We start from the raw sequence: 461,373 nt of genomic DNA, 5'->3' as shown, positions 1-461,373 counted from the left end.
TGGACCGCGGCTGGTCCAGGCCCGACCTGGCCAAGCTGACCTGGCAGAACGCGGTCCGTGTGCTGGGCGCGGCGGAGGACGTGGCCCGCGGCCTGCAGGAGACGCGGGGGCCGTCCCACGCGACCATCGCCGAGCTGGACGGCTGATCGGCCGGGGCGGCCCAGAAGAGCCGCGCGGGGAAAGCGGGCGTTCGGGGCGTACCCCCGAACGCCCCGTCCACCAGGAACCCTCCCGGGCAGGCGTGCGACGGTGGGCTACAGCCCCTTCACGACGTAGCTCACGACGACGTACGGAGCCCTTCATGGCCGACCTCCAGCACGACATCCACACCACGACCGAGGTCGGCAGGGAGGACTGCTTCCCCGACGACCCTTTCCCGGTGGAGTCCGGCGCCACGTTCCTGGAACGGGCCCACGCGCTGCTGGAGGCGCATCCGGTCGCGGACGGCTACAGCGGGCTGCCCCGGGCGCTCGGGCCGCTGCCCTGGTACGACCTGGAGCTGGGCGAGACGGCGGTGGACACGGACGTGCCCCGGCTGCGCGAGGGACATGTGGGCGCGCTGTTCTGGTCCCTCCAGGTGGCGGAGGCCGGCCGGGGAGACCGGGCCGTGGGGGCCACCCTGGAACAGCTGGACCTGGTGCGCCGGGTGGTCGAGATGCACCCGGAGGGGCTCCGGCTGGTGCGCACCGCCGGGCAGGTCATCGACGCCCGCAACTGCGGACGGGTCGCCGTGGTGCTCGGCCCGGCCTCCGCCGCGGCCCTCGACGACTCCCTCGGCATCCTGCGGGTCCTGCAGTCCCTGGGCCTGCGCGTGCTCTCGCTGGCCGGTGCCGCCTGGGCGGGCGAGGAGGGGCTGAACCGGTTCGGCGAGGAGGTGGTCCGGGAGATGAACCGGCTCGGGGTGCTCGCCGACCTGTCCGGCGCCCCGGAGGCCGCCCTCGCCCGGACGCTCGCGCTCTCCAAGACACCGGTCCTGTGCACCCGCTCCGCCGCAGCGGCCGTACGTCCACATCCCGCCAACCTCTCCGACGGGCTGCTCGCGCGGCTGGGGGAGCAGAAGGGCCTGTGCATGGTGCCGCTGGCCGCCGAGCAGACCGGGCCGACCGTCACGGACGTCGCCGACCACCTCGACCACGTCCGCATGGCCGCGGGCCCCGAGTGCGTCGCCCTCTCCGGCACCTACGACTCCGGCGCCGCCCACCCTCGCGACCTCGACGACACCTCCCGCTACCCCCACCTGATCGCCGAACTGCTCCGCCGCGGCTGGTCCGAGACCGAGCTGTCCCTGCTGACCTGGGGAAACGTCCAGCGAGCCCTGCGCAGCGCCGACTTCACCGCCCGAGCGACGCAGCGCCGCAGAGACCCGAACCCGCCCCGCCCGGCCGACACCGAGGCCTGATCAGTCCAGGTCTGACCAGCCGAGCCTTGACCAGTCGAGCCCAGTCAGCCGAGCCCTGATCAGTCGATCCGGCACAGGCAGAACGGATGGCCGGCCGGATCGGCGTACACCCGGAAGTCCTCAGCGACCGGGTCCTCCTCCCGCCGCAGCAGCCGCGCCCCCAGCGCCAGCACCTTCTTCTCCGCCACGTCGACGTCCTCCCACGTCGGCCCCGCGTCGAAGTCGAGATGGAACTGCTGGGAGTTGTGGTCGGCGCGCGGCCACTCGGGCGGGGTGTACCCCTCCGCCAGCTGGAAGCCCAGCCGCAGTCCGTCCGGCAGCTTCAGCACGACCCAGTCGGCCTCCTCGGCCACCAGGGTGCCGCCTGCGACGGCCGCGTAGAAGGCGGCCAGCGCGGACGGGTCGGGACAGTCGATCACCACGTTGCGCAGGCGAGCGACGGACGCCATGACTCCTCCTTCTCTCGGCAGGGGCTCCCGGCAAGGGCTCTCAGCAGGCGCAGAGACAGAACGGGTGCCCCGCCGGGTCGGCGTACACCCGGAAGCTGCGCTCCCGGTCCGCCGCGTCCAGCGGCTTCGCGCCCAGCTCCAGCACCCCCTTCTCGGCCGCGTCCAGGTCGTCCACCACCAGGTCCAGGTGGAACTGCTGCGAGTCGTCGGGCGCGGGCCACTTCGGCGCCACGAACCCGGGCGCCTTCTGGAACGCCAGCGCCTGCCCGCCGGGCACCGCCAGATCCACCCACTCCCCGTCCCCCTCGACACTGCCACCCAGCACCTCGGCGTAGAAACCGGCGAGCGCGGACGGGTCGGGGCAGTCCAGGACGACGACACCGAGCTTGGCGAGAGCCATGACTTCCTCCTTGAAGTCGGAGTTACCTGCAGAGCGGTTCAACCAGTAACATCGGTTACCGCATGCTCCCGCACCGGCGGTAACCCCGCAACCGCATTTCGGAGGTAACTTGCAGGGATGAGTGAGAGATCGCCCGCGCCGGGCGGCCTGGCCCTGGTCGAGGCCCTGGTGAACACGCTGGACCTGGCATCGGGCGCCGACGCGCTCGACACGGCGGACGGCAGGGCACGCCTGGGCATCACGGAGCCCGAACTCTCACCGGCCCGCGCCCTGCGGGAGTCCCTGCGCGCCGCCCTCCTCGCCCACGCCGGGTACCCACCGCACCGCGCGGTCACCCCCCTGAGCGAGCTGCTCGCGCAGGCCCCGCTGCACGTCGCCGTCGACCCCGCCGACGGCTCCGCGGCCCTCACCCCCGCCGACCCGGACCCCCTGCTCTCCCGCATAGCGGCCGCCGTCGCCACGGCCCTGGTCGAGGGCACCTGGACCCGCCTCAAGGCCTGCGAGGCCGACTCCTGCCACTGGGCGTACTACGACCGCAGCCCGGCCGGCCGCGGCCGCTGGTGCTCGATGCAGGTGTGCGGCGCGCGCGAGAAAATGCGCCGGTACCGAGCCAAGGACCGGTAAGGCACAGCCCGTTCACCGGAAAAGCCTGTGCCGGGTGGTGCAGAATGCAACAAGACACCGGTTCGGCCGACTGAGCCTCGGCCGAACCGGTGTCGTCCGCTGTGAACACCTTGTGCCGGAGCGCCCCGTCAGGGGCGCGGGGCTGTATCACCATGCGGCTCCGCCGCGCGGGTGCGCTCAGCCCCCACGCACCCGCAGGTTCAGGCGGTCGGACGCCCCATGGCGCGATACGTCCACCCGGCCTGCCGCCAGACCTCAGGATCCAGCGCGTTCCGCCCGTCGAGGATCACCTTCTCCGCGGCCACCTCACCCAGCACCGCCGGATCCAGCTCCCTGAACTCCCGCCACTCGGTGAGATGCAGCACCACGTCAGCCCCCCGCACACACTCCTCGGCGCTACCGGCGTAGCCGAGCGTCGGGAACAGCCGCCGAGCGTTGGCCATCCCCTTCGGGTCGTACACCGTCACCTGCCCGCCCTGCAGATGGATCTGCCCGGCCACGTTGAGCGCCGGCGAGTCCCGCACGTCGTCCGAGTCCGGCTTGAACGCCGCGCCGAGCACCGCCACCCGCTTCCCGAGGAACGACCCGCCGCCGAGCGCGTCCCGGGCCATCTCGACCATCTGCCCCCGGCGCCGCATGTTGATGGAGTCGATCTCGCGCAGGAAGGTCAGCGCCTGGTCGGCGCCCAGCTCACCCGCACGGGCCATGAAGGCACGGATGTCCTTCGGCAGACAGCCACCGCCGAACCCGATCCCGGCGCGCAGGAACTTTTTCCCGATCCGGTCGTCGTACCCGATCGCCTCCGCGAGCCTGACCACGTCGCCGCCCGCGGCCTCGCAGACCTCCGCCATGGCGTTGATGAAGGAGATCTTGGTCGCAAGGAAGGAGTTCGCCGAGGTCTTCACCAGCTCGGCGGTCGGGAAGTCGGTCACCACGAACGGCGTCCCCTCGCCCACCGGCGTCGCGTACACCTCGCGCAGCAGCTTCTCGGCGCGCTCGCTGCGCACCCCGACCACGAGCCGGTCGGGGTGCAGGGTGTCCTGGACGGCGAAGCCCTCGCGCAGGAACTCCGGGTTCCAGGCCAGCTCGGCCCCGGCCCCGGCCGGCGCGTGCTCGGCGAGGTAGGCGGCCAGCCGCTCCGCGGAACCGACCGGCACCGTCGACTTGCCGACCACCAGCGCGGGCCCGGTCAGATGCGGGGCCAGCGACGCGATCGCGGAGTCGACGTACGACATGTCGCAGGCGTACTCGCCGTGCTTCTGCGGGGTGTTCACACAGACGAAGTGCACGTCGCCGAAGGCGCCGACCTCGGCCCAGTCGGTCGTGAAGCGCAGCCGCCCGGTGGAGCCCTCGAAGCCGGCCACGTGCCGGCGCAGCAACTCGTCGAGCCCCGGCTCGTACATCGGGGTCTCGCCGCGCTCCAGCATCGCGATCTTCTCGGGCACGACGTCCAGCCCGAGCACCTCGAAGCCCAGCTCGGCCATGGCCGCGGCATGGGTGGCGCCGAGATAGCCGGTGCCGATCACAGTGATCTTGAGGCTCATGAATGCTCCAGCTCGGGGACGTCGGTACGGGCCGCGGCCCGAGCATAACCGGGCCGTGTTCCGGGCAACTTTCCCGCTGTCGCCAAGCTCACGTGACCTATCCGTGGGCCGCGTTCTAAACTTTGAGTTACTTAACAGTAATTAGCGTCAGCACCACTGCGTCTGGAGTGAGAGACCTTGGCCGGATCGGCTGACTTCGACCTGTACCGCCCGTCCGAGGAGCACGACATGCTCCGGGACGCCGTCCGCGCGATGGTCGAGGCGAAGATCGCCCCGTACGCCGCCGCGGTGGACGAGGAGGCCCGCTTCCCGCAGGAGGCGCTCGACGCCCTGGTCGCCAACGACCTGCACGCCGTGCACGTTCCCGAGGAGTACGGCGGCTCCGGCGCCGACGCGCTCGCCACGGTCATCGTGATCGAGGAGGTGGCCCGCGCCTGCGTGTCCTCGTCCCTGATCCCCGCCGTGAACAAGCTGGGCTCGCTCCCGGTGATCCTCTCCGGCGGCGAGGACCTGAAGAAGAAGTACCTCACCCCGCTCGCCAAGGGCGACGCGATGTTCTCGTACTGCCTCTCCGAGCCGGACGCGGGCTCCGACGCGGGCGGCATGAAGACGAAGGCGGTCCGCGACGGCGACCACTACGTCCTCAACGGCGTGAAGCGCTGGATCACCAACGCGGGCGTCTCCGACTACTACACGGTCATGGCGGTCACCGACCCGACCAAGCGCACCAAGGGAATCTCCGCCTTCGTCGTCGAGAAGTCCGACGAGGGCGTCTCCTTCGGCGCCCCGGAGAAGAAGCTCGGCATCAAGGGCTCGCCGACCCGCGAGGTCTACTTCGACAACGTCCGCATCCCCGCCGACCGCATGATCGGCGCGGAGGGCACCGGCTTCGCCACCGCGATGAAGACCCTGGACCACACCCGCATCACCATCGCCGCCCAGGCCCTCGGTGTCGCCCAGGGCGCCCTGGACTACGCCAAGGGCTATGTCCAGGAGCGCAAGCAGTTCGGCAAGCCGATCGCCGACTTCCAGGGCATCCAGTTCATGCTCGCCGACATGGCCATGAAGATCGCCGCCGCCCGCGCCCTCACCTACCAGGCCGCGGCCGCCTCCGAGCGCGGCGACGCCGACCTCACCTTCCAGGGCGCGGCGGCGAAGTGCTTCGCCTCCGACGTCGCCATGGAGGTCACCACGGACGCCGTCCAGCTCCTCGGCGGCTACGGCTACACCCGCGACTACCCGGTCGAGCGCATGATGCGCGACGCCAAGATCACCCAGATCTACGAGGGCACGAATCAGGTCCAGCGGATCGTCATGGCCCGCAACCTGCCGTAACCGCACCGGCGTCGGCGGGAAGGCGCCCCTCGGGGCGCCTTCTCCGGCTCTGGCGCCGAATGGCACTACCGGACGGTCGGGCTTAGGACGGGAACCAGACGGGGACCGCCCCGGACCCCGCCGCCACCCTGGAGGAGCCATGACCCAGACCGGACCCATGACGGCCATGTCCAAGCAGATGCAGGAGTGCGTCAACGCCTGCATGACCACCCACACCATGTGCGAGGAGACCCTGAGCTCCTGCATGTCGATGGAGGGCGGCCAGGCGCACATGCGCATCATGCGCGCGCTCATGGACTGCTCCGAGGCGACCCGCATGTGCGCCGACATGATGATGCGGCGGTCGCCGCTGTCGCCCGAGATGTGCGCTATGTGCGCGAAGGCCTGTGACATGTGTGCCGAGGCGTGTATGTCCATGCCGGACGACCCGCAGATGAAGCGCTGCGCGGAAGCCTGTCGCCGCTGCGCCGAGATGTGCCGCTCGATGGCGGCCATGCCCATGTGACGCTCCTCGCGAGCGAGGTTCAGGGGCCTCCGGTTCCTCACTCGTTCGAGCGGTGAAGGAGTGATCCTGCCCGATACGCTGACGCTCGGGATCAGAATCGCGCCCATGGCAGCCATGCGCTGTAGCCGCGTGCGCCGACGGGGAAGGGCGGCCGGCCCTTCCCCGTGTGGCGCTGCTCGCCGCCGGGACGGCTTGGTCGGACCGGCCGACGGCTCAGTTGCCGGAGACGGTGACCTTCTCGTCGTTCTTCAGTTCGTCCACCAGGGTCTTCACCTTCGCCTTGTCCCAGACGAGGTTGCCGCCGGTGGAGCCGGAGATCGGCATGTTCATCGAGACGCCGTCGCCGCTGTTGACGTCCTTCATCGCGAAGAACATCGACGCCAGGTCCCACAGGCTCATGTCCTTGTCGACGGTGAGGGAGTCGAGGCCCGCGCCGAGGGTGGGGTAGAGCTTGAAGGGGTTCAGGATCGTCGACGGGGTGGCCACCTGGTGGGCCAGGGCCGCCAGGAACTTCTGCTGGTTCTTGGTGCGCTGCAGGTCGGACGCGGCGAAGGCGTGCCGGGTACGGACGAACGCCAGGGCCTCCTCGCCGTTCAGGGTCTGCTTGCCCGCCTTGAAGTTCGCGCCCGAGTAGCTGTCCTTGAAGCCCTTGTCGATGGTGATCGTGACACCGCCGACCGCGTCCACGATGTCCGCGAAGCCGGCGAAGCCGATCTCCACGTAGTGGTCGATGTGCAGACCGGTGTTGTACTCGACCGTGCGGACGAGGAGGGTCGGGCCGTCCTCGGCGTAGGCCGCGTTCAGCTTCGTGTACCGGCCGGTGTTCGGGTAGACCTTGCCGGACGTCGACCCCTTGTAGGAGGGGATCTCCACGTTCGAGTCACGGGGGAGCGAGACCAGCGTGTCGCCGTTGTCGCCGACGTGCAGGATCATCATCGAGTCGGTGCGCTGGCCCTCGGCCGACCCCGTGTGCAGCTTCTTCTTCTCCTCGGCCGACATGCCCTTGCGGCTGTCGGAGCCGACGATCAGGTAGTTGGTGCCCTTGCCCGCCGCGGGCCGGTCGATGACCTTGGACAGGTCGACGTCCCGGTGCAGTTTGGAGTCGGCCCAGAAGTAGGTCGCGACGGATGTGACGATCAGCACGCTGACGACGACGATCGCCGTCCACTTGATCCGCTTGCGCCAGTTGGGAGCCGGCCGCGGCCCGCGCTCATGGGTACCGGCCGGCCCGCCGCCCCCGGGGCCGCCGCCGTAGACCTGGCCGGTGTTGTACCCGCTGTCGTAGCCGTCGTACCCGCCACCGCCGTCGTACCCGTTGTCGTACGACGGCTGCTGCGGGACACCGGCGTATCCGCCGCCGCCCTGCTGCGGGGAGCCGTACGGCGGTGCCGACGGGTCCGAGCGCCGTACCTGGCGCATCACGCGGGCGCCCTCAGGCTGCGCGCTTGCGCTACCGCGTCCGTACCGGTCGCCGCGGTTGTCGTTCGACCGTCCCTGGGGCCATTCGTTCATGGGCCCCAGTGTGCAGGCAGCGGCCGTACCTCTTACAAGAGTCGTCGGAAAATCAGGGCACCCCTGTTGCGAAGCCGACACAAATTCCGTGAATGTCGCTTCGGCATAAGGTGGGGGCCATGACAGACCAGGCCCCCGAGGCGGAATCCGACATACCCGGCAAGCCGACGTCCGCGTCCCGGACCACCCTGAGCCACATCATGACCCACAGCGACACCAACCTCCTCGGGACGGTGCACGGCGGTGTGATCATGAAGCTCGTGGACGACGCGGCGGGCGCGGTCGCCGGCCGCCACTCGGGCGGTCCCGCCGTCACCGCGTCCATGGACGAGATGGCGTTCCTGGAGCCGGTCCGCGTGGGTGACCTGGTCCACGTCAAGGCCCAGGTCAACTGGACCGGCCGGACGTCGATGGAGGTCGGTGTGCGGGTCCTCGCCGAGCGCTGGAACGAGTCGACCCCCGCCACCCAGGTCGGCTCGGCCTACCTGGTCTTCGCGGCGGTGGACGCGGACGGCAAGCCGCGCCGGGTGCCGCCGGTGGTGCCGGAGACCGACAGGGACCGCCGGCGCTGTCAGGAGGCCCAGATCAGGCGTACGCATCGGCTGGCGAGGCGCCGGGAGATCCGTGAGCTGCGCGAGCGGAGGGTGGCGGAGGGGTACGTGGACTAGGGCGGACTAGGGCGGTCCTTCGGTCGGCCCCTTCAGGGGCGCGGGGAACTGCGCGAGCAACCCCCATGCTCCCGCACCCGATCCACGACCCTCAGCACACCTTCTCGTCCCCCCTGATGACAGAAGCCTCTCCCTCCGGCGTCGGCGCCTCCACCCGCACCTTCCGCACGGCCCCCTTGAAGTCGGCCCCCACCGTCACCCGCAGCACCGGCCCCAGCCCCGGTACGGCCCGCAGGACGCTGCCCGGGAGGGCCGCCGCCAGTGAGCGGGCCGAGCGGTCCCAGCGTGGGTCGAAGGAGATCACCGTCCGCCTCAGGTCGCGCCGGGCGGCACCCACCGGCCGGTGGTTCGCAGCGAAGCCCGTCGCCGCCAGTGCCGCGTCCATCCGCCGCGCCAGCCCCGCCGTTGCCGTGCCGTTCTCCACCTGGACCCTGATCCCCGCAGGGGCCACCTCCACGGTCGCCGGCGGCGGCTCCTGCGGCTTCGGCGCGGGTGCGACCGTGGGCGCATGCGTCGGCGTGGGCGGCGCGAGCGGCTTGTCGTCGCGCAGGGACCGGAAGAGCTGGTCCGACCCGGCCCGGTCCCACTTCAGCGTCGAGCCGATGCCCTTCACGGCGTACCCCATCTGCCCGATGGGGACGGTCGTGAACTCCGACGAGGAGGGCGAGAAGTTGCGCATCGCCCGGCCGAGGTCCAGCAGCTCGTCCGTGCCGAAGCCCGTGTCGGCCCGTACCGACCCCAGCACCGCCCGGGTCACGTCCCGGAACCTGATCGGGTTGAGCAGCACCCCGCTCGACGTCGCCCGCTCGATCATCGACGCCAGGAACCGCTGCTGCCGCTTCATCCGGCCCAGGTCGCTGGCCGCGTCGACGTGCCGGGCGCGGACGTACTGCAGGGCCTGGCCCCCGTTGAGGATGTGCGTGCCGGGGGAGAGGTTCAGGCCGGTGTAGGAGTCCTCCAGGGGCTGTGCGGTGCAGACCCGGACCCCGCCGAGCACGTCGACGGTCCGCATGAACGTGATGAAGTCGACCTCCAGGTAGTGGTCGATCTTCAGGTGGGTCATGTCCTCGACGGTACGGACGGTCAGCTGCGGGCCGCCCTCCGCGTAGGCCGCGTTCAGCTTGATGGGGTGGGCGGGGAGCGGGCGGTGCGTCGTCTCGTCGACGCGGGCGGGGACCTCGGCGTACGAGTCGCGCGGCAGGCTGACCACGGTCGCCCGCTCCCGGTCCGCCGAGATGTGCACGATCATGATCGTGTCGGTGCAGTGGCAGGGCGCCCCGCCCAGCCGGTACTTGCGCCGCTCCCGCTCGGTGATCTTGTCGCGGCCGTCGGTGCCGACCAGCAGCACGTTCATGCCGTGGCCCGCGGCGGGACGGTTCTTCATGTCCTTGAAGGGGTCGACCCGGGCGATGTCCGCGTCCAGGCCGGCCATCACCGAGTGCCCGATCCCGGCCGACGCCAGCACCACCACGGAGAGTGTGCTGACCGCCCGCATGGCCCAGCGCGGCCGCCGGGGCCTGGTGGGTCGTACCGGCGGCCGCGGGGCCTGACGGGTGGTTTGCGTTTGGCGCGGCGGCCGGGCGGGCCGGACGGGGGACCGGGGCGGGCTGGCGGACAAAGGACACCTCCGGACGAGGCCGTACGTGGGATCCGTGAGCACGGTAGGCCGATACGACCTTCAGCCCGCGGCACCGTCCATGCGGCGCGCACCGGTGTCCCCCGTTCGCGGTAACGTGAGCCCCCTATGAACGCCAAGCCCGACGTGCGGCACCCCGCAGTTTCTGTGATCATGCCCGTCCTCGACGAGGAGCGGCATCTGCGCGGGGCCGTCCAAGCGATCCTCGCGCAGGAGTACGCCGGCGAGATGGAGGTCGTCATCGCCCTCGGTCCCTCCACGGACCGCACGGACGAGATCGCCGCTCAGCTGGTGTCGGAAGACGCGCGCGTGCACACCGTCCCGAATCCGACCGGCCGCACGCCGGCCGCGCTGAACGCCGCGATCAAGGCCTCGCGGCATCCGATCGTGGTCCGCGTCGACGGCCACGGCATGCTCTCGCCGAACTACATCGCCACCGCCGTACGGCTCCTGGAGGAGACCGGCGCGCAGAACGTCGGCGGCATCATGCACGCCGAGGGCGAGAACGCCTGGGAGCACGCGGTCGCGGCGGCCATGACCTCGAAGATCGGCGTCGGGAACGCGGCCTTCCACACGGGCGGCGCGGCCGGTCCCGCCGAGACCGTGTACCTGGGTGTCTTCCGGCGCGAGGCGCTGGAGCAACAGGGCGGCTACAACGAGGAGTTCATCCGCGCCCAGGACTGGGAGCTGAACTTCCGGATCCGGGAGGCCGGCGGGCTGATCTGGTTCTCGCCGGAGCTGAAGGTGTCGTACCGCCCGCGGCCGAACGTGAAGGCGCTCGCCAAGCAGTACAAGGACTACGGCCGTTGGCGGCACGTCGTCGCCCGCTACCACGAGGGCTCCATCAACCTGCGCTACCTCGCCCCGCCGGCCGCGGTGTGCGCGATAGCCGCGGGGCTCGTCGTGGGAGCGCTGGTCACCCCGTTCGGGTTCGTCGTCCCCGGCGGCTACCTCGCGGCGATCGCCGCCGGGTCCCTCCCGGCCGGCAAGGGGCTGCCGCTGAAGGCGCGGCTGCAGATCCCCCTCGCCCTCGCCGCCATGCACATGTCGTGGGGGTACGGCTTCCTGACCAGCCCCAAGTCGCTGGCGAAGCGGGTCATCGCGTCCCGTCGCCCCGCGGTGCTCAGCTCTTCGTCCAGCTGAGCACCGGCCGCCGTACGGCCCGGACTACCAGGTGTAGTCCGGGTCGACGTGCATGCACGCCGTGGTGTCCGAGGCGTTGAGGGCGTTCGCCGACGCCGGGGTGGTGTCATCGTCGTCGGCGGTGTACTCGGTGCCGGAGCGCCAGTCGGCGCCGACGACCAGCGTGACCCCGTCGACGGACGTCGACTTCTTCACCTGGTCGGTCGGGATGCCCAGCGCCTTCGCGACCCGCTGGGCGTCGCCCGCCAGGTCCGCGCTCGGATAGCGCACCACGGTCTGGTCCTCGCTCAGCAGCGCCGAGCTGTCGGCCGCCGCCTTGGTGAAGCCCTTGCCGGCCAGCAGCGCGGTGACGGCGGCGGCCCGGCCGGTGACCGCGGACTCGGTGCTGCTCCTGGTGCCGTTCTGCACCTGTACGGCGATCTTGTCGTCGGCCGCGGCCTTGTCGGTGACCTTCGTCGCGGTCGTCTTCTTCTTGTCCTTGCCGTCCAGCGCGATGTCCTCGCGGACCAGCCGCCACAGCTTGGCCGCGTCGGTGGGCTTGGGCAGGACACGGTTGCCGTCGGAGGAGTACACGTACGGCATCGTCGTCATGGTGATGCGGCTGGTGGGGACCTTCTTCAGTTCCTTGCTCAGGTCGTAGAGCCTGGTGACCGAGCCGAGGCCGGTGTCGACCGTGAGCGCCTTGGTGGCCGTCTCGGCGAGCCCCAGGAGCTTGTCGGGGTTGCTGAGGGTGGCGTTGGACCGCAACTGGCGGACCATCGAGTTCATGTACATGTGCTGGGCCTTGGTCCGGGCTATGTCGCTGCCGTCCTCGAAGCCGTAGCGGGTGCGCAGCCACTGCAGGGCTTGCTTCCCCTTGACCGAGGTGGTGCCCTTCTTCAGCTTCAGGCCGGAACCGTGGCCGGAGGAGGTGTGCGAGTAGATGTCGGCGTCCACGCACACCGGCACCCCGCCGATCGCGTCCGCCATCGACACCACGCCCGAGAAGTCGACCATCATGAAGTGGTCGATGTGGATGTCGGTCAGCTTCTCCCAGGTGGCCACCGTGCAGCCGGGCCCGCCGCGTTCCAGGGAGGCGTTGGTCATGGTGTCGGTGGTGGCCGCGTACACCTTGCCGGTGTCGGGGTCGGTGCACTTAGGGATGGAGACGAGGGTGTCGCGGGGCATGGACACCACCGACATGTTGGTGCGGTCGGCGGAGACATGCAGCAGCATCTGGACGTCGGCGCGGGCGGCGGTGCCGATGTCCTTGGCACCGCCCAGCTTCACGTTCTCCGCGGTGTTCCGGGCGTCGGAGCCGATCAGCAGGATGTTCAGCGGGGTCTGGCCGGCCGCGTTCGCCTTGGTGGCGGTGGCCCGGTCCTTGTCGTCGGCGGCGTTGTTGAGGTTCTCCTTCTTGATGTTGCCGTTGAGGTGCTCGTAGTACAGGTATCCGGCGGTGGCGGTGCCGGCCATGGCCAGCACCAGGATCGAGGCCGACCAGCGGACGATCCGGCGTCTGCGGCGTCTGCGGTCACCGTCCGTGCCGCGTCTGCCCTGCCGGCCGTCACCGTCCTGTGGCGTGAGGGGCATGGTGTCCTCGACCGCGGACACCACGTCGGACACCTCCCCCCGCACACTGCTGCGCACCACGTCGCCCGCCCTCCCGCTCGCACCTGCCACCACACCCGGAACTCCCGGGTACCTGAGCACGGCGGCAGTGTCATGCAGGCGCTTAGGAGTTACCTGTGCCTACCTGTGCGGACCTGTGCGTGGACCGTTGGCACGGCCCGCTACCAGCGATAGGGCGCGTACACGTCCATGCACTGCTTGGTGTCCGAGCCGTTGATCGCGTCGGCGTTGTCCGGCAGGTCACCGGCCTTCGGCGCGGACTGTTTCGGGTACGCCGTGCCGTCCCGCCAGTCGGCGCCGACGACGAGCGTGACCCCCGACACATCGGTGGTCTGCCGTACCTGGCCGGTGGGGATCCCCAGCGCCTTGGCGACCGCCTGGGCGTCGCCCTCCAGGTCCGCGCTCGGGTACTGGACGACCGTCTTCTCCACCGACTCCGCGGCCCCTGAGGTGTCCGCCGACGCCCTGGTGTAGCCCTTGGCGGCCAGGTGCTGGGCGAGCGCTCGTGCCCGGCCGCTGACCGGGGCCTCGGTGGTGGTGCCGGTGGCGTTGCGCACCAGCACGCCGAGGCTGCCCGGGGAGACGGACGGCTCCTTGGCGGGCTCGGCGCTCGCCGTGGTCTTCTTCTTGCTCTCCTTGGCGGAGCCGTTCTTGTCGAGCGCAACGTCGTCGCGGAGCATCTGCCACACCTTGTCGGCATTGGTGGTGTCCGGCACGACGTGGTCCTTGTTCTGCGGGTCCTCGACGTTCGGCATCGTCAGGCTGGTGATGCGGTTGGTCGGCACCGACTTGAGCTGCATGCCCAGGTCGTAGAGCTTCTTCGGGGTGCCGATCTCCTCGGAGACCGTCAGGGACTTGGTGGCCGCCTCGGCCAGGTCCATCAGCCTGCCGGTGTCGGTGAAGACGTTCTGTCCCTTCAACGTCCGGATCATCGAGTTCAGGTACATGTGCTGGGCCCGCGCCCGCATCAGGTCGCTGCCCCAGGCGTGCCGGGTGCGCAGCCACTGCAGGGCCTTCTCGCCCTTCACCTTGTGCGTGCCGGCCGTCATCTTCAGTCCGGAGCCGCCGGGCACCGCGGCCGTCGGCCGGTCCCACACGTTCTGGTTCACGCAGACGTCGACGCCGCCGATGGCGTCCGCCATGTTCACCACGCCGGAGAAGTCGATCGTGATCCAGTGGTCGATGTAGACCCCGGTGAGGTTCTCCCAGGTGGCCAGCGTGCAGCCGGCCCCGCCCCGGGCCAGCGACTCGTTGATGATGGTGTTGGTCGCCGGGTACACCTTGCCGGTCTTGGGGTCCGTGCACTTGGGTATGTCGACCCTGGTGTCCCGGGGGATGCTCACCATCGCCGCGCTCTTGCGGTCCGCCGACAGGTGGATCAGCATCTGCACGTCGCCGAGCGGCGGGCTGCCCCGGTCGTACTTGGCGCCGCCGAGCTTCACGTTCTCGTCGGAGTTGCGGCTGTCGGAGCCGATCAGCAGGATGTTCATCGGCGTCTGACCGGCCGCGTTGGCCGCGGTCTTCCGCGCCTTGGCGTCGCCGCTGCTGCGCTCGCCCTTGTGGATGTTGCCGTTCAGGTGCTGGTAGTAGAGGTAACCGGCCCCGGCCGTGCCGAGGACCACCACCGACAGCACGGTCGCCGACCAGCGCAGCGCCCGCCGGCCGCGCCCACCGGGCCTGCCCCGGCCGCCGTTCGGGCCGTCGGACGAGCCACCGCCCGAGCCGCCCGTCGAGCCGCCCTTGCGGCGCCCGCCGCCGGGCCCGGGTCTGCCCGTGGTCCCGGGTGCCTTCGGTGCGAGGGACATCGTGTCCTCGACCGCAGGCACCTCCCCCCGCACATCGCTCTGCGTCAACTCCCTGCCCTCCCCACCCTGCGCCCTGCGCGCACACGGGCCCGCCGCCACGCCCCCCGTCGGGCGCCACACGGACCACACGGGTCCGCCCCGCGCCCGGTTAGACGCGTGACGGACCCATAGGGTTACCTGCTTATTCGCGGTTACTTGGTGGTCGTGTCGCGTAACTCTTCGTCGCGGCGCCCTACTTGGCGCAGGTCACCTTGTCCGCCGTCGTCTTGCTGTCCACGTCCGGCGCCTTTGTCGGAGTGGTGAGGGAGACACCCGCCCCCTGGAAGTCCTTGCCCAGGGTCAGGGTGATCGCGGGCAGGCCCTGGGAGTTGATCACGCTCTTGCCCGGCTTCATCGCGGAGCCGGACAGCCCCATGAGACTGGCCAGTTCACGTGCCTGATCGGCCTGGTCGGGGGCGTACTCCAGGGTGGTCTTGCTGAGTGCGGCGTCCGCGTTGCCGGCGTTCTCCGACTTGAGGACGCCCTCCTGGTTCTGCAGCCAGCTGAGGGTCTCCTGGGCGCTGCCGGCCGGAGCTCCGCCGTTGAGGATCCGCACCCGCACCGCGGAGGCCGCCGACTTGGAGCCCTCCAGGCGGGCGGCCGCCGCGTCCTTGCTGGCCTGCGCCTGCTTCTTCTTGACGGCCGTGAAGGAGACGTCGTCCCTGATCGCCTGGAAGACGGCGGGGGCCTTCGTCTCGTTGAGCACGACGGTCGCCTTCACCTTCTCCGCCGGGTTGTCCAGCACCGGGATGGTGGTGAAGGTCAGGTTCTTCGGGTTGAGCTTGCCGAGTTCCAGACCCAGGTCCTTCAACTTGCCGATGCTGTCCAGCTGGGAGTCGACGGTGAGCGCCTTGGTGCCGACCTCGGCCAGCTTCAGCAGCTTGGTCGGGCTGGTGAGCGTCGAGTTGGAGCTGAGCTTGCGCATCAGGGCGCTGAGGAACTGCTGCTGGAGCTGGATCCGGCTCAGGTCGCCCCCGAAGCCGACCGAGTGCCGGGTGCGCACGAACGCCAGCGCGGTCTCGCCGGAGATGTTGTGGGTGCCCTTGGACAGCTTCAGATGCGAGTCCGAGTCGTCGATGTCCTTGGCGAGACACACCTCGACCCCGCCGACCGCGTCGGTCAGCGTCTTGACCGCGTTGAAGTCGGCCACCATGAAGTTGTCGGCCTGGATCCCGGTCAGCGCGGTCACCGTGCGCACGGTGCAGCTGGCGGTACGGCCGTCCTGGCCGAGGCTGGTGTTGAAGCGGACGTTCTCGGTGCCCGCGATGACCTTCTCGGTCCCGTCCGACTGTTCCGTCTGGCAGTCGGGCACGTCGACGATGAGGTCACGCGGAATGCTCAACGCGGTGGCGTTCGAGCGGTCCTTGGAGATGTGCAGCAGGATCGTGGTGTCGGCGTGCCCGACGCTGCCGGCGTCGCCGTAGCCCTCGTTGCCGGAGCCCGTCCGCTTGTCGGTACCGATGATCAGCAGGTTGATGGCCTTGTCCTTGCTGAAGCCACCGGTGCTCGCGCCGTCGTCGGAGACGGACGTGATGTTGTCGTTGAGGTGCTTGATGTAGAGGTAGCCGGCGGCCGAGACGGCGACCAGCACGAAGGCCATCGACCCGCCGGTCCACAGCAGGGCCTTCTTCGCCTTCGACTTCTTCTTCACCGGCCGCCGCGAACGGCGCCCCGCGGGCGGCTCGGGCTCGGTGCGCCGCCTGCGCTGTCCCGGCAGCTCCGGGCTCACGGTCTGCCGCGTACCGCCCGCGCTGCTGTCCGGCGAGGCCGGTCTGCGCGGTCCGGGTACCGACGACTGCGGTGCGGAAGGCGTCAGTCGCAGTTCGTATTCACCGGTGTTCGGATTGAGCACCCACTGGTCTGCGGGATCGATGTTGTCCGCCCGCCCACGGCCTTGCGCGTCCACGGTTGTCCGAATCCTCCGTCGGGGCCACGCGGCGCCTTCCCCCCAACCAAGGCGCTCGGTCACGTTTCGCGGTGCACGACCCCAGGACGGACCTCGCGGCCGGGTGCACCGGAGCGCTCACACTATCCGCCCAGTTCAGCGTCGAGTGACGCCAGTGACAAATTCATCCTCCCTACAAGCGGGCAATCCATCTCATTTAACTGACAACGAACGGCGCGGAAGTTCGCCGCCTTGGCACGTGCTTTACGCGCAACTGTCCTCGGCGGCGGTGTTACCGCGGAACGTGGTGCTCTGCGAGTCTCCGGAGGAGGACGCGTTCTTCTTGGCGACCTTCACCGGCCGGTCGGCCCGCAGCAGCGCGAACAGCGCGTCCGCCCTGCCCGCCACCAGCTGGTCCCGGTTGGAGTCGTACACATACGGCTCCCGCGGCACGGTCAGGAACTGCATCTGGTCGGTGGGGATGTCCCGCAGCCCGCGAACCAGCTGGTAAAGCCCCCGCAGACTGGCCAGCTCCGGATCGGTGGTGAGCGCGGAGGTCGCCGCGTCCAGCAGCGGGTAGAGCTTCGCCGGATTCAGCAGTACGTCACTGCTCTGCACCTTGTTGACGAGCGCCCCCAGAAACTGCTGCTGGCGGTCCATCCGCCCGGTGTCACTGCCGTCCCCGAGCGACTTGCGCACCCGTACGTACCCCAGCGCCTGCTCCCCGTCGAGGGTGACCCGTCCGGCGGGCAGCCGCAGCTTCGCCGCCTTGTCGTTGATCGGCTCCTTCAGGCACACCTGCACTCCGTCGATCGCGTCGACCACGTCCTTGAACCCGCTGAAGTCGACGACGACGTGGTGATCGATCCGGATGTCCGTGAGCTTCTCGACGGTACGGATGGTGCAGGCCGAACCCCCCACCTCGAACGCCGAGTTGAACAGCGTGAAGGAGGGCTCGCTGCGCCGCCCGTCGCCGCGCAGGCAGCCGGGCACGTGCACCATCAGGTCGCGGGGCAGCGAGACCGCGGTGGCGCTGCGCCGGTCGCGGGCGAGATGCAGCAGGATCGTGGTGTCGGAGCGCTCGGTGCCCGAGTCCTTGCCGTAGCGGCGGTTGCCCGCCCCGGCGCGGGTGTCCGACCCGATGAGGAGGATGTTCTGCGCGCCCCGCACCAGCGCGGTGGGCCGCTCCCGCTCGTACCGGGCGAGCTCGGCCTCGGCCGCGTCGTCGGCGGTGATGTTGTGACTGAGCTTGGCGTACAGCGCCCAGCCGCCGCCGACAGCCCCGACGAGCAGCACCCCGGCACCGAGGGCCGCCCCCCGTACCCAACGCCGCCGACGCCGCCGGGCAAGCCCGTCCCCGGTGGCGGATGCCCCTACGACGTCAGTCACCCCTCAACAGTGCCTGGCCCGGCGACAACAGGCGGCCCCAACTACTCCACCCGGGCGAGCCGCGGCCCCCACGAAGCCGCGGTGGGCTGTTTACGCGGGTGCCTTGTCCTACGGGGGGCCGGGCTGTTTACGCGGGTGCCTTGTCCCACCTTCTCGGGGGCGCGGGGCCGTGTCGACGTGCGGCTCCGCCGCGTGGGCGCGACCAGCCCCCACCGGCCCGCACCGGGCGAACGACCTCACCGCGCCGACGCAGTCACCCGCTCACTCTCGATCCGCTTCGCGATCCCTTCCTCCCCCAGTTCCCCCAGATGCCGGCACAGCACCACCGACCCCCCGACCACGAGCGGCGCGTACAGCCCCGCGCTCAGCCCTTCCCACGTGTCGTACCCCAACCCCGACAGCAACCGGGAACCGGGCCCGGTCAGATCCAGCCCCGCCGCATCCCCGAGCGCCCGCTCCACGACCTCGGCGCCACTCAGCTCCGCCCCCGCCACGATCAGCGCGGGCTCCTCCGGATCCACCGGCGAGAACGGCACGAACCGGTCCCCCTGACCCGGCACTTCCACCGCGTAGTCGACGAACCCCTCCGGCGGCCGCGGGAACCGCCCACCCAGCGGCCGCAGCGCGAGAGCGACCCGCTCGCCCCGGCACGCCCGCGCCGCCTCCAGCGACTCCGGCCCGCTCACCACCACGTCGGCCGCCGCCGGCTCCCCGGCCACGTCGGCGATCGCACCCACCGACGAACAGGCCAGCAACCACACCGCCGTCTGCCAGTGCGCGGGCAGCAGCAGGGCCACCCGGTCACCGGGCCCCGCACCGAGGTCGCCTTGCAACAGATTCGCCGTCTTCGCCACCCAATTGGCGAAGGTGGCCACGGACAATTCGACGCGTTCGCCCGTCGCGTCGTCGTAGAAGGTCACCAGGGGGCGTCCGGGATCCGCGGCGAGCGCGGAACGCAGCAGGTCGGCAGGGGTGCGATCGGTGGCGTTCACCCGCGCAAGCGTACGCCGCGCCCGGCGCCCGCACCGGCCGGCGGGGCCACCGGTTCGGCGTAACCGGAGCCGACGGGCCGTCAGTTCCCCGATGGGCGTGTTTGTCTGACTGTGTTCAATATCGGGGCATGCGTGGATTCCTGACTACCTCGATCGGCGTCACCTGCGCGGCGGCCCTCACCCTCCCGCCGGCCGTGCTGAACGTGCCCTCCGCGGCCGCCGCACCCGCGGAGCGGACCACGACGACCACCGGCCGCCCCGGCAGTACCCAGTCGCTGCCCCTCACCCCCCGCACCCGCGGACGCGTCCTCGGCCAAGCCCCCGAACAGGGCGCGTACAGCGCCCACGTGCGCCACTTCTCGCTCGTCGGCGTCGTCTGGGACAACCCCCGAAGAGAACTGCACGGCAAGGTCCAGGTGCGCACCCGGTCCGCCGCCACCGGCCACTGGTCGGGCTGGCAGGACGTCGACACGAACAACGCCGACCACGGCGCCGACCCGGACACCGCGGAGGCCGCCTCCGGCCGGGTGCGCGGTGCCACCGCGCCCCTGTGGGTGGGCGACTCGAACGGAGTCGACGTACGCGTGCGCGCCGAAGCCGGCGACAACCCCGGCGACGGCCTCGCCGACGACGTCGATGACGACCCCGGCGAGGAGTCCGCCCCGCGCGGCGGCGCCGGCGTCGGGCGGGACCTGCTCCCGGCGGGCCTGCGCCTCGAACTCGTCGACCCGGGCGACGATGCCCCGTCCCAGGGCCCGCCCGCCGACAGCCCCCGCACCGACACCGAGGCCGACCCGGCGGCCGCGGTCAACGCCGGCCTGGTGTCGTTCGCCGCCACCGAGATCCCCGCGCTGAGCCGGGAGGACACCGAACGCGAACTCCGGGAACTGAACGGCGCCGGCGCCCCGCTGGCGAAGCCGTACATCGGGCCGCGCCCGAGGATCGTCACCCGCCGCGGCTGGGGCGCCGACGAGTCGCTGCGCGAGAAGGGGTTCGTCTACACCGGGAAGATCAAGGCGGCCTTCGTCCACCACACCGCCTCCGGCAACGGCTACCGCTGTTCCCAGGCCCCGTCCGTCATCCGCAGTATCTACCGCTACCACGTCGTGAGCATGGGCTGGCGGGACATCGGCTACAACTTCCTCGTCGACAGGTGCGGAACCATCTACGAGGGCCGCGCCGGGGGAGCGGCGAAGGCCGTCAGAGGCGCCCACACCCTCGGGTTCAACAACCACAGCATGGGTATCGCGGTGATCGGCACATACGGCTCGCACAAGCCGTCCGCGGCCGCCGTGACCGCCGTCGCCAGGCTCACCGCGTGGAAACTCGGGCTCTTCGGGGCCAATCCGAAGGGAAAGACATATCTGAAGTCCGGGGGTGGCAATCTCTACCCAAAGGGGAAGAACGTACGACTGAACGTGATCTCCGGCCACAGGGACGGGTACGCCACCGAATGCCCAGGCGCCAAGCTCTACGCCAAGCTCGGCTCGGCCCGGACCAGCTCCGCGCGCCTGCAGGGACGCTGAGTACGGGGCCCGCGTTCACCGCCGTCGGGGGCAGTCGGGGGAAACCGCATACCCATGCCGCGTGGCACCGCGCGGCCGTCGAGGGCCCGTCGCACGGTCTGCATACACTGGCCGGCCGACAGAGAGTTCGGCCGGTCCCGGCAGGAAGCAGAGACGACAGGTGACAGAAGCGATCCTCCTCGTCGGCGGCAAAGGCACCCGGCTGCGCCCGCTCACGGTCCACACGCCCAAGCCGATGGTCCCGGCGGCCGGCGTGCCGTTCCTGACCCACCAGCTGGCCAGAGCCAGAGCGGCGGGCGTGGAGCACATCGTCCTCGCGACGAGTTACCTGGCGGACGTCTTCGAACCGTACTTCGGCGACGGCGCGGCACTCGGCCTGCACATCGAGTACGTCACCGAGGACGAACCGCTCGGCACCGGCGGCGCGATCCGCAACGTGGCCGCCCGGCTGCACTCCGGCCCGGACGACCCGGTCCTGATCTTCAACGGCGACATCCTGACCGGCCTGGACATCAGCGCCCTGGTGGCCACCCACGAGTCGACGTCCGCCGACATCTCCCTGCACCTCACCCAGGTGACGGACCCCCGCGCCTACGGCCTCGTCCCCACCGACGGGACGGGCAGGGTCCTGGCCTTCCTGGAGAAGCCGCAGACCCCCGAGGAGATCGTCACCGACCAGATCAACGCGGGGGCGTACGTCTTCCGCCGCTCGGTCATCGACACGATCCCGGCGGGCCGCCCGGTGTCCGTGGAGCGCGAGACCTTCCCCGAACTGCTCGCGGCCGGCGCCCACCTCCAGGGCATGGTCGACTCCACGTACTGGCTGGACCTCGGCACGCCCGCGGCCTTCGTCCGCGGCTCGGCGGACCTCGTCCTGGGCCGCGCCCCGTCCCCCGCGGTTCCCGGCCGCTGCGGCGACCGCCTCATCCTCCCGACGGCCCGGGTCGCGGCGGACGCGAAGCTGACGGGGGGCACGGTGGTGGGCGAGGGCGCGTTCGTGGCGGAGGGCGCGCGGGTCTTCGGCTCGACCATCCTCCCGGGCGCTGTGATCGAACCCGGCGCCGTCATCACCGACTCCCTCATCGGCAACGGCGCCCGCGTCGGCGAACGCTCGGTCCTCACGGGCACGGTGATCGGCGACGGCGCGGTCATCGGCGCCGACAACGAGCTGCGCGAGGGCGCCAGGGTGTGGTGCGACGCGATGATCCCGGCGGGGGCGGTGCGGTTCTCCTCGGACCAGTAGGGGTGGTGGCGGTGGTGGATTGACTGCGGGCGCGTGGGGGCTGCTCGCGCAGTTCCCCGCGCCCCCTTACGGGGCGCTTCACAGCTACCCAGCTGCGGGCAGTCGTGCCGCAGGGCGGCACGGGTGGGCGCTGGGGGTCCCTCCTCTGGGGGAGGCACCCCGCCAACGCGGGCGAGTGAAACCCCCGCGCCCCGGCTCCATCCACCCGCACTTCACAACCGGCCGATATCCCCTCGCGTCATCCGAGGCGCCCGTCTCGCCGGCGTATGCCCACTCAGCAGAATCAACCGAGCCGCCCGATGCCGCTGGCCCGCATACGGCTCAAGCAACCGCAGCATCACCTCGTCATCGGCATGCCGGTCCCCGGCCAACGCCCACCCCACGATCCCCGGCAGGTGCAGGTCCCCGACCGTCACCGCATCCGCCGCCCCATGACTGCGCTGCACGGTCTCCGCGGACGTCCACGGCCCCACCCCCGGCACCACCTCCAGCCGCGCCCGTGCCGCCTCCGGCGCCATCCCCACGGCCTGCTCCAGCCGCGCGGCGACCCGCACCGCCCGCAGAACCGTCGAGGCCCGCTTGTCGTCGACCCCGGCCTTGTGCCACTCCCAGGACGGGATCAGCGCCCAGGTACGCGGCGCCGGCATCACCCACATCGGCCGCTCGCCCACCCCCGCCGGGCCCGGCGCGCGCTCCCCGAACCTCCGCACCAGCAACCGCCACGCCCGGTACGCCTCGTCGGTGGTGACCTTCTGCTCCAGCACCGACGGAATCAACGACTCCAGGACCAGCCCGGTCCGCGTCAGCCGCAACCCCGGCCGCCGATGCCGAGCCGCCGCCACGACCCGGTGCCGCGGCACGAACACGGCCGGGTCGTCGGCGGAGCCGAGCAGCTCCGGCAACTGCTCCAGCAGCCACTCGCTCCCCGGCCCCCAGGCCTCCCCGCGCACCTCACCGCCGTACACGGCGACCCGCAACGTCCCGGGCCCGGCAGGCGTCAGACTGGCCCGCCACACAGACCCGTCACGGGTGGCCCGAAACGTGGGATCTCCGGCCCCCCGCCGCAGCGGCCCCAGCACAAGCCCCAGCTCAAGAGCCCCGTCCGGCTTCCACACCCGAACCCGCCCAGGCGCGACCGCCTGCCGAGGCACCCCGGCAGGCACGACGACCTGCCCACCCCGCACAGTCGCACGCGTGGGCTTCGGAGCAAACCGACCAGCCACTCAAGGAATCCTAGGCCTCAGGCGCCCCGTCTTTCAGGGGCGCGGGACTGTGTCCGACATGCGGCTACCGCCGCATGGGCGCGACCAACCCCACAAACGTGCACTCGCCGACGAACCGCTTCGCCCCGAACCGAAGGCGGCGAAAGCTCACCGCACTTCGACAAACGCCCCCGCCTCCCTCTCGGCCCTGGCCCGCGGAGCCTCCGCAGCCTTCCCCACGGCAACCGCTCCCATCGGCTCCCACTCGGCCGGAAGCGCGAGCGCCTCCCGCACCACATCCCGGCAGAACATCGTCGACGACACCCATGCCGACCCCAGCTGCTCCCCGGCCAGCGCGACCAGGAAGTTCTGCACCGCGGCCCCCACCGCGACCACGAACATCTCCCGCTCGGCGGCGTCGCGCCGCGGGTCCCCGTACGTGTGCGACCCGTCCATCACCAGACAGGGCACCGCCAGGTACGGCGCGTTCCGCAGCACATCCCCCCGCCGCACCCGTTTCGCGATGGACTCCTCCGACTTGCCGTCCTTCCTCAGGTCGGCGATCCACGCGTCCCGCATCGCGTCCAGCAACCGCAGGCGCGCCTCGGCCGACTCCAGCAGCACGAACCGCCACGGCGTCGTGTGATGCGGCGCCGGCGCGGTCACGGCCGCGGCGACCGCCCGCCGTACCGCCCCGGGGTCGACGGGCTCGTCGGTGAACGCCCGCACCGTCCGGCGCAGCGTCACCGCTTCCCGGACCGCCTCGGACGTCCCGAGCCGGAACATGTCGCTGCCCGCGTCCCGGACCAGCGTCCGCGCGCCGTCCCCGTCGTCGCCTGCGTCCGCCACGACATGGGCGAGGCCCCGCACCACGGCGACCGGCGTCCCCGTCGCCTTGCCCTTCACCAGGTCACCGGCGGCGGCCAGTTCGTCGGCCGTGGCGACGACCGTCGCGACCAGCGGATTGCCGTACGCGTCCACGCCCCCGCGCAGATCGTCCAGCACCGCCACGCCGGCGGCACCGATGGTGACGTCCGTGAGTCCCGACCGCCAGGGTCGCCCGGAGGTGTCGGTGACGATCACCCCGACGTTGACGCCCAGCGCGTCCCGCAGGCCCGCGCGTACGGCACGGGCCGACGCGTCGGGATCCTCGGGCAGCAACAGCACGGTCCCGGACGGGGTGTTGGACGCGTCCACTCCGGCCGCCGCCATGACCAGGCCCTGCCGGTTCTCCACGATCCGCAGGGGCCCGCGCCGGGCCACCACCCGCACGGTCTCGGCGTCGATCGCCGCCTCCCGGTCGGCCGCCTCGACGATCCGCCCCTCGGCCTTGGAGACGATCTTGGAAGTGACGATCACCACGTCACCGTCGGCCAGCCCCGGCTCCGCCGCGGCGATCAGCTTCGCCAGGTCGTCACCCTGCTGCACCTCGGGGATCCCGGGCAGCGCCCACACCCGGTACCCGGGCACCGCGTCGGCCGTGCCGGTCGTGTCGGCCACAGCGGTCGTGTCGGCCACAGCGATCGTGCCGGGCGTGTCGTCGGTCGCGTCCGTCATGCCCCGCGCACCTCCTCGGCCAGCGCCAGCGCCTCCCGGGCCATCTGCGCGGCGGCGCCCAGGTCGGTCATCATCAGCGGTACGGCCCGGCAGCGGATGCCGGCCGCCTCCACGCGCGCGACACTGCCCGCGTCCACGGAGTCGACGAGCCAGCCGTCGAGGAGCCCGGAGCCGTAGTGCTCGGCGACCGCCGCGGCCGTCGACTCCACGCCCACCGCCGCGAGCACCTTGTCGGCCATCCCGCGCACCGGCGCGTCCCCGACGATGGGGGAGAGGCCCACCACCGGCACGCCGGCGTTCGCGATGGCCTCCCGGATGCCGGGCACCGCGAGGATCGTGCCGACGGAGACCACCGGGTTGGACGGCGGGAAGAGGATGACGTCCGCCGCGGCGACGGCCTCCAGAACGCCGGGCGCCGGCTTGGACTGCTCGGCGCCGACGGGGACGACCGCCTCGGCGGGGACGCCCGCCCGCAGCCGTACCCAGTACTCCTGGAAGTGCACGGCCTTGCGCTCGCCGTCGACCTCGACGGCGACATGGGTCTCGACCCGGTCGTCGGTCATCGGGATCAGCGTCACGCCCGGCTTCCAGCGGTCGCACAGCGCCTCGGTCACCGCGCTCAGCGGAAACCCGGCGCCCAGCATCTGGGTGCGCACGATGTGCGTCGCGAAGTCCCGGTCGCCGAGCCCGAACCAGTCCGGCCCCACCCCGTAGGCGGCGAGCTCCTCCTTGAGGTGGAAGGTCTCGTCGGCCCGCCCCCAGCCCTGCTCCTCGTCGATGCCGCCACCGAGCGTGTACATCACCGTGTCGAGGTCCGGGCAGACCTTCAGCCCGAAGAGGTGGATGTCGTCCCCGGTGTTGCCGATGACGGTCACGTCGGCGTCCGGCACGGCCTGCTTGAGACCGCGCAGGAACCGGGCACCGCCGATGCCGCCTGCCAGAACCACAATGCGCATGCGCCAAGTCTTGCAGGCGGGTCGGACAACGCGTCACGCAGTCACGGGACGGGCCTCGCAAGCGGCCGCGGCCGCCGTGCGCATAGGCATCTCGGTCAGGCCCGGGTAGTACACGTGCAGGCTCACCGCGGGCTCCAGGGCGTCGTTCACCACCTCGTGCGCGTACCCCGGCGCGAACACCCGTTGCGCACCGGCGCTCAACGCGCGCGTGCCGCGCTCGGTGCGTTCGGTGAGCGCGCCCTCCAGGACCGTCAGCACGCCGGAGGAGCGGCCGTGGTCGTGGAGTCCGCTGCCCTGTCCGGGCACCCACGACAGCAGCCACACCTCGTAGCCGGGGCCGGTGCGCAGCCGGTGGTACCAGCGGCTGGTCGCGTCGTACCGGACGAGGTGCTCCCACTGCGAGCGGTCGGCGGCGATCGTGCGGGCGAGCCCGACGAACTCGGCCACGGTGACCGGGTGCTCGCGCGGGGGCTGCAGCAGGTGCGCGACTTCGAGGATGTCGCCGGCGATCTGGAGGTCGTTGTCGCTGTTCATGGGGGTGCGGTGGTTCCTCAGTGAAGAAGGTCAGCGGGGAACGAAAGCGAAAACCGAGTCCGGGGACTCGGTCTGCAGCTGGAGCGGTGGGATACGGCTACGGCTCAACAGCTGGAACAGCAACAGCTACAGCGAGCACGGGCAGCACCGTGGGACCCGGCGGTGCGGGTCGAGGTGGATGCCAAGTTCGCGAGCATGCCCACAAGGACATCGGTTCACACCTCCCGTGTCAACTCGACGCCCGGTATGTGGGACACGGTTCACCTCATCCGGTCCATCTCGCTGCGGAAAGGTTTGCTCAGTGGGCACCCGGGACACATGGCGCACAACCGGGCGCGCGAGCCACTTCGGAACGCGATCGAACATCTGGGCGTCCTTCTTCGTACAACCTCTGTATGGGGTCGGAGGCCCGTGACGGGCCTCGTCTGCATGTCAAGGTTTATGCCGATTTGAACACTTTCCGCACGGCCTTGGTTCCGCAGAGTGAATAACGGGCCCAATAGCAGATCTCGGCTTGACTCGCCCGGAGCAGCACACTTGTAATTTCACTCGTGTCGTTCAGCCGAAATCGGTAACGGCCGGGCACGGGGACGTGAAAGACAGACGAGGGGCGCACATGACCGAGCTGGTGCAGCAACTGCTGGTCGACGACGCGGACGAGGAACTCGGCTGGCAGGAGCGCGCGCTGTGCGCCCAGACCGACCCCGAGTCCTTCTTTCCCGAGAAGGGCGGCTCCACCAGAGAGGCCAAGAAGGTCTGCCTCGCCTGCGAGGTGCGCTCCGAGTGCCTTGAGTACGCCCTCGCCAACGACGAGCGCTTCGGTATCTGGGGCGGACTCTCCGAGCGGGAGCGCCGCCGCCTCAAGAAGGCCGCTGTCTGAAGCGGACGCCGAGACGGGTGCCCGAGCCGGACGTCCACACAACGCACACATCTGAGCTGCGCGAACGGCCCGTCGCGGGTGGGTTATCCACAGGCGGCGGGCCGTCGAGATGCCCAGCCGATAGTGTGGTCGCTCGTCCGAGACGCCTCGCCGCCACCAGCGGGCGCAGGAGTCCACCGCAGTCCATCGAACCGGGGCCCGTACCTCGATGTCCGTGCACAGCCACACGGCAGCCCAAGAGACGGCTGCCACAGCGGGGTTTGACCCAACCCGCCCGCCCGAGTTTCCGCGTCATGTGGTGACCGCGGTGCTCGTCTCCCACGACGGCGCCCGCTGGCTGCCCGACGCGCTCGCCGGGCTGCTCGGCCAGGAGCGCCCCGTCCAGTACGCGGTGGCGGCCGACACCGGCAGCGCGGACGACTCCGCCCAGCAGCTCACCGCGTCCCTCGGCGACGCCAACGTCCTGCACCTGGCCCGCCGCACCGGCTTCGGCCAGGCCGTCGAGGAGGCGAGCCGCACCGCGCCCGTCCTCACCCCGGACGACCTGCCGTACCTGAAGCGGCCCAGCGGCTGGGACCCGGTCACCCGCCAGTGGCGCGACGACGCCTACGACATGCCCGAGCTGCCCTACGGCGAGCCGGTCCAGTGGCTGTGGCTGCTGCACGACGACTGCGCCCCGGAACCCGAGGCCCTGGCCCAGCTGCTGCGGGTCGTGGACAACGAGATGGAACTGGGCCGCGACGACGTGGCGGTCGTCGGCCCCAAGCTGCGCGGCTGGTACGACCGCAGGCAGCTGCTGGAGGTCGGCGTCACCATCGCCAACTCCGGCCGCCGCTGGACCGGCCTGGACCGCCGTGAGCAGGACCAGGGCCAGCACGACCACATCCGGCCCGTGCTCTCCGTCTCCACCGCCGGCATGCTGATCCGCCGCGACGTCTTCGAGGAGCTCGGCGGCTTCGACCGCAGGCTGCCCCTGATGCGCGACGACGTCGACCTGTGCTGGCGCGCGCACAACGCGGGCCACCGTGTCCTGGTCGCCCCCGAGGCCGTCGTACGGCACGCCGAGGCAGCCTCCCGCGAGCGCCGCGCCGTCGACTGCGCCGGCCGCACCACCGCCTCCCCGCACAAGGTCGACAAGGCCGGCGCCATCTACACCCTGCTGGTCAACGCCCGTACGGCCGTGCTGCCGTGGATCCTGCTCCGCCTGGTCCTCGGCACCCTGCTGCGCACCGTCGCCTACCTCGTCGGCAAGGTCCCCGGACAGGCCCTGGACGAGATCCGCGGCCTGCTGGGCACCCTGCTGCGGCCCGAGCGGATCATCGCCGGGCGGCGCAGGCGCGGCCGCTCCCAGCTCGACAAGGGCGAGCTGCGCCCCCTGTTCCCGCCGCCCGGCGCCACCGTCCGGGCCACCGTCGAGCAGGTCGCGGGCAACCTCTTCGGCAGCGACGACGAGATCTCCGCGGCCGGCCGGCACGGCGGCGCCGTCGAGTCCGGACCCGGCGGCGACGACGCCGACTTCCTGGAGATCGAGCAGTTCGCCCGCCTCAAGCGCATCGCCCGCAAGCCGGGCCCGGTGCTCTTTCTGGTGCTGCTGCTGATCTCGCTGGCCGCCTGCCGCGCGCTGCTCGGCTCCGGCGCGCTCGCGGGCGGCGCCCTGCTGCCCGCCCCCGGCACCGCGGGCGAGCTGTGGTCGCGCTACCTGGACGCCTGGCACGCGGTCGGCGCCGGCGGCACCCCGGCCGCACCGCCGTACCTCGCGATCGTCGCCTCCCTGGCCGCCCTGCTGTTCGGCTCGACCGGGCTCGCGGTCACCGTGCTGCTGGTCGCCTCGGTACCGCTCGCCGGATTCACCGCCTACTTCGCCTCCCGCCCGCTGGTCACCTCGCGCCTGCTGCGCGCCTGGGCGGCCATCGCCTACGCCTTCCTGCCCGCCGCCACCGGCGCCCTCGCGGGCGGCCGCATCGGCACCGCCGTCCTCGCGATCCTGCTGCCGCTGATCGCCCGCGCCGGCATCGCGGCGAGCGGCCTCGCGAACTCCTCCGGGGCACGGGGAAGCTGGCGCGCGACCTGGGCGTACGCGCTGCTGCTGACCATCACCACCGCGTTCACGCCGGTCGTCTGGCCGATCGCCCTGGTCCTCGGCCTCGCCGTGCTCGCCGCCCGCCGCTCCGACCTGGTCCCCTCCGGCCTGCGGCTGCTGGCCCAGCTCGGCACCCCGCTGCTGGTCCTCGCCCCCTGGTCGCTGACCCTGCTGCCGTTCGGCTTCTTCAAGGAAGCCGGGCTGGAGTACGGCTCCTCGGCCGCCTCCGCCCTCGACCTGCTCGGCGCCAGCCCGGGCGGCCCCGGCACGCTCGACGGGCTGATGCTCATCGGCATCGTCCTGGCCGCGCTCGCCGCCCTGCTGCGCTCCGAGCGCCAGTCGGCGGTCCGCACCGCCTGGGCGGTCGCCCTGGTCGGCCTGGTCTTCGCGGTCCTGTCCAACAGGTCCACCTGGGCCGGCCCCGCGACCCTGGTCTACGGCATCGCGATCCTGTCCGCCGCCGCGCTCGGCGCCGACGGGGCGCGCTCGCGGGTCGCCGAGCAGAGCTTCGGCTGGCGCCAGCCGGTGGCCGCGCTGATCGCCTTCGCCGCCGCCGCGGGCCCGCTGCTGCTCGCCGCCGGCTGGATGATCGCGGGCGCCGACGGCCCGGTCGAGCGGCGCGACCCGAGCCAGGTGCCCGCGTTCGTCGCCGAGGACAGCAACACCACCGACCAGGTCCGCACCCTCGTCCTCGACAGCGACAGCACCGCGCGCGTGAGCTACATGCTGGTGCGCGGCTCCGGCGCCCGCATGGGCGACGCCGAGGTGGCCGCCGCCGACGGCGAGAACCCCAAGCTCGACAAGGTCGTGGCCAACCTGGTCGCCGGCTCCGGCGCCGACCAGGCCGACCAGCTCGGCGGGTTCGCGGTGCGCTACGTCCTCGTCCACAAGGGCGCACCGCGTGACATCACACGCGTGCTGGACGCCACCCCCGGCCTGTCCCGGCTCAGCCAGCAGGACGGCAGCGCCCTGTGGCGCGTCGACCAGCAGGTCTCCCGCGCGACCATCGTCTCCGCGAACGGCTCGGGCACCTCCGCCTCCGTCGCCGCGGGACCCGTCGACATCCACACCACCATCCCGACCGGCGCCGACGGCCGCATCCTGCGCCTGGCCGACTCGGCCTCCCCGGACTGGACGGCCACCCTGGACGGCAAGCCGCTCACCCGCACCACCGTCGACGGCTGGGCCCAGGGCTTCGAACTCCCCGCCTCCGGCGGGAAACTGGACGTCACCTACGACACGCCGTTCACCCACACCGCCTGGCTCTGGGCACAGGGCGCGCTCTCCGTCGTCCTGGTCGTCCTCGCCCTCCCCGGCCGCCGCCGCGACGTCGACGACGACCTCCCCGAGGAGCAGCCCATCCCCGCCCAGGCCGTCGAGGGCGAGGGCCGCCGCGCCCGCCGGCTGCGCGCCCAGGCGGAGGCCGAGGAGGAGACGATCCCGGAGGACGGCACCGGCGTCCCGGCGGCCGATGAGGAGCAGCCTCCGGCCGCGGTCCCGCAGCAGCAGTCGTACGACGAGTGGGATCCCGCCTCCTACCCGGCGGCCGACGGCTACAACGCCGGCTACGCGGCCGAGTACCAGGACACGGGCACCGGCCAGTACCAGACCGGCGGCTACGACCAGCAGACGTACGACCCTTACCAGACCGGCCAGTACGACCCGTACGCCTACGGCGAGCAGCAGGGGCAGGCGGCGTACGACCCGACGTACCAGCAGGGCTACGACCCCGCCTATGACCCGGCCGCCCAGCACCACCACGGCACCGGTGGCGAGCACCCCGACGGGAGCCAGCAGTGAACCGCACCACCCTGTCCCTGCTCGCCGGTACGGCCGCCCTCGCGGCGGTCACCGGGTTCGCCGCGATCGACCCGCCGGCCACCACCTCCGCCCACACCGCCGAGGCGGCCGCCCAGCTGCCCGTGGAGCGCACCACGCTGCTGTGCCCGGCGCCCAGCATCTCCGACATCGCCGACACCTCGTACACGTCGTTCACGCCCGTCACCCAGGGCACCGCGAGCGACGGCAAGGCCCAACTCCAGGCCGCCACCGAGCAGTCGGCGGACGGGACCGGCAGCGGCGGCAAGAAGAAGGCCGCCAAGCCGGTCCTGACCCCGAAGACGCCCGGGACGCCGGCCACCGCGGACACCTCCGGCGCCGACGGGCCCGCCTACGTCGGCACCGCCGAGGGCAAGTACGCCCCCGGCTGGACGGTCCAGGAGACCACCGAGGTCGCCGCGGGCACCGGGCGCGGCCTCCAGGGGGTCAACTGCACGGCGGCCGACACCGACTTCTGGTTCCCCGGCGCCAGCACCGCCACCGGCCGCACCGACTACGTGCACCTCACCAACCCCGACGACAGCGCCGCCGTCGTCGACATCGAGCTGTACGGCAAGGACGGCCAGCTCAAGTCCTCGGTGGGGGAGGGGATCACGGTCCAGCCGCACGCCAGTGAGCCGGTCCTGCTGTCCACGCTCAGCGACGAGAAGCAGACCGACCTGACCGTGCACGTGAGCGTGCGCAGCGGCCGGGTCGGCGCCAGCGTGCAGGCCCTGGACGACAAGTCCGGCGGCGACTGGCTGGCAGCATCCGCCGACCCGTCCGGCAGCCTCGTGCTGCCCGGCATCCCCAAGGACGCCACCGACGTCCGGCTGATCGCCTTCACCACCGGTGACAGCGACGCGGACCTGAAGGTGCGCCTCGCCTCCCCGGACGGCACGATCACCCCGGCCGGTAACGAGACGCTGCACGTGAAGTCGGGCATGACCACCGCGACCGACCTCGGCGACGTCACGCGCGGCGAGGCGGGCTCGCTGATCCTCACGCCGAGCGACCAGTCCGTGCCGGTGGTCGCCGCCCTGCGCGTCACCCGCGGCAAGGGCGGCAACCAGGAGACCGCGTACATCCCGGCGACCGCGCCGGTGGGCACGCGCGCGACGTCCGCCGACAACAGCGGCAAGGGCACCACCCTGTCCCTGACCGCGCCCACCGGGACCGCCCAGGTCAAGGTCACGGCGTCGGCGGGCAGCGGCGGCGGCACGGCTGTGTCCAAGACGTTCACGATCAAGTCCGGCACCACCCAGAACGTCGACGCCCCGGTCCCGTCCGGCCTGAAGGGCACGTACGCCCTGACCGTGGAGACGGTCTCCGGCGGCCCGGTCTACGGCGCCCGCACCCTGGCGGCCACCGAGGACGGCGTCCCGGGCTTCACGATCCAGACCCTCCCGGACGACCGCGGCACGGTGGCCGTACCGGAGGCGGACCAGGACGTGTCGGTCCTGCAGAAGTAGCAGAAGCAGCAGAAGTGGGGGTGGACGGGGCCGCCGGGGGCTCAGTCCTCGCCGTAGCGGGGATCGACCGTCTCCGGGGTGAGGCCGAGCAGCTCGGCGACCTGCTCCACGACCACCTCGTGGACCAGCGCGGCCCGCTCGTCGCGCCCCTTGGTGCGGATCTCGACCGGCCGCCGGTAGACGACCACCCGCGCCCGCCGCCCCTCGCGCGCGGGAATGACGCCGCCCAGCGGCACCGCCTCGTCGCTCCAGGTCTCCCCGTGCCGGTCCTGGAGCCGGGGCACCTCAAGGACCAGGAAATCGATGTCGGCGAGCTGCGGCCAGCGCCGCTCCAGGCGCTCCACCGAGTCCTGCACCAGGTCCGCGAAGACGTCGGCGCGGCTCGCGGCCAACGGCACCTGAGGTGGCGCGATCGGCCCGCGCATGCCCCGACCGTGGCGATCGCGTCGACGAGGCCCGGGGCCGGCGGCACGGGGCGGTACACGGTTGTCCATCACTGGTGAAGCGTAGTCCTCGCGGGCTCCGGCCGCGCCGCCGCACGCACCGGCGACCCCCGGGGCGGCATGTCGCGGGATGAACGTTCCAGCCAAGGTTGGGCTCGTTTCCGTATCTCCACGAGACCGGCGGCCACAAGGCAATTGACGGTGTTTGTACCGACTCGTGACCGGATGCGATACTGACCATGACCCCGGACGGTGTCCTCCATGCAGGTCAACAGGGCGTGTCGGGAGGGGTGTGTGGGGCGTTTCACAGTACGACACGGTGGAGTGACCTGGGGGAGAGTCGTCGCGGCCCGCTCAAGAGTGCGGTACCGTCCAACGTCGTGAGCCCTGTACGTCGCTGTTCGCGAACCGCCTGCGGCCGACCCGCCGTCGCGACGCTGACGTACGTCTACGCCGACTCGACCGCGGTCCTCGGCCCGCTCGCCACCTACGCCGAACCCCACTGCTACGACCTGTGCGCCGAGCACTCCGAGCGCCTCACCGCCCCGCGCGGCTGGGAGGTCGTCAGGCTCCTCGACGGCTCCGCTCCCGCGCGGCCGAGCGGCGACGACCTGGAAGCGCTCGCCAACGCGGTGCGCGAGGCGGCCCGCCCCCAGGAGCGGGCGGCCGAGGCGGGCGGCGGCGGCCGCGGCGCGGACCCGATGGAGGTCGCACGGCGCGGCCATCTGCGGGTGCTGCGGTCTCCGGACAACTGACGGCGCAGCGGGCAGCCGACGTCTCGTCGAGCTGCCGCGAATCCTTCCCACCGACGCCCCGTACGGCCAACGCCCGGCCGGTGAAGGCGAACCGGGCCCACGACCGGCCCTTCCTGGACGTCGTCAACCCGAAGGGCGAACCGGTCGGAGGAAATCTCCTCCGCTGACCGATCCTCGCCCCGGGCGGCGCCCGTAGGGGAGTTGCGGTCCTCTCGCCGGAACTCCTGGCGGCCGCCGACGACTCACGATCGCGGGGCCGGCCATGGGGCCGGAGAGCGAAGCCTGCCACGACTGCTCCGCCCTCGTCTTGTGCCGACCGTGATCGACTGGGCCGGATCGCCGCAGATCACAGCAAGGAGTCCGCCGGGTGTCCGCTGGGGGCTCCCGCCTCGGGCCCGCACCCGGACAGGTAGTTTGGGGCGACCGAGAGGATTCCAGGAGGGTTGGCCTGTGGCTGTTGCTGATCTGTCGCAGATCGTGAAGGCGTACGACGTGCGCGGGGTGGTTCCGGACCAGTGGGACGAGGCGCTCGCCGAGCTGTTCGGCGCCGCGTTCGTCCAGGTGACCGGCGCCGCCGCGATCGTCGTCGGCCACGACATGCGGCCCTCCTCACCCGGCCTGTCCCGCGCCTTCGCGCGCGGCGCGACGGCCCGGGGCGTCGACGTCACCGAGATCGGCCTCTGCTCGACCGACCAGCTGTACTACGCCTCGGGCGCCCTCGGCCTGCCGGGCGCGATGTTCACGGCCTCGCACAACCCGGCGCAGTACAACGGCATCAAGATGTGCCGCGCGGGAGCCGCGCCGGTCGGCCAGGACACGGGCCTGACGGAGATCCGGGAGCTGGCCGAGCGCTGGTCGCGGGAGGGCGCCCCCGAGCCGGCCGCCACACCGGGAACCATCACCACCCGGGAGACGTTGTCGGACTACGCGGCCCACCTGCGCTCGCTCGTGGACCTGACCTCCATCCGCCCGCTGAAGGTCGTGGTCGACGCGGGCAACGGGATGGGCGGCCACACGGTTCCGACGGTCTTCGAGGGCCTGCCGCTGACCCTGGTCCCGATGTACTTCGAGCTGGACGGCACCTTCCCGAACCACGAGGCCAACCCGCTCGACCCCGCCAACATCGTGGATCTCCAGCAGCGCGTGCGCGCCGAGTCCGCCGACCTGGGCCTGGCCTTCGACGGCGACGCGGACCGCTGCTTCGTCGTGGACGAGAACGGCGACCCGGTCTCCCCGTCGGCGATCACCGCCCTCGTCGCCGCGCGCGAGCTGGCCAGGAACGGCGGCAAGGGCACGGTCATCCACAACCTGATCACGTCCTGGACCGTCCCCGAGGTGGTACGGGAGAACGGCGGCACCCCCGTCCGCACGCGCGTCGGCCACTCCTTCATCAAGGCCGAGATGGCGAGGTCCGGCGCGATCTTCGGCGGTGAGCACTCGGCCCACTACTACTTCAAGGACTTCTGGAACGCCGACACGGGCATGCTGGCCGCCCTGCACGTCCTCGCGGCCCTCGGCGGCCAGCCCGCCCCCCTCTCCTCCCTCGTCGCCCAGTACGACCGCTACACCGGCTCCGGCGAGATCAACTCCACGGTCACCGACCAGCAGGCCAGCCTCGCCGCGATCCGCGCGGCCTACGGCGACCGCGACGACCTCACCCTCGACGACCTCGACGGTCTCACCGTCACCGCCGCCGACTGGTGGTTCAACGTCCGCCCCTCCAACACGGAACCGCTCCTGCGCCTGAACGCGGAGGCAAGGGACGAGGCGACGATGACGAAGATCAGGGACGAGGTCCTGGCAATCATCCGAGCCTGACCAGAATCAGCTCGCCTTCAGCCAACCGGGCCACCTACCCCGCCCATCACCTTCTCGACCAACCGAGTCGGGTGGTGGGTGGGCGAAGGTCTCGGGGGTCCAGGGCGCGGAGCCCCCTGGGGGTCACCCCGGCGGACGGTCAGCAGGCACCGGCGGCCAGCCCAACCCACCCAACCGGCGGTAACCTGACCGCACGCGAACATCCACCCCGAAGGGAACCCCCCCCATGCCGCTCGAAGCCGGCCTTCTGGAGATCCTCGCCTGCCCGGCCTGCCACGCCACCCTCAAGGAGCAGGACACCGAGCTGATCTGCACCGGCCAGGACTGCGGCCTTGCGTACCCCGTCCGCGACGGCATCCCCGTCCTCCTCGTCGACGAGGCCCGCCGCCCGGCGTAAGCGCGGCAACGCCCCGAACCAAGTTCAAGATCAGGACAGGACCCCGGCACCCGGAGGCCGCTCCATGCTCGACGAATCGCTGCTCGACACCCCGGAGGACCTCGCCGCGGCCGACCGCCGAGGTCTGCTGCGCGGTGCGGCCGAGGCCGGCGCCCGCGTCCGTACGGCCGCCCGGCACGCCACCGAGGCCGGTGTCCAGGAGCTGAAGCCCGACGGCCGCCCGCGCGCCGTCCTGATCGCGGGCCCCGGCGCCGCCGCCACCCACGCCGCCGACCTCCTGGGCACGCTGGCCGGCCCCGGCAGCCCCGTCACCCGCCTGGCCCCCACCGGCGTCGCCCCGGCCGCCGGCGCCCTGCGCTGGGAGCTCCCCGGCTGGGCCGGCTCCGTCGACCTGCTGCTGATCGCCACCCCGGACGGCACCGAACCCAGCCTCTCCCTCCTCGCCGACCAGGCCTACCGGCGCGGCTGCTCGGTCGCCGCCGTGGCCCCCGCCGGCACCCCGCTCGCCGAGGCGGTGGCCGGCGCCCACGGCATGTTCATGCCGCTGGCGACGGCCCCGTACGACCACGGCGAACCGCTCGCCGGCTCCTCCCCGGGCGTGCTGTGGGCGCTGCTCACCCCGCTGCTCGCGCTCCTCGACCGGATCGGTCTGGTCACCGCGCCGCCGGACGCGCTGGGGAAGATCGCCGACCGCCTCGACCACATCGCCGAGCGCTGCGGTCCGGCCATCGTGACGTACAGCAACCCGGCCAAGACCCTCGCCTCGGAACTCGCCGACGCGCTCCCGGTGGTCTGGACGGAGGGCGAGTCGGCAGGCCCGGCCGGCCGTCGCTTCGCCGCCGCCCTCGCCGAACTGGCCGGCCGGCCCGCGCTGGTCGCCGAACTTCCCGAGGCACTGGCGGCCCACACCGCCCTGCTCGCCGGCCCGCTCGCCGCCAGCGCCGACCCCGACGACTTCTTCCGCGACCGCGTGAACGAGCCGCCCGCGCTGCACGCGCGCGTGGTGCTGCTCCGCGACCGTCCCATCGGCGGCCTCACCGCCGCCCCCGCCGCCCGCGACCTCGCCCTCAGCCACGACACCCCGATCAGCGAGCTGGAGCCCGAGGCGGGCGACGACCTGGAGACCCTGGCGGAACTGATCGCCGTCACGGATTTCGCCGCCGTTTACCTGGCGCTCGCTTCGAGGGCCTGAGGTGGACACCGACACCGGACCCGCCGCACGAAGGACGACCTGAGGGCCGTACCGCAGGCGGACCGGCAGCGGAACACACGGTGAACACAGGCGCCGTACACCGCCGTACGACGCGCCGCGTGCTTCCGCCTGCCCGTGTTCGCCCCCGCCCGCAGAGAGAACCCGCAGAGAGAAGTCATGGATCTCCTCGACAACACCATCCGTCCCTACGCCTGGGGTTCCCCGACCGCCATCCCGAAGCTGCTCGGGGTCGAGCCGAGCGGCGAGCCGCAGGCGGAGATGTGGATGGGCGCGCACCCGGGCGCCCCCTCACGCACCGCGCGCGGCACGCTCGTCGAGGTCGTCGACGCGGACCCGAAGGCCGAACTGGGCGCGGCGGCCGTCGCCAGATTCGGCCCGCGCCTGCCCTTCCTGCTCAAGATCCTCGCCGCCGGCGCCCCGCTCTCCCTCCAGGTGCACCCCAACCTGGAGCAGGCCAGGGAGGGTTACGAGGACGAGGAGCGGCGCGGCATCCCGGTCGACGCCCCGCACCGCAACTACAAGGACGCCAACCACAAGCCCGAACTGATCTGCGCCCTCACCGAGTTCGACGGCCTGTGCGGCTTCCGCGCCCCGGAGCAGTCGGCCGCACTCCTCGACGGGCTCGGCGTGAACTCCCTCAAGCCGTACGTCGACGCGCTGCGCGCCCACCCCGAGGACGCGGCCCTGCGCGAGGTCCTCACCGCGATCCTCAGCGCCGACCGCGAGGAGATGGCCCACACGGTCGCCGAGGCCACCGCCGCCTGCACCCGCCTCGGCGGTGACTACGCGCCCTACGCCGACATCGCCCACCACTACCCGGGCGACCCCGGCGTGATCGCCGCCATGCTCCTCAACCACGTCCGCCTGCAGCCCGGTGAAGCCCTCTTCCTCGGCGCCGGCATCCCGCACGCCTACCTCAACGGCCTCGGCGTCGAGATCATGGCCAACTCCGACAACGTCCTGCGCTGCGGACTGACCCCCAAGCACGTCGACGTCCCCGAACTCCTGCGTGTCGTCCGCTTCGAGGCGGGCGACGCGGGCGTGCTGCGCCCCGAGGCGGCCCCGGACGGCGAGGAGGTCTACGAGACGCCGATCGACGAGTTCCGGCTCTCCCGGTACGTCCTGCCCGAGGGTACCGCCGCCCATGACCTGACCCTGCCGACCCCGCAGATCCTGCTCTGCACGGCCGGTACGGTCCGCGTCGGCGAGTACGACCTGACCCCGGGCCGGTCGGTGTTCGTCCCCGCGGGCGAGAAGGCGGAGGTGTCGGGCGCGGGCACGGTGTTCCGCGCCACGGTGGTCGTCTGAGAGGTCCGCCGAGTCGCCCCCGGACCGGGCTGCAAGAATGACCCACCGGCAAAGCACGGGCAAAAGACGAGTACCGGCGAGAACGAGAAGGGACAACGCGAACACATGAGCGCGTCAGGCGGCACCAGGGCGATCGTGGCGGCACTCGGCGCCAACCTCGCGATCGCGGTATCGAAGTTCGTGGCGTTCGCGTTCAGCGGCTCCTCGTCGATGCTCGCCGAGGGCGTCCACTCGCTCGCCGACTCCGGCAACCAGTTCCTGCTGCTCATCGGCGGCAAGAAGGCCCAGCGCGAGGCGACCCCCCAACACCCCTTCGGCTACGGCCGCGAGCGGTACATCTACGCCTTCCTCGTCTCCATCGTCCTCTTCTCGGTCGGCGGCATGTTCGCCATCTACGAGGGCTACGAGAAGATCAGCCACCCGCACGAAGTGGAGCACTGGTACTGGCCGGTGGGCGTCCTCGTCTTCGCTGTCATCGCCGAGGGCTTCTCCTTCAGAACGGCCATAAAGGAGTCCAACGAACTGCGTGGCAAGCTGTCCTGGTCGCAGTTCATCCGCCGCGCCAAGGCCCCCGAGCTGCCGGTCGTCCTCCTTGAGGACTTCGGCGCGCTCATCGGTCTCGTCCTCGCCCTCCTCGGCGTCGGCCTGGCCGTGCTCACCGGCGACGGCGTCTGGGACGGCATCGGCACGGTCTGCATCGGTGTCCTGCTCGTCCTGATCGCCCTGGTCCTCGCCGCCGAGACCAAGTCGCTGCTGCTCGGCGAGGCCGCGGGCGTCGAGGAGGTCGAGAAGATCGAGGCCGCGATCGTCGACGGCGACACGGTCACCGGCATCATCCACATGCGCACGCTCCACCTCGGCCCCGAGGAACTCCTCATCGCCGCCAAGATCGCCGTCCAGCACGACGACACGGCCGCCGAGGTCGCCAGGGCCATCAACGCCGCCGAGGCCCGCATCCGCACCGCGGTCCCCATCGCCCGCGTGATCTACCTGGAACCCGACATCTACAGCGAGGCGGAGGCCGCCAAGGGCCCCGACCCGGAAGCCACCCCCGGCGGCCCGACCCCCCACCCCGCCGGCCACTGATCCCGCCGGTCTCCCCGTACACCGCCCCTGCCGACCGCGCTCGCCCGCCCCGAACGGCGTGATCTGATCGGAGGCGGACTGGGGGCGCCCCGCTCCTCCGGTGTAGCTTGGGACGGAGCCAGACGTCGCTGCTGATGGCGGTCGGGCGGTCCACACGGACCGACCGAGGGAGAGAGGGCCTCCGACGGACTGCGCTGCGCGTACGCGGGCATGCCTGTGTCCTCTTCTCGGGCACCCCTGTGTCCGCCGCCGCGCAGACCAGCCGTACCCACCCTCGACCCAACCCCGAGGAGCAGCTCGCAATGACGACTGTCGACAACCGACAGGACTTCAAGGTCGCCGACCTCTCCCTGGCCGAGTTCGGCCGCAAGGAGATCACCCTCGCCGAGCACGAGATGCCCGGCCTGATGGCGATCCGCAAGGAGTACGCCGAGACCCAGCCGCTGGCCGGCGCCCGTGTCACCGGCTCCCTGCACATGACCGTGCAGACCGCCGTCCTGATCGAGACCCTGGTCGCCCTGGGCGCCGAGGTCCGCTGGGCGTCCTGCAACATCTTCTCCACCCAGGACCACGCGGCCGCCGCCATCGCCGTCGGCCCGAACGGCACGCCCGACAACCCGCAGGGCATCCCCGTCTTCGCCTGGAAGGGCGAGACCCTGGAGGAGTACTGGTGGTGCACCGAGCAGGCGCTGACCTGGCCGGACAGCCCCACCGGCGGCCCCAACATGATCCTCGACGACGGCGGTGACGCCACCCTCCTCGTCCACAAGGGCGTCGAGTACGAGAAGGACGGCAAGGTCCCCTCGGTCGACACCGCCGAGTCCGACGAGCACCGCGTCATCCTCGAACTCCTGCACCGCACCATCACGGACGGCTCGCAGAAGTGGACCCAGCTGGCGTCCGAGATCCGCGGCGTGACCGAGGAGACCACGACCGGCGTCCACCGCCTGTACGAGATGCAGCGCGACGGCGTCCTCCTGTTCCCGGCGATCAACGTCAACGACGCCGTCACCAAGTCGAAGTTCGACAACAAGTACGGCTGCCGCCACTCGCTGATCGACGGCATCAACCGCGCCACCGACGTCCTGATCGGCGGCAAGACCGCGGTCGTCTGCGGCTACGGCGACGTGGGCAAGGGCTGCGCGGAGTCCCTGCGCGGCCAGGGCGCCCGCGTGATCGTCACCGAGATCGACCCGATCTGCGCCCTCCAGGCCGCCATGGACGGCTACCAGGTCACGACCCTCGACGAGGTCGTCGACAAGGCCGACATCTTCGTCAGCACGACCGGCAACAAGGACATCATCATGGCCTCGGACATGGCCAAGATGAAGCACCAGGCCATCGTCGGCAACATCGGCCACTTCGACAACGAGATCGACATGGCCGGCCTCGCCAAGCTCCCCGGCATCGTCAAGGACGAGGTCAAGCCGCAGGTCCACACCTGGACCTTCCCCGATGGCAAGGTCATCATCGTCCTCTCCGAGGGCCGCCTGCTGAACCTGGGCAACGCCACCGGCCACCCCTCGTTCGTGATGTCCAACTCGTTCGCGGACCAGACCCTGGCCCAGATCGAGCTGTTCACCAAGCCCGACGAGTACCCGGTCGGCGTCTACACGCTGCCCAAGCACCTCGACGAGAAGGTCGCCCGCCTGCACCTGGACTCGCTCGGCGTGAAGCTGACGACGCTGCGCCCCGAGCAGGCCGCGTACATCGGCGTGGAGGTCGAGGGCCCGTACAAGTCGGACCACTACCGCTACTGAGTCCGGACCCTGCCCACCGGGAAGCGCGCCCGTGCACTGACGCGCTCTCCCGGCGGGAGGCCCACCGGCCACCGGTCCACCGAGGCAGGCCCCCGCACCCCCGTGCCGGGGGCCTGCCCCTTTGGCCCGCCGACCGCCCGCGCGGCCGTACCGCAGGTCCGAGCACCGGACCCACACCCGTCAAGCCCCAGGACCCCCATGCCCCGCGGCCGCTATTCGCTCCACGATCCGCACGATCACACCCCCCTCGGTGAGGAACACTTCCAGTGCGCCCCCGGCCCCTCCGGCTGGCGTTATGTCTCCCAGGTGACCACCCCCTCCGGTGACCACGGCGGCTCCGTCGATCTCACCCTCGACGGCCTCGGCCGCCCCATCCGCCTCGAACTCCACGCCGGGAGCTGGCAGGTGCGCGGCGCCGCCCTGGACGGCGTCACCTGGGTCCGCACGGACCCCACCGGCACTCATGCCACCGAAGGCAATGTGCGCGCCCACGCCTTCACCGGCACGTCCCCCGCGTTCCTGGTCGCCACCGCCCGTCTCCTGCGCCTCACCCCTTCCACTGCCGCGACCCGCGTACGCCTCGTGGCCTTCACCGACCCGGTCCTCGCCCCACGCACCGTGGACCAGTCCTGGGCCCTGCTGAAAAGCGAAACACACGCCACTGACAACGGCCCTCTGACGGTGGACGAATACCAGGTCACAGCCCTGGACACGGGCGAACAGCACTCCGTGCACCTCGCCGGCGACGTGGTCCTGGCAGCCCCCGGAATCGAGCTGGAGGACCTGCAGTCACCGCCGTCGGTTTTCACCGATCCCGACGACTGAACAGTCGCCCAGCGGGCCAGGCGCCGAGCCGGCCGACAGGCGGACGTGCCTAGGCCGGGGGCACGAACCCGGTCGCCGGCCGCTCGGCCGCCGCTGCGGGCGGAGCCACGGGCGCGACCGACGAAGAGAGAGGTGCGGGCGCGGCCGCAGGCGCGGGGGCAGAGGCAGGGGCCGGGGGCGCGCCGGGTACCGGAGGCGCGTACGCGTTGGGGGCGGCGGGGGACGGCGGAGCATGGTCGGCGAAGGCCCGCCGGGCTTCGCGAGCCTGCCGCTCCTGCACCACTGCCGCCAGATAGGCCGCCGGCGGAATGTCCGGGGGCGCCGGCGTCCCCGTCCGGTTCGCGAGATCGCCGGCCAGCTGTGCGGCCATCCCCCACGACACCTGCGGGTCGAGCTGCTGCATCCGCGTCAGGTACTGCCGCACCGCGAGCCAGAGCCCGTCCGGAACGGCCGACAAATCCAGCTCGGCGAAACGCCCCGCCAGCCAGGGTGGAGGCGGCGGAACGAAACGGGCCTGCCCGACGGGCACCCGCTCCCGCACCACCAGGGTCCCCGCGAACACGTCCCCCAGCCGCCGCCCACGTGCCGAGACCAGCGAGGCGATACAGGCGACGACCCCGAAGGTCATCAGAATCTCGACCACACCGAGAGCACCCCGCACCAGCGCGTGCCGGAACCGGATGGGCCCGCCGTCATCCCGTACGACCCGCAGTCCGCACGCCAGCTTCCCGAGCGAGCGCCCATGACTCAGCGTCTCCACCGCGATCGGCGCACCGACCAGCACCAGCAGGAAGGCCGCGATCGCGAGGGCGAGCTGCGCGGCGTCGTCGAGCGAGGCCGTGGCCGCCGCCAGGCCGATCGAAACACCGACGTACACGGTGAAGGCCACGATCAGGTCGAGCAGCACGGCAAGTGCCCTGCTGGGCAGCCTCGCAGGACGCAGTTCGAGCGCCACCGCCTCGCCCGTCACCAGCTCACTCACGCCCGCCGCCTTCCCTGGTCTGCCCTGTACAACGCAAGTCTGCCAAGCTGAGGGCGCATCGCGCCGCAGTACGACAAGCTGACAGCTACGACAGGCAGTCGACGACCAGCCGAGGAGCAGGCAGACCCGATGGATCTCGACGTCTTCGTCTCCGCACACCGAGCCGAGTGGGACCGTCTCGACGCACTCCTCCGCCGCCAGCGACGCCTCAACGGAGCCGAGGCCGACGAACTCGTCGCGCTCTACCAGCGCACCGCCACCCACCTCTCCCTGATCCAGTCCAGTGCTCCCGATCCACAGCTCACCGGACGCCTCAGCCAACTCGTGGCACGCGCGCGCAGTGCCGTGACCGGCACCCGCCGCGCCTCCTGGCGCGATGTCGCCCGCTTCCTGGGACAGGGATTCCCGGCCGCCGTCTACCGCTCCCGTCACTGGTGGGTTCCTACCGCGCTCATCTCCACCGCGATAGCGATCGTCCTCGGCTGGTGGATCGGCACCCACCCCGACGTGCAGTCGACCATCGCGGCCCCCAGCCAGCTCCGCGAGCTGACCCGCCCCGGCGGCGAGTACGAGACCTACTACTCCAGCCATCCCGCGGCGTCCTTCGCGGCCCAGGTGTGGACGAACAACGCCAGGGCCGCCGCGATGTGCCTGGTCCTGGGCGTATTTCTCGGCCTTCCGGTCCTGTGGATCCTCTTCGAGAACATGCTCAACCTGGGCGTCGGCTTCGGCCTGATGTCCTCGGCCGGCCGCCTCGACACCTTCCTGGGCCTGGTCCTCCCGCACGGGCTGCTGGAACTCACCGCGGTCTTCGTGGCGGCGGGCACCGGACTCCGCCTCGGCTGGACGCTCATAGACCCCGGCCCGCGCAGTCGCCGTACGGCCCTGGCCGAAGAGGGCCGCGCCGCCGTGAACATGGCGATCGGCCTGGCGCTCGTCCTGTTCGTCTCCGGCGCCATCGAAGGCTTCGTCACCCCGTCCGGGCTGCCGACCTGGGCGCGCATAGGCATCGGAGTAGCGGCTGAGCTGGCCTTCCTGGCCTACGTCTTCGTCGTGGGCGGCCGTGCCGCTCGCGCCGGCGAGACGGGTGACCTTGAGGAGAGCGACCGCAGCGCGCTGGTCCCCACGGCCGCCTGATGTGCGGAGACCACCTGTGAGCTGCTAGTCTCCTCTTCGCCGCGGAAGACCCGTTGACACGGGTTGGACGAGGAGGTAGATTCAAACAGTTGCCCAGAGCTGGACAGGTTCAGGGCCGATCGTTAGAATCGATCTGCTTCGCAACGGAGAGTCCTCTCCGAACATCGAAGCCACCTCCGATTTACTCAGAAATGAGTGGCCGGTCAGACCGGCCAAGAACTTCTGATAAAGTCGGAATCGCCGAAAGAGAGCCGGAAGGCAATCAAAAAGCGACGGCCCTCCAACGGCCACCGGAAATGAATTCCGACCGGAAACGGAACGGAAAACGGATCTGGTAAGGTTGGAAACACCGAAGGGAAGCCCGGAGGAAAGCCCGAGAGGGTGAGTACAAAGGAAGCGACCGTTCCTTGAGAACTCAACAGCGTGCCAAAAGTCAACGCCAGATATGTTGATACCCCGTCCGTCGGACACTGTCCGATGGTCGAGGTTCCTTTGAAGAAAAATACAGCGAGGACGCTGTGAACGGTCGGATTATTCCTCCGGCCTGTTCCGCTCCCGTGAGAAGCATTCACGGAGAGTTTGATCCTGGCTCAGGACGAACGCTGGCGGCGTGCTTAACACATGCAAGTCGAACGATGAACCACTTCGGTGGGGATTAGTGGCGAACGGGTGAGTAACACGTGGGCAATCTGCCCTGCACTCTGGGACAAGCCCTGGAAACGGGGTCTAATACCGGATATGAGCCTGGGAGGCATCTCCCGGGTTGTAAAGCTCCGGCGGTGCAGGATGAGCCCGCGGCCTATCAGCTTGTTGGTGAGGTAGTGGCTCACCAAGGCGACGACGGGTAGCCGGCCTGAGAGGGCGACCGGCCACACTGGGACTGAGACACGGCCCAGACTCCTACGGGAGGCAGCAGTGGGGAATATTGCACAATGGGCGAAAGCCTGATGCAGCGACGCCGCGTGAGGGATGACGGCCTTCGGGTTGTAAACCTCTTTCAGCAGGGAAGAAGCGAAAGTGACGGTACCTGCAGAAGAAGCGCCGGCTAACTACGTGCCAGCAGCCGCGGTAATACGTAGGGCGCAAGCGTTGTCCGGAATTATTGGGCGTAAAGAGCTCGTAGGCGGCTTGTCACGTCGATTGTGAAAGCCCGAGGCTTAACCTCGGGTCTGCAGTCGATACGGGCTAGCTAGAGTGTGGTAGGGGAGATCGGAATTCCTGGTGTAGCGGTGAAATGCGCAGATATCAGGAGGAACACCGGTGGCGAAGGCGGATCTCTGGGCCATTACTGACGCTGAGGAGCGAAAGCGTGGGGAGCGAACAGGATTAGATACCCTGGTAGTCCACGCCGTAAACGGTGGGAACTAGGTGTTGGCGACATTCCACGTCGTCGGTGCCGCAGCTAACGCATTAAGTTCCCCGCCTGGGGAGTACGGCCGCAAGGCTAAAACTCAAAGGAATTGACGGGGGCCCGCACAAGCGGCGGAGCATGTGGCTTAATTCGACGCAACGCGAAGAACCTTACCAAGGCTTGACATACACCGGAAACGTTCAGAGATGGGCGCCCCCTTGTGGTCGGTGTACAGGTGGTGCATGGCTGTCGTCAGCTCGTGTCGTGAGATGTTGGGTTAAGTCCCGCAACGAGCGCAACCCTTGTCCCGTGTTGCCAGCAGGCCCTTGTGGTGCTGGGGACTCACGGGAGACCGCCGGGGTCAACTCGGAGGAAGGTGGGGACGACGTCAAGTCATCATGCCCCTTATGTCTTGGGCTGCACACGTGCTACAATGGCCGGTACAATGAGCTGCGATACCGTAAGGTGGAGCGAATCTCAAAAAGCCGGTCTCAGTTCGGATTGGGGTCTGCAACTCGACCCCATGAAGTCGGAGTCGCTAGTAATCGCAGATCAGCATTGCTGCGGTGAATACGTTCCCGGGCCTTGTACACACCGCCCGTCACGTCACGAAAGTCGGTAACACCCGAAGCCGGTGGCCCAACCCCTTGTGGGAGGGAGCTGTCGAAGGTGGGACTGGCGATTGGGACGAAGTCGTAACAAGGTAGCCGTACCGGAAGGTGCGGCTGGATCACCTCCTTTCTAAGGAGCATCTAGCTGCCGCAAGGCAGTCAGAGCCACTACGTCGGCGAATGATCGACGGTGGTCAGCTCATGGGTGGAACGTTGACTACTCGGCACACTCTCAAGATCTCCTGTTAGTACTGCTTCGGCGTGGAACACGGGAGGACGGTGAGAGAGTGTCGGGCACGCTGTTGGGTGTCTGAGGGAATGAATTCCCTCGATGCCGGCCCCAGTGAACTCGCCGAGTGTGGCGGGGTGATGGGTGGCTGGTCGTTGTTTGAGAACTGCACAGTGGACGCGAGCATCTGTGGCCAAGTTTTTAAGGGCGCACGGTGGATGCCTTGGTACCAGGAACCGATGAAGGACGTGGGAGGCCACGATAGTCCCCGGGGAGTCGTCAACCAGGCTTTGATCCGGGGGTTTCCGAATGGGGAAACCCGGCAGTCGTCATGGGCTGTCACCCGCTGCTGAACACATAGGCAGTGTGGAGGGAACGAGGGGAAGTGAAACATCTCAGTACCCTCAGGAAGAGAAAACAACCGTGATTCCGGGAGTAGTGGCGAGCGAAACCGGATGAGGCCAAACCGTATGCGTGTGAGACCCGGCAGGGGTTGCGTATACGGGGTTGTGGGATCTCTCTTCTGTCGTCTGCCGGCGGCAGGGCGAGTCAGAAACCGTTGATGTAGGCGAAGGACATGCGAAAGGTCCGGCGTAGAGGGTAAGACCCCCGTAGCTGAAATATCAACGGCTCGTTTGAGAGACACCCAAGTAGCACGGGGCCCGAGAAATCCCGTGTGAATCTGGCGGGACCACCCGCTAAGCCTAAATATTCCCTGGTGACCGATAGCGGATAGTACCGTGAGGGAATGGTGAAAAGTACCCCGGGAGGGGAGTGAAATAGTACCTGAAACCGTGTGCCTACAAGCCGTGGGAGCATCCTTGTGGTGTGACTGCGTGCCTTTTGAAGAATGAGCCTGCGAGTTTGCGGTGTGTTGCGAGGTTAACCCGTGTGGGGTAGCCGTAGCGAAAGCGAGTCCGAACAGGGCGTTTCAGTAGCACGCTCAAGACCCGAAGCGGAGTGATCTAGCCATGGGCAGGTTGAAGCGGAGGTAAGACTTCGTGGAGGACCGAACCCACCAGGGTTGAAAACCTGGGGGATGACCTGTGGTTAGGGGTGAAAGGCCAATCAAACTCCGTGATAGCTGGTTCTCCCCGAAATGCATTTAGGTGCAGCGTCGTGTGTTTCTTGCCGGAGGTAGAGCACTGGATAGGCGATGGGCCCTACCGGGTTACTGACCTTAGCCAAACTCCGAATGCCGGTAAGTGAGAGCGCGGCAGTGAGACTGTGGGGGATAAGCTCCATGGTCGAGAGGGAAACAGCCCAGAGCATCGACTAAGGCCCCTAAGCGTACGCTAAGTGGGAAAGGATGTGGAGTCGCACAGACAACCAGGAGGTTGGCTTAGAAGCAGCCACCCTTGAAAGAGTGCGTAATAGCTCACTGGTCTAGTGATTCCGCGCCGACAATGTAGCGGGGCTCAAGCGTACCGCCGAAGTCGTGTCATTGCAGCAATACTCCCAACGGAGGCTGTGATGGGTAGGGGAGCGTCGTCTGCCGGGTGAAGCAGCCGCGTAAGCGAGTTGTGGACGGTTGACGAGTGAGAATGCAGGCATGAGTAGCGATTCACACGTGGGAAACGTGTGCGCCGATTGACTAAGGGTTCCTGGGTCAAGCTGATCTGCCCAGGGTAAGTCGGGACCTAAGGCGAGGCCGACAGGCGTAGTCGATGGATAACCGGTTGATATTCCGGTACCCGCTGTGAAGCGTCAAACATCGAACCAGGCGATGCTAAGTCCGTGAAGCCGCCCCGGAGCCTTCGGGCAAAGGGGAGTGGTGGAGCCGGCGAACCAGACTTGCAGTAGGTGAGTGATGGGGTGACGCAGGAAGGTAGTCCAGCCCGGGCGGTGGTTGTCCCGGGGTAAGGGTGTAGGCCGTGCGGTAGGTAAATCCGTCGCACATCAAGGCTGAGACCTGATGCCGAGCCGATTGTGGTGAAGTGGATGATCCTATGCTGTCGAGAAAAGCCTCTAGCGAGTTTCATGGCGGCCCGTACCCTAAACCGACTCAGGTGGTCAGGTAGAGAATACCGAGGCGTTCGGGTGAACTATGGTTAAGGAACTCGGCAAAATGCCCCCGTAACTTCGGGAGAAGGGGGGCCACACCTGGTGAGAACACTTGCTGTTCGAGCTGGGGGTGGCCGCAGAGACCAGCGAGAAGCGACTGTTTACTAAAAACACAGGTCCGTGCGAAGCCGTAAGGCGATGTATACGGACTGACGCCTGCCCGGTGCTGGAACGTTAAGGGGACCGGTTAGCTCCATTTCGGTGGGGCGAAGCTGAGAACTTAAGCGCCAGTAAACGGCGGTGGTAACTATAACCATCCTAAGGTAGCGAAATTCCTTGTCGGGTAAGTTCCGACCTGCACGAATGGCGTAACGACTTCTCGACTGTCTCAACCATAGGCCCGGTGAAATTGCACTACGAGTAAAGATGCTCGTTTCGCGCAGCAGGACGGAAAGACCCCGGGACCTTTACTACAGTTTGATATTGGTGTTCGGTTCGGCTTGTGTAGGATAGCTGGGAGACTTTGAAACGCGGACGCCAGTTCGTGTGGAGTCGTCGTTGAAATACCAGTCTGGTCGTGCTGGATGTCTAACCTGGGTCCGTGATCCGGATCAGGGACAGTGTCTGATGGGTAGTTTAACTGGGGCGGTTGCCTCCTAAAGAGTAACGGAGGCGCCCAAAGGTTCCCTCAGCCTGGTTGGCAATCAGGTGTTGAGTGTAAGTGCACAAGGGAGCTTGACTGTGAGACCGACGGGTCGAGCAGGGACGAAAGTCGGGACTAGTGATCCGGCGGTGGCTTGTGGAAGCGCCGTCGCTCAACGGATAAAAGGTACCCCGGGGATAACAGGCTGATCTTCCCCAAGAGTCCATATCGACGGGATGGTTTGGCACCTCGATGTCGGCTCGTCGCATCCTGGGGCTGGAGTCGGTCCCAAGGGTTGGGCTGTTCGCCCATTAAAGCGGTACGCGAGCTGGGTTTAGAACGTCGTGAGACAGTTCGGTCCCTATCCGCTGTGCGCGTAGGAGTCTTGAGAAGGGCTGTCCCTAGTACGAGAGGACCGGGACGGACGAACCTCTGGTGTGCCAGTTGTTCTGCCAAGGGCATGGCTGGTTGGCTACGTTCGGGAGGGATAACCGCTGAAAGCATCTAAGCGGGAAGCCTGCTTCGAGATGAGGACTCCCACCCACTTGATGGGGTAAGGCTCCCAGTAGACGACTGGGTTGATAGGCCGGATCTGGAAGCCAGGTAACTGGTGGAGGTGACCGGTACTAATAGGCCGAGGGCTTGTCCTCAGTTGCTCGCGTCCACTGTGTTGGTTCTGAAACCACGAACAGCCCCATGCCCCGTTTTTCCGGGGTGTGGTGCGGCTGAGAGTTTCATAGTGTTTCGGTGGTCATAGCGTGAGGGAAACGCCCGGTTACATTCCGAACCCGGAAGCTAAGCCTTACAGCGCCGATGGTACTGCAGGGGGGACCCTGTGGGAGAGTAGGACGCCGCCGAACAAATATTGAGAAAGAGCCCCACACCTCACGGTGTGGGGCTCTTTCGCGTTCAAGGGCCTGGCCGTCCCCGACACCCGGGCATTCGGGAATCAGAGCCGGCCCGCCGCTTTCAAAGCCAGGTATGCGTCCGCCAACGCGGGAGCGAGATCCTCAGGCGTCGCGTCCACGACCGTCACGCCGTGCCGACGGAGCTGCTCCGCGGTCCGATGCCGTTCGCTCTGCGCCTGCGCGGCCGCCGCTGCCTCGTACACCGCGTCGGCGTCTCCGCGAGCCGTGGCCATGCGGGCGATATGCGGGTCCGCCACTGACGCGAGCAGAACCGTGTGGCGCTGGGTCAGCTGGGCGAGAACGGGAAGCAGGCCCTGCTCGACCGGGGCCGTGTCCAGCGTCGTGAGCAGGACGATCAGGGACCGGCGTGGGGCCGTACGGAGCGCGGTGGCGGTGAGCCCGCGGGCGTCCGTTTCCACGAGCTCGGGCTCCAGTGTGGCCATCGCGTTGACGAGGGACGGGAGGACATCGCCCGCGGCGCGACCCTGGACAAGGGCGCGGACCCGGCGGTCGTAGGCGAGGAGATCCACACGGTCGCCCGCGCGGGCCGCGAGGGCCGCGAGGAGGAGTGCCGCGTCCATGGAGGCGTCCAGGCGGGGGGCGTCACCGACTCGGCCGGCGGAGGTGCGGCCGGTGTCGAGGACGAGGAGGATGTGCCGGTCGCGTTCGGGGCGCCAGGTGCGTACCGCGACCGCCGCCTGCCGGGCTGTGGCACGCCAGTCGATGGAGCGGGTGTCGTCGCCGGGGACGTACTCGCGCAGGCTGTCGAATTCGGTGCCCTCGCCGCGCGTCAGGACGCTGGTGCGGCCGTCGAGTTCACGCAGTCGGGCGAGTTTCGACGGTAGGTGCTTGCGGCTGGTGAACGGGGGCAGAACCCGTACGGTCCAGGGCACTGTGTGGCCGCTCTGGCGGGCGAACAGGCCGAGGGGGCCGTAGGAGCGGATCGTGACGCGGTCCGCCTGGCGGTCGCCGCGGCGGGTGGGGCGCAGCCGGGTCGTGACGCGGCGGCGTTCGCCCGCGGGGACGGTCAGGCGGTGCCGTGAGGCTTCCACCTCCGTGCCGGGCTGCCAGCTGCTCGGCGGCCATCCGTCTCTGAGGCGGGCCCGCAGCGGGCGCCCGGACGGGTTGGCCACCGTCAGGGTGACGTCCGCGGTCTCGCCCAGGCGGGCGGAGGTGTCACCGGAGCGGGACAGGACGAGGCGTCGTACCGGGGCCGCCAGGGCGAAGTCGCAGGCACAGGCCAGGGCCAGCGGGCCGTTGACGGCGAGGATGCCGGTCCAGCTCGGTTCCCAGATGCCGATGGGGATCGATCCGATGGCCGCGATGAGGGCGGCGCGTCCGGTGAGCGGCATCAGCGGGGGACCGGGACGTGAGCGAGGATCGCGTTGATGACGGAGTCGGCGGTCACGCCCTCCATCTCGGCCTCGGGGCGGAGTTGGACGCGGTGGCGAAGGGTGGGCAGGGCGAGGGCCTTGACGTCGTCGGGGATGACGTAGTCGCGGCCGGTCAGCCAGGCCCAGGCGCGCGAGGTGGCGAGGAGGGCGGTGGCGCCGCGCGGTGAGACGCCGAGGGTGAGGGACGGCGACTCGCGGGTGGCGCGGCAGATGTCGACCACGTAGGCGGTGATCTCGGGGGAGACGGTCGTCTTGGCGACGGCCGCGCGGGCGGCTTCGAGGTCGGCGGGGCCTGCGACGGGGCGTACGCCGGCGGCGCGCAGGTCGCGTGGGTTGAAGCCCTCGGCGTGGCGGGTGAGGACGTCGATCTCGTCCTGGCGGGAGGGGAGAGGGATCGTCAGTTTGAGGAGGAAGCGGTCGAGCTGGGCTTCGGGGAGGGGGTAGGTGCCCTCGTACTCGACGGGGTTCTGGGTCGCGGCGACCAGGAACGGATCGGGAAGCGGACGCGGGGTGCCGTCGACGGTGACCTGGCGTTCCTCCATGGCTTCGAGGAGGGACGACTGGGTCTTGGGCGGGGTGCGGTTGATCTCGTCCGCGAGGAGCAGGTTGGTGAAGACCGGGCCGGGCTGGAAGGAGAACTCGGCGGTGCGGGTGTCGTAGACGAGGGAGCCCGTGATGTCGCTCGGCATCAGGTCGGGGGTGAACTGGACGCGCTTGGTCTCCAGTTCGAGCGCCGATGCGAGGGCGCGGACGAGCAGTGTCTTGGCGACGCCGGGGACACCTTCGAGGAGGACGTGTCCGCGGCAGAGAAGAGCGACGACGAGGCCGGTCACGGCGGAGTCCTGGCCGACCACGGCTTTGGCGATCTCCGCGCGCAGGGCCTCCAGGGCGGCCCGGGCGTCGGCCGGGTTCCCGGTGTTCCCGGCGTTGTCAGTGGTCGGGTCCATCATGGACGGCGTACCTCTCTTTCGAGGGCGTCGAGCTGGTCGGTGAGGGCGATGAGGGCCGCGTCGTCGCCGGGGGGCGGTCCGAAGAGCAGGGCGTGCAGGGCCTGTCCGTCGCCATGGAGATGCGCGGACAGGGCGGGGAGCAGCGCCTCGGGCGCGTGCGCCTGGGAGACGGGGACGCCTACGAGGGGGGCGAGTCGGGTGCGGGCGGTGGAGCGCAGAGCAGCGGCGGCCCGGTCGCGGGCGTTCGCCTTGCGGTAGAGGCGGGCGCGGCCTTCGACGGTTTCGGAGGCGCGGATCGCCACGGGGAGTTTCTCGGGCACGAGGGGGCCGAGTCGGCGTGCCCGCCAGAAGGCGGCGAGCACTGCGGCGACGAAGAGCTGGAGCGTGCCCCAGAGCCAGCCGGCGGGCAGCAGGTCGAACAAGGATTTCTGGTCGCCGGTACCGGTGGCCGAGGAGTCGGAGAGCGAGGGGAGGTACCAGACCAGATGGGGGCGCGAGCCGAGGAGCTGGAGGGCGAGCGAGGCGTTGCCCTGCTCGTCGAGGCGGTCGTTGAGGAGGATGTCGGGGGCGCCGAGGACGACGGTGTCGCCGCCTCCGGAGGCGGCGGGGACGCGGATCAGCGTCGCCAGGCGCTGGCTGGGGTAGCAGGAGTCGGCGTCGAGGTGGGTGGTCGTGTAGCGGATGCCGCCGGTGTCGGCGCTGCCCGCCCGCCGGGCCGCGGCCAGGGTGCAGTGGGGGTCGAGCGTGGACTTGAGGCTGGTGGCGGGGTCGGCGGTGACGCCGGGCGCGAGCCGTTCGACGGACGTGCTGCCGGCGGCGACCAGGACGGTGCGGCCGCCCGACCGGGCCGTCGACTTCTGCAGCTGGGACTGCTGATGCGGGGTCAGCAGGTCCGGGACGGCGACGAGAAGGGTGGTGTCGGGGCCGGCCGCGGCGCGTGCCTCGGCCAGGGTGGTGACCACGCGTGTGTCCACGCCCCGGTCGGCGAGGAGTTCGGCGACGGCACGGCTGCCGTAGCGGTCGGCGGAGCGCGGATCGAGGTCGCCGTGCTTGCTGTCGGAGCGGATGACGGCGATGGCGACGGCCCCGGCGAGGACGAGCACCACGGCGAGGACGATGCCCCGGGTGCGGGTCCACACCTGGCGGCCGGTGGGCGCGGTGGAGGTGGTCGGGGGAGTGGCCACGCCGGTGGTCATTCGGCGGCCCCCTGGCGGGTGTTGTGGGCCGTGCTGTGGGCGCTGGCGGCGAGGATCGGCTTGGCGCGCCCCAGGTCGCGGTCGAGGTCGGCGATGCGGTCGTACGACGCCTGGGTGGCCCTGCGGCCGCCGTACGTGACGTCGTCGAACTCCAGGGCGGCGGCGCGCAGCCGGTCGGTGTGGGCGGGCAGGACGCGGCCGGCTTCGGCGGCGGCCTCGTCGGCGGTGCGGCCGGGGCGGACGTCGAGCAGAGCGCGTTCCTCCAAGGCGCGGACGACGGCGCGCACGCGTTCCTGGAGTGCCTGGTTCCAGTGGCCCTGGGCGGCGTGTGCCTCGGCGGCCGCCCGGTGTTCGGCGGCGCTGCGGAGGTGGTCGTCGAACAGGGTGGCTGCGGAGACCGGTTGCCGACGGGGGGTACCCAGGCGCCACCACAGGGCGCCCAGGACGGCGACGACGGCCAGGACCACGACGACCAGGCCCAGTGCGCCTCCGGGCGTCGCGGACGCGGCGGCGGAGAGCAGGCGGTCGACCCAGTCCAGGACGGCGTTCAGGGCGCGCTGGAACAGCCCGGGGTCGTTCTCGTGGTACATCCGCTTGGACAGTTCACGCCGTGCCGCCTCCCGCGCGGGGTCGCGCGGGATGGTCACGGGCGGTTGGTCGCCCGAGCCGGTCAGCGACAGCAGGGCTGTGGGCACAGCTGTGAGGACTCCCCCCGTCGGGCTCACCGCCTCAGCTCCCCGGGACGGTGCCGGGAGTGCCGGCGCCGTAGTTCTCGACACCGGCGGCGCGGGCCAGTTCGAGGTCGAGGGCCTCGCGGCGGATGCGCTGGTCGATGTAGAGGAGCACGGTGACGCCCGCGTTGATCGGGAAGGTGAGCATGGAGCCGATCACGGAGCCGATGCCGCTGATGACGAGGAACGTCCAGCCGTAGTTGTCGTTGGTGTTCTCAAGGAAGCCGGTCAGACCGTGGCCGCCGGCGTAGGCCCCGATCAGGGTGAAGGGGACCACGGCGAGCGACGAGACGATGTTGGCGATGACCGAGGCGAGGAACTGGATGCCGAAGACCCGCCACCAGGAGCCGCGCACGAGCTTGGTGGAGCGGCTCAGCGATTTGGTGATGCCCTGCTTCTCCAGCATCAGGGCGGGCGAGGCCAGGGAGAAGCGGACCATCAGCCACACGGTGACGATGACTCCGGCCAGGATGCCGAGGACGAGCAGGGCGGCGATGGCGCCGCTCGGGCCGCCGGCGATCGCGACGATGATGCCCGGCAGGGCGCCGACGAGCAGGACGCCGACCGCGATGAGTCCGGTCAGGAGGATGAGGCCGAACAGTCTGAGGACCTGCGGGCGGGCGTCGCGCCAGGCCTCGCCGATGGTGACGGACTTGCCGAGCACGGCGCGGCTGGTGACGGTCGTCAGCAGGGCTGTCGCGATGATGGTGCCGACCAGGGTGATCAGCAGGACGGCGCCCGAGCTGATCACGACCTCGCCCGCGGCGCGGCTGATCTCGGTGAGGGAGGCGCTCGGGTCGTTGAGGGCGTCGGTGGTCTCGGTGTCGTTCAGGACGAGGCCCTGCAGGAGGATCACCGCGACCTCGGTGATGACGGCGATCGTCAGCGAGATGCCGAGGACCGTGCGCCAGTAGGTGCGCATGGTGGAGACGGCGCCGTCGAGGATCTCGCCGACGCCGAGCGGGCGGAGCGGGATCACGCCGGGCTTGGCGGCGGGCGGGGGGCCGCCCCAGCCGCCGCCCCAGGCTCCGTACCCGCCGGGCGCCCCGTAGCCGCCAGCACCGCCGTAGCCGCCAGGCCCGCCGTAGCCTCCGCCGGGGGGCCGGCCGCCCCAGCCGGGGCCCGGGGGCGGTGGGGGCGGCGGTGCCTGGCCTGGTGCCGGGGCGCCGGTGGGCGCGGACCACTGGCCGGGCGGCGGCTGCTCCTTGGACCACTGCGGGCCGGAGCCTTGTGGATCCGTGCCCGGCTGATCGGCGGGCTGGTCGGCGGGCCCTGCGGGGACGGGGCGGTCGGCAGGGGTGGACGCGCCGGGTTCCCGCCCGTCGGACGGGGCGGATCCGGGCGAGGCCCAGCCCGGAGTGTCGTTCATCGAAGCTCCTTCACGGTGCCCGTCCGCGGACGCGTCGGCAGGTTGGCTGCCATCGTGCCATGGGGTGGGCGCCCAGTGACCGGCCGAGGTGGAGGCTGCGTACCTCCAATTGTCCGCCGGATACGGGGCAGACTGACCGCATGGCTGATCAGTACGCGCAAACCGGCGAAGACACGCGGCCGACGGGAATGCCGGTGATCCGGTGGGAGGAGCCGCCCGAAGGTCCCGTGGTGGTCCTTCTCGACCAGACCAGACTGCCGACCGAGGAGGTCGAGCTGGTATGCACGGACGCGTCGGCGCTGGTCGAGGCGATCCGTTCGCTCGCGGTGCGCGGGGCGCCGTTGCTCGGGATCGCGGGGGCGTACGGCGTCGCGCTCGCCGCCGCGCGGGGCTTCGACGTGGACGATGCCGCGGTGGCGCTGTCGGGTGCCCGGCCCACGGCCGTGAACCTGTCCGTCGGGGTGCGCAGGGCCGCGTCGGCATACCGGTCGGCTCTGGCCGAGGGCGGTGACAGCGGGGCGGCGGCCGCGGCGGCGCTGGGTGCGGCGCGGGCGCTGCACCGGGAGGATGCCGAGGCCAGCGCTCGGATGGCCGCGCACGGGCTGGCGTTGCTTGAGGAGTTGCTACCCGGTGGAGGGCACCGGATCCTCACCCACTGCAACAGCGGTTCGTTGGTGTCGGGCGGGGAGGGAACGGCGTTCGCGGTGGCCCTGCACGCCCATCGGGCGGGGCGGCTGCGGCGGTTGTGGGTGGACGAGACGCGTCCGTTGTTGCAGGGGGCTCGCCTGACGGCGTACGAGGCGGCTCGCAGCGGCATGGCGTACACGTTGCTCACCGACAACGCGGCCGGTTCGCTGTTCGCGGCGGGGGAGGTGGACGCGGTGCTGATCGGGGCGGACCGGATCGCGGCCGACGGATCGGTGGCGAACAAGGTGGGGAGCTATCCGCTCGCGGTGCTCGCGCGGTACCACCATGTTCCGTTCATCGTGGTGGCGCCGGTGACGACGGTGGATCCGGAGACGCCGGACGGGGCGGCCATCGAGGTCGAACAGCGCCCTGGATACGAGGTGACCGAGGTCACAGCACCGCAGGTGCCGGTGACGGGAGCGGGCGGCGGAATTCCGGTGGCGCCCCTGGGGACCCAGGCGTACAACCCGGCGTTCGACGTGACGCCGCCCGAGCTGGTGACGGCCATCGTCACCGAGGAAGGCGCCGTTTCCCCCGTGACGGCCGAGGCTCTTGCCGAGCTGTGTGCCAGGTCGGGCCAGATAGCCATCTAGCTGAGGGGACGACGTCGGCTCGACCGACGAGCACGGCCCCTCCGCCTGCGGCGATCCGAAGACGATCCGCAGACCAGGGGGGCCGTGACTTCCGGCGGCCGGAGCACCGGCACCGAGTGCCCGGCCGTTCCTCCGCATCGAACGGGCTGTGCTCCGCTCCGCCGGGCTACCGTGAGCGCCGCAGACCTCGGCGCAGGATGGAGTGGGTGGATGCCCATGCGGGTGATCAGACGCGTCGTTGCCGGCGCTCTCCTGCTCTGCGGGGCGTTGCTCGGTGCGCGGGAACTCCAGCGGCAGGCTTCCAGCCACAGCGCGAAGAAGAGCCTGTTGGGCCTCGCATTCGCCCTGTGCGCCCTCGGCGTGCTGATCAGCCAGGCATAGCGGCACTCCTCGCCCGCACTCCCCGCCGGCACGGCCCGGTCCTCGCGTGAGGGGAACGACGGGGGCAGACAGTGACCGTCCCCTGCGGCTATCGTCACTGGCCGGTGACCCTGGTCACCTGCGTAACCTTCACTGTTATGAGAATGGGATGATGTCGTTTATGAAGGGACGAGTCCTTGTCGTCGACGACGACACCGCACTGGCCGAGATGCTCGGCATTGTGCTGCGTGGTGAAGGTTTTGAGCCGTCTTTCGTAGCCGACGGTGACAAGGCGCTGGCCGCTTTCCGTGAGACCAAGCCCGACCTGGTGCTGCTGGACCTGATGCTGCCCGGCCGGGACGGTATCGAGGTGTGCCGTCTGATCAGGGCGGAGTCCGGGGTGCCGATCGTGATGCTCACGGCGAAGAGCGACACCGTCGACGTGGTCGTGGGCCTGGAGTCGGGCGCGGACGACTACATCGTCAAGCCGTTCAAGCCGAAGGAGCTGGTGGCCCGGATCCGGGCCCGGCTGCGCAGGTCGGAGGAGCCGGCGCCGGAGCAGCTCGCCATAGGCGACCTGGTCATCGACGTGGCCGGGCACTCGGTGAAGCGGGACGGGCAGTCGATCGCGCTGACCCCGCTGGAGTTCGACCTGCTGGTCGCGCTCGCCCGCAAGCCGTGGCAGGTGTTCACGCGTGAGGTGCTCCTGGAGCAGGTCTGGGGCTACCGGCACGCGGCGGACACCCGTCTCGTCAACGTGCACGTCCAGCGGCTGCGCTCCAAGGTCGAGAAGGACCCGGAGCGGCCGGAGATCGTGGTGACCGTCCGTGGTGTCGGATACAAGGCGGGACCGAGCTGACATGTCCGGGGACAGTGCCGCTTCGGCCCCCGGCCGGTCCGGGGACCGTCCGGAGCGGCCTGTCGGCGGGAAACGGCTCGGCAAGCGCTGGCGGCTGCTCTTCGAGGGCGGGCTGCTCCAGGGCGGGGTTCAGGGCAGCCCGGTGCTGCGCCTGTTCATGCGCTGGGTGCGGCGGCCGCTGCTGCCGGTCATGCGGCTGTGGCGGCGCAACATCCAGCTCAAGGTCGTCGTCACGACCCTGCTGATGTCGCTGGGCGTGGTCCTGCTGCTCGGTTTCGTCGTCATCGGCCAGGTGCGCAACGGCCTGCTGGACGCGAAGGTGAAGGCCTCGCAGAGCCAGGCCACCGGCGGTTTCGCGGTGGCCAAGCAGAAGGCCGACGAGGCCGGGACCGGCACCGGTGACACCGCCGACACGGCGGATGGGCGTCAGTCGCAGAACCTCACCTCGTGGATGAGCGACCTCGTCGAGTCGCTCTCCAGCGGTGGCCAAGGCGCCTTCGACGTGGTCACGCTGCCGGCGGGCGACAACAACAGCGGCGGCGGGCGTACGCGTGCCTCCGGGCAGGTCGACCCGACGGCCAGCGTGCCCGACGACCTGCGCGCGCGGATCAACGGCAACACGACGGCGGCGCAGAGCTATACCCGGATCATCTACACCGACGACAAGGAGTCGCAGCCCGCGCTGGTCATCGGCAAGCAGGTCAACGACCCCGGCAACAACCCGTACGAGCTGTACTACCTCTTCCCGCTCACCCAGGAGGAGAAGTCCCTCAGCCTGGTCAAGGGCACGCTGGCGACCGCCGGGCTGTTCGTGGTCGTCCTCCTCGGGGCCATCGCCTGGCTCGTCGTACGGCAGGTCGTCACGCCCGTGCGGATGGCGGCCGGGATCGCCGAGCGGCTGTCTGCGGGGCGGCTCCAGGAGCGGATGAAGGTCACCGGCGAGGACGACATCGCGCGGCTCGGCGAGGCCTTCAACAAGATGGCGCAGAACCTCCAGCTGAAGATCCAGCAGCTGGAGGACCTCTCGCGGATGCAGCGCCGGTTCGTGTCGGACGTGTCGCACGAGCTGCGGACGCCGCTGACGACCGTGCGGATGGCGGCCGACGTCATCCATGAGGCGCGCGAGGACTTCGACCCGATCACCGCGCGGTCGGCGGAACTCCTCGCCGACCAGCTGGACCGGTTCGAGTCGCTCCTCGCCGACCTGCTGGAGATCAGCCGCTTCGACGCGGGCGCGGCGGCGCTGGAGGCCGAGCCGATAGACCTCAGGGAGGTCGTACGGCGGGTGGTCAGCGGGGCCGCCCCGCTCGCGGAGCGCAAGGGCACGCGCATACGCGTGGTCGGCGACCTGCAGCCCGTGGTGGCCGAGGCGGACGCCCGGCGCGTGGAACGGGTGCTGCGCAACCTCGTCGTCAACGCCGTGGAGCACGGCGAGGGCAAGGACGTCGTCGTCAAGCTGGCGGCTGCCGGCGGCGCGGTCGCGGTCGCGGTACGCGACTACGGCGTCGGGCTCAAGCCCGGCGAGGCGACCCGGGTCTTCAGCCGCTTCTGGCGGGCGGATCCGGCACGCGCGCGTACCACCGGTGGTACGGGCCTGGGGCTGTCGATCGCGCTGGAGGACGCGCGGCTGCACGGCGGCTGGCTGCAGGCGTGGGGGGAGCCGGGCGGCGGCTCGCAGTTCCGGTTGACGCTCCCCAGGACGGCGGACGAGCCGCTGCGCGGTTCGCCGATACCTCTGGAGCCCAAGGACTCCCGGCGCAACCGGGGGCTCGGCGAGGCGGGCCTGCCGAGCGGCGACGACAAGCGGGCGACCGTACCGGTGCAGGCCGGCGGCCAGGCGTCGCCGCTCGCACCGATGACACAGCGGATGGCCACTACGGCGCCCACGGCCGACCCGACCGCGCTGCCCGGCAGCGGCGCGCGCGTGGTGCCCCGGCCTGCTCAGGGCGCACGGCGTCAGGAGGGCCCGCCGGAGACCGGTCAGACCGACGGGGCGGACGAGTCGAACAAGCCAGGGGAGGCATTTCGTGGGCGCTGACCGCGAGGGGAGCGCCCGGCGCGGACCGGCGCGCGCGGTGGCGTACGCCGCCTGTGGGGCCGTACTGCTGGCAGGCTGCGCCTCCATGCCGGACAGCGGCAACCTGCAGGACGTCGAGTCCACGCCACGGCAGGACACGCAGGTGAGGGTCTTCGCCATGCCGCCGCAGCAGGACGCCTCGTCCACGGAGATCGTGCAGGGCTTCCTGGAGGCTCTGACCAGCGACGATCCGAACTACGACACGGCGCGCAAGTATCTGGCCAAGGCCGCCTCGAAGAACTGGCAGCCGGAGTCGCAGGCCACGGTGCTGGCGAACGGGCCGAGCATCCAGGCGAACCCGCCTCCTGCGGGCCGGGAGGGCGCGAACAGCATCACCTACACGCTCCAGGGCAGCCGGGTGGCCACCGTCGACGCGCAGCAGGCCTACACGCCCGCGGACGGGTCGTACCGCAGGACGGTCCATCTGACCAAGGACTCCAAGAGCGGGCAGTGGCGCATCGACTCGCTGCCGCAGGGTGTCGTGATGGGCAAGTCCGACTTCCAGCGCAACTACACGTCGGTCGACAAGTACTACTTCGCCTCGGACACGTCGGCCGGGGAGACCGGGCAGCCGGTGGCGGTCGCCGATCCCGTCTTCGTGCGCAGCCGGGTGGATCCGACGACCCAGCTGGTGCGTTCCCTGCTCAACGGCCCCACCACCTGGCTCGGCCCGGTGGTCCGGTCGAGTTTCCCGACCGGTACGGCGCTGAAGAAGGGTGTGTCCGGGCTGACCCCGGACGACCAGAACCAGGTCACGGTACCGCTGAACGTCAAGGCGTCCCGGATCGGTTCGGTCAAGTGCGGCGAGATGGCGACCCAGTTGCTGTTCACGCTGCGGAACCTGACGCCCACCGTGGACTCGGTCGCGCTGCAGTCCGTCACCGGCGCACACATGTGCGACGTCGACCAGAGCCAGGCGGAGGCCACCGCCTGGCGGGCCTCCACCAAGCGCCCCGACAACCTGTACTTCCTCGACGGAAAGCACCGGCTGGTGCGGATGGCGGTCGGGGGGCCCGGTACCAGCGCGTACGCCGTGCCGGGCCCGTTCGGCGCGGGCACCAAGCCGCTGCGGTCGGTGGCGGTCGCCCGCGACGAGCGGACCGCGGCCGGGGTCACCAGCGACGGCAGGTCGCTGTACGTCACCTCGCTCGCCTCGGACGGTTCGCTGGGTGACGCCGTGCTGACCAGTCACGGTGCGACCGAGGACGACCGGCTGACGGCGCCGAGCTGGGACGCCCGAGGCGACCTGTGGGTGGCCGACCGCAACCCCGCCAAGCCGCAGCTGTACATGCTGGAGCAGGGCGTGGGCCAGCCGCTGGCCGTGCAGGTCCCCGAACTGAACGGCCGGATCGAGGACGTGCGGGTCGCCGCGGACGGGGTCCGGATCGCACTCGTGGTCGAGAAGGACGGCAAGCAGTCACTGCTCGTCGGGCGCATCGAACGCACCAAGTCCGATGACCAGCAGGAGGTCTCGGTCCTCGAACTGCGCTCCGCCACCCCCGGCTCCGAGGAGGTCACCGCGATGTCCTGGGCGGGGGACAGCCGGCTCGTGGTGGTCGGGCGCGAGCAGGGCGGAGTGCAGCAGACGCGGTACGTCCAGGTCGACGGTTCCACACCGGACGGGCCGGCGCCCGCGGCGCTCACCGGTGTCCTCGCCATCGCCGCGTCCGAGGACGACCGGGTGCCGCTGGTGGCCGACTCGCAGGACGACGGGATCGTCCGGCTGCCGTCCGGGGACCAGTGGCAGAAGGTGGTCAAGGACGGGTCGGCGCCGGTCTATCCGGGCTGAGCCGCGAGCCGTGCGTGAGCGGCCGTCCCGATCCGGCGCCGAGCCGGGCCGGGACGGCCGTTTTCGTGTGCCTCGGGCGGGACGGAGGGCGTTGGGTGCCTCGGGTGACCCTTCCGGGCGCGGCACCGGCTTCCTCACCTGTGTGGGTGACGCGCTGTGCGTGTCGCGTGGAGTTGTCCACAGGCGGTTGTCCACAGGGGTGGCAGGCCCCGGCGGCCGTTGGCACAGTGGGCACATGCGGGGGTGGTGGCAGGATCTCACCGACCTGGTGCTCCCGGCCGAGTGCGGAGGCTGTGGGACGCCTCGCACGGTGCTCTGTGCCGAGTGCCGTGGCGCCCTGTGCGGGGCCGTACCGCGCCGGGTGCGACCGGTGCCGGAGCCGCCGGGGCTGCCGGCGGTGTACGCGGCGGCGTCCTACGCGGACGAGGTACGGGCGGCCCTCCTCGCCCACAAGGAGCGCGGTGCGCTGGCGCTCGCCGGGGCGCTGGGCGCGGCGCTGGCGGGAGCGGTGCGGGCCGGGCTCCGGGACGGCCGGTCCGTGCGGATCGTCGCCTCGTGGGGCGGTACGGCGGGTGGCGTCGGCGGGTCCCGGCCCGTGCTGCTCGTCCCGGTGCCGTCCGCGCCGTGGGCCGTGCGGGCGCGCGGCCATGACCCGGTGCGGCGGATCGCCCTCGCGGCGGCCGCTGAGCTGCGGCGGGCCGGGGTCTCGGCCCGGGTGGCACCGGTGCTGCGGCAGCGGCGGCCCGTGGCCGACCAGGCGGGGCTCAACTCCCGGCAGCGGTTCGCGAATCTCGCGGGCGCGCTGGAGGTGACGGCCGGCGGTGCGCGGCTTCTCGCCGAAGGCCGTGTCGTCCTCGTCGACGACCTCGTCACCACGGGCGCCACCCTTGCGGAGGCGGCTCGCGCGGTACGGGAGGCCGCGGGGACAGGAGGGGGAGGAAGGGCAGGAGGGAGAACAACGGCCGTGTATCGGCGCGCGGCTTGGGAAGGAAGGGAGGAACGGAAGGCCCGATCAGGGGAAGAGCAGGCGAAGTGGACACGGGACGTAGCGGGAATGGCCGAGGTGAACGGCCTCGCAGGGCCGATCCGCGCGGCTGTGGTCGCGGCCACGTCGGATTCTTTCGAAATGAACCGGAACTGACCGTGAACGTACATCGTTGCAGGTAGTGACAGGGTCAATTCACCGGAATGGAGGTACGCATCAGTAGAGGGTGACGACATCCGTCCGGGCGAGATATGTTCGGTTGTGAGGGAGAAAGCCGCAGGCCATCGCTCCCCTATCCGAATGCCGTGCCGCGGGTTTTCCGTAATCATCGCGGTGCCGGGGTGCAGATCTTGCCCATGGGGGAGGAGGTGAAGTCGCCGAGTCCGAGGCTCCGGGGTTCACCGGAGCTGGGTGCAAAAGGGAGATGCTCCGCAGTGCAGCGGAGCGATCCGGGAACGGAGTTCTGCGTGGACATCGTCGTCAAGGGCCGCAAGACCGAGGTGCCCGAGCGGTTCCGCAAGCACGTGGCCGAGAAGCTGAAGCTGGAGAAGATCCAGAAGCTCGACGGCAAGGTGATCAGCCTCGACGTCGAGGTGTCCAAGGAGCCCAACCCCCGACAGGCCGACCGTTGCGACCGAGTGGAGATCACGCTCCGCTCCCGCGGTCCGGTGATCCGGGCGGAGGCAGCGGCCAGTGACCCGTACGCGGCACTCGACCTGGCGGCGGAGAAGCTGGACGCGCGGCTGCGCAAGCAGCACGACAAGCGGTACTCGCGTCGTGGCGCACGGCGGATCCCGGCCGCCGAGGTCCCCGACCACGTCCCGGGCGCGGCGACGCTCAACGGGAACGGCAGCCCCGTCCACGCCGAGGACACCGACGGAGTGCCCACCAAGAAGATGGGCTCGCTGGAGGTGCAGGGGGAAGGCCCCCTCGTCGTCCGCGAGAAGACCCACGTCGCCTCCCCGATGACTCTCGACCAGGCTCTCTACGAGATGGAACTGGTCGGACACGACTTCTACCTGTTCGTCGACTCCGAGACCAAGGAGCCGAGTGTCGTCTACCGGCGGCACGCGTACGACTACGGCGTCATCCACCTCAGCACGGACCCGATGGTCGCCCAGGCGCAGCCCCCCGCGGCAGGAGGCACGCTGGGCGGCTGACCCGCCCGGCCGGCGGCTGAGCCGGTGCCCCTGGGAGCGCCGTGCGCCCCCAGGGGCACCGGTGTGCGGCCACTTCGCGCCCCGCTCTGTCACCGCGTTCTCGCCCGGGCATGGAATCATGGCGGTAACGGTCCAACCGGTGGGCCGCTGCCTTGGGTTGGCGGATGGCACAGCACCACAGGCCACAGCCTTCAGGGGGAGGAACGATGGCGGACAGCTTCGGACCGATGCGGGACGGTGATGCCGACGGCGGCGTCGTCGGCATGGGGCCGGACACGGACGGTACTCCGCGCAAGGAACCGATCAGGGTCCTTGTCGTCGACGACCATGCGCTCTTCCGCCGCGGACTGGAGATCGTGCTCGCCGCCGAGGAGGACATCCAGGTCGTCGGGGAGGCGGGCGACGGCGCGGAGGCCGTCGACAAGGCCGCCGACCTGCTGCCGGACATCGTGCTGATGGACGTCCGGATGCCCAAGCGCGGTGGCATCGAGGCCTGCACCTCCATCAAGGAGGTCGCGCCCAGCGCGAAGATCATCATGCTGACGATCAGCGACGAGGAGGCCGACCTCTACGACGCGATCAAGGCGGGCGCGACCGGATACCTCCTCAAGGAGATCTCCACCGACGAGGTGGCCACCGCCATTCGCGCGGTGGCCGACGGGCAGTCGCAGATCAGCCCGTCCATGGCGTCGAAACTCCTCACCGAGTTCAAGTCGATGATCCAGCGCACCGACGAGCGCCGGCTGGTGCCGGCGCCGCGGCTCACCGACCGGGAACTCGAAGTGCTCAAGCTCGTCGCCACGGGGATGAACAACCGCGACATCGCGAAGGAGCTGTTCATCTCCGAGAACACCGTGAAGAACCATGTGCGCAACATCCTGGAGAAGCTGCAGCTGCACTCCAGGATGGAGGCGGTGGTCTACGCGATGCGGGAGAAGATCCTCGAAATCCGCTGAGCCGCGCCGGCGTCCGGCTCGGCGCCGGTCAGCGCAGCCCCGCGATCAGGAAGCGGGTCACCTCCTTCATGAGCGGCTCGCGCAGCTCGGGGGCGTCCATGCGCTCCACACGCACCGTCGTGCAGTCCACCCAGCTCGCCGCCTCGACCAGCGCCTCCGCCACCGCAGGGACCGCCTTGGGGCCGTCCAGGGTGACCTGACGGGCCACCAGGATCCCGCCCGCCTCCCGCGCCGGGTCCACGCGGCCCACCAGCCGGCCACCGGCCAGTACCGGCATCGCGTAGTAGCCGTACACCCGCTTCGGCTTCGGGACGTACGCCTCCAGGCGGTGGGTGAAACCGAAGATCCGCTCCGTGCGCGCCCGGTCCCAGATCAGGGAGTCGAATGGGGAGAGCAGCGTCGTACGGTGCCGGCCGCGCGGGGGCGTGGCCAGGGCCGCCGGGTCCGCCCAGGCCGGCTTCCCCCAGCCCTCCACCTCGACCGGGACCAGACCCGAGTCGGCGATCACCGCGTCGACCTGCTCGCCCTTGAGCCGGTGGTAGTCGGCGATGTCCGCGCGCGTGCCGACACCCAGCGACTGCCCGGCCAGCCGGACCAGACGGCGCACACACTCGGTGTCGTCCAGCTCGTCGTGGAGCAGCCCGCCCGGGACCGCGCGCTCGGCGAGGTCGTACACCCGCTTCCAGCCGCGCCGCTCGACGCACACCACCTCGCCGTACATCAGCGCGCGCTCCACGGCGACCTTGGTGCCGGACCAGTCCCACCACTCGCTGGTCCTCTTCGCGCCGCCCAACTCCGTCGCGGTCAGCGGGCCTTCGTCGCGCAGCTGCTTGATGACCTGGTCGTAGGTGCCGTCGGGAAGGTCGTGGTTCCAGTGCGGGCGGTCGCGGTAGGCGCGGCGGCGGAAGGCGAAGTGCGGCCACTCCTCGATCGGGAGGATGCAGGCGGCGTGCGACCAGTACTCGAAGGCATGCGGTCGTGTCGGAGACGCGCCCAAAGATCCTGTCTGCCAGTAGGCGGCCTCGACCGTCTGGCGGCCGACGCGCCCGAGACGGGAGTACGGGATGAGCTCGTGCGAGCGGGCGAGGACCGAGATGGTGTCGAGCTGGACCGCGCCGAGGTGGCGGAGCACTCCCCGGACACCCGAGCGGCGGTCGGGGGCGCCGAGGAAGCCCTGTGCCCTCAGCGCGATACGGCGGGCTTCGTCCGCCGAGAGAGCGGCGGCGGGGCGCGGGAGGGTCGTCATGGATCGGACCCTAGAGGGTGCCACTGACAGCCCGGCACGAGCTGGGGTTTCAGCCCTGCGCGGGGGCCGGCAGGTAGGGCGCAGCCGACGGCAGGCCCAGATCCGAGGGGAGCAGGGAGCCGACCCAGCAGTCGCGTCGTACCCCCTTGTTGTTGAGGGAGGAGCGGAGAGTGCCCTCGACGGTGAAGCCGGCGCGTTCCGCGACCGCGCGGGAGGCGTGGTTGCCGACCTCGGCACGCCACTCGACCCGGTCGATCGCCATCCGGGTGAAGGCCCAGCGGGCGGCCGCGAGGGTGGCCTCGGCGGTGTACCCGTGGCCACGGTGCTCCTTGGCGGTCCAGAAACCCACCTCGGCCGTCCCCAGGGAGCGCATGGTCAGGGCGAGCATCCCGGCCAGCCCGCCGGCCGGCAGGAAGACGCCGAAGGTGAACATCGAGCCGTCGGTCCAGCCGTCGGGGACCATCTGCTCCGTGAAGCTGCGGGCGTGCTCGGCGAGGTAGGGCGAAGGAATCGTCGTCCAGCGCTGGATGTCGGGATCCTGGACGGCCTCGTACACCGCGTCGGTGTCCTGCGGGCCGACCGTGCGCAGCAGCAGACGTGGGGTGGTGAGCGTGACGGGTTCCATCGGTGGATTCTGCTCGTCCCGGCGTCCGATACGCCATCGGTTTCGCTCTCCGTGAGCAAGTGATCACATTTCGCTCAATTCCTCACCCCTGCGCGGCACTATCCGCACGCCCCGGCCGTTGTCCCGGGTGAGGCGCGAAGTGGGCTCGCAGGGCCCTCAGGAAAGCGACGGGCGGTCGTCGGGCCGACAGGCCTCCCGACCCGGCCGGGTCCTCGCATACGATGGCCGTTGCTCAGTACGTCAAATGGAAACCGACCCTCCCAGGCCCGACCGGCAAGGAGACTAACCCCCGTGTCCGTCCTCTCGAAGATCATGCGTGCAGGCGAAGGCAAGATCCTGCGCAAGCTGCACCGCATCGCGGACCAGGTCAACTCCATCGAAGAGGATTTCGTCGACCTCTCCGACGCCGAGCTGCGGGCCCTCACCGATGAGTACAAGCAGCGCTACGCCGACGGCGAGAGCCTTGACGACCTGCTTCCCGAGGCGTTCGCCACCGTCCGTGAGGCCGCCAAGCGCGCTCTCGGCCAGCGTCCCTACGACGTGCAGATCATGGGCGGCGCGGCCCTTCACCTCGGCTATGTGGCCGAGATGAAGACCGGTGAGGGCAAGACTCTCGTCGGCACCCTGCCCGCGTACCTCAACGCACTGTCGGGCAAGGGCGTCCACCTCATCACGGTCAACGACTACCTGGCCGAGCGCGACTCCGAGATGATGGGCCGCGTCCACAAGTTCCTGGGCCTCACCGTCGGCTGCATCCTCGCCAACATGACGCCGGCCCAGCGCCGCGAGCAGTACGCGTGCGACATCACGTACGGCACGAACAACGAGTTCGGCTTCGACTACCTCCGCGACAACATGGCGTGGGCCCAGGACGAGCTCGTCCAGCGCGGCCACAACTACGCCATCGTCGACGAGGTCGACTCCATCCTGGTCGACGAGGCCCGTACGCCGCTGATCATCTCCGGCCCGGCCGACCAGGCCACCAAGTGGTACGGCGACTTCGCCAAGCTGGTCCTGCGGCTGAAGAAGGGCGAGGCCGGCAACCCGCTCAAGGGCATCGAGGAGACCGGCGACTACGAGGTCGACGAGAAGAAGCGCACGGTCGCCATCCACGAGTCCGGTGTCTCCAAGGTCGAGGACTGGCTGGGCATCGACAACCTCTACGAGTCGGTGAACACCCCTCTGGTGGGCTACCTGAACAACGCCATCAAGGCGAAGGAGCTCTTCAAGAAGGACAAGGACTACGTCGTCATGGACGGCGAGGTCATGATCGTCGACGAGCACACCGGCCGTATCCTCGCCGGCCGCCGTTACAACGAGGGCATGCACCAGGCGATCGAGGCGAAGGAAGGGGTGGACATCAAGGACGAGAACCAGACCCTCGCCACGATCACCCTGCAGAACTTCTTCCGCCTCTACAAGCGCCACGACCACAACGGCAAGGAACAGCCCGGCCTGTCCGGCATGACCGGTACGGCCATGACCGAGGCCGCCGAGTTCCACCAGATCTACAAGCTCGGCGTGGTCCCGATCCCGACGAACAGGCCGATGATCCGCAGGGACCAGTCGGACCTGATCTACCGCACCGAGGTCGCCAAGTTCGAGGCGGTCGTCGACGACATCGCGGAGAAGCACGAGAAGGGCCAGCCGATCCTGGTCGGCACGACCTCCGTCGAGAAGTCGGAGTACCTCTCGCAGCAGCTCTCCAAGCGCGGCATCCAGCACGAGGTGCTCAACGCCAAGCACCACGAGCGCGAGGCGTCGATCGTCGCGCAGGCCGGCCGCAAGGGCGCCGTGACGGTGGCCACCAACATGGCCGGCCGTGGTACCGACATCAAGCTCGGCGGCAACCCCGAGGACCTCGCCGAGGCGGAGCTGCGTCAGCGCGGTCTCGACCCCGAGGAGCACATCGAGGAGTGGGCGGCCGCGCTGCCCGCCGCCCTGGAGAAGGCCGAGCGGGCCGTCAAGGCCGAGTTCGACGAGGTCAAGGAGCTCGGCGGCCTCTACGTGCTGGGCACCGAGCGGCACGAGTCGCGCCGGATCGACAACCAGCTGCGTGGCCGCAGCGGCCGTCAGGGCGACCCCGGTGAGTCCCGCTTCTACCTCTCCCTCGGCGACGACCTGATGCGGCTGTTCAAGGCCCAGATGGTCGAGCGCGTGATGTCCATGGCGAACGTGCCGGACGACGTGCCGATCGAGAACAAGATGGTCACCCGCGCGATCGCGTCCGCGCAGTCGCAGGTCGAGCAGCAGAACTTCGAGACCCGTAAGAACGTCCTGAAGTACGACGAGGTGCTCAACCGGCAGCGCGAGGTCATCTACGGCGAGCGCCGCCGCGTCCTGGAGGGCGAGGACCTCCAGGAGCAGATCCAGCACTTCATGGACGACACGATCGACGCGTACGTCGGCGCGGAGACCGCCGAGGGCTTCCCGGAGGACTGGGACCTCGACCGCCTGTGGGGCGCCTTCAAGCAGCTCTACCCGGTGAAGGTCACCGTCGAGGAGCTGGAGGAGGCGGCCGGCGACCGCGCGGGCCTGACCGCCGAGTACATCTCCGATTCCATCAAGGACGACATCCACGAGCAGTACGAGTCGCGCGAGACGCAGCTCGGCTCCGAGATCATGCGCGAGCTGGAGCGCCGGGTCGTGCTGTCGGTCCTGGACCGCAAGTGGCGTGAGCACCTCTACGAGATGGACTACCTCCAGGAGGGCATCGGCCTGCGCGCGATGGCCCAGAAGGACCCCCTGGTCGAGTACCAGCGCGAGGGCTTCGACATGTTCACCGCGATGATGGACGGCATCAAGGAGGAGTCCGTCGGCTACCTGTTCAACCTGGAGGTCCAGGTCGAGCAGCAGGTCGAGGAGGTCCCGGTCGAGGACACCGTCGAGGCCGCGGAGGGCGTCCAGGACGCGGTTCCGGCCCAGGCGGGTTCCCGTCCCGAGATTCGCGCCAAGGGCCTGGAGGCGCCGCAGCGGCGGGGCATGCACTTCTCCGCGGCCACCGTGGACGGCGAGGGCGGCATCGTCGAGGGCGACTTCGACTACGACGACGAGGAGCCGGCCCGCTCCGAGGCCGACGGCCTGACCCGTGCCGAGCGCCGCAAGCAGGCGAAGAGCCGCCGCGGCCGCAGGAAGTAACCCCGACGACGGCGTCGCGCGAGGGCCGGTCACCTGAAGAGGTGGCCGGCCCTTCGGCATGCGGCCGGGGCGTGGTGGGGATCAGCGGCCCGGCCTCCTCCGCGGGGTGGCCGTCAGTCGTCGTGAGGCGCGCGTGGGCCGCCCATCTCCACCGCCGTGCAGCGCCAGCGCAGGTCCGCGCCCTGCTCCAGGCGGAAGGCCATCGCGCGCAGCCTGTCGCCCGCGGCGATGCGGGCGAAGACCTCAAGGGCGCCGGCGCGCGGCACGTAGTAGCCGATGTCGCGGACGACGGGGTCGGCGCCGCGGGTGCGCAGGGGGCCGCGTTCGGCGAGCCGGGCCAGGTCGTCGTAGGCGGGCCCCGCGGTGTGCCGGAGCATCCAGTGGACAGGGCGGCGGCCACTCAGAACGGCCAGCAGACGCTCCGCGAACAGGTCGGTGGGGCGTGGGCTCGGCGGGGCCGCCGGAGGCGTGAGCGGACGGCGCGAGGAGGGGGCTCCCGGGCGCCGGGAGTCCCGGCGGCCGGGCGGCCGGGTGGCAGGGCGGAGCTGCGCGGTCCTGGTCATGACCTTGTTCATGGGGATCCCCGTTCGGCGGCCCGGAGGGTGACCGGGCGGTAACTTACGGTCATGGATCTTGTACGGGGGCCGGGACGGCGGCAGCAAGGCGGTGGCGGCCCGTGTCAGGGGCCCGGGAATGTTCACCTATCCGAGTGGTCGGGGGTGCGGGAATCCCGTCGGACGGGCGGCGGTACCGGGTGAATCGCGGGGCGTCGGGTGGACGCCCGCGACGTCACCGCCCGGGACCCGAAAGGGGACGCCCGCACGTATCCTGAAGGCCCTCCGGGAGGTGCCGGGACCTTCGGGAGGCGCAGAGTCGAAGAGCCCGGAAGAGAAGAGCGGCCAGCCATGCGCGTCTACGTCCCCCTGACCCTCCCCGGACTTGCCGAGGCGCACCGGACGGGCGAGCTGGGGACCGGTCCTTTCGTCGCCTACGCCGTCACGCCCGCGCTGCGCGAGTGGTACCTCTCCGACGACATGGAGGAACTGGAGTACGCCGCGCTCAACCGGGCCGCACTGGCCTCCCTGCGGCTGCTGGCCGCCGACCCGGGCGCGGTACGGCGCAGGGTCGTGGTCGCCGTCGACGTGCCCGACGGCGCGGCGGCGGCCGACCCGGACCGCGGGCTCGACCCGGCGGCGCTGGGCGAGGTCCGGGTCACCGGGACGGTGGCACTCGCCAAGGCGGCCTCGGTGCACGTCGACTCCGACGACGCGCGGGAGGACGTGACGGCGGCGGCCGGAGCGCTGGCGGCGGCGGACGGCGGGGACGACGACGCGCAGTTCGTCGTGGACGGGGCCGAGGACCACGAGCTGCTCTGGTACGCCACGCAGGAGATCCCCAACCTGGTGGAGCCGGCCGGCTGAGCGGGGCGCGGTCTTGATTGTCAGTGGCGGCGGGTAGCGTTTTTGGCATGGGGAAGCACGAAAGCGCACACATTGTCTGGGACTGGAACGGGACGCTGTTCCACGACAACGACGCGATCATCGGGGCGACGAACGCGGCCTCGGCCGAGCTGGGCCTGGCGCCGATCACGCTGGAGCAGTACCGGGCGCTGTACTGCGTGCCGGTGCCGAAGTTCTACGAGCGGCTGATGGGACGGCTTCCGACGGAGGCCGAGTGGGAGGTCATGGACGAGATCTTCCACCGCTACTACACCGAGCACCGCGGCCTGTGCGGGCTGACCGAGGGGGCGGCGGAGCTGCTGGCCGGTTGGCGTGCGGCGGGGCGCAGCCAGTCGCTGCTGAGCATGTACGTGCATGACGAACTGGTCCCGCTGGTGCGGGGGTTCGGGATCGAGCCGCACTTCATACGGGTGGAGGGGCGGCTGGGGCCGTCGGGGGGCAGCAAGGCCGAGCACATGGTGCGGCATCTGCGGTGGCTGGCGGGTGTGGAGCCGGGCCGGACCGTGGTGATCGGGGACGCGGCGGACGACGCCGTGGCGGCACGGGCGGTGGGGGCGAAGGCGGTGCTGTACACCGGAGGGTCGCACGGGAGGGCGAGCCTGGAGGAGGCCGGGGTGCCGGTCGTGGACTCGCTGGCGGAGGCGGTCGAGGAGGCGGAGCGGCTGGTGGCGTGAGCGGGTGCGGGTGGGCTGGACCGGGGGTGGGGACGCTTACCGGCGCTTGCCGGGTGCCTCCCCCAGAGGCAGAGGGGGACCCCCAGCGCCCACCTGTGCCGCCCCAGCGGCACGACTGCCCGCAGTCAAGACGTGCCGCGTAAGGGGCGCGGGGAACTGCGCGACCAGCCCCCACCGGCCCGCGCCTCACCACCGCCCGCAGCCACCCCCCACCCCCAGGTCGGCCAAGTCGGCGCAGCGCCCCTGTGCAGAACGTCAAAGTTCCACCCCCGGTTTTGTACACATACGGCTCATGACGACCCCCCGGTCAGGAGCGATAGCCTTGGTGGCGTGATCAGCGCGATAGTTCGCGGGGGCCTCGGTGTCCCTGCCCTGCGCCCGGTGAGCACGGAACACCTCCGTGACCGGGCGGCGGTCGCTGGTCTTCCCGGGCGGAGGGCGCCGAAGGCGGCCCAGGCAGGGGCGCTGCCGAGAGCAGCATCACACCTGCGGAGCAGCTCAAATATGGCTCAATACCCCCCGCTCGTCTCACCCCGCGGCATAGCGTCGGAGCAGACCGGAGACCCCGGCCGTGGCGTCGAGCCGCAGGGGGAAGAGCCCGTACTTCCTTCTACGTCACGCAATGGCGCGCGACAGGAGCCAGAGGACAATGCAGACCAAGCTGGACGAAGCCAAGGCCGAGCTGCTCGATCGGGCCGCCCGGGTAGCTGAGAACAGCCCGGCCGGGGGGCACCTACCGACTGGGACGACGGGAGAGACAGACCAGGAGTCCGTCTTCGCGTTCCTCCAGCGCTACTACCTGCACACCGCACCGGAGGACCTGGCCGACCGCGACCCGGTCGACGTCTTCGGCGCCGCCGTCTCGCACTACCGTCTCGCCGAAACCCGCCCGCAGGGCACCGCGAACGTCCGGGTGCACACCCCGACCGTCGAGGAGAACGGGTGGACCTGCAGTCACACCGTGGTGGAGGTCGTCACCGACGACATGCCCTTCCTCGTGGACTCGGTCACCAATGAGCTGACCCGGCAGGGGCGCGGGATCCACGTCGTCATCCACCCCCAGTTCGTCGTTCGCCGCGACCTCACCGGCAAGCTGATCGAGGTGCTGCCCACCCCGCCCGTCGACGAGGAACTGCCGCACGACACGCACGTCGAGTCCTGGATCCACGTCGAGATCGACCGGGAGACCGACCGCTCCGACCTCAAGCAGATCACCGCCGACCTGCTGCGGGTGCTCTCCGACGTCCGGGAGGCCGTCGAGGACTGGGAGAAGATGCGGGAGGGCGCCGTCCGCGTCGCCGAGCAGCTCGGTGAGGAGCCGGTCCCCGCCGACCTGCCGCGCGCCGAGGTCGAGGAGGCCCGCGAGCTGCTGCGCTGGCTGGCCGCCGACCACTTCACCTTCCTCGGCTTCCGCGAGTACCAGCTGCGCGAGGACGACTCGCTGGCCGCCGTGCCCGGCACCGGCCTCGGCATCCTGCGTTCCGACCCGCAGCACGCCGGCGAGGAGGGCCACCCCGTCAGCCCCTCCTTCGAGCGGCTCCCGGCCGACGCGCGCGCCAAGGCCCGTGAGCACAAGCTCCTCGTCCTGACCAAGGCGAACAGCCGGGCGACCGTGCACCGGCCGTCGTACCTGGACTACGTCGGCGTCAAGAAGTTCGACGCGGACGGCAACGTGGTGGGGGAGCGGCGCTTCCTGGGCCTGTTCTCGTCCGCCGCCTACACCGAGTCGGTGCGCCGGGTGCCGGTCATCCGCCGCAAGGTCGACGCCGTGCTGGAACGGGCGGGCTTCTCGCCCAACAGCCACGACGGCCGCGACCTGATGCAGATCATGGAGACCTACCCGCGCGACGACATGTTCCAGACCCCGGTCCCGGAGCTGGAGTCGATCGTCACGAGCGTGCTCTACCTCCAGGAGCGCCGCCGGCTGCGGCTGTACCTGCGCCAGGACGAGTACGGCCGCTACTACTCGGCCCTCGTCTACCTCCCGCGTGACCGCTACACCACCGGCGTCCGGCTGCGGATCATCGACATCCTGAAGGAGGAGCTCGGCGGCACCAGCGTCGACTTCACGGCCTGGAACACCGAGTCGATCCTCTCCCGGCTGCACTTCGTCGTCCGCGTCCCGCAGGGCACCGAGCTGCCCGAGCTGTCCGACGCCGACAAGGACCGCATCGAGGCCCGTCTGGTCGAGGCGGCCCGCTCCTGGACCGACGCCTTCGCCGAGGCGCTCAACGCCGAGTGCGGCGAGGAGCACGCGGCCGAGCTGCTGCGCCGCTACACCAACTCCTTCCCCGAGGGCTACAAGGCCGACCACACCCCGCGCGCCGCGGTCGCCGACCTGGTCCACCTGGAGCGGCTCACCGAGGAGGCGGGCAACGACTTCGCGCTCAGCCTCTACGAGCCGGTCGGTGCCGCCCCCGACGAGCGCCGGTTCAAGATCTACCGCAAGGGTGCGGCGATCTCCCTGTCGGCGGTGCTGCCGGTCCTCAGCCGGATCGGCGTCGAGGTGATCGACGAGCGGCCGTACGAACTGCGCTGCGCGGACCGGACGACCGCGTGGATCTACGACTTCGGCCTGCGGGTGCCGAAGGTGCAGGGCAGCGCGAACGGCGACTACCTGGGCGACGACGGGCGTGAGCGGTTCCAGGACGCGTTCGCGGCGACCTGGACCGGCCGGGCGGAGAACGACGGCTTCAACGCGCTGGTGCTGAGCGCCGGGCTGAGCTGGCGGCAGGCGATGGTGCTGCGGGCGTACGCCAAGTACCTGCGGCAGGCCGGGTCCACGTTCAGCCAGGACTACATGGAGACGACGCTCCGCAACAACGTCCACACCACGCGGCTGCTCGTCTCGCTGTTCGAGGCGCGGATGTCGCCGGACCGGCAGAAGGCCGGCCTGGAGATCACCGACGCCCTGCTGGAGGAGCTGGACGCGGCGCTGGACCAGGTCGCGAGCCTCGACGAGGACCGCATCCTGCGTTCCTTCCTGACCGTCATCAAGGCGACGCTGCGCACCAACTTCTTCCAGGAGACGGTCGACGGCGGGCCGCACTCCTACGTCTCCATGAAGTTCGACCCGCAGGCCATCCCGGACCTCCCGGCGCCCCGCCCGGCGTTCGAGATCTGGGTGTACTCGCCGCGCGTCGAGGGTGTGCACCTGCGCTTCGGCAAGGTCGCGCGCGGCGGCCTGCGCTGGTCCGACCGGCGTGAGGACTTCCGCACCGAGATCCTCGGCCTGGTCAAGGCGCAGATGGTGAAGAACACCGTCATCGTGCCGGTCGGCGCCAAGGGTGGCTTCGTCGCCAAGCAGCTGCCGGACCCGGCGAAGGACCGGGACGCGTGGCTGGCCGAGGGCATCGCCAGCTACAAGACGTTCATCTCGGCGCTGCTCGACATCACCGACAACATGGTGGCCGGCGATGTCGTGCCCCCGCAGGACGTGGTCCGGCACGACGAGGACGACACCTACCTGGTGGTCGCGGCCGACAAGGGCACGGCGACGTTCTCCGACATCGCCAACGAGGTCGCCGGCAGCTACAACTTCTGGCTCGGTGACGCCTTCGCCTCCGGCGGCAGCGCGGGCTACGACCACAAGGGCATGGGGATCACCGCGCGCGGCGCCTGGGAGTCCGTGAAGCGGCACTTCCGGGAGCTGGGCGTCGACACCCAGACCGAGGAGTTCACGGTCGTCGGCATCGGCGACATGTCCGGTGACGTGTTCGGCAACGGCATGCTGCTCAGCGAGCACATCCGTCTGGTGGCCGCCTTCGACCACCGGCACATCTTCATCGACCCGAACCCGGACGCGGCCACCTCCTACGCCGAGCGCCGCCGCCTGTTCGACCTGCCCCGCTCCAGCTGGGGCGACTACGACACCGACCTGCTCTCGCCCGGCGGCGGGATCTTCCCGCGCAGCGCCAAGGCCATCCCGGTGAACAGCCACATCCGCGAGGCCCTCGGCATCGAGGAGAAGGTCACCAAACTGACCCCGGCCGACCTGATGAAGGCGATCCTCGGGGCGCCGGTCGACCTGCTGTGGAACGGCGGCATCGGCACCTACGTCAAGGCGTCGACCGAGTCCAACGCGGACGTCGGCGACAAGGCCAACGACGCCATCCGCGTCGACGGCGCCGACCTGCGTGTCAAGGTCGTCGGCGAGGGCGGCAACCTGGGCCTGACCCAGCTCGGCCGGATCGAGTTCGCCCGCCAGGGCGGCAAGATCAACACCGACGCCATCGACAACAGCGCCGGCGTGGACACCTCCGACCACGAGGTGAACATCAAGATCCTGCTCAACGGCGTGGTCGCGGACGGCGACATGACCGTCAAGCAGCGCAACAAGCTGCTCGCCGAGATGACCGACGAGGTCGGTTTCCTGGTGCTGCGCAACAACTACGCGCAGAACGTGGCGATCGCCAACGCGCTCGCCCAGTCCGGGGACATGCTCCACGCGCAGCAGCGGTTCCTGCGCCACCTGGTCAGGGAAGGCCACCTCGACCGGGCACTTGAGTTCCTGCCCACCGACCGCCAGATCCGCGAGCGCATCGGCACCGGCCAGGGCCTGACCGGCCCGGAGACGGCCGTCCTGCTGGCGTACACGAAGATCACGGTCGCCGACGAGCTGCTGGCCACCACGCTGCCGGACGATCCGTACCTGAGCGGCCTGCTGCACGCGTACTTCCCGACGGCCCTGCGCGATCAGTTCGCCGCCGCCCTCGCCACCCACCCGCTGCGCCGTGAGATCACCACCACGGTCCTGGTCAACGACACGGTCAACACCGGTGGCACGACCTACCTGCACCGGCTGCGCGAGGAGACCGGGGCCTCCCTGGAGGAGATCGTCCGGGCGCAGACCGCGGCCCGCACGATCTTCCGTTCGGCTCCGGTGTGGGATGCGGTCGAGGAACTGGACAACAAGGTCGAAGCGGCCGTCCAGACCCGGATCCGGCTGCACTCCCGCCGCCTGGTGGAGCGCGGCACCCGCTGGCTCCTCAACAACCGGCCGCAGCCGCTGCAGCTCCTGGAGACCATCGACTTCTTCTCCGAGCGGGTCGAGCAGGTCTGGCAGCAGCTGCCGAAGCTGCTGCGCGGCGCGGACCTGGAGTGGTACCAGCACGTGTACGACGAGCTGTCCGGCGCCGGCGTGCCCGACGAGGTCGCCACCCGCGTGGCCGGATTCTCCTCCGCCTTCCCGGCGCTGGACATCGTCTCGGTGGCCGACCGCATGGGCAGGGAGCCGCTGGACGTCGCCGAGGTCTACTACGACCTCGCCGACCGGCTCGGCGTCACCCAGCTGATGGACCGCATCATCGAGCTCCCGCGCGCCGACCGCTGGCAGTCGATGGCCCGCGCCTCCATCCGCGAGGACCTGTACGCGGCCCACGCGATGCTCACCGCCGACGTCCTCGCCGCGGGCGACGGCACGGCGACCCCCGAGCAGCGCTACCAGGCCTGGGAGCAGAAGAACACCGCGATCCTGGGCCGGGCCCGGGCCACCCTGGAGGAGATCCGCAGCTCGGACTCCTTCGACCTGGCCAACCTCTCGGTGGCCATGCGGACGATGCGGACGCTGCTGCGCACGCACTCGTAGCGGTACGAAGCAGTCGTACGACATGAAAGGCGCCCCGGGCCGTTGACGGTCCGGGGCGCTTTCTTTCCTGCCCGTGTTTGTTCTTGCCGATATCCAGGGGAAAACGGACGCTGAATTTACCGTTTCCTGCTAATCCGGACGTCTCGGATAGGGTCTGCCGTGTGACAGTGCAACTCACGGTGGGGCGGCCGGTCCCGCAGGTCGTACTCGAAGTCGTGAAATTCGCGGTCGTCGGCGGCAGCGGTGTCCTCGTCAATCTCCTGATCTTCAACCTGCTGCTGCACGGCCTGCGTTGGCCGGCCATGGCCGCGACGGTGGCGGCCAGCTGCATGGCGATGGCGACCAATTACGTGGGCTTCCGATTTTTCGCCTATCGCGACCGGGCCTCGCGCACACGACAGCAGATCGCACTTTTCTTCGTGTTCAGCGGTCTGGGTGTCGTACTGGAAAGCGGTCTGTTCTACGCCGGTTATCACGGCCTCGGCCTCGCCGGACCGCTGGAATCCAACGTGGTGAAGGCGCTGTCGATCGTGCTCGCCTCCGCCTTCCGTTTCCTCGTCTACCGGACGTGGGTGTTCCAGACGGACGCGAGCCGCGCCGTACGGCAACGGCGCGGCTCGCGGGCGTAGGACTCAGGAAGGCTGCTTCAGGAAGGCTGGGTGGCCTTCGGCTTGGGCTTCGCCTTCGGCTTGTCGGACTTGTCGCCGGTGAAGGCCTCGTACTCCGCGAGGACGTCCTCGGTCGGCCCGTCCATGCGCAGCACCCCGCGCTCCAGCCACAGCACCCGCTCGCAGGTGTCGCGGATGGACTTGTTGTTGTGGCTGACCAGGAACACCGTGCCCGCGCGCTGGCGCAGTTCGCGGATGCGCTCCTCCGACCGCATGCGGAAGGACGCGTCACCGGTGGCCAGGGCCTCGTCGATGAGCAGCACGTCGTGGTCCTTGGCGGCGGCGATGGAGAACCGCAGCCGGGCGCCCATGCCGGAGGAGTAGGTCCGCATCGGGAGGGTGATGAAGTCGCCCTTCTCGTTGATGCCGGAGAAGTCGACGATGTCCTGGTAGCGCTCCTTGATCTCCTCGCGGGACATGCCCATGGCGAGGCCGCCGAGGTAGACGTTCTTCTCGCCGGTCAGGTCGCCCATCAGGGCCGCGTTGACGCCGAGGAGGGAGGGCTGGCCGTCGGTGTAGATGGCGCCGTTCTCCACGGGGAGGAGGCCCGCGACGGCCTTGAGCAGGGTCGACTTGCCGGACCCGTTGGTGCCGATCAGGCCGATCGCCTCGCCCTTGTAGGCGACGAAACTGACGTTCTTGACCGCGTGCACCTTGCGGACGCCGGCCGCCTGCTCCACGTGCTGGCGGCGCAGCATGCGGTTGAGGGCGGCGGTGGCGGAGCCGCGGCCGGCGCCGGTGCCGTTGACCCGGTAGACGATGTCGACGCTGTCGCAGACGACGGTGGGGACGTCGCTCACAGGGCGGGTCTCACGCACGGTGTCGCTCTCGCCGAGGGCGTCGTTCATGCCGGGGGTGTCGTTCATGCTGGGGATGTCGCTCACGTTCTCAGCCACGGCCGTACGTCTCCTCAGCCTTCCAGAAGTAGATGAACCCGCCGACGCCGAGGACCACTGCCCAGCCGGTCGCGACGATCCACACGTGCGGAGGCAACTGGCTGGAGTGGAAGCTGTCGATCAGGGCGTAACGCATCAGGTCGATGTAGACGGCGGCCGGGTTGTCCTTGAGTACCGGGTTCACCCAGCTCGGCAGACCGTGGTGGTTCTTGGTCAGCTTGTCGATGTTCCACATGACGCCGGAGATGTACATCCAGGTGCGCAGCACGAACGGCATCAGCTGGGCGATGTCCGGCGTCTTGGCGCCCCACCGGGCCATGATCATCGCGAAGCCGGCGTTGAACATGAACTGCAGGATCAGCGCGGGGATCGCCAGCAGCCAGGAGGCGGCCACCGGAACGCCGAAGCAGAGCAGGATGACGACCAGGGCGGCCATGGAGAACAGCAGCTGCTGGAGCTGCTGGAGACAGAAGGAGATGGGCAGCGCGGCCCGCGGGAAGTGCAGGGCGCGGACGAGGCCGAGGTTGCCCGAGATCGCGCGGGTGCCGACCATGATCGAGCTCTGCGTGAACGTCCAGATGAACACGCCCGTGACGAGGAACGGGATGTAGTCGGGGACGCCGCGCTTGGTGCCCAGCAGGATGCCGAAGATGAAGTAGTACACCGCCGCGTTCAGCAGCGGGGTCATGACCTGCCAGACCTGGCCGAGCTTCGCCTGGGCGTACTGGGCGGTGAGCTTGGCGGTGGCGAACGCGGTGATGAAGTGCCGCCGCGCCCACAGCTGGCGGATGTACTGGGGCAGGGAGGGACGGGCGCCGCTGACCGAGAGTCCGTACCGGGCGGCGAGTGCCGCGAGGTCGTCCTCGGCCGTGACCGGGGCCGGGGGCGGTGTGTGGAGAACCTGGGTCACATCCGCTGCTTTCACTCGGGGGGTGGGGGTGCGGCGTCCGGCTGGGCGCCGGGCCCGTCATCCGAAGTTTCCTTACGCTTCTCTTCACGTTTTCTTACGTCGGGACGGGACCGTATCGTCGCAACGGGAGCGTAGGCCGAGTCGGCGTCGGAACGCAACCGTTTCGTCGTCACGAGTGGATGTGCGCCGTAACACGTTCGAGGTCGGCGCGCGACCGATTCGTTGCGGTGTGGTGCGGGCACGTGTTCGGTACGGCGGTGAGCTGGGGCGCGTTCAGCGCGTCCGCGCTGCGGCGTTCGGGTGGCGGGCACGTTCGGTGGAGTCGTCGGAACGCAACCGTTTCGTCGTTACGCCCCTATGCTGGGAGCATGACGACGAACGCCGAGGAGTCCCAGACGCGTCCGCGCCGACGAGCCCCCGCCGGGGCGGCCGTCCTCCGGGAGGACGTGACCGAGGCCATCCGGGCCGCCGTCTTCGAGGAACTCGCGGCGGTCGGGTATGCCCGGATGTCCATCGAGGGCATCGCGCGCCGCGCGGGCGTCGGCAAGACCGCCGTCTACCGCCGCTGGCGTTCCAAGCTGCACCTGGTCCTCGACGTCGTCTCGGCCATCGCCGTGATGGGCCTGCCGGTGCCCGACACCGGCTCTTTGGAGGGCGACCTGCGACTGCTCTACGAGGTCACCTCCCGCGCGCTGCGCCATCCGGTCGCCTCGCAGATCATCCCTGACCTCCAGGCCGAGGCGGCCCGCAACCCCGACATCGCCGAGGCCATGCAGAAGACGCTGCGCGAGGGACAGGAGGGCGTCGCCAGCAAGATCATCGAGGCGGCGCAGCGGCGCGGCGAACTCGCCGAGGGCCTCGACGACGACCTGGCCATGGACCTGATCTCCGGCCCGCTGTACTGGCGCTCGGTGGTGATCCGCACCCCGAAGCTGCCCAAGGGCTACCTGGCGGCGCTGGCCCGCGGGACCACGGAAGCGCTCAAGGCGCTGTGAACCACTCGGCGGGGGATGTCACAGGCGCGGCGGCCGTCTCGTCGTAGAGGGCGCAGGCATCCTCGATCAGGGAGTGGACGATGAACCTCGCGTTGTGGATCACCGCCGGGCTGCTCGCCGCAGTGGCGCTGGCCGGTGGGATCAGCAAGACGTTCGTGCCGAGGGAGCGGCTGGCCGCGGCGCACGGCGGCGGCTGGACCGGTGACGTCGGCGACGGATTCGTCAGGGCGCTCGGCATCCTCGAACTACTGGCCGCGGCGGGTCTGGTCCTGCCGGCCGTCACCGGCATCGCACCGGTCCTGGTGCCGGTGACCGCCACCGCGTGGATCCTGCTGATGATCGGCGCGATGATCACCCACGGGCGGCGCGGCGAGCGGGCGTTCGTGGCGCTGAACCTGGCCTACCTCGCGCTGGCGCTGGTCGTCGCGGCGGGCCGGTTCGGCCCGGGCTCCTTCTGACGGGCGGGTCCACGGACAGCGAGAAGGAGAAGGGGGGACGACGGGGAGTGGACATGAAGAACAGGACCGAGGAGTTCCAGGAACTGCGGCCGCTGCTGTTCTCGATCGCGTACCGGATCCTGGGCAGCGTCGGCGAGGCCGAGGACGCGGTCCAGGAAACCTGGCTGCGCTTCGCCGGCTCGCCGACGCGGGTCAGGTCGGCGAAGGCCTTCCTGTCGGCCGCGGTGACCCGGATCTCGATCGACGTGCTGCGCTCGGCCCGGGTCCGGCGCGAGGAGTACGTCGGACCGTGGTTCCCCGAACCGCTGCTCGCCGACCCCTACGAGGACCCGGCGCGGTCGGCGGAGCTGGCCGACTCGGTGTCGATGGCGGCCCTGCTGCTCCTGGAGCGGCTCAGCCCCCTGGAGCGCGCGGTCTTCGTCCTGCGCGAGGTATTTGACTTCGGCTTCCCCGAGGTCGCGTCGGCGGTGGGCCGCTCGGAGGCCGCCTGCCGCCAGCTGGCGGTCCGGGCCCGGCGCCACATGGCGGAGGGCCGCCCCCGTTTCGAGCCGGACCGCCAGGAACGCGACGAACTGGCCGCACGCTTCTTCGACGCCCTCCACGAAGGCGACCTGGCCGGCCTCCAGAAGCTGCTCGCCGTCGACGTGTCGCTGGTCGGCGACGCCGGCGGCAAGGCACCGCAGCTGGCCCGCGCGGTGCTGGGCGCCCAGAACGTGGCCCGCCTCCTCGCCGCCGTCTTCCCGCTGCTGACCCGCATCGACGTGACCTGCACGCCGCACGAGGTCAACGGCCAGCCCGGCGCGATCTTCCGCGACCGCGACGGCCGGGTCCTGCAGACCTTCTCCCTCGACATCCTCGACGGCCGGATCCAGGCGATCCGCCTCGTCCTCAACCCCAACAAACTCGGCCACGTGGGCCCGGTGGCGGACGCCTGGGCCATCTCCGAGGAAGCCAAACAGGCCCGCAGAGGCATGAAGTGACGCAGGTTCAGGAAGCCGGCCGCCGGGCCGGGTCCGCCGCCCGCAGCACCTGGCCACCGAACTCGGGCAACGGCACGTGCGGCACACCCGTCCACTGCCGCCGCGCGGCCCCGACGCCGTGCACGGCACCGGCCGGGGCACCGGTGACCGCGGCGACGGTATCGGTGTCGCCGCCCGGAGTGCGGTCCAGGCGGGACAGGCAGGTCATTCGCGCAGGCTACGGGGTCAGCCCCGGGACGCCTCCGGGTGCAGGCGTACCCAGCCGTCCCAGGCCGAGGTGATCATGTCCTGGACGTCGTGTCTGGCCTTCCAGCCGAGTTCGGTGGTGATGCGGTCGGCGGAGGCGACCACGCGGGCCGGATCGCCGGCGCGGCGCGGGGTGACGGTCGGGGGGAGGTCGTAGCCGGTGACCGCGTTGATGCGGTCGATCATCTCGCGGACCGAGACGCCCTCGCCGCGCCCGATGTTCAGGGTCAGCTCGCGGCCCGGCTCGGCCTGGAGGGCGCGGGCGGCGGCCACATGCGCCTCGGCCAGGTCCACCACGTGGATGTAGTCGCGGACGCCGGTGCCGTCCGGCGTCGCGTAGTCGTCGCCGAAGATGCGCGGCGGCGCGTTCTCCGTGAGCCTCTCGAAGACCATCGGGACGAGGTTGTACACGCCCACGTCGGCGAGCTCGGGGCGGGCCGCGCCGGCCACGTTGAAGTAGCGGAGCGAGGCCGTGGCGAGACCGGTGGCCCGGCCCGTCGCGCGGACCAGCCACTCACCCGCCAGCTTCGTCTCGCCGTACGGCGACATCGGCACGCACGGCGTCTCCTCCGTCACCAGGTCGACGTCCGGCATGCCGTAGACGGCCGCCGAGGACGAGAACACGAAGGACGGGACCTGCGCCTCCGTCACGGCCTGAAGCAGCACCCGCAGGCCTTCGAGGTTCTCGTGGTAGTAGTGCAGCGGACGGTCCACCGACTCGCCGACCTGCTTCTTCGCCGCCAGGTGCACCACCCCGGTCACCTCGTGCTCGGCCAGCACACGCGCGACCTTCTCACCGTCGAGCGTGGAGCCCCTCACCAGGGGGACGTCCTCGGGCAGGCGTTCGGCGATGCCGGTGGACAGGTCGTCGTACACCACCGTCCGCTCGCCCGCCTCCGTCATCGCGCGTACGACATGCGCTCCGATGTAACCGGCGCCGCCGGTGATCAGCCAGGTCATGTGTGGCCGTCCCCTCCGTCAGTTGGCCCGTGGTGTTCGTCAGCCGCGGTCACCCCTCAGTGAAGCAGGTGCGGCCGACATCTGCGGACGGCTGACCTGGCGCGCTGCGCTCCTGTGGACAGGTGCCGTGCTCTCCCGGCGGCGGGTGGCGCGCCACAGGCGGGTCAGGGAGAGCACGGCGGCGGTGGCCAGCAGGCCGTTGCGGGCGAGCATCAGCAGACAGCCGGTCCAGGTGCAGTGGACGACCTCGGTGTAGAACGCGGGGTAGGCGACGGCACTGAGCGCGGTCGCCGCCAGGATCAGCGCGGCGACCGGACGCTGGGTGGTGTGCCGTGAGGTCAGGCAGACGGCGGCCAGGCCGAGCAGCCAGATCATGTACTGCGGGCTGATCACCCGGCTGGTGACGGTGAAGAGGAGTACGGCGCTCAGGGCCGCGTCGTAGGGGGTGGCCGGGCTCCAGTGCCGGGCCCGTACCCGCCACAGCACCAGCAGCGCGAAGGCGGCCGCGGTGAGCGCGAGGGAGGCGGTCGCGACCGCGCGCACGTGCGGGCCGACCAGTTCGATGGCGCCGTACTGGTAGCGGGTCGTGCCCCGCCAGCCGGCGTGCCGCGCCAGGCTGAGCGCGGTCCCGCCGAGCGACTCGACCTGCACACCCCGGCCGCCCTGCTGACGGAGGAAGGCCAGCGGGTTGCGGAACGACACCACGAAGGCGGCGAGGGTCACGGTCCCGGTCAGGGCCGCGGACAGCCACGCCGTACGGGTCGGACGCCCGCGCTCCAGGCCCAGCAGCACCAGCGCCGGCCACACCTTCACCAGCGCGCCCAGCGCCGCCAGCGCACCGCACGCGCGCGTGGAGCGCTTCAGTGCCAGCAGGGAGAGCACCGCGAAAGCGGTGACCTCCACGTCGTAGCGGGCGAGCGGGAGGTGCAGCAGCAGGGGCAGGCCGCCGGTCCAGAAGGCCGCGCCGAGCAGGGTGCGGCCGGGGCGCGAGCCCGCGCGGGCGAGCGCCGCCGTGATCAGTGCGTCGGTGGCCAGAGTGAGCGCCACGAACGCCTGGAAGTAGCTCAGTCCGGGCACCAGCCCCGGTGCGAGCAGCACCGCGCCGGCGCCCGGCGGGTACTGCCACAACGTGTCGTGCGCCGGGAACGCGCCGTGCGACAGCACGCCGTACCAGTGGAAGTACAGCCGCCAGACTTCGCGCGCGACCGATCCGTGACCCAGGGACCGCTCGTTGTTGTGGGCGAGGAGCCACAGCATCAGCGCGCGCGTGGCCGCCCAGGCGGCGGCGAGACAGAGGAGTCGGGGGAGGCCGGGCGGGCGGTTGAGCCGGGGGAGTCGAACAGGCGAGGCGAACGGGACGCGCGGAAGCGGAGTGTACGGGTGGCGATTCATCGACCGCGAGCGTAAGCCGCGCGGATGGTGTATCCATGCCGATACGCCGTCAATACCCGGCAAAGGTTGGCTAATCGCAAAAGATCGGGCCGTGGTGAGTATCGGGCCTCTCGTAAAAGCACATCCGCGACATCCGCGAACGACACGAACAGCGCAGGACGGCCGGCCGGCTCCGCGGAGTCGGCCGCGCCCGTTGGGCGGAGCGCCCCGGTGGCCGGGGTCTGTCCGGGCCCTCGCCGTGGCCGTACCGGCGGCGGTGATGCTCGCGGTCGGGCTCTGGGGGCTGCACCGCGGCGGCATGTGGCGCGACGAGGCCGTCACCTACCAGGTCGCCCGGCGCACGGTGCCGCAGATCTGGCGGCTGCTGCACGGCGTGGACGCGGTGCACGGCCTGTACTACCTGCTGATGCACGTGGTCCTCGCCGCCGACCCCGGCCACCCCGGCGAGGTCGTCCTCCGGCTGCCCTCGGTGTGCGCGGCGGCCGTCACCGCCGGCCTGGTGGCCCTCCTGGGCACCCGCCTGGCCCGGCCGCGGGTCGGCCTGTGGGCCGGGCTGCTGTACGCGGTCACCCCGCTGGTCGGCCACTACGCGCAGGAGGGCCGCTCGTACGCGCTGGTCGCCGCGGGGGCCACCGGAGCCACGCTGCTCTTCGTCCGGGCGGTGCGGGAAGGGGGGTGGCGGGCCTGGTGGCGGTACGGCGCCGTCCTCTCAGTCACCTGCTGGCTGCACGAGTTCGCCGTCCTGCTGCTGCTCGCGCACGCGGGAACCCTGGCGCTGGCCCGTTCGTCGAGAAGGGTGTGGCGGGGGTGGTGCTGCGCGGCCGGGGGCGTGGCGCTGTCGCTGCTGCCGATGGCCGTGGTCTCGCGCGGGCAGTCGGCCCAGGTGGCCTGGCTGCGCGAGCCGGACGTGGAGACCGCGCAGGAGCTGCTGCGCCAGTACCTCGGACCGACCGACCGGGTGTACTGGGTGTGCCTGGCGCTCGGGCTGCTCGGGCTGACGCGGCTGGTGGGCCGGCGCGGCGAGGTGACCCTCGCGGCGGTCGCGCTGCCGCTCGCGGTGCTGCCGCCGGTGGCGCTGATGCTGGCCTCGCAGCTCACCCCGCTGTACGTCGACCGGTACGTGCTGTACGCGCTCTCCGGGGCGCCGCTGCTGGTGGCGCTCGGCGCGGACCGTGTCGCCGGGCTGCTCGGCCGGCTCTGGTCCCACGGCGCGGCGACCACGCCCCGGTCGCCGACGCTCACTCTGGCCGGGGTCCTGGCGGTTCTCCTCGCCTTCACCCACCAGCTCCCCCTGCTGCGGGCGGACCGGGTGCCGAACACCCGTCCCGACAACCTCGGGGCGGTCGCGGCGGCCGTCGCTCGCACGCTGCGGCCCGGCGACCCCGTGCTGTTCCTGCCGGCTCACGCGCGCGGGGCGGAGCTCGCGTATCCCGCCGACTTCAAGGCCACGAGGGACGTCGCACTGGCCGAGCCGGGGCCGGCGTCGGGGACGTTGTACGGGCGCGAGGTCGGGGAGGGGGTGTTGCGGCGGCGGCTGGCGGGGGCCGACGAGGTGTGGGCCGTGATGGAGAAGTACGCGCTGGTGAGCGGGTACCGGCCGCGGCTTCCGACGGAGCGGGCCAAGTTCGCTGTGCTGAACCAGCAGTTCGTGCTGCGGGAGGAGATGGTGATCGACCGGATCGCGCTGCGGTTGTATGTGCGGCCGATCCGGGCGGGTTCGGAGGAGTCCGGGCTGCGGGTCGATGGGGGCTGGTCGCGCTCACGCGGCGACAGCCGCACATCGACAACAGCCCCACGCCCCTGAAGGCGGGGGTGCTTCAGCAGGAGCCCTCCTCCAGGGCCGCCGAGTCCAAGGTCCCCGTCAGCTGGTCCAGGCGCGCCTTCAGGTTCCGGATCTCGTCCACGTCGAAACCCGTCGCTGCCACGATCCGCCGCGGCACCTCCCGTGCCCGCTCCCGCAGCGCGGCCCCCTTTTCCGTCAGCCGTACCTCCACCGAGCGCTCGTCCCGGGCGCTGCGCTCGCGGTGTACCAGGCCCGCCGCCTCCAGGCGCTTGAGCAGCGGCGACAGGGTGCCGGAGTCCAGGCGCAGGTGTTCGCCGAGCTTCTTGACCGGCAGGTCGCCCTGCTCCCACAGCACCAGCATCACCAGGTACTGCGGGTAGGTGAGCCCCAGGTCCTTGAGGATCACGCGGTAGACGCCGTTGAAGGCGCGGGACGCGGCGTGCAGGGAGAAGCAGATCTGGCGGTCCAGCTGGAGCCACTCCGCGTCGGGTACGGGGCTGGGGGTCGGTGTCGTCGCGGTCATGACTCAATCGTAGCGCCTTGCGGGTCATTTAGTTGTAGGCAATTGAATTGTGTGCTCTACTTGTGGTCGTGAGGGCGGCCGGAACGGCGCCGCCGGAACACGAGAACTTCGAGAGGGATGGTCTTCCATGGACGCGCTCTACACCGCAGCCGCCACCGCCACCGGCCGGGAAGGACGGGCGGTCAGCTCGGACGGGCAGCTGGACCTCGCGCTGGCCTTCCCGCCCGCGCTCGGCGGCAACGGCCAGGGCACCAACCCTGAGCAGCTCTTCGCCGCCGGTTACGCGGCCTGTTTCGCCAGCGCCCTCGGCGCCATCGGCCGCCAGGCCAAGGTCGACACCGGCGAGATCTCCGTGACCGCCGAGGTCGGCATCGGCAAGGACGAGTCCGACGGCGGCTTCGCGCTCAAGGTCACCCTGCGCGTCGAGCTTCCCGAGGCGCTCGCCAACGAGACCGGCGAGAAGCTGGTCCACCAGGCCCACGCCTACTGCCCCTACTCCAAGGCCACCAAGGGCAACATCCCGGTCGAGCTCGTCATCGAGTAACCGGCGGAGTGGCCGGCGGCACGGGGGCGGTGTCCCCCGTCCGGGTGAGTCGCGCGAGCACCTCCCCGGTTCGCCGGCTCCAGTCCACGACCACCGCCTCCGCGGGCAGCCGCTCCCGCCGCGTCAGCAGCAGCCAGCGCACCCGGGGGCGGTGGTCGTAACCGTCGGCCAGCTCGATGCCGTACCCGGGGAGCAGCCGGACGGCGTAGTACGCGTCCGTGATCACCGGTTCCCCCGGTCCGATGTGCCGGGCCGCCCAGTCGTACGACGGCCAGCGCGGCGGCTGGACGAAGCCGACCGGGTCCACCGAGCGAGGTACGACCGCCCCGGCCTGCGCGGCCAGAAAGCCCAGGCAGACCCCGACGGCCGCGGCCCAGCCGAGCGCCCGCCGCCCGCCGGACCAGGGCCGCTGCGCCGCCAGCTCCACGGCGAGCGCGCACTGCGGCGCCAGCAGGACGAGCCCGAGCACTTCGGCCGGCCGGCCGCACGTCGGCACCAGGCACTCCAGAGCGAACAAAAGTACGAGCGGATCACGCCAAGTCGCGAGCCTCACCGCGCCCCGCAGAACCGCCCCGGCCGCCCCCCGCGCCCGCAGCCACAGCGCCGGCAGTCCGAGCAGGGCCAGCCAGCACTGCCCGGCCCACCCGGCCCACCCGTCGTACGACGCGTACGACCCGTACGGCGACGGCGACGGCGCGCGCGCGTGTGTCCCGAAGGCGAGGGCGGCCGCCGCCACCGCGCACAGCAGCGCCCACCGCCCCCACACCGCCCCGCGCCACCCCCGCTGCCACCCCGCCACGAACGCCACCGCCCCGGCGGCCGCGCCCAGCCCCGTCACCGGGTCGATCAGAGCCACCGCCCCGTACAGCAGTCCGAGCGCCGCGTATCCCGACAGGCTGCGCAGGCCGCTCGGGCCGACATAGCGCACCCGGCGCAGATCGCGGGCGCGGGTGCCGGTCAGGGCCCAGGCCCAGAAAGTGAGGCCGAGGGCGAACGCGGACGGGTAGCCGAGGCTGCCGGTCAGCGGCAGCAGGGCCAGCGAGCCCTCGCCCCACGCAGGCCGGGTGCCCCACAGCACGGACAGGAAGGCCAGCGCCAGCACCGGTGCCCACGGGCGCGGGGTGAGGACGCGGACCAGCCGGCCGAGGCCCGTCAGCAGCACCAGCAGGTTCAGCGGGCCGCACACCCGCAGCAGCTGCCATCCGCTGAGCCCGGTCAGCCGGGCCAGAGCGCCCTGCGCCAGCACGTACGGGGATCCGGCCGGGTCCGGCAGGCCCGCCCGCAGCCGGGCCACCGCCGCCGCGTGCAGTCCGGCCTCGCAGCACGGCGGCACGCGCCAGTACGCCAGGGTCATCAGCAGCCAGAACAACAGGCCGAAGACCTGGTACGGGGTGAGGCTGCGGACCCGGCCGCCGCGCAGGGCGGTGGAGCCACCTGTGGCGCGCCGGAGCAGGGCGCCGGTGCTCACCGGAGGAAGCGGACAGGGCGGACCATTTGTCCAGTGTTCCCGCCCGTCCCGACGGCGTTGCCGTCCATCACCTCATCGGGTGACGCCGACCGTTCTGAGGGCCCCCTGGGCGGGAACCGGGACCGACCGGTGCGCCGGCGGTTCGAGGAGCAGCGGCACGCCCACCACGGGCAGCAGCCAGGCCAGCACGATCAGCCGGTCGCCTCCGATGGTGATGTCGGGGTGCCCGGCCTGGGTGAGGATGCCGGTGCCGGCGGCCGCCAGCAGGAAGACACCGAAGGCGGGCCGCCGTCGCGCTCCCCACGCCCCGGCCGCCAGCGCGGCCGGGAACAACGGCTCCAGCAGCTGCCGGCGCAGCCACTCCACCCAGAAGTCGAACTCCAGATGGAGGAACTCCCGCCCCGGGTGGGCCCGGTCCGGGTGGGTGTAGTGGCCGGTCAGCAGGTCCTGCACGCTCTCCGCCTCGGACGGGTACCGCAGCAGCCGGGCGAGGAGCAGGGTGCCGGCCACCGCCCCGCATGCCACCGCCGCGATCGCGGCCACCGCGCGCCCCGGTCCGCGCCCGTGCCGGCGCCGCCACAGCGCGACCACCGCGGCGGCCGCGGCCAGGCACGCACCGAGAAAGAGCGCCTGCGAATGCTTCACGGCGAACAACGCGACCAGCGCACCCGCCACCAGCACGGTCCCCACCAGCGTCGTCCCGGTACGCGCGGTCCCCACCGGCGCCCCTCCGGCCCGCGCCGCACCTGCCAGCGCCGCACCTGCCCGCGCCCCTCCGGTCCGCGCCGCACCTGCCAGCGCCGTCCCGGTCGGCGCCGTCCCGGACCGCGCCGTCCCGGACCGCGCCGTCCCGGTCCGGGCCATCTCCACCGGCGCCGTCCCTGCCCGCTCCGTACCCGCCCGCCCGGTCAGGGCCAGCGCGCAGCCCCAGACCGCCGTCAGGGTCAGGGCCAGCATCAGGCCCTCGGCCATCGGCCGCATCGCGGTCGTGCCGACCGGCAGGACGTAGTACAGAACCTGTCCGGTCAGCGCGAGCGGCACCGGTACCGACAGCGTCCGCAGCACGAGGAAGACCAGCACCCCGCCCGCGCCCGCGACCAGCACGCTCGCCAGCCACACCCCCCATGTCACCCCGAACACGCTGACGAACGGCAGCAGGAACACCGGATAGCCCGGCCGCACCTCGAAGATCCGCCGCAGCCGGGGGCCCACGAACGGCACGACGTGCCCGTCCGTCTGCGCGCCCCCGATCCGCAACCGCCGCTCCACCCGCCGCAGTTCACCGGCCCGGCAGTCCGCGAACACGCGCCCCGCCGGACTGGGCGCGTGGAAGCGCACCACGTCCACGCGCTGCGCGCGCTCCGCCGCCGACGCCTCGCCGGCGCACACCCAGTCCACCGTCTCGGCCGCCGCCTCCCGCTTGCCCGCCCCGCCGAGGGTCAGCGCGTACGACACGTAGTTCCTGGAGTCGGGGGTGTCCCGGCCGGTGACGTTGCCGAGCTGCAGCACCGCGAAGACGGCGGCCACCACCAGCACCCAGGTGCGCGGCCTCACGTCGTCGCCGGCAGGTCACGCGGCCCGGCGGGACCGGGCACCCGGGCCGGTACCGGCATCGGCTCGCCCAGCAGCAGCGTCCGTACGACCCGCTCGGCGGCCCTGCCGTCGTCGAACTCGCAGAACCGGGACCGGAAGTCGGCCCGCAGCCGCGCCGACTCCTCGTCCCGCCAGCCGCCCGAGGCGAACAGCCAGGTCAGCTCCCGGTAGGAGTGCGAGACATGGCCGGGGGCCTCGGCGGTGATGTCGAGATAGGCGCCCCGGCTCGCGGTGTACGCGGCCCAGTCGTCGGCGTGCACGACGATCGGCCGGTCCAGGTTGGCGTAGTCGAACATGAGGGAGGAGTAGTCGGTGACCAGGACGTCCGAGGCGAGCATGACCTCCTCGGCGTGCGGTTCACCGGTCGCGTCGACCACGACGCCGCGCCGGTGCAGCTCGCCCAGGCCCATCCCGCGCGCCGGACCCGTGGCGAGGCTCGGATGCAGCCGGACCACCAGCGTGTGTCCCTCCCCGAGGTCCGCGGCGAACCGGGACAGGTCGATCCGGTCGACGTGACCGCCCCGGACGTAGTCGCGTCGGGTGGGCGCGTAGAGCACCACCGTGTGGTCGGCCGGAATGCCGTGCCGGGACCGGAAGTCCGTCGGGCCGCCGGTGACCAGGACGTCGTTGCGCGGACTGCCGGTGCGGGCCGACGCGAAGTGGCAGGGGTAGGCCCGCTCCCACACCAGCTCCGAGTGCCGGTTGGCGACCAGGCTGTGGTCCCAGCGGTCGGCCCGGCGCAGCATCTGCGGCACGTCGAAACCGAGCCGGGCGCCGGGCTTGCCCAGCAGGTCGGCGCCCAGGTACTTGAGCGGGGTGCCCCGATGGGTGTGGACGTGCACGCTGCCGGGCCGTTTCACCAGCGTGCCGGGCCAGTTGACGTCGTTGACGAAGAACTTCGCGCGGGCGGTCAGCCGCAGGTACTCCGGGGAGTCCAGCAGTACGTGCTCGACGTCGGCCGGGAGCTGTGCCGCCACCTCCGCGTCCCGCACCACCCAGACGCCACGCAGCCGGGGGGCGTGCTCCAGGGCCGCCCGGTACACGGCCGCCGGGTCGCCCCGCAGCCCCTGGTGCGAGGCCGCCGAGTACAGGACCAGGTTCTCGTCCAGCGGGCGCAGGGCCCGCAGCCCGGTCAGCGCGCGCCGGGCCCGGTCCTGCGCCGCCCGCCGCACCCGCAGCGCCTGCCGTCCGCCCGCCCGTCCGGCCCGTCCCGCCTGCTGCCGCAGCCGGTACGACGCGTACGACCCGCCCAGCGCCGCGATGTCACCCTGGTCGGCCCCCGCGGGCCGGAACGCCCGGTACAGCTCCGCCGTGTTCCGGAAGAACTCGCCCCTGGCGGCCGGCGGCAGCCGGTCCGGCTTGGCGAGGATGTCCAGGCAGTGCTCGCCCATCTTCCGGTGCAGGTAGGGCCGCCAGCCGGCCAGTTCCGGGCGGGCGCCGACGAAGGCGAAGACCCTCTTGTACTGCTCGTGGACGTCGAAGTGCTTGCGGCTGGTGGTGGAGAGGATGTTGCCCTGCCGGCGCTGGCGGTAGTTGAGGCAGATCCGGTCGAGGGTGGCGATCCGGGCCGCGCTGAGCATGACCGGGAAGGTCCAGGGGGTGTCCTCGTAGTAGCCCGGCGGGAACTGGAAGCCGTTCTCCTCGACGAAGTCCCGGCGGTAGGCCTTGTTCCACACCACCATCAACAGGTCGAGGATCTCCGGGCGCGCGGCCGCCGTGAACACGTCCGACGTGGCGCCGAGCACCTCGGCGAGGGCGTTGCGCCGCGTCCCGCCCCACCAGTAGGTGCGGGCGTAGTCGAAGACCAGCACGTCCGGGTCGCCGGTCTCCGCCAGCCGGTCGGTGATCGCGCGCAGCGCGCCCGGTACGAGGGTGTCGTCGCTGTCGAGGAAGAGGAGGAAGTCGCCGGTGGCATAGGGGAGTCCGGCGTTGCGGGCGCGCCCGAGGCCGACGTTCTCCGGCAGGTGCAGGACCTTCACGCGCGGGTCGCGGGCCGCGTACTCGTCGAGGATCGCGCCGCAGCCGTCCGGGGAGCGGTCGTCGACGGCGACCACCTCGATGTCGTGGAAGGACTGTTCCAGGACCGAGTCGAGACACTCGCTCAGGAAGCCCTGCACCTTGAAGCAGGGGACGATCACACTGAGTCGGGGCACGGTCAGCTCCTGACGAGGGTCGCGGCCGGGGCGGGCAGACGTTCGGCGAGCGGGATCACCGTCGGGATGTCCTGGGGAGGCCGGCCGAGGAACACCCGCCGTACGACGCGTTCGGCGGCCAGGCCGTCGTCGAACTGGCAGAAACGCGTGCGGAACGCGGCCCGCAGCTGCCTGGACTCCGGGCCCAGGTAGGAGCCGTCGCGGAAGATCCGGGCCAGCTCCTCAGGGGTGCCGGCGATCGGCCCCGGCGGCTCGGCCATCAGGTCGAAGTAGACGCCCCGGGTCTGCCGGTAGACCTCCCAGTCGTCGGCGTAGACGACGATCGGCCGGTCCAGGTTGGCGTAGTCGAACATGATGGAGGAGTAGTCGGTGATCAGCGCGTCCGCGGCCAGGCACACGTCCTCCGCCGAGCGGTGCGCGGTGACGTCGATGACCCGGCCGCTGCCCTTGCCGACGCCCCGGTCGTAGAAGTAGTGGGCGCGCAGCAGGACGACGACGTCCTCGCCGGCCGCCTCGCAGAACGCCTCCAGGTCGAGGCCGGGCTCGAAGCCGGTGTGGTGGTCGCGGTGGGTGGGGGCGTACAGCACGGCCGTCCTGCCGTCCGGGACGCCCAGCCGCCGGCGGGCCCGGACCACGTCGTGGGCGGTCGCGGTGTAGTAGACGTCGTTGCGCGGATAGCCGTACTCAAGGGTCTGGTACGAGCCGGGGAAGGCGCGCTCCCACGTCTGGGTGGAGTGGCGGTTGGAGGAGAGGTTGAAGTCCCAGCGGTCGACGCGGCCGAGCAGTTTGGCGAAGCTGCCGGTCCGGGCGGCGACCACCGGGTACGTCGACTGGTCGATGCCCATCTTCTTCAGCGGGGTGCCGTGCTGCGTCTGGACGTGCACGCTGCCCCGCCGTTTGACGACCCCCTCGGCGAAGTTGGCGTTGTTGACGAGGTACTTGGCGCGGGCCAGCACCTGCCAGTAACGGCGGCTGCCGATCACCGCGTACTCGACGTCCTGCGGCATGGTGTGCTCCTGGCCGGCCTCGACCAGGAACACCGAGCGGATGTGCGGGGCGAGATCACGGGCCACGGCGTGGATCGCGGCCGGGTTGCAGACGTAACCGCGCCCCCAGTAGGCGCAGTACACGGCGAGGTTGGCGTCCAGCGGGCGGCGCAGGTCCAGGGCGTACCGCAGCCGGGTGAGCGGCATGTGCGGGCGGGGCAGCCGCTCGGCCGCCCGGGCCGCGACCCGGTTGGCACCGCGCAGGGCCCGGAACGCCGTGTACGCGCCCGCCGCGAGGAGCCGGTGCTGGATCCCCACACTCCCGCCCGGCATCCGGAACCCGGCGGGCCGGTGCGTGCGGTGCAGCCGGGCCGCGCGCCGGAAGAACGCCCGGTGCCCGGACGGCATCCGGTCCGGCCGCGCGGCCGTCTTCAGCACCACCCCGAAGACCTGCTCGAACAGCGCCCGCGCCCGGTCACCGGGCAGCCCGGCGGCCCGCTCCAGCACCAGCTCCACCTGGTCGAGGAGTTCCCGCTGGTGCGGTCCGGGCAGATTCAGCCGGCTGCCCTGCCGGCGCAGCCGGTGCCGTACGACCACCGAGCGCAGCACCGCGATCCGCTCGGCGGCGACGGTGGTCAGGCCGCCCCAGCCGAGGTCGGTGAAGTGCCCGTCCGGAAAGCTCAGCCGCCGTTCGGCCAGGAAGGCGCGGCGATAGGCCGCACTCCAGGCCGGCAGCGCCACGCCCGTCAGCCGGGGCGCCCGGTCCGGGGTGAACGCGCCGTTCGGGACGCCCGCCAGCAAGGGCGCCGCCGGGTTGGCCGGCTCGCCCTCCCACCAGGGTGTCCGCTCGTGCTCGACGTACAGGACGTCCACGTCACCGGTCTCGGCGAGCCGTGCGTCGAGCAGCGCCAGCGCGCCCGGGACCAGTACGTCGTCGCCGTCGAGGAACAGCAGATACGTGCCGTTCGCCGCCCGGATCCCGGCGTTCCGGGCCCCGCTGAGCCCGGCGGACGGCGGGGAGTGCACCGAGGCCACCCGGGAGTCCCGCTCGGCGTAGGCGGCGGCGACCGCGGCGGCCGGGGCGTCGGGCGCGTCGCAGACCGGGATCAGCTCCAGGTCGCCGAAGGACTGGGCGAGGACCGAGTCCAGCGCCTGGGAGAGCCGGCCGGCGACCCCGTGGGACGGGACGATGATGCTGAAGCGGGGCATGCTGCTCTTTCTCAGGTGTGCATGCGGCCCGGCCTTCCCGTCGGCCGCCAGGTGGACGGCCGGGACGGAGTGGGCCGCGAGGTGTTGGGGGCCATGAGAGAACTCCCTGCAAGGCAAACGGCGTTCAGCGGCCCTCGGTGACGGGCAGATGGCCGGAAGGTTGCGGAACGGTGGCCAGCGGGGAGTGGACGAGCCCCGAGGCCGCCGAGGGCACGGGGTGGCGCTCCGCCGGCGGGATGAACTCCGGCAGCCCGGCCGTCTCGCCGAGCACCACGTGCCGGACGACCCGCTCGGCGGCGCGTCCGTCGTCGTACCGGCAGAACCGCTCGCGGAACGCGGCGCGCAACTGGGCGGAGCGGGAGCCGCGCCAGTGGCCGGTGGCGAAGATGTCGATCAGTTCGTCCTCGGTGCGGGCGACCGCCCCGGGCGGGCTGGAGCGCAGGTCGAAGTAGGTGCCGCGGGCCGCGTGGTAGGCGTCCCAGTCCTCGGTGTGCACGACGATCGGCCGGTCCAGGTTGGCGTAGTCGAACATGATGGACGAGTAGTCGGTGACCAGCGCGTCCGCGGCCAGGCAGAGGGACTCCACGCTGGGGTGGCCGCTGACGTCGATCACCCGGTTCCCGGATGCCAGGGGACCGCCGTGCCAGTAGTGGGCGCGGGCCAGGATCACGAAGCGCGGCCCGAGACGGCGCACGATCCGGTCCAGGTCGAGGGCGGGGCGCTGGGTGCGCCGGTAGTCGCGGTGGGTGGGCGCGTACAGCAGGGCGACCGTGCCCTCCGGGACGCCGAGCGACTCGCGGATCCGGGTGACGTCGGCCGAGGTGGCCTGCTGGAACACGTCGTTGCGCGGGTAGCCGTATTCGAGGGTCCGGTATCCGCCGGGGTAGACCCGTTCCCAGGTCAGGGTGGTGTGCCGGTTGGCGGACAGCACGTAGTCCCACTTGTCGACGCCCCGCAGGAGCTCCTCGAAGTCCATGCCGGCGGCGGCCGCCGGGTGGTCCTGGAGGTCCAGGCCCATGTGCTTGAGGGGGGTGCCGTGCTGGGTCTGCACGAAGACCTGGCCGGGGCGCTTTTGCAGCCGCCGGTCGAAGTTGACGTTGTTGACCAGGTACTTGGAGCGGGCCAGCGCCGTCCAGTAGCCGAAGGTGCCCGGACGCAGCCGGCGGGGGCCCGGCGGGATCGTGTGGTGATGTTCGGCGCGGGCGATCCACGCGGTGCGGATGTGCGGGGCATGGGTGCGGAACGCCTTCTCCAGCGCACCCGGATTGCAGCTGTGACCGCGGTTCCAGTAGGCGGCGAAGACCGCGCGGTCGGCGCGCAGCGGGAGCCGCAACTGGACCCGGTAGTGCAGCTGGAGCAGGGCCGAACGCAGGGCCCGGGCGGACTTGACGCCGGCCTTGAGGGCGCGGCGGCGGGCGGACATCGCCAGCTGGAGGGCGCGATAGGTGCGGTGCAGGCCGTAGTGGACGAGGCCGTGGCGCAGCCGGGTGCGCCACGGCACCGGCGTGCCCCGGGACTGGTAACGGCGGTAGTAGGCGCGGGCCGTGCGCAGGAAGGCGGCGCGGCTGCCCTTCGGGAGCCGGTCCCGCCGGGTGAACACCGTGGTGAAGTGGTCGATCATGCGGCGGAACAGGACCGGCCGCCAGCGGGCGAGTTCCGGCCGCTCCTCGATGAACGCGAAGACCCGGTCGTACTGTCCGAAGATGTCGAAGTGCCGGCGGCTCGTGGTGCCCAGGATGCTGCCCCGCCGCCGCTGCCGGTAGTCCACACAGACCCGGTCGAGGGTGGCGATCGACTCTGCGGTCATCAGGACCGGGTAGGTCCAGGGCGTGTCCTCGTAGTAGCCGGGTGGGAAGACGAAGTCGTTCTCCTCGACGAACTCCCGCCGGTACGCCTTGTTCCAGGCCACCATGAGCACCCGCAGCAGGCCCGGCCGGTCCTCAAGGCGGAACGGCACCGGCCCCTGCTCGGTCAGTTGCGGCGCGACCCTGTTGCGCTCCGCGCGGCCCGTCCAGAACGTCCGCGCGTAGTCGTACACCAGCACGTCCGGATCGCCGGTCTCCTTGATCCGGTCGGCGATCGCCCGCAGCGCGTCCGGCGTGAGGGTGTCGTCGCTGTCCAGGAAGAGCAGGTAGTCGCCGCGCGCCTGTGCCATCCCCGCGTTGCGGGCGCCGCCCAGGCCCTGGTTCTCCGGCAGGTGCAGGGCCTGCACGCGCGCGTCCCTGGCCGCGTACTCGTCGATGATCGTGCCGCAGGCGTCCGGTGAGCAGTCGTCGACGGCGATCAGTTCCAGATCGGGGTACGACTGCGAGAGCACCGAGTCCAGGCACTCGGACAGATACGCCTGGACCTGGTACGCGGGGACAATGACACTGAACCTGGGCAAGGGGCATCCATGGGTCGGTCGGCGCGGGCGTTCTGCCCGGGAACGGCCAATGGAGTGATTTGGTTACGGTTCCCTACGTCATGTGGGTTACGTTCCGTGAGCGGTCAGGGGCGAGCCGATGGCCGACTCGCCCCTTCGGAGACCTTTTTGAAGGGCCCTTGTGCGGTTATTTGACCGCGCCCGCCATCACCCCCGACACGAACTGCCGCTGGAAGGCGAAGAACACGGCCAGCGGGATCACCATCGAGATGAAGGCGCCGGGCGCGAGGACGTCGACGTTGTTGCCGAACTGGCGGACCTGGGTCTGCAGCGCGACCGTGATCGGCTGGGTGCCCGACTTGGTGAACACCAGCGCGACCAGCATGTCGTTCCACACCCACAGGAACTGGAAGATGCCCAGGCTCGCGATCGCCGGCCCGCCGAGCGGCATCACCACCCGGGTGAACAGCCGCAGTTCACCGGCGCCGTCGAGGCGGGCCGCCTCCAGCAGCTCCCGCGGGATCTCCGCGAAGAAGTTCCGCAGCAGGAACACCGCGAACGGCAGACCGAAGCCGACATGGAAGAGGATCACCCCGAAGATCGTCCCGAACAGGCCGATCCTGCCGAAGAGTTCGGCGATCGGGATCAGCGCGACCTGGACGGGCACGACCAGGAGACTGACCACGATCAGGAACCACCAGTCCCGGCCCGGGAACTCCATCCACGCGAACGCGTAACCGGCCAGCGCCCCGATGATCACGACCAGGATCGTCGCCGGGACGGTGATCAGCACCGTGTTCCAGAGGGAGTTGGTGATGTCGCTGTTCTCAAGGAGCTTCTGGTAGCTGTCGAACGTCAGCTGGGACGGCTTGGCGAACACATGCCACCAGCCGCTCGCGCTCATGTCCTCCGGGGATCTGAGGGAGGACGCGAGCAGCCCGATCGTCGGCACCAGCCAGAACAGGGCGACGACGATCAGGAAGACCCGCACCAGACCGCCGTTGATCTTCTCCAACAACCAGCTCATCGCCGCTCCTCCCGCCGCAGCCGGCGCACGTTGCTGCGCTGTCCCGGGGGGTGACCCCCGGACCCCCAGCCGAAAAACAGGCGGTGCACGTTCATCGCCGCTCCTCCCGCCGCAGCCGGCGCACGTTGAACAGCATCACGGGGATGACCAGGAGGAGCAGGAACACCGCGATCGCGCTCGCGATGCCCGGCTGGCCCTCCGAGAAGCCCTTGCGGTACAGCTCCAGGGCGAGCACGTTGGCGTCGTCCTGCGAGGAACCGGGGGCGATGATGTACACGAGGTCGAAGACCTTCAGCACGTTGATCATCAGGGTGACGGTGACCACCGCGAGGACCGGTGCGAGCAGCGGCACGGTGATCTTGCGGAACACCTGCCACTCGCTCGCCCCGTCGACCCGCGCCGCCTCAAGCAGCTCCCGGGGCACGCCCGCCAGCCCGGCCGCGATCAGCACCATCGCGAAGCCCGCCCACATCCAGACGTACGACCCGATGATCGCGGGGGTGACGAGGGACGGGCCGAGCCAGTCGACGCCGTTGTAGGGCTGTTTGAAGTTGCTCGCGGGCAGCCTGAGCTGGGCGCCGTCCGCGGCGGCGGGGAGGGTGAAGGTGCCGTCGGCGGCGGCCTTGGCGGACGCCACCACCTTGCCGTTGACGACCGCCTCGACGCGCATGCCGGGGTAGCCGAGCTCGGACGGGTCGGGGGCGCCCAGTCTGCCGACGCCCTTGCCGCGGGTGAAGTCCTGCCAGGTCGTGCCGGTGATCTTCCCCGGGTCGGGCTTGGCCGCCACGGCTTTCTTGGCGCCGTCGGGCATCTGGTCGGGGGCGACGCCGACGAGGGGGAGGGCGACGGTCTGGCCGGTGTGGACGGTGGCCGTGGTGATGAAGCCGCCCTGGTCCGGTTTCAGGGGCGACTCGCGGCCCGGGTGGGCGTTCGGGAACGCGGAGGACTGGGCGAAGGTGTCGTGGATCCCGACCCACACCGCGTTGGCGACGCCCTTGTCCGGGTCCTGGTCGTAGACGAGGCGGAAGATGATCCCGGCGGCCAGCATCGAGATCGCCATCGGCATGAAGACGACCAGTTTGAACGCCGTGCCCCAGCGCACCCGCTCGGTCAGCACGGCGAAGACCAGACCGAGGGCCGTGGAGACCGCGGGCGCGAACACCACCCAGATGATGTTGTTCTTCAGGGCGGTACGGATGCCGTCGTCCGTGAAGATCGCCTTGTAGTTGTCGAAGCCGGCGAAACCGTTCCCGTCGGCGTTGTAGAAGCTGCGGATCAGCGAGTACCCGATCGGGTAGACCACGAGCGCGCCGAGCAGCACCAGGGCGGGGAGGAGAAACAGGGCCGCCACGGTCCTGCGGGTTCCGGTCACGCTCTTGCGGGGCTTGGGGGCGGCGGGGGCCTCGGCGACCCCCGCCGCTGCGGGTGATGCCATCGCCGGGACCCGGTCAGCTTCCGCTGCCGTAGGCGGCCGCCGCGTCCTTCTCCAGCTTCGCCTGGGTGCCCGCGACGGCCGTCGGGTTCTGCAGGAAGTCCTGCAGATCCTTCCACTCGCCCTTGCCCGGGGTGCCGCCGAACGCCTGCGGGGCCTGGTCGGACATGTCGAAGCGGAAGTCGTCACCGGAGGCGATCAGGGACTTGGCGATGGTGCGCTGCACCTCGTTCGGATAGGCCGAGTCCGGCACGTTCTTGTTCGGCGAGAGATAGCCGCCGAGCTTCGCCTGGATGGTCGCCGCGTCCGGGGAGGCCAGGAACTTCGCCAGCGCCTGGGCGCCCTTGGAGTCCTTGAAGACGACGGCCGCGTCACCGCCGGAGACCACGGGTGCGGTGGAGCCGACCGCCGGGAACGGGAACACCTTGGCGTCCGTGCCCACCTTCGCCTTGGTCTCCCCGATGTTGACCTGGACGAAGTCGCCCTCGTAGACCATCGCCGCCTTCGGCTGGTCGCCGCCGGTGAAGGTCTGGGTGACCGAGGCCGGGAACTCCGTCTGCAGCGCTCCGGACGCGTTGCCCGCGACGTACCCCTTCTTGCCCCAGATCTGGGCGAGCGTGGTCAGCGCCTGCTTCACCGACGGGTCGGTCCACTTGATCTTGTGCTGGGCGAGCTGGTCGTACTTCTCCGGGCCCGCCTGGGAGAGGTAGACGTTCTCGAACCAGTCGGTCAGCGTCCAGCCGTCGGCGCCGCCGATCGAGAACGGGGTGACGCCCGAGTCGTACACCGCCTGCGCCGTCGTCAGCAGGTCCTGCCAGGTCTTCGGCTCCTTGGCGCCCGCGTTCTCGAAGACCTTGGTGTTGTACCAGATCAGGGACTTGTTGGCGGCCTTGTAGTAGACGCCGTACTGCTTGCCGCCGACCTTGCCGATGTCCTGCCAGCCCTGCGAGTAGTTCTTCTGCACTTCCGTGATCGTGTCGGCGCTCAGCGGCTTCGCCCAGCCCTTCTGCACGGCCTGCTTGATCGCGCCGGGCTGGGGCAGCAGCGCGATGTCCGGCGGCTGACCGCCCGCGATCTTCGATCCCAGGAAGTTGATGATCGGGTCCTGGGCGGGCACGAAGGTGACCTTCGCGCCGGTGCGCTTCTCGAACTCCGCGAGCACCTGCTTGAAGTTCTTCTGCTCCTGGCCGGTCCAGACGGCGGCCACTTCGAGGGTGGTGCCGTTGAGCTTCGGAAGGGTGAGGGTGCTGGTCTCGGTGGCGCCGGTGCTGTTGTCGCCGTCGGATTTCTTGTCGTTGCTACCGCACGCGGTGAGGGCGAGAGAGCCCGCGAGCAGTGCGGCGAGCGCGGCGAGGGCCCTGTGTGTCCGGATGGTGTTGCTCATGACGCGCATCACACTTCCCCGTTCGTCGTTCCTCATTGAACGTCAGAACTCTGTCCCGTGCGCTCCGGTGTACGCGGGGGCCGCTTGCGCGGCAAGGGTGCCTACGGGGGAGGGCCGGGGATCGTGATCGCGTTGTGATCGGTGGCGGGGGGTCGGTGCGGGCGTCCACCGGGGGCTGCCGCCCCCGGACCCCGCTTCGGCCTGGACGGTTTCGTCCTCAATCGCCGGACGGGCTAGGGGTGGTGCGGACCGGCTCTCGTCCTCGGGCCATGGGGTGGCTGGACATTCGCGGTCGCTACAGCAGCGACGGGACCTCCGCCGCCGAGACCTCCTTCGCCGCCCGCTCCACCGCGCTGGCCAGCAGGGCCAGGTCGGTCGGGCCGTTGCCCAGTTCGCGGACCGGGCGGCGGGCCGGGGGGTCGCCCATGCGGTGCCAGTCGAGGAGGACGACCGTGGGGCGCTGGGTCGCCGTGCGTGGGATACGGCCGGTGACGCGGCCCGTCTGGAACGCCGTGGTCCGGCCGTCCGGAGTGGTCAGACGGCCACGGCCCGGCGCCGGTTCGTCGGGGCCGCCGGAGGGGGTGTCCAGGGCGATGCGCAGGGTGGCCTGCCGGGCCGGCTCGGTCTCCGCCGTACGGCCGCCCGTGCCCGCCGCCGCGACCAGGTGCACGCCGAGCCGCTCGCCCTCCTTCGCCACCGCCTCCAGCGCCCGCATCACGGAACCCGCGGCCGGCCGGCCCGGTGAACCGAGGGCGGGGGAGACCAGGGCGTCCAGGTCGTCGACCACCACCACGAGCCGGGGGAGCGGGGGCGGCGCCTCCGTACGCCCGCGGGCCGCGGCGCCGGCCGACGGACGCAGACGGAGCGTCGAACTCGGCGGGGCCTCTATGTCGCCGGCGCCGGAGGCGGCGGGGCGGGCACGCTGCGGGACCATGCGGTCGGAGATCTCCCGCCGGCCGTGCCAGTCGGTGAAGTCGGAGCGGCCCAGCAGCTCGGCCCGCCGCTTCAGTTCGGCGCTCAGCGACTGCGCCAACTCCCGCATCCGCACCGGATCGTTGGCGGTGAGGTGGGTCGTGACATGCGGTATGTCCGTACAGACCCGCAGGCCCTCGCCGTGCCCGGCACCGGTGCCGACGCCGTCGCGGCCGTCGATCAGGACGATCCCGAGCCGGTCGGGGCGCTCGGCGGCGGCCAGCGAGGCCACTGCCGCCCGCAGCAGCTCCGTACGGCCGCTGCCGGGCGGGCCCTCGATCAGCAGATGCGGTCCCTCGGCCACCAGGTCGGCGGTGAGCGGGCCGCGAGGTCCGGCGCCGAGCACCGCCCTGGCCCGGCCGCCCAGCGACTCGGTGTCATCGGCCGCGTCCGCCCAACGGGCCATCAGCGACGCCGGGGTCGCCCTCGCCAGCCCCAGCTCGTCCAGCAGCCGGGCGGACTGGGGGAGGGGCGCGGCCACCCGCGTGTGCCGGTCGCCGGCCGGGCCGTCGGGGCGCAGCGGGGCCAGCGCCCGCGCGAACCGCTCGGCCCAGGCGGAAGAGACCGCGTCCACCGCGGCCAGGGTGCCGGGGCCGACCGGGCCGACGTGACCGGCATGCCCGGCCGAGACGCGCATGAGGTGCAGTGCCGTGGCCACGTCCCCGCTGAGCAGCGCCACCGCGCCGCACTCCCGGAACGTCGGCGTCACCGCGCACGCCTCCTCGTAGGTCCGGTCGACCGGGGAGGTGGACGAGGTGGGGGCCGTCTCCGCCAGGCAGATCACGTGCACTCCGGCACGCGGTCCGGCGGCGGTCAGCCGCGCCACCGCGTCGCGCAGCGCGGAACCGCCGGGGTCGCCGTCCACGACGACGACCGTGTACGGCCCCGGGAAGCCGCCCCTGCGGTCGTCGTCGGCGCCGAGGTCGCGGGCCCAGGAGGGGCGGTGGGCGCCATCCGGGGGTGAGGCCTCCGCCGCCGTCCGGGCCGGTGCGGGTGCCTGTGCCGGGGCTGGTGCCGGGCGGTCTGAGGGGGTGGCCGGCCTGCGCGGGGCGGACAGCTCCTCCGTGCGGCGCAGCAACTCCTCGATGCGCGCCGCCGCCTGTTCACGGTCGTAGGCCAGCAGCAGGCGGCAGTCCTGGCCGTGCCCGGGGCGGATGTGCGGGAGCCAGCCGAGCCAGGACCACTCGGCCGTGCGCTCCTCCAGGGAGCGGGCCCGGTCCGCGCTGATCAGCACGATCTCCAGCAGGTCGGGCGAGTGCAGCGCGGCGAGCTGGGCCAGGACCGCGCGGGCGAGGCCGGCCAGGCGGGTGCGCGGTCCTGCCAGGCCGAGGGCGCCGGCCTCCCGCAGGTCGGCGGTGACCGGGACGGCGGGGAGCAGGCCCGAGCCGTCCGGCGCCGGGCGGTCCGCCGTGCCGAGCCGGACGGTGAGCGCCTCCGGGTGGCCGGGGCCGCGCTCCCAGAGGCGGGGGCCGGGGCCGAGAGCGGTCAGCAGCAGGGCGGCGGGGTCCGGCCAGGTCTCCGGCTGGGCGGGCACTCCGACGGACATGGCGCCGCCGTCCTGCGCCGCGGTCTCCTCGTCGGCGGCCGACGGGGGCTCACCGCGCCCGCCGGCCAGCCGCCGGGCCCAGGCCCCGAGCCCGCCGCGCCTGCGGGCGCCGGGCAGGACGGGGGCGTCGGTACCGCGGAGGGGGGTGCCTTTGCGCCTGCCGGAGGGGACGGGGGTGTCCGTGGGGCCGTCGGCCGGGGCGCTGTCGGTCGGCGCGGGGCGGTGCGGGGCCGCGGCTGCGGGAGCGCCGGACGTGGGTCGGGTGGCGGCGCTTCCGGGAGTTCCGGCGTGCCCGGCGCTCGCGGCGGCGCCCGGGCCGCCGAGCACTCCGGATCGGCCGGCATGCGTGTCGCCGGAACGGTGCTGGACGCCGGAGCCGGGTGCCGTGCCCAGGCCGTGTCCCGCCTCTGATCCGTGGGCCGGGACGGTGCCGTACGCCGTGCTCGGACTCGGACCGTGCCCCGCGGCCGAACCGGCGCGTGGGCCCGGCAGCGTGCCGCGGCCGCCGGGCGAAGGGTGTCCGAGGCGGTCACCGTCGTCCCCGTGCTCGGCCGGCGGCTGCTCGGCGTCGTGCCCGGCGGCCGGCGGGAATCCGCCCGCGGGCCCGTCGGGCCCGGCCGGTAGTCCGCTTGCCCGGGCGGTCCGCGGTGATCCGTCCCCGTGACCGGCCGCCGGCAGGCCGCCGCCCCGGCTCTCGATCCTCGGTGCGTCCCCCTGCGCCGGCACCACCGGTGGCTCGGGAGAGCCGTGCTCCTGGCCCCCGGCCGCCCCGCCCGCGGCTCCCCAGCCCGCGGTGCCGTAGGCGTGATGGGTACGGCCCGCCGGAGCGGCCGTACCGCCCCCGGGGCCGGTGGAACCGCCGCCGTCGGCCCCCTCGTCCCCGGGCAGCACGCGCACGCACCCCTCCCCGTCGGGTGCCGTGCCCACCCGGGCCCCCGGTCCCCCGGACGGCGTAAGCCGCAGGGCCGATTCTCCGATGCGCAGGAGCGAGCCGGGGGTGAGGCGGACCGGGCGGTCGGTGACGCGGGTGCCGTCCAGCGCCGTGCCGTTGGTGGAGTGCAGGTCGGCGACCGAGACCCGGCCGTCGGCCGCGACCGTGACCGCGCAGTGCAGCCGGGAGACGTCCGGGTCGTCGAGCGGGACGTCGGCGTCGGCGGAGCGGCCGATGGTGATCTGGCCGCCGTGCAGGAGGTGGACCCCGCCCGCGTCCGGGCCGGCGATGACGTGCAGCTGGGTCGGGGCGTCGTCCAGCTCGGGGTGCGGCTCGGGGGCCGCGGGGGCGCCCAGGGACAGCACCGCGCCGTCGACCAGCGGGGGCTCGCCCAGGATGCGGCGGCGGGCGTCCAGCCGCTCCACCCCGGCGTACAGCACGACCGGGGCGCCGCTCTGCTCACGGCCGCCCAGGCTGCCGTCCCCGGTGACCGCCGAGGCCAGCCCCGACGCCACCGCGGCCAGGTCCGTGCCCGCGGGTGCCGTCACCAGCACGTCGCGGCTCAGGGCCCGGCCCCGCTGCGCGGCAGGGCCCAGCGGGTCTACGACGGTCAGCCGGATCTGCATCGCCGTCAGCGGTCCCTTCTGCGCGGGCGCGGAATTCCCCCCACCGCCACGAGCACGTCGGCCAGTTCTGCTGTCAAACGCATCCTCGCACCTGCCACTGACAACGCGCCCACGCCCCGATGGTAAGTGATCTTGATTGGTCAGCTCTGCCCCCAAAAGTGCCTGACCAATAACGCGCGGGCGATCACTTGAGATCGGTCACGTCCGAGCCCGGCAACCAGCGGACCGAAGCGAGCGTCTTTCCATCGAACGCAGGCCGGAACGCCAACGTATGGGGATACGTCGGGACGCCTGCCGGTGTCCTACCGGGGAGGGGAAAGCACAGCCGGACGACAGCCCGGTCCCAGGCACCACGGCACTACAGTGGGTCGGACACATGGGTCGTAGACATTCAGCAAGCAGCAGGGAGCGCATGACGTGCGGCCGGTAGGCAGCAAGTACCTCCTGGAGGAGCCGCTGGGGCGCGGCGCCACCGGTACCGTCTGGCGTGCCCGCCAGCGGGAGACCGCGGGCGCCGAGGCAGCCGTGCCCGGCCAGCCCGGCGAGACCGTCGCGATCAAGGTCCTCAAGGAAGAGCTCGCGAACGACTCCGACATCGTGATGCGCTTCCTGAGGGAGCGCTCCGTCCTGCTCCGGCTCACCCACCCGAACATCGTCCGGGTCCGCGACCTGGTCGTCGAGGGCGACCTGCTGGCCCTGGTCATGGACCTCGTCGACGGCCCCGACCTGCACCGCTACCTGCGCGAGAACGGCCCCTTCACGCCCGTCGCCGCCGCGCTGCTCACCGCCCAGGTCGCCGACGCGCTCGCCGTCAGCCACGCCGACGGCGTGGTGCACCGCGACCTGAAACCCGCCAACGTGCTGCTCGCGCAGTACAACGGCCAGATGCACCCGATGCTGACCGACTTCGGCATCGCCCGCCTCGCCGACTCCCCGGGCCTGACCCGCACCCATGAGTTCGTCGGCACGCCCGCGTACATCGCCCCGGAGTCCGCCGAGGGCCGCCCGCAGACCTCCGCCGTCGACATCTACGGCGCCGGCATCCTGCTGTACGAGCTGGTCACCGGCCACCCGCCGTTCTCCGGCGGCAGCGCCCTCGAAGTCCTCCACCAGCACCTCAGCGCCGAGCCCCGCCGCCCCTCGACCGTCCCCGACCCGCTGTGGACCGTCATAGAACGCTGCCTGCGCAAGAACCCGGACGACCGCCCCAGCGCCGAGAACCTCGCGCGTGCCCTGCGGGTCGTCGCCGAGGGCGTCGGCGTACACGCGAACTCCGCGCAGATCGCCGCGGCCGAGGGCGTCGGCGCGCTGCTCGCCCCCGACCCGGCGCCGGCCGCCGTACCGGGCGCGGCCGACCCGACCCAGGTGCTGCCGAACACGGGCGCGCCGATGGGGGCGTACGACCCGAACGCCGCGACCAGCGTCCTGCCGCACACCGGCGGGCCGGGGCCGTTCGGCGCCGCCGACCCGACCGCCGTGCTGCCCAACACCGGCGCCGCCGACCCGACGGCCGTCATGCCGCCGATGCCCCAGGGGCAGCCGGGGCAGTCCGGCCAGCAGCCGGAAGAACCGCACCCCTGGCAGAGCCAGCTCCGCGCGGCCCGCGACCGCAACGAGCAGACCCAGGTCCAGTACCTCGACCCGGGTGAGGACCCGCTGCGCCGCCGCCCGCAGCGGCAGGTGGCCCGGCCGCAGCAGCCGCCGCCGCGCCAGGCCCCGCAGCAGCAGCCGGTGCGCCGGCCGCAGCCGCGCGGCCAGGGCGGTCCGGGCGGCCAGGGCGGGTACGGGCAGCAGCCAGCCGGCTACGGTCAGCAGCAGCCCGCCGGGTACGGCGGCGGCCGGCCGCAGCAGTACGCCCCGCCGCCGCAGCAACCCCAGCAGCGCTACGCGCCCCCCGCCGAACCGCAGCAGCGGGCCCCGCGCGAGCCGCGGCAGCGCAGCGCCAACCCGATGCGGATCCCAGGGCTCGGCTGCCTCAAGGGCTGCCTGTTCCTGGTCGTCATCCTGTTCGTCGCGGGCTGGCTGATCTGGGACCTGACCCCGGTGCACACCTGGGTCGGGCAGGGCAAGGGCTACTGGCACCAGCTGAGCGACTGGGTGAGCTCGGTCAGCAACTTCATCGGCGACCTGGGCAACGGCTCCGGCAACTGACCGCGAGTCTGTGGATTTGTCGACACCTGGCGGGTGATTTCCGCCTCTGTGGTGAAGGTTGGCTCTTCGGACGCGTAGTTTTGTCGGCAACACGCGTCTGTAGGAGCAGCCTTGGCACGGAAGATCGGCAGCCGGTACACCGCGAACCAGATCCTGGGGCGGGGCAGCGCCGGCACGGTGTGGCTGGGCGAGGGGCCGGAGGGGCCCGTCGCCATCAAGCTGCTGCGCGAGGATCTCGCGTCCGACGAGGAGCTGGTGGGCCGCTTCGTGCAGGAGCGCACGGCCCTGCTGGGCCTTGACGACCCCCACGTGGTGTCCGTCCGTGACCTCGTCGTCGACGGCAACGACCTCGCCCTCGTCATGGACCTGGTCCGGGGCACGGATCTGCGCACCCGCCTGGACCGGGAGCGGCGGCTCGCCCCCGAGGCGGCCGTCGCCATCGTCGCGGACGTCGCGGACGGGCTGGCGGCGGCGCACGCGGCGGGCGTCGTCCACCGCGACGTCAAGCCGGAGAACGTCCTCCTCGACATGCAGGGCCCGCTGGGCCCCGGTGGCTCCCACCCCGCCCTGCTGACCGACTTCGGCGTCGCGAAGCTGATCGACTCCCCCAAGCGGACCCGCGCCACGAAGATCATCGGTACGCCGGACTACCTCGCCCCGGAGATCGTCGAGGGCCTGCCGCCCCGCGCCTCGGTGGACATCTACGCCCTCGCCACGGTCCTGTACGAGCTCCTCGCGGGCTTCACCCCGTTCGGCGGCGGCCACCCGGGCGCGGTCCTGCGCCGCCACGTCACCGAGACCGTCGTCCCGCTCCCCGGGATCCCCGAGGAGCTCTGGCAGCTGCTCGTCCAGTGCCTGGCGAAGGCGCCGGCGTCCCGGCTGCGGGCGTCCGAGCTGGCCGCGCGGCTGCGGGAGCAGCTGCCGATGCTGGCGGGGATGCCGCCGCTGGACGTCGACGAGCCGGACACGGAGGCGCTGGAGGAGACCGAGGAACCGGCCGCCGCCGCTCCGGCCGCGGAGGAGCAGCGGGTACGGCGCCGGGGGGCCGTCTCCCTGGTGCCGGGCGCGAAGCCGGACTCCAACCGGGACACGCACACCTCGATGCGGGTGCCGGGCCCCGACGAGCTGGCGGGCGGCGCCCGGGGCACGGCGCGGGCGCCGAGGGCGGCGGGGGCGCCGCGGCCGGGGTCGGCGCGGCATCGCGTGGCGGCGCGGCGGCGGAAGGTGACCTTCGCGGTCGCGGGGGTGGTGGTGGCCGCGGCGGTCGGCGTCGGCGCGTGGCTGGCATCGTCCGGTGACGACTCGGCTCGGCCGTCGCAGGAGACAAACAGCACATCGACGCCATGACCGGTCGGGTGCGGGTGGTGTCTCCGCCGGCCCTTTTCCCACCCGCCCACCCGACTCGGTAGGCAACACCCCACCGCCACGGGGCTCCGCCCCGGACCCCGGCAGCCGGCCGGCCCCCGGCGGGCTTGCGGACACGGCGCCCGGTGGCGGGCGGGCGTGGGTACGCGGCGCGCAGGCGGACGAGGCGCCGGGCGGTCGGCGGGCGAGCCCCGGCACGCGAGCGGAGGAGGCGCCGGGCGGTCGGCGGGCGAGCCCCGGCACGCGAGCGGAGGAGGCGCCCGGTGGTGCGCAGGCGGACGATGCGCCCGTGGCGAGTAGGCGGGCACCCGGCGTGTGGGGACGGGTACGGGGCGTGTGGGGGCGGGTACCGGGCGTGTGGGGGCGGGTACCAGGTGTGCGGGTGCGGGCGTCCGGCGTGTGGGCAGGTGAGGGCTTGTGTGTGGGTAGGCAGGCGTCCGGTGGTTGAACGAGCCGTTACGCTGGAGGCGTGGCAGTTGTCGATGTATCCGAAGAGCTCAAGTCCCTCTCCTCGACCATGGAGTCGATCGAGGCCGTTCTGGACCTCGACAAGCTGAGGGCAGACATCGCTGTGCTTGAGGAGCAGGCGGCCGCGCCGTCCCTCTGGGACAACCCGGACGAGGCGCAGAAGATCACCAGCAAGCTGAGCCACCTGCAGGCCGAGGTCAGGAAGGCCGAAGCGCTGCGCGGGCGGATCGACGATCTTGCCGTGCTCTTCGAGATGGCCGAGGAGGAGGACGACCCGGACACCCGCACCGAGGCCGAGTCCGAGCTCGCCGCCGTCCGCAAGGCGCTGGACGAGATGGAGGTCCGGACGCTGCTCAGTGGGGAGTACGACTCCCGGGAAGCGCTCGTGAACATCCGCGCCGAGGCCGGCGGCGTCGACGCCGCCGACTTCGCCGAGAAGCTGCAGCGGATGTACCTGCGGTGGGCGGAGCAGAAGGGCTACAAGACCGAGCTCATCGAGACGTCGTACGCCGAAGAGGCCGGCATCAAGTCGACCACCTTCGCCGTGCAGGTGCCGTACGCCTACGGGACGCTGTCCGTGGAGCAGGGCACGCACCGGCTCGTGCGGATCTCGCCGTACGACAACCAGGGGCGCCGCCAGACCTCCTTCGCCGGTGTCGAGGTGCTCCCCGTGGTCGAGCAGTCCGACCACGTCGAGATCGACGAGAGCGAACTCAGGATCGACGTGTACCGGTCCTCCGGCCCCGGCGGCCAGGGCGTCAACACGACCGACTCCGCGGTGCGCATCACGCACCTCCCCACCGGAATCGTGGTCTCCTGCCAGAACGAGCGGTCGCAGATCCAGAACAAGGCCACCGCGATGAACGTCCTCCAGGCCAAGCTCCTTGAGCGGCGCCGCCAGGAGGAGCAGGCCAAGATGGACGCCCTCAAGGGCGACGGCGGCAACTCCTGGGGCAACCAGATGCGGTCGTACGTCCTGCACCCGTACCAGATGGTCAAGGACCTGCGCACCGAGTACGAGGTGGGTAACCCCGAGGCCGTGTTCAACGGCGAGATCGAGGGGTTCCTGGAGGCCGGAATTCGCTGGCGCAAGCAGCAGGAGAAGTAATTTTGTCGACTTGCCCACCGTAAGTCGTTTCATCTTGAACTGCCGCCCCAGTGGCGGCAGTTCTCGTATGTCTGGGTTTTACATCACACTCACAGGCTCCAACTCCCCGCATTCGGCACGCAACTGGACATCGTGCCCGCAACGGCCTTGACGTTGCTTTGAAAAATGGGAAGGGTGAAGCGTGGCATGCGTATCTCTGGGGCGCATGTGAATCCGGGGGGCTCGCACATCAGTGGCTTTCCCGTCGATCACGGCCCCAGCGCCGCCCACCTGACGTTCAGCTACTGGGGGTAGCAACCAGATGACCAAGAAGACGCGGATCCGGGTCGCGCGGATAGCCGCCGGTGCCGTGATCGCCGCCGGCGCCTCGCTGACCGCGGCCGGCGCGGCCTCCGCCCTCTCCATCGGCGTCAGCGCCGACGAGAACGGCCTGACCGCGACCGTCAGCACGGACGACGAGACGCCCGACCCGGGCGCGAGCGACACCGGGATCCCGACCGCTCCGGCCACCAGTGAACCGGCCTCCACGCCGCCCACGAGCCAGGAGCCCTCCGAGTCGAGCGAGCCGACGGACGAGCCCACCCAGCCGACCGAGGAGCCCACCGAGCCCACGGACGAGCCGACCACGGACGCTCCGTCCGACGGCAGCACCAGTGGCAGCGGCAGCTCCGGCAGCGGCAACAACAACACCGGCACCGACGGCAACTCGGGCACCTCCGCGCAGGAGGAGGGCTCCTCCGCCCTCACCGACACCGGTTCGTCGAACACCGAGGCCCAGGGCGGCGGCGACCAGCTCGCCGAGACCGGTGCCGGGCAGACGGCCTTCCTCATCGTCGGCGCCGCCACGATGATCGCCGGCGGTATCGGCTTCCGCGTCCTGCCGCGCCTCATGAGCGGTCGCGGCGGTGCCACCGCCTGACGGTAGTCAACCGCTCACGGAGCGTATGCGCATCGCACGGTGAAGGGCCCGGAGCAACGGCTCCGGGCCCTTACCTTGCCTGTGTGAGCTTCGTTACGCGGTCTGGTGCGCCGCCAGCAGCGCCACCGCGGCGATCAGTACCGCCAGCAGCCCGATCAGCGCCATCGGGTTCAGACCACCGAGGAAACTCTCCTGCTGAAGACGCTCGCGGTTGGCACGGCACACAGGGCACCGGCCCTCGCTCACGGGCGCCGCGCAGTTCGCGCACACCAACCGGTCGTACGTCATGCGCTCGCCCTCCTTGCACCGGCCATCGTCTGGACAACGCTCCGCGGAACGAGAACGTTCCCCACCCACTGTGCCAGGTTCCCCCGGAAAGAGCGCGGCCGTCCGCACACCTCGCCCCGGCACTCCGGGGCACTCCGCGGAGACCGCCCCGGAACAAAACCACACAAGCATCACCCAACCGTGACCGGCGCCTGCGCTTCCTCACCCGACTCGCGTATGGTCACGCTCATCTACCCCCGGCGACCCGTGGTGCATCCGTGATCCGATTCGACAATGTCTCCAAGGTCTACCCCAAGCAGACCCGCCCCGCACTCAGGGATGTCTCCCTGGAAGTGGAGAAGGGCGAGTTCGTCTTCCTCGTGGGGTCCTCCGGCTCCGGAAAGTCCACCTTCCTGCGGCTGGTCCTCCGCGAGGAGCGGTGCAGTCATGGTCAGGTGCACGTCCTCGGCAAGGACCTCGCCCGGCTGTCCAACTGGAAGGTGCCGCAGATGCGCCGCCAGCTCGGGACGGTCTTCCAGGACTTCCGCCTGCTGCCCAACAAGACGGTCGCCGAGAACGTGGCCTTCGCCCAGGAGGTCATCGGCAAGTCCAAGGGCGAGATCCGCAAGTCCGTGCCCCAGGTGCTCGACCTCGTCGGGCTCGGCGGCAAGGAGGACCGCAGGCCCGGGGAGCTCTCCGGTGGCGAGCAGCAGCGTGTGGCCATCGCGCGCGCCTTCGTGAACCGGCCCAAGCTGCTGATCGCCGACGAGCCCACGGGCAACCTCGACCCGCAGACCTCGGTCGGCATCATGAAGCTGCTGGACCGCATCAACCGCACCGGCACCACCGTGATCATGGCCACCCACGACCAGAACATCGTCGACCAGATGCGCAAACGCGTCATCGAGCTGGAGAAGGGCCGTCTCGTCCGGGACCAGGCCCGCGGCGTCTACGGCTACCAGCACTGACGGAAAGGCATAACCCGAGGCCATGCGCGCCCAGTTCGTACTGTCGGAGATCGGAGTCGGTCTCCGCCGCAATCTGACGATGACCTTCGCGGTCGTCGTCTCGGTCGCCCTGTCCCTGGCGCTCTTCGGTGGCTCGCTCCTGATGAGCGACCAGGTCAACACCATGAAGGGCTACTGGTACGACAAGGTCAACGTCTCGATCTTCCTCTGCAACAAGAGCGATGCCGAGTCCGACCCCAACTGCGCCAAGGGCGCGGTGACCGAGGACCAGAAGAAGCAGATCCAGTCCGACCTCGGCAAGATGTCGGTGGTCGAGAAGGTCACCTACGAGTCCCAGGACCAGGCGTACAAGCACTACAAGGAGCAGTTCGGCGACTCGCCGCTCGCCGACTCCCTCACGCCGGACCAGATGCAGGAGTCGTACCGGATCAAGCTCAAGGACCCGGAGAAGTACCAGGTCGTCGCGACCGCCTTCGACGGCCGTGACGGAGTCCAGTCGGTCCAGGACCAGAAGGGCATCCTCGACAACCTCTTCGGTCTGCTCAACGGCATGAACTGGGCGGCCCGCATGGTCATGGCCCTGATGCTCGTGGTCGCCCTGATGCTGATCGTCAACACGGTGCGCGTCTCCGCGTTCAGCCGTAGGCGCGAGACCGGCATCATGCGCCTGGTCGGCGCCTCCGGCTTCTACATCCAGGCCCCGTTCATCGCGGAGGCCGCCGTCGCCGGCCTGATCGGCGGCACGGTCGCCTGCGGATTCCTGGTGGTCGCCCGCTACTTCATCATCGACCACGGCCTGGACCTGTCCCACAAGCTGAACTTGATCAACTTCATCGGCTGGGACGCGGTGTTGACCAAGCTCCCCCTCATCCTCGCAACGAGCCTCCTGATGCCCGCGCTTGCCGCGTTCTTCGCGCTGCGCAAGTACCTGAAGGTGTGACGCATGCCAAGAGGGCCGTACGGGCAACCGCCCGTGCGGCCCTCTCGCGTTGTCCTAGACTCACCCGCATGTCAGGCCGAGAGCTGTTCTGTCAGCCCCGCCGGGTTCGCCGGGGGGCGGCTCTGACGTTGGTGTTCGCAGGGTTGTTGGTGACCGGGGCGGCCACCGGGGCGTTTCCCGACCCGGGGCAGTCCGACCGGAAGACGCCCACCGGAGCCGCTCGGGCGGGCGCCGTGCACGAGGATGTCGCGAAGGCCGCCGCCGAGGCGCTGGCCGACGGCAAGTCCCCCATGGAGGCGGCGGAACGCGCGGTCAGCCGCAGCGGGGACCGGTGGGCCGCGGTCTACTCCGAGGGCGAGTACCAGGAGTTCGAGGAAGCGCTCGACGGCCAGTACACGGGTGTCGGGCTGTGGGCCCGGCGTGCGGCGGACGGGCGGATCGACGTGAGCAAGGTGCAGGCCGGGTCGCCCGCGGCCACCGCGGGGATCAGGAAGGGCGACCGGCTGCGCAGCGTGGACGGCGAGGACGTCGACGGGCGGCCCGTCACCGACGTCGTCTCGTTACTGCGCGGTGACGCCACCGACGCCCACGCCGGTACGACCGTCACCCTCGGCCTCCAGCGCGGCACGCGCGCGTGGAGCGAGACCCTGCGCCGGGCGCTGCTGTCCACCGACTCGGTGACCGTGCGGAAGCTGACCGCCGGCATCACCGTCATCAAGATCTCCGCCTTCACCAAGGGCTCCGGGGAGCTCGTGCGCACCGCCGTCCGGCAGGCCCCGGCCGACGCCGGGATCGTCCTCGACCTGCGCGGCAACTCCGGCGGGCTGGTCAGCGAAGCCGTCACCGCCGCCTCCGCCTTCCTCGACGGCGGTCTGGTCGCCACCTACGACGTCGACGGCGCCCAGCGCTCCCTGCACGCCGAGCCCGGCGGCGACACCGCGCGGCCCCTGGTCGCCCTCGTCGACGGTGGCACGATGAGCGCGGCCGAGATGCTCACCGGCGCCCTCCAGGACCGCGGCCGCGCGGTCGTCCTCGGCACCCGCACCTTCGGCAAGGGCTCCATCCAGATGCCCACCCGCCTCGCCGACGGCTCGGTCGTCGAGCTCACCGTCGGCCACTACCGCACCCCCTCCGGCCATGTCGTCGACGGCCGGGGCATCACCCCCGACCTGGAGGTGTCCACCGGGGCGCTGGAGCGGGCGGAGACGGTCCTCAGCGGCCTCGGCGACCCGTCGTAGGAAGCACCGCGGGAAGCCCTTTAACCGCTTCCCTCGCACCCCCTCCGTAGTGCGAAAATGGATGGCACTATGGCCAAGGGAATGTACGTACCGAAAGAGTCCCAGCAGAAGCAGCAGGGGACGGCCGCCAAAGCCAGGGACGGCGAGAAGGGCGGCAAGCGCAAGATCGTCGCGCAGAACAAGAAGGCGCGGCACGACTACGCGATCATCGACACCTACGAGGCCGGCCTGGTGCTGTCCGGCACCGAGGTGAAGTCGCTGCGTCAGGGCCGGGCCTCGCTGGTCGACGGCTTCGTGCAGATCGACGGGAACGAGGCGTGGCTGCACAACGCCCACATCCCCGAGTACAGCCAGGGCACCTGGACCAACCACTCGGTGCGCCGCAAGCGCAAGCTGCTGCTGCACCGGGAGGAGATCGACAAGCTGGAGGCCAAGGCCCAGGAGACCGGTCACACGATCGTGCCCCTCGCCATCTACTTCAAGGACGGCCGCGCCAAGGCGGAGATCGCCCTCGCCCGAGGCAAGAAGGAGTACGACAAGCGGCAGACCCTGCGCGAGCAGCAGGACCGCCGGGAGAGCGACCGCGCCATCGCGACGGCGAAGCGGCGCCAGCGGGGCGCGTAGGGGCGCGGGAATGTAGTGGCATCGGCGTGCGTTGGTCACGTACGATGGCACCAACACCCGGGGAAGCCCGGGTGCGCAGATTGAGCTGTTTTAAAATTAAATACAGTGACATGGGGATGATCGGTTTCGACAGCGGATGTCGAGGCAGGGGAAGCGTGTCGAGAAAGCGGCCATGATCTCGTAAACCACAGGCCGAAACAAATAATCGCCAATTCCAAGAGCGATTCTCCCGAGCTTTTCGCTCTCGCTGCCTGATCAGGTAGTGATCGAATAGCTCCTTAATGGGAGTGTCAGCCCGGGGCTGTTCCCGACCCGGATCCTGGCATCAGCTAGGGGACTAAACCTTGATCCCGGTCACGGGGTGAAGAGGGAAATCAAACAGTGACTGGGCCCGTCGGCGACTTGTTCGCGTGATCGCCGGGGCCGAGAAAATCACAGCGAACTGCACACGGAGAAGCCCTGGTTCTGCACCGTTGGACGCGGGTTCGATTCCCGCCATCTCCACGATCAGAGGAGCCCAGCTCCTCAATCCCATGTGGGCAAAGGCCCCGGCGCTCCTCAGCGGAGCACCGGGGCCTTTGTCATGCCCGAAGGGCCCGTTCACTCGTACGGGCGGCGCTCACGGATTCCGTCTCAGCAGCGCCGTCGGGTTCATCAGCGTTTGCCCCGTGACGCACTCTATGGGCGCGTCCTCCCTTCTCCACATGGGCTCTCACGAGGAGCAGAAACCGACTCTCGTCATGCGGCTGATCCGGCTCTTGCCGGAGCGAGCGGCGAGGCACGCGAGGAGGTGGCTGCTCTGGTGGCTCACCAGATAGCCGGATATCCCCAAAGAGCCTGGGGACATCCGACGGGCTCCCGGTGAGCCGGGGCCCGCTTGGAGTTCACGCTCCGCGTAGGGTCCACCTTCTCTGGCCCTTCTCGCCTCCAAGCACAGCACAGCGGCGGCAGGCACGGCACCGGGACCGGTGACCGTCACGCTAACCGGGGAGCCGTGCTCTCACGTTCGGTCAGCCGAGGCACGAGCAGCGTCGCCTCCGGCACCTCCCCGTCCCCGCCCAGCTTCCGCATCAGCAGCTCCGCCGCCCGCTCGCCGAGTTCCGTGGCCGGCAGCGCCACCGAGGTCACCGGGACACGCAGCCCCGCCGCCAGCTCGTCCGGGCAGATCGCGGTGATGGACAGGTCGGCGGGGACGCGGAGGCCGAGCTGCTCGAAGGCGTCGATGAGCGGTTCCAGGATCGCCTCGTTGTGGACGACGACCCCCGTCAACGCAGGCTGCTCCCGCAGCAGTCGCTCGGCGACCCGGCGCGCCCCCGCGGGCGTCGCCTCGCAGGGGTGGACGGAGGACGCCATGCCGTTGCGGTCAGCGGCGGCCGTGAAGCCCTGGACGACCCGCTGGGCGAACGCGGTCTCCCGGACGTACACCTCCGGCGGCGACCCGACCAGCGCCACCACCCGGTGCCCAAGCCCCGCCAGCCGCTCCACGCACAGCTCGCCGGCCGCCGTGAAGTCCAGGTCGACGCAGGTCAGGCCCTCGGCGGCAGCGGGGAAGCCGATCAGTACCGACGGCCGTTCCAGGGTGCGCAGCAGGGGCAGCCGGGGGTCGTGGAGCTGGACGTCCATCACGATCAGGGCGTCCACCAGCGCCGTGTCGGCGACCCGGTGCAGGCCCTCCTCGCCCTCCTCCTGGGTGAGGAGCAGTACGTCGTGGTCGTAGCGGCGAGCTGTCGTCACCACCGACACCGCGAACTGCATCACCACCGGGACGTGGATGCCGGTGCGCAGCGGGATCACCAGGGCGAGGACGTTGGAGCGGCTGCTGGCCAGGGCGCGGGCGCCGGCGTGCGGGCGGTAGCCCAGCTCGCGGATGGACGCCTCGATCCGGCGCCGGGTCTCGTCGGAGATCGGGCGCTTGCCGCTGAGCGCGTAGGACACCGTGCTGGGGGAGACCCCGGCGTGCCGGGCCACGTCGGTGATCTTCACCATCAGCCCAGCTCCAGGGAGAGAAACCCGGTTCCGGCCTGGGCGCGTGCGGTCCGCTCCCCGGCCGTCAGGCTCCAGGGCGCCGCCGGGTCGCTGCAGGAGGCCCGCAGGGTGTCCCCTTCGCGTACGACGGTGAAGGTGACGTCCCCGACCGGCACCGAAACCTGGGCGCCGCGATCGAGGCCGAAGGCGTGGAGTGTCACCCCGTTCACGTGGTCGTAGTCGGGGCGGTCCGTCGTCGCGCCGACCGGGATCACGGACCCGGGCCGGACCAGGAGCGGCACGCTCAGGAAGCCGTGCTGCTCGCGGATCCAGCGGGGGCCGGTGACCGTCTCGCCGGTCAGGAAGTGGGTCCAGGTGCCGGCGGGGCAGTAATAGGTCACCTGCCCCTCGTCCGTGAACACCGGCGCCACCAGCAGATCCGCCCCCAGCATGTACTGCCGCTCCAGATGCGCGCACCCCGGATCGTCCGGGAACTCCAGCACCATCGCCCGCATCACCGGCACCCCCTCCGCCGATGCGGTGCGCGCCGCCTCGTACAGGTACGGCATCAGGCTCAGCTTCAGCCGCGTGAAGTGCCGCAGCACGTCCACCGACTCCTCGTCGAACAGCCACGGCACCCGGTACGACGACGACCCGTGCAGTCTGCTGTGGGAGGAGAGGAGTCCGAAGGCCAGCCAGCGCTTGAAGAGGGCCGCTGTCGGGGTGCCCTCGAAGCCGCCGATGTCGTGGCTCCAGCAGCCGAAGCCGGACAGGCCCAGCGAGAGACCGCCGCGCAGCGACTCGGCCATCGACTCGTAGGTCGCCTCGCAGTCCCCGCCCCAGTGCACGGGGAACTTCTGGCTCCCCGTCGTCGCCGACCGGGCGAACACGACCGCTTCCCCCTCCCCCCGGTGCTTGCGCAGCACGTCGAAGACGGTCCGGTTGTAGAGGTAGGTGTAGTAGTTGTGCATCCGCTCGGGGTCCGAGCCGTCGGACCAGGCCACGTCCACCGGGACGCGCTCCCCGAAGTCGGTCTTGAAGCAGTCGACCCCCTGGGCGAGAAGGGCCGCCAGCTTGCCCGCGTACCAGTCGCGCGCCGCCGGGGACGTGAAGTCCACCAGCGCCATCCCCGGCTGCCACAGATCCCACTGCCACACGCTCCCGTCCGGTCGCCGCAGCAGGTGTCCCAGCTCCTTCCCCTCGGCGAACAGCGGCGACCGCTGCGCGATGTACGGGTTGATCCACACGCACACCCGCAGCCCGCGCTCGTGCAGCCGCCCCAGCATCCCCTCCGGGTCGGGGAACACCCGGGGGTCCCACCGGAAGTCGCACCAGTTGAACTCCCGCATCCAGAAACAGTCGAAGTGGAAGACGGAGAGGGGCAGTTCGCGCTCCCGCATGCCCTCGATGAAGGAGGTGACCGTCTTCTCGTCGTACGACGTGGTGAAGGACGTGGACAGCCACAGGCCGAAGGACCACGCGGGCGGCAGCGCCGGGCGGCCGGTCAGGGCCGTGTACTTGCGCAGGATGTCCTTCGGGGTCGGGCCGTGGATGACGTAGTACGTCAACTGCTGTGACTCCACGCTGAACTGGACCCTGGACACCGCTTCCGAGCCGACCTCGAACGACACCCTTCCCGGGTGGTCGACGAAGACGCCGTAGCCCGCGTCCGTCAGGTAGAAGGGGGTGTTCTTGTAGGCCTGTTCGGTGGCCGTGCCGCCGTCGGCGTTCCAGATGTCGACGACCTGGCCGTTCTTGACCAGTGGGCCGAAGCGTTCGCCGAGGCCGTAGACCGAGGTGCCGACCCCCAGGTTCAGCTGCTCGCGCAGGTAGTGGGCGCCGGTGGCGGTGTCCCGCATGATGCCCATGCCCTTGGGGCCGCTGGAGGTGAGGGCGCGGCCGCCGGCGAGGAAGTCCAGCCGCCAGGGGGCCGTACGGCTCAGCCGCAGGGTCAGCGAGCCGGAGGTCAGGGTCGCGTACTCGTCGTCGTACGCCACCTGCGACGCGCTGTGCTTTTCTGGGGGACATCCCCCGGACCCCCGGACGGCCTTGTGCAGCTCGAACTGCGGGCCGCGGGGCTGCTCGCCCTCGAAGTGGGTGAAGGTGACGCCGATGACGTCGGGCATCGGCGTGTGCGCGCTGATCGTCACGACCGGTCCCTTCAGCAGGTCGCCGCGGTGGCGGATGGGCTGGGTCGGCGCGTGGATGTCCAGGGCGCCTTCCGTCGCTGTGACGTCGAGGACCTCGACCGGGTGGGCCGCGGTGACGCCCTCACGCAGCAGCCAGTAGCCGTCGGTGAACTTCACGCACGTACCTCCTACTTGACGGCGCCCACGGCGATCCCCCGGGTGAGCGTGCGCTGGAAGACGAGGAAGAAGACGATGGCCGGGAGCACGCCGAGCAGGGCGGCCGCGTTGGTCATCGTGGCGTCCATCAGGCGCTGGCCCTGGAGGACGCCGAGGGCGACGGACACCGTCTGGTTGTCGTTGGAGATCAGCATGACCAGCGGCAGCAGGAACTCGTTCCAGGTCCAGATGAAGAAGAAGACCAGGAGCACGCCGAGGGTCGGGCGGCTGACGGGTACGACGATCCGGACCAGGATCTGCCACTTGTTCGCGCCGTCGATGCGGGCCGCCTCGACGATCTCGCGCGGGAACTGGCCGAGGACGGCGGAGAGCAGATACGTCCCGAACGCCGACTGGATCACCGTGAACACGATGATCACGCTGAGCCGGGTGTCGTACAGGCCCGCCTCCTTGCTCAGGTAGTAGAGCGGGTAGACCAGCGCCTCCTGCGGCAGCAGGTTGGCGAGGACGAAGAAGGCCAGCACCCAGGTCCGGCCCCGGATCCGGCCGATGCCGATCGCGTACGCGTTGAGGACGGAGAGGACGGTGGCGAGCAGCGCGACCGAACCGCTGATGAGGACCGAGTTGACCAGTTTCTGCGTGTAGTCGACGCGCTGCCAGAAGTCCTTCAGGCCGTCCAGGTAGAGGCCGTGGGGGAGGCTCAGCGGGCCGTTCTGGGAGTACTCCGCCGGGGACTTCACCGCGTTGACCGCCACGATCAGGAACGGCACGATCATGAAGAGGGCGGCGAGGCAGAGGGCGAGGAGGACCGGGTAGCGGCGCAGGGCGGTCGTACGCGGGGCGGTCATGCGGCCTCCGCGCGGTTCTGGAGCCTCAGGCCGAGCACGGCCAGGGCCAGGGTGATCACCGTGAGGACGGTGGAGATCGCCGAGCCGTAGCCGACCTGGGTCTTCTCGAAGAACGTGGTGAAGGAGAAGTAGGAGGGGACGTCGGTGGCGCCACCCGGGCCGCCCTTGGTCAGGACGTACACCGCGCCGAAGACCTTGAGCGCGGCGATCGTGCACCAGGTCAGGACGACGTACACCTCGGGGCGGATCTGGGGCAGGGTGACGTGCCGGAAGCGGCGCCACCAGCCGGCGCCGTCCAGTTCGGCCGCCTCGTACAGCTGGGGGTCGACCCGGCCGAGCCCCGCCATGAAGACGACCAGCGGGAAGCCGATCTGCACCCAGACCAGCACGCCCATCACCGTGTAGAGGGCGAGGTCCGGGTCGCCGAGCCAGTCCTGCTGCCGGCTGCCGAGGCCGACCGCCTTCAGGAGGGCGTTGAGGGAGCCGTTGTCCGGGGCCAGGATCCAGCTCCAGACGATGCCGGCGACCGCGACCGGCAGCACCTGGGGGAGGTAGAAGCAGGCGCGCAGGACGGCCGCGACCCGGGTGCCGAAGTGCTTGCCGATGTAGTCGAACAGGGCGGCGGCCAGGAGGAGTCCGAGCGCGGTCGGGACCGCCGCCATCGCGACGACCATGAAGAGGCTGTGGCGGAAGGACGCCCAGAACTCGGAGTCGTGCAGCAGCTCACGGTAGTTGGCGAGCCCGGACCAGTGCGGGCTGCCCACGCCCTGCCAGTCGGTGAAGCTCACGCCCGTGTTCATCAGGAACGGCACGACGACCACGGTCAGGAAGGCGAGGGCGCCGGGGAGGAGGAAGAGGGCGTACGAGTCCCGGGGGCGTACCGGCACCCTCACTTCGAGCCCTTGTCGTACGCCGTCTGGAGGTTGCTCAGGTAGGCGTCCGGTTTCTCGCTGCCGGTGATCAGCTTCTGGGTCTCGGAGACGAGGGTGTCGTAGAACCCGGCGATCGGCCAGTCGGGGTAGAAGGCGAGCCCGTCGCGCTTGCTGACGGTGTTGAAATCGGCGATGAGCTGCTTCGACTTGGGGTCGGTGATGGCGCTCGCGTCGGCGGCGACCGGGACACCGCCCTTGTTGCCGAGCAGGTTCTGGATCTTCTTCGACATGGTGATGTCGATGAAGTCGTAGGCGAGGTCCTTGTTCTTGGAGTTCTTCGGTACGACCCAGAGGTTGCCGCCGGAGCCGAGGGTGAGGTTCGAGCCGGGCCACAGGAAGCTGCCCCAGTCGAACTTGGCCTCCGACTGGAAGCGGCCGTACCACCAGCTGCCGGAGAACAGGATCGGCGACTTGCCCTGGATGAAGGAGACCCCGGCCTGCTCGGCGGTCGTTCCGGACGACGTCTTCGCGATGTAGCCCTTCTTCACCCAGTCGGCGAAGGTGGTGGCGGCGTACGTCCAGGCCTGGTCATGGAAGTCGACCTTGCCCTTGTACAGCTCGTAGGCGTCGACCCACGAGCGGTCGGCCTTCGAGAGCGCCAGTTGGTACAGGTACTGCTGGGCCATGTACTCGGAGCCCGAGTCGGCGAGCGGGGTGATCCCCTTCGCGACGAGCTTGTCCATCGCCGCCGTCAGGTCGTCGAACGTCTTCGGTTCGGCGATCCCGTACTCCGCGAACACGTCCTTGTTGTAATAAACCATGGTGTACTCGGCGTAGTTGGGCACGCCGTACCACTTGCCGGAGCCCATCACGCCGTCGGCGTCGTACTGGCTGGTGGTGCGCACGCCCGCGCTGAGCTTCTTGTCCCAGCCGCGCTTGGCCGCCTCGGCGGTCAGATCGGTGAGCAGGCCCTGCTTGGAGAGCAGCCCCGCCGTCGCGTTGCCCTTGTTGTACTCCATGATGTCGGGGGCGTCGGAGGAGTTCAGGACCATCTGCGCGGTCTTCTGGATCTGTTCGAAGCTCTTCTCCTCGTACTTCACCTTCACACCGGGGTGGGTCGCCTCGAACTCCTTGATGGCCTCGTTCCAGGCGACGCCCATCGCGCTGGTCGGACCCTCGTAGTGCCACAGCCGCAGTGTCTTCCCGTCGGACGTGCTGCCGCCGGAACCGCCGCAGGAGGTGAGGAGCAGCGATCCGGCGAGGAGCGCCGCCGCGGTCGTGGTTCGCCTTCGTGCCGTCAACATCCAGTGCCTCCGGGGGAGTCGGATGGATGGTGCCTGGTGCTCGTCCCGCGTCGAATCGGTTCGATGCCGGACGTCGAAGCGCTTCGACGGAGGACGGTAGGTGCGGGCCGGGAAGGCGTCAATGGGTATGGCGGGAATAGGGCGAAGCGATTCGACTGACGGCGTTGACGGCGAGGGCTACGACGGCCGCCGCGGCCGGGGTGGCGAACGCGGCCGTCGGCGAGACGTGGTCCGCGGCCCAGCCGCCGAGCGCGGAGCCGCAGGCGATACCGGTCAGCAGGGCGGTGACGACCAGGCTCATCCCCTCGTTGAGGCGGCCCTCGGGGGCGCGGTCCTGGACCAGGGTCATCGCGGTCACCATGGTCGGGGCGGTCGCCATGCCGGCCGCGAGCAGGGCGGGGGCGAGGGCCCAGAGGCTGTCGAAGGCGCGGGCGGCCAGCAGTGGGAAGGACATCAGCGCCGCCATCGACAACAGGCAGAAGGGGAGCCTGCGTTCGGCGGGACCGGCCGGCCGGAGCGCCCCGTACAGCAGGCCCGCCGCGCAGGAACCCGCGGCCTGGAGGGCGAGTACGGCACCGGCCGCCGAGCGGTGGCCCTGGGCGTCGGCGTAGGCGATGGTGACGACCTCCATCGAACCGAACACCGCGCCGGTCGCGACGAAGCAGGCCAGGAGGGGGCCGATGCGCAGCGGTGTGCGTGCGGTGCCTGTCGCGGGCCGGGGCGGCGGCTCGGTGGCCCGCTGGGCGGTGAACAGCAGTGCGCCGGTGAGCAGCAGCACCGCACCGACCAGCGTGCCGGCCTCCGGGAAGAAGGTGCCGGTCAGGAAGGAGGCGAGGACCGGGCCGAGCATGAAGCACAGCTCGTCGGCGGCCTGTTCGAAGGAGGTCGCGGTGTGCAGGGCGTCCGGGTCGTCGCGCAGCAGGTGGGCCCAGCGGGCGCGGGACATGCCGCCGAGGTTGGGGGTGGTGGCGGTGGCCGCGTAGGCGGCGAACAGGGTCCAGTCCGGGGCGCCGTACCGGACGCAGAGCAGCAGGGCCAGACTGCCGAGCACGGCGGTGACGGTCGCGGGCACGGCGATCCGGGCCTGTCCGTGCCGGTCGACGAGCCGCGCGATCCAGGGCCCGGCAAGACCGGTGGCGGCGAGGCCGGTCGCGGTGACGGCACCGGCGAGGGCGTACGAGCCGCGCGCCCCGGCGATCATCACGACCGCGCTGACGCTGAACATGCCCATGGGGAGGCGGGCCAGCAGGTTCCCGGCGGTGAAGGCCCGGGTGCCGGGGAGGGCGAAGAGGCGGCGGTAGGGGCCGGGCGGATGGCGGCGGGAGCGGGGCGTGCGGCGGGGGGACCGTGGGGCGCGGCGGGGCCTGGAGGGGTCGTGGAAGCGGGGGCCGAAGTCGACGGTGACGAGGGAGTCGGCGGTGACGGTGTGCATGCGCGGCGGGACGGGTTCGGTCGGTTGCGGCATGCGCACCACCGTCGCCCGGAGCCGATCAAGGGGTCCAACACCTGCTCGGCGCCGATTCACGCACCGTTGTTGTGAGTCCGGCCGGGTCCGGCGGTGTGAAGGCGCGTCCGGGGTGCCGGGGCTACTCGGGGCTGAAGGCGATCACCGGGGTGTAGTTCGATCCGGCGTTGAACTCGACCCGCTGGGTGCCGGTCGGTGAGCCGAGCGCGCTCAGCGGCAGGGTCCAGGTCTGCGTCGAGCCGTCGACCGTCCGCTTCGGGCGGGTCGCGGTCTCGGTCCAGCTCCAGTCGGTCGACCGGCTCCGGTAGAGGCCACCGTTCTCGATCATGTAGTCGGCGCCGAGGGCCGAGGGCGACGGGTAGGGGAGCTGGTAGCCGGTCGCGGTGTTGCCGTCGGTGTCGAAGAAGACGTGGTAGTAGGACTGCGAGGTGTGGAAGGTGACCCGGAAGGTGACCGTCCCCGACGACACGCAGACGGAGTAGTCGGTGATGGCGCCCGAGCCCCCGGCGGAGGCGCAGGAGGAGTCGTCGACGCTGCTGCCCGACCCGGCGCGGACCCGGCCGCCGTCCCCTGCCGGGGCGGTGGACGGTGCGGTCCGCGCGGCGGTGGAGGTGTCGCCACCCTGGGCGGACTTCCTGGCCGACGGCCGCGACGACGCGCCGGAGGCGGCCGCCGACGGTGACGTGGACGGTGAGGCCGACAGCGAGGAGGACGGCGATATGGACGGCGGGGGTGGGCCGAGCAGGCTCGGCGTGCTGTCGTACGAGCCGCCGTCCCCCGCGGTGCCCGGCGCGGCACCGGACGCCGAGTCCGAAGACCGTCTGTCGTGGTCACCGGCGCCGCCGACGAGGAAGGCGCCGCCGATCAGCGCGGCGACGACCACGGGCGCCCCGGTCAGGAGCACCGCCGGGGGCAGCCGGCGCCGGGCGGTGGTACCGGCCGCGGGTCGCGGAGCGGTTCCGGTCTCCGGTTCGGCGGCGGCACCGGCGGCTTCGGCGGTACGGGTGTTGCCGACGCGTGGTGGGCCGGCCGTCCCGGCCGTCCGCTGAGGGGTGTCCGCCCGCTCCGCCGCGAACGCGGCCGCCGCCCGGGACATGGGCGGCACGGTGGCGTCGGGCTGCTGCTGGGGGACGGAGTCGTCCTCGGAGCCGGCGCCGGGGTCCGGTGCGGTGCGGGAGGCGGACGCCGCGGCGATGGCCGAGGGTCCCTTCGGCCGCCGGGGCAGCGGAGACTGCACTGTTGTCGCGTCCTTCCAGGAGAGCGGTGGCGAACGCGTCCGGCGGCGCCAAGGCGCCGATGGTACTGGTGCCGGACCCGGGTGCAGGCCGCGCCGCGTTGTCTCCTTGTTGTCAGCGTGCGTGCGGATTGGTCCAGTTGCCGTTTGCGGCCGCGGCGCCCCGGTGACCGCCCGACGGGGCATGGGGCATGGGGCATGGGGCATGGGGCATGGGGCCATCGGCCAGGTGCCCGGTGCGGTACCGGTAAGTTCGCCCGATGGCCGCTTCTCCCGCCCACATCGACCCCCGGCTCCTGCGCGTCTTCGTCGCCGTCGCCGAGGAACTGCACTTCACCCGCGCCGCCGCCCGGCTGTACGTCGCCCAGCAGGCGCTCAGCCGTGATGTACGGCGGCTGGAGCGCGAGTTGGGCGCCGAGCTGTTCCTCCGCAGCACCCGGCAGGTCAGCCTCACCGCCGACGGTGCCCGGCTGCTGCCGTACGCCCGCCGGGTGCTGGCCGCCCAGGACGCCCTGCTCGCCGCGTTCGGGCAGGCCCGGCCGCTGCTGGTGGACCTCAACTCCCCGGGGCTGGAGACCAGTCGGCGCGTCCTGCACCGGGCCCGCGAACTCGCCCCCGACTGCGAGCTGATGGCCCGCTACGAGAGCGGGCTCACCGGAGCGGCGGCCGAACTCCTCGCGGGGCGGCTCGACGCGTCCTTCGGACGGTTCGCGGGACTGGATCCGGCGCTGCGCTCCGGGCTCGAACACCAGCCCGTTCGATTCGAACCCATGGCCGTAATTCTCCCCTCCGATCACCGGCTCGCGGCCCTGGAGGCGGTGCCGTTGGCCGCACTGGCGGGCGAGGCGGTGTATGCCGGTGCCGGGAACGAACGCACCCTGGAATGGACTGACCTGGCCTTTCACCTCTTCGAGGGGCGAGGTGTCGCGGTCGCGCCGCCGCTGCCGCTGGCCGTCGGGGAGGAGGAGTTCCAGCGGATCATGGCCAAGAACCGGAATCCCATCCTCGGGGTAGTGGGATTTCCGGCCATACCTGGAACGGTCTGGCGCCCCCTGGTCGATCCGGTCCCGTTGTCGCCTGTGTCGCTGGTGTGGCGAAAGGGGCTGGTCCATCCGGGAGTCGACGCGCTGCGGCGGGCGGCCGCCGAGATCGGGCGGGCGGAACGCTGGCTTCAGTGGCCGGCCGACGGATGGATTCCGGCCAGTGATCAAGAGGTGATGGACGACCGCAAATGACACATCGGGAACACGGGTCCACCCCGTGCGCTAGCTTCATGGGCCCGAGCGCGGAGAGCTACAAGGGGGCGCTCGGAGCGGGTGGGGGCCCGTTCCGTTGACGTGTGCTCGGGTTCGTCAGCGCGCCCGGAACAGTTCCGTGGGGGGATGTACGCGCGTGAAAAATTGGCGAGAAGAAACCCAACCCGAAGTGCCGCAGGTGGTCCTGGACGCCCGGGATGTGCCGGTGACGGGAGACGACGGGGTGGAGGCGGCCGTACCGGACACCGCAGCCGCAGCCGCAGCCGGCGGCGGCGGAGCTGCCGGGGCCACCGAGGTGTTGCGGGCCGGCTCCTTACGGGACCCGTGGAGCGTGGTCGAGCCGCCGCCCCCGGTGTTCGTGCGCGACCCGGCTCCGGGCCCCGCCCATGATCCGGCCCATGACCCCGTCCACGACCCCGACGAGGTGACCGTCCAGAACGACGTCGGAGTCGTACGGATACACCCGACCGGGCCGACACGGCTGATACCACCGGTACCAGGGGTACGACCCGGCGCGGCCGAGGACGCCGATGCCTCGGACACTTCGGAGACTTCGGACGCCACCCGCGCTTCCGACGGCCTCGTCCCCGTCCCCGTCTTCGTCGACGCGTCGGGGCGTCGCAGCCGCCGGTTCCGCAGGCTCGGGACGGCCCTCGGCCTCGTCTGCGCGGTCTACGCGGTCGTCATCGTCATCACCCTGCTGTCCGGAAGTTCCGACGCGCCCTGGCTGCCGGTGCCCGGGCAGAACCACGACCGGCCGGCCGGCAAGGTCGGCGACTCGCCGCGGCCCGCGCGCACGCCCCGGTCCTCGGACGACGGCGCCTCGGTGGCCGGCCCGGCCGTGAGCGGCGCCACGACCCCGCCGGCCGCCGCCGCATCGCGGGCACCCGGTACCGGCAAGGGGACCGCCCGGCCGAGCCCGTCGGCGTCCGCGCACCCTTCGTCGTCCTCAGGGGTCACGCTCTCCTCGCCGGAACCGGGCTCGCCCTCCGCGTCCGCCGTACCGTCCTCGGCGGCGCCCTCCCCGGACGCCCCGGCCTCGCCCGCCTCGTCGCCCCCGGCCTCGCCCAGCGAGTCGGCCGCGCCGACCGGCGGCCCGGTCGCTCAGGGCGCGGCCCCGCGCACCGCCACCGGCACCGGTACGACCGGCGGCGCCCCTGCCGCCGCCCCCGTCCTGTGACGGCCGCCCGCACCCGGCGCCGGGGGACCGCCGCCAACGCCTCGTCCACGGCCGGCGGACCCCGGCGCCGCCGGCTGCCCATGCGGCTGACGCTGCCCGTCCTCGTCCTCGCCGCCGTGATGGCGATGCTGATGCTGCGCGGCTACGTCCACAGCGAGATCCTGGCCGACCACCGCGTCCGCCCCGAGGCCGCCTCCGACAAGGTCCCGGAGCGGATCCTGGACGGCGGCCCGGTCATCGACACCCGGGGCGGCCGTACGACGTCCCTGCGCATCCCCGACCACCGCCTGGTCCTCACCTTCGACGACGGCCCCGACCCGACCTGGACCCCGAAGGTCCTGGACGTCCTGAAGAAGCACCACGCGCACGCCGTCTTCTTCGTCACCGGCACCATGACCTCCCGCTATCCGCAGCTGGTCCGGCGCATCGTGGCCGAGGGCCACGAGGTCGGCGTGCACACCTTCAGCCACCCCGACCTGTCGTACCAGTCGAAGAAGCGCATCGACTGGGAGCTGTCCCAGACCCAGCTGGCGATCACCGGCGCGGCCGGTATCCGTACCTCACTCTTCCGGCCGCCGTACTCCTCCTTCGCCGACGCGATGGACAACCTCTCCTGGCCGGTGACCGAGTACATCGGCAGCCGCGGCTACATCACCGTCGTCAACGACACCGACAGCGAGGACTGGCGCAAGCCGGGCGTCGACCGGATCATCCGCAACGCCACCCCGCACGGCGGCAAGGGCGCGGTCGTCCTCATGCACGACTCGGGCGGTGACCGCCACCAGACCGTGCAGGCCCTGGACAGGTTCCTTCCCCTCCTGCAGAAGCAGGGATACACCTTCGACAACCTCACCGAGGCCCTGAACGCACCCAGTGCCCATACCCCGGTCACCGGCCCCGACCGCTGGCAGGGCAGGGCGTGGATCTTCCTGGTCCAGGCGGCGGACGGCATCACCGATGTGCTGGTCGTCGGCCTGGCGGTGATCGGCGCGTCGGTGCTGGCCCGGTTCGCCCTGATGCTCTGGCTCTCCGTGCTGCATGCCCGCAGGGTCCGGCGCAAGGGCTTCCGCTGGGGCCGCCGGCCGGTGACCGAACCGGTCTCGGTCCTCGTCCCCGCCTACAACGAGGCCAAGTGCATAGAGAACACGGTCCGTTCACTGACCGCGAGCGAACACCCCGTCGAGATCCTCGTCATCGACGACGGTTCGACGGACGGCACGGCCCGGATCGTGGAGGACCTGCGCCTGCCGGGCGTCCGGGTGATCCGCCAGGAGAACGCGGGCAAGCCCGCCGCCCTCAACCGGGGCCTGCGCAACGCCCGGCACGACATCGTCGTGATGATGGACGGCGACACCGTCTTCGAACCGGCCACCGTACGGGAGCTGGTCCAGCCCTTCGGTGATCCGGCGGTCGGCGCGGTCGCCGGCAACGCCAAGGTGGGCAACCGGGACTCGCTGATCGGCGCCTGGCAGCACATCGAGTACGTGATGGGCTTCAACCTGGACCGCCGGATGTACGACGTGCTGCGCTGCATGCCGACCATCCCCGGCGCGGTCGGCGCCTTCCGCCGTACCGCCCTGGAACAGGTCGGCGGCATGAGCGACGACACCCTCGCCGAGGACACCGACATCACGATGGCGATCCACCGGCGCGGCTGGCGGGTGGTGTACGCGGAGCGAGCCCGGGCCTGGACCGAGGCCCCGGAGACCGTGTCCCAGCTCTGGTCGCAGCGCTACCGCTGGTCGTACGGCACGATGCAGGCGATCTGGAAACACCGCGGCGCCCTGCTGGACCGGGGCCCGTCGGGCCGCTTCGGCCGCGTCGGCCTGCCCCTGGTGTCGCTCTTCATGGTCGTGGCCCCGCTCCTCGCCCCCCTGATCGACGCGTTCCTCCTCTACGGCATCGTCTTCGGCCCGACGCAGAAGACGATCGGCGCCTGGCTGGGAATCCTCGCGGTCCAGGCGGCCTGCGCGGCGTACGCCTTCCATCTGGACCGCGAACGCATGACCCACCTCGTCTCGCTGCCGCTCCAGCAGATCCTCTACCGGCAGCTCATGTACGTCGTCCTCCTCCAGTCCTGGATCACGGCGCTGACGGGCGGCCGCCTGCGCTGGCAGAAGCTGCGCCGCACGGGAGTGGTGGGGGCGGCGCCGGGCGGCACCGGTACGGCCGGGGGGAGGCAGGCGGCATGACACGGGCAGAGACCTCCCCCGCGGACGCGGTCGGCACGGGCAGGGCCGGAACCGGCGGCGGCCGGGACCGCTACCTGGACCTCCTCCGCTCCCTGGCCCTGCTCCGCGTGGTGATCTACCACCTCTTCGGCTGGCCGTGGCTCACCGTCCTCTTCCCCTCCATGGGCGTGATGTTCGCGCTGGCGGGCTCTCTGATGGCCCGCAGCCTGAACAGTCCGGACCGCCCGGCACCGAGCGTGATCCGGGCCCGGCTCCGCCGTCTCCTGCCTCCCCTCTGGCTGTTCGGCGCGGTCCTGCTGACGATGATGTTCACGGCGGGCTGGAATCCACTCAAGGACCCGGACCTGGGCGGTGGTTGGACCAACGCCTCCCAACTCCTCGACTACGTCCTCCCGGTCGGCGCCCCGCCGTACCCCGAACACCTCGGTTCGGCGTCGGGCCTGCTCGACGACACCTGGGCGGAACAGGCGGCGGGCCCGCTCTGGTACCTCCGCGCGTACCTGTGGTTCGTGCTCCTGTCCCCGCTGCTGTTGCGGTCGTTCCGCAGGTGGCCCCTGCCGACGACCCTGGCCCCCCTGGCGCTGACGGCCGTCGTGGGTACGGGGTTGGTGAGGATCCCCGGCGAGACGGGCAACGCGGTGACGGACTTCGCCGTGTACGGCGGCTGCTGGATCCTGGGCTTCGCCCACCACGAGGGCGTCCTGGCACGCGTCCCGCGCTACGCGGCGGTCTCGCTGTCCTGCCTGGTGATGGCGGCGGGCCTGTGGTGGGCGTCGGGCCACCAGGGCCCCGACGGCTGGGACCTCAACGACATCCCACTGGCACAGGCGTGCTGGTCGTTCGGGGCGGTGGTGATCCTGTTGCAGTACGCCCCGTCGTGGCGAGAGCTGCCGGATGGCCTGCGCCGCTGGGACAGATGGATCACCCTCTCCAACAACCGCGCCGTGACCATCTACCTCTGGCACAACATGCTCATCATGGCAACGGTCCCGATCATCGACCAGGCGTACGACCTCCCGTTCATGGCCTCGGACCGCGCCTCGGCCCTGCTGGACTCCACCTACGGCTTCTGGATGTTCGTCGTGGTCTGGCCACTGATCGCGGTGGCGGTGCTGGCGTTCGGGTGGGTGGAGGACGCGGCGGCGGGGAGGAGGGCGCGGCTGTGGCCGGACGGGAGGCGACGGGGGCGGGCGCGCCGACGGGCGTTGTGACAGGCCGCTGCCTCACTGCCACGCCTCGGGATTGAGGGCGGCCCCCACGGATCCGTTCCCCGTGGTGACAACCAGGTCGGGTTGTGCGACGCGGGCCGCGATCCTCTCACGGTCGAAATCACGGAATTCGGAGACGAAATGTCGGGTGACGGCGGGTCGGTCCAGGGGATCGCCGTCGAGGTCCGCGGCCGAGTTCGCGCGGTCGGCGCCTTGGCAGAGAACCGATACGAACAGGGGGAAGTGTTCCGTCTGCAACAGAGGATCCGCGTCATGCACGACGCCCGCGATCCCCACCCCTCCTCCCGTGACCTCGCCGCAGAGGTCGTCCAGGCAGTCGACCAGGGCATCCCAGTTCCGGCCGAAGTAGCCGGGGAAGCGGAGGGTTTCGCGAAGGTGCGGAAGACGCCCTGTTCGGTCACCAGCTCACCGGCGTCGAAGTGATGGACCCGGCCGCCTCTCGCTGCCAGCTCCGACAGTTGTCGTCGGATCCGGGCGGACCCCTCCGGAACCAGGAGAACCCAGGGCTCGGCGGCGCCGTCACCCACCGGCGTTCCCCCGAGCCAGCTGCGTCACGAAGTCTCCGAACTCGGCCGGGTTCCGAAGCCACGTCCAGGCGCGGTCAAGGCCGTCTATCGGCGTGGCCCCCCGGGAACGCCGTGACGGTGGACTGGAGATCCATGGTTCCTTCCGGGGCGTCAGGGGTCGGTTACGGGCCGTCCGGACCGTCGGGCGGCATGCCACTCGATCAGTTGCCTCCCGTGTACGTCTTGAGGAAGGGCGGTCAGGCCCCGAGCGTCCAGTAGGGCGAGTCCGTCGGAGGCGCGGGGCGGACGCGCAGGGCGGACACGTCGAAGCCCTCGTCGTCGTCCTCGTCACCGGTGGGCAGGCGTCCGGACTCGTTCGGGTAGTAGTACAGGCCGTACGACCAGTACTCCGGGAACTCGTGGCACATGAGATCGGGGTACGCAGAGATCTCCGCGTCGTGATACCGCTCGTTGATCCTGGCCACCGCTTCCGCCCGAGAAATACCGAACCGCGAGATCATCTCGTTCGCGATGTCGCGGAAGTACTCGACCATCCCCTCGTCGAGATCCATCAAGAATTCCGTTGTCATGGTGTCGGAGGTCCTACTCGTCGGAAAATGGAGCCGGTGAAGAGCTCGGCGGCCCTGTCACCGAAGATCGCGATCTGGTGCCCGTTCAGGACGGGGGGCTTCCCTTCCCTCAGGAATCCCTTGAGGTTACGCAGCATCGGCCCCTCAACCAGCTCGTAGTTGTGCATGGCGCCACCGTTGCGGTTATGCCGGATGAACTCGGCCACGTCGTCCCCCGGCCCGCTGAAGATCTTGCTCCGCAACCCCTCCAGCTGGGCCTTGGGTACCTTGAAGTGGATGATGGCCGGCACCCCGCCCCTGTCGTTCGCCAGCTTCTTCGCCCAGTCCAGGGCCTGCCGGGGATCGTTCGTGACGTAGAAGCCGCCCTTCCCGAAGTCCATCTTGCGGGCCGAGGCCGTCATGTCGATCCCGTTCGCCATGATGCTGTCCGCGTGCTGGCCGAGCGTCCCATGGTAGAGATCGACGAGACACGGAGCCTTGAGCCCCAGCGGGTCCTTCCACTGGAGCGGGTTCTTCACATAGGCGTGAGGATTCGGGGCCGGGGTCCGGCCCAGCGGGTCAGGGCTGAGGTAACGGGCGGTGCCGGGCTCGTAGTAGCGGTGATGGTTGTAGTGGAGTCCCGTCTCCGCGTCGACGTACTGACCGGGAAAGCGCAGCGGACAGTCGATTCGCTGGGCCGCCGTCGAGACGACGGGGACACCCCAGAGCGTGGACGACTGCGTCCATACGACACCGCCCTCGGTGTCCACCATTTCCGTCGGGGTGCCCAGAAGATCCGTGACGATGGCGTAGAAGCGCTCGTCGATCTCCTCCTGGGACGTTCCAGGGCCGAGCGGCCGGGTCTCACGCACGCGCTGCCCCACCGGCGCCGGGCCCCCGGCCCAGTCCCAGACCGTACTGACGGTCCCGGCGGTCTGCTCGGCGAGATCGTCCTCGTCCCAGTAGAACCGCGTCTCGTCGAGGACGGTCCCGTCGGCGGCGAGCATCTGTTTCGCCACCCGCCTGCCGACGGGGTCGTAGACGTAGTGCCAGCGACGGCCGTCCGGCGTGAGTACGTCCGTGAGCTGGTCCTCGGCGTTCCACGCGTAGTGCCACTCGCGCCTGCCGCCGGAGATGAGCCCGGTGACTCTGCGGACGACTCGGCCCTGATCGTCATGGTGGTAGCGGGTTCGGCCGGCTCGCTCGATGAGGGTGCCCGAGTAGCTGCGATCGCCGGGCCCCGTCTCCTCGTCGCGGACGGCTGCCGACGTGGCGAAGGCGGTGAGGTTGCCGACCGCGTCGTATCGGTACGTCTCCTCCCGGCCGACGCCGGCGTGCACCGCTGTCACCCTTCCGGAGCGGTCGAAGGTGAAGGTCCGCGGACCATGGCGGGAGTCGTGGATCTCGGTGAGTGCGCCGTCGGCACGGTGCTGGAAGACCCGCTGCCGGGTGTCACCGGCTGCGGTTAGTACTCGCTGGGTGGTACGCAGCCCCTCGCCGTCCCAGTCCTGTGTCAAGCGGGCGGCCTCCCCCATCACCCGCTCGATCTCACGCCCCGCTACGTCGTACCGGAAGGTGAGATCGTGTTCCCCGATCCGCTGGACGACCTCTCGCCTCCCGAGCTGGTAGGCCCATCGGGTGACCGCGCCGCTCGGCGTCCTGCGCAGTACCCGGCGGCCCGCGGCGTCGTACTCGGAGCGGACCTCCCGGCCGTTCCACGACTCGGCGAGCAAACGGCCCGCTGCGTCGAGCTCCCGGCGCAACTCGACCTCGGTGTTCCGGGCCCCGACGAGTCTGCCGCGCAGGTCGTACTCGTACGTGGTGGTGGCGCCGTCGGCGTCCATGGCGACGACGTTTCCGAGGACGTCGTGGCACAGACGCGTGATCTGACCCGCTCCGTTGGTCCGTTGGACGAGCCGCCCCGCCGCGTCGTAGCCGTAGGTGAGGGTACGGCCGTTGAAGTCCGTCTCGGCGATCAGCCGGCCGACCCCGTCGTACTCGTAACTCCAGGTCATTCCCGAGCCGTTGGTCACGCTGCGAAGTCTGAGCTCGCTGTCGTACGAGAAGCGCTCGACGCTCCCGTCCTCGTCCTCCCGCAGGGTGCAGAGGTCGAAGTGGGTGTTCTCGTACCTGGTGTGCCTGCCGTTCGAGGAGCGGTACTCCAGGGGGTTGCCCTCGGCGTCGTACGTCCAGTGCTCGGTGCTCCCGTTCGGGAGGTGGCGCCAGGCGAGCTGCCCTTCCAGGGTCCAGCCCACTCGCGTGACCGCGCCGAAGCCGTCGGTGAGTTCGGTGATGCGGCCGAAGGCGTCCCGAGCGAGTCTCTCCGTCGCCCCCAGGACGTCGGTGACGCCGACGACCAGGCCCGCGGCATCGTTGACGAGCGTCTGCTGGCGCTCGCCGAGTGCGTCGACGATGCCGGTGAGGCCGCCCCGTTCGTCGAAGGTGAAGGCCGTCGTGGCGCCCAGGGGGTCGATGACCTCCACCCGGTTGCCCCACTCGTCGTAGACCGACTCCCACACGCTGCCGTCGGGCTGCGTCACCTTGGTGACGTGGCCGAAGTCGTCGTACTCCAACGACACCACGGCGCCGTCCGGGCGCACAGTCCGGGTCAGGTTTCCAGCAGTGTCGTAACCGTGGCGCGTGGTGTGACCGAGCGGATCGGTCTGTGCCACCAGCCGGCCGAGATCGTCCCAGTCGCGGAGGGTGCTGTGCCCCAGCGGGTCGGTCTCGCGCAGGGGACGGTGGTTCTCGTCGAACACGTAGGTGATCGAGTGGCCCAGGGAGTCCGTGGCGATCGTGGTGCGGGTGTCGGTGTCGTAGCTGTAGCGGTAGGCGAGTACGCCGTCGTCACCGCCCGTGCGGACGCAACGGTCTTCGTCGTCGTACGCGTAGCGATACCAGTCGCCTTTTCTGCTCTGCCAGCCCGTGACGCGCAGCCGCTCGTCGTAGCTGTAGCGCTGAGGTACGGAAGAGGAGTCGACGACGTCCGTGAGACAGCCGTCCGCGTCGTATCCGTATCTCAGGAGAGTGGGCTCGCCAGGCGCGCTCAGCAGGGCCAGGGCCGTCACCCGGCCGTCCGCCGTGCTGATCCCGACGCGGTATCCCCCGTGATGGATCAGTTCCGACGGGGAGCCGTCCTCGGCGTGGTGCACGGTGAGTGTGTTGCCGTGGCGGTCCTGCACACCGACCAGGGGGAGTTCATTCGCCGGGCCACCCGGTACGCGGCGGAACCGCAGCGTCGTGTCCGTCTCCGGCTGCCGCAGCGTGAAGTCCGCGTCGGGCAAATTGCCCCGCGTGAGCGGCCAGTGGGGGCCGAGCACCGGACCCGTCGTTTCGCCCGGCTCCGGCATCGCGTAGTACAGGACAGTGCCGTCGGACGCGACGAACTGCATGCCGTCATCGTCGAAGATCAGCCGTTGGTCAAGCGTCGAGGTCCAACTCGGTCCGAACCAGCCGCCGGCCTGAACTCCGGTGCGGTGGCTGCGCTCCACGACGACCGGCAGGACACCGGGCAGGGACAGATCCTCGATCGACATGACCATCTGCCCGGTGGCCATGTCGATGGGGTCGCCGCACGTGAAGAGACTCTTCATCTCCCGGCCCAGGCCCTTCAGCCTGGGCCCCATCCCCTTCAGGGCCAGCGCCATGCCTTTCAGGCCGCCCTTGCCCAAGGTCTTCAATCCCTTGGCGAGTTTGCCGAGGCTGGTGATGCCCTTGCCGCCGGGTATGCAGTCCATGGCGGCGAACGCCACATCCCATAGGGATGCTTGGCCCTTTGAGTATTTGTAGAGCGTGTCCGCGAGGACGACGAGTGCCGCGACCAGCACGATCGCGCCGAGGATGGGCCCGCCGATGATCATCGCGATGATCCCGACGACCGCCACGACCACCTTGCAGACCGTGACGATGGTGTCCCAGTTGTCCTCGAACCAGTGCCCGACGTCCTGCCACCAGTGCCGGTTCGGGATCCCCGCGTCGGAGGCCTCGTCGATCTTCCGCTTCGCCTCGCCCGCCGCGTCGTCCCGCATCTTGCGCGCGTCCTCGGCCATCTTCTTCGCCGCATCGAGGGCGCTCTGCGCGGTGGAGACGTCCGACTGGGCCTTGGTATGGGCCGACTTGGCACTCTGCACGTCCCGGGTGGCGGCCCGGACCTTCCCCTCGTCGGGCTTGTCGGCGTCCGATTTGCTGCCGGTGGGGTCGTCCTTGTACTTGTCGGACTCCTTCGTCGCCCGCGTGACCCAAGAATCGGCCGAGGACAGACGGGACTTGGCGGAGGACAGGTCCGACTGCGCTTCCTTCGCCTTGGCCAGGGCCTTGTCCGCCAGCGCCTGCGCCCGCTCCAGCTTCGGCCAGTAGTCCGCCAGGGCGTCGCCGCACATCTCGTACGACTTCTTCAGCTTCTTCAGGTTCTTCGGAACGTCCTTGAACTGTTCCTTGAACACCTCCGCCGACTTGCCCGCCCACTGCAGGAGGGTGTCCTCACCGGCCATCCCCTTGACCAGACGCAACGCGTCGGAGACGTCGTCGGCGAAGGAATGCAGCTGCGCGGCGAGGGTGCGCACGCGCTGCGGGTCGCCCGGGGTCGGGTCCCTGTCCAGGTCGAGTGGATGCCAGTCCGCCGGCCGATACCCCGCCATGTCCCCGCAACCCCCGTCGCGTACGCCTCAACAACAAACCTGTGCACACGTGAAGCTACAGGTCCGGCCGGTTTGAGGTGAAGGCCGCTCCGTGATCCGGGCTCGGGTGGGCGCCCCGTCTGAACCTGTGGGCTATCCCGCCTTCCGGTGGCCTAACCTGGCCAACAGCCTTTGCGGAGGCCAACTGAGGGTCGCGGAGATGTCACGGGACGGCACCAAAGCCGAGGTGAGGGCGGCGAGTTGCCCGACTATGATCTGCCGTGCGTGTTTCGTTCGACCGGGTCGCAGCAAATCGCTCTGGTGCGTTCCGGATGGACCCCGATAGCGTATTCGCTGCTTCGCAGACCCCAACCGCCCCACCAGGAGCCCACCGTGACCCGCCGTTCCCGCCTGCTCACGACTGCCACCGCCGGTGTGACGGCGGCACTTCTGCTCGCCGGTTGCGGCGGAGGGGGAGGCGGCTCGAAGTCGAATGACAAGATCGCGGGCGCGGATACGGGGGCTTCGGCATCGGCTTCGTCGAGTGCTTCGGCTTCGCCTGATGGCCGCCCGAAGCTCGAAATGCCTTCCGACTTGTCTTACACCTTCGAGTGGCCACAGACCGGTAATGCCGACAAGGACGAAGTGCTTGCGGACAGTGAGCAGTCCATCAAAGCGGTGGATCTTGCGATCGTTCATCAGGACGCTCTCGACAAGGCATATCTCTACTACTACGAGGGCGAAGCTGCTGCGGGTACACAGAAATTCATCCAGAATTATGTGGACCACAAGGCCAGCATCACGGGCGCCTACCGCTTCTACTCTCCTGATGTGGCTGTGTCCAAGGACGGGACGGCTTCGCTGAGTTATTGCGAAGACCAAGGCAAGGCGTTCGTGAAGTACCTCAAGACCAATGAGATCAGGAAGACCAAGGTCACTGCAAAGAGCTACGTCATTTACCACACGTCATTGAAGAAGAACACCAAGGGTGTCTGGGTGGTTGAGAAGATCATTTCTCAGATTGGGAGTGCAGAGTGCCAGCCTTGATGCGTAAGCCGCGTGCATTTCCCCTGCTGGTCACCCTGGGGGTATGCGTGTCGCTTCTGTCCGGTCCGGGCGTGGCGTATGCCGATGACATCCTCGACGGAAATTCTCAGAACTCTGATCCTGGGCCAAAGGGGGACAGTAGCCCGGACGGCACGATATCGGCCAGCGCGTCAGGCGTCGTTTTCGACCTCTCTGACAACGGCTCGGGCGCTTCGGTGGGGGCGATCACTTCCACCACGTCCTGGACACCTCCTGCCTGCTGGTACGCCCCGAAATATACGCCCGCCCAACTCCAGGCGTACTTGGAGCCGATCTGGGAGGCGGGCTCGACAGGCTACGAATGGGATGCCGAGCAACGCGACAGGTATGTGAATGGGAACCCTTACAAGGACTTCAATAAGGACAAGGCTGACAAGGGTTACTGGTGGGACTCGTACGTCGACAAGAGCTTCCCGCCAGGCTGGGACAAGTGTGACAAGCCTATCTTCTGGGTGGACAAGGGTGATGCCCCGCCTGCCGATGTCGAGAACGCAGTAACGCCAAAGATCCTGGCGGAACTCGCGTACAAGGAGATCCGCGTTCCCAGTACAAAGGTGACCCTGGCCCCGGCGGACAAGACGAAGGTCAACCTTCCCACCTGGGCCTGGCTGGACGGTGCCGAGTTCAAGCCGGTCTCCGTCACCGCGTCCGTTCCCGTGCTGGGCATCAGCGCCACGACCACCGCCACGCCGGTCTCTCTCAAGATCGACCCCGGTACCGCGGACGCTGTGACGTATCCGGCGTCGGGCGTCTGCGAGTTCAAGAACGGCAGCATCGGTGAGGCCTACGCCAAGGGGAAGGCCGGTGAGACGCCACCCTGTGGGGTGAAGTACCTGCACTCCTCGGGCACGGGCTCGTACCCGCTGAAGGCCACGATCACCTGGCAGATCAGCTGGACGGGCACGGGAGGAACAGGCGGACCCCTGGATGACGGGACCTTCGGGGCCACCCAGGATGTCATCGTGCAGGAGATCCAGTCCGTCAACCGATGAGAGACACTCGGCGCCGTGCCTGAGCGAACGAACGAATACGGCGAACGGCCGGTTCGTCAGTCACCTGCCTTCGGGCTGATCACACCCGAGGACTGGTACCGCATTCCGCTGCAGCCGCCGGATCGGCGCGAGGCCTCGATCAGTGCCTTGATCCGACGGCAGTTCGCCGGGGTGGACGATCAGCCCGTCCTGCGCCGCAAGGCGGAGGAGCAACTCCGTGGTGCTGCCGAGGCGGGGACCGAGCGAGGCGGACTGGCGCTGTATCTGTCGTTCCTGGAAGCCGGCGGTATCCCACTCTCGGCGTCGCTGCTGGTATCCCTCCTCGACGAGGGGTTCGACAGTCTTGACGCGGTGGCGGCACTGAGCGGCTCCGGCGAGGTCGAACCCGTGACCCTGCCCGCCGCGGGGCGCGCGGCCCGGTTGCTGCGGCGTGAGCGGACCAAGGAGTCACGTCGGCTGGGATCCGAGTTCCAGGACACGATCGTGGAGTACTTCGTACCGGTCCGGGACCGCGACAACGTGCTGATTCTGACGTTCAGTACGCCGCTGGAGCCGATCGCGGACGCCATGGTGGAGTTGTTCGATGCGGTGGCCGCGACCTTGCGCTGGCGGCACGGAGGCGAGGAGATGACGGGGGCACAGGCGTGACCGAGAAACTCAAGGTTTCGACCGACGACCTGCACACAGCAGGGTCAGGCTTGCGATCGGTGGCAACGGAGTTCGAAGGACTCGACAAGCTCATGGATTCCTACGACCGCCGCACGGTCGGGCACAAGCTCCTGCACGAGCGGTTGCAGGATTTCTCTGACGGTTGGGATGACAACCGCAAGAAGATGGTCGAGGAGATCCAGGGGCTCGGGCAACTTGCCCACGAAGCGGGCAAGGCCTACACGGAGTTGGACACAGCTCTCTACAACGCGCTGGTGGGCAAGGGGCAGAAGAAGTGAGCCGCCCGGCGGACCACAGGTGGGAAGTGCTGGGCGAAAGCAGCGATCCCGTGCCAGGTGACGTCCACGAGATGGAAACACTCTCACGCCGGTTCGAGGCCACGGCGAAGACCATCTCCGACACTGTTGCGGCCCTGCGTCGTCTCGGCAATTTGGACAGCTGGGACTCCGACGCGGGACGGGCCTTCGCAGACAAGGCGAACGACACCGCGCAAACGGTGAGCAAGGCGCACGACCGCTACGCCGACGCCGGAGCGGCGCTCAAGGAGTACTACACCGATCTGGAGACCATCCAAGGCGACGCGGACCGCCTCCTCACCCAGGCGGAACAACAGCACGACGATCTGTCCGCGGCCCGCTCCAAGGCTGAGAACCCACCCAAAGGCACAGACAAGGACGGGCAGGGCAAGCTCGACAAGAAAGTGACAGACCTCCAGGACGGACTCGATGACCTCCGGGACAAACTGGCAGCGGTGAAGGGCCGCCATGAGAACGCGGGGAACAAGGCTGCCAAGCGCGTGCACGACACGACGCATGGTGACGGGCTCAACGACTCCTGGTTGGACAACCTACGCGACACCTTGACCTGGGTCGCCAATGCTGCTGGTGCCATCGCCGCAGTCTGTGGGGTGGTGTCTCTTCTCGTCGGCTGGATCCCGGTCATCGGGCAGGCGATCGCCGGCGTCCTGGGAACTGTGGCGTTGGTGATGACCGTGGTCTCTCTTGCCTGTCACCTCCTGCTCGCCATCAACGGTGACGGCTCCTGGAGCGATGTGGCCATGGACGTCCTCGGGCTCGCGACCTTCGGCGTGGGCCGCGTCTTCTCGGCAGGCTCGAAGCTCGCGGCCACGGTCGGACGCAGCCGTGTGTGGACCGCTGCCACACAATACGTCCGTGCCTGGAACCCGACGCTCGGCACTGTGGCCAGACGGGCTCTCGTAATCGAGATGGTCGGCCAGCGCGCCGGCGCCGTCCCCGCCGCTGCACTCCCTGATGTGTCGTTCGCCGCCGCGTTCAAGGGCCTGAAAGGCTCCTTCGCGGATGATTTTGGTGCCGTGCGAAGCAATTGGAGGGACCTCTTCAAGGTTGGCGACAACCTGGCCGCGGCCCGTAACGCGTACAACACGGCAGGGATGCGCGGTCTGGCCAGCATGTACGTGGGACCGGGCATGGTCGACGAACTTGGCCGTATGAGGAACGTGTCGTCCGCGGATCTCGGCTTCATCGGCACGCCCGATGCCTTCAAGAAGGCCTTGTCCTACAACGCGTGGGCCCTCGGGGCCACAGGCATCGGAGCGACTTCCGACACCAACAGCTTCATCGGGCTGTGGGGCGAAGATGCCGACATCGATGTGACCGGACCTGACGCTGTGCTGACCGGAAAGTGAGCCTCGTGGAGACGGCCGGTAACTGGCGTAAGTGCCGGGTCGCATTGACCCCTTCGGAGAACTGGGTGGTTCTCGATCTGGAACGCGAAGACCCGGAAGGATGGTCGCGAGAAGTCTCGGAACAGCACATCGTCGGCGACTCCTCGGCGGAATATCGTCGCGCGTTCGCCGAAGACCTTCTGTGGTACTGGGGCACTGCCACACGCCAACGGGCAGTGTGCGCGGCGCTGCTGGCTCCGCCGAACGGCACGGTCCTGGCCAGCTACACCGTACGGGAGCTGAAGGCCTCTCCGGAGGCGTTGAACATGAACACACTCAGGAACGAAGCGGCTTTTGCGGAAGGCCCGTTTTTCGGGAAGCCCGCGCTCACTGAGGTCGAACTACCGCTGGGTCCGGCACTCCGCGTCCATCGTTTCGAGCCCACCGCACCTGAGACCGACACCAGCGCGATCCTGGAAGGCGTGGCTCACTACGTGCTGCCCCGTGACTACCCCACGCTCCTGGAATGCCGGCTCCTGTGGATGGCTCTGGGGCTGGGTGAGGAACTGGGACGCATCGCCGACGAATTGGCGATTTCAGTCCGTCTGGTGTGAGTCTGATGGGTGACGCGATCCGAAGCGGTCTCCTACGACCCCTCGCAAGCCGAACTTTTCCCACGGGACCATGGCCAGGGGCATCCAGCTGAATCCGATGGCGAAGACGGCCACCAGAGTGGTGACGCCCTGGGGAAGGATCCATCCCACCTGGGACACGACGATCGACCCGACCAGGAGATAGACGCCGAAGACGAGGAGAGCGAGCACCTTCGGCAAGGCTGAGGCCAGGCCGACCGGCGGCTCCTTCTCGCTGCCCCGCACCATGCCAAGAAGGATCGTCGGGAGCACCAGGCCGATGACACCGCCCGCAGCGATACCGCCGACAACCAGAGCGGTGTGTCCGTGGTCAGGCACCACAGCAGAAATCGGTGAGAGGTCCGCCAGCTCGTCCATGAACGCGACACCTGCGAAGGCTCCGAATGTCATCGTGGCCAGGACCACAATCACCCCTGTCCCGAAGAGCATGTTTCCCAGGAGAGAGCGTTGAGGCCGCTGTGCCGTGGAGCCCTCGGTCCTCGAAGCATCGGGCATGAGCTCTCCCATTCCTGAGCGGGGTCCGGTAGAGGATATCGACCGGTCACTCGTCGAACCACGCAACCAGCCGCGCGTTCTCGTCGCCGTGGACCCCCGCCAGGGCCGCCATCATCGTCCACACCGGGGCCCACGGGCCGTCCTCCGGGACCGCGTCTCGGCGGCGGGCTCGTTCGGCTCGGTGGACCGTGGTGCCGGTGGTCCATTCCGTGCCCTCGGGGTGGAGAGCGGGCAGGTCGGCCGGGGAAGTGGTCAGCGTGTTGATGCCGCTCGCTCGGGCGAAGCCTCTGCTCCAGTCGTGGTGGTGGATCAGGCGGACGGCGCCGTCCGGGGTGGGGTGGTAGCGGCTGATGTGGGTGGTGCGGGGGACGCCGGTTCCGTCCAATCGATCGCCCTCGCCTCCGGTCAGCTCAGCCAGGTCTCCGCGAAGCCCAACGCCGACCAGGTGGCGTGTTCCGCACGGACCTCGGGGGACGTGTCTGGCGACAGGCCTCGGTTCGCCGTCACCGGGCGCCACATGGTGTCGAAGTCACGTACTCCGAAGAGGCAGGCCAAGCCGTCGTAGTCCCTCGGCATCCCCAGCATCGACAGGCTGATGGTCGGCGACCACGCCTTCTCGTCGTGGTTCAGGCCTTGCCGCCGGGTGCGGCACTCGATCCAGCCGTGGAGGTCCGTTCCCATGCGGTCATTGGGGCCGTGGCCGTGCCAGGTAGGTGTCGAAGTGGGCCCATGCGGAGGACTCGATCGTGAGGTGGAGGCCCGCCGGGTCCTTCGAGTCACGGATGTGTACGGCTGCGGGGGCGGTGGCCACCTCGACGCAGTTCGAGCTGTCGCCGCTGTACGTGGACTTCCGCCAGTGGAGTATGTGCACGGTCGCTCTCTCAGATGTCCTGGATGAGGCTCTGGATGAAGTCGTGCGACTCGGAGGGGCCGAGCGCGCAGGACTCCGTGTGATCCAGCACGGCACGGTACTTGCTCAACTGTGCCTCCCCGTCGAGGAAACCGCAGCCGCCGTGGTGGGTGTCGAGCTGCCCCGTGATCCCCGCGCGGCACGCGTCGCACGTATGACCGTACGGGCGGCCCTCAGCGGCCATGGCAGGCAGGAAGTCCTCGACACTGTCGAACTGTTGACGTCCGAGATGGTCACCAATTCCTACCGGCACACGAGCGGCCCCGCCTCCCTACGGCGCACCGCCCTCCCCAGCGGCCGGTTGCGGGTCGGGGTCGGGGACAAGTCACCCGCGCATTCCGGCCCCCTTCGGTGCACCGCCCTGGGACAGGGTCGGGCTCACCCCGGCGGACGCCGAAGAGGGGCGCGGGCTGCGTCTCGTGCAGGAGTACGCCGACACCTGGGGCGGCTGGCCGATCGGCGACGGCAGCCCGCTGGACCGCGGTGCCGGGAAGCTGTTGTGGTTCGAGGTGCGGGCCAGGGAACCTGGGGGAAACGCGGCCACCCCGACCATGGGCATGAACTGATGCCGCGCCCCGAGCCGACGCCGGACGCGGTTCGTTTCGCGCTGGCCAGCATCGCTCCGCACCGGCTGGCCGAGATGGAACAGCAGCAGGAACAGGCGCCACCGGCAGCCGCGACGACCCCGGCTTCCGGGCGGCGACGGCGGAGCTGCGCGCTGTCGAGGCCGAGGCTCAGCAGGTGGTGTCCGGGTGGCCTGCGGTGGGAGTAGGTGTCAACCGCGGTTCAAACTCGGCTCAATCCGCTTGGTAGCCGTTCCCTCACGTCATGTGCCATGGAAAACTTCCCAAGTTGCGGAAGTGAAAAGAGTGGCTCGGTCGACGGGGAGCGGATGCGATGAGTGCGCGGCAGACACGGAAGATGTTCCAGTTGATGGCCGGTGGTGAGCCCGTCGAGATCACCAACTCCTGGGGCTCCGTGAAGAAGCTCGCCCGGCTCGCCTTCGTCGCCCAGCAGTTCGGGTACGAGTACGCCGACGCCCGGCACACCGGCTCCCGCAACAACGTGCTGAAGCTCCTCATCGTCCCCGACCACAGCCCGCAGGGCCGGGCCCGGGCCGCGCAGAACTGGGCGCAGTACCCGAACGCCGCCGACGGTGTCTCGCTGCCGCCCCTCGTCCCCGACGCCGTCGAGCTGCTCAGGGCCCGCATCCAGTACGACCTCACCGGCAGGAACGCCGAGAAGCGGATGCTGGTCTCGGCCGGCGCCATCACCCTCGGGCTGATCTTCGCCGCTGTGCGCAACGGCGGGGGTGCGGGCCCCGTCGTCATCTCAGGGGTGGTGTGGGTCATCGTCATGGCGGTCATGGGGCTCGGGTTCTTCGTCACACGCGGGCGCAACGGCAAGTTCGCGCAGCGGCTCCAGGCCGCCGGGTTCGTGCCGGTGACGGAGCAGAGCGGACGGGTGCGGTATCTGCCACCTGGCACGGCCGTTCCCATGCACCAGGGGCCCATGCACCAGGGCCCCGCGCAACAGGCGCCGATGCAGCAGCCCCCGTACCAGCCGCAGGCCCCGTCCCAGCCGCAGCCCCAGTACCAGCCCCCGCAGCAGCCCGGCCCCTACGGCCCCTACGCCCCGTACGACCCGTACGGCGGCCAGAGCGGTCACGGTCCCTACGGCGGTCAACCCCCTGCCGCCCCCACCCCCGGCGGTTACGGTCAGCAGCCGCCCGCGCCCCACACCCCCGGCCCCTACGCCCCGCCCCCGCAGCCCTACGGCCCCTACACCCCACCCCAGCAGCCCACCGGCCCGTACGCCCCCGGCCCCTACTACCAGCAGCCCCCGCAGCCCCCGTCTCCCTCCCGCTGACCCACGCCCGTCCCCCGACCTCTCACCGGGCCTCGCCCCAGGGTGAGAGCAACGTTCCCTTCCGGTCACCCACAGCCACAGCGCGGAAACGACGCCTCCCTACCTTCGTGGCCTAGTCACTCGTAGCAGACCGAGCACGCGGAGCACCGTGGAGGCGTCATGACAGCCCCAGCCCCTACCTCACGTAGTCGCTGGATCCAGGAATGGGATCCGGAGGACGAGACCTTCTGGAAAGAGACCGGGGAGAAGATCGCCCGTCGCAATCTGTTCTTCTCCGTGCTCTCCGAGCACATCGGGTTCTCGATCTGGACCCTGTGGTCCGTGCTGGTGCTCTTCATGGGTCCGGAGTACGGGCTGACCCCGGCCGACAAGTTCCTGCTGACGTCGATGGTGACCCTGGTCGGTGCCGTCGTGCGCGTGCCCTACACCTTCGCCGTCGCGATCTTCGGCGGGCGGAACTGGACGATCATCTCGGCCAGCCTGCTGCTCATCCCGAGCGTCGCCGCGTTCGCCGTCATGAAGCCGGGGACGTCCTTCGACACCTTCCTGTGGATCGGGCTCCTCGCCGGCATCGGCGGGGGCAACTTCGCCTCCTCCATGACCAACATCAATGCCTTCTTCCCGCTGAAGAAGAAGGGGTGGGCGCTCGGGCTCAACGCGGGCGGCGGCAACATCGGTGTGGCGGCGATCCAGCTGGTGGCCCTCGCCGTCATCGGCGCCAACGGCGGGCCGCGGGTGCTGCTGGGGATCTACATCCCGCTCATCGTCGTCGCCGCGGTCCTCGCCGCGTTCTTCATGGACAACATCGAGAACGTCAAGAACGACACCGGTGCTGCCAGGGACGCCGCGAGGGACGCCCACACCTGGATCATGTCCTTCCTCTACGTCGGGACGTTCGGCTCCTTCATCGGCTACAGCTTCGCCTTCGGCCAGGTGCTGACGAACCAGTTCGGCCGTACGCCGCTGCAGGCCACGTACCTCACCTTCATGGGCCCGCTGCTCGGCTCGCTGATCCGGCCCGTGGGTGGCTGGCTCGCTGACAAGTACGGCGGCGCGAAGATCACCCTCTACAACTACATCGCCATGGCCGCCGCCACCGCCGTCCTGGTCGTCGCCAGCATGCAGAAGTCACTGCCGCTGTTCGTCGTCGCCTTCGTGGTGCTGTTCTCGCTCACAGGGATCGGCAATGGCTCCACGTTCAAGATGATCCCCGGCATCTTCCAGACGAAGGCTCTGGCCAAGGGCCTGGAGGGTGAGGAAGCGGCCAAGTACGGGCGTCGCCTCTCCGGTGCTTCCATGGGCCTCATCGGCGCGGTCGGCGCGCTGGGCGGCGTCGGTATCAACCTCGCCTTCCGGCAGTCCTTCCTCTCCTACGGCTCCGGCACCGGCGCGTTCGTCGCCTTCCTCGCCTACTACGGCCTCTGCTTCGCCGTCACCTGGGCCGTATACCTTCGCCGGCCGGCCGCCCAGCAGCGGTCCGCGACCGCCACCGAGGCAAAGGCACAGCTCAGCTACGCCGAGGTGTGACGTAACACTGGTGACATGAACCCGAACCGAGCCTGTCACGCACCGTTGACAGGCTCGTTCGGCATGCGGGTCAGCTAGGAGAGCAGTCATGGACGAGCAACAGCAGCAGCGACCGGACTCCGGTCAGCACGGCCCTCTCGCGGGGTTCACCGTCGGGGTCACGGCCGCGCGCCGCGCCGACGAGCTCGGGGCACTGCTGCAGCGGCGCGGTGCCGCCGTGCTGCACGCCCCCGCCCTGCGCATCGTGCCGCTCGCCGACGACGGCGAGTTGCTCGCCGCCACGAAGGAGATCATCGACCAGGTCCCGGACATCGTGGTGGCGACCACCGCGATCGGGTTCCGCGGGTGGATCGAGGCAGCCGACGGCTGGGGCCTGGGCGAGCAGTTGCTCGGGCGGCTGCGGGACGTGGAGCTGCTGGCCCGGGGGCCCAAGGTGAAGGGGGCCATCCGGGCCGCCGGGCTGACCGAGGAGTGGTCGCCGTCCTCCGAGTCGATGGCCGAGGTGCTCGACCGGCTCCTGGAGGAGGGCGTCGACGGCCGCCGGATCGCCGTACAACTGCACGGGGAGCCGCTGCCGGGGTTCGTGGAGTCGCTGCGGGCGGCGGGCGCCGAGGTGGTGCCGGTGCCGGTGTACCGGTGGATGCCCCCGGAGGACCTGGGACCGGTGGACCGGCTGCTGGACGCCGTGGTCTCCCGCTCGGTCGACGCGATCACCTTCACCAGCGCGCCCGCCGCGGCCTCGCTGATCTCCCGCGCCGAGCACCGCGGGCTGCTCGGCGACCTGCTCGCCGCCCTCGGCCACGACGTCGTCCCCGCCTGCGTCGGACCGGTCACGGCCATTCCGCTCCAGGCCCTCGGGGTCGACACCATCCAGCCGGAACGCTTCCGGCTCGGCCCCCTCGTCCAGCTCCTCTGTCAGGAACTCCCCTCCCGGGCCAGGGCGTTGCCCATCGCCGGGCACCGTGTCGAGATCCGGGGGCACGCGGTCCTCGTCGACGGCGCGCTGAAGCCGGTGCCGCCGGCCGGGATGTCCCTGCTGCGCGCGCTGTCCCGCCGTCCGGGCTGGGTGGTGGCCCGCGCCGAACTCCTCCGGGCCCTGCCGGGCGCCGGCCGCGACGAACACGCGGTGGAGACCGCGATGGCCCGCCTCCGTACGGCCCTGGGCGCCCCGAAGCTGATCCAGACCGTCGTCAAGCGGGGCTACCGGCTGGCGCTGGACCCGGCGGCGGACGCGAAGTACGCGGACGTGTGAGGGGCGGCCAAGGCACCGGGCGGGGAGCCGTGCGACGGTTCCTCCGTGCGGCGCGGTCCTGACGATCGTTCGTCTGTACGATCCCAGCTCCGGACGCTTCCTGCGGGCCGGCCCCGGGTGCGCGGGCCTGAGCGCCGGCATGAGGAACGGAGCGACATGGCACGGGTCGACAGGGTCTTCCTGCTGTGGCACGTACACCACCGGGCCGAGGACGAGAACGGGGAGATCCGGCACTTCACCGGTCCCGAGGACTACTGGTCCGACGAGGAGGCCGGGGACGACGTCAAACGCCTCGGTGTCTACTCGTCCCGCGAACTGGCACAGGAACGCATCACCCAGGCCGAGCAGTTGCCGGGTTTCCGGGACGAGCCCGACTGCTTCCACATCGAAGAGGCGGCCGTTGACGAGCCGGAGTGGACGGCGGGCTATGTGACCGCGTCCTCGCCGGCCTGGTACGGAGTCCGGTGCGTCTTCCGGCACCGCCTGCTGGGCGTGTACGAGGAGCGGGTCACGCTGTGGGCCGCGCGGTCGTTGGACGAGGCGATCGGGCGGGCGGAGGCCGAGGCCCGGGAGTACTGCGACGCGCTCGGCGACGTCGCGTACGTGGACTTCGCCGAGGCGTTCCGGATGGAGGGGACACCGGGTGAGGGGGGCGAGGTGTTCTCCCTCATGCGGGAGAGCGGGCTGCCCGCGGGGGAGTACGTACGGCGGTTCTTCGCCACGGGGGATGAGCGGACCGGCTGACCGTCGTACGACGTTCTGTGGAGCGGCCGGCGGCGGCGGGCCGTAGCGGGCGGCTCGCGGCTCGCCACTCCGGTCCGTTCCTTCCCGGGCGCGCCGGGCCGTCCCGCGAGGCCGCGCACGGGTGGCGGTGCGTGCCCCGGGTCCGCGGGTGTGCGCTCTGCCGGAGTCTCCCGGCCGGACGGCACGCTGGCGCCGACCACGGCACACCGGGGGACGGGGACGGAACATGACACGCTGGCAGCCCTTGCCGGCCACGCTGCCGCGGGAGGCCCGGCACCTGGTCGAGCAACTGCGGGCCCTGAAGGGCCGTACCGGGCTCAGCCTCGCCGGACTGGCCCGGCGTTCCGCGTACAGCAAGTCGTCGTGGCAGCGCTATCTGAGCGGCGACAGACTGCCGCCGAGGAGCGCGGCGCAGGTGCTGTGCCGGCTGGCCGGCGGGGACCAGGCGCGGCTGCTGGCGCTGTGGGAGCTGGCCGAACAGGCGTGGCCGCAGGGCGCGTCGGAGCCGGCGGCGGACGCGGCGGCGGATGCGGCGGCGGACATGGCAGCCGAGCCCACCGGGGCCACCAGGTCCGCCGGGGCCACCGGGGCCGCCGGGGCCACCGGGGCCGCCGAGGCAGCCGCGGCCTCCACAGGACAGCGGCGGTGGCGGATCGCGGCCCTCGCCGCGTCCGCCCTCGCCGCGCTGCTGGCCGCCGGGCTGCTGTGGGCGCTGCCCCGCCGGGCGGACGGCCCGGCGTCCGCCCGCGCCGGCGACGCGGTCAGCCGACCTTGTCGTAGTACGCGTTCTTGAACGTACCGGTGCCCAGGAGCCGCACCCGGTACTTGCCGCCGACCCGCTTGAAGCTGGCCTTCTGGGCGCCGCCGGTGTAGGTGACGGTGCTGGTCTTGCTCGGGCCGGTGAGCCGCGCCTGGGCGAACCGCCAGCTCTGGTCGGTGACGACGCCGTCGTTCTCCGACAGGTTGAAGTTCTGCTGCCACCACTGGGTGGCCGATTCCGTCTCGGGGCCGAACACGCCGTCGATCTGGTCCTTCCCGAAGGCGTGCGAGTCCCCGTCCTCGTCCTCCCACTGGGCGCCGTCCGCCCACAGGACGGTCTGCCACAGGGCCGTGGCGTTGCTCGTGGTGTGGTCGTCGACGCCGAGGTTCTCCTCGTCCTGCCAGTCGTCGGTGACGGCGTCCTTGCCGTCGATGCCGTGGTACGGCGCGGCGGCGGCCGCCGCCGGTGCCAGGGCCAGGCCGCCGGCGCCCAGCAGTACGGCCGTCGCCGTCGCGACGATCCGGGTGCGCATGCTCATGAACGTGTCCTTTCGAAACCGCCGTCCCTCACGGGTCCCCCCTGGGGCGGCTCGCTGTGCGTTCGCAGGACTCAGGGTCGCGGCCCCGGGCGGGGGCGGCGAGGCCTGCCGGGGTTTCCGGACCGAACGGGGACGGCCCGCGTCCCGTGCAGGGGCGTCCCCGCCCGGAGCGGGGTCGCACGGGAACCCCGCGGAACACCGGTACGAGGACTTCCGGCCGCCCGCCGCACCGGGCACTGTGAACAGAACGGTTCTCCTGTCCTAGGCGGTGACAGGCACATGGCACTGGGTACGGCCGCGGCCGCGTACGAGCTGCGCTTCGACGCCGGGCGGATCTGCCTGGATCTGCTCGCGACCACGCATCCCGGCGAACGGCTCGACGGGCTCGGACCGCTGCGGGTCTGGATCACCGGATCCGGGCTCGTCCCGCCGGGCACCCCGCTGGCCCACGCGGACGCCGGCTGGCTGGTCGGCTTCCGTGAACTGCGGGGACATGTGGGGCAGTTGGTACGAGGGTGGCACACGCCGGGGATCCGGCCGTACGACCTCGCGCTCGGCCGCGTCAACGACCTCGCCCGCGCCGCCGCACCCCCGGCGCCACGCGCCGTACCCGGCGAAGACGGACTCCTCGTGCGGGAGCTGGCCGGCCCGCCGGAGTGCGCCGCGCTGCTCGCCGCCGTCGCCCGGGACGCCGTGGAGCTGCTCACCGACCCCGTCGCGCGGGCGGCGATCAGGGAGTGCGAGGGCGACAACTGCCCCCTCGTGTACCTGGACACCTCCCGGGGCCGCCGGCGCCGCTGGTGCTCCAGCGAGGTCTGCGGGAACCGCGAGCGGGTGGCCCGGCACCGGCGCCGTGCCGCGCTCGCCCGCGCGTGACCGCCGTCACACCGCATCTCAACTCCCGCCCCATTCGCGTCTTCTGTCGGACCTTCATCGAAGCTCCGTGAAAGTGATTTCGACAACACTCCGTTTGGTGACGGGTGAGTACGGGCAACCCGGCCGCCTTTGACGTTGTGTCGGAAATGTAAAGATCACGCGGTGGGAATGTGCGGTCATGTCCCGGTCGTCATGTCACCTCGCGGAAAAATGTGAGGTCTTGTTGAACACCTCGCGAGTCACTTCCGTACCGGTGGGGGAGCGACCGACTGGGGGAACCCCCGGACACCGGAGGTGGGCGTGCGCAAGGATGCGGCCGTGGCCAATGAACGTGGATCGAGGGCCCGACATCGCATGTCCCAGCCCTCGGAGCCTGATGAGGAGCTGATGCGTGCTCTGTACCGGGAGCACGCCGGACCTCTCCTTGCGTATGTCCTTCGGCTGGTCGCCGGTGATCGGCAACGCGCCGAGGACGTCGTGCAAGAGACACTCATCCGTGCCTGGAAGAACGCCGGACAGCTCAATCGAGCGACCGGATCGGTACGCCCCTGGCTGGTGACGGTCGCTCGCCGCATCGTCATCGACGGTCACCGCAGCCGGCAGGCCCGGCCGCAGGAGGTCGATCCGTCGCCGCTGGAGGTCATCCCCGCGGAGGACGAGATCGACAAGGCGCTGTGGCTGATGACGCTGTCTGACGCGCTCGACGACCTGACCCCGGCCCACCGGGAGGTGCTCGTCGAGACGTACTTCAAGGGGCGTACCGTCAACGAGGCGGCCGAAACGCTGGGTATACCCAGCGGCACCGTCCGTTCCCGGGTGTTCTATGCCCTCAGGTCGATGAAGCTGGCTCTGGAGGAGCGGGGGGTGACGGCGTGATGAGTGTGTACGGGGGGCACGGCGGATTCGGCACAGGTGGTTCGGGTATGTCTGGTGCCATGCAGGAATCTCCGGTGCCCAATGAGCACGAGACTGTCGGCGCGTATGCGCTCGGGATTCTCGACGACGCCGAGGCAACCGCTTTCGAGGCCCATCTGGCCGGGTGCGAATGGTGCGCCCAGCAGCTCGACGAGCTGGCCGGAATGGAGCCCATGCTCGCGGCCCTGGCGGATCTGCCGGGTTCCGGAAGTACCCCGTCCATCGGCGAGTCGCTGTCCGCCAGGCCCAGCCCGCGGATGGTCGAGAAGCTCGTCGTGGAGGTGTCCGAGAAGCGGAAGGTCCGCAGCCGGCGGAACATCTTCGCGCTGGCGGCCTCCGTCGTGCTGATCGCCGGCGGCTCGGCGGCCGGTGTGGCGCTGGGCGGCGGCTCGGACAGCAACAGCGGCACCGACATGGCCATGGGGCCCGCCCAGGCGGCCTTCCAGACCATGGCCGACAAGAAGACGGCCACGGACCCGACGACCCACGTCACCGCGACCGTCGCCGTCGAGAAGAAGGACTGGGGCACCCACGCGGTCCTCCAGCTCAAGAACGTCACCGGCCCGAAGAAGTGCTCGCTCATCGCCGTCGGCAAGAACGGCGAACGCGAGACGGTGACCTCCTGGTCCGTCCCGACCTGGGGATACGGCATCACCGACGCCAAGACGGAGAAGGCCAAGGAGCCCCTCTACGTGCACGGCGGCGCCGCCTTCACCCCCAACCAGATCGACCACTTCGAGGTCATGACCTTCGACGGCAAGAAGCTCGTCTCGGTCAGCGCGTAGCTTCGGCGGGCCCCCTTCGCGTACGGTTGACGGCTGCCCAGCACGTCAGAAGGGGGCCCGGTGGCCGCTCAGGCTCAGCAATCCGCGGTCGGCTCTCACGGTTCGGAACAGGACTCCGCCGAGGACTCCGTCCGGGACCGTGAGATCAGCGTCGAACAGGAACACCTCGACCGGGTGTACCACCGCCTTGAGGAGAAGATCCACGAGGCGGAGTTCCTGATGAACGACGCGGCCAAGCGCGGTCAGGTAGGCACCCCCGGCGCCCTCGCCGAGCGGGACGCCCAGGTCTTCCGGGCGGGCGTCCACCTGAACCGGCTCAACAACGAGTTCGAGGACTTCCTCTTCGGCCGTATCGACCTGCTCCTCGGGAAGGACGGCAAGAAGGGGCCCGACGGCGCCTACACCGCCGTGGAACCCGCCGAGGGCGCGGTCCGCGCCGACCACACCGCCGACATCGCCGAGACCCTGCACATCGGCCGCATCGGCGTCCTCGACCAGGACTACTCGCCGCTCGTCATCGACTGGCGCGCCCCGGCCGCGGCCCCCTTCTACAGGTCCACTCCGGTGGATCCCGGGCGTGTCGTACGACGCCGGGTGATCCGCTCCAAGGGACGCCGGGTCCTCGGGGTCGAGGACGACCTGATGCGCCCCGAGCTGACCGCGTTCCTGGACGGCGACACGCTGCCCGTCATCGGCGACGGCGCCCTGATGGCCGCCCTCGGCCAGGCCCGCAGCCACACCATGCGGGACATCGTCGCCTCCATCCAGGCCGAACAGGACCTGGTCATCCGCGCCCCCGCCGCCTCCGTGACCTACGTCGAGGGCGGCCCCGGGACCGGCAAGACGGCGGTCGCCCTGCACCGCGCCGCCTACCTGCTCTACCAGGACCGGCGCCGGTACGCGGGCGGCATCCTGATCGTCTCCCCGACCCCGCTGCTTGTCGCGTACACCGAGGGCGTGCTGCCGTCCCTGGGCGAGGAGGGCCAGGTCGCCATCCGCGCCATCGGGTCCCTCGTCGAGGGCGCCGAGGCCACCCTGTACGACACTCCGGCCACCGCCCGCGCCAAGGGTTCCTCCCGGATGCTGAGGGTGCTGCGCAAGGCCGCCCGCGGCGCCCTGGAGCTGAACGACTCACCGACCCGGCTCAGGGTCGTCGCCTTCAACCGCCGCCTTGAGCTGGAGGCCGGGGACCTCGACCGCATCAGGCACAACACGCTGGGCGGCACGGCCCCGGTCAACCTGCTCCGCCCCCGCGCCCGCAAGCTCCTCCTGGACGCCCTCTGGGCCCGCTCCGGAGCGGCCGGCCGGCACACCGACCCGGAGCTCGCCGACGAACTGCGCTCCTCCTTCGACGAGGACATCCTCACCGAGGACTCCTTCATCGGGTTCCTCGACGCCTGGTGGCCCGAGCTGACCCCGCAGGCCGTCCTCACCGCGATGGCCGACGAGAGACGCCTCGGCCGCTGGGCGCGCCGCATCCTCAACCCCGGCGAGGTCCGCCGGGTGGCCCGCTCCCTGAAGCGGGACGGCCACACCGTGCACGACATCGCCATGCTCGACGAGCTCCAGGCCATCCTCGGCACCCCCGCCCGCCCCCGGAAGAAGCGCGAGGCGGACCCGCTGGACCAGCTCACCGGCCTGGAGGAGCTGATGCCCATGCGCGAGGAGTCGCAGCGCGAGCGCGCCGAACGGCTGGCCGCCGAGCGGGTCGAGTACGCCCACGTCATCGTCGACGAGGCCCAGGACCTCACCCCGATGCAGTGGCGGATGGTCGGCCGCCGCGGCCGGCACGCCACCTGGACGGTCGTCGGCGACCCCGCCCAGTCCTCCTGGTCCGACCCGGACGAGGCGGCCGAGGCCCGCGACGAGGCCCTGGGCACCCGCCCGCGCCGCCGCTTCGAGCTCACGGTGAACTACCGCAACCCCGCCGAGATCGCCGAGCTGGCCGCGAAGGTCCTGGCCCTCGCCATGCCCGGCTCCAAGTCCCCCTCGGCCGTCCGCTCCACCGGCGTCGAGCCGCGCTTCAGCGTGGTGGGCGACTCGCTCGAAAAGACCGTACGAGCCGAGGCCGAGCGGTTGCTGGCCCTGGTCGACGGCACGGTGGGCGTGGTCGTCGCCATGGACCGGCGCGCCGAGGCCGCCCGCTGGCTGGCCGGGCTCGGCGACCGGGTCGTGGCCCTCGGCAGCCTGGAGGCCAAGGGCCTGGAGTACGACGCCACGGTCGTCGTCTCGCCCGCGGAGATCGCCGACGAGTCCCCGGCCGGGCTGCGCGTGCTGTACGTGGCCCTCACCCGGGCGACGCAGCAGCTGACGGTGGTCTCGGGGGACCGGGACGTACCGGACGCGGCGGGGGTCCCGGACCTGCTCAGGGACTGACCCGGGGGGCCGGTGACAGGGCCGCGGCCAGGCCCGTTCGGCTGGTTCGGCCGAGGTTTTCCTGTGAAGTCCCCGGACGGGAATGGCCGCGCGGGATCCGTTTGTTAGCCTTGTCGTGACACCGGCTCGATCCAAGCCCCCGGGCCCAACCTTCGTCGCTACGAGCGACCACTTGCCGCGAGGCGAGCATGGCGGGTCGGTGTCATGAACGTCGAAGAGGCCCACGTCACCCTGTGACGTGGGCCTCTTTTCCGTGCGAACAATACGCACGAAACCCGGCCCGGCTAACGCCTACTGGGCGGTAGGTGCGACGATCGGACGGCACTACCCGCGACACGGTGAACAACGAAGGAAGTCGGCCATGGCAACGGCGCCCAGCGTCTCCTACTCGATGACCATCCGGCTGGAGGTGCCCGCGAGCGGAACCGCCGTCTCGCAGCTCACCACCGCCGTGGAGTCCTCCGGGGGCTCGGTCACCGGCCTCGACGTCACCGCGTCCGGCCACGAGAAGCTCCGTATCGACGTCACCATCGCGGCCAGCTCCACCGCACACGCCGACCAGATCGTGCAGCAGCTGCGCGGCATCGAGGGCGTCACCCTCGGCAAGGTCTCGGACCGTACGTTCCTCATGCACCTCGGCGGCAAGATCGAGATGCAGTCCAAGCACCCCATCCGCAACCGTGACGACCTCTCCATGATCTACACCCCGGGCGTGGCCCGCGTGTGCATGGCGATCGCGGAGAACCCCGAGGACGCACGCCGCCTCACCATCAAGCGCAACTCCGTTGCGGTCGTGACGGACGGCTCCGCGGTCCTGGGCCTCGGCAACATCGGCCCGAAGGCCGCCCTCCCCGTCATGGAGGGCAAGGCGGCCCTCTTCAAGCGGTTCGCCGGCATCGACGCCTGGCCGCTCTGCCTCGACACCCAGGACACCGACGCGATCGTCGAGATCGTCAAGGCGATCGCCCCCGGGTTCGCCGGGATCAACCTCGAAGACATCTCCGCCCCCCGCTGCTTCGAGATCGAGGCGCGGCTGCGCGAGGCCCTCGACATCCCCGTCTTCCACGACGACCAGCACGGCACCGCGATCGTCGTCCTCGCCGCCCTGACGAACGCACTTCGCTGCGCCGGCAAGGCAATTGAGAACATCCGGGTCGTCATGTCCGGCGCCGGCGCGGCCGGTACGGCCATCCTCAAGCTGCTGACCGCGGCCGGCGTGAAGAACGCCGTCGTCGCCGACATCCGCGGTGTCGTGCACGCCGCCCGCGAGGACCTGGTGGGCGCCCCCGCCGACTCGCCGCTGCGCTGGATCGCCGACAACACCAACCCCGAGAACCTGACCGGCAGCCTCAAGGAGGCCGTGCGCGGCGCCGACGTCTTCATCGGCGTCTCCGCCCCGAACGTCCTCGACGGCGACGACGTGGCCGCCATGGCCGAGGGCGCGATCGTGTTCGCACTCGCTAACCCGGACCCCGAGGTGGACCCGGCGGTCGCCCGCCAGACGGCCGCCGTGGTGGCCACCGGACGCTCCGACTTCCCGAACCAGATCAACAACGTGCTGGTCTTCCCGGGTGTCTTCCGCGGCCTCCTGGACGCCCAGTCCCGTACGGTGAACACCGACATGATGCTCGCGGCCGCGAAGGCCCTCGCGGACGTGGTCACGGAGGACGAGCTGAACCCGAACTACATCATCCCGAGCGTCTTCAACGACAAGGTCGCGGGCGCGGTGGCGGGCGCGGTACGGGAAGCGGCCAAGGGTGCCTGAAGGTTCCTGGGGGCGCGGGGCTGTGTCGATGTGCGGCTCCGCCGCGTGGGCGCGAGCAGCCCCCACCGGCGGGTGGCCGACACGCGACGCACACGCATGATGCGGGGGTCCGGGGGCAGCAGCCTCCAGGCAAACGTTTGTGAAACTTGCCACGCCATACAACCGGCGCGTCGTGAAACCCCCCCTTCGGCCCACCCGTAGGGTATGGGCGGCACCCGGATTGGCGTTCCCGCCGCAGGTGGGGGCAGGATGCGTCCCGGCCCAACATGCGGCTCCGCCGCGTGGCACGCCTCAATGGCAAGAAGAACACGGGAGTAACAACATGAACCGCAGTGAGCTGGTGGCCGCGCTGGCCGACCGTGCCGAGGTGACTCGCAAGGACGCCGACGCCGTGCTGGCCGCTTTCGCCGATGTCGTCGGCGACATCGTCTCCAAGGGCGACGAGAAGGTCACCATCCCCGGCTTCCTGACCTTCGAGCGCACCCACCGTGCCGCTCGCACCGCGCGCAACCCCCAGACCGGCGAGCCGATCAACATCCCCGCCGGCTACAGCGTGAAGGTCTCCGCGGGCTCGAAGCTGAAGGAATCCGCGAAGGGCAAGTGAGCCGAGGCGCTCCGCTGGAGCGCCGTGGGTGACTGCGGGCCCGTCATGGCCGGCCGCGCCCACGTGTGGCGGTAGCCGCACATACGGCTCAGCCCCGCGCCCCTGCCGGAGCGCTTTGAAACAACGACGATGGGGCGGCCCCTCCACCAGGGGCCGCCCCATCGTCGTACCGTCTGCACCTGCCCGGGGAACGCCCCCCGGGCCCAAGCCGGAGGGTGTTCTCAGCCGAGTGCCTTGCCCGGGAGTTCGACCTTGGCGCCCAGCTCCACGAGCTTCTCCATGCTGTGTCTGCCCGGGGGATGACCCCCGGACCCCCAGCCGGAGGGCGTCGCCCTGGGCCGGGGGAGGGGTGTGGTCAGCCGAGTGCCTTGCCCGGGAGTTCGACCTTGGCGCCCAGCTCCACGAGCTTCTCCATGAAGTTCTCGTAGCCGCGGTTGATGAGGTCGATGCCGTGGACCCGCGACGTGCCCTGGGCCGCGAGGGCGGCGATGAGGTAGGAGAAGCCGCCGCGGAGGTCGGGGATCACGAGGTCGGCGCCCTGGAGCTTCGTCGGCCCGGAGACGACCGCGGAGTGCAGGAAGTTGCGCTGACCGAAGCGGCAGGCCGAGCCGCCCAGGCACTCGCGGTACAGCTGGATGTGGGCACCCATCTGGTTCAGCGCGGAGGTGAAGCCGAGGCGGGACTCGTAGACCGTCTCGTGGACGATCGAGAGGCCCGTGGCCTGGGTCAGGGCGACGACGAGCGGCTGCTGCCAGTCGGTCTGGAAGCCCGGGTGCACGTCCGTCTCCAGTGCGATGGACTTGAGCTGGCCGCCGGGGTGCCAGAAACGGATGCCCTCGTCCTCGATCTCGAAGGCACCGCCCACCTTCCGGTAGGTGTTCAGGAACGTCATCATCGAGCGCTGCTGGGCGCCCCGTACGTAGATGTCACCCTCGGTCGCCAGCGCCGCCGACGCCCAGGACGCGGCCTCCAGACGGTCCGCCAGGGCCCGGTGGGTGTACCCGCCGAGCTTGTCCACGCCGGTGATGCGGATGGTGCGGTCGGTGTCGATCGCGATGATCGCGCCCATCTTCTGCAGCACGCAGATGAGGTCCTCGATCTCCGGCTCCACCGCCGCGTTCGACAACTCCGTGACGCCCTCGGCGAGTACGGCCGTCAGCAGCACCTGCTCGGTCGTGCCGACGGACGGGTACGGCAGCCGGATCTTCGTACCGCGCAGCCCCTTCGGCGCCTCCAGGTACTGCCCGTCCGCCCGCTTCTCGATGGTCGCGCCGAACTGCCGCAGCACGTCGAAGTGGAAGTCGATCGGCCGGCCGCCGATGTCACAGCCGCCCAGACCCGGGATGAAGGCGTGGCCGAGCCGGTGCAGCAGCGGGCCGCAGAAGAGGATCGGGATCCGGCTGGACCCCGCGTGGGCATCGATGTCAGCGACGTTCGCGCTCTCCACGTACGTCGGATCGAGCACCAGCTCACCGGGTTCCTCACCCGGCCGTACCGTCACCCCGTGCAGCTGCAGCAGACCGCGCACCACCCGCACGTCACGGATGTCCGGAACGTTGCGCAGCCGACTGGGTGCACTGCCCAGGAGGGCGGCGACCATGGCCTTGGGTACGAGGTTCTTCGCACCGCGGACACGGATCTCGCCCTCCAGCGGGGTGCCGCCGTGGACAAGCAGGACATCGTCGTTGACGGTCATGAATCTCGCGTTCCATGGAGTTGGGCAGGGCCGGAAAGACAGAGTAATCGCCCATCGGCCCCCTCCCGTAAGCCCAGGGACCACCCAGCCGCGTCATAGCTGTGTCACAACACGAACGGTTCCTCGCCGGACACATGGGGTCACCGCCCGTCACCGTGCGCCGGGGGCGCTTCCTTCCGCCCTGAGCTGCATTCACCCATGGACCCGGATTGGCTCCCCATCCGGCGGGAAGATGCGGGATCATGTCTGGCATGACCGAGGTGTCCTCGCTCACAGGGCGGCTGCTCGTGGCCACGCCCGCCCTGGCGGACCCGAACTTCGACCGTGCGGTGGTGCTCCTTCTCGACCACGACGAGGAGGGTTCCCTCGGTGTCGTCCTCAACCGCCCCACCCCGGTGGACGTCGGCGACATCCTGGAGGGCTGGGCCTCTCTCGCCGGCGAGCCGGGGGTCGTCTTCCAGGGCGGCCCGGTGTCACTGGACTCCGCGCTCGGTGTCGCGGTCATCCCCGGCGGGGGGAACGGCGACCGGGCCCCGCTCGGCTGGCGCCGGGTGCACGGCGCGATAGGCCTGGTCGACCTGGAGGCCCCGCCGGAGCTGCTCGCCTCGGCCCTCGGTTCGCTCCGGATCTTCGCCGGTTACGCCGGCTGGGGCCCCGGCCAGCTGGAGGACGAACTGGTCGAGGGCGCCTGGTACGTCGTCGAGTCCGAACCGGGCGACGTCTCCTCCCCGTCCCCCGAAAGACTCTGGCGCGAGGTCCTGCGCCGCCAGCGCAACGAACTGGCGATGGTGGCCACCTACCCGGACGACCCCTCGCTCAACTGACGGTGCCCCTTCTCGCAACCGTTGTCCGGGCGCTTCAGTACCCTTGGCATTTATGAGCACTCTTGAGCCCGAGCGCGGGACTGGTACGGGGACCCTCGTAGAGCCGACGCCACGGGTGTCCCACGGCGACGGCGACCACGAGCGCTTCGCCCACTACGTTCAGAAGGACAAGATCATGGCGAGCGCCCTCGACGGCACCCCCGTCGTGGCGCTGTGCGGCAAGGTGTGGGTGCCCGGCCGCGACCCGAAGAAGTACCCCGTGTGCCCCATGTGCAAGGAGATCTACGAATCCATGGGCAGCGGCGGCGACGGCGAGGGCAAGGACAAGTAACCCGCTGGTCCCACTGCTCGGCTCTCCGAGGCCCCGAGCGCGCTTTGGCGTGCTTCGGGGCCTTTGTCGTGCTCGTGCGTTGCACGGGGTGCGTCCCCCCGGCCGCAGAGTGGTCAAGACCTCTTGTCGGCTTGCTCAGGTTGTCCGTACTCTCCGTGTTGTTGTGCAGGGCGAAATCGGCGTTGCACATAGTGCAACGCTGCTCTTCGGCGTCCGAGCGTGCTCCCGGAGGGCCACTCCATGAAGCTCCACGTCCCTGCACTCCTCACCGGCTGCTGCGCCGGCAGAGGGAGGAGCTGTGACCGTCGTGAATCTTGTGCGCGGCTTCGCCCGCAGGCCGGGGCGGGTGGCTGCCGAGGGGGCGGCGCTGGGGGGCACCGTGCTGGTCGCCTGTCCGCTGTACTGGACGGTGCTGGGCGCCTTCAAGCCGGCCGGGGAGATCGAGTCGGACCGGCCCGGGCCGTGGACCCTCTCGCCCTCTCCGGGCTCCTTCCGGCGGGTGTTCGGGCAGCAGGAATTCGGCCGTTACTTCGTCAGCGGTCCGGTCGTCGCGGGCAGTGTGGTCATCGTCTCGGCGCTGATCGCCTTTCCCGCCGCGACCGCCGTGATCCGATTCCGGTTCCGCTTCCGGACCTCCTTGTTGATCATGTTGCTGGTGGCCCGGACGGTGCCCGTGGAGGCCCTCCCCGTCCCCTCTTCTTCCAGATGCGGGACTTCGGTCTGCTGAACGCGCTGGACTCGCTGATCCTGCTCCACATCGCCTTCTCGCTGCCCTTCGCGATCTGGATGCTGCGGGGGTGCGTGAAAGGGCTGCCGGAAGCGCTGGAGGAGGCCGCGTACATCGACGGGGCGAGCAGGTCGCGCTTTCTCTGGCAGATCCTTTTCCCGCTCGTCCTGCCGGGCCTGGTCGCCACGAGCGTGTTTTCCTTCATCTCCGCCTGGAACGACTTCCTGTTCGCCAACTCCTTCATCATCAGCGGCACTTCGCGGTCCACGCTGCCGATGGCGCCGCCGGTGTTCCACAAGCCCGACGACCCCGACCGGGGCGGCGTGACAGCGGCCTCCACCGTGATGACGATTCCGGTGCCGGTGTCCTTCGTACTCGTACAGCGACGCCTGGTCTCGGGACTGGGCGGAGCGGTCAAGGACTGACATGACTTCAGTGATGGATCTGATTCCGGCGCCGCGCACTGTCGAGGGGCCGATGCGGTGCGGGGTCCTGATCGACGGGGACACCACGTTGTGGGCCGCTCCGGGCACCGAGGGAACAGAGCGCTGGCTGCGCTCCACGGTCGGCGCGGCCGTCGGGCTGCCGCTGCGACCTGGACCTGAGGACGCCCGCGACGCCGTACGACTGCACCTTGACGATTCCCTGGATCCCGAGGCCTACCGGCTGAGTGTGATCGCCGACCGGGGTGTCGAGATCCGCGGCGGCGGTCCGGCCGGTGTTTTCTGGGGTGCCCAGACCCTGCGCCAGCTGCTCGGCCCCGAAGCATTCCGGCGGGCCCCCGTGCGCCCCGGGATCCGGTACGGCATCCCGCATCAGGTGATCGAGGACGCCCCCCGATTCCGCTGGCGCGGCCTCATGCTCGACGTCGCCCGGCACTTCATGCCGAAGGAAGGCGTCCTGCGCTACCTCGATCTCATGGCGGCGCACAAACTCAACGTCTTCCACTTCCACCTGACGGACGACCAGGGCTGGCGCGTCCGCATCGAGCGCCACCCGCGGCTCACCGAGGCCGGCTCCTGGCGGACGCGCACGAAATTCGGTCATCGGGCCTCCCCGCTGTGGGAGGAGAAGCCGCACGGTGGCTTCTACACCCAGGACGACATCCGGGAGATCGTCGCCTACGCGGCCGAGCGGCATATCACCGTCGTCCCCGAAATCGACGTGCCGGGCCACTCGCAGGCCGCCATCGCCGCGTATCCGGAACTCGGCAACACGGACGTCATCGACACCACCGCCCTCTCGGTCTGGGACTCCTGGGGGATCTCTCCGAACGTACTCGCCCCCACTGACAACACCCTGCGCTTCTACGAGGGGGTGTTCGAGGAAGTGCTCGGTCTCTTCCCGTCGGAGTTCATTCACGTCGGCGGCGACGAATGCCTGAAGGACCAGTGGCGGGTCTCGCCGGCGGCGCAGGCGCGTATCAAGGAACTCGGGCTCGCCGACGAGGACGCGCTGCAGTCCTGGTTCATCGGCCACTTCGCCAAGTGGCTTTCCGCGCGCGGGCGTCGGCTCATCGGCTGGGACGAGATCCTGGAGGGCGGGATCGCCGAGGGCGCGGCCGTCTCGTCATGGCGCGGTTACGGCGGCGGGATCGCGGCCGCGCGGGCCGGGCACGACGTCGTCATGTGCCCCGAGCAGCACGTGTACCTGGACCACCGGCAGGCCGACGGCGCCGACGAGCCGGTGCCGATCGGATACGTCCGCACCCTGGAGGACGTGTACCGGTTCGAGCCCGTTCCCGCGGGGCTCGACGAATCCGAGGCGCGGCGGATCCTGGGCACCCAGGCCAACGTCTGGACCGAGGTGATGGAGGACCACGCGCGCGTGGACTACCAGGCCTTCCCCCGGCTCGCCGCCTTCGCGGAGGTCGCCTGGAGCGCCCTTCCGGCCCCGGGCGAACGGGACTTCGCCGACTTCGAGCGCCGCATGGGCGCGCACTACCGGCGGCTCGACGCCCTCGGGGTCGCCTACCGCCCGCCGTCCGGCCCCCTGCCCTGGCAGCAGCGCCCCGGCGTGCCCGGCCGCCCCCTCGACGGCCCGCCCCCGAACCGCTAGCCCCCGTCTGCGGTCTGTCCCGGGTGTTCTCCCCGCCCCGAACGCGTAATGGAAAAAGGCGCCCAAGGGTCACCGAAGAGTGTCAATCGGTGCGCACCGGCGATGGTGGAAGAAAACGGACCAAGTCGCCGATGAGGTGGGCGAATGCCTCCTAGCGGACCCGTGCGTTCGAGGCTTGCGAAGATGTGCCAGAGTTGCCACGTCCGCCCTGTGAGCACGTACCGTACGGCCACACAGGTGGGACCAGGTGGGGCAGCGGGAAGGGGCAGCCGGTTTTGACCACGCACGCACCGCAGGCGGGGCAGGCCGTCACGCTGCCCACGACGCTGAACGAGGCCGTGGCGGCCCTCACCGACATGCCCGCCGCGGTCCCCGTGGCCGGCGGCACCGACCTGATGGCCGCCGTCAACTCCGGACAGCTCCGGCCCGCCGCCCTGGTCGGCCTCGGCCGGATCAGCGAGATCCGCGGCTGGCAGTACCAGGATGGCAACGCCCTGCTCGGCGCCGGACTCACGCACGCGCGCATGGGCCGCCCCGACTTCGCGGCCCTGATCCCGGCCCTCGCCGCCGCCGCGCGGGCCGCCGGTCCGCCGCACATCCGCAACGCCGGCACGCTGGGCGGCAACATCGCCACGGCCGCGCCCACCGGCGACGCGCTGCCGGTGCTCGCCGCCCTGGAGGCGACGCTGGTCATCGCGGGGCCGGGCGGGTCCCGCCGGGAGATCCCGGTGTCGCACCTGCTGGCCGGGGTGGAGATGCTCCGCGCGGGCGAGCTGATCGGCTTCGTGCGAGTGCCGCTGCTGCACGCCCCGCAGGTCTTCCTGAAGGCGACCGGCCGCACCGGACCGGGTCGCTCGGTGGCCTCCGTGGCGCTCGTCCTCGACCCGGCGCGGCGCGGCGTCAGATGCGCCGTCGGCGCCATAGCGCCGATGCCGCTGCGGCCCCTGGACGCCGAGCAGTGGGTGGCCCGGCTGATCGACTGGGACAACGACCGCGCGCTCGTCCCGGAGGCGCTGAGCGCCTTCGGCGAGTACGTCGCGGCCGCCTGCATCCCCGACCCGGCCCCCGAGCCCGACGGCTCGGTGCCGCCGCTTCCGCCCGCCGTACTGCACCTGCGGCGCACCGTCGCCGCGCTGGCCCGACGAGCACTGGGGAGGGCGCTGTCATGACCGACGACCAGCACGCGGAGGGCGCGCCCGCGAGCGGCGGCGGCCGCTGGGACCCGCTGCCCCAGGGCGACTACGACGACGGCGCGACCGCGTTCGTGAAACTCCCCGAGGGCGGCATCGAGGCCCTGCTGTCCGCCGACAGTCCGCTGGCCGCGCCCGGACACGGCTATGTGCCGCCGCAGATAACGGCCGCGCCCGGCACCGACACCTGGGGCGCGCAGGCCGACGGCAGCCGGTGGCCCGACCCGAACGCGGTCCCCCAGGAGCGGCCCGCCGACGACCGGTTCACGTACAACCCGGCCGCGACGCAGCAGTGGACGTACGAGGAACCGCCGCCGCCCGCGCCCGGTCACGATGTGACCGGCCAGTGGTCGATCCCGGTCGCGAGCGGCGACGCTCCGGACGAATCGGGCGAGTTCACCACATCCTCGCTCATGGAGCAGTGGGGCGGCACGCCGCCGTCGACCCTGCCGGGCGGCGCCGCCGCGCCGTGGGCGCCGGAGGTCCAGGCGTGGGAACACCCCGTGGAGGGCCCTGGATCGCCCGCTGGGCCCCCCGCGGGCCACGGTGACACGCTTGCCCCGGGCTCCGCCTCCCAGGCCGCCGGGGCGCCTTCTATGGCCGATGTGCCGACGGGGGGCGAAGGGGGCGAAGCGACCGATACCGGTGAACTTCGGGCGATCGGTGCGCTGCCCGGCTCCGGTGAGGCCGACACGCCTTACGAGGCGGCCGGCCCGCACCCCGCCCACGATCCGCAGGCGGCTGACGGCGAGTCCGCCCGACAGGGGCCACCCGCACCCGACGACGACAGCGGCACGGGTGACGAGGGCGGGCAGCAACACGCCGAAGGCGAGGCCGAGGCGGTCGACGACCACCCCCTCGCCTCCTACGTCCTGCGCGTCAACGGCGCCGACCGTCCCGTCACCGACGCCTGGATCGGCGAGTCCCTCCTGTACGTCCTGCGCGAGCGACTGGGCCTCGCCGGCGCCAAGGACGGCTGCTCGCAGGGCGAATGCGGCGCCTGCAACGTCCAGGTCGACGGCCGCCTGGTCGCCTCCTGCCTGGTCCCCGCGGTCACCGCGGCCGGCAGCGAGGTCCGCACGGTCGAAGGCCTCGCGACGGACGGCCGGCCCTCCGACGTCCAGCGCGCGCTCGCCCGCTGCGGAGCGGTCCAGTGCGGCTTCTGCGTCCCCGGCATGGCGATGACCCTCCACGACCTGCTGGAAGGCAACCCGGCCCCCTCCGAGCTGGAGACCCGTCAGGCCCTGTGCGGCAACCTCTGCCGCTGCTCCGGCTACCGGGGCGTCCTGGACGCCGTCCAGGAGGTCGTCGCCGAACGCGAGACACACACCGCCGCCGACGCTGAGACGGATGGCGGCGAGGCCCGTATTCCGCATCAGGCGGGACCGGGCGCCGGCAGCGTCCACGCGTCGGCGTTCGACTCCCCGGGCACCTTCGGGGCCGGAATCCGGGTTCCGCACGAGCAGCAGTACGACCAGTCGTACGGTGGCAACCAGTCCTTCGGCGGCGACCAGTCCTTCGGTGGGAATCAGACGTTCGGCGGCAACCAGTCGTTCGACGGCGACCAGTCCTTCGGTGGGAATCAGACGTTCGGCGGCAACCAGTCGTTCGACGACCAGAGCCAGAGCTACGACGACCAGCCCTACGGCCCGGACGGAGGCCAGGCGTGACCAACGAGACCGTCACCACGACCACCGCCGCGGAGACCCCCGTCCCCGCCCCCGAGCCGCTGCCGCACGGCCTCGGCGTGTCGCTGCCGGCCGCCGACGCCGGCGCGAAGACCGAGGGCACCTTCCCGTACGCGGCCGACCTGTGGGCCGAGGGCCTGCTGTGGGCGGCCGTACTGCGCTCCCCGCACCCGCACGCGCGCATCGTGTCGATCGACACCAGCCACGCGCGCGAGATGCCCGGCGTACGGGCCGTCGTCACCCACGAGGACGTCCCCGGCACCCCGCGCCACGGCCGCGGCACCCCGGACCGCCCGGTCTTCGCCTCCGAGGTGGTACGTCACCACGGCGAGCCCATCGCGGCCGTCGCCGCGGACCACCCGGACACGGCGCGGATGGCCGCCGCCGCCGTCATCGTCGAGTACGAGGTGCTCGAACCGGTCATCGACCCGGAGCAGTCCTTCGAGGCCGAGCCGCTGCACCCCGACGGCAACCTGATCCGGCACATCCCGCTTCAGCACGGCGACCCGGACGCGACCGGCGAGATCGTGGTCGAGGGCCAGTACCGCATCGGCCGCGCCGACCCCGCCCCCATCGGCGCCGAGGCCGGACTCGCCGTGCCCCGTCCCGACGGCGGGGTCGAGCTGTACATGGCCTCGACCGACCCGCACACCGACCGCAACACGGCCGCCGCCTGCTACGGCCTGTCGCTCGAACAGGTGAAGATCGTCGTCACCGGTGTGCCCGGCGCGACCGCCGACCGCGAGGACCAGGGCTTCCAGCTGCCGCTCGGCCTGCTCGCCCTGAAGACCGGCTGCCCGGTCAAGCTCACCGCCACCCGCGAGGAGTCCTTCCTCGGCCACGCCCACCGCCACCCCACCCTGCTGCGCTACCGGCACCACGCCGACGCCGAGGGCAAACTGATCAAGGTCGAGGCGCAGGTCCTGCTCGACGCCGGCGCCTACGCCGACACCTCCGCCGAGTCGCTGGCCGCGGCCGTCTCCTTCGCCTGCGGCCCGTACGTCGTGCCCAACGCCTTCATCGAGGGCTGGGCCGTCCGCACCAACAACCCGCCCTCGGGCCATGTGCGCGGCGAGGGCGCCATGCAGGTGTGCGCCGCGTACGAGGCGCAGATGGACAAACTGGCGAAGAAGCTGGGCCTGGACCCCGCCGAGATCCGCCTGCGCAACGCGCTCGCCACCGGCGACGTCCTCCCCATCGGCCAGACCGTGACCTGCCCGGCGCCCGTGGCCGAACTCCTCCAGGCGGTCCAGGACTTCCCGCTCCCCGCGCTGCCCAAGGACACGCCCGAGGACGAGTGGCTGCTGCCCGGCGGCCCCGAAGGCGCGGGCGAGCCGGGCGCGGTGCGCCGGGGCGTCGGCTACGGCCTCGGCATGGTCCACATGCTCGGCGCGGAGGGCGCCGACGAGGTCTCGACGGCCACGGTCAAGGTCCACGACGGCATCGCGACCGTGCTCTGCGCGGCCGTGGAAACCGGTCAGGGCTTCACCACGCTGGCCCGCCAGATCGTCCAGGAGACCCTCGGCATCGACGAGGTGCATGTCGCGCCCGTCGACACCGACCAGCCCCCGGCGGGCGCGGGCTGCCGGGGCCGGCACACCTGGGTCTCGGGCGGCGCGGTGGAACGCGCCGCGAAGATGGTCCGCACCCAGCTCCTGCAACCCCTCGCCCACAAGTTCGGCATGTCGACCGAACTGCTCCAGATCACCGACGGCAAGATCACGTCGTACGACGGCGTCCTGTCGACCACCGTCACCGAGGCGCTGGACGGCAAGGAGCTGTGGGCGACCGCCCAGTGCCGCCCGCATCCGACCGAGCCGCTGAACGCCGAGGGCCAGGGTGACGCCTTCGTCGGCCTCGCCTTCTGCGCGATCCGCGCGGTCGTCGACGTGGACATCGAACTCGGGTCGGTCCGGGTGGTGGAGCTCGCCGTCGCCCAGGACGTCGGCCGGATCCTCAACCCGGCGCAGCTCAACGCGCGTATCGAGGCCGGTGTCACACAGGGCGTGGGCATCGCCCTGACGGAGAACCTGCGCACCCCGCGCGGTCTGATCCGCCACCCCGACCTCACCGGGTACGCCCTGCCGACCGCCCTCGACGCCCCCGACATCCGGATCGTCAAGCTGGTCGAGGAACGGGACGTGGTCGCCCCGTTCGGCGCCAAGTCGGTCAGCGCGGTGCCGGTGGTGACGTCCCCGGCGGCCGTCGCCTCCGCCGTCCGCGCGGCCACCGGCCGCCCGGTCAACCGCCTGCCGATCCGCCCGCAGGCGGCGGTGGTCACGGGCCAGTGAGCCTGTCGGGAGTCGTGGTCATCGCCGGGGTGATGGCGGCGGGCAAGTCGACCGTCGCGCAGGCGCTGGCCGAGCGCCTGCCCCGGGCGGCGCACGTCCGCGGTGACGCCTTCCGCCGCATGATCGTGTCGGGACGGGAGGAGTACACGCCCGGGGCCTCACCGGAGGCCACCGCCCAACTCCACCTCCGGTACCGGCTGTCGGCGGCCACCGCGGACGCGTACGCCGAGGCCGGTTTCACGGCGATCGTCCAGGACGTGCTGCTGGGCCCGGAGCTGACGTCGTACGTCCGACGCATCCGCACCCGCCCGCTGCATGTCGTGGTCCTCGCCCCGAGCCCCGAGACCGTCGCGGAACGGGAGGCCGGACGGTCCAAGACCGGGTACGGGCCCGAGTGGACCGTCGCCGATCTGGACGCGGAACTACGCCGGCACACCGAGCCGTTGGGTCTGTGGCTGGACACCTCGATGCTCACCGTGGAGCAGACGGTGGCAGCGATTCTCGCCGGGACGGAACGGACGAGGGTCGCCTGACGTCTCTTCTGCGGGGCGTTGTCAGTGCCGCGGCGTAGTGTTCTGGGCAGTGGGGGACACCCGTCCAACGGACTCTCCACCGGACTTTCCATCAGACTTCTCATACGACGTGAATTTTTTGAACTCTCTGATCGCGGGGGCGGCGATGAGCACGACCAGCACGACCGGCGGCGGTACGGCGGCGATCACGCTGACCGAGGCCGAACTGGAGCGGTACATCACACACGAGCCGACACGCGTCTGGCTCACCGGCGCCGCCGCACTGCCCGACAGCGGCGGCCTGCTGACGTTCGAGCCGCTGCGCACCATCGGCCTGCGCACCCTGGCGGACGTCACGGACGGCCCGGCCCGGCTCGCGGAGGAGCTCCGGGACCGCCTGGTGATAGGGGAGCTGCTGGCCCCGGCCGGCCTGGACACCGAGTCGATCCTCCTCGACGGCGGCACCGGCGAGATCAGCACGGCCTACCTGATCGACCCCACCGACCCGCGCCCGCTGGCGCCCTCGCTGGAGACGCTGCTGCGCTTCGCCGCGGTCACCGAGGAACTGACGGGCCTGCGCGGCCGTTTCGCCTCCCTCGCCGGGACCTACGGCACCAAGGCGGCGACCGAGGCCTCCCGCAAACTCCTGGAGCTCTTCGAGGAGGGCACGTCCGGCCGCGTCCCGCCGTACTGGAAGGCGACGGCCCTGATCCGCCCCCTCAGCCTGGTCGCGGGCCCCGGCACGGACTCGGGGCTCGCCGTCGACCTGCCGGTGCGCCTGCTGGACCAGGAGTTCGGGCAGGGCCGGGTGGCCCGCTTCGAGGAGGTCGACTTCCCGCCCACGCTGACCCACGAGCCGACCCGCCGTTTCCTGCGCGAGACCGGCCTTCCGGAGGACGCGGTCCTCTTCCACCTCGACCCGGACGCCCCGCTCCCCACCCTCTGGGAGTACTTCAGCGACATCCACCCCGGCGGCTTCCCCCTGGACGACCTCCCGCCCCACGCCGACCGGCTCATACGCCTCGGCCACCTGATCGAGGACAACAGCCTCGTGGTGGACGGCACCACGGGCGCGATCCTCAACTTCTCCGAGCCCGAGGCGACCCTCTACCCCCTCAACACGGACATCTCCACGCTCGCCTACACCCTCTGGCTCCTGCACCACGAGCGCACCATCGACGAGCACCTGAACCACGAACTCACCACCGAGGCCTACGACCAGCTCGCCGCGACCATGCTCCACACCCTGGCGGCCATCGACCCCACCCCCGTCACGACGGACGCCGACTGGCACTACTGGACGGAGCTTTTCCAGGACGAGGCGGGCGGGGTGCTGTAGCGGGGACGGACTCCGCAAGGGTGGGCGCGCCACCCTTGCGGGCGGTGAACGCTAGTCCTCACAGGCGCTTTCGTCGAAATTGGTGTTGTAGGCGCTGTCGTACGCCGAGTTGTACGAGCTCTTGTACTGGCTGAATTGCGAGTTGCTGTAACTGCCCTTCTTCGCCGAGGGGTTGTAGCTCGCCTTGTAGTCGCAGTTCTCGCCGTCCTTCTTGCCGGCCTTGTTCCCGTCCGTGGAGCCCTGTTTAGCGGGGCTCTTGGCATTGGGGACCTGCGGGGCGGACACTGCCGACGTCTGTGTGGTGTCGGCCACCGCCTGCGTCATCAGCGCCGGCGAGAACGCCAGTGCTGCGGCGACGGGGCTCACCACGACCGCGACGACTCGCTTCGCGCGCATGGCTGTCCTCTTTCTTCGAGATGGAAAGCGCACATGGTGCCTCGACCTGGTATCAGGACACGTTCCTGCGGAGGCGGTCGCGGTCCAGACGGCGGTATCCACACGCGATGCGCCTGCACCATGAGGGCCCGGGGACTCCGACTTGTGACGACCGATTTCCTGCGTGCGGGCTGTCCCAGCACTTGTGGCGTCGCTCATTCGACGGTAGCGAGCACCATGCAATGTGTCCACTTGGGCCCTGACGTCGGCATTTGACGCCTCAACTGCCTTTGGAGGCAGGGCGCCGACCTTTTTGGTCCGCCTGGTCACCCAGATAGAGGCCGTGGCGGGAATCGAACCCACGTAACTCGCTTTGCAGGTTTGTCGGTGCTGGTCAGGGCGTGATTCGAGGTTGTTCAGAGGCGTTCAATCCCGTGCGGCGGCACCGCTGGCGAGGCTGAGCGAACGGTCCTGAACGGCCGCGCACGGCTACGAACGAGACGGAAACTGAGACGGAGCTAGGACGGCTGACCTGGACGACGCCTCCAAGGAAGAGCGGTCAAGGGAGCTACGCGCTGCACTGCCTCCACGTGTCGGTGTGCCTGGGGCACAAGCGGTAGTAGCTGTCATCAAGATTGCGGCTGTGCGGTGCTCGGCCGTATTGGGGCCGCCATCCACGCCAGTGACGTGTATTGCAGCGATTGCACAGTGGTGCGCGTACAAAGCCGTGAGTGTGGCAGTGGTCCCACACGGTCGCGCGTGCGGTCATGCAGCTCGCGCACATGAACTGCGCGGCCGTCGGCCAGTTCTGCCGGCCGATGCGATCGACGCAGTAGCGTTCACCCGCCAGTTCGCCGGCATAGACCACGGCGTTCGCGTCGCTGCCTCTCGGTCCGTAGACGACGCCTGTACGGATGCACTCGCCAAGGTCGGCCACCACCGCGTCACCGACCCGCTCAAACCATCCTGCGGCGTCCTGTCCATGGTGCGCGCCTAAAGGCTGTCCCGTAACTGCTGGTTACGGACCTGGTCAGGGTGTGGAAACTGCGTAGCTGCTGAGTCCGCGGCGCCGGTATCGTCCAGTCTCCCGACCCGCCGTACCGGCGGTCTACGTTCAGAGAGCGATGCAGATGACCAGCCAGCAAGCAACGACGACCCTGTGGCGCCCCACCGGCCCCAAGGAGCTGGATCTGGTTCGGGAGCTGAACTGGCGTGCCTGGCCGCCCCGGCTGCCCGAGCAGCCGATCTTCTACCCGGTCCTCAACGAGGACTACGCGGTCAGGATCGCGCGGGACTGGAACGTGAAGCACGATGGCGCCGGGTTCGTCACTCGTTTTGAGGTCGAGTCGGAGTTCTTGAGCCGGTATCCCATCCAGCAGGCCGGCGGGCAGACGATCCTCGAGCTCTGGGTTCCGGCCGAGGAGCTGGACGACTTCAACGCCCACATTGTCGGCGAGATCCAGGTAGTCCACGAGTTCCGCTGAGGCGAGGGACCTTGCTCAGGGGCAGGCCGGCTCGATGCGATGATCTTGCCGTGTCTGGTGTGATCACGGCGTCAGAGCCGTCTTGGATAGCCCCGTTCACCGGACTGAGCCCACAGCAGTTCGGCAAGTTGGTCACCGCGCTACGGCGCGAAGGTGTGGCCCCGGCCTGCAAGGGCAGGCCGTGGAGCCTACCGCTGCAGGACCGGGTTCTGCTGGTCACCGTGTACTGGCGGACGAACCTGACGCTGCGGCAGCTCGCCCCCCTCTTCGGGGTGTCCAAGTCTGCTGCCGCCCGGATCATCGATCATCTCGGGCCATTACTCGCCCTTCGACAGCGCCAGCGGTTCCGCAAGGAGACAGTGCTGATAGTGGACGGCACCCTGATCCCCACCCGCGATCACACGATCGCCGAGCAGTCGAAGAACTATCGGTACTCCACCAACCACCAGGTCGTCATCGACGCTGACACCCGTCTCGTCGTCGCCGTGGGCAAGCCAGTACCCGGCAACCGCAACGACTGCAAGGCGTGGGACCTGTCCGGCGCTGCGGCCGTGGTCGGCCGCACCACGGTGATAGCCGACGGTGGCTACCGAGGCACCGGCCTGGTCATCCCGCACCGACGCGAACCAGGTCAGGGCGACCTTCCGGCCTGGAAAGAAGACCACAACGCCTCCCACCGCAAGGTCCGCGCGCGGGTCGAGCACACCTTCGCCCGCATGAAGACCTGGAAGATCTTGCGCGACTGCCGCCTCAAGGACGCCGGCGTCCACCACGCCATGCTCGGGATCGCTCGCCTGCACAACCTCACTCTCGCTGGGTGACCGGCAGGAAACAGCCAGGACAGCCAGTACGACAGAGACCCAGGAAGCAGGTTGGCTACGACTCCTCTCTCAGTCGCGCCCAGGTATGAGTGTCCAGGCTGTCATGGGGGCCCATGCGGGAGAGTTCGGCGCCGTCGCGTCCCAGGGCCACGATGACGGGACGGGCTCCACGGCTGCTCTGGGGCGACGTCCATACAGCAACGAGACGGCGCTGCTCGGGAATCTCGATCCGGCGGGCACCGATGAGGACCTGCCCCACGTCCTGCCCGAGGCGTACTTTGACGCAACTGATCCATGGGGCCGCGACGAGGGAGCGCGGAGGGTCAAGGCTGCGGGTGAGGCTGAGCACGCCCCCGCCATTGCGCACGTCGAGCACATCAACGTCGACAGGATCGTCTCCGGAGCCGCTGCCGCCCTCGACGTACCGCCACTGCTTGCCGAACCACTCCAGGAGCGCAATGTGCTCACGCATCCGCGATGACTTCGGACGCCACAGGATCCAGATCGCCCCGACACCGGCAGTGTCGTCGACATCGGCCGACAGCACGGTCAGCACGCGCCGCGGCACCCACCACGGTTGCGGCTCCTCTCCCGCCAGCGCCCGCTTCACCACACCCCGCAGAAAAGTCTCCCACCGCGGTCCCGCACACACGGCCTCTCCCCATGCCTGCATGCGCCTGCGATACCCGGCGCGCGAGGGCATCAAGCACGATGCTGAGGAGGCAACACCTCTCTGCCTCCAACCAAAAGATCATTACGGGACAGCCCTACCTGGCCTTTCTCGGACTTGCCGCAGCCATCTGCTGCTACAAGCGACTCGTTCGCCTCACCACGTAGGACACGGTCTTATGCGGACCACCTGGCGGCCACCAAGCTGCACGCTCCCGGCGGACAGCGCGAGGGGCGGCCGTCCCGAGCGGCTTCTCGGTACGCCCGCCCCACAACCCAGGGACTGCCCGCCAGCACCACCACAGTGCCCGGCCGTTGACGCTACGGCGTGACCCAAGCCGTCAGCAGTGATAAGTCATTGAGGCTCGGGCAATGCTCGGGAAGATGAACGACGGGAAGAAGAGCTGGTTTTCGCTATCCCACGTGATCACGGCGAAGGGAGGCGAAAGGCTCGGAGAGGAGATGCGCCCGAAACGCCAGAGCGACACTCCATGGTCATCGAAGAGCTCGAACGTTGCGAGCCATGAGTCATCTCCAGCCGTCGACATGACATCCCTCGTGAACCACGTCGCGTGTCCATCGGGAAACACGAGGAGGACGCCAGCAGCCAGCTTGCAGTGTCCGGCGAAGAATGGGCCGTTGAAGTCGAATTCGATCGGCGACCCGTGGCGATCTCCGAGATCTCGAATAGTCTCACTGAGTTCAATACCGTCCGCTGGGGCTGTGATCGGCTTGGTTTGTTCTTCCTGATGAGTGGCCATGGTCACCCTCCCAATGCATTGGGGTTGTGGTAGGCCGAGCTCAACGCTGGAATGGCTCCTCGCGTCGAGCCGCCACCTCCTATTGTCCTCTCCGTCCCCCCATATCGCATCTCGAGTCATTTCGCCGCTTAGGCCATCGCGTCGGCCGTTTCGGGCTGTCAATGCTGGCCGACGAGCACCCGAAGGGGGCGGCCGGCACTTGCAGTTTAAGACCGTGTCCTACGTGGTGAGGCGAACGAGTCGCTTGTAGCAGCAGATGGCTGCGGCAAGTCCGAGAAAGGCCAGGTAGTTGCGGGGATTTCGCTCGTAGCGGGGGCTGAGTCGGCGGTAGCCGGACAGCCACGACATGGTGCGCTCGATCACCCACCTGCGACGGCCCAACCGTTCGCTGGACTCGATACCCCTGCGCGCGATCCGGACCCCGATGCGTTTGCCACGTAACCATTTCCGCAGGTCGGCACGGTCGTAGGCTTTGTCTGCGTGCAGGCGCTGAGGCTTGAAGTACCGGCCCCGATGAGGGTCGTGTCTCGTTTGGTGACCCTCGAGCATCGGCTTCAGCCCTTCACTGTCGTGCGTGTTGCCGCCCGAGACACCGACGAGAAGGGGCAGTCCGTTCGCGTCCGACAGGACGTGCATCTTGGAACCCGGCTTGCCGCGGTCCACGGGGCTCGGACCTGTGTGTTCGCCCCTTTTTTAGCCCTGACGTGGGCGGTGTCGAGGACGACGCGGGTGACATCGATGAGGCCGACGTCGTCAAGTTGGTGCAGCACCGCCTCATGCAGGCGGCCCCAGACACCGGCTCTCGACCAGATCAGAAACCGCCGGTGGGCCGTCGACTTCGATATGCGATCTCCCACAAGCCGTCCGGAACAATCCAACTCCATGGACGCCGCCCCATGAACAGGCCAACGACGCCTCACCACGTAGGACACGGTCTTAGTCGTCGTATCGCCCTGGTGGCGTGTGCAGCTCTTGCAGATGACGTGATCCGTCTTGGATGTGAAGACGAACTCTTGCTCGGCCCTACAGCAGAGACACTCAGCAAAGAGAGGCCGGTGGAGCGGGTGGTTGTGCACGGGTCCTCCGTCACGGAGACGTTAGATCCTTTCGAGTCTGCCACCCGCCACTGACAACGCCGTGCGCTCGTGAGATCCACGTCGCTGACGGCCGCTGTGGCTCACTGTGTACCAGAGTGTGATCCCAGGGTGAGAAGTGAGACGGGAACTGAGACTGACGACCGCAAGGGCGGCACCCCACTTGGGGTGCCGCCCTTCACATTTCCTGGTCGGATGAGTAGAGGCCGTGGCGGGAATCGAACCCACGTAACTCGCTTTGCAGGCGAGTCCCTGAACCACTCGGGCACACGGCCGGGAACAACTTCTTCCTTCACGGTGGACGACCGTGTCGGTGATCTGAAGGTACGGGGGCGTGGGGGAGGGGCTCAAGAGGACGGGCGGGGCTGCAATGGGACTGCCATACGGCGTTCATGAACCGGGGGTGTACGACCAAGGTCGGAGACGGAGTGGGGCTTGCGACAGGGGTCAGAGTGGGGATTGGGGCTTACCGTGGTCAGCATGACCGCCCTTGAGCCGAGCGACGCCGTTGTCGCAGCTGAGACGCCCGACCGAGCCGATGAGGGCGGTGTGCTGGGGCGGCCGTACCGGGCGCTGAGTGTCGGGATCGTCTCCGTCGTGCTGCTCATCGCCTTCGAGGCGACCGCGGTCGGCACGGCGATGCCGGTGGCCGCCCGGGAGCTGGACGGCGTGTCGCTGTACGCGTTCGCGTTCTCCGGGTACTTCACGACCAGCCTGTTCGGGATGGTGCTGGCCGGGCAGTGGTCGGACCGCAAGGGGCCGCTCGGGGCGCTGACGACGGGGATCGGTGCCTTCGCCGCCGGACTGGTGGTGGCCGGGACCGCGCAGAGCATGTGGGTGTTCATCGCGGGGCGGGCCGTGCAGGGGCTCGGCGGCGGGCTGGTCATCGTCGCGCTGTACGTCGTCGTGGGGCGGGCCTACCCGGAGCGGTTGCGGCCCGCGATCATGGCCGCGTTCGCCGCGGGCTGGGTGGTGCCGTCCATCGTCGGGCCGCTGGCCGCGGGCTCGGTGACCGAGCAGCTGGGGTGGCGATGGGTGTTCCTCGGCATTCCGGTGCTCGTGGTCTTCCCGGTGGCGCTCGCCCTGCCTCAGATACGGCGCCGGGCCGGCGGGCCGGTGACGGAAGGGGGCCACGGGGCCTTCGACCGGCGGCGGATCAGGCTCGCCTTCGGTATCTCGCTCGGTGCGGGGCTGCTGCAGTACGCGGCTCAGGACCTGCGCTGGGTGTCGGTGGTACCCGGACTGCTCGGCGGTGCGCTGCTGGTGCCCGCCGTGCTCGGGCTGCTGCCCCCGGGTACGTGCCGGGCGGCACGCGGGCTGCCCTCCGTCGTGCTGCTGCGCGGGGTCGCGGCCGGTGCCTTCATCTCCGCCGAGTCCTTCGTGCCGTTGATGCTCGTGACTCAACGGGGGCTGTCTCCCACCCTCGCCGGGTTCTCGCTGGCGGCGGGCGGGGTCACCTGGGCGGTGGGCTCGTGGGTGCAGGCGCGGCCGCGGATGGAGCCGTACCGGGAGCGGTTGATGACCCTCGGCATGGTGCTGGTGGCGGCGGCGATCGCCACGGCGCCGACGGTGCTCTTCTCCGGCGTGCCGGTGTGGACCGTCGCCGTCGCCTGGAGCTTCGGCAGCTTCGGGATGGGCCTGGTGATCGCCTCGGCCAGCGTGCTGATGCTCCGGCTCTCCGCCCCGGAGGAGGCCGGCGCCAACTCCGCCGCCCTGCAGATCTCCGACGCCCTCTCGAACGTCGTCCTGCTCGCCGCGACCGGCGCGGCCTTCGCCTCCCTCGGCGGCGGCAGCATGACGGGGGCGTCCGGCTCCGCCTCCCATCCGGCCGCCTTCGCCGCCGTGTTCCTGCCGATGGCGGTGACGGCCCTCGCCGGGGCCTGGGTGACGAGACGGCTGCGGGACCGGGCCTCGTAAACCGGTCGTCGCCCGGTGGCCGCGCGCCCTACGCTCCGCGTATGCCCGAGCTGACCCTCTTTCCCGACCCGGCGACCCGCCAGGCCCTCGACGACCTCGCCGACGCGCAGGCGAGGCAGCCCGAGGAGGTGGCGCTGGACGCCCTGCACAGGTATCTGCGGGAGGAGGCGGCGGGAGTCAGGACCGTCGCAGAGCGGCTCGCCCTGGCACACGCCGAACTGCTGCGGAGGCTGGGCGAATGAGCCCGGACGGGACCCGCTTCCTCACCGTCGCCGAGGTCACCGCCATCGCCGAGGTCGCGTTCGGCGGACGCGCGCCTGAGACCCGGGAACCGGGGCTGCTCGCGTCGGCCGTGCACCGGCCGCGCGCCAGGATGTTCGGTACGGCGGCCTACCCGGACCGGTACCGGCAGGCCGCCGCGCTGCTGCACGCACTCGCCACCAACCACCCCCTGGTCGACGGCAACAAGCGCACCGCCTGGCTGGCCACGGCCACCTTTCTCGCCGTCAACGGCGTCGATCCGACCGACGTGGCCCAGGACACGGCGTACGACCTGGTCGTCGATGTGGCCTCCGGCGCGGAGAGCGACATCGGTGCCATCGCGCGGCGGCTTCGTGATCTGTGACGTGGGTCCCACCCGGGGACGAGGCGGCCTTGTCCGCGCGTTGACCGCCGCGGCGCGCCGGTAGGGTGGCCCGGTTGTCATACCCAGCCGCCCGACCCCCGTACGCCTCGCGACCCCCTTACTACGGAGACCGTGACTACCACCGCCGCTTCCCCGTCCTCCTCCAACTCCCATCACCTTTCGCCGGCCTTCCCGGGCCGGGCGCCCTGGGGTACCGCCAGCAAGCTGCGTGCCTGGCAACAGGGGGCCATGGAGAAGTACGTCCAGGAGCAGCCGCGTGACTTCCTGGCCGTGGCCACGCCCGGCGCCGGGAAGACGACGTTCGCGTTGACGCTCGCCTCCTGGCTGCTGCACCACCATGTGGTGCAGCAGGTCACCGTCGTCGCCCCCACCGAGCACCTGAAGAAGCAGTGGGCGGAGGCCGCGGCGCGGATAGGGATCAAGCTCGATCCCGAGTACAGCGCCGGACCGCTCAGCCGGGAGTACGACGGGGTCGCCGTGACGTACGCCGGTGTCGGGGTGCGGCCCATGCTGCACCGCAACCGCTCCGAGCAGCGCAAGACCCTCGTCATCCTGGACGAGATCCACCACGCCGGCGACTCCAAGTCCTGGGGCGAGGCCTGCCTGGAGGCGTTCGAGCCGGCGACCCGGCGGCTGGCCCTGACCGGTACGCCCTTCCGGTCCGACACCAACCCCATCCCCTTCGTGACGTACGAGGAGGGGCAGGACGGGATCCGGCGCTCGGCCGCCGACTACACGTACGGATACGGCAACGCGCTCGCCGACCATGTCGTGCGGCCCGTCATCTTCCTCTCCTACAGCGGCAACATGCGCTGGCGGACGAAGGCCGGTGACGAGATCGCCGCCCGGCTCGGCGAGCCGATGACCAAGGACGCCGTCAGCCAGGCCTGGCGTACGGCGCTCGATCCGCGCGGTGAGTGGATGCCGGCCGTGCTGCGCGCCGCCGACCAGCGGCTGACCGAGGTGCGCAAGGGCATCCCGGACGCGGGCGCCCTCGTCATCGCCTCCGACCAGGACTCCGCCCGCGCCTACGCCAAGCTGATCCGCGAGATCACGGGGTCCAAGGCGACCCTGGTCCTCTCCGACGACACCGGCGCGTCCAAGCGGATCGACGACTTCAGCGCGAGTGACGACCGGTGGATGGTCGCGGTGCGCATGGTGTCCGAGGGCGTCGACGTCCCCCGGCTGGCCGTCGGCGTCTACGCCACCACCATCTCCACACCCCTCTTCTTCGCCCAGGCCGTCGGCCGGTTCGTGCGCTCCCGGCGCCGCGGCGAGACCGCGTCCGTGTTCCTGCCGACCGTCCCCGATCTGCTGACCTTCGCCAACGAGATGGAGGTCGAGCGCGACCACGCCCTCGACAAGCCCAAGAAGGACGGCGAGGAGGACCCGTACGCCGAGTCCGAGAAGGAGATGGAGGAGGCGAACAAGGAGCAGGACGAGGACACCGGAGAGCAGGAGCAGTTCGCCTTCGAGGCGCTGGAGTCCGAGGCCGTCTTCGACCGGGTGCTCTACGACGGCGCCGAGTTCGGCATGCAGGCCCACCCGGGGAGCGAGGAGGAGCAGGACTACCTCGGCATTCCGGGGCTCCTCGAACCCGACCAGGTGCAGCTGCTGTTGCAGAAGCGGCAGGCCCGGCAGATAGCGCACAGCCGCAAGAAACCGGACACCGAGGCCGACCTGCTTGAACTGCCCGCGGAACGGCGGCCCGTCGTCTCCCACAAGGAGATGATGGAGCTGCGCAAGCAGCTGAACACGATGGTCAGCGCGTATGTCCACCAGAGCGGGAAGCCGCACGGGGTGATCCACACCGAGCTGCGCAGGGTGTGCGGGGGGCCGCCGAGCGCGGAGGCCACGGCGGGGCAGCTGCGGCAGCGGATCGCCAAGGTGCAGGAGTGGGCCACCCGGATGCGGTAGTCGGTCGGAAGCGCTGTGTACATACCGGTGTAATCCGCAGTAGTCCATACCGATGCCTGACCGGATTCTGGACGGAGACTTCCGCTCAGCGAACCCCCTTCGCTACTGTCCGGCTACGCACACGCCCCGTGGCAGCGCCGCCGCGGAGCGCAGCCGTGAAGCGACTGGGCCCGGAGCCGCCGGGCCGTCCTGCCGATCGGCGGCCTCTGAAGCGCGTCGCTGACGGGACTCGGCGACGCATCCGCCGCGACGGAGGCTGCCGACCTCACCACCTAAGGAGTGGGCGTCGTGACCGCGGAGACCTCTCAGACGCTCGACCGGGGACTGCGCGTCCTCAAACTGCTGGCCGACACGGACCACGGGCTGACCGTCACCGAGCTATCCAACAAACTGGGCGTCAACCGGACCGTGGTGTACCGGTTGCTGGCCACGCTAGAGCAGCATGCGCTGGTACGGCGTGACCTGGGCGGGCGAGCCCGGGTCGGGCTGGGGGTGCTGCGCCTTGGCCGGCAGGTCCATCCCCTCGTACGGGAAGCGGCCCTGCCGGCGCTTCGTTCGCTCGCCGAGGACATCGGGGCGACGGCGCATCTGACGCTGGTCGACGGAACCGAGGCGCTCGCCGTCGCGGTCGTCGAGCCGACCTGGACCGACTACCACGTGGCCTACCGGGCCGGGTTCCGGCACCCGCTGGACCGCGGGGCCGCCGGCAGGGCGATCCTCGCCGCACGGCACGCGCCACGGGACGACCCCGGGTACACGCTGACCCACGGCGAACTGGAGGCCGGGGCGAGCGGGGCCGCGGCGCCGCTGCTCGGGGTCACCGGTGTCGAGGGCAGCGTCGGGGTGGTGATGCTGGCCGACGCCGTGCCGGAACGGGTCGGGGCACGGGTGATGGACGCGGCCCGGGAGGTCGCGGAGGCGTTGCGTTGAGCGGGGTCGGGGCGATGGCCTGAACAGGTCGCCACGTTAGATTGACTCCGTGCTCTCACGTCTCACGCGTCTCCAGGCCATCGCCGTCTGTGCGGTCCCCGTCGTGGCTCTGATCGGTACGGCCGTCTTCGCGCCGTTGCCGTTCTCGGTGGCCCAGCCCGGGATGACGGCGAACGTGCTCGGTGACAACAAGGGCGCCCCGGTGATCACCATCGCCGGGGCGCCCACCCGCACGACCAGCGGGCAGTTGCGGATGACGACGATCGAGGCGACCGGGCCGGACGCGCGGGTCTCGCTGGGCGATGTGATCGGCAGCTGGTTCCGGACGGACCGGGCCGTGATGCCGCGCGACTCGGTCTACCCGAGCGGCAACAGCGTCAAGGAGATCGAGCAGCACAACACCGAGCAGATGGAGCAGTCGCAGGACGCGGCGGCGCAGGCCGCGCTGAAGTACCTCGACCTGAGTGCGAACAACGTCAAGGTGACCCTGAAGCTGGCGGATGTGGGCGGCCCGAGCGCGGGGTTGCTGTTCTCGCTCGGCATCATCGACAAGCTGGACGGGAACGGCAGCGGGGGCGACCTGACCGGCGGGAGGAACATCGCCGGTACGGGGACCATCAGCGGGGACGGCACGGTGGGGGCCGTGGGCGGGGTCGGGCTCAAGACGCAGGCCGCGCGGCGGGACGGGGCGACTGTCTTTCTTGTGCCGAAGGACGAGTGCGCCGATGCGAAGGGGGAGCTGCCGAAGGGGTTGCGGTTGGTGCCGGTGACCACGCTGAAGGGGGCCGTTTCCGACTTGGTGGCGTTGGAGAAGGGGAGAAGCGTTCCGAGCTGCTGAGTTTCGGGTGCGGGTGGGCGGGGGTTGCTCACGCCCGCGCGGCGGAGCCGCATACCGACACGGCCCCGCGCCCTCTGCGGGGGTGCTGAGGCCCGAGGGAACTCAGCCGTCCTCGCTGTCCGCCGCCGCCTGCTCCACCAGCGGGATGATCCGCAGCGGAACGGGGTTCTCCATGACGATCGCCGTGGAGGCCCTGACGATGCCCTCGAAACCCACGACCCGGTCGATCACCCGCTGGAGATCGGCGTTGGAGCGGGCCACCAGACGGCACTGCATGTCACCGGTGCCGGTGGTGGTGTGCAGCTCCAGCACCTCCGGCACGGTCGCCAGGTGCGCGCGCACGTCCGGGCCCTGCCCCTGCCGGATCTGCAGGGTGGCGAACGCGGTGACCGGGTAGCCGAGAGCCGCCGGGTCCACCTGGGGGCCGAATCCCTGGATCACTCCGTTCGACTGCATCCGGTCCAGGCGCGCCTGCACGGTCCCCCTGGCCACCCCCAGCCTGCGGGACATCTCCAGGACCCCGATGCGCGGCTCCCGGGCCAGCAGCACCAGGATCCGGCCGTCCAGATGATCGATCGCCATGCCCGCCTCCGATGGTCACCCTGTACAGAAAGTCCGCCACGACGGCCGTACCGCTGAGCATATTGCCCAGTCGAAACGTCATCTATTGCGCACCTTGCGGGGCGGGTTCACCCTTCGGACATGACGCAGACCACACACCACACTCCCGCTGTGACCGCCCGGCAGGCCGACCCCTTCCCGGTCAAGGGAATGGACGCGGTCGTCTTCGCCGTGGGCAACGCCAAACAGGCGGCGCACTACTACTCCACCGCCTTCGGCATGCGGCTGGTCGCGTACTCCGGACCGGAGAACGGCAGCCGCGAGACCGCGAGCTACGTCCTGGAGAACGGCTCGGCCCGGTTCGTCCTCACCTCCGTCATCAGGCCGGACACCGAGTGGGGCCGCTTCCTCTCCCGGCACGTGGCCGAGCACGGCGACGGGGTCGTCGACCTCGCCATCGAGGTCCCGGACGCGCGCGCCGCGTATGCGTACGCCGTCGAGCACGGCGCGCGGCCGGTGGCCGAGCCGTACGAACTCAAGGACGAGCACGGCACCGTCGTCCTCGCCGCGATCGCCACCTACGGCGAGACCCGCCACACCCTCGTGGAGCGGACCGGGTACGACGGCCCGTACCTGCCGGGGTTCGTCGCCGCGTCCCCGATCGTCGAACCCCCTGCTCGCCGCACCTTCCAGGCCGTCGACCACTGCGTCGGCAACGTCGAACTCGGCCGGATGAACGAATGGGTCGGCTTCTACCACCGGGTCATGGGCTTCACGAACATGAAGGAGTTCGTGGGCGACGACATCGCCACCGAGTACAGCGCGCTGATGTCGAAGGTGGTCGCCGACGGCACCCTCAAGGTCAAGTTCCCGATCAACGAGCCCGCCGTCGCCAGGAGGAAGTCCCAGATCGACGAGTACCTGGAGTTCTACGGCGGCGCGGGCGTCCAGCACATCGCGCTCAACACCAACGACATCGTCGAGACGGTACGGACCATGCGCGCGGCCGGCGTCGAGTTCCTGGACACCCCGGGCAGCTACTACGACACGCTCGGCGAGTGGGTCGGCGACACCCGGGTGCCGCTGGACACCCTGCGCGAGCTGAAGATCCTCGCCGACCGCGACGAGGACGGCTACCTCCTGCAGATCTTCACCAAGCCGGTCCAGGACCGGCCGACGGTCTTCTTCGAGATCATCGAACGGCACGGCTCCATGGGCTTCGGCAAGGGCAACTTCAAGGCCCTCTTCGAAGCGATCGAACGGGAACAGGACCGCCGCGGCAACCTGTGACCGGTCAGCCCGGCAGGGGTTCCTCCGGTGGCTGGCTGCCCAGGGCGGTCAGGGTGGCTTTCGCCACCGGGGTCTGCAGGGGGGAGAAGTACGGGTTGGTGCGCAGGGCGTCCTGGAGGTGGCGGCGGGCCGGGGCCTCCAGGTCCAGGTCGCGTTCGATCATGCCCCGGTGGAAGGCGTACGGCGCGCTGCGCACCCCGCCGCCCTTCGTCGAGTCCGTCGCGATCGAGGCGTAGCGCAGCGCCTCCTTGTCGTCGCCGGCCCGGTGCAGGGCCCAGCCGAGGGCGTCGGCGACCTCGATGCCGGGCTGGCGCTCCCACTCGGCCGTCAGCCGCTGCACCGCTTCCTGCGGTTCCCCGTGGTCCGCCTCGTACTGACCGATCACCAGATCGTCGTCGACCCCGGCCTCCAGCTCCCGCCGCACCTGGGTCCGCATCAGCTCGTACTGCGCCTCCGCCTGCCGTCCCATCCCCAGCGACTCGTACAACTCGGCCAGTTCCAGGGCGACCTGCGGAGCCGGCCGGTGCGCGAGCGCCCCCTGGTACGCGGTCAGCGCCTCCTGCGTCCGGCCCAGCGCGGCCAGCGCCCGCCCCTGCCCGGCCCGCGCGGCCGACTGCTCGGGGTCGAGCCGTACGGCCGCCGCGAAGTGCCGCAGCGCGTCGTCCCGGTCGCCCCGCTCCCAGGCCAGCTGCCCGGCCTGGCACAGATACGCGGCCTGCTCCGCGGGCGTCCGGGCGGCCGCCGCCGCGTCGGTCACCTGGGCCACCGCGTCCTCGCGCCAGCCCCGGTCCCGGTACACCGCCGAGGCCCGTGCCATCACCGCCGGCTTCACGTCCGCCCCGACCTTCAGCGCCGTCAGCTTGTCCAGCGCGGACCGGGCCGCCTTGTAGTCGCCGAGCCCGTCGTACGCGTCGATCAGCACCGGATACGCCGACCACCGCTTCGGCGCCGCCTTCAGCGCCTGCTCACCGAACCGCTTGGCCTCCGGAAAGTCCCGGCGCGCCACGGCCAGGCCCGCCAGTCCGCTCAGCGCCTCGGTGGTGTTCCTGCCGGCCACCTTGAGGGAGGTCCGCAGCGCGCGCTCGGCCCGGGGATAGTCGCCCGTGTCGGCGGTCCGGCGCGCCCGCTCGACGTACGCGGCCCCGAGCACCGCCCAGGCCGCCGCGTCCTTCGGCTGCGCCCGCACCCGCGCCTCGCGGGCGCCGATGAGCGCCGTGACGTCGGGCAGCGCGGCGGGCAGGCCGCTCAGGACGGCCGTCTGCGCCGCCGTGAGCGCCGCCGCCCGCGCACCCGCCTGGGCCCGCGGCCCGGCGGCCGGTGCCGGTGCGGCCCGGTGCGGCTCGCGCGGCCGCAGCATCAGCGTGCCGCCGGCCGCCACTCCGCCCGCCAGCGCGACGACCAGCAGCCGCCGCAGCACCCGGCCGCGGCGGCGCGGTGGCGCCGGTTCCTGAAGCAGCGAGGTGGCAGGTGGGGACGTTCGGTCATCCAGCGCGCACATGACGCACACTGTGCGTCAATACGACCATGGCATCCGGGCGGCCCAAGGAGGAGATGCGTGGGGTTCACACCGATGGCCCCGAGTGCGACGCTGTGATCATGAGCCGTATCGAAGCGCCTCGGGACGAGGCAACCAGCAACCTCACCGACCGGCTCCTCGCGGGTCTGCCGGTCGACGCGGTCCTCGTCGATCCCGACGTGACCGCCTCCTACGCCAACGACATGGCGAGCTTCTGCCCGGCCGGCATCCCGGCCGTCGTCGTGCTGCCGCGCACGGTCGAGCAGGTCCAGCACGTCATGCGCGTCGCCACCGAGCTACGGGTCCCGGTCGTCCCGCAGGGCGCCCGCACCGGCCTGTCCGGCGCGGCCAACGCCACCGACGGCTGCATCGTGCTGTCCCTGACGAAGATGGACCGCGTGCTCGAAATCTCGCCGGTGGACCGCATCGCGGTCGTCGAGCCCGGCGTCGTCAACGCCGCCTTCTCCCGCGCCGTCGAGGAGCACGGCCTCTACTACCCGCCGGACCCCTCCAGCTGGGAGATGTGCACGATCGGCGGCAACATCGGGACGGCGTCGGGCGGCCTGTGCTGCGTGAAGTACGGGGTCACGGCCGAGTACGTGCTCGGCCTGGACGTCGTCCTCGCGGACGGGCGGCTGATGTCCACCGGCCGCCGGACGGCGAAGGGCGTCGCCGGGTACGACCTGACCCGCCTCTTCGTCGGCTCCGAGGGTTCGCTCGGCATCGTCGTACGGGCCGTGCTCGCGCTGAAGCCGAAGCCGCCGCAGCAGCTGGTGCTGGCCGCCGAGTTCGGCTCCGCGGCCGCCGCCTGCGAGGCGGTGTGCCGGATCATGGAGGGCGGTCATGTGCCGTCCCTGCTCGAACTGATGGACCGTACGACCGTGAAGGCGGTCAACGAACTCACCCGTATGGGCCTGCCGGAGTCCACCGAGGCCCTGCTGCTCGCCGCCTTCGACACCCCGGACCCCACCGGAGACCTCGCCGCGGTCGGCAAGCTCTGCGAGGCCGCGGGCGCCACCCAGGTGGTCCCGGCCGACGACGCCGCCGAGTCCGAGCTCCTCCTCCAGGCCCGCCGGTCCTCGCTCGTCGCCCTGGAGGCCGTCAAGGGCACGACGATGATCGACGACGTGTGCGTGCCCCGCTCCCGGCTCGGCGACATGATCGAGGGCGTCGAGCGCATCGCGGCGAAGCACCGGCTGACCATCGGGGTCGTCGCGCACGCGGGCGACGGCAACACCCACCCCACGGTCTGCTTCGACGCCCAGGACCCCGACGAGTGCCGGCGCGCCCGCGAGTCCTTCGACGAGATCATGGGCCTCGGCCTGGAACTCGGCGGCACCATCACCGGCGAACACGGCGTCGGCGTCCTCAAGAAGGAGTGGCTGGCCCGGGAGATCGGACCGGTGGGCGTGGAGATGCAGCGGGCCGTGAAGCACGTCTTCGACCCGCTGGGCATCCTCAACCCCGGCAAGCTGTTCTGATCCCGGCCGTTCCCGTCCCGGTCGTTCCGATCCCATACGGCGGGGCCCTCACTGGGCGAGCAGCTGGTCGAGCGCCTCGTCGATCCCCAGCCGCCCGGCCTCACTCCCCGGGGGCACCGCCCGCAGGGTCCGCTCCAGCCAGGCGGACACCTGGGTGGTCGGGGCTTCGAGTAGGGCGTCTCCGTCGGGTGAACTCAGCGCCATCAGCACGACGCTGCGGCCCTCCGCCTTCGTCGGCCACACCCGCACGTCCCCGTGCCCGCTCGGCCGGAACACCCCCTCCACGAGCAGGTCGCGGGCGAAGGTCCAGTGGACCGGGAACTCGGAGTTGATGTGGAAGCTGACGTGCACGGCGTAGGGGTCGTCGGAGCGGTAGGCCAGCCGGGCCGGGACCGGGATGCTCCGCTCGGGGGACAGGACGAGCCGCAGCTCCAGTTCGCGCTCCACCACGGTGTGATGCATGACGTTCGGTTCCTCTCTCGGTCAGTCGTGCGGGCGCCCGCGGATGGGCCCGTACGAGTGGAGAGCGGGTGGGGCGGCAAGCATTACGCGGGTTCCGGAAGATTTTTTTCCGATGCGGTGAAGGGGGTGCACACGGCTGCCCGGAAAGGGGCGGGTCCTGCGGGACTGGCGGTGACGGGCACCCGGGTCTGATAGATGTGGAGGCTTCCACATCACCCCCGAGCAGATACGGGATGACGGACATGACCGCCCCAACCCCGGCACCCGGTGACGAACGGCCCCGCGAGGGCTACTACCCGGACCCGTCCATCCCCGGCTACGTCCGTTACTGGAACGGCGCCGCGTGGGTGCCGGGCACCAGCCGCCCGGCCCCGTCCGACGGCGAACCCCTCGTCGCCCCGCCCGGCGCCCCCTCCGCGGCTCCCGCGGCCTCAGGGGTCTCGGGGGCTTCAGCGGTCTCGGCGGTCGAGGAGACCGGTCCGCACTTCTTCGACGAGGACCCGCAGCCGCGCGGTGCCTCCGGCTGGGCGGCCGAGGGAAGCCCCTGGGGCACCGACCCCCGGGCGGCCGGCTCCCCGGCCCAGCCCGACGGCCGCTCGTCCCGCACCGACGGCACGGCGTCGATCCCGCCGGCGGACCAGGGGGACGTCGACTCGGGCGGCACGTTCATCTTCCGCAGGCCGACGGTCGGCCCCGCGGGGACCCCACCTGCGGCCCGGCCGCCCATGGACGACGGCACACTGACCTTCCGGCCGATCCGGGACGAGGGCACGCCGAACCGGGGGTCCGGTGCGGCCGGCCAGGGTGCCGGCGGGGCCGGTGGGGCGACCGGCGGGGCGGCCGGTCTCGGCGCGCAGGGTCCGGTCGGCGCTCCCGGCACCGCCGGAACCGGTGGCCCGCCGCGCCCCGGCTTCGGTGCCGGAAAGGCGGCCGCCGCCCGCGCCGCCGCGGCCCAGACACCGTCCGGACCCGCCCCGGCACCCGTCGCGGCCCCCCAGCCCGCCGCTCCCCAGTCCGTCGCCCCCGCCGTCCCGCCGCAGCAGTCCGCCGCGCTCCAGCCCCCGACGGCTCCCGCCGCCCCCATGGCCGCCGGTGCCGGCGGCGGGCAGTCCTCCTGGGCGCAGCAGGTGCACCAGCTCGCCGGCGACCAGCAGGTCGCCCCCTGGAAGCCGCCGGTGGAGGACCCCTTCCAGGCGGCCGCCCGGCGGCAGGCGGCGGCCCGGCCCGCCGGGCTCGGCAAGCGGTTCGCCGCCCGGCTCGTCGACAGCCTGGTCGTCGGCGCGGTCACCGCGGCCGCCGCCGTGCCGTTCGGGACCAGGGCCGCCGACCACGTGCAGGACAAGATCGACGCGGCCAAGCTCTCCGGCCGTACCGAGACCGTCTGGCTGCTCGACGGCACGACCGGCGTGTACCTCGGGATCGTGCTCGCCGTCCTGCTCCTCGCGGGCGTCCTCTACGAGGTCCTGCCCACCGCCAGATGGGGCCGGACGCTCGGCAAGAAGCTGTTCGGCCTGGAGGTACGGGACATCGAGGGCCACGAGCCGCCCGCCTTCGGCGCCTCCCTGCGCCGTTGGCTGGTGTACACCGTGCCCGGCCTGCTCGGCATCGGGATCGTCGGCGTCGCCTGGTGCCTGTTCGACCGGCCCTGGCACCAGTGCTGGCACGACAAGGCGGCGCACACCTTCGTCGCCGACTGACGGGCCGTCGTACCGGGGCGGTCGTGTCCGGGCCTTCGTACCCCGTACGGCCGCTCGCCGGATGCGGAGCCGGCCGCTTCGCGGTGCACTCGGGCCATGAGCACCGAACCGCCCCCGCCCCCGGGCTCAGGAGAGCCTCCGGACGACGATCCGTTCAGGAAGCAGCCCCCGCCGCCCTCCTACGGCGAGGGCCCCCACGGAGACGGCGGCCCGTACGGAGGCGGTGGCCCCTATGGCGGCGGTGGCTACCCCGCCGACCCCCTCGCCGGGATGCCGCCGCTCGCCGACAGCGGCAAGCGCACCCTCGCGCGGATCATCGACATGATCCTGGTGGGCATCGTGGTCGTCCTGCTCACCTGGGTGTTCGGGGTGAGCGAGTACCAGATGGACGGCGACCGGATCTCGGCCGGCCGGTCCTTCGTCCAGTCGCTCGTCGCCGCCGTCCTGTTCGTCGCCTACGACACCCTGCTGATCGCCAGGTCGGGACAGACCCTCGGCATGAAGTGGCTCGGCATGCGGGTCGCCAACCTGGCCGACGGCGCCACGCCCTCCGCCCAGACCTCGCTGCTGCGCGCCCTCGTGCTGTGGGTGCCGTTCGCCTTCTGCTGCGCCTGCATCTGGACGGTGATCTGCGGCGGCTGGAGCTACTTCGACAAGCCGTACAAACAGGGGCTGCACGACAAGGCCGCGAAGACGGTCGTGGTCAGCACGAGCTCATAGCGAGCTCCGGCACCGCGAGCTCCGGCACAGGGGGCGCACAGGCAGTCGGCGGGTCCGTCAGTCTCACGGATCCGCCGACTTCACTGGTGTGCGGGCGTCAGGGCGCGGTGGGCTCCCGGACGGGCTCGGCCGTGGCGGCGGCCACGGTCTCCCGGTGCACGGGGATCCGCACCTCGGGTGGTGCGGCGGGGGCGGGCCGGGACTGTGCGACCGTGCGCGGCCGGGGGAGCGGAACCGTCATGGCGACCAGCAGTCCCAGACCGAGCGCCGCGAGCGCGATGACCGCGATCCCGATGCCCGAACTCGTCTGTGACAGCAGCAGCATGGCGAGCGTCGAGCAGATCACGGTGCACGAACCGTAGACGAGCTGTGCCGGGGTCGGACGAGGCATGGCAATCGTGTCCTCGGAAGATGTGGGGGTGAGACGGGGAACCGGCCTTGGTTTCCACCGGCTTCCGGGCGTTCCACCGTTCGACTCTATTCGCGTGCATGCCCGAGCGGAACGACCGGTAAGCGTGACCTAACCCACGGTACCGGTGCACAGGGGGCGCACGGTCGCATGGCATACGGCAACGCGCGGCATATGCGCGCCGGTTGAGAGGGGTGCTTCGGGGGTACCGTCGCGGCCCGGTGTCCGTAAAGCGAACTTCCGCTCCGCATAGTGCAGTTGAACAGTCCGAGTCAAGGTCTGTCTTTTCTCGTAAACCAGTAGTCAAATGTCGTCACTTGAATCGACGCGTTGAACGTGCGCGCACGGACCCCCAACCATCACCCGGTCCTCCTTGCCGTGCGCGCGGCGCGGGGGAGGAACTCAAGTGACCAGCAGACCCTGGACGTTCAGAGCACTCGCCGTCGGCGTGACGCTCGCGACCGCCTCCGTCGGCTTCGCCACCTTCGCGGTCGCGGAGGCCGCGACCGCGGCGGCGACCACCAGCACCGTCGACCGGCACGACCCGTCGACGAAGCAGGAGGAGCACGACCTCGACGGCCCCCTGAGCAAGACCCAGGAGGCCCAGCGCCAGGAAGCCCTCGACCAGGTCATATCCGGCAAGGCCCAGGTCAAGGACCGCGACGGTTCCAAGGTCGTCCAGCTCAAGGGCAAGAAGGGCGACAGCAAGTACGTCGAACTCGGCCGTGAGAAGACGGACAAGATCTTCACGATCCTGGTCGAGTTCGGTGACCAGACGGACCCGCGGTACGGCGGCACGACCGGCCCGCTGCACAACCAGATAGCCGAGCCGGACCGCACCAAGGACAACTCCACGGCCTGGCAGGCGGACTACAACCAGCAGCACTTCCAGGACCTCTACTTCGGCACCGGCAAGAACACCGAGTCGCTGAAGAAGTACTACGAGAAGCAGTCCTCGGGCCGCTACTCGGTCGACGGCGAGGTCACGGACTGGGTCAAGGTCCCCTACAACGAAGCCCGCTACGGCAACAACGCCTGCGGCTCAACCACCTGCTCCAGCGTCTGGAACCTGGTGCGCGACGGCCTGAACGCGTGGGTCGCCGACCAGAAGGCGGCCGGCGAGTCCGACGCCGCCATCAAGGCGGACCTCGCCCAGTACGACCAGTGGGACCGCTACGACTACGACGGCGACGGCAACTTCAACGAGCCCGACGGCTACGTCGACCACTTCCAGATCGTGCACGCCGGCGAGGACGAGTCCGCGGGCGGCGGCGCGCAGGGCACCGACGCGATCTGGGCGCACCGCTGGTACGCCTTCGGCACCGACGCCGGCGCCACCGGCCCCGACAACAACAAGCTCGGCGGCACCCAGGTCGGCGACACCGGCATCTGGGTCGGCGACTACACCATGCAGCCGGAGAACGGCGGCCTCGGCGTCTACGCCCACGAGTACGGGCACGACCTCGGCCTGCCGGACGAGTACGACACCAACGGCGGCGAGAACTCCACCGGTTTCTGGACCCTGATGTCCTCCGGCTCCTGGCTGGGCACCGGCAAGGAGGCCATCGGCGACCTGCCGGGCGACATGAACGCCTGGGACAAGCTCCAGCTGGGCTGGCTCAACTACGACGTGGCCAAGGCCGGCACGAAGTCCAGCCACAAACTGGGCGTCGCCGAGTACAACACGAAGGACAAGCAGGCCACGGTGGTCTCGCTCCCCGACAAGGCGGTCACCACCACGGTGGTCACCCCGGCCGAGGGCTCGGCCCAGTGGTGGAGCGGCAGCGGAGACAACCTCAAGAACACGCTGACCCGTGACGTCGACCTGACCGGCAAGTCGTCCGCGACGCTGAACCTGGACGGCTGGTACGACATCGAGTCGGGCTACGACTACCTCTACACCGAGGTCTCCACCGACGGCGGCGCCAACTGGACCGCCCTGGACGGCACGGTGAACGGGGCTGCCATCCCGCGCGACGGCAGCGACAAGCCGGCGCTCACCGGCTCGGTCGACGCGTACACCAAGCTGTCGTACCCGCTGGACGCCTACGCGGGCCAGAAGATCCAGCTCCGCTTCCGCTACCAGACCGACGGCGGGGTCGCCCTCAAGGGCTTCGCGGCCGACGAGATCACGCTGACCGCGGACGGCTCGACGGTCTTCGCCGACAACGCCGAGTCCGCGGACGCCGCTTGGACCGCCTCCGGCTTCTCCCGCATCGGCGCGTCCTTCACCAAGGACTACGCGCAGTACTACATCGCGGAGAACCGCCAGTACGTGTCGTACGACAAGACCCTCAAGGTCGGCCCGTACAACTTCGGCTTCTCGACGACGCGTCCGGACTGGGTGGAGCACTACCCGTACCAGAACGGTCTGTTGATCTGGAAGTGGGACACCTCCGAGGCGGACAACAACACCAGCGTCCACCCCGGCACGGGTCTCATCCTCCCGATCGACTCGCACCCGACGGCGCTGAAGTGGTCCGACGGCACGCTGATGCGCAACCGCGTCCAGGCCTACGACTCGCCGTTCAGCCTCTACGCGAGCGACGGCATCACCCTCCACAAGGCGGACGTGGCGACGAAGATCAGGCAGTCCTCCGGGGTGTCCGTCTTCAACGACCACAAGAGCGACTACTACGACGCCTCGAACCCGGCCGGCGGCGTCAAGATCACTGACACCAACACGAAGATCAACATCGTCACGGAGGCCCGCGACGGCTCGACGATCTCCCTCCAGGTCGGCCCCGCAGTGAAGTAATCCGCATTTCCGCAGGTCAGACACGTATCGGCGGCGACCCCTTGGCGGGTCGCCGCCGCTCGTGCTTAGGTGCGTCCTGTGGCTTTCTTATTGACACCGACGCACACGGGGGTATGACCGCATGGCCGCAGGAGGGTTCTGCAAGCTGCCGAACGGCAGAGTGGTGGTGGCGCTGAACCTGCCCAGCCCGACCACCGCGGACAGCTCGTCCGCCGTCCGTGTACTGGTCCACGCCCAGAACCGCGCCCGAGCCCTGACGAGGCTCCGCAACCTGGGCATGCGAGCGGTCTACCTGCGGGGCAACGCCGCCCCGCCGACCCCGGACGAGATCACCGCCGTCCTCCACCACCCCGACGGCCTCATATGGCGAACGGCCCCTGACAACGGTGTCACCCCCCTGGAGCTCTGGAGACCGATCAGATCCCTCCTCCGCAGACCGACAGCGGCGTAACCACCACAGCGCCGACCAGGGCAGCCGACCCGGGGGCGCGGGCCCTTCAGCGCCGACCAGGGAAGCCGACCCAGGGGCGCGGGGCTGTGCCGATGTGCGGCTGCCGCCGCGTGGGCGCGACCAGCCCCCACCGGCCCGTAGGTGTTCACCGGCCGGTTCGGTACCGCCGGAGTCCGTCGTGGTGGCTGAGCGCCGCTGCGGCGGAAGTGAAGGTGACCGGCGGTTTCTACACCACCGGCTTGCCGGTCAGTTCCACGCCTGCCTCGCGGAGTTCTTCCAGGGCGCGGTTCGTGGTCGTCTCGGCGACCCCTGCCGTGAGGTCGAGGAGGACCTGGGTCCGGAAGCCCTCTTCCACGGCGTCCAGGGCGGTCGCCCGCACGCAGTGGTCGGTCGCGATGCCCACCACGTCCACCTCGTCGATCTTCCGCGCCCGCAGCCACTCCGCCAGCTTGACGCCGTTCTCGTCGACCCCCTGGAAGCCGCTGTAGGCCGCGGCGTACGCCCCCTTGCTGAACACCGCGTCCACCGCCCCGGAGGCGACCGCCGGGGCGAAGTTCGGATGGAAGCCGACCCCCTCCGTGCCGGCGACACAGTGCGCCGGCCAGCTGTGCACGTAGTCGGGGTTGTCGGCGAAGTGGCCCCCCGGCGCGATGTGGTGGTCGCGGGTCGCCACCACGTGGCGGTAGCCGGCGGGCGCCTGCCCGATCAGCTCCGTGATCGCGGCGGCCACATCGGCACCCCCGGCGACCGCCAGGCTTCCCCCCTCGCAGAAGTCGTTCTGCACATCGACGACGATCAAGGCGCGGCGCATGGTCGGTGTCCTTCGCATTCGATATCGGGTCCGTCGAGGGGCAAGACGCGGAAAGAAGGGGTGCGGGCCCGGCCTGAACCTCCGAGCGTAGAGACTTACGGGGGCGTAGGGGAGGGGGCTTTGCGGGGCGCGTACGCGGGCACTTGCTCTAGCTACCCGAGCGCCCCTGCACGTACTCCGTCGGAATGACCGGTTCCCCGCGCGAGAGCTGGGTCGCGGAGAGCGGCAGGTTCGCCCGCGCCGCCTGGTGCCGGGCACGGGGCGCGTCCAGGGGTTCGCGGGCGACGACCTCGCCGGACTTCACCAGTTCCACCAGCAGCTGCCGGTCGACCAGGCCGGCCGGCACCTCCCCGGTGCCGACGACCTCGGCCTGCGCCACCCCGTCGGCGTCCAGTCGCCGCGCCGCCCACTTGCGGCCGCCGACGGACGTCTTGCCGCCCGACGACTTCTTCGCGACCGGCACCAGCGGTGCCTTGGGGTCGGCGGACTCGGCGCGGGCGACCAGCTTGTAGACCATGGAGCAGGTGGGGTGCCCGGAGCCGGTCACCAGCTGGGTGCCGACGCCGTACGCGTCCACCGGGGCGGCGGCCAGCGAGGCGATGGCGTACTCGTCGAGGTCGGAGGTCACGACGATCTTCGTGTTCGTCGCGCCCAGCTCGTCCAGCTGCTGGCGCACCCGGTGGGCGACCAGCAGCAGGTCGCCGGAGTCGATGCGGACCGCGCCCAGCTCGGGCCCGGCCACCTCGACGGCCGTACGGACCGCCTCGGCGACGTCGTAGGTGTCGACCAGCAGGGTGGTGCCCCGGCCGAGCGAGTCGACCTGGGCCCGGAAGGCGTCCCGCTCGTGGTCGTGCAGCAGGGTGAAGGCGTGGGCGCTCGTCCCCACCGTCGGGATGCCGTAGCGGAAACCGGCCGCGAGATCGGAGGTGGTGGCGAAACCGCCGACGTAGGCGGCGCGGGAGGCGGCGACGGCGGCAAGCTCGTGGGTGCGGCGGGCGCCCATCTCGATCAGCGGGCGGTCCCCGGCGGCCGAGGACATCCGGGAGGCGGCGGCCGCGATCGCGGAGTCGTGGTTGAGGACGGAGAGGATCACGGTCTCCAGCAGCACGCACTCCCCGAAGGACCCCTCGACCCGCATGATCGGCGAGCCCGGGAAGTAGACCTCGCCCTCGGGGTAGCCCCAGATGTCGCCGCTGAACCGGTAGCCGGCGAGCCATTCCAGGGTCGGCCCGTCGACGATGGCCCGCTCCTGGAGGAAACGGAGGACGTCCGCGTCGAAGCGGAAGTTCTCCACCGCGTCCAGGACCCGTCCGGTGCCGCCCACGACGCCGTAGCGGCGCCCCTCGGGCAGGCGCCGGGTGAAGACCTCGAAGACGCTCCGCCGCTCGGCCGTACCCGCCTTCAGGGCCGCCTGCAGCATCGTCAGCTCGTACTGGTCCGTGAAGAGCGCCGTCGAGGGAACATCCACCGGCAGCCCAAGGTCCGCTGTGTTCATGGAAGGGGATGCTACACCCCTTCGCGTCAGTGTGACGATTTAAGGGGCCCGTGGCAGCATGGGCCTTGTGACGTCACCCGCTCCCGTAGAGATCGAACGCACCGAGTCGGCGGAGGAGGCCTTCGCCGTCCCTGAGCCCGACGTCCCGTGGATCACGCTCGTGCACAACGATCCCGTCAACCTCATGAGCTACGTGACGTACGTCTTCCAGACGTACTTCGGCTATCCCAAGGACAAGGCCACCAAGCTCATGCTGGACGTCCACCACAAGGGCCGGGCAGTCGTCTCCAGCGGCAGTCGCGAGGAGATGGAACGCGACGTGCAGGCGATGCACGGCTACGGCCTGTGGGCCACCCTCCAGCAGGACCGGAAGTAGCCGCCCTCCCCGCCCCTCTCCGACCGGCCCCGACCAGCTCGACCAGCCCCGATCAGCTCCGGAAGCAGCGAATCCCCTCCATGCCTGGAATCTTCGAACCGCTCCCCGGCGGCGGCGCGGCCGTCGCTCTCGACGACGTCGAGATCTCCATCATCCGGTCGCTGGCCGTCCAGCTCCTGGAGCTCATCGGCCCCGGCCCCGCAGAGGACGCCCCCGACGACCCGCTCGCCGAGCTGTTCGCCGAGGGTCCCAGCGAGGCACCCGCCGACCCGGTGCTGCGCCGGCTCTTCCCGGACGCCTACAGCGACCCGGAGCGGCCCCCGCGGTCCCCGGAGGAGGCCGAGGAGCGGCAGGCCCACTCCGCCGAGTTCCGCCGCTTCACCGAGAACGACCTCAGGGCGGGCAAGCGGGAGAACGCCCTCTCGCTGATCCGCTGCCTCGACGCCCTCGCCCCGGGGGAGAAGGGCGAGGCGGTCCTCAAGCTGGCGCCCGAGGAGTCCCGGCGGTGGCTCGGCACCCTCACCGACCTGCGCCTCGCGATCGGCTCCCGCCTCGACATCACCGACGACGACGACACCGACCTGCTCTACCGGCTCCCGGACGAGGACCCGCGCAAGCCGATGGTGATGGCCTACCTGTGGCTCGGCGGCCTCCAGGAGACCCTGGTCGCCACCCTGATGCCGTAATTCGTCCAGATTTCGCGTTCGCTCAGAGGACGCTCAAATCCGGATAACGATCCCGTCACCGTTGCGGCCTGTTATGGCCTTTTCGGCCGCACTTTGTCCGCTTCTTCCAGTGGTGTGCGCCACAATCCCTTTCGCTGGAACCCGGTGATCAATGTTGCGGCCGTGATAAATCTTCACGACCGCCCGGCGAACACCACCCACGTGTACGTCCGGGTGCGCCACCGAACCGGCCACCACCGGTCAGGCTTAGCGGACCCGGGAAAGCCCGAGCACGCCCCCACGCCGCCCGGCACGGGAGCGCACCCGGACTTCCCCGAGCCCGCTCGCTCCAGCAATCCGGGGGGGATCGAAACCCGATCCGAGGCCGACGAGAGGCCCGGGTCGGCATGGAGAAAGGCGCACACCACACATGACCTCCGCTCAGGTCGACACGTCGGAGAAGTCCTCCGAAGCCTCCGAAGAGGGGTACGAGCGCGGGCTCGGCAGCCGCCAGGTCCAGATGATCGCCATCGGCGGCGCCATCGGCGTCGGGCTCTTCCTGGGCGCCGGGGCGAACATCGCCAAGGCCGGTCCCAGCCTCATCCTGATGTACGCCCTCGCCGGCGGCATCATCTTCTTCATCATGCGGGCCCTCGGCGAGCTCCTGCTCTACCGTCCGGTCTCCGGCTCGTTCGCCGAGTACTCCCGGGAGTTCCTGGGCCCGTTCTTCGGCTACTTCACCGGCTGGACGTACTGGCTCATGTGGGTCGTCACCGGCATGGCCGAACTGACGGCCGCCGCGATCTACGTGAACTACTGGTTCCCGCAGGTCCCGCAGTGGGTGACCGCACTCGTCTTCCTGGTGATCCTCTTCGGGGTCAACCTGATCTCGGTGAAGGTCTTCGGAGAGCTGGAGTTCTGGTTCTCCATGGTCAAGGTCACCGCCCTGATCGGCATGATCGTGATCGGGCTCGGCGTCCTCACCTTCGGCTTCAGCTCCGCCGGTGACACCGCGTCGGTCGCGAACCTCTACCAGTTCGACGGCTTCTTCCCCAAGGGCGTCGGCTCCTCCCTGATGACCCTTCAGGGCGTCATGTTCGCCTACCTCGCGGTCGAGCTGGTCGGCGTCACCGCCGGCGAGTCGGAGAACCCGGAGAAGACCCTCCCCAAGGCGATCAACACCCTTCCCTGGCGCATCGCCCTCTTCTACGTCGGCGCGCTCACGGTGATCCTCTGCGTCGTGAAGTGGACGGAGTTCGCCCCGGGCGTCTCCCCGTTCGTCGCCGCCTTCGCGAAGATCGGCATCCCGGCCGGCGCCGGCATCGTCAACTTCGTCGTGCTGACCGCCGCCCTGTCCTCCTGCAACTCCGGCATGTACTCCACGGGCCGCATGCTGCGCACCCTCGCCGACAGCGGCGAGGCCCCGGCCGCGTTCCGCAGGCTGTCCGCGTCGAAGACCCCCGCGCTCGGCATCACCGTCTCGGTCCTCTTCATGGGCATCGGCCTGATCCTCAACTACGTCGTCCCGGAGAAGGCGTTCGGCTACGTCACCTCCGTCGCCACCGCGGCCGGCATCTGGACCTGGCTGATGATCCTGATCAGTCACGTCCTCTACCGCCGCGCGGTCGACGCGGGCCGTCTGCCGGCCTCCGCCTTCCCGGCGCCGGGCGGCGCGGTGTGCAGCTGGATCGCCATCGTTTTCCTTCTTTTCGTGACCTGCCTGATCGCGTACGACGGCGACTCCCGCGTCTGCCTCTACGTGATGGCCGGCTGGGCCGCCGCGCTGGGCGCCGGCTGGCTGGTGCTGAAGAACCGCCATCCCGAGGTCGCCGAGCGCAACGTGCCGGCACCGCTGGAGAAGGTGGGCTGACCACCCCTGCGGGACGCCCGCCGCGGGGAGCACTCGTGGCGCCCCCTGCGGCAGCCGCTCAGGGCGTCCGGCATCCGGGCCGTCCCGTACCACCCACCGGTACGGGGCGGCCCTTTGCTTATCCTGGCGAACATGCTGACCATCACCCAGGCCCTCGTCGACCAGATCGTCGCCCACGCGCGCAAGGACCACCCCGACGAGGCGTGCGGAGTCGTCGCGGGGCCGGCGGGCTCGGACCGCCCCGAGCGCTTCATCCCGATGCTGAACGCGGCGATGTCCCCCACGTTCTACGAGTTCGACTCCGGCGACCTTCTCAAGCTGTACCGGGAGATGGACGACCGCGACGAGGAGCCGGTGGTCGTCTACCACTCCCACACGGCGACGGAGGCGTACCCGTCCCGCACCGACATCAGCTACGCCAACGAGCCCGGCGCCCACTACGTCCTCGTCTCCACCGCCGACACCGACGCCCTCGGCGACTTCCAGTTCCGCTCGTACCGCATCGTGGACGGCGAGGTCACGGAGGAGGAGATCAGCATCGTCGAGGCGTACTGACTTCTCCGCTGCTCACCAGAGTTTTTCCGCCGCGACGGCGTTCAGCCGCGACGGCGGATTCCGGCGGTGCCGAACTGGCCGGTGGGGGCCGGCCGCGCCCGCGCGGCGGAGCCGCACGCGACACAGCCCCGCGCCCCTTGGTCGGCTGGCCGATCCGGCCATGATCCATTGCCTTGCGGTCGTGCCCCTTCAAGTCGGCCATCCCCTCGCCGTCTCAAATTTCGACCAGAATTCGTCCGGCATGTGGAATCACACTCCGGAACCGGTACCGGGAATCGATACGATGAGCCCATGGTTCTGAACGACGTGAGCGACAAGGCGCAGGGCGTGCTGCTCGTGGCGCGGCTGCACGTCGACCTGTGCAGGTTGAACAGCGCCATCTGTTGACGTTCTCCTGCCGCCGTACGGCCGTGAGCCGCGGCGTGCCGCTGCGCGCCCACCCACCCAGACTTTCCGACAGGAGCCCTGAGCCATGGCCATCGAGGTCCGCATCCCGACCATCCTCCGCCAGTACACCGACGGTCAGAAGGCGGTGGAGGGCAGCGGTGACACCCTCGCCGAGCTGTTCACCGACCTTGAGACCCGGCACACGGGCATCCACGCCCGCATCGTGGACGACGGCAAGCTGCGCCGCTTCGTCAACGTGTACCTGAACGACGAGGACGTCCGTTTCGTCGACGGCATCAACACCAAGCTCACCGACGGCGACACCGTGACGATCCTGCCGGCCGTCGCCGGCGGTATGGCCTGAGATCGGCATGCGCTACGACTCCCCGTTGGCCGCGGTCGGCAACACCCCCCTGGTGCGCCTGCCGCGGCTCTCGCCGTCCGCCGAGGTCCGGATCTGGGCCAAGCTGGAGGACCGCAACCCGACCGGCTCGGTCAAGGACCGTCCCGCCCTGCACATGATCGAGCAGGCCGAGAAGGACGGCCGGCTCACCCCCGGCTGCACCATCCTGGAGCCGACCTCGGGCAACACCGGTATCTCGCTGGCGATGGCGGCCAAGCTCAAGGGCTACCGCATGGTCTGCGTGATGCCCGAGAACACCTCGCAGGAGCGCCGGGACCTGCTGGGGATGTGGGGCGCGGAGATCATCTCCAGCCCGGCCGCGGGCGGCTCCAACACCGCCGTGAGGGTGGCGAAGGAACTGTCCGCCGAGCACCCCGACTGGGTGATGCTCTACCAGTACGGCAACCCGGACAACGCCGGTGCGCACTACGCGACCACCGGGCCGGAGATCCTCGCCGACCTGCCGTCGGTGACGCACTTCGTCGCGGGGCTGGGGACCACCGGCACGCTGATGGGCGTCGGCCGGTACCTGCGCGAGCACCGGCCGGACGTGAAGATCGTCGCCGCCGAACCCCGGTACGACGACCTCGTGTACGGGCTCAGGAACCTCGACGAGGGCTTCGTGCCCGAGCTGTACGACGCCTCCGTGCTCACCACCCGCTACTCGGTCGGCTCCGCGGACGCGGTGACCCGGACCCGCGACCTGCTCCAGCAGGAGGGCATCTTCGCGGGCATCTCCACCGGCGCCGCGCTGCACGCCGCGATCGGCGTCGGGAAGAAGGCCGTACAGGCCGGCGAGAGCGCGGACATCGTGTTCGTCGTCGCCGACGGCGGCTGGAAGTACCTGTCGACCGGCGTGTACACCGCCGCCACGACCGAGGAAGCCATCGAGACCCTCCAGGGTCAGCTCTGGGCATAGCCCTCATCATGTACGCGCCAACCCCCTCCTATGAGGGGGCTAAGCGCTGCCTATGGCGGAGCAAAGATCTTCGTCCGGCGGAACCGGTCGCCGGGGAACCCCGCTAGGTTCCTGACCGTCCTGTCATGCCACGCTCGTCGGCATCCCAGGGTGTTCGAAGTGTCATGCTCATGACGCCGCACTCTGCCGCCGCTACGCGCGTCACGGGCCTGCCTTGTAACCCCACCGATGGAGGCAGTACCCCCATGCGTGAATCACGACGGAGCCTGCGAAGACTTCTGGCCTTCGCTTTCCCCGCCCTCGCCCTCGCCCTCGCCGTCTCCGGATTCGTCGCGGCACCGACCGCGCAGGCACAGGCATCGGCGCACACCATCACCCCCAAGGCCACCGGCCGGGCCGCCCAGAACTCCAAGGCCCTCACCGACCCCGCCCGGCAGGCCGTGCACAGCACCGGCAAGGCCGGGCAGAAGGTGCCCACCACGCACCTGTGCGCCACCGTCACCAAGCCCGGTGAGGTCAACTGCTTCGCGCAGCGCCGCACCGACATCAAGCAGCAGCTGGCCTCCGCGCTCGCCGCCGCCCCCTCCGGCCTGAGCCCGACCAACTTGCACAGCGCCTACAACCTGCCCTCGACGGGCGGTTCCGGCCTGACGGTCGCCGTGGTCGACGCCTACAACGACCCCAACGCGGCCTCCGACCTGGCCACTTACCGCTCCACGTACGGCCTGTCGGCGTGCACCGTCGCCAACGGCTGCTTCAAGCAGGTCAGCCAGACCGGTTCGACCACCTCGCTGCCGACGAACGACTCCGGCTGGGCCGGCGAGGAAGCGCTCGACATCGACATGGTCAGCGCCGTCTGCCCGAACTGCAACATCATCCTCGTCGAGGCCAGCTCCGCCACCGACTCCGACCTCGGCACCGCCGAGAACGAGGCCGTCGCGCTCGGCGCCAAGTTCGTCTCCAACAGCTGGGGCGGCTCCGAGTCCTCCTCCCAGACCAGCGAGGACACCTCGTACTTCAAGCACCCGGGTGTCGCGATCACCGTCTCCGCCGGTGACGAGGACTACGGCGCCGAGTACCCGGCGACCTCCCAGTACGTGACCGCCGTCGGCGGCACCGCGCTCTCCACCTCCTCCAGCACCCGCGGCTGGACCGAGTCCGTGTGGAAGACCAGCTCCTCCGAGGGCACCGGCTCCGGCTGCTCCGCCTACGACGCCAAGCCGAGCTGGCAGACCGACACCGGCTGCACCAAGCGCATGGAGTCCGACGTCTCCGCGGTCGCCGACCCGGCCACCGGTGTGGCGGTCTACGACACCTACGGCGGCTCCGGCTGGGCGGTCTACGGCGGTACCAGCGCCTCCTCGCCGATCATCGCCGGTGTCTACGCCCTCGCGGGCGCCCCTGGCTCCAGCGACTACCCGGCGAAGTACCCGTACTCGCACACCAGCAACCTGTACGACGTCACCAGCGGCAACAACGGCTCCTGCTCCACCTCGTACTTCTGCACCGCCGGCACCGGCTACGACGGCCCGACCGGCTGGGGCACCCCGAACGGCACCGCCGCCTTCACCTCCGGCACCAGCACCGGCAACACGGTGACGGTCACCAACCCGGGCAGCCAGTCCACCGCCACCGGCGGCTCGGTGAGCCTGCAGATCTCGGCCTCCGACAGCGCGGGCGCGACCCTCACCTACAGCGCGTCCGGCCTGCCCACCGGCCTGTCCATCTCCAGCTCCACCGGCCTGATCTCCGGTACGGCGTCCACCGCGGGCACCTACAGCACCACCGTCACCGCGACCGACTCCACCGGCGCCTCCGGCTCGGCCTCCTTCACCTGGACGGTCAGCACCAGCGGCGGCGGCTCCTGCAGCTCGTCCCAGCTGCTCGGCAACGCCGGCTTCGAGTCGGGCAACACCACCTGGACCGCGAGCAGCGGCGTCATCACCAACTCCAGCAGCGAGGCCGCCCACGCGGGCTCGTACAAGGCCTGGCTGGACGGCTACGGATCGACCCACACCGACACGCTCTCCCAGTCGGTGACGATCCCGGCCGCCTGCACCAGCACCACCTTCACCTTCTACCTGCACATCGACACGGCCGAGACCACCACCAGCACCCAGTACGACAAGCTGACGGTCACCGCCGGTTCGACCACCCTGGCCACCTACTCCAACCTCAACGCGGCCACCGGGTACGTGCAGAAGTCCTTCAGCCTCGGGTCCTTCGCGGGCTCGACCGTCACCCTGAAGTTCAGCGGTGTCGAGGACTCCTCGCTCCAGACCAGCTTCGTCGTCGACGACACCGCCGTCACGACCGGCTGACCCCTGGGTGAACCGACCGGATCCCGCACCCGGAAGCCGTCCGGGTGCGGGATCCGTACGAGGGGCGGATACGTCATATAGGCACCAAGGGTCCGTTCCCCGACGGAAAGGCGGACACCTCATGCGCCGTACGACGTTCCACCGCGCGTCGCTCGCCACGGCGAGCCTGCTCCTGCTGGCGGGCTGCGGCTCGCAGAGCGGGGGCGGGGACAAGGGAAGCGGCGCGGTGTCCCCGGCGCCGACCTCGACCGCGAGCCCGACCTCGGCATCGAGCCCGGCCCCGACCGCCAGTGGTTCCTCCGCCGGCTGCACTCCCCTGACCTCCGAGCTGACCGCCGCCGACAGCGGCCGTACCGTCTGCCTGGCTCAGGAGGGCACCCTGCGGATCACTCTGGACGGCACCGAGCAGCGCCCGTGGAAGAAGATCGCCGAAACCGGTGACACCGCCGCCCTCAAGGAGATCAACTACGGGATCATGCTCCGCGGCGGCGACGCCGGATCCGCCTACCAGGCGGTGGCCGCCGGGACCGTCACCCTCTCCGCCACCCGTCCGCTGTGCGCCGAGCCCACCGCACCCGGCCAGGTCTCCTGCAAGGGCATCCAGGAGTGGCGGGTCACCGTCAGGGTCGGCTGAGCCTCAGCCGGCCAGGTGCCGTACCTGGTCCCACAGCACCGGGTCGACCACGCCCACCCGGCGCCGGAACTCCCACACCGCGATCTCGCGCAGCTCGTCCGTCTCCAGGAAGCTCTGCCGGCCCTGGGCGTCCCCGACCGAGCCGGGCGGCAGCGGGATCACCCCGGCGCGCTCGTCGTGGTACTTGCTGGTGATCTTCGCGATCGTCGCCCGGTTGCCGCGCACGGCCAGCACCAGGCAGGGCCGGTCCTTGGCGCCGGGACCGTCCTCGTAGGGCACGTTGGCCCACCAGATGTCCCCCGGGTGAGGCCGTGCCGTCTGCTCGCGCGTCCCGCGCGGATGCCCCGGCGGGCGGGTGCGGTGGCCGCGCGGCCGGTGGCCCCTGCCCCAGCCGTCGACGAGCGTGGCGACCAGCGCCAGCAGGACGACTGCCGCGAGCGCGAGCCACCATGACGTGTCCATACGACGACGTTACCGGCGCGAGATAATCGATGCGCGCCCTTGCGCGATCCTCATGCGCCCTCAGTCCAGCCGAACCGGTGACAGCACAGGTGAGTTCGCCCACAACGGCCCCTGGCGGAGGAGCGACCCGCTCTTTTGCGCCTTACGCTCGACAAACCGCACGACCCCTGCCCACCTCATTTTCCCGACTCCACTTCCCGGTTGTTCCGGGTATCCCGCCAACGGAGGTTTCTGCTTCATGAAGCTCACCGTCGTCGGCTGCTCGGGGTCGTTCCCGTCCGCGGAATCGGCCTGTTCGAGCTACCTCGTAGAGGCCGACGGCTTCCGGCTGCTCCTCGACATGGGCAACGGCGCCCTGGGCGAGCTGCAGCGCCACTGCGGTCTCTACGACCTCGACGCGATCTTCCTGAGCCATCTGCACGCCGACCACTGCATCGACATGTGCGCCTACTTCGTGGCGCGCTACTACCGGCACGACGGGGGCCCGTGCCCCCCGATCCCGGTCTACGGCCCCGAGGGCACCGAGCACCGGCTCACGACGGCCTACGCCGACACCCCCACCGCCTCCTCGATGAGCGAGGTCTTCGACTTCCACACGGTCAAGCCGTCCACGTTCGACGTCGGCCCCTTCACGGTCCACACCGAGCGGGTCCGCCACCCGGTGGAGGCGTACGGCATCCGCGTCGAGCACGCCGGCAAGTCCCTGACGTACTCGGGCGACACCGGCGTCACCCCGGCGCTGGAGGCCCTGGCCCGGGACACCGACCTGTTCCTGTGCGAGGCCGCCTTCACGCACGGCAAGGAGAACATCCCGGACCTGCACCTCACCGGCCGCGAGGCCGGCGAGGCGGCGGCCCGCGCCGACGCCCGCCGTCTGGTCCTCACCCACATCCCGCCGTGGACCGACCCCGCCGTCAACCTCGCCGACGCCCGCGAGGTCTTCGACGGCCCGGTGGATCTCGCGGCGCCGCGGACGACGTACGAGATCTGACGCGCGTACGGCGTTCAGGGCCGTAAGACGAGAAGGCCCCCGCCGCGGCGGGGGCCTTCGTCATGTGCGCTGCGGACTCACGCCTTCGTGAGGTCCTCGATCTCCTCCTCGGGCTCGCGGCCCGGGGTGGGGAGGTTGAAGCGGACGATGGCGAAGCGGAAGACGAAGTAGTAGATCGCCGCGAACACCAGGCCGATCGGGATGATCAGCCAGGGCTTGGTCGCCAGGTTCCAGTTGAGGATGTAGTCGATGACACCCGCGGAGAAGGTGAAGCCCGCGTGCACCCCGAGCGCCCAGGTGATCGCCATGGACAGGGCGGTGAGCACCGCGTGGATCACGTACAGCAGCGGCGCGATGAACATGAACGTGAACTCGATCGGCTCGGTCACACCGGTCACGAAGGAGGTCAGCGCCATCGACATCATCATGCCCATCACGGCCGCGCGGCGCTCCGGGCGGGCGGTGTGCGCGATGGCCAGGGCGGCGGCCGGGAGGCCGAACATCATGATGGGGAAGAAGCCGGACATGAACTGACCGGCCGTCGGGTCACCGGCGAAGAAGCGGGTCAGGTCACCGTGGACGATGGTGCCGGAGGCGGTCTTGTAGTCGCCGATCTGGAACCAGGAGACGGTGTTCACGAACTGGTGCATGCCGACCGGGATCAGCGCGCGGTTGATCAGACCGAACAGACCGGCACCGAAGGCGCCCAGGCCCGTGATCCACTCACCGAAGTGGGAGATGCCCTCGCCGATGGGCTTCCAGACCAGACCGAAGAAGACGCCCATGACCGTACCGACGAAGGCCATGATGATCGGGACGAGCCGGCGGCCGTTGAAGAAGCCGAGCCAGTCCACCAGCTTGGTCCGATGGAAGCGCTGCCAGACCACCGCGCCGAGCAGACCCATCACCAGGCCGCCGAGCACACCGGGGTTGTTGTAGGTCGCGGCGATGTCCGCGCCCTTCTGGATCTTCGCGTCGGTGACGGGGAACGCGGTGAGGACGTTCTTGTAGACCAGGAAGCCGACCAGGGCGGCCAGCGCGGTGGAGCCGTCCGCCTTCTTGGCGAAGCCGATCGCGACACCGATACAGAACAGCATCGGGAGGTTGTCGAAGATCGCGCCACCGGCCGTGGCGAACACCGAGGTGACCTTGTCGGGCAGATGCAGCTTGTCGTGGATGTCCTGCTGACCGAAGCGGAGCAGCAGACCAGCCGCCGGGAGAACGGCGATCGGGAGCTGAAGACTGCGGCCGATCTTCTGCAGGCCCTGGAACAGACCGGATCCCCACTTCTTCGTGGGGGCCGCCGTCGCGGTGGCGGTTGTCATACGTCCTCCATCGGTGGTGGTCTACACCACTCAGTGGTGTAGACCTGTTGTACACGATGGGGGCGATATAAGGAACCCGTCAATTCCGCAACCGGAGCGCTACGCCCTGTACGCCATACGGCGACAGGCTGCTTAGGCCTTGGTGACGTCCTCCACCTCGTCTTCCGGTTCCCGCCCGGGGGTCTTCAGGTCGAACCGGGTGATGGCGAACCGGAAGATCGCGTAGTACACCGCCGCGAAGCAGAGACCGATCGGGATGATCGCCCAAGGCCGCGTCGCCAGCTTCCAGTTGATGACGTAGTCGATGAGCCCCGCGGAGAAGCTGAACCCGTCGTGCACCCCCAGCCCCCACGTCACCGCCATCGACACCCCCGTCAGCACCGCGTGCACCACGTACAGCAGCGGCGCGATGAACATGAACGAGTACTCGATCGGCTCGGTGATGCCGGTCACGAACGACGTCAGCGCCACCGACAGCATCAGACCGACGATCTCCTTGCGCCGGTGCGGCTTCGCACAGTGCGCGATGGCGAGCGCGGCGGCCGGCAGCGCGAACATCATGATCGGGAAGAACCCCGAGGTGAACTGACCCGCCTGCGGATCACCCGCCAGGAACATGTTGATGTCACCGTGCACCGTCCGCCCGTCGGGCGTGGTGTAACTGCCGAACTGGAACCAGATGGGCACGTTCAGGAACTGGTGCAGCCCGACCACCAGCAGCGCCCGGTTCGCGAGCCCGAACACCCCCGCGCCCCGCGCCCCCGCCTCCCGCAGCCAGTGACTGAAGCTCTCCAGACCGCTTCCGATCGGCGGCCAGATCCACAGGCACAGCGCGGCGAACCCGATGGCCACGAACGACATGATGATCGGGACCAGCCGCCGCCCGTTGAAGAACCCCAGCCAGTCCACCAGCCTCGTCCGGTGGTACCGGGCCCAGAAGAAGGCGGTCAGCAGCCCCAGCGCGATCCCGCCGAAGACCCCCGGATTCTGGAACGTGAACGTCGACACCGTCCCGTCGCTCACCTGGCACCCGATCCCCGGCAGCGTCCGCGACCCGCCGGGACAGTCCTCCGGGAACTGGTGCAGCACCCCGTAATAGACGAGGAAGCCCGTCACCGCCGCCAGCGCCGTCGAACCGTCCGCCTTCTTCGCCATCCCGATCGCGACGCCGACACAGAACAGCAGCGGCAGCCCGACCGAACCGTCGAGCAGCGCCCCGCCCGCCCCCTGCATCACCTTGGAGACCGCCTCCCAGCCCACCCCGTGCACGCCGAACACGTCGGGCTGGCCCAGCCGGTTGAGGATCCCCGCCGCCGGCAGCACCGCGATCGGCAGCTGCAGACTGCGGCCCATCTTCTGCAGCCCCTGGAACAACATGTGCCACCGCTCCCGCGCGGGGCTGACCGTACTGTCGGCGCTGTCGGCACTCATGGGCGCGTCCTCCGGGCCGCTCGGCGGTACCGCGGGACCGCCGCGGGGTTTGTCGACCACCCGCCAGCTGGTGTAGACCAGTCGGCAGACGGTTCCGCCGCGGTGCTCGCCATCATTCGGCACCCGCGGTACTGCCGCTCGCAAAGATGGGCCAACTGTGGGTTACTGCGAAAAAGCGGTTCGGATCAGGGAGAAGGAACATGGCCAGCAAGGCTGAGAAGATCGTCGCCGGCCTCGGCGGAATCGAGAACATCGACGAGATCGAAGGCTGCATCACCCGGCTGCGCACCGAGGTGCACGACGCCTCCAAGGTCGACGACGCCGCCCTGAAGGCCGCCGGCGCCCACGGCGTCGTCAAGATGGGCACCGCCATCCAGGTCGTCATCGGCACCGACGCCGACCCGATCGCCGCGGAGATCGAAGACATGATGTGAGCCTTCCGCTCACTGCACAAGGGGCTCTTCCCACCGGGGGAGAGCCCCTTCGCACGCTCCGGATAGGCTCGTCGCCATGTCTCGAATCGACGGCCGCACCCCCGAACAACTCCGCCCGGTCACCATCGAACGCGGCTGGAGCAAGCACGCCGAGGGCTCCGTCCTCGTCTCCTTCGGCGACACCAAGGTCTTCTGCACCGCCTCCGTCACCGAAGGCGTCCCCCGCTGGCGCAAGGGCAGCGGCGAGGGCTGGGTCACCGCGGAGTACGCCATGCTCCCCCGCGCCACCAACACCCGCGGCGACCGCGAGTCCGTCAAGGGCAGGATCGGCGGCCGCACCCACGAGATCTCCCGCCTCATCGGCCGCTCCCTGCGCGCCGTCATCGACTACAAGGCCCTCGGCGAGAACACCGTCGTCCTCGACTGCGACGTCCTCCAGGCCGACGGCGGCACCCGCACCGCCGCCATCACCGGCGCGTACGTCGCCCTCGCCGACGCCGTCACCTGGGCCCGGGAGCGCAAGCTCGTCAAGGCCGGCCGCCAGCCCCTGACCGGCACCGTCTCGGCCGTCTCGGTCGGCATCGTCGGCGGAGTGCCCTTGCTCGACCTCTGCTACGAGGAGGACGTCAGGGCCGAGACCGACATGAACGTCGTCTGCACCGGCGACGGCCGCTTCGTCGAGGTCCAGGGCACCGCCGAGGCCGAGCCCTTCGCCCGCGACGAGCTCAACGCCCTCCTCGACCTCGCCGTCGCCGGCTGCGCCGACCTCGCGGCCATCCAGCGCGCGGCACTCGAAGCCGCCCGCACGGAAAAGTAAAGGAAACCAAAAAAGCCGAGGTGTGGCGAGGCAACCCGGGCGGCCGACCCCGCGTCCCTGTCAATACGGGCGCACGGCTCGTACAACCGTGCGCCCGGCCAGCCACACCACGGGGAGGACACACCACCATGGCCGCCAGCCGACGCCGAGGACGCCGTCGCGTCACCACCACCGCCGCCGTGGCCGCGACCGCCGCTCTCACCATCGCCCTCCTCGCCGGCTGCGACTCGGTGAACACGGCCCTGGACTGCGTCCGCACCGCCGACTCCATCGCCGACAGCGTCACCTCCCTCCAGCAGGCCGTGGAGAACGCCGCGAACGACCCCACCCGGACCGACGCCTCCCTCGACTCCATCCAGCAGAACCTGAGGAAGATCGGCGACAGGACCGACGACGCCGACGTCAACAAGGCGGTCGACAACCTCCAGAAGGCCGTGGACGACGTCCGCACCGCGGTCAGGAACGGCGACTCGACCCCCGACGTCACCCCCGTCACCGACGCGGCCGGTGAACTGACCAAGGTCTGCACGCCGTAAGCGCGAGCCCGGGCCCTTGGGATACTGCCGCCCATGACCACGACGACCCGCCTGATCCTCGCCACCCGCAACGCCGGAAAGATCACCGAGCTGCACGCGATCCTCGCGGAGGCGGGGCTGCCCCACGAACTGGTGGGCGCGGACGCGTACCCGGAGATCCCCGACGTCAAGGAAACAGGCGTCACCTTCGCCGAGAACGCCCTGCTCAAGGCCCACGCCCTCGCCCAGGCCACGGGCCTCCCGGCGATCGCCGACGACTCCGGCCTCTGTGTGGACGTCCTGAACGGCGCCCCCGGCATCTTCTCCGCCCGCTGGGCCGGCCGCCACGGCGACGACAAGGCCAACCTGGACCTGCTCCTCGCTCAGCTCGCGGACATCGCCGAGGAACACCGGGGCGCCCACTTCGCCTGCGCGGCGGCTCTGGCGTTGCCCGACGGTACGGAGCGCGTGGTCGAGGGCCGGCTGCGGGGAGTCCTCCGCCATGCGCCCGTCGGCACCAACGGCTTCGGCTACGACCCGATCCTCCAGCCGGAGGGCGAGACCCGCACCTGCGCCGAGCTCAGCCCGGAGGAGAAGAACGCGATCAGCCACCGGGGGCAGGCGTTCCGGGCGCTGGTGCCGGTGGTGCGGGAGCTGTTGGGCTGAGACACGGCGAGGGGCCGCCCGGACGGGCGGCCCCTCAGGTGTGCGGCCGGTGGGACTCGAACCCACACGGGTGTTAACCCACTGGGACCTAAACCCAGCATGACTGCCAAATTCCATCACGGCCGCTCAAAAGCGGTCATCGCAACTGACCGCAGGCGCTCAGTCTACGGGGCCGACGGGTTGTGCTGCGAGAGCCTTCCGTCAGTCGCGGCACCACATCCCCGTCGCCGCACGGCAGTTCGAGCCAGGCCGCCCCTCGCCGTGACCGGCCGCCAAAACGGCCCGCGCCGGATGTACCGGTGCGGGCCGTGACCGCGGGGCAGGCCTTCAGATGCCCAGATCCTTGATGATCTTGGCGACGTGGCCGGTGGCGCGGACGTTGTAGAGGGCCTTCTCGACCTTGCCCTGCTCGTCCACGATGATCGTGGAGCGGATGACGCCCAGGTAGGTCCTGCCGTAGTTCATCTTCTCGCCGAAGGCGCCGTAGGCGTCGAGGACCTTCTTGTCGGGGTCGGCGAGGAGGGTGACCTTGAGGTTCTCCTTCTCGCGGAACTTGCCGAGCTTCTCCGGGGCGTCGGGGGAGATGCCGAGGACGTCGTAGCCCGCGTCGGCGAGGAGGGAGAGGTTGTCGGTGAAGTCGCACGCCTGCTTCGTGCAGCCTGGGGTGAGGGCTGCGGGGTAGAAGTAGACGATGACCTTGCGGCCCTTGTGGGCGGAGAGGGACACCTCGTTGCCGTCGGCGTCGGAGAGGGTGAAGTCGGGGGCCACGTCCCCGGGCTGGAGTCGCTCGCTCATCGGTCTAGCGTAACGGGGGGTCCTGACCGTGCGGCGGCGGCGAGAGCTGACAGACTGTCCAGAACAGGCAGTACGGCAGTACGGCAGACTTCGGAGGGCCCACGGTGGCGGAGACGTCGGACACCAGAACCCCGGCGCAGATCGAGGCGGACATCAAGCGCCGCCGCGAGGCGCTGGCCGAGACGCTGGACGAGATCGGGGTGCGGGTGCATCCGAAGACCATCGTCGGCGATGCGAAGGCCAAGGTCGCGGCCAACGTCGATCACACGCTCGGAAGGGCCTACGTCCAGGTCAACCGGGTTGTGAGCGATGTGAAGGCCCAGTTCGTGGACGAAGAGGGCGCGCCGCGGCTGGAGCGGGTCGTGCCGGTGGCGCTCGTCGCCGTGGGCGTGGTCGGTCTGCTGTTCTTCAGCGGCACCCGGCGGCGCAAGAGCTGACCAGAGGCAGGTAGGTTCAAGGCGTGAGCGCCAAGAGAGACGAGCTGAGCAGCGGCCAGCACGACAAGCTGCCGATCCGGATGCTGCACGACCGGGTCCTGGTCAAGCAGGACACCGGGGAGGGTGAGCGACGGTCGGGCGGGGGCATCCTCATTCCCGCCACGGCGGCCGTCGGGCGCCGGCTGGCCTGGGCCGAGGTGGTCGCGGTCGGTCAGAACGTGCGGACGGTGGAGCCCGGTGACCGGGTGCTGTACGACCCGGAGGACCGCGCCGAGGTCGAGGTGCAGGGGGTGGCGTACGTGCTGATGCGCGAGCGCGACCTGCACGCGGTGGCCGCCGACCGGTTCGAGGGCTCGGAGGACTCGACCGGCCTGTACCTCTGACTCGGACTGGCTCGGAGACCCGAAGGGGCCCGGTGACCGTGGTCACCGGGCCCCTTCGTCGCGCCAGGGCGGCCGGCGGTCACTGGACGAAGCCGAACCCGCCTCCGTCGCCCGCTGTCGTGCCGGTGGTGGTGCCGGTGTCGGTGCCCGCCGTCGTCCCGGTACTGGTGCCGTCGGTCGTGGTCCCGGTGGAGGTTCCGGAGTCCGTGCCCGAGGTGGTGGTACCGGAGTCGGTGCCGGCGGTCGTCGTACCGGACGTGGTGGTGCCGGCGGTGGTGGAGCCGTCCGTCGTACCGCCGTCGGTGGTCCCGTTGGTGGGGGTGCCGCTCGTGCCGCCGTTGTCCTGGCCGCCGCCGGTGGTGCCGCCGTTGTCCTGGTTCCCGCCGGTGGTGCCGCCGTTGTCCTGGCCGCCGGTGCCCGGGGTGGCCGTGCTCTGGGTGGGCGGGGCCACGGTCTCGGCGCCGGCCTGGAGGTCCAGGTCGAAGTCGGAGGCGGTGGTGCCCTGCAGGGCGGCCTTGGTGTACTGCGCCCAGATCTCGGTCGGGGCCCCGCCGCCGTTGATGCGCTGCAGGCCGAGCGCGCCGTACAGCGACTTGTGGGCGGCGGTCACCGGGTCCTGGCCCATCACGGAGACGACGGTGGCCAGGTCGGGGGTGTAGCCCGCGAACCAGGCGGCGGTGTCCTCCTCGGCGGTGCCGGTCTTGCCGGCGGCCGGGCGGCCCGCGGCCTGGGCGGCGGTGGCGGTGCCGTTGTCGACCACGCTCTGCAGGATGGAGGTGGTGGTGTCGGCGGCCTGCCGGCTGACGGCCTGCTTGGTCGTCGACTCCGGCAGCTTGATGTCCTGCGTGCCGTCCTTCGTGATCTTCTCGACCATCGTGTATGTGCCGTGCCTGCCGTGGTTGGCGAGCGTGGCGTAGGCCTCCGCCATGTCCAGGACGCTGGCGGTGGCGGTGCCGAGGGCGATGGACGGGTAGGGCTGGAGGTCCTTGGTGTCGGCGGGGATGCCCAGGCCGACGGCGGTCTGCTTGACCTTGGAGGGGCCGACGTCGACGGCCATCTGCGCGTACACCGAGTTCACGGAGAGGTCGGTGGCCTTGCGGACGGTGATCTGGCCGTACGACTTCTCGTCCTCGTTCTCCGGTGCGTAGGCACCGCCGGACCAGCCCTGGACGGCGCGCTTGTCGGTGCCGTCGTAGTAGGTGTTCGGGGTGATGGTCTGGCCGGACTGGGTGGTGGAGCCGTTGTCGACGGCGGAGGCGAAGACGAAGGGCTTGAAGGTCGAGCCGACCTGGAAGTCACCGCGGGTCGCGCCGTTGGTGTACTGCTTCACGTAGTCGATGCCGCCGTACATGGCGACGACCTGGCCGGTCTTCGGGTCGACGGAGGCACCGCCGGCCCGCACGTAGTTGTCGACCTTGTTGTTCTTCTTGTCCAGCTTGGAGATCAGCTTGTCGTCGACCGCCTTCACGAAGGCGTTCTGCCTGGACTTCTGCAGGGTGGTGGTGATGCGGTAGCCGCCGGCCTCCAGGGAGTCCGAGTCGACGATCTTGTTCTTGATCAGGTAGTCGTTGACCGCGTTGACGATGTAGCCGCGCTGTCCGGACATGCCGGTGGAGACGGTCTGCTCCTTGGGCATCGGGAACTTCATGGTGGCCCGCTTGGACTCGGTGAGCCAGCCCTTCTTGACCATGCCGTCGAGGACGTAGTTCCAGCGGGCGACGGCCGCGGCCTTGTTCTCGGGGTGGGCGACGACGTCGTACTCGCTGGGCGCGTTGACGAGCGCGGCGAGGTAGGCGGCGCGGGCCGGGTCGAGGTCGGTGGCGTCCTTGCCGTAGTAGGCCTGGGCGGCGGCCTGGATGCCGTAGGCGTTGCGGCCGAAGTAGCTGGTGTTGAGGTAGCCCTCCAGGATCTGGTCCTTGGACTCGCTGCGGTCCAGCTTGATCGAGATGAAGAACTCCTTCACCTTGCGGGTGACGGTCTGCTCCTGGGCGAGGTAGTAGTTCTTCACGTACTGCTGGGTGATCGTCGAGCCGGACTGGGTGCCCTTGCCGGTGGCGGTGTTCCAGGCGGCGCGCACCATCGCCTTGGGGTCGACGGCGGACTCGGTGTAGAAGTCCCGGTCCTCGGCGGCGAGCACGGCGTGCTGGGCGGCCACGGAGACCTGGGCGAGGGTCACGTTCTCCCGGTTGACCTCGCCGTCGCGGGCGAGCTGGGAGCCGTCGGCGTACAGGTAGACGTTGGACTGCTTGGTGGCGAACGTGTTGGCCGCCGGGATCTTCACCATCGAGTAGCCGAGGAAGAACAGGCCGATCAGCAGGAGTACGCCGATCACGAAGGTGCCGAGCAGCATCCGCCAGGTGGGGAGGATCCGCCGCCACCCGGTCCGCTTGGGCCGCTTCATCTTCTTCTCGCCCCCCTTTGTTTCCACCGCCGCCGATCCGGCCACGGGCGCCTCCGCCGCCCGGGGTCCCGGAACCGGGGCCGGGGCGGGGACCGATGCCGAGGCTGCGCCGGGGACCGGTGCCGGGGGCGCGGCGGGTGCCGCCGCCTTCGGCGCCCTGATCGCCTTGAGCTGCCGCGTCTGCGTGTCCTGCCCGTCCCGCGGGTTCGGCCTGGTCTGCCGGTCCTGCCTGTTCTCGGCCGGGCCCTGCCGGCTCTCGGCCGGGTTCTGCCGGTTCCCGGCCGCCGCGGGCGGTTGCGCCTTCGGCGCCGTGACCGCGGTGAGCTGCCGCGTCTGCGTGTCCTCGGCCGTCGGCCGCGGCGGCGCGATCTTCTTCTCGCCGGCCCCCGGCCGCTGCTCGGTCCTCGCCTCCCCGGCCCGCTCGGCTTCCCCGGGCTGCTGGGCCTGCTTGGCCTCCGCGGCCTGGCCGGCCGCCGCGGGCGGCTCCGGCTTCTTCGCCTCGGCCCCCGGCCGCGGAGGGGTCTGCTGCTCCTCGGCCGCGGCCGGCGGCTCCGTCGGGCCTCCGCCGCCCTGGCTCGGCTGTTGCGGCTGCGGCTCGTCGCTCATGTCGTGCACGGACTCCTGTTTCGCGTCGTACGTTCGTTCCCGTACGACCTCGTACGCTTCTGCGCCCCCTGTTGAAGACTCTCGCACCGTGCGTTCCGTTCCCGGATTCCGGCACGCTTCGGTCACGGAAATTGCGTGGCCTGCGATGTCGTCGGCGCAGTAGGCTCCTGCGCTTCGGTGTCGGGCGGTCCGGGAGGTCGGTTGGCGTGGGTGCGGGACGGTTGTACACGGCCGTCGCGGCGGGGGGTTTCCGACGGTACGCGACGTATCGGGCGGCCACTGCGGCCGGGGTGTTCACCAACACGGCCTTCGGGATCATCCTCGTCTACACGTACTTGGCGCTGTGGGACGAGAAACCGCACCTCGGAGGCTATGACCAGGCCCAGGCGGTGACCTATGTGTGGCTCGGGCAGTGCCTGTACGCCACGCTCGCGATCCAGGGCGGGGGCGCTGAAAAAGACCTGATGGAGCGTATCCGGACCGGCGCGATCGCGGTTGACCTGTACCGTCCGGCCGATCTTCAACTGTGGTGGCTGGCGACCGATTTGGGTCGCTCGCTGTTCCAGTTGCTGGGGCGGGGCGTGATCCCCTTCCTGGTCGGCGCCGTGTTCTTCCCGATGGCGCTGCCCGCGGACGCCGGTACCTGGGCCGCCTTCCTGGTGGCGCTGTTCCTCGCGATGGCCGTCAGCTTCGGTATCCGCTACCTGGTCGCGCTCAGCGTGTTCTGGCTGATGGACGGTATGGGCGTCAACCAGGTCATGATGATCACGGGGGTCTTCTTCTCGGGGATGACCCTGCCGCTGAACGTCTTCCCGGGCGGCTTCGGCGAGGTGGTCCGCGCCCTGCCGTGGGCGGCGCAGATCCAGATGCCCGCGGATGTGCTGCTGGGGGAGAGGGGGGTGGCGGGGGCGTTGGCCTTCCAGGCCGCCTGGGCGGTGGCGCTGCTGACGGCGGGCCGGCTGCTGCAGACGGCGGCGACGCGACGGGTGGTGGTGCAGGGTGGATGAGCGAGCTCCGCACGAGTGGCGCGGCGCGGGTGTTCCCGACGGGTGGCCCGGTACCGGCGGGCGGGTCCGGGCCGGGTGGCGCGGTGCGGCTGAGCGGGCCCGGGACGGGCTGCGGGCGTACCGGCTGATCGCCGGGATGTGGATCCGGTCCACGATGATCTACCGCACGTCCTTCGCTCTCACGATGGCCGGGAACCTGGTGGTGACCGGGCTGGACTTCGCCACGATCCTGCTGATGTTCTCGCAGGTCGACTCGCTCGGCGGCTGGTCGCTGCCCGAGGTCTGCTTCCTGTACGGCCTGTCGGCGACCGCGTTCGGCGTCGCCGACCTGGTGCTGGGCTCGATGGACGTGCTGGGTACGCGGATCCGCGACGGCTCCTTCGACACGCTGCTGGTCCGGCCGGCCCCGGTGCTCGCCCAGATCGGCGCGGACCACTTCGCGCTGCGCCGCCTGGGCCGGATCACTCAGGGCGCGATGGTGCTGGGCTGGGCACTGGTCTCCGTCGACGTCGACTGGACGCCGGCGAAGGCCCTGCTGGTCCCGTTGATGCTGGCCGGCGGCGCCGGCATCTTCTGCGCGCTCTTCGTGGCGGGCGCGGCCTTCCAGTTCCTGGCGCAGGACGCGGCGGAGGTGCAGAACGCGTTCACGTACGGCGGTACGACGCTGCTCCAGTACCCGCCGACGGTCTTCGGGAAGGACTTCGTGCGCGGGGTGACGTTCATGCTGCCGCTGGCCTTCGTCAACTGGGTGCCGGCCGCGTACGTCCTGGGGCGGCCGTATCCGCTGCGGCTGCCGGCGTGGACGGCGTGGACGGCGCCGCTGGTGGCGGTGGCCTGCTGCGCGCTGGCGGGTCTGGCATGGCGGGCGGGCCTCAGGTCGTATCGAAGTACGGGAAGTTGATCTGATGGTCGGGGCACAGGGAGCTGATCTGATGTCGGACGTGTTCATCGAGGTCGACGCGGTGGAGAAGGTCTTCGAGGTCCGCAAGAAGACCGGGTTCCTGAAACGGGAACGGCGGCAGGTACGGGCGGTCGACTCGCTCTCCTTCACGGTGGCGCGCGGCGAGATGGTCGGCTACATCGGCCCGAACGGCGCCGGCAAGTCGACCACGATCAAGATGCTGACGGGCATCCTGACCCCGAGCGGCGGCCGGCTCCGGGTGGCCGGCATCGACCCGTCCCGGGAGCGCACCCGCCTGGCCCACCGCATCGGTGTGGTCTTCGGCCAGCGCACGACCCTGTGGTGGGACCTCCCCCTCATCGACTCCTACCGTCTGATGCACCGCATGTACCGCATCCCGGACGCCCGTTACGCGGAGAACCTGGACCGCCTGGTCGAACTGCTCTCGCTGAGCAGTCTGTTGGACGTCCCGGTACGGCAGCTCTCGCTCGGTCAGCGGATGCGCGGCGACATCGTGGCGGCGCTGCTGCACGACCCGGACGTCCTCTACCTCGACGAGCCGACGATCGGCCTCGACGTGATCTCGAAGGCCAAGGTCCGCGCCTTCCTGCGGGAGCTGAACACCGAACGCGGCACCACGGTCCTGCTGACCACCCACGACCTCCAGGACATCGAGCAGTTGTGCTCGCGCGTGATGGTCATCGACCACGGGCGGCTGATGTACGACGGTCCGCTCGCCGGCCTGCACGAGGCAGGGGAGAGCGAGCGCACCCTCGTGGTCGACCTGGAGCGGGAGCTCCCGCCGATCGACGTCGGACCGGCGGCGCGGGTGGTGAAGGTGGAGGGCCCCAGGCAGTGGCTGGCGTTCCCGGCGTCGGAGTCGGCGGCGCCGCTGGTCGCGCGGGTCGCGGCGGAGTATCCCTTGCTGGACCTGTCCGTCCGGGAGCCGGACATCGAGACGGTGATCGCGGCGATGCTGTATCCCATGGGGGACACCCCCAAGCCCCCGTCCGAGCAGCCGACGGCATAGTCCCCGGCGCCGCGAACTCGTAGTCTGCACACCATGACCGACGATGCCCCGGAGCTGCGCGCCTCCGACGCCGATCGTGAACGTGTCGCCGAGATCCTCAGGGACGCCCTCGCGGAGGGGCGGCTCGACATGGAGGAGTTCGAGGAGCGGCTGGAGGCGACGTACCGGGCCCGGACCTACGGTGAGCTGACGCCCATCACCAGGGACCTGCCGGTGGAGAGGGTGCCGACGGTTTCCCTGCACAAGGAACCGGTGGACAGAGGGAGTTGGGGGAGCCGGATCGTCGGCGGCGAGGGTTCGTCGTCGTGGGCGATGGCCGTGATGTCCGGGTTCCAGCGCAAGGGCCGCTGGACGGTGCCGAAGCGGTTCACCGGATTCACCTTCATGGGCGGCGGCGAGATCGACCTGCGCGAGGCGAACTTCGCTGACGGCGAGGTCGAGCTCAACTGCATCGCGATCATGGGTGGGATCAGCGTGGTTGTGCCGCCGGGCGTCGAGGTGGTGATGCGGGGCATCGCCGTCATGGGGGGCTTCGACCACTACGAGGAGGAGACCCTGCCCGACCCGGCCGCCCCCAGGGTGATCGTGACGGGCCTCGCCTTCTGGGGCGGCGTCGAGGTGGAGCACAAGGTGACGAAGGCGGAACGCCGGCGCGTGAAGGAGGAACGCCGCCTGGAGCACCTGGACCGCAGATCAGCCCGGCACGAACTGCACGAGGCCCGGCACGAATGGCGCGAACAACGCCGCGAGGAACGGGAGCGGCGGAGGCACGGCGACCACTGAGGGCGTCGGCCGGGCGCGGGAGTTGCCGGGGCGCGGTGGCGGCTGGGGCGCTGCGGTTGCTGGAGCGTGGCGGCGGCCGGGGCGCGGTGGTGATGAGGGTGGTGATCGTCGAGGGGCTCGGGTTCGCCGAGGGGCTCGTGTCCGGTGCGCACGCGAACGGGCGGCGCACTCCGGCGGGTTGCCGGAGTACGCCGCCCTCACGCCGCCCACGCCCTCGGGGGCCGGCCGCGGATTCAGAGGCTGCGGGCGGTGATGTCGCCCTTGGAGGTGGTGGCGCGGATGTCGAGCTCGGCGGTGCCGTCGTTCTTGAGGGCGTTGCTGACCCGGCCGTAGCCGGTGCCGGCGTCGAGAGTGGCCGAGACGCCGGCGGCGGCGGTCACCGTGATGTCGCCGGACTGGGTGCTCAGCACGACCGTGCCGCGCAGGGCCTCGGCGATCCGGATGTCACCCCGGGCGGTGCTGATCTCCGCGTCGCCGCCCAGCCGGCCGACCTCGACATCGCCGTCGACCGCGGTGAGGCGGAGGCTCGCGGCCTCGTCGATCTTGATCTGGCGGTACGCGCCTTCGAAGGCGACGTCGCCGAGGCGGCCGACCCCGCGGAGCTCGGCGCTGCCCGCCTTGCCCTCGACACGCGAGCCGGCGGGCAGCTGGACGGTCACCTCGACGGATCCGGAGGGGCCGAAGAGCTGGTTCTTCGCCCCCGGCGCGGCGACCCGCAGCACACCGTCGGCGTAGGTGACCTCGATCTGTTCGGCTGCCTTCACGTCGCGGCTCTTGGTGCCGTCGGCCGGAAGGACCTCGACCGTGGTGTCCGCCCGGTCGGCGGCGATGAACCGGATCTGGCCCGCGGGGACGTCGAGGACGGCGGAGACCGGGGCGGGGGTGTCGAACTTCTGCATCGTGCGCTCCTTCGATCCGTTGTTTCTGATGATGGAAACGCTACGTTGCGTTCATGAATGAGGCAATATACGCGTTGCGCAAAGGGGGCATTCTTGCAGCTCACAGGCGAGAATTCGTTGCAATGTCTATGAATCTAATGCAACGGGAGCGATGTCTTCGTTGCAATGGGATGAAGGTGAACGCTATGCTGACGGCACCCAGGAACCACAGAGGAGGCCGTGATGCCGGGAGGCAGGCTCACCCAGCAGGAGCGTCAGCAGATCGCGCTGGGCCTGGCCGACGGCCTCGCCTACGCGGAGATCGCCAGACGTCTCGACCGCCCCACCTCGACGGTCACCCGTGAGGTCATGCGCAACGGCGGTCCCGTCGCCTACCGCCCCGAGATCGCCCATCGCGCCACCGAGCACCGCGCCCACCGCCGCCGCCAGACCGCGCCCCGGCAGGCGGGGACGGCACCGGCGTCGTCCGCCGGACGCGACACCGAGGCCCTGCGCGCGTACGAGGAGGTCTTCACCACCGTCTTCATGCAGCAGGGCCTGCCCAAGATGGCGTCCCGGGTGCTGACCTGCCTCTACACCACCGACGCGGGCAGCGTCACCGCGTCCGAACTCGTCCAGCGGCTCCAGGTCAGCCCGGCGACCGTCTCCAAGACGGTCGCGCTCCTCGAAACCATGGGCCTCATCCGCCGGGAGCGCGACGAGCGCCGCCGCGAACGCTACGTCGTCGACAACGACGTCTGGTACCAGGGCATGATCGCCAGCGCCCGGTCCCACGCCCAGCTCGCCGAGACGGCAAGGCAGGGCGTCGGCGTCCTCGGCCCCGGCACCCCGGCCGCCGTCCGCCTGGAGAACATCGCCCGCTTCGTCGACTTCGTCGGCGAGAGCATGGCCCGCGCCGCCGAACAGGCCCGCGACGTCCTCTACGCGAAACCCGGCCCGCCCCCGCAGGACACCACCGAGTCGGACCCGGACCCGGACCGCTGACGGGAACACTCGCGGAACGTGCCGCCGAAATTTCCCGGACGGACAGGCGGCGGGAACTCCTGCCCCGTTCCGGGAGTAGGTCAGGAAGGGACAATAAGTGCGGGATCACCGTGAGGGTGAAACCGGCCGCGAACGGGTGGAGCAGATGGTGGAACGTACGGGAACGGCGGCGCCGTCCTACAAGTCCATGAACGCCTTCACACCCGCCGACGAGGAACGCCAGGCCGGCGTCCGGCGCATGAAGCGCACGGCGACCGGTCTGCTGCTGCTCGTCGCCCTGGTGTACGCGCTGGCCAGGTGGGCCTCGGGCGCGGGCGCCGGCGCCTGGGCGGACTACGTGGCCGCGGCCGCCGAGGCCGGCATGGTCGGCGCGCTCGCCGACTGGTTCGCGGTGACGGCGATCTTCCGCCACCCCCTCGGCGTGCCCATCCCGCACACCGCGATCATCCCCAACAAGAAGGACCAGCTCGGCGTCTCCCTCGGCGAGTTCGTCGGCGAGAACTTCCTCTCCCAGGACGTCGTACGGCAGCGGCTGCACGCCGTGGGCATCGGCAGCCGGCTCGGCGCCTGGCTGGCGGAGCCGAACAACGCCGACCGGGTCACCGCCGAGCTGGCGACCGCGCTGCGCGGCGCCCTGACCGTGCTGCGGGACTCCGACGTCCAGGCGGTGGTCGGCGAGGCGATCACACGGCGCGCCGACGCCCAGGAGATCGCCCCCGGCATCGGCAAGATGCTGGAGCGGATAGTCGCCGACGGCGGCCACAAGCGGGTCGTGGACCTCGTCGTCACCCGGGCGCACGACTGGCTGGTGCTGCACGGGGACTCCGTCATGGACGCCGTCCAGGGCGGGGCGCCCGGCTGGACGCCCCGGTTCGTCGACCGCCGGGTCGGCGAGCGTGTCTACAAGGAGCTGCTGCGCTTCTGCGCCGAGATGCGCGACATGCCGTCCCACCCGGCCCGCGGCGCCCTCGACCGCTTCCTCTCGGACTTCGCGAACGACCTCCAGTCCGACACGGACACCCGGGCCCGTGTCGAGCGGCTCAAGGGCGAGGTGCTGGGCCGCGGCGAGGTGCAGGACCTGATCGCGTCCGCCTGGACGGCCGTACGATCCATGATCGTCGCGGCGGCCGAGGACGAGCGCAGCGAGCTGCGGCTGCGCGTCCGCGCCTCCCTGCTCTCCCTGGGCGCCCGGATGGCCACCGAGCAGAAGGTCCAGGACAAGGTCGACAGCTGGGTCGAGGGCGCGGCGGTGCACGTCGTGACGACGTACCGCAAGGAGATCACGTCGCTGATCACCGACACGGTGGCCGGCTGGGACGCCGAGCACACCACCCGGAAGATCGAGGCGCACATCGGCCGCGACCTGCAGTTCATCCGGATCAATGGCACGGTGGTGGGGTCGCTGGCCGGGGTGCTGATCTTCACGGTGTCGCGCGCGCTGGGGGCGTAAGGCACCTGGAGCCGGGCACACGACCTTCGGTTTCGGTTCTCTCCCGGTCGAAGGAGGCTCGATGGGTACGGCTACGGGCGTGGGCGCGGACGGGACAGCCGGCGGCCGGACGATCACCACCCGCATCCCGGCCCGCCTGGACCGCCTCCCCTGGTCCCGCTGGCACTGGACGATCGTCATCGGCCTCGGCACGGTCTGGATCCTGGACGGCCTGGAAGTCACGGTCGTGGGCAACATCGCGAGCCGGCTCTCCGAACCGGGCAGCGGCCTCGCGATCTCCTCCTCCCAGGTCACCGGCACGGCCGCGGCCCTCTACGTGGCCGGCGCCTGCATCGGCGCCCTCTTCTGGGGCCGCCTGACCGACCGCTACGGCCGCAAGAAGCTCTTCATGATCACCCTGGCGGTCTACCTGGCCGCCACCGCCCTGACCTCGATCTCCTTCGCCCCCTGGTGGTTCTTCACCTTCCGCTTCCTGACCGGCTTCGGCATCGGCGGCGAATACGCGGCGATCAACTCGGCGATCGACGAGCTGATCCCGGCGTACTACCGGGGGCGCGTCGACCTGATCATCAACGGCAGCTTCTGGGTGGGCGCGGTGGGCGGCTCGCTCCTGTCGATCGTCGCGCTGAACACGGACTTCCTGGCGAAGGACGTGGGCTGGCGGCTGACCTTCGCGCTGGGCGTCGTCCTCGGGCTGGTCATCCTGCTGGTACGGCGCAACGTCCCGGAGAGCCCGCGCTGGCTGCTCATTCACGGCAGGGAGCGCGAGGCGGAGGAGATCGTCTCCTCGATCGAGAGCCAGGTGGCGGACGAGACGGGCAAGCCGCTGCCCGCACCCGAGGGCGAGCTGGTGATCCACCAGCGGGGGAGCGTCACGTTCGTCGAGATCGCCCGCACGGTCTTCCACGACTACCGGCGCCGCGCCGTCCTCGGCTTCTCCCTCTTCATCGGCCAGGCGTTCCTCTACAACGCGATCACCTTCGGCTTCGGCGCGATCCTCACGACGTTCTTCGACGTGCCGACGGGGGACACCGGCTACTACTTCGTGGTCATCGCGGTGGGCAACTTCCTCGGCCCCCTCCTGCTGGGCAAGCTGTTCGACACGGTCGGCCGACGGGTGATGATCTCGTCGACATACATCCTGTCCGGCCTGCTCCTCTTCCTCACGGCCTGGCTGTTCGACCGCGGTGTGCTGACGGCGGGAACGCTGACGGCGTGCTGGTGCGCGGTCCTCTTCTTCGCCTCCGCGGGAGCGTCCAGCGCCTACCTCACCGTCTCCGAGATCTTCCCGATGGAGACGCGGGCGATGTCAATCGCGTTCTTCTACGCCCTGGGCACGGCGGCCGGCGGTATCAGCGGCCCCCTCCTCTTCGCCGACCTGACGGGAACCGGCAAGGTCGCCGACACGGTCCTGGCGTTCCAGATCGGCGCGGGCCTGATGTGCGCGGCGGGCCTGGTGGCGGCGGTGTGCGCGGTGAACGCGGAGCGCCGCTCCCTGGAGGACATCGCCCGCCCACTGTCGGTTGCGCCGGGCGGCGCGACGAAGGCAGAGGCGTAGGGGCCGGGCCGACGAAGGCAGAGGCGTAGGGGGCGGTGCGACGAAGGCAGGGGCGTAGGGGGCGGTGCGGGCAGTCGTGCGGCCGCGGCCCGGTGGGGGGCTGGCCGCGCAGTTCCCCGCGCCCCTGAAAAACTCAGCTGCGGGCAGTCGTGCCGCTGGGGCGGCACGGGTGGGCGCGGCGGCACCCTGCAAGCGCTGGTAAGCGTCCCCACCCCCGCCCAGCCCCCGCGAACGGTCACCTACTGAGCGCCGCCCCGCGCCCGCTTACGCAGCAACAGCAACCCCCCGGCCAACGCAGTGACCCCGGTGGCCGCAGCCCACGCAACCCCCTCCCCGGACCCCGTGGCCGCAAGGTCATCGCCCTTACCCGCAGCCGACGGCGAAGCAGATGCAGACACCGAGGCCGAACCCGAACCAGACACCGAAGCCGAACCCGAACCCGAACCAGACGCCGAAGCCGAACCCGACGGAACCGGGGACCCCGAAGCCTCCCCCGTGCTCACCCGGTCCCGCGTGAACGTCAGTGTTCCGAAGCCCAGTTGGTCGTACCCCCCGCTGTTCGGCCCGTAGTCCCCGCCGCCGCCCTCCGGCGCAACCTTGGCCGCGATCCGGGTGACGTACGTCGCCGACATACCGCGCCGCTTCGTGTAGTGGTTGGCGATCATCGCCCAGATCGGACGGATCATCGACGGATCGACGCCCGCCGCGGCCGTCACCGTCTCACTCCCGGACCACCCCCCGATCGCCCCCTTCCGCCGCGTGCTCGCGGTGAACGGCACCTGCCCGCCCATGCTCCACTTGGCGACGTACTGCGCCCCCTTGAGGAACCGGTTGTCGTCGTACCCGTACAGGTCGATCCCCTGGTTCCACGCCATCTCGCAGAACGTGCCCATCAGCCCCACCCCGAGCAGCGCGTGCCCCTGGTCGCGTCCCGCCTCCAGCCACTCGCCCAGCCCGCCGTCGGCTCCCTCCTCGTCGTACACGACGGGAATCGCGTTCCTGATCGCCCCGAGCCCGGCACCGTGCTTGAAGTAGTCGACCGCGCGGGCGACTTGGGCGCGGTCGTCGCAGAAGACGCCGGTGGCGAGGACACAGGCCATGTTGGCGAGGTCCCAGTTGGTCCAGTAGTTGGAGACGACGGCGCCGTTGTGCCGGACGAGGAAGTCGTCGCTGACCGCCCCGAACAGCTTGCTGAGCATCTCCTGGAAGCGGGCCGACTCGAAGTCCCCGTGGTCGCGGACGAGTTCGGCCGCGTTGGCGAACTGGTAGCCGTACAGCCCAGCGGCCAGGAACCGGTCGGCGGAACCGTTGACCGCGGTGAGGGTGGCGGACCACGCGTTGAGGATCGCGACCGCGGTGTCGGCGTACGCGCTCTCGCCGGTGACGTGGTACCGCAGCGCGTTCTGGTACGCGGCGTGGATGTCGTTGTAGAGGAGCGCGTAGTTCTCCGGGGTGCCCGAACCCCGGTACACCACGGCCTGCGGCCGAGCCTGCCAGCCGCTCTGCGCGTGCCGGTTGGCGGTCAGCCGGGCGAACCCGGCCGTGTAGGGCGCGGCGCCCGCCTTCACCTTGGCGGCCATGCGGTCGAGATCGGTACGGGTGTGCAGCAGCCCGGGATGGGCGAAGGCCCCGGCGGCGACGGCGGGACGGCCCGTCGCGGCGATCCCCGCGACGGCCCCCGCCGCCGCTCCCGAGGCCTTCAACATGCTCCGGCGGCTGATCTGTCGAGTCATGTGCATGCCCCGGGAGACGAACCGGTACGGCCCCCGATAACAGAAACCCGGAAAGGACAGCTCAGGCGCCCGTCGCCGACCCCGGCCGCACGATCATCAGAACCGTCACGACGGCCCACAGCAGACGCCCGGGTGCGGGCGTGCGGGCCCGCGGACGAGGTGACCGACCCGGCATGCTCAGGCCCGGCGTCCCGTCGGCGGACCAGAACCCGGCGAGGGCTCAGGCCCGGCGGTCCGCGACGGCCCAGGACGCCAGCGCCACCGCGCCCGCCACCCCGAAGACCGACGGCCAGGCGCCCACCTTCCTGGCCAGCGGATGCGACCCGGCGAACGCGGCGACGTACGCCGCGGACAGCGCACCCGCGGCCTTCCCGCCCGCCCGCTGCCGCCACTGCTGCGCTGCCGCGGCCCCGGCGACGGCCAGCACGGCCCCGCCCAGCGGCCGCTTCTTCGTCCAGCGGGCGACGCCGTAGCCACCGACGAGGCCGCTCGCCGCGATCACCGAACTGGGAACCCTGGCCATGTCCTTCACCTTCTCCTTCTCCGGGACCTCCCGAGGCTAGCCGAGGGGCGACCGCCGACGCCTCACCCGCCCCTCCCACCCCTCCCGTCTCACCCGGACGCGCGCCCCACATTGGCCGAATCGGTGCCATGACCATCGATTTCCCGGGTACTCGGCGTTGCACCGACGCGTATCGACCTGCCCCGGAGTTCCCGGAGATGCCCGGAAGAGGAGTCAGCACGATGACCGTGACGAGCCCGCAGCCGAGAGCCACCATCGCCGCCCCCGCCACCGCACCCTCTCCGGCCCCGAGCCCCCGTACGGTTCGTACCACCCGTACCACCAGTACCGTCCGTACCGGAGGCTGGCAGGAGCTCACCGAAGCCGTGCGGGAGGCGGGCCAGTACCCGACGCGGGCGCAGGCCGAGCGGGTCACCCGTATCGTCCTGTCGGCATTGGGCAGCCATGTCACCGGCGACGAACGGGTGGCCCTCGCCCAGGCCCTCCCGCTGGAGGCGGCCGGGCTGATCGCCGCCCAGATCCCGGCGGCCGACCCGCTGACCGCCCGCCGGTTCGTCGACTCGGTGGCCGCGCGCATCGAGGGCTCGACCCCCGCCACCGCCCGCTGGGACGTCAGCTCGGTCCTCGGCGTCCTCGCGGAGACGGTCGGCGAGCCCCTGACCACCCGTCTCCTCAACCAGCTCCCGCCCGGTTACGCCCTGCTGTTCGGCCGGGCCGAGCTGGCACGCTACAACCTGGTCGCCCCGGACTGAGAGCGGGCCATTGGCCGGGGCAGCGAAGTCGGCGCCTACGACCGCCACGTCGGGCTGAGCGCGATGGCGCGGAGCTGCTTCATGGTCAGTGCCGGGGTCGCCCGGGTCGCCGGGGTGTGCTCGCTGTCGGCGTTGAACGCGCTGATCACCACCCGGAAACCGTCCTTGCGCATGGTGTCGGCGGTCCACATCACCACCCCGGCGACCCCCTTCTCCCCGGGCCTCTTGTGCTCGGCGACCAGGGTGCCGTCGGGAAGGGTCCCGGACCCGGACCCGAACAACTGCCCCGCGACATCGGACATGTCCGGCTGCACGTTGACCTGGACGAGGCTCCTGCCGTGCCCGTCGTCGACCACCACGTAGGTGAACTGGCCGTCGTCGTCCGTCGCGTGCGCCACCACCTTCAGCCCCTTGGGGATCAGCGAGGTGAGGGTCTGCCGGATCCCCCTGCCGTCCTCCGGCGCGACGGACGGCTCCTGGGTCTGCCGAGGGTCCTCCGGGATGGCGTCGACGACCCCACGCCACTCCTTCGCGGCCGCCAGCTTCTGCAACTGGGCCACCGACAGCGGCGGTTGGTCCCGGCTGACGGGTGCGTCCTTCTCGGCGGCGGCGTTCCACTCGCTGAGGGAGACATGGTGGCCGTCCGGGGTGACCAGGTTCGCGGTCCAGAGCTTGGTGTCCACGCGCCGGTCGGGATACTCGTACCCCTTGACGACCGTGACGACGGACGCGTCCGGCAGATGGCTGGTGACGCAACTGTCGTAGGGGATGTACACCTTGTCCGGGCACTGGACGGCCTGCCGGGCGTCGTTCCCGCCGGGCAGCACCCGGTTCACGGCGACGCTGATGGCGGCGGCGCCGTGCCCGTCGTCGTACACGACCTGCGCGTACGGCGCCACCAGCGGGTCGCTCGCGTCGACGCCCCGCCCCTCCGCCTTGCCGAACTTCCCCTCGGGCAGCAGCTTCTCCAGCGTGCTGATCATCTCGTCCGAGGTGACGCCGCGGGCGGCGGGGGAGGCGGTGGGACGCGGGGTGGTGGACACGGCGGCGGGCGGCTGTCCGGACGTCGACCCGCCCCAGGGCACCAGCAGCGCCCCGCCGACCCCGGCGAGCGCGACCCCGGCGGCGCCGCCCAGCACGATGGCCCGCCGCCGCAGCCGTAGCCGCCGCCCCCGCAGCGTACCGGCGTCGACGAGCGCGCCCCGGTCGATGTCGAAGGTGCCGCCGGCGTCGTGCAGGGCGGCGGCGAGCCGTACCTCGAAGGCGTGGTCATTACTGCTGTCGCTGTCGTTGTGCCGCTGCTCCACGGGCATGACGAACCACCGTTTCCACAAGGTTGATGTCAGGAGCGGGCGTACTCGGCGAGGTCCTCGCCCAGCAGCTCGCGCAAGCGCGCGAGGGCGCGCACGCACCGCGTACGGACGGCGGCCGAGCTCATGTTGAGCGCGTCCGCGGTCTCGTGCACCGACCGGTCCTCCCAGTACCGCAGGACGACGACGGCCCGGTCCTTGGCGGGCAGCCGAGCCAGCGCGTCGAGAAGGGTCAGCCGCAGCGTGGGATCGGCGCCGGTGTCGGCCAGTTCGGGGAACGAGTCCCTGGCCCGCTCCCTGCTGCTGAACCGCCGCCGGTGGGCGAGGAAGGTCCGGGTGAGAACGGTCTGCGCGTACCCGGCGGGGTTCTCGGCACGGGAGACCCGGCCCCAGCGGACGTAGATCCGCCCGAGGGCCTCCTGCACCAGGTCCTCCGCGAGATAGGTGTCCCCGGCGGTGAGCAGACAGGCGGACCGGTACAGATGCCCGGCCCGCGCCGCGGCGAACTCGGCGTAGTCCTCCCCGACCCTCGGACTCATCCGCAAGCTCTCCCCGCTTCCCGGTCCCTGACCCCGCCCGGCCCGGCGCTCTGCCGTTCCACCTCACTGATGCGGTGGGCCGGGAAAATGTTTCAAAGGATTTTCAGGGGAGGCTCACTGGAGCGAGTCGAGCCAGCCGAGGAGACGGGCGCCCTCCCGGGTCATGACCTCCGGGTCGCGCAGGGCGTTGGCCATGAGCGACATGCCCTGGTAGCCGGCGACGAGGGTGAGGGCCAGGTCGTCGGGGTCGTGCGGGCCGGACGGCGCCATCTCGCGGAACTGGCGTGCGGCCCAGTCCAGCAGCCGCCGGATCACCGCGCCGGCCTCCGCGTCGAGGGTCCCCTCGCCGCGCTTGCCCAGTTCGGCGGCGAGGGTGCCGGTGGGACAGCCGTACCGGGCGGCGACGTCACGCTGCTCGACCCACGCCTCGACCAGCCCCTTGAGCCGGTCGCGCGGGTCGGGCAACCGGTCGAGCCGCGCGGTGAGTTCGTCGAGGTGCGCGGTGTGCTCGGAGAGGGCGGCCTGGACCAGCTCGTCCTTGGTCTTGAAGTAGTAGTAGACGTTCCCGACCGGGACGTCCGCCTCCCGGGCGATGTCGGCGAGGGTGGTCCGCTCGACGCCCTGCTCGTGCAGGACCTTGGCGGCAGCCGCCATCAGTCGCTGCCGCTTCTGCGAGGCCCGCACCCGCCGATCCACTGAGTTGGTCACCCAACTGACTATAGACAGCCGCGGGGTCGACCGTGCTAGCGTCTGAGCCAGCCGAGTAAGTCAGTCAACTAACTAACTCATGGGAGACGGCAATGATCACAGTGACGGGCGCGACCGGCACCATCGGCCGCACGCTGGTGGACCTGCTGACCGAGGCGGGCGAGGACGTGGTGGCGGTGTCCCGGCATCCCCGGCGGGCGTCGTCCGCCGTCCCCGCCGCCACCGGTGTCCGGTGGGCCGAGGGCCATGTCGGGGACGCGGCGAGCATGCGGGCGCCGCTGACCGGCGCCCGAGCCCTGTTCATCGTCCTGGGCGGCGAGCTCAACGCCCGGGGCGAGGACCCGCGACTCCTGCTCCGAGCGGCCGCGGACGCCGGTGTCGAACGGGTCGTCCTGGTCTCCTCCCAGGTCGCCGCGACCCGCCCGGAGGCACCCTCACACGCCCGCCTGCGCGAGTTCGAGGCGGCGGTGCGCGCGTCGGGCCTCGGCTTCACGATCCTGCGCCCCGGCGGCTTCGCGTCGAACGCCTTCGCGTGGGCCGAGACGATCCGCACCAAGCGCACGGTCTTCGCCCCGTTCGCCGACGTGGCCCTCCCGGTCGTCGACCCGGCGGACATCGCGGCGGTGGCGGCGACGGCGCTCCGCGAGGACGGCCACGGGGGCCGGGTCCACGAACTGACCGGCCCGGAGCTGATCAGCCCGCGTCAGCAGGCGGCGGTCATCTCCGCGGCCCTGGGCGAGGAGGTGACGCTCGTGGAACTTCCTCGCGAGGAGGCCCACGCGGCCATGTCCCGCTTCATGCCGGCGGAGGCGGCCACGGGCACCCTGGACGTCCTGGGCGCACCGCTCCCGGCGGAGCTGCGGATCAGCCCCGACGTGGAGACCGTACTGGGGCGCCCGGCGGGCGGGTTCGGGGGATGGGTGGCACGCAACCTGCCGGCGTTCCGGTAGGGGCCGGGTTTCCCGGGCGCACGAGGTTCCGTGCGCCGGGGACACCCTGCGGCGCCGGGGACTATCCGCGGCGCCGGGGGCTATCCGCGGCGCCCGGGACAATCCGCGGCGGCCGGGACAATCCGCGGCGCCCGGGAAGGCCGGTCGCCCGACGCACTCACCCGCTCCCGCTCACAGCGCCTCCCGCACCGCCTCCACGAGCGCGGCCGCCCGCGTGTCCTCGCCCCCCTCGACGATGCTGTTCATCACGTACCCGAAGGCGATGCCGTGCTCCGGGTCGGCGAAGGCCAGCGACCCGCCGCGGCCGGGGTGGCCGAAGGCACGGGGACCGGTCAGAGGGGTCATCTCGACCGGCAGCATGTACCCGGAGGCGTACCGGACCGGCAGCATGATGACCTTGTCCACCCCGGCGGCCTGCTCCGCGGTCGCCGCCGCGAGTGTCTCGGGACTGAACAGCCGTACCCCGTCCACCTCCCCGATCAACGCGGCGTACATCCGCGCGAGGCCGCGAGCGGTGCCGATCCCGTTGGAGGCGGGCAGCTCCGCGGCCTGCACCTCGGCCGAGTTGAAGTCGATCTCGGCGGGATCGGTGACGGCGAACGCCCGGTTGCTCAGCGACCGCGGATCCTGCAGCGCGGCCACCAACTCCCGCACCTCCGGCGGCACCAGCTCCAGCGGTACGGCGCTCAGGTCGACCTCCGGCTTCGGATACACCATCCGGCTGACCCGCCCGCGCTCGGCCGCCGGCAGCCCGATGAAGAAGTCGAGGCCCAGCGGCCCGGCGACCTCCTCGGCGAAGAACCGCCCCGGCGTACGTCCGTCCACCCGCCGGACGACCTCCCCGACCAGCCATCCGAAGGTCCGCCCGTGGTACCCGTGCGCGGTCCCCGGCTCCCACTCCGGCCGCTGCGCGGCGAGCGCGTCGGCCATCGGCTGCCAGCGCAACGCCTCCGCCAACGGCACGGGCGGCTCGACCGCCACCACCCCGGCCCGATGCGACAACAGCCACCGCACCGGGATCTCGGCCTTCCCCGCCGCCCCGAACTCCGGCCAGTAGTCGGCCACGGGCGCATCGAGATCCAACTCCCCGCGCTGCGCCAGCAGATGAGCGACGGTGGCGGTGGCTCCCTTCGTCGCCGAGTACACCAACTGCAAGGTGTCCCGCTCCCACGCCCGCCCGGTCTCCGGATCAGCCACCCCGCCCCACAGATCCACCACCGGCCGCCCGTCCCGGTACACGCACACGGCGGCCCCGACATCCCCCCGCTCCGCGAAGTTGGCGGTGAACGCCTCCCGCACACCCTCGAACCCGTCCGCGACTTCCCCGTGAATGACCGTCATGCCCTCATCCTGGCACCGCCCCCGCCGGGCCGTTCTGACGGACCGTAAAAAATCGTCAATTAAGAGTTGACGATGTGCGATCGTCAATTTAAAGTTGACGCATGAGCCCACTCGACATCAGTCTCGCCGACCTGATCGCCCGACTCGACGAGGAACTCCCCGACGCCGACGAACTGGCCCGCATCAGCGAGGCCCGACTGCGCGCCCAGACCCTGTCCGACCTCGGTGACCAGCTCATCGACCACTACGTCAGCAAGGCCAAGCAGACCGGCGCGTCATGGACCGAGATCGGCGACGCCATCGGAGTGTCCAAACAGGCCGCCCAGCAACGCCACGCACCCGCCCCCTTCGAGCGGTTCACCAATCTGAACCGGCACAGCATCGTGCTGGCGCAGGAGGCCGCCCGCACCCACAAGCACGACTCCATCGGCACCGAACACCTCCTCCTCGGCCTCCTCGGCGAACCGAACGGCCTGGCGTACGAGCTGCTGCTCGCGAAGGCCGGGACCGAGCAGCGCGTCCAGGACGCCGTCCGGGAAGCCCTGCCGCCGTCCGGGAAGAAGGCACCGCGAGGTCACATCCCGTTCCACGAACAGAGCAAGGAGGTCATCGGCCAGGCCCGCCGCGCATCGTCCGACCTCGGCCACGACTGGGTCGGCACCGAACACACCCTCCTGGGCCTCATCCGCGTCGAGGAGAGCCCGGCCGCCCGGATCCTGCGCGACCTCGGCTTCACGTCCGAGGAACTCCACGAGACGGTGAAGACCGAGATCAGCAGGCGCCTCGCGTCGACTCGGTGACGGCGGCCGGGGACCGGGCCGCGTGCTCACGTGGTCCCGCGCAGGGGCCGTGCGCTTTCAGGCCGCGCCGCCGTTGGCGAACAGCACCTGACCGTTGATCCAGCGGGCGGGACCGGCCAGGAACGAGACGGCCTCGGCGATGTCCTCGGGGCTGCCCAGCCGCTCCATCGGGTTGAGGGCGGCGATCTGCCCGACGAGCTGCTCGCTCTTGCCTTCCAGGAACAGCGGAGTGGCGGTCGGGCCGGGCGCGACCGCGTTGACCGTGACGTCCTTGCCGCGCAACTCGCGGGCGAGGATGAGTGTCATCGCCTCGACCGCGCCCTTGGTCGCCGCGTACGCCGCGTAGCCGGGCTGCTGGAGCCGTGTCACGGAGGTGGAGAAGTTGACCAGCGCGCCGCCGGGGCGCAGGGTGCGCGCCGCCAGCTGTGACACGACGAAGGTGCCGCGCACGTTCGTGCGGTGCATACGGTCGAAGTCGGCGAGGTCCAGGTCGGCCAGCGGCGACAGCAGCATGATGCCGGCGGTGTTCACCACCACGTCGACCCCGCCGTACAGCCGCCCGGTCTGCTCGAACAGCGCGGCCATCTCCCCCTCGTCGGCGACATCACCGCTGATCGCGGTCGCCTGCCCGCCGGACGCCGTGATCGTGTCGACGACTTCACCGGCCCGGCTCTTGTTCCCGGCGTAGTGCACGACCACGGCCACCCCGTCGGCGGCCAGCCGCTCGGCGACGGCGCGCCCGATACCGCCGGAGGCTCCGGTGACGATCGCTACCCGGGATGCGGTGCTGTCCATGGCGCTGCCTTCCTTCAGTAATTTATGGACGTCTCGTCCATAAGATGAATATAGACGTGTCGTTCATTTAGGGCAAGGTCGAGGGTGTGTCGGTACGCCGGACAGCGCAACGCCCCGGTGAGGAGGTCACCGGGGCGGGTCCTGCAGGTCGTTCGGCTCGTGCGGGCCGGGCGGCTCATTCGAGGGCCGATCGATCGCCGATCGATCGCGCCACTCCTCGAAGCGCTACGACGCGGGCGGGGTCGGCGTCACTGGATGCCCCGCAGGGTGTTGCTCACCAGGGCGTCCGCGAAGGCCGCGTCGAGAGGTTCGGCGGGAAGCAGGAGCCGGTGGTAGCAGGCGCCCCAGAGCTGGTCGACGACGACCTCCAGATCGACGTCCGCGCGGATCTGGCCCGCGTCGCGCGCCGTCATCATCCGCTCCATGGCGAGCCGGCGGCGTGGGCGGACATAGCTCCTGGTGAACGCGGCGGCGAGATCCGGGTCGGTCTGTGCGGCACCGATGAGCTGGGCGATCACCGGGCCGCCCCGGCGTTTTGTGAGCAGGTCGACGAAAGCGTGCAGCTGGGCGGCCAGATCACGCTCGATGTCCCCGGTGTCGGGGAAGGCGAGAGTCGGCTCCACCGCGGCGGAGTACGCCTCGAAGGCCAGGGCGCCCGGGGAGGGCCACCACTTGTACAGCGTGGTCTTGCTCGACCCCGCCCGGGCTGCGACCTTCTCGAAGGTGGCCCCGTTGAGCCCGTCCTCGAACAGGATCTCCGCCGTGGTCCGCAGCACGTCGCTGCGCACCTCGTCCGCCGGCCGTCGGCCACGCCCGCGCCGTATCGAAGGCCGGTTCTCCTGCATCGGTCATCGCCCTTCGCCGCCCGCGTTATATGGGCGACCAGTCTACATATGCGCCCACTTGCCTACCCCGCGACGACGTCCCTCGTCCCTCCCGGTTTCTCCACGGCCCCGATCGTCATGAGTCGCCACGTGTCGATCGACCGGCCCTGGGCCGACGCGCCCCGCGGGCGCCCGTACCGCTTGCCTTCTCGTGATCCCTGCGCGTCAATGTGGCCGACGCCTGACGGCATGTCAGAAACGGGAGTCTCCCCTCAGAGGAGCCAGTCATGAGACGTACGAAGCGGAAGTTACGTGCTGCCGTGATCGCGGCAGCCTCCACCGTGCTGCTGGCCGGCATGGTGGCCCTGGCCCCCGGAGCGGACGCCGTGACCCCGGACACGGCCACGGTCCGCTACGACTGCGGGACCCTCGGCGAGACCGACGCCAAGCTCACGGCCGCCCAGAGCGGCACCGACGCGTGGATCACCGTCGAACTCCTCGGCATCACGGCCCCCCTTTCGATCCAGCCGCTCTCCCTGACCGAGGCCCTGGTCCTCAACGACACCGGCACCGGGAATCCGGTCACCTTCACCGGCAACCCGGCCAACCCGTTCATCGCCGTGGGCGATCCACTCATCCTCGGCCCGCTCAGGGGAACGGTCGCCTCCGGGGAGAGCCTGGACACCCTCGCCGGCACGTACAACCTGACTTTCGTGATGTACGGAATCACGTTCCACTGCCGGACGCTCACCGCGATGTACGGTGGCCCGTTCATGTTCTGACGCGCATGAGACAGTTGGGCACCCCCCGGCCCCTGAGCCTCACCGACGACGAAGAGAACCATGAGAGCGCTGCCCGCCGTCACCGGCCGCGAAGAGTTCGACGCCCTGGTCGTCAGGACCGACTACGAAGACGACCGCACCTGGCAGGACGTCACAGCCGCGCTGCTGGCGCCCTGGGGAGACGGCGCGTACGAAGCATCCGTCCACTTCGTCGACGACCCGGCCTGGGCGGACGCGGCCGCCGAGGAGATACTTCCCGCGGTCGCCGCCGACGAGAACCTCGCCGTGGTGTTCCTGGCCGACCGGACGACCATGCGGACCGGGCGCCACCCGCTGCTCGCGATCACCACCCTCACGCGGGAGGAGTGCGTGGACGACGCGGACTACGAGCAACTGACCGAGTTCGGAACCGAGTTCCGCACCACACCGGCAGGGGTCCACGACGTCCACGCCAACCTGAGCATCGGCAACCTGGGCTTCGAGGAGTACGCGGCCTGGGCACACGACGACGCCGAGGGGATCTACCGGTCCGCCTGAGGAGGGGTTTCTTTCATCCTCAACCTCGGAGGCCAGAGCGGCTGTTCTGCCCCTCGGCGGTTCTGAGGTGCCGTCCGCCGGCTACTTCAGGACTTCAGGCCGAGTACGTCTCCCGCCGACACCTTCCGCGAGGTGGTCGTGGTGCCGGGGAAGTACCAGCGCCAGCTGCCCGCCGAGGTGACGGTCACCTTGGTGCTCAGCTTTCCGGCGTCGCCCGTCGTCACGGTCCTGACCGTGCTGTAGTGGGCGGCGCCCTTCTTCCTGAACTGGAGCTTGACCTCCTGCCCGGTGAACCCGTGGTACTTCAGGTCCTCCCAGTTGGCCCGCGACAGTTTGCCGGTGACGGTCACCTTGGCGCCCTTGGCGACCTCCGCGGGCGTGATCACGGTGGTGAGCTGGGCTGCGCGCTTGAGCTTGTACAGGGCGATGCGGTCGGAGATCCAGTAGTCGCCGTCGTTCGCCTGGACAGTGGCGTTGACCTGCCAGACTCCAGCGGTCTTGTTGGCGTCACCGTCGCTGTAACCGGGGATCCAGGCCGGCGTGACGCTCATCGTGGCCCTGCACACCGACGTGGTGGCCGACTTCTTCGTGCAGGAGGTGCCGTCCCAGTCCACGAAGCCGCTGTCGGTGCTGGTGGCGCTGTACGTGCTGACGTGCGTGAGCCCCTTCACCCCCGAGTCGTCCTTGACGGTGATGTCGATCGGGTACTTGATCGTCTTCGACGTTCCCACGATGACGTTGCCGCCGCCGTTGACGACGGTCTTCACCACCCGGATGTCGCCCCGCCCCTCCGCGTGCGCTCCGGTCGCCGTCGTCAGCACCAGGGCCGCCGCCCCACCTGCCGCGACCCATGCCACTCTGCCTCTCATGATCCTCCCCTTGGCGTGTGCGTGCCAGAAGAGGCTATGTGATCAGGGCCCTTGCACGGCGGCGGTTTCCAGCCCGCGCCCGCAACCTGGCCACCCTCCGACGAGGCTGCGTCTCGACGTCCCTGGAGCCACGCTGACCTGCAGCGTTGAGGACGGGAAACACCTTCTTGACGGACCGTCGGCTCTCGGCGGGGTTGAGGACCCGGCGGGAGGCCCGGGTGGTGAGGCCCGCGGGTCAGAGCTTGGGCTCCACGGGAAACGGCAGTTTGTCCGCCCAACTCCCCAGGGCCGCGGCCGCGATCTCACGGCTTTCCCCACCGACCGGTGTCTCTTCGAGAAGACCGCGCTCCGCGTTGGGGAGGCTGAGTTCGCGGTAGTACTGGAGGTCCTCGAAGCCGTTGACCCCGACGTCGTGGCTGGTGGCGGCGTAGACGAGGCGCGAGACGCGGGCCCAGTAGCAGGCCACCAGGCACATGGGGCAGGGCTCGCTGCTGGAGTACATCACGGCGCCCTCCATGAGGTGGCTGCCGAGTTTGCCACCCGCGGCACGGAGGGCCATGACCTCGGCGTGCGCGGTCGGGTCACGGAGTTCGACGACCGAACTGGTGCCGGTGGCCACGACCTCCCCGTCGATGACGACCAGGGCGCCGAACGGAGTCTTGCCCTCGTCCTCCAGGGCATGGCGGGACAGCTCGATTGCCTGGGAGAGGAAGTCGTGGTCCTCGGGGATCTCGGGGGAGAAGGGCACCTGGTCTCCAAGTTTCTGGTGGGCCGCTCGCGCCACGCTCACATGTAGATGGAGGGATCGGCATCGCCGAAGGGGCCGTCCAGGTTCATGTCGTAGCCCGTGAGGGGCGTGGTGGCGCCGACCGTATGGATGATGTCCAGCGCCAGCCCGGCCCGCTGGTGGTCGGTCCAGTCGCCGTTTTCCAGCACTTCGACCATATCCGGGATGGGCGCGGACGACTGGTCGCCGCCGAGGATGAGCCGGTGGATCCTGGGCGTCGGCAGACCGTCCGCACAGAGCAGCAGAGCGGCGGCCGACATCCGGAGCTGCCATTCCTCGAACGCCCCGACAACGCCTGCGGATTCGACGGGCAGACTGTGCAGGACCACGCGGTCCACGGTGAGGCCGTCACCGCGACGCAACTGGGCCTTCATGACGGCTTGGTCGATCTCGTTGCGAATGCCGAGGAGATCGGGTCGGAGCCACGTCAGATCGCACTGCACGATGACGGCGGCCGTCACCGCGTCCGATTCCAACGCGGCGATGCGCTCACGCCAGACGGCCGTGTCCATGGCCGGATCCGTCATGCCCCCTCCCGGGTGTGAGACCCGACCAGAGTCAGGACTTTCAGACCTGTGACGATGGCCTCGACCGGATCCGTCTGCGCGACCTCGGCCGCACCGGGCAGGACGCGGGCGGCCAGACCGGCGGTGATCCGCAGACTGACCGAGGGCAGCGCCGCGAGGAAACCACGCAGTTCCGCGTCGTCCCCGCCGGGCGCGAGCGGAGCCAGCCGGCATGCCACGGCCAGGATCATGGCGGCGGGCCGGAGTTGCGGCTCCACATGCGGGGCGGGTACCCGGTACGCACGGCCGACCCGCCCATGGTGTACCCGCTCACTCGCCGACTCGCCCACAGCAGTACGGGAGATGAGGGCGACCAGGGCCGTACGTGCCTCCTCCGCCGTGCCGAAGTACCGGTGGGTGGCAAACGTCCGCAGGTACGCGCCCAGTAGCTGGTGATCAGGGGTGAACTCGGGCCGTACGAGCTCCGGAGGATGGGCGACACGGCAGTCCCGCAGGGTGGCGAGCGCGGTCACCGAGGTCAGGGCCCAGAAGTGGTCGTACTCCTCGACGCTCCCGAAGGCCGCACGCGTCGCGTCCGCCGCCGGGGTGCTGACGGCATCGTCGTCACCGAACAGCGAGCGGCGCAACTGGGTCAGAATCGAAGCGCCGTCCCAGTAGTTCCCCATGAACTTCGTGCCGGTGAGGATCTCGTACACGCCGTACAAGGCCCCGGCCTGATGCGCACCATGGAACTCGGCGAAGTCCGAACTCCACATCAGGACTTGCAGCGGCTCCGGGAGCAGGGTGCCGATTTCGTCCGGGCCGTTGGCCGACTTCGGGTCCGGGTCGACACGACGCAGGATCCGCGACCGGGCGTCGGTGCTCAGCGCCACCAGCTCACGAGCGGACCGGTTGGAGGCGACGCCCCGGACCGACATGAGCAGCGCGGTGTTGCCCAGCCAGGCCAGATACCGGCTGAGCGCGCCGAGCGGCGGGGCCGGGTCGGGCAGCCGTCCACACAGCCGGACGACGGAATCCACCAGGGCGTCGGCGCAGGCGGTCACGTGGATCGGATCCGCCCCGCTGACGAGAGCTGCGCGGGCGAGCCGGTGCAGGACGTCGATATGAAGGCTGATCGCGTTCTCGGCCGCCTCCACGGCCACCTCGGCCTCGACCAACTGCTCGACGAGGTTTCTGACAGCGGTCGGGTCGTTGCTGGTCACGGCCTGGCTGATGGCGCCGAGGTAGGCGTCGACGACCGAACTGTTCTCGAAGTCGTGGACCGAGGCCCCGACACCCGGCCGACCGAGCGACTCGGCGAGCGTCCGGCACAGCAGCCGGTTACGACCGCCGACACTGGCCAGACCGAAGAGCTGGACGAAGGAGAAGATCCCGAAGATGTTGGCCAGCAGGAACAGCAACGCGCCGTAGGTCGCGCTCATCCCGTTGCCGCCGAGCACACCACAAGCGGTGAAGAGTGCGGCGAACCAGCCGACCAGCACCCACTCCCGGAAGGCGATGTGGCTGTCTATCGCCTGTAAGGAGGGCCAGGAACTGGCCGCGGAGAAGGTGAGCGCGAAGATCACGGCCTCACCGGTCAGCAGCGTGGCGAAGAAGGCGATGCTGAACTGGGTGGCGGCCACGACGTCGTCGGCACTGCGTGGATAGCCGACGGCGAGGACCGCGAGTACGACAGCACACACGCACAGCACGACCTGCCGACGCCTCTGCACCACGGCCCCGCCCGTTCCCCCGCGTCTCAGCTGACGGGGCCAACTCTCGCAGGGGGATGAGGCGTTGCCAACAGGATCTCCAAGTCGGTTGGCCGGGCAACAGGCACTGGTGACTGGGTACTTCACCACGTCGACCATGAGCATGCGCCATGTCTCGGTGGGGACCTTCAAACGATGTCCGCGCCCTCCGTCGCCCGGTTCACCGTCCGGACAACTCAAGGCCGGGCATCCGCGGGTGCACCAGTAGCTGCTGCCGCTCAGCACCACACACCCGCAGTTCGAACTGCTCGGCCCCGGGCCGACCGGCGGAGTCGAAGGCGTCCAGGACCTCCTCCACGCACTCCCACAACCGCACCGGCCCGGCCTCGCGCACCTCCCACCCGCCGTCGCATGGTGTGAGCGAAGCGGTAGAGCCATGGACGACGTCGATCAGGTGCACGACCTTCCCTACGGTGGCCATTTGGGCGTGGGGCACAGCACATTGGACGAGAAAGCGCAGGTGAAACGCCTGCGGACTGGTCGCCGAGATCCGCTCGGGCCCATGCCTCGCCGGTCTTCCCTTCTCCGGCAGCCCCGCAGCCCAGTGGGCGGGATTCCCAAAGGCCGGAGCCGCGTGCGCCCGGACGGACATGAACGAGACGGTGCCCGGGAGCAGACGCCCCTCCGCCGTACCGTCCTCGGCGACCGTCAGAAGGACACGTGCATAGCCGTAGAGCCATCCCGACAGGGTGAGCAGGATCTTCCCACCCGGTCGGGTCTGCGCGATGAGCACATCCGGCACGGATCGGAAGGAACAGGCGGCCACGACCCGGTCGAAGCGCGCCTCGGGCCAGTAGCCGTAGAGTCCGTCCGCCACGGCAAGGGTCGGTGTGTAACCGGAGCCGTGGAGCGCGTCCGCCGCCACCGCCAGTCGGTGCGGATCGACCTCGATGCTCGTGATGTCGGCAGACCCGAGGCGCTCGCACGCCAGCGCGGTGGAGTAGCCGCTGCCCGTACCGACCTCCAGCACAGTGTGTCCCTCTTCCAAGTCGGCATCAGCCCACATGCGCAGGACCAGCGACGGCAGGGTTGAGGACGACGTCGGCGCTCCACCGTGCCGTATGCGAGGCGCGGTCCAGTCCGGCTCCTGGTCGTCGAACTGGGTGATCAGCGTGGCGTCGGAGTACGCCGCGGTCAGCCACTTCCCGCGATCGAGTTCGGCGGTGACGGGCTCCCACACCGTGAGCCCGTGCTCGTCAAGCTTCCCGCTTGACAGGTAGAAGCCCGGCACGAACCGATGCCGGGGCACCTCTTCGACGGCTGCCAGCCACCGAGGATCAGCCACCGAGCCGTCGCGCGCGAGTTGCTCCGCCATCTTCCGCCGCGGCTGAACCGCGCTGACCTCAAGGTCACTCCCCAGTGTCATGGTCTTCTGTTTCCTCCCCGTTCAGGATGTCGGCGAACGCGGCCGCGATGGCCGGCGCGTCCGGCAGCCACCCCCACTGCCCGTTGGGATTGCACTCGATGGCCCACCAGTCCTCCGGAGCCGTTCCCTCGCCGGTGAGCGCGAAGTCGAAGCAGCCGAAGACCAGCCCGAACGAGGCCAAGTAACTGTGCAGCGCGGCTCGCACGGACTCCGGGACGACGACGGGAGTGTGCACGAGACGGTCCCAGTCACCCCGCCGCCAGTCCAGCGCACCGTCCGGCGCGGTGATCCGCTGGGCGAAGATCCGACGACCGACCACGGTGACCCGAACGTCCCCGGTCTTCGGAATCTCCGCCTGAAAGAGATGCGCGGTCACCGAGACGGAGTCGTCCAGTGTGGCGGCCTCGATTCGCTGGGCCCAGATCGCCCCGGAGCACCCATCCGGCCCCTTCGGCCACCCTCGAAACGACTTGTAGATGACAAGCCCGTGCTCGGCGGCGAACCTCTGTGCCTCCTTCACGTCGTTGGTGATCAGGGTCGCCGGAACGCGCAGCCCCAGCGCGGCGAACCTCTGCAACTGGGCGGGCTTGAAGTCGGCGCGGGCCACGGCAGCGGGGTGGTTGACGTACAGCGCACGGCGCAAGCTGTGGAGCACGCCTCCGAGCCCATGGCGTGCCTCGGCGGCAGCGAACTCCCGTGTTTGCCTGTCCAGATGGTCGAACCGTGCCGTGTACGGAGTAGGGCGACGGCAGTAGACCGCAGTCACGGCCTCCACATCCACCTCTCGGCTGGCCGTACGCAACCGTCCGTGCCACACCGATTCGCCGCGACCAAGCCGGAACCCGAAGCCGAGCATAGGGCCGACATCTCCCGGATCGACGCGCACGACAGTCGCCCCACGCTCGTTCAGAGCCTCGATGACCCGGTCCGCGGTGACGTCCTCCAACGCGGTGACCACCAGTACAACGGACTCCACCCGCTCAGTCCGACTCGTAGTCGGTCGTGTTGTCGTCCTGCGTCTGAGGCTGCGGCTGTTGCCCGTCCCCGCCCCCGGACACTGATGCCGTACCCGCGGTCTTCGACGTTCCGTGCTTCCCCATCTCGACCACCTGCCCGGTGTCGTCCGTGTACACAGCGGTCTGCGAGGCGGGGACCAGTACCACGGACGAGTACGGGGGAGGCCCGACCGGCAGCCGATCGGTCACCAAACGGATGGCCCAGGGAGCTTGGGGGACAGCGGTCGTCATGCGTTTGCTCACCATTCCTTTCGAGGTTCTTCGGGAAGGATGATCAGGCTTCCGAGCGTGCGGCCAGTCGTGACCGCCCCCTCCTGACCACGGCCGTGATTGAACGCGGGGTGCACAGATCGCCCTCGTAGCGCGGTGGGACAAGCCAGTACGTCCCCGGTGGCTGCTGCCGGTCGAGCCGCGGCACACCGAGATAGGTGCCCTGTCCCAGACACGTGACGATGTCGTCGTACGCCCAGACCAGACCGGTGTGTCCCTGAATCAGCGCGTAGTACGTTCCGCCCGCGAATCGCCGGTCGTAGATGATCGAGCCTCCCAGTAAGAGACCGAGACAGACGGCGACATCGCCTGGGTCGCTCGAATCGACGGCGGCGTGCACCTCCTCCGCCGCCATGCGTACCGCCGCGAAGCGATCGCCGAGCGGCAGCAGCGCGACGCCCTGAACCGCCCACTCGTGCCAAGCCCGCGCAGGCGTCGGATGAGCTCGTGCGAGCCATTCCGCGATCGCTCTGTCCAGGGCCTCTTGTGTGTCCACAACCTGCCTCCTGTTCTGGGAACGCCCCAAAGCGTCCAGTAACTGAGCGTCAGATTCGAGGACTTGAAGAGGTCTCTTATAGGACCTCATAGGGGCCTTCATGACTCCTGAGGAGGGAGAGCATGCCTGAAACCGGACCCTCTGTGGGAGAGTTGGAGAAGTCGTAGCAGGAGGTGCTCCAGTGCCCAGGCCCACCGGCAACGTCCGACTCAAGGCCGCCCGCGTAGCGGCGGGTTTCAACTCGCAGCAACATTTGGCCGACGCACTCACCCAGCACGCCAAGGAGACGGGCGTTCGAGGGTTGTCGATCGGTGTACGACAGGTTCGCCGATGGGAATCGGACAACCCGCCCTGGCCGCAACCGGACTGCCAGCGGGTTCTTGTGCACCTGCTCGGGCAGAGCATGGAGGCGCTGGGATTCACGCCCCCGTGGGGTTCCGAGGGGCCGCAGCACGCGGAGCAAGCGCGGCGCGCCCTGGTCACCGGCGGTGGGAACTTGCCGGGACGGTCGTCGTTGCCTCGCAAGGTTGCTATGACACCCCAACCGTCCACGGCCGGAGCCGATTTCATGGCGGTTACTCGCTCGCACCGTCGGCTCTACTGGTCCGTGGCACCGGCCGAATTGCATCCGGCAGTTGTCGCACACGCGACACTGGGATGCGCCCTGCTTCCCCAGACGACCGACTCGACGCGACGCGTGGTCGCGGCCGCGATGGCGGAGACCTACCTCCTCGCAGGCCGCATCGAATTCTTCGATCTCCGCGAGGCGAGCACGGCCAACGACACACTCCTACTGGCCTTGCAGGCGGCGGGAGAGGCAGACGACGTGCTGATCGGCTCGGCGATCATCGCGCACATGGCATTCGTTCCAGGGTGGGTCGCGGACCGCGACGGCGCGCTTGAGCGAATGACAGCAGCACGCACGTACGCACGGCGTGCCCCGGCTTCCGCCGAGTTCCTTGCCTGGCTCGACGCTGTGGAAGCGGAGTGCGAGACGAGGTCGGGCGACACTCGTACAGCGCTGCACCTCCTCGGCCACGCCGAGGACGTCCTGACCGCGGGCAACGAGCACCCTTCGCCGGAGTGGCTCGATTGGTTCTCCCCGGCCCGCTTGGCGGCCTTCAAGGGCAACACCCAGATGATCGCCGGCCACCTTCCGCAGGCCCGCGAAAGCCTGCTGCGCGCTCTTGGCGCGATGACACCGGCCGAGGACAAACAACGCTCGGTGGTCTACGGCGACCTGGCAGCCGTCGAGGCGACTTCGGGGAACCCGGAGCAGGCGTGCGAGTACGCGGGCAAGGCCCTCGACCAGCTGGCGGCCACCTGGTACGCCACTGGCATGGACCGAGTGCGCGAGGTACGACGGGCACTCACGCCTCACCAGACCGAGCGCTGCGTTCGTGACCTCGACGACCGCTTGTACGACTGGTCGACGACGCTCAGCGCGCTGGGTCGTTGAACTCCCGAATGAGCTCGGGAAGTTCGGTGAGCCCTGTGATCCGGAAGGTCGGCAGCTCTCTGGCCTCGGCATCGTTCCACTGAATGGTGGCCCAGGGCCCGCGATGTACGAGGGCGGTGCACATGCTGGCCTGTCGGGCAGGGCGGATGTCGTTGTCGCAGCGGTCCCCGACGTAGAGGATCTCGCCGACCTCGAACGGCACGGCGCCGGCGACCCGCTTGAAGAACTCCGGGTCTGGCTTGCTGGCCCCCCAGTCGTCCGACGTACCGATCAGATCGACATCACCTGAGAACAGCTCACGCAGAATCCGCCCGGCCCGCACGGTCTGGTTCCCGGCGATCCCGAGCCAGAGCCCCTGGCTCCGCAGCGCGGCAAGCGCGGGCCGGACGTCGGGGTAGAGATCCTCCTCCCCGAAGGACTCAGGCTGCCCAGCGGCGGCTCGCTTCTCCCGCTCCTCGGAGAGGTCGAACCCGGGCCGGAACTCCTGGAAGACCTCACGGTAGTCCCGCCCCTGCGCGATCACCGCCCCGAACATCGCATGAAAGGTATGCCGAGGAACACCGAGCCAGTCGGCCCAGGTTCCGTACTCCCTGGTCTCGTCTACCAGGCACTCACCTACGTCGAAGACGACTGCGTGGATCATGTGGGTAGGTTATCGAGGAGGTGGACGCGAGGGATGTAGAAGGTCAGGCGCACCACGCATGCCTCCCCCCGGCTGCTGGGGGTGCTCTTCCGGGCGCTCGATCCCTGGCGACTACGCCGCATCGGACGCGCGCTCAGCTCCTACCCTGGGCATGGCAGCCGGAATGCCTTTTATCCATGGAGAAGATATGGAAGAGTGGTCTCATGGCGTTGATCGAGAAGTTCGAGTCGGTCACTTCCGACATCCAGAAGATGCATGGCCCGGTAACTTGTGGCGTTAGATCGTTCGCTGTGGACGGTCAACGTATCCTGCAACTGGATACGTATGGATCAGCTGATCGACAGATTCACGGCAAGATTAGCCAGAGTGTTCAGCTAAACATTACTGGTGCTCGTGAACTTATCAAGATCATTGAGCAGGTCTTTCCCGAACTGTCGCGCTGAGACCTAATCACAAGCATTCGGTCGCACTATCTTAGCTTAGTTTCACGGGTTCTCAACCCGCTTGAGACGGGAAAGTCGAAGGGCGCGGGGACCCTGAGTAAGTGGCCGCAACCGTGGTGCAGGCGGTAAGTGATTTCGCCTAATGTCTCATTACCTACCGACAACTCGACTCAATATATCAGCCGTTGTAAGACCCCGCGAGGGTATATCCAGGCACACGGGTGCGCCGATGGTCGGCGCACCCGTCATTGCGACTGACCGTCCTAGCTGATGTTCGAGCCATGTCGTGCCAGAGGAGTTAAGCCAGCCAGTGGCAACGGGGGCGCCACACAGGGCATCGGCACATTTCCTCAGCTTCTCGTTAACCATCCTGCGACGACAATGACCTCACCGGCGCTTGATCCGCGCGAAAACACTCTCCAGGAGGAGGAGTCCGTCTAGGACGTCTTGTACTTGTCGACGTGAAATTGTTGGGTCCGGTGGGTTGTGAACTCTGCTTGCTGAGCGATGCGCAACCATTCCTCGATTGGCGCCGAAGCTGTTCATTACCCCCAACCAGATGCCATCGAAGTCGGACTCTTTGAATCCTATCGGGAGGAGTAGGCGCAGCAGGTTTGTTTCTTTCACCCCGTGGTTATCACGTTCGGCAAGTCTTCGGTGTTTCTGGAAGGCTGACTTGACGATTTCGTCCACGGTGTCTTTCTGGGCCTGTAAAGCGAGCGACTTTGGTGGCTTTGTTTGCTTGTCATTATATAGCATCAAGGCCGCTATGCACGCACCAGCGAAGCCGGAACTAGTCCAACGCGCTTCGGCCTTTTGGAGTATATCAAGACACATCGCTTCGATATATTCTTCGACTTCCGCATGACTTAGGACGATAAATGCGCGCACCTGATCGTACTCGTCCAAGGTGTAAGAACCAACGGGACTCCGTTTTGGGAGAAAAAGACGATCCAGTCGATCAATCCTTCGAATCAATTGGTTATATCGCTGAGTAGGCAATTCGGCCCCCTCGTGCGACAGGGATCTGCAATTCCAGGTCGATTGTCCGCTCTAGCGCTTTCCCCCACTTGGAAAGCCGCACTTCCACGGCCTCCAAGCTCTTCGTGGTACTGGTCAGTGAAGCGACGAATCGACTATCCGTTGACAATTGCTCAAATGCATTTCGCACTTCCTCCGGACGGGATTGCATGCGAGCGCGCACCTCACGGTGCCGCGCATAGAAGCACATAATGTCGAAAACCGCACGGTTAAAGGGCCGTTCGTAATCTTCGCCGTTGTGGCGTCGAAACGCGTTCTTGCCGAAGGTTTTAGAAACTACGGAAATTGCCTCTGCGCAATCTCGTGCTTGCTCCTCTACTGCAACGCTTTCGGTCGCCCAAGAGTTATTCAATCGCGCGCACGTCAAGTCGAGCAGATCCTTCAAATTGCCGGCATAATCAGGAAGAAAGCGGATGAAGGCGAAATGCCTAACTAGAAGTTCGACATCGCGCATCCGGAAGTCTGGACCGTTCCTCCGGCCGAAAAGTCGAGCAAAGGAGGAATCTTCTGTCGTGTAAGTGTTGGCAAAGGCGACAAACGGCCCCGGGTGGAGCGCCTGTCGTAGTTCCTGGGGGCTCAGTGGAACGCTCCCGGTATTCAATCGATGGAACACCAGGTAAAGGAATTCATCTCCCTGCCAATGGCGCACAACCATGGTGCGAAGGGTTTGGGTTTCGAAGGCTAGGCGCTCATCGCTCGGCAGGCTGTCAATGTTGCAGCGATTGAGGTCGGAACGGAGTTCAAGGCCACTTAGCCTGAATTCGCCTTGGGCAAATTGAACGAGAGTGAGTAGCCTTTGCTTTCCGTCCAATACAATAAACTGCCCCTTCTTTCCCTTCCTTTCCGCAAGTACTACTTGCGGTACCGGTAGGCCGACAATCAGCGACTCGATGAAGCGACTCTTCTTCTTCCTGTCCCATGCGTCCCTACGTTGAAATATTGGGTCCATTTCAATGTTGTTACGCTGGATCTGACTCAATAGGGTCTCGGATGTCCAGTCGCTGGAAACAACGAATGCGTCAAAGGAAGTTGCCTCGCGGAGCTTAGTGAGATCGTCCTCTGATTCACCGAACAACTCTTCCGCGTCACTCGTCGCATCGTCGGGTGAAATTCCTTCGTTATCATAATTCATAGCGCTGACTTTTCCGTGAGGGTTTTAGGCGAATACATCGTGCCATGGGGGCGGGGCGGCGGGAAGCGGATCCGTAGATGCCTGGGTTTTAGGCCCGGAGACATCAAGACCTGCTCATGGCGCCAGGTGCAGTTCGAGGGCGGACTGCCACCGAGTGCCGTCTCGCCATCCAGAGCTAAAGTTCAAGTTGCCACTGCTGCAGGGCGGTTCGGCAGGGGATTGCCAGGCCTTTGGGTGTCAAGGTATGGAGGGATACCTCAACCCTCGGCATCGCCGTGGCACTCCCCGTAGGCCGCTCCAATCCCACACCAGCAGTTCCCTCGTTGCTGGGGAGGCCAAACCACCGCCCGCCCCCGTGCCGCCAACGTCGTCGCGTACTGGGGGAGGAGGGTGGTGTCGGACGGGGACGAGCCCTCCGAGGCGGCGAAGGCCTCGTAGGAGGGGACCGTGCCGGTGACGATGCCCAGGTTTCCAGTGCCGGAGACGGAGAGTTCGCGGAGGGAGGACTCTATGGTCGAGAGGTGCTCGGGGTGGGACGGATACTCCACCGCCAGGTCCGGGTATGCCGACAGGAGCTCTGAGAGTTCTTCCGCCGGCCAGTGCAGGACCGCCACCGGGAAGGGGCGGGAGAGGGCCTCGCGGTAGGCGCCGAGTTCGGCGCGGAGGCGGGAGATCTCGGCCTCCAGTTCCGCCGGGTTGTCGGAGCCCAGGGACCAGACGCGCTTGGGGTCGTGGAGCTCGTCCAGGGAGATGGCGGAGGAGTGGAGGGTGTCGGCGCGGGCGTCCCAGTCGTCGTGGGGGAGGCCCAGCATGCGGCGGACCCGGTGGCGGCCGATCAGCACCGGGTGCGTGGCGTACGGGGGGTCGGTGACGTCCGTCAGGAGGAGGGTGGCCGCCGCCGTGAACGTGTCGTGCGCCGCTTCCAGCTCGTCGTGGGATTCGAGGGACTCGGCGACGATGACCCAGGGGGCCGGGTCCCGGGGGGCCGTGGCGCGTATGCCCTCGATGATCGCCCTGGCCTCTGCCTCGTGGTCGTACTCCCACAGGTTCGACGCCTTGAGGGCCCGGACGAGGGACGCGTTCTCCAGGGTGTCCGGGGTGGAGAGGAGGCGGTCGTAGAGCGCGGTCGCGGCGGGGCGGGCGTCGGCCAGTTCGAGGTGGGCCGCGGCCTGGAGGAGAAGGGCCTCGGCGTCCTCGGGGTAGAGGCCGGCGGTCCGCTCCAGGCGTGCCGCTTCGGCGGTGTGGTCGACGTTCTCGGCAGGCGTGTCGGGGCGCATGAACGACACCGTACTGCCCGGCGGTGACAAAGAAGAGATAGGGATAGGGGGCAGTCCGTAGCGAGGGGAGTCGTCGGGTGCGGTTCGAGTTCCGTGGGTGTGTCGTGGAGTGGCGGGGGCCCGCTCCTTACTACTTCCTGCCCGTCCCGGAGGAGGAGTGCGAGGAGGTGCGGGCCGTGGCCGCCATGGCCTCGTACGGGTGGGGGGTCATTCCTGTTGAAGTGACCTTGGGCGGGGTGGTCTTCGAGACGTCCCTGTTTCCCAAGGACGGGCGGTATCTGCTGCCGCTGAAGAGTGCGGTGCGCGGGCCGCAGGGGCTGGGCGCCGGGGACGAGGTGCGGGTGGAGATGCGGGTGCGGCTCGGGTAGTCGTACAGCGGGCTGCCGACGGGATTCGGTGACCTGTGGAAACGCGGCCTCTGCCCTGTGGGGAGCCCGCGCTGGTCCGTGCGGATTCCCGGTGAACTTCTGGCAGTCGGCCGTCGGCCGTCGCTAAGTCGGGTGCTCTGGAGAGGTTCCCGGATCGGAACCCGTCCGTCAGCTGACGGACACTCGGGCGCAACCCTCCGGTGTGCTGGCGTGTCCACGTAGTGTGCTGACGATACGTAGAACATGGCGGACAGCGGCGGCCGCCGCTTTCGCGACCGCCGCCCTGGCGGTCGCGATCCCGGCCGCGCACGCCGCCGGAACGACGCTCGTCCTGGACGCCCAGGAGAACTACTACCTCCCCACCGAGGGCGAGGGCCCGAACCTGGACCTCGGCATCACCGCCTCGGGCGGGGACGCCCACGACGTCTCGGTCGCGGTCGACGCGTCGTCCCTCGCCGGGAAGGCGACGATGGTGGTCACGGGGGACTGCGTGAGCACCGGCGCCCTGAAGGTGAGGTGCGACGTGGGCCCGCTGTCGGGCAGGGAGTCGATCGACCCGTTCTTCCTGAAGCCCACCGCGGCCGCCAAGGCGGGCGACACCGGTGCCATCACCTACACCGCCACCGCCTCCGACGCGCCCACCGTGACCGGGAAGACGGACGTCCTGGTCGGCGGGCCGAAGCTCGTCCGCCGGCCCTACCCGGCGCTGAAGGGCATCGCGCCCGGCGCCGTCTTCGCACGCACCCCGGCCTTCGCCAACACCGGCTCAGCCCCCGCCGACCAGGGCGTCATGCTGCTGGTGCAGGACTCCGACGGCGTCTCCCTCGCCCGTGACCACTCCAACTGCCATTACTCGGACCAGCCCGACCTCGGCGCCTGGTGCCGGTTCGCCACCCCGGTCGCGCCCGGCTCGGCCTACGAGACGGACGCGCCGCTGCGCTACACCGCCGCCAAGGACACGATGTACGGCTACAACACCTACGTCGTGTGGCCGGTCGGCGGCACCGCGCCCGACTCCTTCGACCCGTCCGACTTCCCCGAGACCGGCACCGGCGCGCCGCTCGGCCTGAAGTCCGTCCCCTCCGGCTCCGGATTCACCGGCTCCGGGTACGGCACCTTCGCCACCACCCAGCACGCCGACTACCAGGCGCTCGGTGACACGGTCGAGGGCAAGGTCGGCGAGACGGTGAGCATCACCGTGGGCGTGCGGAACAACGGGCCGGGCCGGATGGACTTCCAGTGGATGGACGCCGACAACTCCGGCACGTTCGTGGTGACCCCGCCGGCCGGCACCACCATCACCGGCGCCCCCGGCCCCGGCGAGCAGGGCGACCCGGGGCCGCTGTGGAACTGCACACCGGGCAGGGCCGGCGCGAAGAGCTACACCTGCGACATCGGCAGCACGGACTTCCGGCCGGGCGACTCCGTGACCCAGGAGTTCACGGTGCGGATCGACCGGGTCGTCCCCGGCGCGCGGGGCAGCGTGAAGGCGGTGGAGAACCCCGAGTACCCCAACCGTGACGACGACGCGGCGAACGACACCGCGGCGATCGCGGTGAAGGCCACCGGCTCGGCGACGTCCAGCCCGTCGCCCAGCGCCTCCGCGTCCCCGTCGGCCACGGCCACCGCGAGCCCGTCCGGCTCCGGGGCGGGAACCGGGAGCGGGACGACGACCGGCGGTGGCCTCGCCGCCACGGGCTCGGACGGAGCCCTGCTGCGGGCGGGCATCGCCGTCCTGCTGGTGGCGGGCGGCGCGCTGGTGTTCCTGGCGGCGCGGAGGTCGCGGCCGCAGAGCGGCCGCTGACGCCGCCGCCCCGGCGTGGCAGGGCGTCAGCGGCCGATGAAGTACTCCGTCGCCTCGCGAACCGCATTCCGGCGGTAGCCCACAGCGGCGGGGGCACGGTGAGCACGTGCCCCCGCCGCCGGTTCAGGGTTGGACTCCGCCGCCGGTGGCCCGGGTCAGATCGTCACGCCGTCGATCTGCAGGGTCTGCACCGCCTTCGCCGCGACCGACACCGCCACCGTCTTTCCGGACAGGTAGGTGTCCGAGTACGACTTGTACGCGTCGCCGCCCGTCGTGACGGTGTTCCAGCGGGGGACCAGGCCGTTCGTGCCGCCGGTCACCGTCGTGAAGCCGGAGAGGTTGAAGGTGAAGGTCTGGGCGGAGGTGGCGGTGTTCAACGCCACGATCACCAGGCGCTTCGCCGACGCGTCGTAGGCCGCCACCGCGTTGCTCACGCCCGTGTCGAGGATCTTCATGCCGGGACGGATGTGGCGGCTGAACTGGGCCATCACGTAGTACTTGGTGGTGATTCCCTCTGGCGCCAGGGTGCTCGCGTCGTACTGGATCATCGCCCAGTCCGGGTCCGTGTCCATGACCTGCCAGTAGACCCAGGCGGTGGGGTGCAGCCAGCGGAAGTCGTAGAGCAGGTTGAAGGCCATGGTGTAGCCGGTGCCGTCTTTGTCGCCGGTCTCGGAGTTCCACAGGGCCTTGCCCGCCGTCGTCACGACGTCCGTGTAGAGCAGGTCCCGGCGGCCGCCCGAGCCCTGGTAGCCGTGGACGTTGACGCGGTCCACGTAGCCCTTGGTCGTGGAGGAGAAGGAGCTCCAGGTGGTGCGGGCCAGGTCGTAGGTGTTCTCGTCCGACGCCGAGATCTTCGTGCTGGTGAGCCCCCGGTTGTTCAGCTCGCTGCGGAGGTAGGGGAGGACCGCCGCCTGGACGGTCGAGTCGATGTGGCAGCCCTCCTGTGTGCCGGTCGCCGTCCACCAGGACGAGGAGGGCTCGTTGAAGGCCTCCACCGTCGCGAAGTTCACGCCCCAGTTGTTCTTGGCGTACAGGGCGACGGCCGCCAGGTGGGAGGCGTGCTGGCGGTAGTTCCAGGACTGGAGGTTGTTGCCGCCGCCGGAGGCGCCGGACGGGTTGTGGTTGAGGCACATCCACCACATGGGGGAGTTGGCGAAGAGCTCGGCGGTCGCGCCGCGGTTCACCGCCTTCACGAGCATGGCCCGCTGGTTCGCGTCCGCCGTCCAGTCCCAGGCCGAGGAGGTGGGGTCCTCGTTGTTCCAGTCCTGCCAGTAGCCCTCGATCTGCTTGAACGCCGGGATGTTGGGGGAGGCCACCATGGTGGTGCCGTTCACGCTGTTCCAGCTGCTCGCGCCCAGGTTGTAGCGGGCGATGTTCAGGCCCAGGCCGGGGAGTGAAGTGCTGTTGTACGTCGTCGACTTGGTGGTGAAGAAGATGTCGGCGAAGTCGTCCCGGGTGCCGAAGACATTGCCCCACCAGGCGAGAGAGGTGCCCCAGCCCTCCCAGGTGCCGTAGGACGTGGAGGGGCTGACGGCGATGGTCGCGTCGGCGCGGGCCGTGCCCGTGGCCAGGGCGCTGCCCAGGAGGCCGCCTCCCGCGGCGGCCAGGAGTGTTCTGCGTCGGATCATGGCTTGTTCTCAACCTCTCCGTGCGGCTCAAACGCCCGTTCCCGAACCGGCGTCGACTCGTCCCCCCGCATGCCAACAGGAAGCATCAGGTGTGATGTCCGAGGTTGTCGAGAGTTGTGACAGTACTTTCTAAAACCCGTGGAAGAAGGGCGGGCGGGCAGGGCTGGTAACAGCGGTCCCCGCGGCTCTGGTGACTTGGCGACGCTCGCCCTATCGTGCGGGTCCGGCCGGGGTCGGCGGGAGGTGCGCGGTGCGGGTCGTGGGGCACGGTGAGCGGCGGTGGCGGGCCAGGCGGCGGCGGGTGCTGTGGACCGGGGGCGAACTGCTCGTCACGGTGGGCGTGGTGCTCATGCTCCTGGTCGTGCACCAGTTGTGGTGGACCAACCGGGAGGCGAAGCAGGGGGCCGCGCGGAAGGTGGAGGCCCTGGAGCGGGAGTGGGCCGGCGGAGGGCCGTCGGACGACTCCGGGGGCTCGGGGGGCGGCGGAAAGGGCGGTTCCGGTACGGCGGGGTCCTCGTCGTCCGCCGGTTCCTCCGGTGCCGGGCGGCAGCGGGCGTCGTACACCACCCGTGTCGTCGCCTCCCAGGCGTACGCCGTCCTCGTCGTCCCGCGGCTCGGGCTGCGCGTCCCGATCGCCGAGGGCGTCAGCAAGCCGAAGGTGCTCAACCACGGGTACGTCGGGCACTACCCCGGCACCCAACAGCCGGGCCAGGCAGGGAACTTCGCGCTCGCCGGGCACCGCAACACCCATGGCGAGCCGTTCCGCTATCTGCCGCGGCTGCGGCTCAGGGACCCGGTGGAGGTCGAGACGGCGTCGGCGACCTACACGTATGTCGTGGACCAGATCCTGCCGCAGACGTCATCCCGGGACTCAGGGGTCATCAAGCCCGTACCGCGTTCCATCGTGAAGCCGTCGTACGGGTACAAGGAGCCGGGGTACTACATCACCCTCACCACCTGCACGCCCGAGTTCACCTCGCGGTACCGGATGGTGGTGTGGGGGAAGCTGGTGTCGACGCGGCCGCGGGCGTAGAAGGCGGCGGGGAGCGGGGGTGAGCGGCCAGGAGCGGACGCTCCGGGCCGATGGTCCGTGCGCCTGTCCGAGGGGCTTTCGGACATGTCACGAGCAGGAGCGCGCTCCGGGTGGTATGTCCGTTTCGAGAAGGGTGGCCTCGGGATCCGTGAGGAGATCGGCTATGTACGCGGTGGTTCGGCGGTACGAAGGGGTGACGGATCCCGCCGAGGCGGGACGCCGGGTGGACGAGGGATTCGTTCCCCTCCTGCGCCAGGTATCCGGCTTCGTGGCCTACTACTGGATCGATGCCGGGGACGGAGTGATGCTCTCCACCAGCGTGTACGACGACCAGGCCGGGGCCGACGAGTCGGTCAGGAGGGCGGCGGACTTCGTACGGGACCAGCTCGCCTCGCTGCTTCCCAACCCTCCGCAGGTCACGGCCGGCCAGGTCGTGGCCGCCGGATAGCGGACTCCGGGGCGGGGCTGGACCGGCGGCTCTGGTGTCGTACGGCGCCGAGCCGGGGGCGCGTCGCACCGGTTCACGCCCGCTCCCGGAGCCCCACCACCCCCGCCGCGCCCAGCACCGCCAGGCCGGCCGACACCACCATCGCGACGTCCGCGCCGTGGGTCAGGCCGCCGCCGGCGGACGTGGCCAGGGCGATGGTCAGGGCGACGCCCGCGCAGGAGCCGATGTAGCGGAAGGTCTGCTGGGCGCCGGAACCCATCGCGGCCCGGGCGGCGGGGACCGACTCCACCGCCAGGAGAGGGAGCGCGGCGTTGAGGAGGCCGCTGCCCGCCCCGCCGAGCATCAGGCCCGGCAGCAGCCGGGGCCAGGAGCCCGCGTCCAGGGCGCCCAGCATCGCCAGCGCGCCGCCCGCGTGCAGCAGGAAACCCGCGGCGAGTTGCCGGCGGGGGGAGACCCGGCCCGCGAGCCGCTTCGCCTGGAGCGCCACGGCGAAGGACAGGCCGGACCAGAGCAGGAACAGCCACGCGGTGTCCATCGCGGACATTCCCAGCGTCTGCTGCAGGAGTGCCGGGAGATAGCTGAACAGGCCTATCACCGTCAGGCCCGTGACCAGACCGCTGAGGGAGGAGACCAGGAAACGGGGGGTGCGGAAGAGGGCCAGGTCGATCATCGGGGTGGGCGCGAAGCGGCGCTCGATCAGGGTGAAGGCGCCGAGGAGGACGAGTGTCGCCGCCAGCAGCAGGCCCACCTGCGGCCGCAGCCAGCCGTCCCGGCCCAGGGTGAGCGCCGCCACCAGGGACACCAGTGCCAGGCCGAAGGCCAGGGCCCCGGCGATGTCCGGGCGGCCGCCGCGCGGGGAGCGGGACTCCGTCAGGGTGCGGAAGGAGACTCCGGCCACCACGAGCGCGGCCGCGCCCAGTACGGCGTACGCCACCCGCCAGCTCGGCAGGGCACCGGCGACCAGCGGGCCGAGGGCGATGCCGCCGCTCACGAACGCGCCCCACACGCCGGTCGCGTGCAGCCGGCCGCGCGGACTCGGGAACGCGGCCACCAGCAGGCCCAGGCTGCTCGCGAGGATCGCCGCGCTGGCCGCGCCCTGCGCCACCCGGGCCAGGGTGAAGGTCCAGGTGGAGGTGGTCAGGCCGCCGAGCGCGGTGGTCAGGCCGAGGGCGACGGTGCCGGCGACGAAGACGCGGCGGCGGCCGTAGTCGTCGGCCAGGCTGCCGGCCACCAGGAGGAGCGCGGCGAGGCCGAGCGGGGTGCCGTTCAGCAGCCAGGCCTGCGCGGAGAGCGGGGTGTGCAGGGCGGCGACCGTGTTCGGGAGGGTGACCACCGGGGCGGTGTACGTCATCAGGGCCACGGTGGTCGCGGCGCTGGTGAGGGCCAGGGTGGCGCGGCCGCCGTGGGCGGGGGCCGTCTCCGTCGCGGGTGCCGTCGGGCTCACACCCTTGAGGGTTCTTTCACTGAACCTAGTCATGGCGGTACCCTAGCACCGTTGGTTCGTTCATTGAACCCATCGCTGGAAAACTGACTAAGGTGGTCCCCATGGCACTGGGCAAGGACTACGCGACGCAGGAGTGCTCGATCGCCCGCGCGCTGGAGGTCGTCGGCGAACGCTGGACCCTGCTCGTCGTCCGCGACGCGCTCTACGGCGTCCGGCGCTACAACGACTTCCTCGTCCATCTCGGCATCCCGCGCGCCGTCCTGTCGGCCCGCCTGAAGGCGCTCATCGAGGAGGGGATCCTGGAGAAGCGCCGGTACCAGGAGTCGCCGCCCCGGGACGAGTACGTCGTCACCGAACGCGGCATCGCGCTCTGGCCCACCCTGCGCGCCCTCGCCCTCTGGGGACGCGAGCACCTCATGGACCGCCGGCTGCGCTACTTCCGGCACGCCGACTGCGGTACCGAACTCGGCCCGTACGGCGAGTGCCCCGCCTGCGGAACCGTCGTTCCCGTCGCGGACGTCGTCATCGCGCCCGGGCCGGGCCTCGATCCCGACCCGGCGGACCCGGTCAGCAGGGCGCTCCTCAAGCCCAAGCGGCTCCTGGAGCCGCTGGAGCTGGAGACGGACCAGGTGTGAACGGCCGCCTACGGTCCAGTACGTGAACAAGCTCTTGCCCGCTGCACGTTCCTCTTGGAGGATCGACCAGTCCTCCGATGGCTGCACCCGTCGGCGGGGCGCCTGCTGTCAAGGGAGATGGTGACGACCATGAAGCTGCTGCGAGTCGGTACGGCGGGGGCGGAGCGGCCCGCGCTGCTCGACGCCGAGGGTGTCCTGCGGGACCTGACGGGGGTCGTCGACGACATCGACGGGGCGCTGCTCGCCGACGACGCGGCGCTCGGCCGGGTCCGGGCCGCCGCCGACGCCGGCGAGCTGCCCGCGCTCGACGCGACCGGGCTGCGGATCGGGCCCCCGCTGGCGCGGATCGGAAAGGTCGTGTGCATCGGGCTGAACTACCACGACCACGCCCGGGAGACGGGGGCCGAGCCGCCGGCCGAGCCGGTCGTCTTCTTCAAGGCCGCGGACACGGTCGTGGGGCCGAACGACACCGTGCTGGTGCCCCGCGGGTCCGTGAAGACCGACTGGGAGGTGGAGCTGGCGGTCGTCATCGGGCGTACGGCCCGGTATGTGGCCGACGACGAGGACCCGCTGGCGTACGTCGCCGGGTACGCCGTCGCGCACGACGTGTCCGAGCGGGAGTTCCAGATCGAGCGCGGCGGGACCTGGGACAAGGGGAAGAACTGCGAGACGTTCAACCCGCTCGGGCCGTGGCTGGTGACGGCCGACGAGGTCGGGGATCCGCAGGGGCTCTCGCTGAGGCTCTGGGTGAACGGTGAACTGAAGCAGGACGGGACCACGGCCGAGCAGATCTTCTCGGTCGCGGAAGTCGTGCGGTACGTCAGCCGGTTCATGGTGCTGTACCCCGGGGACGTGATCAACACCGGGACTCCGGCGGGGGTGGCGCTGGGGGCGCCCGAGCCCAAGCCGTTCCTGCGCGCCGGGGACGTGGTGGAGCTGGAGATCGCCGGGCTCGGCAGGCAGCGGCAGGAGCTCAAGGACGCCTGAGACTCGGTACATGTCTGGCCCGTCACCCGTTTCCGCCGGGGTGACGGGCCAGACGGCTGTCCCGGCCGTCTCGGCGAGCGGGGGAGATGCCCTTCCCGGGAAGCCCTTTCCCCGGATCGGTGGCCGGATTTGGATGGTTATACCGTAAAGCCTTGATCAAGTCGGCGCACGTAGCCGGGGTGCGGGTACCGGCGGTCGCATGGTCGGGCTGGAGGGGGAGTGCCCGCTTTTGCAACCCGGGGCGAGTGTGGTCGTCGTGCCTCGCGCGGGGGCTCTCAGCAGGGCTTTTTTACCCGGACTTGGTGATGGGCGGGGTGCTCGCAAAGGCCCCATGTGTGATCGATGTAAAGATCTGCCCGCCATAGCTTCATAGCTTCATCGCTTCAGAGCTTCACCAGCGGAAAGATCACGGGGTTGCACGTGCGCAGCAGATCACGGTCCGGCAGATTCGGCAGAGCCGGCCGATCCAAGAGTTTCAGCCAGTTCTCGGCGCGGATACGTGCGATAGGCGTGGTGGCCGCCGCCGTCCTTGTCGCCGAAACCGCGCTGACCCTCGCCGACACCGGCGCGGCGGTGGCCCTCCCGGACGACACGGCCACCTCCGCCGCGACCTCCACCGCCGCGGCGGACACCCACTACGGTGCCGCCGAGGCCAAGGACCCCACCTCGGCCCTCCTCATGGCCCGCCTGCAGAACCGCAGGATCGAGGTCCTCTCCGCGCGCACGACGGACTCCACCACCTACGCGCTGCCCGACGGCAGCATGCAGACCGAGGACTACGCCGGTCCCGTCCGCGTGAAGCAGGACGGCGACTGGCACGACATCGACACCGACCTCTCCGACACCGGCCCGGACCTGGAACCCCAGGTGGCCGCGGCGGACATCGCCGTGTCGGACGGCGGTGACACCGACCTCGCCTCCGTCACCAAGGGCAGCGACTCCTTCGGCCTGGGCTGGGCGGACAAGCTCCCCACCCCGACCGTCAAGGACGACACCGCCTCCTACGACCTCGGCGACGGCCAGACCCTGTCGGCGACGGCGCTGGCGCAGGGCTTCTCGGAGAACATCACGCTGGACAGCCGGCCGTCCGGCAGGACGGTCAGCTACCGGATCCCGCTGCACCTCAAGGGCCTGACCCTGTCCCAGGCCGACTCCGGCCACCTGCTGCTGAAGGACGGCGACGGCAAGCTCGTCGCCGAGGCGCCCGCGCCGATGATGTGGGACGCGTCCAAGGACCCGGCCTCCGGCGAGTCCGCGCACGAGGAGCAGGTCACCTCGGAGATCGAGACCGCCGACGACGGCTCCCAGACCCTCGTCCTGACCCCGGACGCCGACTTCCTCGACACCGCGACCTACCCGGTCACCGTCGACCCGACCTCCACCCTCGCCGTCACCACCGACACCTGGGTGCAGACCCCGGACTACCCCGACTCCCAGGTCTCCTCGCAGGAGCTGAAGTCGGGCACGTACGACAGCGGCACCGATGTGGCCCGCGCCTACCTGAAGTTCGACGTCTCGAAGTTCGCCGGCACGCACATCACCTCGGCGACGATGAAGCTCTACAACTACTACTCCGCCACCTGCTCCACCTCGGGCGCCGCGACCCAGGCCCGCCGGATCACCTCCACCTGGTCCTCGTCCTCGGTGACCTGGTCCGCCCAGCCGTCCACCACGACGACCGGCATGGCGACCAACACCGGCCACTGGGGCTACAGCTCCTCCTGCCCGGCCGCGTGGTCGAACTGGAACATGCAGTCGATCGTGCAGGCCTGGGCCGACGGCTCCACCAACTACGGCATCCAGCTGCGCAGCGCCGACGAGACCGACCCGACGACCTGGCGCCGGTTCCGGTCCGCGAACTACACCACCTCGGGGTACGCCCCGCAGCTGGTCGTCACCTACAACTCCTACCCGGCGAAGCCGACTTCGGCCGCGGTGTCGCCGTCCGCCGTCAACGCCTACAACGGCAAGCGGTACGTGACGACGTACACCCCGACCCTGTCCGCGAAGGTCTCCGACCCGGACGGCTCCACGGTCAAGGCCCAGTTCGAGATCACCAACGACCCGGCCTACGCCGGCGACCCGACGTACTCGTACACCGCCACCTCGGCGTCGGTGTCCTCCGGAGGCACCGCCACCCTGGCCGTCCCGAGCGCGAGCCAGCTGACCGCCTCGCACCTGCGCCTGCGCGTGCGGGGCTACGACGGCACGGACTACGGCGCCTGGTCGTCGTACCTGTACTTCGTGCCGAACGTGGCCAAGCCGAACGCGCCCACGATCTCCTGCTCCCCCTACTCCGCCGGCAACTGGACGGACAAGTCGAGCAGCGGCGCGACCTGCACGCTGAGCACCACCTCCACCGACGGCGCCGGCTACCAGTGGGGCCTGGACGACAAGACCGTCCCCGACAGCGCGCTGGACACCACGGACGGCACCGGCGGCCAGTCGCAGAGCATCACCGTCAAGCCGGGCAACGGCTGGCACACCCTGTACGCGCGGACCATCGACTCCGGCGGCAACATCTCCACCGCCACCACCTCCTACGCGTTCGGCGTCGGCAAGGCGGGGCTCGTCGCACCGGTCACGGGCGACACCACCGACGACGACGTGACCCTGTCGGCCACCCAGTCCGGGGCGTTCACCGGGGTGACCTACCAGTACCGGATCGGCGACAGCGTCGACTGGCAGCCGATCCCGGTGACGTACGTGACCAAGGCGGACGGCTCGGCGATCTCCTCCTGGCCGGTCTCCTTCTCCGCCGCCTCGAACCCCGGCGACCTCACCTGGGCGGCGACCGGCCAGCTCACCGACGACGGCCCGGTCCAGGTGCGGGCGCTGTTCACGGACGGCACCAACACCTACGGCACCGACGCGGCCACCGTCACCGTCGACCGCAAGGCCGACAACGCCCCCAGCAGCGCGGTCGGTCCGGGCACGGTCAACCTGCTCACCGGTGACCTCTCCCTGGACGCCACGGACGCCGGTGCGTTCGGCGCCACCGTCACCCGTACCTTCTCCTCCCGCGAACCGCTCGCGGGGGCGGAACTGTCCGGCCAGGTGGCCGTCTTCGGCCCCGACTGGACCTCCGGGATCACCGCGTCCACCTCGGACTGGACGTACATCCGCGAGACCTCGACCACCTCGGTCGCCGTGATGGATTCCAGCGGCGGCCAGACCGGCTTCACCCTCAACGCGTCCGGCGGCTGGACCCCCGAGCCCGGGGCCGAGAACCTCACGCTCACCCTCGCCGGTGACACGTACACGCTGAAGGACTCCGGCGGCAGCGTCACCACCTTCGGCAAGGTGTCGAGCACCGCGCCGACATGGCAGGTGAAGACCTCGTACACGGTGAACGACTCCTCCGCGAACACCACCACGGTGGTCTCGCGGGCCGTGAACCTCTCCGACGGCACGGTCCTCGCCGAGCCGCAGTACGTCATCGCGCCCACCAGCGCGGTGTCCGCGGCGACCTGCGCCACCGACCCGTCCACCGCCGACTGCAGGGTGCTGGAGTTCGTCTACGCCTCGGACACCACCGCCACCTCGTCCGCCCTCGGCGACTACGCGGGGCAGGTGAAGCAGATCAAGCTGTGGGCCACCGCCCCCGGCGGGTCGGCCGCGACCGCCACGTCCGTCGCCCAGTACGCCTACGACACCTCGGGCCGCCTCCGCGAGGCCTGGGACCCGCGCCTGGACACCCCGCTGAAGACGGCGTACACCTACGACAGCGCGGGCCGGGTCGCCACCGAGACCGACCCGGGCGAGCTGCCCTGGACCTTCGCCTACGGCAAGGTCGGCACCGGCGGCGACGCGGGCGACGGCATGCTGCTGTCCGCCTCCCGCCCGACGCTGAAGCCGGGCACCGCCTCGACCACCGACGGCACCGCCACCACCAGCGTGGTCTACGGCGTCCCCGTCACCGGCACGTCCGCGCCGAACCGGCTGGACGCGGCCACCACCGCCACCTGGGACCAGCACGACAACCCGGTCTACGGCGCGGCCGTCTTCCCCGCCTCCGCCACCGTCCCCTCCTCCCACGACGGCACGGCCCTCGGGGCCGGCGACTACACCACCGCGACGATCAGCTACCTCGACGCCAACGGCCGCGAGGTCGACACCGCGGTACCCGGCGGGCACATCGCCACTACCGAGTACAACGCCGACGGCAACGTGAGTCGTGAACTCACCGCCGGAAACAGGGAATTGGCACTCGGCACAACCACCAGCTCCGACCCCTTGCTGGCCGGGGCCGTCGCCGGGGCGAGCAGCACCGCGAGCGCGGCCGACCTGCTCTCCACGGTCACGGAGTACACCACCGGCACCGACGGCGCCGCCGTCGCCTCCGACGTCTACGAGCCGCTGCACACGGTCACGCTCCAGCACGCCCTCTCCGGCGGCACCAGCGACGCCGACCTGGCCGCCGGCACCGAGACCCTGGCCCGCGCGCACACCGCGTACGGCTACGACCAGGGCCGCCCCGCCGACGCCGAGGTCTCCGACCTGCTGACGTCGACGACCGTGGGCGCGAGCGTCACCGGCTACCCCTCCGACGGCGACACGTCGAAGGACACCGCCACCTACGACTGGTCGACCGGCCTCCAGCTGACCTCGGTCACCGACCCGTCGGGCCTGGCCCTCACCACCACCTACAGCTACGACGGCGACGGCAACCTGCTGTCGGCCACCGGCCCGAACAAGAACTCGACCACGGAGACGGTCACCACGTACTGGTCGGCGACCGGCTCGGGCACCTGCCAGGGCCGCCCCGAGTGGGCCGGTCTGACCTGCCAGGTCGCCCCGGGCGCCACCATCACCGGCGGCGGCTCCAACCCCTCCGAGCTGGTCACCAAGGCCTACACCTACGACCGTTACGGCGAGCCCGCCACCCTCACCGAGACCGCGAACGGCACCACCCGCACCACCACCTACACCCGTGACCCGGCCGGCCGGGTCACCAGGAAGGCGATCAGCGGCGGCAAGGGCACGGACACCCCGGACACGACCTACACCTACGACACGTCGACCGGTCTGCTCGCCAGTCAGACCAGCAACTCCCAGACCATCAGCCACACCTACGACAGCCTCGGCCGCCAGATGTCCTACGCCGACGGCTCGGGCAACACCACGACCACGTCGTACGACCCCCTGAACCGCCCGGTGACGGTCACGGACTCCGCCCCCTCGACGACGACGTACAGCTACGACAGCACCACCGGCTACCCGACGAAGGTCACCGACTCGGTCGCGGGCACCTTCACCGCCACGGCCTACGACGCCGACGGCGACCTCACCGCCGAGACCCTGCCCGGCGGCTACGCCCTCGCCCAGACCTACGACACCATCGGAGCCCCCACCGGCCGCACCTACACCGACTCCGCCGGCACCACCGTCCTCGACGACCAGGCCGACTACACGATCCTGGGCACCGAGGCCGGCCACACCGAGAACAACGGCGCCTCCACCGGCACCGGTTACACCTACGACGCGGCGGGCCGCCTCACCCAGGCCCAGGACGACACGGGCGCCGCCTGCACGACGCGCGCGTACACCTTCGCGTCGGCGACGAGCTGGGACCGTACCAAGCAGACGACGGACACCAGCACGACGGACTGCGCCGACACGACGACCACCACCACGTCGACGACCACCCACACCTACGACAGCGCGGACCGGATCACGGACACCGGCTACACGTACGACGCGTTCGGCCGCACCCTGACCACCCCCGACGCGACCCTCACCTACTACACGAACGACCTGGCCCGCAGCGAGGCGACCAGCACCGCCAAGCAGACCTGGTCCCTGGACGCCGACCACCGCCAGGCCGTCACCACCAGCGCTACCAGCACCGACGGCGGCACCACCTGGACCGACAGCACGACGGCCACCAACCACTACGCCGACGACACCGACAGCCCCACCTGGACCGCGGACTCCTCCGGCGCGATCACCCGCTCCGTCACGGACACGGCCGGCGCCCTGGGTGCGACCACGTCCGCGAGCGGAGCCGTCACCCTGCAACTCGGTGACCTGCACGGTGACATCGCGGTCACCCTGGCCACGGCCACGACGACGGCGACCGCCTACACCTACGACGAGTACGGCAACACGACGAACACCGCACGCTACGGCTGGCAGGGCAGCTCCCGTCTCGCGAGCGACACCCCCACCGGTCTCACCCTCATGGGGCTGCGCCTCTACAACCCCACGACGGGCCGGTTCCTGCAGACCGACCCGGTCACGGGCGGCAGCGCGACCTCGTACGACTACTGCAACGGCGACCCGGTCAACTGCGCCGACACGAACGGCCAGTGCCCGTCATGGCGGCACCCGGTCAAGAAGGCCGCGTGCAAGGCCGCCGTCTGGGCCACCGAATACGGTATCGAGGCGGTCGGCGAGGTCTTCTGCGGTGCCGTGGCCACCGTGGTCTTCGCCCTGTGCAGCGCGATCGTCACCGGGCTGTCCGCCGCCGCGTCGTACTACGTGGAGACACGCTGGGACGGCGGCTTCTCCTGGGGCGAGGCGATCAGCAACTTCGTCTACGCCGCCTTCGCCGGCGGGGTCCTCGGGGGCGCGACCAAGAAGTTCCTGAAGACCAGCGCCGGAAAGTCCTTCCTCCGCAAGACCAGGTCGTTCCTGACCAAGGCGGCGGAGAAGGTGGAATCGAAGCTCCCGCGTCTCCACCTCTCCGGCCTGGTGACGAGGATCGCCAACGTGATCAAGGACAGGCTGGGCTAGAAAGTGATGGAGAAGCCGGAGAAAACCAGTGAGCCGGAGAAAACCAGTGAGCCGGAGAAGACCGTGAAGGCGGAGATGACAGCCGAGTCGGACCAGAAGAAGACGGGGTTCTCGCTGCTGCGGTTCGCCCTCATGCTCTTCGCCATCGCGATCGCCCACTTCGCGACCGCCGTCACCTTCGGCCATTCCGTTTCCAGCGCGCTGGGGACCCTGGCCGAGGACACGGTGATGCTCACCCTCGTGGTCTCGCTGGTCGCCTACGTCAGGTCCAGGATGCGGCGGAAGGAGCAGAGTTAGCGGAGCTGGGAGGGCCGGGGAACTGCGCCAGCCGGTCGGCTGCGGGCCGGTGGGGCCTGTCGCGCAGTTCCCCGCGCCCCTATTTGTCGGCTACGCCTCCAAATATCTCTCCAGGGCCTCCACCACGAAGCGGTGGTCCTGGAGTTGGGGCAGGCCCGAGACCGTCACGGTGCCGATCACGCCCACGTTCTCCACGGTGATCGGGAAGGAGCCGCCGTGGGCCGCGTACTCGTCCGGGTCCAGGCGGGAGGACTCCTCGAAGGTCGAGCCCTTGGCCCGGAAGCGGGCGCCGACCAGGTAGGACGCCGAGCCGTAGCGCTCCACCACCCGGCGCTTGCGGGCGATCCAGGCGTCGTTGTCGGGGGTCGAGCCGGGCAGGGCCGCGTGGAAGAGCTGCTGGCCGGCCCGGTGGATGTCGATGGCCACCGGGGCCTGCCGCTCCCGGGCCATCTCCACCAGCAGGGAGCCGAGGGCCCACGCGTCGTCGTAGGTGAACTGCCGGAACACCAGGCGGCGTTCCTGCCTCTCCAGCTCCTCGACGGGCGGGACGAGTTCGGGAGTGGTCTTCGGGGTGAGCTGCGGGTGGTGCATCAGAGAGTCACCGTCACCTTGTCTCGCGCCGAGCGGCGGGCTGCTTCCAGTACGTCCAGGGCGGCGGCCGCCTCCAGCGCGGTCACCGGGTTGTGGCCCTCGCCCCGCAGGGCCTTGGCCACGGCACCGTAGTACGCGGGGTAGTCGCCGGGGAGGGTGGGGACGGCCCGGCCGCCGCCGGTGACCGGGGACTCTCCGGCGCCGACACGGCCGTGCAGGGCCTCCGGCTCGGCGCCCCAGTTCTCCGTGGTGTGCGGGCGCTCGCCCTTGCGCAGGGCGTCCTCCTGAGGGTCCAGGCCGTACTTGACGTAACCGGCCTTCGACCCCAGCACCCGGAAGCGCGGGCCGAGCTGGGCCGCCGTCGCCGAGACGTGGAGGTGGGAGCGGACGCCGTTCGCGTGCGTGAGCGCGATGAAGGTGTCGTCGTCGGTCTCGGCGCCGGTCCGGCGGATCACCGACTCGGCGTACACCTCGGTGGCCGGGCCGAAGAGGACCAGGGCCTGGTCGACGACGTGGCTGCCGAGGTCGTAGAGGAGACCTCCGATCTCTGCCGGGTCGCCGGACTCGCGCCAGCCGCCCTTGGGCTGCGGGCGCCAGCGTTCGAAGCGGGACTCGAAGCGCCAGGCGTCGCCCAGCGCACCTTCCGCAAGCAGCTTGCGCAGGGTCAGGAAGTCGTTGTCCCAGCGGCGGTTCTGGAAGACCGACAGCAGCAGCCCCCGCTCCTCGGCGAGGGCGGCCAGCTCGCGTGCCTCGGCGGCGGTGCCGGCGACCGGCTTGTCGACCACGACCGGCAGGCCCGCCTTGAGGGCGGCCGTCGCCAGCGGGACATGCGTCCGGTTCGGGGACGCGATGACGACGAGGTCGAGCTCGGCGCCCCGGTCGAACAGCTCGTCGGCGGTGGCGACGGTCCGCACGTCCGGGAACTCGGCCTCGGCCTGTGCCTGCCGCTCGGGGTTCGAGGTGACCACCGTGTCCAGGGCGAGGCCCTCGGCGGCGGCGATCAGGGGGGCGTGGAAGACGGATCCGGCGAGGCCGTAGCCGATGAGGCCGACGCGGAGGGGAGAGGCAGCTGTCATGCGACCCACTTTGGCAACGCTGTTGCCAAAGTGCAAGTGGGAGGGAGAATGACTGCCGTGAACACGACGAGGAGCGGGCGACCGGGCGCGGCCGGAGCGAATCTGCCGGCCATGCGCAGCCACAACACCGCGCTGGTGCTGGATCTGCTGCGCACGGCGGGGGAGGGCGGCATCAGCCGGCTCGAACTGGCCGAGCGGACCGGGCTCACTCCGCAGGCGGTCAGCAAGATCACCGCCCGGCTGCGCGAGGAGGGCCTCGCCGCGGAGGCCGGGCGGCGCGCGTCCACCGGGGGCAAGCCGGCCACCGTACTGCGGCTGGTGCCGGACGCCGGGCACGCGGTGGGGATCCAGCTGGACCGGGACGAGCTGCGCGCGGTCCTCGTCGACCTCGACGGCACGGTGGTGGCCGCGCGGCAGGCGGCGGTGGATCTGGGGGCCGGGGCGGAGGCCGTCCTCGGCGCGGTCGTGGAGCTGGCCGGGGAGCTGGTCGAGCGCGGCGGCGACTCGCTGCTCGGGGTCGGGGTCGGGGCACCCGGTCCGCTCGACCACAGCCACGGTGTGCTGCACCGGGTCACCGGGTTCCCCGAGTGGGACGGCTTCCCGCTGCGGGACGCGCTCGCCGAGCGGCTCGGGGTGCCGGTCGTCGTCGACAAGGACAGCAACGCGGCGGCCCTCGGACTCGCCGTCGGCGGCGAGGGCGGCTCCTTCGCCTGCCTGCTCCTCGGTACGGGACTGGGCGCAGGCCTGGTGATCGGCGGCACCGTGCACCGGGGGGCGCGCACCGGGGCCGGGGAGTTCGGGCACCAGGTCGTCCAGCTCGACGGGCCGCCCTGCCACTGCGGCGACCGCGGCTGCATCGAGGCGCTGTGCCTGGCGGCGGTGGCCCGCGGCGACGTGGCCGAGGCCGCGCGGGTCCTCGGCGTCGGCGCCGCGAACCTGGCCGGCCTGCTCGACATCGACCTCGTGCTGCTCGGCGGCCGGACGATCGCGGCCGCGCCGGACCCCTTCGTACGGGGGGTCGCCGCCGTCCTCGACGCCCACACCCGGCGGGAGGGCAGCCTCCGTACGACGGTCCCGGTGCGTCTCGCTCCCAGCGGCGGCCAGGGGGTCGCGGAGGGCGCGGCCCAGCTGCTGCTCGCTCCGCTGTTCGGGCGCGCGGACGGCTGACGGCAGAGGGCTGTTCGAGCGGACTCGGTCCGCCCGCGCGGAGTGGCGCCCGCCCGGTCGCGGCGGTGCGCGGCAGGATCACCTGACCATGCGATGGACCACGTACCTGTCCCCCTGCCTGGCCGCCGCAGCCGCCGTGCTCGTCCCCGCACCGCCGGCGACGGCCGCCCCCGCCGTCGCCGAGGCGTCCTGCGCGGCCGCCGGCGAACAGGGCTTCCCCCTCACCACCCGCCTCCACGACGGCCCCTCGTCCTACGACCCCGGCGGCGGCTTCGGCACCTGGTACCTCGACCTCACCAACACCACCCGCCGCACCTGCGCCGACGTCCACCCGGTCGTCGTCCTCGTCGACGACAAGCGAGCCCTCAAGCCCTCCCAGACCGAGCTGGAGTTCTACGACGGTCCGCGCACCCGCCCGGTGCCGCTGACGCAGACCGACGAGTCCGAGCTGGTCGGCGTGTTCGACGGGGCCGGCTTCCCGGGGTTCACCGTGGCGCCCGGGGCGACCGTCTCGATCAAGGTACGGCTCGCCGTCACCTCCGACGCCGTACCGAACGGGGTCACGGCCAACGCGGCGGTCGTACAACGGCAGGGGGCGGACGGCGAGTGGGTGGGGGAGTCGAACGACTACCGCTTCGGCATCGCCGGCGAACCGCCGCCACGGCCCACCGGCCCCGCCCCCGCGGTCCCGTCCGGCGACTCCTCGCAGGCCGCCCCTCAGTCGCCTCCGGGGGACACCCCCGAAAGCCCCGGCACCCCCGGCACCAGCAGCCCGGGGGCCAGCCGCGGAGCCACCCCCGGGAGCACCCCCGCCGCCTCCCCCGGCGACAGCGCCCCGCCCCGCACCGACGAGGCCGGCGAATCCTGGGAGGGCCGGGAAGGCTGGGACGGTCACGGGGCCTTGGACGCCGAGGGTGCCTGGGAGGCCGGGGAGCGTGCCCGCGAACTCGCCCGCACCGGCGCCGGCCTGGCCCGCGGTCTGCTCACGGCCGCCGCCGCCCTGCTCGCCGTAGGCGCGAGCGCGTTCCTGCTGGCCCGCCGGCGGCGGTGACCCAGGGGCGGTGCGACCGTACCGGCGGTGGCGGCGATGCCCCCTGTCCGTCCGGGCGGGTGCCGTGCGGGACGTGTTCAGCGGGGTACACACGGGGGCGGGGCCGGTCGCCGGTGTGCTGACCGGGGCGTATGACGCGGATGCGCTGCGGGCCGCCGGGGCGAGCCGGACGCCGGCGCCGGTGGCCGGTCTGCCCGGTGTGCTCGCGGGGCGGCCGACCAGCAGGTGAACCGGCCGTTCCCGGCTGATCCAGCTGTGTCTAGGCTGGGGGCCGTCGGTACGCCGTGGTTCCGGCGCCGCAGCTCACGCATGACCCGCACGTACGCCATCCGCACGCCAGGAGACGCACCACATGGCAGAGCGCAAGCCCATCGAGTCGTGGCTCACCGACATGGACGGGGTTCTCATTCACGAGGGGGTCCCGATCCCCGGAGCGGACGCCTTCCTGAAGAAGCTGCGGGAGTCCGGACGGCCCTTCCTGGTGCTCACGAACAACTCCATCTACACCGCCCGTGACCTGCACGCACGGCTGCGGCGGATGGGCCTGGACGTGCCGGTGGAGAACATCTGGACCTCGGCGCTGGCCACCGCCCAGTTCCTGGACGACCAGCGGCCCGGCGGCAGCGCCTACGTCATCGGCGAGGCCGGCCTGACCACCGCGCTGCACGACATCGGGTACATCCTCACCGACCACGAGCCCGACTTCGTCATCCTCGGTGAGACCCGCACCTACTCCTTCGAGGCGCTCACCAAGGCCGTGCGCCTGATCAACGACGGTGCCCGGTTCATCGCCACCAACCCCGACAACGTCGGCCCGTCCACCGAGGGCGACCTGCCCGCCACCGGCTCGGTCGCCGCGCTGATCACCGCCGCGACCGGCAAGAAGCCGTACTTCGTCGGCAAGCCCAACCCGCTGATGATGCGGGCCGGCCTCAACGCGATCGGCGCCCACTCGGAGACCTCCGCGATGATCGGCGACCGGATGGACACCGACGTCCTCGCGGGTCTGGAGGCCGGCATGCGCACCTTCCTGGTGCTCTCCGGCGTCACCCAGCCGGACGACGTCGACCGCTACCCCTTCCGGCCCTCCGAGGTCGTCGACTCGATCGCCGACCTCGTCGACCGGGTCTGAGCCGCCGGCGACCGGCGGTCACCAAACCTGCCACCACCCGTACGGAGCAACAAGGCGCCCCCGAGGATGCGGGGGCGCCGGGTGCGGGGGAGCCTCCAGATATCTGGAGGTTCACGATGGGCTCTCTTCCCCTCACACTCTGTACCGGACTCCTGGCCTGCGCCGCCGGACTCTCCCCGGCGGCCGCCCACGCGGCGGACGGCCAGGGCGTCACGGTGACCCCGGCTTCCCCGCCCGCCGGGTCCGTGGTGGCGCTGCGGGCCAGCGGCTGCTCCGGTACGACCGGCACCGCCGCCTCGACGGCCTTCGTCTCGGACGCCCGCCTCGGCGGCACCGGCGGCGCCCTGACCGGCCAGGCCCAGGTCCGCTCCACCATCGGCGCCGGCACGTACACCGTGCAGGTCACCTGCGCCGGCTCCGCCGTGACCGGCAGCGTCACCGTCGTACCGCAGTCCTCGTCCCAGCTGGACCTGCCCGGTGTGGTGCCCGCCTCGCCGGTCGCCCCCGTGCACGCGGGCGGCGGAGGCGCCGCCCCGCTCGCCTCGGTGGAGTCCCGCTCGGCCGGTCCCGACACCGCGCAGGCGGTGACCGGCCTGCTCCTGGCCGCGTTCGCCGCGGCCGCCGTCGGGCTGCTGAGCGCCCGCCGCGGCCGCGGCTCGCGCTGAGGACGGGACCACGATGTCCGACGACACCGAACGTTCCTCCGGCACCGGACGGCTGCTGACCGGGGTGGCCTGGGCGATCCTGCTGCTCGGGCTGTGGCTGTGGGGCCGCGGGGTCACCGAGATACCCGACGGCATGACAGGCCCCACCACGGGTGACGTGGCCGCCGTCGGCCGCCCCCCGTCCGACCCCGAACTCCCGCCCGCCGCGAAGCCGTTGACCTCGGCCGTGCCCGAGCGCGTGGACATACCGGAACTGGGCGTGCAGGCCCCCGTGGTCGCCCGCGGCCTGGACCGGGACGGCGGGATCGACCCGCCCCCCTTCGACCAGCCCGGCGTGGTCGGCTGGTACGGCTCCGGCACCGGCCCCGGCGCGGCCGGCACCGCGGTCCTGGTCGGGCACGTCGACACCGAGACCAGGCCCGCCGTCTTCTACAAGATCAGCGCGATGCGCCCCGGCGAGACGATCCGCGTGGTCCGCGCCGACAACACGGTCGCCGAGTTCACCGTCGACGACGTCCGGGTACTGCCCCGCGACCACTTCGACGCCCAACAGGCCTACGGCACCCGGGAGTCGGGCCGTGCCGAGCTCCGCCTGATCACCTGCGGCGGCACCTTCGACCGGACGACCCACAGCTACACGGCGAACGTGGTCGTCTCGGCGTACCTCACCGGCACCGCCGTATAGGGGCGGCCGCACCCGGCCCACCTGTCGCCCGGTCGACGGCCCGCTCCCCTGAGACCGCCGACCGGGCCGGTCCTCGACCACGCGCGCTCGGGCTGCGGGAGTAACCCGGCGTCAGGCGCGGGAGGCTGGGCAGGGCGGACCAGGGTCCGGGCCGCCCGCAAGCGACTCTAGAGGGCGACGGGCGCCCGGGCCTAGGTTCCCGACCGCCAAGCCGCCCCCCATCCGTCGACTCGCCCGCCGATCCGGGCTGTAACAGCTCACCGACAAGGGTTGGGCGATCTCGTGGTGAGTGCGGTGGGTATGTCACGATTAGGCTCTGGCCAAGTGCACCCAGGGGGGAATTGGATGTACGACAGCAGGGGGGCCCGCTCGGCGGCCCTGGCCGGGGCACTGGGAGCGGCGCTGCTGCTCGCCGGCTGCTCCTCGGGCGGCGGCTCCGGCGGGGCCGGACCGGCCGCGAGTCCACAGGCGGCGATCACCCAACAGCCGAGGGAGGCCGACCCGTTCTGGGTGAACCCGGACTCCAACGCCGCCCGCCAGGTGAAGGCCTACGCGAAGGCCGGCAAGGACGGCGAGGCCCGGCAGATCCGCAAGATAGCGGCACAGCCGACCGGCGAGTGGATCGGCCCGGAGAACCCGGAGCAGGAGGCGCGCGGCTTCACCGAGGCCGCCCAGAAGTCCGACCGCACCGCCCTCCTGGTCCTCTACGACATCCCGCACCGCGACTGCGGCCAGTACAGCCAGGGCGGCGCGGCCGACGGCGACGCGTACCGGGCGTGGATCGACGGGGTGGCGGACGGCATCCAGGACCGCCCCGCCACGATCGTCCTGGAACCGGACGCGGTGCTCCACCTGGTCGACGGCTGCACACCCGCCCGATTCGCCGAAGAACGCTACGACTTGCTGCGCGGCGCGATCGCCAGGCTCAAGACCCTCAAGAACACCAAGGTCTACCTGGACGCGGGCAACGCCGGCTGGGGCCACCCCGACCAGATCTACCAGCCCCTCCAGCAGGCGGGCGTCACCCAGGCCGACGGTTTCGCGGTCAACGTCTCCAACTTCTACTCCACCCAGGACTCCATCACCTACGGCAAGCAGCTCTCCCAGAAGGTCGGCGACAAACACTTCGTCGTCGACACCAGCAGAAACGGCAACGGCCCGTACACGGCCGGTGATGCGGACGAACGGTGGTGCAACCCGCCGGGGCGGGCGCTCGGAGATACCCCGACGACGAGGACGGCGGACCCCTTGGTGGACGCCTACCTGTGGGTCAAACGTCCCGGGGAGTCCGACGGCACGTGCAAGGGCGGCCCACAGGCGGGCAATTGGTGGCCGGCCTACGCCTTGGAACTGGCGCGGGCGACAAACCCCTAGGGGGCGCCGGGGCGTATCCGATATGCGGCTTCGCGGGGCGGGGCGCATGATGGAGCCGAGGGAAGGAGAGGCGTCATGCCCAAGCTTTCGCTGTTTTCCAACAACTTCCCGGATTTCTTCATCGTCGAACGGAGCGGCGATGTCGATATCTCCAAGATCGAAACGGATGAAGACCGGCGTAACGCCACTTTCGAGTGGACCGGCCCCGCGCTGGACTTCGGCGAATCGGGACGGCTGGTGCGAGCCACTCTTCCGCTGGGCTTCTGTCTGCGGATCGACGCGCTTGAGGGGTTCCGCGTAGTCGGCAAGTTCTTCACCGGGATCATCGACCCCGACGTCGCGGAAGAGGTTCGTGAGGATTCGACCTTCGTCCTTGAAAGAGCGGAGATCGACCCGAACCAGGCCTCGTTCCGGTCTGTGCGGTTCCCCGACCGTTTCCTCCGGCACCGGGACTTCCACCTCTTCGCGGAGCCGGTGAACACCCCCGGAGAGCTTCAGGACGCGTGCTTCAGGATCGTCCCGCCGCTCTCCTCGGAGGCGTGACGGGTCATCACGGGACTTTCACCCACTGCGCCCGGCTCGGTGTCCCCTGATCGTCGTCGACGAACAGCATGTACCACCCCGACGGCACCAGATTCCGATTCCCCGGCACAGTCACAGTGACCCGATTCCCCGACGTCCTGAAATCCAGTGCAATACTCCGCTGATCCACATCCGTCACATGCGTAGTGGCACTCGGCCGGATCAACCGCACCTTCCTGATGGCCGAAGCCTGCTGTGACGTGAACGTCCCCGATCCACCCCGGACAATCGTCTGCGGCCCCCCGCTCAGCGACGGCCGTGAGTCCCGGTACAGATACGGCGGCGTGTAGATCTCGATCCGCTGCTCGAAGACCCCCGGCTGGGTGTTGGCCCTGTCCGCGAACAGCGGGTTGGAGCCGAAGAACATGACCCGCCCGTCGGGCAGCAGGATCGACCCGGAGTGGTAGTCGCGGCCCACGAGCGGATCGGCCACCCTCCGGAAGGAGTTCGTGGAGGTGTCGTAGATCCGCGCCTGCCTGATGTCGGAGGCGCCCCGCCCCCGGTAGTCCTCGGACCCGCCCGACACCAGCACGCTGTCGTCCGGCAGCACGGAGATCTGCGGATACCGCGTCCCCTTCTCCAGCGTGGGCCCGTCCACGAATCCCGGGTGGGGATCCTTCAGGTCGATCAGCCGCGTCCGGTTCGTCGACAACTCGGACTCGCCGACCCCGCCGCCCCCGACCACCATGTACTTCTCGGCCTGCGCCGGAGGCAGCAGCACGGTCCCGGACGTCTCCAGCATGTTCGGGTCGCTGAGCCCGGGGAGCCTGGTGAACCGGTTGGTGTCGACGTCCCAGATGCCGGGGTCGCGCCCCACGTCGTCGGGGCCGTATCCGGCGTTGGAACCGGAGTAGAAGAGCTTGCCGTTCTGGAGCAGGAACAGCGCGGGGTAGGTCGGGAACTGGCGCTTGTACTTCGTGTACGTCCAGGTCTTCGTCCTCGGGTCGAAGACCTCGTTCTTGCCCGGCACCAGCTGCCCGATGTCGTCGAGCCCCGAGACACTCAGCACCTTGCCGTCCGACAACGTCGTGAGCGTCGGATACCAGCGTGCCTCGTTCATCGGGTCGACCTTGATGTACTTCTCGGCGACCGGATCGAACTCGTAGGCGTTCTTGATGCCTTCGAAGTCCCGTTTGTCGAGCCCGAGTTTGTTGGCGATGCCGTACGTGTTGCGGGCGTCGGCGCCGGTGAGGCCCTGGATGCGGTAGTTGTCCTGGGTGCCGGTCTCGTACTTCGTGCCCTGCTGGGGCGCCTCGACGATGACCCGGGCGTAACCGGGGTTGTTGCGCAGGTACCTGCCGGCCTTGTCGAAGACCTTCGTGGCGCGCGGGATCAGCGCCGAGTCGTCGGAGACGAACGTCTTGCCGTTCTGTCTGCCGGTGAACCGCGTGCCCTTGGGCAGGGTCATCGGTTTGTCCGGGTTCTCGTTGTAGAGGATCATGACGCCGCCGGCCTTCTTGACGTCGCCCTTGAGCTTCTCGTACCGCTTGGTGCCGCCCGCGATCAGGATGTCGCCGTTGGCGAGCTGGGTGTGCCCGGTGCAGAACAGGTCGGCCGGGGTGGGCACTTTCTTGACGGTGCCCTTGACCGGGTCCCAGATCCGGCTGTCGTAGATCTTCGCGTCGAAGTTGTCCTGGTTGTTGCCGGAGCCCGCGACCAGCAGCACCTTCCCGGTGTGCAGGAGCACCGCGTGGATGGTGTCCTGGCGGTACTCCTTCGGGAACTCGACGATGTCCCAGTGGCCGTTGGCGGCCTTGTACTCCGGTCTGTTGATCTTGTACTGGTGGTATCGCTCGGTCCCGAAGCGGTACAGCCACGGCCCGTTCATCCCGGCCAGGGCGAGAACCACCACCGTACTGATCGCGAACCGACGAGCCCGGCGCCGGCCGGCACTGTCGCTCATTCCTCACGACCCCCCGGTCCGCCGAACGCGATCCAGGCCGGCCGCTGCTGCGGCGCGTGCCCCGCGGGCAGGTACCCCGCCGGCACCGCGTCCTCCGGCTCGGCCGGCGCCTCCGGCCTCCCGCGCTCCCTGCGCAGGGTGTACCGCCAGGCGAAGATCGGGGCGGCCGTGATCAGCAGCGCGAGTGACGCCCAGGTCAGCATCGCGGGCTGCGCGTGGCCGCCGAGGACGCCGGCGACCAGTGAGCCGCCGAAGACCAGGATGAAGAACCAGTGGATCCGGAAGGTCCCGAAGAGGGTGTCCGGGCTGGCCGACTCGCCTTTCGGCGTGACCACGAACCTGCTCTTGCGGCGCAGTACCGCGTCCATGAGCGAGCGGGCGTAGACCGGCGCGGACAGGGCCGACATCACCATGCCGGCGACCCCGCCGGAGCCCTCCGGTTCGTGCGGGGAGACGTTGTGCCGGCGGTTCCAGATGTAGAGGCCGATCTGGAGCGCGGAGGCGTTGCCGTAGAGCATCAGCCACACGGCGGGGTCGATGTTCACGCCCGAGGCGCCCAGGCCCAGGAAGAGTGCGCAGCTCAGCGCCGCCAAAATCCAGTTGAGGGCCGACATCGGGTAGAAGATGATCATCATCGTGTAGTTGAAGAGCTTGCCCGGGCCCAGGCTGAACAGCCCCTTCCAGTACTGCTTGAGAATCGTCTCGTACGTGCCCCGGGACCAGCGGAGCTGCTGCGTGAAGAAGTCGGTCCAGGCGTTCGGGCCCTCGCCGACCGCGAGCACGTCCGGGGTGTAGACCGAGCGCCATTTCCGCCCCGTCGCCGGGTTCCTGGCGCGGTGCATCTCGAAGCCGGTCGCCATGTCCTCGGTGATCGAGTCGTACAGGCCGCCGATCTGCTTGATCGCCCGGATCCGTACGGCGTTGGAGGTGCCGACGAACATGGGGGCGCCGTAGCGGTTGCCGGCGCGCTGGATCAGGGCGTGGAAGAGGAACTGCTGGGACTCGGCGGCCTTGGTGACGAAGGTGTCGTAGTTGCCGTAGACCTGCGGGCCGATGACGAAGCCGACGTCCGGGTCGCGGAAGTAACCGAGCATCCGCTCCAGGTAGTTGGGCAGTGGCACGTGGTCGGTGTCGACGGAGGCGAAGAAGTCGTACTCGTCGCCGTGCGCCTCCAGCCAGGCGTTGTAGTTGCCGTGCTTGGTCCTGGCGCGGTGCGGGCCCTCGGGCCGGTTCCACCGCTCGACGCCCTTGCGGGTGAAGTGGTGCACGCCCAGGCGCGCGCAGACCTTCCGCACCTCCGGGTCGTCGCCCTCGTCGAGGAGCCAGACGTGCAGCAGTCCGCGATGGCGCAGCCGGACCGCCGCCTGAAGGGTCCGGGTGACCATGTCGAGGGGTTCCTTGCCGGGCACGAACGTGGTGATGAAGGCGACCCGGGTGCCGGTCTCCGGGACCACCGGGACCGGGTCGCGGGCGACCAGGGTGGCGTGCGCGTTGGACAGCACGTTCATGCAGCGGAAGAACTCGATCAGGCCGATCGACACCAGCATCACGGTGTCGAGGGCCGGCAGGAAGTCGTACGCCGGGTAGTCCCGCTGGGTCCAGTGCTCGGGCCGCAGCAGCCAGGTCAGCAGGACGAGTGAGAGCAGCGGGGCCGCGCCCAGCATCAGCGCGGCACGGACGCGGTGCGGTTCCTGGGAGAGCAGCGAGCGGTACTGCACGGTGTACGGCCTGCCCGGGTCGGGCTGGGTGAGGGGGCCCGCGAGCCGGCTGTAGTGCTCGTAGTCGTATCTGGGCAGGGTCTTCTTGATGCGGCCCAGGGCGCCGGCGGTGGTGCGGTGCGCGGGCACCCGGAGCTGTGCGGTCCGTGACGGGTCGTGTTCCTGTTCCTGCCGGGCGCCCATCGGCGTCGACGTCATGAGTCATCCCCCCACACGCAGGTCAGCGCGTGTTCATCGGTCCCACCGCCCGCTCGGATCCCCCTCGACCCTGCCGGGCGCGTCAATTCATGACCGGGGCCCCTCAACCCCGCAGATCTGGCAACCGGCTATCTACCCCCCAAGTGCCGTGAAACACCGGCACTTTGGACATCCAGGGTTCTACGGTGCTCAGCATGATCGCAAGAGCGAAACACGCTGTTTACCGGTCATACGTGTTCATTGTGGAGCGTGTGGGGATTGTGTGGACCGGTCGTGTCGGTATTTGACATAAAGGGGCAATGGGTGGCAGAGGGTGCCGAAGTGGCCTCGCGTGGCCGGTGGGGCGTACGCCAGAAGGCCCCCCGCTGCTGCGGAGGGCCTTCTGGGTGTCGGTGCGCCGCCAGGGACTCGAACCCCGGACCCGCTGATTAAGAGTCAGCTGCTCTAACCAACTGAGCTAGCGGCGCCTGCTGACGTCGAGAACTCTACCCGACCGGGAACCGTGCTCCCGACCGTCGGCCACCAGGGCGACCTTCGCCCGCCCCCTGTCGTACATCATTCGGACCGTCAGCATGCGCACCGGGACCACAGTTGGGAAACTCATCAATGTGCACAGTCTCGGACATATCAACACGAAGTGTGAGGGGAATCGCATGCCGGCCCCGGTATTCGAGGAATTCGACCCCGCGAACAACTGCGAATGCCCCGGATGCGTCCACTGGCGGCGGGTGGACCCCTCCCCGCTGCCCGGCCGCTTCGGCGGGCACCCGGCCGCCCGGGGCGGCCTGGTCGTGGCCGCCGCCGCGTCCGCCGCCCTCGCCGCGAGCACCCCGACCGCCGCCGCCCACAGCACCCCGCCCGCCCCGCACCGGTCCGCCGCCCCCGTGGACCCCGCGCCCGAGACCCCACAGGGCACCAAGGCCCCCCTGCACGGGCCGAACGGCACCCCCGTCCACGGCCCGGTCACCGCACCCCCCATCACCCGTACGCAGATCATCACCCGGGCCAAGACCTGGGTCGCCGCCCAGGTGCCGTACAGCATGTCCCTCTACTGGACCGACGGGTACCGGCAGGACTGCTCCGGCTATGTCTCCATGGCCTGGGGGCTGGCCGGCAACGAGTGGACCGGGAGCCTCGACCAGTTCGGCACGAAGATCACCAAGGGGGAGCTCCAGCCCGGCGACATCCTGCTCTTCCACAACCCGGACAACCCGGAGAAGGGCTCGCACGTCGTGATCTTCGGCGGCTGGACGGACTACACGCACACCTACTACACGGCGTACGAGCAGACACCCCCGCGCGCCCGCCGCCAGTCCACTCCCTACGCCTACTGGACCAATTCCGCCAAGTACGTCCCCTACCGCTACAACGGCCTGATCGCGGACCCGGTCGCGGCGGGCGCCCAGGCCGGCAGGACGTCGGTGCCGTTCCCCGGGGCGGCCTACTTCGGGCCCGGCGCCGACAACAAGTACGTCACCCTCCTCGGGCAGCTGCTGGTCGCCCGGGGTGCCGGCAGCCACTACGCCAAGGGCCCGGGTCCGGTCTGGGGCGCGTCGGACCAGCGGGCCACCCAGGCCTTCCAGCGGGCCCAGGGGTGGACCGGCGCCGCCGCCGACGGCCTGCCGGGGCCGCGCACCTGGGAGCTCCTCGCCTCCGGCAAGGGCAAGAGCATCAAGCCCGCCCCCACGGCCCCGCCCGCCCCCGCCTCGCACGGGGTCGCGGGCTACCCCGGCAAGAACTTCTTCCGTCCGGGTGCCGCCAACGACCACGTCACCCAGCTCGGCAGGCAGCTGGTCAAGAAGGGCTACGGCCGTTTCTACCCCGACGGCCCGCACCCCGCCTGGGGCGAGGCGGACCGCAGAGCCGTCGAGGCGTTCCAGCGCGCCCAGGGCTGGCGCGGCGGCGCGGCCGACGGCTACCCGGGGCCGGAGACCTGGCGCCGCCTGTTCCTGTGACGACCCCGATCCCCTGAGGACCACCTGAAGCATCTGGCGCGGAGGCTGGAGGCAGGCATGAGTACGACCACCGCACACACCCCTGAGTCGGACGGACCCCCGGACGGCGGGCCGCCCACCCGCCCGACTCCCCGGCTGATCCAGAACGAGATCACCACCGAGATCCCCGTCCATCTGCTGTTCCGCGACGACCCGGATCCGCTGTCGGTGCCGCTGCGGCCCGCCGTGGTCGGCCGCCGCCAGGGCACCGGCGAGCAGCCCCGGCTGCGCCGCCCGTTCCCGGCCAAGCCCCGGCCGGCCGCCGCCGTCGACCCCGAACTGGTGGAGCGCCCGGCCCGGGTGCTGCCCGGCGCGGCCGGCGTGTGCGCCGGGCTCGGCGGAGTGGCCGGGGGGCTCGCCACCTCCTGGTGGGCGGGGCTGCTGCCGTCGCTCGCGGCGCACACGCTGCGCCTGCCGGTGTCCGGAAGCGCGGGGCTCGGCCCGGCGCAGTGGGCCGCGTACGCGGGCGCCGGCGCGCTCGGCCTGGCCGGCTTCGCGGGGCTCGCGCGCGGGACGACCGGGCGGGCCTGGGTGCTGGGCATGTTCGGCCGCTACCGGGGGACGGTGCGGCGCACCGGCCTGCTCTGGGTCAACCCGCTGGTGCTGCGCCGCCGGGTCGACGTGCGGCTGCGGCACTGGCGCAGCGAGGAGATGCCGGCGGCGGACGGCAACGGGGTCGCGCTCCGGGTCGTCGTCCTGGTGGTGTGGCGGGTGCGGGACACCGCGCGGGCGGCGCTCGGCGTCGAGGACCACGAGACGTATCTGCGCGAGTGCGTGGAGGCCGCGCTGGCCCGGGTGCCGGTGGAGCCGCCGGGCACGGCCCGGGGCTCGGTGGAGATGGCGACGGACGCGCTGACCCGGCTGGTCACGGCGGACGCGGCGGGCATCGGCCTGGAGGTGTTCGCCGTGCAGCCGGTCCGGGTGGAGTACGCCCCGGAGGTCGCCGCGGCCATGCACCGCCGCCGGATCGCCGCGCTCGACGCGCAGCAGCGGGCCACCATGCTCACCTCGGTGGTGGACTCCGTCGAGGACACGGTGACCCGGCTGACCATGCGCGGACTGGTCGACCTCGACGACTACGAGCGCAAGGCGCTGGTGCGGGACCTGACGGTGGCGTTCTGTTCGGGGCGCACCGCGTCCGCGCCGTGAAGCCGTGGAGCCGTGGAGCCGTGAAAGGGATGGACCCCCTTTTGGTATGGACATGCCCAAGTAGCGGCAATAATCTGGGACTTGGTCTAGACCTGCACGGCTCAGTGAACATCCCCCACGTTCTCCAGGAGCGGCAGCATGCGTAAACGGACCAAGGTGTCGGCCGTCGTGCTCGGCGTGGCGACCGCCGGAGCCTTCGCGCTCTCCACCGGCGGCGCCAGCGGGCACGGCTACACCGACCTCCCCATCAGCCGGCAGAAGCTCTGCGCCAACGGCACCGTGACCAACTGCGGTGACATCCAGTACGAGCCGCAGAGCGTCGAGGGCCCGAAGGGCTTCCCGGCGGCCGGTCCCGCCGACGGCCAGCTCTGCAACGGAGGCCTGAGCAGGTTCGCCCAGCTCAGCTCGCCGACCACGCCGTCGGGAGGCGCCTGGCCGACGACGAAGGTGACGGGCGGACAGGCGTACACGTTCCGCTGGCAGTTCACCGCGATGCACGCCACGACCGACTTCAAGTACTACGTCACCAAGCAGGGCTGGAACCAGAACCACGCCCTCGCCCGTTCGGACCTCAACACCACCCCGTTCCTCACCGTCCCCTACAACGGCCAGCGCCCGCCGGCCACCCTCAGCCACAGCGGCACCCTGCCCACGGGGCTGAGCGGTCACCACGTGATCCTGGCGGTCTGGACGATCGCCGACACGGGCAACGCGTTCTATGCCTGCTCGGACGTCACGTTCTGACCGGCGTCGTTCGACGACTGGGTAACACCCGGCTGATCTGAGCTTCGCTTGAGGACCTGCCGCAGACCGCGGGGGTACGTTCCCGGCACGCCGGTCAGTCGGACCGGTGTTCGGAAACGGGGGACTCTCATGGGCCTGATGGAGGCGTTCTTCTACATCATTCCCGGCATCTTCCTCATCGTCGGTGTCCTCGGGGTGGTCAAGACGCTCGGGCGGTCGAGCGAGATCAGCCGGACGTGGCGTCACGGGCGTACCGCCGAGGCGCGCTGTCTGCGGTCGTACACGACGACCAGTGGCGGCGCCGGGGACACGGCCGTGACGACCACGCTGCACCATGTGTACGAGTTCACGACGGCCGAGGGGCGTACCGTCCGCATCGACGAGCGGAGCGGGCGGTCCACCGTCGTCGAGGGTGACTTCGTCACGGTCTACTACCTGCCGGAGCACCCGGAGAAGGCCACGGCACAGGCGCCGGCGCAGGGGCGGCTGGCCGTGGGGGCCGGGTGCACGGTGGCGTTCTTCGTGGTGTTCATCGTGTTCGCGCTGGTTTTCATGGGGGCGGCGCATTTCTTCTTCTCGGAGGCGGACAGTTTCGCTCCGTGAGGGATGCGACCGGTGGGTGGGGGCGCGCTGCGGGTTCGTCGTGGCTGATCGCGCCCGCGCGGCGGCAGCCGCAGATTGATACGGCCCCGCGCCCCTGCGTGTCGCGCCCGTTGCGGGGGCGCTCCACATCTGACGGTGTGTCAATTACGCTACTTCTTCATGGACTTCGACAGGGGCACGATCGCCGAAGCGGTGGCCGCGCGATGGGGTGACCATCGGCAGGGGCTGTGGTTCGAGGGGCAGGTGCTGACGCATCACGAGGTGGCCGCCGGGGGTGCTGCTCGGGCGGCCCTGCTCGGGGATCTGCTGCCTGCCGGTGCCGTGCCCCATGTCGGGGTCCTGCTCGACAACACCCCGGAGTTCCCGCTCTGGCTCGGGGCCGCCGCGCTCGCCGGGGCCGCCGTCGCCGGGGTCAATCCGACCCGCCGGGGGGCCGAACTGGCGCGGGACATCCTGCACAGCGAGTGCCGGGTCCTTGTCACCGAGCGCGCCCACCTGTCTCTCCTCGAAGGGCTCGAACTGCCCGGCGTCCGGATCCTCGTCACCGACGAACCGGAGTACGGCGCCCTCCTCGCCCCTTACCTCGGCGCCTGCCCGGACGCCTCCCGGGCCGCCCCGGCCGACCGGATCCTGCTCTACTTCACCTCCGGCTCCACGGGTGCTCCCAAGGCCGCGCTCTGCTCCCAGGGGCGGCTCGCGGCGGCCGGGCGGTCGCTCGCCGGGCAGTTCGGGGTGGGCGCGGACGACGTGCACTACATCTGCATGCCGATGTTCCACGGCAACGCCGTGATCGCCGACTGGGCGCCCGCGCTGGTGGCGGGGGCCGGGGTGGCGTTACGGCGGCGGTTCTCGGCGTCCGGGTTCCTGGGCGACGTGCGGCGCTACCGGGCCACCTACTTCACCTACGTCGGCCGCGCGGTGCAGTACGTACTCGCCACCGAGCCGCGCCCCGACGACCGGGACAATCCGCTGCGGCTCGGGTTCGGGACGGAGGCCGGGGCCGTGGACGCCGCGGCCTTCGAGGAGCGGTTCGGGGTGCGGCTGGTCGAGGGGTACGGGTCCTCGGAGGGCGGGGCGGCGATCCAGTGGTCGCCGGGGACGCCGGCCGGGGCGGTGGGGCGGGCGGGACCGGGGCTCGTCGTACTCGACCAGGAGTCGGGTCAGGAGTGTCCGCCCGCCGTCTTCGACTCCGGGGGTCGGCTGCTCAACGGGGAGCAGGCCATCGGGGAGCTGGTGAACCGGGCACCGAATCCGTTCGAGGGGTACTGGCGGAACGCGGCGGCGGAGGCCGAGCGGCGGCGGGGAGGGTGGTACTGGACCGGGGATCTCTTCTACCGGGACGGGGAGGGCTATCTGTATTTCGCGGGGCGTACCGACGACCGGATCCGGGTCGACGGGGAGAACCTGGCCGCCGCGATGATCGAGAACATCGTGGCCCGGTACGAGGGTGCGGACGCCGTCGCCGTGTACGGGGTGCCGGACCCGGTGACCGGGGACCAGGTGATGGCGACGATCGCCGGGCGGTTCGAGCCGCTGGACTTCGCCGAGTTCCTGCTGGCGCAGCCGGATCTGGGGACGAAGATGGCGCCCCGGTTCGTGCGGGTGGTGGAGCGGATGCCGGTGACGGCGACCAACAAGATCCAGCGGGCGGCCCTGCGACGGGAGGGGGTGCGCTGTGCCGACCCGGTGTGGTGGCGGCCGCCGGGGGAGCGGACGTACCGCAGGCTGACCCCCGAGGAAGCCGAAGGGCCCCTCGTCTCCACGAGAGGCCCTTCATCGGTGCGCCGCCAGGGACTCGAACCCCGGACCCGCTGATTAAGAGTCAGCTGCTCTAACCAACTGAGCTAGCGGCGCATGACTCCCGCCGACCGCTCGAACCTTGTTCTCGCGGTGGCGACGAAGAAAATACTACCTGGTCCGCAGGGGTGCTGCCGACCAGGCCGAGCGGGACGCTAGATGGCGAGGGACAGCAGCACCGGGGCCGCGCCGCGGTTCAGGGTGTCGGCGGCCTGGCGGAGCCGGTGCGCGTGCTCGACCGGCAGGGAGAGGGCCAGGCAGCCCACCGCCGAGCCGGCGGTGATCGGGACCGCCGCGCACACCGTGCCGATGGCGTACTCCTGGAGGTCCAGGACGGGGACCGTCGGCGGCTGCGCCTCCAGGCGGGAGAGCAGCAGCTTGTCGCTGGTGATGGTGCGCGAGGTGAGGCGGGCCATCTTGTGCCGGGACAGGTGGTCGCGGCGGGCGTTGTGGTCGAGCTGGGTGAGCAGGCTCTTGCCGATCGCGGTGGCGTGCGCGGAGGAGCGGAAGTCCACCCACTCGTTGACCGCGGGGGTGGTCGGGCCGGCCGCATACTGGCCGATCTTCACCTCGCCGTCGACGTACCGGCTGAGATAGACGGCGGCGCCGACCGAGTCCCGCAGCCGGTCGAGGGTCTGCTGGAGCTGCTCGCCGAGGGCCTGCTCCCGCTCGTGCGCGGAGCCGAGCCGGCGCAGGGTCTCGCCGGTCACGTACGCGCCGTCGGTGACCTGCTCGACGTAGCCCTCGCGGCGCAGCATGCGCAGCAGCGCGGTCAGCCGCTCGGGATCCAGGCGGGTGCGGCGGGCCAGTTCGGTGTCGGTGACGCCGGTGGCGTGCCCCGCCACCGTCTCCAGGACGCGCAGGGCGTCCTGGGCGGAGTGGTACGGGGCGGTCGGCTCGTGCATCAGCGCCACGGTGGTCCCCCTGCGCTCGCTCGGCGATACTGCGATGACAGCACCGCTTGGGCCGCGATCCGGACAGCGGATCCTCTCCACGATAACGGGCAAGGACCGGAAACGGAGGGGGTGTTGGCGAGATTCCGGCGCTCCCAACTGCGACGAAGACCCTCTGGCATATGTCAGCGGAATGACCCGCCCGCCGGACCTCGGGTGATCGAGCGTTCACTACCTGTATGCGTGGCGCGGCGCGGGGAAACTTTTACGGCGTCGGCGGTGGAAATATCTACAGCACCGCGCCGAGGAACTCCCGGGTCCGCTCGTGCTCTGGCTCGCTGAAGATCCGCTCCGGCGGGCCCGCCTCGATGACCCGGCCCGAGTCGAACATCAGGACCTGGTCGGAGATGTCCCGCGCGAAGTTCATCTCGTGGGTCACGCAGAGCATGGTGATGTCGGTGGTGCGCGCGATGTCCCTGAGCACGTCGAGGACGCCCGCGACCAGCTCCGGGTCGAGCGCCGAGGTCACCTCGTCCAGGAGCAGCACCTTCGGCCGCATGGCCAGCGCCCGCGCGATCGCGACCCGCTGCTGCTGGCCGCCGGAGAGCTGGGTCGGCCGGGCGTCGCGCTTGTCGGCGAGGCCCACCAGGTCGAGCAGGTCCCGGGCGCGCGTCTCCGCCTCGTCCTTCGGCAGGCCGAGCACGGTCACCGGGGCCTCGGTGATGTTGCGCAGCACGCTCATGTTCGGGAACAGGTTGAACTGCTGGAACACCATCCCGATCTGCTTGCGGACCTCCCGCAGCTCCTTCTCCGGCGCCGGGAAGAGCCGCTGTCCGTCGACGGTGATGGTGCCCGCGTCCGGCTTGGTCAGGGTCATCAGCATCCGCAGGATCGTGGTCTTGCCGGAGCCGGAGGGCCCGATCAGGGTGACGTGCCTGCCCGTCTGCACGGCGAGGTCCAGCCCGTCCAGGACGGTGTTGTCCCCGAACCGCTTGGTCACCCCTTCGATACGGATCAGTTCGTCGGACGTCGTACCGGTGGTACTCGGCTGCTTGCTGGTGTCAACGGACAAGGCGACGCTCCAGGGTGCGCAGGAGAAGGGAGGCGAGGTAGGAGATGACGATGAAGGCGACGCCGATCACCGTCACCGGCTCGGTGAACTGGAAGTGCTGCTGGGAGAAGAGCCGGGCCTGGCCGAGCATCTCCAGCACGGTGATCGACATCAGGATCGGCGTGTCCTTGAGCATCGAGATCACGTAGTTGCCGAGCGGCGGCACCACCCGGCGCACCGCCTGCGGCAGGATGACCGCGAACCAGGTCCGCCGCGCCGGGAGACTGAGCGCCGTCGCCGCCTCCCACTGCCCCACCGGCACCGCCTCGATGCCGGCCCGGTAGACCTGCATGGTGTACGTCGAGTAGTGCAGGCCGATCGCGAAGACCCCGGTGGTCAGCGCGGAGAACGTCAGGCCCCACTCGGGCAGCACGTAGAAGAGGAAGAACAGCTGCACCAGCAGCGGCGTGTTGCGCACGAACTCGGTCACCACCCCGACCGGCCAGCGCACCCACCGTGTGGGCGCCCGCATCAGCAGCGTCCACACCAGTCCCAGCGAGAACGAGATCAGCGACCCGAGGACCAGCGCCTGCAGGGTGACCAGCAGACCGTCCCAGAAGTGCGGCATGAACTCGCGTACGGCACTCCAGTCCCACGTCACGCGACACCACCCACCCCGGTCGTCTCCCTGCGCTTGCGGGTCCGGGCCGCGCGCTCGTCGCCCGGATCCTTGCCGATGCCGGCCCGCAGCCGCTTCTCCAGACCGCGCATCAGCCGGGTGATGACGAACGCGATCACGAAGTAGATGAGGAGCAGATACGTGTAGATGTGCGCGCTCTCCTGCAAGGCCAGCCGCACCAGGTTCCCGCTGAACGCCAGGTCGCCCATGCCGGTGATGGACACCAGGGCGGTGCCCTTGAGCAGCTCCACGAGCAGGTTGCAGTAGGAGGGGATCATCTCCGGCACCGCCTGCGGCAGCAGGATCAGCCGCAGCCGCTGCCAGGGCGTGAAGCTGAGCGCGATCCCGCCCTCCTTCTGCGCCGGGTCGACCGCGTTGAGCGCTCCGCGCACGATCTCCGAGCCGTACGCGCCGTACGTCAGACCGAGAGCGAGGGTGCCCGCCCACATCGGCACCAGCTGCCAGCCGAAGGCGACCGGCAGCACGAAGAACACCCAGAAGATCATCACCAGCGCCGAGGTGCCGCGGAACACCTCGGTGTAGAGACCGGCGAGGAACCGGACGACCCAGTGCCGGTTCGTCCGCGCCACTCCCACCACGAGGGCCACGGCGGTCATCAGCAGTCCGCTGAGCACGAGCAGTTGAAGGGTGGTCCAGACGCCCCTGAGTACGAGGTCCCACAGTCCCGAGGTCATCCGCTCTTCCCTCCCCCGCACAGCTCCTTCGCCGTCAGGTCGGTCATCTCGGCCTCGGTGAAGCCGAACGGCCGCAGGATCCGCGACAGTTCCCCGCTCTTCTTCAGCTTGTGCAGCTCCACGTTGAAGGCGTCGCGCAGCCGCGTCTCCGCCGACCGGAACGCGAACGCGCCTCCGTCGACATGCGGTTTGCCGTCCACGAGCGGCGCGAACGGCTTGGTCGCCTCGGTCTTGGCGGACTTCTTGACGACGTCGCGGACGGTGACCGCGGTCCCGGCGAAGACGTCGACCCGCCCCGCCTCCACCGCGTTCAGCCCGGCGACCTGGTCGGGAACGATCAGGATGTCGCTCTCCTTGTACCCGGCCTCGACCGCGTACTGGATCTCCGCGTAGCCCGTCCCCGTCGCGAACTTCGCCTTCTTCGCGACGACGTCCTTGTAGTCGTGCAGCCCCTTGGGATTCCCCTTGCGCACGACGAACGAGTCGAGCATCTGGTAGTCGGGATCGGCAAAGACGACCTGCTGGCACCGCTCCGGGTTGACGTACATCCCGGCGGCCACGACATCGAACTGCTGCGAGTTCAGTCCGGGAATCAGCGAACCGAACTCGGTCGGCACCGGCTGGACCTTGTCCACCCCGAGCCGCTTGAAGATGGCCTTCGCCAGTTCCGGCGCCTCACCGGTCAGGTGCCCGTCCTTGTCGATGTACCCGAAGGGAATCTCACCGGCGATCCCGAGCCGTACGACACCCTGGGCGCGCAGCCGTTGCAGCAGATCACCGCCGTCGGTGCCGGCGGCGGTGGCCACGCGCGTGCAACCGGCGGCGCCGAGCGCGCCGAGTGCGCCGAGTGCGCCGAACGCGGCGGCACCCGCGAGCACGGTCCGCCGACTGTGTCTGGATTCGTACCCTGATGTGTCTGATTCGTTCCCGTGTGGTGGAGCCATGGCGGCGCGGCTACCCGACCCCAACCGACTTATGCACCATGGAAGGCATGACCGAACGATTCATCGAAGTCTCGCTGGTCAACCGCGGTGTCACCGCCAAAGCCCGGCTCCTGGACGACCGTGCGCCCGTCACCTGCGCCGCCGTCTGGGACGCCCTGCCGCTGTCCGGCGACGTCTACCACGCCAAGTACGCCCGCAACGAGATCTACGCGCTTTTCCCGCCGTTCGCGCCGACGGAACCGCCCCTGGAGAACCCGACCGTCACGCCCATCCCCGGCGACCTCTGCTACTTCTCCTTCACCGGCACGGAGTTGGCCACCAAGGCCTACGGCTACGACCGCGAGGTACGCCCCGGCACGACCCTGGTCGACCTGGCCGTCTTCTACGAGCGCAACAACCTGCTGCTCAACGGGGACGTGGGGTGGGTGCCGGGCATCGTGTGGGGCGAGGTGGTGGAGGGCCTGCCCGCACTGGCCGAAGCGTGCAACGACCTGTGGCGCACGGGCGCGGCGGGCGAGACGCTGACCTTCCGCAGGGCATAGCCCGGTCCCGCCGCCCTTCTCTCTGCGACCGGGGCCCGCCGCTCGCTCATCTCCCGTGGCGCTGCTGTGCTGCCGGTTGTTCTTCTCCGCCGCGACGGCGCCGAACCACGACGGCGCTGTCCGGCGGTGCCGAGGCCACCCCCGCCTCGTACAGGGCGTGTGCCGCCCGCAGGACCAGGTCGTCGTGGTGGCGGGCGGCCACGAGCTGGAGGCCTACCGGGAGGCCGTCGGCGTCCCTCCCCACCGGGACCGTCGCCGCCGGCTGCTGGGTCAGGTTGAAGGGGTAGGTGAAGGGGGTCCAGCCTGTCCACCGCCGGTGGCCCGAGTTCTTCGGCACCTCCACGCCCGCCTCGAACGCCGTGACGGGCAGGGCGGGGGTGACAAGGAGGTCGTACGACTCGTGGAAGCGGCCCATCCGGCGGCCCAGGTCCGTTCGGACGTCCACCGCGGCGAGGTAGTCCAGCGCGGACAGGCGGGCGCCGATCCCGCAGATCTCCCGCAGCCCCGGGTCGAGCGACTCCCGCTGCCCGGGGGAGAGACGCTGCGTCACCCGGGCGGCGCCCGCGAACCACAGCGCGTGGAACGCCTCCACCGGGTCGCTGAAGTCCGGGTCGGTCTCCTCGACGTACGCGCCCAGCCCCGCCAGGCCGGCCACCGCCCGCCGTACCGCCGCCGCGACCGCCGGCTGGACCGCGACCTGGCCGCCGAGCGTCGGTGAGAAGGCCACCCGGAGGCCCCGCACACCACCGGCCAGGCCCGCCGTGAAAGACCCCGGGGCAGGGCCGAGGGCCGACCAGTCCCGGGCGTCGGGGGTCCCGATCACGTCCAGCATCAGCGCCGCGTCGGCCGCGTCCCGGGTCATCGGGCCCACGTGCGACAGCGTGCCGAAGGCGCTCGCGGGATACAGGGGGACACGGCCGTACGTCGGTTTCAGGCCGAAGATCCCGCAGAACGCGGCCGGGATGCGCACGCTGCCCCCGCCGTCCGTGCCGAGGGAGAGCGGCCCGGCCCCCAGGGCGACGGCCGCCGCGCTGCCGCCGCTGGAGCCGCCGGCGGTGCGGGAGGGGTCGTACGGGTTGCGGGTGATCCCGGAGAGCGGGGAGTCGGTCACGCCCTTCCAGCCGTACTCGGGGGTGGTGGTCTTCCCGATGAACACCGCGCCGTGCTCGCGCAGCCGGGCGACGGAAGGGGCGTCCTCGTCCCAACTTCCTTGCGTCGAGATCGTCTTCGAGCCGCGCAAGGTCGGATGGCCGCGCATGAGGAGGATGTCCTTGACCGTCACCGGGACGCCGTCGAGCAGCCCCTGCGGCTCGCCCCGCCGCCACCGCTCCTCCGACGCCCTCGCCCGCGCCAGGGCGTCCTCCGCGGTGAGCCGGACGAAGGCGTTGACCTCCGGCTGGATCCGCGCCGCCCGTTCCAGGGCCGCCCGGACCGCCGCCACCGGGCCGAACTCGCCCGTGCGGTAGCCGTCGAGGAGCTGTCGGGCGGTGAGGTCGGTGAGTTCCATGGGCCTCTCCCGAAGAGTCAGTGACCGGGCACGTATCCACGCTTCTTGTCGACCACGTTCAGCAGAGATCTGCCCGCCGCCCACCGCTCGTACAACTCGACGAACTGGGCGCCCAGTTCGTCCCGCCAGCCGACCGTGTCCCCGCTCATGTGGGGGGAGATCAGCAGGCCCGGCACGCTCCACAGCGGGCTGTCGGCGGGCAACGGCTCGGTGGCGAGGACGTCCAGGGCAGCGGCGGCGATCCAGCGCCGGGTCAGCGCCCGGACCAGCGCCTCCTCGACGACCAGCCCGCCCCGGCCGACGTTGATGAAGCAGGCCGACGGCTGCATCACGCCGAAGCGGTGCGCGTCGAACATGCCGTACGTCTGCTCGGTCAGCGGGGCGGCCGCGATCACCCAGTCCGCGCGGGACATCAGCCGGTCCAGGTCGTCGGGGCCGTGGATCCCGGTGTGCGGGACCCGGCCGACGAGGGCGGTGGTGACGCCGAGCGCCTTGAGGGTGCGGGCGATCGCCCGGCCGATCGGACCGGTGCCGACCACGCACGCGCGCGTGCCGCCGACCCGGCGCGCCTCGCGGTGCAGCCAGGTCCGCTCCCGCTGCAGTTCGAGCGTCCGGGGCAGGTCCTTGGCGAGGGCGAGAACCAGCGCGGCCACGTACTCGGCGATGGGCGTGTCGAAGACCCCGCGCGCGTTGGTGACGACCGTGTCGGACGCGGCCAGCTCCGGGCACATCAGATGGTCGACGCCCGCGCTCGCCGTGTGCACCCAGCCCGGCCGGGGCCCCTCGCCCGGCCAGGCCTCGCGGACGGCGTGCGAGGTGAAGTCCCAGACGAGGAGGACATCGGCCGACGGCAGCCGGGACGCGAGGCCCGCCGCGTCCGTGTGCACGATCCGGGCGCGGCCGGTGAGCCGGCCCAGCCGCGGGGGCGGGTCGGCGTCGAGGACCAGCAGGGTGGGCACGGGCGGCGTCATTCGGGGTGGTCTCCCGGTGTCCGACAGCGTCTGACATGGGCGGACGAAACGTCTCAGAGGCATGGATTGACCACGCTGGCACCCGAACCTACCTTCGTCAACACGGGCGAATCCGTCGACCGTTGCCCCTCGACTTCCAGCGTGAGGCCGGTGACTTCCCATGGACGTCTCCTTTCTGGGCGGACCTCGGCCCCAGCGCGGCATCGGCGTCGTGGCGCCCTTCGACTTCGCGCTCGACCGCGAGCTGTGGCGCTGGGTGCCGGACGACGTGTCGCTGCACCTGACCAGGACGCCGTACGTGCCGGTCGAGGTCGGCCTGGACCTCGCCCGGCTGGTCAGCGAGCACGAGACTCTCGGCGAGGCGGTACGGGCGCTGACCGCGGTCGCACCCGAGGTCGTCGCCTACGCCTGCACCTCCGGCAGCTTCGTCGGCGGCATCGCGGGCGAGCGCGCGATGTGCGAGGCGATGACCCGTTCCGGCGCGGTGCCCTCCCTGACCACCTCCGGGGCGCTGCTCGACGCGCTGACCGAGCTGGGCGTACGACGGCTGGCGCTGGTCACGCCGTACACCGTCTCGGTGACCCAGGTCCTTGAGGAGTACGTCGCGGAGGCGGGCATCCGCGTCGCCGGCCGCGCGTTCATGGGGCTGACCCGGCACATCTGGCAGGTGCCGTACCGGGACGTGGTGGCCATGGCCCGGCGGGCGGTACGGCCCGGCGCCGCCGACGCCCTGTTCATCTCCTGCACCAACCTCCCCACCTACGACGTCATCCCGCAGCTGGAGGCCGAGCTGCGGATCCCGGTCCTGTCGGCCAACCAGGTCACGATGTGGGCGGCGCTGCGCAGACTGGGTACCCGAGCCGTCGGGCCGTATCAGGCGCTGATCCATAAAATGGACGCATCGGTGCGTGACTGGCCCGTACTGCCGGAAGAACAGCAGGAAGGGTGGACATGACAGCGCTCGGACTCCTCTATCCGGGGCACTCGGCGGAGGACGACTACCCCCGTATCGAGCAGCTCCTCGGCAGCGACATCCGGGTGGACGTCGTCCACACCGACATCGGCGAGGACGCGCACCGGGTGGACGCGTTGCGCGAGATGGGGGCCGAGGAACGGCTGGCCGCCGGGGTGGCGGAGCTGCGGCTCGCGGGCGCGGAGGCGGTGGTGTGGGCGTGCACCAGCGGGAGCTTCGTGTACGGCTGGGAGGGTGCCCAGCAGCAGGTCCGCGCGCTCGCCAGGGCGGCCGGGATGCCGGCGTCGTCCACGTCCTTCGCGTTCGTGCACGCGGCGCGGGAGCTCGGGGTACGGCGGGTGGCGGTCGGTGCGACCTACCCCGACGACGTGGCGTCCCTCTTCGCCGACTTCCTCCGGGCCGGGGGGCTGGAGGTGACCGGCGTGCGGTCCTCGGGGGTCGTGACGGCGGCGGAGGTGGGGACGTGGGAAGAGGAGGAGATCCTGACCCTGGCGCGGGCGGCCGACAGCGGGGAGGCCGAGGCGGTGCTCCTTCCGGACACGGCGCTGCACACGGCGGCATACCTGTCGCTGCTGGAGAAGACGCTGTCGAAACCGGTGCTCACGGCGAACCAGGTGACCGTGTGGGAGGGGCTCCGCCTGGCGGACCGCCGGGTCAACGCACCGGCACTGGGCGCCCTGTTCACCCGCGAGCCCATGGTCCAGGTCTGACCCGGGCGCCCGTACCAGGGGGCTCCGCCCCCTGGACCCCCGAAAAACCCTCGCCCACCCACCACCCGACTCGGTAGGAACGAAGGAACCGGAAACCGCCTACCCGCCAGCCGCGCCGCAGCCGCAGCCGCGGGCAGTCGTGCCTCCCCCAGTGCCTCAAGGGCCTGGGAGGTGCCCCCAGGGGCGATGGGGGTCCCCCGCGCGAGCGAAGCCGAGCGTGGGGGAGGGTGGGCGCGGCGGCACCCTGCCGGCGCCGGTAGGCGTCCCTCCCCCCGGCCCCGCTCCACCCGCACGGAATAAACGGAGACCTCCTCCTGTTATCGCCCGCCAGGACAGCTCACGGCCGTAAATCAGGAGGCTCTCACCGTGTCGGCAGACGAGATCCGGGGCATCACGCACGGGACCGCCCCCGTCCCCCTCTCCGTACTGGACCTGGTCACCGTCGGCACCGGCAGTACCGCCACCGACGCCCTGCGCACCAGCGCGGCGCTCGCGCGGCTCACCGAGGCGCGCGGGTTCCACCGGTACTGGGTCGCCGAGCACCACTCGATGCCCGGTGTGGCCTCCTCCTCGCCCGCCGTGATCCTCGCCCACCTCGCCGCCCACACCGAGCGGATCCGGCTCGGCTCCGGCGGGGTCATGCTGCCCAACCACGCCCCGCTCGTGATCGCGGAGCAGTTCGGGACGCTGGAGGCGCTGGCACCGGGCCGGGTCGACCTGGGGCTCGGGCGGGCGCCGGGCACCGACGGGGCCACCGCCGCCGCCCTGCGCCGTACCCAGACCCTCAACGAGGGCGCCGACGACTTCCCGCAGCAGCTCGCCGAGCTCACCCGGTTCCTCGACGACGACTTCCCGGACGGGCACCCGTACCGGAGGATCCACGCCATTCCCGGGCCGATCCAGAGCACGACCGCCGGCGGAGTGCAGTCGCCGCACCGGCCGCCGGTCTGGCTGCTCGGCTCCTCCGGGTTCAGCGCCCGGCTCGCCGGCATGCTCGGGCTGCCGTTCGCCTTCGCCCACCACTTCTCCGCGCAGAACACCGTCCCGGCCCTCGACCTGTACCGGGAGTCCTTCAGCCCGTCCGCCGTGCTCGACGAGCCCTACGCCCTCATCGGCGTCTCCGTCCTCGCCGTGGACGAGGAGCGGGAGGCCCGGCGGCAGGTGCGGGCCGGCGCGGTGAACATGCTGCGGCTGCGCACCGGCAGGCCGGGGCTGTTCCCGGACCCCGACGACGTCGAGCAGCACGAGTTCTCCCCGATGGAGGAGGAGTTCGTGCACTCCTGGACCGCCAACATCGTGCACGGCACCGCCGACGAGGTCCGCGCCGGTCTCGACGACCTGCAGAAGCGCACCGGGGCGGACGAGCTGATGCTCACCACGCACGCCCACCGCGGCGAACTGCGCCTGCGCTCCTACGAACTGGTCGCCGACGCCTACGGTTTGCCGACCGGGGTGTCCGCGTAGGTCCGGGTGTCCAGCAGCTCGGAGATACGATCCGGCGTCACCGGCCGGGAGTAGAGCCACCCCTGGCCGGTGTCGCAGCCGATGTGCCGCAGCCGGGAGGCCTGCGCCGAGGTCTCGACGCATTCGGCGGTGACGGTGAGGCCCAGGCGGTGGGCCAGCTGGATCATCGCCTCCACCACGACCTCGTCGGCCGGGTTCGGCCGGTCGCCCGGGTCGTCGTACTGGAAGCCCCGGACGAAGGAGCCGTCCAGCTTGAGGACGGAGACGGGGAGCCGGCTGAGATAGGCGAGGTTCGAGTAGCCGGTGCCGAAGTCGTCGATGGCGATGCGGACGCCCATGTCGCTGAGGGCCTGGAGGGCCTGGAGGGGGCGGCCCGCCGAGCCCATGACCGCCGACTCCGTCAGCTCCAGCTGGAGCAGGTGCGGGGCCAGTCCGGTCTCGGCCAGGGTCTCCGCCACGTCCGCGACCAGGTCGGAGTCCCAGACCTGGCGGACGGCCACGTTCACGCTGACGAAGATCGGCGGTTCGCCCGGGTGGTCCAGCTGCCAGCGGCGGGCCTGCCGGCAGGCGGTGGTCAGGGCCCAGCGGCCCAGCGGGACGATCGAGCCGTCCTCCTCCGCCAGTCCGATGAACCGATTCGGCGCCAGTGTGCCGAACTGCGGATGGTGCCAGCGGACCAGGGCCTCGACACCGCTGAGCCGGCCGTCCTCCATGCCCACCAACGGCTGGTATTCGAGCACGAACTCGCCGCGTTCGATGGCCGGGCGGAGGGTGGAGGAGAGCGCCTGCCGGGTCACCAGGTGGGCATTGCGCTCCGGATCGAAGAGGGTCCAGCGGGACTTGCCGTCGGCCTTCGCCCAGTAGAGGGTCGTGTCGGCGGCCTGCATCAGGCCGGTGGCGGTGGTGCCGGCGGCGTGCCGTTCCACCACCCCGATCGACGCCGACAGGGACAGCCGCTGGCCGGCCAGGTCGAACGGCGCCTGGAGGGCGGCCAGCACCGACTCGGCCAGATCGGCCAGCTGCTCGGTGCCCGTCGAGTCCTCGACCAGCAGGGCGAACTCGTCCCCGCCGAGCCGGGCCACCAGCGGCGCGCCGGCCCGCGCGAAGCCGGCCTCGTCGGCGACCCGGGTCAGCCGTTCGGCGACGGCGGCCAGCAGGCGGTCGCCGACCCGGTGGCCGAGGGTGTCGTTGACCGCCTTGAAGCCGTCGAGGTCCAGGTAGCACAGGCCGATGCGGCCGGTGCCGCTCTGCTCGTACGACTCCGCCTCCAGCGCCGCCGACAGCCGCTCGAAGAACAGCGTGCGGTTGGGCAGCCGGGTCACCGGGTCGTGCATCTGCAAGTGCCGCAGCCGGGATTGGAGTTCGCGGCGGGCACTGATGTCGGAGACCGAGATCAGCACGCCCGGCACGTCCTTGGCCAGCGGCGCGATGGTGACCTGGACCCACACCGAGTGCCCGTCGGGGTGCTTCAGCCGGCGGGCACAGCGCAGCTTGGCCTGCCGGCCGCGCAGTACCTCGCGATAGGCGTGCCAGGTACGGGCGTCGGAGGCCAGGTCCAGCAGGTCCGCGGCGATCCGCCCGGGCAGCCCGGCCTGATCGGCGCCGATCAGCGTGGCGAACGCCTCGTTGGCGGTGGCCACGAGCCCTTCGCGGTCGACCACGGCCATGGGCAGCGCGGCCGCCGCGAAGGCGTGTTCGTATGTCTTCGGTGCTGTCTCGTCGTCTGTCTTCTCGTACGACTTCCGGTAGGTCTTGTCACTCTCTGTGACGGCGGACCGGTCGAGGTCTGCCGCGGGCGTCGGCCCTTCGGACGTTCCGCTCACCGCTCGCTCCCGCAGTGCACTCGATCTCTGTCCGTGCAGGAAAGTGTGCCGATCATAGATGCTGGCCCGAGGGCCTTCCAGCCACTGTCCAGTGTCCCCGATGAACCGGCGATTCTGACAGATCGTTTCTGCCCGCACCTGGACGGGTTCTTGAGGCGCCCGACCACTTGTGACGTTCCGTGAGTGGCTCGGGGTGTCGGCCGTTCGGGTCTGCCTGGGGCGGGCGGAGGGCTCCTCACCCTTCTGGTGCAGATAAACAGGTCATAAGGTGACGAACTCGCACAGGCTGGGGGCGGTGTCCCGAGAACCGCCCCCGGAGGTCCTTCCGTGCCGCGTCTCCTGCTGCGCAGCTCCGCCGCCGTGTTCACCACGATGTCGGCGCTCGTCGCAACGACGATCCTGACCGGACCGTCGGCCGCCGAGCCGTTCTCCACGGCCCCCTGTGCCCTGCACCGCACCGACGCGCACCACTCCGAGGGCGTCGACACCTGGAACGCCGACTACACCCGCCCCACCCATCCGCTTTCGGCCGTGATGGTGTTCCTCTCCTTCCCGGACGCCGCCCCGCGGACCACGCCCGCGGAGCTCGCCGCCGACCACTTCCCGGCCACCAGCCGGTTCTACGAGCAGGCCTCCTACGGGAAGTTCACCATCCACCCGCACCCGCTCAGCCACTGGCTGCGGATGCCCCGGCCCTCGGTCGCGTACGGCATGAGACGCGACTGGAGCGTCCCGCTGCGGGCCGCCTACCTGCGGGACGCGTTCGCGGCGGCCGATCCCGAGGTCGACTTCTCGCGGTACGACGTCGTGTACCTCGTGGCCGACCCGGACGCGCCCGGTGTCGACTCCGACGCCACCAAGGTGGTCAACCTCGACACCCCGGTGCACGTCGACGGCATCGACGTCCGCCGGGTCGTCACCGTCTTCGAGAAGCACCCGCCGGACCGGCTGGTTCTCGCCCATGAGACCGGGCACATCTTCGACCTCCCGGACCTCTACCACCGCCCGGTGGACGGCAAGGGCGACTGGGACACGTACGTCGGCGACTGGGATCTGATGGGCAGCCAGTTCGGGCTCTCCCCGGACTTCCTCGCCTGGCACAAGTGGAAGCTGGGATGGCTGGATCCGCGCCAGGTGGTCTGCGTCCGGGGGACCGCGCCGACCCGGCTGACCCTGGAACCGCTGTCCGCCGGGCCGGGGGCGCCGGCTCAGGGGGCCGCGGGCTCGGCGGCCTTCGGGCTCGGCGACGGCACCAAGCTGGCGGTGGTGCGGACCGGGCCCGACACCGTGCTGGCCTTCGAGGCGCGCGGCGCGTCCGGCAACGACAGCGCGGCCTGCCGGCAGGGCATCCTCGTCTACCGGGTCCGCGACGAGACGGCCTCCGGGGGTGGCCCGGTCGAGGTGATCGACGCCCATCCGCGCACCGAGGCCTGCTGGGAGAACTCGGTCTACCCGCCGCTGGCCGACGCCCCGGTCGCCCTCGGCGAGAGCTTCACCGTGCCGGGGGACGGCGTGCGGGTGGCGGTGGAGGGGCGGACGGCGTCCGGCGGCTGGAACGTGAAGATCACGCCGGCCGAGCCGGACTGAACCGGACGGGGCCCTGACGGCGGAAAGGCGGAAGGCCAAGCTCACAGGAGCTTGGCCTTCCGCCTACTTCGCGTGCGCCGCCAGGGACTCGAACCCCGGACCCGCTGATTAAGAGTCAGCTGCTCTAACCAACTGAGCTAGCGGCGCCTGCTGACGTCGTAGACCTTAGCATCCTGATCGGCGGGAGGAAAAATCGATATGCGTACGGTCGAGCGGGCCGCGCGGACCGCCGCCCAGAGCAGGATTTCCGGGCCGGGCAGCCACGGCTGCCGGGTGTCCGGGGCGACCAGCCAGCGGGCGCCGGCCGGGACGGGGGAGCCGCCGCCGCGCGGCGCCGGGACGGTCACCGCGTCGCCGGTGCCGTGGCACAGCAGCGGCGGTACTGCCTGGCCGCGGCCGCCCCACTCCTCCCAGTCCAGCAGCGACGGCAGCCGGGCGGCGGTGCCGGGGGCGGCGAACAGGAGCATCCGGCCCCGGAACACCGCGACCGGCCCGGATCCCGGCCCCTCGTCCCACAGCCGGTCCAGCATGCGACGGCCGAAGAGCGCCGGGGTGTTCACCACGTCGAAGGCGGTCCCGCAGGGCAGCACGACCGGGGCGTCCGGCCGCTCCGCCCAGAAGGCGAGCGTGCTCCGCGGATACGTTCCTGCGGAGGCCAGCCAGGCGGCCCCGTCGGAGGTGACCCCGGCCGCGTCGCCGAGGTCGCGGAGGGCGCGGAGGTCGCCAAGGTCGCCGGGGAAGGTCTCGTACGGTGTGCGGCTCATAGGAATGTGATACCGCTCGTGAGCACCCGCTCGCCGTCAGTTGCGGGAAACCCGGGCGGGACGGCACGGAAGGGCGTATCTTGCCCGCTCGGCATATGCCACCCGCTGGTTCCGTCTAGATCTGCTCGGGCCCCTGCCCCTCCCGCCCCCTCAGCAGATCCCGGCCGAACTCGACCATCTTCTTCGCGTAGTCCTCGGTCCACTCGGCCCGCTCGGCGATGTCGGCCGGGGTCAGACGGTCGAAGCGCCGCGGGTCGGCGAGCTGGGCGGCGGCCATGGCCTGGAACTCCACCGCCCGGTCGGTGGCCATCCGGAACGCCTGGGTCAGCTCCGTCGCACGGGCCAGCAGCGACCCGGGGTCGTCGAGCGACTCCAGGCCGAAGAAGTGCTCGGGATCGGCGACCGCTTCCACAGGCTCGAAGAGCAGGGGCGCGGGGCGTAGCCGCGGTTCGTTCCGACGCGGCGTGGGCTCCGCCATGTCTGGTCCTCCTCGTACGGTGTCGATGACTACGGTCTGATGGACCACCGTCCATTCTCCCGCGCCCGCGCAAGGGGCACCCAAGGCCGACAGCTGACTCTGTGCCGCCTCCGTGCCCGAAGGGGCGCTGGGGGGTACCCCCGGCCGAAGGCTGAGGGAGGAACTGCGCGATCAGTCACGACGGTGCGGCAGTCGGCCACGGCGGTCACCCGCCAGGCGGTGGACTCGGCGTGCCGGACTCCGTCCGGCGGGTGGGTGGTGCCGGGGGTGGTCAGGGGCGCCATGTGACCCGGTGCTCGGCCAGGTGTGCCAGTACCGCGTGGTTCGCCTCCCAGCCGTCCGGGCTGTATCCGTTGGCCGCCTCCGGCGGCGTGCCGGACTCCGTCCGGCGGGTGGGTGGTGCCGGGGGTGGTCAGGGGCGCCACGTGACCCGGTGCTCGGCCAGGTGTGCCAGTACCGCGTGGTTCGCCTCCCAGCCGTCCGGGCTGTATCCGTTGGCCGCCTCCGGCGGCGTGCCGGACTCCGTCCGGCGGGTGGGTGGTGCCGGGGGTGGTCAGGGGCGCCATGTGACCCGGTGCTCGGCCAGGTGTGCCAGTACCGCGTGGTTCGCCTCCCAGCCGTCCGGGCTGTATCCGTTGGCCGCCTCCGGCGGCGTGCCGGACTCCGTCCGGCGGGTGGGTGGTGCCGGGGGTGGTCAGGGGCGCCATGTGACCCGGTGCTCGGCCAGGTGTGCCAGTACCGCGTGGTTCGCCTCCCAGCCGTCCGGAAACTTCACCAGGGTGCCCAGCTGGACCGGTTCTGTCGACGGGTAGTCGTCCAGGAGGTCGGTCACGCCGGCGCGGCAGATCATGATGCAGGCGTGGCGGTGCCGGGAGGCGAGGACGCACAGGCGGCCCGTCTCCAGGTGGAAGGCGGTGGCGTCCGGACGGCCGGAGAGCGGGTGGAGGACGACCGTCACGTCGTACTCACGGCCCTGGAGGCGGTTCGCCGTGTCGACGGTGACGTCCGCGGCGCCCAGCTCCGCCAGGGCCGCGCGGACGGCCGCCGCCTGGTCCCGGTGGGCGGTGCCGACGGCGATCCGGTCGGCGGTGAGCGGCGCGGGGTCTCGGATGGGGGTCCCCCCGGTCGAACGAAGTTGAGACTGGGTGAGTTCGGAGAGGGCCGCGCCGCCCCGGTCGAGCAGACGCCGTACCACCGCCGCCACCGCCCGCACCGCCTCCGGGTCGGTGCGCGGGGTGTGCCGGGCGGGCAGCTCCAGCAGGCCCCACCCGGACTCCGCCGCCTCGTCGATCACCCGGTCGGGTCCCGAGCCGTCGGAGGGGACGGCGAAGGTGAGGCGGCGGTCGCCGTGGTCGGTGCCGCTGCGGAAGGGGGTGTACGGGTAGAACGCGTGGGAGACGAGCGGGGCCGCGGAGGCGGGCAGCCGCCAGGAGACCGGGAGGCGGTGCTGGGGGAGGCCCGGGTTGTGGGCGAGCAGAGTGGAGACGGCGGAGGCCGAGGGGTCGTACGACAGGCCCGCCCACTGCTCGCTGCCCACGATCGCGAACGGGTCCAGCTGGCCGGGGTCGCCCACGAACAGCGCCCGTTCGAACAGGCCGGCCACGGCGAGCAGCGAGTCCGAGCGCATCTGGTACGCCTCGTCGACGATCGCGTGCCGCCAGGGCTCGTCCACCTTGACGTGCGCCCACTTCGCGGCGGTGGACAGCACGACCTGCGACTGGCCGAGGTCGGCCGCCTTCGCCGACTTGCGGACGTTCGGCAGGTCGTCCAGCGCCTTGTCGTACGGGTCGGCGTCACTGCTGTGGAGGCGGCCGACGGGCAGCTCCGGGTTCTTCTCCGCGAGCCTGATCACCAGGTCGTCGACCTGTGCGTTGGTCTGCGCGACGATCATCAACGGGCGCCCGGCGTCGGCGAGTTCGAGCGCGGCGCGGACCACGAGCGTGGACTTGCCGGCGCCCGGCGGGGAGTCCACGACCACGCCCCGGTCGGTGCCGTGCAGGGTGTCGTGGAGGATCGCCGCGGTGGCCCGCGCGGCGGCCGTGCCGGGATCGAAGTCCGTGGTCGTCACAGGATGTCCTCCGCGGTCACCGTGTCGGCCGCCTCCGGTGCGGCCTCGCCCGGCGGCCCGCCGTGCGTCCACGGCGTGTGCTCCGGGTCGGGCAGCTTGGCGCCGCCGCGCTGCTCGTGTTCGAACAGGGTGAAGACGAGCCGGTCGCCCTTCTCCGGCACCGAGCCCTCCTCGGGTTCCTTGCCGCGGCCCATCTTGTCCAGGACGCGCAGCACCACAACCCCCTCCGCCTCGTACCCGACGAACTCCGTCGACTGCGGCTTGCCGCCCAGCGAGCGGTACGCCTTCACCCGCTCGCCGAGCTGTGGCCGGTCCTCCGTGCGCACGGTCACCAGCGGGCGCGGGCTGGGCCGCCTGCCCTCGCTGTAGGCCATGACGACATCGAGGACCTCGCCCGCGAACGCCTCCCCGGACAGCCGCCGCCCCGCCATCACCAACGGGTCGTCCAGCGCCTCCTGGGCGTCCAGCCGGGCCTGCTCCCGCTCGCGGGTGGCCAGCTTGTTGGCCGCGGTCACCGCGTCGTCCCGGCGCGGCTGCGGGGGCTCACCGGCGAGCACCCGGTCCCGGTGACCGGTGAACGACCAGCGGTCGCGCGTCCACCGCTCCTCGACCCGGGCGCCCTCCGGCAGCCCGCGCAGCAGATCCATCCCGCGCCAGACCGCGTCCCAGGTGGGCCGGGTACGGCTCTCGACCAGCGCGCGGATCTCCCGCTCGGCGGCGGTGAGGATCGCCAGCCGGTCGTCGGCCTGCAGGCCGTCCGCGGCCTCGGCGAAGGCGGTACGGGCGCGGTCGTAGCGCTCGAATGCGGGGGCCAGCAGCTTGTTGTCGAACGCCGGGTCGGTGGCGGGCCCGGCCGGCGGGCACAGCAACTGCCCGTCGGCGTCCCGCGCCAGCTCGGCCACCCGCGCGGCCGCCGCGCCCGTGCTGCCCTCCGGAGGGTCGATCCAGGCGAGCAGCGCGCCCAGGTGCTGGTCCTCGATGCCGGACTGGCCGGTCGCCCAGTGCCGGGACAGCAGGTCCGTCATGGCGAGGAGGAGGGAGGAGCCGGGGACCCGGGCACGCTCGCCGAAGTGGGTGAGCCAGCGGCCGAGCAACGGCACCCGGGGCGGTGCCGGGTAGGGCGCCTGCGGGTCCTGCTCCGCGGTGCGCCGGAACCGCATCGACCGTCCCAGCAGCCGCACGTACTCGATGCCCGTGCGGCCCGGGACGATCAACTGGGGTGCGTCCGCGCACAGTTCGACCTCGACCTTGACCCGCTTGCCGGTCTCCGGGTCGGTCTCGGTGCGCTCGGCGGCCTCGACGCTGTCCGCGTAGGAGTCCAGATACGGCAGGACGACGCCGGCGAGCTCGGCGAGGAAGGTGAACCGCAGGTCTCGGTCGCGCGGCTGGGGGACGACCAGCAGACGCGGGGCGTCCCGGTCGGTGCCGACCAGGGCGCCGAGCGGGGCACCGGCCTCACCGGAGGTGGTGAGCGGAACGAAGACGAGCGGATGCTCGGAGAGATGCCGGTGGCGGACGGTCGCGGCGGGCTGCGCGATGCCCGTGCTCACCGCTTCCAGGCGGGCGAGGGTGGTGATCAGGGACACAAGGCCCCCTCCGGGCCGACGCCGACGCCGACGCCGACGCCGACGCCGACGCCGAAACCGGCGCCGGTGCTCAGCGCCTCGGCGCGCAGGACCGCCGCCCGGCGCAGGGCCGCCACCGCCGGGTCCGCCGGGTCGCCGCTCTCGCCGCGCGCCGCCGACAGCACCTCCTCGACGGTGGCCAGCCCGCCCAGCTCGGCCCGGGCCGCGCGGCCCAGCGCGGTCACCTCGTCGGCCGCGCGGGAGCGCTGCCGGCAGTGGAAGGCCAGTTCGCAGGCGGACAGGCAGTCGGGCGCATACGCCGCAGGGACCGCGTCCACGGCCGCCGTGAGCTGCTCCACCGGCAGGTCCGGGGCGAAACAGGTGCCCTCGGGGAGGGCGTCGGCGATGTCCTGGACGCGGGTGAGCCGGGTCAGCTGGCGGGCGGTGACCGCGCGCTGCTTGCGGACGTCGACGGCCGCGGCGGTGGGCAGGTTGGCGAAGTCCTTGGGGCAGACCAGCAGCACGTCGTGGCGCACGCGCGGGGCCGGGGCGAGCCGGGCCGCGACCTGCTCCAGGGCCAGCACGTACACGGCGGCCTGCCGGGCGGCCGCGCCCACCTTCGCCGGGTCGGCGGAACCGTCCAGCATCGGGAACGACTTGATCTCCACGACCGTCCAGCTGCCGTCCGGGTGCACGACGACCGCGTCCGGCTCCAGGAACGCGGGGGAGCCGGCCACCTCAAGCGCCAGCATCGGATGGTCGAACAGCGCCCAGCCGCCCGCCTCGACGGCCTCACGCAGCGCCAGCGCCGTACGGGCCGTACGCCCCTCGGGCCCGATCGCGGACAGGTCCGGCACGGCGGCCCGCTCGGCCGGTTCGGCGCCCGGGTCGAGGTGGGTGCGGACCAGACGCAGCAACTCGGCCCCGCCGTCCGCCTTCACCTTCGCCTCGAAGGCGTTGCCCCGGGTCAGCGCGAACTGCGACTGGCCGAACGCCGACGGCGAACCGAGGGCTCCCGCCAGCGCGGTCTTGTCCACCCCGGCGCCGTCCAGGATCGCCCGCCGCCTGCACCCCGGGTTGGCGGCGAGCGCCGCGAGGGCGCGGGCGTCGAGAGCCTTGGCCGGGACGGCGGGGCCGCGCAGCTCAGCGAGCCGGTGCCGGAGCGCCGTCCCCCGCATCGGTGGGGGCGGCGTCCGGTTCGGCTCCGGAGGCGAGCCGGGACTCGCGCTGCGATGGGATTCGCTCACCCGCCGAAGTCTGGCATCCGCCACTGACAATCGGGGAACCCACGCTGTCCGAGCGCGCTGCGACGAGGGAGGCGCCCGGGGTGATCCGCACCCGGACGAGATCCGCGGCCCGCACCACGTACGGCGCCAGCAGGTAGCCCACGCCCATCACGAACACGCCCGCGACCGCGTCCAGGAAGTAGTGGTTGGCGGTGCCCATCACGACGATCGCGGTGAGCAGCGGGTAGGCCACGCCGAGCACCTTGGTCAGGCGGTTGCCGCCGTGCCGCCACAGCATCACCCCGCACCACAGCGCCCAGCCGCAGTGCAGGCTCGGCATCGCCGCGTACTGGTTGGTCATGCCGCCGAGGCCACGCGGGGCGCTGGCGTCGCCGGCCCACCAGCCCCACGAGCTGTACTGGGCCATCGTGTCGACGAAGCCGTACTTCACGTCCAGCAGCCGGGGCGGGCAGGTGGGCAGCAGGGTGAAGCCGATCAGGCCGATGAACGTGGACGTCATCAGCCAGGTACGCGCCCGCCGGTAGACCTCGGCACGCTTGCGGAACAGGAAGACCAGGATGACCGGGGTGACCAGGTAGTGCAGCGAGGCGTACCAGAAGTCGGCCGGTATGCCGAGCCACGGCTCGCGCGTGAACAGGCGGTTGAGCGGGTGCTCGGCGTTGAGGTGCAGGTCCTTCTCGATGCGCAGGATCGCCAGGCCGTGGTCGACGGCGGCGGACGTGTTCCCGCGCACGAGGAGGCGGCCGGCCGTGTAGCAGCCGTAGACCAGCAGGATCAGCGGCAGCTCGGTCCACCAGCGCAGCCGGGTTCGCGCAGCCACCTCGGTGCCTGGTTTCTCGGTCTGCGGCATCCGACTGCCTCCCCCTTCTCGTCCTTGTCCGCGCGGCACCCGGCGGGCCGACCGTGACACTTTACGTTGCGTGCATTCCCGCCCATGCGGGGCGCTCAGCACTCAAAGACGCGGAGAGCGCGCGCCGGGTTGCCCGCTTCCCGCCCCGTTCCCGGCGCCTTCCCAGCCTGGGCGATGATGGAGGTGTCCCGCCTCCGAATTTCTCCCGAAAGGTTCTCCTTCCATGGCACCGCGCATCCTGCTGGCCCGGCACGGACAGACGGAGTGGTCACTGTCCGGCAAGCACACCGGCAGGACCGACGTACCGCTTCTGGAGGAGGGCCGGCGGGGTGCCAAGCTGCTCGGCGAGCGCCTGCACCGGCCGCCGTCGGACGGCCTCGCCGACGCGGAGATACGCACCAGCCCGCTGGCACGCGCGCGTGAGACGTGCGAACTCGCCGGCTTCGGCGACCGTGCCGCCCGCTGGGACACGCTGATGGAGTGGGACTACGGGGCGTACGAGGGCCTGACCCCGGCGGAGATCCAGGCGTCCCGGCCGGGGTGGCTGATCTGGCGGGACGGAGTGCCCGGAGGCGAGTCACTGGCGGAGGTGACCGCCCGGGCGGACGAGGTCGTCGCCTGGGCGCGCTCCGCCGGCCGCGACGTGCTGATCTTCGCCCACGGGCACATACTGCGGGCGATCGGGGCGCGGTGGCTGGGGCTGCCGCTGGACTTCGCGGCCCGGATCCGGCTGAACCCGACGTCGCTGTCGGTGCTGGGGTGGGCCTATGGGGAGCCTGCCATCGAGAGCTGGAACGACTTGGGGCACCTGGTCGGCTGACGGCGCGTTGGGGGAGCTGGGGTGGGGACGCTTACCGGCGCTGACAGGGAAGAAGCCCCGGCTGAAGCGCCCCGTGAGGGGCGCGGGGAACTGCGCGATCAGCCCCCACGCATCCGCAGCCGTACGACTACAGGTGCCACCCCTGTCGGCCCTACACGCCCCTCGGCGTGGACGCGTGCCGGTCCAGGAACTCCTGGACCCCGCTCGCCCGGCGGTGCGGCAGCAGTACCCGGGCCGTGCCCGCGAGCATCCCCTGGATCCTGGACGACTGGACCTGGTCCAGCAGGTCCAGGACCCGCATACCCGCCGTGGCCGCCTCGTCGGGGCGGCCCCCCCGCGCGAGGTCGTCGGCGAGTTCCGCCGTGTACAGCGCGATGTTCCTCGTGAAGTGCGGGTCCTGCAGCTCGGCGGCCCGGTGCGCGTGCCGCGCGGCACGCCGCCAGTCGCCCAGCATGGACCAGCACTGCGCCTCAAGGCCCTCCAGCTCGGCCTCTCCGTAGAAGCTCATCCACTCGGGGTCGGCGTCCGAGTGGCCTCGGTCGAAGAGGGCCTGGGCGCGGGCCAGCGCCTGTTCCGTGCCGGTGCGGTCGGCGAGCCCCGCCCAGCCGCCCGCCTCACGCAGGGCGAGGAGGGACATCAGGCGGGCCGAGCCGAGGGGCCGGCCGACCCGCTGCGCGGCCTGTGCCGCGCGTACCGCCTCCCGGGGGCGCCCGGCGTCGCGCGCGAGGAACGCCGTGTTGCAGAAGGCGTGTGCCTCCAGCCCCGAGTCACCGGTCATCCGTGCCGTCGCCAGCGCCTCCGCGTAGTGCGAGCGGGCGTCGTCGAAGCGGCCGGAGTCATGGGCCAGCCAGCCCACCGAGATGGCCAGTTCACCGGCGCCCGAGTGCAACCGCTCGGCGGTCGTCTGCCGGGTCGCGCCCGCGTCGAGCAGCGCGTACGCCGCGCGCAGCGGAGCCGCCGCGCGCCGGTACAGCCCGTCCGCGCCGTGCCGGTCGTCCAGCAGCCGGATCCGGCGTACGGCCTCTTCCAGGGCGGCCGCGTGCGAGGACCCGGCACGGCGCACCGGCCGGTCCGCCGCCACGGCGTCGATGGTGAACCCCAGCGGGCCCAGCGTGGCGGCGGCCACGGTGGCGCCCCCGCCGGTCATGAATAGGCGACGCAGCACGTCGCTCTCCTCGTAGTTGTCGTGCGTCTCGTACGGGTCCTGCGGGTTTCGCGTCTCGCGCGGTTCATGCGGGTGATATTGGTCCTGCGGGTCATACGGCTCGGCGGCCCCTCGCGTCTCACCTCCGGTGAGGGCCAGGGGCACGTCCTCCGGCGGCCGCGCCGCGCGTCCGCGAACGGACGAGCGGGGTGCGAAGCCGAGGTCGGCGAGCGTGCGACCGGGGAACATGTGCAGGAACACCCGTTCGTACGCGTAGTTCGGGCAGCGGATCTCACCCGCCTCGACCCGGCCGATGTAGCGCGCGTCACAGCTCACCCGCTCGCCGATCTCGCGGGCAGCACGCCGTACCAGCGCGGCGAACTCGGCAGGCGAGTGCCGGCCGCGTACCTGCCGGAAGGCGAGGTTCGGCCGTACCGGCCGATCGGGCTGCGGCGAGCTCGTGATTGACGACGCCATGGCCGGGTCCTCTCGTGCGAACCGTCGAACCATGCCGGACTCGTGGTGAGTTGTCCGAGTGGACCCCTGATTCCGGCGGGCAAGAACGTACCTGCTGTGTCGGACCCGTGACGCTGTGTTTGGCTACAAACCGGATATCTCATCCACGATCTGCCATGAACTGCCATCCTTTGCGGCTGACTTCCGCCGTAGCCGTTGACGCGGTGGCGCGTTGGACGTCATGGACTGCAGGAGGGCTGCGTGGTGGAGGCCGGGATGGAGACCAGCCAGAGCAACGATCCGGACGGCGCCGGATGCGACCTTGTGACGGTGCCGGCCCGGCAGGGCCTGGAGGCGGTCGACATCCTGCGCCGGGGGACGGGGGACGCGGTGGGGCCCGTACTCCACGACGACGGGGGCGGCACCCTCGGCTTCGTGGTGCCGGCCGGCACGGCGGCGGGCTGGGACGTTCCGGGCAGCATCTGCACCGAGACCGACGGGCACGGGCTGCGGCTCAGCCCCGAGCCGCCGGTCAAGGGCTCCGACTGGCTGCTGCCGCCCGGCGAGGCCGACCTCGCGACCGACCCGGCGGTGCTGCGCAGGGCGCTCGGGGAGGCGGCCCGGACGATCGCGGCCGCGGACAGCTGCCGCTGAATTTCCCGGACGGCCGCGGCCTGGGAAGATGGCGGAATGGGCAAGTCCAGAAACTCACGGCGCCGGCCGGCTGCCACCGCCGAGGTCGTGGTCGAGGCGGTCGACGGCGGCCTCGCCCAGCTCATCCCCGACCCCGAGGGCGGCCGGGCCTGGACGCTGCTCATCGACGGCGCCCCGCAGTCCCACGTCGACCTCGACGACCCGGCGTACCTCTCCTTCGAGTACCAGCGCCGGCTCGGCCACGTGATCGACCTCGTCGCACCGCCGGGCAGGCCCGTGCAGGTCGTGCACCTCGGCGGCGGGGCGTTCACCCTGGCACGGTACGTGGCGGCCACCCGGCCCCGGTCCACCCAGCAGGTCGTGGAGCGGGACGCGGCCCTCGTCCAACTGGTCCGGCGGGAACTTCCGTTGGACCCCGGCGCGCGGATACGGGTGCGGTCCGTGGACGCGCGGGAGGGACTGGGCAAGGTCCCGGAGGGATGGGCGGACCTGGTCATAGCGGATGTGTTCAGCGGGGCGCGCACCCCGGCGCACTTGACCTCCACGGAGTTCCTGGACGCCGTGCGGAGGGTGCTGCGGCCGGGGGGTGTGTACGCGGCGAACCTCGCGGACGGGCCGCCGCTCGCCCATCTGAAGGGGCAGATCGCCACCGCGGGGGCGCGGTTCGCGGAGCTCGCGGTGGTCGCCGACCCCACGGTGTGGCGGGGGAAGCGGTTCGGCAACGCGGTGCTGATGGCGGCCGACGTCCAGCTGCCGGTGGCGGAACTGACCCGGCGCTGCGCGTCCGACCCGCACCCCGGGCGGGTCGAACACGGGCGGTCTTTGAGGGATTTCACGGGCGGGGCGGTCGCCGTGACGGATGCGGTGGCGGTGGCTTCGCCTTCACCGCCGCCTTCGGTGTTTCGGTGACACCGCGGGCCGGTGGGGGCTGGTCGCGCAGTTCCCCGCGCCCCTGAAGGGGCGCTGCCCAGCCGCGTCCAGTAGTGCCTCTTCAGTGCCTCAAGGGCCTGGGAGGCGCCCCGGGGGCGATGGGGCCCCGCGCGAGCGAAGCCGAGCGTGGGGGAGGGTGGGCGCGGCGGCACCTGCCGGCGCCGGTAAGCGTTCCCACCCCCGGCCCCAGCCGACCAGGCACTCTCAGTACGTCTCCACCTGCACCTGCGGCGGCCCGTCGTGCCAGGTGCAGAACACCGACACCCGGTCCGTGCTCCTGCTGAACTCGATGCGGATCCAGTACTCCGTCTTCCAGACCTGCATCGACCAGCCCGTTCCCGGCGTCGCCGACACCAGGGTCGCGCTGGTGTCGCCCAGGTCGAAGACCGCCCGGCCGCCGTCGGTGTCGTACGCCTTGACCTGGCCCGAAGCGGAAGCGGACGCCGCGGCGGTCGGACTCGGGGTGGTGGCCGGAGTCCGGGACGGCGTCGGTGCGGGAGTCGCCGACGGATGCGGGGCGGCCGTGCGCGAAGGGCTCGCGGTGCGGGGAGTGGACGACGGCAGCGCCTTGGCGCCCTGCGTCGTCGGGTCGCCGTTCGCCGCCGTGACGGGCAGGGCGCGGGGCGGGTCGTAGGCCGTGGCCGCCATCACCGTGTGGACACCCCACCACGACAGCGTGACCGCCGCGCCGGTGGCAAGCAGCCAGGCCATCACGTGTACGAGTCCTCTGCGCATCGCGGGCCATACTGCCTCAGGGGCACCGCCCTGCGCACACGACCCGAGTTATCCACAGGCCCCGACCGGCGCCTGCCGCATGGCGTACGGTGCGGCGCATGGCAAGTGTGCTCGTGGTCGAGGACGACCAGTTCGTACGCTCGGCGCTCATCCGGCAGCTCACCGAGGCCTCGCACACCGTGCGCAGCGTCGGCACGGCACTGGAGGCGCTGCGCGAGGTCGCCCATTTCCGTTTCGACGTGGTCGTGCTGGACCTCGGACTGCCGGACCTGGACGGCTCCGAGGCGCTGAAGATGCTGCGCGGCATCACCGACGTGCCGGTCATCATCGCCACCGCCCGGGACGACGAGACGGAGATCGTCCGGCTGCTCAACGCCGGCGCGGACGACTATCTGACCAAGCCGTTCTCCGTCGAGCACCTGTCGGCCCGGATGGCCGCCGTGCTGCGCCGGGCGCGGTCGAACGGGGGCGAGGCGGCGCCGTCCAGTGTGCTGCGGGTCGGCGGGCTGGCCGTCGATCCGCTGCGCCGGCAGGCCGAGTTGGACGGGGTGCGGCTGGACCTCACCCGGCGCGAGTTCGATCTGCTGGCCTTCCTCGCCGGGCGGCCGGGGGTCGTGGTGCCGCGCAAGGAGCTGCTGGCGGAGGTGTGGCAGCAGTCGTACGGGGACGACCAGACCATCGACGTGCATCTGTCGTGGCTGCGCCGGAAGTTGGGGGAGACGGCTGCCCGGCCGCGGTATCTGCACACACTGCGGGGGGTCGGCGTGAAGCTGGAGCCGCCGGGCGGGGAAGCGAGGCCGGTCGGATGAGATGGGCGCTGGTCAAGGTCTGCCTGGCGGTCACCGCGATGGTCGTGGTCGCCTTCGCCGTCCCGCTCGGCCTGGTCGTCAAGGAGCTGGCCCGCGACCGGGCGTTCTCCAACGCCGAGCGGGAGGCCGCCGCCGTCGCCCCGGCGCTGTCCATCACCACCGACCGGGACAAGCTGGAGCGGGTGGTGGCCTCGGCCGGCGCCGACCGTGGCATGGCCGTGCACATACCGGCGGCCGGTGGCCAGGCCGCCGTCGACATCGGCCGGCAGCGCGCCGCCGACCGGGACATCGCGGCCGTACGGAAGCTGGGGCGGGCCTCCACGACCGGGGTCGACGGCGGGTCGACCCTGCTGCAACCGGTCGCGCTCAGCTCCGGTGCCATCGCGGTCGTCGAGGTGTACGTACCCGAGTCCGAGGTGACCAACGGGGTCGGCACGGCCTGGGCGGTGCTCGCCGCCGTCGGTCTGGCGCTGATCGTCGGCTCGGTCGCGGTCGCCGACCGGCTGGGCGTGCGGATGGTGCAGCCCGCCCAGCGGCTGGTCGAGGGCGCGCACGAACTGGGGGAGGGCAAGCTGGGGGCACGGGTGCCCGAGGAGGGACCGAACGAACTGCGGCTGGCGGCGGTCGCGTTCAACTCGATGGCCGATCAGGTCGTCCAACTGCTCGCGAACGAGCGGGAGCTGGCCGCTGATCTGTCGCACCGGCTGCGTACTCCGCTCACCGTGCTGCGGCTGAACGCGGCCTCGCTCGGGGACGGGGCCGCCGCCGAGCAGACCCGGGCCGCCGTCGCGCAGCTGGAGCGCGAGGTCGACACCATCATCCGGACCGCGCGGGAGGCCAAGCCGCAGACTGCGGCCGTGGGGCCGGGCGCCGGGTGTGACGCGGCCGAGGTGGTGCGGGAGCGGATGGGGTTCTGGTCGGCGCTCGCGGAGGACGAGGGCCGCAAGTGGCGGGTGGCCGGTGTGGACCGGCCGGTGCGCATACCCGTCGCCCGCGCCGACCTGGCCGCCGCGCTCGACGCGCTGCTCGGCAACGTCTTCCGGCACACCGCCGAGGGCACCGCCTTCGCCGTCGACGTGCACAACGCGGACGACGCGGTGATCGTGCTGGTCTCGGACGCGGGGCAGGGCATCCGGGATCCGGAGGCGGCGATGGCCCGCGGGCGGGGGTCCGGGGCGGCCGGGTCGACCGGGCTGGGGCTGGACATCGTGCGCCGGCTCGCCGAGTCGACCGGCGGGGACGTGCGGATCGGGTCGTCGGTGCTGGGCGGGACGGAGGTGCGGATCTGGATCCAGCTGGACGGCGGGAAGCCGGAGCGGAAGGGGCACCGGGGGGCAGTGCGCCGGCGCCGTTCGCGCAGGCAGCCGGGGGACCAGGGCCGGCGGGGAACCGGGAGAATTGGTCTCGACCTTTAATCGCTCCCGATGGCTTCCTTAAGCGCACCCTAAGATCCTCAACGACCGTCCCTATCAAGCCGTTTGTCCGATTCCCGGTCGCTAGCGTGCTGCCGCACCCCACCCCCTCCGGCAGGCGAAGGCAGGCACGGCATGAGCACGCACCGGCGCACCATCAGTGGCAGAAACAGAGTGATAGGCGGTCTGGTCGCCGCGGCCGTGGTCGGTGGCGGGGCCCTCCTGTTCACCGGCATCGCGCAGGCGGCCGGGGTCGGCGCCGCGTACACGAAGACCAGCGACTGGTCGACCGGGTACACCGCGCAGTACGTCGTCACGAACAACAGCGGCGCCAGGGAGCAGGACTGGACGCTGGAGTTCGACCTGCCGGCCGGCGCCAAGCTCAGCTCGCTGTGGAACGCCGAGTACACCGTGAGCGGGCAGCACGTCACCGTGAAGCCGCCGAAGTGGGACACGGACGGCCTCGCGGCCGGCGAGTCGGACACCGTCGGCTTCGTGGTCAACGGCAGCGGGGACCCGACCGGCTGCCGTATCGACAACGCGAGCTGTTCGGCGGACGGCACGGCGACCCCCGAGCCGAGCGGCCGCCCGACGCAGTCCGCCACCCCGACCGCGACCCCGACCCGGACCGCGACTCCGACAGCCACGGCCTCCACCCCCGCCGCGACGGTCACCCCCACCGCCTCCCCCACCCAGACCACCGGCACCGGCACCACCGCCTCCGCCGGCTTCGCCCCGTACGTCGACACCTCCCTCTACCCGGCGTTCGACCTCCTCGCCGCCGCGAACGCGACCGGCGTGAAGAACTACAACCTCGCCTTCGTCACCGACGGCGGTGGCTGCACGCCCAAGTGGGGCGGGGTGACGGACCTGGCGAGCGACGGCGTGGCGTCCCAGATCGGTGCCCTGCGCGCCAAGGGCGGTGACGTCCGGGTCTCCTTCGGCGGCGCGTCCGGTTCCGAACTCGCCACCACCTGCTCCTCGGCGGACGCGCTGGCGACGGCGTACGGCAAGGTCGTGGACGCCTACAAGCTGACCAAGGTCGACTTCGACGTGGAGGGCGGCGCGCTCCCCAACACCACGGCGAACACCAACCGCGCCAAGGCCATCGCCGAGCTCCAGGCGAGCCACCCCGGCCTGGACGTGTCCTTCACCCTCCCGGTGATGCCGGAGGGCCTCACCCAGGACGGCGTGAACCTCCTCTCCAACGCCAAGGCCAACGGCGTGAAGATCAGCACCGTCAACATCATGGCGATGGACTACGGCGCCTCGTACAACGGCGACATGGGCACCTACGCCACCCAGGCCGCCACCGCCACCCAGGCCCAGATCAAGAGCGTCCTGGGCCTCTCCGACTCCGCCGCCTGGAAGTCGGTCGCCGTCACCCCGATGATCGGTGTCAACGACGTCTCCTCCGAGGTCTTCAAGGTGGACGACGCCACCCAGCTCGTCGACTTCGCCAAGGCCAAGGGCCTCGGCGGGCTCTCGATGTGGTCGGCCACCCGCGACCAGCAGTGCGTCGGCGGCGCCAAGCCCACCGCCGACGCCACCTGCAGCTCGATCGTCCAGGACAAGTACGCCTTCTCGAAGGCTTTCGCGGCGCTCGGCTGACCCGCACGCACCGTCCGATACGTCCCGTCCGGTCTTCCCCTTCCCGGACGGGACGTACAAACTTCATCATCGGGGTGCGGCGGAACAAGGGGGACGAATGATCGAGCTGTACGACATGATCAGTGAGCTGAGGCGGCAGCTGATCGCCGCCGCGGCCGACGGCAACGGCCAGGCCGTACGGTTCGAACTCGGGCCCGTCGAGGTCGAGGCCACCGTCGCCGTGACCCGGGAGGCGGGCGCCGGCGCCAAGGTGCGGTTGTGGGTCGTGGACCTGGACTCGAACGGCACGTACACCCAGGCACAGACCCAGCGGGTCAAGCTGACGCTCCTGCCCAAGACCGTACCCGCGGGCGGGGGCCCGGCGCGGCCCACCATGCTCGCGGGGCGCGAGGTCGATGGCGAGCGCTGACATGGGGCTGCGGGTGGAGCGGGTCGCGGCGATCCGCGTCACGCCTCCCGGCGGGCAGGCCCGCCGGGGTACGGGGTACCTGGTCGCGGCGCGCACGGTGCTGACGGCCGCGCACCTTGTCGAGGCCGTGGAGGGCGCCGGGGCCGTCACGGTGCACTTCCAGGCCGACCGGCCGGGCGACCGGATCGTCACGGCGACCGTGTGCTGGCGGCACGCGGGTATCGACGTCGCGGTCCTCGCCCTGGACCGCGAGGTGCAGGTGCCGGAGCCCGAAGCCGTCCCGTACGGCCGGGTGGGAGAGCGGGACGCGGTACTGCGCTGTACCACCGTGGGGTTCCCGCGTTTCAAACTCCGTCCGGACGACGACGGTTCACTTTTCCGGGACCTGGAGCACGTGCACGCGACCTGCGCCGTGCTCTCCAACCGCCGCGAAGGCACTCTCGACCTCGCTTTCGCTTCCCCTCCCGCGGGCGATCCCGGCCACGCCTGGGAGGGCATGTCCGGCGCGGCGGTCTTCGCCGGCGACCACCTCGTCGCGGTCGTCACGCGGCACCACCCCACGGACGGTCCGGGACGCATGGCGGCGGGCCGGGTCGACCGGTGGTCCGAGGCGCTGAACCAGGAACAGCGGAAGGAACTGGCGCGGCATCTCGGCTGCTCCCTCGACCCCGAGGCGCTGCCCGACGCCATTCCTCCCAGCGCGCCGGACTGGAAGCGGGAGGTCTACCGTGCGCACCTCGCAGGTGCGGCGCCCGCCGAACTGAGGGCCAGGGAGGCCGAGCTCGGCGAACTCGTCGCGTTCTGCGGTGGCCCTGATCCCTATCTATGGGTCCATGGCCGGCCCTGGGCAGGCAAGAGCGCGCTGGCCGCCTGGTTCGCCCTGCACCCGCCGCGGGGCGTCGTGCCGGTCTGGTTCCTCGTCACCGCGGGCAACACCGACCAGTCGGACAGCTCCGCCTACACGGGGGCGGTCATCGACCAGCTCGCCGGGATCGTCGGCCGCGCACCGACCGAGGCCGCCACCCCCACGGCCCGTGACGGAGAACTCCGGCTGCTGCTGGAGCGGGCCGCCGACCGCGTCGGACGGGACGGCGGCACACTGCTCCTCGTGGTGGACGGTCTGGACGAGGACCAGTCCCTGCGCGGCGGCGGCAGCGGCGCGAGCATCGCGTCGCTGCTCCCCGAGCGGCCCCCGCCGAACGTCCGTGTCCTGGTCACCAGCCGCACCAGCCCCGGACTCCCCGTCGACGTCAAGGGCGGTCACCCGCTCCGCCGTTGCCGGGAGCTGCGCCTGACCCCCAACGAGGCCGCACGGCACTACGAGGAGGAGGCCAAGTGCGAGCTGCGCCGGGTGCTCACCGGAGACCGGCTGCCGCGCGACCTGGTCGGGCTGCTGGTCGCCGCCCGGGGGCCGCTCACCACCGACGACCTCCGGGTCCTGACCGGTGAGCCGAACGACGCGCTGCGGCGACTGCTCGACAGTGCCTTCGGACGCATCGTGCGGATACGCGACGCGCACCACGGCGACGGCGCCGACCGCGAGGACGACCACAACGACGACCTGAACCTGTACGTGTCCGGCCGTGGCTGCGTCTTCACCCACGAGACGCTGTTCGCCGCGGCCGAGAAGGAACTCGGGCCGGACGTGGCCCCGTACCTGGAAAAGCTGCACGCCTGGGCCGAGCACTTCACGGGCCTGGGCTGGCCGCCCGACACCCCGAACTACCTGCTCCAGCCCTACGGCCGCAGGCTCGCCCTGCTCCGCGACGCCGACCGGCTGCTCGGGCACGCCGTCGACGTCCGCCGACGCGACCGGCTGCGGGAGGCGACGGGAAGCGACGCGGCGTTCCTCGCGGAGGTCGCGGCGGCCCGGGCGACGGCGAGCGACGACGATCCGGGCACCCAGGCCGTACTCGTGGCAGTCGGCGACCTCGTCGCCCGACGCAACAGGACACTCCATCCCGGCGTCCCGGCCGTCCTTGCCCGCCTCGGCAGGACCCGCGAGGCCATCGGGCTGGCCCGGAGCGTGCCGGACCGTCTCAGCCGCGCGCGGGCGCTGGCCGGAGTGGCCGGGGCACTGGCGGACACGGGCGACCTGCGGGCGGTGCGGTTGGCGGAGGAGGGGGTGCAGCTGGCGACGCCGGAGGCGCGTACGGAATCAAGCCGGCTTCAGGCGCCTGGTCGGGGCGCCACGGGATTCACCACCGAGGTCCTCGCGGTGCAGAGCGCTGTGGCAGCCGTGTTCGCGAGGCTCGGCAGGGAACACGAAGCGGTCCGCCTGGCCTTCGGCTGGCCCTGGCGGTACAAGGCAGCGAACCACGAACTGGTCAGGGCGCTGACCGAGACCGCTCGCCAGGTCCGCGTCCCCGCCCACGCGGACGAACTGTGCCGCACCGCCGAGGAGATCGCCCACCGGTGCGAGTTCGATCCGGACCGCGTCCGCTCTCTGGTCACCGTCGGGCGGACATGGGCGGCCCTGGGGGCCCGCGACGAAGCCGACCGCCTCTACGACTCGGTGGCCGGCTGGGTCCGGCGGCACGGAAGCGACCGGCCCCACCTCTTCGCGGTCGCCGCCGAGGCCCTGCGGGAGGCACGCCCGAGGGAGGCGCAGCGGCTGAGCGGGGCGGTCCGTGGCTCTGCGCGTCCCAGGTGGGAGCGGGGGACGACCTATGACGATGTGTACGCGGCCATTGCCGGCAACCGCCTGGAGGACGCTGAACGGCTCCTGAGTTACGGAGCACTGCACCGACGCCCGGAACGAGGGCGTTTTCCCGGGTATGCGGATTTCTCCGCCTCGGAGCAGACCGAACGGTTGCTCGACGATGCCTGGACCATGACCGCGCGGGCGTGGGCGCGCGCCGGCCGGGCGAAAGCGGCCTGGGAAGCGCTCGTCGCACCCCGCAGGACGCGGAGCCTCGGCGGGAGGGGAGGGCAGGGCGTCGTCGAACTCCTGCTGCAGGCAGGTGAGGACGCCGTCGAGGAGTTGGAGTCGTTCCTGCTCTCCTGGCCCTCCGCGGGCCACGGGACGGGCACCGACGTCCTCGTGACACTCGCCGCTCACTTCGCCGCCGGTCAACCGGAGCGCGCACGACGTCTGGTCGGCGAGGTGCAGCGGCGGCGTCAGGGACGGGACGGCTCCGGTCAGGCCGACACCACGAGTCTCGCCGTCCTCGCCGGTGCCCTGGCCGCGGTCGGCCGGCCGGACGACGCCGAACGCCTGCTGGCCGAGATAGGAGACCACGACGTACATGCCTGGGGCTGTGCGGTCGCGTCCCTGGCCGCTGCCGAACGCGACGGGCGCCGGGCCCTCGGCCTGTGCGAGAAGGCAGGGGTGCCCTCACCCAGGTTGCCCTACGACCTGGTGCCCGAAGGCACGGTGGTGGCTGTCGCCCAGGCAATGGCCCGCGCGGGAACTGAGGAGGACACCGAGGAATTTCTCGGGCAGTGGCTCACAACCGACGGTCTGAGGTCTGTCTCCCGCCACCAGGCCGTCGTCGCTGCGGCCGCGGGCCTGTGGCCGTACGCTCCGCGGGCGGCATGCCGGTTGCTCGGCGAGGTGTGGCTCCGCAAGAACCCCGGGGACGCCGTGCGTGCCGCCGGGCTCCTCTTCGAGATGGGCCCGGACGGGCGCGGCAGCCTCCCGCGGGTCGAGGCGGTTCTTGAGGGCAGTGGTGGGATTCGGCGCATGCTCCACGAGCACGAGGACGTCTCCCTGTACGCCCTTCTGCAGGCCGACAGCGACCCGGCGGCCGCACGACAGCGGCTCAAGGATCTGCTGGGGAGGCGTCACGCCGGCGGTGGACCAGGCGCCGTGGCGACCGTCGCCCTCGCCGCACTGGGAGATCCCGACGCGGCGGAAGAACACGCCCGAGGCGCGACGCAGGATCAGGAGCGCGCCCTTCGTCTCCTCTGCCTGGCCGCCCACCTCGCCGGAATGCCGGGCCTCGCCATGGCCGTACCGCTCCTGGAATCCCCCCGTAATTCCCTGCCGGTCTCCACGCGCCTCGCCGTCTGTCTCATCCCGGCCCGGCCCACCCCCGACCTCCCCAGGGCGCGTGCCCTTGTCACCGAAGCCCTCGGTCTGGGTGCCTGGGCGCGTGCTCTCCCGGTTCTCGCGGTCATCGACCCCGCGGCCGTCCTCCGGGTACGGGACGTGGTCGTCGCGCATCTCGGACTGACCGGCTGAGAAGCCCGCCGGGCGGGTGCTCTCCGTGCGGCCGCCGGATCAGAACGGCCCGGGACCGCCGAAGTCCCCGAACCCGCCCGGTCCGCCCGGCCCGCCCATCGGCGGGCCGGGGTGGTGGAAGCCGTCGAACAGGGCGTCCGCCAGGAGCATGCCGCCCACCCCCGCCGCGCCCGCGACCAGGGCGGTCTTCCACCACGGGGTGCTGTACCAGCCGCCGGGGACGGCGCGGCCGGCGACCGTGCCGCCTGGGTAGTAATAGGGGGTGCCCGCGCCGGGGCGGTCCGAGGACGTGTACGTGCGGCCGTCCACCAGCACCTGCCGGCCCGCCGGGGCGGTGCCCGTCGGCGGCAGGGCCGGGCCGGGATCGAGGCCGAGGGCGGTGCGGGCCGCCCGTACGTGGTGCAGGCCCTCGACGGCGGTCTGGGTGACCAGCGCGTACTGCGCCGGGGTGTACGCCGTCGTCAACTGGGCCTGCGCCGCGCGATGGCGTTCCGTCGCGTCCGCCAGCGCCTGCCGGGCCGCCCGGTCGTCGCCCCCGTTCAGGGTGGCGATACCGCCGCCGAGCCGGTCCACCCAGCGGGTGGCCTCCGCCCCGGCGTCGGCGGCGAGGTCCTGCTGCGCCGTCGGCCCGGGGCCGCCCGTGCCCTGGTGCGGGCTCCTGGCGGCGAAGGCCACCGCTCCGGCGACGACCAGCGCCAGTACCACCAGCGCGATGAGACCCATGATGACGTCCTCCGTTGTCCCCGGGGTTCGATCCGAGGCTCGATCACCTCGTACGGACCATGAGACTCCCGGGAGTTGAGAGGCCGCTGATCGTCGGCTGAGCGGTTTCTGTGAGGAGGGGGAGGGGGCGCGGCACCCCCCAAGGGCCGCGCCCCCGGCTCTCAGGCCGCCGGCCGGACCGGCGGCAGCGTGCCCGTGCGGGCCGCCTCCGCGTACCAGCGGGCGCTCGACTTCGGGGTCCGGGCCAGCGTCGTGTAGTCGACGTACACCGCGCCGAACCGCTTCTCGTACCCGTACGCCCACTCGAAGTTGTCCATCAGGGACCACAGGTAGTAGCCGCGCACGTCCGCGCCGTCGGTGATCGCCCGGCGCACCGCCGCGAGGTGGCTGTGCAGGTAGGCGATGCGCTCCGGGTCGTGGACGTTGCCGTCCGGGTCGGGCTTGTCGTCGTAGGCCGCGCCGTTCTCGGTGATGTAGAGGGGCAGGCCCGGAGCCTCGGCGGCGTAGCGCATGATCAGCTCGTGCAGGCCCGTCGGGTCGATCGTCCAGCCCATCTCCGTGCGCTCGCCCGGGGTCTGGTGGAAGGTGACGTCCTCGGCGCCCGGCCACGGGGAGTGGTCGCTGGCGCCGTGGCCGTCCGCGCGCGGCCCGGCCGTCGCCTCGGCCGTCGCCGACACCAGCGCGGGCGTGTAGTAGTTCAGGCCGAGGGCGTCCAGCGGCTGACGGATGGCGGCGAGGTCGCCGTCCTGGACGTACGACCAGTCCGTCACCGACGCCGTCGCCGCGAACAGCGAGGGCGGGTAGGAGCCGTGCAGGATCGGGCCGTGGAAGACGCCGTTGGCCAGGTCGTCGATCTTCTGGACCGCCATCAGATCGGCGGGGTCCTGCGACACGGGCCGTACCACCGAGGAGTTGAGGCTGATCGCGACCTGGTTGCGGGCCGGCATCACCGCGCGCAGCGCCGAAGTGCCCAGGCCGTGCGCGAGGTTGAGGTGGTGCGCGGCGCGCAGGGTGGCCGCCGGGTCGGTACGGCCGGGAGCGTGCACGCCGGAGCCGTAACCCAGAAAGGCGCTGCACCACGGCTCGTTGAGGGTGATCCACTGCTCCACCCGGTCGCCGAGCGCCTCCCCGACGATCTGCGCGTACTCGGCGAACCGGTACGCGGTGTCCCGTTCCGGCCAGCCGCCCGCGTCCTCCAGCTCCTGGGGCAGGTCCCAGTGGTAGAGGGTGATCGCGGGCTTGATGCCCTTCGCCAGCAGCTCGTCCACCAGCCGGCGGTAGAAGTCCAGGCCGACCTGGACCGCCGGGCCGCGGCCGGTCGGCTGGACGCGCGACCAGGAGATCGAGAACCGGTAGGCGCTCAGGCCCAGGTCCGCCATCAGGGCCACGTCGTCGCGGTAGCGGTGGTAGTGGTCGACGGCGATGTCACCGGTCTCGCCGCCGGCCGTCTTGCCCGGCGTGTGGCTGAAGGTGTCCCAGATCGAGGGGGTACGGCCGTCCTGCCGCACCGCCCCCTCGATCTGGTAAGCGGAGGTCGCGGCGCCCCAGAGGAAGGCGGGAGGAAAGGTCACGGTCAGCGGTTCGGGCATGGAAGCGCTCCCATGGGTCGGTGGGACCCCATTATGCATGGGAGCGCTCCCACGACAAAGAGCACACCTACGGAGAGCGAGATGCGCGACCGCGCAACGTGCCCCGCAGTGGGCGCGGGGAACCGCGCGCCCGACGATGCCGCGGCCGGGTGTGGCGGTGCCGTAGCTCTGTGATGCGCGGTGGCGCAATGTGCCCCGTAGGGGGCGCGGGGAACTGCGCGCCCGGCCACGACGATGCCGCGGCCGGGTGCGGCGGGGGCCGGCGCAACGTGCCCCGCAAGGGGCGCGGGGAACTGCGCGACCAGCCACGATGATGCCGCGGCCGGGAGCGGCGGGGGCCCGGCGGGCGGGTGGCGCGGGCCGGGCGAGGGCGGTGACGCCGGGGCTGAGGCGGAGCGGAAGCGGGGGTCGGGCGCACGGTCCGCGCGACTCGCGGACGCTCGGCAGCGGACGGCCCCGTTCCCCCGCGCGGCCGGCTCGCAAAGCCCTTCGTTCACCTTCCGGCGTCCGTCCCCGGCGTTCCCGGTTCCGGGACGGAAATCCCCGGCGCCGCCCCCTCGCGGGCTGCGACTGCTGGGACGTCTGGGATCACCGCGCCGGTGACCTGCGTGATTCCGGCGCGAGACGTGCTGGTGTCCGGCGGGTGAAACCCCGCGGGGCGACACATTCCCGTGACGTACGGAACACGCTTGGGCAACAACGCCGTTTTCAAGTCTTGACAGCTGGCCCGACAGGAACCAGTCTTCCGGCATGCCGCGTGGGAGCGGTCCCACGGGTAGTCGGGGAACTTCTCCCGTGTGCACGGAACCACCCCATGGTCCTTCCCTCTGTCGTCATCGCACCCCGTTGACCAGCACCTTTTCACCGCACGCCGAGTGCTGTGGGCCGGCCGCTGCTCGCACCGAGAGGGCAGGTCCGGACCGTCGGACCCCGGCGGTCTGATTCCTGAGATCCCGTTCCCCACTGGAACAAGGAGTAGTGGAATGCGCATCACCCGTACCGGCGGTCGTGGCCGCAGAGCGGCGGCCGTGACCACGTCGGTCCTCGCCGCCTCGGCCCTGCTGCTGACCGGTTGCAGCAGCGACAACGACTCGGACAGCTCGGACTCCAACGGGAACATCACTCTCAAGGTGGCCGACTTCGGTCAGTTCGGCTACAAGGAAGCCGACCTGTTCGCGAAGTACCACAAGCTGCACCCGAACATCACGGTGAAGGAAGAGACCACCGCCAACGAGCAGGACTACTACCCGAAGCTCCTTCAGCAGCTGAACACGGGCAGTGGCCTGGCGGACGTCACCGGCATCGAAGTGGGGCGCATCAAGGAGGTCGTCGACACCCAGGCGGCCAAGTTCACCGACCTGAGCAAGACGATCGACGTGAACGACTGGGTCTCCTGGAAGGAGAAGCAGGCCACCGCCTCGGACGGCACGGTCATAGGCGCCGGTACCGACATCGGCCCGATGTCCCTGTGCTACCGCAAGGACCTCTTCGAGAAGGCGGGCCTGCCCAGCGACCGCGACGCCGTCGCCAAGGCCGTCGCGGGCGGCTGGGAGGACTACCTCAAGCTCGGCGAGCAGTACAAGAAGAAGGCCCCGTCCGGGACCTACTTCATGGACTCCGCGAGCGCCATGTACAACGCGGTGGTCAGCTCCTCCGCGCAGCAGTACTACGACGCCAGCGGCAAGGCGATCTACAAGGACAGCCCCTCCGTGCAGCAGGGCTGGAACCTGGCCGCCGAGGCCGCGTCGAAGAAGCTGACCCAGGGCCTCGCGCAGTTCACCGACGCCTGGACGGCGGCGCTGCGCAAGGGCAGCGTGGCCACCGTGGCCTGCCCCGCCTGGATGGCCGGCCAGATCTCCACCAACTCCGGTGACGCCTTCAAGGGCAAGTGGGACATCGCCAAGGCACCCGGTACGACCGCGGCCAACTGGGGCGGCTCCTTCCTGGCCGTGCCCAAGAGCGGCAAGCACACCAAGGAGGCCGCCGAGCTCGTCAAGTGGCTGACCGCGCCGGAGCAGCAGGCCGAGGTCTTCAAGGCGATCGGTGTCTTCCCGTCGAACAAGGGCGCCTATGAGCTCGCCAGCGTGAAGAACGCGACGCTCCCGTACTTCAACAACGCGCCGATCGGCCAGATCTACGCCGACGAGGCCAAGTCCATCCCCGAGGCGGTGCTCGGCCCGAAGGACGCCACGATCAAGGACACGATCTCCACGCAGATCAACAACATGGAGCAGCGGGGCACCAAGCCCGCCGACGCGTGGAAGGCCGCGACCGAGGCGATCGACAAGGTGATCGGCTGACGACCCGCGGTGCGGGCGGCCCACCGGCCGCCCGCACCGCGCTGTGGCGCCCGGGGCCGTACGGCCGCTCCCGCCACCGGCACGATGCCCTGGCCCGCACTCCGTCACCGCGGCCGGTGGGCGGGACTTCGTCACCGGGACCGGTGGGCGGGACTCCGTGCCGGGGCCCGGCGGCACAGGTCGGCGGTCCGCGCCACGGCGTCCGGCACCCCGTGGTGTCCGGCACGTGGGTAGGACGTGCCGGGCACCGACGCCCGGTGTTCCCGCGCGCCGGTGGCAGTCCGGCGCCACGCCGGCCGGCCGCCCGGCTCCGTTCCGGCGGCAGACCACGACGTCCCCGGCCCGTACCCCGGCCGAACCCCCAGGAAGGAACTCCCCCGTGGCAACGACAACCCCCACACGGGGTGCCCCCACCCCGCCCGCCGGTGGCTCCGGCACCGCGCCGAAGGGACACGGCACCTGGCGCAGCCGGCTGTGGCGCTTCGACGACCTCGCGTCGCCGTACGCGTACATCGCCCCGTTCTTCCTCATCTTCGGTGCCTTCGGGCTCTACCCGCTCATCTACACGGGGTGGATCGCCCTGCACCGGGTGGAGATGACGAGCCTCAGCACATCGGAGTGGGTCGGCTTCGACAACTTCACCAAGATCCTCCAGGACTCGGAGTTCTGGACGGCCGTCACCAACACCTTCCTGATCGGCGTCATCTCGACCGTCCCGCAGCTGCTCGTGGCGCTTGGCCTCGCCCACCTGCTCAACTACAAGCTGCGCGCCAGCACGTTCTGGCGGACGGTCGTCCTCACCCCGTACGCCACCTCGGTGGCGACGGCGGCCCTGGTCTTCGCCCTGGTGTTCCGGGCCGACGGCGGCATCCTCAACTGGGTGCTGCACTTCGCCGGCATCGGCAACACCGACTGGGGCAACGGGGAGTGGACCTCGAAGATCGCCATCTCGGTCATCGTGATCTGGCGCTGGACCGGCTACAACGCGCTGATCTACCTGGCCGCCATGCAGGCCGTGCCCACCGACCTGTACGAGGCCGCGTCCATCGACGGGGCGACCCGCTGGCAGCAGTTCCGCAAGGTGACCATCCCCTCGCTGCGGCCGACGATCCTGTTCACCATCGTCATCTCGACGATCGGCTCCATGCAGCTGTTCGGTGAGCCGCTGCTGCTCCAGGGCGGCACGCTCGGCTCCACCGGCGGCAACGAGCACCAGTACGAAACCCTCAGCATCTACCTCTACAACTACGGCTGGAAGCTGGGGCATCTCGGTCCGGCCGCGGCGGTCGCCTGGGCCATGCTCGCCCTGCTGCTGCTCATCGCCCTGATCAACCTGATCGTCGGCCGGTTCCTGCGCAAGAACGCGGCCTGACGGGAGCGATATCGATGACCACGACCAGCCCCACCAACACCGCGCCGGACCTCGACCCGAGGCCGCCGGTCACCGCCCCGGCCAGGAACCGCGTACGGCTCAAGCTCGGCGCCGGGCAGCAGCTCAAGGGCGGCCCCCTCACCTACCTCGCCCTGATCGTCGTCGGCCTGGGCTCGATCTTCCCGCTGTACTGGACGCTGGTGGCCGCCTCGCACGACCAGCAGCGGGTTCTCGACAGCCCGCCGCCGCTGCTGCCGGGCGGCAGACTGTGGAGCAACCTCCAGACCGCCTGGGACCAGGCCAACCTGGGCAAGGCCATCGTCAACAGCGTGATCGTGTCGGGCTGCATCACCGCGGCCACCCTGTTCTTCTGCACCCTGGCCGGCTACGCCTTCGCCAAGATGCGGTTCCGCGGCCGGGGCGCCCTGATGACCGCCGTCATCGCCACCCTCACGATCCCGCCGCAGCTCAGCGTGGTCCCGCTGTTCATGATGATGGCGGACATCGGCTGGGGCGGAAAGCTGGAGTCGGTGATCTTCCCGACCCTGGTCGGCGCCTTCGGTGTCTTCTTCATGCGCCAGTACCTGCTGGAGGCCCTGCCCTACGAACTCATCGAGGCGGCCAAGGTGGACGGCGCGACCAACATCCGCATCGTGTGGAACGTGGTGCTGCCCGCCGCCCGGCCCGCGATGATGGTGCTGGGCATGCTCACCTTCGTCCAGGCGTGGAACGACTTCTTCTGGCCCTTCCTCGCCCTGAACCAGGACAACCCCACCCTCCAGGTCGCGCTCGGCCAGCTCAGCGCCTCCTACACCCCCGACCAGAGCATCGTCATGGCGGGCGCGCTGATCAGCACGCTGCCGCTGCTGCTGGTCTTCGTGATCTTCGGCAAGCAGATCGTCGGAGGAATCATGGCGGGCGCCGTCAAGGGCTGACACCGGACCGTCCCGGCCCGGACCGCCGTCGCCTCGCCCTCGCTCCGTCCCGTCGTACGGCCCGCCTCCCCCGCGGGCCGTACCCGGCCGGGCGCCCCCCCCCAGCAGCAAGACCCTGTCCGACTCCCCCTGCCCCCCTTTCCCACGCCACTTCGGGAGCGTTCTCACCATGACCGCCGTACGAACCGAGACCACTGCCCAGTCGGCCTCCCACACCTCCTTCCCGCCCGGCTTCGTCTGGGGGGCCGCGACCGCCGCGTACCAGGTGGAGGGTGCCGCCGCCGAGGACGGCCGCACCCCGTCCATCTGGGACACCTTCAGCCACACCCCCGGGAAGGTCCGCAACGGCGACACCGGTGACATCGCCGCCGACCACTACCACCGGTACAAGGGCGACGTGGCACTGATGAAGGACCTCGGCCTCAAGGCCTACCGGTTCTCCGTCTCCTGGTCCCGGGTGCAGCCCACCGGCCGCGGGCCCGCCGTCGAGCGCGGCCTGGACTTCTACCGGCGGCTCACCGACGAACTCCTCGAAGCGGGCATCACCCCGGTCGCCACCCTCTACCACTGGGACCTGCCCCAGGAACTGGAGGACGCGGGCGGCTGGCCGCAGCGGGACACCGCGCACCGCTTCGCCGACTACGCCGAGATCATGGCCCGCGCCCTGGGGGACCGCGTCGGCGTGTGGACCACCCTCAACGAGCCCTGGTGCAGCGCCTTCCTGGGCTACGGCTCCGGCGTGCACGCCCCGGGGCGCACCGACCCGGCGGCCACCCTGCGCGCCGCGCACCACCTGAACCTGGCCCACGGGCAGGCGGTCGGGGCGCTGCGGGAGAACCTGCCGTCGACCGCGCAGACCTCCATCACCCTCAACCTGCACCAGGTGCGCCCGCTGACCGACAGCGCCGCGGACGCCGAGGCGGCCCGCCGTATCGACGCGGTCGGCAACCGGATCTTCACCGGCCCGATCCTGGACGGCGCCTACCCCGAGGACCTGCTCGCCGACACCGCGCACCTCGTCGACTGGGCGGAGCTGGTGCACGACGGCGATCTCACCGAGATCTCCCGTCCGATCGACCTGCTCGGCGTCAACTACTACTCCCCGACCGTGGTCTCCGCGGCCGCCGAGGGCGGCGCAGGCACCCGCAACGACGGCCACGGTGCGAGCGACCACTCCCCGTGGACGGGCGCCGGCGACGTGACCTTCCACCTGGCCAACGACCAGCTCACCGCGATGAACTGGGCCATCGACGCGAGCGGCCTGCACACCCTGCTGACCGGCCTCGCGGCCTCGCACCCCGGGCTGCCGCTGATGGTCACCGAGAACGGCGCCGCCTTCGACGACTACGTCTCCCCCGAGGGCCGGGTGAACGACCCGCAGCGGATCGCCTACCTCCACTCCCACCTGGACGCCGTCCGGCAGGCCGTCGCCGACGGAGCGGACGTACGCGGCTACTTCCTGTGGTCCCTGCTGGACAACTTCGAGTGGTCCTACGGCTACTCGAAGCGCTTCGGTGCCGTCTACGTCGACTACGGCACCCAGCGCCGCATCCCCAAGGCGAGCGCACACTGGTATGCGGAGGTGATCCGCCAGAACGCGCTGCCGGCCGGCGGTGAGCAGGGCTGACCCGGCACGGTCCCGCGGAGACGACGGGGCCGGGAACGGCCGGGTCACGGCTGTTACATTCCTGGCCTGAAAGCTGCGAACGGAAGGCGGCGACCATGACGGTCAAGGGTGAGCGGGGCCGGGGCGCCCGGCGGCCGACCCTGGAGGAGGTCGCCGCCCGGGCCGGCGTGGGCCGCGGCACGGTGTCGCGGGTGATCAACGGCTCGCCGCGGGTCAGCGACGCGACCCGGGCGGCCGTCGAGGCGGCCGTCAACGAACTCGGCTATGTGCCCAACACCGCCGCCCGCGCGCTGGCCGCCAACCGCACGGACGCCATCGCCCTCGTCGTCCCCGAGCCGGAGACCAGGTTCTTCGCGGAGCCGTACTTCTCCGACATGCTCAGCGGGGTCGGCGCCGAACTCTCCGACACCGAGATGCAGTTGCTGCTGATCTTCGCGGGCAGCGACCGGGAGCGGGAGCGGCTCGCCCAGTACCTCGCCGCCCACCGCGTCGACGGCGTCCTGCTGGTGTCCGTGCACGCCGACGACCCGCTGCCCGACCTGCTCTCGCAGCTGGACATCCCGGCGGTGATCAGCGGCCCGCGCTCGGCGGAGGAGACGCTGACCTCGGTGGACTCCGACAACTACGGGGGCGCCCGGTCGGCCGTGGAGCACCTGCTGGCCCGCGGCCGCCGTACGATCGCCCACATCACCGGCCGGCTCGACGTGTACGGAGCCCAGCGGCGCGTCGACGGCTACCGCGACGCCCTGCGCGACGCCGGCCGTTCGGCGGACGAACTGCTCATCGAGCCGGGCGACTTCACCGAGGAGGGCGGCCGACGGGCGATGGCCCGGCTGCTGGAGCGCGAGTCCGGCCTCGACGCCGTGTTCGCCGGCTCCGACGTGATGGCGGCGGGCGCCCGCCAGGTGCTGCGCGTGGCGGGCCGCCGTATCCCCGAGGACGTGGCGCTGGTCGGGTACGACGACTCGGCCATCGCCCGCCACATGGACCCGCCGCTGACCAGCGTCCGCCAGCCGATCGAGGAGATGGGCCGCGCGATGATCGACCTGCTGCTGGCCGACATCGCCGACCGGCGTCCGGCCGCCGCCCGGGGGCTGGAGCGCCGGCACGCGGTGCTGCCGACGGCGCTGGTGGCCCGGGCGTCCTCCTAGTTCTTCGGGGGACTGGTCACTTGGTGGCGTGGGCGGCGGTGCGGCCGCCGGTGAGGGGACGGGCCTTCACCTTGGCGAAGCCGGCGTCCCGGAGCCACGGGGTGACCTCCGCGACCGTGTACTCGGATCCGCCCTCGGTGTCGATGAGCATGTTGAGCGACAGCATCAGGCCGTACGCGTTGTGGCGCCGCTCGTCGTCGATCAAGGCGCCGTAGACGATGAGGGTGCCGCCCCCGGGCAGCGCTTCGTAGGCCTTCCGGGTTCTGGTGGGCCTCAGAGCGTCTTGGTCTGGCCGCCGTCGACGAGGGTCTCCGTGCCGGTGATGTTGGCGGCCAGGGGGGAGGCCAGGAACAGGGTGAGGTCGGCGATTTCGCCCGCCTCGCTGATGCGTCCGGACGTGATCCCCATGCTCTGCGGCACGATGACGTCCAGCGCTTCCTGCGCGGTGGTCCCGGCGGCCGCGGCGGTGGCGTCGGCGAAACCGCCCGGCGCGGTCCAGAACGGCGTGCGGACCGGGCCCGGGGCGATGGCGTTGACGCGCACGCCCTGCGGCGCGAACTCCTCGGACAGGGACTTGTTGAGGTTGGTCAGGGCCGCCTTGGCCGCCGAGTAGTCGACCACCATGGGGAACGGCAGCCGGGCGTTGATCGAGCTGATGTTCACGATGGCCGCGTCACCCGCCGCGATCAGATGGGGGAGGGCGGCGCGACTGGCGCGGACGGCGCTGAAGAACGTCAGGTCGAAGATCCGCTGCCAGTCGGCGTCGTCGACCTTGAGGAACGACTCGCGGGGTTCGGCGGCGCCGACGTTGTTGACCAGGATGTCCAGGCGCTGGTGGCGCTCCACGGCCTGCTGGACCAGGGTCTCCGCGCCCGCCGTGGTGGACAGGTCGACGGGCACGATCGTGACGTCGTGGCCGGCCGCCAGGGCGTCCAGCTCGGGGGTGGAGGAGCGGCTGCCGGCCACGACCTTGACCCCCTCGGCGACCAGCTTCTCGACCACGGCCAGGCCGATGCCCTTGCTGGCTCCGGTGACGACGGCGACCTTGCCTTCGAGATGCAGTTCCATGACGGTCCCTTTCTGGATTGATCAATACATAATTACGGTATGACTTCCCGCGCGCAGGCGCGACGCAGGCGTGGGGCAGGCGGGGTCGCCCGTGGTGGTGCCTGTGGCGGTCAGTCCAGTGCGCGCATCGCGACGGACAGGGCGTCCTCCGCGAACTCCCTCCCGGTGCGCGCCTGGCCGACGATGCGGATCCCCTGGATGAAGGTGGTGAGGAACCGGGCCAGTTCCCTCGGATCCTTGTCCGGGGAGAGCTCGCCCCGCACCTGTGCCCGCTCCAGGGCTCCGGCGAGGAAGGACTCGACCTGCCGGACGGCCGCGGTGACGCGGTCCGCCGCCGAAGGCTGCTCGCCGCAGTGCGTGGAGGCGCTGACCACGAGGCAGCCGCGCGTGGGTTCGGCCAGGTCCGCCTCGATCATGGAGGTGAGCACCTTGCGGATCGCGGGCCGGATCCCGGTCGTCCCGTCCAGGGTCTGCTCCAGGTCGCTGCCCTGGAGGGAGGTGTAGCGCTCCAGGCAGCGGACGTAGAGCTGTTCCTTCGAGCCGAAGGCCGCGTAGAAGCTGCCGCTGCCTATGGACAGCTCCCGCAGCAGGTCCTGGAGCGACGTCTCGGCGTAGCCGCGGCGCCAGAACAGGTCCATGGCGCGGTCTGTCGCCTGGTCGACGTCGAATTCCCTGGTGCGTGCCATGCCGGAAGAGTAGCCCACTTTGTGGAATAGTCAATCCATAATGAGGGGCCCGGTCGCGGGGCAGTACCCTGACCTTCCGGACAGACCGAGCCCGGGGGACCCGGCTGATGGGGGGAACGTGGAGCTCGTCGGTCGGGATGGTCAGCTGGATCTGCTGCGCCGGCTGCTGGCCGAGCCGCGGAGCCACGGGAGCGCGGTGCTGGTCCGCGGGGCCCCCGGCATCGGGAAGACGGCGTTCCTCGCCGAGACCGCCGCCCTCGCCGAGGGGCTCGGTCACCGGGTGCTGCGCACCAGCGGTGCCGAGGCCGAGAGCGACATCCCCTACGCCGGTCTGCAACTCGTCCTGCGCCCGTTGGCCGCGGAGGCCGCTGAACTCGCCGTCCCGCACCGGCAGGCGCTGGACACCGCTCTCGGGCAGGCCGAGGCCGGTGTCCCCGACGTCTTCCTGGTCGGCCTGGCCGTCCTCAACCTCCTGGCCGACGCGGCCGCGGTCGCGCCGGTGCTGCTCCTGGTCGACGACGTCCAGTGGCTCGACGACGCGACGGCCAGTGTCCTGGCCTTCGTGGCGCGCCGGGTCGGTACGGAGCCGGTGGTCATCGTGGGAGCCGCCCGCGAGGGTTACCGGTCGCGTCTGGACTCCGACGAACTCACCTCCGTGACCCTGGGCCCGCTCACGGACGGCCAGGCAGCGGAACTGCTGGCGGACCGCGCCCCGGACCTGCGGCCGACCGCGCATCGCCGGCTGCTGGCCGAGGCCGCCGGGAACCCGCTGGCCCTGACCGAGCTCTCCCGCACACTCGGCGCGACGGCCGATCCGCACATGGCCCAGCTGCCGCTCACCGAGCGGCTCGAACGGGCCTTCACCGACCGCCTGGAGACCCTGCCCGACATCACCCGCGGTCTGCTGCGGATCGCGGCCCTCAACGACAGCTCGGCGCTCCCCGAGATCTACCGCGCCACCCGGCTGTTCACCGGCGCCACGGCCGGACCCGCGGAGCTCGACCCGGCGGTGCGCGCCCAGCTCGTCCAAGTCGTCGGCGGCGAACTGCGGTTCGGGCACCCGCTGATGCGGTCGGCGATCCACCAGACCATGCCCACCGGCGTCCGCCACGCCGCACACGCCGCCCTCGCCGCCGTGCTCTGGGAACACCCGGACCGGCAGTTGCGGCACCGGGCCGCCGCGGCCGACGAGCCGGATGAGGCGGTCGCCGCCGCGTTGGAGGACGCCGCTCACCGGGCCGCACGCCGTGGCGGCATCGCGGCGGCCGTCACGGCCCTCGAACAGGCCGCCGCGCTCAGCGAGGACGCCGACCGCCGAGCGGAACGGCTGCTGCGCGCCGCCGACTTCGCCGTCGAACTCGGCCGGCCCGAGACCGTGACCCGGCTGCTGGACCAGGCGCTCACCGGGCCGCTGTCGCGCCGGCAGCACGCCACGGTCGTCTGGCTGCGCGGCAGCTTCGACGAGGGTCTGCACAGCCATTCGTCCGGCGCCAACTCCCTGACGGCACTCGCCGAGGAGATGGCCGCGGAGGACCGGGCGCTGGCGCTGCGGATCCTGTGGAGCGCCGCGCAGCTGTGCTTCTGGTCCGACCCGGGCCCACGGGGCCGCGCAACGGTCCTGCGGGCCGTGGAGCGGCTGGAACTCGACGAACTCGATCCGTGGCGGCTGGCCATCTGCGCCTACGCCGCGCCGGTCGACCGCGGCACCTTCGTCCTGGAGCGTGCCCGGCACGTCGCCCTGAAGGAGGGCGACGACGGCCGCGCCTACCGCATGCTCAGCACCGCCGCGCTCCTCGTCGGCGGCTTCGACCTGGCACGGGGGTTCTCGGTGGCCGGCGGCGCGCCGCTGCGTGCCCAGGGACGCCTGGGGCTGCTGGCCCGGACGGTCGGCGCGGACGCGTGGAGCGCTCTCGTGGTCGGTGACCTCGGCGCGGCGATCGCCGCGACCGAGGAGTCCCGGAGGCTGGCGCGCGAGACCAGCCAGACGATGATGTACGCGCTGATGACCGCCACCGCCGCCAAGCTGGCCGCGTTGCGCGGTGAGGTGGACTCCGCCCTGGCGCTGGCCGAGGAGGCGGAGGAGATCGGCCTGCCGGCCGGGGCCCGTCCGGTGCTGGCCACCGCGTCGATGGCACGCGGGCTGGCCGCGCTGGGCGCGGGCCGGTTCGAGGAGGCCTTCGGCCAGTTCCGCCGGCTGCACGATCCGGCGGATCCCGCCTTCCAGGTCGCCCTGCGGCTGACGGCCGTGGGTGATCTCGTCGACGCGGCGGCGCACTGCGGGCGACTGGAGGCCGTGCGCCCGGTCGTGACGGAGCTGGAGGAGGTCGCCACGGTGACCTCCGCGCCGGTGCTGCACGCCGAACTGCGCCTGGTCCGGGCACTGCTGGCCGCCGACGAGGACGCCGACCCCCTGTTCGCGGGCGCGTTGGGCGCCGACCTCGGCGCCTGGCCGCTGATCAGGGCCCGCACCCACCTGGCCTACGGCGAATGGCTCCGGCGCCGCAGGCGCAGTGTCGAGTCCCGCGACCACCTCCGCGCCGCCCGCGACATGTTCGACGCGCTCGGCGCGATCCCCTGGGGGGAGCGGGCCCGCCGGGAGCTGCGCGCCGCGGGTGAGACCAGCCGCCGCCGGGCCCCGGACGCCCGGGACCAGCTGACCGCCCATGAACTGCAGATCGTCCAGCTCGCCGCCGAGGGCCTGACGAACCGTGAGATAGGTCAGCGGCTCTACCTCTCGCACCGTACCGTCAGCTCGCATCTCCACCGGATCTTCCCCAAGCTGGGCGTGGCCTCGCGCGCCGAACTGCGGACGGTGGTCAGCGCACTGCGTTGACCAACACACCACCGTCACATGACGCTCGCTTCCGCCGGCGCGGCGTTCCTAGCGTTTCCCATGTCAGGACATCGACTGTCAGGACATCGACAAGGGGGGGAGCGGTCCCATGGTGTGGAGCGGCGTCCAGCAGGCATCCGGGCCGCCCATGGTCGGCCGCCACGCCGAACGCGAAGCCATCGGGCGGCTGCTCGACGCGGTACGCGACGGCCTCAGCGGAGTCCTCGTCCTGACCGGCGAACCCGGGATCGGCAAGACCCGGCTCCTTGAGTACGCCGCGGACCGGGCCACGGAACTGCGCGTGGTCCGGCTGACCGCGGCCGAGCCCGAGACCGGTCTCGGCTTCGGCGCGCTGCACCGGCTGCTGCGGCCGTTCCTGAACCGGACGGGCCGGCTGCCCGACCCGCAGCGGGCCGCGCTGGACGCGGCCCTCGGACTGGTTCCGGCGGCGCCCGCGGACCGCTATCTGGTCGGCCTCGCGACGCTGACGATGCTCTCCGAGGCCGCCGCCGAACAGCCGCTGCTGTTCCTGCTGGACGACGCGCAGTGGCTGGACCGGGAGTCGGCCGAGGCACTCGCGTTCACCGCCCGCCGGCTGCATGCCGACTCCCTGGGCCTGATCATCGCCGTCCGGGACGGGCTCGGCGACAGCGGCCTCTTCGCCGCGCTGAACGCGCACTCGGTGACCGGCCTGCCGGAGTCGGAGGCCAGGGCCCTGCTCTCCTTCGGCGCCGGGAGGGTGGACACCACGGTGGCCGACCGGATCGTCGCCGGTACCGGCGGCAATCCGCTCGCGCTGCTGGAGCTGGCCGACGCCCTGGCCGCCGAGCAGCTGTCCGGTATCACCCCGCTGCCCGATCCGCTGCCGGTGAGCCGGCTCCTTGAGGGCCACTTCCGGCGCCTGGTCCACGCTCTGCCGCCGGAGACCAGAACCCTGTTGCTGCTGCTGGCGGCGGCCCCTCGGACGACACGGGCATGATGTGGCGGGCCGCCGGGCGGCTGGGGCTGTCCGCCCGCGCCGCACAGCCGGCGGTCGCCGCGGGAATCCTCGGCCGGGACACGCCGACGTCCTTCCGGCATCCCCTGATCCGCTCGACCGTCTACGCCGGAGCCGAACCCGGCGAGCGCCGCCGGGTACACGCGGCACTGGCCGCCGTCTGCGACCCGGTACGGGACGCCGACCGTCGCGCCTGGCACCGGGCCGAGGCCACCGAGGGCACGGACGAGGGCGTCGCCGACGACCTGGAGGCCGCCTCCGAGCGAGCCCGCTCCCGCGGCGGCTACTCCCAGCAGGCCCTGTTCCTGTCGCGCGCCGCCGACTTCACCGGCGACCCGGAGAAACGGGCTGAGCGGCTGCTCGACGCGGCGCAGGCCCATCTGATGTCCGGTGACGCGTCGGCCGCTGGGACCGCGCTGGACCTGGCCGGCGCCGGCATCCGCGGCCCGGTGATGCGCACGCGCGAGCTGCGGATGCGGGCGACCGCGCAGATGTTCCGGATCGCCGTCGCCGACGTTCCCGCGATGCTGTCGGACGCCGTGACCCGGCTCGGCACCCGGGACCCGCGACTGGCCTGGGAACTGCTCTGTGAGGCGCTGCACGCCGCGCTGGTCGCCCACGACTGTACGCGGGGCACGTCGCTGACCGAGGTCGCGGCGGCCACCGTCGCCGCACGGCACGCCGCGAACTCCGCCGGGCACGCCGCTGGCTTCGCCGGATGGCACGCGAACTCCGCCGGGCACGAAGGGGACTTCGCCGGGCGGGACGCGGGTTCCGCCGGGCACGCAGGGGACTTCGCCGGGCGGGACGCGGGTTCCGCCGGGCACGCCGCGGGTTCCGCCGGGCGGCACGCGGGTTCCGCCGGGCGCGGCCGCGACCTGCTGATGGAGGGGCTGGCCCGGCGCGTGGCCGAGGGCTACGAGCACGGCGCGCCCGTGCTGCGCAGCGCCCTGGACGAGCTGCGGGACGGCGGCGTGATCGGGGACGCGACCAGCCCGTTCGCGGTGATGCTGGTGATGGCCTGCGACGACCTGTGGGACGCTCGGGCCGGACGTGAACTCTCCGACCGCCTGGCGGCGGCGGAGCGCGAGGCCGGCGCGCTGTACGCGCTGGGCATCACGCTGCTGGCCGAGGCGCGCTACGACCTCCTGGACGGACGGTTCGCGCAGGCGGAGGTCCGCTACGCCGAGTTCGACGACATCGTGGCCGCCACCGGCTTCCCCGGCGGCGGAGACATCAACCGGCTCCACCTGTTCGCCCTGACCGGCCGGGAGGCCGAGCTGCGGGCGGCGGTTCGGCGGACCGCGGAGATGAGGAGCATCGGCCTCGGCCTGCACCAGCTGATGGCGCGGCACGCGCTGGCCTCGTTCGAGCTGGGGCAGGGCCACTACCGGCAGGCGCTGCAGCACGCGCGGGCGGTCTACCAGGAGGACCCTCCGACCTGCGGCAACCTCGTGTTACCCCTGCTCATCGAGGCCGGTCTCCGCAGCGGTGACCGGGACGCCGTGGACCGCGCCCTGTCCCGGCTGGAGGAACGCGCCCCGCTCGCCGGTACTCCCTGGGCCCTGGGCACCCTGGCCCTCGGCCGGGCGCTGGCGGCGGACGGCGACGATGCCGAGAAGTCCTACGAGGAGTCGGTCGAACTGCTGGGGCAGGGGCCGCTGGCCCTGGAACAGGCCCGCTCCCGGCTGCTGTTCGGCGAGTGGCTGCGCCGCCGCAAGCGGCGCTCCGATGCCAGGAGGCAGCTGCGCGCCGCGTACGAGAGCTTCGACGCCTCCGGCGCGGTGCCGTACGCCGAACGGGCCCGGACCGAGCTGCTGGCCACCGGCGAGAAGGCCCGCAGGCGGACCGAGGAGGCCAGGTTCGATCTCACGCCGCGGGAACGGCAGGTGGCCTCCATGGCCGCCTCGGGGCTGACCAACGGGGAGATCGCGACGCGCTTGTTCGTCACCGCCTCGACCGTCGAGTTCCATCTGAACAAGGTGTTCCGCAAGCTCGGCATCACCTCCCGGAAACAGATCCCTCGCGCGGTCGGCGAGCCGGGCCCGGGGACCGGGGACTGACCCCGCAGGAACCGGTTCGGGCGGCCGCCGTGTGGGCCGCGACGCGGCTGTCGTTTCTCCGCGGTCGCGGCACCACGGTGCAGGCCCCCGGCGTTGGCCGCGCCGGGTGGCTACTTGGCCAGGAACGCCAGCAGCGCGGCGTTGACCTCCTCTGCGTGCGTCCAGAGCAGGCCGTGCGGGGCGCCCTCGATCTCGACGTACTCGGCCGAGGGCAGCAGCGCGTGGAAGGGCCGCCCGGTGGCGTCGACCGGCAGGATCCGGTCGGCCGTGCCGTGCAGGATCAGCGCCGGTACGTCGATCCTGGCGACGTCGGCGCGGAAGTCGGTGATCCAGGTGGGCACACAGGCCACCGACGCGTACGCCGACGCGCCCGCCGCCACGTTCCAGCTCGCCCGCACGGCCTCTTCGCTGATCCGGCTGCCGAGCGTCTCGTCGAGGTTGTAGAACGCCTCGTAGAAGCCGGTGAAGTAGGCGTAGCGGTCCTTCGTGACCGCCTCCAGGATGCCGTCGAAGACGGACTGGTCGACGCCGCCCGGGTTGTCGTCGGTCCTGACCAGGAAGGGTTCGAGGGACGCGAGGAAGGCGGCCTTGGCGACGCGCTGCGAGCCGTACGTACCCAGGTAACGGCCGACTTCCCCCGTGCCCATGGAGAACCCGACGAGTACCGCGTCGGTGAGGTCCAGCTCGGTCAGCACCGCGTGGAGATCGGCGGCGAAGGTGTCGTAGTCGTAGCCCGTGGTCGGCTGCGACGACCGGCCGAAGCCGCGCCGGTCGTAGGTGATGACCCGGTGGCCCGCGTCGAGCAGGGCCGGGAGCTGCTTCTCCCACGAGTGGCCGTCCAGCGGGTAGCCGTGGATCAGCACGACGGGCTGCCCGCTTCCGTGGTCCTCGTAGTACAGCTCGATGCCGGCGGAGTTCTCCTGGCCGACGGTGATGTACGGCATGTCGTTTCCCTTCGTGTGCTCGGTGGACCGGCGGGCGACTCACAAGGACGGCGGCGGTCCGGTGACGCGCAGGTGGAAGGCCTCGGCGGAGGCCACGACCGCCCCGAGATCGAACTCGGGCGGCAGGTCCCCGGCCTCGGCCACCGGGGTGCCGTTGGCCCTGAAGTACTCCTCGATGCAGGCCGGGCTGAACAGCACCGCTATCCGCGCCCCCTCGGGCGAGCGCACCAGATAGCTGTGCGGCACCCCGCGCGGCCCGTACGCGACCTGCCCGGGCACCAGGTCGTGGCGCTGGTCGCCGACGAAGAACGTCACCTCGCCGTCGAGGACGAACCAGACCTCCTCCTCGTCCTCGTGGACGTGGTGCGGGGGTGCGTGGCCTGCCGGGTCGGCGAACTCCATCAGACTGAGCCGGTTGTCGGTCGCGGTGCCGGGAAGCAGGATCCTGGCCTGGCCGCCGAGGAACCAGAAGGGTTCGCGCTCGGGAGTCGGGCCGAAGGTCGGGAAGAAGCCGGTCATTTTCGCTCCCGAGGTCATCGTCGGCCGTCCAGGAAATGCAGCAGCATGTCGGTCATCTCTTTCGGGTGCTCCTCGTAGATCCAGTGGCCGGAGTCGGGGACGACGGCCGGAGTGACGTGGGTGGCGTAATGGCGCACCTGCTTCGCGACCGACGAACCGAGGCTGCCGTCGGCACCGATCGCGAGGACCGGCATGGTCAGGGGCTTCTTCTGGAACCGCGCGTTGTCGGCGATGTCCTGGGGGAACGTCCGGAACCACGCGAAGCTCGCCTCCAGGTGGGCGTAGTCGCGTAGGTAGGAGGCGAAGACCGCGAGTTCGTCCGGGGTCAGGGCGTCCTTCTTCACGGCGATGCCCCGCATGAAGCCCGACGTCCAGGTCAGCTCGCGGCCCCGGATCAGGCTCTCCGGGAGGCCGGTCCGCAAGGAGAAGAAGCCGAAGTGCCATGCTCCGGGGCCCTGGGCCGTCAGCGCCGGGTGCTGGTAGATGTCCGCGTCCGGGATCGGGGCCTCGCTGAGCACGAGCTTCCTGACGCTGTGCGGGTACTGCGCGGCGTAGGCGTACGCGACCATCGTGCCGATGTCGTGGCCGACGACGTTCACGTCCTGGTCCTTGCCGAGCGATACCAGGAGCGCGTGCAGCGTGGCGGCCATCGTCTTCTTGTCGTAGCCGGACGCCGGGGCGTCACTGCGGCCCGCGCCGGGCAGGTCCGGCGCGATGACGGTGTAGTGCCTGGCGAGCGCGGGCATGATGCCGTGCCACTCGTACCAGGTCTGCGGGTAGCCGTGGATCAGGACCAGGGCCGGGCCGTGGCCGCCGATGACGTAGTCGATGCCGGTGCCGGCGACCCGGGTCCTGTGTTCACTGAAGCCGGCGGGAATCCGCTCGCCGGCCGGCGTGGCCGACTTGTCGGAGGCCGCGGCCGTGAGGGTGGTCGAGCCGAGGCCGACGGCCAGGGCGAAGACCGCGGCCGCCAGGCGGCGGGATCTGGACAGGCGGAATCTCACGGATCTCTCCAAGGGACGCGAGGGGAGGTGAGGGGAGGTGAGGCGCGGCGGGCCCGGCGCCCGCCGTGCCGTGACGGCCGGTCAGAGGGACTCGACGAGGCCGCCGTCGATGACGAAGTCGGCGCCGGTGATGTTCGCCGCCCTGGGACCGGCGAGGTAGAGCACGAGGTCGGCCACCTCGGACGGCCGGGTGAAGCGGCCGGTCACCGACTGGCCCGCCGCGCCGCGGGCCACCTCCCGGGGGTCGACGCCCCGGGACCGGCCGACCGTGTCGGCGACACCGCCGGCGCCCTGCCACAGCGCCGTCTCCACCGGGCCGGGACCGATCGTGTTCACCCGCACACCGCGTGGCCCCACCTCCTTGGACAGGGCCTTGCAGAAGTTGGTCAGCGCCGCCTTCGCCGCGCCGTAGTCGATGACCAGCGGGTCCGGCAGCCGTGCGTTGACCGAGGAGACGGTGACGACACGTCCCGCGCCGGTGGCGAGCAGGTGCGGCAGCGCGGCCCGGGTGGTACGGACGGCGGCCATGAGGTTGACCGTGAGCGTCCACTCCCAGTCCTCGTCCGTCACGCCCAGGAAGCCGTCGACCCGCGGCCGCACCGCCCCGACGTTGTTCACCAGGACGTCGACACCCCCATGGAGCGCCACGGCCTCGGCGACCAGCGTGGCCGGACCGTCGGGCGTCGCGAGATCGACCTCCACGACGGTGAGTTCAGCACCCTGCTTCACGAGCGTGTCGAGGACTTCGGTACGTTCCCTCGAACCCGCGACGACACGGGAGCCGGCCGCGAGGAAGGCCTCGACGACGGCCAGCCCGATACCGCGCCCGGCGCCGGTGACCACGACGGTCTGTCCGGCCAGGCCCGCGTCGGCACCGGGTGCTGTGGCGGCCGGGGACGGCCGGGAGGTCATCGCCCGGTCTCCGGAGCGTGCTGCCGCAGCCAGGTGAGAACCGTGTCCGCGACCTCGCGCCAGCCGCCGTCGATCGTCAGGGAGTGCCCGCGGTCGGGGAAGTTGATGATGTCGGTGACGGCCTCGGAGTGCCGGTACTGCTTGAGGGTGGCCCGGGTGACGACCTCGGGCACCGTGTGATCCTTGCCGCCGGAGATGAGCAGCAGCGGGCCGCGTCCGCTGTTCTTCGTGTCGACCTTCGCCGGCGAGTGCGGGTTGAAGTTGGCGGAGGCGGCCTCGTACAGCGGCTTGCCCGGCGCGGGGATGGTCCAGCGCTCGTACAGGGCCGCCGATTCCTCCTCGGCGATGGCGTTGCCGAACGCGAACCGGAACTGCTCCGCGGTCAGGGAGACCGACCGGCGCTTGTTGGCCGGGTTCTTGAAGACCGGGAGCGTCGCCTTCAGCGCGGACAGCGGCAGGGGCAGGACGCCCTTGATCTGTGCGGCGTCGATGGCGACCGCCGCGGCGGCGCGGTCCTGGCCGAGCAGCTTCTGCGCGATCATCCCGCCGAACGAGTGACCGATCACGACGGGCCGCACGGGCAGGGCCTCGATCAGGGCCGCGTAGTGCTCGACGACGTCGTCGATGCCGTGGCCGGCGATGCTCTCGGGGTTCTGGCGCGCGTCCTCGACGGTGTCGGGGTCGCCGGGCCACCCGGGCGCGGAGGGGGCGTAGCCCTCGTCACGGAACCTGTCGATCCACGGCTGCCAGGAGGTGCTGTGCAGCCAGAGTCCGTGGATGAAGACCACGGGTACGGGCACGGTCATGGCTGGGCCTCTCTTGTCGGTGTCCTGACCCGGCATGCCCACACGAAACCGGGAACCCCGGTGCTCTCGCACCGGGGTGGCACCCCAGTGGCTCAGGGGAGCGGAGCAGGCGATGGCCGAGGCCGGGAGCGGGTGCCCCCGGGGAGCGCCGCGAGGATGGCGGACACGGCGGGCCTCGCAGCAGGAGTGCCAGACCTACATCGGCTCGAACCAGGCGCTGGTCAGCACCCTCGACTCCGACGGCGGACGGCGGTGCGCTGCCGACGCTCAGGCCTCTGTCAAGCGCTTCGAGGCGCCGTTGCTGCTGTCAGAACACGGGAGGACGGGGCGCGGGCGTCCTGAAAAGGCCGGCCGGCGTGCGACGCGCACAGGCTTGCCTGGCTGCCGTGGCGTAAAGATCAGCTCATGGTTCCCGCGCGAACAGAGACAGTAACTGTCGTGACCTGATAAGAAATGCGCACACTTCGGTTAAGAGGGATAGCTCCTGCACGCCTCGTGACGTGGATGCGCCTGTCGGCCCGAGTGACGCTTCGACCACCGTCACAGCCATGGATGTGACGGTGCGTCAGTTTTTAGGAGATTTCTGCATGGCCAAGAAGGTCCACGCCGCGCCGGGACGTCCCGGGCACGCGGCAGTCACGACCGGCAGACGGGCCAGGGCGATCGTGGCGGCCTCCACCGCTGCTGTCGCCCTCATGGTTGTCACCGCGACCGCCAGTGGCGCGGTCGCCCAGGGGGGAGCGGCCGGATCGGACGCACCCAAGCGAATAGGCGCGGCCCCGCGGGTCCCGGCGGGGGCGACGGTGACCGGCGCGACCGCGTCGGGAACCACGCTGCACCTCAGCGTGAACCTGGCCCCGCGTGACCCGCAGGCGCTGGCGGACTTCGTCACCGCGGTGTCCACACCGGGGAACGCCCAGTACCACCACTACCTGGCCAAGGGGCAGTTCGCCTCGGTCTTCGGTCCTACGCGGGCCACCATCGCGGGAGTCTCCCGGGTGTTGAGGTCGGCAGGTCTCACTCCCGGCAAGGTCAGCCCGGACGGCCTGTCCATCCCGGTCACCGCCACCGCCGCGCAGGCGTCCCACGCCTTCGGCACCGGCTTCCGCGACGTCAGGCTCAAGGACGGCACCACCGACTACCTCAACACCTCGGCCCCCTCGTTGCCCGCGAACGTGGCGTCCTCGGTGACCGGGATCGTCGGCCTGAGCAGTGTCAACACCGTCAGCAGTCACCACTCCGCGGTGCGTCGCGCAAGCAGGCACAGCTCTGCCACCGCCGCCGTCTCCGGACGCAGTTCGCGCACGTTGGCCCCCCACACGTACACCCCGGCACTCTGCGCCGACTTCACCGACTCGGGCCTGACCGACGGTACCGACTACTACAGCCCCGGCAAGCTGGCCGGCGCCTACGGGATGACCAGCTCCGCCACCGCCGGTGCGGGGCAGACCGTGGCCGTGTTCGAGTTGGAGAACGTCGACGCCGGCAGCATCGCCGCGTACCAGTCCTGCGTCGGCACCAGCACCTCGGTGTCCAACGTGTACGTCGACACGACGGCAGGGGCCGGCGCACCGGCCACCGACGGATCGGTCGGCGTGGAGTCGGCGCTCGACATCGAGGACCTGATAGGCCTGGTGCCCGGCGCCGCCGTCATCGACTACCAGGGGCCGGACGCCGAGTCCGCCACCGACCAGAACGTCCTCGACGTCTACCAGCGGATGGTCACCGACGACCAGGCGCAGGTCATCTCCACCAGTTGGGGTGAATGCGAGGCGGTCGAGAGCAGCGCGACCGCGAATGCCGAGAACACCGTCTTCGCGGAGGCCGCCGCCCAGGGCCAGAGCGTCGTCGCCGCCTCGGGCGACGACGGCTCCAGCGACTGCTACCGCGCGACCGGCTCCACGGCCAAGGCTGTCGACGACCCGGCGAGCCAGCCCTACGTCACCGGTGTCGGCGGCACCACGATGACCACCTCGGGCAGCACCACGACCCAGACGACGTGGGGCAACGCCTCTGGCGGTACCGGTGGCGGCGTCTCCTCGCGCTGGGCTCCCGTCGTCTACCAGGGCGGTGTCGCCACCACCAGCAAGCGTGCCGTTCCGGATGTCTCCGCTCTGGCGGACCCGGCCGACGGGTATCCGATCTACTTCCAGGACGACAGCCAGTCCTCCAGCCCGGTCCCCGGCCTCGTCGGCGGCACCAGCGGTGCGGCTCCGACCTGGGCCGCCGCGATCGTCCAGGCCAACGCCGGCTCGGCCTGCCAGGCCAACGGCCAGGTCGGCTTCCTCAACAACGCCCTCTACAAGGCGGCACGGAGCAGCTACCCGACGGACTTCTGGGACGTCACCAGCGGCGACAACTCCGTATACGCCTCCGGCTACACGGCGGCGGCCGGCTACGACGAGGTGACCGGTCTGGGTTCGCCCAAGGAGGCCGGCCTGACCACCGCCCTGTGCGCGGCCAAGGGCACGGCCGCCACGGGCGCCTCCACCTTCCACCCGCTCAGCAGCCCCAAGCGCCTGCTGGACACCCGCAACGGCACCGGCTGGGGCCTCAGTTCCATCCCGACCACGAAGCCCCTGGTCGCGGGCGGCACCGCCCCGGTCAAGATCGAGGGAGCCGGGGGGATCCCCAGCAGCGGCGTGACCGCTGTCGTGCTCAACCTCACGGTCACCGGCACCACCGGAGCGGGTTCGTTGATCGCCTGGGCCGACGGCACCAGCAAGCCGTCGACCAGCAACCTCCACTGGACCGGCGCGAGCCAGACCATCGCGGCCTCGGCGACCGTCAAGGTGGCAGGCGACGGCGTGGTGGACCTCTACACGAGCAGCACCACCCACCTGATCGCCGATGTCCAGGGCTACTACACCAGCGGCACCACCGGCTCGAAGTACACGGCACTGACCCCGGCCCGCCTGCTGGACACCCGCTCCAAGGTCGGCATCTCCACCACCACCAAGATCTCCAACAAGGTGATCAGCCTCAAGGTCCGCGGCCATGGGGGCGTGCCCACCGCCGCCACCTCCGTGGTGCTCAACCTGACGGCCACCCAGACCGTCGGCGGCGGCTACCTGGAGGCCTACCCCGAAGGCGCCACCCGCCCGACCGCCTCCAACGTCAACTGGTCGGCCACCGGGACCACCATTCCCAACCTGGTGGTGGTGCCGATCGGCAGCGACGGCAACGTCAGCATCTACGTCCACGGCACCAGCCACGTGATCGCCGACGTCTCCGGCTACTTCTCCACCAGCGGCGCGGCCTTCCACACGGTCACCCCGCTGCGCCTGCTGGACACACGTCAGACGACGGCGCTGGGCGCCGGCAAGACGCTGGCACTGCAGATCTCGGGGCGTGACGCCATCCCGTCCACCGGCGTCAAGGCGGTCGTGCTGACCGTCACCGTCACCGGCACCACCGGCAGTGGATACCTCACCGCCTGGGCCGACGGCGGCAGCCGTCCGACGGCCTCCAACCTGAACTGGGCGGCGGGCAAGACGATCGCCAACCAGGTCATGGTGCCCGTCGGCTCCGACGGCAAGGTGGACTTCTACACGAACAGCACCACCAACGTGATCGCGGACGTGGCCGGCTACATCGGCTGACGCCCACCGACGACACGACCGCGATGCCCCGCCGACCATTCCGGCCGACGGGGCATCGTTGCACTCAGGGATGCGTGTGCTGACCGTCCAGCCGGTCGGGACCGGCCGAGGCGGCCACGGCAGGGGCCGTCTCGGCCGACCGGACGCGAAACCGCACAGCGGGCGGCTGCCACCACGTGCGCCGTGCCGACCGGCTTCACGTCGTGCTGCCCGCTCGGGGCCGCCCAGCTCCTGTGGTTCCCCTGTGATGCGTGGCGCCGACGCAGCGACGTTTCCTCGTCGCGCTCCTGCCTCGGCGCCACGCGAAACGGACCGAGCTGGGTCCGGGGGCACCGGTGCCTGTGTCAGGTGTGCCGGCAGTTCTCTGCGACTTGGATGAAGCCGCGTACCAGTGGGCTGCGTGCCGCCCTTGGCCAGGCCACGACGAGATCACTGGGCGGGCGGTCACACAGCGGGACGACGACCAGGCCGGCGGGCAACGGCTGGTCGATGGGAGCGAGCGCCGACGTGCCGTTCCACAGGACCGCCTGCAGGCACTCCTGGATCGTTCGCATGACCGGCGACGCGTTGTCGCCGTTGTCTCCACTGCCGGTCCAGTACGCCGTCCACACCGGATCCGCACCGTCCGGCAGCCGGACCCACCGGCGGCCGGCGAGGTCGGTCGACGAGACCGAGGCGTGACCGGCGAACGGATCATCGTCACGCATGACCACCCCGACGGGTACCGAGCGCAGGACGTGCATGCTGATGCCGGTGCCGTGGAAGGGAGTTCGGGTGATCGCCACATCCACCAGCCCGGCGCGGAGTCCGGCTGTCGGGTCGCTGAGGTCGGATTCGTGAACGGTGACGTGGACGTGCGGGTAGCGGGCCCGGAAAAGTGGGACCAGTCGGCCGCCGACCTGTTCGGCCGCGTCCGCCAGGGTCCCGACGGCGAGCGGCGCCGTACCCGCAGTAGCGGCCACTCGCCTGCGGATCCCGTCCACTCGCCCCAGCAACGCCCCTGTTTCGTCGTACAGAACCTTTCCAGCGGGCGTGAGGGTGACGCCCTTGGGGGTGCGTTCGAACAGGAGGACGCCGAGTTCGTCCTCAAGCTGCCGGATCGCGCGGCTCAGTGGCGGCTGCGTCATGTGCAGGCGCTTCGCCGCCCGGCCGATGTGGCCCTCGTCGGCGACGGCGAGGAAATACCGGAGCGAGCGTAGGTCCACCTCCAGCACGATACCCGTGCGGTATCGGACGTTCCCCATGGGTCTTGGACAGCCGACACCGCGGCGGCCGACCATGGAAGCAGCAGAGCCGACGAGGAGGAGTCTTCATGGCCGCCCCTGCCCTCACGGTCGGGTGCTTCCCGTACGACACGACGCGGGCGCTGTTCGATGGGACCGTAAGCACCGACGGCATCGACGTCACGATGAAAACCGCAGCGACCCTGCCGGAGCTCTTCGACCGGCTGATCCGTGGAAACGAGTTCGACGTCGCCGAACTCGGTCTCACGTTCTACCTGCGGCTGCTCAAGGCCGGACTGCCGTACGTCGCACTGCCGGTCTTCCCGAACCGCGTGTTCCGCCACTCGTGCATCTTCGTCAACACCCACAGCGGGATCACCGAACCGAGCGATCTCGCGGGCAGGAATATCGGCGAGTTCGGCGTCTACGGTCAGGACTCCGGTGTGTGGGCCAAAGGGATCCTGATGGACGAGTACGGATTCGACCCCGCGGAGAGCCAGTGGGTGATCGGCGGACTCGAACACCCCACGCCGCCCTTCGAGTTCATCCCCCATCCGCACCCGGCCGATGTCGACGTGCGCGTCGCGCCCGAGGGAAAGACACTCGGCGCGATGCTCGACGCCGGTGAGATCGACGCGCTGTTCTCGGCGAACGTCCCGCAGTGCGTGCTCGACGGATCCCCGAACGTCACCCGCCTGTTCCCCGACTTCGAGCCGCTGGAACGCGACTACCACCGGCGAACCGGCATCTTCCCGATCATGCACACCATCGTCATCCGGCACGAACTGCTACAGGCCAACCCGGAACTCGCGCACGGCGTCTACCGTGCCTTCTCCCAGGCCAAGGACTCCGCCGCCGAGCGCTACCGCCAGAACCGCAGGCTCTACCAGGTCCAGACCATGATGCCGTGGATGAACGCCCTGGTGGAGCGCAACGGTGAAGAGTTCCCCGAGGACTGGTGGCCCTACGGCATCGCGGCCAACCGCGCCGCCCTGGACACCTGCCTGCGCTATCACCACCAGCAGGGGCTGACCAGTGAGCAGTGGAGGATCGACGACGTCTTCGCCGCGGAATTGCTCGACACGTAGCCGCCGTCCTTCGCGAGCAGCGAGCTTCGCAACGCGGGGCCGATTCGAGCCGCCTCGGTGGTCCCGAACGGCGCCGCCATAGCCACCCCACAGAGCGTCCGCGGCAACCACCATGACCCTGGCCCCGGCTTCTGCCGTTGGTTCATCGAGCCCGCGCTTTACGCGTGCCGTGACGGCTTGCGCCACGCAGCGGGGGTTCGATGCACGAAAGCCACGCAGTGTGTGACTGGGCGTACGCGTCAGTGGATGGGCCGTGGTTCGGCCGTGGCAAACGGCGGAGAGGCCCGTGGTCTGCGTTTCCGCAGGCCACGGGCCTCTCTCGTGGGGTGAGTGACGGGACTCGAACCCGCGGCATCCTGGACCACAACCAGGTGCTCTACCAGCTGAGCTACACCCACCACGACCGGCGGTGACTTTGTGGTTTCTCCGACCGGCCGAGAAAAAGTGTACAGGGTCCGAAGGGGTGCTCGCGCACGGCTTTCCGAGAGCCGCCCGCGGGGCCTCCCGGGCGGCTATTCCGCAGGCAGTACGTGCTTGGCCGCGATCGTCCGCGCCGTGTCCGAGTCCGGGCCGGGCTGCGGTACGAAGATGGCCTCGCGGTAGTAGCGCAGTTCGGCGATCGACTCGCGGATGTCGGCGAGCGCGCGGTGGTTGCCGTTCTTCTCCGGGCTGTTGAAGTAGGCCCGCGGGTACCAGCGCCGGGCCAGCTCCTTGACGCTGGACACGTCGACGATGCGGTAGTGGAGGTATCCCTCCAGGGCCGCCATGTCCCGGGCCAGGAAGCCGCGGTCGGTGCCGACGGAGTTGCCGCACAGCGGGGCCTTGCCGGGTTCCTTCACGTGTTCCCGTACATAGGCCAGGACCTGCTCCTCGGCCTCGGCGAGCGTCGTGCCGCCGGCGAGTTCGTCGAGCAGGCCGGATGTGGTGTGCATCTGCCGCACCACCTCCGGCATCGTCTCCAGTGCCTTGGCCGGCGGACGGATGACGATGTCCACGCCCTCGCCGAGCACGTTCAGCTCGGAGTCGGTGACCAGTGCGGCCACCTCGATGAGCGCGTCGTCGGACAGCGAGAGGCCGGTCATCTCGCAGTCGATCCACACCATGCGATCGTTCATGCGACCACCCTAAAGCTGACGTCGGCGTTTGGGTGCCCCTGGTGCAGAGCCGACGTCTGCGGGGGCTGCCGCCCCCGCACCCCCGCATCACCGGCCTACGGCCTCGTCCTCAAACGCCGGACAGGCTGAGACAGCGGCTGAACGCCGCCGTTTACGACCTCGCCCCTTGTCCTGCCGAGTCGGGTGGTGGGTGGGCGAGGGGGTGAGGCCGGCCCACCCGAGGTGGTCGGGTGGGCCGGCGGTGGGTCAGCTGCCGGTGCGGGGGCCCGGGAGGCTGGCCGAGAGGCCTACCGTGGCCGTCCTGCGGGTCTGCATCGGGAGTACGCCCTCGGGGTACGGGACCGCCAGCGGGCCCGTCGCCGCCAGCGGGGCCGGTTCCGGGGTGTCGGGGCGGTCGGACTGCGGGCGGCGTGCCCGGTAGGCCGCCCGGTACGCCGCCGGGGACGAACCCAGCTGGCGCCGGAAGTGGCCGCGCAGGGCGACGGGGGAGCGGAAGCCGCAGCGGCCCGCCACCTCGTCCACCGAGTAGTCCGACGTCTCCAGGAGGCGCTGTGCCTGGAGGACCCGTTGCGTGATCAGCCACTGGAGCGGGGCCGACCCCGTCAGCGAGCGGAAACGGCGGTCGAAGGTGCGTCGCGACATGTACGCGCGCGCAGCCAGCGTCTCGACGTCGAACTGCTCGTGGAGGTGCTCCAGCGCCCAGGCGACGACCTCGGCGAGCGGGTCGGCGCCGATCTCCTCTGGTAAAGATCGATCGAGGTAGCGCTCCTGACCGCCCGAGCGGCGCGGCGGGACCACCAGGCGGCGGGCGAGCGCGCCGGCCGCCTCGTTGCCGTGGTCCGTCCGCACGATGTGGAGACAGAGATCGATTCCGGCCGCCGTACCGGCCGAGGTGAGGACGTCGCCGTCGTCCACGAAGAGTTCCCGTGGGTCGACGTGCACCGACGGGTAGCGCTTGGCCAGCGTCGGCGCGTACATCCAGTGGGTGGTGGCCGGGCGGCCGTCCAGCAGGCCTGCGGCGGCCAGTACGAACGCGCCCGTGCACAGCCCTACTATGCGCGCCCCCTCTTCATGGGCGCGGCGCAGCGCGTCCAGGGCCTCTTCCGGTGGCGGCGCGGTGATCGAGCGCCAGGCCGGTACGACGACCGTGCCGGCGCGTGAGATCGCCTCCAGGCCATGCGGCGCGGTGAGTTCCAGGCCCCCTGTGGTCCGCAGCGGGCCTTCCTCGCCTCCGCACACCAGTAGTCGGTAGCGCGGTACGCCGGCGTCCTGGCGGTCTATCCCGAACACCGACAGCGGTATGGAACTCTCGAAGATGGGGCCGCCGCTGAACAGCAGCACCGCGACGATCTCCTTGCGGCGTCGCCCGGAGAGTTTCCGGGCCGCGGCTTCCGGCGCGGCAGTGGAGTCGTGGCTCATCCTGCTAAGCCCCCCTCGGTGGTCGCGGCTCCTCGGTTGTGTCGCTCCTGCACGTTTCCCCTTGGTCCTGCACGAGTCCCCCGCCGTAAGACAACGTCAAGATCGAATCTACTGGTTTCCGCGGCCTCGCGTTGACCAGTTCGACACGCCGCCGATTGTCGACATGACAACTTGGCGTGAAGCATTCGATCACGAAGGGTTGCACTCACGGGCCGTGCAGGGAAGTGCGCCTCGTGTCAGTGGCCAAACCGCGTAGGGTGCGGAGGGTCCCGCAGACCCTTTTTGTGCAGGTGGAACGGGGGTTGGGGGGTGGTTGGGACCCCCCTTGCACGGGTCCGGGAAGTTGGCTGAAAAGAAGCGTTCGCGTGCACGGAAACCGGTCAGTCGACCGGTGTACTGCTCCGGGTGTGACGTCCGCCTCCCCGGGGCGCCGTCGGGTGCTTCGCGGCGTGCTCCGAGCGGCGCAGCAGGAAGCGGCAGGCGGCGGTGACGGCGGCGAGGCCGAGGGTGGTGCCGGCCGCACCGGCCGCCGAGGTGCCGTACCAGAGGAGCACCACGGGGACGAGGACGCAGGAGAACGCGGCCCAGCGGACCACGTCGTCGGCGGTGTCGGGGGCGGGGCGCGGGCAGGGGGCCCGGTGCGGGGCGGGGGCGGTGGGGCGCGGTCCGGACATGGTCGTACTCCCTCGTCGTGCTCGTCGTGCTCGTACGCTCGTCGTGCTCCCTTGTGCTCCTCGTGACGCACTCGTACCGGGCTCAACGCGTGTTCGAGCGGTCGGTCACCGTGCGTGGGGCTTTCGGTGCTGTCCGAATCCTGTGCAAACCGCCTGTACGGGGCAGCAACCATTGCGTTACGGGCGCGGCTCGTGCATGCTCCCTGGAACCCCTAACCGACTCCGGGGAAGGTCCCCTGCGGAGAGTGCGCGGGATCTGGGCTGCGGAGGCGTGCCGCCGTACCCTTGGGGGTATGGGGTTGGGAAGATGTTTCCCGGACACAGCTCCGCCGCACACTGTCGTCCCTCCCACAAAGGATCACAACGCCGAGACAGCCATGGCCGGTCACGAATTCTTCGATCCAGCGGACCGCAAGCGGCCGGTCGCCGACCCCACGGCGGCCGATGCGCTGGCGGCGGAAGAGTCACGCCCTTCCTGCGATCCCGCCTTCAAGCACGGGGTGGTCGTCGGCTTCGACGGCTCCACCTCCAGTGAGCGCGCCCTCGCCTATGCGATCGGGATGGCCCATCGCTCCCGCGCGGGGCTGATCATCGTCCATGTCGCCAACCGGCTGCCGACCACCGTGTGGGCCGGCTGCGAGCCGCCGGTGTTCGTCGACGTACCGGACCACCGGACCGAGGTGCTCGGGCTCGAACTCGCCTGCGCGGAGTATCTGGCCGAGGTGCCCTGGATCCTCGTCGAGCGCGGCGGTGACATCTGCCACGAACTCGAAGAGGTGGGGCGGGAGTACGAGGCGGACGCGATCGTCGTGGGGTCGACCCACGGGATCGTCGGCCGGATCTTCGGCTCCGTCGCGGGCAGACTCGCCAAGCGGGCCAGGCGCCCTGTCGTTGTCATTCCGTAACCCCGCGTCCTCCCAGGTGAGATGTGCCATGGGAACGGTGCGGCGCTCTTTGTGCGATGCCTGAAATTCCTGGCGTGCAGAGGTGTTTGTGCCCTTGTGAAGGGCATATATCGGTCACCGCGCACAACTGCACAAAGCATGAAGGGAGCCCGCCGTGGACAACGACGTCTCTGCGGGAAGCGGAACCACCACCGTGGCCGGTCGACTCGCCCTGGGAATCACCCTGTTGGCGTTCGGACTCGGCACCACCGGTGTCATCGACAACGTCACCACCTCTGACGCCGTGTCAATCGCCCATTACGTGGGCGGAGTCGCCCTCTTCCTCGTCGGCCTGCTGGCCTTCCGTGACCGTGACGCCGCGAACGGCACGGGCTATGTGGCCCTCGGCGCGCTCTGGTTCACCTGGGCCGTGTCGTCCGGTGGCCAGTCCTCGGCCAACGGCGCCGGGCTCTTCCTGCTCCTCTTCGCCCTCGTGGCCCTGTCGTTGACCCTCGCCGGTGGCGACCAGCTCGGACAGGGCATGCACGGCCTGCTGTTCCTGGCGATGCTGGTTCTCGCCGTCGCGAACTTCGCCGACAGCTCGTCACTGGCCAAGGCCGGGGGCTGGGTCGCGGTGGCCGCGGGTGCGGTGGCCTGGTACGCCGCGACCGCTGCGCTGGCGCACTGGCCGACGGTGCTTCCGGGGCGGGCTGCCGGCCGGGGGGTGACGGCCCACGGCTGATACGGCAGCCGACGCCGGGGAGTTGGGCGTCCCCGGCGATCCAATGAACGGACCCTCGCGTGGCATTCGGCGCACGTGGGGGTCCGTTCGGCCGTCCGGCCCGTGCGGGTGCGTGGGGGTTGCTCGCGCAGTTCCCCGCGCCCCCAAAAAACCAGGGGCGAGCGCCCTTTAGGGGCGCGGGGAACTGCGCGACCAGCCCCCACCGGCCCGCACAGTCACAACGGCCCTACTCCACCGTCACCGACTTGGCGAGGTTCCTCGGCTTGTCGATGTCGCGGCCCAGGGCCTTCGCCGTGTGGTACGCGAGGAGTTGGAGCGGGATGCCCATCAGGATCGGGTCGAGTTCGTCCTCGTTCTTGGGGACGATGATCGTACGGTCCGCCTTCTCCTGGTGCTGGTGGGCCACCGCGAGGATCTTGCCGTGGCGGGCCTTGATCTCCTCCAGGGCCGCGCGGTTCTTCTCCAGGAGGTCGTCGTCGGGGACGATCGCCACCGTGGGGAGGGCCGGCTCGATCAACGCCAGCGGGCCGTGCTTCAGCTCGGACGCCGGGTACGCCTCCGCGTGGATGTAGGAGACCTCCTTGAGCTTCAGCGAGGCCTCGCGGGCCACCGGGTAGCCCCGAACACGGCCGATGAAGAGCATCGAGCGGGCCTCGGCGTACTCCGCGGCCATCTTCTCGATCTCCGCCTCCTGGGCGAGGATCTCCGAGATCTGGGCCGGCAGCCTGCGCAGCCCCGCGATGATCCGCTTGCCGTCGCGGACCGAGAGGTCGCGGATGCGGCCGAGGTGCAGCGCCAGCAACGCGAACGCGACCGTCGTGTTCGTGAAGCACTTCGTCGAGACCACGCAGACCTCGGGCCCGGCGTGCACGTACGTCCCGCCGTCCGCCTCCCGCGCGATCGCCGAGCCCACCACGTTCACCACACCGAGCACCCGCGCGCCCTTGCGCTTCAGCTCCTGGACGGCGGCGAGGACGTCGTACGTCTCGCCGGACTGGGAGACGGCGATGTACAGGGTGTCCGGGTCGACCACCGGGTTGCGGTAGCGGAACTCGGAGGCGGGCTCGGCGTCGGCGGGGATGCGGGCCAGCTCCTCGATCATCTGCGCGCCGATCATGCCCGCGTGGTACGACGTGCCGCAGCCGAGGATCTTCACCCGGCGTACGGCCCGCGCGTCCCGCGCGTCCAGGTTGAGGCCGCCGAGGTGCACGGTGGAGAAGCGGTCGTCGATGCGGCCGCGCAGCACGCGGTCGACCGCGTCGGGCTGCTCGAAGATCTCCTTGTGCATGTAGGTGTCGTGGCCGCCCATGTCGTACGACTCGGCCTCCCACTCCACGGTGGTCGGCTCGGCCGTCGTCCGGGTGCCCTCGGTGGTGTACGTCCGGAAGTCGTCGGCCTTGAGGGTGGCCATCTCGCCGTCGTCGAGGGTCACTATCTGGCGGGTGTGGGTGACCAGGGCCGCGATGTCGGAGGCGACGAACATCTCCTTGTCGCCGATGCCGAGGACGACCGGGGAGCCGTTGCGGGCGACCACGATCCGCTCGGGGAAGTCGGCGTGCATGACGGCGATGCCGTAGGTGCCCTCGATCAGGCGCAGCGCCTGGCGGACCTTCTCCTCCAGGGTCTCCGCCGGGGAGCGGGCGATGAGGTGGGTGAGGACCTCGGTGTCGGTCTCGGAGAGGAACGCGACGCCGTCCGCCTCCAGCTTGCGGCGCAGCTCGGCGGCGTTGTCGATGATGCCGTTGTGGACGACGGCGACCTTCTGGTCCGCCGACATGTGCGGGTGGGCGTTCACGTCGGAGGGGGCGCCGTGGGTGGCCCAGCGGGTGTGGGCGATGCCGGTGGTGCCCTTGAAGCGCGCCGGCACCTTGGCCTCCAGGTCCCGGACCCGGCCCTTGGCCTTCACCATCTTGAGGCCGGCCGTCTTCGGGGCCGAGACGACGATGCCCGCCGAGTCGTAACCGCGGTATTCCAGCCGCTGCAGGCCTTCGAGGAGGAGGGGGGCGACGTCGCGCCTACCGATGTATCCGACAATTCCGCACATATATGGGTGTTCCGTATTCCTGAGTCGTAGTCATCCGTAGACCAGGCGGCGCAGCTGCCGGAGGGTGAGCTCCGGCGGGGCGACCGCCCGGTACTTCAGATCCGCCTCGATCCGTTCGAAGATCTCCGTGTTCACCAGGCCTTCCGCCTGGAGTTCGCGGTGGCGGCGCCGGACGTAGTCCCCGGCCGTCTCGTCGAAGTAGGCGAGCACATCCTGGATCACCCGCAGCGCCTCGCCCCTGCTGAGGGGCGAGGCGCTGCGTGAGGTGATCAACAAGTTCGTCGTGCACCCGGTAGATCCTGGAGTACCGACGTCGGTTTCGCAAGAATCCTGCCCGATTCCGGGCAGCAGCCTGTTGAATCTCTTATGGGGTTCTGTTCGGACGCTGTCCATCCTGTGTCTTGCGCCACGTCGCTTGTGGAGACGATTTTCAGACGCCATGGACATTCCTCGTATGGGCGTACCCGATGAGCTCGCCGACCGCATGAGCATGGCCGAGCAGCACGAGTACCTCCGCGCCAAGTTCTCCCGGCGCTCCATGATCAGAGGCGGCGCCGTCACCCTCGGCGCCGTCACGGGCGGCTCGCTGGTCATGGGCGGCACCGCCCAGGCCGCCGTCCCCACCCAGTCCTCCGCCCCCGCCACCCAGTACGTCGACGGCGCCTTCGTCGCCCCGTTCGGCCGCCACCTGGCCTTCGGCAACGACGCCGCCACGGAGATGACGATCTCCTGGCAGGTCCCGGTCGCGGTCAAGAAGCCCTTCGTCCGCATCGGCACCCACGCCTCGCACCTCTCGGTCAAGATCGACGCCGAGATCCGCACCCTCTACACCCCGGCCGGCATCGGTGCCAGCGGCGACCACACCCAGTACTACGTGCACGCCAAGCTGGCCAACCTCAAGCCCGGCCGCACCTACTTCTACGGCGTCGGCCACGACGGCTTCGACCCGGCCTCGCCGCAGTTCGCCGGCACCATCGGCACCTTCACCACCGCGCCCGCGCACAAGCAGCCGTTCACCTTCACGGCCTTCGGCGACCAGGGCGTCAGCTACCACGCCCTGGCCAACGACAGCCTGATCCTCGGCCAGAACCCCAGCTTCCACCTGCACGCCGGCGACATCGCCTACGCCGACCCGGCCGGCCAGGGCAAGACCTCGGACACGGTCTTCGACTCCCGCACCTGGGACCAGTTCCTGGCCCAGACCGAGTCGGTCGCCAAGTCCGTCCCGTGGATGGTGTCGTACGGCAACCACGACATGGAGGCCTGGTACTCGCCCAACGGCTACGGCGGCGAGGAGGCCCGCTTCACCCTGCCCGACAACGGGCCGGACAAGAAGAACCTGCCGGGCGTCTACTCCTTCGTCCACGGCAACACGGCGATCATCTCGCTCGACCCGAACGACGTCTCCTTCGAGATCCCGGCCAACCTCGGCATCTCGGGCGGCACGCAGACCACATGGTTCGAGGCGCAGCTGAAGAAGTTCCGCGCCTCGAAGGACATCGACTTCATCGTCGTGTTCTTCCACCACTGCGCCTACTGCACCTCCACCGCGCACGCCTCGGAGGGGGGCGTGCGACAGGAGTGGGTGCCGCTGTTCGAGAAGTACACGGTGGACCTGGTCATCAACGGCCACAACCACCAGTACGAGCGCACCGACGTCATCAAGGGCAACACCGTCGTCAAGAAGCTCCCGATCGGCGAGACGGCCTACTCCGAGACCGAGGGTGTCGTCTACGTCACCGCGGGCGCGGCCGGCCGCAGCCTCTACGCGTTCTCCGCCCCGGACTCCTACGAGGGCCACCTGAACGAGGTCGACTCCGTCGCCTCCTTCGTCAACACCAAGGACGGCAAGGTCAACGAGACCGTCACCTGGTCCCGGGTGCGCTACCTCAACTACTCCTTCCTGCGCGTGGACGTCGAGCCCGCCCCGCGCGGCCAGTACGCCAAGCTGAAGGTGTCCGGCATCGCCGAGACCGGCGACCGCATCGACCACTTCACGGTGGCCCGCAAGGCCAAGTAGGGCCACGCCGCCGGGCAGGGCACGGCCGTACGCCCGGAAGGCAGGGCGCGGGCCACCACCCGCAGGCGGTCCTCACATGCGTCTGAGGACCGCCTGTTTGGCCATCGTGAACTCCTCGTCGGTGAGCACCCCCTCGCGGTGCAGCTCACCCAGCTCGCGCAGCCGGCGCAGCAACGCGTCGTGATCGGCCTCGGCCGCCGCCTCCGGCTCCCGGGGCACCTCCGGTAGGGCGGCCGCCGACGGATGCGGCAGCCGTGCCTGTACGGCCGCCGCCACCAGCGCCATCAGCGGATCCCGCCTGAACCCCCACAGCTCCACCGCGTTCGGGTCGTACGTGGCCCGCTCCCGGACCGGCGCACCGGCCACCCGGAACCGCAGATGGCCGTGGTCCAGCCCGGCGGACGGCTGCCACTCCACGCCGAGGATGTCCGCCAGGGCGATGGTGCGGGGACCCCCGGCGGCCTTGGCGTCCTCCGTCTTCCAGTTCCACTCCAGGCGCACCCGCTCCCCGTCGAACGACGCCGTGCCGTCCCCGGCGGAGACCGAGAGCGGCAGCGGCGGCCCCGGCAGCAGGTACTCGCGCACCGGCGTGCCCGGCACCCGCCGCTGCAGCAGAGCGTCGCGCACCTCGTCCGTGAAGTACTCGGCGACCCCGTACCGATCCGACTCGACGGTCAGCTGACAGGGGTCATCGGGTGCGGCGAGGCGGCCCCCGGTGGCGTCCAGCAGCGGATCGGCGCCGTCCCGCAGCCGCAGCCTCAGCCGCCCCTGCCTACGGCCCTGCTCGAACGAGATTCCCGCCAACGCGCCCAGCGGGACGACCAGTTCACCCAGGGCTCTGCGCAGCACACCGACGTTCTTGTCCCGGCCGGGGGTCAGCCGCAGGGCGTCGCCGTCGAAGGCCCAAGTGCCTTCTTTCTGGATGATTTCCACCATGCGCGGATTCTTCCACCGCGGAAACGACCGGCGGGCTGCCCCCGAGGACCGTACTCGGGGGCAGCCCGCCGCCCCGGATCAGAACCCCGCGACGGGATTTCTCAGGGTTCCGACCAGCTGGAGGGCGCCCGACGGATCCGCCAGGTCCACCATCTGCCTGTTGTTGCGCAGCTGGAGCCGGTTGAGGCAGGACAGCGCGAACTCGGGCGCGAACAGGTCGTACCGCTCGAACTTGTCGGCGAGTTCGGGCGCCGACTCCTGGTACTCGCGGGTGACCTCGGCGACCGTCCGCCAGAAGTCGTCCTCGGCCAGGACCCCCTCGGCCGCGAGGTTCGCGGCGAGGAAGCGGAAGAAGCAGTCGAAGACGTCCGTGAAGACGGAGAGGAGTTTCTTCTCCTCCGGGACGTCGACGCGCAGCCGCTCGACCGCCGGCGGCAGCACCGCGTCCGGGTCCATGACCGCGATCTCCTCGGCGATGTCCTTGTACACCGCCCGCTGGACCACCCCGTCCTTCAGCACCAGGATGACGTTCTCGCCGTGCGGCATGAACACCAGGTCGTAGGCGTAGAAGCTGTGCAGCAGCGGGGTGAAGTAGGCCCGCAGGTACGACCGCAGCCACTGCCTCGCGCCCAGCCCGCTCCGCTCGACCAGGGCCGCCGCGAAGGAGGCCCCCTCGTGGTCCACGTGGAGCAGGGAGGCCATGGTGGCCAGGGACTCGCCCTCCCGGAGGGACGTCACCGGGCTCTCCCGCCACAGCGCGGCCAGCATCTTGCGGTACGGCGAGTAGCGGTCGGTCGCCTTCTCGTACTCCAGGTGCCGGTAGCCGACGGCCGCACGCTCCCGGATGATCGACAGGCCGGTGGACTTGAGCACCGGGTCGTTCTCGATGAGCTGGGCCAGCCAGTCGTTGATGGCCGGGGTGGCCTCCATGTAGGCGGCCGAGAGCCCGCGCATGAAGCCCATGTTGAGGACCGAGAGAGCCGTCTTGACGTAGTGCTTCTCGGGGTGGGAGCGGTTGAAGAAGGTCCGGATGGACTGCTGGGCCAGGTACTCGTCGTCGCCCTCGCCCAGGCAGACCAGATACCCGCGCGCCACCTCGGCGGCGAAGGTGACGGTGAGCTTGTTCCACCACTGCCAGGGGTGGACCGGGATGAGGAGGTAGTCGGCGGGGTCCAGTCCCCGGTCGCGCAGGGCGCCGTCGAAACGCCCGACGGTCCCCTCACCCAGTTCCTCCCGCACGAAGGACTCGTACTCGATCCCCACCCCCGCCGTGAACGCGGCCCGCGACCTGTGCGCCGCCAGCCACACCAGCCGGACCGGGCTCGCGGTCTCGGGGGCGTACGACAGGTACTCGTGGACGCCGAAGCCGAGCCGTCCGTTGTTGGCGACGAAGCAGGGGTGGCCCTCGGTCATGCCGGTCTCGATGGCCTGGAAGCCGGAGTGGACCAGCTCGCCGACCGGGACCTGGGGCTTGGTGAGCTTGTAGCAGGTGCCGGAGAGGGTGGAGGAGATCTCCTCCAGGTAGACCGGCAGGATCTCGTCGCTCAGGCCCAGGGAGTCCTTCAGCTCGATGAAGAAGTCCAGGGCCGCGAGCGGGAGTTCGGAACCGTCGCGGGTACGGGCGATGGAGTCGGCGTCCACCTGCCAGTGGTCCAGGGCGCGGCGGACGGCGGTGAAGCGGTAGCGGGTGAGCCCGTCGTCGCTGCGCACGACATACGACTCCCCGTCCTGCTCCGGGGTGATCAGGCGCTCGTGCGCGAACTCGGCGAGCGCCTTGCGTATCAGGAGCTGGTTGGCCTTCTCCCAGCGCTCGGGGGACAGGTGGGCCACGGCGTCGGCGAGCGTCATACGGCGGCCACCGCCTTCTCGAACCGCTCCCGGGTGCAGTAGCTCAGCAACGCCTTCTTCTCCGGCTTCTGGATCTCCCGTACGGGCACGAACCCGACGGCCTCGTTCAGCGCGTGCACGGCCGTGTTGCGCACGTCCGGCTCGACGACGATGCGGCGGGCCGCCGGGTCCTCGAAGAGACGGCCGACGACGGCGGTGATGACGGCCTTCGTGAACCCGTGCACGGGCGTGTCCGTGGCGGGGGTGAGGAAGTGCATCCCGACGTCGCCGGGCTCGGGCTCGTACAGCCCGACCAGCTCGCGGTGGGCCGGGTCGTAGTGCTCCATGAGAAAGGCCGGCTCGCCGTCCTCGCCGAGGCCGAGGAGCGCGTGGTGGTGCTCGTCGGCCGCGATCTCCATGTACGCCCGCTCGACGTCCTCCAGCCGGGCGTCCTGCATCATCCAGTAGGCCGCCTTGGGGTGGGTGACCCAGCGGTGCAGCAGCTCGGCGTCCTTGAGGGGGGCGAGGGGCCGGAAGGCGAAGGTTGTCGTCATGGTCCTCATACTGCGAACTCCTGGAAGGCGATCGTCTTCTCCACCGGGTAGTACTCGGAGCCGAGCAGCTCGCGGATGATGTACGCGTTCCGGTAGGGGCCCATGCCCAGGTCGGGGCTGGTGATGCTGTGGGTGTGGACGCCGGCGTTCTGCAGGAAGACGCCCCGGCCGGTGACGTCGATCGCGTAGTTGCGGGCCACGTCGAAGTTTCCGTGCGTGTCGTACCGCAGCCGGTCCCGGACGGGCCTCAGGAACTCCGGCTCGGCGTACTTGTAGCCGGTGGCGAGGATCAGGCCCTGGGTCTCGATCTCGTAGTCCTTGCCCTGCTCCTCCTGGCGCAGCTTCAGGGTGTACGTGCCGTTGTCGTAAGCGGCCGCTTCCAGGGAGGAGTTGGTCAGCAGTCTGGTCGGGACCGGGCCGCCGAGGCTCTTCTGGTAGAGCAGGTCGAAGATCTCGTCGATCAGGTCGCCGTCGATGCCCTTGAAGAGGCCCTTCTGCTCGGCGGTGAGCCGGTAGCGGGTCGCCTCGGGCAGGGCGTGGTAGTAGTCGATGTACTCGGGGCTGGTCATCTCCAGCGTGAGCTTGGTGTATTCGAGGGGGAAGAAGCGGGGGGAGCGGGTCACCCAGTTCAGGCGGTAGCCGTGGACGTCGATCTCGCTCAGCAGGTCGTGATAGATCTCGGCGGCGGACTGGCCGCTGCCGACCAGCGTGATCGACTCCTTGGACCGGAGCGCCTCGCGATGCCCGAGGTACCGCGAGTTGTGCACGAGGTCACCGCCCAGGCCCTCGCAGGCCTCGGGGATGTGCGGCGGGGTGCCGGTGCCGAGGACCAGCCGGCGGGCGCGGTACGTCTCGCCGGCGGCCGTGTCGACGACGTACACCTCGTCCTCGTACCGGACCTCCGTGACCGTGGTGTGGAAGCGGACGTTGGTCAGCTTGTTCGCGGCCCAGCGGCAGTAGTCGTTGTACTCCACCCGCAGCGGATAGAAGTTCTCGCGGATGTAGAACGAGTACAGCCGCCCCTTCTCCTTCAGGTAGTTGAGGAAGGAGTACGGCGAGGTGGGGTCGGCCAGGGTGACCAGGTCCGACATGAACGGGGTCTGGAGGTGGGCGCCGTCCAGGAACATGCCGGCGTGCCACTCGAAGTCGGGCTTGGAGTCCAGGAAGACGCCGTCCAGTTCGGCGATCGGCTCGGTGAGGCAGGCCAGGCCGAGATTGAAGGGCCCGAGCCCGATCCCCACGAAGTCATGGACGGTGGTCGGGTTCTCAGGACGCGCGGTCAAGGGACTCTCCCAGGTACTGCTCGGCGTGGCCGGCGATCAGATCGAGGACGGCGGTGAGGTCGGCCGTCGTGGTCTCGGGGTTGAGCAGGGTGAACTTGAGGTACTGGCGGCCGCCGACCTTGGTGCCCGCGACCACGGCGTCGCCGGAGGCGAACAGGGCCTTGCGGGCATACAGGTTGGCGCGGTCGATCTCGGCCGGGTCGGTGACGGCGGCCGGGATGTAACGGAAGACGAGCGTGGAGAGGGCGGGCTCCACGACGACGTCGTAGCGGGGGTCGGCCACGAGCAGCTTCCAGCCCTCGGCCGCCAGCTCGCAGACCTCGTCGAAGAGTTCGCCGATGCCGTCGGCGCCCATGGTGCGCAGGGTCATCCACAGCTTGAGGGCGTCGAAACGGCGGGTGGTCTGCAGGGACTTGTCGACCTGGTTGGGGATGCGCTCCTGCACCGTCCGGCGCGGGTTGAGGTACTCCGCGTGGTAGGTGGCGTGCCGCAGGGTGGCCGTGTCCCTGACCAGCACGGCGGACGAACTCACCGGCTGGAAGAAGGACTTGTGGTAGTCCACGGTGACCGAGTCGGCCCGCTCGATGCCGGCGAGCCGGTCCCGGTGCCGCAGCGAGGCGAGCAGTCCGCAGCCGTAGGCCGCGTCGACGTGCATCCACACCCCGTACCGCGCGCACAGCTCGGCGATCTCCGGCAGCGGGTCGATGGAGCCGAAGTCGGTGGTGCCGGCGGTGGCGACGACCGCCATCGGCACCAGGCCGTCCCGCTTGCAGCGCTCCAGTTCGCGGGCGAGGACGACGGTCTGCATCCGCTTGTCGGCGCCGACGGGGACCGCGACCACCGCGTCCTGGCCGAGACCGAGCAGTTTCGCCGACTTCTGCACGCTGAAGTGGCTGACCTCGGAGGCGAAGATCCGCAGCCCGGCCAGGCTGTCGGTCTTCGCCTCCTCCCTGGCCAGCAGCAGCGCCTGGAGGTTGGACTGGGTGCCGCCGGAGGTGAACACGCCGTCGGCGGCCTCGCCGAAGCCGATGCGGGCGGTCGTCCAGTCGATCAGCTTCCGCTCGATGAGGGTGCCGCCGGCCGACTGGTCCCAGGTGTCCAGGGAGGAGTTGACGGCGGAGAGCACCGCCTCGCCGAGCACCGCCGGGATGACCACCGGGCAGTTGAGGTGGGCGAGGTAGCGGGGGTGGTGGAAGTAGACGGCGTCCCGGAGGTAGACGTCCTCCAGTTCGTCCAGGACCGCGGTGGTGTCGTGCAGCGGGCGGTCCAGGTCGATGCCGTCGATGAGCGGAGCGAGGGCGTCGACGGTGACACCCGTGAACGGTCGGTCGGTGGTGGCGAGTTTGGCCGCCACCCGCTCTACTCCTTCGGTCACGGAGCTGCGGTAGTGCTCCGCGGTCAGGTCATTGAGCAGGTTCGAGCGCATGAGGGGGGCCTCCGGGACGATCCGTGCGGGGGAGAGGAGTGATCGACTTGACTTAGGTTAGCCTAACCTAAGTAACGCGAGCGAAACGCTGCCCCTCCCGTGACAGCCGTCACGTCTGCCCTGGACTACTCGCCGGCCGCCCGGAGTTGTTCCTCCGTCAGGCCGTCCCGCCAGTACCCGACGAAGGTGACCCGCCGCCGGTCGAGCCCGCGCTCGCCGACGAGGTGCCGGCGCAGCTCCTTCACCCGCCCCGACTCCCCGGCGATCCAGGCGTACGGGTGCGTGTGGGGCGGGAGTCGCGCGCCGCGGATCTCCTCGGCCGCGCCGCGGCCGCCCACCAGCCAGGTGATCTCCGCGTCCGCCTCGGTGGCCACGTCCTGGACGTCCCCGGCGCAGGGCACCTCCAGCCAGGCACGTACGCGAGTGCCCGCGGGCAGCGATTCGAGGATGCCGGTCGCGGCCGGTACGGCGGTCTCGTCGCCCCAGAGCAGCACCAGGTCGGTGTCCTCGGGCGGCCGGAAGCGGATCGCCCGGTTGTCGGCGACGGCAGGCCCGAGCAGGATCACCCGGTCGCCGGCGCGGGCCCGCGACGCCCACCGGGAGGCGGGCCCGGCGGGGGCGGCCGCGCCCGGCCCGACCCCGTGCAGCACGAAGTCGATGTCGATCTCGTCGGGGTCCCGGCGCAGTGCCCGCAGGGTGTACGACCGCATCACGGCCCGTACGTCGTCCGGGAGTTCACGCCAGCCCTGCCACCAGCTGTCGCCGAGCTCGACCGGCACGGCGGGCTCGGTGTGCCCCTCGGCCGGAAGGAACAGGGAGAGGGACTGATCGCGTCCGTGGGAGTGGAAGTGCGCCAGCTCGGCGCCGGCGAAGGTGATCCGGACCAGAGACGGACCGAGCCGCCTCGTCCGTACGACCCGGAGGGAGAAGAAGCGGAACGGGGCGGCTACGGCCGTCGTCATATGTGCTCCTGAGGCTCAGGAAGTTGTGTGACGTGCTGGGGTGGGAAGGGGCTCGGGGGTCAGCTGACCTTCTTCGCCGTCTCGATCGCCTTGGCGAGGTTCTCCACCATCGCCACGCACTTGTCGTAGGAGAAGATCGGCTCGGGGGAGCGGGCGATGACCTGGCCGGCCTTGACCGCGGGGAGCTTCTTCCAGGTGGCCTGGGTGATGTCGGCGGGCTGGATGGTCGCCGTACGGTCGTCCATCATGATGATGTCGGCCTGGTACTTGTCGACGTTCTCCCAGCTCAGCGACTCGTACCAGCCGCCGCTCGCCTTCAGTACGGACGCCGACGGCTCGACGAGGTTCACGCCGAGGGCCTTGAAGTACTCCAGGTCCACGGAGAGGTCGGAGCCGGAGACGTAGAACAGGTCCTGCGCGGCGGAACCGGCCATCACCTTGATGTCGGGGTGCGCCTTGGCGGCGGCACGCAGCCGGGACGACGCCTCCTCGAACCGCTTCTTCGCGTCGGTCACCTTGCTCGCCGTCATGTCCGCGCCGAGCGACTCGGCGAGTGCCCAGACGCGCTGGAGCGGGACGGTGAGCTGACGGTCGTAGGCCGAGATGCCGACGCTCGGGGCGAGCTTGGCGATCTTGTCCTTGGACTCGTCCGGGACGTACCAGAGGGTGCCGGCGCCGTCGAACATCGTGGTGATGAGGACGTCGGGGGCGAGCGCCGCGTACTTCTCGACGTTGAACTGCCCCCACTCGTTGCCGAGGATGGTCAGCTTGCTGATGTCCATGTCACCGGCCTGGACGTCGGCCTTGCCGGCCTTCGTCTTCGTCGGCCCGAAGACGCCCTTCACGCCGATGCCGTAGTCGTACAGCGCGGCGGCGACCCCGACGAACGCGACGATGTTCGCCGGGACCTCGTCCAGCTTCACCGTGGTCCCCCGGTCGTCCTTGAACGTCCACGGGCCGGACTTGGCGGCCGTCGTCTCCTTGCCGGAGGAGCCGCTTTTCGCGTCGTCGTCACCGCAGGCCGCGAGCGCGGCGCCGAGACCGAGGGCGCCACCGGCGGCGAGGACGCCACGGCGGGTGAGGTGGGCTGCTCTGACGTTGGACATGAGGATGGCCGCTTTCGGACGTGCGGAAACACCGCCGGACAAGTCGTTGCTTAGGTTAGCCTAACCTCAGATCTTGTCCAGGGGCCAGGCCCTGCCGCGCCTGTTCGCGTTCACCGAGGCCGATAGGCGGTGGCCAGCACCGAGACGGTGATCCGGTCGGGCCAGGGGCCGTCGCCGCAGAGCTCCGCATCGCTCAAGTGCCGTGCGCTCGGCGTCATTTCGAGCAGGCTCAGAGCCTCCTCCCTGGCCAGGGACACCCCGTACTCCACCTGTTCGGTGGCGGCGACGGCGAAGAAGGGATCCAGCGCCCGGTGCAGGCGCTGTTCCTTGGCCGGGTCGATCGTCACCATCGCGGGCAGTGGCTCCCGCAGTTCGGCGAGGTGCCGCCCGGTGGGGCGGACCACGATCAGCCGGCCGGTCGGGCGCAGTACCCGGTGGAACTCGGCCGGGTTGCGAGGGGCGAAGACGTCCAGCACGACGTCAGCGACCGCCGTCGCCAGCGGAAAGGGACGGAAGACGTCCCAGGCCGCGGCGGCGGCCCGGTCATGGGCCCGCGCCGCCGAACGCAGCGCGCGCACCGACGAGTCCAGCCCGAGGCCGCGGGCCCCGGGCATCCGGTCGAGAACACCGGCCAGGTAGTAGGCCGTCCCGCAGCCCACGTCCAAAACCGTGCCCCGCCCGGGCGCGGAGCCGGCCGCCAGACTCGCGACGACATCTCGGACGGGCGCGTAACTGCCGGTGGACAGAAACCGTTCCCGTGCCTGGACCATCGCCGCGTCGTCACCACTGGCGGCACGGGTGCCGGTCAGCAGGCCGACGTAGCCGTGACGGGCGACGTCGAAGGTGTGGCCCGCAGGGCAGCGCAGCGCGCCGCGACGGGGGCGCAGGCGGCGCAGGCCGTCCGCGCGGCAGGCAGGGCAGCACAACAGGTCGAGAGCGAGGTGGAGGGCAGGGGGAAGCGACACGGGCACGAGGCACTCCTGGCGACGGTGAGGGAAGGGACCGTGCCTGCACACGCACACAGAAGGCGACCGCCGCCGCATGGCGGAACGGGCGGCGCCGGATACCTGTTTCACACAGCAGGCACACCAGCGAGGGCGACGCCGACCGGCCTCGCCCTCAACACCTTCCGATCAGAGGAAGCAGCAGTGCGGGATGCTCATGAATGCCACGCGAGGAGTCTACGAGCTCTGATACGGCAGCTGTAAGTCGTGATCTTCGTCGTGGGGTCACGTCGCCGCTGCCTGCCGCGACGGTTGTGGCCGCGGGCGAGGGCGTCCGAAGGCTGCCCTTAGCTCGGTAAGCACAACCATGTGCCCGGCTGTCCAACTCAGCGAGGTCAGCCCCTGTGTCAGCCCGAAGTGCCCGCAGCTCCCCGAGTCGGGGGCACCACGCGCTTCGCGATGGGGGTGACCACCAGCGGCATCCTTCTCACGCGCCCAGTGATCCTGCCTGACCTTGTCGCCGGGCAGAGCGGGCCGCGCCCGGAAGGATGCCGCGGGAAGAGTCAGCTGACCAGCCCCAACTCCCGGGCGATCAGCATCCGCTGCACCTCGCTCGTGCCCTCGCCGATTTCCAGGATCTTGGAGTCGCGCCACATGCGGGCCACCGGGTACTCGTTCATGAAGCCGTAGCCGCCGTGGATCTGGGTGGCGTCGCGGGCGTTGTCGACGGCGATGGTGGAGGAGTGGAGCTTGGCGAGGGCCGCTTCCTTCTTGAAGGGCTCGCCGGCGACCAGGCGGGAGGCCGCGTCGCGCCAGGCCAGGCGGGCGGTGTGGGCCTTCATCTCCATGTCGGCGATCTTGAACTGGATGGCCTGGTTGGCGCCGATGGGGCGGCCGAAGGCATGGCGTTCCTTCGCGTACTTGACGGACTCGTCCACGCAGCCCTGGGCCAGACCGGTGGCCAGGGCCGCGATGGCGACGCGGCCCTCGTCGAGGATGCGGAGGAACTGGGCGTAGCCGCGGCCCTCCTCGCCGAGCAGGTTGGCGGCGGGGACCCGGACGTCGGCGAAGGACAGCTCGCGGGTGTCGGAGGCGTTCCAGCCGACCTTGGAGTACGGGGCGGCGACCGTGAAGCCGGGGGTCCCGGACGGCACGATGATCGAGGAGATCAGCGGCTTGCCGTCGGGCTTGCGGCCGGTCACCGCGGTGACCGTCACCAACCCCGTGATGTCCGTGCCCGAGTTGGTGATGAAGCACTTGCTGCCGTTGATCACCCACTCGGAGGTCGCGGGGTCCAGGCGGGCCGTCGTACGAGTGGCGCCGGCGTCGCTGCCGCCGTCGGGTTCCGTGAGGCCGAAGGCGCCCAGGATCTCGCCGGAGCAGAGGCGGGGGAGCCATTCGCGCTTCTGGGCGTCGGTGCCGTAGAGGTGGAGGGGCATGGCGCCGAGGGAGACTCCGGCTTCGAGCGTGATGGCCACCGACGAGTCGACTCGGGCCAGCTCCTCCAGGACGATGCCGAGGGCCAGGTAGTCGCCGCCCATCCCGCCGTACTCCTCGGGGAACGGCAGCCCGAACAGGCCCATCCGGCCCATCTCGCGGACGATCTCGTACGGGAACTCGTGCCGCTCGTAGAAGTCGCCGATCTTCGGCGCCACGACGTCGTGCGCGAACTCCTCCACCGTACGGCGGAGTTCTTCCAGTTCGGGGGAGAGGCGGTGGTCCATGGTCGTCACTCCTGGTGGGAGAGGGCGCGGACGGTACGGGACGGGCTGGGTCGGCCCAGTTGTTCGGCCATCCACACGCTGGTGGCGGTGAGGCGGCCGAGGTCGACTCCGGTCTCGATGCCGAGGCCCTGGAGCATCCAGACCAGGTCCTCGGTGGCGAGGTTGCCGGTGGCGGACTTGGCGTACGGGCAGCCGCCGAGCCCGCCGGCGGACGCGTCGACCGTCGTCACGCCGTGTTCCAGGGCCGCGTAGGTGTTGGCGAGCGCCTGGCCGTAGGTGTCGTGGAAGTGCACGCCGATGACGTTCGTCGGCACGCCCTCCTCGTTGAGCAGGGAGAGCAGCTCCAGGACGTGGCCGGGGGTGGCCACGCCGATCGTGTCGCCCAGGCTCAGCTCGTCGCAGCCCATGTCGCGCAGCGCCTTGCAGACACGGACCACCTGGTGGAGGGGGACCGCGCCTTCCCAGGGGTCGCCGAAGCACATCGAGACGTAACCGCGGACGTGCACGCCGGCGTCCTTCGCCTGCCGCACGACCGGGTCGAAGACGGCCAGGGACTCGTCCAGCGAGCGGTTGAGGTTGGCCTTGGCGAAGGACTCGGTGGCGCTGGCGAAGACGGCGACCCGGCGGGCGCCGAGGCCGAGCGCGCGGTCCAGGCCGCGCTGGTTGGGGACGAGGACGGGGAGACAGACGCCCCGAAGACCGGCGAGCTGCGGGAACAGGTCCTCCGCGTCGGCCAGTTGGGGTACCCACTTCGGGTGGACGAAGCTCGTCGCCTCGATCGTGGTCAGGCCCGCGTCGGCCAGGCGGTGGATGAACTCGGCCTTCACCGACGTCGGTACGGCCGTCTTCTCGTTCTGCAGGCCGTCACGCGCGCCGACCTCGTGGATCCGGACGCGCGCGGGGAGGTCGGTCGCCGGTACGACCATGGGGAGTGTCACTGGTCCTCCTCTGCCGGGGTGATCACGGCCAGCACCTGGTCCATGGCGACCGTGGCACCCGGCTTCACATCGAGTTCGGCGACCGTGCCGGCGTGCGGGGCGGAGATGACGTGCTCCATCTTCATGGCCTCCACCACCAGCAGGCTCTGCCCGGCGGTGACTTCGTCCCCCACCGCGACCTTCACGACGGTCACCGTGCCGGGCATCGGCGCGGTGAGGGAATCGGCCCCCGCGTGCCCCACACGCGTGAGGGACGCGGTGACCGGGTCGTGGTCGCGGACGTGCCAGGCGTCGCCGTCGCGGCCGATCCAGTCGGCGGCGCGGTGGAAGGTGTGCCGGACGCCGTCGAGAACCACCGACACGCGGTCGGCGGTGACGGTGTGCGTGCCGCGCGGGGTGTACTCCACCGGGTCCTGCACCCGGAGGTGGAAGCCGACCGGCTTGGGCGTACCGCCGAGCCGCCAGCCACCCGGCACCGAGAACGGATCCGTCCAGCCCCCGTCCGCGACCGGCTTCAGTGCCTCCAGCCGTACGGCCGCCGCCGCCTCGTAGACCTCGTCCGGTACGTCCGTGGCGACCAGGTCGTCCACCACCCGCTCGACCAGACCGGTGTCCAGCTCGGCCGCCACGACCGCCGGATGGGCGAGGAGCCGGCGCAGGAAACCGGCGTTGGTCTGCACGCCCAGGGTGACCGTCTCCGCGAGGGCCGCGCGCAGCTTCCGGAGCGCGGTCTCGCGGTCCGGACCGTACGCGATCACCTTGGACAGCATCGGGTCGTAGAGGCTGCCGACCTCGGAGCCCTCGCTGAGGCCGGAGTCGGTGCGCACGCCGTCGCCGTGCGGTTCGCGCAACAGCAGCACCGTGCCGCCGGTGGGCAGGAAGCCGCGGGCCGGGTCCTCGGCGCAGATCCGGGCCTCGACCGCGTGCCCGGTGAGCGTGATGTCGCCCTGGGCGAAGGGCAGCCGCTCGCCCGCCGCCACCCGCAGCTGCCACTCCACCAGGTCCACGCCGGTGACCAGTTCGGTGACCGGGTGCTCCACCTGGAGGCGGGTGTTCATCTCCATGAAGTAGTACGACGTGGGGTCCCCGCCCGGCACGATGAACTCCACCGTGCCCGCGCCGACGTACCCGCACGAGCGCGCCGCCTGTACCGCCGCCTCGCCCATCGCGGCCCGCGTCGCCTCGTCGAGCAGGACCGAGGGCGCCTCCTCGATCACCTTCTGGTGCCGCCGCTGGAGCGAGCACTCGCGTTCGCCGAGGTGGACGACGTTGCCGTGGCCGTCGGCCAGTACCTGGATCTCGATGTGCCGGGGGCGGTCGATCCACCGCTCGACGAGGAGCGTGTCGTCGCCGAAGGAGGAGCGGGCCTCGCGGCGGGCGGCGGCGATCTCGTCGTCCAGGACCCCCAGGTCGCGCACCAGCCGCATGCCCTTGCCACCGCCGCCGGCGGAGGGCTTGAGCAGCACCGGCGCGCCCAGCGCACGGGCCGCGTCCGCCAGTTCCGGGTCACGGCCGCCGGGCACCACCGGCACCCCGGCCGCCGCCACCGTCTCCTTGGCCCGGATCTTGTCGCCCATCAGCGCGATCGCGGCCGCGGGCGGCCCGATGAAGACCAGCCCGGCCTCCTCGCAGGCCCGCGCGAAGGCCGCGTTCTCGGCGAGGAAGCCGTAGCCCGGGTGGACGGCCCGGGCGCCGCCGGCAGCGGCCGCCGCCAGCAGCCGCGCCACGGACAGATAGCTCTCGGCCGCCGGCGCCGGACCGAGCCGGACCGCCGTGTCGGCCTCGCGGACATGCCGCGCGTCGGCGTCGGCGTCGGAGTACACGGCCACCGAGCGGATGCCCAGCGAGCGCAGCGTACGGATGACCCGGACGGCGATCTCGCCCCGGTTGGCCACGAGTACGGTGTCGAACACGAGTCCCCTCCTCACATCCGGAAGACGCCGAACCGGGGCTCACCCAGCGGCGCGTTGCCACAGGCCGTCAGGGCCAGTCCCAGCACCTGCCGGGTGTCGAGGGGGTCGATGACCCCGTCGTCCCAGAGGCGGGCGGTCGCGTAGTAGGCGTTGCCCTGGCGCTCGTACTGGGCGCGGACGGGCGCCTTGAACGCCTCTTCCTCGTCGGCCGGCCACTCCTCGCCGCGGGCCTCCAGCTGGTCCCGCTTGACGGTCGCCAGCACCGACGCGGCCTGTTCGCCGCCCATCACCGAGATCTTGGCGTTGGGCCACATCCACAGGAAGCGGGGGGAGTAGGCCCGGCCGCACATGGAGTAGTTGCCGGCGCCGTACGACCCGCCGACCACCACCGTCAGCTTCGGGACCCGGGTGCAGGCCACCGCCGTGACCATCTTCGCGCCGTGCTTGGCGATGCCGCCGGCCTCGTAGTCCTTGCCGACCATGAAGCCGGAGATGTTCTGCAGGAAGACCAGCGGGATGCCGCGCTGGTCGCACAGCTCGATGAAGTGGGCGCCCTTCTGGGCGGACTCCGAGAAGAGGATGCCGTTGTTGGCGACGATGCCGACCGGGTGGCCGTGGATGCGGGCGAAGCCGGTGACGAGGGTCTGCCCGAACTCGGCCTTGAACTCGGCGAACCGGGAGCCGTCGACGACGCGGGCGATGATCTCGCGCACGTCGTAGGGGGTGCGGGAGTCGACCGGGACGGCGCCGTAGATGCCGTAGGGGTCGGCCTTGGGCTCGGTGACGGGCGCGACCTCCCAGGGCAGCGCGCGCCGGGCCGGCAGCGTGGCGACGATGTTCCGGACGATGCGCAGGGCGTGCGCGTCGTCCTCGGCGAGGTGGTCGGTGACGCCGGAGATCCGGGAGTGGACCTCGCCGCCGCCCAGCTCCTCGGCGGTGACGACCTCGCCGGTGGCGGCCTTCACGAGGGGCGGGCCGCCGAGGAAGATCGTGCCCTGGTTCCGGACGATGACGGCTTCGTCGCTCATGGCCGGGACGTACGCGCCACCCGCCGTGCACGAGCCGAGGACGGCGGCGATCTGCGGGATGCCGGCCCCGGACATCCGGGCCTGGTTGTAGAAGATCCGCCCGAAGTGGTCGCGGTCCGGGAAGACCTCGTCCTGCATGGGCAGGAACGCGCCACCGGAGTCGACCAGGTACACGCACGGCAGACGGTTGTCGAGGGCCACCTCCTGCGCGCGCAGGTGCTTCTTCACGGTCATCGGGTAGTACGTGCCGCCCTTGACCGTGGCGTCGTTGGCGACGATCACGCACTCGCGGCCACTGACCCGGCCGATCCCGGCGATCACACCGGCCGCCGGGGCCGCCCCCTCGTACATCCCGTCGGCGGCCAGGGGGGCCAGCTCCAGGAACGGGGAGCCGGGGTCGAGAAGCGTGTCCACCCGGTCCCTGGGCAGCAGCTTCCCCCGCGCGGTGTGCCGGGCCCGCGCCTTCTCGCCGCCGCCCAGCGCGGCCGCGGCGAGCTTGGCGCGGAGCTCCTCGACGAGGACGCGGTGTGCCTCCTCGTTGGCCCGAAAGGCCTCCGACGCGGGGTCTGCCGCGCTGTGAAGCTCCGGTGCCTGGTCCATGCCGCGATCCCCTCATCTTGTTAATGAGCGTTAACGCATTTCCTATAGGTTAACGACCGCTAACCTCCCTGTCTAGAATTGCCCCATGGTCACGAGAACCGACGCCCTGAGCCGCCGCGAGCAGATCCTCAAGGAGGCCGCCCGGCTGTTCGCCGAGCGCGGCTTCCACGGCGTCGGCGTGGACGAGATAGGGGCCGCGGTCGGCATCAGCGGGCCCGGTCTCTACCGGCACTTCGCGGGCAAGGACGCGATGCTCGCGGAGCTGCTGGTGGGGATCAGCGGGCAGCTGCTGACGGGGGCCAGGCGCCGCCTGGCGGAGGCCGACGGGGGCACCGCGCCCTCGGCGGTCCTGGACTCCCTCATCGAGGGCCACATCGACTTCGCCCTCGACGACCGTCCACTGATCACCCTGCACGACCGGGAGCTGGACCGCTTGCGCGACAGCGACCGGAAACTGGTGCGGCAGCTGCAGCGGCAGTACGTCGAGCTGTGGGTGGAGGTGCTCCGGGGCGTCTACCCGGCGCTCCCCGAGCCGGCGGCCCGCTCGGCGGTCCACTCGGTCTTCGGCCTCCTGAACTCCACCCCGCACTTGGGCCGACCGGGTTCGCTGCCCGGCCGTGCGGCGACGGCGGTCCTGCTGCACCGGATGGCGAGGGGCGCGTTCGAGGCGGCAGCGAAGGAGTGACGGCCGGGAGGCGGTCCGGGTGCCGCCGAGTGCCATCGTCGTGGTCGGTCGCCGTCGCGGGGGCATACTTTGCCGGCGGGGCCGGAAGGGTTCTGCCGGTGGCGTGACGAGCGTTACGCCCTCGCCCCGCTTCTCACCCTGGACCCGTCGCCCTACCCGCCGGTACCTTGGGCTCTGAGCAAGCGCTTAGACATGCCGAAGTCCGTGGAGGTGGCGGCCGTGCGCCGTACGTTGTTCGACGAGGATCACGAGGCGTTCCGGGAGACCATCCGCGCCTTCATCGAGGCCGAGGTCGTACCCGTCTACGACGAGTGGTTCGCCGCAGGCCAGGCCCCCCGGGACTTCTACTACAAGCTCGCCGAGCTCGGCGTCTTCGGTATCCGTGTCGACGAGGAGTACGGCGGCGCCGGCATCGACTCCTACAAGTTCGAGGCCGTCCTGTACGAGGAGACCGCCCGTGCGGGCGTCGCCTTCGGCGGTTCCGGCGTGCACGTGCTGCTCGGCCTGCCGTACATAAAGCTGCTGGCGACCGACGAGCAGAAGAAGCGGTACCTGCCGAAGTTCGTCTCCGGCGAGGAGATGTGGGCCATCGCGATGACCGAGCCGGGCACCGGCTCCGACCTCGCGGGCATGAAGACCACCGCCAAGCTCAGCGAGGACGGCACGCACTACGTCCTCAACGGCGCCAAGACGTTCATCACGGGTGGCGTGCACGCCGACCGGATGATCGTGTGCGCCCGGACCTCGGCGCCCACCAAGGAGGACCGCCGGCACGGCATCTCCCTCTTCGTGGTGGACACGAAGGCGGAGGGCTACTCGGTCGGCCGCAAGCTCGACAAGCTGGGGCTCAAGACCTCCGACACCGCCGAGCTGGCGTTCGTCGACGTCAAGATCCCCGTCGAGGACCTCCTCGGCGAGGAGAACAAGGGCTTCTACTACCTCGGCCACAACCTCGCCTCCGAGCGCTGGGGCATCGCCTTCGGCGCCTACGCGCAGGCCAAGGCCGCCGTCCGGTTCGCCAAGCAGTACGTCCAGGACCGCGTCGTCTTCGGCCAGCCCGTCGCCGCCTTCCAGAACACCAAGTTCGAGCTGGCCGCCTGCCAGGCCGAGGTGGACGCCGCCGAGGCCGTCGTGGACCGCGCCACCGAGGCCCTGGACGCCGGTGAGCTGACCCCGGCCGAGGCCGCCAGCGCGAAGCTGTTCACCACCGAGGTCGCGCACCGCGTGATCGACCGCTGCCTCCAGCTGCACGGCGGCTACGGCTTCATGAACGAGTACCCGATCGCCCGCCTGTACGCGGACAACCGCGTCAACCGCATCTACGGCGGCACCAGCGAGATCATGAAGACGATCATCGCGAAGGACATGGGCCTGTAGGGCTGCCGCAACAACCCGCCAGTAGAAAAGGTGCCATGAACCAGGCACTAAGTGATCTCCTCGACCTGCTCGACCTGGAGCAGATCGAGGAGAACATCTTCCGCGGCCAGTCCCGGTCCGCCGTCGTCCCGCGCGTCTTCGGCGGACAGGTCGCGGCCCAGGCGCTGGTCGCCGCCGGGCGCACCGTCCCGGCGGACCGGCACGCCCACTCGCTGCACGCGTACTTCCTGCGCCCCGGCGACCCGGGCGCGCCCATCGTCTACACCGTGGAGCGCATCCGCGACGGCCGCTCCTTCACCACCCGGCGCGCGGTCGCCGTCCAGCACGGCCGGCCGATCTTCACCCTGTCGGCCTCCTTCCAGCTGGACGAGGAGGGGCTCGACCACCAGACCCCGATGCCGCCCGCGCCCGACCCGGCGACCCTGCCCACCTCGGCGGACCGCTTCCGCGACTACGGTCACCTCGACCCCGCTGTCGTGGAGAAGTTTCTTGAGGCCCGCGAGGCGATCGACCTGCGGTACGTCGAGGAGCCGCCGTTCGGCAAGTACGGCGAGCCGCGCGAGCCGCACAGCCAGGTGTGGTTCCGCACCAACGGCAAGCTCGACGACGACCCCCTGCTGCACGTCGTCCTCGCGACCTACGTCTCCGACATGACCCTCCTGGACTCCGTCCTGCTCGCGCACGGCCGCGGCGGCTGGGCGGTCGGGGACGTGGTGGGCGCCTCGCTCGACCACGCCATGTGGTTCCACCGGCCGTTCCGCGCCGACGAGTGGCTGCTGTACGACCAGGAGTCGCCGTCCGCGCACGGCGGCCGCGGACTCGGCCAGGCCCGGATCTACACCCAGGACGGGTCACTCGCCATTTCCGTGATCCAGGAGGGTGTGATCCGCGTCCCCCGGTAGAACCGGATACCGAGGGGCCCCGACCCCGCCCCGGGGCCGATACCGGATCCGCTTTCCGGACCGGTTCCGGGGCCGTGAGCTCGGCCGATCACGGGTGGTGACCGTACGAGGTGCCGTCGCCTTTGTAACGAATTAAGCTCTATGAGTGAAATGCCGCACAGTGCATGTGCCGCATAGCGGACGTGCCGCGTAGCGGACGTATGTCCGGCAGAAAGGTATTTCCCATGCGAGTACAGCGCGCGAGGCGTCTCGCCGCGATGTCCGCCGCCGGCCTGCTGCTGGCCGGTGGAGCCGCGGTCGGCGCCGCGGGTACCGCCTCGGCGGCCCCCGCCTCCTCTCACCAGACCGTCGTCACCGGAGGCTTCGGCTGCAACTCCCGGTTCGGCGGGTTCAACAACTGTGGTTTCCGCAGCTTCGGGTTCGTCCCCGTCGTCCCCGTCGTCCCGGTCGTGGTCGTCCCCAGCGTCGGCTTCGGCGGGTTCGGCGGGTTCGGCGGCTTCGGTGGCTTCGGCGGCCTGAACGGGTTCGGGTTCGGCTGAGCAGACCAGGCGCAACCCCACGAGCAAACCGAGGGTCTAGGACCAGGCCACGATGTGCGGCTCCCGCGTTCGGGGGCCGCACATCGGTCTGTCAGGCCAGCCCCGCCTCGGCCAGCAGATACGCGGTCATCGGGTCGTAGTACCGCGGGCTGAGCACATGGTCGTCGAGCGGTACGGCCACCTGCAGGGTGCCCTCCGCCTCGGCGAGGAACAGCGCCGGGTCGTTGCAGTCGGCGTATCCGACGGAGTCCAGGCCCGCCTGTGCCGCGTAGCCGGCCCAGCCGTGGTCCGCGACGACCAGGTCCGGCTGCGGGCGTCCCTCGCGCTCAAGTCCGCCGAGGATCGCCTTCATCGGCTCCCCGGAGTGGGTGTGCCAGAGCGTCGCCCCGTGTTCGAGGACCGCCACGTCGGCGAACTGCATGACGTACCCCTCGTCCGTCTGCAGGCCGTCCGGGATGACCACGATCTCGCAGCCGGCGGTGCGCAGCGCGGCCGCGGTCGCCCGGTGCACGTCCAGCAGGCCGCCCGGGTGACCGGTCGCGAACAGCACCCGCTGCTGCCCGTCGGCCGCCTTGCGCAGCCGGGCCGCCAGCCGGTTCAGGCCGTCCACGGTCAGCTCGGGGTCGATGGTGTCCTGGCCGTACCGGTACTCGGGATCGTCGTTCACCCCGACCCGCTCGGCCATCACGGCCAGCACGTCCTGCTCGTCGGTCCAGCGGTCGCCGAGTTCCAGTCCCAGCCACCAGTTGCGCTCGCCGTTGGCCAGCTTGCGGTAGTGGAGCAGGTTGTTCTCACGGGGCGTGGCGACATCGCCCGCGATACGGGTCTTCACAAGGTGCTCTACGAGCTCGGCGCGGCTGGGCGTCCCGGGTATCGGCATGGCTCCATTCTGGGGCAGGGGGCTGTGCGCTTCCCCCGCGTATCGCGCGCTGGGACGTGGATCACTGGCTCCATCCGGTCGTCGGGGTCATCGGGGTCGTCGGGGTCGGAGCGCGGGAGCCGCGCGGCGCGGGCGGCGCGTTGCCGGACGGTGCCGTGCCGGCGAACCGGCGCGAGCGGCTCGCGGGTCGCGGTGCCCCCGAACTCGTGTCCGAACCGGTGCCGGCCCCCCCACTAGAGTCGTAGGCAGAAGCAGCACATAGCAGTACGTACGCGATGAAGCGTAGGGAAGAGGGCAGCACCTCATGAGCAGCAACGAGACGCCCCGCGGACCCGTCGACTCCTCCCGCGTCCCGCGGTACGCCGGCCCCGCGACCTTCGCCCGGCTGCCCCGCCTCGACGAGGTCGGCCGCGCCGACGTCGCGGTGGTGGGCGTGCCGTTCGACTCGGGCGTCTCGTACCGGCCGGGCGCCCGCTTCGGCGGCAACGCCATCCGTGAGGCGTCCCGGCTGCTGCGTCCCTACAACCCCGCGCAGGACGCGTCCCCCTTCGCGCTGGCGCAGGTGGCGGACGGCGGTGACATCGCCGTCAACCCCTTCGACATCAACGAGGCGGTCGAGACCGTCGAGGCCGCGGCCGACGACCTCCTCGGCACCGGCGCCCGCCTGATGACCCTGGGCGGCGACCACACCATCGCCCTGCCCCTGCTGCGCTCGGTCGCCAGGAAGCACGGCCCGGTCGCGCTCCTCCACTTCGACGCCCACCTCGACACCTGGGACACCTACTTCGGCGCCGCTTACACGCACGGCACCCCGTTCCGGCGGGCGGTGGAGGAGGGGATCCTGGACACCTCGGCGCTCTCGCACGTCGGCACCCGCGGCCCGCTGTACGGCAAGCAGGACCTGACCGACGACGAGAAGATGGGCTTCGGCATCGTCACCTCGGCGGACATCTACCGCCGGGGCGCCGACGAGGTGGCCGACCAGCTGCGTCAGCGCATCGGCGACCGGCCCCTGTACATCTCGATCGACATCGACTGTCTGGACCCCGCGCACGCCCCGGGCACCGGCACACCCGAGGCCGGTGGTATGACGTCCAGGGAGCTGCTGGAGATCCTGCGCGGTCTGACCGCGTGCAACCTCGTCTCGGCGGACGTCGTCGAGGTGGCCCCCGCGTACGACCACGCCGAGATCACCTCGGTGGCGGCCTCGCACACGGCGTACGAACTGACCACGATCATGACCCGACAGATTGCCGAGGCGCGTTCGAAGTGACCCACGACCACGACCTGGTGCTCCGCCCGACCGAGGCGCAGACGGCAGCCGCCCTCGATCCGCCCGCCGGCCGCAACGGCGGGGACCTGGTCGTGGAGACCCTGGCTGGGCTCGGCGCGACCACCGTCTTCGGGCTGCCCGGCCAGCACGCGCTCGGCATGTTCGACGCACTGCGCCGCTCCTCCTCCCTGCGCTATGTCGGCCTGCGGGTGGAGAACAACGCGGGCTTCGCGGCGGACGCCTACGGCAGGATCACCGGCGAGGCGGCCCCGCTGCTCCTCTCCACCGGCCCCGGCGCGCTGACCTCGCTGGCCGCGCTGCACGAGGCGGCCGCCGCCTCCGCGCCGGTCCTGGCGATCAGCAGCCAGATCCCCACCGCGGGCCTGGGCGGCGGCCGCCACGGCTTTCTGCACGAACTCCCGGACCAGGCGGCCTCCTTCCGGGGCGTGGTGAAGTCGGTCCACACCGTCCGCACCCAGTCGCAGATCCCGTCCGCGATCGCGGCGGCCTGGAAGTCGGCGCTGACCGCGCCGCACGGCCCGGTGTGGGTGGAGATCCCGCAGGACGTCCTCCTCGCCGAGACCGCGCTGCCCGTGGTGACGGCGGTGGACGCGACCCCGGACGAACTCCCGCCGCGCCCCGAACTGACGGCGGTGGCGGCCCACCTGCTCTCGCACGCCGCCCGCCCGGCGATCATCGCGGGTGGCGGGGTGGTACGGGCCGACGCCTCCGGCAAGCTGCGGCAGCTGGCCGAGACGCTGAACGCGCCAGTGGTGACCACCTTCGGCGGCAAGGGCGCGTTCCCCTGGCACCACCCCCTGTCCCTCCAGTCCTGGCTGGAGGACCGCCACACCACGGACTTCCTGGAGGACGCCGACGTCCTGCTGGTGGTCGGCTCGGGCCTGGGCGAACTCTCCTCCAACTACCACACGTTCAAGCCGCGCGGCCGGGTCGTCCAGATCGAGGCGGACCTCGGCAAGCTGGAGTCCAACCACCCGGCCCTCGGCATCCACGCGGACGCGCGGCCGGCGTTGCAGGCGCTCCTGGAGACGGTGACCCCGCGCGAGGACCCGTCGGCCCCGGACCGGGTACGAGACCTGCTCTCGCGTGTCTCGGAACGCATCGCCGCCCAGGAGCTCACCCTGGAACAGGACGTGCTGGCGGCGGTCCGCCGGGCCCTTCCCGCCGGCTCCCCGTCCTTCTGGGACATGACGATCCTGGCGTACTGGGCGTGGTCCGCGTTCGACGCCCAGGCACCGAACCTCATGCACTCCGCCCAGGGCGCCGGCGGCCTCGGCTACGGCTTCCCGGCGGCCCTCGGCGCGGCCGCCGCCGACCCCACCCGCCCGGTACTGGCGGTCTCCGGCGACGGCGGCGCCCTCTACTCCATCGCCGAACTGGCGACGGCACGCCAGCACGGCCTCCCGGTCACCTGGCTGATCGTCGACGACGGCGGCTACGGCATCCTGCGCGAGTACATGACCGGCGCGTTCGGCGAGGCCACGGCGACGGAACTGTCCCGGCCCGACTACGTGGCGCTCGCCGAGTCCTTCGGGGTCCCGGCGGTACGGACCTCCCCGGAGACCCTGGAGACCGACCTGACGAAGGCCCTCACCGCGCCGGGCCCCTCGGTGGTCGTACTCCCGGCGCTGCTGCGGATGTTCACGCCGACGCACCTGGGGGACTGAGCGCCCCGAAGGGGACGACCGGCCGCCTGTCGTGGCACTTCCGGCGGAGCGCTCAGCAGCCCCCCGCCCCCACCCCGTCGATCCGCCCGCCGAAGTCGCCGCCGTACTGGGAGCGCCAGTCGGCGTTGTAGACGTCGCGCTTCTCCACCGGGGACCAGTTGACGAAGCAGGCGCGGGTGGAGGCGACGAAGGAGCCGACGTTGTCGTGGAGGTTCGGCGGCATGTCGCGATAGCCGCTGCGGGACGTCCACTCCCAGTAGTCGCCGTGGAAGCCCTCGCCGCTCCAGAAGCAGACCGAGCCGTCGGGACAGGAGGGGGCGGCGGCCGCGTGTGCCGAGGCGCTCTGGGCGGGCACGACGAGTGCGGTCAGGGCGAGGGCGGCGGCGAGGGACCAGGCGCGAAGCTTCACGAAACTCTCCGGAGAAGGGAGTTGGGGGCGCCCCGGCGGAACTGCCGGGGCGCCCCCATGCTCCTGGGCGGTCACTCGGACACGCCCGAGTCCAAGATCGACTTCACCTGTGTGAGGGAAGTAGTAGGACTGGGCCCCCGGGGCGCCTACCAGATCGCGTCGACCCACTCCGGGTGGTCTATGAACGGGTTCCGGTTGTGCTGGTAGGTGCTGTAGATGACGTCGTTGCGGTTCTCCTCGAAGGAGTCCGGCGGGTCCTCGTCGTTCCACTGCTTGAGGACCGAGAGCTTGCCGATGTACGGGTTGGAGCCGTTGCCGACCTTGTCGTCGGGCTCCAGGTTCGCGAACCCGTCGTCGCCCTCGTAGCGGACGGCCATGTAGAGGATCATGCGGGCCACATCGCCCTTGACGGCGTCGCGGGGCTCGAAGGAGTCCGAGTCGACCTTGCTGCCGCCGCTGTCGGTGAAGGTGGAGCCGCCCTCGTCGAAGTCGAGGTTGCCGCGCTTGCCGTTGACCGCCACGTCCTCGGGGCGGATGTGGTGCAGGTCCGTGCCCGGGCCGGTGGACGTGGTGAGGTCGCCGTGCGAGATCGCCCACACGTGCTCACGGTTCCAGTCGCCGCTGTCACCGCCGTTGAGGGACTTGCTGCGCGAGATGCCCGAGTACAGCAGGATCACGTTGTTGCTGTTGTTCGGGTCCTGGTCGGTCTTCTTCAGGGCGTCCCACAGCGCCGAGTACGACAGCTTGGTGACGTTCGCGCTGATGATCGTGTGCAGGGACGACTTGAGGCTCGTACCCGTCTTGCCGATCGCGTTCTTGTAGTACGTCGAGTCGTACGCGGTCGTGGTGGCGGCGGCCGGGGTCGCCGTCAGCGCGGGGGCGGTGAGGCCCACCAGGACGGCGGCGGTCGCGAGGGCCACCGACTTCCAGCGCCGGATGTGTGTCGCCAGCATAAAGAGTTTCCCATCTACGCGGGTTGACGAGGCGGCAAGAAGGAGGGTGACATGAACATGAGGACGTGAAGGTGAACGGGACGTAAAAAGAGGCCCCCGACCGTGTGGTCGGGGGCCTCGGTGCTGCCGGTGCGTCAGCTGACGTCCGACGGGTCCAGCCGGTAGAGCGAAGCGGTGCTCGACGAGGACGAGGAGGACGACGAGGAGGTCGTGCTCTTGCTGTACGCGCTCTCCTTCACCGCCGTGCCATGCGCCTTCACCCAGTTCGCCACCGCGGTGCTGGCGCTGTTGCCGCCGCCCATACCGCCCATGCCGCCGCTGCTGATCTGGATGTAGTGCAACTCGCCCTTCTTCACGATCTCCTTGAGCTTGGCGACCGTCATCCCGTTGTCGGAGCCGGTGAAGCCCCACATGGAGATGACCGACTCCTGGGCGCTCAGCTCGATCTGCGCGGAGGTCTGCGAGTTGGACACCGCGAGCAGCCACTTGGCGCCGTCCTGGTGCTTCTTCAGGTACGCGATGAGCTCGCTGGACGCGCCGCCGCCCATGCCGCCACCGCCGCCGAAGCCGCCGCGCGTGCCGCCGGTGCCGGTGTCGCCGCCGGGCATCTCGCCGGTACCGCCGGGCAGTTCGCCGGTGCCGGTACCGCCGGGCAGTTCGCCGGTGCCGCCGGGAGCCTGGCCGTTCGTGCCACCGCTCGGCGCCTCGCCGTTCGCACCGCCCGGGAAGCCGCCGGCCTGGCTGTTCTGGCCGCCCTGCTGGGTGCCGCCCGGACCGCCCTCACCGCCGCCGGGGAAGCCGCCCCGGTTGCTGCCCCCGCCGGGACCGCCGCCGAAGCCGCCGCCCGTCGAGGGGCCCGCCGTCGGGTTGGAGCCGCCCATGCCGCCGCCGGTCGAGGAACCGAACGCCGGCGAGGCGGCGTACGCCGTCGGGCCCGCGAGGGCCGCCACGACCGCCGCGGCGACGGACGCGGTGAGCAGCCGCGCCCTGTTGCCGGACCGGAAGACGAGCAGGCCCGCGATCGCGAGGACCATGACCACGGCGATGACCGGCCACAGCCAGGTGTTCCAGCCGGACGCCCGGCGCAGCAGCACGATCGCCCAGATGCCGGTGACGCCGAAGGCGACCGGCAGGACCCATGCCCAGCGCTTGTCGGCGCGGAAGGCCTCAAGCAGCATCACGCCACCGCCGCCGCACAGTGCCGCGATGCCCGGGGCGAGCGCGGTCGTGTAGTACGGGTGCATGGTGCCCTGCGCGGTCGCGAAGATCACGTAGTGCAGGAGGGTCCAGCCGCCCCACAGGACCAGGCCCATCCGCCTGAGGTCGGTGCGCGGTGCGCGCCCGCGCAGCACCAGGCCGCCGATCAGGGCGATCGCCGCGAACGGGATCAGCCAGGAGATCTGGCCGCCGAGGATGTCGTTGAACATCCGGCCCAGGCCCGCGGTGCCGGAGAAGCTGCCCCCGCCGCCGCCCCCACCGCCGTTGCCGGTGCCGCCGAAGATCCGGCCGAGGCCGTCGTAGCCCATGATCAGGTTCCAGGCGGTGCCGTCCGTGGAGCCGCCGATGTACGGGCGGTCGGAGGCCGGGACCAGGGCCACGGCCAGCGCCCACCAGAAGCTGAAGACGGCCAGGACCGCCGCGGCCAGCAGCAGGTTGACGATGCGCTTCACCCACGGCGCCTTCGACGCGTACAGGTAGAGCGCGAAGACGGCCGGGAGGGCGATCCAGCCCGCCAGCAGCTTGGTGTTGAAGGCCAGGCCGAAGCAGGCCGCCGAGCCGAGCAGCGGCAGCAGCTTCTCGTCACGGGTGGCCCGCAGCGCGAGCGCCGCGCCCGCCACCATCAGGAACACCAGGATGGTGTCGGGGTTGTTGTCGCGGTTGATGGCGACGGTGATCGGGGTCAGCGCCAGCACCAGCGCGGCGACGGTCGCCGCGCCGTGGCCCCACACCCGCTTCACGGACGAGTGCAGGATCCAGATCGCGCCGAGTGCCGCGGCGATCTGCGGCGCCATCATCTGCCAGGTGCCGAAGCCGAAGATCCGGCACGACAGGCTCATGACCATGGTCGCGAACGGCGGTTTGTCGACGGTCATGAAGTTGCCCGGGTCCAGCGAGCCGAAGAACCAGGCCTTCCAGCTCTTCGTGCCGGCCCAGATGGCGCCGCTGTAGAAGGTGTTCATGTTGGAACCGGAGAGGTTCCAGGAGTAGAGCACCGCCGCCAGGATCAGGATCGCGATCAGCGCGGGGAGAGACCAGCGTGGTGCCTTGTCCGGCTGGGGAGTCGCGGTGGGCGCCGCGGGGGCCGCCGCCGTGGGCGGACCCCAGTCGGGGGACACGGGCGTGTGGGGGACGGGATCGGTGGCAGATGTCACCACCCCAACATGCAGACCGGTGATGGGCGAGGACTGTGCTGATCCTGGGTGCAGCCTGTGGGTGGATGAGATGTCGGTAAGAGGGCGGCCGGCGCGGGCGACGACCGGTGCCCGGTCACGAACGGCCGCTCCTGGGCGCCGCGATCACTCGTTCGGCCACGCGACACCGGTCGCACCGGGTATGTTCCCCGAGGCCAGGGCTGCCGACGGGGGAATTACGGCAGCCAGGGCGACTACGCTGAGGCAGGAGAGGAGGACAGCGTGCTGCTGAGGTTCCGTGTCGCGAACGTGCGGTCCCTGCGCGACGAGCAGGAGCTGTCCTTCGTGTCGGCCGAGGGCTCCGTGTCGGCCGAGGGCTCCGTGACGCCCAGGGACGAGGAGCCGTTTCCCGCCCGTCCCGTGCGGCTGGCAGGCGGTCGGTCGCGGTCTTCCCGTTGATCGGAATCTTCGGCGCCAACGCCTCCGGCAAGTCGAACTGATGAAGTCGTACCTGGCGGGAGCCTTCGGCGCGGTTCCGTCCCTTCACGAGGGCCAGATCGCCCCCCCCCGTGCCACCTGCCTCGCGGCAGCTGTCAGACACGGACCCGAAGCCGGTAGAACCGCGTCGTCTGTACGGCGTTCTGGTTGTCGTCGCTGACCAGGAGGACCTTGTACGCGCCCTTCGCGTGGCCGGTGACGACCATGCCCTCGATGTTGTCGAGGAGCGGGTTGGGCTGCGGCTGCTTGGCCGTGGCGCCCAGCGACGGGCAGCTCGCGATGTCCGTGAGCAGCGTCTTCCTGATCAGACGTACGCCGGCCTGCCCGGTGAGGTTCTCGACGCCGCTGGTGTCCGTGGCGTGCCGCGGGTCGGCCAGGAAGAGGCGGACGGTGTTGCCGACGCCGGCGGTGAAGCCGCGCTCCAGGACGAGCAGACGGCCGTCGGGCAGCGCCTGCACCTCGGGGACGCCGAGGATCGGGTCGTCGGTGCGGTAGGCGTACTGGGCCGACAGCCTGAAGTGGTCGCCCTTGGTGCGCTGCCAGGTCTGGAAGCGGACGATCCCGGCGGTGTCGCCGGAGATGGCGTACTCCATCGACGCCAGCAGGGTGCGGCCGCCGTTCAGGAGGGTGAGGCCCTCGAAGGTCTGGTTGGAGGTGGCCCGCCCGGCCGGGGAGACGAGCAGCGACGACGGCACGGGGAGGCGGTCCAGTATCTTGCCGTCCACCGAGTAGCGGCGGATGGACGGCTCGGTCTCGGAGGTGATCAGGCGGGTGCCGTCCCGGTCCACGACCAGGCCCTCGGAGTCGAGCGCGGCGCCGTTCTCGTCGGCGAGCCCGACGACCTTCTTCGGCGCGAGGGTCCTCGCGTCCAGGTCGAAGAGGTAGGACCGGTCGGCGAGGGCGGCCAGGGAGCCGTCCTTGTCCACGGCGAGCGCGGAGAGGTTGCCGACGAAATAGCCGCCGAAGGTCGTCTTGTCGAGGGCGTCGGAGAAGCTGTCGAGGGAGACCGAGGACGAACACGCGTGAGCGGAGGCGGTGTTGGTCGCGGCGGTGCCGGTCGCGACGGCGTTGGCGGACCCGGCGGCGGACAGACAGGTGGCCGCCGCCAGGCCGGCGGTGACGGTGGCGAGTACGGTTCGCAGGCGCATGCCGATCACCGTAGGGGGGGTCGGTGACGGGGTGGAGACCGCCCCATGAAGGAAAGGGTCGGTTTCCGGCCACCGGGGCCGTACTTCGGTGAGTGGACCGCCGCCGCCTCAGGAGGCCGCGAGGTCCTTGTGGACGACCTTCGCGACGGCCTGGATGGTGTTGATGCCGTAGCTCATGGTGCTGTTGTCCTGGGTCAGCACGGACATCTGGTAGTCGTGGCCGCCACCGGTGAACGTGCCGAGGCTGTGCACCCGCCAGCCGTGCGTGGCGCGCTGCAGCCAGCCGTTCTTGACGTGCACGGAGACGCCGGACGGGGCGCCGTACGGGGTCCCCCACCGCTGGGAGGAGATGACCTGCCCCATCAGCTTCAGGATGTACGCCCGCGAATTGTCGCTGAGGACACTGTTCTTGGCGGTGACGAGCGCGAGCAGCCGCTGCTCGTCGTGCACGTCGATCTGGGTCAGCCCCCAGTAGCCGTTCGCGCCCGGGGTGGTCTGCGTCATCCCGGCAGCGGTCAGGAAACCCTTGATCTTCGTCAGGCCGAGCTGCTTCCACAGCTTGCTGGTCGCGTCGTTGTCCGACTGCGTGATCATGGCCTTGGCGAGCGACTGCTCGGTGGTCGTCAGGTAGCGGTTGTGCTTCTTCGCGTCCCACAGCAGCGTGGCGAGAACGGTCACCTTGACCGTGCTGGCCGAGTCGTAGTGCGTGGTGGAGCGCAGGGTGCAAGTGGTCTTCGTCGAACGGTCGTACAGGCCGACGGCGATGGTCCCCTTGCGGTTCGCGAGGGCCGCGGTGATGTCCTTCTTCAGCTTCGTGGCGAGAGCCGCCTTGCTGGACGTGCAGCTGACGGCGGGCGTGGCGGCCGAGGCGGGCGCGGCGCCCGCCACGCCGGCTATGAGAAAGCCGGTGCCGAGCGCGGTGGCGACCAGCCCTCTCCTTCGTCTGTGAGTCATACCCGTGTTGACACACGGGTTCGCGCGAATGGTTGTACGAACGCTCGGGGCTTTGCGGAAACATGCCCGAGGACGCTCTACAGATCCAGGACGACCTCGCCGGCCGGTGTGGCGCAGCAGACCAGGACCGTGCCGGGCTCGGGGAGTTCGAGGGGTGGGGTGGTGTAGGCGACGTCGCCTGTCACCAGCGGGGTGACGCAGGTGTGGCAGACGCCGGTGCGGCAGGACCAGCGGGTGGGGACGGAGCAGGCTTCGGCGAGTTCGAGGAGCGAGGCGCGGGCGGGTGACCACGGGGTGGCGAGGCCGCTGCGGGCGAAGGTGACGAGGGGGCCGGTGCCCTGGGGGCCGGGTGGCTGATGCGGGCGTACCGGAGCGGTGGGGGTGACGCCGGGGTTGACCGCGGCGAGCGCGCCGAACCGCTCCGTGCGGATCCGCTCGGGGCGCAGGCCGAGCGCACGCAGGTGGCCGGAGAGGTCGTCCATGAAGGCGGTCGGTCCGCAGAGGTAGGCGTCGGCGTCGGCGGGGACACCCAGGGCGGTCAGCGAGGCGGCGGTCGGTCGGCCGCGGGTGACGCGGTCGTCGCCGGACGGCGGTGTCTTCGAGGTGTAGTGGATGTGCTCGTGGGCGTGGGGAAGTCGCGCCAGGAGGGCGTGGGCCTCGGCCGCGAAGGCGTGGTGGGCGCGGTCGTGGGCGGTGTGGATCCACCAGACGGGGCGTGGGTCCCGTACGGCTGCCAGCCGGTGGAGCATGGCCAGCACGGGCGTGACACCGATGCCCGCCGAGAGGAGGACGACCGGACCGGTGCCCTCTTCGAGCACGAACGTGCCCCGCGGACCGGCGACGTCCACCAGGTCCCCGGCGCGCAGCCGGGTGTGGATGTAGCCGCTGACCGTCCCGTGGGGCTCGTGCTTGACGCTGATCCGGTAGGTGCCGTCCGCGGGTGCGGCGGACAGGGAGTAGCTGCGTACGGCGCGGGCGGTGCCGCCGACGGCGAGGCGGAGGGAGAGGTACTGGCCGGGGCGGCCCTCGGGCAGGGGGGTGCCGTCGGTGGGACCGAGGTGGACCGAGGAGACGTCGGGGGTCTCGGGGCCGACACGGGCTACACGCATCGGCCGGAAGCCCGGCGGCCCCGGCTCGGGACCGGGCTGCCCGGCGGCGGCGAGTTCGCGGAAGGACTGCTGCCAGCCGGGGCTGAGCGCGGGGATGCGCAGGGCGGTGCGCAGCTTCGCGGGGTCGCGGCCGGGCAGGTAGAGCAGCGCGTCGGTGTCGGCGACGCTGAGCTCTCCCGGGCCCCTGCTGAGGAGGGTGATGCCGTCACCGGCCTGGACCCGCCCTTCGGTGATCACCCGCAGGTAGAAGCCGGGACGGTGGTGGGCGACCAGGAGGGAGGCCATGGCGGGCTCGCCCAGGCGCATGCCGACCCGGTAGCAGGTGACCCGGGGCTGGGTCACCTCGAACTCGGCCTCCCCGATGCGGTACCGGTCGCCGATGCACACCTCGTCGTCCGGCAGTCCGTCGACGGTGAAGTTCTCCCCGAACATCCCGAAGGCCAGATCGTCGCGACCGAGCCGCTGCCGCCAGTACGCGTAGGACTGCAGCTGGTAGACGAGCACGGCCCGGATCTCGCCGCCGTGCCCGGCCAGGTCGCCCTGGCCGTCCCCCTCGACGTTCAGCCGCCGCACCATACGGCGGCCGGGCACGGGAGACTTCCACGCGCCGGTGCGGACGGTCCTGCCCTGCCAGGAGACGTCCACGGGCATTCCCACGTTGACGGACAGCAGCTTCGCCATGCGGACCTCCTGCGATGCCTGTCTCCGATGCTTCCGCACCGAACGCCCGGCGCAAGTCGGACGTCCCACCGGTCCTGCTCCCGCCCGCCGGTCGCCCGGCTCCCCGGCCCCGGAATTGTTGCGGAGGGATGAAATCCGCTTCCTTTCGTGTTGTGGTCGTGCACAGGAGCAGGGCGAACGAAGGGCATCCGCGTGGCAGCGCAACAGGGGGAGCGGCGGCAGGGCGGCTGGGCGCGCAGGCTGGCCGGGTATGCCTGGCGGCATCCGCGGGACGTCGTGCTCGCGCTCGGGTCCTCGCTGGCCGGCATGGCCGTCCTGGCCGTCGTGCCGCTGATCACCAAGGTGATCATCGACGACGTGATCGGTGATCACAGCCGGTCCATGGGGCCCTGGGCCGGTGCCCTGATCGGCGCCGCCGTCCTCGTCTACGCGGCCACCTTCGTCCGCCGCTACTACGGCGGCCGGCTCGCCCTCGACGTCCAGCACGACCTGCGGACCGAGATGTACGACACCCTCACCCGGCTCGACGGACGGCGCCAGGACGAGCTGTCCACGGGCCAGGTGGTGGGCAGGGCCACCAGCGACCTCCAGCTGATCCAGGGCCTTCTCTTCATGCTGCCGATGACCATCGGCAACGTCCTCCTCTTCCTGATCTCCCTCGCGATCATGGCCTGGCTGTCGCCGCCGCTCACCCTGGTCGCCCTCGCCGTCGCCCCGGCCCTGTACTGGATAGCCAGGCGCGGCCGCAGCAAGCTCCACCCCGCCACCTGGTACGCCCAGGCCCAGGCCGCCGCCGTCGCCGGCGTGGTCGACGGCGCGGTGAGCGGCGTACGCGTGGTCAAGGGGTTCGGGCAGGAGGACCAGGAGACCGGGAAGCTCCGGGAGGTCGGGCGCCGGCTCTTCGCGGGACGCCTGCGCACCATACGGCTGAACAGCAGGTTCACCCCGGCCCTCCAGGCGGTCCCGGCCCTCGGCCAGGTCGCCATGCTGGCGGTCGGCGGCTGGCTGGCCGTGCGCGGTCACATCACCCTGGGCACCTTCGTCGCCTTCTCCTCCTACCTCGCCCAGCTGGTCGGCCCGGTCCGGATGCTCGCCGTGGTCCTCACCGTCGGCCAGCAGGCCCGCGCCGGCACCGAACGCGTCCTGGAGCTGATCGACACCCGGCCCACCATGGCGGAGGGCACCAAGACCCTCCCAGCGGACGCGCCCGCGACCGTCGAGTTCGACGACGTGGCGTTCGGGTACGACCATGAGCGCCCGGTCCTCCAGGGGCTCAGCTTCGAGATACGGCCGGGCGAGACCCTCGCCGTCGTCGGCTCCTCCGGCTCCGGCAAGTCCACGGTCTCCCTGCTGCTGCCCCGCTTCTACGACGTCACCCACGGCGCCGTCCTGATCGGCGGCCACGACGTCCGCGAGCTGACCCACGACTCGCTGCGCGCCGCGATCGGCCTGGTCCCGGAGGACTCGTTCCTCTTCTCCGACACGGTCCGCAACAACATCGCGTACGGCCGTCCCGACGCGACCGAGGACGAGATCCTCGCCGCCGCCCGCGCCGCCCAGGCCGATCGTTTCGTCGCCGAGCTGCCCGACGGCTACGACACCAAGGTCGGCGAACAGGGCCTCACCCTCTCCGGCGGCCAGCGCCAGCGCATCGCCCTCGCCCGCGCGCTGCTCACCGACCCCCGCCTCCTCGTCCTCGACGACGCCACCTCCGCCGTCGACGCCCGGGTGGAACACGAGATCCACGAAGCCCTCACCCACGTGATGCGGGGCCGCACCACCCTCCTCATCGCCCACCGCCGCTCCACCCTGAACCTCGCCGACCGCATCGCCGTCCTGGACGGCGGCCGGCTCGCCGACATCGGCACCGACGAGGAACTCCAGCAGCGGTCCGCCCTGTACCGCAGGCTCCTCACCGACCCCGACGAGCTGGGCGGCGTCTCCCCGGGGCACACCCTCCCGGCCGTCGAGCGCGAGGACACGTCCGTACGGGACGAGCTGGACGCCGAGTTCGACGCCGAGCGCGGCGTGACCCCGAGGCTGTGGACCGGCGACCGTACGCCCCGCGACCTCGCCCTCGCCGGCACCCCGGCCACCCCCGAACTCCTCGCCCAGGTCGATGCGCTGCCCCCGGCGACCGACATCCCCGACATCGACGAGGCCGGTGCCGTACGCCCCGAGGACTCCTACGGTCTGCGCCGCCTGCTGCGCGGCTTCGGGCCGCCCCTCCTCGTCAGCCTCGGCCTGGTCGCCGTGGACGCCGGCATGGGACTGCTGCTCCCGGTCCTGATCCGGCACGGCATCGACCAGGGCGTCAGCAGGATGGCGCTCGGCGCGGTCTGGGCGGCCTCGCTGCTCGGCCTGTTCGCGGTGCTCGCCCAGTGGGCGGCCCAGATCGGCGAGACCAGGATGACGGGCCGTACCGGCGAACGCGTCCTCTACTCCCTGCGCCTGAAGATCTTCGCGCAGCTCCAGCGGCTCGGTCTCGACTACTACGAGCGGGAGCTGACCGGCCGGATCATGACGAGGATGACGACGGACGTGGACGCACTGTCCTCGTTCCTCCAGACGGGCCTGGTCACCGCCTTCGTCTCCGTCGTCACCTTCTTCGGCATCATGGCCGTCCTGCTGGTGATCGACGTGCAGCTCGCACTCGTCGTCTTCACCACCCTGCCCCCGCTGATCGTCGCGACCTTCTTCTTCCGCCGGGCGAGCGTGAAGGCCTACGAACTCGCCCGTGAGCGGGTGTCGGTGGTCAACGCCGACCTCCAGGAGTCGGTGTCGGGGCTGCGGATCGTGCAGGCCTTCCGGCGCGAGCGGGACAGCGGCCGGCGCTTCACCGAGCGCAGCGAGAGCTACCGCAAGGCCCGCATCCGGGGCCAGTGGCTGATATCGGTGTACTTCCCGTTCGTCCAGCTGCTGTCGTCGGTGGCCGCGGCGAGCGTGCTGATGGCCGGCGCCCACCGGGTCGAGGCGGCGACCCTCACCACCGGCGCCCTGGTCGCGTACCTGCTCTACATCGACCTGTTCTTCGCCCCTGTCCAGCAGCTCTCCCAGGTCTTCGACGGCTACCAGCAGGCGACCGTCTCCCTCGGCCGCATCCAGGAACTCCTGCGCGAGCCGACGTCCACGCAGGCGGCGGAGAGGCCGCGCGAAGTCGGTTCCCTGCACGGCGACATCGCCTTCGAGAACGTGCACTTCGCGTACGGTGCCGCCGACGAGGGCGACGCAGCCCTGGGCGGCATCGACCTGACCGTCCCCGCCGGGCAGACCGTCGCCTTCGTCGGCGAGACCGGCGCCGGCAAGTCGACCCTCGTCAAGCTCGTCGCACGCTTCTACGACCCCACCGCGGGCCGGGTCACGGTCGACGGCACGGATCTGCGCGACCTCGACCTCACCTCGTACCGGCACCGGCTCGGGGTCGTCCCGCAGGAGGCGTACCTCTTCCCGGGGACCGTACGGGACGCCATCGCCTACGGCCGCCCGGACGCGACCGACGCCGAGGTGGAGGCGGCGGCCCGCGCGGTCGGCGCCCACGAGATGATCGCCACCCTCGACGGCGGCTACCTCCACGAGGTGGCCGAGCGCGGCCGCAACCTTTCCGCCGGCCAGCGCCAGCTGATCGCCCTCGCCCGCGCGGAACTCGTCGACCCCGACGTGCTGCTCCTCGACGAGGCCACGGCGGCCCTGGACCTGGCGACCGAGGCCCAGGTCAACATGGCCACCGACCGCCTGACGGGCCGTCGTACGACGCTCGTGGTGGCCCACCGGCTGACCACCGCGGCCCGCGCCGACCGGGTGGTGGTCATGGACCACGGCCGGGTCGCCGAGGACGGTACCCACGACGAACTGCTCGCCCTCGACGGCCGGTACGCCGAGCTGTGGCGCACCTTCATCGGCCAGCCCGAGGAACCGGAGGAACCGGTGGGCGCGACCCGCTGACCCGTCCCCCTGTGAACTCGCGTCCCTGACGTCCGTGCAACCATCCGACAACTGTCGGGCGTCCGTACATCAGTACGGTGATGGTTGTGCACAGCTGCGGTACGGGAGGGGACGACTGTGGACAGTGGTGCGATACGCCGGTGGCTCGCGCTCGGTGCGGCCGCGCTGGCCGCTTCCGGGGCGCTGGCCCTTGCGGCACCGGCCGAGGCCCAGGCCGTGACGGCGGCGAACTGCGCGGGCCGTGAGGTGCGGACCCTGCCCTTCGCCACCGGCACCGTGCACGTCTACCGGCAGGGCGGCTACGTCTGCGCGATCACCCTGCCCAAGAGGTCCGGCGGCAGGCGGACGATGTCCGTCAGCATCCAGGCCCGCGGCAACCGCCCGGTCGTCGACAAGGGCAAGTACAGCCACCGCGCGGGCCCGGTCACCGTGCACGCCGGACACCGCTGCGTGTGGGTGAGGGGCGCGGTGGGGCGGAGCTCGGTCAGCTCGGGATGGATCCTATGCTGAGGGGTTCCCGGAGGGAGTTCCTCACCGGGCACCCGCTGCCGTGGTGCAGCGGGCGGTGAGTCCGGGCGCCCGCCGGTCCCGGCCGGCTCCGGCGGGGCGCGGTCACACGCGGCGGGCGCAGCCCACCGGGTGTTCGCCGCCGAGCTGGACGTACAGGGTGGTGGACGCCGGGCAGGCGTCCCGGGAGGTCACCGCCCGCACCACCCGGTACTGCGGCTTCCGCTTCCCCGAGCCGTCGCAGGCCGTCTCCCGGACCTGGCCGTGGCCCGAGCCGTAGACGCAGTCGCCGACGATCGTGCGCGGCCCACCTCCCCCGCCGGGGTCGCCGGGATGCGGCGGCTGCAGGTTGCGCATGCAGGCGTAGCCCTGCGGGATCGTTCCGTCGCCGTCCTCGTCGCCGCCCGTGCGCTGGGCGCTGATGTGCAGCACGAAGTCGGTGGTGGCCGGGCACGCCGGCCCGTCGGCGATGGTGCCGTCGTACCGGGCGACCACCCGGGCCGCCGCCCGCTCACCGGCGCACGGCACCTCGGTGAAGCCGGCGGTCCCGAACGAGCTGCACTCGCCGACCGCGAGGAACCGCGCGCCGTACCCGGACAGGGCCGGGCTCGCCGTCGACCGCGCGCTGCCCGCCGGCGCCCCGGACGAGGACGTCCCGCGGCAGCCGGCCGGCAGCAGCACGACGGCCAGCGTGACCAGAACCCCGGCAAAACGTCTGCTCCGCATACCAACCCCCCTGCCAGCGTGGCCCGCGATCACGGTCCACGTCAGGTGCATGGGAGGCTTTCCGCCTGTTGGGGGTATTACGCCCGGTTCTGTGGCGTACGTCTAATACGTCAGCCCGTGACCGATCGGATACAGCACCTGGGTCGGATCGTCCGCGCGCTGCACCGGCACCGGGAGCCGGCCGCGCGGTGCCACCCGGCCCGCGATCACCCGCGCCGCGGCCCGCAGTTCGACGTCGGTCCACGAGTAGCTCGCCAAGCAGGCCCGCACGGAGGGGAGTCGGGCGACATCGTAGGGATTGCGCACCGCCACCGCCACCACCGGCCGGCCGGTGGCGACCAGCCGCTCCACCAACTGCTGCTGTCCGTCGCCCGCCGTGACGTTGTACGTCCCGACGACCACCGCGTCCGCCGTCCGCGCCGCCGCGACCGCCTTCTCGACGGTCGCCGCGGACGGGGCCGTTCCCGTCGGCAACGCGGTCGCCGTGAAGCCCAGTTCGGTGAGGGCGGCGGCGAGCACGCCGGTCGGCGGACCCGTCGTACCGGACGGCGAGTCCGGGTCGGCGCCGACGACCAGCACCGTGCCGTGCGTACGGCGGGAGAGGGGGAGCAGCCCGCCCTCGTTGACCAGCAGGGTGGTGGTGCGCTCGGCGATCCGGTCGGCGGTGGCGAGGTGCTTGGCCGTGCCGACCACCCGGCCGACGTCCTTGGTGCTGACGTACGGCCGGTCGAGCAGCCCCAGCCGGGACTTCAGCCGCAGGATCCGCAGGATCGACTCGTCCAGCCGGGACTCGGTGAGCTCGCCGTCCTGTACGGCCTTCAGGACGGCGTTCCACGCGATGTCCAGGGTGGGCGGGTTGAGGAGCTGGTCGGCACCGGCCTTCAGGGCGAGCACGGGGACGCGGTCGTCGCCGTACTTCGTGCGGACCCCCTCCATGCCCAGGGAGTCGGTCACCACGACCCCGTCGTAGCCGAGTTCGTCGCGCAGGATGCCGGTGAGGACGGGGTGGGAGAGGGTGGCCGGGTCGCCGGAGGAGTCCAGGGCCGGGAACTGGATGTGCGCGGTCATGATCGAGTCGATGCCGGCCGCGATCGCCGCCCGGAACGGGACCGCGTCCAGCTTCTCCCACAGCTCCCGGCTGTGCGTGATCACCGGGAAGCCGGTGTGGCTGTCGACGGCGGTGTCGCCGTGCCCGGGGAAGTGCTTGGCGGTGGCCGCGACCCCCGCTTCCTGGTAGCCCCGCACCTCGGCGGCGACCAGCTCCCCGACCGCGTCCGGACCGGCCCCGAAGGACCGTGTGCCGATGATCGGGTTGGCCGGGTTCACGTTCACGTCGGCGTCGGGGGAGTAGTCCTGCCGGACACCCATCGCCCGCAGCTCCGCGCCCGAGATGCGGCCGAGGGTGCGGGCGTCGGCCCGGGAGCCGCCCGCGCCGATGGCCATGGCGCCCGGGAAGAGGGTGGCGGGCCTGCCGATCCGGCAGACCGCGCCGTGCTCCTGGTCGGTGGCGATGAGCACGGGCAGGCCGCGCGGCTGTGCCAGCGAGGCCCGCTGGATGCCGTTCGACAGCTCGGCGATCTGCCGGGGGTCCCGGGTGTTGTGCGTCCAGGTGAAGTAGATGATCCCGCCGACGCGGTACTTGCCGATCAGCTCGGCTGCGGTGCGGACACCGATCTCCTTGAGGTTGGCGTCGATGTCGGCCTGGTCGGGGTCGGTGGCCGAGTCCCCGTACACCCGCATCACGAACAGCTGCCCGACCTTCTCCGCGAGCGTCATCCGCTCGATCAGCGCGCGGAGCCTGTCGTCATGGGCGTTCTGGTCGTCGGAGTTCTTGTGGTCGGAGTTCTTGTCGTCGGTGCCGACGGCGTTCGCGCCGGTGCCGACGGCCAGTCCCGCGGTGACACCCGCGGTGGCGGCGAGGACGGTGCGTCTGGAGGGCACGTGCGCTCCTTCCGGTGGAGAGACCGGCTGAAGGAAACTTCCGTCTGGTCATCCGTATTCGGGAAGTTTCTTTCCGTCAAGGGAATGCACGTTAACGGGAAAGGGGCCGCCATCGGCGCATTGGAGGGGGCACGTCGATGGCGGCGGGCCGGCGGCCGTGGTGCGGCGGAGAGGGCAGGTCAGCGATCGCAGCCAGCAGCGAGGGCCGACACCACACCACGGAGACTCTTCCGACAGCCTGCGCGTTGGACGGGCGGGGGAGGCAACGGGTTCCCGGCGGACGGCGGCCTTCAGGGGCGCGGGGCTGTATCGATATGCGGCTCCGCCGCGTGCGCGCGACAAGCCCCCACCGGCCGTCACGCATCGAACAACCTGTTCCACCCCATGGACAACCCTCCCCCCGCCCTTCAGAAACCGGAGATCATCGGCCCATGCCCGCTGTCGACATCCCCGGTTCCAAGTCCGTCACCGCCCGCGCCCTCTTCCTCGCGGCCGCCGCCGACGGAGTCACCACCCTCGTCCGCCCGCTCCGCTCCGACGACACCGAGGGCTTCGCCGAAGGCCTGGCCCGGCTCGGCTACCGGGTCGGCCGCACCCCCGACACCTGGCAGGTGGACGGCCGCCCGCAGGGCCCCGCGCTGCCCGAGGCCGAGGTCTACTGCCGGGACGGCGCCACCACCGCCCGCTTCCTGCCCACCCTCGCCGCGGCCGGCCACGGCAGCTACCGCTTCGACGCCTCCGAGCAGATGCGCCGCCGCCCTCTCGCCCCGCTCACCCGCGCCCTGCGCGACCTCGGTGTCGACCTGCGCCACGAGGCGGCGGAGGGGCACCACCCGCTGCGCATCGAGGCCGCCGGGGTCGAGGGCGGCGAGGTGACGCTCGACGCCGGACAGTCCTCGCAGTACCTCACCGCCCTGCTGCTGCTCGGCCCGCTCACCCGCAAGGGCCTGCGGATCCGGGTGACGGACCTGGTGTCCGCACCGTACGTGGAGATCACGATCGCGATGATGCGGTCGTTCGGCGTGGAGGTGGCGCGGGAGGGGGACACCTTCGTCGTACCGCCGGGCGGCTACCGGGCCACCACCTACGCGATCGAACCCGACGCCTCCACCGCGAGCTACTTCTTCGCCGCGGCGGCCGTGACGGGCCATGAGATCACCGTCCCCGGACTCGGACAGGGCGCGCTCCAGGGCGACCTCGGCTTCGTCGACGTCCTGCGCAGGATGGGCGCCGAGGTGGCGATCGGCGCGGACCGCACCACCGTCCGGGGCACCGGCGAACTCCGCGGCCTCACCGTCAACATGCGGGACATCTCCGACACCATGCCCACCCTCGCGGCCATCGCCCCGTTCGCCGACGGCCCCGTCCGCATCGAGGACGTGGCGAACACCCGGGTGAAGGAGTGCGACCGGCTCGACGCCTGCGCGGAGAACCTGCGCCGGCTGGGGATCGAGGTCGCCACGGGGGACGACTGGATCGAGATCCGGCCCGGCACCCCCGCCCCGGCCGAGATCAAGACCTACGGCGACCACCGCGTGGTCATGTCCTTCGCGGTGACCGGGCTGCGCACCCCGGGGATCGCCTTCGACGACCCGGAGTGCGTGAAGAAGACCTTCCCGGGCTTCCACGAGGCGTTCCGGGAGCTGGCCGCGGGGTGGGGAATCTCGTTCGACGGCGCGTGATCGGGTCGGCGAGACATCCGGGCGTGACCCCTACCTTGCGAGGACCTGTGCCGGCGGGCGAGTCGGTGTGCCTGGAACCGCTGGAGCACCGTGCCGCGAGCGGCTGCAGGAGCGGGTGGCCGGGTTCACCGCCGTACGGTGAACCCGGCCAGCGTGGTCACGCCGACTCGGTGAGCAGCCGGACCAGGTGTTCCCGGCCCGCCTGCAGCAGACCGGGCAGCGGGGCCGCCGCCTCGTACCAGCGCTTCTCGTACTCCCAGCACAGCCAGCCGTCCCAGCCGTGCCGGGAGAGGACCTCCACGCAGTCGGAGAGGGGGAGGACGCCGTCGCCGAGCGGGAGGGGAGTGGTGTCGTCGGCCGAGGCGATGTCCTTGACCTGGACGTAGCCGAGGTGCGGGGCGAGTGCCGCGTAGGTCTCGGCGGGCTGTTCGCCGCCCAGCCAGGTGTGCATCACGTCCCAGAGCGAGCCGACCATGCGGTGGCCGACCGGGCCGAGGACCCGGATCGCGGCGGCGCCGGTGCGGTGCGAGTCGTGCGTCTCAAGGAGGACCCGGACACCGAGCGCGGCGGCGTCCTCGGCGACCGTGCCCAGCCGCCGGGCGGCGATCGCGTCGGACTCGGCGGGCGGCAGCGACGGGTCGGCGCCGGGGAAGACGCGGACGTAGGAGGCGCCCAGGTCGTGGGCGAGCTGGAGGAGTTGGCGCGTCTCGTCGAGGACCGGGGCGTCCGCGCCGGGTGCCGCGACCCGCGCGTAGCCGGCGACGCCCAGGACCTCCACTCCGGTCGCCTTGAACTCGGCGGCCACGTCGGATCGCGCGGCCGGGCCGAGGCCGGGATGCACGGGCTCTTCCGGATGGGCGCGCAGTTCGACGCCGTGGTAGCCGTGCGCCGTGGCGAGCGCCAGCACCTCCGGCACCGGCAGACCGGGCACCCCGAGGGTGGAGAAGGCGAACTTCATGCCCTCCAACCTACTTCTCACTCACCGGTCGCGTGCAGGTCCAGCCGCCAGTCCTGGCCGACCAGGTCCTTGCCGAAGGAGCGGTGCGGTTTCTCGGCGGTGAGGACGAAGCCGTGCCGCTGGTAGATGCGGCGGGCGGCGGACAGCACGTCGTTGGTCCACAGGACCAGGTCGCGGTAGCCGACCCCGCGTGCGAAGCCGGTCACGGCGGTGACCAGCCGGTCGCCGATACCGAGACCGCGGGCCTCCGGCTCGACGAGCAGCAGTCGCAGGCGTGCGGTGCCCGGGGCGTCGTCCCGTACGCACATCACGCAGCCCACCGGCCGCCCGGCCCACTCGGCGATCCAGGTCCGCTCCAGGTGCGGGTCGTGGTCCTCCGCGTAGTCGGCGACGATCCGGGCGACGAGACCCTCGTAGTCGGCGTTCCAGCCGTACTCGGCCGCGTACAGGGCGGCGTTGCGCTGCACGATCCAGCCCAGGTCACCGGGGTGCGGCTCGCGCAGCACGACCTCGGTGGAGCCGGCCGGGGGGTGCCCGTCGCCGAGGATCGTGCGGATGGTTCGCATCGCCTCGGCGAGGCGGGGCAGCTCGCCCGGGTCGACGGCGCCCAGCAGCGAGCCGACCGATTCGCGGGCCCGCTCGTCCAGCAGGTCGGCGGCGGCCCGGCCGCCCGGGGTCAGGGACACGCGCCGCCGCCGCGGATCCTTCTCGGAGGGCGCGCGCTCGATCAGCCCGGCCTCCTCGAACTTGTTGAGGATCCGGCTCAAGTACCCGGCGTCCAGGGCGAGATCGGACCGCAGGTCGGCCGCGTCGGTGTCGGCGGAGTGCGCCAGTTCGTACAGGACGCGGGCCTCGGTGAGGGTGTACGGGGCGTAGAGGTGGCGGCCGTAGTCGAGGGCGCCGATGAGGTTGGTGTAGAAGCGGTTGAAGGCACGGACGTCCTGGACGGTCATGGCTGGACCCCGATGGTTGACTGAGTCAGAGATGCCGTGCCCCGAGGCTATCCCGCCACCCCGTCCGGCCGGAAGGTGCCGGCCCGAACGGCGGCCCCGCGGGCTTTACTTGTTCTTTTTGTCTGGCCCTGGTCCTGCTTTTGACTTCGTCGCGCCTGCGCCGTAGGTTTATACACGAACGTCACTTATGTCCGTTTCAACCAGGACGTGACGTGGTCCGCCGGAGAGCCCGGACGGTGCGGAGAGGACATGACATCGCGGGCGGCGGACGTGCTCGGAGCTGCGCGCAGGCTCTGGAGCGCACGCAGGGCGGCCGGCCCCCTCACGCGGCGGCCGCCGTACACACCCACACCCTCGGAGAGGGGCGAGACATGCGCGCGCACACCACACGTATGAAGAGGGTCGCCATCGCTGCGATCTCGGCACCCATCCTGGCGCTGGCCGCGGGAGCCGGAGTCGCCAGCGCGGCCACCAGCTCTGCGCCGGACCACGTCGCCACCTACCAGGATGACGGTGGCGGCCACGGCGGCGGCGGCGGCGGCCACGGCGGTGGCGGCGGCTACGGCGGTGGCGGCCATGGCGGCGGCTACGGCGGAGGCGGCCATGGCGGCGGCTACGGCGGCGGCGACCGCGGTGGCTACGGCGGTGGCGGCTATGGCGGCGGCTACGGCGGAGGTCACCACGGCGGCTGGGGCGACGACTACGGCTGGGGCGGTGGCCACGGCGGCTGGGGCGACGACGACGGTGGCTGGGGCGGAGGTGGCTGGGGAGACTAGCCAGGCCGCAGCGTCTGACGCTACCTGACAGCAAAGGGTGGATCCGGGTGCCCGTCCTTCGGGCACCCGGACCCGTGCATCGAAAGACCCCTGGAGGCGGTGACCGGATGAGGATCGTCTGTGTGGGCGGAGGCCCGGCCGGCCTGTACTTCTCGATCTCGGCGAAACTGCGGGACGCCGGGCACGAGATCGTCGTTCTGGAGGCGGACCCGCCCGAGGCCACCTACGGCTGGGGCGTCGTCTACTGGAACGACCTGCTGGACATCCTGCACCGCAACGACCCCGAGAGCGCCCGCGAGGTCAGCGCCGGCTCGGTGCTCTGGCAGCAGCAGGACATCCGCGTGCACGGGAACCACCACGACGGCACCGCGTACTTCGGCGGCTACGGCTACAGCATGGGCCGCGCCGCCCTCCTCGGCGTCCTGACCCGGCGCGCGAGGTCCCTCGGCGTGGACGTCCGGTACGGGGAACGCCTCGCCGACCCGGCCGGGCTGCCCGACGCCGACCTGGTCATCGCGGCCGACGGCGCGGGCAGCCGGATCCGCTCCGCCCGTGCCGAGCACTTCGGCACCCGACTGGAGACCGGCCGAAACCCCTTCATCTGGCTCGGTACGGACCGGCAGTTCGACAGCTTCGTGTTCGCCTTCGAGGAGACCGAGGCGGGCTGGATCTGGTTCCACGCCTACCCGTCGTTCAAGGGTGTCAGTACGTGCATCGTGGAGTGCTCGCCGGAGACCTGGCAGGGCCTCGGCCTGGACGCGCTGGACGTGGAGGACGCCGTACCCCTGCTGGAGAAGATCTTCCACCGCCCGCTCGACGGCCACTCCCTGATCAGCAGGTCGCGCGGCGCACCGGCCAGGTGGCAGCGGTTCACGCACATCAGCAACCGGACCTGGGTCGACGACGGCGACGGCCGCCCCGTCGTACTGGCCGGCGACGCCGCGCACACCACCCACTTCACGCTGGGCTCCGGCACCCGGCTGGCGATGATCGACGCGATCGTGCTCTCCGAGGCACTCAAGCGCTTCCCGGATCCCCTGGTCGCGCTGCGCGAGTACGACAAGCGCCGCCGCGCGGAACTCCACCCCGTCCAGGCCGCGGCCCGCACCAGCATGGCCTGGTTCGAGCGGCTGGACGATCACCTGGACCGCGACCCGGTCGAATTCGCCTACGCGATGGCGGTCCGCCAGGGCGGCCACCAGTCCCCATGGCGCTACCAGTACCACCTCGCCACCCAGCTGACTCCGGTACGCAGGGCCCGCCGGGCCTACGACACGGGCGTGCGCTGGTACCGCGACCGCAAACGCGGCGAGGCACCCCTCCCCCTACTGACCCGCACCCTCCCGCACGACGCCTGAGGGGCGCGGGGAACTGCGTGAACAGCCACGACGAGCCCCGCACCCGGCCGAGTCGCGCAGCTCCCACGGTGCTCCGCCGTGCTTGAGGGGCGCGGGGAACTGCGTGAACAGCCACGACGAGCCTCGCACCCGGCCGAGTCGCGCAGCTCCCACGGTGCTCTGCCGTGCTTGAGGGGCGCGGGGAACTGCGTGAACAGCCACGACGAATCCCGCACCCGGCCGAGTCGCGCGGCCCTCACGGTGCTCCGCCGTGCTTGAGGGGCGCGGGGAACTGCGTGAACAGCCACGACGAGCCCCGCACCCGGCCGAATCGCGCGGCCCTCACGGCGCTCCGCCGCGCCGTCGGGATGAGCGGGGGCACCTGAGCCGCGCCCCCGGCGTCGGGTCCGCCCGGTCAGGTGCGTGGCACGCCCGAGGACCCCCGCACCATCAGCTCTCCCCGCACCGTCGCGATCCCGCCCGGCGGCGGCTCCTCACGGCCCATGGCGATACGGCCGGCCCTCGCCCCCGCCTCGGCCAGCGGCAGCCGCACCGTCGTCAGCGACGGCACCGCGTCGATGCTGAACGGCAGGTCGTCGAAGCCGGCCACCGACACGTCCACCGGGATCCGCAGCCCCGACTCCCGCAGCGCCGCGCACGCGCCCAGCGCCACCGAGTCGTTCGCGGCCACCACCGCGGTCAGCGTCGGGTCCCTGCGCAGCAGTTCGAGCGTCGCCTCGTACCCCGCCCGCCGGTCGTACCGCCCGTGCACGGTCCAGCGCGGGTCCTCCTCGATCCCCGCGTCGGCCAGCGCGGCCCGGTGGCCCTCCAGCCGGTGCCGGGTGGTCGTCCGCTCCTCGGGGCCGGCGATGTAGCCCAGCCGCCGGTGGCCGAGCCCGATCAGGTGCTCGGTGAGCTGCCTGCCGCCGCCGCGGTTGTCGAAGGTCAGCGCCACCGCGTCGGTGTCCGGCGCCGGCGGCCGCCCGCACAGCACCACCCGGGTCCCGGCGTCCGCCAGCTTCCGCAGCTTCGCCGCCACCGCCGCCGCGTGCGGCGCGTTCTCCATCGCCCCGCCGGTCAGTATCACCGCCGCCGCCCGCTGCCGCTGCAGCAGAGTCAGGTACGTCAGCTCCCGCTCCGGCGACCCGCCGGTGTTGCACACCACCGCCAGCCGCTCGCCGCCCGCGCGCCCGCCCGGCCCGCCGATCTCGGCCTGGATCGCGCTCGCCATGATCCCGAAGAACGGGTCGGCGATGTCGTTGACCAGGATGCCCACCAGGTCGGAGGTGGCCGCCGCGAGCGCGCTCGCCGGCCCGTTGAGGACGTAGTCCAGCTCGTCCACCGCCCGCAGCACCCGCTCCCGCGTGGACGCCGCCACGGGGTAGTTGCCGTTCAGTACGCGCGACACCGTCGCGGGCGAGACCTGGGCGCGGGCTGCCACGTCCGCCAGGGTCACCGTCATCTCGTCGTCCTCCGGTCGCGCATCTCGTCGTACGCCGTCGTACACAGGCTGATTGACAGCCGTCTCATAGGAAGCCCCCTTGCCGTGCAGACCATAAGGCCATTCACTCCTGTTGTTCGCCCCCTCGAACAACTCGACCCCATCACGGTCTTGTACAGACCAGGGTTCAAAGGCTAGCTTCTGACCATATAGAAAGCGCTTGCTGCGTTGCTGAGACGCACGCGGACGAAGGGAAACACGTGAACCGCAAGACGGTGCGTATCGCCATGAACGGCGTCACCGGGCGCATGGGCTACCGCCAGCACCTCGTCCGCTCGATCCTCGCCCTGCGCGAGCAGGGCGGACTCGACCTCGGTGACGGCACGGTGCTCTGGCCGGAACCGGTCCTCGTCGGCCGCCGCGAGCACGCGCTCCGCGAGATCGCCGACCGCCACGGCCTGTCCGACGACCACATCTCCACGGACCTGTCGGCCGTCCTCGCCGACCCCACCATCGACATCTACTTCGACGCGCAGGTCACCTCCGCCCGCGAGGAGGCCCTCAGGCAGGCCATCGCCGCCGGAAAGCACATCTACACCGAGAAGCCGACGGCGACCGGCCTGGAGGGCGCCCTGGAGCTGGCCCGGCTCGCGCACGCCAAGGGCATCAAGCACGGAGTGGTCCAGGACAAGCTCTTCCTGCCCGGCCTGCTGAAGCTGAAGCGGCTCATCGACGGCGGCTTCTTCGGCCGGATCCTCTCCGTCCGCGGCGAGTTCGGCTACTGGGTCTTCGAGGGCGACTGGCAGGAGGCGCAGCGGCCCTCCTGGAACTACCGCGCGGAGGACGGCGGCGGCATCGTCGTCGACATGTTCCCGCACTGGGAGTACGTCCTGCACGAGCTGTTCGGCCGCGTGCAGTCCGTCCAGGCCCTCATCACCACCCACATCCCGCAGCGCTGGGACGAGGGCGGCAAGCCCTACGACGCCACCGCCGACGACGCCGCCTACGGCATCTTCGAGCTCGACGGCGGCGCCATCGCCCAGATCAACTCCTCCTGGGCGGTCCGCGTCAACCGTGACGAACTGGTCGAGTTCCAGGTGGACGGCACCGAAGGCTCAGCGGTCGCCGGCCTGCGAAACTGCCGTGTCCAGCACCGCAGCGCGACCCCCAAGCCGGTCTGGAACCCGGACATCCCGGCCACCTACGCCTTCCGCGAGCAGTGGCAGGAGATCCCCGACAACACCGAGTTCGACAACGGCTTCAAGGCCCAGTGGGAGCTGTTCCTCAGGCACGTCTACGCCGACGCCCCCTACCACTGGGACCTGCTGGCCGGCGCCCGCGGCGTGCAGCTCGCCGAGCTGGGCCTGCAGTCGTCGGCACAGGGCCGCCGCATCGAGGTACCGGAGATCGCGCTGTGACCATCCATCTCCCCGACTCCGCAGGGGGCCTGAGGGCGTACGAGCCGCGCACCGAGCCGCTCGCCGTCACCCCCGGCACCCCCTTCACCTCCCGTACGGTCTTCTCGGCGGCGCACGTCGTCGCCGACCCGTTCGCGGACACGAACCCCGACTCGCCGGCCGCCGTCGACTGGGACGCCACCCTCGCCTTCCGCCGCCACCTGTGGTCGCACGGCCTGGGGGTCGCCGAGGCGATGGACACCGCCCAGCGCGGCATGGGCCTGGACTGGGCGGGCGCGGCCGAGCTGATCCGGCGCAGCGCCGCCGAGGCGCGTGCCGTCGGCGGCCGGATCGCCTGCGGGGTCGGCACCGACCAGATCGCGGGCGGTTCCCTGGCCGAGGTCAGGGCCGCCTACGAGGAGCAGCTCGCGCTCGTGGAGGAGTCCGGCGCCCAGGCCATCCTGATGGCCTCCCGGGCGCTCGCCGCCACGGCCGCCGGCCCCGAGGACTACCTCGAGGTCTACGGCCACCTCCTGCGCCAGGCCGCCGAGCCGGTGGTCCTGCACTGGCTCGGCCCGATGTTCGACCCGGCGCTGGAGGGCTACTGGGGCTCGTCCGACCTGGACGCGGCCACCGACACCTTCCTGGAGGTCATCGCCGCCCACCCCGACAAGGTCGACGGCATCAAGGTCTCCCTGCTCGACGCGCAACGCGAGATCGACCTGCGCCGCCGCCTGCCGCAGGGCGTCCGCTGCTACACCGGCGACGACTTCAACTACCCCGAGCTGATCGCGGGGGACGAGCAGGGCTTCAGTCACGCCCTGCTCGGCATCTTCGACCCGCTGGGGCCGCTGGCTGCGGAGGCGGTCCGGATCCTGGACACCGGGGACACGGCGGGCTTCCGCGGCCTCCTGGACCCCACCGTGGCGCTCTCCCGGCACCTCTTCCAGACCCCCACCCGCTTCTACAAGACGGGCGTGGTCTTCCTGGCCTGGCTGGCCGGCCACCAGGCCCACTTCACCATGGTCGGCGGCCTGCAGTCGGCCCGCTCCCTGCCGCACTTCGCGCGCGCCTACGAACTCGCCGACGGCCTGGGCCTGTTCCCGGACCCGAAGCTGGCCGAGGACCGTATGAAGACCCTCCTCGCCCTGTACGGAGTCAGCCAGTGACCGGCGACCTGTCCCGCTTCTCGATCAACCAGATGACCGTCAAGCAGCTGTCGATGCCCGAACTGGTCGACGCCTGCGTTGAGTTGGGCGTCCCTGGTGTGGGCCTGTGGCGCGAGCCGGTGCAGTCGTACGGCGTCGACGCGACCGCCAAGCTGGTCCGCGAGGCCGGCCTGGCCGTCACGACCCTGTGCCGGGGCGGCTTCTTCACGGCGATCGACCCGGACGAGCGGGCCGCCGCCCTCGCCGACAACCGGCGGGCGGTCGAGGAGGCCGCCACCCTCGGCACGGACACCCTGGTCCTGGTCTCCGGCGGCCTGCCGGCCGGCTCCAAGGACCTGCACGGAGCCCGTGAACGCATCGCCGACGCACTCGCCGGACTCGGCCCCTACGCCGAACAGCACGGGGTGAAGCTGGCCATCGAACCCCTCCACCCCATGTTCGCCTCCGACCGCTGCGTGGTCTCCACCCTCACCCAGGCCCTGGACCTCGCGGAACGCTTCCCGGCCCACCAGGTCGGCGTCACCGTCGACACGTACCACATCTGGTGGGACGACCAGGCGCCGGCGCAGATCGCGCGGGCCGGCGCGGGCGGCCGTATCCACACCTTCCAGCTCGCCGACTGGACCACCCCGCTGCCGGAGGGCGTCCTCAACGGCCGCGGCCAGATCGGCGACGGCGCGATCGACATGCGCGAGTGGAAGGGGTACGTGGAGGCGGCCGGTTACACCGGTCCCATCGAGGTCGAGCTGTTCAACGACGCACTGTGGGCGCGGGACGGGCGGGAGGTGCTGGCGGAGACGGCGGCGCGGTTCCTGGCGCACACGGCGGACTGAGGGGTCGGTGGCCTGCCCGCATCCTGTGATGACGGGCAGGCCACGCCTCTAAGATCGGGGCGACACCCGAACGAACGGACGCCGACGACCATGTACGTCAGCCGGATCATCGTGAAGGACATCAAGTCCTTCTACGGCCCTCGCGAAGTCGACCTCACGCTGACCCGCCCCGACGGAAGTCACGCCGGGTGGACGGTGCTCGCGGGGCGCAACGGCTCGGGCAAGACGACGCTGCTGAGGGCCATGGCGCTGGCGCTGACCGGGCCGGCGGTGGCCCGCAGTCTGGTGCCTCAGTTCGAGAACTGGGTGACGGAAGAGCGTACGGCAGGTCAGGTCGAGGTCGAGATCAGCCGTGACACGCAGCACGACCGGTTCTCGCAGGGTCGCCCGCCCGCCCATGACTTCCGGGCCGGGCTTCGCTGGAAGACACCCCGTGACGGCTTCGCCGGTCGCGTTCCGGTCCGCCGGGGCGTCCAGTCCGGGCTGGACGAGATCAGGTACACCAAGGCGCAGACGAGCATCGCCCGCCGTGGTCCCTGGGCGGACAATCCCGCGGGCTGGTTCTCCGCGGCCTACGGGCCGTTCCGGCGGATGGCCGGCGGCTCGGGCGAGGTGCAGCGGCTGATGCTGGCCTCCGGGCCCGTCGCCAGGCACACGAGCCTCTTCCATGAGGACGCCTCACTCGCCGAAGGCGTCGCCTGGCTGATCGAACAGCATCTGCGTGCGCTGGAAGGCAGAGGGGGCGCCCGGGGACTGAAGACGTTCGCACTGGCGCTGCTCGGAGACGGACTGCTGCCGGACGGGTACCGGATCGACGACGTCGACTCCGAGGGTCTGTGGGTCGAGCGGCACGACAGCCGCTTCCCGCTGCGGGAGATGAGTGACGGGTTCCGTACGGTGGCGGCGCTCGTCGTCGACATCCTCAAGCAGCTGCACGACGTGTTCGGCGACGACCTGTGGGAGTCCGGTCCACGGGAGGCCAGAGGCGGGTCGATCGCGCTGATGACACCCGGCGTCGTCATCATCGACGAGATCGACGCCCACCTGCACGTGTCCTGGCAGCGCCGGATCGGCCCCTGGCTGACCGCCCACTTCCCGCGCATCCAGTTCATCGTCACCACGCACAGTCCCTACATCTGCCAGGCGGCCGACCCCGGCGGCCTCGTCAGGCTGCCCGGCGTGGACGAGGCCCGTCCACCCGAGGTCATCGAACAGGACCTGTACGACCGGGTGGTGTACGGCAGCGGCGACGACGCCGTCCTCTCCGACCTCTTCGGTCTCGACACGCCCTACTCCGAGCGGGCCGAGCAGGCGAGGTCCGAGTTCGTGGAGCTGGAGGCGGAGATCTACGACGGGGCCCCGTCGGCTGAGTCCCTCGCCCGCTACCGGGAACTCAAGGAGCGGCTTGCCAGCTCGCCGTCGGCCCGTGTGGACGAGGTGGGTACGCACCTCCGGCGGATCGCGGAGGAGATCAAGGGCGAAGCGGAGTGATCCGGCTTCGGCGTGCCGTCCTGCCGGCGGCCGCGGCGGAACGACTGAGGGACTACACCGACGACATCCGGCAGCGGGCCTCGGAGCAGGAACGCAAGGACAGGGCGAAGGAACTCTGGGAGAACCGTCGGCGGGTCCGCCCCGCACTTCTCATGGGGCTCGCGGAGATGGCACCCGGCCACGAACGCTGTATGTACTGCGGTGACGGCCAGGGCACGGACATCGACCACTTCGAGCCGAAGAGTCTGGCTCCGCTGCGTACCTTCGACTGGCTCAACCATCTGCTCGCCTGCTCGTTCTGCAACAGCAACCAGAAGCGGCACCTCTTCCCCACCGCGGCCGACGGCAGCCCCCTGCTCGTCGACCCGACGGCCGAGGACCCCTTGGACCACCTGCGGCTGGTGCTCCCGCTCGGAACGTACCGGGGCCTGACCGACCGGGGACGGGCCTGCATCGAGGTGTTCGGCCTCAACGAAAGAGCGGTCCTGGTCAAGGGACGCATGGACGCCTACTGGACGGCCAGGGATTCCATCGAGCTGTGGCGCACAGCCATGGACAAGGGAGACGGTGACAAGGCGAAGCGGATCGTCCGGGTCGCCTGGAACCGCCCTCTCATCGATGTACTGGTCGCCATGTTCCACCAGTCCGGCCATCCGGCGGCCGATGCCCTGTTCGTGGGCGAGGAGGAGGTTCTCGACCTCCTCCGCGATCCCGGACTGCGCTCCGCGTTCCTGCACTTCCGGGGTGTCAGCTACTGAAACGCCCGTCCCGCACGGCCCCTACGAAGGCGGCCCGGCCGTCGGACGAGAAGATCAGCGCCGGGCCGGTGGACCCGGCCTTGCTGTCTCGGACGGGTACGACGGCGTGGCCACGGGCTACTTCGAGGCATTCCCCCTGGTCGCCGCCGCTGTAGCTGGACTTGTATCACCCGGTGAGGGCGGACGCGTCGAAGCCGGTGTGCTCACTGCTGGCCACGTACGTGAGTCGCTGAGAGACGTCAAGCGTGTCGCCGGCAGCCGCGGTGCACGGTTGCCGTCCGGTTGACCCTCGACCTTGTGCAGGGCCCAGAGTGCCGGTGTGGAGAACGACATGCGCAGCATCGGGGAGATGGCCCGCGACAGCGGTCTGGGCGTGAGTGCCCTGCGGTTCTATGACCGTGCCGGTGTGCTGGTCCCCGCCTGGGTGGATCCGGTGAGCGGGTACCGCTGGTATGAGCCGGGGCAGCTGGAGGAGGCCCGGCTGCTGGCCTGCCTGCGCCGGGCCGGGATGCCGCTGGCGGACATCCGGCTGGTGCTGGCCGGCTGGTCCGGCCCGGACACCGATCTGGTCCGGAAGCTGCTCGGGGCGCACCTGCGCCGTCTCGAACAGGGGCTGTCCGATGCCCGCGGTGAGTTCTCCGCGCTCCGAGTACTACTCGATCACCGGGAGAACGCCATGACCTCAGTCCGCATCGCCGCCGTCCGCCTGTCCGTCGCCGCTCCGGAGCTGGCAGCCGTGCTGGACACCGTTCGCTTCGCGGCGAGCACCGACCCCGAGCTGCCGATGCTCGGCGGGGTCCTGTTCGACATCGAGGGCGAGAGCCTGCACGCGGTGGCCACCGACCGGTACCGGATGGCGATCGCGCGTGCCGATGTCGCCGGGCACGGCGGGGACCGCGTGCAGGTCATCGTGCCCACTCCGCTCGCCGACGCGATGCGTGCGCTGTTGGACGGCGAGGGACCGGCGCGACTCCTTCTCGACGGTGACCGCGTGACGCTGGAGGCCGGGGACCGGCAGGCGGCCGGCCGGTGCCCCGACCACGACTTTCCCGACTACCGCCGTCTCCTGCCCCAGCCAGGCGGACGCCGTGCCGTCGTCGAGGTGGCGGCCTTCCGGGAGGCTCTGGAGACTGGTCCGGTCCGCTCCGCAGAGGCCGGGGCACCCGATCTCAGCGTGCTCAGGGTGGAGGACGACGGCACGGTGACCCTCTGCGCCGATGCCGATGCCGATGCCGATGCCGATGCCGACGACGACCCGGACCGCGTCGCCGTCAACCGTGAGTTCCTGCTGGCGGCGCTGGCCGCCGGGGCCCGCGACCGACTGGTTCTGGAGTTCGGCGCGCCCACCGCGCCGATCGCGATCCGCCGCCCCGACGACGAGAGCGCCTTCTCGCTCCTGATGCCGGTCCGGCTGGAGAACTGACGGCACACAGGTCTTTTTTATATTCCCTGTTCACGGTCGGCTCCTCTTTTCAATTTGCTGTGCTTCACCTGTTGGTTCGGGTTTTTTCCATTGGGCTGGAACCGCGTCCTGCCTGCTCGTGTCTATAGGATTCGAGTCATCCGCAAGGGTGAGCAAATGACCCGGGATTGCGGGTGGAAAAGGTAATTGAAAACCAAGGAGTTCTCTGTGAACATGCGTATCGCCGCCGTTGCCGCGGCCTCCGCCGCGCTCGTCGCCGCCGGTGCCACCGCCGCCGTCGCCGCCCCGGCGGCGCCGGCTCCCTCGATCACCCTCAAGGCCGGCGCCGGCACCGTCAGGCCGGGCGATGTCGTGACCTTCACCGGCAAGGTCGACGGCGTCAAGGAGGGCAGCAAGGTGACCCTCCAGGTCAAGGACGGCAAGAAGTGGGTGTCGCTGCCCGCGACGGCGAAGGTCTCCAAGGCGGCCTACAAGCTCACCGACAAGTTCGACAAGAAGGGCGTCGAGGTCCTGCGCGTCAAGGACGGCAGCGCCGTCTCCAAGAGCGTGTCGGTCACGGTCCGCTGAATCCGGCCGCGACGCGCCGGAGCTGAACACGTCGGTTTCTCCTGACCGACAGCCCTGAGATCCTGCCCCACCCCGTCCGATCCGGGGTGGGGCAGGTGCCGTCGGTGCGCGTGAGCGCCCGCCGAATCCTATGGATCCTATGGGTCACCTGTCTTCCGCGACTGCCTTGGATTGTCCTTGATCGACGCGATCGCGGCAGCCGGGCCCCGGCCGCGGCGACGGGCCGCGATCCCCGGCGAAGAAATCTTGGTCAGGTGTACAACCCTCCGCCCACCTCGCCTGTCATACGTGGCATCAGGACTTTCGGAGGGGGATCCGGGGGGATCGCGGGGGTTCTGACACGGAGGGGAAAGCCGAGGGGGTTCGGTCGACGGACCGGGCCCCCTCGAAACATGCCTCGCCCAGCAGGGCGGCTCCGAGTGGGGTCAGGGTGTGCAGCACGGTGTTGGCGTGGCGGTGGCTGGTGATCAGGCCCGCGTCCCGCAGTACGGCCGTGTGATGGCTTGCCGTCGTAGGTGTCACTCCGGCCCGGCGGGCGGCCTCGGTGGTGGTGGATCCGGTCGCGCTGGCTCTCAGGATGGCGGCGCGGGTGGGGCCGAGCAGCATGTTCAGCGGTGGGGAGCCGGCGTGCGAGGTCTTCGCCGGTAGGTGCTGGAGGGGGTAGAGCAGAACGGGCGGGAGCCCGGGGTCGGCCAGGGCGATGGGCGTGTGCCAGCAGAAGTGGGAGGGGATCAGGAGCAGCCCCTGCCCGTCGAGGTGGACGTCGCGGTGGTCCGGATACGGATCGATCTCCAGGACCGGTGGCCGCCAGCGGATCGTGGAGCACAGGCTGGTGAGCAGACCCTCGGTCCCGGCGTGGAACAGGGTGTGGGCGTGCCGGGCCCGTTCGGCGTGCAGACGTTCCTGGATGCGCTCCTCGTGAGGGGCGATCACGGCACGGTGGTAGGCGCGCAGGGCGTCCACGAGTTGTTCGCGCAGCCCGCGTTCGGTGATCCGGTGGGTCCAGGCCGGGGCACCGACGGCCCGGGTGAGCATGCCGACCTCGCCCACGATCCGCTCCCGCGGCGTCGCCAGGACGGCGTCCAGTCCGGCGTCCAGTCCCTGGGCGCCCTCCGGTGGCGTCAGGAAGTCGGGGAAGTAGCTGGCGCGCGGGAAGAGTGGCAGCAGGAAGGTCCTCACCGTCCGTTCGAGCCCGTTCTGGCGCAACGCGGCACGCGCGGTACGGAACCAGGGCGCGTAGGCCCAGCGGCCTTCGCGGGTCTGGAGCCGATGCAGACTGACCGCGATCTCCCACAGCGCATGCGGCTCGGTCGCCACTCTGACCTTGGTGAGGTCCTCGGACGTGAAATGAAAGCGGAGCATCCGTTTCTCCGTGCGCCTCCGTTGGCGACCTGTGACATGTCAGTGCACTCGCATGAGGATGACAGTGACATGCTCGGTCGGAAACATGGATTTTCGCCAGCCATAGGCGCGTTGGCACTGTCCACGAGAAGGGGCACGGAACGTCCTCGTACGACTGGGTCGTTCTCTACACCGGTGCGAACTACACCGGTACCACCTGCTACTTCATCGCGCAGCACGGCGATACCTGGTCGAACCTCAACGTCAAGTTCCGCTCGCACCGCTGGTCGTCTATCTGCTGACGGGCGGATGACGGATCGGAGGGTCCCGGAGTGCCGGGACACGCCGATCTGTGCTGCTCCCCACGGGGGCGGACTCCTAGAAGAACACCCCGCACCGCAGTAGCACGTTCGCGTACGGCCGGGCCTCCCCGGTCCGTACGACCAGCCGCGCCTGAGCCGACAGCTCCTTCAGCCGCTCGTGCGGGACCAGCGCCAGGTCGGGGAAGTGCCCGTCCAGCAGCGTGGCGGCGGCCGGGTTGGCCCCGCGTATCTCCGTCGCCGCCGTCGCGCCCTCCACCACCAGCTCCGCCAGCAGCCCCTCCAGCACCTCGGCGAAGGACGGCACCCCGGCCCGGAACGCCAGGTCCACGACCCGCGGTCCCTTCGGGATCGGCATCCCGGCGTCGCAGATCAGCACCCCGTGCCCGTGCCCCAACTCGGCGAGCGCACCCGCGAGATGACGATTGAGGATCCCCGCCCTCTTCACAGCATCCCGCCTCGCCCGCCAGACCCGGGCGCGCTGTCCGGCCCCCGGCCGGGGGTCCGGCCCGTGGCGGAGCCGCCGCCGGACGCGGCGTCCCCCGGGACAGCACAGCACAGCGCGTCGACCTCCGCCGCCGTCGGGTACGACTCCTGCGCGCCCCGCCTCGTCACCGCCGCCGCCCCGACCCGCGCCGCGTACGCCGCGGCCCTGGCGAGCGACTCGCCCGCTCCGAGCCGTACCGCGAGGGCCGCCGTGAACGCGTCCCCGGCTCCCGTGGTGTCCACCGCGTCCACCTTCACGGACGGCACCGACTCGACGCCGTGCCCGTCGGCCACCAGCGCACCCTCCGCGCCCAGCGTCACCACCACCGACCGAGGGCCCTTGGCGAGCAGGAGCCGCGCCCAGTCGGCCGGTTCCTCGCTCACGCAGGCCTCGCCGAGGATCACCCGCGCCTCGTGCTCGTTCACGATCAGCGGGTCGCAGGCCGCCAGGACCTCGCCCGGAAGGGGCCGCGGCGGGGAGGGGTTGAGGACGAACCGGCTGCCGGGAGCGAGGTTCCGGACCACCTCCAGCACCGTCTCCGACGGGATCTCCAGCTGCGTGGACACCACCCGGGAGGCGTGGAAGAGACAGACCGCGGCCCGCACGTCCACCGGCGTGAGCCGGCCGTTCGCACCCGGGGAGACGACGATGCTGTTGTCGCCGGAAGGGTCCACGGTGATGAGGGCGACCCCCGTCGGGGCCCCGCCCACCAGCACGCCCACCGTGTCCACCCCGGCCGCCCGCTGCGAGTCGAGCAGCAGCCTGCCGTGCGCGTCGTCGCCGACCCGGGCCAGCAGGGCGGTACGGGCACCGAGGCGGGCGGCCGCGACCGCCTGGTTGGCGCCCTTGCCGCCGGGGTGCGTGGCGAGGTCGCCGCCGAGCACGGTCTCACCCGCGCCCGGCCGTCGCTCGACATCTATCACCAGGTCGGCGTTGGCCGAGCCCACGACCAGGAGGTCGTAGTCGTACATCAGATGACTCCCTCTACGGATGGGGCGAGGCGGCCGGGGCCCGATGCACCGGTGCTCAATTCAACCGCCCGGCCGCCTCGCTGGTGCCTCAGCCCGTGAAACCGGCCACGTTGTCCTTCGTGACCACCTTCACCGGCACCTTGATCGCCGACGGGATCCTCTGGTCCTCGATCGACTTGAGGGCGTTGTCCACGGCGATCTTCCCCAGCTGGCTGGGCTGCTGGGCCACCGACGCGTACAGCGTGCCGTTCTTCACCGCGGTCAGCCCGTCCGGGGTGCCGTCGAAGCCGATCACCGAGACCGACGAACCGGCCTTGGAGCCCAGCGCCTTGATCGCGCCGAGGGCCATCTCGTCGTTGGCGGCGATGACGCCCTGGACGTCCGGGTGGGCCTGGAGCAGGTTCGACATCACGTCGAGGCCCTTGGTGCGGTCGAAGTCGGCGGGCTGCTGGGCGACCACCTGGATGCCCGGGTAGGCCTTGAGGCCGTTGGCGAAGCCCTGCGCCCGCTCCCGGGCGGCGGAGGTGCCGGCCTGGCCCTGCAGGATCACGATCTTGCCCTGGCCGCCGAGCTTCTCGGCGATCGTCTTCGCGGCCAGCTCGCCGCCGGTGACGTTGTCGGAGGCGACCAGCGTCGCCGTCGTGGCGTTGTTCACCCCGCGGTCGACGGCGATCACCGGGATGCCGGCCTTGCCGGCGGCCTTCACGGAGTTGCTCGCCGCGTCCGAGTCGACCGGGTTGACGATGATCGCGCCGAGGCCCGAACTGGTGAAGTTCTGCAGCTGGTTGGCCTGCTGCGAGGCGTCGTTCTGGGCGTCGGTGACGGTCAGGTCCACGCCCTGCTTCCGCGCCTCGGCCTGGGCACCGGCCCGGATCTGCACGAAGAAGGGGTTGTTGAGGGTGGACAGGGACAGGCCGATCTTCGGGGTGGCGGAGGAGGAGCCGGTGTGCAGGAGCGAGGTCGCGGCGACCAGCGCCACGGTGACGACCGCCGCGAGCGCGTACGTCCCGGCCTGCTTGCCCTTGTTCCCGCCGGTACCGGCGGCCAGCGGGGTGGCCCCGGCCTTGCGGCGGACGGTGTCCAGCAGGACGGCCAGCGCGATGACGACACCGATCACGACCTGCTGCCAGAACGCGGACACGTTGAGCAGGTTGAGGCCGTTGCGCAGCACCGCGAGGATCAGCGCGCCGATCAGTGTCCCGGACGCCTTGCCGGTGCCGCCGGCCAGCGAGGCGCCGCCGATCACGACGGCCGCGATGGCGTCCAGTTCGTAGCCGTTCGCGGCCTGCGGCTGCGCCGAGGAGAGCCGGGCGGCCAGCACGATGCCGGCGACGGCCGCGAACAGCCCGGACAGCGCGTAGATGGCGAGCTTCTGCTTCTGCACCCGCAGCCCGGACAGGCGGGCCGCCTCCTCGTTGCCGCCGATGGCGTACATCGAGCGCCCGATGTAGGTCCGGCCGAGGACGAAGGCCGCGATCAGCCCCATGAGGACCATGACCAGCACCGGCACCGGCAGCCAGCCGCCGAGGGTGTCACCGAGGTGCGACACGGAGTCGGGGAAGGCGATGGGGGAGCCCTCCGAGATCACCAGCGCGAGGCCGCGTCCCACCGACAGCATCGCGAGCGTCGCGATGAACGGCGGCAGCTTGCCGTACGCGATGAGGAAGCCGTTGACGAGACCGGCCGCGATACCGGTGGCCACGGCGAGGACGACCGCCAGGAAGACCGGCACCCCGTGCGAGGTGGCGCTCCACGCCAGCACGGTGGCCGACAGGGCCGCCACCGAGCCGACCGACAGGTCGATGCCCGCCGCGACGATCACGAAGGTCGCGCCGAAGGCGAGGATGGCCGTCACGGCCGCCTGGACGCCGACGTTGAGCAGGTTGTCGGTGGTGAGGAAGTCCCCGGACAGCGCCGACATGGCGATGACGAGAACGATCAGCGCGGTGAGCGCGCCGTTGTCGAGGAGCAGCCGGCGCACGCCCGCGGCGCCACCGGCGCCCGTACCGCTGCTCTTGAGCGTGTCAGTGGCCACGTCCGGCCTCCTTGTCGCTTGTGGTGGGAGTGGTGGGGGTGGTGGGGGAGCCGACGGCGAGTGCCATCACGGAGTCCTGGGTGGCCTGGTCGGCGGCCAGTTCCCCCGCGATCCGGCCCTGGGCCATCACCAGCACCCGGTCGCTCATCCCGAGGACCTCCGGCAGATCACTGGAGATCATCAGCACGGCGGCCCCGGCGGCCGTGAGTTCGTTGATCAGCTGGTAGATCTCGACCTTGGCGCCGACGTCGATGCCCCGCGTCGGCTCGTCGAGGATCAGCACCCTGGTGTCGGCGAGCAGCCACTTGCCGATGACGACCTTCTGCTGGTTGCCGCCGGAGAGCGTCCGCACGTGCTGGCCGAGCCCGGCCATCCGCACGCCCAGCTGCCCGGCGATCCGCTCGGCGGCGACATGCTGCCCCTTGAGGTCGACGATCCCGGCCCGGGTCGCCCTCCGCAGCGTCACCAGGCCGAGGTTCTCCTCGACGGAGGCGTCGAGCACCAGCCCCTGCCCCTTGCGGTCCTCCGGGACGAGCCCGATCCCGGCCGCCATGGCCGCGCCCACGTCGTGCCGCCTGAGCGCCGTACCGGCGACCTTCACGGCACCCTCGTCGTACGGATCGGCCCCGAAGACGGCCCGTACGACCTCCGTACGGCCCGCGCCCACAAGGCCGGCGATCCCCACGACCTCCCCGGCGTGCACCTCGAAGCTCACGTCGTGGAAGACCCCGTCCCGGGTCAGCCCCTGGACGGAGAGCAGCGCGGCCCCCGTCCCGGTCCGCTCGCGCGGGTACTGCTGCTCGATGGACCGTCCCACCATCAGCCGTACCAGTTCGTCCTGCGGGGTGGCGGCGGGCACCTGGCCCACGCTCTTGCCGTCCCGGATGACCGTCACCCGGTCCCCGACGGCGGCGATCTCCTCCAGGTGATGCGTGATGAAGACGATCCCGACCCCGTCGGCGCGCAACTGCCGCACGATCGCGAAGAGCTTCTCGACCTCCTCCGAGGTGAGGACGGCGGTCGGCTCGTCCATGATGAGCACGCGCGCGTCCAGGCTGAGCGCCTTGGCGATCTCCACCATCTGGAGCCGGGCGATGCCGAGTTCACGGACACGCGCGCGTGGCGACACGTTGACGCCGACCCGCCCGAGCAGGACCTCGGCGTCGGCCTCCATCCGCTTGCGGTCGATCATCCCGAGGCGGCGCGGCTGCCGGCCCAGGAAGATGTTCTCGGCGACCGTGAGGTCGGGTACGAGGTTGAACTCCTGGTAGATGGTGGCGATCCCGAGCCGCTCGGAGTCCTGCGCACCATGGATGCGCACCTCCTCGCCGCCGGCCAGGATCCGCCCCGCGTCGGGGGTGTAGGCGCCGGAGAGCATCTTGATGAGGGTGCTCTTGCCCGCGCCGTTCTCACCGAGGAGCACGTGCACCTCGCCCCGGCGCAGATCGAAGTCGACGCCGTCGAGCGCGACCACGCCGGGGAAGGACTTGCGTATGCCCTCGATGCGCAGCAACTCGTCCGGGTTGCTCACGACGTGCTCCTTTGCACAGGGGTCTGGTTCGGCTGGTTCTCGTCGCGGCCTTCGCCGCACGAACGGCGGACCACGAGCCGGGCGGGGAGGGTGACGGACTGCGGGGGTCGGCCCTCGATACGGTCGATCAGCGCGCGTACGGCGGCCCGGCCCAGCTCGCCGGTGGGCTGGGCGATGGCGGTGACGGGCGGGTCGGTGTGCGGGAACCAGGGGATGTCGTCGAAGGCGGCCAGCGCGATGTCACGTGGCACCCGCAGCCCCCGTCCCCGGATCGCGTCCAGCGCCCCCAGCGCCATCAGGTTGTCCGCGGCGAACACGACCTCGGGCGGCTCGGGCAGGTCGAGGAACCCCTCGGTGACCCGCCGTCCGCTCTCGGCCTGGAAGTCGCCCTGGCCTATGTAGGCGTCGGGGAGGGGGACGCCGTGCTCGGCGAGCGCCTCGCGGAAGGCCCGCACACGTTCGCTGCCGGTGGTCGTGGCCGCCGGTCCCGCGATGATCGCGACCCGCCGGTGCCCCAGCCCGCACAGATGGGCGACGAGATCGCGGATGGCGGCCTGCCCGTCCGCCCGCACCACCGGCACGTCGACGCCCGGGATCCACCGGTCGACGAACACCATGGGCGTGCCGGCGCGGGCCGCCTCCAGCATCAGCGGCGAGCCGCCGTCGGTGGGGGAGACGAGCAGCCCGTCGATCCGGCGGTCGAGCAGCGTCCGTACGTGGTGGTCCTGCAGCTCCGGCCGCTCGTCGGCGTTGCCGATGATGACGCTGTAGCCGAGGGCGCGGGCCGCCTCCTCGACCGAGCGGGCCAGCTCGGTGAAGTAGGGGTTCATCACGTCGCTGATGACCAGGCCGAGGGTGCGGGTCTGGTCGGTGCGCAGGGAGCGGGCGACGGCGTTCGGGCGGTAGCCCAGCGTCTGGACGGCGGCCAGTACGCGGGTACGGGCGTCGTCGCTGACCGACGGATGGTCGTTCAGGACCCGGGACACCGTGGCGACGGAGACGCCTGCCTCGGCGGCGACGTCCTTGATGCTCGCCATCTCCGCTCCACCTCCTCGTGGAATCGATTACACGACTGCGTGTACCGAGGATTGGAATCGATTACATGCGGATCGGGCAAGGGCCCGGAGATGGCCGAAATCCAATCGTGACCGAAGGGGGAGTCGGACGGGACTGGCTCACGCGCGGCCTGACCTGTGGAATTCCGGGCATGACCCGGACGGAGATACGCGACGGTTCGCTGCTGCTGTTCGTCGCCGCGCTGGAGGTGGCCGTGATCGTGGGCGGTGGGCTCTCCGCGGCCTGGGCGCTGGGCGTCGCCGGCGTCTACCTGGTGTTCCTGCTGGCCTATGTACGGGGCGTCGTGCGCCGCCGGCGGCTCGGGGCCGCCGAGGGCGAGGGCTGACCAGCACGGCCGTGCTGCGTCACCGCGGCCCGTCGGCGCCGCGTCGCCCCGTGGTCAGCAACGTCTTGGTCAGCATCCTCGCCCCGTGGTCGGCTGCGTCGTTCCGTGGTCGGCTACGTCGCCCCGTGGTCGGCCGGCGGACCGTGGTCGGCCGGGTGGCCGACCTTGTCCAGCAGCGACAGGAGGGGCGCCAGGACGTCGACGGAGTCACGCCCTGCCCTGCCACCGCACACCGGCGAACCGGAGTGAACCCGGACGTGGGTTGCCGGGCCGGGCGAGGGAACTCACCAGCGCACTGCGGCGAAGTCCACCGGACGGGGCCGCAGTTCCCGGGTACGGGCAGCCAAGTGCCGGAGCCGGTCGGCCATTTCCCCGTGGGGGAGGCGGCGGCGGTCGCCGTGCCCCGGCAGCAGCCACTCGAAGCGCAGCCGGCCGGCGGCCCGGGTCAGCGAGGCGGCCAGTTCGCGGATGGAGTACCAGGTGACGCTGTCGACGACCTCGATGTCCGCCGTCGTACGCGACCAGTAGAAACTGTCGCCGCTGAAGCAGTACCGGTCGTCGGCCAGGTAGAGCACGCTGCCGCGGGTGTGCCCGGGAAAGGGGAGGGCGAGGACGCCGTCCGCGATCCGGGCCGGTTCGGTGCCGCGCAGCACCCGGTCGGCGTCCGGGGCGGCGTCGAGGTCGCCCTCGTGGATCCAGAGCCGGGCGCCGAATCGGTCGGCGTACGGGCGGCCGTGCGCGGCGTGGTCGCGATGGGTGAGGAGTACGTCGGTGACGGGCCCCGGCGCCTCGTAGCGGGCGGCGAGCGCCGGGCTCCAGCGCGGGGTGTCGATCATCATCGAGGTGCCGTCGGGGCGGCGCAGGAGGTAGGAGTTGGCGCCGGCGGTGTGCGGCGAGTTGTGCCCGCACAGCAGCACGGCGCCCGTGCCGGTGCCGGTGCCGGCGTCCAGGGGCATGGGGAACGGATCCCGGGCCGGGTCCAGCCGCCCGCCCGGGGGCCGGACGGACCGGCTGGGGCAGGCGTGCGCCGCCGCGTGCAACCGCCCCGCCTCCGCCGCGTCGCGCGGCTGGCGCAGTACGGCCGAGCGTCCCGCCACCTCACCGATGAGCCCCGGGGCGAGTTGCCGCGCGACATCGCAGTTCGTGCAGCGTCCGTCCACCCGCCAGCCGTGCTCGGCCTGTTCGGTCCCCATGACCCCGCCCTCTTCCGCTCCCGTACCGCCGGTCCCCTCAGGGGTATCCCGGGCCGCGCGGAAAGCGGAAGGGGGTCAGGATCTGGTGGTTACGGCAAGGGGCTGCTCTGCCGTCGGCGGGCACGGTGTCTCACATCGGCTTCGGCTTGAAGACCGCGAACGTGGCGCCCTGCGGGTCGGCGACCACGGACATGCGGCCGGCCATCATCTCGAACGGCGGTGCGAGTACCGTGCCGTTGCGCTTGACCAGGGCGTCCACGGTGGAGTCGACGTCGTCGACCGCGAAGTAGGTGAGCCAGTGCGGCGGGACACCGGGCCGGTCGTCGCCGAGCCGGGCGGCGCCGCCGACGCCCCGGCCGCCGACGTTCAGGGACCAGTAGGTCCCGTCGGCGCCCTCCATCGGCTGGATCTCGATCCCGAAGGCCTCGCCGTAGAAGCCGGTGGCTCCGGGGACGTCGCTGGTGTTCAGCTCGTTCCAGATCAGCGCGCCCGGCTCGTTGACCACCCCGGCGCCGTGGAACTCGCCCGGCTGCCACACCCCGAACACCGCCCCCTGCGGGTCGGCGGCGATCAGCATCCGGCCGATGTCACCGACGTCCATCACCGGGGCGATCAGGGTGCCGCCCGCCGAGACGATGGTGTCCTGGGTGGCCTGTGCGTCGGTGCTGGCCAGGTAGGTGGTCCACACGGTCGGCGGCTCCGGCTGTCCCTCCGGCGCCATGGCCGCGCCGATGCCGGCCACCGGCTTGCCCCGCAGCGTGCAGACCGCGTATCCGCCGAAGTCGGCCCCGCCGACCTCGCCCTGCCAGCCGAACAGGTCACGGTAGAAGTCCAGCGCCGCCTGCTGGTCCTGCGCCATCAGATCGACCCAGCACGGGGTGCCGGTCGCGTACGGAGTGGTGATTTCGGGCATCTGCAGCTCCCTGCGCGCGAAAAATTTCCCCGCCGCCCACCATCACCGCTCCGGCGATTTCCCGCCACCGGAACGGCCGGGGTTTTACGCTCGGCTCACCTACGCGCGACCGTCATCCCGAGTCGCCCCCCTGGCCCCGCGAGCTGCGGCGGCCAGGGGGTGACGACAGCCCCGCTACCGGGGGCGCCGCACGCAGAACTCGTTGCCGTCGGGGTCGAGCATCAGGAGACGGGCACCGTCGCCGGTGTCGGTGCGCGTCGCGCCCAGCGAGACCAGGCGGCCGACCTCCGCCTCCCAGTCGGCGCCGGCGGGAATCTCCAGCTCGAAGTACAGCCTGTTCGGACCCGTCTTCGGCGCCACGGGCGGACCACCCCACGTGATCTTCGTACCGCCGTCGGGCGACTGGATCGCGGTCTCCTGGTCCTGGTCCCACACCAGCGGCCACCGCAGCGCCTCGCTCCAGAAGTAACCGACCTCCTGCGTACCGTCACAGGCCAGCGCTCCGATGAAGCCGGTGTCGGCGAGGAACTTGTTGCCCGCCTCGATGACGCAGAACTCGTTGCCGTCCGGATCGGCGAGCACGACATGCCCCTCCTCCGGGAGCTGCCCCACGTCGATGTGTCTCCCGCCGAGCGCCAGCGCCCGAGCCACCGTCTGCCGCTGCTCCTCCGGGGAGGCGCTCGTCAGGTCGAAGTGCGCCCGGTTCTGCCCGGTCTTCGGCTCCTGGCTCGGCAGGAAACGGATGCGGAACCCGGCGGCGTCAGGGGGCCGGATCGCCACGCCGTCGTCCGGACCGCCGGCCAGTTCCCAGCCCAGGACCCCGGACCAGAACCGCGCCAGAGCCGATGGCTGGGTGGCGTTGAAGCAGATCGCGTACAGCTGACTGGTCATACCCCGTGCGTCTCCTCTCCACTGACAACCGATAGAGCGCCTCGCCCTGCGCGCCTCCTGCTGCCGGCGCTCAGTGGTCCGGTGCGGCTTCTTCGAGGAGGCGAAGCAGTACCGCGGCCTCCGCGCGCAGCCGCCCGGCTCGGTCGGCGTGCGCGGGAGCGGTCAACTGCTCTGCCGCTGCCAGCCGTTCGGCCGCCTCCGCGCGTACGACACGCACCACGTCGGGCTCGCTCAGCTCACGCCGCGCCACCTCGGTGGCCCCGGCCCCGAACGGCGACGCCTCCAGGGCCAGGCCGCGCAGCTCCGTCTCGTCCACGGGCACCGCCTCCGCGTTGTCCAGAGCGGCGAGTGTCGCGCGCAGGGCGCTCACCGCGGCCTTGTCACGCGCACGCATCGCTTCCGGCAGTGCTTGACGCATATGGAGACGCACAGACATGTCGGCGACCTTATGGCGGCGCCCCTTGACCCACAACGCGTTATTACGAGCCGAGGCATGGCCGACGGCCGCTGAGCCGCGGCCAGCTCGCACCACACGTACTTCCCCCTATTACCGAACCTCGACAGCGGTTGCCCGCGCCTCCTGGGCCCGCTCAACTCAACACCTACCGAACAGGCTTCCGTAGAGTGGAGGCGGCGTCCCTCGATGTCGATAGGTCGCGTGACCTCATCTGCAAGCTGGTGGAAGAGCTGTGAGGCATAGGGTGGACAACTGGCGGAAGCCGACAACCATGTAGCTATCCGCGGCTCCACAGCACCCGCCCGCGCCACCCTCACCTTCCGCGCGGGAGCCTTCGCCGTCTTCGTTGCGGAGATCAAGTCTGCGGGCTCACCTGGACACTGGGCGCCGCACCCTGCAGCGCGGTGACCCGCTCGATGACCAGCCCCGCCAGTACGGCCGCCGCGAGCATGAGTGCCTCCGTCACCACGAGCCAGGCCATCGAGCCGGGGGCCACCCGGCTTGCGACCACGAGCACCAGCGCGTGCGCGATCCAGGCGGCCCACCACAGATTCACCAGCGCGCTCTCCCGGTCGCCCCACGGGCGAGGATCCGGGGAGTTGTGCGGGCGTCGCTCGTCATCGTCGTCCGGTCTGTCTCGGAAGTGTGCGCCGCTGTGGCGGACGCCTGGGCGGAGTGATCATAGGGCCCGGTCGAGACCGAAAGTCAGGACGTCGGTGGGCAGGTACGGGGCAGGCCGGTCGGGATCGGGGCGCCAGGCCTGCCGGTCCGCCTCCGTGGTGAACGGGCCGCGACGCTCCTCGATCATGCCCACCGCCTGCGCGCGGGCCGGCTCGACCGCCCGCTGATCGGCTTCGCACACCACTGAAGCACCAGTTCCTCGGCAACCCGCCCCTGACTGTCAGTCCCCGCAAGTACCGTCGGATCATGGCTGACCAGGCGGGGACCCCCACAGGCGAACGACGACTCGCCACCGTCGAAGGTGTGCTCGAACGCATCACGTACGCGAACGAGGAGAACGGCTACACGGTCGCGCGGGTCGACACCGGCAGAGGCGCCGGTGATCTGCTGACGGTCGTCGGTGCGCTGCTCGGCGCGCAGGTGGGGGAGTCGCTGCGGATGGAGGGCCGCTGGGGGTCGCATCCCCAGTACGGCAAGCAGTTCACCGTGGAGAACTACACCACCGTGCTGCCGGCCACCGTGCAGGGCATACGGCGCTATCTGGGGTCGGGGCTGGTCAAGGGGATCGGGCCGGTGTTCGCGGACCGGATCACCCAGCACTTCGGCGTGGACACCCTGAGGATCATCGAGGAGGAGCCGAAGCGGCTGGTCGAGGTGCCCGGTCTCGGCCCGAAGCGGACGAAGAAGATCGCCGACGCCTGGGAGGAGCAGAAGGCGATCAAGGAGGTCATGCTCTTCCTCCAGACCGTCGAGGTGTCGACCTCCATCGCCGTGCGGATCTACAAGAAGTACGGCGACGCGTCGATCTCCGTCGTGAAGAACCAGCCGTACCGGCTCGCGGCCGACGTGTGGGGCATCGGGTTCCTCACCGCCGACAAGATCGCCCAGTCGGTGGGCATTCCGCACGACAGCCCGGAGCGGGTGAAGGCGGGGCTGCAGTACGCGCTGTCGCAGTCCGCCGACCAGGGGCACTGCTACCTTCCCGAGGAGCGGCTCATCGCCGACGCCGTGAAACTCCTCCAGGTCGACACCGGCCTCGTCATCGACTGTCTCGCCGAACTGGCGGCGCAGCCCGAGGACGGGGAGGACCCGGGGGTCGTACGGGAGAAGCTCCCGGGCCCCACTCCCGACGCCGAACCTGTCACCGCCGTCTACCTCGTCCCCTTCCACCGCGCCGAAGTCGCCCTCGCCTCCCAGCTGTTGCGGCTCCTGCGCACCGGTGACGACCGGATGCCGACGTTCCGGGACGTCGCCTGGGACAAGGCGCTCGCCTGGCTGAAGGACCGCACCGGCGTCGAACTCGCCCCCGAGCAGGAGGCCGCCGTCAGGCTGGCGCTGACGGAGAAGGTCGCGGTGCTGACCGGTGGGCCCGGCTGCGGCAAGTCGTTCACCGTCCGGTCGATCGTGGAGCTGGCGCGGGCGAAGCGGGCGAAGGTGGTGCTCGCCGCCCCCACCGGCCGGGCCGCCAAGCGGCTCGCCGAGCTGACCGGCGCGGAGGCGTCCACCGTGCACCGGCTGCTGGAGCTGAAGCCGGGCGGGGACGCGGCCTATGACCGGGACCGGCCGCTCGACGCCGACCTGGTGGTGGTGGACGAGGCGTCGATGCTCGATCTGCTCCTCGCCAACAAGCTGGTCAAGGCCGTACCGCCGGGTGCGCATCTCCTCTTCGTGGGGGATGTGGACCAACTGCCCAGCGTCGGGGCGGGCGAGGTGCTCCGCGACCTGCTCGCCGACGGCAGTCCGATCCCGGCGGTGCGCCTCACGCGGGTGTTCCGCCAGGCCCAGCAGTCCGGCGTGGTCACCAACGCGCACCGGATCAACGCGGGGCAGCACCCCGTCACCGACGGCATGAAGGACTTCTTCCTCTTCGTGGAGGACGAGACGGAGGAGGCCGGCAAACTCGCCGTCGACGTCGCCGCCCGGCGTGTTCCGGCCAAGTTCGGGCTGGACCCGCGGCGCGACGTGCAGGTCCTCACCCCCATGCACCGGGGGCCCGCCGGCGCGGGCGCGCTCAACGGCCTGCTTCAGCAGGTCATCACCCCGGCCCGCCCGGACCTGCCCGAGAAGCGGTTCGGCGGGCGGGTGTTCCGGGTCGGTGACAAGGTCACCCAGATCCGCAACAACTACGAGAAGGGCGAGAACGGCGTCTTCAACGGCACCGTGGGCGTGGTCACCGCGCTCGACCCGGTCGACCAGCGCCTCACGGTGCTGACGGACGAGGACGAGGAGGTGCCGTACGAGTTCGACGAACTGGACGAACTGGCACATGCCTACGCGGTGACCATCCACCGTTCGCAGGGGAGTGAATATCCCGCCGTGGTGATTCCGGTCACCACCGGAGCCTGGATGATGCTCCAGCGCAACCTGCTCTACACGGCGGTCACGCGGGCCAAGCGGCTGGTCGTCCTCGTCGGTTCGCGCAAGGCGATCGGGCAGGCGGTGCGCACCGTTTCGGCAGGCCGGCGCTGTACCGCGCTGGACTTCCGGCTCCGCCGGAGCGGATCTCCGGAAAAATGATCGATCAAATGAGTCGTGAAGGTCACAAGACCCTTCCCGATGGGGGAACAAGGGGGCAGGATGAGCAGGTTGGCGGCACTGAGTGCCGCCGATAGGCCCAATGGTCGACCCCGAGTGCACTCTCCTGAGCCAAATGGGGGATGGTAGAGACAGTCAGGGCACCTCGAAGATGAGGCACTACGTCGGTGAGGGAAGACGTGAGCGACAACTCTGTAGTACTGCGGTACGGCGACGGCGAGTACACCTACCCGGTGGTCGACAGCACCGTCGGCGACAAGGGCTTCGACATCGGGAAGCTCCGCGCCCAGACCGGTCTCGTGACCCTGGACAGCGGCTACGGCAACACGGCTGCCTATAAATCCGCCATCACCTACCTCGACGGCGAGGCGGGCATCCTCCGCTACCGCGGCTACCCGATCGAGCAGCTGGCGGAGCGCTCCACCTTCCTGGAGGTGGCCTACCTGCTGATCAACGGTGAGCTGCCGACGGTCGACGAGCTCACCACGTTCAAGAACGAGATCACGCGGCACACCCTGCTCCACGAGGACGTCAAGAACTTCTACCGGGGCTTCCCGCGTGACGCCCACCCGATGGCCATGCTGTCGTCGGTGGTCTCCGCGCTGTCCACCTTCTACCAGGACAGCCACAACCCGTTCGACGCGAAGCAGCGCGACCTCTCCACCATCCGCCTGCTCGCCAAGCTTCCGACCATCGCCGCGTACGCGTACAAGAAGTCGGTCGGCCACCCGTTCGTCTACCCGCGCAACGACCTCTCCTACGTGGAGAACTTCCTGCGCATGACGTTCTCGGTGCCGGCGCAGGACTACGAGCTCGACCCGGTCGTCGTCTCGGCCCTGGACAAACTGCTGATCCTGCACGCGGACCACGAGCAGAACTGTTCGACGTCGACGGTCCGTCTGGTCGGCTCGTCGCAGGCGAACATGTTCGCGTCGATCTCCGCCGGCATCTCCGCGCTCTGGGGCCCCCTGCACGGCGGTGCCAACCAGTCCGTCCTGGAGATGCTGGAGGGCATCCAGGCCAACGGCGGCGACGTCGACTCCTTCATCACCAAGGTGAAGAACAAGGAGGACGGCGTCCGCCTGATGGGCTTCGGCCACCGGGTCTACAAGTCCTTCGACCCGCGCGCCAAGATCATCAAGTCCGCCGCGCACGACGTCCTCTCGGCCCTCGGCAAGTCCGACGAGCTGCTGGACATCGCGCTGAAGCTGGAGGAGCACGCGCTCTCCGACGACTACTTCGTCTCGCGCAACCTCTACCCGAACGTCGACTTCTACACCGGCCTGATCTACCGCGCCATGGGCTTCCCGACCGAGATGTTCACGGTCCTGTTCGCCCTCGGCCGGCTGCCCGGCTGGATCGCCCAGTGGCAGGAAATGATCAAGGAGCCGGGTTCCCGCATCGGCCGCCCGCGCCAGATCTACACGGGCGTCGTCGAGCGCGACTTCGTGCCGGTCGAGGAGCGCTGACTGCCCGCCGCCGCTGACCGTCCGCGGCCACCGCGGCAGGCCTGAGGCGAGGGAGTCGAAGGGGCGCGTCGGTGTCGAGGCGCCCCGGAGACCGACCGGCTCCGGAAAACGCGGCACAAACCCGGCAGGAACGCGGCACAGACGCAGCAGAAGGCGCCCTGGAGCGCCGGTCCCCCCACGGGCCGGCGACCAGGGCGCCTTCCCGTGTCCCGGTGCGGATTCCCCCCACGGGATCCGGCCGGGCGTTCGGTACGGCAGCGCCTGAATCGCTGCGTTGAGCACAACGAGCAGAACTCGCCGTACTTCATCCAGTGATGCGGTGCGATCTGCCGGGACCCGCACGGCACGGGAGGGCCGCTCAAAGCTTCCCGTCGTACGTGCCCCGGCAACGCATCTCTGAGGAAGTCCCCCAAGACATCCCCAGATGCCAGGTCAGCGCCCCCCAAGACGCATCTCTGACATCGCCAACTTAGACCTTCGAACCCCTTCGATGGTTACGTTCACATCACTGTGATCTGCGTCTCTTGCATCGGTCCGATAGATGCGCAAGAGCCCCGATACGGTGATCGGAGCTCAAGCGTAAGGATGATGCGCGAGCCTTGTGAAGAGCTTATGTGAGGTGCGCGTTGGACTCCAGGGGGACTCCTACATCCACTGCGGCGAACCGGCGGTAACTTTCACCGGAAGGTGCGCAGCCGCAGGCTGTTGGTCACCACGAAGACCGACGAGAAGGCCATCGCGGCGCCCGCGATCATCGGGTTGAGGAGTCCCGCGGCGGCCAGCGGGAGCGCGGCCACGTTGTAGCCGAAGGCCCACACGAGGTTGCCCTTGATGGTGGCGAGGGTCCGCCGGGAGAGCCGGATCGCGTCCGCCGCCACCCGCAGGTCCCCGCGCACCAGGGTCAGGTCGCCGGCCTCGATCGCCGCGTCCGTCCCGGTGCCCATGGCCAGGCCGAGGTCCGCGGTGGCCAGCGCCGCCGCGTCGTTGACGCCGTCGCCGACCATGGCGACCGTCCGCCCCTCGCGCCGCAGCCGTCGTACGGCGTCCACCTTCTCCTCGGGCAGTACCTCGGCGACGACCTCGGTGATCCCGACCGCCCGGGCGACCGACTCGGCCACCGCCCGGTTGTCCCCGGTCAGCAGCACCGGCGTCAGCCCGAGCGCGCGCAGCTCACGCACGGCCTCGGCGCTGGTCTCCTTGACCGTGTCGGCGACGGCGAGGACACCCCGTGCCTCGCCGTCCCATCCGGCCAGGACGGCCGTACGCCCGTCCTGTTCGGCCCGGGAGCGGGCCAGGGCCAGCTCCTCGGGCACCACGTCGAAGAGGCGCCCCACGGCCACCTCGCGGCCCTCCACGCGACCACGGACGCCCCGCCCCGGGACGTTCTCGAAGTGCTCGACCGAGGGCAGCGCGCCGACCCGCTCCCCGGCCCCCGCCGCGATCGCCTTGGCGACCGGATGCTCGGAGGCGTGTTCGAGAGCGCCCGCGAGCCGCAGCAGCTCGTCCTTGTCGGCGCCCTCGGTGACGTACACCTCCTGGAGGCTCATCCGGCCGGTGGTCACCGTCCCGGTCTTGTCGAGGACGACGGTGTCGACGCGGCGCGTGGACTCCAGCACCTCGGGACCCTTGATGAGGATGCCGAGCTGGGCGCCCCGCCCGGTGCCGACCATCAGCGCGGTCGGCGTGGCCAGGCCCAGGGCGCACGGGCAGGCGATGATCAGGACGGCGACGGCGGCCGTGAACGCGGCGGCCGTGTCCCCGGTGACGCCCAGCCAGACCCCGAAGGTGCCGAGCGCGATCAGGATGACGACCGGGACGAAGACGGCGGAGATCCGGTCGGCGAGGCGCTGCACCTCGGCCTTGCCGTTCTGTGCGTCCTCCACCAGCCTCGCCATCCGCGCGAGCTGCGTGTCGGCGCCGACCCGGGTCGCCTCGACGACCAGCCGCCCGCCCGCGTTGACGGTCGCACCCGTGACGGCGTCGCCGACGGTCACGTCCACCGGCACGGACTCGCCGGTCAGCATGGACGCGTCCACCGCGGACGCCCCTTCCACCACGGTCCCGTCGGTGGCGACCTTCTCCCCGGGCCGTACGACGAACCGGTCACCGACCGCCAGCGACGCCACCGGGACCCGTACCTCGTGCCCGTCCCGCAGCACCGCCACGTCCTTGGCGCCCAGCTCCATCAGCGCCCGCAGGGCCGCCCCCGCGCGCCGCTTGGAACGCGCCTCCAGATAGCGGCCGAGCAGGATCAGCGCGACGACCCCGGAGGCGACTTCGAGGTAGATCGTGGACGCGCTGTCCATGCGGGAGACGGTGAACCGGAACTCGTCGTGCATCCCCGGCAGGCCCGCGTCGCCGAAGAACAGCGCCCACAGCGACCAGCCGAACGCGGCCAGCGTGCCGACCGAGACCAGGGTGTCCATGGTGGCGGCGCCGTGCCGCGCGTTGGTCCAGGCGGCGCGGTGGAACTGCGCACCGCCCCAGACGACGACGGGGGCGGCGAGCGTCAGCGACAGCCACTGCCAGTTGTCGAACTGGAGCGCCGGGACCATCGCGAGCAGCACCACCGGGGCGGCGAGCAGGGCGGAGACCAGGAGGCGGTGGCGCAGGCCGGCGAGTTCGGGATCCGGCGCGGCCCCGGCCTCCCGCCGCGGCTCCGGCTCCGGGGGCGCGGGTTCCTCGGCGGTGTACCCGGTCTTGACGACCGTGGCGATCAGGTCGGCGACCTGAACCCCCTGGGGGTATGTGACCTTCGCCTTCTCGGTCGCGTAGTTCACGGTGGCGGTCACGCCGTCCATCCGGTTGAGCTTCTTCTCCACCCGGGCGGCGCAGGAGGCGCAGGTCATGCCGCCGATGAGCAGCTCGACCTCGGACTCGCCGGCCGGGCGTGGCGCGGCTATGGGGGTCTGTGCGGTGCTGGTGGTGGTGCTGGTCGTCATGTCCGGACTCCAGACAACGGACCGGACCGTACGGAGCCAGTATCAGCTGGTCGGCACGGCCCGGCGGAGAGATACGTTTCCGTCGTACGTACTGCTGGTGGCGGTGCTGGCCGCTCGGGCCGTCAGACGCGGCCGGCGAGCTCGAAGCCCGCCTCGTCGACGGCGGCGCGGACCGCTTCCTCGTCGAGCGGGGCCGCGGAGACGACCGTGACCTCGCCGCTGGCCGCGACGGCCGTCACCGAGCTGACGCCGGGGATCCCGGAGATCTCGGCGGAGACAGAACCCTCGCAGTGCCCGCAGCTCATGCCGGTCACCTTGTAGACGGCGGTCACGGAGCCCGGGGTGTCGGTCTGGGCGGTCATGTCGTTCTCCTCGTCGAGGCGGGTGGGGCCGGTGAGGCCCACGGGGGAGCCCCACTGTCGCCAGAGTATACCCCTAGGGGGTATTTCTCCAAGAGGAGTCCCGGCGCGCCAGCGAGTGCACCCAGGCGGCCCCGAGCAGTGAGACGAGTACCAGCAGGCCGACCGAGAACACCGCGAAGAGGTGCTCCTGTGCCGCGCTGGGGCGCGGGATGTACCCCTCGGCGAACAGCCCGCGATCCATTCCGGTACCCGTGAGGTGCGCCACCAGCCAGATCGCGACGCCGTGCGTGGAGTCCCACAGGGCGTGCAGCAGGGCCACCCCCAGGCCGGCCGAGACGACCGGGGCGGTGAGGCGGAAGCGGCCGTTGGGGCGCCGGAAGGAGAGCAGGGTGCCGCCGGCGATCGCCGTCCACAGTCCGTGCCCGAAGGGGGCCAGCACTCCGCGCAGGATCTCCGTCTCGATCAGGGCGCGCAGATCGACGCCCTCGGTGGAGACGGCCGCGTTGAACGCGTACCCGGCGCTCTCCAGGGCCGCGAAGCCGAAGCCGACGGCGGCGCCGAGCACCAGCCCGGCCCGCATGCCCCGGATCCCGGGCAGCCGGCGCAGCACGAACACCAGCGCGCCGAGCTTCACCGCCTCCTCGATGAGGCCGACCGAGACGAACATCCCCCAGGAGGGGCGGACCAGGTAGGACTCCATCACCGAGGCGCCCAGCACCCCGAGCGTGCCGCCGGTCAGAAAGCAGCCGAGGATCGCACTGACCCCGAGGTCACGGCCGTGCCGCTCGTACGCCCACAGCACGAAGACGACCGGGACGAGAAAGCTGCCGAGCAGGATCAGCGTCGGCAGCAGGGTGGTGTTCCTCGTCGCGTACGTGACCACCGCGGTCAGCGCCCACAGGGCGAGCCCACCGCCGAGGCAGCGCCTCCACAGGCCGGCGCGGATCCGGGGGTACGGCGGTGGCGGCTGCTGTGGACCGGGGATACGGGCCTGCGGCCGGCCGGACTGCGGAGAGTGGGTCAAGGCGGCTCCCCTTGTGCTCCTGCGGGTACGGGTGGCGCTCGCCGGCTCGGGATCGGGGCGATTTACCCGCACTTTAGGCAGATGTGCCGCGTGTCGCAGTCTGGGGGGTGCCAGGGGGGTGGACGGTCAGGTGGCGGGGTGACCGAGACGGTCGCCCACCAGGGGGTCGAGGTACCGGGTGAGTACGTTCTTGATCTCCTGGACGTACGCCTGGCGCTCGGCGCCCTCGTGGCTGAGCACCAGCTCCAGCCCCGCCTTGTAGATGCCGAGGCTGACATGCGCCGTGCGCGTGATGTGGGCCTTGTTGGCGTCCGGCGGGAGGAGCGAGGCGAGCAGCTCCTCGACGCGGCCGAGCAGGTTGGTGTGCAGGGCGTCGTGGGCCTCGGTGATGCCGCCGGGCACGTCGGGGCCGTGCATCAGCGCGAAGAACACGGGGTGCTCGATGTTGAAGGCGGTGAGGCGGTCCACTGTGGCGTCGACCGCGTCCGCCAGCGAGGTGCCGGGATCGATCGGCGCGAGCGCCTCGCCGTAGGTGTCCCGCAGGTCGTGCATGAGCCGGTCGCCCAGCTCGATCGCGATCGCTTCCTTGTTCGGGAAGAACTGGTAGAGCGTGCCGGGGGAGACGCCGGCCTCGCGGGCGATGGCGTTGGTGCTGGCGGCTGTGTAGCCCGTGGCGCAGAAGACCGAGGCGGCGGCTTCGAGCAGCTGCTGGATGCGCCGCTCGCCGCGAGCCTGCCGCCTGCGCGGCTGCCCCTTGCCCGTGGCCGTGCCGTCGGGCTGCTCTGACATGTCGGGCTTGTCGGGCACGCGTTATCCCCAGCTCGTCGAACGCGATTGACAAACGCGAGAGATCGCTCGCATTCTGGTGGAACGTGAGCGACGACTCGTGTTTGCCAGTCTAGATGGCAATGGCCGACCCATGCTGCCCTGCGCGCGAAGCGGATGCGTACCGGGCAGGCAGTGGTCACGGTGAAGGGGACACCGCAGGATGACCGAAGTCAACAAGCCCTCGGAGGCCGTAGGCGGGGCCCGTCCAGGGGGCTGGACCCGGTTCGTGACCGCCCGGCCCCGGCTCTCGCTGCTGCTCGCCCTGGTGATCACCGCGCTCGCCGTGCTGGCCGGCAGCGGGGTCGCCGACCGGCTCGGCAGCGGCGGCTGGGAGGACCCGGCCGCCGAGTCCACGTACGCGACCAAGGCGCTGGAGCGCGAGTTCCCGGACTCCCAGCCGAACCTGCTCCTGCTGGTGGAGGCGCGCGGCGGCTCCGTGGACACCCCTGCCGTGGCGGCGGAGGCGAAGGCCCTCGCCACCCGCCTGTCCGGCGAGAAGGGCGTCACGGGCGTCGGCTCGTACTGGCAGACCAGGTCGCCGTCCCTGCGCGCCGAGGACGGCCACGAGGCCCTGATCGCGGCCCGCGTCACCGGTGACGAGAAGGCGGCGGCCGACACCCTGGACCGCATCGCCCCGCACTACCGGGGCACGCACGGGCCGGTGACGGTCAAGGTCGGCGGCATGGTGGCGGTCCGCAGCGACATGCAGACGATCATCAAGGAGGACCTGGCCCGCGCCGAGCTGATCGCGCTGCCCATCACCCTGGTCCTGCTGGTGATGGTGTTCGGCAGCGCGATCGCGGCCCTGCTCCCGCTGGGCATCGGCATCGTCGCCATCCTCGGCACGAACGCGGTCCTGCGCGGCATCACGTCCTTCACGGACGTCTCGGTCTTCGCGATGAACCTGACCACGGCCCTGGGTCTCGGCCTGGCCATCGACTACGCGCTCTTCATCGTCCGCCGCTTCCGCGAGGAGCTGGCCACGGGCGCCGACCCGCTGACGGCGGTCGGCACGACACTGCGCACGGCGGGGCGCACGGTGCTGTTCTCGGCCCTGACGGTGGCCGTCTCCCTGGCGGCGATGCTCGTCTTCCCCCAGTACTTCCTCCGCTCGTTCGCCTACGCCGGCATAGCGGTGGTCCTGCTGGCCGCGGCGGCCGCCCTGATCCTGCTTCCGGCGGCGCTGATCCTGCTGGGCGACCGGGTCAACGCGCTGGACCTGCGCCGGCTGTTCCGCGGCGGCCGGGAAGCCCGGCCCTCCGGCGCCGAGGGCACGGCCTGGGCCCGTACCGCCACCCTGGTGATGCGCCGGGCCCCGCTCTTCGCCGTCGCCACCACGGCCTTCCTGATCGTCCTCGGACTGCCGTTCCTGGGCGTGAAGTTCGGCACCGCGGACGACCGTCAGCTCCCGGCCGGCGCCGAGTCCCACGTCGTCCAGCAGCACATCCGGGACGGCTTCCCGGGCAACCCCGGCGGCGACCTCGAAGTCCTGGCCGAGGGCGGGGCGACCCGGGCGCAGTACACGGCGTACCGGCAGCGGGTCGCGGCCCTGCCGGAGGTGGCCGCGGTGGCCGGACCCCTGGTCAAGGGCGACGCGGCGTACTTCACGGTGCAGCCGAAGGGCGAGTCGGTGGACGACGGCGCCCAGCGCCTGGTGGGCGAGCTGCGCGCGCTGAACACCCCCTTCGACACGAAGGTGACGGGCACGGCGGCGGTCCTGGTCGACTCCAAGCACGCCATCGCCGAACGCCTGCCCTGGGCGGCGGCGATCATCGCGATCGTCACCCTGCTGCTGGTCTTCCTCCTCACGGGCAGCGTCCTGATACCGGTCCAGGCGGTGCTGCTCAACGCGCTCAGTCTCACGGCGATGTTCGGCGCGGTGGTCTGGGTCTTCCAGGACGGCCACCTCTCGAACGTGCTGGGCTTCACCAGCCCCGGCTCGATCGAGACCACGCTCCCGGTCCTGATGTTCTGCGTGGCGTTCGGCCTCTCCATGGACTACGGGGTGTTCCTGCTCTCCCGCGTCAAGGAGGAGTACGACAGGACCGGCGACCACGAGAGGGCGGTCCGCCTGGGGCTCCAGCGCACCGGAGGCCTGATCACCGCGGCGGCGATCATCCTGGCGGTGGTGATGGTGGCGATCGGCACCTCCCGGGTCACCAACACCAAGATGCTGGGCCTCGGCATCGCCCTGGCGGTCCTGATGGACGCGATGGTCGTCCGCAGCCTCCTGGTCCCGGCCATCATGCGCCTGACAGGAAAGGCGACCTGGTGGGCCCCGGCCCCCCTGCGCCGTTTCCACGACCGCTTCGGCCTGAGCGAGGCCGAGCAGCAGACGCCCCCGTCGGACGCGCCCGCATCGGACGCGCCCCGGTCGGACGCGGCCCCGGTCGGAAGCGCCTGAGCTGGACGCGCCCCAAAGGGGCGCGGGGGTGTGTCAATCTGCGGCTCCGCCGCGTGGGCGCGGCCGGCCACGACGGCGTCGCAGACGGCAGACGGCACATCGCGGCACTTCCAGCGGAGCGCTTAGCCTTCGCGCAGCCCCCGAAAGGAGCACTCGCGATGCGAGCCGTCGTCTATGACCACTACGCCACCCCTGCCGAGTTACGGGACGTTCCCGACCCCCGCCCGGCCCGCCACGGAGTGGTCGTCCGTGTGGAGGCCACCGGCCTCTGCCGAAGCGACTGGCACGGCTGGTCGGGGCACATCCCGGACATCACCCTCCCGCACGTCCCCGGCCACGAGCTGGCCGGAGTGGTCGAGGAGGCCGGCGCCGGGGTGACCGCCTGGCAGCCCGGCGACCGGGTCACCGTCCCCTTCGTCTGCGCCTGCGGCAGCTGCCCGTCCTGCGCGGCCGGCCACCAGCAGGTCTGCGAACGCCAGACCCAGCCCGGCTTCACGCACTGGGGTTCCTTCGCCCAGTACGTGGCGCTGGACCACGCCGATGTGAACCTCGTGGCGATCCCGGACGACCTGCCCTACGCCACCGCGGCCTGTCTGGGCTGCCGCTTCGCCACCGCCTTCCGCGCGGTGGTGCAGCAGGGCAGGGTCGCGGCGGGGGAGTGGGTGGCGGTCTACGGCTGCGGGGGCGTGGGGCTGTCGGCGGTGATGATCGCGGCGGCGTCGGGGGCCCGGGTGGTGGCGGTCGACGTGTCGCGCCAAGCCCTGGACCTGGCAAGGAAGTTCGGCGCGGCCCACGGCGTGGACGCGACGGGCGCCGAGGACCCGGCGGCGACGGTCCGCGAACTGACCTCCGGCGGCGCCCACCTCTCCCTGGACGCCCTCGGTTCACCGGCCACCTCGGCCGCCTCGGTCCACTCCCTGCGCCGTCGCGGCCGCCACGTCCAGGTGGGCCTGCTGCCGTCCCCGGACGGCAACACCCCCCTACCGCTGGCCCGCGCGATCGCCCTGGAGCTGGAGCTCCTCGGCAGCCACGGCATGGCGGCCCACACCTACCCCGCCATGCTCGAACTGGTCCGCGCCGGCACTCTCCGTCCCGACCTCCTGGTCACCTCGGCGATCACCCTGGACGCGGCCCCGGCGGCCCTGGCGGCGATGGGCGGGGCCCCGGCGGCGGGGGTGACGGTCATCGAGCCGTGGGCCTGACGCATGCGCGCCCCGCCCCCGGTGGGCGGGGCATCCCGCGAGGGGGAGAGGGGTTCAGATGTCGCTACGCCCTCGGTTGCGGGGCCGGGAGGCGACCCAGGCACGGACCGTGTCGGCGTACCAGTAGGGCTTGCCGCCCTCGACATGGTCCGGCGGAGGGAGCAGCCCGTGCTTTCGGTAGGAGCGGACGGTGTCCGGCTGCACCCGGATGTGCGCCGCGATCTCCTTGTAGGACCAGAGCCTTCGGTCGGTCATGGGATGCACCTCCCTGCGCGCACCGCGGGGGCGACCGGAGGCGGTCGTCGGGGGAGCCGGGCGCTGCGCTGGCGATCACAAAGCCTGTGCCCGGTGAACGACGGAGAGTGACTGTGAGCAAGCGGCTGTGGGCCGGGTGTGACCGAGAACCCGCGTAGGCGCGACATGTGTGACACAAGTGGGGTGTTTGTGACACGGCCGGGGCACAGGCGCAGGCCGGCTCATCGGCGGGGCGTGTTGACATGCCGCGCACGAGCAGGACGGGCCGGACCCGCTGCGCCAGGTCCGGCCCGTCGGCTCCCCCGCTCTCCCCCGCTCAGCGGCTCCGGCGATCAGGGTGCCCGACCTCGCCCGCGCCGGTCTTGGAGAAAACCGCGCTCCGTCCGCCGGGCCCGAGCACCAGGCTCGTCGCCTGTCCGGACATCCGGTCCGCCATCGCTGAGGCGGGGGCGGCCCGTGCCGCCGCGAACTCGCCGGGCGTGCACCCGGTCATCGCCTTGAACTCCCCGCTCGGATGCGCCTGGTCGTAGAACCCGCACACCGCCGCCGTCTCCGCCTGCCCCCGTCCCGCGGCCAGCATCCGCCCCGCCCGCTGCAGCCGCAGCACCCGCCCCGCCGCCTTCGGCCCGAGCCCGATCCGTTCCCGGAAGCGGTTCTCCAAGTGCCGTACGCTCCATCCGACTTCTTCGGCCAGCCGGGGCACGGGCACCGCGCCCCAGTCCCGCCGCAACAGCGCCCACGCCCGCTCCACCCGCGGCGACCTCGGAGCACCGGCCCGGCTCCACCGCAGCAACACGTCGTCCAGCAGCCGGAAGCGATCCGCCCAGCGGGGCAGGGCGCCGAGAGCGGCGGCGAGTTCACCGACCCCCTGGCCCAGCACGTGCGGCAACTCGTCGGGATCCACCGACCGGTTGGCCAACTCGTACTGCGGAGTGCCGAAGAGGGAGAAGGCGGCCCACGGCTCCAGCAGTATCTCGATCCCCGAGATGCGCCCGCCGTGCTCGCCGACGGCAGGCGTGGTGGTGAGGCCGTTGCAGACGCAGACGAGGGTGGCGGGCGGACGGCCGTCACGCGAGATCCGTATGGGCTGCTCGAACCCGAGAAGAAGAGTGGCGGCCCCGATGGGCGTCTCAAGGCGGCGCCGGGGACGATCGAGGGTGAGCCGGATCCCGCGGTAACTCAGTACTCCGGGCCGCAGTGCCGGATGCGGCTGCCCGGCGACCACTTCCCAGCTTCCCCTGGCCATCGCCCCATCGTGCTACGGCTGCCGAAGCCACGGAAGGGTCGTGGCGCCTCGGCTTCCATACCGTCGTCCGAATGTCCGGACAAACCATTGACACGACCTCCTGTCCCGGACTACAAACCACGGGAGAGCCATGACGAAGGGAAGCCGATGGCGTACGACCTGATCACCATGGGGCGGATCGGGGTGGATCTCTATCCGCTCCAGACCGGAGTCCCGCTCGCCCAGGTGTCGTCCTTCGGCAAGTTCCTCGGCGGGTCGGCGACGAACGTGGCGGTGGCCGCCGCCCGCCTCGGCCGGAACACCGCGGTCATCACCCGCACCGGCGAGGACGCCTTCGGCGCCTACCTGCACGAGGCCCTCCGGGGCTTCGGCGTGGACGACCGCTGGGTCACCTCGGTCCCCGGCCTGAACACCCCCGTGACGTTCTGCGAGATCTTCCCGCCGGACGACTTCCCGCTGTACTTCTACCGGCAGCCCAAGGCCCCTGACCTGGAGATCGACGCCCACGAGCTGGACCTGGACGCCGTCCGGGACGCCCGGATCTTCTGGATCACCGGCACCGGCCTGAGCGAGGAGCCCAGCCGCACGGCGACCCTCGCGGCCCTCGCCCACCGCGCCAAGTCCGGCACCACCGTCTTCGACCTCGACTGGCGGCCGATGTTCTGGCGCGGTGACATCAGCGGCTCCCGCCGCGGGCCGGACGCCGCCCGGCCCTTCTACGTCGAGGCGCTCAAGCACGCCACCGTCGCCGTCGGCAACCTGGACGAGGTCGAGGTCGCCACCGGCGTGCGTGAGCCGCAGGCCGCCGCTCAGGCCCTCCTCGACGCCGGAGTCGAGATCGCGGTGGTCAAGCAGGGCCCCAAGGGCGTCCTCGCCGTCAGCCGCGACGGCGACCGCGCCGAGGTCCCGCCGCTGCCCGTGAACGTCCTCAACGGCCTCGGCGCCGGTGACGCCTTCGGCGGCTCCCTCTGCCACGGCCTCCTCGAAGGCTGGGACCTGGAGAAGATCATGCGGCACGCCAACGCGGCCGGTGCGATCGTCGCCTCCCGCCTGGAGTGCTCCTCCGCGATGCCGACCCGCGAAGAGATCGACGCCGCGCTCGCCGCCGGAGCGGTGCTGTGAGGGCCGGCCGCGTCACGGGCGCGCACCACGACGGCGGAGCCGGCGCTTCCGCCCCGCAGGTGAAGGTGGACATCTCCGCCCTCGTCCACACCCGCACCCACCACCCCGAGGCCATCGCCGAGGCGGCCGCCCGGCGCTCCCGCCGTCCGCTCCTCAACGAGGACGGCAAGCTGATGATCGTCGCCGCCGACCACCCGGCCCGCGGCGCCCTCGGCGTGGGCGGCGACAGGCTCGCCATGGCCAACCGGGCCGAGCTGCTGGAACGGCTCTGCCTGGCGCTCTCCCGGCCCGGCGTCGACGGTGTCCTCGCCACCGCCGACATCCTGGACGACCTGCTCCTGCTCGGCGCCCTGGACGGCAAGGTCGTCATGGGCTCGATGAACCGCGGTGGTCTGCAGGGCGCCTCCTTCGAGCTCGACGACCGGTTCACCGGCCACCGCGCCGAGGACATACAGCGCCTCGGTTTCGACGCCGGCAAGCTGCTCCTGCGCATCGACTACGACGACCCGGGCTCGCTGACCACCCTGGAGTCCACCGCCCGCGCCATCGACGACATGGCAGCGCGCCGGCTCCCGGTCTTCGTCGAGCCGTTCATCAGCCGCCGCACCCCCGAGGGCAAGGTGAAGAACGACCTGTCCGCGGAGGCGGTCACCAGGTCCATCGCCATCGCCTCGGGCCTCGGCGGGAGTTCGGCCTACACCTGGCTGAAGCTGCCGGTCACCGACAACCCCGACGACATGGCCCAGGTCATGGAGACGTCCACCCTCCCCGCGGTTCTGCTGGGCGGCGAGGTCGGCGACGACCAGGACGGCGCCTACGAGAAGTGGCGCAGCGCCCTCCAACTCCCCACCGTGCGCGGCCTGGTGGTCGGCCGCTCGCTGCTGTACCCGGCGGACGGCGACGTGGCCGCCGCCGTGGACACCGCCGTCGGACTCCTGTGAGGGCGAGAAGATGACGACCAACGAGCTGCATCTCACCAAGGGTTCGACCGCGAACGCCCAGTACGCGCTCGACATCGACCCCAAGCGGGCCGGTTGGGGGCACAGCAGCCTGAGGATCGTCGAACTGGCCCCGGCGGGAACGCATTTGTTCACCACCGGGGACAGTGAGTGGATCGTGCTTCCGCTGCAGGGCGGTTGTACGGTGCAAACAGAGGGAAACGAGTTCCAGATCCTGGGCCGGGAGAGCGTGTTCAGCGGAGTCTCCGACTTCGTGTACGTGCCCCGGGACGCCCAGGTCCAGATCGCCTCCGGCGCGGGAGGCCGCTTCGCCCTGGCAGGAGCGAAGTGCGAGCGACGACTCCCCGCCCGCTACGGCCCCGCGCCGGAGGTCCCCGTCGAAGACCGCGGCAGCGGCACCAGCGCCCGGCAGGTGCGCAACTTCGCCTCCGCGAGCGCCTTCGACTGCGACAAGCTGATCGCCGTGGAGGTGATCACGCCCGGCGGCAACTGGTCCTCGTACCCGCCGCACAAGCACGACGAGCACCGGCCCGGCGAGGAGTCGGAGCTGGAGGAGATCTACTACTTCGAGATCGACGGACCGAACGGGATGGGGTATCAGCGCGTATTCCCCTCCCGTGAGGGCGGTACGGACGTCCTCGCCGAGGTCCGCTCCGGCGACGCCGTGCTCGTTCCCGACGGATGGCACGGCCCGTCGATCGCGCAGCCCGGGCACGACATGTACTACCTGAACGTCATGGCGGGGCCCGGTGCGACGCGGGAGTGGCGGATCTGCTTCCACCCGGACCATACGGAGGGTTACCGATGACGATTCGGTTGACCGTCGCGCAAGCGCTTGTCCGCTTCCTCGCCGTCCAGTTCAGCGAGCGGGACGGCGAGCGCCGCCGCCTGATCGGCGCCACCTGGGGCATCTTCGGCCACGGCAACGTGGCCGGCCTCGGCCAGGCGCTCGTCGAGTACGCGGACGACATGCCGTACCACCAGGGCCGTAACGAACAGGCCATGGTGCACGCGGCGGTCGGCTACGCGCGTCAGTCGAACCGGCTCGCCACGCACGCCGTGACGACGTCCGTCGGGCCGGGCGCCACCAACCTCGTCACCGGCGCCGCCCTCGCCACGATCAACCACCTCCCGGTCCTGCTCCTGCCCGGTGACGTCTTCGCCACCCGCCCCGCCGACCCGGTCCTCCAGCAGCTCGAAGTCCCGCACGCGGCCGACGTGTCCGTGAACGACTGCCTGCGCCCGGTCTCGAAGTTCTTCGACCGGATCAACCGGCCCGAGCAGCTCGTCCCCTCCGCCCTCGCCGCCATGCGCGTCCTCACCGACCCCGTCGAGACCGGCGCGGTCACGCTCGCCCTCCCGCAGGACGTGCAGGCCGAGGCGTACGACTGGCCCGAGGAGTTCTTCGCCGAGCGGGTGTGGACCGTACGACGGCCGGGCGCGGACCCCGCCGAACTCGCCGCGGCGGTGCGGGCGATCAGGAACGCCTCCCGCCCCCTCCTCATCGCCGGCGGCGGGGTCCACCACAGCCGCGCCGAGGCCGTCCTCGCCGAGTTCGCCACCGCCACCCGCATCCCGGTCGCGTCCACCCAGGCCGGCAAGGGCTCGCTGCGCTGGGACCACCCGCAGGACGTCGGCGGCGTCGGCCACACCGGCACCGCCACCGCCGACGAACTCGCCCGCACCGCCGACCTGGTGATCGGCGTCGGCACCCGCTACACCGACTTCACCACGGCCTCCGGCACCCTCTTCGAGCACCCGGACGTCCGCTTCCTCAACCTCAACATCGCCCCGTACGACGGCCACAAACTCGCCGGCCTGCCGCTGGTCGCCGACGCCCGCAACGGTCTTTCGGAGCTGAGGAAGGCCCTGGGCGGCCACCGGGCCGCCGACTCGTACGCCACCGAGTACACCGAGGACAAGGAACGCTGGGAGCAGCGCGTCGACGCCTGCTACGAGGCCGACGAGCCGGACATCCGGCCGACCCAGCCACAGGTCCTCGGCGTCCTGGACGCGCTCGTCGACGAGACGGACGTACTGATCAACGCGGCCGGCTCCCTCCCCGGCGACCTGCACCGGCTCTGGCGGGCACGGTCGCGCGACCAGTACCACCTGGAGTACGGGTACTCGTGCATGGGCTACGAGATACCTGCCGCCATCGGGGTGAAACTCGCGGCGCCGGAGCGCAACGTGTGGGCGCTGGTCGGCGACGGCACGTATCTGATGATGCCCACCGAGATCGTCACCGCCGTGCAGGAGGGGATAGCCATCAAGGTGCTGCTGGTGCAGAACCACGGCTACGCCTCCATCGGCGGCCTGTCCGAGTCGGTCGGCGGCGAGCGGTTCGGCACCGCGTACCGCTTCCCCTCGGACGACGGCACCTTCACGGGCGCCCCGCTCCCCGTCGACCTCGCCGCCAACGCGGCCAGCCTCGGCATGCGGGTGCTGCGCGCGAAGACCGTACGGGACCTGCGCGCGGCGCTCGCCGAGGCGCGGGCCGCCGACACTCCCACATGTGTCTACGTGGAGACCGAAACGGCCGACACTGTGTCGGGCCCGCCTCCCGCGCAGGCCTGGTGGGATGTACCTGTGGCCGCGACCGCGACCCGATCCGCCGCGGTCAAGGCACGTGAGCTCTACGAACGGCACGTCTCGACCCGACGCCGCCATCTGTGAAGGAGTAACCGGTCATGACGAAGATCGTCAACCACTGGATCGGCGGCAAGTCCGTCGACGGCACGTCGGGCAACTACGGTCCGGTCACCGACCCGGCCACCGGCGCGGTGACCACGAAGGTCGCGTTCGCGTCCGTCGACGAGGTCGACGCCGCGGTCGCCGCCGCCAAGGACGCCTTCGCGACCTGGGGCCAGTCCTCGCTGGCCAAGCGCACGGAGATCCTGTTCCGCTTCCGCGCCCTGCTGGACGCCAATCGGGACGCGATCGCCGAGCTGATCACGGCCGAGCACGGCAAGGTGCACTCCGACGCCCTCGGTGAGGTCGCCCGCGGTCTGGAGATCGTGGACCTGGCGTGCGGCATCAACGTGCAGCTGAAGGGCGAGCTGTCCACCCAGGTCGCCAGCCGTGTCGACGTCTCCTCGATCCGCCAGCCGCTCGGCGTCGTCGCGGGCATCACGCCGTTCAACTTCCCGGCGATGGTCCCGATGTGGATGTTCCCGATCGCCATCGCGACCGGCAACACCTTCGTCCTGAAGCCGTCCGAGAAGGACCCGTCCGCGTCGCTCAAGCTCGCCGAGCTGCTGGCCGAGGCCGGTCTGCCCGACGGCGTCTTCAACGTCGTGCACGGTGACAAGGTGGCCGTGGACCGTCTCCTTGAGCACCCGGACGTCAAGGCGGTCTCCTTCGTCGGCTCGACCCCGATCGCCCGCTACATCCACACCACCGCCTCCGCCAACCACAAGCGCGTCCAGGCGCTGGGCGGCGCCAAGAACCACATGCTGGTCCTCCCGGACGCCGACCTGGACGCGGCGGCCGACGCGGCCGTCTCCGCGGCCTACGGCTCGGCGGGCGAGCGCTGCATGGCCATCTCGGCCGTGGTCGCCGTGGGCGCGATCGGCGACGAGCTGGTGGCGAAGATCCGCGAGCGCGCCGAGAAGATCAAGATCGGCCCCGGCAACGACCCGGCCTCCGAGATGGGCCCGCTGATCACGGCCGTCCACCGCGACAAGGTGGCCTCCTACGTCTCCGGTGCCGCCGCCGAGGGCGCCGAGGTCGTCCTGGACGGCACCGGCTACACGGTCGAGGGCTTCGAGGACGGCCACTGGATCGGCATCTCGCTCCTCGACAAGGTGCCCACCACCGCCAAGGCCTACCAGGACGAGATCTTCGGCCCGGTCCTGTGCGTGCTGCGCGTGGACACCTACGAGGAGGGCGTGGCGCTGATCAACGCCTCCCCCTTCGGCAACGGCACCGCGATCTTCACCCGGGACGGCGGCGCGGCCCGCCGCTTCCAGCTGGAGATCGAGGCCGGCATGGTCGGCGTCAACGTGCCCATCCCGGTGCCCGTCGGCTACCACTCCTTCGGTGGCTGGAAGGACTCGCTCTTCGGCGACCACCACATCTACGGCAACGACGGCACGCACTTCTACACCCGGGGCAAGGTCGTCACCACGCGCTGGCCCGACCCGGCGGACGCCCCCGCGGGCGTCGACCTGGGCTTCCCGCGCAACCACTGAGCGTGACCGCCTGACCCTGTCGGGGCCGTCCGGATACCGGACGGCCCCGACTTTTTTTGCCCGTGGTGCCGCGGTTCTCGTTCCGGTGGGATGAAACGGGTGACTTAAGTTCTTTGCGTGCATGACCTTCAAAAGCAAGGTCATGCAGCGGAAAGTTTTGAAGATTGACCTATCGCTCGCTCTCTTCCTACGAAAGCGATGCGGCACCCCTCGCCTTAAGAGTGCGGAATCCGAAGGTAAACGGCCATTGACGCAATGGTTTTCGTCGGGGTTCCATGCAGCACAGCCCAACGCCGGAGGCATCCGCACGACTCGATCGGAACCGCCGCATGACCGACACGCTCCGCCCTGTCGAGAACGCCGTCACAGAGGCGTCCGACAGCCCCAAGACGCTCAAGCGCTCCATCGGAGTAGTAGGCGGAACCCTTCTCACTCTCTCCTGCGTCACACCGGCCTCCACGCTCTTCGTGGTCGTCCCCGACCTCTTCGGCTCCCTCGGGACCGCCACCGCCCTCACGATCGCCATCGGCTCCCTCCTCTGTATCGCCGTGGCGTTCTGCTACTCCGAGCTGGGCACGCTGATCCCCAGCGCGGGCGGCGAGTACGCCATGGTCTCGACGCTGGCGGGCCGCCTCGCCGGCTGGCTGGTCTTCGTCCTCTCCCTCCTCGTCGTGATGATCGTGCCCCCGGTGATCGCGATGGGCACGGCCGACTACCTGGCCCCGATCGTCCACCTGGACCCGGCCATGACCGGCGCCGGCGTGATGCTCCTCGCCACCCTCGCGGGCCTTCTGGACCTGCGCGCCAACGCCTGGATCACCGGCATCTTCCTGGTCCTGGAGGTCATCGCGGCGGGTGTGGTGGCCGTGCTGGGCTTCTCCCACAGCCACCGCGGGGTCGGCAGCCTCACCTCCATGCAGGTGGCCGACACGGGTGGCCACACCACCACGGTCACCGCGATGCTCGTCGTCTCCGGCCTCGCCATCGCCCTCTTCGTCACCCAGGGCTTCTCGACGGCGGTCTACCTCTCCGAGGAACTGGAGGACCCGCGCCGCAACGTCGCCCGCACGGTCCTCGCCACCCTCGCCATCTCCACGGTGATCATCCTGGTCCCCGTGGCCGCGATCACCATGGGCGCCTCCGACCTCAAGGACCTCACGGGCGGCGACATCAGCTCCATGGTCACCGCCTGGTCCAACTCCGCGGTCGGCACCTTCGTCAGCCTCTGCGTGGCCCTCGCGATCATCAACGCGGGCATCGTCATGGTCATCCAGAACTCCCGCGTCCTGTTCGCCTCGGCCCGCGACAAGGCCTGGCCGGACCGGGTCAACAGCGCCCTCTCCCGCCTGGGCCGCTTCGGCTCCCCCTGGGTCGCCACCCTCGCGGTGGGTGTCCCCGGAGCCCTCCTCTGCTTCGTCAACCTCGACACCCTGTACGGCGTGACGGGCGTCTCGGTGACGGGCATGTACCTCCTGGTCGCCGTCGCCGCCCTGCTCTCCCGCCGAGCCCACCACAAGCACACCCCGGCCTGGCGCATGCCTCTGTGGCCCGCGATGCCGGTCCTCCTCATCGTGGTCCTCGCCTACATCCTCACCCAGCAGGAGACCACCTACCTCCTGTGGACCGGCGGCATCACCGCCACAGCCACCCTCTACTGGGCCTTCTACCTCCGCCCCCGCAAGCAGACCCACTGGGTGGTCTCCCTCCCGGAGGACACCAAGGCGTAGGCGCCGGGCAGAGCAGCCGACCCAGGGGCGCGGGGCTGTGTCGATGTGCGGCTCCGCCGCGTGGGCGCGAGCGACCTCCCGGCCCGCGGTCACCCACCGGCCGGTCCGGCACCGCCGAATCCCGCCGTCGTGGCTGCTCGCCGTTGCGGCGGGATCGGGTGGAGCGGCGGCGTTCGGGGGAACGGCCGGACCGGGGGAGCGGCGGCGTTCGGGGGGCTGGGGGCGCGGGGGTGGGCTGGGGGCGCGGGGGTGTAAGCCAAGCCGGTGTACCGCGACCGGAGTACAGGTCGGCGCTCCCGTACTTCCCGGGGATGGCCCGGGGTTCACCCCACCGTCGGCATCGGACGTCAGTCCGTACCCGTACCGTTGAAGCATGGATCTTCGACCCCCCGGCCTACGAGCCCTGCTCCGGCGGCCGCGACGGCTCCTGTCCGCCGCGGCCGCCGTCGTCGTGCTCGTAGGCGCCGGTACGTGGACGGCCGTCGCCTCCGACGACCCTGCCCCGGTGCACCGTGCCGACAAGGTCATGGCGGTGGACGGGGTACATCTCGACACCTCCTTCTTCACCACGTCCGGCACCGGCCGACGCCCCGCGGTACTCCTCGCCCACGGCTTCGGCGGCAGCAAGGACGACGTGCGCACCGCCGCCGAGGACCTCGCCCGCGACGGCTACGCGGTCCTCACCTGGTCCGCCCGCGGCTTCGGCAGGTCCACCGGCAAGATCGGCCTCAACGACCCGAAGGGCGAGGTCGCCGACGTCTCCCAGCTCATCGACTGGCTGGCGAAACAGCCCCAGGTCCAGCTCGACAAGGCCGGCGACCCGCGCGTCGGCATGGCGGGCGGCTCGTACGGCGGCGCGATCTCCCTCCTCACCGCCGCCTACGACCACAGGGTCGACGCCATCGCCCCCTCCATCACGTACTGGAACCTCGCCGACGCGCTGTTCCCGAACGGCGTCTTCAAGAAGCTGTGGGCCGGGATCTTCTTCAACACCGGCGGCGGCTGCGCCAACTTCCAGCCCGAGCTGTGCGCCATGTACAACCGGGTCGCCGAGTCGGGCAAGCCGGACGCGGCCGCGGTCAAGCTCCTTGAGGAACGGTCACCGTCGGCCGTCGGCGACCGCATCAAGGTGCCGACCCTGCTCTTCCAGGGCCAGACCGACTCCCTCTTCACCCTCTCCCAGTCCGACGCCGCCGCCAAGGCGATCCGCACCAACGGCGCCCCCGTCGACGTCGACTGGATCGCCGGCGGCCATGACGGCGGCGACCTGGAGACCAGCCGCGTCGAGGCCCGGACGACCGCCTGGTTCGACCGGTACCTGAAGGGCGACAAGGCCACCGACACCGGCCCGGCCTTCCGGATCACCCGCACCGGGGGCGTGGACTCCACCGACGGCGCCGCCCAGTTGCGCGGCGCGAGTGCCGGCAGCTACCCCGGTCTGGAGAGCGACCGGAAGAACATCGCGCTGAAGGGCGGCACCCAGCGCGTCGACAACCCGGCCGGCGCCAGCCCGCCCGGCGTCTCCGCGCTGCCCGGCCTCGGCGGCTCCGGCGGCCTCGCCCAGCTCTCCTCCCTCGGCGTCGGCATCTCCCTCGACTTCCCCGGCCAGTACGCCCGCTTCGACTCGGCGCCCGTCACCGACACGGTGCAGATCACCGGCTCACCGACGGCCACCGTCCACGCCACCTCCACCAGCGGCGACGCCGTGCTCTTCGGCAAGGTGTACGACGTCGGCCCGGACGGCACCCAGCAGGTGCTGCCCTCCCAGCTGGTCGCCCCGATCCGCGTCGACGGGGCCAAGGCCGGCAAGGACGTCACGATCACCCTCCCGGCCATCGACCACGAGGTGCAGAAGGGCCACCGGCTGCGCCTGGTCCTCGCCTCCACCGACCTCGGCTACGCGTCGCCGACCGCCCCGGCCACCTACACGGTCTCCCTCAGGGGCGCCCTGAGCGTGCCGACGGCACCTCAGGTGGACACGGCCGCCGCCCCGCTGCCCGCCTGGGTGTGGTGGCTGCCGCTGGCCGGCGCGGTGGCCGCCCTGGCCCTGCTGCTCACCGGCCGCCGCCGTACCACCGGCCCGGCACCCGCCGCCGAGCTGGCCGAAGTCCCCCTGCAGATAACGGAACTGAGCAAGCGCTACGCCGGCTCCACGGACCGGTACGCGGTCCGTGAGCTCTCCTTCCGCGTCGAGAAGGGCCAGGTGCTCGGCCTCCTCGGCCCCAACGGCGCGGGCAAGACCACCACACTGCGCATGCTGATGGGCCTGATCAAGCCCGACGACGGCGAGGTCCGGGTCTTCGGCCACGCCGTCCGTCCGGGCGCGCCCGTCCTCTCCCGCGTCGGCGCCTTCGTGGAGGGCGCCGGCTTCCTCCCGCACCTGTCCGGCCGGGAGAACCTGGAACTGTACTGGCAGGCCACCGGCCGCCCGCCCGAGGACGCGCACCTCGACGAGGCCCTGCGGATCGCCGGCCTCGGCGACGCGCTGGCCCGCGCGGTCCGCACGTACTCCCAGGGCATGCGCCAGCGCCTCGCCATCGCCCAGGCCATGCTCGGCATGCCGGACCTGCTCATCCTCGACGAACCCACCAACGGCCTCGACCCGCCGCAGATCCGCGAGATGCGCGAGGTGATGATCCGCTACGCGGCCGCCGGCCGCACGGTGATCGTCTCCAGCCATCTCCTCGCCGAGGTCGAGCAGTCCTGCACCCACCTCGTGGTGATGGACCGCGGCCGGCTCGTCCAGGCCGGCCCGGTCGCCGAGATCATCGGCTCCGGCGACACCCTCCTCGTCGGCACCGCAACCCCCGTGGCGGAGCCGGTCGTGGAGAAGGTGGCCGCGCTGCCCGGCGTGGCCTCCGTGACCAGTACGGACGACGGCCTGCTCGTCCGCCTGGAACCCGGCGGCAGCGCCCCGCGCCTGGTCGCCGAACTCGTCCGGCTCGACGTGCCGGTGGCGTCGGTCGGCCCGCACCGCCGTCTGGAAGACGCCTTCCTGACCCTGATCGGAGGTTCCGCGTGAGCACGCTCACCGAGAAGTCCGCGGTCGCCTCCGGCTACCGGGCTGGCCGCACCCTGCCGCTCCGTGTCGAGCTGGTCCGCCAGCTCAAGCGCCGGCGCACCCTGGTGATGGGCGGGATCCTGGCCGTACTGCCCTTCGTGCTGCTGGTCGCGTTCGCGATCGGCGGGCAGCCGGGCAGGGAGAACGGCCAGGTCACCCTGCTGGACACGGCCACCGCGTCCGGCGCCAACTTCGCCGCGGTCAACCTGTTCGTGTCGGCGGGCTTCCTGCTGGTCATCCCGGTCGCCCTGTTCTGCGGGGACACGGTCGCCTCGGAGGCCGGCTGGTCCTCCCTGCGCTACCTGCTCGCGGCGCCCGTGCCGAGGGCCCGGCTGCTGTGGTCCAAGCTCGTCGTCGCGCTCGGCCTCAGCCTGGCCGCGATGATCCTGCTGCCGCTGGTCGCCCTCGCCGTCGGCACGGCCGCCTACGGCTGGGGCCCGCTCCAGATCCCCACCGGCGGCGCACTCGACACCACCACCGCCGCCCAGCGCCTCATGGTCGTGGTCGCGTACATCTTCCTGTCCCAACTGGTCACCGCGGGCCTGGCGTTCTGGCTCTCCACGAAGACCGACGCCGCCCTCGGCGCGGTCGGCGGGGCGGTCGGCCTGACCATCGTCGGCAACGTCCTGGACGCGGTCACCGCCCTCGGCCACTGGCGCGACTTCCTGCCCGCGCACTGGCAGTTCGCCTGGGCGGACGCCGTACAACCGCACCTGGAGTGGTCCGGCATGATCCAGGGCACCGCCGTCTCGATAACGTACGCCCTGGTGCTGTTCGCCCTGGCCTTCCGGGGTTTCGCCCGCAAGGACATCGTCTCCTAGGTCACCGGACGATCTCCCTCCGGCCTCGGACCCCCTGGTCCGTGGCCGCTTCGAGATCCATCCGCAACGCATCGGGGCGCACGTTCCGGCCCCCTGCGCCGTCACAGTCGACGACAAGCCAGGAAGTCGACTCCGACCGGCACAGGGGGCACCAGCGATGAACCGACACCGGACCCGACGCCAGACCTGCGGGGCACTGCTCGCCCTCACCGCGGCGGGCGCCCTGCTGCTGACGGCCTGCGGCGCGGACGAGAACCACGTGAACGGCCCGAACCACACGACCGCCACCAGGGCCCCCGCCCCCTCCCAGCCCCGGGGCGACGAGACCGCCGCACCCTCCGACAACCTCTCGACCTTCGCCCTCGACGTCGACACCGCCTCCTACGGCTACGCCCGCCGTACCCTCGCCGACGGCGGCCGCCCCGACCCCTCGACCATCCGGCCCGAGGAATTCGTCAACAGCTTCCGCCAGGACTACCCCACCCCCGAGCACAACGGCTTCACCGTCACCGTCGACGGCGCCCGCACCAGCAGGCCGAACTGGTCCCTGGTCCGCGTAGGCCTCGCCACCCGCCCCGCGGACACCGACGCCCGCCCGCCGGCCGCCCTCACCTTCGTCATCGACGTCTCCGGCTCCATGGGTGAGCCGGGCCGCCTCGACCTGGCCAAGAAGTCCCTGGACACGATGACCGACCGGCTGCGCGACGACGACTCGGTGGCCCTCGTCACCTTCAGCGAACACGCCGAGACGGTCCTGTCGATGACCCGGCTCGGCGGCCACCGTGCCGAGATCCACGACGCGATCGACGGTCTCGACGCCCTCTCCTCCACCAACCTCGGCGACGGCGTCGAGACCGGCTACGCCACCGCCGTCGAGGGCCTGCGCAAGAACGCCACCAACCGCGTCGTCCTCATCTCCGACGGCCTCGCCAACGACGGCGAGACCGACCCCGACACCATCCTCAAGCGCATCGACGGCGACCGCCGCGAGTACGGCATCACCCTGTTCGGCGTGGGAGTGGGCAGCGACTACGGCGACGCCCTCATGGAACGCCTCGCCGACAAGGGCGACGGCCACACGGTGTACGTCGCCGACACCACGACCGCCGCCGACGTCTTCTGCCGTCAACTCCCGCAGAACATCGACCTGGTGGCCCGCGACGCCAAGGCCCAGGTGGCCTTCGACCCGCACACGGTCGCCGAGTTCCACCTGATCGGCTACCAGGACCGCAAGGTGGCCGACAAGGACTTCCGCAACGACCAGGTGGACGGCGGCGAGGTCGGCCCCGGCCACACGGTCACGGCCCTCTACGCCGTCCGCACCAACCCCGGCACGGACGGCCACCTCGCCACCGCCACCGTCCGCTGGCTGGACCCCGACACCCGCACCCCGCACGAGAACACGGGCGCGATGGAGACCGACGCCCTGCACGACGACGTCTGGTCGGCCTCCCCGCGCTTCCAGGTGACGGCGGCGGCGGCCTACTTCGCGGACGCGCTGGCGGACGGGGAGTACGACATGCCGGGAGCACCGACCCTGACGAAACTCCGGTCCCGGGCAACGGCCCTGGCCGAGGTGACCGAGGACAAGGACGTATCCGACTTGGCCACGGCCATCCGGGAGGCAAGTTTTTCGAGCGCCGAGAACTGAAGCGCCCCTTCGGGGGCGCGGGGCTGTATCAACGGGCGGCTCCGCCGTGTGGGCGCGACCAGCCACAGCGCGCCCGCACCCGGCGCACCACGGTACTCACTACGGCGAGACCCATTGACCTCTCCTTACTTCCGAGTAAGTTGACGCCCCATGAGCGTACGCAGCGACCTCGAACGAGCACGTCGGCGGACGGATCTGGCGGACCGGGGCAAGGTCGAAGTCATCAAGGACGAGGCCGGTGTCGTACGGGAGGCGCGCCGGCCGGCCCTCGCCGCCCCGCTCACCACCGGCTCCCTCGCCGACCTCCCCCACACCAACGCGGCCGAGGAACCCCACGCCACCGCGGTCCGCCGCAGCGAGGGCACCGTCACCGCAGCCGCGTTCGCCGCCCAGGTGACCTCCGTGGCAAAGGGGTTGATCGCCGCCGGCGTCGCCGCAGGCGACCGCGTGGCCGTCATGTCCCGCACCCGCTACGAGTGGACGGTCCTCGACTTCGCCGTCTGGGCGGCCGGCGGTGTGACCGTCCCGGTCTACCCCACCTCCTCCGCGGCGCAGGTGGACTGGATCGTCAGGGACTCCGGCGCCCGGCACGTGATCACCGAGACCCAGCAGAACACGGCCACCGTCACCACCGGCACCGCCGACCACGCCCACGCCCCCCGGATCTGGGAACTGGACGCGAACGCCCTCACCGACCTCACCACCCTCGGCGGGGAGGTGCCGGACGACGAGGTCACCAAGCGCCGCGCCACCCTCACCCCCGACACGGTCGCCACCGTCTGCTACACCTCCGGCACCACCGGCCGGCCCAAGGGCTGTGTCCTCACCCACGCCAACCTGCACGCCGAGGCCGCCAACACGGTCGAGCTGCTGCAGCCCGTCTTCCAGGCGGTCACCGGGCAGACCGCCTCGACCCTGCTGTTCCTGCCGCTCGCCCACATCCTGGGCCGTACGCTCCAGATCGCCTGCCTGATGGGCCGGATCGAGATGGGCCACTTCCCGAGCGTCAAGCCGGACGAACTCCGGCCCGCGCTGAGGGAGTTCCGGCCGACTTTTCTGGTCGGGGTGCCGTACCTCTTCGAGAAGATCCACGACACCGGGCGGGCGACGGCGGAGAAGATCGGCCGGGCCGCCTCCTTCGACCGCGCCGAGCGGATCGGGGTGCGGTTCGCCACGGCCTGCCTGGAGAAGTTCCTCGGCACCGGAAAGGGGCCCGGCCCGGGCCTGTACGCCGCCTGGGCGCTGTACGACCTGCTGGTCTACCGCCGTATCCGCAAGGAACTCGGCGGCCGGATGCGGTACGCCATCAGCGGCGGCTCACCGCTCGACCGGGACCTCAACCTGTTCTTCCACGCGGCCGGGATCGTCGTCTACGAGGGCTACGGCCTGACCGAGACCAGCGCCGCCGCCACCATCGTGCCGCCGCTCGCGCCCCGCCCCGGCACGGTGGGGCAGCCGATCCCGGGGACGGCCGTCCGGATCGCCGACGACGGCGAGGTGCTGGTGAAGGGGCCGGTGGTGTTCGGGGCGTACTGGAACAACCCGGCCGCGACCGCCGAAGTGCTGCCGGACGACGGCTGGTTCGAGACCGGCGACCTCGGCGCGCTCGACGCGGACGGCTATCTCACCATCACCGGCCGCAAGAAGGACATCCTGGTCACCTCCGGCGGCAAGAACGTCTCCCCGGCCGTCCTGGAGGACCGGCTGCGCAGCCGGTCGCCGGTCGGCCAGTGCCTGGTGGTCGGTGACAACCGGCCCTTCGTCGCCGCGCTCGTCACCCTCGACCCGGAGGCCGTCGCCCACTGGCTGTCCGTACGGAAGCTGCCACCGGACACCCCGCTCGCCGAGCTGGTGCGCGACGACCGGATGCGGGCCGAGGTGCAGAAGGCGGTCGACCACGCCAACCAGGCGGTCTCCCGTGCCGAGTCGATCCGCGCCTTCGCCCTGGTGGAGGGCGAGTTCAGCGAGGACAACGGACTGCTCACGCCGTCCCTGAAGGTCAAGCGCCACGCGGTCACGGCCCGCTTCGCCGCCGAGATCGACGCGCTCTACCGCAGGTGAGCAAAAAGGCGGCGGGTGCGGACTACTGGTTCGCGGTGCCGTTCGCGGACAGCGCGGAGATGTCGTCCAGGATGTGCGACAGCGGCTCGTCGCCCTTGGCCTGGGTGGAGTTCTCGACGCACTGCTGGTTCTGCGGCGCGGAGAGGATCGGCACGTCCTGGCCGACGCCGACGGCGACCGCACCGATCAGACCCTGCAGGTTCGCCTTGGCCGGAAGGCCGACGCACGGCTTGTTCAGCGAACCCTGGACCAGCGAGAGCTGCGGGCTCTGGTCGCCGAACGTGGCCGAGTTGCCGAACTCCGACTTGGCGCCGTTGCCGCTGACCGACGTGGTGCCGTTGTCGTTGCCGGTGGCCAGGGCCTGGGGAGCGGCCGTGGCAGCGAAACCGGCGACGGTGACGGCGACAGCAGCGGTTGCCCACAGCTTCTTCATGTTCGTTCCCTTTCGAAAGGCGGACTCCGGGGAGGAGCTGCGTGATCGTCAACTTACCCGGATTCGCCGAGGTTGCGTGGTTTGCCCCGATCGGTGTAGCGCAGTCGGATCAACCGACCGGCGCCCTCGCGCCGGGGCCCGGAGGGCTTCCGGACTACTTGTTGCCGGTGCCGTTCGCGGACAGCGCGGAGATGTCGTCCAGGATGTGCGACAGCGGCTCGTCGCCCTTGGCCTGGGTGGAGTTCTCGACGCACTGCTGGTTCTGCGGCGCGGAGAGGATCGGCACGTCCTGCAGGACGCCGACGGCACCCAGACCGGCCAGGCCCTGGAGGTTCAGCTTCGCCGGGAGGCCGATGCAGGGCTTGTTGAAGGAGCCCTGGATGAGCGCCAGCTGGGGGCTCATGTTGCCGTACGTGGCGGAGTTGCCGAACGCCTGCTGGGCACCGTTGCCGCTGGCGGAGGTGGTGCCGTGGTCGTTGCCGGTGGCCAGGGCCGGCGAGGCGGCGGCAGCGGAGGCGCCGACGACGGAGGCGGCGACTGCGGCGGCGGCGACTGCGGCGGCGGCCAGAACCTTCTTGATCACTTGTCAGTTCCCTTCTGAAGACACCCCGTCCACCGGAGCGCACTGGTCAACTGCGCGCGCTCCGTTTGGTTGCTCCGCTTCACTCCAACGGCCCACGGTCCGGGAATCTGCGGATTGTGCGCCGGCCCGGGTTTCCGGGGAATTCCGGGCGGCCGTCGGTCCGAACGGGTGACGTGCCCTCCGGCGCCGCAACCATTCCGGTTGGGGGCGGTTGATGCCGGGCAGGAACGTCCTCTTGGCCTGGAGCCAGGAAAGGAAAAGCGAAATGCTGAAGAAGGCAATGGCCGCGGCGGCGGTCGCCGTGTCCGTCGTAGGTGTGTCGGCGGCGGCAGCCCCCGAGGCGCTTGCCACCGGCAACGACCACGGCACCACCTCCGCCAGCGGCAACGACGCCAAGGAGGCGTTCGGCAACTCGGTGACCAAGGGCAAGATGAGCCCGCAGGCCACCCTGGTCCAGAGCTCGCTCAACAAGCTCTGCGTCGGTCTCCCCGTGAAGGCGAACGCCCACGGGATTTTCGGCCTCATCGCCGCCGTCGGAGCGGCCCAGGACATCCCGGTCCTGTCCGCGCCGCAGAACCAGCAGTGCGCCGAGAACTCGACCCAGGCCAAGGGCGACGAGCCGGTGTCGCACGTCCTGGACGACATCGCGGTCCTCGCGGCCAACGGCGTCGCCAACCAGTGACCCCGGTCCTGTTTCGTGGCCCCGAAATGAGCAGTCAGGAGAAGCGTTTCCTCTCTCCGTGTCAACTCTGGGAGGGCGTTCGAGTGAATTGACCGACGACACCTGTTCCGTAGTTTCTTCGACCGTCTATTCCTCGTTCTACAGCCTGCCGGTCATGGTGCGAGCCATTCAAGCTGTGCTCGCTCGGTTTCGGCCGACAAACGGGCATGACCGCAGAGAAGGGAAAGTTCATGAAGAAGACCGCTGCTGTGGTCGCCGGCACAATCCTGGCGCTGGGCGGTGCCGTCCCGGCTTTCGCCGACGCCGATGCGCAGGGTGGCGCGATCGCTTCCCCGGGTGTCCTCTCCGGCAACGTGATCCAGGTCCCGATCCACATTCCGATCAACCTCTGCGGCAACACCGTCGACGTCATCGCGCTGCTGAACCCTGCGGCCGGCAACACCTGCATCAACGGCGACATCTCGAAGCCCTGACGGCGTTACGCAGCCCATCAGCTCACCGGTTGTGTCACGGCCGGCCCCGGACCGTCGATCCTTCGCATCCGCGTTCCGGGGCCGGCCTCCCGAGTTTCCAAGCAGGAAGACAAACGAGATTGCGTCACACCATCAGCAGGGGAATGGTCGCGGCCGCCGCCGCGACGAGCATCCTGTCCCTCTACGGCAGCCCCGCACTCGCCGGCACGGACCCGACCGGGACCGCGGCCGGTTCGCCGCGTGTCGTGGCGGGCGGTGACGTCCAGACTCCGGCGAGAGCTTCGGCCACCGACTGCGCCAACTCGGCCGACACCGCCGCCGCGTCGCATCCGGATGTCGGCAACTCCTGTGCAGGCGACCGGGTTTCGGACGAACACGACGGCGACCGCGCACGCGAGGGCTCGGGACACGGCTCCCAGGGGAACTCCGGCAGCGAGACCGGCACCACCCCGCCGTCCGACAACCATGAGACGCCCCCGGCCTACGGCGACGACGCGTCCCCGGCCTACGGCGACGACGCGCCGCCCGCGTACGGCGACGACGCGTCCCCGGCCTACGGCGACAACGCGTCCCCCGCCTACGGCGACACCCCGCCCGCGTACGGCGGCGAGACCCCGCCCGCGTACGGCGAAGAAACTCCGCCCGCGCCGACGTCTCCGCCCCCGACCACAAAACCGCCGACGTCGCCGCCTCCCACGTCGCGGCCCCCGACATCGCCGCCTCCGGCCACGCACCCGCCGACGTCCCCGCCGCCGGTCCGGACGCCTCCGCACGGTGGGCAGCACCACGGGACGCCGCCCAGCCTGCCGCACACCGGAAGCGCGGCCATGCTCGCGACCTCGGCCGCCAGCGCCGCGCTCCTCGCGGGTGGGGCGGTCCTGTACCGCCGGGGACGAGCGGCCGCCCGCCGGCCATAGCGGAAACCGGGTGCCGGACGCCCAAAGGCCCGGCACCCGCCCGTCAGCTCCGTACGGTGTCCGGTGCGGACTCCCGCCGCCCGGCCGGAACGCCCCAGCCGGCCGGCCCCGAGCGCAGCCGCCCCCGCACCCCGCGCACCAGCGTCCGCGCGGTGAAGCCGGCGCCGTGCACGAAGCGCATCGCCGGACCGAAGCCCGCCGCCGTGACCAGACCGGCCAGGAACAGCCCGGGATACGACGACTCGAAGTCCCGGCCCACCTCGGGCGCCCCGTCGGCCCCGGTCACCAGCGTCGTCCGCAGGTCGTCGGCCAGCAGCCCGAGCCGCCCCCGGGTCGCCCGGAACCCCGTGGCCGCGATGACGTGTTCGGTCTCCAGGGTGCCCACCCCGCCACCGCGCACCGTGGTGTCCAGACGCACCCCGCCCGCCGTCGCGCGCGCCGCCGTGACCTCCCGGCCGAGCAGCACCTCCACCCCGGACTCCACCCGCTCCCGCACCCACCAGGCGCCGGCCGGGCCGAGGGCGCTCGCCGCGATCCGGGTCCGGGTCGGCTCGGCCAGCCGCCGGTACAGGCCGGGCCGCTCGGAGTAGAACCAGTTCCGCCAGCCGGGGCCGAGCCCGCTGTGCGGGGCGCGGACCGACTGCCACCAGGGGCGCTGCCAGGGCGGCGGCACATCGTTCCAGAAGAGCTCGTCCGCGCGCACCAGCACCCTCGCCCGGCTGTCCAGTTCGGCGAGGAGCGCGGCCGTCTCCAGGGCCGCCTGGCCGCCGCCGATCACCGTGACGTCCCGGCCCCGGAAGCGGCCCAGGTCGGCGTGGTGGCTGCTGTGCGTGACCAGGTCGGGGGAGAGGCCGCGCAGGGCGGCGGGGATCTCCACGAACGGCAGCACCCCGATGGCGAGGGCGACCGTCCGGCTGTGCAGGACCTCGCCGTCCGCCGTGGTCGCCTCGAAGCCGCCGGCGCGCGGCGCGACCCGGGTGACCATGCGCTCGTCCACGGGCGGGGCGGCGTTGCGGGCGAACCACAGGCCGTAGTCGGCGAACATGTCCAGGGGGATCGGCTGCCCGTGCCGGGCCGCCACACCGCGCCCCGCGCAGTAGACGTCCAGCCGCCAGCGCGCCTCGGGGTCCGAGAGGTTGGAGGCCCAGGGCTCGGACTTGAGGAACATCCCGCGGGGCATGTGGTCGCGCCAGGACGCCATCGGGCGGCCGAAGACCCGCACGTTCAGGCCCGCCGCCGCGGCGTGGGACGCGATGGACAGGCCGTACGGGCCCGCGCCCACCACCAGCAGGTCGTACATCAGCAGCTGCTCGCTTTCTCGTCGTCGGACCGGTCGGGCTGACCGGAGAGGCTGGGGACGCCGGGCGTGGCGGACAGGCCGGCCACGCCGGTGAGTTCCTCGCTCCGGGCGCTGGGCACCGGGGGCTCACCGGCCTGGCGGACCACGGGGGTGTGCGGGCGCGGTGCCTGGACGGCGGTCCCGTCGTGCAGGCGGTCGAGAAGCCGGCCCGCCACATGCCGGCCCCACAGCGTCCACATCGCGAGGCCGGGCCTTCGGTCGTCCGGCGCGGACCAGGCCAGCTCCCGCCCGCGCGGGGCCGGACGCAGCGCGCTCAGCGGCGCGTAGTTCTCCACCACGAACGCCCGCCCGGCCAGCGGCACCCCGTCCGGCAGCGGACGGTGGGTCAGGTCCAGGTGCAGGGCGCGTACGACGTCCAGGCCCGCGCTGTCGGTGAAGAGCCGGAACTGGGCGCCCGGCCGGGGGTTGAAGTCGAGGAGGTGGTAGCGGCCGGTGCTGCCGCAGCGCCGGAAGTCCAGGTCGAAGATGCCCCGGAAGCCCAGCTCGCCGGTGAGCCGCTCGGCCAGCGCCCGGACCTGCGGGTTGGGCGTCCACAGGCCGACCGCGGTCAGCCCGGCGCCGCGCGGCCAGGCCTGCTGCTTGCGGCCGGGGCCGCCCGCGCGCACCTGCCCGGTGCGGTCGGCGTAGCCGTGAAAGAACCAGTCGCGGTCCGGGCCCGGCGGCAGGAACTCCTGGAGCAGCAGCCTGCTGCCCGCCTCCTCGCTGCGCAGGTACAGCTCCACCGCCTCCTGCGCCGAGCGCACCACGACCGTGCTGCGCAGCCCGGACCCGGCCGGCAGCAGCCAGGGCCGGCTCCACTTGGCGATCACCGGCAGACCGAGCCGCCGGACCGCGGCGGCGGTCTCCTCGGCGCTGTCCGGGACCAGGGTCGGCGGGTGCGGGATCCCGGCCGCCGCGCACACCTCGGCCAGCTCGGCCTTGTCGGCGACGCGTTCGGGCAGGCTGCCGGGCTGCTGCGGTAGCAGGTAGGCGGGCGCGAGGTCCGCGCGGAGCCGGCCGGCCGCGATGGCGCTCGCGTCGTCCATGGGGATCAGCACCGCAGGGCGGGCGATCCGCGCCGCCACCCGGTGCAGCACGGCCGCGATCTCGGCGGGCGACGCGCCCGGCGCCGGCGGCGGATGCAACTGCCGGACGAAGCGGGACTTGCTGACCGGGCTCCCTGAGGAGTCGGCGACCACGTGGACCTCCACCCCGGCTCTGCCGAGCGAGCGCACGGCCCCCAGGGTGCCGTGGTGAAAGGGATTCCGGTCGATCCGCAGCAGAACCGCGGGCACTCGGATGTCTAGCAGCGACACGGACCTTTTCCTTAGCGTCGGTTCACCCGTGCGGGCCTTCGGGGCACCCGAAAGCCGCAGCCGCACTGGCGGAATTCATATTGATATGACTGAGTGTCAGTAACTGGCGCTTCCTCAGGGGTGCTGCGAACGGACGAGTACCGGTGGAGAAAGGAGCGGGCATGGCCCCACAGCAGCGAGAGCGGACCCGGTTCCGGTGGTATCGGCCGGCCGTGGCCGCCGCGGCCGTCGTTGCCTCGGCGACCCTGGCGACCGGCCCGGGATTCGCCGTGGGCGCGGGGACGGCACAGATCACCGGCCCACCGGTTCCGGCATCCGCGACAGCCGCTCCGACGCCCACGACGTCAGTCCCGGCATCGGCGGCACCCCTGCCCACCCCGACCCCGGCCGCCGACGCACCGGCCGTCCATGCGTCGGCCAAGGCGATGCCCCCGGCCTTCGGGGCGTTCCTCGACTCCGGCCCGCTCGGTGTCGCCCGGATGGCCCAGCTGAGCAGCTGGCTCGGCGGCACCGAGCTCAAGATCGCGCACACGTATCTGCCCGGCAACCGCTGGTCGGACATCGAGGGCGCCCCCGGCTTCCTGGACGTCTGGGCGCACTGGCGACGGTCGAAGGCCGACCGGACGCTCGTCCTCAACGTGCCCATGCAGGAGCGCAACGAGGAGGGCATCGGGGACGACGAGGTGCGCTCGCTGCTGCGGCAGGGCGCGGCCGGAGAGTTCGATCACCACTTCCGGGCCCTGGCCGAACGGCTGGTGGCACTGCGGGTGCCGGACACGGTCATCGTGCTCGGCTGGGAGATGAACGGCATTACCTACACCCATCGTTGCGGGCCGGACCCGGAGGCCTGGAAGACATACTGGAGAAGGATCGTCACCACCATGCGTGCGGTGCCGGGCCAGAAATTCCGGTTCGACTTCACGTCGAGCCGGGGCCGCGACGCCGTTCCGTGGACGCAGTGCTATCCCGGGGACGACACGGTCGACATCATCGGTATGGATTCCTACGACCAGCCGACCGGGCTTTCCTTCGACCAACAGGTGCGGGAGCCTTACGGACTTCAGCAGCACGTCGATTTCGCGAAAGCCCACGGAAAGCCCATCTCCTATCCGGAATGGGGCCTCTTCCGCAACGGCGACAACGCCGAGTACATGCGGCGGATGCTCGCCTGGATGGACGAGCACAAACCGCTGTACAACACGCTGACCGACTACTGCCCGCACGGCGTCTGGCAGTGCTCGGTCAACCCGCGCTCCGCACACGTCTACCGCGAGGCACTCTTCGGCCGCACCGAGACCGCGACGCCGACCGCGACGCCGACTCCGACATCGACCCCGACCCCGGTCCCGTCGCCGGACATCTCGGCGCCCGCCCCGAGCCCGACCCCGAAGCCGACCGCCACGCCCTTGGCCGACTGCGCGCCGATGGACCTGGGTGCCTGGGTCGAGTACTGGCTCGGCGGGAAGCTCTGCGTCCGTCTCGACTGGTGGTAGCGGACGCCGGGCACCCCCTAGTCCGCCCGGCGCTCCTTCCATCGGTGCCGCACCTCCTTGATCCGCTGCCGGGCGGCGGCGTCGCACAGCGCCGCCGTCAGCAGCGGGGCGGTGCGCCGCCGGGCCAGCAGCAGCCGCTGGTTGACGACCGGCAGGGGCCGCCAGTGGTGCTTGTACGGCTCGTCGCCGCGCAGCAGGCTCAGCGCGCCCCGCTCACCGGTGCCGGTGTGCTGGGTGCAGGCGTCCAGCAGCATCACCGCCACGTCCGCCTTGCGCTCCCGCAACCGGGGATGCGCCCCGTACAGATAGCCGCCGGCGAGACTCGGCGCCAGCAGGGTCAGGTCGACGGCGACCACCTCGTCGTCGAGCCGGAACTCGGTGACCACCGCGTCCCCGCACCGCACCATCGGCCCCACCGAGCGCACCAGGTGCTCCTGGAACCGGGGCTGGAGGTGCTCGGTGGTCACCTTCCGCCCCTGCCACTGGAGCCGGTGCAGGTCGAGGAGGCGGCGCAGCGCCGCGTCCACCCCGTCGGGCGGCACGACATCCCGGCGCACCCCGAGCGAGGCCAGTTTGCGCAGCTTGGCGCGGACCCGCTGCGCCTTGCTGGACGGCAGCCGGCCGACCAGTTCGTCCATCGACACGGCCGGCAGCTCCAGGCACACCGAGTCCGGCACCTTACGGCACGGTCCGCGCCAGCGGTCGTAGACCCGCTCCGCCGCGCCGCCGGGCCGCACCTCGCGGAAGTCGATCAGCGCCGTCCGGGCCGCCTCGGCCAGCTCCCGGGTCAGGGCGCCCGCCACCCGGCCGTCGTCGGCGTCGGCGAGCAGTACGTCCGCGTAGTCCGAGATCGCCCCGCCGAGCGGCACCAGCGTGGGCAGCGGCCGGTGCACCAGCGTCAGCGGAGCCGCGCCGACCAGCTCGCCGCCGTAGCGGACCAGGACGAGGCGGAGCCGGCCGGGGGTCCCGTAGGAGCGCCACCAGGAGTGCAGCCAGGCGTGGCTCTGGAACGGGGTGGCCGTGCCGCACCGCCGGTAGAGGCGGCCCCAGGCCGGGGCCAGCCCGGCGAAGACACCCTCGTCGGTGACGAGTTCGGTGGTGTACGCGGCCAGCGTCGGGTGGGCCGTCGTCGTCACAGCTGTCCGTGTACGTCGGCGGCGACGGCCGGGCCGGGCACCGAGGCCTGCAGGGCGGACTCCTCCACCCGGCGCCGGGGCCGTACCAGGAGCACCAGACCGCCCAGCAGGCCGCCCGCGGCCGCGCCCACCAGACCGGTCACCTTCGAGGACGCGGAGGTCGGCGTCGTCGGCTTCGGCGCCCGGGAGAACTGGAGGAGTTCGACGTTCGTGTCGCTCTTGGTCTCGTTGGCGTGCTGGATGAGCGAGCGGGCCACCGCGTTCGCCATGTCGGTGGCCTGGAGGGCGTGCGGCGAGGTGGCCGACACGGCGACCATCGGTGCGTCCGGGGAGGTCTCGGTCTGCACACTGCTCTGCAGCGTCTTCAGCGGCACCCCGGCCCACATCTGCGCGTCCCCGAGCACCGCGAGCTGGGTGGCGACCCGGCCGTAGGCCTGCGCGAACCCCTGCGCTGACGCGGTGTCGGACTTGTCGGCGGTGACGGCGACGACGTAGGCGGTCGCCGTGTAGCTGGGTGGCGTCAGCACGCCGTAGGCGCCGCCCAGCAGCCCGCCGGCGAGGACCCCGGCCGCCAGCAGCGACCAGGGCGGGATGGCGCGCGGGAACGGGCGGGGTGCTCGGACGGTGTTCTCGGTCATGGCGTACTGGCTCCCTGAGGTGTGGTGGCGAGTGCGGCCGCGTAGACGTCCATGAGCTGGGCGGCGCTGCGGGTGATGCAGTAGTGACGGGCGGCGTCCGGCGCGCCGCGAGGGCCGGGGCCGGCGGCGCGGGCGGCGGCCAGCGCCTCGGCGTAGGCGGCGGCGCCGCCCGTGATGCGGCGGGCGCCCGGGGCGGCGGCGCGCGGCAGGTCCTCGACGGCCGGGCAGGAGCTGTAGAGCACGGGCAACCCCGCGGCCAGCGCCTCGACGACCGCGAGGCCGAAGGCCTCCTCGGCGGAGGGCGAGGCGAACACGTCCATGGCGGAGGTGAGGGCGGGCAGGTCGGGGTCCTCGGCGCTGTCGGAGGCGTAGGGCCGCTCACCGGCGAACAGCACCCGGCCGTCGACCCCGGCCTCCCGCGCGGTGCGCCGCAGGGCTTCCTCCTCCGGGCCGCCGCCCACCAGCAACAGCCTGCAGTCGGCGGGGAGCCGGGCGAGGGCCTCGACCAGGACGCTGAAGCGCTTGCCGGGCGCGAGCCGTCCGACGGCGCCGACGACCCAGGCGTCCTGCGGGATGCCCAGGCGGTCGCGGACGTGCCGACGCCGGGCCGGGTCGAAGCGGAACCGGTCCATGTCGATGCCGTTCGGGACGACCTCGATCCGCGGCCCCGGCACCCCCCACCGGCGCAGCCGCTCGGCGACGGTCGGCGAGACGGCCACCGTGGACCGCCCGAGCCGCTCACCCGCCAGGTACAACGCCCGCACCCCGGCCGTCAGCTCACGCCCCTCCAGCTGCGAGTCGCCGAGCGAGTGCTCGGTGGCGACCACGGCCCGCACCCCCGCGAGGCGGGCGGCGATCCGGCCGTAGAGACAGGCCCGGTAGAGGTGGGTGTGGACGAGGTCGTAGCGGCCCCGGCGGATCAGCCGGACCAGGCGGGGCAGCGCGGCCAGGTCCCGGTTCCCGGCCATCCCGAGGTGGACCACCCGCACGCCGTCCGCGGCCAGCCCGTCGGCGACCGGCCCCGGGTTGGTGAGCGTGAGGACGTCGCAGGCGACCGGCAGATGCCGGAGCAGCAGCCGCAGCTGCTGCTCCGCGCCGCCGGTCCCAAGGCCTGTGATGACGTGGAGGGCCTTCATTCACAGCCCCTGGACGGGACGGCGGCGCAGCCGGTGCAGCCGGTACTTCAGGAAGAGGCGTGCGGCGTTGTCGTTCTGCCCGATGTGCACGCGGGGCAGGGCGTGCGGGCCGCCCAGCGCGCCCGGGTCGATGGCGCAGGCGTAGCCGTATCCGGCGTCCCGCACGGCGTCGACGGCCCGCTGGTCGGCGGTGCCGTAGGGGTAGCAGAAGCCCTCGACGGGGGCCTGGACCAGCTCCTCAAGGAGCGTCCGGCTGTCGGCGGTCTCGGCGCGCAGGGTCGCCGCGTCGGCCTTCGTCAGGTCGACGTGGGTGAGCCCGTGGGACCCGATCTCCACCCCAGTTGCGGCGGCCCGCCGGACGCCGTCGGCGGTGAGCAGCGGCTTGCGCGGGCCCAGGGCGTCCCAGGCGTTGTCGCCGCCGAGCCGTCCGGGCAGCACGAAGAGGGTGGCGCCGCAGCCCCAGCGGTCGAGGAGGGGCAGGGCGTGGTCGAGGAAGTCGGCGTACCCGTCGTCGAAGGTCAGTGCCACCAGCCGGCGCCCCTCGCCGCGGGCCCGGGCGGCGAGCAGCCCGGCGACCGACACCCCGCGCAGCCCCCGCCGGCGCAGCCAGCGCAGCTGCTTCTCCAGGCGCCCCGGGGAGACGGTGACGCGGTACGGGTCGTCGGAACAGTCGCCCACGGAGTGGTACATGGCGACCCAGGGGACCGGGCCGGTGACACGTCCGGCCCTCGCGGCGGACTCAATGGAAGACGGCATGCGCGAGCCTTCGGGTGGCGGTGGCTACGGAACGGAGTGCGGGTGCGAAGCCCTGGGCGTCCAGGACTCGGCCGAGCAGGACGAAGAGGACGGTGACGGCCGTGGCGCCGACGGCCAGACCGGTGAACGGGTCCGCCGGCTGCGCGGCGGCGAAGATCCCGACGGCGGTCGCGACGACCGCCGCCCGCACTGGCCGGCTCAGCTCGACGAGCACCCGCCGGGTACGGATCGGGACGCTGCGCGGGCCCATGCCGGCCAGCAGAAGCACGGCGGTTGCGGTGATGCCGGTGGCGTTGGCGGCGGCGATGCCGGTGACGCCGTACGAGCCGACCGTCAGGGCGCCGATCCAGGAGGTCACCACGATCCCGGCGGCCATGGCGCCCACCGGGTACCAGGTGGCGCGGCCCGCCGAGAAGTAGGAGCGGACCAGCACCCCGACCATGGTCTGCCCGAGCAGCCCGAGAGCGTACACACGCATCACCCCGGCCGTGGCGGCGGTGTCCGCGGCGGTGAACGCCCCGCGCTGGAACAGCAGGTGGGTGAGTTGAGGCGCACAGGCCACGACCACGGCGGTGCCGAGCAGCACCACGCTCGCGGCCACCGAGAGATCCCGCTCGACCCGGCTCCGGGCCCGCTCGGTGTCGCCCTCGGCCAGGGCCCGGGCCACCACCGGGAAGGTGACCGTGCACAGCATCATCGACATCGTCATCGGGATCTGCGCGACCTTCTGCGCGTAGTTGAGGTGCGAGATGGCCCCGGAGTGCAGGTGCGAGGCGAGGAACCGCTCGATCAGCACCTGCGACTGCCGGCACAGCGCGAACAGCAGCACGGTGGCCATCAGCGCCACGTTCAGGGGCCGCTCCTCGGTGCCGGCCGCACCTTCCTCCCGCGACCTGGGCCGGTGCCGCAACTGCCGCAACAGCGACGGAGCCTGTACGACGACCATCAGGGCGCCCCCGGCCGCCACCCCGAACGCCGCCGACCGCACGCCCCAGTGGCCGCCGAGCGCGAACATCGCCGCGATGATGCCGGCGTTGTAGGCGACGTAGATCGCGGCCGGGGCGAGGAAGCGCCGGTGCGCGCGGAGGGCGGCGCTGCAGTACCCGGCCAGCCCGAAGGTCAGCACACAGGTGGCGGTGAGCCGGGTGCAGCCGACGGCCAGCGCGGGATCACGGAGCCCGGGCGCCAGCACCTCGACGAGCTGCGGGGCCCCGCCGATCAGCAGGGCGCCGACGCCGGCGAAGGCCAGGGCCAGCTTGGGCAGCGTCCCGGCGACGAGGGCCCGGACGGGATCGCCGGGCGCCCCCTGCGTCCGCCGGGCAAGGGCCACACTGAACGCGGGAACGAGGGCGAACGCCAGCCCGTCCTCGATGAGCAGCGTCGCCGCGAACTCGGGCACGGTCCACGCCACGAGAAACGCGTCGGTGTCCCGCCCGGCCCCGAACAGCCGCGCGAGCGACTGATCCCGGATGAGCCCGAGCACCGACCCGAGCACGGAGAAGAGGGCGGTGCCCAGAGCGGCCTTGGCGAGGAAACCCCGTGAGGGAGGCGCCCCGTCAGGGGCGCGGGGCTCTGGCACCTGCGGCTCCGCCGCGTGGGCGCGCTCAGCCACATCGGACTCGCAGTCGACACGTGACCCTGGCACCCCCGAAGCCTGAGAAGGCGTCACTGTCACCGCACCGCAGCCTTCTCGTCCCGCTCCGCCCCCGCCAACGCCCACCACGCCGCCACCCCGAACACCACAGCCGTCAGCACGGTCGACGGCCCCCCGATGTCGGCGTACGCGAAGTCAATGAGCTGCCAGATCAGCAACCCGCACCCCACCAGCGCACAGTCGAGACCGTCACCTGCGCGCACCTGCCACAGCCCCCGCAGCCCGCACGCCAGCAGCGCCAGCCAACTGCCCGCCAGGGCAAGCAGCCCGAGCAGCCCCTGCTCGCTGAGCACCAGCAGGTACATGTTGTGCGGCGACAGCAGCGGCTGCTTCCGGTACGCGGCCCCCGCCCCCTCCGTGTCGCTCCCGGACGACAGCGCCAGCGAGGCGTGCGAGTCCCGGTACGCCGGGAAGTTCTTCAGGCCGACGCCGGTCACCGGGTGCTCCCGCCACATCCCCGTCGCCGCCGCCCACAGCGTGTACCGGTCGACCACCGACTGGTCCGGCGCGTCCGTCACCTGCCCGATGCTGCTGAGCCGCTCCTGGAGCATGGCCGTACCGACCCCGAAGCCGCCCACCAGCACCACGCCGGCCGCGACCGCGACCGCGGCCACCTTCAGCGCCCGCCGCAGGCCGGCCAGGGCGAGCTGCAGACCACAGGTCAGGACCGTCGCGATCCACGCGCCCCGGCTGAAGGAGACGGCGAGCGGCAGCAGCAGCCCGAGCGCGCACGCCCCCGCCGTCACCCGCTGCCGTACCGGGGACCGCCCGAGCGTCAGCCCGAGCGCGCAGATCAGGCCGAACGACACCACCGTCGCCATGCCCATCACGTCCTGCGGCCCGAAGGTGCCGACCGCGCGGATCTCCTCGCCCTGGTACGACGCCCCGGTCCCGGTGACGTACTGGTGCACCCCGACCGCGCCCTGCCAGACCGCGAGCCCCACGAACGACCAGGCCAGCAGCCGGAGGTCGGCGCGGTCCCGGACCAGCAGCACGACGGCGGCGGGGACCAGGACGAACACCTGGAGGTAGCGGCCGAGGCCGGTCAGCCCGGCGCCCGGCGAGGCCGCGCCCATCGCCGCGACGGCCAGCCCCACCACCGGCATGCCGAGCACCGCCACGGCCGTGGCGGACAGCGGGCGCCGCCGCTCCCGCAGCGTGCGCAGCGCGGCGTACAGCACCACCAGCGCGGACACCGCGTCCGCCGGTCCGGCGCCGCCCTCCTCACCGCCCGGGGCGAATGGCAGGGCGAGGACCGCCAGGACCGCGACCGCGGCCAGCGCCGGCGGCAGCCGCAGCGGCCTGGCCGGCGACAGTGCGAAGCTCATCGTCAGCTCCCCGTCGAGCGCACGAGCGCGGCCGCGGTGCGCAGCAGGATGCAGACGTCCTGCCACAGCGACCAGTTGTCGATGTAGGCGTTGTCGAAGCGGGCCCGGTCCTCGATGGAGGTGTCGCCGCGCAGCCCGTTGATCTGGGCGAGGCCGGTGATGCCGGTCTGCATGCGGTGGCGGGCCGCGTAGCCCGGGTAGGTCTGGCTGAACTGGCCGACGAAGTAGGGACGTTCGGGGCGCGGACCGACCAGGCTCATGTCGCCCCAGAGCACGTTCCACAGCTGGAGCAGCTCGTCCAGCGAGGTCTGGCGCAGGAGGCGGCAGAAGCGGCTCATCTTGATCTCGCCGGCCACGCTCCAGCGGGTCGCGGCCTCGTGCTCGTCGACCGGCCGGTGGGTGCGCAGCTTCAGCAGCGTGAAGGGGCGGCCGTCCTTGCCGATCCGCTCCTGCCGGAAGACGACTCCCGGCCCGTCGGTGATCCGCAGCACGGTTGCGCAGACCAGCAGCAGCGGCCCGGCCAGCACCAGCGCCGCCCCGGAGACGGCGATGTCCAGGACCCGCTTGCCGATGCTGCCGCGCCGCCGCGAGCCCATCTCCAGGCGGCGGCAGGAGAACCCGGCGAGCTGGTCGCGCATCTCGTAC

Annotated in this window: 390 protein-coding genes, 6 tRNA genes, 3 rRNA genes, 1 other RNA gene and 5 pseudogenes (2 of these 405 running past the window's edge); 212 read left to right on the top strand and 193 right to left on the bottom strand. The window is 71.0% G+C overall.

From position 1 onward, the window contains the following. Positions 1-146: the 3' end of a dipeptidase gene (locus OHB00_RS21395; RefSeq protein ID WP_406436545.1), read on the top strand. 1,033 nt of this gene lie to the left of the window's left edge; 146 of the gene's 1,179 nt are visible here — the last part of the coding sequence; the start codon falls outside the window, past its left edge; its stop codon occupies positions 144-146. Between the two features lie 155 nt (positions 147-301). Next, positions 302-1,399: a dipeptidase gene (locus OHB00_RS21390; RefSeq protein ID WP_406436543.1), complete on the top strand. Its 1,098-nt coding sequence runs from the start codon at positions 302-304 to the stop codon at positions 1,397-1,399. Positions 1,400-1,458: 59 nt separating this feature from the next. Here OHB00_RS21390 and OHB00_RS21385 read toward each other — a convergent pair whose 3' ends face one another. Together OHB00_RS21385 and OHB00_RS21380 are read right to left on the bottom strand one after the other, a co-directional pair. Next, positions 1,459-1,848, bottom strand: coding sequence for a VOC family protein (locus OHB00_RS21385; protein WP_406436541.1), 390 nt, complete (start codon positions 1,846-1,848; stop codon positions 1,459-1,461). Between the two features lie 40 nt (positions 1,849-1,888). Then, complete coding sequence (locus tag OHB00_RS21380; protein ID WP_406436539.1) at positions 1,889-2,248, bottom strand: VOC family protein; 360 nt, start codon at positions 2,246-2,248, stop codon at positions 1,889-1,891. A gap of 117 nt (positions 2,249-2,365) precedes the next feature. Between OHB00_RS21380 and OHB00_RS21375 the strand changes: the two genes are divergently transcribed. Beyond that, on the top strand, positions 2,366-2,872 hold the full coding sequence (locus tag OHB00_RS21375; RefSeq protein ID WP_406436537.1) for a CGNR zinc finger domain-containing protein: 507 nt from the start codon (positions 2,366-2,368) through the stop codon (positions 2,870-2,872). 200 nt (positions 2,873-3,072) lie between these two features. Here the strand turns inward: OHB00_RS21375 and OHB00_RS21370 are convergent, their stop codons facing one another. Then, complete coding sequence (locus OHB00_RS21370) at positions 3,073-4,416, bottom strand: UDP-glucose dehydrogenase family protein (RefSeq protein WP_406436535.1); 1,344 nt, start codon at positions 4,414-4,416, stop codon at positions 3,073-3,075. A 177-nt stretch (positions 4,417-4,593) separates the two neighbouring features. Here OHB00_RS21370 and OHB00_RS21365 point away from each other — a divergent pair, with 177 nt between their 5' ends. After that, positions 4,594-5,751 carry an acyl-CoA dehydrogenase gene (locus OHB00_RS21365; RefSeq protein ID WP_406436533.1) on the top strand — a complete coding sequence of 386 codons (1,158 nt, stop codon included), beginning with the start codon at positions 4,594-4,596 and terminating at the stop codon, positions 5,749-5,751. A 139-nt stretch (positions 5,752-5,890) separates the two neighbouring features. Further along, positions 5,891-6,256 (top strand): four-helix bundle copper-binding protein, encoded by a 366-nt coding sequence (locus tag OHB00_RS21360; RefSeq protein ID WP_406436531.1) that lies wholly within the window; start codon positions 5,891-5,893, stop codon positions 6,254-6,256. Positions 6,257-6,469: 213 nt separating this feature from the next. Here the strand turns inward: OHB00_RS21360 and OHB00_RS21355 are convergent, their stop codons facing one another. Further along, positions 6,470-7,768, bottom strand: a complete 1,299-nt coding sequence (locus OHB00_RS21355; protein WP_406436529.1) for an LCP family protein — start codon at positions 7,766-7,768, stop codon at positions 6,470-6,472. Positions 7,769-7,887: 119 nt separating this feature from the next. Here OHB00_RS21355 and OHB00_RS21350 point away from each other — a divergent pair, with 119 nt between their 5' ends. After that, positions 7,888-8,436, top strand: coding sequence for an acyl-CoA thioesterase (locus OHB00_RS21350; protein WP_406436527.1), 549 nt, complete (start codon positions 7,888-7,890; stop codon positions 8,434-8,436). Between the two features lie 91 nt (positions 8,437-8,527). Here the strand turns inward: OHB00_RS21350 and OHB00_RS21345 are convergent, their stop codons facing one another. After that, on the bottom strand, positions 8,528-9,931 hold the full coding sequence (locus OHB00_RS21345) for an LCP family protein (protein WP_406436525.1): 1,404 nt from the start codon (positions 9,929-9,931) through the stop codon (positions 8,528-8,530). A gap of 249 nt (positions 9,932-10,180) precedes the next feature. Between OHB00_RS21345 and OHB00_RS21340 the strand changes: the two genes are divergently transcribed. Beyond that, positions 10,181-11,215: a glycosyltransferase family 2 protein gene (locus tag OHB00_RS21340; RefSeq protein ID WP_406436523.1), complete on the top strand. Its 1,035-nt coding sequence runs from the start codon at positions 10,181-10,183 to the stop codon at positions 11,213-11,215. Positions 11,216-11,239: 24 nt separating this feature from the next. Here the strand turns inward: OHB00_RS21340 and OHB00_RS21335 are convergent, their stop codons facing one another. The 5 genes from OHB00_RS21335 to OHB00_RS21315 all read right to left on the bottom strand — a co-directional run bounded on the left by OHB00_RS21335 (position 11,240) and on the right by OHB00_RS21315 (position 18,936). Then, on the bottom strand, positions 11,240-12,787 hold the full coding sequence (locus OHB00_RS21335; protein WP_406445919.1) for an LCP family protein: 1,548 nt from the start codon (positions 12,785-12,787) through the stop codon (positions 11,240-11,242). 200 nt (positions 12,788-12,987) lie between these two features. Beyond that, entirely contained in the window at positions 12,988-14,679 is a 1,692-nt protein-coding gene (locus tag OHB00_RS21330; RefSeq protein ID WP_406436521.1) for an LCP family protein, read from the bottom strand. 184 nt (positions 14,680-14,863) lie between these two features. Continuing rightward, positions 14,864-16,576 carry an LCP family protein gene (locus OHB00_RS21325; RefSeq protein WP_406436519.1) on the bottom strand — a complete coding sequence of 571 codons (1,713 nt, stop codon included), beginning with the start codon at positions 16,574-16,576 and terminating at the stop codon, positions 14,864-14,866. A gap of 243 nt (positions 16,577-16,819) precedes the next feature. Further along, positions 16,820-17,944: an LCP family protein gene (locus OHB00_RS21320; protein ID WP_406436517.1), complete on the bottom strand. Its 1,125-nt coding sequence runs from the start codon at positions 17,942-17,944 to the stop codon at positions 16,820-16,822. Positions 17,945-18,180: 236 nt separating this feature from the next. After that, the gene (locus tag OHB00_RS21315) at positions 18,181-18,936 is read right to left on the bottom strand and encodes a TIGR03089 family protein (protein WP_406436515.1); all 756 of its coding nucleotides are present in this window, start codon (positions 18,934-18,936) and stop codon (positions 18,181-18,183) included. A 128-nt stretch (positions 18,937-19,064) separates the two neighbouring features. Between OHB00_RS21315 and OHB00_RS21310 the strand changes: the two genes are divergently transcribed. Further along, positions 19,065-20,462 (top strand): peptidoglycan recognition protein, encoded by a 1,398-nt coding sequence (locus tag OHB00_RS21310; RefSeq protein ID WP_406436513.1) that lies wholly within the window; start codon positions 19,065-19,067, stop codon positions 20,460-20,462. Between the two features lie 160 nt (positions 20,463-20,622). Beyond that, positions 20,623-21,705 (top strand): sugar phosphate nucleotidyltransferase, encoded by a 1,083-nt coding sequence (locus OHB00_RS21305; RefSeq protein WP_406436511.1) that lies wholly within the window; start codon positions 20,623-20,625, stop codon positions 21,703-21,705. Between the two features lie 212 nt (positions 21,706-21,917). On the opposite strand, the gene OHB00_RS21300 is transcribed toward OHB00_RS21305, so the two are convergent. The 4 genes from OHB00_RS21300 to OHB00_RS21285 form a co-directional block, all read right to left on the bottom strand. Further along, positions 21,918-22,928 carry a DNA-3-methyladenine glycosylase family protein gene (locus tag OHB00_RS21300; protein WP_406436509.1) on the bottom strand — a complete coding sequence of 337 codons (1,011 nt, stop codon included), beginning with the start codon at positions 22,926-22,928 and terminating at the stop codon, positions 21,918-21,920. Between the two features lie 147 nt (positions 22,929-23,075). Then, complete coding sequence (locus OHB00_RS21295) at positions 23,076-24,464, bottom strand: coenzyme F420-0:L-glutamate ligase (protein WP_406436507.1); 1,389 nt, start codon at positions 24,462-24,464, stop codon at positions 23,076-23,078. Beyond that, entirely contained in the window at positions 24,461-25,420 is a 960-nt protein-coding gene (cofD, locus tag OHB00_RS21290; RefSeq protein WP_406436505.1) for a 2-phospho-L-lactate transferase, read from the bottom strand. Before cofD ends, OHB00_RS21295 begins: the two co-directional genes overlap by 4 nt. 33 nt (positions 25,421-25,453) lie before the next feature. Further along, a complete protein-coding gene (locus tag OHB00_RS21285; RefSeq protein WP_406436503.1) occupies positions 25,454-25,954 on the bottom strand; it encodes a cysteine dioxygenase in 501 nt (166 codons plus the stop codon). 616 nt (positions 25,955-26,570) lie between these two features. Here OHB00_RS21285 and OHB00_RS21280 point away from each other — a divergent pair. The 3 genes from OHB00_RS21280 (at position 26,571) to OHB00_RS21270 (ending at position 32,204) form a co-directional block, all read left to right on the top strand. Next, positions 26,571-26,834 (top strand): WhiB family transcriptional regulator, encoded by a 264-nt coding sequence (locus tag OHB00_RS21280; RefSeq protein ID WP_003975777.1) that lies wholly within the window; start codon positions 26,571-26,573, stop codon positions 26,832-26,834. 208 nt (positions 26,835-27,042) lie between these two features. Beyond that, positions 27,043-30,714, top strand: a complete 3,672-nt coding sequence (locus OHB00_RS21275; protein WP_406436501.1) for a glycosyltransferase — start codon at positions 27,043-27,045, stop codon at positions 30,712-30,714. Continuing rightward, entirely contained in the window at positions 30,711-32,204 is a 1,494-nt protein-coding gene (locus tag OHB00_RS21270; RefSeq protein WP_406436499.1) for a DUF5719 family protein, read from the top strand. Before OHB00_RS21275 ends, OHB00_RS21270 begins: the two co-directional genes overlap by 4 nt. A gap of 41 nt (positions 32,205-32,245) precedes the next feature. Here the strand turns inward: OHB00_RS21270 and OHB00_RS21265 are convergent, their stop codons facing one another. After that, a complete protein-coding gene (locus OHB00_RS21265) occupies positions 32,246-32,698 on the bottom strand; it encodes a metallopeptidase family protein (protein WP_406445917.1) in 453 nt (150 codons plus the stop codon). A gap of 329 nt (positions 32,699-33,027) precedes the next feature. Here OHB00_RS21265 and OHB00_RS21260 point away from each other — a divergent pair, with 329 nt between their 5' ends. The 8 genes from OHB00_RS21260 (at position 33,028) to OHB00_RS21225 (ending at position 41,809) form a co-directional block, all read left to right on the top strand. Beyond that, entirely contained in the window at positions 33,028-33,402 is a 375-nt protein-coding gene (locus tag OHB00_RS21260; RefSeq protein WP_218162383.1) for a DUF3499 domain-containing protein, read from the top strand. Between the two features lie 450 nt (positions 33,403-33,852). Continuing rightward, positions 33,853-35,220 carry a phosphomannomutase/phosphoglucomutase gene (locus OHB00_RS21255; protein WP_406436497.1) on the top strand — a complete coding sequence of 456 codons (1,368 nt, stop codon included), beginning with the start codon at positions 33,853-33,855 and terminating at the stop codon, positions 35,218-35,220. Between the two features lie 226 nt (positions 35,221-35,446). Continuing rightward, positions 35,447-35,617: a Trm112 family protein gene (locus OHB00_RS21250; RefSeq protein WP_393436525.1), complete on the top strand. Its 171-nt coding sequence runs from the start codon at positions 35,447-35,449 to the stop codon at positions 35,615-35,617. A gap of 64 nt (positions 35,618-35,681) precedes the next feature. Next, the gene (locus tag OHB00_RS21245; RefSeq protein ID WP_406436494.1) at positions 35,682-36,809 is read left to right on the top strand and encodes an SIS domain-containing protein; all 1,128 of its coding nucleotides are present in this window, start codon (positions 35,682-35,684) and stop codon (positions 36,807-36,809) included. Between the two features lie 177 nt (positions 36,810-36,986). Beyond that, positions 36,987-38,138 carry a mannose-6-phosphate isomerase, class I gene (gene manA, locus OHB00_RS21240; protein WP_406436492.1) on the top strand — a complete coding sequence of 384 codons (1,152 nt, stop codon included), beginning with the start codon at positions 36,987-36,989 and terminating at the stop codon, positions 38,136-38,138. 105 nt (positions 38,139-38,243) lie between these two features. Further along, positions 38,244-39,224, top strand: coding sequence for a cation diffusion facilitator family transporter (locus OHB00_RS21235; protein ID WP_406436490.1), 981 nt, complete (start codon positions 38,244-38,246; stop codon positions 39,222-39,224). 302 nt (positions 39,225-39,526) lie between these two features. Further along, positions 39,527-40,984 (top strand): adenosylhomocysteinase, encoded by a 1,458-nt coding sequence (gene ahcY, locus OHB00_RS21230; RefSeq protein ID WP_406436488.1) that lies wholly within the window; start codon positions 39,527-39,529, stop codon positions 40,982-40,984. Between the two features lie 198 nt (positions 40,985-41,182). Beyond that, positions 41,183-41,809 (top strand): hypothetical protein, encoded by a 627-nt coding sequence (locus OHB00_RS21225; protein WP_406436486.1) that lies wholly within the window; start codon positions 41,183-41,185, stop codon positions 41,807-41,809. A 49-nt stretch (positions 41,810-41,858) separates the two neighbouring features. Here the strand turns inward: OHB00_RS21225 and OHB00_RS21220 are convergent, their stop codons facing one another. Continuing rightward, entirely contained in the window at positions 41,859-42,791 is a 933-nt protein-coding gene (locus tag OHB00_RS21220) for an RDD family protein (RefSeq protein ID WP_406436484.1), read from the bottom strand. Between the two features lie 129 nt (positions 42,792-42,920). Between OHB00_RS21220 and OHB00_RS21215 the strand changes: the two genes are divergently transcribed. Next, on the top strand, positions 42,921-43,928 hold the full coding sequence (locus tag OHB00_RS21215; RefSeq protein ID WP_406436482.1) for a stage II sporulation protein M: 1,008 nt from the start codon (positions 42,921-42,923) through the stop codon (positions 43,926-43,928). 203 nt (positions 43,929-44,131) lie between these two features. On the opposite strand, the gene OHB00_RS21210 is transcribed toward OHB00_RS21215, so the two are convergent. Further along, positions 44,132-44,500, bottom strand: a complete 369-nt coding sequence (locus OHB00_RS21210; protein ID WP_406436480.1) for a hypothetical protein — start codon at positions 44,498-44,500, stop codon at positions 44,132-44,134. On the opposite strand from OHB00_RS21210, the gene OHB00_RS21205 reads away from it, so the two are divergent. The 3 genes from OHB00_RS21205 (at position 44,496) to rrf (ending at position 49,626) form a co-directional block, all read left to right on the top strand. Further along, a 16S ribosomal RNA gene (locus tag OHB00_RS21205) occupies positions 44,496-46,020 on the top strand. The genes OHB00_RS21210 and OHB00_RS21205 overlap by 5 nt on opposite strands. 290 nt (positions 46,021-46,310) lie before the next feature. Then, positions 46,311-49,416, top strand: a 23S ribosomal RNA gene (locus OHB00_RS21200). Positions 49,417-49,509: 93 nt separating this feature from the next. Then, positions 49,510-49,626 (top strand): 5S ribosomal RNA (gene rrf, locus OHB00_RS21195). The 16S, 23S and 5S rRNA genes sit together here, the layout of an rRNA operon. Positions 49,627-49,715: 89 nt before the next feature. Here the strand turns inward: rrf and OHB00_RS21190 are convergent. The 5 genes from OHB00_RS21190 to OHB00_RS21170 are packed head-to-tail and all read right to left on the bottom strand — an operon-like array spanning position 49,716 to position 55,314. After that, positions 49,716-51,026 carry a DUF58 domain-containing protein gene (locus OHB00_RS21190; RefSeq protein WP_406436478.1) on the bottom strand — a complete coding sequence of 437 codons (1,311 nt, stop codon included), beginning with the start codon at positions 51,024-51,026 and terminating at the stop codon, positions 49,716-49,718. Further along, positions 51,026-52,015, bottom strand: coding sequence for an AAA family ATPase (locus OHB00_RS21185; RefSeq protein WP_406445915.1), 990 nt, complete (start codon positions 52,013-52,015; stop codon positions 51,026-51,028). Before OHB00_RS21185 ends, OHB00_RS21190 begins: the two co-directional genes overlap by 1 nt. Continuing rightward, positions 52,015-53,214: a DUF4350 domain-containing protein gene (locus OHB00_RS21180; protein WP_406436476.1), complete on the bottom strand. Its 1,200-nt coding sequence runs from the start codon at positions 53,212-53,214 to the stop codon at positions 52,015-52,017. Before OHB00_RS21180 ends, OHB00_RS21185 begins: the two co-directional genes overlap by 1 nt. After that, positions 53,211-53,939: a DUF4129 domain-containing protein gene (locus OHB00_RS21175; protein WP_406436474.1), complete on the bottom strand. Its 729-nt coding sequence runs from the start codon at positions 53,937-53,939 to the stop codon at positions 53,211-53,213. The genes OHB00_RS21180 and OHB00_RS21175 overlap by 4 nt, the downstream gene beginning before the upstream one ends. 4 nt (positions 53,940-53,943) lie before the next feature. Then, the gene (locus OHB00_RS21170; protein ID WP_406436472.1) at positions 53,944-55,314 is read right to left on the bottom strand and encodes a hypothetical protein; all 1,371 of its coding nucleotides are present in this window, start codon (positions 55,312-55,314) and stop codon (positions 53,944-53,946) included. A gap of 140 nt (positions 55,315-55,454) precedes the next feature. Here OHB00_RS21170 and mtnA point away from each other — a divergent pair, with 140 nt between their 5' ends. The 8 genes from mtnA to OHB00_RS21130 all read left to right on the top strand — a co-directional run bounded on the left by mtnA (position 55,455) and on the right by OHB00_RS21130 (position 64,780). Then, a complete protein-coding gene (gene mtnA, locus OHB00_RS21165) occupies positions 55,455-56,594 on the top strand; it encodes an S-methyl-5-thioribose-1-phosphate isomerase (protein ID WP_406436470.1) in 1,140 nt (379 codons plus the stop codon). Positions 56,595-56,804: 210 nt separating this feature from the next. Next, a complete protein-coding gene (locus OHB00_RS21160) occupies positions 56,805-56,975 on the top strand; it encodes a hypothetical protein (protein ID WP_406436468.1) in 171 nt (56 codons plus the stop codon). 148 nt (positions 56,976-57,123) lie between these two features. Then, positions 57,124-57,813 carry a two-component system response regulator MtrA gene (gene mtrA, locus OHB00_RS21155; RefSeq protein ID WP_015659998.1) on the top strand — a complete coding sequence of 230 codons (690 nt, stop codon included), beginning with the start codon at positions 57,124-57,126 and terminating at the stop codon, positions 57,811-57,813. Position 57,814: 1 nt separating this feature from the next. After that, on the top strand, positions 57,815-59,851 hold the full coding sequence (gene mtrB, locus OHB00_RS21150) for an MtrAB system histidine kinase MtrB (RefSeq protein WP_406436466.1): 2,037 nt from the start codon (positions 57,815-57,817) through the stop codon (positions 59,849-59,851). Continuing rightward, positions 59,841-61,679 carry an LpqB family beta-propeller domain-containing protein gene (locus tag OHB00_RS21145; protein ID WP_406436464.1) on the top strand — a complete coding sequence of 613 codons (1,839 nt, stop codon included), beginning with the start codon at positions 59,841-59,843 and terminating at the stop codon, positions 61,677-61,679. Before mtrB ends, OHB00_RS21145 begins: the two co-directional genes overlap by 11 nt. A gap of 235 nt (positions 61,680-61,914) precedes the next feature. Beyond that, positions 61,915-62,820 carry a ComF family protein gene (locus OHB00_RS21140; RefSeq protein WP_406436462.1) on the top strand — a complete coding sequence of 302 codons (906 nt, stop codon included), beginning with the start codon at positions 61,915-61,917 and terminating at the stop codon, positions 62,818-62,820. A 311-nt stretch (positions 62,821-63,131) separates the two neighbouring features. Further along, on the top strand, positions 63,132-63,824 hold the full coding sequence (gene hpf / locus OHB00_RS21135; protein WP_406436460.1) for a ribosome hibernation-promoting factor, HPF/YfiA family: 693 nt from the start codon (positions 63,132-63,134) through the stop codon (positions 63,822-63,824). Positions 63,825-64,030: 206 nt separating this feature from the next. Next, positions 64,031-64,780 (top strand): response regulator, encoded by a 750-nt coding sequence (locus OHB00_RS21130; protein WP_406436458.1) that lies wholly within the window; start codon positions 64,031-64,033, stop codon positions 64,778-64,780. 28 nt (positions 64,781-64,808) lie between these two features. Here OHB00_RS21130 and OHB00_RS21125 read toward each other — a convergent pair whose 3' ends face one another. Continuing rightward, the gene (locus OHB00_RS21125) at positions 64,809-66,026 is read right to left on the bottom strand and encodes a winged helix-turn-helix domain-containing protein (RefSeq protein WP_406436456.1); all 1,218 of its coding nucleotides are present in this window, start codon (positions 66,024-66,026) and stop codon (positions 64,809-64,811) included. A 49-nt stretch (positions 66,027-66,075) separates the two neighbouring features. Continuing rightward, positions 66,076-66,651 carry a GNAT family N-acetyltransferase gene (locus tag OHB00_RS21120; protein ID WP_406436454.1) on the bottom strand — a complete coding sequence of 192 codons (576 nt, stop codon included), beginning with the start codon at positions 66,649-66,651 and terminating at the stop codon, positions 66,076-66,078. 291 nt (positions 66,652-66,942) lie between these two features. On the opposite strand from OHB00_RS21120, the gene secA reads away from it, so the two are divergent. Next, entirely contained in the window at positions 66,943-69,789 is a 2,847-nt protein-coding gene (gene secA, locus OHB00_RS21115) for a preprotein translocase subunit SecA (RefSeq protein ID WP_406436452.1), read from the top strand. A gap of 113 nt (positions 69,790-69,902) precedes the next feature. On the opposite strand, the gene OHB00_RS21110 is transcribed toward secA, so the two are convergent. Next, on the bottom strand, positions 69,903-70,364 hold the full coding sequence (locus OHB00_RS21110) for an Rv3235 family protein (protein WP_406436450.1): 462 nt from the start codon (positions 70,362-70,364) through the stop codon (positions 69,903-69,905). Positions 70,365-70,694: 330 nt separating this feature from the next. Between OHB00_RS21110 and OHB00_RS21105 the strand changes: the two genes are divergently transcribed. The 4 genes from OHB00_RS21105 to OHB00_RS21090 all read left to right on the top strand — a co-directional run bounded on the left by OHB00_RS21105 (position 70,695) and on the right by OHB00_RS21090 (position 78,139). Then, positions 70,695-71,210, top strand: a complete 516-nt coding sequence (locus OHB00_RS21105) for a DUF6912 family protein (RefSeq protein WP_406436448.1) — start codon at positions 70,695-70,697, stop codon at positions 71,208-71,210. Positions 71,211-71,257: 47 nt separating this feature from the next. Next, positions 71,258-71,923: an HAD family hydrolase gene (locus OHB00_RS21100; protein WP_406436446.1), complete on the top strand. Its 666-nt coding sequence runs from the start codon at positions 71,258-71,260 to the stop codon at positions 71,921-71,923. A 649-nt stretch (positions 71,924-72,572) separates the two neighbouring features. Further along, positions 72,573-77,510, top strand: a complete 4,938-nt coding sequence (locus OHB00_RS21095; RefSeq protein WP_406436444.1) for an NAD-glutamate dehydrogenase — start codon at positions 72,573-72,575, stop codon at positions 77,508-77,510. Positions 77,511-77,677: 167 nt separating this feature from the next. Continuing rightward, complete coding sequence (locus tag OHB00_RS21090) at positions 77,678-78,139, top strand: GtrA family protein (protein WP_406436442.1); 462 nt, start codon at positions 77,678-77,680, stop codon at positions 78,137-78,139. 17 nt (positions 78,140-78,156) lie between these two features. Here the strand turns inward: OHB00_RS21090 and OHB00_RS21085 are convergent, their stop codons facing one another. Beyond that, positions 78,157-79,026 carry an ABC transporter ATP-binding protein gene (locus OHB00_RS21085; RefSeq protein WP_406445913.1) on the bottom strand — a complete coding sequence of 290 codons (870 nt, stop codon included), beginning with the start codon at positions 79,024-79,026 and terminating at the stop codon, positions 78,157-78,159. Positions 79,027-79,066: 40 nt separating this feature from the next. Next, complete coding sequence (locus tag OHB00_RS21080) at positions 79,067-79,984, bottom strand: ABC transporter permease (protein ID WP_406436440.1); 918 nt, start codon at positions 79,982-79,984, stop codon at positions 79,067-79,069. Positions 79,985-80,352: 368 nt separating this feature from the next. Between OHB00_RS21080 and OHB00_RS21075 the strand changes: the two genes are divergently transcribed. The 3 genes from OHB00_RS21075 (at position 80,353) to OHB00_RS21065 (ending at position 82,417) form a co-directional block, all read left to right on the top strand. After that, entirely contained in the window at positions 80,353-80,979 is a 627-nt protein-coding gene (locus OHB00_RS21075; protein WP_406436439.1) for a TetR/AcrR family transcriptional regulator, read from the top strand. An 80-nt stretch (positions 80,980-81,059) separates the two neighbouring features. Continuing rightward, on the top strand, positions 81,060-81,437 hold the full coding sequence (locus tag OHB00_RS21070) for a DoxX family protein (protein WP_406436438.1): 378 nt from the start codon (positions 81,060-81,062) through the stop codon (positions 81,435-81,437). Positions 81,438-81,490: 53 nt separating this feature from the next. Further along, on the top strand, positions 81,491-82,417 hold the full coding sequence (locus tag OHB00_RS21065; RefSeq protein ID WP_406436437.1) for an RNA polymerase sigma-70 factor: 927 nt from the start codon (positions 81,491-81,493) through the stop codon (positions 82,415-82,417). A gap of 7 nt (positions 82,418-82,424) precedes the next feature. On the opposite strand, the pseudogene OHB00_RS21060 reads toward OHB00_RS21065, so the two are convergent. From OHB00_RS21060 to OHB00_RS21050, 3 genes and pseudogenes are all read right to left on the bottom strand, one after another. After that, a pseudogene (locus OHB00_RS21060) lies at positions 82,425-82,592 on the bottom strand (ADP-ribosylglycohydrolase family protein); the annotation flags it as partial. Positions 82,593-82,642: 50 nt separating this feature from the next. Then, entirely contained in the window at positions 82,643-83,623 is a 981-nt protein-coding gene (galE, locus tag OHB00_RS21055) for a UDP-glucose 4-epimerase GalE (protein WP_406436436.1), read from the bottom strand. Positions 83,624-83,662: 39 nt separating this feature from the next. Further along, complete coding sequence (locus OHB00_RS21050; RefSeq protein ID WP_406445911.1) at positions 83,663-84,880, bottom strand: glycosyltransferase family 87 protein; 1,218 nt, start codon at positions 84,878-84,880, stop codon at positions 83,663-83,665. A gap of 394 nt (positions 84,881-85,274) precedes the next feature. Between OHB00_RS21050 and OHB00_RS21045 the strand changes: the two genes are divergently transcribed. Then, positions 85,275-86,819: a glycosyltransferase family 39 protein gene (locus OHB00_RS21045; protein WP_406445909.1), complete on the top strand. Its 1,545-nt coding sequence runs from the start codon at positions 85,275-85,277 to the stop codon at positions 86,817-86,819. A 13-nt stretch (positions 86,820-86,832) separates the two neighbouring features. Here OHB00_RS21045 and OHB00_RS21040 read toward each other — a convergent pair whose 3' ends face one another. Continuing rightward, a complete protein-coding gene (locus OHB00_RS21040; RefSeq protein ID WP_406436435.1) occupies positions 86,833-87,321 on the bottom strand; it encodes a MarR family winged helix-turn-helix transcriptional regulator in 489 nt (162 codons plus the stop codon). Positions 87,322-87,448: 127 nt separating this feature from the next. On the opposite strand from OHB00_RS21040, the gene OHB00_RS21035 reads away from it, so the two are divergent. Next, positions 87,449-87,865 (top strand): organic hydroperoxide resistance protein, encoded by a 417-nt coding sequence (locus tag OHB00_RS21035; RefSeq protein WP_406436434.1) that lies wholly within the window; start codon positions 87,449-87,451, stop codon positions 87,863-87,865. On the opposite strand, the gene OHB00_RS21030 is transcribed toward OHB00_RS21035, so the two are convergent. The 9 genes from OHB00_RS21030 to OHB00_RS20990 form a co-directional block, all read right to left on the bottom strand. Then, a complete protein-coding gene (locus OHB00_RS21030; protein WP_406436433.1) occupies positions 87,855-89,333 on the bottom strand; it encodes a hypothetical protein in 1,479 nt (492 codons plus the stop codon). The two genes, OHB00_RS21035 and OHB00_RS21030, sit on opposite strands and share 11 nt — an antisense overlap. 72 nt (positions 89,334-89,405) lie before the next feature. Next, on the bottom strand, positions 89,406-90,887 hold the full coding sequence (locus OHB00_RS21025) for a hypothetical protein (protein ID WP_406436432.1): 1,482 nt from the start codon (positions 90,885-90,887) through the stop codon (positions 89,406-89,408). Then, a complete protein-coding gene (locus OHB00_RS21020) occupies positions 90,884-93,079 on the bottom strand; it encodes a CDP-glycerol glycerophosphotransferase family protein (protein ID WP_406436431.1) in 2,196 nt (731 codons plus the stop codon). Before OHB00_RS21020 ends, OHB00_RS21025 begins: the two co-directional genes overlap by 4 nt. A 2-nt stretch (positions 93,080-93,081) precedes the next feature. Beyond that, complete coding sequence (locus OHB00_RS21015; RefSeq protein WP_406436430.1) at positions 93,082-95,274, bottom strand: bifunctional glycosyltransferase family 2 protein/CDP-glycerol:glycerophosphate glycerophosphotransferase; 2,193 nt, start codon at positions 95,272-95,274, stop codon at positions 93,082-93,084. A gap of 124 nt (positions 95,275-95,398) precedes the next feature. Then, positions 95,399-97,660: a CDP-glycerol glycerophosphotransferase family protein gene (locus OHB00_RS21010; protein ID WP_406436429.1), complete on the bottom strand. Its 2,262-nt coding sequence runs from the start codon at positions 97,658-97,660 to the stop codon at positions 95,399-95,401. A 166-nt stretch (positions 97,661-97,826) separates the two neighbouring features. Next, positions 97,827-98,666, bottom strand: coding sequence for a carbohydrate ABC transporter permease (locus OHB00_RS21005; protein WP_406436428.1), 840 nt, complete (start codon positions 98,664-98,666; stop codon positions 97,827-97,829). Positions 98,667-98,757: 91 nt separating this feature from the next. Continuing rightward, on the bottom strand, positions 98,758-100,101 hold the full coding sequence (locus OHB00_RS21000; RefSeq protein ID WP_406436427.1) for a carbohydrate ABC transporter permease: 1,344 nt from the start codon (positions 100,099-100,101) through the stop codon (positions 98,758-98,760). A gap of 13 nt (positions 100,102-100,114) precedes the next feature. Next, a complete protein-coding gene (locus OHB00_RS20995) occupies positions 100,115-101,491 on the bottom strand; it encodes an ABC transporter substrate-binding protein (RefSeq protein ID WP_406436426.1) in 1,377 nt (458 codons plus the stop codon). Positions 101,492-101,777: 286 nt separating this feature from the next. Continuing rightward, on the bottom strand, positions 101,778-105,557 hold the full coding sequence (locus OHB00_RS20990) for an FHA domain-containing protein (protein WP_406436425.1): 3,780 nt from the start codon (positions 105,555-105,557) through the stop codon (positions 101,778-101,780). A 417-nt stretch (positions 105,558-105,974) separates the two neighbouring features. Here OHB00_RS20990 and OHB00_RS20985 point away from each other — a divergent pair, with 417 nt between their 5' ends. The 4 genes from OHB00_RS20985 to OHB00_RS20970 all read left to right on the top strand — a co-directional run bounded on the left by OHB00_RS20985 (position 105,975) and on the right by OHB00_RS20970 (position 111,568). Then, positions 105,975-107,708, top strand: a complete 1,734-nt coding sequence (locus OHB00_RS20985) for a serine/threonine-protein kinase (RefSeq protein ID WP_406436424.1) — start codon at positions 105,975-105,977, stop codon at positions 107,706-107,708. A 111-nt stretch (positions 107,709-107,819) separates the two neighbouring features. Beyond that, entirely contained in the window at positions 107,820-109,055 is a 1,236-nt protein-coding gene (locus tag OHB00_RS20980) for a serine/threonine-protein kinase (protein ID WP_406436423.1), read from the top strand. Between the two features lie 487 nt (positions 109,056-109,542). Next, positions 109,543-110,649 (top strand): peptide chain release factor 2, encoded by a 1,107-nt coding sequence (gene prfB, locus OHB00_RS20975; protein ID WP_406436422.1) that lies wholly within the window; start codon positions 109,543-109,545, stop codon positions 110,647-110,649. Between the two features lie 301 nt (positions 110,650-110,950). Beyond that, positions 110,951-111,568 (top strand): hypothetical protein, encoded by a 618-nt coding sequence (locus OHB00_RS20970; RefSeq protein ID WP_406436421.1) that lies wholly within the window; start codon positions 110,951-110,953, stop codon positions 111,566-111,568. A gap of 93 nt (positions 111,569-111,661) precedes the next feature. Here OHB00_RS20970 and OHB00_RS20965 read toward each other — a convergent pair whose 3' ends face one another. Next, on the bottom strand, positions 111,662-111,856 hold the full coding sequence (locus OHB00_RS20965) for a hypothetical protein (RefSeq protein ID WP_089106595.1): 195 nt from the start codon (positions 111,854-111,856) through the stop codon (positions 111,662-111,664). A 257-nt stretch (positions 111,857-112,113) separates the two neighbouring features. Here OHB00_RS20965 and ftsE point away from each other — a divergent pair, with 257 nt between their 5' ends. The 5 genes from ftsE to ssrA all read left to right on the top strand — a co-directional run bounded on the left by ftsE (position 112,114) and on the right by ssrA (position 116,112). Continuing rightward, complete coding sequence (gene ftsE, locus OHB00_RS20960) at positions 112,114-112,803, top strand: cell division ATP-binding protein FtsE (RefSeq protein ID WP_129308856.1); 690 nt, start codon at positions 112,114-112,116, stop codon at positions 112,801-112,803. A 22-nt stretch (positions 112,804-112,825) separates the two neighbouring features. Next, on the top strand, positions 112,826-113,743 hold the full coding sequence (gene ftsX, locus OHB00_RS20955; protein ID WP_406436420.1) for a permease-like cell division protein FtsX: 918 nt from the start codon (positions 112,826-112,828) through the stop codon (positions 113,741-113,743). A 68-nt stretch (positions 113,744-113,811) separates the two neighbouring features. Continuing rightward, positions 113,812-114,981, top strand: a complete 1,170-nt coding sequence (locus OHB00_RS20950) for a S41 family peptidase (RefSeq protein ID WP_406436419.1) — start codon at positions 113,812-113,814, stop codon at positions 114,979-114,981. 81 nt (positions 114,982-115,062) lie between these two features. Beyond that, positions 115,063-115,605 (top strand): SsrA-binding protein SmpB, encoded by a 543-nt coding sequence (gene smpB / locus OHB00_RS20945; RefSeq protein WP_406436418.1) that lies wholly within the window; start codon positions 115,063-115,065, stop codon positions 115,603-115,605. A 112-nt stretch (positions 115,606-115,717) separates the two neighbouring features. Further along, positions 115,718-116,112, top strand: a transfer-messenger RNA (tmRNA) gene (gene ssrA / locus OHB00_RS20940). A 468-nt stretch (positions 116,113-116,580) separates the two neighbouring features. Here ssrA and OHB00_RS20935 read toward each other — a convergent pair. The 7 genes from OHB00_RS20935 to OHB00_RS20905 form a co-directional block, all read right to left on the bottom strand. Then, complete coding sequence (locus tag OHB00_RS20935; RefSeq protein ID WP_406436417.1) at positions 116,581-117,591, bottom strand: LacI family DNA-binding transcriptional regulator; 1,011 nt, start codon at positions 117,589-117,591, stop codon at positions 116,581-116,583. After that, a complete protein-coding gene (yicI, locus tag OHB00_RS20930; RefSeq protein WP_406436416.1) occupies positions 117,591-119,876 on the bottom strand; it encodes an alpha-xylosidase in 2,286 nt (761 codons plus the stop codon). Before yicI ends, OHB00_RS20935 begins: the two co-directional genes overlap by 1 nt. 11 nt (positions 119,877-119,887) lie before the next feature. Further along, complete coding sequence (locus tag OHB00_RS20925) at positions 119,888-120,724, bottom strand: carbohydrate ABC transporter permease (RefSeq protein WP_406436415.1); 837 nt, start codon at positions 120,722-120,724, stop codon at positions 119,888-119,890. Then, positions 120,721-121,611, bottom strand: a complete 891-nt coding sequence (locus OHB00_RS20920; RefSeq protein WP_406436414.1) for a carbohydrate ABC transporter permease — start codon at positions 121,609-121,611, stop codon at positions 120,721-120,723. The genes OHB00_RS20925 and OHB00_RS20920 overlap by 4 nt, the downstream gene beginning before the upstream one ends. 2 nt (positions 121,612-121,613) lie before the next feature. Then, complete coding sequence (locus OHB00_RS20915; protein ID WP_406436413.1) at positions 121,614-122,900, bottom strand: ABC transporter substrate-binding protein; 1,287 nt, start codon at positions 122,898-122,900, stop codon at positions 121,614-121,616. Positions 122,901-123,018: 118 nt separating this feature from the next. Next, entirely contained in the window at positions 123,019-124,365 is a 1,347-nt protein-coding gene (locus OHB00_RS20910; protein WP_406436412.1) for an MFS transporter, read from the bottom strand. 121 nt (positions 124,366-124,486) lie between these two features. Next, a complete protein-coding gene (locus OHB00_RS20905; protein WP_406436411.1) occupies positions 124,487-125,602 on the bottom strand; it encodes a hypothetical protein in 1,116 nt (371 codons plus the stop codon). Positions 125,603-125,859: 257 nt separating this feature from the next. On the opposite strand from OHB00_RS20905, the gene OHB00_RS20900 reads away from it, so the two are divergent. The 4 genes from OHB00_RS20900 to OHB00_RS20885 all read left to right on the top strand — a co-directional run bounded on the left by OHB00_RS20900 (position 125,860) and on the right by OHB00_RS20885 (position 131,438). After that, on the top strand, positions 125,860-126,834 hold the full coding sequence (locus tag OHB00_RS20900) for a LysR family transcriptional regulator (protein ID WP_406436410.1): 975 nt from the start codon (positions 125,860-125,862) through the stop codon (positions 126,832-126,834). Between the two features lie 190 nt (positions 126,835-127,024). Continuing rightward, complete coding sequence (locus OHB00_RS20895) at positions 127,025-128,035, top strand: hypothetical protein (RefSeq protein WP_406436409.1); 1,011 nt, start codon at positions 127,025-127,027, stop codon at positions 128,033-128,035. Between the two features lie 80 nt (positions 128,036-128,115). After that, positions 128,116-130,227 (top strand): glycosyltransferase, encoded by a 2,112-nt coding sequence (locus OHB00_RS20890; protein ID WP_406445908.1) that lies wholly within the window; start codon positions 128,116-128,118, stop codon positions 130,225-130,227. Then, positions 130,224-131,438 carry an acyltransferase gene (locus tag OHB00_RS20885; RefSeq protein WP_406436408.1) on the top strand — a complete coding sequence of 405 codons (1,215 nt, stop codon included), beginning with the start codon at positions 130,224-130,226 and terminating at the stop codon, positions 131,436-131,438. Before OHB00_RS20890 ends, OHB00_RS20885 begins: the two co-directional genes overlap by 4 nt. Positions 131,439-131,450: 12 nt before the next feature. Here OHB00_RS20885 and OHB00_RS20880 read toward each other — a convergent pair whose 3' ends face one another. From OHB00_RS20880 to OHB00_RS20870, 3 genes are all read right to left on the bottom strand, one after another. After that, a complete protein-coding gene (locus OHB00_RS20880; RefSeq protein WP_406436407.1) occupies positions 131,451-131,732 on the bottom strand; it encodes a hypothetical protein in 282 nt (93 codons plus the stop codon). A gap of 487 nt (positions 131,733-132,219) precedes the next feature. Then, positions 132,220-132,552 (bottom strand): hypothetical protein, encoded by a 333-nt coding sequence (locus OHB00_RS20875; RefSeq protein WP_294013893.1) that lies wholly within the window; start codon positions 132,550-132,552, stop codon positions 132,220-132,222. Next, positions 132,549-137,168 (bottom strand): DUF6531 domain-containing protein, encoded by a 4,620-nt coding sequence (locus OHB00_RS20870; protein ID WP_406436406.1) that lies wholly within the window; start codon positions 137,166-137,168, stop codon positions 132,549-132,551. The genes OHB00_RS20875 and OHB00_RS20870 overlap by 4 nt, the downstream gene beginning before the upstream one ends. Positions 137,169-137,540: 372 nt before the next feature. On the opposite strand from OHB00_RS20870, the gene OHB00_RS20865 reads away from it, so the two are divergent. Genes OHB00_RS20865 through OHB00_RS20840 form a run of 6 tightly spaced genes read left to right on the top strand, consistent with a single transcriptional unit; the run spans position 137,541 to position 142,153 of the window. After that, positions 137,541-138,194 (top strand): hypothetical protein, encoded by a 654-nt coding sequence (locus OHB00_RS20865; protein WP_406436405.1) that lies wholly within the window; start codon positions 137,541-137,543, stop codon positions 138,192-138,194. Next, positions 138,182-139,225, top strand: coding sequence for a hypothetical protein (locus OHB00_RS20860; protein WP_406436404.1), 1,044 nt, complete (start codon positions 138,182-138,184; stop codon positions 139,223-139,225). The genes OHB00_RS20865 and OHB00_RS20860 overlap by 13 nt, the downstream gene beginning before the upstream one ends. A gap of 15 nt (positions 139,226-139,240) precedes the next feature. Further along, entirely contained in the window at positions 139,241-139,873 is a 633-nt protein-coding gene (locus OHB00_RS20855) for a hypothetical protein (protein WP_406436403.1), read from the top strand. Then, the gene (locus tag OHB00_RS20850; RefSeq protein WP_406436402.1) at positions 139,870-140,172 is read left to right on the top strand and encodes a hypothetical protein; all 303 of its coding nucleotides are present in this window, start codon (positions 139,870-139,872) and stop codon (positions 140,170-140,172) included. Before OHB00_RS20855 ends, OHB00_RS20850 begins: the two co-directional genes overlap by 4 nt. After that, positions 140,169-141,560, top strand: coding sequence for a WXG100 family type VII secretion target (locus OHB00_RS20845; protein ID WP_406436401.1), 1,392 nt, complete (start codon positions 140,169-140,171; stop codon positions 141,558-141,560). Before OHB00_RS20850 ends, OHB00_RS20845 begins: the two co-directional genes overlap by 4 nt. A 5-nt stretch (positions 141,561-141,565) precedes the next feature. Further along, positions 141,566-142,153, top strand: coding sequence for a hypothetical protein (locus OHB00_RS20840; protein WP_406436400.1), 588 nt, complete (start codon positions 141,566-141,568; stop codon positions 142,151-142,153). Here the strand turns inward: OHB00_RS20840 and OHB00_RS20835 are convergent. The 5 genes from OHB00_RS20835 to OHB00_RS20815 form a co-directional block, all read right to left on the bottom strand. Further along, positions 142,136-142,549: a hypothetical protein gene (locus OHB00_RS20835; protein WP_406436399.1), complete on the bottom strand. Its 414-nt coding sequence runs from the start codon at positions 142,547-142,549 to the stop codon at positions 142,136-142,138. The two genes, OHB00_RS20840 and OHB00_RS20835, sit on opposite strands and share 18 nt — an antisense overlap. Before the next feature lie 184 nt (positions 142,550-142,733). After that, the gene (locus OHB00_RS20830) at positions 142,734-143,072 is read right to left on the bottom strand and encodes a hypothetical protein (protein ID WP_406436398.1); all 339 of its coding nucleotides are present in this window, start codon (positions 143,070-143,072) and stop codon (positions 142,734-142,736) included. Between the two features lie 20 nt (positions 143,073-143,092). Beyond that, positions 143,093-143,368, bottom strand: a complete 276-nt coding sequence (locus OHB00_RS20825; RefSeq protein WP_406436397.1) for a hypothetical protein — start codon at positions 143,366-143,368, stop codon at positions 143,093-143,095. Between the two features lie 4 nt (positions 143,369-143,372). After that, a complete protein-coding gene (locus OHB00_RS20820) occupies positions 143,373-143,558 on the bottom strand; it encodes a DUF397 domain-containing protein (protein WP_406436396.1) in 186 nt (61 codons plus the stop codon). A gap of 10 nt (positions 143,559-143,568) precedes the next feature. Continuing rightward, the gene (locus OHB00_RS20815; RefSeq protein ID WP_406436395.1) at positions 143,569-143,781 is read right to left on the bottom strand and encodes a hypothetical protein; all 213 of its coding nucleotides are present in this window, start codon (positions 143,779-143,781) and stop codon (positions 143,569-143,571) included. A 235-nt stretch (positions 143,782-144,016) separates the two neighbouring features. Here OHB00_RS20815 and OHB00_RS20810 point away from each other — a divergent pair, with 235 nt between their 5' ends. The 6 genes from OHB00_RS20810 (at position 144,017) to OHB00_RS20785 (ending at position 149,782) form a co-directional block, all read left to right on the top strand. Continuing rightward, complete coding sequence (locus tag OHB00_RS20810; protein ID WP_406436394.1) at positions 144,017-144,163, top strand: hypothetical protein; 147 nt, start codon at positions 144,017-144,019, stop codon at positions 144,161-144,163. A gap of 331 nt (positions 144,164-144,494) precedes the next feature. Next, the gene (locus OHB00_RS20805; protein ID WP_406436393.1) at positions 144,495-145,466 is read left to right on the top strand and encodes a hypothetical protein; all 972 of its coding nucleotides are present in this window, start codon (positions 144,495-144,497) and stop codon (positions 145,464-145,466) included. A 159-nt stretch (positions 145,467-145,625) separates the two neighbouring features. Further along, complete coding sequence (locus OHB00_RS20800; RefSeq protein WP_406436392.1) at positions 145,626-146,993, top strand: nitrate/nitrite transporter; 1,368 nt, start codon at positions 145,626-145,628, stop codon at positions 146,991-146,993. Positions 146,994-147,081: 88 nt separating this feature from the next. After that, positions 147,082-148,245 (top strand): uroporphyrinogen-III synthase, encoded by a 1,164-nt coding sequence (locus OHB00_RS20795; RefSeq protein ID WP_406436391.1) that lies wholly within the window; start codon positions 147,082-147,084, stop codon positions 148,243-148,245. A gap of 156 nt (positions 148,246-148,401) precedes the next feature. Beyond that, complete coding sequence (locus OHB00_RS20790; RefSeq protein ID WP_406436390.1) at positions 148,402-148,989, top strand: hypothetical protein; 588 nt, start codon at positions 148,402-148,404, stop codon at positions 148,987-148,989. 226 nt (positions 148,990-149,215) lie between these two features. Continuing rightward, positions 149,216-149,782, top strand: a complete 567-nt coding sequence (locus OHB00_RS20785) for a helix-turn-helix domain-containing protein (RefSeq protein ID WP_406436389.1) — start codon at positions 149,216-149,218, stop codon at positions 149,780-149,782. On the opposite strand, the gene OHB00_RS20780 is transcribed toward OHB00_RS20785, so the two are convergent. Continuing rightward, positions 149,751-150,287, bottom strand: coding sequence for a peptidoglycan-binding protein (locus tag OHB00_RS20780; protein WP_406436388.1), 537 nt, complete (start codon positions 150,285-150,287; stop codon positions 149,751-149,753). The two genes, OHB00_RS20785 and OHB00_RS20780, sit on opposite strands and share 32 nt — an antisense overlap. Positions 150,288-150,566: 279 nt before the next feature. Here OHB00_RS20780 and OHB00_RS20775 point away from each other — a divergent pair, with 279 nt between their 5' ends. The 6 genes from OHB00_RS20775 to OHB00_RS20750 all read left to right on the top strand — a co-directional run bounded on the left by OHB00_RS20775 (position 150,567) and on the right by OHB00_RS20750 (position 157,608). After that, positions 150,567-151,163, top strand: coding sequence for a CGNR zinc finger domain-containing protein (locus OHB00_RS20775; RefSeq protein WP_406436387.1), 597 nt, complete (start codon positions 150,567-150,569; stop codon positions 151,161-151,163). 354 nt (positions 151,164-151,517) lie between these two features. After that, positions 151,518-152,039: a sigma-70 family RNA polymerase sigma factor gene (locus OHB00_RS20770; protein ID WP_010039908.1), complete on the top strand. Its 522-nt coding sequence runs from the start codon at positions 151,518-151,520 to the stop codon at positions 152,037-152,039. After that, positions 152,039-152,863, top strand: a complete 825-nt coding sequence (locus OHB00_RS20765; RefSeq protein ID WP_406436386.1) for a zf-HC2 domain-containing protein — start codon at positions 152,039-152,041, stop codon at positions 152,861-152,863. Before OHB00_RS20770 ends, OHB00_RS20765 begins: the two co-directional genes overlap by 1 nt. 60 nt (positions 152,864-152,923) lie before the next feature. Beyond that, positions 152,924-155,239, top strand: a complete 2,316-nt coding sequence (locus tag OHB00_RS20760) for a HelD family protein (protein ID WP_406436385.1) — start codon at positions 152,924-152,926, stop codon at positions 155,237-155,239. 361 nt (positions 155,240-155,600) lie between these two features. Then, positions 155,601-157,004 (top strand): NAD-dependent malic enzyme, encoded by a 1,404-nt coding sequence (locus tag OHB00_RS20755; RefSeq protein WP_406436384.1) that lies wholly within the window; start codon positions 155,601-155,603, stop codon positions 157,002-157,004. A gap of 322 nt (positions 157,005-157,326) precedes the next feature. Next, positions 157,327-157,608, top strand: coding sequence for an HU family DNA-binding protein (locus OHB00_RS20750; protein ID WP_089106629.1), 282 nt, complete (start codon positions 157,327-157,329; stop codon positions 157,606-157,608). A gap of 355 nt (positions 157,609-157,963) precedes the next feature. Here OHB00_RS20750 and murA read toward each other — a convergent pair whose 3' ends face one another. Beyond that, positions 157,964-159,304 (bottom strand): UDP-N-acetylglucosamine 1-carboxyvinyltransferase, encoded by a 1,341-nt coding sequence (gene murA, locus OHB00_RS20745; protein ID WP_406436383.1) that lies wholly within the window; start codon positions 159,302-159,304, stop codon positions 157,964-157,966. 251 nt (positions 159,305-159,555) lie between these two features. On the opposite strand from murA, the gene OHB00_RS20740 reads away from it, so the two are divergent. The 9 genes and pseudogenes from OHB00_RS20740 (at position 159,556) to OHB00_RS20700 (ending at position 170,264) form a co-directional block, all read left to right on the top strand. Continuing rightward, complete coding sequence (locus OHB00_RS20740; RefSeq protein WP_361333855.1) at positions 159,556-160,128, top strand: YqgE/AlgH family protein; 573 nt, start codon at positions 159,556-159,558, stop codon at positions 160,126-160,128. Positions 160,129-160,180: 52 nt separating this feature from the next. Continuing rightward, positions 160,181-160,459: a DUF3039 domain-containing protein gene (locus OHB00_RS20735; protein ID WP_406436382.1), complete on the top strand. Its 279-nt coding sequence runs from the start codon at positions 160,181-160,183 to the stop codon at positions 160,457-160,459. 307 nt (positions 160,460-160,766) lie between these two features. Further along, positions 160,767-161,611 (top strand): annotated as a pseudogene (locus tag OHB00_RS20730) (carbohydrate ABC transporter permease). 1 nt (position 161,612) lies between these two features. Further along, positions 161,613-163,244, top strand: coding sequence for a beta-N-acetylhexosaminidase (locus OHB00_RS20725; protein ID WP_406436381.1), 1,632 nt, complete (start codon positions 161,613-161,615; stop codon positions 163,242-163,244). A 275-nt stretch (positions 163,245-163,519) separates the two neighbouring features. Further along, complete coding sequence (locus tag OHB00_RS20720) at positions 163,520-164,413, top strand: FAD binding domain-containing protein (protein WP_406436380.1); 894 nt, start codon at positions 163,520-163,522, stop codon at positions 164,411-164,413. Continuing rightward, positions 164,410-166,104 (top strand): 2Fe-2S iron-sulfur cluster-binding protein, encoded by a 1,695-nt coding sequence (locus OHB00_RS20715; RefSeq protein WP_406436379.1) that lies wholly within the window; start codon positions 164,410-164,412, stop codon positions 166,102-166,104. Before OHB00_RS20720 ends, OHB00_RS20715 begins: the two co-directional genes overlap by 4 nt. After that, positions 166,101-168,413 carry a xanthine dehydrogenase family protein molybdopterin-binding subunit gene (locus tag OHB00_RS20710; RefSeq protein ID WP_406436378.1) on the top strand — a complete coding sequence of 771 codons (2,313 nt, stop codon included), beginning with the start codon at positions 166,101-166,103 and terminating at the stop codon, positions 168,411-168,413. Before OHB00_RS20715 ends, OHB00_RS20710 begins: the two co-directional genes overlap by 4 nt. 2 nt (positions 168,414-168,415) lie before the next feature. Further along, complete coding sequence (locus tag OHB00_RS20705) at positions 168,416-168,946, top strand: AAA family ATPase (protein ID WP_406445906.1); 531 nt, start codon at positions 168,416-168,418, stop codon at positions 168,944-168,946. A gap of 145 nt (positions 168,947-169,091) precedes the next feature. After that, positions 169,092-170,264, top strand: coding sequence for an SUKH-4 family immunity protein (locus OHB00_RS20700; RefSeq protein WP_406436377.1), 1,173 nt, complete (start codon positions 169,092-169,094; stop codon positions 170,262-170,264). A 51-nt stretch (positions 170,265-170,315) separates the two neighbouring features. On the opposite strand, the gene OHB00_RS20695 is transcribed toward OHB00_RS20700, so the two are convergent. Both OHB00_RS20695 and OHB00_RS20690 read right to left on the bottom strand, forming a co-directional pair. Further along, entirely contained in the window at positions 170,316-170,660 is a 345-nt protein-coding gene (locus tag OHB00_RS20695) for a hypothetical protein (RefSeq protein WP_406436376.1), read from the bottom strand. A 547-nt stretch (positions 170,661-171,207) separates the two neighbouring features. Continuing rightward, on the bottom strand, positions 171,208-171,507 hold the full coding sequence (locus OHB00_RS20690) for an endonuclease domain-containing protein (protein ID WP_406445904.1): 300 nt from the start codon (positions 171,505-171,507) through the stop codon (positions 171,208-171,210). A gap of 256 nt (positions 171,508-171,763) precedes the next feature. Here OHB00_RS20690 and OHB00_RS20685 point away from each other — a divergent pair, with 256 nt between their 5' ends. Together OHB00_RS20685 and OHB00_RS20680 are read left to right on the top strand one after the other, a co-directional pair. Further along, on the top strand, positions 171,764-172,123 hold the full coding sequence (locus OHB00_RS20685) for a hypothetical protein (RefSeq protein WP_206307252.1): 360 nt from the start codon (positions 171,764-171,766) through the stop codon (positions 172,121-172,123). Between the two features lie 50 nt (positions 172,124-172,173). Next, positions 172,174-172,944 (top strand): transposase, encoded by a 771-nt coding sequence (locus OHB00_RS20680; protein WP_406436375.1) that lies wholly within the window; start codon positions 172,174-172,176, stop codon positions 172,942-172,944. Positions 172,945-172,999: 55 nt separating this feature from the next. Here OHB00_RS20680 and OHB00_RS20675 read toward each other — a convergent pair whose 3' ends face one another. The 4 genes and pseudogenes from OHB00_RS20675 to OHB00_RS20660 form a co-directional block, all read right to left on the bottom strand. Beyond that, the gene (locus tag OHB00_RS20675; RefSeq protein ID WP_406436374.1) at positions 173,000-173,500 is read right to left on the bottom strand and encodes a hypothetical protein; all 501 of its coding nucleotides are present in this window, start codon (positions 173,498-173,500) and stop codon (positions 173,000-173,002) included. 454 nt (positions 173,501-173,954) lie between these two features. Continuing rightward, positions 173,955-174,374, bottom strand: a complete 420-nt coding sequence (locus OHB00_RS20670; protein WP_406436373.1) for a DUF6294 family protein — start codon at positions 174,372-174,374, stop codon at positions 173,955-173,957. A 219-nt stretch (positions 174,375-174,593) separates the two neighbouring features. Beyond that, positions 174,594-175,272 (bottom strand): annotated as a pseudogene (locus OHB00_RS20665) (IS5 family transposase). Between the two features lie 399 nt (positions 175,273-175,671). Beyond that, positions 175,672-175,743, bottom strand: a tRNA-Cys gene (locus OHB00_RS20660). Between the two features lie 205 nt (positions 175,744-175,948). Here OHB00_RS20660 and OHB00_RS20655 point away from each other — a divergent pair. The 6 genes from OHB00_RS20655 (at position 175,949) to OHB00_RS20630 (ending at position 181,716) form a co-directional block, all read left to right on the top strand. Then, positions 175,949-177,385: an MFS transporter gene (locus OHB00_RS20655; protein ID WP_406436372.1), complete on the top strand. Its 1,437-nt coding sequence runs from the start codon at positions 175,949-175,951 to the stop codon at positions 177,383-177,385. Between the two features lie 41 nt (positions 177,386-177,426). Continuing rightward, the gene (locus OHB00_RS20650; RefSeq protein WP_406436371.1) at positions 177,427-177,627 is read left to right on the top strand and encodes a hypothetical protein; all 201 of its coding nucleotides are present in this window, start codon (positions 177,427-177,429) and stop codon (positions 177,625-177,627) included. Then, the gene (locus tag OHB00_RS20645; RefSeq protein WP_406436370.1) at positions 177,624-178,010 is read left to right on the top strand and encodes a type II toxin-antitoxin system death-on-curing family toxin; all 387 of its coding nucleotides are present in this window, start codon (positions 177,624-177,626) and stop codon (positions 178,008-178,010) included. Before OHB00_RS20650 ends, OHB00_RS20645 begins: the two co-directional genes overlap by 4 nt. Positions 178,011-178,142: 132 nt before the next feature. Beyond that, positions 178,143-179,948, top strand: coding sequence for a DEAD/DEAH box helicase (locus OHB00_RS20640; protein ID WP_406436369.1), 1,806 nt, complete (start codon positions 178,143-178,145; stop codon positions 179,946-179,948). A 288-nt stretch (positions 179,949-180,236) separates the two neighbouring features. Further along, a complete protein-coding gene (locus OHB00_RS20635) occupies positions 180,237-180,878 on the top strand; it encodes an IclR family transcriptional regulator (RefSeq protein ID WP_406436368.1) in 642 nt (213 codons plus the stop codon). Between the two features lie 49 nt (positions 180,879-180,927). Continuing rightward, entirely contained in the window at positions 180,928-181,716 is a 789-nt protein-coding gene (locus OHB00_RS20630) for a S16 family serine protease (RefSeq protein ID WP_406436367.1), read from the top strand. A gap of 102 nt (positions 181,717-181,818) precedes the next feature. Here the strand turns inward: OHB00_RS20630 and OHB00_RS20625 are convergent, their stop codons facing one another. Further along, positions 181,819-182,298 carry an Lrp/AsnC family transcriptional regulator gene (locus OHB00_RS20625; protein ID WP_406436366.1) on the bottom strand — a complete coding sequence of 160 codons (480 nt, stop codon included), beginning with the start codon at positions 182,296-182,298 and terminating at the stop codon, positions 181,819-181,821. 120 nt (positions 182,299-182,418) lie between these two features. Between OHB00_RS20625 and hppD the strand changes: the two genes are divergently transcribed. Further along, positions 182,419-183,567: a 4-hydroxyphenylpyruvate dioxygenase gene (gene hppD / locus OHB00_RS20620; protein ID WP_406436365.1), complete on the top strand. Its 1,149-nt coding sequence runs from the start codon at positions 182,419-182,421 to the stop codon at positions 183,565-183,567. 4 nt (positions 183,568-183,571) lie between these two features. On the opposite strand, the gene OHB00_RS20615 is transcribed toward hppD, so the two are convergent. Next, the gene (locus OHB00_RS20615) at positions 183,572-185,065 is read right to left on the bottom strand and encodes a tetratricopeptide repeat protein (protein ID WP_406436364.1); all 1,494 of its coding nucleotides are present in this window, start codon (positions 185,063-185,065) and stop codon (positions 183,572-183,574) included. 92 nt (positions 185,066-185,157) lie between these two features. Between OHB00_RS20615 and OHB00_RS20610 the strand changes: the two genes are divergently transcribed. Then, the gene (locus tag OHB00_RS20610) at positions 185,158-186,564 is read left to right on the top strand and encodes an FAD-binding oxidoreductase (protein ID WP_406445902.1); all 1,407 of its coding nucleotides are present in this window, start codon (positions 185,158-185,160) and stop codon (positions 186,562-186,564) included. A 48-nt stretch (positions 186,565-186,612) separates the two neighbouring features. Here the strand turns inward: OHB00_RS20610 and OHB00_RS20605 are convergent, their stop codons facing one another. Further along, positions 186,613-187,026, bottom strand: coding sequence for an SsgA family sporulation/cell division regulator (locus OHB00_RS20605; RefSeq protein WP_406436363.1), 414 nt, complete (start codon positions 187,024-187,026; stop codon positions 186,613-186,615). Between the two features lie 242 nt (positions 187,027-187,268). On the opposite strand from OHB00_RS20605, the gene OHB00_RS20600 reads away from it, so the two are divergent. Continuing rightward, positions 187,269-188,723: an RDD family protein gene (locus OHB00_RS20600; protein ID WP_406436362.1), complete on the top strand. Its 1,455-nt coding sequence runs from the start codon at positions 187,269-187,271 to the stop codon at positions 188,721-188,723. Positions 188,724-188,819: 96 nt separating this feature from the next. Continuing rightward, positions 188,820-189,443, top strand: coding sequence for an RDD family protein (locus OHB00_RS20595; protein ID WP_406436361.1), 624 nt, complete (start codon positions 188,820-188,822; stop codon positions 189,441-189,443). A gap of 97 nt (positions 189,444-189,540) precedes the next feature. Here OHB00_RS20595 and OHB00_RS20590 read toward each other — a convergent pair whose 3' ends face one another. After that, positions 189,541-189,834, bottom strand: coding sequence for a hypothetical protein (locus tag OHB00_RS20590; protein WP_406436360.1), 294 nt, complete (start codon positions 189,832-189,834; stop codon positions 189,541-189,543). Between the two features lie 424 nt (positions 189,835-190,258). On the opposite strand from OHB00_RS20590, the gene OHB00_RS20585 reads away from it, so the two are divergent. Both OHB00_RS20585 and OHB00_RS20580 read left to right on the top strand, forming a co-directional pair. After that, on the top strand, positions 190,259-192,610 hold the full coding sequence (locus OHB00_RS20585; protein WP_406436359.1) for an immune inhibitor A domain-containing protein: 2,352 nt from the start codon (positions 190,259-190,261) through the stop codon (positions 192,608-192,610). Positions 192,611-192,731: 121 nt separating this feature from the next. Then, positions 192,732-193,061, top strand: a complete 330-nt coding sequence (locus OHB00_RS20580; RefSeq protein ID WP_406436358.1) for a hypothetical protein — start codon at positions 192,732-192,734, stop codon at positions 193,059-193,061. A gap of 226 nt (positions 193,062-193,287) precedes the next feature. Here the strand turns inward: OHB00_RS20580 and OHB00_RS20575 are convergent, their stop codons facing one another. Then, positions 193,288-193,872 (bottom strand): isochorismatase family protein, encoded by a 585-nt coding sequence (locus tag OHB00_RS20575; RefSeq protein ID WP_406436357.1) that lies wholly within the window; start codon positions 193,870-193,872, stop codon positions 193,288-193,290. Between the two features lie 148 nt (positions 193,873-194,020). After that, positions 194,021-195,367, bottom strand: coding sequence for a nicotinate phosphoribosyltransferase (locus OHB00_RS20570; RefSeq protein WP_406436356.1), 1,347 nt, complete (start codon positions 195,365-195,367; stop codon positions 194,021-194,023). 58 nt (positions 195,368-195,425) lie between these two features. Here OHB00_RS20570 and clpS point away from each other — a divergent pair, with 58 nt between their 5' ends. The 9 genes from clpS (at position 195,426) to OHB00_RS20525 (ending at position 203,497) form a co-directional block, all read left to right on the top strand. Further along, on the top strand, positions 195,426-195,743 hold the full coding sequence (gene clpS / locus OHB00_RS20565) for an ATP-dependent Clp protease adapter ClpS (protein ID WP_217545442.1): 318 nt from the start codon (positions 195,426-195,428) through the stop codon (positions 195,741-195,743). Positions 195,744-195,823: 80 nt separating this feature from the next. Then, positions 195,824-196,429, top strand: a complete 606-nt coding sequence (locus OHB00_RS20560) for a DUF2017 domain-containing protein (protein WP_406436355.1) — start codon at positions 195,824-195,826, stop codon at positions 196,427-196,429. A 409-nt stretch (positions 196,430-196,838) separates the two neighbouring features. Then, complete coding sequence (locus tag OHB00_RS20555; protein WP_406436354.1) at positions 196,839-198,278, top strand: amino acid permease; 1,440 nt, start codon at positions 196,839-196,841, stop codon at positions 198,276-198,278. 132 nt (positions 198,279-198,410) lie between these two features. Continuing rightward, entirely contained in the window at positions 198,411-198,833 is a 423-nt protein-coding gene (locus OHB00_RS20550) for a Mov34/MPN/PAD-1 family protein (protein ID WP_406436353.1), read from the top strand. Positions 198,834-199,124: 291 nt separating this feature from the next. After that, the gene (locus tag OHB00_RS20545) at positions 199,125-199,220 is read left to right on the top strand and encodes a putative leader peptide (RefSeq protein ID WP_406436352.1); all 96 of its coding nucleotides are present in this window, start codon (positions 199,125-199,127) and stop codon (positions 199,218-199,220) included. Positions 199,221-199,305: 85 nt separating this feature from the next. Continuing rightward, entirely contained in the window at positions 199,306-199,584 is a 279-nt protein-coding gene (locus tag OHB00_RS20540; protein ID WP_406436351.1) for a MoaD/ThiS family protein, read from the top strand. Between the two features lie 7 nt (positions 199,585-199,591). After that, a complete protein-coding gene (locus tag OHB00_RS20535) occupies positions 199,592-200,542 on the top strand; it encodes a PLP-dependent cysteine synthase family protein (RefSeq protein WP_093502453.1) in 951 nt (316 codons plus the stop codon). A 245-nt stretch (positions 200,543-200,787) separates the two neighbouring features. Continuing rightward, the gene (locus tag OHB00_RS20530) at positions 200,788-202,863 is read left to right on the top strand and encodes a putative Ig domain-containing protein (RefSeq protein WP_406436350.1); all 2,076 of its coding nucleotides are present in this window, start codon (positions 200,788-200,790) and stop codon (positions 202,861-202,863) included. Between the two features lie 121 nt (positions 202,864-202,984). Next, positions 202,985-203,497 carry a hypothetical protein gene (locus OHB00_RS20525; RefSeq protein WP_406436349.1) on the top strand — a complete coding sequence of 171 codons (513 nt, stop codon included), beginning with the start codon at positions 202,985-202,987 and terminating at the stop codon, positions 203,495-203,497. A gap of 3 nt (positions 203,498-203,500) precedes the next feature. Here OHB00_RS20525 and OHB00_RS20520 read toward each other — a convergent pair whose 3' ends face one another. Next, on the bottom strand, positions 203,501-203,959 hold the full coding sequence (locus tag OHB00_RS20520) for a type II toxin-antitoxin system PemK/MazF family toxin (protein WP_406436348.1): 459 nt from the start codon (positions 203,957-203,959) through the stop codon (positions 203,501-203,503). Positions 203,960-204,197: 238 nt separating this feature from the next. On the opposite strand from OHB00_RS20520, the gene OHB00_RS20515 reads away from it, so the two are divergent. Further along, positions 204,198-204,950: an MBL fold metallo-hydrolase gene (locus OHB00_RS20515; RefSeq protein ID WP_406436347.1), complete on the top strand. Its 753-nt coding sequence runs from the start codon at positions 204,198-204,200 to the stop codon at positions 204,948-204,950. A gap of 77 nt (positions 204,951-205,027) precedes the next feature. Here OHB00_RS20515 and OHB00_RS20510 read toward each other — a convergent pair whose 3' ends face one another. Together OHB00_RS20510 and OHB00_RS20505 are read right to left on the bottom strand one after the other, a co-directional pair. Beyond that, positions 205,028-206,275: a PTS transporter subunit EIIC gene (locus OHB00_RS20510; protein WP_406436346.1), complete on the bottom strand. Its 1,248-nt coding sequence runs from the start codon at positions 206,273-206,275 to the stop codon at positions 205,028-205,030. Between the two features lie 132 nt (positions 206,276-206,407). Further along, entirely contained in the window at positions 206,408-207,706 is a 1,299-nt protein-coding gene (locus OHB00_RS20505; RefSeq protein WP_406436345.1) for a PTS transporter subunit EIIC, read from the bottom strand. 200 nt (positions 207,707-207,906) lie between these two features. Here OHB00_RS20505 and OHB00_RS20500 point away from each other — a divergent pair, with 200 nt between their 5' ends. The 4 genes from OHB00_RS20500 (at position 207,907) to rdgB (ending at position 210,138) form a co-directional block, all read left to right on the top strand. Then, the gene (locus OHB00_RS20500) at positions 207,907-208,140 is read left to right on the top strand and encodes a glucose PTS transporter subunit EIIB (RefSeq protein ID WP_234544142.1); all 234 of its coding nucleotides are present in this window, start codon (positions 207,907-207,909) and stop codon (positions 208,138-208,140) included. A gap of 76 nt (positions 208,141-208,216) precedes the next feature. After that, entirely contained in the window at positions 208,217-208,957 is a 741-nt protein-coding gene (rph, locus tag OHB00_RS20495) for a ribonuclease PH (protein ID WP_406436344.1), read from the top strand. Between the two features lie 128 nt (positions 208,958-209,085). Continuing rightward, positions 209,086-209,493 carry a hypothetical protein gene (locus tag OHB00_RS20490; protein WP_406436343.1) on the top strand — a complete coding sequence of 136 codons (408 nt, stop codon included), beginning with the start codon at positions 209,086-209,088 and terminating at the stop codon, positions 209,491-209,493. A gap of 33 nt (positions 209,494-209,526) precedes the next feature. Continuing rightward, positions 209,527-210,138 (top strand): RdgB/HAM1 family non-canonical purine NTP pyrophosphatase, encoded by a 612-nt coding sequence (gene rdgB / locus OHB00_RS20485; protein WP_406436342.1) that lies wholly within the window; start codon positions 209,527-209,529, stop codon positions 210,136-210,138. 41 nt (positions 210,139-210,179) lie between these two features. Here rdgB and OHB00_RS20480 read toward each other — a convergent pair. Then, a tRNA-Leu gene (locus OHB00_RS20480) sits at positions 210,180-210,264 on the bottom strand. A gap of 201 nt (positions 210,265-210,465) precedes the next feature. Continuing rightward, positions 210,466-210,933 carry a thioredoxin-dependent thiol peroxidase gene (bcp, locus tag OHB00_RS20475; RefSeq protein ID WP_406436341.1) on the bottom strand — a complete coding sequence of 156 codons (468 nt, stop codon included), beginning with the start codon at positions 210,931-210,933 and terminating at the stop codon, positions 210,466-210,468. 104 nt (positions 210,934-211,037) lie between these two features. On the opposite strand from bcp, the gene OHB00_RS20470 reads away from it, so the two are divergent. Next, positions 211,038-211,370, top strand: coding sequence for a DUF3618 domain-containing protein (locus OHB00_RS20470; RefSeq protein ID WP_406436340.1), 333 nt, complete (start codon positions 211,038-211,040; stop codon positions 211,368-211,370). Between the two features lie 80 nt (positions 211,371-211,450). Beyond that, positions 211,451-211,753: a GroES family chaperonin gene (locus OHB00_RS20465; RefSeq protein ID WP_406445900.1), complete on the top strand. Its 303-nt coding sequence runs from the start codon at positions 211,451-211,453 to the stop codon at positions 211,751-211,753. Positions 211,754-211,832: 79 nt separating this feature from the next. On the opposite strand, the gene OHB00_RS20460 is transcribed toward OHB00_RS20465, so the two are convergent. Then, positions 211,833-214,154, bottom strand: coding sequence for a transglycosylase domain-containing protein (locus OHB00_RS20460; RefSeq protein WP_406445898.1), 2,322 nt, complete (start codon positions 214,152-214,154; stop codon positions 211,833-211,835). Positions 214,155-214,966: 812 nt separating this feature from the next. Here OHB00_RS20460 and OHB00_RS20455 point away from each other — a divergent pair. From OHB00_RS20455 to OHB00_RS20440, 4 genes are all read left to right on the top strand, one after another. Then, the gene (locus OHB00_RS20455; RefSeq protein WP_406436339.1) at positions 214,967-215,767 is read left to right on the top strand and encodes an ABC transporter permease; all 801 of its coding nucleotides are present in this window, start codon (positions 214,967-214,969) and stop codon (positions 215,765-215,767) included. A 136-nt stretch (positions 215,768-215,903) separates the two neighbouring features. Further along, a complete protein-coding gene (locus OHB00_RS20450) occupies positions 215,904-216,668 on the top strand; it encodes an ABC transporter permease (RefSeq protein ID WP_406445896.1) in 765 nt (254 codons plus the stop codon). Between the two features lie 31 nt (positions 216,669-216,699). Next, the gene (locus OHB00_RS20445; RefSeq protein WP_406436338.1) at positions 216,700-217,698 is read left to right on the top strand and encodes an ATP-binding cassette domain-containing protein; all 999 of its coding nucleotides are present in this window, start codon (positions 216,700-216,702) and stop codon (positions 217,696-217,698) included. Positions 217,699-217,731: 33 nt separating this feature from the next. After that, entirely contained in the window at positions 217,732-218,481 is a 750-nt protein-coding gene (locus tag OHB00_RS20440; protein ID WP_406436337.1) for a DUF1707 domain-containing protein, read from the top strand. Between the two features lie 233 nt (positions 218,482-218,714). Here the strand turns inward: OHB00_RS20440 and OHB00_RS20435 are convergent, their stop codons facing one another. After that, entirely contained in the window at positions 218,715-219,380 is a 666-nt protein-coding gene (locus OHB00_RS20435) for a DUF4097 family beta strand repeat-containing protein (protein WP_406436336.1), read from the bottom strand. A 222-nt stretch (positions 219,381-219,602) separates the two neighbouring features. Between OHB00_RS20435 and OHB00_RS20430 the strand changes: the two genes are divergently transcribed. The 3 genes from OHB00_RS20430 to OHB00_RS20420 all read left to right on the top strand — a co-directional run bounded on the left by OHB00_RS20430 (position 219,603) and on the right by OHB00_RS20420 (position 223,372). Next, positions 219,603-220,364 (top strand): helix-turn-helix domain-containing protein, encoded by a 762-nt coding sequence (locus OHB00_RS20430; protein ID WP_406436335.1) that lies wholly within the window; start codon positions 219,603-219,605, stop codon positions 220,362-220,364. 145 nt (positions 220,365-220,509) lie between these two features. Then, on the top strand, positions 220,510-221,814 hold the full coding sequence (locus OHB00_RS20425) for a DUF445 domain-containing protein (RefSeq protein ID WP_406436334.1): 1,305 nt from the start codon (positions 220,510-220,512) through the stop codon (positions 221,812-221,814). A gap of 61 nt (positions 221,815-221,875) precedes the next feature. Further along, positions 221,876-223,372, top strand: coding sequence for an MFS transporter (locus tag OHB00_RS20420; protein ID WP_406436333.1), 1,497 nt, complete (start codon positions 221,876-221,878; stop codon positions 223,370-223,372). A 239-nt stretch (positions 223,373-223,611) separates the two neighbouring features. On the opposite strand, the gene OHB00_RS20415 is transcribed toward OHB00_RS20420, so the two are convergent. Beyond that, entirely contained in the window at positions 223,612-225,078 is a 1,467-nt protein-coding gene (locus OHB00_RS20415; RefSeq protein ID WP_406436332.1) for an alginate lyase family protein, read from the bottom strand. A 247-nt stretch (positions 225,079-225,325) separates the two neighbouring features. Then, complete coding sequence (locus tag OHB00_RS20410; RefSeq protein ID WP_406436331.1) at positions 225,326-225,628, bottom strand: hypothetical protein; 303 nt, start codon at positions 225,626-225,628, stop codon at positions 225,326-225,328. A gap of 221 nt (positions 225,629-225,849) precedes the next feature. Here OHB00_RS20410 and OHB00_RS20405 point away from each other — a divergent pair, with 221 nt between their 5' ends. Further along, on the top strand, positions 225,850-226,380 hold the full coding sequence (locus tag OHB00_RS20405; RefSeq protein WP_406436330.1) for a DUF2267 domain-containing protein: 531 nt from the start codon (positions 225,850-225,852) through the stop codon (positions 226,378-226,380). A 35-nt stretch (positions 226,381-226,415) separates the two neighbouring features. On the opposite strand, the gene OHB00_RS20400 is transcribed toward OHB00_RS20405, so the two are convergent. From OHB00_RS20400 to OHB00_RS20390, 3 genes are all read right to left on the bottom strand, one after another. Further along, positions 226,416-227,693 (bottom strand): hypothetical protein, encoded by a 1,278-nt coding sequence (locus OHB00_RS20400; protein WP_406436329.1) that lies wholly within the window; start codon positions 227,691-227,693, stop codon positions 226,416-226,418. 29 nt (positions 227,694-227,722) lie between these two features. After that, positions 227,723-228,229: a SigE family RNA polymerase sigma factor gene (locus OHB00_RS20395; protein ID WP_406436328.1), complete on the bottom strand. Its 507-nt coding sequence runs from the start codon at positions 228,227-228,229 to the stop codon at positions 227,723-227,725. A gap of 114 nt (positions 228,230-228,343) precedes the next feature. Next, positions 228,344-228,883: a TetR/AcrR family transcriptional regulator gene (locus tag OHB00_RS20390; RefSeq protein ID WP_406445894.1), complete on the bottom strand. Its 540-nt coding sequence runs from the start codon at positions 228,881-228,883 to the stop codon at positions 228,344-228,346. 146 nt (positions 228,884-229,029) lie between these two features. Between OHB00_RS20390 and OHB00_RS20385 the strand changes: the two genes are divergently transcribed. After that, complete coding sequence (locus OHB00_RS20385; RefSeq protein WP_406436327.1) at positions 229,030-229,887, top strand: SDR family oxidoreductase; 858 nt, start codon at positions 229,030-229,032, stop codon at positions 229,885-229,887. A gap of 171 nt (positions 229,888-230,058) precedes the next feature. Here OHB00_RS20385 and OHB00_RS20380 read toward each other — a convergent pair whose 3' ends face one another. Next, the gene (locus OHB00_RS20380) at positions 230,059-231,228 is read right to left on the bottom strand and encodes a serine hydrolase domain-containing protein (protein WP_406436326.1); all 1,170 of its coding nucleotides are present in this window, start codon (positions 231,226-231,228) and stop codon (positions 230,059-230,061) included. A 101-nt stretch (positions 231,229-231,329) separates the two neighbouring features. Here OHB00_RS20380 and OHB00_RS20375 point away from each other — a divergent pair, with 101 nt between their 5' ends. Then, a complete protein-coding gene (locus OHB00_RS20375; RefSeq protein WP_406436325.1) occupies positions 231,330-232,028 on the top strand; it encodes a Clp protease N-terminal domain-containing protein in 699 nt (232 codons plus the stop codon). 57 nt (positions 232,029-232,085) lie between these two features. Here the strand turns inward: OHB00_RS20375 and OHB00_RS20370 are convergent, their stop codons facing one another. Further along, a complete protein-coding gene (locus OHB00_RS20370; protein WP_406436324.1) occupies positions 232,086-232,823 on the bottom strand; it encodes an SDR family oxidoreductase in 738 nt (245 codons plus the stop codon). 248 nt (positions 232,824-233,071) lie between these two features. Further along, on the bottom strand, positions 233,072-233,599 hold the full coding sequence (locus OHB00_RS20365; RefSeq protein WP_406436323.1) for a TetR/AcrR family transcriptional regulator C-terminal ligand-binding domain-containing protein: 528 nt from the start codon (positions 233,597-233,599) through the stop codon (positions 233,072-233,074). Between the two features lie 335 nt (positions 233,600-233,934). On the opposite strand from OHB00_RS20365, the gene OHB00_RS20360 reads away from it, so the two are divergent. Continuing rightward, entirely contained in the window at positions 233,935-234,429 is a 495-nt protein-coding gene (locus OHB00_RS20360) for a hypothetical protein (RefSeq protein ID WP_406436322.1), read from the top strand. A gap of 60 nt (positions 234,430-234,489) precedes the next feature. Continuing rightward, positions 234,490-234,966: a DUF6924 domain-containing protein gene (locus OHB00_RS20355; RefSeq protein ID WP_406436321.1), complete on the top strand. Its 477-nt coding sequence runs from the start codon at positions 234,490-234,492 to the stop codon at positions 234,964-234,966. 86 nt (positions 234,967-235,052) lie between these two features. Here OHB00_RS20355 and OHB00_RS20350 read toward each other — a convergent pair whose 3' ends face one another. The 8 genes from OHB00_RS20350 to OHB00_RS20315 form a co-directional block, all read right to left on the bottom strand. Further along, positions 235,053-235,835 carry a hypothetical protein gene (locus OHB00_RS20350; protein ID WP_406436320.1) on the bottom strand — a complete coding sequence of 261 codons (783 nt, stop codon included), beginning with the start codon at positions 235,833-235,835 and terminating at the stop codon, positions 235,053-235,055. Positions 235,836-236,070: 235 nt separating this feature from the next. After that, positions 236,071-236,625: a nucleoside deaminase gene (locus OHB00_RS20345; protein WP_406436319.1), complete on the bottom strand. Its 555-nt coding sequence runs from the start codon at positions 236,623-236,625 to the stop codon at positions 236,071-236,073. Next, positions 236,622-237,149: a hypothetical protein gene (locus OHB00_RS20340; RefSeq protein ID WP_406436318.1), complete on the bottom strand. Its 528-nt coding sequence runs from the start codon at positions 237,147-237,149 to the stop codon at positions 236,622-236,624. The genes OHB00_RS20345 and OHB00_RS20340 overlap by 4 nt, the downstream gene beginning before the upstream one ends. After that, positions 237,146-238,864 carry a hypothetical protein gene (locus OHB00_RS20335; protein ID WP_406436317.1) on the bottom strand — a complete coding sequence of 573 codons (1,719 nt, stop codon included), beginning with the start codon at positions 238,862-238,864 and terminating at the stop codon, positions 237,146-237,148. The genes OHB00_RS20340 and OHB00_RS20335 overlap by 4 nt, the downstream gene beginning before the upstream one ends. A 196-nt stretch (positions 238,865-239,060) precedes the next feature. Continuing rightward, positions 239,061-240,266, bottom strand: coding sequence for an ATP-grasp peptide maturase system methyltransferase (gene tgmC / locus OHB00_RS20330; protein WP_406436316.1), 1,206 nt, complete (start codon positions 240,264-240,266; stop codon positions 239,061-239,063). Then, on the bottom strand, positions 240,250-241,224 hold the full coding sequence (gene tgmB / locus OHB00_RS20325) for an ATP-grasp ribosomal peptide maturase (RefSeq protein ID WP_406445893.1): 975 nt from the start codon (positions 241,222-241,224) through the stop codon (positions 240,250-240,252). Before tgmB ends, tgmC begins: the two co-directional genes overlap by 17 nt. A 22-nt stretch (positions 241,225-241,246) precedes the next feature. Beyond that, positions 241,247-241,513, bottom strand: coding sequence for a putative ATP-grasp-modified RiPP (locus OHB00_RS20320; protein ID WP_406436315.1), 267 nt, complete (start codon positions 241,511-241,513; stop codon positions 241,247-241,249). Between the two features lie 43 nt (positions 241,514-241,556). Then, on the bottom strand, positions 241,557-242,048 hold the full coding sequence (locus tag OHB00_RS20315; protein WP_406436314.1) for a hypothetical protein: 492 nt from the start codon (positions 242,046-242,048) through the stop codon (positions 241,557-241,559). A gap of 181 nt (positions 242,049-242,229) precedes the next feature. Between OHB00_RS20315 and OHB00_RS20310 the strand changes: the two genes are divergently transcribed. Next, the gene (locus OHB00_RS20310) at positions 242,230-243,507 is read left to right on the top strand and encodes a transcriptional regulator (RefSeq protein ID WP_406436313.1); all 1,278 of its coding nucleotides are present in this window, start codon (positions 242,230-242,232) and stop codon (positions 243,505-243,507) included. Here OHB00_RS20310 and OHB00_RS20305 read toward each other — a convergent pair. Continuing rightward, positions 243,488-244,150 (bottom strand): HAD family hydrolase, encoded by a 663-nt coding sequence (locus OHB00_RS20305; protein ID WP_406436312.1) that lies wholly within the window; start codon positions 244,148-244,150, stop codon positions 243,488-243,490. The genes OHB00_RS20310 and OHB00_RS20305 overlap by 20 nt on opposite strands. Before the next feature lie 203 nt (positions 244,151-244,353). Between OHB00_RS20305 and OHB00_RS20300 the strand changes: the two genes are divergently transcribed. After that, the gene (locus tag OHB00_RS20300; protein ID WP_406436311.1) at positions 244,354-244,593 is read left to right on the top strand and encodes a hypothetical protein; all 240 of its coding nucleotides are present in this window, start codon (positions 244,354-244,356) and stop codon (positions 244,591-244,593) included. A 387-nt stretch (positions 244,594-244,980) separates the two neighbouring features. Here the strand turns inward: OHB00_RS20300 and OHB00_RS20295 are convergent, their stop codons facing one another. From OHB00_RS20295 to OHB00_RS20285, 3 genes are all read right to left on the bottom strand, one after another. Next, on the bottom strand, positions 244,981-245,502 hold the full coding sequence (locus tag OHB00_RS20295; protein WP_406436310.1) for a HEPN domain-containing protein: 522 nt from the start codon (positions 245,500-245,502) through the stop codon (positions 244,981-244,983). A 73-nt stretch (positions 245,503-245,575) separates the two neighbouring features. Next, positions 245,576-246,766 carry a DUF262 domain-containing protein gene (locus tag OHB00_RS20290; RefSeq protein WP_406436309.1) on the bottom strand — a complete coding sequence of 397 codons (1,191 nt, stop codon included), beginning with the start codon at positions 246,764-246,766 and terminating at the stop codon, positions 245,576-245,578. 257 nt (positions 246,767-247,023) lie between these two features. Then, the gene (locus tag OHB00_RS20285; protein ID WP_406436308.1) at positions 247,024-248,043 is read right to left on the bottom strand and encodes a hypothetical protein; all 1,020 of its coding nucleotides are present in this window, start codon (positions 248,041-248,043) and stop codon (positions 247,024-247,026) included. A gap of 77 nt (positions 248,044-248,120) precedes the next feature. On the opposite strand from OHB00_RS20285, the gene OHB00_RS20280 reads away from it, so the two are divergent. After that, complete coding sequence (locus OHB00_RS20280) at positions 248,121-248,411, top strand: DUF1905 domain-containing protein (RefSeq protein ID WP_406436307.1); 291 nt, start codon at positions 248,121-248,123, stop codon at positions 248,409-248,411. A gap of 223 nt (positions 248,412-248,634) precedes the next feature. Beyond that, complete coding sequence (locus tag OHB00_RS20275) at positions 248,635-250,215, top strand: hypothetical protein (protein WP_406436306.1); 1,581 nt, start codon at positions 248,635-248,637, stop codon at positions 250,213-250,215. A 155-nt stretch (positions 250,216-250,370) separates the two neighbouring features. On the opposite strand, the gene OHB00_RS20270 is transcribed toward OHB00_RS20275, so the two are convergent. Next, positions 250,371-251,843, bottom strand: a complete 1,473-nt coding sequence (locus tag OHB00_RS20270; RefSeq protein WP_406436305.1) for a beta-1,6-galactanase — start codon at positions 251,841-251,843, stop codon at positions 250,371-250,373. 259 nt (positions 251,844-252,102) lie between these two features. Between OHB00_RS20270 and OHB00_RS20265 the strand changes: the two genes are divergently transcribed. After that, entirely contained in the window at positions 252,103-252,876 is a 774-nt protein-coding gene (locus OHB00_RS20265; RefSeq protein WP_406445891.1) for a class E sortase, read from the top strand. Between the two features lie 163 nt (positions 252,877-253,039). Then, positions 253,040-253,324: a hypothetical protein gene (locus tag OHB00_RS20260; protein ID WP_406436304.1), complete on the top strand. Its 285-nt coding sequence runs from the start codon at positions 253,040-253,042 to the stop codon at positions 253,322-253,324. 73 nt (positions 253,325-253,397) lie between these two features. Here the strand turns inward: OHB00_RS20260 and OHB00_RS20255 are convergent, their stop codons facing one another. After that, the gene (locus OHB00_RS20255) at positions 253,398-254,801 is read right to left on the bottom strand and encodes an MFS transporter (protein WP_406436303.1); all 1,404 of its coding nucleotides are present in this window, start codon (positions 254,799-254,801) and stop codon (positions 253,398-253,400) included. 68 nt (positions 254,802-254,869) lie between these two features. On the opposite strand from OHB00_RS20255, the gene OHB00_RS20250 reads away from it, so the two are divergent. From OHB00_RS20250 to OHB00_RS20235, 4 genes are all read left to right on the top strand, one after another. Further along, positions 254,870-255,403 carry a winged helix-turn-helix transcriptional regulator gene (locus tag OHB00_RS20250; protein WP_406436302.1) on the top strand — a complete coding sequence of 178 codons (534 nt, stop codon included), beginning with the start codon at positions 254,870-254,872 and terminating at the stop codon, positions 255,401-255,403. A gap of 129 nt (positions 255,404-255,532) precedes the next feature. Next, the gene (locus tag OHB00_RS20245) at positions 255,533-256,390 is read left to right on the top strand and encodes a fumarylacetoacetate hydrolase family protein (RefSeq protein WP_406436301.1); all 858 of its coding nucleotides are present in this window, start codon (positions 255,533-255,535) and stop codon (positions 256,388-256,390) included. Positions 256,391-256,903: 513 nt separating this feature from the next. Further along, the gene (locus OHB00_RS20240) at positions 256,904-263,128 is read left to right on the top strand and encodes a DNRLRE domain-containing protein (protein WP_406436300.1); all 6,225 of its coding nucleotides are present in this window, start codon (positions 256,904-256,906) and stop codon (positions 263,126-263,128) included. 75 nt (positions 263,129-263,203) lie between these two features. Next, complete coding sequence (locus tag OHB00_RS20235) at positions 263,204-263,425, top strand: hypothetical protein (RefSeq protein ID WP_406436299.1); 222 nt, start codon at positions 263,204-263,206, stop codon at positions 263,423-263,425. Between the two features lie 90 nt (positions 263,426-263,515). Here OHB00_RS20235 and OHB00_RS20230 read toward each other — a convergent pair whose 3' ends face one another. Both OHB00_RS20230 and OHB00_RS20225 read right to left on the bottom strand, forming a co-directional pair. Next, positions 263,516-264,016: a heme-degrading domain-containing protein gene (locus OHB00_RS20230; RefSeq protein ID WP_406436298.1), complete on the bottom strand. Its 501-nt coding sequence runs from the start codon at positions 264,014-264,016 to the stop codon at positions 263,516-263,518. Then, positions 264,016-265,092, bottom strand: coding sequence for a Gfo/Idh/MocA family oxidoreductase (locus OHB00_RS20225; protein ID WP_406436297.1), 1,077 nt, complete (start codon positions 265,090-265,092; stop codon positions 264,016-264,018). Before OHB00_RS20225 ends, OHB00_RS20230 begins: the two co-directional genes overlap by 1 nt. A gap of 48 nt (positions 265,093-265,140) precedes the next feature. On the opposite strand from OHB00_RS20225, the gene OHB00_RS20220 reads away from it, so the two are divergent. From OHB00_RS20220 to OHB00_RS20185, 8 genes are all read left to right on the top strand, one after another. Further along, positions 265,141-266,259: an ROK family protein gene (locus tag OHB00_RS20220; protein ID WP_406436296.1), complete on the top strand. Its 1,119-nt coding sequence runs from the start codon at positions 265,141-265,143 to the stop codon at positions 266,257-266,259. A gap of 88 nt (positions 266,260-266,347) precedes the next feature. Next, complete coding sequence (locus tag OHB00_RS20215) at positions 266,348-267,310, top strand: hypothetical protein (protein ID WP_406436295.1); 963 nt, start codon at positions 266,348-266,350, stop codon at positions 267,308-267,310. A gap of 73 nt (positions 267,311-267,383) precedes the next feature. Further along, positions 267,384-267,539: a hypothetical protein gene (locus OHB00_RS20210; protein ID WP_406436294.1), complete on the top strand. Its 156-nt coding sequence runs from the start codon at positions 267,384-267,386 to the stop codon at positions 267,537-267,539. A 123-nt stretch (positions 267,540-267,662) separates the two neighbouring features. After that, on the top strand, positions 267,663-268,442 hold the full coding sequence (locus tag OHB00_RS20205) for an HAD-IIA family hydrolase (protein ID WP_406436293.1): 780 nt from the start codon (positions 267,663-267,665) through the stop codon (positions 268,440-268,442). A 116-nt stretch (positions 268,443-268,558) separates the two neighbouring features. After that, positions 268,559-269,107, top strand: a complete 549-nt coding sequence (locus tag OHB00_RS20200) for a hypothetical protein (RefSeq protein ID WP_406436292.1) — start codon at positions 268,559-268,561, stop codon at positions 269,105-269,107. A 13-nt stretch (positions 269,108-269,120) separates the two neighbouring features. Next, positions 269,121-269,792: a class F sortase gene (locus tag OHB00_RS20195; protein WP_406436291.1), complete on the top strand. Its 672-nt coding sequence runs from the start codon at positions 269,121-269,123 to the stop codon at positions 269,790-269,792. A gap of 345 nt (positions 269,793-270,137) precedes the next feature. Beyond that, positions 270,138-271,166: a glycoside hydrolase family 6 protein gene (locus OHB00_RS20190; RefSeq protein ID WP_406436290.1), complete on the top strand. Its 1,029-nt coding sequence runs from the start codon at positions 270,138-270,140 to the stop codon at positions 271,164-271,166. A 75-nt stretch (positions 271,167-271,241) separates the two neighbouring features. Continuing rightward, positions 271,242-271,709: an AbfB domain-containing protein gene (locus tag OHB00_RS20185; protein ID WP_406436289.1), complete on the top strand. Its 468-nt coding sequence runs from the start codon at positions 271,242-271,244 to the stop codon at positions 271,707-271,709. A gap of 7 nt (positions 271,710-271,716) precedes the next feature. Here OHB00_RS20185 and OHB00_RS20180 read toward each other — a convergent pair whose 3' ends face one another. The 3 genes from OHB00_RS20180 to OHB00_RS20170 all read right to left on the bottom strand — a co-directional run bounded on the left by OHB00_RS20180 (position 271,717) and on the right by OHB00_RS20170 (position 276,034). Continuing rightward, positions 271,717-273,651 carry a galactose oxidase-like domain-containing protein gene (locus OHB00_RS20180; RefSeq protein WP_406436288.1) on the bottom strand — a complete coding sequence of 645 codons (1,935 nt, stop codon included), beginning with the start codon at positions 273,649-273,651 and terminating at the stop codon, positions 271,717-271,719. Beyond that, complete coding sequence (locus tag OHB00_RS20175) at positions 273,648-275,567, bottom strand: glycosyltransferase family 2 protein (protein ID WP_406436287.1); 1,920 nt, start codon at positions 275,565-275,567, stop codon at positions 273,648-273,650. The genes OHB00_RS20180 and OHB00_RS20175 overlap by 4 nt, the downstream gene beginning before the upstream one ends. 393 nt (positions 275,568-275,960) lie before the next feature. Then, a tRNA-Lys gene (locus OHB00_RS20170) sits at positions 275,961-276,034 on the bottom strand. 186 nt (positions 276,035-276,220) lie between these two features. Here OHB00_RS20170 and OHB00_RS20165 point away from each other — a divergent pair. From OHB00_RS20165 to OHB00_RS20145, 5 genes are all read left to right on the top strand, one after another. After that, on the top strand, positions 276,221-277,522 hold the full coding sequence (locus OHB00_RS20165) for a peptidoglycan-binding protein (protein ID WP_406436286.1): 1,302 nt from the start codon (positions 276,221-276,223) through the stop codon (positions 277,520-277,522). A gap of 57 nt (positions 277,523-277,579) precedes the next feature. Further along, the gene (locus tag OHB00_RS20160; RefSeq protein WP_406436285.1) at positions 277,580-278,710 is read left to right on the top strand and encodes an SPFH domain-containing protein; all 1,131 of its coding nucleotides are present in this window, start codon (positions 277,580-277,582) and stop codon (positions 278,708-278,710) included. A 138-nt stretch (positions 278,711-278,848) separates the two neighbouring features. Continuing rightward, positions 278,849-279,454 (top strand): lytic polysaccharide monooxygenase, encoded by a 606-nt coding sequence (locus OHB00_RS20155; protein WP_406436284.1) that lies wholly within the window; start codon positions 278,849-278,851, stop codon positions 279,452-279,454. 129 nt (positions 279,455-279,583) lie between these two features. Then, positions 279,584-280,057 (top strand): DUF3592 domain-containing protein, encoded by a 474-nt coding sequence (locus tag OHB00_RS20150; protein ID WP_406436283.1) that lies wholly within the window; start codon positions 279,584-279,586, stop codon positions 280,055-280,057. 159 nt (positions 280,058-280,216) lie between these two features. Then, complete coding sequence (locus OHB00_RS20145) at positions 280,217-281,872, top strand: long-chain-fatty-acid--CoA ligase (RefSeq protein WP_406436282.1); 1,656 nt, start codon at positions 280,217-280,219, stop codon at positions 281,870-281,872. Here the strand turns inward: OHB00_RS20145 and OHB00_RS20140 are convergent. The 6 genes from OHB00_RS20140 to ehuB all read right to left on the bottom strand — a co-directional run bounded on the left by OHB00_RS20140 (position 281,838) and on the right by ehuB (position 286,116). Beyond that, positions 281,838-281,911, bottom strand: a tRNA-Lys gene (locus OHB00_RS20140). The two genes, OHB00_RS20145 and OHB00_RS20140, sit on opposite strands and share 35 nt — an antisense overlap. Before the next feature lie 98 nt (positions 281,912-282,009). Beyond that, positions 282,010-282,768: an IclR family transcriptional regulator gene (locus tag OHB00_RS20135; protein WP_406436281.1), complete on the bottom strand. Its 759-nt coding sequence runs from the start codon at positions 282,766-282,768 to the stop codon at positions 282,010-282,012. Between the two features lie 268 nt (positions 282,769-283,036). Beyond that, positions 283,037-283,819, bottom strand: coding sequence for an ectoine/hydroxyectoine ABC transporter ATP-binding protein EhuA (gene ehuA / locus OHB00_RS20130; RefSeq protein WP_406436280.1), 783 nt, complete (start codon positions 283,817-283,819; stop codon positions 283,037-283,039). Further along, positions 283,809-284,459, bottom strand: coding sequence for an ectoine/hydroxyectoine ABC transporter permease subunit EhuD (gene ehuD, locus OHB00_RS20125; RefSeq protein WP_406436279.1), 651 nt, complete (start codon positions 284,457-284,459; stop codon positions 283,809-283,811). The genes ehuA and ehuD overlap by 11 nt, the downstream gene beginning before the upstream one ends. Beyond that, positions 284,456-285,172, bottom strand: a complete 717-nt coding sequence (gene ehuC / locus OHB00_RS20120) for an ectoine/hydroxyectoine ABC transporter permease subunit EhuC (RefSeq protein WP_406436278.1) — start codon at positions 285,170-285,172, stop codon at positions 284,456-284,458. The genes ehuD and ehuC overlap by 4 nt, the downstream gene beginning before the upstream one ends. Continuing rightward, on the bottom strand, positions 285,169-286,116 hold the full coding sequence (gene ehuB, locus OHB00_RS20115; protein WP_406436277.1) for an ectoine/hydroxyectoine ABC transporter substrate-binding protein EhuB: 948 nt from the start codon (positions 286,114-286,116) through the stop codon (positions 285,169-285,171). The genes ehuC and ehuB overlap by 4 nt, the downstream gene beginning before the upstream one ends. A gap of 47 nt (positions 286,117-286,163) precedes the next feature. On the opposite strand from ehuB, the gene OHB00_RS20110 reads away from it, so the two are divergent. Beyond that, a complete protein-coding gene (locus OHB00_RS20110; RefSeq protein WP_406436276.1) occupies positions 286,164-286,658 on the top strand; it encodes a DUF3830 family protein in 495 nt (164 codons plus the stop codon). Between the two features lie 46 nt (positions 286,659-286,704). On the opposite strand, the gene OHB00_RS20105 is transcribed toward OHB00_RS20110, so the two are convergent. Both OHB00_RS20105 and OHB00_RS20100 read right to left on the bottom strand, forming a co-directional pair. Continuing rightward, entirely contained in the window at positions 286,705-288,165 is a 1,461-nt protein-coding gene (locus OHB00_RS20105) for an amidase (RefSeq protein WP_406436275.1), read from the bottom strand. Between the two features lie 17 nt (positions 288,166-288,182). Continuing rightward, entirely contained in the window at positions 288,183-289,136 is a 954-nt protein-coding gene (locus OHB00_RS20100) for a D-2-hydroxyacid dehydrogenase (RefSeq protein WP_406436274.1), read from the bottom strand. A gap of 160 nt (positions 289,137-289,296) precedes the next feature. On the opposite strand from OHB00_RS20100, the gene OHB00_RS20095 reads away from it, so the two are divergent. The 3 genes from OHB00_RS20095 to OHB00_RS20085 all read left to right on the top strand — a co-directional run bounded on the left by OHB00_RS20095 (position 289,297) and on the right by OHB00_RS20085 (position 292,283). Beyond that, positions 289,297-290,091 carry an aspartate/glutamate racemase family protein gene (locus OHB00_RS20095; protein ID WP_406436273.1) on the top strand — a complete coding sequence of 265 codons (795 nt, stop codon included), beginning with the start codon at positions 289,297-289,299 and terminating at the stop codon, positions 290,089-290,091. Continuing rightward, on the top strand, positions 290,088-290,819 hold the full coding sequence (locus tag OHB00_RS20090; protein ID WP_406436272.1) for an aspartate/glutamate racemase family protein: 732 nt from the start codon (positions 290,088-290,090) through the stop codon (positions 290,817-290,819). The genes OHB00_RS20095 and OHB00_RS20090 overlap by 4 nt, the downstream gene beginning before the upstream one ends. Positions 290,820-291,185: 366 nt before the next feature. Next, a complete protein-coding gene (locus OHB00_RS20085) occupies positions 291,186-292,283 on the top strand; it encodes an LLM class flavin-dependent oxidoreductase (RefSeq protein ID WP_406436271.1) in 1,098 nt (365 codons plus the stop codon). Here OHB00_RS20085 and OHB00_RS20080 read toward each other — a convergent pair. Further along, positions 292,253-294,106 carry a putative bifunctional diguanylate cyclase/phosphodiesterase gene (locus OHB00_RS20080; protein ID WP_406436270.1) on the bottom strand — a complete coding sequence of 618 codons (1,854 nt, stop codon included), beginning with the start codon at positions 294,104-294,106 and terminating at the stop codon, positions 292,253-292,255. The two genes, OHB00_RS20085 and OHB00_RS20080, sit on opposite strands and share 31 nt — an antisense overlap. 372 nt (positions 294,107-294,478) lie before the next feature. On the opposite strand from OHB00_RS20080, the gene OHB00_RS20075 reads away from it, so the two are divergent. Next, positions 294,479-295,693, top strand: coding sequence for a M6 family metalloprotease domain-containing protein (locus tag OHB00_RS20075; protein ID WP_406445889.1), 1,215 nt, complete (start codon positions 294,479-294,481; stop codon positions 295,691-295,693). A 73-nt stretch (positions 295,694-295,766) separates the two neighbouring features. Here OHB00_RS20075 and OHB00_RS20070 read toward each other — a convergent pair. The 7 genes from OHB00_RS20070 to OHB00_RS20040 all read right to left on the bottom strand — a co-directional run bounded on the left by OHB00_RS20070 (position 295,767) and on the right by OHB00_RS20040 (position 302,665). Then, positions 295,767-295,840: transfer RNA gene (locus OHB00_RS20070), tRNA-Lys, on the bottom strand. Next, the gene (locus OHB00_RS20065) at positions 295,831-296,457 is read right to left on the bottom strand and encodes a bifunctional DNA primase/polymerase (RefSeq protein WP_406436269.1); all 627 of its coding nucleotides are present in this window, start codon (positions 296,455-296,457) and stop codon (positions 295,831-295,833) included. Before OHB00_RS20065 ends, OHB00_RS20070 begins: the two co-directional genes overlap by 10 nt. A gap of 115 nt (positions 296,458-296,572) precedes the next feature. Next, on the bottom strand, positions 296,573-296,935 hold the full coding sequence (locus OHB00_RS20060; protein ID WP_406436268.1) for a hypothetical protein: 363 nt from the start codon (positions 296,933-296,935) through the stop codon (positions 296,573-296,575). A gap of 694 nt (positions 296,936-297,629) precedes the next feature. Next, a complete protein-coding gene (locus OHB00_RS20055) occupies positions 297,630-299,003 on the bottom strand; it encodes an AAA family ATPase (protein ID WP_406436267.1) in 1,374 nt (457 codons plus the stop codon). Beyond that, a complete protein-coding gene (locus OHB00_RS20050; protein ID WP_406436266.1) occupies positions 299,000-300,589 on the bottom strand; it encodes a hypothetical protein in 1,590 nt (529 codons plus the stop codon). The genes OHB00_RS20055 and OHB00_RS20050 overlap by 4 nt, the downstream gene beginning before the upstream one ends. Beyond that, entirely contained in the window at positions 300,580-301,746 is a 1,167-nt protein-coding gene (locus tag OHB00_RS20045; protein WP_406445888.1) for a hypothetical protein, read from the bottom strand. The genes OHB00_RS20050 and OHB00_RS20045 overlap by 10 nt, the downstream gene beginning before the upstream one ends. Continuing rightward, the gene (locus tag OHB00_RS20040) at positions 301,712-302,665 is read right to left on the bottom strand and encodes a phosphatase PAP2 family protein (RefSeq protein ID WP_406436265.1); all 954 of its coding nucleotides are present in this window, start codon (positions 302,663-302,665) and stop codon (positions 301,712-301,714) included. The genes OHB00_RS20045 and OHB00_RS20040 overlap by 35 nt, the downstream gene beginning before the upstream one ends. A gap of 223 nt (positions 302,666-302,888) precedes the next feature. On the opposite strand from OHB00_RS20040, the gene OHB00_RS20035 reads away from it, so the two are divergent. After that, positions 302,889-303,485: a histidine phosphatase family protein gene (locus tag OHB00_RS20035; RefSeq protein ID WP_406436264.1), complete on the top strand. Its 597-nt coding sequence runs from the start codon at positions 302,889-302,891 to the stop codon at positions 303,483-303,485. Positions 303,486-303,636: 151 nt separating this feature from the next. Here OHB00_RS20035 and OHB00_RS20030 read toward each other — a convergent pair whose 3' ends face one another. Next, on the bottom strand, positions 303,637-305,106 hold the full coding sequence (locus tag OHB00_RS20030; RefSeq protein WP_406436263.1) for a hypothetical protein: 1,470 nt from the start codon (positions 305,104-305,106) through the stop codon (positions 303,637-303,639). Between the two features lie 255 nt (positions 305,107-305,361). On the opposite strand from OHB00_RS20030, the gene OHB00_RS20025 reads away from it, so the two are divergent. Both OHB00_RS20025 and OHB00_RS20020 read left to right on the top strand, forming a co-directional pair. Beyond that, a complete protein-coding gene (locus OHB00_RS20025) occupies positions 305,362-305,739 on the top strand; it encodes a hypothetical protein (RefSeq protein WP_406436262.1) in 378 nt (125 codons plus the stop codon). A 36-nt stretch (positions 305,740-305,775) separates the two neighbouring features. Further along, positions 305,776-306,648 (top strand): spermidine synthase, encoded by an 873-nt coding sequence (locus tag OHB00_RS20020; RefSeq protein WP_406436261.1) that lies wholly within the window; start codon positions 305,776-305,778, stop codon positions 306,646-306,648. A gap of 225 nt (positions 306,649-306,873) precedes the next feature. Here the strand turns inward: OHB00_RS20020 and OHB00_RS20015 are convergent, their stop codons facing one another. After that, entirely contained in the window at positions 306,874-307,404 is a 531-nt protein-coding gene (locus OHB00_RS20015; protein WP_406436260.1) for a hypothetical protein, read from the bottom strand. Positions 307,405-307,502: 98 nt separating this feature from the next. On the opposite strand from OHB00_RS20015, the gene OHB00_RS20010 reads away from it, so the two are divergent. From OHB00_RS20010 to OHB00_RS19990, 5 genes are all read left to right on the top strand, one after another. Continuing rightward, complete coding sequence (locus OHB00_RS20010) at positions 307,503-308,213, top strand: response regulator transcription factor (protein ID WP_406436259.1); 711 nt, start codon at positions 307,503-307,505, stop codon at positions 308,211-308,213. Beyond that, positions 308,210-309,628: a sensor histidine kinase gene (locus OHB00_RS20005; protein WP_406436258.1), complete on the top strand. Its 1,419-nt coding sequence runs from the start codon at positions 308,210-308,212 to the stop codon at positions 309,626-309,628. The genes OHB00_RS20010 and OHB00_RS20005 overlap by 4 nt, the downstream gene beginning before the upstream one ends. A 132-nt stretch (positions 309,629-309,760) precedes the next feature. Beyond that, positions 309,761-311,236, top strand: a complete 1,476-nt coding sequence (locus OHB00_RS20000; protein WP_406436257.1) for a cellulose binding domain-containing protein — start codon at positions 309,761-309,763, stop codon at positions 311,234-311,236. A 97-nt stretch (positions 311,237-311,333) separates the two neighbouring features. Next, positions 311,334-311,645: a trypco2 family protein gene (locus OHB00_RS19995; protein ID WP_406436256.1), complete on the top strand. Its 312-nt coding sequence runs from the start codon at positions 311,334-311,336 to the stop codon at positions 311,643-311,645. After that, the gene (locus tag OHB00_RS19990) at positions 311,632-315,831 is read left to right on the top strand and encodes a trypsin-like peptidase domain-containing protein (protein WP_406436255.1); all 4,200 of its coding nucleotides are present in this window, start codon (positions 311,632-311,634) and stop codon (positions 315,829-315,831) included. The genes OHB00_RS19995 and OHB00_RS19990 overlap by 14 nt, the downstream gene beginning before the upstream one ends. 39 nt (positions 315,832-315,870) lie before the next feature. Here the strand turns inward: OHB00_RS19990 and OHB00_RS19985 are convergent, their stop codons facing one another. Then, entirely contained in the window at positions 315,871-316,554 is a 684-nt protein-coding gene (locus tag OHB00_RS19985) for a hypothetical protein (protein WP_406436254.1), read from the bottom strand. Between the two features lie 161 nt (positions 316,555-316,715). Next, positions 316,716-318,143, bottom strand: a complete 1,428-nt coding sequence (locus OHB00_RS19980; RefSeq protein WP_406436253.1) for a GH1 family beta-glucosidase — start codon at positions 318,141-318,143, stop codon at positions 316,716-316,718. Positions 318,144-319,126: 983 nt separating this feature from the next. Here OHB00_RS19980 and OHB00_RS19975 point away from each other — a divergent pair. From OHB00_RS19975 to OHB00_RS19955, 5 genes are all read left to right on the top strand, one after another. After that, entirely contained in the window at positions 319,127-320,443 is a 1,317-nt protein-coding gene (locus tag OHB00_RS19975) for an ABC transporter substrate-binding protein (protein WP_406436252.1), read from the top strand. Positions 320,444-320,822: 379 nt separating this feature from the next. Then, the gene (locus OHB00_RS19970) at positions 320,823-321,815 is read left to right on the top strand and encodes a carbohydrate ABC transporter permease (protein WP_406436251.1); all 993 of its coding nucleotides are present in this window, start codon (positions 320,823-320,825) and stop codon (positions 321,813-321,815) included. 14 nt (positions 321,816-321,829) lie between these two features. Further along, entirely contained in the window at positions 321,830-322,750 is a 921-nt protein-coding gene (locus tag OHB00_RS19965; protein WP_406436250.1) for a carbohydrate ABC transporter permease, read from the top strand. Between the two features lie 169 nt (positions 322,751-322,919). Further along, complete coding sequence (locus tag OHB00_RS19960) at positions 322,920-324,377, top strand: GH1 family beta-glucosidase (protein WP_406436249.1); 1,458 nt, start codon at positions 322,920-322,922, stop codon at positions 324,375-324,377. A gap of 95 nt (positions 324,378-324,472) precedes the next feature. Next, on the top strand, positions 324,473-325,528 hold the full coding sequence (locus OHB00_RS19955) for a LacI family DNA-binding transcriptional regulator (RefSeq protein ID WP_406436248.1): 1,056 nt from the start codon (positions 324,473-324,475) through the stop codon (positions 325,526-325,528). 16 nt (positions 325,529-325,544) lie between these two features. On the opposite strand, the gene OHB00_RS19950 is transcribed toward OHB00_RS19955, so the two are convergent. The 3 genes from OHB00_RS19950 to OHB00_RS19940 all read right to left on the bottom strand — a co-directional run bounded on the left by OHB00_RS19950 (position 325,545) and on the right by OHB00_RS19940 (position 327,282). Beyond that, a complete protein-coding gene (locus OHB00_RS19950) occupies positions 325,545-325,805 on the bottom strand; it encodes a methyltransferase (RefSeq protein ID WP_406445886.1) in 261 nt (86 codons plus the stop codon). Continuing rightward, the gene (locus OHB00_RS19945; RefSeq protein ID WP_406436247.1) at positions 325,802-326,596 is read right to left on the bottom strand and encodes an SDR family NAD(P)-dependent oxidoreductase; all 795 of its coding nucleotides are present in this window, start codon (positions 326,594-326,596) and stop codon (positions 325,802-325,804) included. The genes OHB00_RS19950 and OHB00_RS19945 overlap by 4 nt, the downstream gene beginning before the upstream one ends. 110 nt (positions 326,597-326,706) lie before the next feature. Beyond that, positions 326,707-327,282 carry a TetR/AcrR family transcriptional regulator gene (locus OHB00_RS19940; RefSeq protein ID WP_406436246.1) on the bottom strand — a complete coding sequence of 192 codons (576 nt, stop codon included), beginning with the start codon at positions 327,280-327,282 and terminating at the stop codon, positions 326,707-326,709. 118 nt (positions 327,283-327,400) lie between these two features. On the opposite strand from OHB00_RS19940, the gene OHB00_RS19935 reads away from it, so the two are divergent. The 3 genes from OHB00_RS19935 to OHB00_RS19925 all read left to right on the top strand — a co-directional run bounded on the left by OHB00_RS19935 (position 327,401) and on the right by OHB00_RS19925 (position 333,175). Next, positions 327,401-330,115, top strand: a complete 2,715-nt coding sequence (locus tag OHB00_RS19935) for an ATP-binding protein (protein WP_406436245.1) — start codon at positions 327,401-327,403, stop codon at positions 330,113-330,115. A 109-nt stretch (positions 330,116-330,224) separates the two neighbouring features. Next, positions 330,225-331,094 carry an ATP-binding protein gene (locus OHB00_RS19930; RefSeq protein WP_406436244.1) on the top strand — a complete coding sequence of 290 codons (870 nt, stop codon included), beginning with the start codon at positions 330,225-330,227 and terminating at the stop codon, positions 331,092-331,094. After that, positions 331,091-333,175, top strand: coding sequence for a LuxR C-terminal-related transcriptional regulator (locus OHB00_RS19925; protein ID WP_406436243.1), 2,085 nt, complete (start codon positions 331,091-331,093; stop codon positions 333,173-333,175). Before OHB00_RS19930 ends, OHB00_RS19925 begins: the two co-directional genes overlap by 4 nt. Positions 333,176-333,285: 110 nt before the next feature. Here OHB00_RS19925 and OHB00_RS19920 read toward each other — a convergent pair whose 3' ends face one another. From OHB00_RS19920 to OHB00_RS19900, 5 genes are all read right to left on the bottom strand, one after another. Beyond that, positions 333,286-334,119 (bottom strand): alpha/beta fold hydrolase, encoded by an 834-nt coding sequence (locus tag OHB00_RS19920; RefSeq protein WP_406436242.1) that lies wholly within the window; start codon positions 334,117-334,119, stop codon positions 333,286-333,288. Between the two features lie 39 nt (positions 334,120-334,158). Next, positions 334,159-334,638, bottom strand: a complete 480-nt coding sequence (locus OHB00_RS19915; RefSeq protein WP_359215540.1) for a cupin domain-containing protein — start codon at positions 334,636-334,638, stop codon at positions 334,159-334,161. Between the two features lie 14 nt (positions 334,639-334,652). Continuing rightward, positions 334,653-335,642 (bottom strand): alpha/beta fold hydrolase, encoded by a 990-nt coding sequence (locus OHB00_RS19910; protein WP_406436241.1) that lies wholly within the window; start codon positions 335,640-335,642, stop codon positions 334,653-334,655. Between the two features lie 81 nt (positions 335,643-335,723). Continuing rightward, positions 335,724-336,554 carry an SDR family NAD(P)-dependent oxidoreductase gene (locus OHB00_RS19905; protein WP_406436240.1) on the bottom strand — a complete coding sequence of 277 codons (831 nt, stop codon included), beginning with the start codon at positions 336,552-336,554 and terminating at the stop codon, positions 335,724-335,726. Continuing rightward, positions 336,551-337,360, bottom strand: coding sequence for an alpha/beta hydrolase (locus tag OHB00_RS19900; RefSeq protein ID WP_406436239.1), 810 nt, complete (start codon positions 337,358-337,360; stop codon positions 336,551-336,553). Before OHB00_RS19900 ends, OHB00_RS19905 begins: the two co-directional genes overlap by 4 nt. A gap of 587 nt (positions 337,361-337,947) precedes the next feature. Between OHB00_RS19900 and OHB00_RS19895 the strand changes: the two genes are divergently transcribed. Continuing rightward, positions 337,948-340,962 (top strand): protease pro-enzyme activation domain-containing protein, encoded by a 3,015-nt coding sequence (locus tag OHB00_RS19895; protein WP_406436238.1) that lies wholly within the window; start codon positions 337,948-337,950, stop codon positions 340,960-340,962. 344 nt (positions 340,963-341,306) lie between these two features. On the opposite strand, the gene OHB00_RS19890 is transcribed toward OHB00_RS19895, so the two are convergent. Beyond that, positions 341,307-342,167: a LysR family transcriptional regulator gene (locus OHB00_RS19890; RefSeq protein ID WP_406436237.1), complete on the bottom strand. Its 861-nt coding sequence runs from the start codon at positions 342,165-342,167 to the stop codon at positions 341,307-341,309. A 107-nt stretch (positions 342,168-342,274) separates the two neighbouring features. On the opposite strand from OHB00_RS19890, the gene OHB00_RS19885 reads away from it, so the two are divergent. Beyond that, positions 342,275-343,273 carry a 4,5-dihydroxyphthalate decarboxylase gene (locus OHB00_RS19885; protein WP_406436236.1) on the top strand — a complete coding sequence of 333 codons (999 nt, stop codon included), beginning with the start codon at positions 342,275-342,277 and terminating at the stop codon, positions 343,271-343,273. A gap of 322 nt (positions 343,274-343,595) precedes the next feature. Here the strand turns inward: OHB00_RS19885 and OHB00_RS19880 are convergent. The 4 genes from OHB00_RS19880 to OHB00_RS19865 form a co-directional block, all read right to left on the bottom strand. Then, positions 343,596-343,671, bottom strand: a tRNA-His gene (locus OHB00_RS19880). A 114-nt stretch (positions 343,672-343,785) separates the two neighbouring features. Next, positions 343,786-344,388 carry an oligoribonuclease gene (gene orn / locus OHB00_RS19875; protein WP_351497616.1) on the bottom strand — a complete coding sequence of 201 codons (603 nt, stop codon included), beginning with the start codon at positions 344,386-344,388 and terminating at the stop codon, positions 343,786-343,788. Between the two features lie 246 nt (positions 344,389-344,634). Further along, positions 344,635-345,807: a helix-turn-helix domain-containing protein gene (locus OHB00_RS19870; protein ID WP_406436235.1), complete on the bottom strand. Its 1,173-nt coding sequence runs from the start codon at positions 345,805-345,807 to the stop codon at positions 344,635-344,637. Between the two features lie 380 nt (positions 345,808-346,187). After that, positions 346,188-346,481, bottom strand: coding sequence for a hypothetical protein (locus tag OHB00_RS19865; protein ID WP_406436234.1), 294 nt, complete (start codon positions 346,479-346,481; stop codon positions 346,188-346,190). 377 nt (positions 346,482-346,858) lie between these two features. Between OHB00_RS19865 and OHB00_RS19860 the strand changes: the two genes are divergently transcribed. Next, positions 346,859-347,386 (top strand): universal stress protein, encoded by a 528-nt coding sequence (locus tag OHB00_RS19860; protein ID WP_406436233.1) that lies wholly within the window; start codon positions 346,859-346,861, stop codon positions 347,384-347,386. 154 nt (positions 347,387-347,540) lie between these two features. Continuing rightward, positions 347,541-348,107 carry a GPR1/FUN34/YaaH family transporter gene (locus tag OHB00_RS19855; RefSeq protein WP_406436232.1) on the top strand — a complete coding sequence of 189 codons (567 nt, stop codon included), beginning with the start codon at positions 347,541-347,543 and terminating at the stop codon, positions 348,105-348,107. A gap of 226 nt (positions 348,108-348,333) precedes the next feature. Here OHB00_RS19855 and glmS read toward each other — a convergent pair whose 3' ends face one another. Both glmS and OHB00_RS19845 read right to left on the bottom strand, forming a co-directional pair. Continuing rightward, positions 348,334-350,151, bottom strand: coding sequence for a glutamine--fructose-6-phosphate transaminase (isomerizing) (gene glmS / locus OHB00_RS19850; RefSeq protein ID WP_406436231.1), 1,818 nt, complete (start codon positions 350,149-350,151; stop codon positions 348,334-348,336). Positions 350,152-350,181: 30 nt separating this feature from the next. Beyond that, positions 350,182-350,440: pseudogene (locus tag OHB00_RS19845) on the bottom strand (hypothetical protein). Positions 350,441-350,605: 165 nt separating this feature from the next. Between OHB00_RS19845 and OHB00_RS19840 the strand changes: the two are divergent. Further along, complete coding sequence (locus tag OHB00_RS19840; protein ID WP_406436230.1) at positions 350,606-352,171, top strand: purple acid phosphatase family protein; 1,566 nt, start codon at positions 350,606-350,608, stop codon at positions 352,169-352,171. A gap of 72 nt (positions 352,172-352,243) precedes the next feature. Here the strand turns inward: OHB00_RS19840 and OHB00_RS19835 are convergent, their stop codons facing one another. The 12 genes from OHB00_RS19835 to OHB00_RS19780 all read right to left on the bottom strand — a co-directional run bounded on the left by OHB00_RS19835 (position 352,244) and on the right by OHB00_RS19780 (position 367,412). Then, entirely contained in the window at positions 352,244-353,107 is an 864-nt protein-coding gene (locus OHB00_RS19835; RefSeq protein WP_406436229.1) for a DUF4429 domain-containing protein, read from the bottom strand. Positions 353,108-353,185: 78 nt separating this feature from the next. Then, positions 353,186-354,955: an IucA/IucC family protein gene (locus tag OHB00_RS19830; protein ID WP_406436228.1), complete on the bottom strand. Its 1,770-nt coding sequence runs from the start codon at positions 354,953-354,955 to the stop codon at positions 353,186-353,188. Continuing rightward, complete coding sequence (locus OHB00_RS19825) at positions 354,952-355,497, bottom strand: GNAT family N-acetyltransferase (RefSeq protein ID WP_406436227.1); 546 nt, start codon at positions 355,495-355,497, stop codon at positions 354,952-354,954. Before OHB00_RS19825 ends, OHB00_RS19830 begins: the two co-directional genes overlap by 4 nt. Further along, on the bottom strand, positions 355,494-356,771 hold the full coding sequence (locus OHB00_RS19820) for a lysine N(6)-hydroxylase/L-ornithine N(5)-oxygenase family protein (protein ID WP_406436226.1): 1,278 nt from the start codon (positions 356,769-356,771) through the stop codon (positions 355,494-355,496). Before OHB00_RS19820 ends, OHB00_RS19825 begins: the two co-directional genes overlap by 4 nt. Continuing rightward, positions 356,755-358,197: a lysine decarboxylase DesA gene (gene desA / locus OHB00_RS19815; protein ID WP_406436225.1), complete on the bottom strand. Its 1,443-nt coding sequence runs from the start codon at positions 358,195-358,197 to the stop codon at positions 356,755-356,757. The genes OHB00_RS19820 and desA overlap by 17 nt, the downstream gene beginning before the upstream one ends. A 125-nt stretch (positions 358,198-358,322) precedes the next feature. Beyond that, positions 358,323-359,159, bottom strand: a complete 837-nt coding sequence (locus tag OHB00_RS19810) for a siderophore-interacting protein (RefSeq protein WP_406436224.1) — start codon at positions 359,157-359,159, stop codon at positions 358,323-358,325. 59 nt (positions 359,160-359,218) lie between these two features. Continuing rightward, the gene (locus OHB00_RS19805; protein ID WP_406436223.1) at positions 359,219-360,265 is read right to left on the bottom strand and encodes an ABC transporter substrate-binding protein; all 1,047 of its coding nucleotides are present in this window, start codon (positions 360,263-360,265) and stop codon (positions 359,219-359,221) included. 110 nt (positions 360,266-360,375) lie between these two features. Next, the gene (locus tag OHB00_RS19800; RefSeq protein ID WP_406436222.1) at positions 360,376-361,236 is read right to left on the bottom strand and encodes a putative RNA methyltransferase; all 861 of its coding nucleotides are present in this window, start codon (positions 361,234-361,236) and stop codon (positions 360,376-360,378) included. Between the two features lie 536 nt (positions 361,237-361,772). Continuing rightward, on the bottom strand, positions 361,773-362,933 hold the full coding sequence (locus OHB00_RS19795; protein ID WP_406436221.1) for an acyl-CoA dehydrogenase family protein: 1,161 nt from the start codon (positions 362,931-362,933) through the stop codon (positions 361,773-361,775). Positions 362,934-362,938: 5 nt separating this feature from the next. Then, positions 362,939-363,859: a hydroxymethylglutaryl-CoA lyase gene (locus OHB00_RS19790; protein WP_406445884.1), complete on the bottom strand. Its 921-nt coding sequence runs from the start codon at positions 363,857-363,859 to the stop codon at positions 362,939-362,941. A gap of 8 nt (positions 363,860-363,867) precedes the next feature. Then, positions 363,868-365,784 carry an acetyl/propionyl/methylcrotonyl-CoA carboxylase subunit alpha gene (locus OHB00_RS19785; protein ID WP_406436220.1) on the bottom strand — a complete coding sequence of 639 codons (1,917 nt, stop codon included), beginning with the start codon at positions 365,782-365,784 and terminating at the stop codon, positions 363,868-363,870. Positions 365,785-365,795: 11 nt separating this feature from the next. After that, complete coding sequence (locus OHB00_RS19780; RefSeq protein ID WP_406436219.1) at positions 365,796-367,412, bottom strand: carboxyl transferase domain-containing protein; 1,617 nt, start codon at positions 367,410-367,412, stop codon at positions 365,796-365,798. A gap of 85 nt (positions 367,413-367,497) precedes the next feature. Here OHB00_RS19780 and OHB00_RS19775 point away from each other — a divergent pair, with 85 nt between their 5' ends. From OHB00_RS19775 to OHB00_RS19760, 4 genes are all read left to right on the top strand, one after another. Further along, positions 367,498-368,097, top strand: coding sequence for a TetR/AcrR family transcriptional regulator (locus tag OHB00_RS19775; protein ID WP_406436218.1), 600 nt, complete (start codon positions 367,498-367,500; stop codon positions 368,095-368,097). 219 nt (positions 368,098-368,316) lie between these two features. Next, positions 368,317-369,474 (top strand): acyl-CoA dehydrogenase family protein, encoded by a 1,158-nt coding sequence (locus OHB00_RS19770; RefSeq protein ID WP_406445882.1) that lies wholly within the window; start codon positions 368,317-368,319, stop codon positions 369,472-369,474. Between the two features lie 35 nt (positions 369,475-369,509). After that, positions 369,510-370,376, top strand: a complete 867-nt coding sequence (locus OHB00_RS19765; RefSeq protein ID WP_406436217.1) for an acyl-CoA thioesterase — start codon at positions 369,510-369,512, stop codon at positions 370,374-370,376. Between the two features lie 224 nt (positions 370,377-370,600). After that, positions 370,601-370,915, top strand: a complete 315-nt coding sequence (locus OHB00_RS19760) for a hypothetical protein (RefSeq protein ID WP_406436216.1) — start codon at positions 370,601-370,603, stop codon at positions 370,913-370,915. Between the two features lie 91 nt (positions 370,916-371,006). On the opposite strand, the gene OHB00_RS19755 is transcribed toward OHB00_RS19760, so the two are convergent. Continuing rightward, on the bottom strand, positions 371,007-371,795 hold the full coding sequence (locus tag OHB00_RS19755) for a phosphatase (RefSeq protein ID WP_406436215.1): 789 nt from the start codon (positions 371,793-371,795) through the stop codon (positions 371,007-371,009). Between the two features lie 304 nt (positions 371,796-372,099). Here OHB00_RS19755 and speB point away from each other — a divergent pair, with 304 nt between their 5' ends. Next, positions 372,100-373,068, top strand: coding sequence for an agmatinase (gene speB / locus OHB00_RS19750; RefSeq protein ID WP_406436214.1), 969 nt, complete (start codon positions 372,100-372,102; stop codon positions 373,066-373,068). Beyond that, positions 373,065-374,756: a thiamine pyrophosphate-binding protein gene (locus OHB00_RS19745; protein WP_406436213.1), complete on the top strand. Its 1,692-nt coding sequence runs from the start codon at positions 373,065-373,067 to the stop codon at positions 374,754-374,756. Before speB ends, OHB00_RS19745 begins: the two co-directional genes overlap by 4 nt. Before the next feature lie 52 nt (positions 374,757-374,808). On the opposite strand, the gene OHB00_RS19740 is transcribed toward OHB00_RS19745, so the two are convergent. The 3 genes from OHB00_RS19740 to OHB00_RS19730 form a co-directional block, all read right to left on the bottom strand. Then, on the bottom strand, positions 374,809-375,165 hold the full coding sequence (locus OHB00_RS19740) for a peptidase inhibitor family I36 protein (protein ID WP_406436212.1): 357 nt from the start codon (positions 375,163-375,165) through the stop codon (positions 374,809-374,811). Positions 375,166-375,311: 146 nt separating this feature from the next. Continuing rightward, on the bottom strand, positions 375,312-376,118 hold the full coding sequence (locus tag OHB00_RS19735) for an endonuclease I family protein (RefSeq protein ID WP_406436211.1): 807 nt from the start codon (positions 376,116-376,118) through the stop codon (positions 375,312-375,314). A gap of 134 nt (positions 376,119-376,252) precedes the next feature. Further along, complete coding sequence (locus OHB00_RS19730; protein ID WP_406436210.1) at positions 376,253-378,490, bottom strand: ArnT family glycosyltransferase; 2,238 nt, start codon at positions 378,488-378,490, stop codon at positions 376,253-376,255. A gap of 261 nt (positions 378,491-378,751) precedes the next feature. On the opposite strand from OHB00_RS19730, the gene OHB00_RS19725 reads away from it, so the two are divergent. Beyond that, complete coding sequence (locus tag OHB00_RS19725) at positions 378,752-378,928, top strand: hypothetical protein (RefSeq protein WP_406436209.1); 177 nt, start codon at positions 378,752-378,754, stop codon at positions 378,926-378,928. A gap of 134 nt (positions 378,929-379,062) precedes the next feature. On the opposite strand, the gene OHB00_RS19720 is transcribed toward OHB00_RS19725, so the two are convergent. The 3 genes from OHB00_RS19720 to OHB00_RS19710 form a co-directional block, all read right to left on the bottom strand. Continuing rightward, entirely contained in the window at positions 379,063-380,115 is a 1,053-nt protein-coding gene (locus tag OHB00_RS19720; RefSeq protein WP_406436208.1) for an esterase-like activity of phytase family protein, read from the bottom strand. A gap of 108 nt (positions 380,116-380,223) precedes the next feature. Beyond that, complete coding sequence (locus OHB00_RS19715) at positions 380,224-381,069, bottom strand: serine hydrolase (protein ID WP_406436207.1); 846 nt, start codon at positions 381,067-381,069, stop codon at positions 380,224-380,226. Positions 381,070-381,146: 77 nt separating this feature from the next. Beyond that, entirely contained in the window at positions 381,147-382,859 is a 1,713-nt protein-coding gene (locus OHB00_RS19710) for an MOSC domain-containing protein (RefSeq protein WP_406436206.1), read from the bottom strand. Between the two features lie 192 nt (positions 382,860-383,051). Between OHB00_RS19710 and OHB00_RS19705 the strand changes: the two genes are divergently transcribed. Both OHB00_RS19705 and OHB00_RS19700 read left to right on the top strand, forming a co-directional pair. Continuing rightward, entirely contained in the window at positions 383,052-386,801 is a 3,750-nt protein-coding gene (locus OHB00_RS19705; RefSeq protein ID WP_406436205.1) for an ABC transporter ATP-binding protein, read from the top strand. A gap of 117 nt (positions 386,802-386,918) precedes the next feature. Beyond that, complete coding sequence (locus OHB00_RS19700; RefSeq protein ID WP_406436204.1) at positions 386,919-387,311, top strand: hypothetical protein; 393 nt, start codon at positions 386,919-386,921, stop codon at positions 387,309-387,311. A gap of 102 nt (positions 387,312-387,413) precedes the next feature. Here OHB00_RS19700 and OHB00_RS19695 read toward each other — a convergent pair whose 3' ends face one another. Together OHB00_RS19695 and OHB00_RS19690 are read right to left on the bottom strand one after the other, a co-directional pair. Next, positions 387,414-388,034 (bottom strand): hypothetical protein, encoded by a 621-nt coding sequence (locus OHB00_RS19695; RefSeq protein WP_406436203.1) that lies wholly within the window; start codon positions 388,032-388,034, stop codon positions 387,414-387,416. 102 nt (positions 388,035-388,136) lie between these two features. Beyond that, positions 388,137-389,975, bottom strand: a complete 1,839-nt coding sequence (locus OHB00_RS19690; protein ID WP_406436202.1) for a glycoside hydrolase family 3 protein — start codon at positions 389,973-389,975, stop codon at positions 388,137-388,139. 431 nt (positions 389,976-390,406) lie between these two features. Between OHB00_RS19690 and aroA the strand changes: the two genes are divergently transcribed. Further along, positions 390,407-391,657 (top strand): 3-phosphoshikimate 1-carboxyvinyltransferase, encoded by a 1,251-nt coding sequence (aroA, locus tag OHB00_RS19685; protein WP_406436201.1) that lies wholly within the window; start codon positions 390,407-390,409, stop codon positions 391,655-391,657. Positions 391,658-391,814: 157 nt separating this feature from the next. On the opposite strand, the gene OHB00_RS19680 is transcribed toward aroA, so the two are convergent. Together OHB00_RS19680 and OHB00_RS19675 are read right to left on the bottom strand one after the other, a co-directional pair. Next, positions 391,815-392,615 carry a sugar phosphate isomerase/epimerase family protein gene (locus tag OHB00_RS19680; protein ID WP_406436200.1) on the bottom strand — a complete coding sequence of 267 codons (801 nt, stop codon included), beginning with the start codon at positions 392,613-392,615 and terminating at the stop codon, positions 391,815-391,817. 17 nt (positions 392,616-392,632) lie between these two features. Then, positions 392,633-393,568 carry a GNAT family N-acetyltransferase gene (locus tag OHB00_RS19675; protein ID WP_406436199.1) on the bottom strand — a complete coding sequence of 312 codons (936 nt, stop codon included), beginning with the start codon at positions 393,566-393,568 and terminating at the stop codon, positions 392,633-392,635. A 392-nt stretch (positions 393,569-393,960) separates the two neighbouring features. Here OHB00_RS19675 and OHB00_RS19670 point away from each other — a divergent pair, with 392 nt between their 5' ends. Both OHB00_RS19670 and OHB00_RS19665 read left to right on the top strand, forming a co-directional pair. Further along, positions 393,961-394,344: a hypothetical protein gene (locus OHB00_RS19670; protein ID WP_406436198.1), complete on the top strand. Its 384-nt coding sequence runs from the start codon at positions 393,961-393,963 to the stop codon at positions 394,342-394,344. A 107-nt stretch (positions 394,345-394,451) separates the two neighbouring features. Continuing rightward, on the top strand, positions 394,452-395,702 hold the full coding sequence (locus OHB00_RS19665) for an FAD-dependent monooxygenase (RefSeq protein ID WP_406436197.1): 1,251 nt from the start codon (positions 394,452-394,454) through the stop codon (positions 395,700-395,702). Between the two features lie 394 nt (positions 395,703-396,096). Here OHB00_RS19665 and OHB00_RS19660 read toward each other — a convergent pair whose 3' ends face one another. Further along, on the bottom strand, positions 396,097-397,143 hold the full coding sequence (locus tag OHB00_RS19660) for a LacI family DNA-binding transcriptional regulator (RefSeq protein ID WP_406436196.1): 1,047 nt from the start codon (positions 397,141-397,143) through the stop codon (positions 396,097-396,099). Between the two features lie 239 nt (positions 397,144-397,382). On the opposite strand from OHB00_RS19660, the gene OHB00_RS19655 reads away from it, so the two are divergent. The 5 genes from OHB00_RS19655 to OHB00_RS19635 all read left to right on the top strand — a co-directional run bounded on the left by OHB00_RS19655 (position 397,383) and on the right by OHB00_RS19635 (position 402,770). Next, positions 397,383-398,540: a Gfo/Idh/MocA family protein gene (locus OHB00_RS19655; protein WP_406436195.1), complete on the top strand. Its 1,158-nt coding sequence runs from the start codon at positions 397,383-397,385 to the stop codon at positions 398,538-398,540. After that, positions 398,537-399,688, top strand: coding sequence for a dihydrodipicolinate synthase family protein (locus OHB00_RS19650; RefSeq protein ID WP_406436194.1), 1,152 nt, complete (start codon positions 398,537-398,539; stop codon positions 399,686-399,688). The genes OHB00_RS19655 and OHB00_RS19650 overlap by 4 nt, the downstream gene beginning before the upstream one ends. Positions 399,689-399,720: 32 nt before the next feature. Beyond that, on the top strand, positions 399,721-400,521 hold the full coding sequence (locus OHB00_RS19645; RefSeq protein ID WP_406445880.1) for a sugar phosphate isomerase/epimerase family protein: 801 nt from the start codon (positions 399,721-399,723) through the stop codon (positions 400,519-400,521). 90 nt (positions 400,522-400,611) lie between these two features. Then, complete coding sequence (locus OHB00_RS19640; protein ID WP_406436193.1) at positions 400,612-402,012, top strand: AAA family ATPase; 1,401 nt, start codon at positions 400,612-400,614, stop codon at positions 402,010-402,012. Next, complete coding sequence (locus OHB00_RS19635; RefSeq protein ID WP_406436192.1) at positions 402,009-402,770, top strand: HNH endonuclease; 762 nt, start codon at positions 402,009-402,011, stop codon at positions 402,768-402,770. The genes OHB00_RS19640 and OHB00_RS19635 overlap by 4 nt, the downstream gene beginning before the upstream one ends. Here the strand turns inward: OHB00_RS19635 and OHB00_RS19630 are convergent. Next, positions 402,760-402,921, bottom strand: a pseudogene (locus tag OHB00_RS19630) (DUF397 domain-containing protein); the annotation flags it as partial. The gene OHB00_RS19635 and the pseudogene OHB00_RS19630 overlap by 11 nt on opposite strands. A gap of 180 nt (positions 402,922-403,101) precedes the next feature. On the opposite strand from OHB00_RS19630, the gene OHB00_RS19625 reads away from it, so the two are divergent. After that, positions 403,102-404,193, top strand: a complete 1,092-nt coding sequence (locus OHB00_RS19625) for a MerR family transcriptional regulator (RefSeq protein WP_406436191.1) — start codon at positions 403,102-403,104, stop codon at positions 404,191-404,193. 213 nt (positions 404,194-404,406) lie between these two features. Next, a complete protein-coding gene (locus OHB00_RS19620) occupies positions 404,407-404,760 on the top strand; it encodes a hypothetical protein (protein ID WP_406445879.1) in 354 nt (117 codons plus the stop codon). Positions 404,761-405,054: 294 nt separating this feature from the next. Here the strand turns inward: OHB00_RS19620 and OHB00_RS19615 are convergent, their stop codons facing one another. The 6 genes from OHB00_RS19615 to OHB00_RS19590 all read right to left on the bottom strand — a co-directional run bounded on the left by OHB00_RS19615 (position 405,055) and on the right by OHB00_RS19590 (position 412,482). After that, positions 405,055-406,122 (bottom strand): DUF5937 family protein, encoded by a 1,068-nt coding sequence (locus OHB00_RS19615; protein ID WP_406436190.1) that lies wholly within the window; start codon positions 406,120-406,122, stop codon positions 405,055-405,057. Between the two features lie 357 nt (positions 406,123-406,479). After that, on the bottom strand, positions 406,480-406,869 hold the full coding sequence (gene rbsD, locus OHB00_RS19610; RefSeq protein ID WP_406436189.1) for a D-ribose pyranase: 390 nt from the start codon (positions 406,867-406,869) through the stop codon (positions 406,480-406,482). Next, positions 406,866-407,879 (bottom strand): ribokinase, encoded by a 1,014-nt coding sequence (locus tag OHB00_RS19605; protein WP_406436188.1) that lies wholly within the window; start codon positions 407,877-407,879, stop codon positions 406,866-406,868. The genes rbsD and OHB00_RS19605 overlap by 4 nt, the downstream gene beginning before the upstream one ends. A gap of 88 nt (positions 407,880-407,967) precedes the next feature. Then, on the bottom strand, positions 407,968-409,914 hold the full coding sequence (locus OHB00_RS19600) for a substrate-binding domain-containing protein (protein WP_406436187.1): 1,947 nt from the start codon (positions 409,912-409,914) through the stop codon (positions 407,968-407,970). Then, on the bottom strand, positions 409,904-411,445 hold the full coding sequence (locus OHB00_RS19595; protein WP_406436186.1) for a sugar ABC transporter ATP-binding protein: 1,542 nt from the start codon (positions 411,443-411,445) through the stop codon (positions 409,904-409,906). The genes OHB00_RS19600 and OHB00_RS19595 overlap by 11 nt, the downstream gene beginning before the upstream one ends. Next, the gene (locus OHB00_RS19590; RefSeq protein WP_406436185.1) at positions 411,442-412,482 is read right to left on the bottom strand and encodes a LacI family DNA-binding transcriptional regulator; all 1,041 of its coding nucleotides are present in this window, start codon (positions 412,480-412,482) and stop codon (positions 411,442-411,444) included. Before OHB00_RS19590 ends, OHB00_RS19595 begins: the two co-directional genes overlap by 4 nt. Positions 412,483-412,652: 170 nt before the next feature. Here OHB00_RS19590 and OHB00_RS19585 point away from each other — a divergent pair, with 170 nt between their 5' ends. Then, complete coding sequence (locus tag OHB00_RS19585) at positions 412,653-412,847, top strand: hypothetical protein (RefSeq protein WP_406436184.1); 195 nt, start codon at positions 412,653-412,655, stop codon at positions 412,845-412,847. Positions 412,848-413,131: 284 nt separating this feature from the next. Here the strand turns inward: OHB00_RS19585 and OHB00_RS19580 are convergent, their stop codons facing one another. The 4 genes from OHB00_RS19580 to OHB00_RS19565 all read right to left on the bottom strand — a co-directional run bounded on the left by OHB00_RS19580 (position 413,132) and on the right by OHB00_RS19565 (position 416,238). Continuing rightward, positions 413,132-414,040, bottom strand: a complete 909-nt coding sequence (locus tag OHB00_RS19580; protein WP_406436183.1) for an MBL fold metallo-hydrolase — start codon at positions 414,038-414,040, stop codon at positions 413,132-413,134. 130 nt (positions 414,041-414,170) lie between these two features. Continuing rightward, entirely contained in the window at positions 414,171-414,953 is a 783-nt protein-coding gene (locus OHB00_RS19575) for a VOC family protein (protein ID WP_406436182.1), read from the bottom strand. A 174-nt stretch (positions 414,954-415,127) separates the two neighbouring features. Next, positions 415,128-415,844, bottom strand: coding sequence for a VOC family protein (locus OHB00_RS19570; RefSeq protein WP_406436181.1), 717 nt, complete (start codon positions 415,842-415,844; stop codon positions 415,128-415,130). A 70-nt stretch (positions 415,845-415,914) separates the two neighbouring features. Continuing rightward, positions 415,915-416,238 (bottom strand): hypothetical protein, encoded by a 324-nt coding sequence (locus tag OHB00_RS19565; protein ID WP_406445877.1) that lies wholly within the window; start codon positions 416,236-416,238, stop codon positions 415,915-415,917. A gap of 315 nt (positions 416,239-416,553) precedes the next feature. Between OHB00_RS19565 and OHB00_RS19560 the strand changes: the two genes are divergently transcribed. Continuing rightward, positions 416,554-416,709 (top strand): DUF397 domain-containing protein, encoded by a 156-nt coding sequence (locus OHB00_RS19560; RefSeq protein WP_406445876.1) that lies wholly within the window; start codon positions 416,554-416,556, stop codon positions 416,707-416,709. On the opposite strand, the gene OHB00_RS19555 is transcribed toward OHB00_RS19560, so the two are convergent. After that, a complete protein-coding gene (locus OHB00_RS19555; RefSeq protein WP_406436180.1) occupies positions 416,657-416,857 on the bottom strand; it encodes a hypothetical protein in 201 nt (66 codons plus the stop codon). The genes OHB00_RS19560 and OHB00_RS19555 overlap by 53 nt on opposite strands. Positions 416,858-416,980: 123 nt before the next feature. Continuing rightward, the gene (locus OHB00_RS19550) at positions 416,981-417,163 is read right to left on the bottom strand and encodes a hypothetical protein (protein WP_406436179.1); all 183 of its coding nucleotides are present in this window, start codon (positions 417,161-417,163) and stop codon (positions 416,981-416,983) included. 65 nt (positions 417,164-417,228) lie between these two features. Between OHB00_RS19550 and OHB00_RS19545 the strand changes: the two genes are divergently transcribed. Continuing rightward, a complete protein-coding gene (locus OHB00_RS19545) occupies positions 417,229-419,499 on the top strand; it encodes an ATP-dependent RecD-like DNA helicase (RefSeq protein ID WP_406436178.1) in 2,271 nt (756 codons plus the stop codon). Between the two features lie 197 nt (positions 419,500-419,696). Further along, positions 419,697-420,986 carry a citrate synthase gene (locus tag OHB00_RS19540; RefSeq protein WP_294002060.1) on the top strand — a complete coding sequence of 430 codons (1,290 nt, stop codon included), beginning with the start codon at positions 419,697-419,699 and terminating at the stop codon, positions 420,984-420,986. A gap of 677 nt (positions 420,987-421,663) precedes the next feature. Here OHB00_RS19540 and OHB00_RS19535 read toward each other — a convergent pair. The 4 genes from OHB00_RS19535 to OHB00_RS19520 form a co-directional block, all read right to left on the bottom strand. Further along, on the bottom strand, positions 421,664-423,928 hold the full coding sequence (locus tag OHB00_RS19535) for a heavy metal translocating P-type ATPase (protein ID WP_406436177.1): 2,265 nt from the start codon (positions 423,926-423,928) through the stop codon (positions 421,664-421,666). A gap of 122 nt (positions 423,929-424,050) precedes the next feature. Next, the gene (locus OHB00_RS19530; protein ID WP_406436176.1) at positions 424,051-424,290 is read right to left on the bottom strand and encodes a heavy-metal-associated domain-containing protein; all 240 of its coding nucleotides are present in this window, start codon (positions 424,288-424,290) and stop codon (positions 424,051-424,053) included. Between the two features lie 73 nt (positions 424,291-424,363). Beyond that, positions 424,364-425,314, bottom strand: a complete 951-nt coding sequence (locus OHB00_RS19525) for a PrsW family intramembrane metalloprotease (RefSeq protein ID WP_406436175.1) — start codon at positions 425,312-425,314, stop codon at positions 424,364-424,366. Positions 425,315-425,440: 126 nt separating this feature from the next. After that, positions 425,441-426,103, bottom strand: coding sequence for a TetR family transcriptional regulator (locus OHB00_RS19520; RefSeq protein ID WP_406445874.1), 663 nt, complete (start codon positions 426,101-426,103; stop codon positions 425,441-425,443). Between the two features lie 199 nt (positions 426,104-426,302). Here OHB00_RS19520 and OHB00_RS19515 point away from each other — a divergent pair, with 199 nt between their 5' ends. Next, entirely contained in the window at positions 426,303-428,546 is a 2,244-nt protein-coding gene (locus tag OHB00_RS19515) for an MMPL family transporter (protein ID WP_406436174.1), read from the top strand. A gap of 158 nt (positions 428,547-428,704) precedes the next feature. Then, the gene (locus OHB00_RS19510) at positions 428,705-429,748 is read left to right on the top strand and encodes a zinc-dependent alcohol dehydrogenase family protein (protein ID WP_406436173.1); all 1,044 of its coding nucleotides are present in this window, start codon (positions 428,705-428,707) and stop codon (positions 429,746-429,748) included. 54 nt (positions 429,749-429,802) lie between these two features. Here the strand turns inward: OHB00_RS19510 and OHB00_RS19505 are convergent, their stop codons facing one another. Further along, positions 429,803-430,003, bottom strand: coding sequence for a helix-turn-helix transcriptional regulator (locus tag OHB00_RS19505; RefSeq protein ID WP_406436172.1), 201 nt, complete (start codon positions 430,001-430,003; stop codon positions 429,803-429,805). 316 nt (positions 430,004-430,319) lie between these two features. Continuing rightward, on the bottom strand, positions 430,320-431,249 hold the full coding sequence (locus OHB00_RS19500; protein ID WP_406436171.1) for a helix-turn-helix domain-containing protein: 930 nt from the start codon (positions 431,247-431,249) through the stop codon (positions 430,320-430,322). A gap of 147 nt (positions 431,250-431,396) precedes the next feature. Between OHB00_RS19500 and iolC the strand changes: the two genes are divergently transcribed. From iolC to OHB00_RS19450, 10 genes are all read left to right on the top strand, one after another. Continuing rightward, the gene (gene iolC / locus OHB00_RS19495; RefSeq protein ID WP_406436170.1) at positions 431,397-432,371 is read left to right on the top strand and encodes a 5-dehydro-2-deoxygluconokinase; all 975 of its coding nucleotides are present in this window, start codon (positions 431,397-431,399) and stop codon (positions 432,369-432,371) included. 59 nt (positions 432,372-432,430) lie between these two features. Further along, positions 432,431-433,312 (top strand): deoxyribose-phosphate aldolase, encoded by an 882-nt coding sequence (locus tag OHB00_RS19490; protein WP_406445872.1) that lies wholly within the window; start codon positions 432,431-432,433, stop codon positions 433,310-433,312. Positions 433,313-433,322: 10 nt separating this feature from the next. Next, positions 433,323-434,138: a 5-deoxy-glucuronate isomerase gene (iolB, locus tag OHB00_RS19485; protein ID WP_406436169.1), complete on the top strand. Its 816-nt coding sequence runs from the start codon at positions 433,323-433,325 to the stop codon at positions 434,136-434,138. Next, a complete protein-coding gene (gene iolD, locus OHB00_RS19480) occupies positions 434,135-436,006 on the top strand; it encodes a 3D-(3,5/4)-trihydroxycyclohexane-1,2-dione acylhydrolase (decyclizing) (protein ID WP_406436168.1) in 1,872 nt (623 codons plus the stop codon). Before iolB ends, iolD begins: the two co-directional genes overlap by 4 nt. A gap of 14 nt (positions 436,007-436,020) precedes the next feature. Continuing rightward, positions 436,021-437,523, top strand: coding sequence for a CoA-acylating methylmalonate-semialdehyde dehydrogenase (gene mmsA / locus OHB00_RS19475; protein ID WP_406436167.1), 1,503 nt, complete (start codon positions 436,021-436,023; stop codon positions 437,521-437,523). A 329-nt stretch (positions 437,524-437,852) separates the two neighbouring features. Beyond that, positions 437,853-439,250: an APC family permease gene (locus OHB00_RS19470; protein WP_406436166.1), complete on the top strand. Its 1,398-nt coding sequence runs from the start codon at positions 437,853-437,855 to the stop codon at positions 439,248-439,250. A 373-nt stretch (positions 439,251-439,623) separates the two neighbouring features. Further along, positions 439,624-442,272, top strand: coding sequence for a CocE/NonD family hydrolase (locus OHB00_RS19465; RefSeq protein ID WP_406436165.1), 2,649 nt, complete (start codon positions 439,624-439,626; stop codon positions 442,270-442,272). After that, positions 442,269-443,132, top strand: coding sequence for an ABC transporter permease (locus OHB00_RS19460; protein WP_406436164.1), 864 nt, complete (start codon positions 442,269-442,271; stop codon positions 443,130-443,132). Before OHB00_RS19465 ends, OHB00_RS19460 begins: the two co-directional genes overlap by 4 nt. 157 nt (positions 443,133-443,289) lie before the next feature. After that, the gene (locus tag OHB00_RS19455; protein ID WP_406436163.1) at positions 443,290-444,783 is read left to right on the top strand and encodes a von Willebrand factor type A domain-containing protein; all 1,494 of its coding nucleotides are present in this window, start codon (positions 443,290-443,292) and stop codon (positions 444,781-444,783) included. A gap of 150 nt (positions 444,784-444,933) precedes the next feature. Further along, positions 444,934-446,844, top strand: a complete 1,911-nt coding sequence (locus OHB00_RS19450) for an AMP-dependent synthetase/ligase (protein WP_406436162.1) — start codon at positions 444,934-444,936, stop codon at positions 446,842-446,844. Positions 446,845-446,866: 22 nt separating this feature from the next. On the opposite strand, the gene OHB00_RS19445 is transcribed toward OHB00_RS19450, so the two are convergent. After that, positions 446,867-447,277, bottom strand: a complete 411-nt coding sequence (locus tag OHB00_RS19445) for a rodlin (protein ID WP_406436161.1) — start codon at positions 447,275-447,277, stop codon at positions 446,867-446,869. Between the two features lie 154 nt (positions 447,278-447,431). Further along, positions 447,432-447,860, bottom strand: a complete 429-nt coding sequence (locus OHB00_RS19440; protein ID WP_406436160.1) for a rodlin — start codon at positions 447,858-447,860, stop codon at positions 447,432-447,434. Positions 447,861-448,125: 265 nt separating this feature from the next. Here OHB00_RS19440 and OHB00_RS19435 point away from each other — a divergent pair, with 265 nt between their 5' ends. The 3 genes from OHB00_RS19435 to OHB00_RS19425 all read left to right on the top strand — a co-directional run bounded on the left by OHB00_RS19435 (position 448,126) and on the right by OHB00_RS19425 (position 449,932). Next, the gene (locus OHB00_RS19435) at positions 448,126-448,542 is read left to right on the top strand and encodes a rodlin (protein ID WP_406436159.1); all 417 of its coding nucleotides are present in this window, start codon (positions 448,126-448,128) and stop codon (positions 448,540-448,542) included. A 230-nt stretch (positions 448,543-448,772) separates the two neighbouring features. Then, positions 448,773-449,015, top strand: coding sequence for a chaplin (locus OHB00_RS19430; RefSeq protein ID WP_406436158.1), 243 nt, complete (start codon positions 448,773-448,775; stop codon positions 449,013-449,015). 119 nt (positions 449,016-449,134) lie between these two features. Next, complete coding sequence (locus OHB00_RS19425) at positions 449,135-449,932, top strand: chaplin family protein (protein ID WP_406436157.1); 798 nt, start codon at positions 449,135-449,137, stop codon at positions 449,930-449,932. 43 nt (positions 449,933-449,975) lie between these two features. Here OHB00_RS19425 and OHB00_RS19420 read toward each other — a convergent pair whose 3' ends face one another. Further along, a complete protein-coding gene (locus OHB00_RS19420; RefSeq protein ID WP_406436156.1) occupies positions 449,976-451,232 on the bottom strand; it encodes an FAD-dependent oxidoreductase in 1,257 nt (418 codons plus the stop codon). Then, positions 451,232-452,587 carry an ATP-grasp domain-containing protein gene (locus OHB00_RS19415; protein WP_406436155.1) on the bottom strand — a complete coding sequence of 452 codons (1,356 nt, stop codon included), beginning with the start codon at positions 452,585-452,587 and terminating at the stop codon, positions 451,232-451,234. The genes OHB00_RS19420 and OHB00_RS19415 overlap by 1 nt, the downstream gene beginning before the upstream one ends. Before the next feature lie 161 nt (positions 452,588-452,748). On the opposite strand from OHB00_RS19415, the gene OHB00_RS19410 reads away from it, so the two are divergent. Beyond that, a complete protein-coding gene (locus OHB00_RS19410) occupies positions 452,749-454,080 on the top strand; it encodes a glycoside hydrolase family 26 protein (protein ID WP_406436154.1) in 1,332 nt (443 codons plus the stop codon). A 17-nt stretch (positions 454,081-454,097) separates the two neighbouring features. On the opposite strand, the gene OHB00_RS19405 is transcribed toward OHB00_RS19410, so the two are convergent. The 7 genes from OHB00_RS19405 to OHB00_RS19375 form a co-directional block, all read right to left on the bottom strand. Beyond that, positions 454,098-455,216 carry a GNAT family N-acetyltransferase gene (locus OHB00_RS19405; protein ID WP_406436153.1) on the bottom strand — a complete coding sequence of 373 codons (1,119 nt, stop codon included), beginning with the start codon at positions 455,214-455,216 and terminating at the stop codon, positions 454,098-454,100. Then, positions 455,213-455,854 (bottom strand): lipopolysaccharide biosynthesis protein, encoded by a 642-nt coding sequence (locus OHB00_RS19400; RefSeq protein WP_406436152.1) that lies wholly within the window; start codon positions 455,852-455,854, stop codon positions 455,213-455,215. The genes OHB00_RS19405 and OHB00_RS19400 overlap by 4 nt, the downstream gene beginning before the upstream one ends. Beyond that, positions 455,851-456,990, bottom strand: coding sequence for a glycosyltransferase (locus OHB00_RS19395; RefSeq protein ID WP_406436151.1), 1,140 nt, complete (start codon positions 456,988-456,990; stop codon positions 455,851-455,853). Before OHB00_RS19395 ends, OHB00_RS19400 begins: the two co-directional genes overlap by 4 nt. Continuing rightward, on the bottom strand, positions 456,991-457,746 hold the full coding sequence (locus OHB00_RS19390) for a polysaccharide deacetylase family protein (RefSeq protein ID WP_406436150.1): 756 nt from the start codon (positions 457,744-457,746) through the stop codon (positions 456,991-456,993). Further along, complete coding sequence (gene murJ / locus OHB00_RS19385) at positions 457,730-459,325, bottom strand: murein biosynthesis integral membrane protein MurJ (RefSeq protein ID WP_406436149.1); 1,596 nt, start codon at positions 459,323-459,325, stop codon at positions 457,730-457,732. The genes OHB00_RS19390 and murJ overlap by 17 nt, the downstream gene beginning before the upstream one ends. 92 nt (positions 459,326-459,417) lie before the next feature. Then, positions 459,418-460,728: an O-antigen ligase family protein gene (locus OHB00_RS19380; protein WP_406436148.1), complete on the bottom strand. Its 1,311-nt coding sequence runs from the start codon at positions 460,726-460,728 to the stop codon at positions 459,418-459,420. Positions 460,729-460,730: 2 nt separating this feature from the next. Further along, positions 460,731-461,373: the 3' end of an exopolysaccharide biosynthesis polyprenyl glycosylphosphotransferase gene (locus OHB00_RS19375; protein ID WP_406436147.1), read on the bottom strand. It continues 779 nt past the right edge of the window; only the last 643 of its 1,422 coding nucleotides appear in the window; the start codon falls outside the window, past its right edge; it ends in the stop codon at positions 460,731-460,733.

Source organism: Streptomyces sp. NBC_00631 (assembly GCF_045206895.1).
GTDB lineage: Bacteria > Actinomycetota > Actinomycetes > Streptomycetales > Streptomycetaceae > Streptomyces.
This window is presented reverse-complemented; position numbering and strand designations above follow the sequence as displayed.

Excerpts from the sequence above, each read along its gene's own strand:
- OHB00_RS21390 (WP_406436543.1), top strand. The coding sequence starts at position 302 with ATGGCCGACCTCCAGCACGACATCCACACCACGACCGAGGTCGGCAGG.
- OHB00_RS21385 (WP_406436541.1), bottom strand. The coding sequence starts at position 1,848 with ATGGCGTCCGTCGCTCGCCTGCGCAACGTGGTGATCGACTGTCCCGAC.
- OHB00_RS21380 (WP_406436539.1), bottom strand. The coding sequence starts at position 2,248 with ATGGCTCTCGCCAAGCTCGGTGTCGTCGTCCTGGACTGCCCCGACCCG.
- OHB00_RS21375 (WP_406436537.1), top strand. The coding sequence starts at position 2,366 with ATGAGTGAGAGATCGCCCGCGCCGGGCGGCCTGGCCCTGGTCGAGGCC.
- OHB00_RS21370 (WP_406436535.1), bottom strand. The coding sequence starts at position 4,416 with ATGAGCCTCAAGATCACTGTGATCGGCACCGGCTATCTCGGCGCCACC.
- OHB00_RS21360 (WP_406436531.1), top strand. The coding sequence starts at position 5,891 with ATGACCCAGACCGGACCCATGACGGCCATGTCCAAGCAGATGCAGGAG.
- OHB00_RS21355 (WP_406436529.1), bottom strand. The coding sequence starts at position 7,768 with ATGAACGAATGGCCCCAGGGACGGTCGAACGACAACCGCGGCGACCGG.
- OHB00_RS21350 (WP_406436527.1), top strand. The coding sequence starts at position 7,888 with ATGACAGACCAGGCCCCCGAGGCGGAATCCGACATACCCGGCAAGCCG.
- OHB00_RS21345 (WP_406436525.1), bottom strand. The coding sequence starts at position 9,931 with ATGCGGGCGGTCAGCACACTCTCCGTGGTGGTGCTGGCGTCGGCCGGG.
- OHB00_RS21340 (WP_406436523.1), top strand. The coding sequence starts at position 10,181 with ATGAACGCCAAGCCCGACGTGCGGCACCCCGCAGTTTCTGTGATCATG.
- OHB00_RS21335 (WP_406445919.1), bottom strand. The coding sequence starts at position 12,787 with ATGCCCCTCACGCCACAGGACGGTGACGGCCGGCAGGGCAGACGCGGC.
- OHB00_RS21310 (WP_406436513.1), top strand. The coding sequence starts at position 19,065 with ATGCGTGGATTCCTGACTACCTCGATCGGCGTCACCTGCGCGGCGGCC.
- OHB00_RS21295 (WP_406436507.1), bottom strand. The coding sequence starts at position 24,464 with ATGACGGACGCGACCGACGACACGCCCGGCACGATCGCTGTGGCCGAC.
- cofD (WP_406436505.1), bottom strand. The coding sequence starts at position 25,420 with ATGCGCATTGTGGTTCTGGCAGGCGGCATCGGCGGTGCCCGGTTCCTG.
- OHB00_RS21285 (WP_406436503.1), bottom strand. The coding sequence starts at position 25,954 with ATGAACAGCGACAACGACCTCCAGATCGCCGGCGACATCCTCGAAGTC.
- OHB00_RS21280 (WP_003975777.1), top strand. The coding sequence starts at position 26,571 with ATGACCGAGCTGGTGCAGCAACTGCTGGTCGACGACGCGGACGAGGAA.
- OHB00_RS21275 (WP_406436501.1), top strand. The coding sequence starts at position 27,043 with ATGTCCGTGCACAGCCACACGGCAGCCCAAGAGACGGCTGCCACAGCG.
- OHB00_RS21265 (WP_406445917.1), bottom strand. The coding sequence starts at position 32,698 with ATGGACAACCGTGTACCGCCCCGTGCCGCCGGCCCCGGGCCTCGTCGA.
- OHB00_RS21250 (WP_393436525.1), top strand. The coding sequence starts at position 35,447 with ATGCCGCTCGAAGCCGGCCTTCTGGAGATCCTCGCCTGCCCGGCCTGC.
- OHB00_RS21245 (WP_406436494.1), top strand. The coding sequence starts at position 35,682 with ATGCTCGACGAATCGCTGCTCGACACCCCGGAGGACCTCGCCGCGGCC.
- manA (WP_406436492.1), top strand. The coding sequence starts at position 36,987 with ATGGATCTCCTCGACAACACCATCCGTCCCTACGCCTGGGGTTCCCCG.
- OHB00_RS21235 (WP_406436490.1), top strand. The coding sequence starts at position 38,244 with ATGAGCGCGTCAGGCGGCACCAGGGCGATCGTGGCGGCACTCGGCGCC.
- ahcY (WP_406436488.1), top strand. The coding sequence starts at position 39,527 with ATGACGACTGTCGACAACCGACAGGACTTCAAGGTCGCCGACCTCTCC.
- OHB00_RS21225 (WP_406436486.1), top strand. The coding sequence starts at position 41,183 with ATGCCCCGCGGCCGCTATTCGCTCCACGATCCGCACGATCACACCCCC.
- OHB00_RS21215 (WP_406436482.1), top strand. The coding sequence starts at position 42,921 with ATGGATCTCGACGTCTTCGTCTCCGCACACCGAGCCGAGTGGGACCGT.
- OHB00_RS21190 (WP_406436478.1), bottom strand. The coding sequence starts at position 51,026 with ATGCCGCTCACCGGACGCGCCGCCCTCATCGCGGCCATCGGATCGATC.
- OHB00_RS21185 (WP_406445915.1), bottom strand. The coding sequence starts at position 52,015 with ATGGACCCGACCACTGACAACGCCGGGAACACCGGGAACCCGGCCGAC.
- OHB00_RS21180 (WP_406436476.1), bottom strand. The coding sequence starts at position 53,214 with ATGACCACCGGCGTGGCCACTCCCCCGACCACCTCCACCGCGCCCACC.
- OHB00_RS21170 (WP_406436472.1), bottom strand. The coding sequence starts at position 55,314 with ATGAACGACACTCCGGGCTGGGCCTCGCCCGGATCCGCCCCGTCCGAC.
- mtnA (WP_406436470.1), top strand. The coding sequence starts at position 55,455 with ATGGCTGATCAGTACGCGCAAACCGGCGAAGACACGCGGCCGACGGGA.
- OHB00_RS21160 (WP_406436468.1), top strand. The coding sequence starts at position 56,805 with ATGCCCATGCGGGTGATCAGACGCGTCGTTGCCGGCGCTCTCCTGCTC.
- mtrA (WP_015659998.1), top strand. The coding sequence starts at position 57,124 with ATGATGTCGTTTATGAAGGGACGAGTCCTTGTCGTCGACGACGACACC.
- mtrB (WP_406436466.1), top strand. The coding sequence starts at position 57,815 with ATGTCCGGGGACAGTGCCGCTTCGGCCCCCGGCCGGTCCGGGGACCGT.
- OHB00_RS21140 (WP_406436462.1), top strand. The coding sequence starts at position 61,915 with ATGCGGGGGTGGTGGCAGGATCTCACCGACCTGGTGCTCCCGGCCGAG.
- OHB00_RS21130 (WP_406436458.1), top strand. The coding sequence starts at position 64,031 with ATGGCGGACAGCTTCGGACCGATGCGGGACGGTGATGCCGACGGCGGC.
- OHB00_RS21125 (WP_406436456.1), bottom strand. The coding sequence starts at position 66,026 with ATGACGACCCTCCCGCGCCCCGCCGCCGCTCTCTCGGCGGACGAAGCC.
- OHB00_RS21120 (WP_406436454.1), bottom strand. The coding sequence starts at position 66,651 with ATGGAACCCGTCACGCTCACCACCCCACGTCTGCTGCTGCGCACGGTC.
- OHB00_RS21110 (WP_406436450.1), bottom strand. The coding sequence starts at position 70,364 with ATGAACAAGGTCATGACCAGGACCGCGCAGCTCCGCCCTGCCACCCGG.
- OHB00_RS21105 (WP_406436448.1), top strand. The coding sequence starts at position 70,695 with ATGCGCGTCTACGTCCCCCTGACCCTCCCCGGACTTGCCGAGGCGCAC.
- OHB00_RS21100 (WP_406436446.1), top strand. The coding sequence starts at position 71,258 with ATGGGGAAGCACGAAAGCGCACACATTGTCTGGGACTGGAACGGGACG.
- OHB00_RS21095 (WP_406436444.1), top strand. The coding sequence starts at position 72,573 with ATGCAGACCAAGCTGGACGAAGCCAAGGCCGAGCTGCTCGATCGGGCC.
- OHB00_RS21085 (WP_406445913.1), bottom strand. The coding sequence starts at position 79,026 with ATGAACGACGCCCTCGGCGAGAGCGACACCGTGCGTGAGACCCGCCCT.
- OHB00_RS21075 (WP_406436439.1), top strand. The coding sequence starts at position 80,353 with ATGACGACGAACGCCGAGGAGTCCCAGACGCGTCCGCGCCGACGAGCC.
- OHB00_RS21070 (WP_406436438.1), top strand. The coding sequence starts at position 81,060 with ATGAACCTCGCGTTGTGGATCACCGCCGGGCTGCTCGCCGCAGTGGCG.
- OHB00_RS21065 (WP_406436437.1), top strand. The coding sequence starts at position 81,491 with ATGAAGAACAGGACCGAGGAGTTCCAGGAACTGCGGCCGCTGCTGTTC.
- galE (WP_406436436.1), bottom strand. The coding sequence starts at position 83,623 with ATGACCTGGCTGATCACCGGCGGCGCCGGTTACATCGGAGCGCATGTC.
- OHB00_RS21050 (WP_406445911.1), bottom strand. The coding sequence starts at position 84,880 with ATGCTGTGGCTCCTCGCCCACAACAACGAGCGGTCCCTGGGTCACGGA.
- OHB00_RS21045 (WP_406445909.1), top strand. The coding sequence starts at position 85,275 with ATGCTCGCGGTCGGGCTCTGGGGGCTGCACCGCGGCGGCATGTGGCGC.
- OHB00_RS21040 (WP_406436435.1), bottom strand. The coding sequence starts at position 87,321 with ATGACCGCGACGACACCGACCCCCAGCCCCGTACCCGACGCGGAGTGG.
- OHB00_RS21035 (WP_406436434.1), top strand. The coding sequence starts at position 87,449 with ATGGACGCGCTCTACACCGCAGCCGCCACCGCCACCGGCCGGGAAGGA.
- OHB00_RS21015 (WP_406436430.1), bottom strand. The coding sequence starts at position 95,274 with ATGCCCCGCTTCAGCATCATCGTCCCGTCCCACGGGGTCGCCGGCCGG.
- OHB00_RS21005 (WP_406436428.1), bottom strand. The coding sequence starts at position 98,666 with ATGAGCTGGTTGTTGGAGAAGATCAACGGCGGTCTGGTGCGGGTCTTC.
- OHB00_RS21000 (WP_406436427.1), bottom strand. The coding sequence starts at position 100,101 with ATGGCATCACCCGCAGCGGCGGGGGTCGCCGAGGCCCCCGCCGCCCCC.
- OHB00_RS20995 (WP_406436426.1), bottom strand. The coding sequence starts at position 101,491 with ATGCGCGTCATGAGCAACACCATCCGGACACACAGGGCCCTCGCCGCG.
- OHB00_RS20990 (WP_406436425.1), bottom strand. The coding sequence starts at position 105,557 with ATGCAGATCCGGCTGACCGTCGTAGACCCGCTGGGCCCTGCCGCGCAG.
- OHB00_RS20970 (WP_406436421.1), top strand. The coding sequence starts at position 110,951 with ATGACCAAGAAGACGCGGATCCGGGTCGCGCGGATAGCCGCCGGTGCC.
- OHB00_RS20965 (WP_089106595.1), bottom strand. The coding sequence starts at position 111,856 with ATGACGTACGACCGGTTGGTGTGCGCGAACTGCGCGGCGCCCGTGAGC.
- ftsX (WP_406436420.1), top strand. The coding sequence starts at position 112,826 with ATGCGCGCCCAGTTCGTACTGTCGGAGATCGGAGTCGGTCTCCGCCGC.
- OHB00_RS20950 (WP_406436419.1), top strand. The coding sequence starts at position 113,812 with ATGTCAGGCCGAGAGCTGTTCTGTCAGCCCCGCCGGGTTCGCCGGGGG.
- smpB (WP_406436418.1), top strand. The coding sequence starts at position 115,063 with ATGTACGTACCGAAAGAGTCCCAGCAGAAGCAGCAGGGGACGGCCGCC.
- OHB00_RS20935 (WP_406436417.1), bottom strand. The coding sequence starts at position 117,591 with ATGGTGAAGATCACCGACGTGGCCCGGCACGCCGGGGTCTCCCCCAGC.
- OHB00_RS20925 (WP_406436415.1), bottom strand. The coding sequence starts at position 120,724 with ATGACCGCCCCGCGTACGACCGCCCTGCGCCGCTACCCGGTCCTCCTC.
- OHB00_RS20915 (WP_406436413.1), bottom strand. The coding sequence starts at position 122,900 with ATGTTGACGGCACGAAGGCGAACCACGACCGCGGCGGCGCTCCTCGCC.
- OHB00_RS20910 (WP_406436412.1), bottom strand. The coding sequence starts at position 124,365 with ATGCCGCAACCGACCGAACCCGTCCCGCCGCGCATGCACACCGTCACC.
- OHB00_RS20900 (WP_406436410.1), top strand. The coding sequence starts at position 125,860 with ATGGCCGCTTCTCCCGCCCACATCGACCCCCGGCTCCTGCGCGTCTTC.
- OHB00_RS20890 (WP_406445908.1), top strand. The coding sequence starts at position 128,116 with ATGCGGCTGACGCTGCCCGTCCTCGTCCTCGCCGCCGTGATGGCGATG.
- OHB00_RS20885 (WP_406436408.1), top strand. The coding sequence starts at position 130,224 with ATGACACGGGCAGAGACCTCCCCCGCGGACGCGGTCGGCACGGGCAGG.
- OHB00_RS20875 (WP_294013893.1), bottom strand. The coding sequence starts at position 132,552 with ATGACAACGGAATTCTTGATGGATCTCGACGAGGGGATGGTCGAGTAC.
- OHB00_RS20870 (WP_406436406.1), bottom strand. The coding sequence starts at position 137,168 with ATGGCGGGGTATCGGCCGGCGGACTGGCATCCACTCGACCTGGACAGG.
- OHB00_RS20835 (WP_406436399.1), bottom strand. The coding sequence starts at position 142,549 with ATGGACGAGCTGGCGGACCTCTCACCGATTTCTGCTGTGGTGCCTGAC.
- OHB00_RS20825 (WP_406436397.1), bottom strand. The coding sequence starts at position 143,368 with ATGGGAACGGACCTCCACGGCTGGATCGAGTGCCGCACCCGGCGGCAA.
- OHB00_RS20815 (WP_406436395.1), bottom strand. The coding sequence starts at position 143,781 with ATGGCCGCTGAGGGCCGCCCGTACGGTCATACGTGCGACGCGTGCCGC.
- OHB00_RS20805 (WP_406436393.1), top strand. The coding sequence starts at position 144,495 with ATGAGTGCGCGGCAGACACGGAAGATGTTCCAGTTGATGGCCGGTGGT.
- OHB00_RS20800 (WP_406436392.1), top strand. The coding sequence starts at position 145,626 with ATGACAGCCCCAGCCCCTACCTCACGTAGTCGCTGGATCCAGGAATGG.
- OHB00_RS20795 (WP_406436391.1), top strand. The coding sequence starts at position 147,082 with ATGGACGAGCAACAGCAGCAGCGACCGGACTCCGGTCAGCACGGCCCT.
- OHB00_RS20790 (WP_406436390.1), top strand. The coding sequence starts at position 148,402 with ATGGCACGGGTCGACAGGGTCTTCCTGCTGTGGCACGTACACCACCGG.
- OHB00_RS20785 (WP_406436389.1), top strand. The coding sequence starts at position 149,216 with ATGACACGCTGGCAGCCCTTGCCGGCCACGCTGCCGCGGGAGGCCCGG.
- OHB00_RS20780 (WP_406436388.1), bottom strand. The coding sequence starts at position 150,287 with ATGAGCATGCGCACCCGGATCGTCGCGACGGCGACGGCCGTACTGCTG.
- OHB00_RS20775 (WP_406436387.1), top strand. The coding sequence starts at position 150,567 with ATGGCACTGGGTACGGCCGCGGCCGCGTACGAGCTGCGCTTCGACGCC.
- OHB00_RS20770 (WP_010039908.1), top strand. The coding sequence starts at position 151,518 with ATGTCCCAGCCCTCGGAGCCTGATGAGGAGCTGATGCGTGCTCTGTAC.
- OHB00_RS20765 (WP_406436386.1), top strand. The coding sequence starts at position 152,039 with ATGAGTGTGTACGGGGGGCACGGCGGATTCGGCACAGGTGGTTCGGGT.
- OHB00_RS20755 (WP_406436384.1), top strand. The coding sequence starts at position 155,601 with ATGGCAACGGCGCCCAGCGTCTCCTACTCGATGACCATCCGGCTGGAG.
- OHB00_RS20750 (WP_089106629.1), top strand. The coding sequence starts at position 157,327 with ATGAACCGCAGTGAGCTGGTGGCCGCGCTGGCCGACCGTGCCGAGGTG.
- murA (WP_406436383.1), bottom strand. The coding sequence starts at position 159,304 with ATGACCGTCAACGACGATGTCCTGCTTGTCCACGGCGGCACCCCGCTG.
- OHB00_RS20740 (WP_361333855.1), top strand. The coding sequence starts at position 159,556 with ATGACCGAGGTGTCCTCGCTCACAGGGCGGCTGCTCGTGGCCACGCCC.
- OHB00_RS20735 (WP_406436382.1), top strand. The coding sequence starts at position 160,181 with ATGAGCACTCTTGAGCCCGAGCGCGGGACTGGTACGGGGACCCTCGTA.
- OHB00_RS20725 (WP_406436381.1), top strand. The coding sequence starts at position 161,613 with ATGACTTCAGTGATGGATCTGATTCCGGCGCCGCGCACTGTCGAGGGG.
- OHB00_RS20715 (WP_406436379.1), top strand. The coding sequence starts at position 164,410 with ATGACCGACGACCAGCACGCGGAGGGCGCGCCCGCGAGCGGCGGCGGC.
- OHB00_RS20700 (WP_406436377.1), top strand. The coding sequence starts at position 169,092 with ATGAGCACGACCAGCACGACCGGCGGCGGTACGGCGGCGATCACGCTG.
- OHB00_RS20695 (WP_406436376.1), bottom strand. The coding sequence starts at position 170,660 with ATGCGCGCGAAGCGAGTCGTCGCGGTCGTGGTGAGCCCCGTCGCCGCA.
- OHB00_RS20685 (WP_206307252.1), top strand. The coding sequence starts at position 171,764 with ATGCAGATGACCAGCCAGCAAGCAACGACGACCCTGTGGCGCCCCACC.
- OHB00_RS20670 (WP_406436373.1), bottom strand. The coding sequence starts at position 174,374 with ATGGCCACTCATCAGGAAGAACAAACCAAGCCGATCACAGCCCCAGCG.
- OHB00_RS20655 (WP_406436372.1), top strand. The coding sequence starts at position 175,949 with ATGACCGCCCTTGAGCCGAGCGACGCCGTTGTCGCAGCTGAGACGCCC.
- OHB00_RS20650 (WP_406436371.1), top strand. The coding sequence starts at position 177,427 with ATGCCCGAGCTGACCCTCTTTCCCGACCCGGCGACCCGCCAGGCCCTC.
- OHB00_RS20645 (WP_406436370.1), top strand. The coding sequence starts at position 177,624 with ATGAGCCCGGACGGGACCCGCTTCCTCACCGTCGCCGAGGTCACCGCC.
- OHB00_RS20625 (WP_406436366.1), bottom strand. The coding sequence starts at position 182,298 with ATGGCGATCGATCATCTGGACGGCCGGATCCTGGTGCTGCTGGCCCGG.
- hppD (WP_406436365.1), top strand. The coding sequence starts at position 182,419 with ATGACGCAGACCACACACCACACTCCCGCTGTGACCGCCCGGCAGGCC.
- OHB00_RS20615 (WP_406436364.1), bottom strand. The coding sequence starts at position 185,065 with ATGTGCGCGCTGGATGACCGAACGTCCCCACCTGCCACCTCGCTGCTT.
- OHB00_RS20605 (WP_406436363.1), bottom strand. The coding sequence starts at position 187,026 with ATGCATCACACCGTGGTGGAGCGCGAACTGGAGCTGCGGCTCGTCCTG.
- OHB00_RS20600 (WP_406436362.1), top strand. The coding sequence starts at position 187,269 with ATGACCGCCCCAACCCCGGCACCCGGTGACGAACGGCCCCGCGAGGGC.
- OHB00_RS20595 (WP_406436361.1), top strand. The coding sequence starts at position 188,820 with ATGAGCACCGAACCGCCCCCGCCCCCGGGCTCAGGAGAGCCTCCGGAC.
- OHB00_RS20590 (WP_406436360.1), bottom strand. The coding sequence starts at position 189,834 with ATGCCTCGTCCGACCCCGGCACAGCTCGTCTACGGTTCGTGCACCGTG.
- OHB00_RS20580 (WP_406436358.1), top strand. The coding sequence starts at position 192,732 with ATGGCCGCAGGAGGGTTCTGCAAGCTGCCGAACGGCAGAGTGGTGGTG.
- OHB00_RS20575 (WP_406436357.1), bottom strand. The coding sequence starts at position 193,872 with ATGCGCCGCGCCTTGATCGTCGTCGATGTGCAGAACGACTTCTGCGAG.
- OHB00_RS20570 (WP_406436356.1), bottom strand. The coding sequence starts at position 195,367 with ATGAACACAGCGGACCTTGGGCTGCCGGTGGATGTTCCCTCGACGGCG.
- clpS (WP_217545442.1), top strand. The coding sequence starts at position 195,426 with ATGGGCCTTGTGACGTCACCCGCTCCCGTAGAGATCGAACGCACCGAG.
- OHB00_RS20560 (WP_406436355.1), top strand. The coding sequence starts at position 195,824 with ATGCCTGGAATCTTCGAACCGCTCCCCGGCGGCGGCGCGGCCGTCGCT.
- OHB00_RS20555 (WP_406436354.1), top strand. The coding sequence starts at position 196,839 with ATGACCTCCGCTCAGGTCGACACGTCGGAGAAGTCCTCCGAAGCCTCC.
- OHB00_RS20550 (WP_406436353.1), top strand. The coding sequence starts at position 198,411 with ATGCTGACCATCACCCAGGCCCTCGTCGACCAGATCGTCGCCCACGCG.
- OHB00_RS20545 (WP_406436352.1), top strand. The coding sequence starts at position 199,125 with ATGGTTCTGAACGACGTGAGCGACAAGGCGCAGGGCGTGCTGCTCGTG.
- OHB00_RS20540 (WP_406436351.1), top strand. The coding sequence starts at position 199,306 with ATGGCCATCGAGGTCCGCATCCCGACCATCCTCCGCCAGTACACCGAC.
- OHB00_RS20535 (WP_093502453.1), top strand. The coding sequence starts at position 199,592 with ATGCGCTACGACTCCCCGTTGGCCGCGGTCGGCAACACCCCCCTGGTG.
- OHB00_RS20530 (WP_406436350.1), top strand. The coding sequence starts at position 200,788 with ATGCGTGAATCACGACGGAGCCTGCGAAGACTTCTGGCCTTCGCTTTC.
- OHB00_RS20525 (WP_406436349.1), top strand. The coding sequence starts at position 202,985 with ATGCGCCGTACGACGTTCCACCGCGCGTCGCTCGCCACGGCGAGCCTG.
- OHB00_RS20520 (WP_406436348.1), bottom strand. The coding sequence starts at position 203,959 with ATGGACACGTCATGGTGGCTCGCGCTCGCGGCAGTCGTCCTGCTGGCG.
- OHB00_RS20515 (WP_406436347.1), top strand. The coding sequence starts at position 204,198 with ATGAAGCTCACCGTCGTCGGCTGCTCGGGGTCGTTCCCGTCCGCGGAA.
- OHB00_RS20510 (WP_406436346.1), bottom strand. The coding sequence starts at position 206,275 with ATGACAACCGCCACCGCGACGGCGGCCCCCACGAAGAAGTGGGGATCC.
- OHB00_RS20505 (WP_406436345.1), bottom strand. The coding sequence starts at position 207,706 with ATGAGTGCCGACAGCGCCGACAGTACGGTCAGCCCCGCGCGGGAGCGG.
- OHB00_RS20500 (WP_234544142.1), top strand. The coding sequence starts at position 207,907 with ATGGCCAGCAAGGCTGAGAAGATCGTCGCCGGCCTCGGCGGAATCGAG.
- rph (WP_406436344.1), top strand. The coding sequence starts at position 208,217 with ATGTCTCGAATCGACGGCCGCACCCCCGAACAACTCCGCCCGGTCACC.
- OHB00_RS20490 (WP_406436343.1), top strand. The coding sequence starts at position 209,086 with ATGGCCGCCAGCCGACGCCGAGGACGCCGTCGCGTCACCACCACCGCC.
- rdgB (WP_406436342.1), top strand. The coding sequence starts at position 209,527 with ATGACCACGACGACCCGCCTGATCCTCGCCACCCGCAACGCCGGAAAG.
- bcp (WP_406436341.1), bottom strand. The coding sequence starts at position 210,933 with ATGAGCGAGCGACTCCAGCCCGGGGACGTGGCCCCCGACTTCACCCTC.
- OHB00_RS20465 (WP_406445900.1), top strand. The coding sequence starts at position 211,451 with ATGCTGCACGACCGGGTCCTGGTCAAGCAGGACACCGGGGAGGGTGAG.
- OHB00_RS20460 (WP_406445898.1), bottom strand. The coding sequence starts at position 214,154 with ATGAAGCGGCCCAAGCGGACCGGGTGGCGGCGGATCCTCCCCACCTGG.
- OHB00_RS20450 (WP_406445896.1), top strand. The coding sequence starts at position 215,904 with ATGTGGATCCGGTCCACGATGATCTACCGCACGTCCTTCGCTCTCACG.
- OHB00_RS20445 (WP_406436338.1), top strand. The coding sequence starts at position 216,700 with ATGTCGGACGTGTTCATCGAGGTCGACGCGGTGGAGAAGGTCTTCGAG.
- OHB00_RS20440 (WP_406436337.1), top strand. The coding sequence starts at position 217,732 with ATGACCGACGATGCCCCGGAGCTGCGCGCCTCCGACGCCGATCGTGAA.
- OHB00_RS20435 (WP_406436336.1), bottom strand. The coding sequence starts at position 219,380 with ATGCAGAAGTTCGACACCCCCGCCCCGGTCTCCGCCGTCCTCGACGTC.
- OHB00_RS20430 (WP_406436335.1), top strand. The coding sequence starts at position 219,603 with ATGCCGGGAGGCAGGCTCACCCAGCAGGAGCGTCAGCAGATCGCGCTG.
- OHB00_RS20425 (WP_406436334.1), top strand. The coding sequence starts at position 220,510 with ATGGTGGAACGTACGGGAACGGCGGCGCCGTCCTACAAGTCCATGAAC.
- OHB00_RS20420 (WP_406436333.1), top strand. The coding sequence starts at position 221,876 with ATGGGTACGGCTACGGGCGTGGGCGCGGACGGGACAGCCGGCGGCCGG.
- OHB00_RS20415 (WP_406436332.1), bottom strand. The coding sequence starts at position 225,078 with ATGTTGAAGGCCTCGGGAGCGGCGGCGGGGGCCGTCGCGGGGATCGCC.
- OHB00_RS20410 (WP_406436331.1), bottom strand. The coding sequence starts at position 225,628 with ATGGCCAGGGTTCCCAGTTCGGTGATCGCGGCGAGCGGCCTCGTCGGT.
- OHB00_RS20405 (WP_406436330.1), top strand. The coding sequence starts at position 225,850 with ATGACCGTGACGAGCCCGCAGCCGAGAGCCACCATCGCCGCCCCCGCC.
- OHB00_RS20400 (WP_406436329.1), bottom strand. The coding sequence starts at position 227,693 with ATGCCCGTGGAGCAGCGGCACAACGACAGCGACAGCAGTAATGACCAC.
- OHB00_RS20395 (WP_406436328.1), bottom strand. The coding sequence starts at position 228,229 with ATGAGTCCGAGGGTCGGGGAGGACTACGCCGAGTTCGCCGCGGCGCGG.
- OHB00_RS20390 (WP_406445894.1), bottom strand. The coding sequence starts at position 228,883 with ATGGCGGCTGCCGCCAAGGTCCTGCACGAGCAGGGCGTCGAGCGGACC.
- OHB00_RS20385 (WP_406436327.1), top strand. The coding sequence starts at position 229,030 with ATGATCACAGTGACGGGCGCGACCGGCACCATCGGCCGCACGCTGGTG.
- OHB00_RS20380 (WP_406436326.1), bottom strand. The coding sequence starts at position 231,228 with ATGACGGTCATTCACGGGGAAGTCGCGGACGGGTTCGAGGGTGTGCGG.
- OHB00_RS20375 (WP_406436325.1), top strand. The coding sequence starts at position 231,330 with ATGAGCCCACTCGACATCAGTCTCGCCGACCTGATCGCCCGACTCGAC.
- OHB00_RS20370 (WP_406436324.1), bottom strand. The coding sequence starts at position 232,823 with ATGGACAGCACCGCATCCCGGGTAGCGATCGTCACCGGAGCCTCCGGC.
- OHB00_RS20360 (WP_406436322.1), top strand. The coding sequence starts at position 233,935 with ATGAGACGTACGAAGCGGAAGTTACGTGCTGCCGTGATCGCGGCAGCC.
- OHB00_RS20355 (WP_406436321.1), top strand. The coding sequence starts at position 234,490 with ATGAGAGCGCTGCCCGCCGTCACCGGCCGCGAAGAGTTCGACGCCCTG.
- OHB00_RS20350 (WP_406436320.1), bottom strand. The coding sequence starts at position 235,835 with ATGAGAGGCAGAGTGGCATGGGTCGCGGCAGGTGGGGCGGCGGCCCTG.
- OHB00_RS20340 (WP_406436318.1), bottom strand. The coding sequence starts at position 237,149 with ATGACGGATCCGGCCATGGACACGGCCGTCTGGCGTGAGCGCATCGCC.
- tgmC (WP_406436316.1), bottom strand. The coding sequence starts at position 240,266 with ATGACACTGGGGAGTGACCTTGAGGTCAGCGCGGTTCAGCCGCGGCGG.
- OHB00_RS20320 (WP_406436315.1), bottom strand. The coding sequence starts at position 241,513 with ATGACGACCGCTGTCCCCCAAGCTCCCTGGGCCATCCGTTTGGTGACC.
- OHB00_RS20305 (WP_406436312.1), bottom strand. The coding sequence starts at position 244,150 with ATGATCCACGCAGTCGTCTTCGACGTAGGTGAGTGCCTGGTAGACGAG.
- OHB00_RS20300 (WP_406436311.1), top strand. The coding sequence starts at position 244,354 with ATGGCGTTGATCGAGAAGTTCGAGTCGGTCACTTCCGACATCCAGAAG.
- OHB00_RS20290 (WP_406436309.1), bottom strand. The coding sequence starts at position 246,766 with ATGAATTATGATAACGAAGGAATTTCACCCGACGATGCGACGAGTGAC.
- OHB00_RS20285 (WP_406436308.1), bottom strand. The coding sequence starts at position 248,043 with ATGCGCCCCGACACGCCTGCCGAGAACGTCGACCACACCGCCGAAGCG.
- OHB00_RS20270 (WP_406436305.1), bottom strand. The coding sequence starts at position 251,843 with ATGATCCGACGCAGAACACTCCTGGCCGCCGCGGGAGGCGGCCTCCTG.
- OHB00_RS20260 (WP_406436304.1), top strand. The coding sequence starts at position 253,040 with ATGTACGCGGTGGTTCGGCGGTACGAAGGGGTGACGGATCCCGCCGAG.
- OHB00_RS20255 (WP_406436303.1), bottom strand. The coding sequence starts at position 254,801 with ATGACTAGGTTCAGTGAAAGAACCCTCAAGGGTGTGAGCCCGACGGCA.
- OHB00_RS20250 (WP_406436302.1), top strand. The coding sequence starts at position 254,870 with ATGGCACTGGGCAAGGACTACGCGACGCAGGAGTGCTCGATCGCCCGC.
- OHB00_RS20245 (WP_406436301.1), top strand. The coding sequence starts at position 255,533 with ATGAAGCTGCTGCGAGTCGGTACGGCGGGGGCGGAGCGGCCCGCGCTG.
- OHB00_RS20235 (WP_406436299.1), top strand. The coding sequence starts at position 263,204 with ATGACAGCCGAGTCGGACCAGAAGAAGACGGGGTTCTCGCTGCTGCGG.
- OHB00_RS20230 (WP_406436298.1), bottom strand. The coding sequence starts at position 264,016 with ATGCACCACCCGCAGCTCACCCCGAAGACCACTCCCGAACTCGTCCCG.
- OHB00_RS20225 (WP_406436297.1), bottom strand. The coding sequence starts at position 265,092 with ATGACAGCTGCCTCTCCCCTCCGCGTCGGCCTCATCGGCTACGGCCTC.
- OHB00_RS20220 (WP_406436296.1), top strand. The coding sequence starts at position 265,141 with ATGACTGCCGTGAACACGACGAGGAGCGGGCGACCGGGCGCGGCCGGA.
- OHB00_RS20215 (WP_406436295.1), top strand. The coding sequence starts at position 266,348 with ATGCGATGGACCACGTACCTGTCCCCCTGCCTGGCCGCCGCAGCCGCC.
- OHB00_RS20205 (WP_406436293.1), top strand. The coding sequence starts at position 267,663 with ATGGCAGAGCGCAAGCCCATCGAGTCGTGGCTCACCGACATGGACGGG.
- OHB00_RS20200 (WP_406436292.1), top strand. The coding sequence starts at position 268,559 with ATGGGCTCTCTTCCCCTCACACTCTGTACCGGACTCCTGGCCTGCGCC.
- OHB00_RS20195 (WP_406436291.1), top strand. The coding sequence starts at position 269,121 with ATGTCCGACGACACCGAACGTTCCTCCGGCACCGGACGGCTGCTGACC.
- OHB00_RS20190 (WP_406436290.1), top strand. The coding sequence starts at position 270,138 with ATGTACGACAGCAGGGGGGCCCGCTCGGCGGCCCTGGCCGGGGCACTG.
- OHB00_RS20185 (WP_406436289.1), top strand. The coding sequence starts at position 271,242 with ATGCCCAAGCTTTCGCTGTTTTCCAACAACTTCCCGGATTTCTTCATC.
- OHB00_RS20180 (WP_406436288.1), bottom strand. The coding sequence starts at position 273,651 with ATGAGCGACAGTGCCGGCCGGCGCCGGGCTCGTCGGTTCGCGATCAGT.
- OHB00_RS20175 (WP_406436287.1), bottom strand. The coding sequence starts at position 275,567 with ATGACGTCGACGCCGATGGGCGCCCGGCAGGAACAGGAACACGACCCG.
- OHB00_RS20165 (WP_406436286.1), top strand. The coding sequence starts at position 276,221 with ATGCCGGCCCCGGTATTCGAGGAATTCGACCCCGCGAACAACTGCGAA.
- OHB00_RS20160 (WP_406436285.1), top strand. The coding sequence starts at position 277,580 with ATGAGTACGACCACCGCACACACCCCTGAGTCGGACGGACCCCCGGAC.
- OHB00_RS20155 (WP_406436284.1), top strand. The coding sequence starts at position 278,849 with ATGCGTAAACGGACCAAGGTGTCGGCCGTCGTGCTCGGCGTGGCGACC.
- OHB00_RS20150 (WP_406436283.1), top strand. The coding sequence starts at position 279,584 with ATGGGCCTGATGGAGGCGTTCTTCTACATCATTCCCGGCATCTTCCTC.
- OHB00_RS20145 (WP_406436282.1), top strand. The coding sequence starts at position 280,217 with ATGGACTTCGACAGGGGCACGATCGCCGAAGCGGTGGCCGCGCGATGG.
- ehuC (WP_406436278.1), bottom strand. The coding sequence starts at position 285,172 with ATGACCTCGGGACTGTGGGACCTCGTACTCAGGGGCGTCTGGACCACC.
- ehuB (WP_406436277.1), bottom strand. The coding sequence starts at position 286,116 with ATGGCTCCACCACACGGGAACGAATCAGACACATCAGGGTACGAATCC.
- OHB00_RS20110 (WP_406436276.1), top strand. The coding sequence starts at position 286,164 with ATGACCGAACGATTCATCGAAGTCTCGCTGGTCAACCGCGGTGTCACC.
- OHB00_RS20105 (WP_406436275.1), bottom strand. The coding sequence starts at position 288,165 with ATGGAACTCACCGACCTCACCGCCCGACAGCTCCTCGACGGCTACCGC.
- OHB00_RS20100 (WP_406436274.1), bottom strand. The coding sequence starts at position 289,136 with ATGACGCCGCCCGTGCCCACCCTGCTGGTCCTCGACGCCGACCCGCCC.
- OHB00_RS20095 (WP_406436273.1), top strand. The coding sequence starts at position 289,297 with ATGGACGTCTCCTTTCTGGGCGGACCTCGGCCCCAGCGCGGCATCGGC.
- OHB00_RS20090 (WP_406436272.1), top strand. The coding sequence starts at position 290,088 with ATGACAGCGCTCGGACTCCTCTATCCGGGGCACTCGGCGGAGGACGAC.
- OHB00_RS20075 (WP_406445889.1), top strand. The coding sequence starts at position 294,479 with ATGTCGGCGCTCGTCGCAACGACGATCCTGACCGGACCGTCGGCCGCC.
- OHB00_RS20065 (WP_406436269.1), bottom strand. The coding sequence starts at position 296,457 with ATGAGCCGCACACCGTACGAGACCTTCCCCGGCGACCTTGGCGACCTC.
- OHB00_RS20060 (WP_406436268.1), bottom strand. The coding sequence starts at position 296,935 with ATGGCGGAGCCCACGCCGCGTCGGAACGAACCGCGGCTACGCCCCGCG.
- OHB00_RS20045 (WP_406445888.1), bottom strand. The coding sequence starts at position 301,746 with ATGCGGGGGACGGCGCTCCGGCACCGGCTCGCTGAGCTGCGCGGCCCC.
- OHB00_RS20040 (WP_406436265.1), bottom strand. The coding sequence starts at position 302,665 with ATGCCGCAGACCGAGAAACCAGGCACCGAGGTGGCTGCGCGAACCCGG.
- OHB00_RS20035 (WP_406436264.1), top strand. The coding sequence starts at position 302,889 with ATGGCACCGCGCATCCTGCTGGCCCGGCACGGACAGACGGAGTGGTCA.
- OHB00_RS20030 (WP_406436263.1), bottom strand. The coding sequence starts at position 305,106 with ATGGCGTCGTCAATCACGAGCTCGCCGCAGCCCGATCGGCCGGTACGG.
- OHB00_RS20025 (WP_406436262.1), top strand. The coding sequence starts at position 305,362 with ATGGAGACCAGCCAGAGCAACGATCCGGACGGCGCCGGATGCGACCTT.
- OHB00_RS20020 (WP_406436261.1), top strand. The coding sequence starts at position 305,776 with ATGGGCAAGTCCAGAAACTCACGGCGCCGGCCGGCTGCCACCGCCGAG.
- OHB00_RS20015 (WP_406436260.1), bottom strand. The coding sequence starts at position 307,404 with ATGCGCAGAGGACTCGTACACGTGATGGCCTGGCTGCTTGCCACCGGC.
- OHB00_RS20010 (WP_406436259.1), top strand. The coding sequence starts at position 307,503 with ATGGCAAGTGTGCTCGTGGTCGAGGACGACCAGTTCGTACGCTCGGCG.
- OHB00_RS20005 (WP_406436258.1), top strand. The coding sequence starts at position 308,210 with ATGAGATGGGCGCTGGTCAAGGTCTGCCTGGCGGTCACCGCGATGGTC.
- OHB00_RS20000 (WP_406436257.1), top strand. The coding sequence starts at position 309,761 with ATGAGCACGCACCGGCGCACCATCAGTGGCAGAAACAGAGTGATAGGC.
- OHB00_RS19995 (WP_406436256.1), top strand. The coding sequence starts at position 311,334 with ATGATCGAGCTGTACGACATGATCAGTGAGCTGAGGCGGCAGCTGATC.
- OHB00_RS19990 (WP_406436255.1), top strand. The coding sequence starts at position 311,632 with ATGGCGAGCGCTGACATGGGGCTGCGGGTGGAGCGGGTCGCGGCGATC.
- OHB00_RS19985 (WP_406436254.1), bottom strand. The coding sequence starts at position 316,554 with ATGGGTCTCATCGCGCTGGTGGTACTGGCGCTGGTCGTCGCCGGAGCG.
- OHB00_RS19980 (WP_406436253.1), bottom strand. The coding sequence starts at position 318,143 with ATGCCCGAACCGCTGACCGTGACCTTTCCTCCCGCCTTCCTCTGGGGC.
- OHB00_RS19975 (WP_406436252.1), top strand. The coding sequence starts at position 319,127 with ATGCGCATCACCCGTACCGGCGGTCGTGGCCGCAGAGCGGCGGCCGTG.
- OHB00_RS19965 (WP_406436250.1), top strand. The coding sequence starts at position 321,830 with ATGACCACGACCAGCCCCACCAACACCGCGCCGGACCTCGACCCGAGG.
- OHB00_RS19960 (WP_406436249.1), top strand. The coding sequence starts at position 322,920 with ATGACCGCCGTACGAACCGAGACCACTGCCCAGTCGGCCTCCCACACC.
- OHB00_RS19955 (WP_406436248.1), top strand. The coding sequence starts at position 324,473 with ATGACGGTCAAGGGTGAGCGGGGCCGGGGCGCCCGGCGGCCGACCCTG.
- OHB00_RS19945 (WP_406436247.1), bottom strand. The coding sequence starts at position 326,596 with ATGGAACTGCATCTCGAAGGCAAGGTCGCCGTCGTCACCGGAGCCAGC.
- OHB00_RS19940 (WP_406436246.1), bottom strand. The coding sequence starts at position 327,282 with ATGGCACGCACCAGGGAATTCGACGTCGACCAGGCGACAGACCGCGCC.
- OHB00_RS19930 (WP_406436244.1), top strand. The coding sequence starts at position 330,225 with ATGGTGTGGAGCGGCGTCCAGCAGGCATCCGGGCCGCCCATGGTCGGC.
- OHB00_RS19925 (WP_406436243.1), top strand. The coding sequence starts at position 331,091 with ATGATGTGGCGGGCCGCCGGGCGGCTGGGGCTGTCCGCCCGCGCCGCA.
- OHB00_RS19920 (WP_406436242.1), bottom strand. The coding sequence starts at position 334,119 with ATGCCGTACATCACCGTCGGCCAGGAGAACTCCGCCGGCATCGAGCTG.
- OHB00_RS19915 (WP_359215540.1), bottom strand. The coding sequence starts at position 334,638 with ATGACCGGCTTCTTCCCGACCTTCGGCCCGACTCCCGAGCGCGAACCC.
- OHB00_RS19905 (WP_406436240.1), bottom strand. The coding sequence starts at position 336,554 with ATGACCTCCCGGCCGTCCCCGGCCGCCACAGCACCCGGTGCCGACGCG.
- OHB00_RS19900 (WP_406436239.1), bottom strand. The coding sequence starts at position 337,360 with ATGACCGTGCCCGTACCCGTGGTCTTCATCCACGGACTCTGGCTGCAC.
- OHB00_RS19895 (WP_406436238.1), top strand. The coding sequence starts at position 337,948 with ATGGCCAAGAAGGTCCACGCCGCGCCGGGACGTCCCGGGCACGCGGCA.
- OHB00_RS19885 (WP_406436236.1), top strand. The coding sequence starts at position 342,275 with ATGGCCGCCCCTGCCCTCACGGTCGGGTGCTTCCCGTACGACACGACG.
- orn (WP_351497616.1), bottom strand. The coding sequence starts at position 344,388 with ATGAACGATCGCATGGTGTGGATCGACTGCGAGATGACCGGCCTCTCG.
- OHB00_RS19870 (WP_406436235.1), bottom strand. The coding sequence starts at position 345,807 with ATGAGCCACGACTCCACTGCCGCGCCGGAAGCCGCGGCCCGGAAACTC.
- OHB00_RS19865 (WP_406436234.1), bottom strand. The coding sequence starts at position 346,481 with ATGTCCGGACCGCGCCCCACCGCCCCCGCCCCGCACCGGGCCCCCTGC.
- OHB00_RS19860 (WP_406436233.1), top strand. The coding sequence starts at position 346,859 with ATGGCCGGTCACGAATTCTTCGATCCAGCGGACCGCAAGCGGCCGGTC.
- glmS (WP_406436231.1), bottom strand. The coding sequence starts at position 350,151 with ATGTGCGGAATTGTCGGATACATCGGTAGGCGCGACGTCGCCCCCCTC.
- OHB00_RS19840 (WP_406436230.1), top strand. The coding sequence starts at position 350,606 with ATGGGCGTACCCGATGAGCTCGCCGACCGCATGAGCATGGCCGAGCAG.
- OHB00_RS19835 (WP_406436229.1), bottom strand. The coding sequence starts at position 353,107 with ATGGTGGAAATCATCCAGAAAGAAGGCACTTGGGCCTTCGACGGCGAC.
- OHB00_RS19830 (WP_406436228.1), bottom strand. The coding sequence starts at position 354,955 with ATGACGCTCGCCGACGCCGTGGCCCACCTGTCCCCCGAGCGCTGGGAG.
- OHB00_RS19825 (WP_406436227.1), bottom strand. The coding sequence starts at position 355,497 with ATGAGGACCATGACGACAACCTTCGCCTTCCGGCCCCTCGCCCCCCTC.
- desA (WP_406436225.1), bottom strand. The coding sequence starts at position 358,197 with ATGCGCTCGAACCTGCTCAATGACCTGACCGCGGAGCACTACCGCAGC.
- OHB00_RS19810 (WP_406436224.1), bottom strand. The coding sequence starts at position 359,159 with ATGACGACGGCCGTAGCCGCCCCGTTCCGCTTCTTCTCCCTCCGGGTC.
- OHB00_RS19805 (WP_406436223.1), bottom strand. The coding sequence starts at position 360,265 with ATGTCCAACGTCAGAGCAGCCCACCTCACCCGCCGTGGCGTCCTCGCC.
- OHB00_RS19795 (WP_406436221.1), bottom strand. The coding sequence starts at position 362,933 with ATGGACCACCGCCTCTCCCCCGAACTGGAAGAACTCCGCCGTACGGTG.
- OHB00_RS19790 (WP_406445884.1), bottom strand. The coding sequence starts at position 363,859 with ATGGTCGTACCGGCGACCGACCTCCCCGCGCGCGTCCGGATCCACGAG.
- OHB00_RS19780 (WP_406436219.1), bottom strand. The coding sequence starts at position 367,412 with ATGGACCAGGCACCGGAGCTTCACAGCGCGGCAGACCCCGCGTCGGAG.
- OHB00_RS19775 (WP_406436218.1), top strand. The coding sequence starts at position 367,498 with ATGGTCACGAGAACCGACGCCCTGAGCCGCCGCGAGCAGATCCTCAAG.
- OHB00_RS19765 (WP_406436217.1), top strand. The coding sequence starts at position 369,510 with ATGAACCAGGCACTAAGTGATCTCCTCGACCTGCTCGACCTGGAGCAG.
- OHB00_RS19760 (WP_406436216.1), top strand. The coding sequence starts at position 370,601 with ATGCGAGTACAGCGCGCGAGGCGTCTCGCCGCGATGTCCGCCGCCGGC.
- OHB00_RS19755 (WP_406436215.1), bottom strand. The coding sequence starts at position 371,795 with ATGCCGATACCCGGGACGCCCAGCCGCGCCGAGCTCGTAGAGCACCTT.
- speB (WP_406436214.1), top strand. The coding sequence starts at position 372,100 with ATGAGCAGCAACGAGACGCCCCGCGGACCCGTCGACTCCTCCCGCGTC.
- OHB00_RS19735 (WP_406436211.1), bottom strand. The coding sequence starts at position 376,118 with ATGCTGGCGACACACATCCGGCGCTGGAAGTCGGTGGCCCTCGCGACC.
- OHB00_RS19720 (WP_406436208.1), bottom strand. The coding sequence starts at position 380,115 with ATGCGCCTGCGAACCGTACTCGCCACCGTCACCGCCGGCCTGGCGGCG.
- OHB00_RS19715 (WP_406436207.1), bottom strand. The coding sequence starts at position 381,069 with ATGACTCACAGACGAAGGAGAGGGCTGGTCGCCACCGCGCTCGGCACC.
- OHB00_RS19710 (WP_406436206.1), bottom strand. The coding sequence starts at position 382,859 with ATGGCGAAGCTGCTGTCCGTCAACGTGGGAATGCCCGTGGACGTCTCC.
- OHB00_RS19695 (WP_406436203.1), bottom strand. The coding sequence starts at position 388,034 with ATGCGGAGCAGACGTTTTGCCGGGGTTCTGGTCACGCTGGCCGTCGTG.
- aroA (WP_406436201.1), top strand. The coding sequence starts at position 390,407 with ATGCCCGCTGTCGACATCCCCGGTTCCAAGTCCGTCACCGCCCGCGCC.
- OHB00_RS19680 (WP_406436200.1), bottom strand. The coding sequence starts at position 392,615 with ATGAAGTTCGCCTTCTCCACCCTCGGGGTGCCCGGTCTGCCGGTGCCG.
- OHB00_RS19675 (WP_406436199.1), bottom strand. The coding sequence starts at position 393,568 with ATGACCGTCCAGGACGTCCGTGCCTTCAACCGCTTCTACACCAACCTC.
- OHB00_RS19670 (WP_406436198.1), top strand. The coding sequence starts at position 393,961 with ATGAAGAGGGTCGCCATCGCTGCGATCTCGGCACCCATCCTGGCGCTG.
- OHB00_RS19665 (WP_406436197.1), top strand. The coding sequence starts at position 394,452 with ATGAGGATCGTCTGTGTGGGCGGAGGCCCGGCCGGCCTGTACTTCTCG.
- OHB00_RS19660 (WP_406436196.1), bottom strand. The coding sequence starts at position 397,143 with ATGACGGTGACCCTGGCGGACGTGGCAGCCCGCGCCCAGGTCTCGCCC.
- OHB00_RS19645 (WP_406445880.1), top strand. The coding sequence starts at position 399,721 with ATGACCGTCAAGCAGCTGTCGATGCCCGAACTGGTCGACGCCTGCGTT.
- OHB00_RS19640 (WP_406436193.1), top strand. The coding sequence starts at position 400,612 with ATGTACGTCAGCCGGATCATCGTGAAGGACATCAAGTCCTTCTACGGC.
- OHB00_RS19625 (WP_406436191.1), top strand. The coding sequence starts at position 403,102 with ATGCGCAGCATCGGGGAGATGGCCCGCGACAGCGGTCTGGGCGTGAGT.
- OHB00_RS19620 (WP_406445879.1), top strand. The coding sequence starts at position 404,407 with ATGCGTATCGCCGCCGTTGCCGCGGCCTCCGCCGCGCTCGTCGCCGCC.
- OHB00_RS19615 (WP_406436190.1), bottom strand. The coding sequence starts at position 406,122 with ATGCTCCGCTTTCATTTCACGTCCGAGGACCTCACCAAGGTCAGAGTG.
- OHB00_RS19605 (WP_406436188.1), bottom strand. The coding sequence starts at position 407,879 with ATGTACGACTACGACCTCCTGGTCGTGGGCTCGGCCAACGCCGACCTG.
- OHB00_RS19590 (WP_406436185.1), bottom strand. The coding sequence starts at position 412,482 with ATGGCGAGCATCAAGGACGTCGCCGCCGAGGCAGGCGTCTCCGTCGCC.
- OHB00_RS19585 (WP_406436184.1), top strand. The coding sequence starts at position 412,653 with ATGACCCGGACGGAGATACGCGACGGTTCGCTGCTGCTGTTCGTCGCC.
- OHB00_RS19580 (WP_406436183.1), bottom strand. The coding sequence starts at position 414,040 with ATGGGGACCGAACAGGCCGAGCACGGCTGGCGGGTGGACGGACGCTGC.
- OHB00_RS19575 (WP_406436182.1), bottom strand. The coding sequence starts at position 414,953 with ATGCCCGAAATCACCACTCCGTACGCGACCGGCACCCCGTGCTGGGTC.
- OHB00_RS19570 (WP_406436181.1), bottom strand. The coding sequence starts at position 415,844 with ATGACCAGTCAGCTGTACGCGATCTGCTTCAACGCCACCCAGCCATCG.
- OHB00_RS19565 (WP_406445877.1), bottom strand. The coding sequence starts at position 416,238 with ATGCGTGCGCGTGACAAGGCCGCGGTGAGCGCCCTGCGCGCGACACTC.
- OHB00_RS19545 (WP_406436178.1), top strand. The coding sequence starts at position 417,229 with ATGGCTGACCAGGCGGGGACCCCCACAGGCGAACGACGACTCGCCACC.
- OHB00_RS19535 (WP_406436177.1), bottom strand. The coding sequence starts at position 423,928 with ATGACGACCAGCACCACCACCAGCACCGCACAGACCCCCATAGCCGCG.
- OHB00_RS19530 (WP_406436176.1), bottom strand. The coding sequence starts at position 424,290 with ATGACCGCCCAGACCGACACCCCGGGCTCCGTGACCGCCGTCTACAAG.
- OHB00_RS19520 (WP_406445874.1), bottom strand. The coding sequence starts at position 426,103 with ATGTCAGAGCAGCCCGACGGCACGGCCACGGGCAAGGGGCAGCCGCGC.
- OHB00_RS19515 (WP_406436174.1), top strand. The coding sequence starts at position 426,303 with ATGACCGAAGTCAACAAGCCCTCGGAGGCCGTAGGCGGGGCCCGTCCA.
- OHB00_RS19510 (WP_406436173.1), top strand. The coding sequence starts at position 428,705 with ATGCGAGCCGTCGTCTATGACCACTACGCCACCCCTGCCGAGTTACGG.
- OHB00_RS19505 (WP_406436172.1), bottom strand. The coding sequence starts at position 430,003 with ATGACCGACCGAAGGCTCTGGTCCTACAAGGAGATCGCGGCGCACATC.
- OHB00_RS19500 (WP_406436171.1), bottom strand. The coding sequence starts at position 431,249 with ATGGCCAGGGGAAGCTGGGAAGTGGTCGCCGGGCAGCCGCATCCGGCA.
- iolC (WP_406436170.1), top strand. The coding sequence starts at position 431,397 with ATGGCGTACGACCTGATCACCATGGGGCGGATCGGGGTGGATCTCTAT.
- iolB (WP_406436169.1), top strand. The coding sequence starts at position 433,323 with ATGACGACCAACGAGCTGCATCTCACCAAGGGTTCGACCGCGAACGCC.
- iolD (WP_406436168.1), top strand. The coding sequence starts at position 434,135 with ATGACGATTCGGTTGACCGTCGCGCAAGCGCTTGTCCGCTTCCTCGCC.
- mmsA (WP_406436167.1), top strand. The coding sequence starts at position 436,021 with ATGACGAAGATCGTCAACCACTGGATCGGCGGCAAGTCCGTCGACGGC.
- OHB00_RS19470 (WP_406436166.1), top strand. The coding sequence starts at position 437,853 with ATGACCGACACGCTCCGCCCTGTCGAGAACGCCGTCACAGAGGCGTCC.
- OHB00_RS19465 (WP_406436165.1), top strand. The coding sequence starts at position 439,624 with ATGGATCTTCGACCCCCCGGCCTACGAGCCCTGCTCCGGCGGCCGCGA.
- OHB00_RS19455 (WP_406436163.1), top strand. The coding sequence starts at position 443,290 with ATGAACCGACACCGGACCCGACGCCAGACCTGCGGGGCACTGCTCGCC.
- OHB00_RS19450 (WP_406436162.1), top strand. The coding sequence starts at position 444,934 with ATGAGCGTACGCAGCGACCTCGAACGAGCACGTCGGCGGACGGATCTG.
- OHB00_RS19445 (WP_406436161.1), bottom strand. The coding sequence starts at position 447,277 with ATGAAGAAGCTGTGGGCAACCGCTGCTGTCGCCGTCACCGTCGCCGGT.
- OHB00_RS19435 (WP_406436159.1), top strand. The coding sequence starts at position 448,126 with ATGCTGAAGAAGGCAATGGCCGCGGCGGCGGTCGCCGTGTCCGTCGTA.
- OHB00_RS19430 (WP_406436158.1), top strand. The coding sequence starts at position 448,773 with ATGAAGAAGACCGCTGCTGTGGTCGCCGGCACAATCCTGGCGCTGGGC.
- OHB00_RS19420 (WP_406436156.1), bottom strand. The coding sequence starts at position 451,232 with ATGTACGACCTGCTGGTGGTGGGCGCGGGCCCGTACGGCCTGTCCATC.
- OHB00_RS19410 (WP_406436154.1), top strand. The coding sequence starts at position 452,749 with ATGGCCCCACAGCAGCGAGAGCGGACCCGGTTCCGGTGGTATCGGCCG.
- OHB00_RS19400 (WP_406436152.1), bottom strand. The coding sequence starts at position 455,854 with ATGACCGAGAACACCGTCCGAGCACCCCGCCCGTTCCCGCGCGCCATC.
- OHB00_RS19395 (WP_406436151.1), bottom strand. The coding sequence starts at position 456,990 with ATGAAGGCCCTCCACGTCATCACAGGCCTTGGGACCGGCGGCGCGGAG.
- OHB00_RS19390 (WP_406436150.1), bottom strand. The coding sequence starts at position 457,746 with ATGCCGTCTTCCATTGAGTCCGCCGCGAGGGCCGGACGTGTCACCGGC.
- OHB00_RS19380 (WP_406436148.1), bottom strand. The coding sequence starts at position 460,728 with ATGAGCTTCGCACTGTCGCCGGCCAGGCCGCTGCGGCTGCCGCCGGCG.